Raw genomic sequence first — 450,706 nt, 5'->3', positions numbered from 1 at the left:
GACCAGAGCGGTGCAGCACGCGTGAGGGTCGTGGTCATCGGCGCCGGATCCATCGGCAGCCACGTGGCGTTCCGGCTGCTCGAGCAGGGCGCGGAGGTCGAGCTGCTCGACGCGAGCCAGCCGGGCGGCGGCACCTCGGCCTCGTCGATCGCGTGGCTGTCGAGCTACCCCCAGATGTCGTGGCAGGAGGAGCCCGGCAAGGCGAAGCTCCGCGGCGAGGTGCACGAGCTGTTCGCGCGCCTGCAGCAGGAGCTGCCCGGCGACTACCTGCACTGGTCGGGCACCCTCATGTGGGGCTACCGGCACGAGCGCGACGAGCTGCGGCGCGCGGCGGCCGCCGTGCGCGCGAAGGGCGTCGAGGTGCAGGAGCTGGGCGCCTCGGAGGCGCGCGACCTCGCGCCGGGCCTGCGGCTGCGCGACGACGAGGTGGTCTTCCACGAGACGGGCTCCGGATGGGTCGACGGGCCGGGCGTCGTGCGCGCCCTCGTCGCCGCGATCGGCGCGCGCGGCGGCATCGTGCGCCGCGGCGCCCGGGTCGTCGGCTTCGAGCGGGCGGGGGAGCGGCTGGTCGCGGCGCGGCTGCAGGACGGCTCGCGCGTCGAGGGCGACGTCTTCGTCAACGCCGCCGGCAGCTGGGCGAGCCACGTCGCCGCGATGGCCGATCTCGCGATCCCGCTCGAGCTGATCCCCGGCAAGCTCGTCTACACGCAGCCGATCGAGTCGATCAGCCACGTGATCAACGGGCCCGAGTGGTGCGCCCGGCCCGACCCCTCCGGGGGGCTCGCCGTGCACTGGCGCGGCGGCCCGCAGGATGCCACGCACGGCGCGAACGCCCGCTCTGGCCAGGAGCTGATCGACGAGATCGCGACGGCACTGCCGGAGCTCGCGGGCACGGCGCCGGTGCGCAGCTCGATCGGCATCCGCGCGATCCCGCCCGGCGGGCCCGTGGTCGGGGCGGTGCCGTGGCTGCGCAACCTCTACTTCGCGGTGTCGCACGGCGGCATCGGCTGGGGGCCGATGTGGGGGTGGATGGCCGCCCGCGAGCTGCTGGGCGGCGAAGACGTGGGAGAGCTCTCGGCGATGCGGCCGGAGCGCTTCTACCTGGAGCCCATCGCGATCGGCCGCTACGCCGACGATGCCGAGCAGGTCGCGCGATAGGGAGGCGCGTCGGCGGCCGGGTCACCTGTGATGCGGCCGCCGATGCGACGCCGTGCGGATGCCGCCCGCAGACGAGGAGGATGGGTCCATGAGCAGCATCAGCAGCGCGTCGGGTCTGCGCCGCATCGCACCGGGCCTGCGCCGCATCGGGCCGGGCCTGCTCGTCGCGGCAGCCGCCGCGCTCGTCGCGTGGGGCGTGCACGCGGCGCTGCCCGCCGTGCCGCTGCTGACGGCCGCGGTGGTGCTCGGCATCGCGGTGGCGCAGATCCCCGCAGCCCAGCCGGCGCTCGCCGGCCGGCTGAAGCCCGGGCTCAGCGTCGCCGCCAAGCGCTGCATGCGCCTCGGCATCGTGCTGCTCGGCCTGCAGCTGAGCCTCATCGACATCGCCGCGCTCGGCTGGGTGGCGATCGTCGCCGTCATCGGCGTGCTGCTCGTCACCTTCGTCGTGACGCTCGGGCTCGGGCGGGCGCTGCGGCTGCCGGGGCACCAGCCGCTGCTGATCGCCGCGGGCTTCTCGATCTGCGGCGCCTCGGCGATCGGCGCGATGAGCGCCGCGACCGGCTCCGACGACGAGGAGGCCGCGACACCCGTCGCGCTCGTCACGCTCTGCGGCACGCTCGCGATCGCCGTGCTGCCGCTGCTCTGGCATCCGCTCGGCCTCAGCGCCGTGCAGTTCGGGCACTGGGTGGGCGCGAGCGTGCACGACGTGGGGCAGGTCGTCGCCACCGCGCAGATCGCGGGCTCGGCGGCGCTCGCGGTGGCCGTCGTCGTGAAGCTGACGCGCGTCGTGATGCTGGCGCCGATGGTCGCGGTCACCACGCTGGTGATGCGCCGCCGCTCCGAGCCCGCGCCCGGCGTCGCCCGGCCGCCGATCGTGCCGCTGTTCGTCGCCGGCTTCATCGCCGCGATGCTGCTGCGCTCGTTCACGACGATGCCGGATGCGGTGCTCGAGACCGCAGCGGCGGTGCAGACCGCGCTCCTCGCCGTCGCGCTCTTCGGCCTCGGTGCCGCCGTGCGCATCCGATCGCTCGTGCGCACCGGGTGGCGGGCGCTGGTCGTGGCGCTCGCATCGTGGGTGCTCGTGGCCGCGCTGGCGCTGGGTGCGATACATCTGGGATGACTGAGAGGAACACACCGTGAGTCACCACTTCGTCGCCATCGCGACCTACACCGCCAAGGTCGAGACCGCCGAGCAGGTCGCAGAGCTGCTGCCCGCGCTCGCGGCCCAGAGCCGCCAGGAGGCCGGCAACGTCTCGTACACGATCGCCCGCGACCTGGAGCGCCCGCACGTGTTCACGATCGTCGAGGTCTACGACGATGCGGATGCGTTCACCGCGCACCGCGAGAGCGCGCACTTCGCGTCGATCGGCACGATGCAGATCATCCCGCTGCTGGAGTCGCGGGTGGTCGTCGCCTACGAGGGCGACGGCGTCATCGGCTGATCTGGCGGTCGGCCGCACCGCTCCTTGTCGATACCGTTGATGGTTGGGCGACGGAGGGAACCGAGCGATGCCGGATCTGGCGAATGGCAACTACGTCTCGCACGCGGACGCCGACCGGCAGTGGGCCCCCGCGGCTCGAGACGTGCTCGCTGAGACTGCGCGCGAGTACGGCGCATGGATCACGCACGAGCAGCTGAGCCGGCGGATCCAGGCGAGCACGGGCATCACGACGCGGCAGCCCGCGGAGGAGTGGATCGGCCGGGTGCTCGGCAAGGTGGCCGCGCTCGCCGAGCAGCGCGCCGAGCCGCGACTGGCGTCGCTCTGCGTCGCCGAGGATCAGTCGATCGGCAAGGGCTACGTGAGCGCCGACCCGTATGCGGATGAGCGCACGCGCGAGCGGCTCGCCGCCGAGGATCGCCTCGAGTGCTACCGCTGGGCGGGCGCCGAGATGCCGGCTGACGGCGGAGCGGCGACCTTGCCGCCGCTCGTGCTCGAGCGCCTCAGCCGGGGCCGCTCTCGGAGCACCGGCCGCGTGCGCGAGCGGCGGGAGCCGTCGCGGCCCGCGACCCCGGCGCTGCGCGAGGTGACGTGCACCAGCTGCTTCATGGTCGTGCCGGCCGCTGCGGAGTGCCGGGAGTGCGGGGCGACGCTGCCCTCGCCGGAGCTCTAGGGCAGAGGGCAGCGCACCGCCGCTGCTCCTACTTGACCGGCTCCCAGGCTCCCGTGCTGACGGCGTCGGCGTCGGCGTCGTCGCGGAACCGGTCGAGGGTGAATGCCTCGAGCACGGGGGACGCCGTGGCGGTGATGATCTCCTCAGCCAGCAGCTCGCCGAGGATCAGGCCCAGTGTCGCGCCGGAGTGAGTGAAGACGGTGTAGAGCCCTTCGATCGACGGCACTCGTCCCACGACCGGTTCGCCGTCGCCGGGAATCGGCTTCAGGCCCGCGCCGACGCGCTGCGCGGTCAGCTTCGGATTCCCCGCGAGCACCTTGGAAGCCTCGTCGAGCAGGCCCTGCACCGACGCATCCGGCACCGTGACGGACCCGTCGTCGGCCACCCGCACCGACTGCTCGGCCCAGTCCGCGTCGAGCACGAGGCGGCCGTCGGGCGTCGGGCGCACCGCGACGCGCGGCGTGTTCAGCACCGTCTTCACCTCAACATCGACCGGCTCTGTGAACAGCACGAATGCGGTCGGGGTCGCATCCGGTACGGTCACCCCCAGCGCGGCGAGGTGCGCGGGCACGGCACCGCCGGTGGCGAGCACGACGCGGTCGGCGGCCACCACGGTGCCGTCACCGAGGATCACCCCGGCCGCGACGCCGTCCTGCACCTCGACCCGAGCGTCACCGGCGTGCTCGATGACGCGGGTCCCGTTCGCGACGGCCTCGTCGACGAGCGCCGCGATGAGGTCGGGCAGGCTCACCCAGCCCTCACCGGGGTTGAAGATCGCGCCTTCGCCGGCGACGGCATCCGGGTTCACATCCGGGGCGACCGTTGCGATGTCTGCACGGTCGACCCAGACGGCGTCATAGCCGCCAGCGCGCTCGAAGGCGAAGGTCTGCGCGAAGCTCTCGCCGGGCGCCGCCCACTTCAGCGCGCCGTCGAAGCGCAGGTACGAGCGGCTCTCGGGGTGGCGCTCGCTCCAGGTGCGGTAGCGGTCGAGCGCGATGAGGCGCAGGTAGTGGTAGGCGGCCGAACGGTCACCGGAGGAGTTGAGCCAGGCGATCGAGCGACCGGATGCGCCATCGGCCAGCGCGCCGGCTGTGACGATCGTGGTCTGCACGCCGGCGCGTGCGAGGTGCGCGGCAGTCGAGACGCCGAGGATGCCGCCACCGAGGACGACGACGTGCGAGGGCTGGGGTGTGGTCATGCGGGAGTTCGCTTCCTGGAGAAAGAGGTGAGGTGGAGGTCAGCGCGAGGCGGCGTGCGCCTGCTCGATGATGCGGAGCGCGGCGACGGCGTCTGCCGGGTCGACCGGCACCGGGCCGCCGGAGCGGATGGCGACGGCGAGCTCGCGGTAGAACTGGCCGTAGTCGCCGGCGACGGTGGGCACGCGGCGCGACTCGCTGCCGGTGCCGAGCACGCCCCAGCGCTCCTCGGGTGTCTCTCCGAAACCCGGGTCGGTCGGCTGCGCGCCGGCGATGAGCGACGGCTCCTGCACGTCGAGCCCCCACGAGGTGTAGGCAGCGCGAGCGCCGAGCACGTGGAAGCGCGGCCCGAACAGCGGCGCGACCGCGTTCATCGACAGGTGCGAGACGACGCCTGCGTCGTGCTCCAGCGCCAGGAACGCGTCGTCGTCGGCTGCAGCTCCGGCGCGTCGGCTGAAGACCTCGGCGTGCACCGCGCCCACCGGGCCGAAGAGCTGCAGCGCCTGGTCGATGAGGTGCGTGCCCAGGTCATACAGGATGCCGCCGGCCTGCGCAGCCGAGGCCTCGCTCTTCCACCCTGCCTTGGCCTCAGGCTGCCACCACTCGAAGCGCGATTCGAAGCGGCGTACCTCGCCGAGCGCATCGTCGGCGAGCAGGGCACGGAGCGTCTGGAAGTCGCCGTCCCAGCGGCGGTTCTGGAAGACGGAGAGCCGCCGCCCGAGCCGCTGGGCCTTCGCGATCAACGCGAGTCCTTCATCTGCCGTCGCCACGAAGGGCTTGTCCACCACGATGTCGAGCCCGGCCTCGAGCGCGGCGTCCGCGAGAGCAGCGTGCGTGCCGCTCGGCGAACCGATCACGACGAGGTCGAAAGCGTCGGCCTCGCTCCAGAGCTCGTCGGCGGAGGAGAGGATGCGCGCGTTCGGATGCTGCGCAGACACCGCGGCACGGCGAGCGTCGTTCGCGGTGACGATCGCGTCGAGCGAGAAGTCGGCATCCGCCGCGATGAACGGTGCGTGGAAGACGCGACCTGAGGTGCCGTAACCGATGATCGCCGTTCGGATCGGCGCGTGCGGCGCCGTCATCACAACACCTCGGAGAGGAAGCGCTGCAGGCGCTCGCTCTTGGGTCGCTCGAACAGGTCGCTCGGCGCGCCGGCCTCGACGACGCGGCCCTCATCCATGAAGACCACCTGGTCGGCGACCTTGCGGGCGAACCCCATCTCGTGCGTGACGACGAGCATGGTCATGCCGCGTTGCGCGAGCTGCGCCATGAGGTTCAGCACGCCCTTCACGAGCTCCGGGTCGAGCGCGCTCGTCGCCTCGTCGAAGAGCATGACCTCCGGCTCCATGGCGAGCGCGCGAGCGATCGCCACGCGCTGCTGCTGGCCGCCGGAGAGGTCGCGCGGCCGGTGGTCGGCGCGCTCGGCGAGGCCGACCTCGTCGAGCCGCTCCTGCGCGACGCGGCGCGACTCGGCCTTCGACATCCCCTTCACGTTGCGGAGCGCGAGCGCGACGTTCTCGAGCGCCGTGTGGTCGGGGAAGAGGTTGAAGTGCTGGAAGACCAGGCCGATGCGCTTGCGCACCGCATCCGGCTTCTGCGTCAGCACGCTCTCACCCGCGAGCAGCACGTCGCCCGACTTCGGCTCGTGCAGGCGGTTCACGCCACGCAGCAGCGTCGACTTGCCGGAGCCCGAGGGGCCGATGACGCACGTCGTCTTGCCGGGCTCGACCTTGAGGCTCACCTCGCGGAGCACCTCGATGTCGCCGTAGGCCATGGTCAGATCGCGCAGCTCGAGGCTCGAGCCGGTGTAGAAGTGCCCGTCGGTGACGGGAACGGGGGTGGTGTACGTCAAGTGTTGCTCCCAAGGGTGAGTGCCGGGTTCGGCGTGAGCTTCTCGACCTCGTCGAGCCCGCTCTTCGGCGGCGTCGGCTTGCGGCGGCCCGTGCGGAAGCGGTCGTCGAAGAAGTTCACGAGGTGGGTCAGGGGCACCGTGATCACGAGGTAGAAGACGCCCGCGAGCACGAGCGGCGAGAGGTTGCCGGTGAGGACCGCGGCGTCCTGTCCGACGCGGAACAGCTCGCGCTCCGAGACCAGGAGGCCGAGGAAGTAGACCAGGCTCGAGTCCTTGACGATCGCGATGAACTGGTTCACGAGCGCCGGAAGCACACGGCGGATGCCCTGCGGTACGACGACGAGGCGCATGGCCTTGCCGTAGCTCATGCCGAGCGCACGGCATGCCTCGAGCTGACCGCGGTCGACGCTCTGGATGCCGGCGCGGAAGATCTCGCCGATGTAGGCGCTCGCGATCAGGCTGAGGGCGAGGATGCCGAGGGGGTAGGGCGAGGGGCCGAAGATCTCCTGGCTCAGCCGCGCGAAGCCCTGGCCGATGAGGAGGATGGTGAGGATCGCGGGGAGGCCGCGGAAGATGTCGGTGTAGACGCGGGCGGGCACTCGCAGCCAGCGCGAGGGTGAGATGCCCATGATCGCGACGATCATGCCGAGGATGACGCCGATGATGGTGGCGGCGATCGAGATGACCATCGTGTTGACGAGTCCGACGCCGAGCAGCTGGGGGAAGACCTGCCACATGGCCTCGAAGTCGAGGAAGGTTCTGACGAGGTTGTCGAGCCAGTCCATGATGTGCTCCGTTGCTTCTGAGGTGTCCGGCGCGGGGCGTGCGCCCCGTGCCGGACACCGATGGTCGTTTACTCGGTCTGCTCGCTGGAGGGGAGGTACTGCTCAGGCATGGGTGATCCGGGGAACCACTCCTCGTAGAGCTCCTTCCACGTGCCGTCCTCCATCGCGGCGGCGAGCGCCTCGTTGAGGGCGGCCTGGAACTCAGGCTTGTCCTTCGCGATCGCGAACCCGGCCGGGGCGTCGAACGAGGGGATGTCGATCGAGTTCACGAGCCCGTACTGCTCGGCGTACGCCTTCGCTGCCTCGTAGTCGAGGAAGTGCGCGTCGATCGCGCCGCTGTTGACGGACGAGATCGCCGCGTTGTTGTCGGGGAAGCGCACGAGGTCGGTGTCGGTGAAGTGCTCGACCGCGTAGGCCTCCTGCAGCGTTCCCTGCACCACGCCGAGGCGCATGCCGGCGAGGTCGGGCACCTCTTCGATGCCAGCCTCCTCGGTCGCCATCACCGTGAGGTAGCCGGCGAGATAGCCGTCCGAGAAGTCGACCGTCTGCTCGCGCTCCTCGGTGATGCCGATCGCGGCGACGCCGACGTCGAACTGGCCGTTGGCGACAGCGGCGAGCAGGCCTGAGAAGTCCTGCCCCGTGAAGACGACGTCCTCGATGCCGATGCGCTCGGCGACGTCGGTGAAGAGCTCGACGTCGAAACCGGTGAAGGCACCGGTCTCGTCGGTGAACGTGTAGGGCCGTGCGTCGCCGAGGCTTGCCACGCGGATCTGCCCAGGGGTGATGAGGCCGTAGGGGTTCTCGTCGGCGGCGGAGGTGGACTCGGATGCGCTCGGTGCGCCCCCCGAGCAGGCTGCGAGCGTCAGCGCGGCGGCGGCGGCCACGGCGGTGATCGCCGAGCGGCGAGCGGTGATGCGGGACTTCATGGTGTTCCTCTCGATGGTGCAACGCCGTTGGTGCTGCATCGGGCGTCTACGCGACTTGCTGAGACCGGTCTCATCCCGGTAGATTGAGACCGGTCTCAACTCGTTTTCTGGGACAGTACGCTACGGAACGGCATGACGTCAACACAGTGGTCGGAGGATCGGTGAGCGAAGCGGCAGCGACACCCCACGGCCGGCGTGAGGTCACCGTCAGCGACGTCGCCCTCGAGGCTGGCGTCGCGAAGGCCACCGCGGCACGGGCGCTGGGCGACTACGGCGCCGTGAGCGATGCCGTGCGCGACCGGGTGCTCGCGGCAGCCGATCGGTTGGGCTATCGGCCCAATGCCCTCGCGCGCACCATGAGCACGGGGCGCTCGAACACGCTCGGCATCGTCGTCGGCGACATCGAGAATCCCTTCTTCGCGCAGGCGACGCGAGGTGCCGCGGATGTGGCGAACGCGGCGGGTTTCGACCTGATCCTGTCGAACTCGGACGAGGACATCGAGACCGAGGCGAAGGCCATCGGCGTGCAGCTCGCCAAGCGCGTCGACGGGATGCTCGTGGCCTCGGCGTCATCGATCGCGACCGACAACCTCGAGACGGTGACGGATGCCGGGCGCCCGCTCGTGCTCTTCGACCGCGCCGCCCGAGGCATCGACGCCGACACGGTCATCGCTGCGAACCGCAGTGGCGCTCGCGAGCTCACCTCGTTGCTCGTGGACGCCGGGCACCGCCGAATCGCGTTCATCTCGACGCTCGGGCATGCCACGGCGTTCGAACGCATCGAGGAGCTGTCTTCATCGTCGGTCGCCGAGCGCATCGAGGGCTTCGTCGACACGCTCACCGCGGCTGGTGTGGCCGACCCCGCGGCGCATGTCTACCTCAACGCGCGCAGCGAGGGCGTGGAGCAGCTCACGCGGCGCATCGTCGAGGGCGCGACCGGGAAGACCGCGATCGTCGCCTCCGACAGCATGATCGCGCTCGGCGTGTTTCGCGCGGCTCGGGAGCTGGGGTTGCGGATCCCGCACGATCTCTCACTCGTCGCCTTCGACGACGCCGACTGGACGGGCGTGGCGACACCGGGGATCACGGTGATGGCGCAGCCCATGCGCGAGATCGGCGCTGAGGCGGCAAGGCACCTGATCCGTCGGATCCGAGGCGACCGCAGCCCTGCAGTCACGCGCGTGCTCGAGCAGCATCTGATCGAGCGCGAGTCGGTGGGGCCGCCTCCTGTGCGCTGAGCTCGGCTGCGCGAGACGCGAGGGATCGGCGCCGCACCGGGCGGCGCTGCGTGCCGGTGTAGCGTCGTGCAGTGCTGTCACCGACTGAGGAGCCTGCCGTGAACGACCCCATCGGACCCGTCGACGCCAGCCGCGTGCCGCGCTTCGCGGGCATCGCCACCTTCGCTCGCCTGCCCCGCATCGACGAGGTGGAGCACGCCGACATCGCGATCGTCGGGGTGCCGTTCGACAGCGGCGTCAGCTTCCGGCCGGGTGCCCGCTTCGGGCCGAGCCACGTGCGCGAGATCAGCCGGCTGCTGCGCCCGTGGAACCCCGCACAGCAGGTCGCTCCCTTCGGCGCCCAGCAGGTCGTCGACGCGGGCGACATGGCGGTCAACCCGTTCTCCATCGACGAGGCGGTCGCCGACATCGAGGCGCACGCCCGCATGCTCACCGCCGACGGCACGCGGCTCGTGACGATCGGCGGCGACCACACCATCGCCTTGCCGCTGCTGCGGGCGACCCACGCCATCCACGGACCGGTCGCGGTCGTGCACTTCGACGCGCACCTCGACACGTGGGACACCTACTTCGGCGCCCCCGTCACGCACGGCACCCCCTTCCGCCGGGCGAGCGAAGAGGGGCTGATCGACCTCACGGCGAGCGCCCACGTCGGCATCCGCGGGCCGCTCTACGACCAGCAGGACCTCGTCGACGACGAGCGCCTCGGCTTCGTGCCGATCACCACGGTCGAGATCGAGGAGCAGGGCGTCGAGCGCGCGATCGAGCGGCTGCTCGAGCGCATCGGCGACGCGAAGGTCTACATCTCCATCGACATCGACGTGCTCGACCCGGCGCACGCGCCCGGCACCGGCACGCCCGAGGCCGGCGGGCTCACCAGCCGAGAGCTGCTGCGCATCCTGCGGGCGATGGCGCACCTCGACATCGTCGGCGCGGATGTCGTGGAGGTCGCACCGGCGTACGATCACGCGCAGATCACCGCCGTCGCCGCCAGCCACGCGGTCTACGAGCTGCTCTCCGCGATGGCCCCGCGCGACGCCTGAAGGAGGAGGGTCAGCGCGGCTGCTCTGGCAGGGGCAGCTGCTGCGCGAACTGATAGCGCTCTTGGCGGATCCGGGCGTGCAACCAGGTGTCGACGGCCCGCACGCCATCGAGCTCGCGCAGCGCGTCGACCAGCGCCTGGAAGTCGTCGAACGATGCGAAGGGGACGGTCGCGACGAGGTCGAACCGGCCGTAGGTGCGCGCGAGGAACTCGAGACCCGGTCGCGCCGAGATCATCTGGATGGCGCGGTCGCCGTCGTCGTGCAGGGTGATGCCCAAGCCGAACACCAGGTTGCGTGAGGAGTCGGACCGCTGCCCGACCGCACCGATGCGCATGATGCCGTGGTCGAGCATGCGCTGCACGCGTCCGCGAGCGCCGGTGATGGAGAGGCCGCTGGCGGCGGCGAGCTCTGCGTAGCCGAGGCGGCCGTCGCGCTGCAGCTCGGCGATGAGTGCGAGATCAGCGGTGTCCAAGTGCTGCTCGTTCGTGGGCTCGGCGCCGAGGAAGAAGCTGTTGAGCACCTGCTCGTAGATCGTCAGCTGCATGTCGATCACCCCGGTGGTGCCGCGCAGCGTGCGCATGGCGGTCTGCAGCTCGCGCCGGTCTCGAGTGTGGACCTCGGCCGCCACCTCGAACGGCCCCACCGTCTCGGAGATGAACACGGGGGAGTCCAGCTGCCGCATGCGCTCGATGAGTGCCGCGGTCGAGCCGGCGACTCGGAACGACAGATGTGCGAGGGAGTGCAGCCCGAGCACCCGTGGGTGCACTGCGGCGAGGATCCTGAGCGCTCCCGAATCGAGCATCGGAGCGACCCGGGCGGTGACGGCGGTGCGGGTGGTCTCCAGCTGGCGCGCGATCTCGCTGAAGGACAGCCGCCCATCGCGGCGCAGCAGCTGGACCGCTGCCTCGGTGAGTGCGTCCATATCCACAGCATAGAGGAACTGTGCTGTCTCAAGATGCAGTTGTGCCGTTTACGGGGCCGATGACAGCGAAGCAGGGATTCGGTGTGGCTGTAACGGAACAGAAATGCGCATGAAATGACCTCTGTGCGTAAAGTTGTTTGACAGGCCGCATTGATCGCGGCACCATGGGTCGACGGCGGCAACCCGGCGCCGACCCTTCCCGATGGAGTGAAGATGAACAATCGACTCGGCGCCCTCGCCGTTGCCGCAGCCGCGGTCGTCATGCTCGCTGGCTGCTCTGCCGGCTCGCCCGATTCCTCGCCGTCGGCGCCCGCTGACGGTGAGGCGACCAGCAGCGCCCCGGAGGGCCTCGTCAACGAGGGCCAGCTGTCTGCGTGCATCGACCCCGAGTACCCGCCGCTGGAGTACTACGAGAACGGCAGCGACGGTGAGATCGTCGGCTTCGACGCCGACAGCATCACCGCGCTCGCGGACCACTGGGGTGTCGAGACGAACTTCGTCGTCACCAGCTTCGACGGCTTGATGCCCGGTCTCCAGTCGAGCACGTGCGACATGATCTTCGGCGGGCTGTACATGAGCGAGGAGCGTCTGCAGATCGCCGATGCCGCCCCGGTGATGAACGCTGGTCCGGCGATCCTCACGACGCCCGAGAACGTCGACTCGATCACCGAGCAGGCCGACCTCTGCGGGTTGACGGTCGCAGCCCAGGCGGCGAGCTCGAACGAGGCGAGCCTGCAGGCGCTCAACGAAGGCGAGTGCGCCGACGACCCGATGACGATCCAGAGCTACCCGAAGACGGCGGAGACCGTCCTTGCCGTCGTCAACGGCCTCGCCGATGCGCTCATCGAGACCAACGTCGCGGCGGCGTACATGGAGACGCAGAACGAGGGTCGCCTGGCCATCGCTGCCGACGTCTTCCCGACCGACACGACGTTCGGCGTCTTCACCCGCAAGGGCGACCAGCTGAGCGCTGCCGTCGCCGAGGGCCTGCGCGAGCTCTACGACGCGGGCACGCTCGCCGAGATCGCAGAGCGATACAACCTCGACCCGACCATCGTCGACGTCTACTGATCCGACCACTCCACCACTGAGCGCGCCCGGCGGCTGCACCGCCGGGCGCGCGAGAGGAGCCCTTCGTGGGATTCGACCTCCAGATCTTCATCGGGCAGCTCATCAGCCCCGTCTACCTCCAGGGAGCGATGCTCTCGCTCGGCGTCGCCATCGTCTCGCTCATCATCGCGACCGTCATCGGCTTCATCGTCGCCATCGGTCGCGGCTCGAAGAACCGGGTCGCGCAGTGGCTCGCGCTCACCTACACGTGGTTCTTCCGGGCGTTGCCCGCGCTGCTCGTGCTCCTGATCATGTGGAACGCGCTGCCTCAGCTCATCCCGGGTCTGCGCGACTGGGGCTACAACCCCTTCATCGCCGCATCGATCGGCCTGGGCCTCGTCGAGGCGGCCTTCATGGCCGAGATCATCCGCTCCGCGCTCTCGTCCGTCGACGAGGGCCAAGGGCTCGCGGGCCGCGCGCTGGGCATGAAGCCCGGCACCGTGATGTCGAAGATCCTCGTGCCGCAGGCGGTCCGGATCGCGCTGCCGCCGACCACGAACGAGTTCATCGGCCTCATCAAGTACTCGTCGCTCGCCTCGGTGATCTCGCTCCGCGAGCTCCTCACCACCGCGCAGGTGGGTGTCAACATCACCTTCCGCTACGCCGAGTACTACGCCGTGGCGATCATCTACTACCTCGTGATCGTGAGCATCATCACGCTCATCCAGATGCAGATCGAGCGACGCTTCCACTGGGCGTCATCGCTGCCGACGAAGAAGCGCCGCACGCTCAAGCTGGTGGGAGCCGCACGATGAACCAGTCCACCCCTCCGCTCACGCCCACCGGTGCGCTGGTGACGGATGTCCCGACCCTCGAGGTGCGAGACGTGCACAAGGCGTACCACGGCAACGAGGTGCTCAAGGGCGTCGAGTTCAAGGTGCGCCAGGGGCAGGTGAAGGCCGTGCTCGGCCCGTCCGGCTCCGGCAAGTCGACGATGCTGCGACTGATGGCACTGCTGGAGCCTGCGGACAAGGGCGAGATCCTGCTCGAGGGGCAGCGCATCGGCGTGGATCCCCGTGGCCGGGCTCTCCCAGAAGCGCAGCTGGCGGTGCAGCGCCGCGAGGTGGGCATGGTCTTCCAGAAGTTCAACCTCTTCCCGCACCTCACTGCCGCCAAGAACGTTGCGCTCGCACTCACGGCCGTGCAGAAGGCCGCCCGCGCCGATGCGCTCGAGCAGGCGCACGCGATGCTCGACCGGGTCGGCCTCTCCGACCGCGCCGACCACCACCCCTCGCAGCTCTCGGGCGGCCAGCAGCAGCGCGTCGCGATCGCTCGCGCGCTCGTGCTGAACCCCAAGGTGATGCTCTTCGACGAGCCCACCAGCGCGCTCGACCCCGAGCTGGTCGGCGAGGTGCTCGAGGTGATGGAGCAGCTCGCCCGCGACGGCATGACGATGATCGTCGTCACCCACGAGGTGCGGTTCGCGCGCCGCGCGGCCGACGAGGTGACCTTGTTCGACGGCGGTGTCATCGTCGAGCAAGCTCCGCCGGAGCAGTTCTTCGACGACCCGCAGCACGAGCGGACGAAGCGGTTCCTCAGCCATGTCCACTGAGGCCCCCGTCGCCGTCGGATCCGCAGCCGATCGCGTCGTGGCGGTCTGCCGCGACCTCGACGAGCTCGACATCGAGGCGGGCGTGCGGATCCTCGAAGCGGCCGGGTGCCGCGTCGTGCGGCTGAGCGCCGACGACCCCGACACCATCGCCGGCGAGGCCGCCGAGGCCGAGGCGTTGCTGATCGGGTACACGAGGGTGGATGCCGCCCTGCTCGATCGGCTGCCGAGGCTCGGCGTCATCGCCACTGCGTCGATGGGCTTCGACATGGTCGACATCGATGCGGCGACGGACCGCGGCATCTGGGTCGCGAACGTCCTGGGCGCCGCGACCGAGGAGGTCGCCACGCACGCGCTCGGCCTCGCGCTCGCGAGCGTTCGCGGCATCGTCGCCCACTCCGCCGCGGTGCGCGCGGGCGGCTGGGACCTCGACGCCGCGCCCACGCCGAGCCGGCTGAGCCAGCAGACGCTCGGGCTCGTCGGCCTCGGCCGCATCGGCCTCGCGCTCGCCGAGCGCGCGTCGGCGACGTTCGGCCGCATCGTCGGCTTCGACCCCTTCGCGAGTGAGACGCCCGGCATCGAGCGGATGAGCGCCGATGCGGTGCTCGCCGCTGCCGACGTGCTCTCGCTGCACCTCCCGCTCACCAGCGAGACCGCCGGATACCTGAACGCCGACCGCATCGCGCTGATGCCGCGCGGGGCGACCGTCGTCAACGTGAGCCGCGGCGGCCTCGTCGATGCCGACGCGCTCGTCGCCGCGCTCGACTCCGGCCACCTGGCGGGTGCCGCGCTCGACGTCCTGGAGACCGAGCCGCCAGCCGCCGGTCACCCGCTGGTGACGCATCCGAAGGTCATCATCACCCCGCACACGGCGTTCCTATCGGATGCGGCGATGGCCGACTACGTGCGGCTGCAGGCCGAGAACGTCCTCGCATGGTTGCGCGCCGGCCGCCCCTCCACTCCCGTCAACTCCCCGAACGACCCGCACAGGAAGACCGTCGATGCGCACGCTGCCACCGCCTGAGGCTCACAACGAGCACCCGCTGCTCATCACCGCGCAGCGCATCCGCACGATGGCGGAGAGCGATGTCGCGACGGCGATGCTGGTCGTCGACGGTCGCATCGCCGCGATCGGCGCCGCCGCAGAGGTCGAGCGGGCCGCGCTCGAGCACCCGCAGCCTGAGCGCATCGATCTCGGCGACGTCACCGTGGTGCCCGGCTTCGTCGACGCGCACGCGCATCCCCTCATGCTCGGCCAGCTGAGCACCTGGGTGGACTGCGGCCCTGCGGCCGCATCCGACATCCCCGGCATCGTCGCGCTGCTGCGCGCCGCCGCAGACCGGCTGCCTCCGGGCACGCCGGTGCGCGGCTACGGCTACGAGCAGCGCAACCTCACCGAGCTGCGGCACCCGACCCGCTTCGAGCTGGACGAGGTCGCTGCCGACCGAGAGGTGTACCTCATGAACGCCTCCGGCCATGGCGGTGTGGTGAACTCCTGGACGCTCGAGCGCAACGGCGTCACGCGCGACACCCCGAACCCCGAGGGCGGCGAGTTCTTCCGCGACGCCGAGGGGGAGCTCACGGGCGAGCTCTCTGACGCTGCGTGCAACGTGCTCACCGGGCTCCACGGGGTGAAGATCGGCCACCACGGACCCAACTTCCACCTCGGCGACGAGCCGGCCGAGCTCGTGCGGCAGCTCGAGGGTGCGCAGGCGCGGTTCCTCGCTGGCGGCGTCACCGCGATCGGTGATGCGCAGGTCACGAAGCGCGAGCTCGACACCTACTTGCGGCTCGCCGAAGCCGGCGGGCTCACGATGCGCGTCTCCGGCTACCTCCTCTCGCATTTGCTCGAGGCGGCGCTCGAGCTGGGACTGCACGGCCCGCTGGGCAACGCGCGACTCTCGATCCAGGGCATCAAGCTGTACGCCGATGGCACGTTGGGCGGAGAGACCGCGTGGTTCCCCGACGGCTACCTCGACGATCCCTGCCGCACCGGGCAGCTGTACCACCAGCCCGAGGAGTACCGCTCGCTCGTCTCCCGTGCCCACGCCGTCGGCTTGCAGACAGCCACCCACTCGCAGTCTCCAGACGCGCTGGAGATGGTGATCGCCGGCCTGGAGGCGGCGCTCGCGGAGCGGCCGGACGCGGATGCGCGACACCGCATCGAGCACTGCGGCCTGCCCACGCCCGAGCAGATCCAGCGCATGGCGACCGCGGGGATCATCCCGGTCAACCAACCGCAGCACCACTTCAACTGGGGCGAGGGGGTGACGCGCGCCATCGGCACGCCAGGGGAGCGATTCAACCCGCTCGGCGAGCTCGCGCGGGCGGGCATCCCGCTCGTCATCTCGTCGGACGCACCGGTGGCGGACCCGAAGCCGCTGGAGGCCGTGCAGGCGGCCGCGTCGCGCATCACCCGACGCGGCGTGCAGCTGGGCGGTGACGAGCTCGCGATCGGCGTCGAGCTGGCGCTGCGCGCCCACACGATCAACGCTGCGCGAGCGCTCGGTCGCGAGCGCGACCTCGGCTCGCTCGAGCTGGGCAAGGCTGCCGACTTCGCGGTGCTCGCCGCAGACCCGGTGGAGACGCCGGTCCGGGACATCGCCGACATCGACGTGCTCGCCACGTGGGTGGGCGGGGTCGAGGCGCACCGCGCTGATCCGCACCGCGCTGATGCCGCGACATCCCCCGCGACGAGCGTCGACGCATCCGCCGCGACGCTCGAGGCCGCCCGATGACCGAGCAGCGGCGGAACGCCGGGTGGGCCGTGCTGCGGACCATCGCCGGCTACGGCGTCGACACTGTCTTCGGCATCCCCGGCACCCACAACCTCGAGCTCTACCGACACCTGCCGGCGCTCGGCATCCGCGCCGTGACCACGCGTCACGAGCAGGGAGCGGGCTATGCCGCGGATGCGTGGGGGCAGCGCCGCTCGGTCGCCGGCGACGTCATGCCCGGCGTCGTCATCACCACGAGCGGTCCAGGACTGCTCAACGCGCTGTCAGCCGGCGCCACCGCCTTCGCGGAGTCACGGCCGATGATCGTGCTGTCGCCAGGTGTCGCCATCGGTGACGAGTTCGCCGATCGCGGCGCGCTGCACGAGACGAAGGACCAATCGGCGGCCGCCGCCGCGATCCTGCTGTGGAGCCGGCGCGTGCGCTCGGCCGAGGAGGCCGTGGAGGCGGTGCACGACGCGTTCGCGCTGTTCCGCACCGGTCGCCCGCGACCGGTGCACATCGAGGTGCCGCTCGACGTGCTCGAGACCGAGACCGCCATCGACGATGCGCTGCTGGCGCCGCGCGCGACCGCAGCGGCCACAGAGCTCGACGCTGCCGCGCTCGACGCCGCGGCCGCGGCGCTCGACGGCGCGATGCACCCGGTCATCGTCGCCGGCGGAGGATCGGTACGCGCCACGGCGGCCCTGACCGAGCTCGCCGAGCGGCTCGGGGCCGTCGTGCTGACGACCCTCAACGGCAAGGGTGCGGTGCCCGAGTCGCATCCGCTGTCGCTCGGCAGCGAGCTGCGCCTCGCGCCCGCCGCGGCGGTCGTCAACGCGTCGGACGCGCTGCTCGTCGTCGGATCGAAGCTTGGCGAGGCTGAGCTCTGGGGCAACGAGCTGGCGCCGCCCGGGGCCGTGATCCGCATCGACATCGACGCCGCGCAGCTCGACAAGAACCTGGCGTCGACGATCCGGCTGCAGGGCGACGCGCGGGCGGCCATCGAGGCGCTCGCGGCTCGGCTCCACCGCGGCCCGGCGGAGCCGCGCGACCTCGAGGCCGTGCGCGCCTCCCTCGTCGGGGCAGCACGCGCCTTCGCCCCGCTCGAGATGGAGGCGGCTGAGGCGATCGCGGCCGGCGTGCCCGCCGGCGCGGTCGTGACCGGAGACTCGTCGCAGATCACCTACTACGGCATGACGAGCGCGGTGCGCCAGGACTCGCCCGCCTCGATGCCCTACATGCCCGCCTACGCGACGCTCGGCTACGGACTGCCCGCCGCCATCGGTTCGAAGCTCGCATCGCCCGCGTCGCCCGTGGTCGTCGTCACCGGCGACGGTGCGCTGATGTTCAGCGTGCAGGAGCTCGCGACCGCGGTCGAGCAGCGACTCGACATCGCGGTGGTCGTCGTCGACAACGGCGGCTACGGCGAGATCGAGCAGAACGAGGCCGACCGCGGCATCGACCCGATCGGCGTGCGCCTGCACCAGCCCGACTGGCCGGAGCTCGCGCGCGCCTTCGGGGCGTCCGGCACGAGCGTCGCCGACGCATCCGCCGTTCCCGGCGCGGTCGCGGCCGTGATCGCCGAGCCAGGCGTCAGCCTCCTCCACATCCCACTGAGCATCTTCGGAGCATGACCATGACCGACGTGACGACGCCGCCCACCGCATCCGCCGAGCTCTCGGAGGCCGCCAAGGCCACCGCCCGCGCCTGGATCGACGACCACATGGCCGAGCTCTCGGCCTGGCACAGCGAGATCTTCGGCTACGGCGAGCCCGCCTGGCGCGAGTACCGCTCGGTCGCTTGGTACGTCGCGACGCTGCGCGAGCACGGCTTCGACGTGGAGGAGGGGTCGGCCGGCATGCCGACCGCGTTCTCGGCGACCTGGTCGAACGGCGACGGTCCGACGCTGCTGACGTACGCCGAGTACGACGCCGTCCCCGGCAACTCGCAGGCGCCCGTCACGCACCAGCAGCCGCGCGACGGCTCCAGCAGGTTCTCGGGCGGCCACACCGACCCGCACTCGGCGCTCGGCATCTCGACGCTCGCGGGCGTGCTCGCGACGAAGCACGCGATGGAGCGGCACGGCATCGCCGGCACGCTGCGCTACACGGGCGAGCCGGCCGAGAAGATGCACGGCTCGAAGGTGGTGCACGGGCTGCGCGGCTACTACGACGACGTCGATGCGATCGTCTCGTTCCACCCCTTCTACATGCTGCCGCTGTGCAACACGGCCCGGTGGGACACCCAGTGCGGCGCCTACTACTCGAAGGTCTACACGTTCCTCTGCGAGGAGCCGGAGACCTGGCAACTGGGCCACGGCGACTCGCCCATCCCCGCCTCGCACTCGGCGGCGCGCGCTCCGGGTGCGAACCTGGCGCTGGCGCAGATGTACTCGGCGTCGAGGGCGATGCAGGACGCCATCCTGCCGGCGTCGGGCGGCTGGTCGCTGACCGACGCGATCCTCACCGACGGCCAGGCGACGGCGGACAACCTGCCGGCCCGGTCGGCGCGCATCCAGTTCTCGTGGCGCACGCCCGACATCGCGATGGCCGAGCACATCCTCGCGGCGCTCGACCGGAACGCCGCGGCCGTCGCGACGATGGCGCACTGCACGGTCGAGGAGACGTGGGTGGCGCGCTCGCGTCCCGGGCGCACGAACCACGTGCTCTCCGCCGCGCTCTTCGAAGAGCTCTCCGCCGTCGGAGCACCGTCCTATGGGGCGGATGCGGTGCAGGTCGCGCGGGAGATCCAGCAGAGCGTCGGCATCGAGCCGATGGAGCGCCCCTTCCTCGACGAGTGCGAGCAGCTCATCACCCCGCAGGACGCCGAGGCGAAGCTGCGCGAGATGATGCCCGCCTGGCAACGCAACTGGACGAGCGACGACTACGTCGAGATGACGCACTACGCGCCGACCGTGCGCTTCTACGTCTCCCGCCCGGCGCTGAAGCCGACGCCCGGTACCCCGTATCCCGCCTGGACGATGAACGCCATGGGCGGGATCCCGGCGACGATCGATCCGACGATCGAGACGGCGGGCAAGACCATCGCCGGCACCTTCCTGCGCCTGCTGACGTCGCCGGCTGAGCTGGCCGCGGCGAGGGCTGAGCTCGACGAGCGCACCGCGGCAGAGCCGATGCCGGCGCTGCTGCCCGCCGACTTCGACGCCCCGATCGACCTGCCGTGGCCCGAGTACGCCTGAGCCACGTGCGACCCTCAGCGGGCATCGACGCTGCCGACCGGGCTTGGTCGATGGGCAGCGCCCGGCGTCAGCGCGCGGGCGCCGCTGCCGCGAGGCGCGAGACCGCCGCGACGACCGCTTCGACGCCGAGCGCGAAGCCTGCGGGCGCGCGCTCGGCGTCGTCGCTCGCCGCAGCCACTGCCCGCAGCTCCGGCAGCCCGTCGTACCCGTCGCTGCGCCACAGCGGGGCAGGCGAACCGGCGTCGACCGCGGAGCCCAGCACGAGCGCGTCCACCATCGCCGAGCACGCGACCCGCTGCTCGGCCGGCACCCCGGCATCCCGCAGGATCGCGAAGAGCGCCTCGTAGATCTCGAGGGTCCGCCGATCCTCGACGGGCGCGCCGACGAGCACCGGCACGACGGCGGGCACGCGGGCGGTCGCGGCGCGGTAGGCCCGCATCCAGAGCCGCAGTCGCTCGAGCGGCTCGGTCGACTCATCGAGCGCCGGCCCCAGGTCGATGCCGGCGTAGAGCTCCTCGCGCATGCGATGCACGATCGCCAGCCGCCCGCCCGGCAGGTGGTGGTACAGCGACGAGGGGTGCACGCCGAGCGCCGCGGCGATGCCCGGGATGGTGAAGTCGCCGTGCTTCGCGACCAGCCGAAGCGCAGCCCCCGCGATGAGCTCCGCAGAGAGGATGCTGTGCTTCGGCCTGGCCACGAGGCTCCGTCTGGTCGCGCGAGAAGGGGTCAGAACATGATGACGCTTCGTCCGCGGGCACCCGACCGCATGAGCTCGAAGGCGCCGTTCACCTCGTCGAGCGAGACGCGGTTCGTGATGAGCCGATCGATCGGCAAGCGGCCGTCGAGGTAGAGCCGCGCGAGCATCGGGAAGTCGCGGGCCGGCACGGTCGAGCCGTAGTTCGAGCCGATCAGCGACTTGCCCTCCTCGGCGAGCGCCAGCGCATCGATCGCGACGGGGCGGTCCTGCGGCGGCAGGCCCACGACCACCGCCGAGCCGCCGCGCTTGAGCATCGCGGGCATGATGCCGATCGTGTCGGGGCGGCCGATCGCCTCGAAGGCGACATCCACACCCTCGGGCACGATCTCGCGCACCCGGTCCGGCAGCGACGCATCCGACTGCACCGTGTGGGTCGCACCGAACTCGCGCGCGAGCTCGAGCGAGGCATCCGTCACGTCGGCCACGATGATCGGGCTCGCGCCAGCGAGCGCGAGGCCCATGATGATGCTGATGCCCACGCCGCCCGCGCCGATGACGAGCGCCGAGCGGCCCGCCTTCAGCTGCGCGTCGTTGACGACGGCGCCCACACCGGTCGCGATCGAGCAGCCGATGAGCGCCGCCACGTCGAAGGGCAGCTCCTCCGGCACCTTGATCGCCGCCTGCTCAGCCACGACGACGCGCTCGCTCATCGAGCCGACCGCGAGGTAGGGGTAGGCGGTCGCGCCGTCGAGCGTCATCGGGGTCGAGCCATCCGGAAGCACGCACGCCTCGGAGCCCGAGCCGGTGCACACCCAGGTGCGGCCCTCGCGGCAGCTCGTGCAGACGCCGCACGGGTAGAACCACGTCATGATCACGTGGTCGCCGGGCTCCAGCGAGCGCACGCCCTCGCCGACCGCCTCGACGACGCCGGCGCCCTCGTGGCCCATGATCGTGGGCTGCGGCATCGTCCAGTCGCCGTCGAGCACGTGCCGGTCGGAGCCGCAGACGCCCGATGCGCCGATGCGCACGAGCACCTCACCGGGGCCCGGTTCGCGGAGGGTGACCTCGCGGATGTCGAGGGTCGGGGTGCCGTCGTAGACGGCGGCGCGGGTCGTGGTCATGTCAGCGCGCCTTCCGGAGGATGCGCTTGCCGGAGTGCAAGCGAGCGAGCAGCAGGTAGGCGATCGCCGCGACGACCGCGGCGGGCAGGCTCGCGGTGATCACGGAGAACGCCGGCTGCGTCTCGAGCGTGATCGGGTTGTAGAGCCAGAGGTAGAAGGCGGCGCCGAGCGCGAGCGCGATGATGCCGGCCCAGTTGATGCCGCCCGGGTAGGCGTACATCGTGCCGCGCTGCGCCAGGTGCATCTCGCGCAGGTCGATGCGCTGCTTCCGCAGCACGAAGTAGTCGGCGAGCGCGACGCCGCAGATGCCGGTGAGGAAGGCGCCCGAGACCGAGACGAACACCATGAACTGCTCGTACATGAACTGCGGGAAGAAGGTCATGATCGCCGGCACGACGAAGAACGACGCCGTGAGCACCTTCCACGGCACCTTGGCGAGCAGCCCGCCGGACGACTGCCGGATGGCGAGGATCGTCGAGTAGACGATCGACGACATCGACGTGATGTTCGCGAAGGCGATGAAGACGAGCACTGCCACGCCGAGCACCGCGCCGCCGAACGGCACCATCCACACCGTCGGGTCGGAGTCGCCGAGCGTGAGCGCTGCGGCCATGCCCACCACCTGAGCGATGAGCGTGCCGATGAGCAGCCCGCCGTATGCCGGCCACACGGCAGCCTTGCGGCTGCGCGTCATGCGGGCGAGCGAGCCCATCACCGGGTACCAGGAGACGCCCACGCCGACGTTGAACTCGACGGCCACCATGAAGTTGAGCGTCTCGTCCTCGAAGGGTGCGATCGGGGAGGCGGAGACGAGCGCATCCCACGAGGTGTTGGCGATGAGGAAGACCATCATGACGACGGTGATGACAGCGAGGCCCGGTGCGATGACCTTGTTGAAGCGACCGATCGTGACAGGCCCGCGGGAGAGCACCCACCAGGCGACGACGATCGCGACGAGCCCGCCGATCGTGACGACCGGCCCGTACTGGCCGAGGTCGGTGCCGGCGACCGTCGCGGCGACCTGGCTCGTCGCGCGGCCCGCCATGACGGCGAGCAGCGACGACCAGCCCATCTCCGTGATGAGGATGACCGTGAAGACGACGATCCCGACGCCCACGACGCCGAAGGCGCCGCGCAGCAACATGTACTGCTCCGAGCCCCAGCGCTGCGAGGCGACGACCGAGGCGAGCACCATGAAGCAGAGGCCGATCGCGTTGCCGATCAGCATCGCGGCGACGCCCGCCTCGAAGCCGACGAGCAGCGCCGTGGAGCCGCCGACGAGGAAGGCCCAGGTCGCGATGGCGAGGGCGGTGTTGACCCAGGTGAAGTCGAGCGCGCTCCAGCTGCGCTCGCTCTTCAGCAGCGGGAAGGTGCCGAAGACGTGGTCGCGCGCGAGCTTCGGGTCGGGCGCGGCGCTCTGCTGGCCAGCCTGCTGGCCGCTCACAGCGCCACCACCACGATGCCCACGACCACCGCGGCGACGGAGACCGCGACGTAGACGATGAGCTCGCGGCCCGAGAAGGGCTGGCGCGAGGCGTCGTGCAGCTCGTCGCGCTCCACGACCTGGATGCGGCGCTCCAGCTCGGCCGCGACGGCCGGGTCTGTTCCGGCGGCGATCATCTCGCGCTCGAACGCGGCTGCGCGCGCCCCGTCGGTGTCATGCGAGGGAGTGGGGCTCATCCTCGGCTCCTTTGCCGTGCTGCGGTGGAGGGTGCCGCCATCATGGCGCTAAACCCAATCGGTTTTGGTTTAGCGCAATACTGGGGCAACGCGGGCGCGCCCGTCAACATCGGCTTCGCCTCGATTGCCGACCGCACGATCGTGGACGAGGATGTGACGCATGAGCGACGACCGCACGCACGCCATCGCGGTGGCCCAGGCCGCGGCCGTCGTCGATGACGTCGATCAGAACCTGGCGACGCTCGACGGGCTCCTCGCATCCGCTGCGGAGCAGGGCGCCGAGGTCGTCGTGACCCCCGAGCTGTTCGCGACGGGCTACGCGCCCGACCGTGCTTGGAAGCACGACGGCTCGGCGATCCGTGATGCGCTCGCGTCGCTCGCCCGCGCGCACGCGGTCGCGCTCGTCGCGTCGTCGGTCGACACGGTCGGCGATGCGCACCACATCGCCGCATCCTTCTTCTCGCCCGTGGGTGAGGAGCTCACGCGCGTGCACAAGCGCCACCTCTTCGGCGGTGTCGAGCAGCAGTGGATGACGCCTGCCGCCGCCTATGGGCAGCCGGTCGAGTGGAGCGGCACGAGCTGGGGCGTGGGGATCTGCTACGACGTGGAGTTCCCGGAGTTCGCGCGCTCGCTCTCGGTCGCGGGCGCCGACATCCTGCTCGTGCCGACGGCGGTGCCGACGGTCGAGGAGGGCGTCGAGGAGCTCGGCGACGCCTGGCACTACTCGGCGACACAGATCTCCACGTTGCAGGTGCCGGCCCGAGCGCTCGACAACGGCGTGGTGATCGCGTACGCGAACCAGTGCGGGCCGGGCTTCACCGGCCGAAGTTGCATCGCGACGCCGTTCGGTCACAACGCGGTGCTGCTCAGTGATGAGCAGGGCATCGGCGTGCTGAAGGTGCCGTCGGGGGCGCTGAAGCGTGCGCGAGCGCTGAACACTTACCTGCGGGACGTCTGAGCCGCGGCCGCCGGGCAGGCAGACATGGCACGCCCGTGCCAGCTCGACCGGCGTTTCTCAAGAACCAAGCCGCTGTTCGAGGCACGATGGGCAAGTGCGGCCGATTCATGCATTCAGCCCCGCCGAGATCGAACGCCTGGGTTACTACGTCTATCTGTACTCCGACCCTGCCAACGGCCAGCCGTTCTACATCGGCAAAGGGATCGGCAACCGCGCGTTCTCTCATCTGAAAGACACCGCCGAGACGCAGAAGGTGCAGCGCATCGCAGAGATTCGCTCGCGCGGCCAGGAGCCTAAGATCGAGATCCTCGCATTCGGCCTCGACGAAGTCACTGCGTTCAAGGTGGAAGCGGCGGCGATCGACCTCGTGGGCTTCGAGAACCTGACCAACGCGCAGATCGGGCGCCATGCTCGACAGTTCGGGCGGAAGAGCATCGACACGGTGCATGCCGAGCTCGATGCGGCGCCCCTTGTCCGGATTGACCACGAGATGATGCTGATCAAGCTCAACGCGAGTTACCGCGCGGCAGAGGACGACGCGATGGCGCTCTACGACGCCACTCGCGGCACATGGCGCGTCGACCGGCACCGCGCCGCGCGGGCGGAGTTCGCGGCTGCAGTGTTCGGCGGTGTCATCCGCGAGGTCTACTCGATCGCTGCTTGGCTTCCCGCGGAGTCGACGCAGTATGCCGACCTCCGGCAGAACGAGCCGCATGACCGTTGGGAGTTCGTCGGCCGCATCGCCGCCCCCGGCGTTCGCGATCGCTACCGCTGGAAGTCCGTCGCTCATCTCTTTCCGCTCGGATCGCAAAACCCCATTCGGTACGTCTCGCCGACGTGAACGCAACGATCCTCGTCCTCGTCCCCCAGCGTCGTTGACCTGAGGTACGTTCGACTTCACCGGGCTAGCCGGCAACTGGGCAATGAAGCGAGACTGAATATGCACATCGAAGCGCGCGCCGCCGATGAATCCCCTGACATGTCGAGCGAGGCCCCCGCGTTGCTCGTGGACGTCGACCTCCAAACTGAGGCGAACGCGACCTGGATGGGCATGAACGAAGAGCAGCGCCGTGGCGCAGAGGAGTATGCGGTCGCGTTCCTCACCACGGCGATCCGGCTGAAGGGTGTCCGGATCGACCGCGAGCAGTTCCTGAAGGCCGAGCTGCACAAGCGTGGCACCTCTGGCGCTGTCATCCAGAGGGCGCTAGAGGAGAACCTCGCGGCAGCCGGCATCGCTCCCGCCGTGCTCGACGAGATGGCACTGGCTGCCATTGAGTTTGAGGCACGCAAGTCGACGGCCCTATCATTCGTGGCCGGCCTCCCGGGCGGCCTCGCGATGCTCGGCACGGTTCCCGGTGACATCGCCCAGTTCTACGTGCACGCCTTCCGCATCATGCAGAAGGTCTCGTACATCTACGGCTGGCAGTCCTTCCTCGAGGACACTGACGAGATCGACGACGAGACGCTCGGGATGCTGACGATGTTCCTCGGCGTCATGATGGGCGTCGGCGGCGCGACGGCTTCGCTGACGGCATTCGCGGCGAACGTCGCGCGCCCCGCCGTCCAGCGACAGATCGCAGGCATCGCGCTGACGAAGACTGCCTGGTACACACCGATGAAGCAGGTGCTCCGCGTGGTCGGCGTGCAGCTGACGAAGGACAGCTTCGCCAAGGCCGCCAGCAAGGTCGTGCCCGTCGTCGGCGGCGTCGTCTCCGGCGCGCTCACATACGTCATGCTCGGCGTCCAGGCCCGACGCCTCATGGATCATCTCCGCGAGCTGCCTCCGCCCGGGGTCGACGCCGCCGAGTACGTGCGTCTCATGACCGAGGCGCGCGCGGCGGCCGACGCGCAGCAGGAGGAAGGCGGCGGGGTCGCCGTCACCCGGGAGCGCGCCCTCGCCGCTGTGTCTGATGCCACCGACTACTTCCGCCCCATCGACCTCGACGGCGATGGCGTCGCCGATGAAGCGCGCGCGCTCACGGCACTCAAGGGTGCCGGGTCCGCAGCCAAGGACTTTGCGAGCGGCACGTCGGAACGGCTGAGCTCGCTGTTCCAGCGGAAGCGCGATGGCGAGCGCGGTGCCGAGGCCGAATGAGGTCTTGCGCTCGAACCAGTCGATCGAGTGCGTGAGATCGAGAGAGTGATGGTTCCCGATGCAGACGAGTAAGAAGACCCTCACAGACCTGCTGAGCGCGCCGCAGCATCTCAACGTGCCGATGTTCCAGCGCGCGTATGCCTGGGATGAGGAAGGGCAGTGGCAGCTGCTCTGGGAGGACGTCGAGCATCTCGTGGCTCTTGCCGTGACGGCGCCGACTGAGACCCACTTCCTCGGCGCGATCGTGCTGCAGCGTGCAGAGAGCCAGCCCGGCGGGCTCAGCGCCTGGGATGTGATCGACGGACAGCAGCGCCTCACCACGCTGCAACTGCTCCTCGACGCAGTCGCGGGCGCGCTCGAGCACGCGATCGAGGGAGGCGAGGCGCTCAGCGGGCGGCTCACCACCCTGACCGAGAACCCTCCCGCGTTCCGGTCCTCGGACGACGACCGCTTGAAGCTGACGCCGACCACTCGCGATCACGCCGCGTTCGTCGAGGTCATGACGGCGGCCGCGCCCGTCGACCACAGTCGCCTCGAGCATCGCTCGCACAAGCTGGCCAAGGCGCACCGGTTCTTCAGTCGTGCATGCCTTGCCTTCGTCGAGGCCGCGTCGGAGCCGATGCAACGTGCTCTTCGCGCCTCTCAGCTCGTCGAGGTGCTCCTCTCGAAGCTCGAGCTTGTCGTCATCTCGCTCGAGCAGAACGAGAACGCGCAGAGCATCTTCGAAACGCTCAACGCCCGCATGACTCCGTTGCAGCCGACCGACCTCATCAAGAACTTCGTCTTCCAGCACGCCGTTGCAGAGGGCGCTGATGTCGCGCGGATGTACGAGACACGCTGGCGTCAATTCGAGGACAAGTTCTGGGAGACAGAGGTCCGGCAGGGCCAGCTCTCGCGACCGCGCTTCGCGCTGTTCGCCAACCACTGGCTGTCGGCGAGGTTGCGGGAGCTGGTGCCGGCGACCGACGTCTTCAGGGCGTTCAAGAAGGTTGTCCAGACGAGTGCTGACTCGATCGCCGCCCTCGTCGAGGAGTTCGTCGCGAGCGCGCAGGAGTACCGCAGGCTCGTGGAAGCAGCCGAAGGCAGTGGTCAGATCGAGGGCCGTGAGCTCACGGTCTACCGCCTGCAGGCTGCGGACGTCGGAACCTTCTGGCCGCTGTTCATCTACGTGAGCGGCCTGGAGCGCCGGGCGCGGAACGCCTCGCAGATCGGCCCGTCGGTGGACCGCGTGTTCGCGATGGTCGAGAGCTGGGTCGTGCGGAAAGTGCTGCTGGGTCACTCGCTGACCCCGGCGCCGCGCTTCGCGGTCGAGCTCGTGCAGCGCATCGACGAGGCGCAGGGCGACCCGGCCGGGGTCGTCGAGGACTATCTGATGACCGCGCAGGGATTGGGCGTCTGGCCCGATGACGCCATGCTGGAGACCGGCCTCCCTGCCATGGCTGCGTACAAGCAGCTGAAGCGGTCAAGGCTCCGGATGGTGCTCGAAGCGCTCGAGGACGATGCGCGCGGGTTCGTCACCGGCCACGCCCGCACATCGCACGCGCGCATGACTCGGCACAGCAGCCAGGTGGAGCACATCATGCCGGAGGCTTGGCGAGCCAACTGGCCTCGTGGTGACCGCGACGAGGCCGAGCGTGACCGCCTCGTCCACAGTTTTGGCAACCTTGCGTTGCTGCCGCAACGCTTCAACGCCTCGGTAGGCAACCTCGGCTGGGGGCAGCGTTTCGGCGACGGCAAGCGTGAGGCGTTCCGCACGAGCTCGACAGACCTGCTGCTGCGTGATGTGCTCGAAGAGGACGTCTGGGACGAGGCTGCGATCGAGCGTCGTACCAAGCGCATGGTCGGGGGCATCCTTCGCACCTGGTCCGTGCCAGAAGGTCATGAGGTCGTCCAAGACATGGCGAGCGAAGCCGGGACGCGGGCGACGGATGTCGTGTTCCTGCTGGAGCGAGGAAAGCTCCACGACGGAGACGAGTTGCACGGGGCGGGTCGCTTCGCCCATCGCCGGGCAATCGTGCGCGCCGACGGATCGCTTGACGTCGACGGTCGTCGCTTCAATTCGCCGACCGCTGCCGCGAAGGCCGCGCGCGGTGACAACCGCAGCATCTCTGGCACCTGGTTCTGGCGCCTGTCGACGAGCGGGCAGTCGCTCATGGACATGCGCGTCGCCCTGGTCGGCTGGGAGGGCGTCGCCACCTCTCGCACTGATACGAGGATCACCCGCCAGTGGAAGATTCTGCGCCGCCTGATGGACGCGCTGCCGAGCGGCCGCTGGGCCTCCTACGGCGATCTGGCGGCCGTCATCGGCACGCACGCGAATCCATTGGGGCAGTACATCGCCACCAATCCCGTGCCGAATCCTTGGCGCGTGCTGCAGGTGTCTGGCGCCGTCTCCCCTGGGTTCACATGGCGCTCCGAGTTGCCGCAGGCCGGTCGTGAACCGCTGGATCTGCTCCGCGAGGAGGGTGTGCCTGTGGAGGGCGAGCGCGCCGCCCAGTCGCATCGGCTATCCCCTGAGGACATCCGAGCACTGCTCAGCTCCGAAGACGCCGCGACGCTGGCTCACGCAGGCGTCGGTGGACGCCACACCCCGGCGACCCTCGCGGATGAACTCGGCACGCATCCGAAGACCGTGCGCGAGGTGCTGCGCGAGCACGCGACTGCCGCGCGCCCCGTGGTCGGCACGGAGTGGGAGATCGACGACGAACTCGCCGACTGGGTGCGCGCGCGCGTCTCCGAGCGCTTCGCCTAACGTTGCGCTCCTGCCAGCGAGCAGGCACAAGACTGGCGGTCGACGGGGTGCAGCGCCGGTCGTGTGCTGACCCAAGTCGACAACTCAGGCGTGCAGCTCGACGTAGCCGAGCCGGTGCCAGTGCTCGAAACGCTCGCGCAGCTCGCGGTCGACCCGCTCGACGGCATCGGCGGGCAGGGTGCACGGGCCGCGCCCACCGCCCGGGGAGACTCCCGACGACTGCGCTTCAGGCCAGCGCAGCTCCATCGGGAGTCCCCGACGTGACTCGAGCCCGATGAAATGCTCAGTGTCGTCTTTGCAGATGAACTTGACGCGGACGCGGAAGCGCTGACCGGGTGTTGCGGCTTCCTCTCGATGTGGCAGCATGGTCGTCAATCGAGCGTGACGAAGCCCTGGGCGCCGCCGATCATGCCGACTTCCACGCGCAAGAGCCCATCGGCGATGCCCTCGGAGGGCACCATCAGGTACTCGTTGAATGACGCAGTGCCGCCGCTGTAGAGCTCCTGCATCTGGTTGTCGTCGGGTACGGCGACAGATGCATCCCAGGCCTCGTACGTCTCTCCCGAGGCCGCGACGTACGCGACCTGGATCTCCATCGTGCTGGCCGACTCGTCCCCGACGTAGGTGACTGAGAGCGGCACCTGGATGTACTGGAACTCGGCCTCCGGCGGGTCGTTGAACATGTTGCCCTCTGCGACGATCACATTCGCGTCGAGGTTCGTGGCGCCGACGACGAGCTCCCACTCGTCGGTCACGAGCTGGTCGCCCGCGCGCCACGGGTTGTCGCGCGTGCCCTGCTCGGCGGGCGGCTCCGCCGCTTCGCTCGAGGCCGCCGGCTCAGCCGTAGTGGGCTCGACGGCTGGCTCCTCAACCTCTGCCGAAGAGGCGGTGCCACCGGACGGGGCAGCGGCAGGCGCGGGCGGCATGAAGCATGCGGACAGGCCGAGGCTGGCGATCAGTGCAGCACTCATTGCGGCGCTGCGGGTGAGGGTCGAGTTCATCGGATGCTCCTCTCGATCGACCTTCATGTGCCGCGGGATGCGACGTGACGAGCATGCAGTCGGTCGCCGAAATCCGCACCAAATACGGCGATAAGGCCTCTTATCAAAACTTAACGCATGTCGGAGCACCACCGCACTTATGCTGAACGCGATGGAAGGGGGCTCGGTGACCACGATCGGCATGCAGGGCGTCGCGCGGCTCGCCCGCGTGCAGCGCCCTGTCGTGTCGATGTGGCGCAGCCGCACCCGTTCCGCAGAAGATCCGTTCCCGACGCCGATCAACGATGACCCGCAGCGGCCGACGTTCGACGCTGCAGAGGTCGGCGCGTGGCTCGCGCGCACGGGCCGCGGCAACAACCCTGAGGCGTTGCTCGACGCCGCGGCGTTCGTCGTGCCCCCGACTGCTGGCGCAGACTCGCGCGCGTCGCTGGCCGCGCTGATGACGCTGCGCGAACTGCACGGCGCACCGATCGCTGTGCTCGACGCCGCCGAGCTGCAGCGTCTCGCGCTCGAGGTCGATCCTGACGACGTGATGCTTCGTGCAGAGGTCATCGCCTGCGCCGACGAGCTTCCGCGGCTCGCGCGCCACGTCGACGCCGCGGTCGATGCCGACTACACGACGATCGCTGCCCTCTCGCGTCTGCTGGACGCATCAGACACCGACCGCGCGCTCGCGTTGGCCGAGCCGGCGCTCGACCTGATCGAAGCGGCGGCTCGCGGCATAGTGGCCGCCGCCGTCGAAGGCCGCGACGTCGCGCCGACGCTGATGCTGCCGGTCGCAGCCGCGGGCCCGCTGATGCGACGTCTGGTGATGGCTGCCGACCGGGAGGTCGACATCGCGGTGCGCGGCTCAGCCGATGGCGACCTGCGGGCGCTGCGGCGGATGATCGCCGTATCCGGCCAGGCGAGCGGCACGAGGACGCTCGCCGACGCGCCCGACGGCAAACCCGCGCTGCACGTCGTGCAGCTGCCCGTCTCGGGCGACTTCCCCGCTGTACGAAGCCTGACCGAGATCGACGACGTCGCGCTCTCGATGACCGATGACCAGCACTCCCTCGTCATCGGCCCGGCGTCGTTGCTGATCGAGCCGCTCAAGGGGGAGGCAGATCGACTGCGCGCGAGCATCCTTCGCCTCGGCCGACTGCGCTCGATCGTGCGGCTCCCGCGAGGGTGCGCTGTAGGCGCTTCGCGAGCGCATCTGGCCGTCTGGGTGCTGGGCTCGCCGCAGCACGATGTGCCGGCGGCCGATCGCTCGGTCGTGGCCGTCGACCTCGACGACCTCGATCTGACCCCGGACGTGCGCCACGATGCGGTGCTCGACCTGCTGAGCAGCCTCGGCGACCGCCACGAGAGGCATCTGCGCGCCTTCCGCTTCGGCCGGCCGGTGCCGTTGCGCTCCCTGCTCGCGCTCAGCGGCCGCCTCGTGCCCTCCAGGCCTCGTCGCCCCGACGTCATCTCCGACGCCGAGCTCGTCTCGCGCTTCTTCGAAGCGCGCAGCCGTGTGGAAGCGTTCGGCGAGCGAATGCCTCCGGTCGCCCCGCACGAGGGGCGCGAGGCGCCGCTTCCGCCCGCCGCGCTCGGCGAGCTCGTGCGCAACCGGCAGGTCCGCCGCATCCCGGGCACGCGCATCCCTGCGGACCTCTTCACGGACGACCCGCAGCGTGGCTTTCGCGTCATCTCGCCCAGCGAGATCCGGGGGTCGCGCGAGACCCGCTACGTCGACCGGCTGCGATTCGCGCAACTGGGCCGCACCGCCAGGCTCACCGAGCCCGGCGATGTCGTCGTCGTCGGCGGTGAGTCCCCGGCCGCGATGCTCGATCGCTACGGCGCCCTCGTCGTCGAAGCCCCCGCCGCGGTCCTGCGAGTCGACCGAGCTGCAGACGCGCCGATCGAGCCGGCACTGCTCGAGCATGACATCGAGCGCTTCGCGCGCGGCGACTGGAAGACCTGGCCGGTGCGTCGGCTCGACCCGGGCGTGCACCCGGCGATGCGCGAGTCGCTGGTCGACATCGTCGACCGCATGGGCGTGCTGCACCAGCAGCTCGCGCGGCTCGAGGAGTACGAGCGGGCGCTCGTGGATGGATTCGTCGCCGGCGTGCTCGCCCCTTCGGGTGAGCAGGCTGACGAGCAGACCGAAGAAGGAGGTCACTAGGTGGCACGCAAGGCAACGGTCGAGGCAGCACCCTCGACGATGAAGGAGCTCAAAGATACGCTGTGGAAGGCGGCCGACAAGCTGCGCGGGTCGATGGATGCGTCGCAGTACAAGGACGTCGTGCTCGGCCTCGTCTTCCTGAAGTACGTGTCGGATGCTTTCGAGGAGCGTCGCGGGAAGATCCGGTCGGAGCTCGAGGCGGACGGGCTCGACGAGGGGCAGGTCGCGCAGCTAATCGACGACGTCGACGAGTACGTCGGGCATGGGGTCTTCTGGGTGCCGGAGCACGCGCGCTGGACGTTCCTCGCCGCGAGCGCGAAGGGCGCCGAGGGTGCCGAGGGTGAGGGCCGGAAGTCTGCCGGGCAGTTAATCGACGACGCGATGAAGGCGCTCATGGACGAGAACGCGCCCCTCGCCGGCACGCTGCCTCGCGCGTTTAACCGCGACAGCGTCGACCAGCGGCGTCTCGGCGAGCTCATCGGCCTGCTCGACAACGCGCGCTTCGCGGGTGAGGGCGCCAGGCGGGCCCGTGACCTGCTGGGCGAGGTGTACGAGTACTTCCTCGAGAAGTTCGCCGCTGCCGAGGGCAAGCGAGGGGGCGAGTTCTACACGCCGGCGGGCGTCGTGCGCGTGCTCGTCGAGCTGCTCGAGCCGAAGAGCGGTCGCGTCTACGACCCGTGCTGCGGCTCGGGCGGCATGTTCGTGCAGGCCGAGAAGTTCCTCGAGGCGCACGACCACGAGGGCAGCGACATCTCCGTCTACGGCCAGGAGCACAACGAGCGCACCTGGCGCATGGCGCGCATGAACCTCGCGATCCACGGCCTGCAGGGCAACCTCGGCTCGTCCTGGGGCGACACGTTCGCGCGCGACCTGCACCCGGGGCTCGAGGCCGACGTGATCATGGCGAACCCGCCGTTCAACATCAAGGATTGGGCCCGCAAGGAGGACGACGCGCGCTGGCGCTTCGGCGTGCCACCCGCCGGCAACGCGAACTACGCCTGGATCCAGCACATACTCTCGAAGCTTGCACCCGAGGGCCGGGCCGGAGTCGTGATGGCCAACGGTTCGATGTCGTCGAACTCGAGCGGTGAAGGCAAGATCCGCGCCGAGATCGTCGAGGCCGATCTGGTCTCATGCATGGTGGCGCTGCCGGGGCAGCTCTTTCGCTCGACCGGCATCCCGGTCTGCGTGTGGTTCTTCGCGAAGGACAAGTCAGCGGGCAAAAACGGGTCGATCGACCGCACCGGGCAGGTGCTCTTCATCGACGCCCGCAACCTCGGTCACATGGTCGATCGCGCCGAGCGAGCCCTGAGCGACGACGACATCGCCCGCATCGCCGACACCTTCCACGCCTGGCGCGGCACCGAGTCGGCGCCGGACGCCTGCTCCTACGAGAACGTGCCGGGCTACTCTTACTCGGCGGCGCTCGCCCAGATTAAGGATGCTGACTACGCCCTCACCCCCGGCCGCTACGTCGGCCGCCCCGAAGCCGAGGACGACGGCGAACCCATCGAGCAGAAGCTCGAGCGCCTCACTGCGGAGCTGCTCGACCAGATCAACGAGTCCGACCGCCTGACAGCGGTCGTGCGCGAGCAGCTGGATCGCGTCTCGTGACCTGGCATAGCGTCACGCTCGGCGACATCTGCCGTTTCAAGGCAGGGACGGCATTTCCCAAGACCGAGCAGGGAAACCGCCGTGGAGCCCTTGGATTCGCGAAGGTAAGTGACCTCGGATCCGACGACCAGCGAGACCTTCGTCCGCCCAAGCATTGGCTGACCAGTGAACAGTTGGAGCGCATGCGCGTGACTCGAGCGCCGGGGGGATCGTCTCTCTTCGCCAAGATTGGTGAGGGACTCAAGTCGGAACGCGTCAGGTACGTGCGGGAGGACATAACTTTCGACAATAATCTCATGGCCGCGCTGCCAATCCGAGATCGCGTCGTTCCGGAGTTTCTTTATTACCTCCTGCGAACGGTGCGACTTTCCGAGATCGCCGTGGGCAGCGCATTGCCCTACATCAAGCAAACGGACCTGGCAGCGGTCGCCACGCAAGTACCGGCGCTGCCGGCACAGCACGCGATTGCCGAGGTGCTGGGCGCACTCGACGACAAGCTCGCTGCCAACGCGAAACTCATTGCGGCAGCGGACCGGTTAGCGACGGCGAAGACAAGGGCGGCCCTATATCCGTCCACCCACAAGCCGCTCAGCGAGCTTGCCGCGGTCACGATGGGATCCTCGCCTTCCGGCGAGTCCTTAAACGAAGACGGCGACGGGACTGTCTTCTATCAAGGCGTGCGTGACTTCGGCATCCGGACGCCGACGCCCCGGGTCTGGACCAAATCGGTCACTAGGTGGGCGCAGGCGGGCGACACGCTGCTTAGCGTCCGCGCGCCTGTTGGTCGAGTCAACATTGCACACGATGCGGTGTGCATCGGCCGCGGACTTGCGTCCATCCGCACCACCACGTCCACGCCCTGGACGCTGTTCAATGTGCTGAAGGTCCACCCTGAGCTTTGGGCTCCCTTCGACGCCGAGGGGACCATCTTCAGCTCGATCAACCGCTCCGGGCTTGAGGGGCTTGCCGTTCCCATCGTCCGTCCCTCTATTGCGGCCGATTTGGAAGCGGAACTGGCAACCATCGAGTCGCTTATCGCCTCGCTCGACCGAGAATCGACCCGCCTCGGGTCGCTCCGCGATGCTCTGTTGCCAGAACTGATGTCTGGCAGGCTTCGCGTCAAGGACGCAGAGCGAGCGGTCGAGGAGGCGGTGTGAGATGGCGCTGATCTCGGAAGCGACGTGGGAGGAGATCGCGCTCGAGACGCTCGCCGAGCCGCTCGGGTGGCAGCCCGTGCACGGCTCCGAGATCGCGCCCGGCACGGCCGAGCGGGATCGCTGGGACGATCCGCTCATCCGTCCGCGGTTGCTGGCGGCGATGCAGCGGCTCAACCCGCACCTGCCGCCACAGCACCTCGTGCAGGCGCTCGGCGAGATCGCGCAGCCGACGAGCCAGGATGCGATCGCTGAGAACCACCGCATCCACGAGATCCTCGTCGGCGGCTACCGCCTGAGCTACATCGACGAGCAGGGCGTCGAGCAGCACCCGACAATCCGCGTGCTGAGCGAGCGGCCGGAGGAGAACGACTGGCTCGCTGTCAACCAGGTGACGGTGCGCGACCGCGAGCACCACCGGCGCTTCGACGTCGTGCTCTATGTCAACGGCATGCCGCTGGGGATCGTCGAGCTTAAGCGCTCCAGCGCCGATGACGAGACGGCCGCCGCCCACGCGCAGGTGCAGACCTACGTGCGCGAGTTGCCGATGGCGTTCCGCTTCACCGTCCTCGCGATCTTCAGCAACGGGCAGACCGCGAAGTACGGCACACCATTCACGCCGCTCAACCACATCGCGCCGTGGAACGTGGATGAGGACGGCAGTCCTCTCGAGTACGGCTCGCCGGGCGCACCCGACACGGGGCTCGAGCAGGTCCTGGACGGGCTAGGCAACCAGGAGCGGTTTCTGCAGCTCGTGCGGCACTACACGGCCTTCGACGGCAGCGACGAGGGCCTGACCAAGCGGATCGCCAAGCCGCACCAGTACTTCGCCGTGACGAAGGCCGTCGCGGCGACGATCGAGGCGGTGCGCTCGAACGGCAAGGCCGGCGTCGTCTGGCACACCCAGGGCTCGGGCAAGTCGATGGAGATGGAGCTCTACTCGGCGCTCATAGCCAGGAAGCCGCAGCTCGGCAACCCCACGATCGTCGTCATCACCGACCGCAACGAGCTCGACTCGCAGCTCTTCGACGGGTTCTCGCGCAGCCTGCTGCTCCCTGAGCGGCCCCAGCGCGTCGGCTCGCGGCAGGCGCTGCGAGACGCGCTCGACGGCCGTTCCACCGGCGGCATCCTCTTCACGACCCTACAGAAGTTCGCACCCACGCGGGCCGAGCGCGATGCCGGCCTCGCGCATCCGCTGCTCTCCTCCCGCCGCAACGTCGTGGTGGTCGTCGACGAGGCGCACCGCAGTCACTACGACGACCTCGACGGCTACGCGCGGCACTTGCGCGACGCGCTGCCGAACGCGACGCTCATCGCCTTCACCGGTACGCCCATCTCCTTCGCCGAGCGCAACACTCGCGAGGTGTTCGGCGACTACATCGACATCTACGACCTCACGCGCGCGGTCGACGACGGCGCTACCGTGCCGGTCTCGTTCGAACCACGGCTCATCGCGGTCGAGCGAGAACTGAGTGAGGACCAGATCAACGCGGCCGCCGACGAGGCGACCGTTGGGCTCGACGAGGCCGAGCGAGCGAAGCTCGAGGCGTCGGTCGCCGTGCTCAACGCGGTCTACGGCGCACCCGAGCGCCTGCGGACGCTCGCCGCCGACATCGTCGAGCACTGGGAGCGGCGCCGCTCGGCCATGACGCCGTTCATCGGAGCTCACGGCAAGGCGCTCATCGTCGGCGCCACGCGCGACATCTGCGCCCGGCTCTACGCCGAGATCGTCGCGTTGCGGCCCGAGTGGCACGCGGATGCCGACTCGGCCGGCGTCATCAAGGTCGTCTACTCGGGCACCCCCGCAGACCCGCAGCCGATCAGCGATCACGTGCGGCGCGACAGCCAGAACGCGGCGATCAAGGAGCGGCTGAAGGACGTCGACGACGAGCTCGAACTCGTGATCGTCAAGGACATGATGCTCACCGGCTTCGACGCTCCGCCGCTGCACACGCTCTACCTGGACCGGCCGCTCAAGGGCGCGCTGCTCATGCAGACGCTCGCGCGGGTGAACCGCACATTCCGCGGCAAGCGCGACGGACTGCTGGTCTCGTACGCGCCACTGGTCGAGAACCTCTCGAAGGCGCTCGCCGAGTACACGCAGACCGACCAGGTGGAGCGACCCGTCGGCCGCGAGATCGACGAGGCGGCAGTGGTCGCGCGCGCGATGGTCGACGAGCTGCGACTGCTGCTCAGCGAGTACGACTGGCGCCGCGAGCTCGATCGCAACGACCCGCGCTCGATGGTGCGTGCCGTGACCGGCGCGGCCAACCACATCCGTGATGCCGCAGACCCGGCGAATGCGCCCGAGCTCGAGCAGGAGACACGGGCCGCGTCGTTCCGGAGGCTCACGGGGCAGCTGGCTCGTGCATGGGCGCTCGCCGGCGGCATGGCGACGCTCGCCGACCTCAAGCAGGAGATCCGCTTCTACGAAGAGGTGCGGATCCTCGTCGCGAAGTTCGACGCGCGCGAGCGGCAGGCCCGAGGAGAACCGGTGCCCGCGGACATCGCACGCGTGCTCGGCGACCTCGTCGCGAAGGCGACGGGCACCGGCGACATCGTCGACATCTACGAGGCGGCAGGCATCCCTCGGCCATCGCTGCACGAACTGCATCCCGAGTTCATCGCGAAGGCGCAGGCTGCGCCCAATCCGCAGCTCGCGATCGAGGCGCTGCGCGCGACGCTCGTCGAGGAGTCGAAACGAACCTCGGCCTCGAACCTGGTGCGGCAGCGGGCGTTCGCGGAGCGGATCGCCGAGGTGATGAACCGATACACGAACCAGCAGCTGACGTCGGCTGAGGTCATCGCCGAGCTCGTCGAGCTCGCGAAGGAGATCGCTGCGGACGTCGAGCGTGGCAAGCGCTTCTCGCCGCCACTGAACGACGACGAGCTTGCGTTCTTCGACGCCGTCGCGCAGAACGAATCCGCCGTCGAAGTGCAGGGTGAGGGCGTGCTCGCCGAGATCGCGCGCGAGCTCGTCGCGGTGATGCGCCGCGACGTGCGCACGGACTGGACGGTGCGCGACGACGTGCGAGCGAAGCTTCGCTCGTCGATCAAGCGGCTGCTCGTGAAGCACGGCTATCCGCCGGACCGGCAGCCCGAAGCGATCAGGCTCGTCATGGATCAGATGGAGCAGATGGCACCGCGGTACAGCGAGAACCGGCAGACCCGAGCGACGCGTCCATGATTGGGGATTTGCGTGCGCGAGGAGGCGAGCGTGGCTAAAGCCAGATTCACCATCTTCTTGCTGGACGGAGTTTCCGCCCCGGAAGACGCACTCAGTCCGGACGCGGCGAAGTCACCGACCGCCATCGAGCTGAGCCCTGCGAGCGGCCTGAGTGGACGATTCTTCCTTGTTACGAGAGCGCCGAGGAAGCCGCCGTGGGCAACGTATGTAGAGCCTCTGCTCGCCGCTCCCATCGATACGGCGAAGATTGCTTCGGCTTCCGGGCTCCTCGTTGTAGCACACGGCTCGAGGCACTTCGCTGTCACGTTCGGGCATGGTCGCTCGCTACTCGATTTGTCGAAAGTTGTGAGTCGCTTCGGGTTACGTGTCGTACTCAACCGAGTCGCGCCCGACAAACTCCGAAGCATCGACACCAAGACACTCGAGGACCAGGTCATCTCATCGGCGAGCCAAGCTAGTAGGAGCGTGGATGCTGCGGCATTCGGAATCGACTCTGCGCGCGACATCCTCCGCGCAGTCGCAGGAGATGCCGTTGACGAACGGCTCGGAAGCCGGATCAGTGGCTCTGACGCACTCGTCGTGGCGGTCGACCTGGAAGCGACAGGCTTGGCGACTGTACTCACCGAGGCGGCGGAAGCTTTCGGCGAGGCAGCCTACGAGGAGCGGTTCGGCTGGGTCGACGATTTACGGGCAGTTAGAACCGGTGCAGAGAGTGACGGCCTGAATGAGACTCTCATTCGTCAACTGCGATCAGGCGACACCTCAGGCATGCACCTCGCGATGCCTGAGGTCAAGTCATGGGATGAGATCGACACCTTCCTTATCACCGGAGCAAAGGGCCGAGAATTTTTCGACCTCGATCTCGATGAGTACGCTGAGGCGCTGCCCGACGGGTTCCGCAATGTCACGGTCAGTCAGTTGAAGTCGCGACGAGTGTCGATCAGGTGGGCCAGGAGCGGCGAAATCGATGCACAGTGGCCACTATTTAAGTGCCTCGTTGGCGAGGTTCGAGGAGCGGATGGGCAACTCTATGTGTTGAGCGACGGACAGTGGTACGAGGTGAGCGAATCCCTGACTGAGGAGATCGATCGCCAGGTGGCGACGATCGCGATTGACGTCGTTTCTGCGCCTGACGCACTCGACAACGAGAAGGAGGGCGCCTTCAACACGCGTCTCGCGGAATTTGCCGTCGATCGCCTGAGGCTCGACGGCGTGTTGGCCCGACCGCCTGGCGCCTCTAGCGACATCGAGCTCTGCGACGTGTTGACGAAGGACGGCACCTTCGTGCATGTGAAGCGCAAAAGTCGGTCGTCCTCACTCAGCCACCTGTTCGCGCAAGGGTCCGTCAGCTTCGAGACGTTTATTGAGAGCGCGGAATTTCGAGCGCGTGCTCGAGAAAAAATGAAGCAACTCAACCCCCCTGACTTGGCGGAATGGCTGGAGTTGCTTCCGTCCGGCGACGAGCCGGTTGATCGTGGGCGTTACCGCGTTGCCTACTGCGTGGTCGCCTCTTCCGCCCGGAGTGGCAACGATTGGCTGCCCTTCTTCAGTAAGCTGAATCTGGTGAATCATGCGCGGCAGGTTAGACGACTGGGCGCGGCGGCGACGGTGCAAAGGATTCCTGTCGTACCGGCTTGAGCGCTCGAGGCGGGGTCAAATCTGAGACGTTGAACTCTGTAGGAGGCCAGCCGCTACTGAGATGCGCGCGCGAGGCCTTGCGGAGGGTGCGTCGACACAAGGCGCAAGGGTGCACTAGACCTGTGCCATGACCCTCGATGACGAGATCCGCTTCGCAGCACAGGTGATCGTTCGCGCCTTCCGTGACAACGACGAGGAGGCGTACTTCGCCGGCTTCGTCGCGGACTGCTCCTTCGCCTTCCACGCCGACCCGGAGCCGTTGCTCGGCGCCGACGCCTGGCGATCTGCGTGGCGCGACCTGCAAGCGAGCGGCTGGCGCGTCACCGAGTGCCGCACGCTGTGGGACCACGTGCGGGCGGTCGGGGACGGCGGCGTCTACCTGCACGAGCTGGAGACGACCGCGGGCACTTTCGATGCGCTCGAGGCCTACCGCGAGCGGGATTCGATCGTCTTCGCCCGGCGCGATGGGCGGCTGCTCGCCGTGCATGAGCACCTTTCGCCGATCCCGGCGCACCACGACGATGATGCAGAGGCGGACGCGTTCGCCGATCGCGATGACTGAAGTGCTTTGGATACGCGGGCTTCGCCTGCCACTCCACCACTGGGGTAGGACCGAGGAGCGACCATGACCGACACCACCCGCCGCCGCTTCATCGACCGGATCGAGGAGGGCTCTGGCGGCTTCGGGCCGATCCGTGGCAACCGCGGCATGGGCCGCGTGCTGCTCATCTGGCTCGCCGCCAACCTCGTCGTCACGACGCTCCTCACTGGCACGCTCTTCGTGCCGGGCGTGAGCCTCGTCGAGGCGATCCTGTGGATCGTCGTCGGCACGCTGCTCGGCGCGATCGTGCTGACGCTCATCGGCATCATGGGCGTGCGCACCGGGCTTCCGACGATGTCGCTCACGCGTGGCTCCTTCCGGCTGCGCGGCTCGATCGTGCCCGCGATCTCGAACTTCATCGTGCTGATGGGCTGGTCGTGGCTGCAGGCGATGCTCGCCGGCATGTCGATCGACTGGCTCGTCTCGCAGGCGACCGGCTACTCGAACCCGGCGATGTAGGCGGCGATCTGTCAGGCGATCGTTGTGGCGCTCGCGATCTTCGGCCACGAGGGCGTCGCCCGCATCGAGCCCTGCTTCGCGCTCGTGATCCTCGCGATCATGGCCTACATCTTCGTGACCGCGCTCACGACCTACGCGCCCGCCGAGTTCGCGGCCATCGAGCCGGATCCGGAGGCCGGCATGACGAGCTCGCTCGTGTTCGACATCGTCTTCGCCACCGCCATCTCGTGGACGGTGCTCTCCGCCGACCTCACCCGGGTCGCCCGCACGCAGCGGGCTGGCGGCGTCGGCGCCTTCGTCGGCTACACGCTCTCCACCACGCTCACGATGACGCTCGGCGCAGTCGCGATCGCCTTCGTGCTGCTCTCCGGCGTCGAGGCGATCGCCTTCGATCCGGTGACGATCATCGAGGCGTTCGGCGCCCCGCTCGCGATCGCGATCTTCCTGTCGGTCATGGCGAGCAACACGATGGTCATGTACGGGATGACGCTCTCGCTCACGAACGCGCTCCCCACCCGCAAGCCGCTGCGCTTCCTGCCGACCGCGCTCGTCGTCGGCGCGATCGCGATCACCGGTTCGACCTTCCTCGGCTTGCTCGACCAGTTCACGACGTTCCTCTCGACCATCGGCGCCCTTTCATCCCGGTGTTCGCGATCATGATCGTCGACTACTACCTGATCCGCCGACGCGACTACGCGCGACATCCTCGAGCGCTCCGGCGGCGGCTACTGGTTCACCGGCGGCGTGCGCTGGGCGTCGATCGTCTCCTTGGCGATCGGCGCGCTCACCTACCTCGCGCTCGCCTTCTGGTGGTCGTCGCCGGTCGGCGCGGCGCTGCCGACCTTCGCGATCGCGTTCCTCCTCTACCGGGTGTGGGCGCGGGCGGCGAAGGTCGGTGGGGACGAGGCGGTCGAGTCGCGGCACCTGGCGGAGGTCGAGGGCGCCGAGGCAGACGCATCGTGATCATCGACCTGTCGCATCCCATCTTCAGGGGCATGCCGGTCTACCCGGGCGACCCGGAGGTGGCGACGGCGCCGGCCACGAGCATCGCCGTCGACGGCTTCGCCGTGACCGCGCTGCAGCTCGGCACGCACTCCGGCACCCACGTGGATGCGCCGTCGCACTCGATCGAGGGCGGTGCGGTCATCGACGAGATCGATCCGGCTCGGCTCGTCGGGCGGGCGCGCATCCTGCGAGTGGCGGCGAGCGATGGCGAGACGATCGGCGCCGCCGCGCTCGAGCAGCAGCTTGCCGCCTGGGACAACGAGCGGATCGCCCTCGTCCACACCGGCTGGGATGCCCACTGGGGCACCGCGCGCATGCTGCAGCACCCGTCGGTGTCGCTCGAACTGGCGGATGCGCTGCTCGCGCTCGGCGTCGACGTCCTGGGCGTCGACACGCTGAGCCCCGACCTCTCCGACATGGCGGCCGGCGAAGCGAGGGACGAGCCTCCGACGCTCGCGGTGCACGAGCGGTGGCTCGGCGCCGGCGGGCTCATCATCGAGAACCTGCGTGGGCTCGGGGACGTGCCAGGGGAGACGTGCGAGCTGATCGCGCTGCCGCTTCGGTTGCAGGCGCTTGACGGGTCGCCGGTGCGGGCGGTCGCTCGCGTCTGATTGCGTTGTGAGGGATGTCGGTTTCGACCTTGCCGACGTTCCCCGCCGTGTGTGGTTGAGCGTGCGAGGGTCAGCGGTCGGCGCGCTTCGATGCGCAACGCTCCAGGGCAGGATCAGCAGGAGAGAGGAGCACGACATGAAGGCGATGCAGTTCGAGGTGGATGGGCCGATGACGTGGTCGGAGGTGCCGGATGTCGCGCCGGCCGCGGGCGAGGTGCTCGTCGAGATCGCGGCCGCCGCGGTCAATCGCGCCGACCTGATGCAGCGCGCGGGCAAGTATCCCTCGCCCGCGGGGGAGTCGGACGTGCTGGGCCTCGAGTGCTCGGGGACGATCGTCGAGCTCGGCGAGGGCGTGACGGGCTGGTCGGTGGGCGACGAGGTGTGCGCGCTGCTCGCGGGCGGCGGGTACGCCGAGCGCGCGGCCGTGCCGGTGACCCAGCTGCTGCCGGTGCCCGAGGGCGTCTCGCTCACTGAGGCCGCCGCGCTGCCGGAGGCGGTGTGCACGGTGTGGACCGCGATCCGCGATCTGCCCGAGCCGGAGGCCGGCGAGCTGGCGCTGGTGCACGGCGGATCCGGCGGCATCGGCACGATGGCGATCCAGATGCTGCGGGCCCGCGGATGGCGCGTGGCGGCGACCGCGAGCGCGCGGCACCGCGAGCTGTGCGCGTCGCTGGGCGCGGAGATCGTCGTCGACTACCGCAGCGAGGACTTCGTCGAGGTGGTGCAGGGCGCGACGGGCGGCCGCGGCGCCGGGTTCGTGCTCGACGTGATCGGCGCCGACTACCTCGACCGCAACCTCGAGGCGCTCGCGCTCGACGGCGTGCTCACGGTGATCGCCGTGCAGGGCGGCACGCAGGCCGAGGTCGACCTGCGCAGGCTCATGCAGCGCCGCGTCACGCTTCGTGCGATGACCCTGCGCGCACGGCCGCGCGACGGGGGACGCGGCTCGAAGGCGGAGGTCGTGCGCCAGGTGCGCGAGCACGTGTGGCCGCTGCTCGCCTCGGGCCGGCTGCAGCCGGTGATCGGCGCGACGGTGCCGCTCGTCGAGGCTGACCGCGCGCACGAGCTGATGGGCTCCCCGGGAGCCCCGGGCGGCAAGCTGCTCCTCGCGCGCTGACGCCGTCTCCCGCGCAGGTGATGCTCGCCCGGTGCGGGTCTGCGAAGTCGTCGAGGATGTCGACCGCATGCTGCACGGAAGCAGCAGAGCGTTCAGGACGGATTCATCGGCGCAGCCGTGCTGCAGTGGCCGCCGGGTGGGCGTTTGGTGTGAGTCTGCCCCGCACCTTGTACCCCACCCATCCGCCTCAATAGCGTGGAGAGCCCGGAACGGCCAATGCGAGGAGCGGACATGACCGACCAGACCAACGCGAGCGCAGCGCACGCCAGCGCCGACGACGCCGACCACGAGACCACCGACCAGCTGGCCTTCCAGAACCCCGTCACCCGATACCCGGTCATCGAGCCGCCCGAGCAGGATCAGGCCGAGCCGGGCCTCGACCAGCAGCTGCTCCCCAAGAGCGACCGCGGCGAGCGCTCCTACCGCGGCACGGGCCGCCTTGAGGGCCGCAAGGCGCTCATCACCGGCGGCGACTCGGGCATCGGCGCGGCCGTCGCGATCGCCTTCGCCCGCGAGGGCGCCGACGTCGCCATCAACTACCTGCCCGACGAGGAGCCCGACGCGCAGGAGGTCAAGCGCATCGTCGAGGAGGCCGGCCGCACCGCCGTGCTGCTGCCCGGCGACCTCACCGACAAGGCCTTCTGCGAGTCGCTGGTGGCGGACGCGGTGCAGGGCCTGGGCGGGCTCGACATCCTCGTGAACAACGCGGGCAAGCAGATCGCGGCGAAGAGCCTCGCCGAGCTGCCCGACGAGCAGATGGTCGACACCTACGCGGTGAACGTCTTCGCGATGTTCCGCATCACGCGGGCAGCGCTCGAGCACCTGCAGCCCGGCTCGACGATCATCAACACCACCTCGGTCGTCGCCTACATGGCGCCGGAGGTGCTCGTCGACTACGCCTCGACGAAGGCCGCGATCAACAACTTCACGAAGAGCCTGGGGCAGCAGCTCGCTCCGCAGGGCATCCGCGTCAACGCGGTCGCGCCGGGCCCGATCTGGACCCCGCTGCAGCCCTCCGGCGGCCAGCCGAAGGAGGCGCTGCCCGAGTTCGGCCAGTCGACCCCGCTCGGCCGCGCCGGCCAGCCCACCGAGCTCGCTCCCGCCTACGTCTTCCTCGCCTCGCCCGAGTCGAGCTACGTGATCGGCGAGACGCTCAACGTGAACGGCGGCATGCCGACGCCGTAGGGCGGGGCGCCGTTCGCCGGTCCCGTGAGCCAGCCGTGCTTACGGGGCCGGCTCCCAGAGGACCGAGATCGGAGCCCCAACCAGTCGATCCGCGAAACGATAGCCGCCTTCGGACGTGCCTAGCACGATGCCACCGATGAAGCGTTCACCGAGGGCATCGCGCAACTTCTTCAGGCCGAGGAACTGCTTCGCGCTGTATGAGCTCGAAGCCTTCACCTCGATGGCGATCACGCCGCCGTCGGCCAGCTCGATCACGAGATCGACTTCGAGGCCGTCACGATCGCGATAGTGGAAGAGTTCGAACTCCTCTCTTGACCACGTCTGCTGCTTGAGCAGCTCTGCCGTAACCCACGACTCGAGAAACGACCCAAGAGCTTCGCCATAAGGGATGGATCGAAGCTGATCGCGAGTGACGCGGGCGAGGCGGGTCGCTACGGCACTGTCGAGCACGACGGTTTTCTGGCGCCCGATCTCGCGCTTCGCCAGGTTTGGCGTCCACGGCGGGACGGTGGTGATCAGCCCGACATCCCGCAGCAGGTCCAGATACGCCGGGAGCGTGGTCCTCGGGATGTCCACTTCGGCGGCGAGCCGCGCGAGCACGAGCTCCGACGATTGCCGACCAGACAGTGCTCGAAGGAGAGCCATCGCCCGAGCCGGTCGAACCTCACGCCGCAAGTCCGGGAGATCTCGCGTCACGACCGCCTGGAGGTAATCGTCGATCCACTCGGCTCGGTCTCGCTCAGCGAAACCCGAAGCTTCGGGGAATGAGCCGGCGGAGATGATGGCCGAGTACCCGGTGCGCGTGTGCGTGCCGGTCGATCGAGCGAATTGGTCCAGTCCCAGCGTGCGCACCGAATGAACGAGATCGTCTTGTTGCTGGAGGAGTTCCCCTTGGCTGAAGCCATGGAGTCGAAGGCGGGCCGCGCGGCCAGCGAGGCTGTCCGCTGTGCCGCGCACCGAGAGCAGGCTGGCGGATCCGGTCACGATGAAACGGCCGGGTCGCCGATCACGATCGATTGCCGACTTGAGAGCGAGCGTCAGTGCAGGCATGCGCTGCAGCTCGTCGATGACGAGCTGCTGGCCGCCGCCCTGCATGACGAAGCCTTCTGGGTCTTCTCGAGCCGCGTCACGGACCTGTTCGTCGTCGAGGGTCACGTGCACGGCGTCCTCGTCAGCGATCTGCTGCGCCAATGTGCTCTTCCCGACCTGCCGCGCTCCTTCGATGATCAGCGCGGGGGAGCGTGCGAGTCGTCGCGCGGCAACTGGTGTGGCGTGGCGAGCGATCAGGGGAGCCATGGCTCCACGATAGTTCGAGTTCGGCAGTTCGCGATAGTAGGTTCGGCATTTCGCGACGTAGAGTTCGGCAGTTCGCGATAGCGAGCTCGGCACTTCGCGGCACCGAGATCAGCGCTTCGCGTAGCCGTTCTCGGGCCAACTCCCGGACCCCTGCCGCCAAGTTCGACCTGGCGCACCGGGTCGCCGATGACAGGAGGGGTCCGCGAAGAGGAGGGCGTCAGCTCGCGCGCCAGCTCGCACGCAGCTCGCGCGCGGCTCGCGCCCCGCTCGCGCTCCGACGGCGCGTCGACCGCGTAGCCGCCCCAACACATCCGGCAACCACATAGGCGCGCTCGGTACGCTGGCAGACGGGCCACACCACCGCTATCGGGCCCGCGACGGAGGTTCTGTGGCTGGCAACGCGACCACCCGATTCAGCAACGTCGCACTGCTCTCGGTCGCGAGCACGCTGCCGAGCCGGGTGACGACCTCGGAGGAGATCGAGGAGCGCCTCGGCGCCTCGCTCTCGCGCCTGCGCCTGAAGGGCGGGCTGCTGCGCCGGGTCGCCGGCGTGCTCGAGCGCCGCAACTGGGCCGACGGCGAGTCGGCCGACCTGGCCACGATCGACGCGGGCGAGAAGGCCCTGGCGCAGGCGGGCGTCGACCCGGCCGACGTCGGTCTGCTCATCAACACGAGCGTCACGCGCAAGCACCTCGAGCCCTCGGTCGCGGTGCGGCTGCACCACGGGCTCGGCCTGCCGAGCTCGGCCGTCAACTTCGACGTCGCGAACGCCTGCCTCGGCTTCGTCAACGGCATGAGCCTCGCGGCGAGCATGATCGAGTCGGGGCAGATCCGCCACGCGATCGTCGTGAACGGCGAGGACGCGGACGACATCCAGGTCAACACCATCGAGCGGCTGCTCGGCGAGGGCGTCAAGCGCGACGACTTCCTCAGCGAGTTCGCGACCCTCACGCTCGGCTCGGGCTCCGCCGCCGCCGTGCTGGGCCGCGCCGACGAGCACCCCGGCGGCCACCGCATCCTGGGCGGCGTCACCCGCGCCGCCACGCAGTTCCACGACCTGTGCGTGGGCAGCGCCGAGGGCATGTACACGAACGCCAAGGAGCTGCTGAAGGGCGGCCTCGACCTCGTCGTCTCCGCCTGGGACGAGGCGAAGCCCGACTGGCGCTGGCACGACATGGATCGCTACATCACGCACCAGGTCTCCTCGGTGCACACGAACGCCATCCTCAAGGCCGCGAAGCTCGACCCCGCCCGCGTGCCCACGACGTTCCCGCAGTACGGCAACGTCGGCCCCGCATCCATCCCCATCACCCTCGCCGAGCAGGCGCCGAGCCTCAACCGCGGCGACCGGGTGCTGCTCATGGGCGTGGGCTCCGGCCTCAACACCGCGATGATGGAGCTCGCCTGGTGAGTGCGGGCCCCGCGCGCGCGGGCTCAGCGACCGCGGCAGCCGCCTCGCTGCCGCCGCGCGACCTGCCTGAGCTCGACCCCGCCTGGAGCCGCATCGTGCGCGTGCCGGGCGTGGGGCGCGACGCCGGTACGACTCGCGAGTGGCACTGCCTGGACACGGCGGATGCGCTGGCGCAGCTGCGTGGGCAGGGCGGCCCGGATGGGTCCGGCGCGGGCGCGCCCGTGGCCGGCACGATCCTCGCGGTGCACGGCAACCCGACCTGGAGCTACCTGTGGCGCCGGGTCGCCGCGGAGTCGCTCCGGCGCGCCGCGGCGGGGGAGCCCGCCTGGCGCGTGGTCGCGGTGGATCAGCTCGAGATGGGCTACTCGGAGCGCACGGGATCGGCACGCCCGCTCGCGCAGCGCGTGCAGGATCTCGGGGCGCTGACGGATGCGCTGGCGCTCTCGGGCCCGGTCGTCACCCTCGGGCACGACTGGGGCGGCGTCGTCTCGCTCGGCTGGGCCGTCGACCACCCCGAGCAGCTCGCGGGCATCGCGCTGCTGAACACCGCGGTGCACCACCCGGGCGGCGTGCCGATCCCGGCGCCCCTGCGGCTCGCGGGCGCGCGCGGCGTGCTCGCCGCCTCGACGATGCAGACGAGCGCGTTCCTCGACACGACCCTCGCGCTCGCCTCACCGTCGCTCGATCCCACGGTGCGGGCCGCCTACCGGGCGCCCTACCGCTCGGCCGGCCGGCGGGCGGGCATCGGCGCGTTCGTCGCCGACATCCCCGTCGACGAGCGGCATGAGAGCTTCGCCGAGCTCACCCGCATCAGCGAGGGGGTCGCGGCGCTCGGTCGCGCCGAGCAGCCGGTGCCGGCGCTCATGCTGTGGGGCCCGAACGACCCGGTCTTCGGCGACCGCTACCTCGACGACCTCGTCGACCGGCTGCCGCACGCCGCCGTGCACCGCTTCGAGGGCGCGAGCCACCTCGTCGCGGAGGATCGCCCCTACGCCCCCGCGATCCTCGACTGGCTCCGCCTGTCGGCCACCCCGCCGGCCGCCCCGCCGGTCGAGGAGCGGGCCGGCTCCGCCGGCGCGCGTCACGAGACCACCGCCCCGCCGCACGATGGTGTCGAGACGCCCGCGCCGGCGGCGCGATCTCCTCGACCAGCGGAAGGCGCGACCCCCTTCACCCCGCTCTGGCACCGCCTCGACGCCCGCGCCGCCGACTCCGACGTGGCCGTCATCGACATGGCGCGCGGCCGCAGCGTCTCCTGGCGCCAGCTCGCCGCGCAGTCCGAGCGCATCGCCGCCGGCCTGCACCGCATGGGGGTCCGCCGCGGCGACCGCGTCTCGCTGCTCCTGCAGCCCGGCCCCACGCTCACCGCCGTGCTCTACGCGTGCCTGCGGATCGGCGCGGTCGTCGTCGTCGCCGACGCGGGCCTCGGCGTCAAGGGCCTCACCCGAGCCGTGCGCGGCTCCTGGCCCGACCTCATCATCGGCGAGCGCCTCGGTCTCACCGCCGCGCGCGCGCTCGGCTGGCCGGGCACGCGCATCTCGGCCGAGCGCCTGCCGCGCGTCGCCGCCGCGGCGCTCGGCGTCACCACGAGCCTGCACGACCTCGCCGCGTCCGCATCCGCATCCGCTGCCCCCGCGACCCGCGGGCCCCAGCTGCCCGCCGAGCCCGGCGCCGACGACACCGCCGCGATCCTGTTCACCTCCGGCTCCACTGGCCCCGCGAAGGGCGTCGTCTACACGCACGGGCAGCTCAGCGCCCTCCGCGACGTGCTCGGCGACCACCTCGGCATCACCGCCGAGACGGGCCTCGTCACGGGCTTCGCGCCCTTCGCGCTGCTCGGCCCCGCGCTCGGCACGCGCTCGGCGACGCCCGCCATGGATGTCTCCTCGCCGCGCACCCTGACGGCCACCGCCGTCGCGGCCGCGGTCCGCGCATCCGCCGCCGGCATCGTGTTCCTGTCTCCGGCGGCGATCCTCAACGTCGTCGCGACCGCCGACGCGCTGACGAGCGACGACCGCGCCGCGCTCGGGGGCGTGCGCACCTTCCTCTCCACTGGAGCCCCCATCAGCGAGGCGATGCTCACCGCCGTCGCCGAGCTGATGCCGAACGCCACCCCGCACACGCCCTACGGCATGACCGAGTGCCTGTTGGTCGCCGACATCACGCTGGGCGGCGTGCGCGAGGCGGCCGCCTCGCCCGACGGCGGCGTCTGCGTCGGCACCTCCATCGGCAGCAACCGCGTGCTGGTCAGCGCGCTGGACGCCGACGGGCGCGCCACGGGCGAGCCGAGCGCCAGCCCCGGTGTGCTCGGCGAGGTCATCGTCTCGGCGCCCCACCTGAAGGCGCACTACGACCGCCTGCACCTCACCGACCGCGAGGCCACCCGCGACACCGAGCCGCTCGCCACGCCTGCCAGCCGCTGGCACCGCACCGGCGACCTCGGCCACCTCGACGCCGAGGGGCGCGTGTGGATCGAGGGCCGCATCCAGCACGTGATCGTCACCGCCGACGGGCCGATCGCGCCGGTCGAGACCGAGCAGCAGGTCGAGTCGACGGATGCCGTGCGTCGCGCCGCCGTCGTCGGCGTCGGCCCGCACGGGCTGCGCCAGGCGGTCGCGGTCGTCGAGACCACGCCGCGGGCGGCCCGCCCCGGGCTCGCAGACCCGCAGCTGACGGCCGACGTGCGCGCCGCCTCGGCCCTGCCGCTGGCCGCTGTGCTCGTCGTGCCGCAGCTGCCGACCGACGTGCGGCACAACTCCAAGATCGATCGCTCGCGCCTGTCGGCGTGGGCCGAGCGCAGCCTCGCCGGCAGCAGGATGACGGCGCCGTGAGCGGGGCAGCAGCATGATCGTCGTCGTCACCGGGGCCTCCGGCTTCCTCGGCCGCGCGGTCGCCGCCGAGCTCGTCGCCGCGGGCCACGAGGTGCGCACGCTGCAGCGCCGGCCGTCGACGGTGCCGGGGGTGGCGGATGCGCTCGGCTCGATCACCGACGCCGGTCACGTCGCGCGCACCCTCGACGGCGCCGAGGGCGTCGTGCACCTCGCTGCGAAGGTGTCGCTCGCGGGCGACGCGGGCGAGTTCCACGCGGTGAACGTCGGCGGCACGCGCACCATGCTCGATGCCGCCGAGCGCGCCGGGGTGACGCGGTTCGTGCAGGTCTCCTCGCCCTCGGTCGCGCACCTGGGCGCCTCGCTCGCGGGCGTCGGCGCCGACCCCGCCTCGCCCGAGCACGCGCGCGGCGACTACGCCCGCACGAAGGCCGAGGCCGAGCTGCTCGCGCTCGAGCGCGACTCGGCGGCGATGGCGGTCGTCGCGGTGCGCCCGCACATCGTGTGGGGGCCGGGCGACACGCAGCTGATCGAGCGCATCGTCGAGCGCGCCCGCCGCGGCCGCGTGCCGCTGCTCAGCGGCGGCACGGCACTGATCGACACGACCTACGTCGACAACGCCGCCACCGGCATCGCCGCTGCGCTGCGCCGCACCGAGCACGCGCACGGCAACGCCTACGTCATCACGAACGGCGAGCCGCGGCCGGTCGCCGACCTGCTGGCGGGCATCTGCCTGGCTGCGGGCGTCCGCCCGCCGCACCGCAGCGTGCCTGCCCCGCTCGGGCGCGCGGCCGGCTCGCTCATCGAGCGCGTCTGGGCGCTGCGCCCGGGCGCCGACGAGCCGCCCATGACGCGATTCCTCGCCGAGCAGCTCTCGACGGCGCACTGGTTCGACCAGCGCGCCACGCACCGCGACCTCGACTGGCAGCCGACCGTCTCGATCGACGAGGGCCTGGCCCGCCTGGCCGCCCACTACGGCAGCCGCTGACCAGCGCGGGATGAGGCGGGCGGGGCGCAGTCCCACCCGCCTCGTCAGCCTCAGCCCTGCTGCGAAGCCGCGCCCTCGTCGCCGGCCGCGCGCAGCTCCTCGAGCTCGGCGGCCTGCTCCTCGACCTGCAGCGCGAGGCGGTCGCGGTGGTCGCGGATCAGGTCGAGGCTGCTCTGCGCGATGTCGGAGCGGGTCTCGAGGTCGGCGTAGTCCTCCTGCAGCGAGGCGACCTCCTCCTGCGCGTCGGCTGCCGAGGCGGTGGCGATGCCGGTGCCGGTGGCGCCCAGCGCCGCGACCACGACGAGCGCGGCGATCCACGGCCAGCGACGTGCGGGAGCCTTGGGCGCCGTCGCCGCAGCGGTCGTCTCGGTGGCGGGGGCGGTGCTGTCGGGGGTCTGCGAGGCGCTCATGCTGCTGCTCTTTCCGTCGATGTCCTCAGACGGATGCGGGGCGCGACAGAGCGCGAGCGCATCCGTCGTCGGAGTGGTTGGGGGTGCGGAGCGTCAGCGCGCTCCAGCCTTCCATTCTGGCACCGCTCGGGCGCGCCGCAGGACACGGCGACACGGGCGTGCGCCCCATCGCCGGCGACGTGCGACCGCCTCCCGGCGGACCGCCTCAGAGGAACTCGAGCGGGTCGAACTCGTCGATCGGGATCACGCGCACGCGGGGCAGGCGGCTCTTGAAGGCCTCGACGTCGTACTCGAGGTCGAAGACCTCGATGCCGGGCACCTCGCGCAGGCCGCTCGCCATGAACTCGCCGAAGCCGACGACGCCCAGGCGACGATCCTGCTGGGCGAGGCGCTCCATGTGCGGCGCGAAGTCGACGTCGTGGCTGACGAGCATGACGTCGGCGTCCTCGCGGTCGACGAGCGCCTCGGCGGTGCGCTGGATCGCGATGTCGACGACCTTGCCCTCGCCCTGCAGCGGCACCGGGCGGTAGCCGATGGCGATGAGCGCCTGCACGAACGACATCGGCAGCTCGTGGGTGACCGCCAGGAAGAACAGGCCCCTGACCGGCTGCTGCCACGCGGCCTCGGTGTAGTGGAGGAGGCGGTCCCAGCGCGGGCGCTCCTCGGGCAGCGGGCGGCGGCCGAGCACCGAGATGCCGAGCGTCGCGTCGATGTTCTCGCCATCGATGAGGAGGTAGGTGGTGCGCTCGGCCATGCGCCGACCCTATCGCCGCCCCGCGACGCGGTGCCCCGCGCCTCGCTCCTCGGCGACGCCATCCGGCATACGATCGGATGCGTCGGGCCGCGCCGCGCCCGTCGTCACGTGAGAGGGAGCCGGGCATGCCCAGAGCACGCAGGGTGGCGGCCAGCGCCGCCGTCGGAGCAGCGGTCGCCATGGGCCTCGCGGGGTGCATCCCCGGCCCGCCGCCCGTGCCGGTGCCCTCGCCTGCCGCCCCGATCACGCCGGGCGGTTCCGGCGGCAGCACCGGCGGCGGGGCCGACGGCATCGTGCCGGCGGACGGCGTCGCGACCGTCGACCTCGTGCTCGAGGAGCGCTCGGCCGTCGTGATCGGCGCGACCTCCACCGACGAGGAGGATCTGACGCTGCGCCTGGTGGGGGAGGGCATCGACATCGAGAACGACGACGGGCAGCCCGACTCGCGGCGCGTGTTCTCGTTCGAGCCGGGCTCGCGCGATCCGATGCTGGCCGCCGTGCTGGAGCCGGGCGAGTACGCGATCGAGGTGGGGGAGTGGTCGGGCGACCGCTCCGGCTACCGGATGGAGGTGCTGACCGGCACGATGACCGTGTCGCCGGGCAGCACGACGAGCTTCGGGCTCCGGCCGGGCGCGCCCGGCATCGCCATCGTGCCGATCGAGAGCGGCGACGAGGTGCTCGCCGGCGACGCCGACTTCGACACCGTGCTGTGGGCGTACGCGCCGGAGTCGGAGACCGCGTTCAGCGACGACGACAGCGGCGGCGACCGCGACCCGCGCATCGAGCTGCCCGGTGAGGCGCCGCAGGAGCTCGTCGTGGTGCTCGCGCCCTACGCGGACGACGGGAGCGGCCCCGCGCAGCTGCGCGTGGAGTGACCCGCCGCCCCGCGCCCTGCCCTGACGCAGCGTCCTGCGCCGCAGCGCCCTCCGCCGCTGCCTCGGCCCCTCGGTGGCGCCGCCTCACGGCGGTCGCCTTCGCGCTCGCGGTGCTGCTGCAGCTCGTCGTGCTCTACGCGCCGTCCACGCCCGACGGCACCCCGAGCATCCCGGGCCTCGACAAGGTCGTGCACGTGGCCGTCTTCCTGCTGCCGGCGCTCCTCGGCGTGCTGGCGGGCATCCGCCCGGTCGTCCTCGCGGCGCTGCTCGTCGCGCACGCGGTCGTCTCGGAGGTGCTGCAGCACCTGCTGCTGCGCGAGCGCTCCGGCGACGCGTGGGACGCGGTGGCCGACGTCGTCGGCGTCGCCGTGGGCCTCGCAGTCGGCCTCGCCCTGCGCTCCCGACGGTTGCGCCGCCCACGCCCGCACCGCGCGTCCCTGCCGCCGACCTGACGTCGAGCGGTGCCGTTGCGCACGAGCGGTGCCGGCACGCCAGCACCGCTCGTGCGCAGGAGCACCGGTCGCCGGGCGGTCCTGCCCCGCGGAGCCGCGGGGGCGGGCTACGCCGAGGCGGGCAGCTCGGAGGCCGCCTCGGCGCCGTCCATGGTCTCGGGCTCCTCGGCGATCGCCCGGGCGGCCTCGGTGAGCTCCGGCTCGCGCGCGGGCCTCGGGTCGAGGTGCACGCCCGCGATCATGCAGCGCACCGAGCCGCCAGCGAGCTCGATGGTGGGGATGTCGACCGCGACGATCTCGCACGACTCCTCGATGAGCGCCACCTGCGCCTCCGTCAACGACGCGCGCGCCCGCGCCGACATCGCCATGATGGTGCGCCGGCGCCCGTCGGGCCAGCGCCCCGCGAGCTCGACCGCGTTGCCCGCGAACTCGCGCACCTGGCGCTCGGTCAGCTCGACGATGCGGCGCCCGTTGACCGCGAGGCGCTCGCGCACCTCCTGGCGTCGTCGCGCATCCGGGATCATCTCGAGCGCGAACAGCGCCACGTCGGTGCCGATCGTCGCGATGACGTTGGTGTGGTAGACCGGCACGCCGTCGGCGTCGAGCGCGTCGAAGACCATCGGCTCATAGGTGAAGTCGGTGCAGAAGCGCTCGAGCACGTGCGTGTCGGCGCGGTGGCTGCGCGCCAGGTAGGCGACGCGCGAGACGGGGTCGAGCACCATCGCGCCCGTGCCCTCCAGGAAGATGCCGTCGGGCTCGAGCCCCGAGTAGTCGACGATCGCCTGCACGCGGTAGTCGGCCTTCAGCATCTCGAGCACGTCGGCGCGGCGCTCGTGGCGGCGGTTGGAGGCGTACATCGGGTACACGGCGACGGTGCCGCCCGCGTGGGTCGAGAGCCAGTTGTTCGGGAAGACGCTGTCGGGCCGGGTGTGATCCTCGTCGTCGAAGACGTGCACGGCGACGCCCGCCTCGCGCAGCGCCGCGGCGAGCGCATCCATCTCTGCGAGCGCCTTCGCGGCGGTCTGCTCGGGCGACTCGTGCGCGGGCGCGTCCGCCTGGAAGGCGTTGTCGGCCGAGGTGGCGGGGTTGGGGCGGAAGTGCCGAGCTCGGATCAGGATGACGGCATGGGGTGCGACGGCGCTCACACCTGCCGAATCTAGTGGCGATCGCGCGCGCGTTTCGGGAATCGGCGCAAGGAGTCGGCGCAGCGATCCGGCGGCGCGCGCATCCGTTGCGTGCGGTGCGCCGCGTGCCTGCCCCCGGAACCGGCTCTCGCATCCGAGCCCCGGATGCCTCGCGCGGCACAGCGGCCGCACAGTAGGTTCAGAGCACGTCCCCTCGCCCTCAGGAGCCCCCGTGTTCGAACTGCTGCTCGCCCCGCTCGTGCTGCCCATCATCATCGCGGTCGTCGTCATCGCCATCCTGGTCATGGGGGCGATCAAGCGCTATCGCATCGCCGAGCCCGACGAGGCGATCATCGTCACGGGCCGCAAGGGCAAGAAGACCATCGACGCCGAGGGCCACACGACGCAGGACCTCTCCGGCCAGAAGGTCGTCACGGGCGGCGGCGTCTTCGTCATGCCGTTCGTGCAGAAGTCGTTCAAGATGTCGCTGCGCTCGCGGCGGCTGCTGTTCAACACGACCGCCCAGGCGAAGGACGGCATCACGATCCACGCGCAGGCTGTCGCGGTCATCAAGGTCGGCGGCACCGAGGAGTCGATCCGCAACGCCGCCCAGCGGTTCCTGTCGCAGCAGGAGGAGATCGAGTCGTCGACGCAGGAGGTGCTCTCCGGCTCCCTGCGCGGCATCATCGGCCAGCTGACGGTGCTCGAGATCATCCACGACCGGCAGGCGCTCGCCGCCGCGGTGCTGCAGGCCGCCGAGGACGCGCTCTCGAAGCAGGGCCTCGTGGTCGACACCCTGCAGATCCAGGAGATCAACGACACCTCGAACTACCTCGTGAACCTCGGCGTGCCGGAGTCGGCTGCCGTGCAGCGCGCCGCCGCGATCGCCAACACCGAGGCGCAGAAGGCCGCAGAGCAGGCGTCGATCGAGGCGAAGAAGCAGATCCTCGAGGCCAACCGCGTGCTGCAGCTGCAGCAGGCGGCGGTGACCGCGGAGACCGACAAGGCCGCCGCCCAGGCCTCGGCCGCGAAGCCGCTCGAGGATGCGGTGCAGCGGCAGGCGATCGTGCGCCAGGAGGAGATCACGGCGCAGCGGCAGGCCGAGCTGCGCGAGCAGCAGCTGAACGCCGACGTGCGCAAGGTGGCGGATGCGGAGGCCTACCGCATCCAGGTCACGGCCGAGGCGCAGGCCAAGGCCAAGGCGACCGAGGCCAACGCCGAGCGCGCCGCCCGCGAGGCGCGCGCCGAGGCGTCGAAGGCAGAGGGCAACGCCGAGGCCGCCGTCACCGAGGCGCGCGGTGCCGCGCAGCGCACCGCGCGCATCGCCGCCGCGGAGGCCGCGAAGGCCGAGGGTGAGGCGGAGGCCGTCGCGACGGCCGCGAAGGGCCGCGCCGAGGCCGAGTCGATCGGCGCTCGCGGTCTCGCCGAGGGCCAGGCGATCGAGGCGCGCGCGAAGGCGCTCACCGAGAACGCGCAGGTCGTGCTCGCGCAGGAGCTCCTGAAGGTGCTGCCGCAGGTGGCGGATGCGTTCGGCAAGGCCTACGCGTCGAGCCAGATCACGGTCGTGTCAGCCGACGGCACCGGCAAGCTGACGGGCGACATGGTCGGCAACATGGCGTCGATGACGCAGATGATGAAGGACGCCACCGGCATCGACCTGCAGGCGATCATCAACTCCACCGCCCAGGGCAGCGCTGCCGGGAGCGCGATGGCGTCGAGGGGCGCGCCGGCGGCCGGGGCGGCGATCGCCGAGCCGCCGGCGGCCGCGACGCAGCCGGGGGACTGACCGGAGCCTGCGCCGAGCAGGCGGGCCCGCTCAGGCGGGGTCGCCGTCCATGCCGGTCTCGCCCGAGTAGAACCCGTAGGTCGCATCGGCCTGCCGCTGCGCCGCCGCGGGGTCGGTGCCGTTCGCCACGGATGCCCGGGCCCACGCATCCGCGGCGCCGCGGTGGAAGGCCCTTCCCTCCTCCGTCGTCCCCCAGGCGGCGCCCTCCTCGGGCGTCATCGCGCTGTCGGGCTCGTGCAGGTGCAGGGCGAGGCCGAGCAGCCCGCCCTCCCAGCCCACGCCCGTGGCGCCCGGGCCGAAGGTGTCGCGCATCTCGGCCGGCACGTCCGCGTCGCGCGCGACGTGCTCGAGCTCGAGCAGCGTGCCCTCGCCGGAGGCGCGGAGCCGCACCGAGAGCCAGGTGACGCCGCCGCCGAACTCCCAGGTGACGCGATAGCCCGCGGTCTCGCCCTCGGGCGGGCGGCACTCGAGGATGGTGCCGCCGGCGTTGCCCTCGAGCTGGTAGCGACCGCCGAGCCGCAGATCGCCGGAGATCGGCAGGAACCAGCGGGGGATGCGCTCGGGGCTCGTCACCGCATCCCACACATCGGCGATCGGCGAGGCGTAGGTCTGCTCGAGCGTCTGCACGGTCGAGGCCTCGCCGTCGATCGTCTCGCTGCGCACGCCGCGCGAGACGGCGCCGAGCTGCTTCAGGACATCCACCATGGTCACTCCTCCGTCGTGATGGTCTGCGGGGTCGGGCTGGTCGTGGGGTCGGAGCCGGCAGCGGGGCCGGCGTCCGTCGGAGGGGTGGCGCTCGCCGGCGCTGCCTCCCTGGGCGCCCCGGCCGTGCTCGGCCGCGATGCCGCGCGGGTCTCGGCGCCCGGAGCCGCCGCGGCCGTCGTCTCGCCGGTGGGCCGCGTCGCCGCCCTGGCACGCTTGGCCGCGGCGACCGACGCGGCTGCCTCGGCGCTCAGCCGGCGCTGGCGGCGACCGCGGGCCAGCTCGGTGTCGAGCGCGGCGAGCTTGGGCAGCCAGAAGCCGTCGAAGGTGCTGAGCCACTCCCTTGCCTCGCGCGGCCCGGCGGGGTCGACGGCGTAGAGCCGCCGCTGCCCCTCGGGGCGCACGGTCGCGAACCCCTGCTCGCGCAGCACGCGCAGGTGCTGGCTCACGGCGGGTTGGCTGATGCCGAACTCATCGCCGATGACCGTGGCGATCGCTCCTGCGCTCGCCTCGCCGTCGGCGAGCAGCTCGAGGATGCGTCGCCGCACCGGGTCGCCGAGGACGTCGAGCGCGTGCATGGCCCCGATGATTGCACCGCGACTTATATAAGTCAAGCGTGAATCGTCGGCCGCCGATGCGGATCGGCGACCCCTGGTGGAAACCTGCTGGCGATACCGTGAGGTCATGAGCATCGATCACGTCGACAACGCGCGGCTGCGCCGGGCGATCACGGCGTTCGGAGCCGACTCCAGCGAGCAGAGCATGATCGAGGTGATCCGGGCCGCCCTGATCGGGGAGCTGCTGCTCGATGCGACGGGCTCCGAGTTCGACCTGCGGGGCGGCTCGGCGCAGAGCGGCTCGAAGATCCGCATCCGCAGCAGCGTCGGCCCCGACGGCCGGCGCGCGATGCTCGCGTTCACGAGCAACGCCGAGGTCGCGCGCATGCACCCCGAGGGCACGCAGCACCAGTCGCTCGCGCGACCGGCGGCGAGCGTGCTCGAGATGGCCAAGAAGCAGGGTGCGGGCTGGCTCTACCTCGACCCGGCCGACAAGACGGTCGCGCTGTCGGCGAAGGACATCGACTTCGCGCTGCGCCACCTGCGCAACGACCGGCTGAGCGCCGCGATCGCCGCGGGCGAGGCCGGCGGCCCGCGCGAGGCGATCCTCGACGCGCTGCGCGCCGACGGGCCGATCCTGCTGGCCGGTGAGGTGCGCAGCGGCGAGCAGCGCACCGAGCAGCCGCGGCTGCGCATGACGGAGCGCGCCGACGGCACGCGCGCGCTGCTCGTGTTCACCTCGGCGCCCGAGATCGCGGCGCGCAACCCGCAGGACGGCGTGATCTCGACCACCACCAAGCGCCTGCGCGAGCAGCTGCGCACCAGCACCCTCTTCGCGGGCCTGGTCGTCAACCCGGCCGGCCCCTTCGTCGAGGTGACGCGGGACGAGTTCCTCGCAGGCTGAGCCGCCCCCTCATCGCCGCTCGGTTCGGCGCACCCGCTTCGCGCTGTCGCCGCGAGGTGGTGCGGCCACATGCCTCCTCGAGCGACTCGAAGCATCTCTTGAGAAATAACCCTTGCAAAGCATCAGTTGTGAAAGTAGTCTTTCGGATGTCGGCACATCCGTCGACACCGACACAGGAGGCATCCCATGGGACGCAGGAGCATCGCCGGCCGCTCGGCCGCCGCGCTCGAGCGGGCGAGCGAGGAGCGCCGCAATCGCGCTCGCCTGGAGCGCGACGACTCGCACCGCTACTACGACCGCCTGCGGGCGGAGCTCGCGCTGCAGCGTGGTTTGATCTGAGCATGACCGAGCAGCAGGGCGACCTCGACTTCGACACCACCGACGTCGAGACCGAGCTCGGGCGGGAGCTCCGCACCGGCGATCCCGCGCTGCTGCGCGCCCTCGCGCACCCGCTGCGCGTCGAGATCCTGTCGGTGATCGACGAGCTCGAGGAGGCCACCGCCACGCAGATCGCCGAGCGCGTCGGCGAGAGCCCCTCCAACTGCTCGTTCCACCTGCGCACGCTCGCCAAGGCCGGCTTCATCGAGCGCGCGGCAGCGCAGGGCACCTCGAAGCCGTGGCGCGCCGTGCACCACAGCCGCGACCTGCGGCCGAACCCGCACGACCAGGATTCGATCCGCACCTCGTCCGCCATCGGCGCGCTCTACGTGCAGCACGAGGCGAACCGGGTGGTCGACTTCCTGACGGTGCACGGGCTCGGCGACGAGCGCTGGCTGCCGGGCACCACGATCAACACCTCGACCTTCTGGGCGACGCCCGACGAGCTGGCAGAGGTCGCCACCGAGATCGCGCGCCTCGTCGACCGCTTCCGCGGCCGCAAGGATCCCGCGCTGCGGCCCCCGGGCAGCCGCAAGGCGCACCTGTTCGCCACGCTCAACCCCGACTTCGACGCCCCGGCGACCCCCGAGGAGCCGAGCGGGGCCTGACGCCCAGCCGGCATCCCCGCCGCTCCCGCCACCGCGCCCCTCGGCCGGCACCGGGCCCGATCCGGCGCGCCTCCGCGCGCTCGCCGCCCCCGCGCGCTCGCCGCCCCGCTCCCCAGGACACAGGAGTCCAGCCATGACCACCACCGCATCCGGGCCCGATGCCCCGAAGGCCCTGGCCGCCAAGCCGCCGTCGCCCTTGCGCCGCCCCGCCTACCGGCGGCTCATGGTCGGCTGGTTCGCCACGAACCTGGGCGACAGCGCGCTCTCCCTCGTCCTGGCGATCTGGGTGCGGGAGCTGACCGGCTCCGACGCGGCCGGCGCCCTCGTGTTCCTGTTCATGGGCCTGCCCGCGCTGCTCGCGCCGTGGGCGGGGCAGCTGGCCGACCGCGTGCGCCGCCGTCCCCTGCTCATCGCCACGAACCTCGGCGTCGCCGCCGTCGTGCTCGCGCTGCTGCTCGTGCGCGGGCCCGAGCACGTCTGGCTGATCTACGCCGTCACCTTCGGCTACGGCCTCTCCGCCTACCTCACGAGCGCAGCGCAGTCGGGGTTGCTGCGCGACCTGCTGCCTGACGAGGAGATCGGCACCGCCAACGGCATCTTCACCTCGATCGACAACGGCATGCGCATCGTCAGCCCACCGCTCGGCGTCGGCCTCTCCGTGCTCGCAGGACCGTCGGCGGTCGTCGCCGTGTCGGTCGCCGGCTCCCTGGTGATGGCGCTGGTGCTGCTCACCGTGCGCATCGAGGAATCGGCACCCGAGCCGCGCGGCGAGGGCGAGACGCATTGGCAGGAGGTGTCGGCGGGGTTCCGCGAGCTGCTGCGGGATCCGCTGCTGCGCCTGCTGACCGTCGCGGCCGCCGTCGGATTCGGCCTCACGGGCATCCTGAACGCCACCGTCTTCCCGCTCATCGAGCAGGGGCTGCAGGCCGGGCCGGAGGCGCTCGGGCCCGCGCAGGCGATCCAGGGGGTCGCGGCGCTCGCGGGCGGGCTGCTCTCGGCGCTGGTGCTGCGACGGCTGGGGGAGCGCCGGCTCTTCGCCTGGGGCATGACGCTCGTCGCCGTCGGGTCGTTCGCCGCGTACGCGCTCGTGCAGTGGCCGCTGCCGGAGGAGTGGATGCGCTGGGCGGGCATGGCGCTCGTGCAGTGGCCGATCGGCTTCGGCGTGCCGTGGGTCGTCGTTGGCCTCTCGACGCTGCGGATGCGACGCGTGCCGCGACGGCTGCAGGGGCGCACCTCAGCGGCGATGAACGTCGCCATCAACGTGCCGCAGATGCTGATGCTCGCGCTCGGCACGGCGGCGATGGCGGTGGTGGACCTCCGGTGGCTGCTGCTCGCGGCCGCCATCGGCGTCGCCGGCGCCGCGGTCGCCGTCTGGCTCGGCCGGGCGGGCGACGATGCCCGGGCGGGCGCCCCTGCGCACGACGGGCGTCCGACCAGCGGATGATTCCTTGCCCCCCAGTGGGGCCGCGGGCGCCGCACCGTGGCACGCTCAGGGCATGGCGCGCATCCATTGGACCTTCCCGGCAGCCGTCCTCTGCCTCGTCGGTGCGCTCCTCTCGGGCTGCGTGCTGCTGGGGCCGTCGTCGCCGTCGACGACCGTGGTCGATGCGAGCGGGCGGGAGGTCACCCTGCACTGGGAGGACTATCCCGCCGACGGCGCGCACGAGCCTGCCGATGTGCTCGCGGCGCCGCGCGCCGAGGAGGTCGAGGCGGCCGGCGAGTCGCTGCTCGGCGATCTGCGGGCGGCGATCGACGAGCTCGCGCCCGGGCTGTCGTGGCAGCGCGACGGCGAGAGCGGGATCTACCCCTCCGAGCAGAACGGCTACGGCGGCCCCTCACTGCATCGCCTGCACAACTCCGCGAGCGCCACGACGGACACCGCGCCCGACGACTGGGCGGCGCTCACGGCTGCGCTCGACGGGGTGCTCGCCGACCACGGCTACTCGCCGATCGTGTGGAGCTGGCACCGAGGCGCGACCGAGTGGCAGAGCGCCGCAGAGCGCGATGCCTCGATCATCGATCAGCACGGCACGCTCGATCCGGACGCGATGTGGATGTGGGACGGCACCGCCCAGCAGGGTTCGATGTGGGTCTCGATCGTCGTGCAGGACCCCGAGCGAGGCGCGGGGCCTGCTGCCGGAGCGCCGCCCAGGGGCGACGAGCTGCTCTCGCTCGCCGTCGGGGGCATGGTGATCTCGGCAGACGACGAGCAGGCGTACCGCGACGGCGTCGCGCCCTTCGAGGGGCTCGAGCGCCCGACGCCCGCCGAGTCGTGAGGCGTCGTGGCACCTCGGGCGCCGCATAGGTCTCGCTGCCAGAGTGGCTCCATGACGAAGCTCAGCGACTTCCAGGCAGACGCGCTCACCGGCGGCGAGCTCGACCTCGCCGCGACCGACGGCAAGGTGGTGCTGGTGGTGAACACCGCGACCGAGTGCGGCTTCGCCACCCAGTTCCCCGGCCTCGAGCAGCTCTGGAAGGAGTACGAGCCGAAGGGGCTCGTGGTGCTCGGCTTCCCCTCGAACCAGTTCGGCGGGCAGGAGCCCGGCTCCGCCGAGCAGGTGGCCGAGACCTGCGAGCGCAACTTCGGCGTCACCTTCCCGCTGTCGGCGAAGATCGACGTCAACGGCGGCGGCACGCACCCGATCTACCGCTGGCTGAAGGGCGAGAAGAAGGGCATGATCGGCGGCGCGATCAAGTGGAACTTCACGAAGTTCCTGATCGGCCGCGACGGCACCGTGCTCGAGCGCTACGGCTCGGCCACCAAGCCGGAGGACATCCGCGCCGACATCGAGCGCGCCCTCGCCGCACCGGCATCCCCCGCCGCCTGACCCGACCGCCTCGCGTCGCCGCGACCGCCGTCCGTCAACCGGTGAGAGCGGCCTTCGACCGGATCATCCGGTCGGGCCGCCGCCTCGCCGGTTGACGGTCACCTGCGTCACGCCTTCGCGCGCTTCGCGATGTCGCGCGCGATGATCTCCTTCATGATCTCGGTCGTGCCGCCGTAGATCGACTGCACGCGCGAGTCGCGGAAGGCGCGCGCGATCGGGTACTCCTCCATGAAGCCGTAGCCGCCGTGCAGCTGGAGGCTGCGGGTGATGACCCGCTGCTCGAGCTCGGTCGCCCACCACTTGGCCTTCGAGGCATCCGCCGTGGTCAGGTGCCCCTCGTTGAGCGCCAGGATGCAGCGCTCGATGTAGGCGCGGGTGACGTCGAGCTCGGTCTCGAGCTCGGCGAGCGCGAACCGCACCGTCGGCAGGTCGCCCACGAGCCCGCCGAAGGCCTTGCGCTGGAAGACGTAGTCGCGACCCCAGCCATAGGCCGCCTCGGCCGACGACAGCGCACCGGCCGCGATCGAGAGGCGCTCGCGCGGCAGGCGCTGCATCATGGCGATCAGCCCCTGGCCCTCGTCGCCCACGCGGTTCGCGTCGGGCACCCGCACGTCGCGGAAGAACAGCTCGGCGGTGTCCTGCGAGTGTAGGCCCACCTTCTCGAGCTTGCGCCCGCGCTCGAATCCCTCCATGCCGTTCTCGACCAGGAACAGCGTGAAGCCGCGCGAGCCCGCCGCGGGATCCGTGCGCGCGAACACGAGCACCTTGTCGGCGTGGAAGCCGTTCGTGATGAAGGTCTTCGAGCCGTTCAGCACCCAGTCGTCCCCGTCACGCCGGGCGTTCGTGCGGATGCCCTGCAGGTCGCTGCCCGCGTCCGGCTCGGTCATGCCGATCGCCGCGATCGAGTCGCCGGTCGCCATCGGCGGCAGCCAGCGCTCGAGCTGCTCCGGCGTGCAGAGGTCGAGCAGGTAGGCGAGCACGATGTCGTCGTGCACGCCGAAGGTCGCGTTGACGGATGCGGCGCCGACCTTCGAGAGCTCCTCGCTGATGATCATGCGGAAGCGGTAGTCGTCGACGCCCATGCCGCCGTGCTGCTCGGGGATCGCGAGCCCGACGAGGCCAGCCTCGCCCATCGTCCGGTAGAGCTCGCGGTCGATCAGCCCGTCGGCCTCCCACTGGGCGTAGTGGGGCGCGACGTGGCGCGCCACGATCTCCCGCACCGTCTCGCGGAACGCCTGGTGGTCGTCGTCGTAGAACGTGGAACGCATCCTGATCTCCTATCGGGCCTGCATGCGGATCGCGCCGTCGAGCCGGATCGTCTCGCCGTTGAGCATGGGGTTGGCGATGATCTGGGTGACGAGCAGCGCGAACTCGGATGGGTCGCCCAGGCGGGCGGGGTGGGGCACCTGGGCGCCGAGCGAGTCGCGCGCCTCCTGCGGCAGCGCCGCGAGCAGGGGCGTGTCGAACAGCCCCGGCGCGATCGCGTTGACGCGGATGCGGCTGGCGGCGAGCTCGCGGGCGATCGGGAGCGTCATGCCGACGATGCCGGCCTTCGACGCGGAGTAGGCGGCCTGGCCGATCTGCCCGTCGAAGGCGGCGACGGATGCGGTGGAGACGATCACGCCGCGCTCCTCGCCGCTGCCGGGCTGCCCGTCGGGTCCCGCGACGGGCGCCAGCCGCGCCATGCGCTCGGCTGCGAGGCGGATCACGTTGAAGGTGCCGACGAGGTTGATGTCGATGACGCGCTGGAAGCGGTCGAGCGGGAACGCGCCCCGCGTGCCGCTCACCTTCGCGGCGTCGTTGACGCCGGCGCAGCTGACGAGCACGCGCAGCTCGCCCGCGGCCTCGGCGGCGTCGAGCGCTGCGTGCACCTGCGCCTCGTCGCGCACGTCGGCGCCGACGAACGTGGCGCCGTCGAGCCGCGCGACCGCATCCGCTGCCTCGGTGCCCGGGAGGTCGATCACCACCACCTGCGCGCCCTGCGCGAGCAGCGCCTCGGTGGTCGCGAGTCCGAGCCCCGATGCTCCGCCGGTGACGAGCGCCACCGAACCCCTGATCTCCATCTGTCCTCCGTCGCCGTCGACGCACTGACCGTATCCTGGCGCGCCGCGTCCTGGCGCGCCCTGCTGCCAGGATGATAGATATGTGGATGTCCACGCAACTGCGAGGATGCCAAAGCGACGAGGAGGTCGTGCCACCGTGAGTGACACCGCCACGATGACTGCCGGCACAGTGACTGCAATTGCGACGACGCCGAGCGCGGCCGACGCAGCCATCAGCGCGGAGGAGCGCGCAGCGCTCATCGAGGCCGTGCGCGACTTCGCCGACGCGCGCCTCGCGCCCTTCGCCGGCCAGCGCGACGCCGACCACGAGTTCCCGATCGCCACGCTGCGCGAGGCGGGCCAGCTCGGCCTCGGCGCCATCTGCGTGCGGGAGGACGTCGGCGGCACGGGGCTCAGCCGCGTCGACGCGATCGCGATCTACGAGCAGCTCGCGCGCGGCGACGTGGCGGTCGCCACCTACCTCTCCATCCACAACATGGTCGCCGGCATGATCGACGCCGAGGGCAGCGAGGAGCAGCGCCAGCAGTGGCTGCCGCGGCTGTGCGCCATGGACGACCTGGCGAGCTACTGCCTCACCGAGCCGGGCGCCGGCTCCGACGCGGCCGCGGTCGCGACGACGGCGGTGCGCGACGGCGACGACTACGTGCTCACGGGCACGAAGCAGTTCATCTCAGGCGCCGGCGCCTCCGCCGTCTACATCGTCATGGCCCGCACGGGCCTCACCGCGGCCGGCGGCGTCGACCCGGCACTGCGCGGCTCCCGCGGCATGTCGGCCTTCATCGTGCCGGCGGGCTCGCCCGGCCTCTCCTTCGGCGGTCTCGAGCAGAAGATGGGCTGGCACGCCCAACCGACTCGCTCGGTGATCCTCGACGGCGTGCGCGTGCCGGCGACCAATCGGCTCGGCGCGGAGGGCGACGGCTTCGGCATCGCGATGCGCGGCCTGAACGGCGGTCGCCTCGGCATCGCCGCCGCCTCGGTGGGGGGCGCGCAGTTCGCGCTCGAGCGCACCATCGACTACGTCAAGCAGCGCGCGACCTTCGGCCAGCCGCTCTCGACGCGGCAGCACGTGCAGTTCCAGCTCGCCGACATGGAGACCGAGCTGCAGGCCGCCCGCGCCCTGCTCGAGCGCGCGGCGATCAAGCTCGACGCGAAGGCGGCCGACGCCCCGACAGCCTGCGCGATGGCGAAGCGCTTCGCCACCGACGTCGGCTTCCGCGTCGCCGACGAGGCGCTGCAGCTGCACGGCGGCTACGGCTACCTGCACGAGTACGGCATCGAGCGCGTCGTGCGCGACCTGCGCGTGCACCGGATCCTCGAGGGCACGAACGAGATGATGCGCATGATCGTCGGCCGCGCCCTGCTCGGAGAGCGATGACGCGCGCGGCACCCCCCACCCGCGCCTCGCACATCCGCGCCGAGCGTCGCGGTGCGCTGGGCGTCGTCGAGCTCGCGCGACCCGAGGCGCTCAACGCCCTCACCCACGCGATGGTCGTCGACATGGCGGATGCGCTGCTCGCGTTCGCCGCAGACCCGGCCGTCGAGCGCGTGCTCATCACCGGCGCAGGGGAGCGGGCGCTCTGCGCCGGCGGCGACGTCGTCACGTTGCGCGACGACGTCGACCGCACGCGCGGGCAGGGCGCCGCGAGCTTCTGGCGCGACGAGTACGCGCTGAACGCGCTGATCGCGCGGTTCCCGAAGCCGGTCGTGGCGCTGCAGCACGGCATCGTGTTGGGCGGCGGCGTCGGCATCTCGGGCCACGCGAGCCACCGGGTCGTCACCGACACGACGCGCATCGGCTTCCCCGAGGTGACGATCGGCTTCGTGCCCGATGTCGGGGCCACCTGGCTCCTCACCCGCCGCCGCGGCGAGCTCGGCACCCGCGCCGCGCTCACGGGCGACCACTTCGGCGCGGCCGATGCCATCGCGCTCGGGCTCTCCGACCGCTACGTCCCCGCCGACAGGCTGGCCGAGCTCGTCTCGCGGCTCGAGACGACGGATCCGGGCGACGCCATCGACGCGCTCGCCAGCGCGCCGCCCGAGGGCGGACTCGAACCGGCGCGGGCGCTCATCGACCACGCGTTCGCGAGCGACGACCCGGCGCAGATCGTGGAGCGGCTGCACGCCGCGGGCGAGCCCGGGCGCTCGCTGGCCGCCACGATCGAGCAGCGCTCGCCCTTCGCCGTGGCGGTGACGCTCGCGGCGCTGCGGCGGGCGCGGCGGTTGGGCTCGCTGGAGGAGGCGCTCGTGCAGGAGTACCGCGTCTCCCGGCACACCTCGCTCGCGGCCGACTTCAGCGAGGGGGTGCGCGCGCAGCTGGTCGACAAGGATCGCGCGCCGCAGTGGCGCCCGGGCTCGCTCGCGGGCGTCACGCCTGCCATGGTGGAGGCGTGCTTCGCGCCGGTGCCGGAGGGCGACCTCGAGCTGCCCGCGCCGGCCGCCGCTGCTGACGCCCGATCGCTCGATGAGGAGACCGCATGACCGTGCCGACGAATGCGGAGCAGACGAACGCCGCGTACGAGACCATACGGGTCGAGCGCTCGGGCCGTGTCGCGTGGATCACGCTCGACCGGCCGGATGCGCTGAACGCCCTCAACACGCAGCTCATGCACGAGCTCGTCGCCGCCGCGACCGAGCTCGACCGCGACGACGAGGTCGGCGCCATCGTCGTGACCGGCTCCGAGAAGGCGTTCGCGGCCGGCGCCGACATCAAGGAGATGTCGTCGAAGTCGACCGCCGAGATGCGCGAGGCGGACCACTTCGGGCCGTGGCTCGAGTTCGCGCGCGTCGAGACACCGGTCATCGCCGTCGTGTCGGGCTACGCGCTCGGGGGCGGCTTCGAGCTCGCGCTGATGTGCGACGTGATCCTGGCCGCCGACACCGCGACGTTCGGGTTCCCGGAGATCGGCCTGGGCGTGATCCCGGGCATCGGCGGCACCCAGCGCATCGTCCGTGCGATCGGCTACCCAAAGGCTGCAGAGCTCGTGCTGACCGGCCGCCGCATCGATGCGGCAGAGGCGGATGCCCTGGGCATCGTCTCGCGCGTCGTGCCCGCAGCCGAGCTGCAGGCTGAGGCCGAGCGGCTCGCCGAGGCGATCGCGACCAAGTCGCTGCCGGCGCTGAAGGCCGCCAAGGCCGCGCTCGACGCGGCGCTCGAGACGGGGCTCGAGGAGGGCCTCGCGCTCGAGGCCGAGCGGTTCACGGCGCTGTTCGACACCGCAGACCAGAAGGAAGGGATGGCGGCGTTCAGTGAGAAGCGCAAGCCCGAGTTCCGGCATCGCTGACCCTTCGACACGCTCGGCGGCCTCCGGCCGCGGAGCGGCTCAGGGACCGCTGTGGTCGGCTGAGCCGCTGCGCGCCCGCCGGGCGCACAGCGCGTCGAAGCCCTACAGCGGCTCCGGCGCCGGCCGCGGATCCTCGAAGTCGCCCGACCGCTTCCGCAGCAGCGCGATGATCCGCACCAGCTCCGCGAGCTCCTCCGCCTCGAGCCCGGTCTCGGCGAACGCCTCTTCGTTGAGCGCGGCCGTGGCCCGCTCGACGAGCGCGCGCCCCGCATCCGTCAGCGTCAGCACCGTCGCCCGGCCGTCCGTGGGATGCCGCTCGCGCGTCACCAGCCCGTCGCGCACGAGACGGTCGACGGTGCTCGTCACGCTCGTGGGGTGCACCTGCAGCCGCCGCACTGCGGACTGCATGGGCATGCGGCCCTCTCGCGTGAACGCGAGCAGCCGCAGCACCTCGAAGCGGGCGAACGACAGCGAGAACGGCCGCAGCACGCCCTCGACCCGCGCCTCGAGCAGCTGCTGCGCCCGGTTCACCGAGGTGACGAGCGTCATCCCGGGCGCCGCGTCCGCCCATCCGTGGTCGAGCCACTGGCGCCGGGCCTCGGCGATCGGGTCGATCTGGGCAGGGCGCTCGGTGCGCACCGGTCGATCGGCCCTGGTCGGCTCGCTCATCCGCTCCTCCTCGTCCCGCTTCACCGTAGCGCCAGCCGCGCACCCCACCACGACCGCGCCCCACCCCCAGAAGGGAGCCCGCCGATGAAGATCGTCGTGCTCATCAAGCCCGTGCCCGACACCTACGGCGACCGGGTGCTCGACCTCGAGACCGGCCTCGCCGACCGCGCTGCGAGCGAGACGGTGCTCGACGAGATCACCGAGCGCGCCGTGGAGACGGCGATCCGGCACGCGGAATCCGCCGCCGACGTCGAGGTCGTCGTCATGTCCATGGCGCCGGCCGACACGCAGGCGACCCTGCGCAAGGCGCTCGCGATGGGCGCCGGCTCCGCGGTGCACGTCACCGACGAGCGGCTCGCGGGGGCCGACATGGTGCGCACCGCCGAGGTGCTCGCCGCCGCGCTCACCCGCACCGGCTTCGACCTGGTCATGACCGGCAATGGCTCGACCGACGGCAGCGGCAGCGTCATGCCCTCGATGCTCGCCGAGCTGCTGGGCCTGCCCGCCATCACGCGGCTCGAGACGATCGAGATCACGGCGGATGCGGTGCAGGGCACCCGCGCGACCGACGGCGGCACGATGACGGTCACCGCGCCGCTGCCCGCGGTCGTCTCGATCAGCGAGCGCATGCCCGACCCGCGCTTCCCGGCGCTCAAGGGCATCATGGGCGCGAAGAAGAAGCCCTTCGAGGTGCTCTCGCTCGACGACCTCGAGGTCGAGGTCGACGAGACGGCGGCGCCGCGATCCATCATGACCGCCGTCGCCGCGCGCCCGCCGCGCGAGGCGGGCGAGATCATCACCGACGAGGGCGACGCGGGGGAGCGGATCGCCGCGTTCCTCGCCGATCGCCGACTGGTCTGAGGAGCCCCGACATGCCGAACATCCTGACGCTGCTGCTCGCCATCTCCGGCGACAGCCCCGAGCTCGCCGACGGCGCGGCCGAGGCGCTCGGCGCCGCCGCTGCCGTGGGCACGCCCGTCGCCGTCGTGATCGCTCCGGCCGAGGCGCTGCCGCAGCTGGCGGAGCGCGCCGCTGCGCTCGGCGCCGCAGAGGTGCTGACCGCCGCCGTCGACGCGACGCAGCTCGGCGTTCCCGTCGTCGACGCGGCGGCCGCGGCGGTCGCGCGCGTGGCGCCGGAGGCGGTGCTGGTGCCGCACTCGATCGAGGGCACGGATGCGGCCGGTCGCCTCGCCGCGCGCCTGCGGGCGCCGATCGCGGTCGACGCGATCGGGCTCGAGCGCGACGACGAGGGTCTCGTGGCGCACCACAGCGTCTACGGCGGCGCCTACGCCGTGACGTCGGCGGCGACCTTCGGGCCGCTCGTCGTGACGCTGCGGCTGGGGTCGATCGACACCCGTGCGGAGGCCGCCTCGGCGCAGGTGAGCGAGCTCGCGGTCGAGGCCTCAGGCCGGCCGGCCGCTGTCGTGCAGGGCTTCGAGCCGGTGCAGCAGGTCTCCACCCGCCCCGATCTGCGGGCAGCGAAGAAGGTCGTCGCCGGTGGCCGCGGCCTGGGATCGAAGGAGCAGTTCGTGCTCGTCGAGCAGCTGGCCGATGCGCTCGGCGCGGCCGTCGGCGCCTCGCGCGCGGCCGTCGACGCGGGATACGTGGAGCAGTCGATGCAGGTGGGCCAGACCGGCACGTCGGTGTCGCCCGACCTCTACGTCGCCCTCGGCATCTCCGGCGCGATCCAGCACCGGGCCGGCATGCAGACGGCGAAGACGATCATCGCGATCGACAAGGATCCGAGCGCCCCCATCTTCGAGGTGGCCGACCTCGGCGTCGTGGGCGACCTCTTCTCGATCGTGCCGCAGCTGATCGCGGCGCTCGAGGCACGGAGGTCGTAGCGGTGACCGACGGTCAGGCTCCCACCGGCACGCTGCGCCGCGGGCTGCCGCGCACGCCCGGCGGTGAGCCCTGGCCGCCAGAGGGCGTCGTCCCGGCCCTCGCGCCGGCGCCCGCTGCTGCGACCGCTGTTGCGGCGCCCGCTGCGGCGCCCTCTGCGGCGCCCTCTGCGGCGCCCGGTGCCCTCGCCCAGGCGTCACCGGCCGACACCGATCCTGCGGCCGAGCCCAACCGCCCGTCGGCGAGCGACCAGGACAGCCAGGCGCTCCCCGAGCCGCCGCCTGCGGCCAGCCTCGCGGCGCCGAGTCCCGCCGCCGGGGAGGTCGCTGCGCCGAGCGCCGACGATGCGCTGACGTCGCAGCAGACCACCGCAGGAGGCGCGGGCACCGCGGCAGCCTCGGTGACGCTCCGTCGCGGCCTGCCGCGCGTCGCCGGAGGCGAGCCCTGGCCGGCGGCCGGGGTCGTCGCCCAGGTGCCATCCCAGGCGGTCGCTCAGGCCGTCGCCCAGGGCGACGCGCACGGTGCAGCAGCGCCGGGCCAGCGGAGCACAGGCACCTCGTCCGCGGCGCCGGGGCCCGGAGGCGACGTCGCCGCCCACGCGGCGACGAGCGGCGAGCGCGCCAGCACGAGCCCCGAGGCGCATCCCGCAGCGGCGCCCGCGGAGCAGGAGGCGGCGACGGCACCCACGCCGACCTCTGGGCGAGCGCCCTCGCGGAGCTCTGCGCCGGAGTCCGCGCCGGAAGTCGCGCCGGAGTCCGCATCGGAGTCCCGCGCATCGAGCGCGCCCGGAGCGGCCCCCGCGCTCCGCCGAGGCCTGCCTCGCATCGCGGGCGGTGAGCCGTGGCCGCCGGCGGCGGCAGCGCCACCGCTCGCCTCGACCGGCGCCGATCCCAGGGTCGAGTCGACGGCGCCCGTCGCTGCTGCTGCCGACGCCCCGCAGCACGCCGCCGCCGGCGAGCCCGTGGCGCCCCAGCCGGTGCCGGCTCAGCCGGCCGCGGCTCCCGGCCCTGCGCCCGCCGAGCCGACCGCGGCGGCGCCCGCGCCTTCCGCGGCGGCGCCCGCGTCTCCCGCGCCAGCGCCCGTCGACCCGGCCGCTCCGGAACCGGCTTCCGTCGAGCCGTCCGCTCCGGAACCGGCCGCTCCGGAACCGGCGCCCGTCGGCCTAGCCGCCCGCGAGCCGGCCGCCCCCGAACCCGTCGCCGCAGGGCCCGCCGCGCCCGCGGGCGCGGCTGCCGAGCCCGCTCGGGCCACGCCGTCCACCGCGAGGCCGGCGGCCACGAAGACGCCCACCGCGAAGCCCGCGGCCACGAAGGCGCCCACCGCGAAGCCCGCTGCGACCGCACCCGCCGCGGCCGGCATCCGCCCGACCACCCGTCGAGAGTGGGTCGCTGCCAGCGTGCTGGTGGCGCTCGCGGTGGTGGGCCTCGCGACGATCGTCGTGGCGCTCGCCCGCTGGGTCACCGGCCTCGAGCCCGTCGCGGCCTTCGTCGAGCAGTACCACGGCACCCCTCCGCTGCCCGAGGGTGCGCCCGTTGGCCTGCCCGCGTGGCTCGGGTGGTCGCACTTCTTCAACGTGCTGCTGATCGCGCTGATCATCCGCTCGGGCCTGCAGGTGCGAGCCGAGCGGAAGCCGCCCGCCTACTTCACGTCGAAGCGCACGGGAGCGAAGGTCTCGCTGACCGTCTGGCTGCACACGAGCGTCGACGTGCTGTGGATCGTCAACGGCCTCGTCTTCGTCGTGCTGCTCTTCGCCACCGGGCAGTGGATGCGCATCGTGCCCACCAGCTGGGAGGTCGTGCCGCACGCGATCTCGGCCGCGCTGCAGTACGCGACGCTCGACTGGCCGGTCGAGGACGGCTGGGTGAACTACAACGCGCTGCAGCAGCTCGCGTACTTCGCGACGGTGTTCATCGCTGCGCCGCTGGCGATCATCACCGGCCTGCGCATGAGCACCTGGTGGCCGAAGGGCGCCGAGCGGCTGAACCGCGCCTACCCGATCGAGTGGGCGCGCGCCGTGCACTTCCCGACGATGCTGTACTTCGTCGTGTTCATCGTGGTGCACGTGCTGCTGGTGCTGACCACCGGGGCGCTGCGCAACCTCAACCACATCTATGCGGCGCGCGACGCCGACGACTGGCTCGGCTTCGCGTTCTTCGCAGGCTCGATGCTCGTCGTGGTCGGGGCGCTGCTCCTGGCCCGGCCGGCGCTGCTGACCCCCATCGCGAGCCGCTTCGGCTCGGTCACCGCGCGGTAGCCCCCGCCCCCTGCCTCCGCCGCCACCACCGAGTGGCGCCCCCCCCGCCGCTGAGCGGCGCCTCCCGCAGGTGAGTGGCGCCTCCCGCAGGTGAGTGGCGCCTCCCGCAGCTGAGTGGCGCCTCCCGCAGGTGAGTGGCGAGCGGATGCGCCCCAACACGGCAGGATGGACGAGTGACTGAGCACGCCGAGACCGAGCACCGCAGACCGATCTGGGCGCTGGTGGGCATCGGCCTGCTGTCGGGCTTCCTGTCGGGCATGTTCGGCATCGGCGGCGGCATCGTGATCGTGCCGCTGCTGGTGCTGCTGGCGAAGTTCCCGCGCAAGCTCGCCGCGGGCACTTCGCTCGGCGCGATCGTGCCGGCGGCGCTCGTCGGCGTCGCGAGCTACGCAGCGGTCGGGCAGGTCGACTGGCTCGTCGCCCTGATCCTGGTCGTCGGATCGGTCGTCGGCGCCCAGCTCGGCGCCCACCTGCTGCACCGGCTGCCGGTGCTCGCGATCCGGTGGGCCTTCATCGTCTTCCTCGCGGCGGTCGCCGTCAGCCTCTTCCTCGTGGTGCCCTCGCGCGACGCGCAGCTCGAGCTCGACGTGCTGCCGATCATCGGGCTCGTGGTGCTCGGCTTCGTGACGGGCGTGCTCTCGGGCATCCTCGGCGTGGGCGGCGGCATCGTGATCGTGCCGATGCTGATCCTGCTGTTCGGGCAGAGCGACGTGGTCGCCAAGGGCACCTCGCTCGCGATGATGATCCCCACCGCGCTCTCGGGCACGATCGGCAACCTGCGTCGCAAGAACGTCGACCTGATCGCGGCCCTCATCGTCGGCGTGGCGGCGTGCGTCACGACGGCCCTCGGCGCGGCCGCGGCCATCGCGCTCGACCCGCGCACCGCATCCATCATCTTCGGCGCGTTCCTCGTGCTGCTGATCGTGCGCCTCGTCTTCGAGGCGATCAAGCTCGGCCACAAGGAGTAGCGGCACACCGAGGTCGTCCCGGGTGCGGGCCGAGGGTCAGCCGACCTCGTCGATGAGGCTCAGGCAGAACGGATGGCCGGCAGGATCGGCGAACACCAGGCAGTGCGCGGCGTTGGGCTGGTGCTCGAAGCGGCGGGACCGTGCCGCCCGTGATGTCGGCGGAGAAGGCCGCCAGCATCGCTGGTCGCGGGCATGCCAGGGTCGTCGAGCTGTAGCGGATGGCCTGCGACATGCCGCAACGCTAGCGCTGGGTGGGCTCCAGCAGGGCTCTCCGACAGATGTCGGACCGGTTGCGCCACGTCCGACCTGGTGCACCGGGTCGAACTGCGCGCACGGGGTCGCGCTTCGGCTGGCCCCGCTTCGGCTGGCCCGCCTCGGCAGCGGGCGCCGCGGAGCGGCGGGCGTGCAGCGCGTCGCCGCTACCAGCCCATCGTGCCGGGCGCGCCCTTGAACGGCCCCGTCACGCGCGAGGTGATCCAGCCGCCGTAGAAGCCGCCGGGCTGCGGCTCGACGACCTCGCCGTCGACCTCGACGCGATCCATGCGGCCCGGGTAGAGCGCGACGTGGTCGACGAGCGCCTCGAAGCCCGGGCTGGGCGTCGGGTAGGTCCACGCGGCGGCCTCGGCGGAGCGGCCGCCGCCCGAGACGGTCAGGTAGCTCGCGCGCCCCTTCCACTCGCACATGCTCGCGCCCGGTGCGCTGGTGAGCGCGCCGTCGACGAACGCCGAGCGCGGCAGGTAGTAGGTCGGCGGATGGCTCGTCTCGAGCACCCGCAGCGACTGCCGGCTCGTCGCGATGACCTCGCCGCCGAGGACGACGCGCACCAGCTCGTCGCTCGGCTCGAGGCGTGGCGGCCTCGGGTAGTCCCAGACCGATTCGACCTCTCGTGCGCTGCCCATGGCTCCCCCTACTTGACGATGTCGACCGACTCGGTGGCAGGCGGCAGCGTCAGCGTGCCGGTGCGCGTCATGCGGTCGCTGCGACGCACGCGGATCCAGTAGATCCCGCCGATCACGAACGCGGCCAGGCAGGTGCCCGCCGCGACCAGGATGCCCATGCGGGGGCCGAACGCATCCGCCACCCATCCGACGATGGGGGCGCCGATGGGGGTGCCGCCCATGAAGACCGCACCGTAGAGCGCCATCACGCGGCCGCGCACCTCGGGGGCGGAGGTGAGCTGCACCATGGAGTTCGCGTTCGTCATGAACAGCTGCGCCGTGAAGCCCGCGATCGCGAGCGCGGCTCCGAAGAGCCAGATGTTGGGGGTCCAGGCGGCGAGCGCGCAGGCGATCACGAACATGCCGATGCCGCCGACGATCGCCGTCCACCGCGGGCGCGAGGCGCGCGCCGACAGCAGCGCGCCGGTGACCGAGCCGATCGCCATCGCGCTCGAGAGGATGCCGAAGGTGTCGGCCTCCGCCTGGAACTCGATCGACGTCATGGTGGAGATGTAGATGGGGAAGTTCAGGCCGAACGTGCCGAGGATGAAGGCCATCACGAAGATGACGAGCAGATCCTTGCGCTTCTTCACGTACCGGAAGCCCTGCACGATGTCGCCGAAGCCCTTCGCGCCGCGCGGCGCCGGTTGCAGCTCGGTGGGGCGGATGCGCGCGAGCGCGACGAGCATGGCGACGAACGTGAGCGCGTTGATGAGGAAGACGGGCCCGGGGGCGACCAGCGCGATGAGCAGGCCGGCGACGGCGGGGCCGATCAGGCGCGCGCCGTGGAACGAGGCGGAGTTCAGCGCGACGGCGTTGGCGATGTCGGTCTGGCCGACGAGCTCGGAGACGAACGCCTGTCGAGCGGGCATGTCGAAGGCCTGCACGACGCCGAACATGAGCGCGAAGACCTGCACGTGCCAGAGCTCGACGATGCCGGTCGTGACGATGATGCCGAGCGCGAGCGCGAGCACGCCCATCGCGGATTGCGTGACCGCGAGCACCTTGCGGCGGTCGTACTTGTCGGCGATGAGGCCGGAGATCGGCACGAGCAGCAGCTGCGGCCCGAACTGCAGCGCCATGTTGAGGCCGACGGCGGTGGCGTCGTTCGCGGTCAGGACGGTCAGCACCGTCCACGACAGCGCCGTGGACTGCATCCATGCGCCGACGTTGGAGATGAGGGCGCCGACGAACCAGGTGCGGTAGTTGAACAGCCGCAGGCTCCGGAACATCATTGCTCTGCCAGCCGCTCGAGTAGGGGGACGGCCTTGGCGAGGATCTCGCGCTCGTCGGGCGTGAGCTTCGCGAGCGATTCGGCGAGCGTGCGGTTGCGCTGCTCGCGCATCGAGGCGATCATCTGCTCGCCCTTGTCGCTGATGCGCAGCACCACCATGCGCCCGTCGCTCGGGTGCGGGCTGCGCTCGACGTAGCCGAGGTCCTCGAGGTGCTGCAGCGTCTTCACCATGCTGGGCGGCTTCACGCACTCGGCGGCGGCGATGCGCGCGAGCGTCGGCTCCTCGAGCTGCTGCATGGTGCCGAGCGCCGAGAGGTGGTGCATCGACAGCGATTCGTCGGTGCGCTCCTTCCGCATGCGCCGGCCGAGGCGCACGAGCGCGACGCGGAGGGAGTCTGCGAGCGCGATGATGGCCATGTCGTTAGTCTATCTCACGACCCCTGGTGCGCGCTCCGCGCGCCGCGTCCGCGTCAGTCGCTGGATGCGGCGGAGGCGCCGGAGGCCGCCGAGGCGGCAGATGCCGAGCCGACCGGCGCGACGGGTGCTGGCGCCGGCACCGGGCGGGGCGCCTCCTGCTGCGCGGGAGCGGGAGCAGGCGCAGGCGCGGGTGCGGGCGCAGGCGCAGGGGCGGGCGCGCTGGAGGCGGCCGGCGCGGAGGCCGCGGTCGCCGTGGGGGCCGACGTGGGGGTCGGGGCGAGGATGTCGCTGCCCGACTTCAGCACGATGCCGGCGGCCTCGAGGCTGTCGCCGCCGGCCGCGTGCCCGCGGATCTGGCTGCCGGTGACCGGGGTGCCGCTGGCATCCTGCACGCTCATCGCGTTGGCGAGGCTCACCGCGCCGAGGCCGATGGCGCCGACGCTGAGGAGGCCGGCCGAACCGACGAGGACCCACTGGCTGCGCTTCATGCCCCCAGCGTGACGACGGAGCGTGAGGCGCGCAGGAGCCGCAGATGAGAGCTCTCTCATCTGCGTCGAGCATCGACCCCGAGGCTCGGCTGCAGGATGCGGGCGCCGATGGCGAGCTGCGCCGCCGCCGTCTCGAGGTCGCCGCGCTCGATGGGCGCGAGCGCGTGCGCGAGCACGTGCACGGCCGTGCGGTGCGCGACGCGCCGCGCGCCGGGGCGCTCAGGGGCGAGCCAGCGGTCGACCGCCGCATCGAGCAGGCGGGTGAACCCCGCCGCGCGCGCCGCATCGCCGCGCGCGAGCGCGATCGACGCCACCAGGTGACCGATGAAGGCCGCCTCGTCGTCTGCCGGATCGCCGAGCCCCGCGGTGTCGATGTCGATGACGCCGGAGATCGCGCTCGCGTCGCCCTCGTCCACGAACAGCTGCCCGACGTGCAGGTCGCCGTGCACGGTGCATCGCACCGCCTCGTCCACGACGAGGTCGGAGGCCTCGACCGACGCGACCATGCCGGTCACGAGCGCGAGCGGATCGGTGAGCGCCGCCACCTCGGCATCCGAGGCGCCGGCGCTCGCGGAGGCGCTGCCCGCGGCGGCGCGGTCCACGATCGCTCGCCCGAGTGCCGCGGCGATGCGATCCGTGTACCAGCCGTGGCGCAGCGCGAGCGAGGGGCGCGCATCCCGCCCGGTGTCGACCGCCGCCATCGCGGCGCGCAGCGACTCGATCGAGTCGAGCAGGCGCTCGGGGTCGAGCGCGTCGAGCCGCGAGGTGATCGGCGCGCCCGTGGCCGTCTCGGTGAGCACGATCCCGAGCTCCGACCAGCCGGTGATGGGCGGCACGGGCACCCCGCCGCCGCGCAGCGCCTCCTGCAGCGCCACGATCGACGACGATGCGTCGGGGCGCACGATCTTGAGGTACGTGTCCCGCGCGCCCGCGCGCATCCTGAACATCGCGCGCTTGCCGGGCCGGTAGACGAGCAGCTCCGGCACGCGGTCGATGCTCACGCCGAGCCTGCCCATGAGCGTCGCGGCGGCGTCGGGGAAGCTCGCCGGCGCCAGCGCCGGCAGCCGAGGGTCGGCGGGATGCAGCCAGATCCGCGCCTCGGGCCGCTGGGGGTCGCCGAGCACGAAGCCCGTCTCGGCGTCGACGCGCTTGCCGGAGGTGTCGACGTACCAGTAGCGCTTCGGCTCGCTGCCCTCCTCGAAGCCGGTGAGGGCGCCCGAGCCGGAGGGCTCGCGGCTCAGCAGGCGCAGCGGCCCGCCCAGGTCGTCGCCGAGGGCGTCGCGCAGCATCTGCTCCTCGACCGAGGGGGGTGCCGGGCGCGGCGCGCGCGGAGGCGTCGAATCGTCCACCCCTCGATCACAGCAGATCTCGGGGCTGCGCGCCTGCGATGTGAGGGTTCTCTCACCTGCCGCCGGCGAGCGGGCGCGGCAGGGTTGAATGGGGCGCATGCCCGACGGAGCCCTGCCGCGCCTGCGCACCTGGACGGTGCGCTCGCGCATCGTGCTGCTGCTGACGGTGCTGACGCTCGTGTCGGTGCTGGCCGCGGGCGTGGTCGCGTACGTCGTCGAGCGCTCCCGCGTCGTCGAGCAGATCGACGCGAACCTGCGGACGGCCCTCGACTCCGGCAGCTACACGGTCGCGGACCCCAGCGAGGGGTGGGCGTCGGCAGAGGATGCGCTCAGCGCCGTCGTGCAGCGCCTCGCGCCGGACGACAACACCGGCACGCTCGGCATCGTCGACGGCCGGCCCGCGCTCGTGCCGGGCATCCAGACCGACGTGCAGCTCGAGGCGCTGCCGGGCTTCGTCGATCGCATCGTCGCGGAGACCGCCGAGCACGAGACCGTCATGGGCACCTACGTGCACGAGGACGGCACGAGCGTGCGATACCTCGCCGCGCCCGTCACGGTCGGCGAGGTCGACACCGCGGTGCCGCCGAGCGCGATCTTCGTCACGGGCTACGACATCGCGGGAGAGCTCGCGGAGATCGACGACGCCGCCCGCGTCTACCTGATCACCGGCCTCGCGGCGGTCGTCGGTGCCTTCTTCCTGTCGCTGTGGGTCTCCGGCCGGCTGCTGCGGCCGGTGCGCCGCATGAACGCGGTCGCCGAGCGCTCCTCCGCCGCGAACCTCTCCGACCGGATCCCGGTCGGCGACAGCCGCGACGACGTCTCGCAGCTCGCCCGCACGGTCAACCGCATGCTCGACCGGCTCGGCGGCGCGCTCGACAGCCAGCGCGAGCTGCTGCGCGATGTGGGCCACGAGCTGAAGACCCCGATCACGATCGTGCGCGGCCACCTCGAGCTCGTCGACCCGAACGACCCGGCCGACGTCGCCGCGACGCGCGACCTCGCGATCGACGAGCTCGACCGCATGGCGCGGCTCGTCGACGACCTGCGCGCGGCTGCCCGCCTGCGGGATCCCAGCGCCTTCGACATCCGCCCCACCGACCTGCGGGCGCTCACCGAGTCGATCGCGGCGAAGGCGCGCGCGATCCGCGCACCGGGGACCGAGGCCGCGGGCGTCGCCGCGATCGACGACGCCGTCGTGAGCGCGCCCGTCACCGCGCTCCTCGACCCCGACCGCATCACGCAGGCGATGCTGCAGCTGGCCGCCAACGCCATCCGGCATGCCGACGGGCCCATCTCGATCGGCTCGCGCTCGCGCGGTCGCGACATCGAGCTGTTCGTGCGCGACAGCGGCCCCGGCGTGCCCGACGAGCTGAAGGGCGCGATCTTCGAGCGCTTCCGCCGCGGCCCCGCCGAGGGGCGGGGCGATGACGGCTCGGGCCTGGGGCTCGCGATCGTGCAGCTCATCGCCGAGACGCACGGCGGCAGGGCATGGGTGGCGGATGCGTGGAGCGGCCAGGCGGGCGAGGAGGCACCTCGACGCGGCTCGGAGTTCATCGTGACGCTGCCAGGCGCCGTGGTGGTCGAGGACGCCCCGCAGCAGCAGCCGCAGCCACAGGCACAGGCGCAGCAGCACGGTGACGACCAGGCCGCCGCACGCACCGCCGACCCCGCGGCGGCCCCTGCCGCACGCCCGAACCAGGCAAAGGAGCAGCCATGGCATCGATCCTGATCGCCGAGGACGAGGCGCGCATCGCGTCGTTCGTCGAGAAGGGCCTGCAGGCCTCCGGCTACACGACCCGCGTGGCGACCACCGGGCCCGAGGCGCTCGACCTCGCCCTCACCGACGAGTTCGACCTGCTCGTGCTCGACATCGGGCTGCCGGGCATCGACGGCTTCGAGGTGCTGGCGCAGCTGCGCGGCTCGGGCTCCACGGTGCCCGTCATCATCCTCACCGCCCGCGCGGGCGGCGCCGACACGGTCGCGGGGCTTGAGGGCGGCGCCGACGACTACATGGCGAAGCCGTTCCGCTTCGACGAGCTGCTGGCGCGCGTGCGGCTGCGCATGGCGACGAGCGCCGCCGCGAGCACCGCGCCGACGAGCGGGCTCGCCCACCAGGGGCTCGAGCTCGACATCCGCACCCGACGGGCGACGGTCGACGGGCGCGCGGTCGACCTCTCCGGCCGCGAGTTCGCGCTCGCCGAGGAGCTCGTGCGCCACGCCGGCCAGGTGCTCTCGCGCGAGCAGCTGCTCTCGCGCGTCTGGGGCTACGACTTCGACCCGGGCTCCAACGTCGTCGACGTCTACATCCGCTACCTGCGCAACAAGCTCGGCGCCGACCGCATCGAGACGGTGCGCGGCATGGGCTACCGACTGGTCTGACGGTCGAGGGCAGCGGCGCCGTCAGCGCGCCGGTGTCAGCGCTGGATGCCCGCCGTGACGCGCGCTCGCCGCAGCAGGAGGCTTGCCGCTCCGGTCGAGCGCTCGGCGGCCCGGATCCCGTGGCCCATCATGTGCAGCGCTGCGAGCGCGGTGGTGTGCGCGTCGCGCAGCCAGCGGTCGCTCGCCGCGTGCACCAGCTCGCGCAGCAGCGCCGCGTCGGCGTCGCGCCCGGCGACCTCGTTGCGCACGGCGCTCGCGGTGGCGTGGCCGATGAAGGCGGCGGCATCGTCGCTCGGGTCGCCGAGCCCCGCGGTGTCGACGTCGATCACGGCCGAGACGGCGCCGTCGGTGAAGAAGAGCTGCCCGATGTGCAGGTCGCCGTGGATCACCCGCGGCGGTCCGACGCGCCGCAGGTGCGGCACGAGGGCCGCCGACAGCTCGAGCACCTCGTGCCGCTGCTCGGGCAGCGCAGCCGCGAGGCGCTCGACGTGCCAGTCGAGGCGGCTGCCGACCGACGCCCGCGCGACGCGGTGCGTGCGCACGCCCAGCAGCTGCTCGCGCAGCGCGTCGGTGGCGTCGAGCAGCGCCTCCGGCGCCATGGTCGCCGCGACGACGGGACCCGGCGTGCCCGCGGCATCTCGCACGACGAGCGCACCCGCGCGCGACCAGTGCACGACCCGCGGTGCCGGCACGCCGGCGTCGCGGCAGGCCTGGTGGATCGTCGCCAGGTCCTCGGCCTCGCCCGGCCGCACGACCTTGACGAACATGTGCCTGCCGAGCTGCGTCATCCGCACCACCGCGCGACGACCGGGGCGGTAGGCGAGCACGCGGGCCTCGATGGGGCCGGGGGTGCTGCCGCCCGCCGCGGCGATGCGGGCGAGCCGCTCCGGGTCGAGCGCCGTGCGCAGCGCGGGCAGCCGTGGGTCGAGCGGATGCTCCCAGATGCGCGCGACGACGGCGCCGGCGCGGTCGCGGATGACGAAGCCGGTCTCCTTCGCCACCGCCTGGCGCGACGTGTCGACGAACCACTCGACCCTCGCGGCGCCGTCGTCGACGGTGAAGCGCGCGATGCGGCCCTCGCCGAAGGGCTCGGCGGAGACGAGGCGACCGGGGTGCCCGATCGCCTTCTCCAGCAGTCGCTGCTCCAGCACCCGACCATCGTCGCAGTGGGCGGCTGGGACACGCCGCAGAGCGGTGGAGCTCCGAGGACGAGGCCCTTTCGGGCCTCGTCGCGACCCCAGCTCCGTGCCCCGTCTCGGGGCTCGGTCCGGTGGAGCTCCGAGGACGAGGCCCTTTCGGGCCTCGTCGCGACCCCAGCTCCGTGCCCCGTCTCGGGGCTCGGTCCGGTGGAGCTCCCAGGACGAGGGTGCGCTCAGCCCTGCTCCGCCGTGCGACACTCGTCGAGCAGGCGCGCGCGCAGCGGGCCGAAGACGCGGTCGAGCACCGCGAGCGCCTCCTCGTCGAGCCCGTCCAGGAAGAGGTCGTCGACGTGGCGGGCGTGCACCGGGCGCGCCCGGCGCAGCCGCGTGCGCCCCGCGTCGGTGAGCACCGCATCGGTGCCGCGCCGGTCGTTCCGGCTCGGCTCTCGTGCGACGAGGCCCTCCCGCTCGAGCGCGGTGACGCGGTAGGTGAGCCGGCCCGGCGCGAAGGCGAGCGCGCGCGCCAGGTCGCCCATGCGCATGCGCAGTCCCTCGGCCTCCGAGAGCAGCAGCAGCACGTTGAAGTCACCCAGGTCGAGCCCGCTCGAGGCCTTGAGTCGGCGCTCGAGCTCGTTCGTGAGCAGCTGCGAGCCCTCGATGTAGCCGCGCCAGGCGCGCACGGCCAGCTCGCGCGAGCTCATGCGTGCCCCAGCATCTGCTCGAACGACACGAAGGCCTCGCCCTCGGTGTCGAAGGGGTCGGCCTCGCGGCGGCGGGGCATCGCCACCATGAGGTCGGCGAGCTCCTGCCCCTCGCGGGCGATGCGCCGCTCGAGGCCCGCCGTCGTCCCCCAGTCCTCGCTCGCCGCGAAGACGCCCGTCGGCACGACCTGCGCCTTCAGGTAGGCGAACATCGGGCGCATCGCGGTGTCCATCACCATCGAGTGGCGAGCGGAGCCTCCGGTCGCGCCGAGCGCGGTCGGGATGGAGGCCAGCTGCCCCTCCTCGATCACGTCGAAGAAGGACTTGAACAGCCCCGAGTAGCTCATGTTGAAGGTGGGGGTGACGGCGATGATGGCCTCCGCGTCGACCACCTCGCTGATCGCCGCGGCGAGCGCCTCGCTCGGGTTGTGCGTGAGCATGTGGCTCGCGATGTCCTGGGCGAGGGGGCGCAGCGTCACGTCGGCGGACTCGGCGTGCTGGCCGTGCGCGGTCAGCGCCGCGATGGTCGCGTCGCGCAGCCGGTCGGCCAGCAGCTTCGTGCTCGAGGGCTCGCCGAGCCCCGCGGAGACGACGGCGATGCGCGGGTTGCTCACGCCGCGCCCGCCACCCGCTCCGAGTCCTGTCGCGCGATCGCCGCACCCGTGTCGAGGTCGGTGCGCGCGCTCTGCGCCTGCCAGGCGCGGCCCTGCTCGCCGAGCTGCGTGCCCGCCGCGCGGGCTGCCGCGACCCGCGCGGCGTGCGTGGGCGCATCCGGCACGCCGTCCTGCCGCAGCAGGTCGAACTCGCGGCGCAGCACCGGCACGACCTCGGTGCCGAGGATCTCGATCTGCTCGAGCACCTCCTCGAGCGGCAGTCCGGCGTGGTCGACGAGGAACAGCTGGCGCTGGTAGTCGCCGGCGTAGTCGCGGAACGAGAGCGTGCGCTCGATGACCTGCTCGGGCGTGCCGACGGTGAGCGGCGTCGCCTCGGTGAACTCCTCGAGGCTCGGTCCGTGGCCGTAGACGGGCGCGACGTCGAAGAAGGGGCGGAACCGCTCCTTCGCCTCGCGCTCGGTCGACTTCATGAAGACCTGGCCGCCGAGGCCGACGAAGGCCTGCTCGGGCTCACCGTGGCCGTAGTGCGCGAACCGCGAGCGGTAGAGCCGCACCATGCGCTCGGTGTGCTCCTTGTTCCAGAAGATGTTGTTGTGGAAGAAGCCGTCGCCGTAGTACGCCGCCTGCTCGGCGATCTGCGGGGAGCGGATCGAGCCGTGCCAGACGAAGGGCGCGACGCCGTCGAGCGGCGCGGGCGTCGAGGTGAAGCCGGTCAGCGGGGTGCGGTGCTTGCCCTGCCAGTTGACGACCGGCTCGTGCCAGAGCTTGTGCAGCAGCGCGTAGTGCTCGATCGCGAGCTCCATGCCGTCGCGGATGTCCTTGCCGAACCACGGGTAGACGGGGCCGGTGTTGCCGCGGCCGAGCGTGAGGTCGGCGCGGCCGTCGCTGAGGTGCTGCAGCATCGCGAAGTCCTCGGCGATCTTCACCGGGTCGTTCGTCGTGATCAGGGTCGTCGCGGTCGAGAGGATGAGGCGCTCGGTCTGGGCGGCGATGTAGGCGAGCGTCGTGGTGGGGGAGGAGGAGAAGAACGGCGGGTTGTGGTGCTCACCCGCGGCGAAGACGTCGAGCCCGACCTCCTCTGCCTTCTTGGCCATCGCGACCCAGCCCGTGATGCGCTCGTGCTCGGTGGGGGTGCGGCCGGTGGTGGGATCCTGGGTGAGGTCGCTCACCGAGAAGATGCCGAACTGCATGCTGCTCACGGGTGGTCCTTCCGTCGCCGACGAATCTTTCAAAGTTGAACAAAGAGTGCAACGGCGTGTACCCCCAGCCTATTCCTGCGCTCTCTCCCTGGCTATCGGTGGGTCGATGCGCTGGGGAGCGGTGGACGACCAGCTGCCCGGGCGAGTGCGCACGCTCGCGTAGCGTGGCGGCATGAGCGCGGGTGCGGAGAGCGGGTTCGACGCGGATGTCGCGGTGGTGGGGCTGGGTGCGATCGGCTCGAGCACCGCGTGGCGGCTCGCCGCGCGCGGTGCCTCGGTGCTCGGCATCGACCAGCACGAGCCGGGGCACCCGTGGGGCGGCTCGCACGGACGCACGCGCCTCTTCCGCGTCGCGTGCCTCGAGCATCCGGGCCTGACCCCCATCGCGCGTCGGGCGCGCGAGCTGTGGCGGGAGCTCGAGGCGGCGAGCGGCGAGTCGCTGCTGCTCGAGACCGGCGCCGTCATGATCGGACGACCCGGCTCGCGCATCATCGAGGGCACGCTCGCGGCGGCTGCGGCGCACGCGCTGCCCGTCGAGGAGCTGAGCGCCGACGCGATCGCCGACCGGATGCCGGGCCACGCGCGCCTCGACCCGGGCGACGTGGGGCTGTGGGATCCGGAGGCCGGTGTGCTGCGGCCGGAAGCCGCCATCGTCGCGGCTGTCGATGCGGCGCGCGCCGCCGGCGCCCGCATCCGCACCGGCGAGCGAGTCCTCGCCATCGAGGCGGACGCCGAGGGCGTCACCGTGCGGCTCGCGCACGACGAGGTGCGCGCGCGGCGGGTCGTCGTCTCCGCCGGGCCGTGGCTGCCGCAGCTCGTGCCCGGGCTGCCGATCACGCCGCACCGCGTGGTGATGACCTGGTTCCGCGCTCGCGACGGCCACGACGCATCCGTCGAGCGGCTGCCGGTGTTCATCCGATCGGTGCCGGGCACCGGAGCCGACGAGCCGACCTGGATCTGGGGTCACGGCGCGTTGCCGGGCGACCTTGCGAAGGTGGGGCCCGAGTTCGACGGGCCCTTCGACGCCGACGACCCGGACGCGATCGATCGCGAGATCCACCCGGGCGAGACCGAAGGCATCAGCGCCTCCGTCGCCGCGGCCCTCGCCGACCTCGACCCCGTGCCGGCCGAGCTGACGACCTGCATCATGGCGCACACGCCCGACGGGCAGTTCGTCGTGGGTCGCGCGCCGGCCGTGGGTCGCGAGGCGTCCGGCACCGCCGCATCCGACCGCCTCGTCGTCGCCGGCGGCTGCTCGGGCCACTCGTTCAAGCACGCCTCAGCGCTCGGTGAGCTCGCCGCACAGCTGGCGGTCGACGAGGCGCCGTTCACCGACATCGGCTTCCTCGACCCGGCTCGCTTCGCCTGAGCTCGGCAGTGTCGCGCAGACCTCGCGCCGGTCGACCGGCGGCAGTGCCGTTCGACCGGATGATCCGGTCGACGGGCTCCTACGCCGGTTGGAGGTCGGTCGTGCGGGCTCAGACGTTGGTCGCGGGGTCGACCGCCGGGCCCTCGCCCGTGGCGCTCGCGGCATCGGCGGGCGAGCGCTGCGCCCGGCTCAGCAGCACGAAGGGCACCGCGGCAGCCGAGATGACCCCGCTCAGCAGCAGCGAGAGCCCGTAGCCGCCGAGGTCGGCGGAGCGCCCCAGCACGGGCTGCGCGATGGCGCTGCCGCCCGAGCCCAGCAGCGAGTCGAACGACAGCACCGTCGCCCGCTGCTTCGCGGGGATCATGTCGTTGAGGTAGGCGCGGCGCACCGGGTCGTCGATCGAGGACATGACGCCCCAGAGCGCCACGAGCGCGACCGCGACCCAGAAGCTCTGCACGAGCCCCAGCCCCACGAGCACGACGACGCCCGTGACGGTCGACAGCAGGATCGTCGAGGTGCGCTTCCGGAACCACCGCCGCACGACCGGTGCGAGGAAGCCGCCGAGCATCGCCGAGCCCGACAGCAGCGCGGCGGCGAGGCCCGCGATCGAGTAGGCTTCGGGGTCGCCCCACAGCTGCAGCAGATGGGGCTGCAGCGCGTAGAAGGCGTAGAAGCCGACGCCGGCGGTGAAGGGGCTCGCCAGCATCAGCCACCGCACGGGCGGGTTGCCGAGCCCGTGCCGCAGCGACGCCCGCAGCACCGTGCGGGTCGCGCGCAGCGGTCCTTCGCTGCGGTCGGGCGTGAAGCCGAGGTCGCGCATCAGGAGTCCTGCGATCACCACCATCGCCACGAGCACCCCGGCCCGCAGGAGGAAGGGGACCCCCAGGTCCGTCAGCTGCGCCACCACCCCGCCCAGCACCGAGCCGACGAGCATCGCGCCGCCGCTGACGATCACCGAGCGGCCGAAGACCCGCTCGAGCGACCCCTCGTAGCCCGTCGCCTGCAGCGCATCGACGAGCCAGGCATCCACCGCCCCGGTGAAGAACGTGAAGCCGAGCCCGAGCAGCATCGACGCGAGCGCCCAGGCCCAGAAGGGCGCCTGCCACAGCCACATGAGCCAGTAGAGGCAGGTCGTCACCGCGAGCGTCGCCGAGCCCAGGATGTACGACCAGCGCCGCCCCATCGTGTCGGCGACGACGCCGGTGGGGATCTCGAACACGAGCACGCCGACGGTGTAGAAGGCGTTGGCGGCGAAGGCCTCGAGGTTCGTGAGCCCGGCGTCGAGCAGGAACAGCGTGTTGATGCCCCAGATGAACGACGCCGCGAGCGTGTTGCCGAGCACGAGCACGTAGTAGGTGCGCTGCACGCGGCCGGGGCTCTGCGCGCTCATGCCCGCTGCCACGACCCGTTGCGCTCGACGCCTGTCATGCGGCCAACCATGGCACGCGGATGCGCGGGGCGACAGTGCGGGCACGCGGCTGCGCGGCGGCGCCCCGCGGCGCGCGCGGACCGCACGCGGCGCTCACCCCGCGCGCACCCCGCGCGCGCACGGCGCGGGCGGCCCTACGCTGAGCGCCATGCACGCACGAGACCATGCCGCCGTGACCCCGCCCCGCCAGGACGAGGCCGAGCGCCGTCACATCGCCGCCGCGCTCCGCGAGCGCGTCTACGTCTCCTTCACGGCGCTCGCGGTGACGATCGCGACCGCGAGCCACGCGCACGAGCTGACGGCGGGCGCCGCAGCGCTGACGATCGGCATCGCGATCGGCGGCATCGTGCTCGCGGCCTTCGTCGCCGAGCTCCTCGCGCACCTGGCCGTGCACCAGGAGCCGCCCGCGCGCGCAGACCTCGGGCGCATGGTCACCGCGACGCTCGGCGCCGCGACGGTCGTGCTCGTGCCGCTCGCGGCGCTCGGCCTCGCCGGGCTCGACGTCTGGTCGGTCGAGACGGCGCTGCGGGTGGTCGCGTGGCTGCTGATCGCGTGGCTGGCCGTCGTCGGCTGGCTCGGCGTGCGCCGCATGCGGGTGCGACTGCTCGTGCGCGTGCTGCTGCTCGCGGTGCTCGTGCTGCTCGGCTGCGCCGTGATCGCGGTCGAGCTGCTGGCGCACTCGCTCTGACGGGCGGCGGCGGCCGCGCCGCAGCGTCCGCAGCACGAGCGGGCCGCGGACGCCGCGGGCCGGGCGGAGGCGCGCTACTCGGCCGGGTCGGGCGCGGGCGGCGCGTGGTCCGGTCGCACCGCCGCATCCCTCCCGCGGAGGCGCTCCAGCGCATCCATCAGGTGGTAGATCACGAGGGTCGCCACCGTGCCGAGCACGATGCCCTCGAAGACCAGCTCGCCCGCGGAGAGCGTGTAGTTGGCGATCGCGACGATGAGGCCGACGCCCGCGGCGAACTGGTTGCGAGGGATCGAGAAGTCGACGCGGTTCTCGATCCAGATGCGCACGCCGATGATGCCGATCAGGCCGTAGAGCGCGGTCGTCACCCCGCCGAGCACGCCCGCCGGCACGGCGAAGATGAGGGCGCCGACCATGGGGCTGAGCCCGAGCAGGATCGCGGTGATCGCCGCCACCCAGTAGGCGGCGGTGGAGAAGACGCGGGTCGCGCTCATGACGCCGATGTTCTCGCCGTAGGTGGTGGTCGCGGAGCCGCCGAACAGGCCCGCGAGCACGGTCGCGCCGCCGTCGGCCATGAGGGCGCGGCCGGCGAGCGGGTCGAGGTCGCGGTCGAGCAGCTGGCCGACGCCCTTGACGTGCCCGAGGTTCTCGGCGATCAGCGGCAGCACGACGGGCACGAACAGCAGCAGCGAGGGCAGCAGCGCCGGGTCGAACGAGGGCGTCTGGAAGTCGGGCAGGCCGACGAGCGGCTGGTCCCAGATCGCGGCCCAGTCGATCTTCCCCTGCACGGCGGCGATGGCGTAGCCGACCACGACGCCCACGAGGATCGCCAAGCGGCCGATGAGGCCCCGGAAGAGCACGGCCGTGAGGATGATCGCGCCGAGCGTGATGATCGACAGGAGCGGATCCTCCTCGAAGTTGCCCTTGGCGGCCGGCGCGAGGTTGAAGCCGATGAGCGCGACGATCGTGCCGGAGACGACGGGCGGCATGAGCACCGTGATCCAGCGGGTGCCCGCGAGGTGCACGACGAGGCCGACGATCGCGAGCAGCGCCCCGGTGAGCACGATGCCGGCCAGCGCGAAGCCCTGGCCGCCCATCGCCGTGGCCGCGCCGACGGGTGCGAGGAACGCGAAGGAGGAACCCAGGTAGCTGGGCAGCCGGTTCTTCGTGATCAGCAGGAACAGGATGGTGCCGATGCCGGAGAACAGCAGCGTCGTCGAGGGCGGGAAGCCCGTGATGATCGGCACGAGGAAGGTGGCGCCGAACATCGCGACCACGTGCTGCATGCCGAGCCCGATCGTGCGGCCCCAGCCGAGCCGCTCCTCGGGCAGCACGAGGTCGGAGGCGGTCAGGTGCGCGCCGTCGCGCTTCGTCCAGCGGAACATGGTGGCCATGAGCGTGGCGCCCTTCGGTGCGTGTGCGGGTGGTGCGTGTGCGGGTGGTGCGGGATGCGGGTGGTGCGGGATGCGGGTGATGCGGGATGCGCGGGACGCGCGACCGGAGCCGGAGCGTCCACTCCCGGATCGTAGCCGCGCCGCTACCGTCGTGCTGTGCTCTCGACGACCCTGGCCGCATACCCGTGGCTCGCCGGCGTGCTGCTCGCGGTCGTCGTGACCCTCGGGCTGCCGGCTGCGTGGTGGCTCGCGCAGCGCCCGCGGCTGGCCTGGGCGCTCGCGGTCGCGACGGGCGTCGCGACGCTGCTGCTGACGCTGCTGCCGACCCCTCGCCAGCTCGACGTCGGCTGCGCCGTCGAGTGGGATGCGTCGCTCACCGCCCCCGAGCCGCTCGCCAACGTCGTGCTGCTCGTGCCCTTCGCGCTGCTCGTGGGCGTCGCGATCGGCCGGCCGCTCGCCGGTGCGCTGCTCGGCTTCGCCGCGGGGGCGCTCCTGTCGGCGCTCATCGAGGCGGTGCAGGCGCTCGTGCCCGCCATCGGCCGCTCGTGCTCCACCGGCGACCTGCTGGCGAACGCCGTCGGCGCCGCGATCGGCGGCCTGCTCGCCCTCGCCGCGCTCCACCTCGCGCGCCGCTCCCGCCAGCGCGCTGCGCGCCGCGGCAGCGCGCAGCGGGAGGCCGCTCACGACTGAGCGCACGCGCGTGGGCGGCACGGAGTACGGTCGAGCCGTGACCGAGCAGATCAGCGTCCGCGGTGCGCGCGAGAACAACCTCCAGTCCGTCGACGTCGACATCCCCAAGCGCCGGCTGAGCGTCTTCACCGGCGTGTCCGGCTCGGGCAAGTCGAGCCTCGTGTTCGGCACGATCGCGGCCGAGTCGCGCCGCCTGATCGACGAGACGTACGACGCGTTCGTGCAGGGCTTCATGCCGCAGGTGCCGCAGCCGGAGGCCGACAGCCTGGAGGGCCTCACGGCCGCGATCCTCGTCGGTCAGGACCAGATGGGCGCGAACTCCCGCTCCACCGTCGGCACGGCCACGGATGCGTACACGATGCTCCGCGTGCTCTGGTCGCGCGTCGGCACGCCGCGGCTCGAGTCGTCGGTGCTGTTCTCCTTCAACGACCCGCGCGGCATGTGCCTCGTGTGCGAGGGGCTCGGCCGCGTCTCGGCGATCGACGTCGACGCGATCGTCGACCGCTCGAAGTCCCTCGAGGGCGGCGCCATCGACTTCCCGAACTACCAGGTCGGCGGCTGGTACTGGAAGCTCTACGCCGAGTCGGGCCTCCTCGACCCGGCGAAGCGCATCGCCGACTACAGCGACGAGGAGCTGCAGACGTTCCTCCACGGCGAGGAGCGCAAGGTCGCCCTGGCGGGATTCACCATGACCTACGAGGGCCTGATCCCGAAGCTCAAGAAGAGCGTCTTCGTGAAGGATCCCGAGTCCATGAAGCCCGCGCTGCGGGCGCGCGTCGAGGCGGCCGCCACCTTCGGCGACTGCGAGGCGTGCGGGGGCTCCCGGCTCAACGCGGCAGCCCGCGAGGTGCGCGTGCAGGGCGTCACGATCGCCGAGGCGACGGCGATGCAGCTCACCGACCTCGCGCCCTTCGTCGCCGGCATCCCCGGGGATGCCGGGGGTGCCGCGACCGCCCCGCTGCGCGCCAAGCTCGTCGAGCTGCTCCAGACCTTCGACGCCATCGGCCTCGGCTACCTCTCGCTCGACCGCCCCGCTGGGTCGCTCTCGGGCGGCGAGGCGCAGCGCACCAAGATGGTGCGCCACATCGGGTCGGCCCTCACCGACGTCACCTACGTCTTCGACGAGCCGACCGCGGGCCTGCACGCGCACGACGTCGAGCGCATGAACGGCCTGCTGCAACGCCTGCGCGACAAGGGCAACACCGTGCTCGTCGTCGAGCACAAGCCCGAGGTGATGGCGATCGCCGACCGGATCGTCGACATGGGGCCGGGTGCCGGCACGAACGGCGGCACCGTCGTCTTCCAGGGCACCTTCGACGAGCTGCGTGCCTCCGGCACCCGCACGGGCGGGCACCTCGAGCACCGCCAGCAGATCAAGGCGGCGGTGCGCGAGCCGCAGGGGCGCATCGAGATCCGCGACGCGCGCTCCCACAACCTCACGGGCGTCGACGTGGATGTGCCGACGGGCGTGCTCGTGGCCGTCACGGGGGTCGCGGGCTCGGGCAAGTCGTCGCTCATCCACGGCTCGCTGCCGCGCGACGGCGCCACCTTCGTGGACCAGACGATCATCAGGGGCTCGCGCCGCTCCAACACGGCAACCTACACGGGCATCCTCGAACCCATCCGCAAGGCGTTCGCCACGGCGAACCAGGTCAAGCCGGCGCTCTTCAGCGCCAACTCGGAGGGTGCGTGCCCCGAGTGCAAGGGGCTCGGCGTCATCTTCTCCGACCTCGCGTTCATGGCCGGCGTCTCCACGCCGTGCGAGCTGTGCGGCGGGCGACGCTTCACCGCGGAGGTCCTCGAGTACGAGCTGCGCGGGGCGTCGATCGGCGATGTGCTCGACATGTCGATCGAGGAGGCCGCCGCCTTCTTCACCGAGAAGCAGGTGGCGCCCATGCTCGGCCGCCTCGTCGACGTCGGCCTCGGCTACATCACGCTCGGCCAGACCCTCACGACGCTCTCGGGCGGTGAGCGCCAGCGGCTGAAGCTCGCGATCGAGATGGGCACGACCGCGCGCGTGATCGTGCTCGACGAGCCGACCACCGGCCTGCACATGGCCGATGTCGACAACCTGATCGGGCTGCTGGAGCGCATCGTCGACGCCGGTCGCACGGTCATCGTCATCGAGCACAACCTCGACGTCGTCTCGCGCGCCGACTGGATCATCGACCTCGGCCCGGGAGCCGGCGCGCAGGGCGGGCGGGTCGTCTTCGAGGGCACCCCGGCGGCGCTCGCGGCCGATCCCGGCGACTCGCTCACGGGACGCCATCTCGCCCAGCGGCTCGCGGCCACCGCGACAGCGTTCTAAAATCGCACCATGCCCAAGTTCACCGCCATCCGCGCCGAGTCGACCTTCGTCGACCTGCAGGGCGTGAACATCCACGTCTACACGTGGAAGCCGGGCAAGCCGAAGGCCGTCGTGCTCATCGCCCACGGCCTCGGCGAGCACGCGCTGCGCTACGAGCACGTGGCGCAGCGGCTCGTCGCCTCCGGCTACGCGGTGTGGGCGCTGGATCAGCGCGGGCACGGCGCGACGGGCATCGAGCAGCACGGCGGCGATCTCGCGCAGCTCGGCAAGCTCGGCCCGGGCGGCATGCGCGCCGTGGTCGGCGATCTCGCGAGCGCCCTGCGGCGCATCCGCGGCGAGCACCCGGCGCTGCCGGTGGCGATCCTCGGGCACTCGTGGGGCTCCATCTCGACCCAGCTGCTGCTCAACAGCCATGCCTCGCTCGTCGACGCCGCCGTCCTCTCCGGCACCGCCTACCGCATGCCGGGCTGGATGAACGCGGGCGACCTCAACGCCCGCCACACGCACCTGGGCGAGACCGGCTACGAGTGGCTCTCGCGCGACCAAGCGGTGATCGACGCGTTCGTGGCGGATCCGCTGACCTTCCCTGCCAAGCCCCTGCAGCTCTTCGGGCCGATCGAAGGAGCCCGGCTCTACGGCGTGCCCTCCCGTCGCATCCGCAGCGACCTCCCCGTCCTCATCGCGGGCGGCTCCGACGACTCGCTCGGCGGCACGAAGTCGCTGCAGCGCCTCGGCGAGGCCTACCGCAGCCGCGCCGGTCTCACCGACGTGACCGTGACGGTCTACCCGGGCGCCCGCCACGAGATCCTCAACGAGATCAACAAGGCGAAGGTGCTCGACGACATCGTCGGCTGGCTCGACGAGCGGCTCGCGCCGCCGCGCGCCGAGCGGTAGCCAGACCGGCGGGCCGTCCCGCGAGCCTGCGCGGCCCGGCGGAGCGCGTCGTAGGCTGGGCTCATGCACGGCGAGTACAAGGTCCCCGGCGGCAAGCTCGTGGTGGTCGACCTCGAGGAGCAGGACGGCCGCATCGCCGGCTTCCGGCTCGCGGGCGACTTCTTCCTCGAGCCCGACGAGGCGCTCGGCGCGATCGACGCCGCCGTCAACGGCCTGCCCACGACGGCGACCGCGGTCGAGATCGGCGAGGCGATCACGGCGGCGCTGCCGGCCGACGCGGCACTGCTCGGCTTCACGCCCGAGTCGGTCGGCGTCGCAATCCGGCGGGCGCTGCAGCACGCGAGCTCGTTCGCCGACTACGAGTGGACGATCATCGACGACGAGCCGCGCCTGCCGATCGTGCACGTGGCGCTCGACGAGGTGCTCACCGAGGAGGTCGGCGCGGGGCGCCGCGGTCCGACGCTGCGCTTCTGGAACCTCGCGGGGCCGGCCGTCTACCTCGGCTCCTTCCAGTCGTTCAAGAACGAGGTCGAACCCGAGGCGGCTGCGCGCCACGGCATCCCCGTGCTCCGCCGCATCACCGGTGGCGGCGCCATGTTCTCCGAGCCCGACAACGCCATCACCTACTCGCTCACTGTGCCGGGCGACCTCGTCTCGGGCATGAGCTTCCAGGATTCCTACGCGTTCCTCGACGCGTGGGTGATCGAGGCGCTCAAGGGGCTCGGCATCGACGCGTTCTACGCGCCGCTCAACGACATCACCTCCTCGAAGGGCAAGATCGGGGGCGCCGCGCAGAAGCGCCTCGCCTCCGGCGCCGTGCTGCACCACGCGACGATGTCCTACGACATCGACGCCGACACGATGACCGAGGTGCTGCGCATCGGCAAGGAGAAGCTGAGCGACAAGGGCACCACGAGCGCGAAGAAGCGCGTCGACCCGCTCAAGTCGCAGACGGGCATGGAGAAGGCTGCGGTGCAGGATGCGCTCAAGGCCACCTTCCGGCGCCTGTTCGGCGGTGCGGAGGGCGCGCTCACGCCGGCCGAGCTCGCCGAGGCCGAGGAGCGGATCCGCACCAAGTTCGGCACCGAGGAGTGGCTGCACCGCGTGCCCTGAGCGCGCCGCGCCGCCGCCGCGCGCGGCTCAGGGCGCTTCCGAAGCCTCGGGTGCCTATGATCGACGGCAAATGGACTTCTCCCTCGAATTCACGCCCGACCTCATCGCGGTCTTCCTCACGCTGTTCGTGCTCGAGATCGTGCTCGGCGTCGACAACGTCATCTTCATCTCGATCCTCGCCTCGAAGCTCCCGAAGGAGCAGCAGGCGCGAGCCCGCAACCTCGGCCTCACGCTCGCCATGGTCATGCGCGTCGGCCTCGTGCTGCTGGCCGGCTGGATCATCACCCTCAACGACGACCTCTTCACGCTGTTCGGCATGGGGTTCTCCGGCCGCGAGCTGATCCTCATCGCCGGCGGTGGCTTCCTGCTCTACAAGGCGGTGCACGAGATCCACCTGAAGCTCGAGGGCGAGGAGGAGCACGCCTCCGGCGCGGTCAAGGCGACGTTCGGTGCCGTGCTCGCGCAGATCCTGCTCATGGATCTGGTGTTCTCGCTCGACTCGGTCATCACCGCGGTCGGCATGACGAGCAACATGATCGTGATCATCAGCGCCGTGCTGATCTCCTTCGGCATCCTGCTGTTCTCGGCGAAGTACATCTTCGAGTTCGTGAACCGCCACCCGACGGTCAAGATGCTCGCGCTGTCGTTCCTGCTGCTCATCGGCGTCTTCCTGATCGCCGACGGCTTCGGCTTCCACATCGACAAGGCACTCATCTACGTGCCGATGGCGTTCGCGGTGCTGGTCGAGGGCCTGAACCTGTGGGCGGCGGCGCGCAAGCGCAAGCGCAAGGGCAGCGGCGCCGAGCCGGTGAAGCTGCACGACACCATGAGCCCCGAGAGCGAGCTCGCGGCGGCGACCGGCCAGGGGTCGGCGGCGGTCGACACTGGCGCTCCCGGAACCGCCTCGGCGGACGGCGGCGCGCCGGGCGCGCAGCCGACCGACCGCGCGTGAGCCTTGTCCCCGCCCGCCCCGAGGGGTTGGATGGGGGCATGAGCGATGAGGCCGACAAGGACCACGTGATCGTGGGCGACGACTCCGACCGCAGCCGCTACGAGGCGCACATCGGCGACCGCCTCGCCGGTGTGCTCTCGTACGTGGACGATGCCGACGGCAACCGGGTGCTGCAGCACACCGTGGTCGGCGACGCCTACGGCGGGCACGGCGTCGGCAGTGCGCTCGCGGCCTTCGCGCTCGACCACGCGGCGGAGGCGGGGCGCAAGGTCGTGCCGCAGTGCACCTTCGTGCAGGGCTGGCTCCAGCGCCACCCCGAGCACGAGCCGCTCGTCGCGCACGCGCACGGCGCGACGGGATGAGCGCGACCGGGCGAGGCGCGACGGGCTGAGGCGCCGAGCACGAGAGCGCAGGACGGCTGCGGTGCGGCGATCCCGGAGGCCGATGCGCCATCCGGGATGAGATCCGGCTCCGAAGGCGTTGATGACAGGAGGGCGAGCGCTCGCGAACGAGCGTCGACCTCGATGACGAAGGAGCGATGAGATGACGGACACCGGCACGATCACGCAGACCGAGGGCACCGAGACCGCCGTGCTGGCGGGCGGATGCTTCTGGGGCATGGAGGATCTCATCCGCGCGCGGCCCGGGGTCATCGACACCCGCGTCGGCTACACCGGCGGCAGCAACGCGCACGCCACCTACCGCGATCACCCCGGCCACGCAGAGGCCATCGAGATCGTCTTCGACCCGAAGCGCACGAGCTATCGCGAGATCCTGGAGCTGTTCTTCCAGATCCACGACCCCTCGACGCTGAACCGCCAGGGCAACGACGTCGGCACGAGCTACCGCTCGGCGATCTTCCCGCTCTCGGCGGAGCAGGAGCGCGAGGCGCGCGACACGATCGCCGACGTTGACGCCTCGGCCCTGTGGCCGGGCCCGGTCGTGACCACGATCGAGGCCGCCGGGCCCTTCTGGGAGGCGGAGCCGGAGCACCAGGACTACCTCGAGCGCATCCCCAACGGCTACACCTGCCACTTCGTGCGCCCGAACTGGGTGCTGCCGCGCCGCGAGGCGGCGACGGGGCAGACCGCCTGACCGGTCGCGCCGAGGAGGCTCCCAGCGGGAGACCCGAGGGCGTCGCTAGCGTCGTGGCATGACCGAGCAGCCGTCGCAGCAGCACCCGGGCGTCCCCGCGGGGCCCGCGCAGCCCCCGCACCCCTCGTACCCGCCGGCATACCCGCAGGGATACCCGCAGCAGCACGGCGGCTACGCGCCCGGCGGCGTGCCGCACCGCCCGTCGACGGGTGTGCGCCACTGGGCGCTGCAGCTCCTCGCCTACCTGCCGATCCCGCTGCTGCCGCTGCTGATCGTGCCGCTCGTGCTGCTGGGCGTGCGCGGCGGCGCGGTCCGCAACGGCGGGGTCGATGAGGCGAACTCCCGCGGCTCGCTCAACTGGTCGTTGACGTGGCTGGCGTCGGTGCTGGTCACGGCGACGCTGCACTTCGTGCTGCTGTTCGCGCTCACGAGCGGCGGCAGCGTCTCCGGCGCATCGCCGCAGGGGATCGTGCTCGCGATCACCGCCAGCCTCCTCGGCGTCGCCTACATCGGCGGCGGCATCATGACGCTCGTCAACCTGATCCGCGGTTGGAGCGCCGCAGCCCGCGGCGAGGCCGCTGGCCCGCTGCTCGCGATCCCCTTCCTGCGCGCACGGGCGCGCGTCGACCGCTGACCGGCACCGCCCGGTGCGCCCCCGCAGCCGCGGTGGCGTAGGATGGGCGCAGCCGCTTCGGCGGTGCGCGGATGTAGTTCAATGGCAGAACTTCAGCTTCCCAAGCTGATAGCGCGGGTTCGATTCCCGTCATCCGCTCCGAAGGCCAGCGCATCGGTCCCCGACATGCGCGCGAAACAGCACATCTGCCACGGTGGAGGCATGGAGCAGGCACCGATCACGGTCGCGATCGAGCGCGTCGTCGATCCGAGCATGGATCGCTACGCGCAGGCGTGGTCGCAGCACGGCGTCGATCTGGCCTCGCGGTTCGAGGGGTTCCTCGGCGCCGGCTGGGTGCGCGAATCGCTGCGCACACCGCGCTGGCACATGATCTACCGCTTCGAGGATCGCGGCTCGCTCGACGCCTGGGAGCAGAGCCCGGAGCGTCAGCAGTGGCTCGCCGGCGGCGCCAGCTTCGCCAAGGAGTCGCGCATCGAGCGCCGCTCCGGGATCGAGGGCTGGTTCGACGCGCCAGCCGGGGTGGTGATGGAGGACGACGTGCGGGTCGAGATCCGGCAGGTCACCGCGGCGCCGCCGGTGTGGAAGCAGATGATCGTCGTGTGGCTCGCGTTCTTCCCGATGAACGTGCTCGTGACGTGGCTGCTGGGGCTGATCCCCGGGTTCGGCGAGCTGGTGCTCCCGCTGCGGCTGCTCATCTCCACCGTCATCCTGACGCCGATCATGGTGGGGCTGATCCTGCCGCTCATCACCCGGCTCGCGTCGCCGTGGCTGCACCCGCGCCGCGACCGCTGAGGGCTCAGGCGGGGCGGCCGTAGGCCTCGAGCCAGCGGAGCCAGACCTCGCTGACCGTGGGGTACGGCGGCACGGCGTGCCAGAGGCGGTCGAGCGGGACCTCTCCGACGATCGCGATGGTCGCCGAGTGCAGCAGCTCGGCGACATCCGGGCCGACGAACGTCGCGCCGATGAGGATCCCGCGGTCCTCGTCGACGATCGCCCGGGCCTTGCCCTCGTAGTGGTCGGCGCGGGTGGCGGCGCCCGCGATCGACGCGAGGTCGTGGTCGAGGACTCGGATGCGGTGGCCCGCGGCGCGAGCCGCGCTCTCGGTGAGCCCGACGGACGCCACCTCGGGGTCGGTGAAGGTCACCTGCGGGACGTGCGCGTGATCCGCGGTGGCGACGTGGGCACCCCACGGCGCGTCGTGGATGGGCAAGCCCTTCGCGCGCGCGGCGATCGCGTCGCCGGCGGCGCGCGCCTGGTACTTGCCCTGGTGGGTGAGCAGCGCGCGGTGGTTGACGTCGCCGACCGCGTACAGCCAGTCGAAGCCCTGCACGCGCATGGTGTCGTCCACATCCAGCCAGCGACCCGGCTCGATGCCGATGCGGTCGAGCCCGAGGTCGCCCGTGCGCGGCGTCCGCCCGACGGCGATCAGCACCTCGTCCGCGGCGACGCGCTCGCCGTCCGAGAGGTCGAGCTGGGCGGTCTCGCCGGTGCGGCGCGCTCCGCGCACCTCGACGCCGGTGAGGATGCGCACGCCCAGCTGCTCGAGGGAGGCTGCGACCAGCTCGCCGGCGAACGGCTCCATCTGCTGCAGCAGCGCACCGCGCACGATGAGGGTGACCCGGGAGCCCAGGCCGGCGTAGGCGGTGGCCATCTCGGCGCCGACGACGCCGCCGCCGAGGATCGCGAGCGAAGCGGGCACGTGCGTCGCGGTAGTGGCGTCGCGGCTCGTCCACGGCTCGATCTCGGCGAGTCCCGGGATGTCGGGCAGCAGCGCTGCGGAGCCGGTGGCGATCACCACCGCCTGCCGGGCCGTCAGCTCGGTGACCGCGCCGTCCGGCGCCGTCACCTGCATCCGCTTGACCCCGGTGAGCGTGGCGTGGCCGCGCACCAGGTCGATGCCCGCGCCCTCCAGCCACTGCACCTGCGAGGCATCGTCGCGGCCGTTCGTGATCCGATCCCGCCGGCGCAGCACCGCGGCGGCATCCACCCCGCCGGTGATGGCCTGCGTCGCGCCCTCCACATCCTGTGCTGCCCGCAGCGCCGCTGCGCTGCGCAGCAGCGCCTTCGACGGCATGCAGGCCCAGTAGGAGCACTCGCCGCCGACCAGCTCGGCCTCGACGATGGCGGTCGTCAAGCCGCCCTGGACGGCACGATCGGCGACGTTCTCGCCCACCGCGCCGGCACCGATCACGATGACGTCGTACTCAGGCATGTGGCTCTCCTCGCTCCTGCGCTCGGCGACCGTCGCGGTCGCGCCAAGCACACCGTACGTCGTGCGGGTGACCGGTCGGCAACGCCTCGACCCGAATCGCGCGCTCACCGCCGCGCGTCTACGCTTTCCCCATGACTGCGAGCTCCAGCGGCGAGGTCCGAGCGCAGCCCCGCCGAGGGCGCTGGCTGATCGTGCTCGGCGTCGTGGTCGTGCTCGTGGCGGCGCTCGCGGCGGTCGCCGAGCTGATCGCGCGCCAGGTGGTGCCGGATACCGTGCGGTCCACCGTCGTGGAGCAGCTGGGGCTGCCCGCCGATCAGGCCATGGAGGTCCAGGTCGACGGCATCCTCGTGCCGCAGCTGATCGCCGGCGTGCTCACGGACGTGCGCATCGCCGCCGACGACGTCGCGGTCGGCTCGTTCAGCGGCGACGTCACGGCCCAGGCCGACGGCGTGCCGATCCGAGGCGGCGCAGCCGAGGGCGGCTCGGCGCAGGTGCGCATGAGCACCGAGCAGCTGCGAGCGCTGCTGTCGACGATCGACGGGTTCCCCGCCGAGTCGATCGAGCTCGATGCGCCGAACGTCACCGCGTCGACCGAGGTCGACCTCCTGGGCGCCGCGATCCCGCTCGGCCTCGTGCTCGCGCCGAGCGCCGCCGAGGGCGAGCTGCTGCTCGCTCCCGTCGAGGGCACGGTCGGCGAGGTGACGGTCACCGCAGACCAGCTGCGGCAGCAGCTCGGCGGGCTGCTCGAGCCGCTGCTGCAGGAGCGCAGCGTCTGCATCGCGTCGTCGCTGCCCGCGGCGCTCACCCTGCGGTCGATCGAGGTCGTCGGCGACGAGCTCGTCGCGGGCTTCGCGATCGACGGCGGCATCATCAGCGACCCCGCCCTGCAGGCCAACGGCACCTGCTGAGCCGAGGCTCAGTCGGGCAGCGTCAGCGGCTGGAGCACGCCCAGCTCGAGCCACGTCAGCGGCGCCACGACCGACAGCGCCGCGATGAGCGCGAGCGTCAGCACCACCACCACGTACTGCACCCGTCGCCGCCCGTGCGAGATGCGCCGGAACCCCCACGCGATCGGCAGCCCGACGAGCGCCACCATGATCGCGATGGTCGGTGCCACCCAGTGCGGCACGCAGGCGAGGGCCGCCAGCAGCGCGAGTCCGAGCGCGATCGGCAGCATCGACGGCTCCCGGCGTGCGGTGCCGGCCTCCTCCGGCGGCGCGATCCACGGCACGGCCGGCGGCGCGAGCTCCGAGGGCGGCACGGCGGATGCGCCCGCCGAGCCCGAGGGTCGCACCGCCCCGCGCGTCCACGGCGCTGCGGGCGAGGCTCCCGGTTCGTCGCGGGCGGCGTCGCGGCGCCCCCGCTCGTGCCCCGCCTCGTCGCGCGCAGCCGGATGCCCCGGCGGCGCCCACCGCCGGGCATCCTCGTCGCGCTCGCCCACGCATCCATCCTCGCAGTCGAGGGCGCCGCGCGGGCGGGCGGCGAGCTCAGGGCAGGTGCAGGTCGACGCGCGTCTCGGTCGCTCGCCAGCCCTCCGCTGCGAAGGCGCGCTGCATCGGCGCGTTCGCGTCGTCGGTGTCGGCGATGAGCGTGAGCGCTCCCTCGGCGAGCAGGCCGGCGGTCGCCGCTGCCACCAGCGCGCGACCGATCCCGCGCCCGCGCGCTGCGGCCTCGACGCCGACCTGCAGCACGAAGCCGCTGCGGCTCGGCACGGTCAGCCAGGAGACGAGGCCGAGGTCGTGCCCGTCGTCGCTCGCGAACCGGATGCAGTCGATCGGATCCGCCTCGAGCAGCTCGCGCGCCCACCGCTGGGCCGCGACCTCGAGGCCGTGCTCGGCGACCGCTGCCTGATCGCGCACGTCGAGCGATCCCGGCAGCACCCGCTCGAGCAGCGCGACCAGGCGCTCCTCGTCGCCGCTGCTGGCGCGCTCGAGGCGCAGGTCGGGCGTCGCCCGGGCGGTGAGGGCTGACGCGGCGAGCTCGTAGTGCCGCCGCGTGACGAGCAGCCGCCAGCCGGCCGCCTCGAGCTGGCCGAGCAGCGACCGCACCGCCGGATCCTCCAGCGGCGCCTTGGCCGGGGCGCCGAAGGACACCTCGGCCTCCTCGCTCGGCAGCGCCCACTCGGTCGCGCGCCTGATGAGGGCGGCGGATGCGCCGGGGTCGTCAGGCAGCGCCAGCACGTCGATGAGGCGCGCCGAGCCGAAGTCTCGAGCGGCGACCAGGCCGAGCACGCGCTCGCCCTCGGTCGCCGCCCACACGAGGTCGGGTCGGCGGTGACCGCGCGCCAGGGTGCGGTCGATGGCGTCGGGCGCGAGCCTCGCGCGGTTGGCGGGGGTGTCGATCATGGGTGCGCTGGCCAGCAGCCAGCGCTTCGCCTCGTCGATCGAGGCAGGGGAGCGGAGCTCCATGGATCCTCCAGACGGCGGCGGCGTCGAGCGCCGACCGCGCAGTGCCTGCCGGCCCCGGGGCGTGCGCGTCGTGTCAGGAGCGCGGTCCGAGGGCGGCGGTGTGCAGTGGTGCGGATGCGATGCGTGTGCGCACGGGTGCCTCCTCTCGGCAGCCCGGGCCGCGCTGCGGCCGGGGTGCTGCGAGCGTAGCGCGCGTGCAGCGGTGCGCGACACCCCTCACGGCACTAGCGGCACCTGACCCGTCCCCGGCGGCATCGCCCGCCCCCGTGCCGCGGTCACGGCGACGCCCGTGGAGGCGATGATCACGAGCGCGATCGCGAGCAGGTCCCACACCGTCAGCAGCTCGCTGAGCACAAGGAACGCGAAGATCGCCGCAGCAGCGGGCTCGGCCGCCATCATGATCCCGAAGACCCGCGTGGGCACGCGGCGCAGCGCCAGCATCTCGAGCCCGTAGGCGATCGCGCTCGAGAGCATCGCGACCCCGAACGCCGGCAGCAGCACGCTCGCATCGGCCGCGACCGACCCGACCGCGCCGGCGATGCCGAACGGCAGCACCCCGACCGTGCCGATGACGAGCGCGCCGGCGAGGCCGCCGACGCCGGGCACGTGCCTGCCGACCGAGGCCGAGGCGAGGATGTACGCGGCCCAGCAGCCGCCGGCCGCGAGCGCGAGCACCACGCCGAGCGGGTCGAGGTCGCCGCCGATCGACTGCACGCCGATCACGCCGACGCCGACGGCGGCGATCCCCACCCATGCGACGTCGATGGCTCGACGCGACTGCACGAGCGCGAGCACGAGCGGCCCGATCAGCTCGAGCGTCACGGCCACCGCGATCGGGATCCGCGGCAGCGCGAGGTAGAACAGCAGGTTCATCGCCGCGAGCGAGAGCCCGAGCAGGACGATCGATCGCCACGCCGCGCGATCCCAGGAGCGGATGCGCGGCCTCGCCACGAGCAGCATCACGAGTGCCGCGAACGCGAGCCGCAGCAGCGTCAGCCCGGCAGGGTCGATGCGGTCGAACAGCGTCTTCGCGATCGACGCGCCGAGCTGCACCGATGCGATCGCGCCGAGCACGAGGGCGACACCGGCGATCGTGCCGCTGCCGCGCACGCCGCCGGTGCTGGAGATGCCTGCCACCGCCTCAGCCTAGAGGCGGCTGCGCGGTCGCGCTGCGCCCGGCAGGCGCCGGACGGTGCGCGCCGGGGGACGCGCTCAGGGTCATCCGCTCGACGGATCTTTCAGGCGGGGCTCCCCGGGCGGCATCGGTTCGCGGGCATGATGTGGCCATGCAGCAATCGCAGTCCCCTGCAGCGCCCGAGGGATCGGACGTGCCGGCGCCGATCCCCGCATCCGCCCCGCCCGTCTTCGTCGATCCGCTGCTGCAGGAGGAGCGGCTGCCCGGCCCCGATGCCGGCGGCATCCTGGTCGACGGCGTCGCCCGCAGCTTCGGGAGCGTGCAGGCGGTGCGGCAGATGACCTTCCACGCGAAGCCCGGCCGCGTGACCGGGCTCATCGGGCCGAACGGGGCGGGCAAGACGACGCTGCTGCTCATGCTCGCCTCCCTGCTCGCGCCCGATGCGGGTGCGATCCGCATCGACGGGGCCGATCCCGTGCGCGATCCCCGCGCCGTGCGACGGGCGATGGGGTGGATGCCGGATGTCCTGGGCTCCTGGCGCACGCTCACGCCGCACACGATCCTCACGACCGTCGGCCGGCTGCACGGCATGCCGAAGGCCGACGCGAGCGAGCGAGCCGACGAGCTGATCATCGTCGCCCGGCTCGAGGAGCTCGCCGATCGCCCGAGCCGAGTGCTCTCGCGCGGTCAGCAGCAGCGCCTCGGCCTCGCCCGAGCGCTCGTGCACCGGCCGCGGGTGCTGCTGCTCGACGAGCCGGCGGCCGGCCTCGACCCCACCTCGCGCGTCGAGCTGCGCGAGCTGCTGCGCGACTTCGCGGCCGAGGGAGGCACCGTGCTCATCTCCAGCCACGACCTCTCCGAGCTCGACGAGATGGCGCAGGATGCCGTCTTCGTCGACCGCGGCGAGGTCGTCGGCGGCGAGCGGCTCGTGCTCGCGAAGCAGGCCTCTCGCGAGTGGCGCATCAAGGCACTCGCCCGCGACGCGGGGCAGGCGTCGGCGCTCAGCTTCCAGCTCGCGAGCATCGGCGTCGCCTTCGACCGCGTGCGCATCGACGGCGACGTCGCGCACGTCGCGCTCGACAGCGAGGCCGACGCGGCCGACCTGCTGGCGCGGCTCGTGCAGGGGGGTGTGCCGGTGACGCACTTCGCTCCGGCGGTCGGCGAGATCGAGCGCACCTACCTCGGGCTCTCCGGCGACCGCGGGGGTGCGCGATGAGCGCCTGGATGCGCATGCTCGGCGTCGTCGTCGGGCTGGAGCTCAAGCAGCGCGTGCGCTCCGTCGCCTGGTACGTGCTGCTGGGCATCGTGGCGATCGTCGTCGGCGGCGTCATCGTCGTGCTGTTCCTGTCGCTGCAGGGCTACCAGCGCGACCTCGGCAACGCGATCTTCGCGATGACGATCTTCCTGGTGCTGCTCGTCACCTCGCTCGTCACACCCGCGCTGTCGGGCAACGCCATCAACGGCGACCGCGACGCGGGCACGCTCGCCTCCACCCAGGTGACGCAGGTCTCCAGCGCCCAGCTCGTGCTGGGCAAGGTCATCGGCTCCTGGATCGCCTCCCTCGGCTTCCTGGCGGTGTGCGTGCCCTTCATGGTCGCCGCGGCACTGCTCGGCGGGCTGCGCATCGAGGCGGTGGCGATCTCGATCTCGCTGCTCGTGCTCGAGATCGGCGTCATCTCCGCCATCGGCGTCGGCCTCTCCGGGGTGATCCGCAAGCCGGTGCTCTCCACCGTCGTCACCTACCTCGTGGTGGCCACCTTCTCCGTCGGCACCCTGATCGGCTTCGGGGTCGGCGCCTTCGCCTTCCAGACCACCGAGACGCGCAACGAGATCGAGTACGGCTACGACGAGCAGACCGACGAGTCGACGTGCCGCGTCACCGACCAGACCTACGAGACGGTCGTGCAGCGGCCCGATCGCGCCTGGTGGCTGCTGGCGGCGAACCCGTACGTGATCGTGGCCGACGCCATCCCGCCGCAGCTGAACGCCGACGGCTACCCGGGCGACCTCTTCGGTCAGATCGCCTTCGGCGTGCGCGTCGCGCAGCTGCCGCCCATGGTCGAGTCCTGCGTCGGCTACAGCGCCGAGTACGAGGATCCGTACGACGACCTGTGGGAGCGCACCGCGCCCAGCTGGTTCGTCGGCATGTCCATCCACGTCGCGCTCGCGGCGCTCGCGGTCTGGGGCGCGGTCGGCGCGGTGCGCTCGCCCGCGCGCACGCTCGCACCCGGGAGCCGCATCGCATGATGCTCCCGCCCAGGGCCGAGGCCGTCAGGCTCCAGCTGCTCGAGCACGGCATCGACCGCGAGATCCTGCGGTTCCCCGACGGCGTGCACACCGCGAAGGCCGCGGCGGCGGCCCTCGGCATCGAGGTCGGCGCGATCGCCAACTCGCTCATCTTCTGGATGTCGGAGGCGCCGCTGCTCGTCATGACCTCGGGCCGCCACCGCGTCGACACCGTCGCGCTCGCCGAGCAGCTGGGGGCCGGCGCGATCGAGCGGGCCACGCCGGCGCAGGTGCGCGAGGCGACGGGCCAGGTGATCGGCGGCGTCGCGCCGCTGGGGCATCCCGCGCGCATCCGCACGATCGTCGACGTGGCGCTGCGGGACTACCCGGAGCTCTCGGCTGCGGCGGGCACGCCCGAGACGGTCTTCATGCTGACCTACGCCGAGCTGCTGCGCATCACGGGCGGCGAGGAGCGCGTGGTCGGCGACTGAGGACGACGGCCGGCCGCGCGTGAGCGCCTGGGGAGACCGCCGCGCCGGCCCCGCGCGCCTGTGCCAGCATCAGGGCATGCAGACGCCGATGATCGACTACTTGCACCTCCTGCTCGACTCGCTCGGCGACGACTCGGGTGAGGTCGCCGGCTACATCCCCGAGCTCGCCCACGCCGACCCGGATCGGCTGGCGGTCGCGGTCTCGACGCTCGACGGGGAGGTCTACGTCGCCGGCGACGCCGACGTCGAGTTCACCATCCAATCCATCTCGAAGCCGTTCACCTACGCGCTCGCGATCGCCGACCGGGGGATCGGCGCGGTGCTCGAGCACATCGACGTCGAGCCCTCCGGCGACGCGTTCAACGAGATCTCCCTCGACCGGGAGACGGGTCGCCCCAGGAACCCGATGATCAACGCTGGCGCGATCGCCGCGCACGCCCTGGTGCGCGGCGACGACGCCGATGCGCGGTTCGAGCGCATCCTCGAGCTCTCCAGCCGCCTCGCGGGGCGCCGGCTGAGCGTGGCGGAGGACGTCTTCGAGTCCGAGCTCTCGGAAGCCGACCGCAACATGGGCCTCGCCTACATGATGCGCACGGCAGGCACGCTCGACGGCGACCCCGCCGACATCGTCCGCGGCTACACCCGGCAGTGCTCCGTGCTGGTCACCGTGCGCGACCTCGCACGGATGGCGGCGGTGCTCGCGACCGGCGGGAGGACGCCGCAGGGCGAGCAGGTGATCGACCCGATCGTGAACCGCCAGGTGCTCAGCGTCATGGCGACGTGCGGCATGTACAACTCCGCCGGCGACTGGCTCACCTCGGTCGGCATCCCCGCGAAGAGCGGGGTCGCCGGCGGGCTCATGGGCGTGCTGCCGAGCCAGATCGGCATCGCGGCCTTCTCGCCGCGGCTCGACGCCCACGGGAACAGCGCGCGCGGCGTGCGGATCTTCGAGCGGCTCAACCACGACATGGATCTGCACCTCATGGCTGCGTCGGGGGCCTCCCAGTCGGTGTCGCGACGGCGCGAGCGGGCGGGCGTGCCGGTGCACGAGATCATGGGCGACCTGCACATCGTGGAGGCGGAGCAGGTGCTGCGCGCCTTCGCCGAGGAGCCGATCAGCGACGCTCCCATCGTCATCGACCTCGACCGCGTGCACCGCACCAACGACATCGCCAAGCGGATGGTGCTGGAGGGCATCCGGCGGTTGCACCTCGACGGGCACGACGTGCGGGTCGTGGACCCCTGGGCGGTGCTCGGCAGCGCTGAGACCGGCTCGGGCGAGCTCGTCCGCGGCGAGCAGGCGCACGGCGGGTACGTGCCGCGCTCGTTCGCAGACGTCGCAGCCGCCGTGGGCGGCTGACGAGCCGCGCGTCGCCGCTCCGGGACTCAGGAGTTCGCCACTCGTCCCCCATACACTCGGCAGAGTGACTGACACGACCCCTGATCTCCCGGTGTGGCCGGGAGACGCCTACCCGCTCGGCGCCACGTTCGACGGCACCGGCACCAACTTCGCACTCTTCACCGAGTCGGCCGAGAAGGTCGAGCTGTGCCTCTTCGACGAGGACGACGTCGAGACGCGCGTCGAGCTGCGGGAGGTCGACGCCTACGTCTGGCACGGCTACCTGCCGACGGTGCAGCCCGGCCAGCGCTACGGCTACCGCGTGCACGGCCCCTACGAGCCCGAGCGCGGCCTGCGGCACAACCCCAACAAGCTGCTCCTCGACCCCTACGCGAAGGCGACCAGCGGCACGATCACGTGGGGCCAGCCGCTCCACAGCTACGACTTCGGCGACCCGCTCAGCCGCAACGACGACGACTCCGCCAGCAACATGGTCAAGGGCGTCGTCATCAACCCCTTCTTCGACTGGACGGGCGACCGCTACCCGCGCACGCCCTACAACGAGACCGTCATCTACGAGGCGCACGTCAAGGGCCTGACGCAGACCCACCCCGACCTGCCCGAGTCGCTGCGCGGCACCTACGCGGGCCTCGCGCATCCGTCGATCATCAGCCACCTGCAGAAGATCGGCGTGACCGCCCTCGAGCTGATGCCCGTGCACCAGTTCGTGCACGACGCGACGCTCGCCGAGAAGGGGCTGCGCAACTACTGGGGCTACAACACGCTCAGCTTCTTCGCCCCGCACGCCGACTACGCCGGCACCGGCGAGCTCGGCCAGCAGGTGCAGGAGTTCAAGGCGATGGTGAAGGCCATGCACGCCGCCGGCATCGAGGTGATCCTCGACGTCGTCTACAACCACACGGCGGAGGGCAACCACCTCGGCCCGACGCTCAGCTGGCGCGGCATCGACAACCAGGCCTACTACCGCCTGGTCGAGGGCGACGAGCAGCACTACATGGACTACACGGGCACGGGCAACAGCCTCAACGTCGCGCACCCGCACTCGCTGCAGATGATCATGGACAGCCTGCGCTACTGGGTCACCGAGATGCACGTCGACGGCTTCCGCTTCGACCTCGCCGCGACCCTCGCGCGCGAGTTCTACGACGTCGACAAGCTGTCGACCTTCTTCGAGCTCGTGCAGCAGGATCCGGTGATCAGCCAGGTCAAGCTCATCGCCGAGCCGTGGGACATCGGCCCGGGCGGCTACCAGGTCGGCAACTTCCCCCCGCAGTGGACCGAGTGGAACGGCAAGTACCGCGACCAGGTGCGCGACTTCTGGCGCGGTGAGCCCACGGCGCTCGGCGAGTTCGCCAGCCGGCTGGCCGGCTCCGCCGACCTGTACGAGCACTCGGGGCGGCGACCGGTCGCATCCATCAACTTCGTCACCGCGCACGACGGCTTCACGCTCCGCGACCTCGTCAGCTACAACGAGAAGCACAACGACGCCAATGGCGAGGACGGCAACGACGGCGAGAGCCACAACCGCTCGTACAACTACGGCGCCGAGGGCCCGACCGACGACCCTGAGATCCTGCGGGTGCGGGCTCGTCAGCAGCGCAACTTCATCGCCACGCTGCTGCTGAGCCAGGGCGTGCCGATGCTGCTGCACGGCGACGAGCTCGGCCGCACCCAGCAGGGCAACAACAACACCTACGCGCAGGACTCGGAGCTCAGCTGGATCGATTGGGAGAGCATCGACCAGCCGCTCATCGAGTTCACGGCGGCGGTCGCCAAGCTGCGGCAGGATCACCCCACCTTCCGTCGCAAGCGGTTCTTCACCGGCAAGACCGTGCGCACGGGCGACGGCGAGCGCCTCAACGACATCGTGTGGCTGCGCGTCGACGGCACCCCCATGGAGGACGGCGACTGGCAGGAGGCGGAGGCCGAGAAGACGCTCGGCATGTACCTCAACGGCCACGGGATCGCCGGTCGCGGCGACCGCGGCGAGGTCATCACCGACAACCACTTCCTGATCTACTGCAACGCCTCGGAGGAGGAGCGCGAGGTCGTGTTCCCGCCGAGCGAGTACGCGAAGGCGTGGGATGTGCTGATCGACACGAGCGCGCAGGAGGAGCGGCAGGGACCGATCGAGGCAGGCGAGACGGGCCGTCTCGCCCCGCGCACGATCGCGGTGCTGCGCGAGCACGTGCCGCCGGTCGAGCACGACTACTCGGTGTCTGCCTCGATCGCCGCCGCGACCGGCTCCATCACCATCATCGAGGCGTCGCAGGCCGACCACCGCCCGCTCAACGCGAGCGGCGAGCGGCCCTCGGACGACTGACCCAAGGAGAGCACGTGCGCACGCCGCAGAGCACCTACCGACTGCAGATCACCCAGACGTTCACGCTGTTCGACGCTGCCGAACGGCTCGAGGCGCTGGCCGACCTCGGTGTCGACTGGGTGTACCTGTCGCCCATCCTGCAGGCCGAGCCGGGCAGCGACCACGGCTACGACGTCGTCTCGCACGAGCGGGTCGACGAGTCGCGCGGCGGTGCTGAGGGGCTGGATGCGGTGGCGCGCGAGGCGCGCAGGCTCGGCATGGGCGTGCTGGTCGACATCGTGCCCAACCACATGGGCGTCGCGACGCCCGAGCACAACGCGTGGTGGTGGCAGCTGCTGCGCGAGGGGCGCGAGAGCGCCGTGGCATCGGCGTTCGACATCGATTGGGCGGCCGGGGGCGACAGGCTGCTGCTGCCGATCGTCGGCGACGACGACTGGTCGGAGGACGGCGCGGTCGCGCACCTGGAGCTCGAGCACGACGCGAGCGGCGAGGCCGTCGCGCTGCGCTACTGGGACACCCGGCTGCCCGTCGCGGCCGGCACGGGGAGCGGCACGCCCCAGGAGGTGCTCGAGCGCCAGCACTACCGGCTCGGCCACTGGAAGCAGGGCGACGACCAGCTGAACTACCGCCGGTTCTTCGCGGTGACGACGCTCGCGGCGGTGCGCGTCGAGCTGCCGGAGGTGTTCGCGTCGACCCATGTCGAGATCGAGCGCTGGTTCGACGACAGCCTCGTGCAGGGCCTGCGCGTGGACCACCCGGATGGCCTGCGCGATCCGGCCGGCTACCTCGAGGACCTCGACCGGATCACGGGCGGCGCGTTCGTACTGGTCGAGAAGATCCTCGAGCCCGGGGAGCAGCTGCCCCGCTGGGCGACCGCGGGCACCACCGGCTACGACACCCTCGGCGCCATCGACCGGGTGCTCACCGACGCATCCGCCGCCGATGCCCTCGACGCGCTCGACGCGCGCCTGCGCGGCGGCGACGCGGTCGACTGGGCCGAGCTGACGCATCGCACCAAGCGGCGCATCGCCGACACGATCCTGCGCGCGGAGGTGCTGCGGCTCGAGCGCGAGGTGCGCGCGTCCGTCGGCGACGGCACGCCGGCCGACGCCGCCGACGCGATCGCCGAGCTGCTCGCGTGCTTCCCGGTCTACCGCTCCTACCTTCCCGAGGGGCGCGAGCACCTCGGCACCGCGGCCGAGCGCGCGAAGCACTACCGGCCAGACCTCTCCGACACGATCGACGCGCTGCTGTCCGTGCTCGGCGACCCGCGCCAGCCCGCTGCCCTGCGCTTCCAGCAGACGAGCGGCATGGTGATGGCGAAGGGCGTCGAGGACACCGCGTTCTACCGCTACTCGCGACTCACGAGCCTCAACGAGGTGGGCGGCGACCCCGAGGTCTTCGCGGTCGAGCCGACCGACTTCCACGCGCTCATGGCGCAGCGCCAGGCCGAGTGGCCGCAGGCGATGAACGCCCTCTCGACCCACGACACGAAGCGCGGCGAGGATGTGCGCGCGCGCATCACGACGATCGCCGAGCTGCCGACCGCGTGGGAGGAGCTGCTCGACAAGCTGCTCGTCTTCGCACCGCGACAGGGCCGAGCCTTCGTCAACCTGCTGCTGCAGGCGGTCGTGGGCGCGTGGCCGGCGAGCGAGGATCGCCTCATCGCCTACATGGAGAAGGCGGCGCGCGAGGCCGACGCGATCACCCACTGGACCGATCCCGACACCCGCTTCGAGTCGCACCTGGCCGAGCTGGTGCGCAACGTCCTGGCAGAGCCGGCGCGCAGCGACGTCGAGGCCTTCCTGGCTGCGACCGAGGCGGGCTTCCGCGCGAACGTGCTGTCGGCCAAGCTGCTCAACCTCACGATCCCCGGATTCCCCGACGTCTATCAAGGGTCGGAGGCGCTCGAGCAGTCGCTCGTCGACCCCGACAACCGCAGGCCCATCGACTGGGAGCGCATGGATGCGCTGCGCGCGCAGGCGCACGAGCCGCTCTCCGGCGCGTGGTCGGCGGAGGCGGATCTCGAGGTGGCGAAGACCCGCCTGGTGCGCGAGGCGCTGCGCCTCCGGCGCGAGCACCCGGAGCGCTTCACCGAGTACGCGCCGCTGCTCGCGCACGGCGACGCCGCTGCGCACGCGATCGCCTACGACCGCGGGGGAGCGGTGGCGATCGCGACGCGGCTGCCCATCGCGCTCGAGGCGCGCGGGGGCTGGGGCGACACCACGCTGCAGCTGCCCGAGGTCGACGGCGGATGGCGCGAGCTGCTGACGGGCCGCGAGGTCGCCGGTGGTGAGGTGTCGCTGGCCGAGCTGCTCGGCGGGCTGCCGGTCGCGCTCCTGACGCGGGCCTCGTAGCGCCTGGTCCGCCGGCGCCCGCTCAGCCCCCTCGGAGCCGCCCTTGGCAGGATCGAGGCATGAGCGACGAGCAGCACGACTACCGGGTGTGGGCACCGCAGGCCGAGCGGATGCGCGTGGTCGCGGGGGAGCGCAGCGTCGAGATGGCGCGCGAGGCCGGGGGCTGGTGGCACGCCGTCGCGGAGGCCGGCGACTACGGGTTCCAGGTCGGCGACGACGACGCCGTGCTGCCCGATCCGCGGTCGCTGCGGCAGCCGCGCGGGGTGCACGAGCGCTCCCGCACATGGGACGCGTCGACCCACCAGTGGCGCGATCGTGCCTGGACGGGCCGGCCCATCGCGGGCGGCGTGCTCTACGAGCTGCACATCGGCACCTTCACCGAGGAGGGCACGCTGGATGCGGCGGCCGAGCGGCTCGACCACCTGCTGTCGATCGGCGTGACGCATGTGGAGCTGCTGCCGGTGAACGGCTTCAACGGCACCCACAACTGGGGCTACGACGGTGTGGCGTGGTTCGCGGTGCACGAGGGCTACGGCGGCCCGGCGGCCTACCAGCGCTTCGTCGACGCCGCGCACGCCGCGGGCCTCGCGGTCGTGCAGGACGTCGTCTACAACCACCTCGGCCCCTCGGGCAACTACCTGCCGCAGTTCGGCCCCTACCTCTCGAGCGAGGGCCGCTCCACCTGGGGCGAGCACGTGAACCTCGCCGACCCCGAGGTGCGGCGCTACGTGCTCGACAACGTGCGCTACTGGTTCGAGCAGATGCACGTCGATGCGCTGCGGCTCGACGCCGTGCACGCCCTCGTCGACGACGCCTCGGTCGAGGCGGGCCGGCCGCACATCCTCGAGGAGATGGCGATCGAGACCGCGGCGCTCGCCGCGCACCTCGGGCGGCCCCTCGAGCTGATCGCCGAGAGCGACATGAACGACCCGACGCTCATCACGCCGCGCGAGGGCGGCGGCTGGGGGCTCGACGCGCAGTGGTCGGACGACTTCCACCACGCGCTCCACGTCGCGCTCACGGGCGAGACCGACGGCTACTACGAGGACTTCGCGCCGCTCGCCTCGCTCGGCAAGGCGCTCGAGCGCGGCTTCTTCCACGACGGCACCTACTCCTCGTTCCGCGAGCGCGACCACGGGCATCCGATCGACACCGAGCGGTCGCCCTCCTGGCGGCTGGTCGTCAGCGCGCAGAACCACGACCAGATCGGCAACCGCGCCCGCGGCGACCGCATCACCGAGGCGCTCGACGAGTCGCAGCTGCTGTGCGCCGCGCTGCTGCTCTACGGCGGGCCGTCGACGCCGATGCTGTTCCAGGGCGAGGAGTGGGGTGCTTCCAGCCCCTTCCAGTTCTTCACCTCGCACCCCGAGCCCGAGCTCGGGCGCCTGACCGCCGAGGGGCGCCTGGCGGAGTTCGAGCGGATGGGCTGGGACCAGTCGGTGGTGCCGGATCCGCAGGATCCCGCGTCGTTCGAGCGGTCGAAGCTCATCTGGTCGGAGCTGCGGCGCGAGCGCCACGCGCGCGTGCTGGACGGGTATCGCGAGCTCGCCCGCCTGCGGCGCGAGCTGCCGGCGCTGACGGATCCGCACTGGACCCGCAACCGGGTGGAGGTCTTCGAAAAGGCGAGGGTGCTGCGCCTCGTCCGCGGCGACGCCCGTTCGGTGTCGGTCGAGGAGCGCGCCGGCGCAGCCGGCACGCGTCACGAGACCCACCCCGTCGAGATCGTCATCAACTTCGGCGACAAGGCGCAGTCGGTGCCCGTGAGCGGCACGACGCTGCGCTTCCAGACGCATCCGGATGTCGCCTTCTCCGGCGAGCTCTCGCTGCCTCCCGGCAGCGGCGCCCTGCTGGTCTGATCCCCGACCGGCCGAGCCGCTCCGCGCCGCAGGCGCAGAGCGTGTCGAAGCCCCCGCGCCCCGGTCCCGACCGACCCCGCTCCATGCCCTCACGCGTGCACGCTCAACCGGCGCGCTGGTCAGGCGAGCGCCTGACGGGCTCGAGCGAGCGCCAGCCCGGTTGAGCGTCGTACTTCGACGGGCGCCGCCGGCGTCCGACGCCGGGCGGCAGCCGCGGGCGTCCGACGCCGGGCGGCAGCCGCAGCCGCAGCCGCCCGCCTCGCCCGTTACCGTTGACCCGTGACCCAGACCGTCGGCGAGCTCGACTTCCCCATCCACGGCTTCCTCGAGACCCGCAGAGGTCCGATCGTCGAGATCGCGCTGTCGAACAGCCCGACGACGCTCGCCCGCACCTACGTGCTGGTGCCCGATGGCGCCGGCGAGATCCCGCCGGGCACCTACAGCACCCTCGTCAAGCAGGTCGTCGACGTCGACGAGGAGTACGGCTGGGTCGTGGAGATCGATCTCGAGCCCGAGGCGAAGGACGCAGCGATGCGCACCGACGCGACCCTCGACGACGAGTGGGAGTCGGACGAGCGCGACCTGCTCATCGCATCCACCCCCGACCGCTTCCTGCAGGATGCGCCGCCGGAGCGGGAGGGCGACGCGCCCGTCAACCCCTTCGGGCTGTGGGCGATCGACGAGGCGGGCGTGCCCTTCCGGGTCGAGGCCGAGCTCGACGAGGAGACGGGCGGGCTCGTGGTGGAGGCGGCCACCCGCTTCGGCAAGGCGCGGCACCCGTGGGCCTACGGCGCCGTGCGCGCCGACACGCTCGTGATCGAGCAGCACGCGCTCGAGGCCGACGACGCGCTGCTCGAGGTGCAGCTCTACGAGTTCGACGGCGCCGAGGATCACGAGTACGAGCGCTGGCAGGTCGGCACCCGCCGCGCCATCGAGGCTGCCGCGCGCGAGCCGCTGCCCGAGTTCGACCCGGGGTCGTGGATGCGGTGGCTCACGCCGGTGGGCGGCGGCGACCCGGTCGCGTTCGGCGGCTTCCTCGAGCCCGAGGGCGGATCGATCGAGCTGGCGCCCGTGATGCCGCAGGAGCCGGCGTGGGCGGCGGGCAAGGTGCTCACCATCCCGCGCGAGCGGCCGGATCAGGAGTTCGGCGCGAGCCGAGAGGTCACGGTCTACGGCAAGCCGTTCAAGGAGCTGCGCTCGTCGAACGCGAAGCTGCGCAAGCGCCCCGCGAGCCCGATCGGCCGCTTCGTGCTCGAGGCGCAGGGCTTCATGCCGGAGCACTGGAGCTCGCTGGGCTGAGCCTGCCGCGGGGCGCTCAGGCGGACGCCCCCTCCGGGCATGCGAAGCGTCGCCGGTAGGACGACGGCGAGGTGCCCAGCTGACGCGCGAAGTGGTGCCGCAGGAGCGCCGCCGTCCCGAAGCCTGCCTGCTGCGCCACCGCGTCCAGTCCCAGGTCGGTCGCCTCGAGCAGCTGCTGCGCCCGCTGCACCCGCTGCGAGGCGAGCCACGCTGCCGGCGTCGTGCCGAGCTCGTCGCGGAAGCGGCGCGCGAAGGTGCGCTCCGACAGGTTCGCGCGCCGGGCGAGGGCGGAGACCGAGTGGTCGCCGTCGAGGTGCTCGACCATCCAGGCGACGAGCGGCGCGAGCGTCTCGGCGCGCTGCTCGGCGACCGGGCCGACGGCGAACTGCCGCTGGCCGCCGTCGCGCAGCGGCGGGACCACCATCGATCGCGCGATCGACGCCGCGACGCGAGCGCCCTGCAGCTCGCTCACGAGGTGCAGGGCGGCGTCGATCGCAGCCGCGGTGCCGGCGCTCGACGTGATCGGGCCGTCGTCCACCCAGAGCGCGTCGCGCTCCACAGCGATCCGCGGGAACTGCGCGGCCAGCGCATCCGCGTGCATCCAGTGGGTCGCGACCCGCCGCCCGTCGAGCACGCCTGCGCGAGCCGCCACGAACGCGCCGGAGCACAGGGTGAGCACACGGGCGCCGCGCGCGACCGCGCGCTGCAGCACGCGGGCGACGGGCACGCTGCACTCCGCGTCGCTGCTGCACTCGTCGTACGGCGTCACGATGACGACGTCGGCCTCGTCGGCGAAGTCGAGCCCCTCGGTTACGACCATCGGCAGGCCGAGGCCGCCGGCCATGCGCACGGGGCCCGGCGTGGCCGTCACCACCCGGAAGTCGTTGCGCGGCACCGCCCGATCGGAGCGGTCGTAGCCGAACACCTCGGCAGCGACCCCCAGCTCGAACGCGCTGACGTCGTCGTCGACGATGCAGGCGACCCTGAGCATGCGCTCCCTCTTCCCTCGTGCGGCTTCCCGCGTGCGGCACTGCCGGCTGCACCGACTCGATGCCTGGCAGGATCTTGCTGGACGTTGACCATCCTGCCACTCGTGGCAGGAACGTGGCAAGCGCAGACTTCCTGCCATGGACATCACCTGGATCATCGTCATCGCCGCCGTCGGCCTGGTCGGCGTCATCGGCACCATCGCGCAGCTGCTGGGCGAGCGCGCCCCGCGCGCGAGCGTGGATCGCGAGCGGCTCGAGCGCCTGCGAGCGCGCACCGCTGCCCGCGAGGCGCAGCAGCGGGATGCGCGGCTCGAGCGCCGGATCCTCGAGGATCGCGGGCTCGCCAGGGCGCACGACGAGGGTCAGCGCCAGCGGCCGGTCAGCACCGAGGCGCTCTGGTCCGGCGGCCTCTGATCGGCACCGGCACGCCGTCGCCTGGCGGTAGCGTGCCAAGCATGCGCCTCTCGAACGCTCGACTCGTCGACGCTGCCCCCTCACTCGCCGTCCCCCCGAAGGCTGCGCGTCCGCACGCCGGAGCCCCGCACGCCAGCGGTGCCGCTCCCGCGGCGCCATCGGGGGGCCTGGTCGACATCGACATCGTCGACGGCGAGATCGAGCGGGTGAGTCCCGCCGGCTCCACGGCCTCGGTGGGGGAGCGGCACGACCTCGCAGGCGCGACCGTCATCCCCGGTCTGTGGGACGAGCACACGCACATGGGCCAGTGGGCACGCCATCGCATGCGCCCCTCGGTGCTCGAGGTCGCCAGCGCCGAGGAGGCCGCCGCCGTCGCAGGTGCGGCTGCGCGCGCGCACGCCGACGCATCCGGCACAGAGCCGCTCGTGCTGGTGGGCATGCGCGACGCCCTGTGGCCGGCGCCACCGACGCGAGCGATGCTCGACGCTGCCACCGGCGATGTGCCGACGCTCATCGTCTCGAGCGACGTGCACTCCTCCTGGCCGAGCTCGGCGATGCTGGCGCGCCTCGGCATCCCGCTCGGCGCCGAGCCCGACGCCGCGCTGCTGCGCGAGGATGCAGCGTTCGACGCGCTGCAGGCGGTCGAGGGGATGCTCGACGCGGATGCGCTCGACCGTCATGTCGTCGACGCGCTCGCCGTCGCGGCCGGGCGCGGGATCGTCGGCGTCGTCGACCTCGAGTTCGACGACGCCGTCGGCGCCTGGATGCGCGCCGGGCGCGCGACGCCGACGCGCGTGGAGGTCGGGATCTACCAGCAGGACCTCGAGCTCGCCGCCGAGCGCGGCGTGCGGACGGGCGACGCCGTCCTGCCGCCGGGAGCGCCCGGCGCCGCCAGGGCCCGCATCGGCCGCCTCAAGGTGATCTCCGACGGCGCGCTCGGCACCCGCACGGCCTGGACCTCGCATCCCTACGACGACGGCGCCGGGCATGCCGGCGCGGGCGTGCGCAACGTCGACGACGAGGATCTGGACCGGCTGCTCGCGCGAGCGACCGAGCTGGGCCTCGGTGCCGCGATCCACGCCATCGGCGATGCTGCCGTGACCGCCGCCATCGATGCGCTCGAGCGCGCCTACGCCGGCGGGAGGCCCAGGGGCGGCGACCGCATCGAGCACGCGCAGCTCGTCGGCGCCGCCGACATCCCCCGGCTCGCTCGCAACGGCATCGTCGCCTCGCTGCAGCCGGAGCACGCGCTCGACGACCGCGAGCTGACCGCCGCCCTCTGGGCCGATCGCTCGGGCGACGCCTACCGCATCCGATCGCTCGTCGACGCGGGCGTGCGCGTCGTGCTCGGCTCCGACGCGCCCGTCACGCCGCTGGATCCGTGGCGCGCGATCGCCACCGCGGTGACGCGCACGCGCGACGACGAGCAGCCCTGGCAGCCGCAGGAGGCCATCACGATCGCTGAGGCCATCGCCGCGTCGGCGCGCACCCGCGTCGCCGCGGGCGAGCCGGCCGACCTCGTGGTGCTCGCGGATGCGCTGCCGGGCGACGACGACGTGTCGCGCGACCCGCAGGCGGCGGCAGCGCGCCTGAGGGCGGCCACCGCGAGGGTCACCATGATCGCGGGCGAGGTCGTGCACGGCGCGCTCTGAGCGCGACCCGAGCCCGCGCCGACGGCGGTGCGGGGCCGGGCCGGAGCGGCTCCGAACCGGGTGCGCCGCCTGCCGCTTCCGACAGCGGAAGGGGCATCCCATTGTGGTGAGCGCACAAGCCGCGCCGCGGGGCGCGCTGGCCTCGTTGTGCCCTCGTGCAAGGCTCGCGCGCCGCGCCAGCGCCCTGCCTACGGTGGAGTCGCACCGGCGACGGTGCCGCACACGCAGGACCGTCCGAGGGGGAACCATGGCCGACACCAACCGCACGCGACGCCAGCGCAGCGCGCAGCCGCGCCAGCAGGGTCGGGTCGACCTCGAGTGGCTCGGCCGCGACCTGCGCGGCACGTGGGGCGAGCGGCGCCTCGCCGCCCGCGAGAAGGTCGCCGACCCGCGCTTCCAGCGGATCGACGACCTGACCATGGCCGACCACCGCCAGCGCACGCTCGAGCAGCTGCAGCTGCTCGCGGACGACGGCGCCGTGCTCGCCGCGTTCCCCACGCGCCTCGGCGGCGCGGACGACCACGGCGGCAACATCGCAGGCTTCGAGGAGCTCGTGCTCGCCGACCCCAGCCTGCAGATCAAGTCGGGCGTGCAGTACGGCCTCTTCGGCGCCGCGGTGCTGCACCTGGGCACCGAGCACCACCACGACACCTTCCTGCCGCCGATCATGCGCTTCGAGGTGCCCGGCGCCTTCGCGATGACCGAGACGGGCCACGGCTCGGACGTCGCGTCGATCGGCACCACGGCGACCTACGACGAGCAGACCGAGGAGTTCGTCATCCACACGCCGTTCCGAGGCGCGTGGAAGGACTACCTGGGCAACGCCGCGCTCCACGGCAAGGACGCGGTCGTCTTCGCCAAGCTCATCACGAAGGGCGTCGACCACGGCGTGCACGCCTTCTACGTGCCGCTGCGCGACGCGGACGGCGCGTTCCTGCCGGGCATCGGCGGCGAGGACGACGGCTACAAGGGCGGCCTGAACGGCATCGACAACGGCCGGCTCCACTTCACGGGGGTGCGCGTGCCGCGCACGAACCTGCTGAACCGCTACGGCGACGTCGCCGCCGACGGCACCTACTCGAGCCCGATCGACAGCCCGGGGCGCCGCTTCTTCACGATGATCGGCACGCTCGTGCAGGGCCGCGTCTCGCTCGACGGCGCCGCCACCATCGCCCAGCAGGCGGCGCTCGCGATCGCGATCCGCTACGGCGCCGAGCGACGGCAGTTCAACGCGTCCAGCGACACCCACGAGGAGGTGCTGCTCGACTACCGCCGCCACCAGCGCCGGCTCTTCACGCGCCTCGCGAAGGCCTATGCGCAGACCTACGCGCACGAGCGCCTGCTGGTGCAGTTCGACGGCGTCTTCTCCGGTCGCACCGACACCCCGGAGGTGCGCGAGGATCTCGAGACGCTCGCCGCCGGCCTCAAGGCGCTCTCGACCTGGCAGGCGCTCGACACGCTGCAGGAGGCCCGCGAGGCCTGCGGCGGCGCGGGCTTCCTGGGCGAGAACCGCCTGGTGCAGCTGCGCGCCGACCTCGACGTCTACGTCACCTTCGAGGGCGACAACACCGTGCTCCTGCAGCTGGTGGGCAAGCGCCTGCTGGGCGACTTCGCCAAGCAGTTCAAGGGAGCCTCCAAGGCCGACATCGCCCGCTTCGCCGCCGACCAGCTCTTCGACCGCGCCACGTCGCTCGTCGGGCTGCGCGCGCTGAGCCAGGATGTGCGGGATCTCCGCAACGTGAAGAAGTCGTCGATCGCCCTGCGCGACGCCGACGTCCAGCGCGACCTGCTCGAGGATCGCGTGGAGACGATGGTCGCCGACATCGCGGGCCGCCTGCGCCACGCCCCGAAGGAGCAGGAGATGGCGGCCGCGGCCTTCAACGCCGAGCAGCACCAGCTCATCGAGGCGGCGCGCGCGTGGGTCGAGCTGCAGCAGTACGAGGCGCTCGCGGCAGCGGTCGAGCGCAGCCCGCAGGCGACCAAGCAGGTGCTCACCCACCTGCGCGACCTGTTCGCGCTCACGATCATCGAGGAGCACGCCGCCTGGCACCTGGAGCACGGTCGCCTCTCCGGCACCCGCTCGCAGGCCGTCACCTCGACGATCGAGCGACTGCTCGTCAAGCTGCGCCCGCACGCGCTCGATCTGGTGGCCGCGTTCGGGCTCGGCGACGAGCACCTGCGCGCGCGCATCGCCACGGGCGCAGAGGCGAAGCGCCAGGCCGAGGCGCAGGCGCATTACGACCGCCTGCGCGCCTCCGGCGAGCTGCCCACGCCCGAGAAGCGCGCGAAGGGCACGAACCCCGATGCGCAGCCGATCGCGATCGCCGGCTCCGCCCCCGTCGAGCCCTCGGCGTTCAGCGACTCGGTGCCGTCGGCGCCGTCAGCGGAGGCGGCTGCCACCGAGGAGGGCGCGACGCTCGCGTCGCGCTGACCCGCGACACGCCGTCGACGACGGCCGTCGAGGAGCCCGGCTGCCCGCTGCAGCCGGGCTCCTCGCTGCGCGTTGCATGCACAACCCATAGGCCACATGCCCGTCGCGGCATTGCGTACGCCATACGCTAAGAAGCATCCGAGGTCCCGACCCGCACGGTCGGCCGGCCTCCACCGGCTGGGAAGTCGCCGTCGACCCGAGGGGGCCGCATGACCACGATGACCGCACCTGAGGTGACGCAGGGCGCGCTGCGCTCCACGATCCGCGCATCCGACCGCACCGAGGAGGAGCGCCGCGCCGACTTCCGGGTCGTCGCGAAGGCCGTGCGCGACGCCGGCCTGCTCGAGCGCACGATCGGCTTCTACGTGTGGCTGATGGTCGGCCTCGGCATCGCGCTCATCGGGCTGCTCGTCGGCTCCGTGCTGCTGGGCGACAGCTGGTTCCAGCTGCTCATCGCCGCGGGGCTCGGCATCGTGCTCACCCAGATCTCGTTCATCGCCCACGAGGCCTCGCACCGCCAGGTGCTGAAGAACGGCCCCGCCAACGACCGGCTCGGCCGCATCCTCGCCGCCGGTGTCGTCGGCATCAGCCACCAGTGGTGGATGACGAAGCACTCGCGGCACCACGCGAACCCCAACCAGATCGGCCGCGACCCCGACATCGAGGTCGACACGATCTCGTTCCTGCCCTCCGACGCCAAGCAGGCGCGCGGCGTGCAGCGCTGGATCACCCGCAGGCAGGGCTGGCTGTTCTTCCCGCTGCTGACGATGGAGGGCCTCAACCTCCACCAGCACTCGATCCGCACGCTCCTCGAGCGTCGCCCCGTCACGGGCCGCTGGATCGAGCTCGGCCTGATCGCCGGCCGCTTCGCGCTCTACCTGACGTTCGTCTTCCTCGTGATGCCGCCGCTCATGGCCGTCGCGTTCCTGGCCGTGCAGATGGCCGTCTTCGGCGTCGGCATGGGCGCATCCTTCGCCCCGAACCACAAGGGCATGCCGACCGTGAGCCCCGACGCGAAGCTCGACTTCTTCACCAAGCAGGTCCGCACCTCGCGCAACATCCGCGGCTGGGGCATGAGCGGCCTGATGGGCGGCCTGAACTACCAGGTCGAGCACCACCTCTTCCCGAACATGGCGCGCCCGCACCTGCGCAAGGCGAGCGAGATCGTGCGCCTGCACTGCGCCACCAACGGCATCCCCTACACCGAGACGAGCCTGACGGGCGCCTACGCATCCGTCGTGCGTCACCTCAACCGCGTCGGCCTCGCCGCGCGCGACCCCTTCGACTGCCCCATGCTGGACATGCGCCGCTGACGGCGCCACCAGGAGGACGACCATGGGCAGGATGCCGATCCGTCACGCCGTCTCGCGGCTCCACTGGGCGCTCAGCCCCTGGCGGCTGCGACGCGAATCGCCGCCCTACGAGGGGCCGCGGCTGCTGATCGGCGCCCCGCACACGTCGAACCGCGACTTCGTGATCATGCTCGCGATCGCGTGGGATGCGCGCCTGGCGGTGCGGTGGCTCGGCAAGCGCGAGCTGTTCCAGGGCCCGTTCGGCCGCGCGATGCACTGGCTCGGCGGGATCCCCGTCGACCGCGACGACCCGACCGGGCTCGTCGATCGCGTCGTCGAGCTCGCGCGCACCGACCCGCGCGCCGCGATCGTCGTGACGCCCGACGGCACGCGCAGCTCCTCGCAGTGGCGCAGCGGCTTCTACCGAATCGCCTACGAGGCGGGCGTGCCGGTGACGCTCGGCTTCGTCGACTCGACCACGCGCACGGCGGGGCTCGGGCCGACCGTGCACCTGAGCGGCGACGTGGTCGCCGACATGGAGCACATCCGCGCCTTCTACGCCGACAAGCGCGGCATCAACCCCGAGCGCACGACGGAGCCGCGGCTCGCCGACGAGGCCGGCCTCACTCGGCGCCTGACGGAGCGCGGCTAGCTGCCGCTGGGATCGCTCCCCCTGGCGCCCGGGCGCCCGCGGTGCGACCATGTGCGCATGGCCGACACCGCAGTGCACGACATCAGCGAGGACGAGTGCCTGAAGCTGCTCTCCGTGTTCGAGTTCGGCCGCATCGCGTTCCGCGTCGCCGATGCGCTCGAGGTGTTCCCGGTGAACTACCACGCGAGCGGGCGGGCCATCACCTTCCGCACCGCGCCGGGCACGAAGCTCGCCGGGGTGCTGCTGGCCGATGACGTGGTGTTCGAGATCGACAACATCGGCGTGAAGGAGGCGTGGAGCGTGATCGGGCACGGTCGCGCTCGCCGCCTCGAGTCGGCCGACGAGGTCGAGGCGGCGGCCGCGCTGCCCATCCACCCGCTCATCCCGACCGTGACCCGCGAGTTCGTCCGGCTCGACCTCGAGCGCGTCTCCGGGCGCCGCTTCCATCGCTGGGCCGCGCCCGATCCGGACGCGGAGCCGGTGGTCGATTCGAGCGACTGAGCCGAGCGCGCGCGGCACCGCGCTCCGGCGGTGGCCCCGCCGTCGCCTGCGCGGGAATGGCGCGCACCGCGCCCGCTGTTGTCAGACTGTGGTGCGCGCGCGAGCGACGCGCGCAGCATCGAGGGAACGGGGAGCACGCGCATGGGGCAGTCGGCCGGGTCGGGGACGAGCACGATCGACGGCGAGCACGGCGCTGCGCCGGAGTCGCAGGCGCAGACGATCGCGATCCTCGGCGCGGGCAAGATCGGCACCGTGCTCGCGAAGCTGTCGCTGGCGGCAGGGCACCGCACGCTCATCGCCGGCTCCGGCAGCGTCGCGCGCATCCGCCTCATCGTTGAGTACCTGGCGCCGGGCGCAGAGGCGATGGTGTCGGCGGATGCTGCTGCCGCGGCCGACGTCGTGATCCTCGCGCTGCCCCTCGGGCAGTACGACCGCCTGCCGGTGGAGCAGCTCGAGGGCAAGCTCGTCATCGACGCGATGAACTACTGGTGGGAGACCGACGGGATCCGGGACGAGTTCACCGACCCCGAGCGGCCCACGAGCACCATCGTGCAGGAGTTCCTGGCGGGCGCGCGCGTGGTGAAGGCGTTCAACCACATGGGCTACCACGACCTCGCCGACTGGCCCCGGCCGGCGGGGCATGCGCAGCGGCGCGCAATCGCCATCGCGGGCGACGACGAGCGCGACGTCGAGCAGGTGGCGGCGATCGTCGACGGCTTCGGCTTCGACCCCGTGGTGCTGGGGTCGCTCGCGGCCGGGCTGCACCTGCAGCCGGGCTGGCCGGCGTTCGGCGCGAACGAGGATGCCGAGACCCTGCGCGAGCTGCTCGTCGTCGACTGAGGGCCGCCGCGCGCGAGCAGCTCGCAGCGGTGGTGAGGGATCCGCGGAGCGAGAGCCAGCCGGTACGACCGCCGGACATGACGAAGCCCCCGTCGGGGCGGGGGCTCCTGCGGTGGCTCCGACGGGCGTCGATCCCGTGACCTCACGATTTTCAGTCGTGCGCTCTACCAACTGAGCTACAGAGCCGGGCTCTTGCGAGCCAGGCGGGCTCTCGCCCGCCCTTGCACGAGGCCCTCTCGAGTGAGAGGGCCAGGGCAATGGCGACCCTGACGGGACTTGAACCCGCGACCTCCGCCGTGACAGGGCGGCGCGCTAACCAAACTGCGCTACAGGGCCTTACTGGTAGAACCCATCGTACAGACAGAATCCGTCATGAGTGACCCCAACGGGATTCGAACCCGTGCTGCCGCCGTGAAAGGGCGGTGTCCTAGGCCGCTAAACGATGGGGCCGCGTGCCGAAGCACCCGACTACCGAGGAGCAACGCTACATGACGATCGCGCCGTCGTGCAAACCGGCGCGTCGCCGGCCTCTCGCTGGGCGGAGCACGCGCGCCTCGACCGCTGCGCCGGCGTGCCGAGGCGCGGCGCCGCAGAGGAGCGACAGGTCGCACGACACGCCGCCCTGACGGTTGCCTCAACAAAACCTTCAGGTGCACCATGAAAGTTGGTAGCGTTGCCCCGATTGTGTCGTGCACGCCGGCAAGGTGCAGCGCGCGCGACGGAGATAATCGCGGCGATCCGACACCGCGAAGACGGGGAGACCATGGCCCAGCCAGACCGGCAGGCGCGCAGCACCGGAGTGCGCCGCCGCGCTCGACGACTGCGCATCGGCGTGGCAGCCTCGGCGACCGTCGCCATCGTCGTCGGCCTCGTGATCGCCCCGGGCACACCGGAGGCCAGCGCCCTCGACGAGTACGGCTACCCGACGTGGTCGGAGGTCGAGGCTGCGCGCGGCAACGTGAACGCGAAGAACGAGCAGATCGGGCAGATCCGGACGCTCATCGCCGATCTCGAGTCCGCCGCCGCGAGCGCGCAGGCCGCGGCCGACCAGCGCGCTGCTGAGGCGATCGAGGCGCAGCGCATCTACGACGAGGCCGTCGCGGTCGCCGCGCGCCTGCAGGAGCAGGCCGACGAGGCGACGCTGCGAGCCGAGGAGTCGCAGCAGGCCGCAGGCCAGCTCGCTGCCCAGCTCGCGCGCTCAGGCGGCACGGGCGACATGAGCGCCGAGCTCTTCGCGAACCCGGGCTCGGCGGATCAGTGGCTCTACCGGCTCGGCATGATGGATCGCGTCGCCGGCACGGCGGATTCGCTGTACCAGCAGGCGCAGCAGGACGCGAACACCGCGCAGTCGCTGCAGGATCAGGCCGCGGTCGCGCGCGACGAGCTGCTCGGCCTCAAGCAGGCAGCGGATGAGGCGCTCGCGTCGGCGCAGGCAGCGGCCATCGCCGCGGAGGCGGCGGTCGCCGAGCAGCAGGAGCACCGCGTCGTGCTCGAGGCGCAGCTGTCGGTGCTGGTGGAGAACCGCGCGGCGACCGAGGAGGACTACCGGGCAGGGCAGGCCCACCGCGCCTACCTGGCCGAGCTCGAGCGCCAGCGCATCGAGCGCGAGCGCCGAGAGGCCGAGGAGGCGCGGCAGCGCGCCCTCGCGGAGCAGCGTCGCCTCGCCGAGGAGGCCGCGCGCGCCGAGGCCGCCAACAACAGCGGCGGCGGTGGAGGCGGCAGCAGCAGCGGCGGCGGCACCACGGTGCCGGTCGCGCCGCCGGCCAGCAGCGGCTGGGTCACCCCGCACTACGGCCGCTTCACCTCCGGCTACGGCTGGCGCAACGATCCCGTCGGCGTGCTGGGGCGGAAGCTCCACGCCGGCATCGACATCGCGGCCGGCTGCGGCACTCCGATCTACGCCGCGGCGGCCGGCACGGTGACGCTGCGCTCGCGCGACATCTACGGTGCCAACATGCTCTACATCAGCCACGGCGGCGGCGTGCAGACCGAGTACTACCACATGATCCGGCCCGCCCACGTGAGCCCGGGCCAGAGCGTGAGCGCCGGTCAGGTCATCGGCTACGAGGGCAGGACGGGGCACGCGACCGGATGCCACCTGCACTTCCAGATCCGCTCGGGCGGCACGCTCGTGAACCCCGAGTCGTTCCTCAACGCGCGCGGCGTCGGCCTGCGCTGACCGCCGGCTTCCGGCTCGACACGACGAAGGGGCGCACCAGTCGGTGCGCCCCTTCGTCGTGTCGCGGGTCAGTCGGTGACGTCGCGGCCGCCCTCAGGCTTCTCGACAGCCTCATCGCTCTCGTCGCCGTGCGCCGCGTCGAACGCGGCGATGCCGGCCTGCACGGTGGCCTCGGCCGCCTCGGCGCCCTCCCAGCCGCCGAGCTTCGCCCACTTGCCGGGCTCGAGGTCCTTGTAGTGCTCGAAGAAGTGCTCGATCTCGTTGCGGACCTGCTGCGGCACGTCGTCGATGTCCTGGATGTGCGCCCAGCGGGGATCCTTCTCGAGCACGCAGATCACCTTGGTGTCGATCCCGCCGTCGTCCTCCATGTTGAGCTGGCCGACGGGGCGCACCTGCACGAACACGCCCGGCGGCACCGGGTACTCCAGCAGCACCATCGCGTCGACCGGGTCGCCGTCGAGGCCGAGCGTGCCCTCGAAGAAGCCGTAGTCGGTGGGGTAGACGAACGTGGTGAACAGCACGCGGTCGAGGTAGACGCGACCGGTCTCGTGGTCGAGCTCGTACTTGTTGCGGCTCCCCTTGGGGATCTCGATGACGACGTCGTAGGTGGCCAACGGGGGCTCCTTCTCGTGGGGGTGGGGAATCGGCATAAGGTTACTTCATGCCCGAAAACGAGCGCCGCCCGCGGCTGACGCCGGCCATCGCCGACGTGCGCCGGGCCGTTCGCGAGACCACGGCAGACCTCCCGCCGGGTTCGCTCCTGCTCGTCGCGCTCTCGGGCGGCCCCGACTCGCTCGCGCTCGCTGCCGCGACCGCCTTCGAGGCGCAGCGCGCCGGCCACCGCGCGGGCGCCGTGATCGTCGACCACGGGCTGCAGCCCGGCAGCGGCGAGATCGCCGAGCGCGCCGCCGCGCAAGCGCGCGAGCTGGGCCTCGACCCCGTGCGCGTCCTGCCCGTGCAGGTCGCGCCCGACGGCAGCCCCGAGGCCGCTGCGCGCCAGGCGCGCTACGCGGCGCTGCTGCAGGCGCGCAAGGAGCTCGGCGCAGCCGCCGTGCTCCTCGGCCACACGCTCGACGACCAGGCAGAGACCGTGCTGATCGGCCTCGCCCGCGGCTCCGGCGCCGAGAGCCTGTGGGGCATGCACCAGCGCATCGGCTTCCTGCGGCGGCCGCTGCTGCAGGTGCGCCGCGCGACGACGCACCAGGCGTGCGCCGACGCCGGTCTCGATCCGTGGCGCGATCCGCACAACGACGACGACCGCTTCCTGCGGGTGCGCGTGCGGCATAGGGTGCTGCCGATGCTCGACGAGGTCCTCGGCGGCGGCGTCGCGCTCGCCCTCACGCGCACCGCCGACACGCTCCGGGAGGATGCGGAGGCCCTCGCGCACTTCGCCCAGGAGCAGATCCTCGACCTCGTCGAGCACGCGGAGGGCGGCCTCTCGCTCGACGCGGGAGCGCTCGCGGCCAACCCGCCCGCACTGCGCCAGCGCATCATCCGCCTCGCCGTGCAGAGCGAGTTCCACACGGCGCTCAGCCGCCAGCAGACGCTCGAGGTCTCGCGCCTCGTGACCGACTGGCATGGACAGGGCCCGATCCACCTGCCGGGCATCCGCGTCACCCGCGAGGGCCGCCGGCTCGTCTTCGTCGCAGCCTGACGGGCGCGACGCCGGTACGGTAGTCGCACCGCAGTCGCCGATCCGGGAGCGCACATGGAGTTCGAGCACGTCGAGCCAGACCTCGCCAAGACCCTCATCACCGAAGAGGAGCTGCACGCCAAGCTCGAGGAGCTCGCGCGCCAGATCGAGGCGGACTACGAGGGCAAGGACCTGCTGCTCGTCGGCGTGCTGCGCGGCGCGGTCATGGTGATGGCCGACCTCGCTCGCGCGCTGCGCCGCCACATCGAGATGGACTGGATGGCCGTCTCCTCCTACGGCTCCGGCACCGTCTCCTCGGGCGTCGTGCGGATCCTGAAGGATCTCGACAGCGACCTCTCGGGCCGCAACGTGCTCATCGTCGAGGACATCATCGACTCCGGCCTGACCCTCTCGTGGCTGCGCAGCAACCTCGAGTCGCGCGGTGCGGCCTCCGTCGAGATCTGCACGATGCTGCGCAAGCCCGACGCGCTCAAGGTCGAGGTCGACGTGCGCTACTGCGGCTTCGACATCCCGAACGAGTTCGTCATCGGCTACGGTCTGGACTACGCGGAGCAGTACCGCAACCTGCGCGGCATCGGGGTGCTCGCGCCGCACGTCTACAGCGACCCCGAGTGACGGCGGCGCGCAGCACGGCCGGGATTTGGGATCATGGTCGGATGAAGCCCCTCGCCCGCGGCGTCGCGCCCGCCGCTCTGCTGCTCGCGGCCGCCGCGCTGGTCGGCTGCTCCAGCTCGCCCGAGCCCTCCACCGGGCCGTCAATCCCTCCCGGCATCACCGCGCCTCCGCCCACCGCGCCGGCATCGCCGACGCCCGAGGTCACCTCCGAGCTGCCGGCGGAGATCGCCGGCGTCGACACCGCCGACTGGCAGCAGATCGCCGCGCCGAGCGGCGCGTCCACGTTCCGCATCCCCGCCGACTGGACGGTGCGGGAGGCCGAGGGCGGCCTCGACGTGCTGCGCCCCGACGGTCAGCGCCAGCTGCTCTACCGCGAGGCGCCCGACACCGGCGACGGTCGCTGCCTCGACGCCGACGGGGTCGCCGTCGCCTGGCGCACCGCGATCCTCGACCGGCAGGACGTGCAGCTGACCGGCGCCGACGGCGTCGCGTTCGGCGCCGCCGCCCTGCAGCTGGGGGACCAGTGGATCGTGAGCGTCGGCCTGCGGCCCGCGGCCGATGCGCAGTCGCCGAGCTGCCCGATCATCAACGCGTTCGAGTCGCCCGCCGGCACCATCGGCTTCGCCTCCGAGGTCATCGTCGACGGCGGCGGTGAGGCCGCACCCTGGCAGGTCGCCTCGCTCGCCGACGGCCAGGCCTACGTGAGCGACCCGGAGTTCGCGACGATCCGCGCGATCCTGATGTCCCTCGAGCTCCAGGCATAGGCCTCGCCCAGCTCGCACCGGCCCAGAGCGAACAGCCCGATCTCGCTCCCCCTCGCGGGATAGCCTGATCGAATCACGACTCAGAAGGGCGTCATGAGCTTCAAGAAGTTCCTGCGCGGGCCGATCCCATGGATCGTCGTCGCACTCCTCATCGTCGGCGTGGCGTTCAGCTTCTTCATGACGCCGCAGTTCCGACCCGTGCAGACGGATGTCGGCATGGACATGATCGAGGACGGCCGCGTGCAGCAGGCGCGCATCGTCGACGGCGAGCAGCGCGTCGACCTGATCCTCACCGACGCCGACGAGGAGTTCGGCGAGCGGGTGCAGTTCTACTACGTCGCGCCCCGAGGCGCCGACGTGATCGACGCGATCACCGCCGCCGACCCCGAGGGCGGCTACATCGACGAGGTGCCGCAGACCAGCTGGCTGGTCTCGATGCTCACGTTCCTGCTGCCGCTGCTGCTGCTGGTGGGCCTGTTCTACTTCATCATGACCCGCATGGCCGGCGGCAACCGCGGCGTCATGCAGTTCGGCAAGTCGAAGGCGACGCTGATCTCCAAGGACATGCCGCAGGTGAAGTTCGCGGATGTCGCGGGTGCCGACGAGGCGGTGGAGGAGCTCGGCGAGATCAAGGAGTTCCTGCAGGACCCGACGAAGTTCCAGGCCGTCGGCGCGCGGATCCCGAAGGGCGTGCTGCTGTACGGCCCTCCCGGCACCGGCAAGACGCTGCTCGCGCGCGCCGTCGCGGGCGAGGCGGGGGTGCCCTTCTACTCGATCTCTGGCTCCGACTTCGTCGAGATGTTCGTCGGCGTCGGCGCGAGCCGCGTGCGCGACCTGTTCGAGCAGGCGAAGCAGAACGCTCCGGCGATCATCTTCGTGGACGAGATCGACGCGGTCGGCCGTCAGCGCGGCGCGGGCCTCGGCGGCGGGCACGACGAGCGCGAGCAGACCCTCAACCAGCTGCTGGTGGAGATGGACGGCTTCGACGTGAAGACGAACGTCATCCTCATCGCGGCGACGAACCGCCCCGACATCCTCGACCCCGCGCTGCTGCGCCCGGGCCGCTTCGACCGCCAGATCGGCGTCGACGCCCCCGACATGAAGGGCAGGGAGACGATCCTCGGCGTGCACGCGAAGGGCAAGCCCATCGCCCCGGGCGTCGACTTCGCCGTGCTGGCGCGCAAGACGCCGGGCTTCACCGGTGCCGACCTCGCGAACGTGCTGAACGAGGCCGCGCTGCTCACCGCTCGCCAGAACGGCACGCAGATCGACGACGCCGCGCTCGACGAGGCGGTCGACCGCGTCATGGCAGGACCGCAGCGGCGCACGCGCGTGATGAACGACAAGGAGCGGCTCATCACCGCCTACCACGAGGGCGGCCACGCGCTCGCTGCGGCCGCGATGCGGCACTCCGACCCGGTCACGAAGGTCACGATCCTGCCCCGTGGCCGCGCGCTCGGCTACACGATGGTGCTGCCGGTCAACGACCGCTACTCCATCACCCGCAACGAGCTGCTCGACCAGCTCACCTACGCCATGGGCGGCCGCGTCGCCGAGGAGATCGTCTTCCACGACCCCACCACGGGCGCCGGCAACGACATCGAGAAGGCGACCGGCATCGCCCGCAAGATGGTGACGGAGTACGGCATGACCAGCGCCATCGGCGCCGTGAAGCTCGGGCAGGCGCAGGGCGAGCAGTTCTTCGGCCGCGACACCGGCTCGAGCCGCGACTACTCGAACTCCCTCTCGGAGGTCGTCGACCGCGAGGTGCGCGTGCTCATCGAGCAGGCGCACACCGAGGCGTGGCAGGTGCTCAACACCAACCGCGACGTGCTCGACCGGCTCGCGAGCGAGCTGCTCGAGAAGGAGACGCTCGACCACCTGCGGCTCGAGGAGATCTTCGCCGCCGTCGAGAAGCTGCCGGAGCGGCCGCAGTGGCTCTCCAACACCGACCGACCGGTGAGCGATCGGCCGCCGATCGAGCTGCCCGTCTCGCAGCACGTGGACGAGGCCGTCGAGCCCGACGTCGAGAGCGAGACGCCGGCCTGATGGCGGTCGATCGCGAGCGCGTCGAGGCGGCGGTGCGCGAGCTCCTGGCTGCCATCGGCGACGACCCCGCCCGCGAGGGGCTGCAGGGCACCCCGCGTCGCGTCGCGACCGCCTACGGCGAGTACTTCGCCGGCGTCGGCGCCGACCCGACCGAGCAGCTCGACACCCTCGGGCTCGAGGGCGAGTCGGGCGAGCTCGTGCTGCTGCGCGACATCGAGTTCCGGTCGATGTGCGAGCACCACCTGCTGCCGTTCACCGGCGTCGCGCACATCGCCTACCTGCCCGGCGACCGCATCACGGGCCTCGGCCGCATCCCCGCCGTCGTCGACGTCGTCGCCTCGCGGCCGCAGATCCAGGAGCGCCTCACCGACGAGGTCGCCGATGCCCTGCAGGCCGGGCTCGATCCGCTCGGCGTGCTCGTGGTGATCGAGGCGGCGCACGGATGCGTCGCCGCGCGCGGGCAGCGCCAGGCGAAGTCGACGACGGTGACGGTCGCGAGCAGGGGCCGCCTGTCCGAGCCGATCGAGCGCGCCGAGATCATGGCGCTGATCGGGGAGCGGAGGTAGCAGTGGCGCGATCGCGCACGCCCCTGGAGACCGAGGTCTGGGGCATCCTCAACGTCACGCCGGACTCGTTCAGCGACGGCGGCCGCTACGTCGATCCGGGTGCCGCGATCGCGCACGCGAGACGCCTGCGGGCGCAGGGCGCCGACGTCATCGACATCGGCGGCGAGTCGACCCGCCCCGGCGCCGCGCCGATCGACCCTGCGGAGGAGCAGGCGCGGATCCTGCCCGTGGTCGCAGAGCTCGTGCGCGAGGGCGTCAGGGTCTCGGTCGACACGATCCACGCCTCCACCGCCCGGTCGGCGATGGCTGCGGGCGCGGAGATCATCAACGACGTGACCGCCGGCCTCCACGACCCGGAGATGCTGCAGGCGGTCGCCGCCGGCGGCGCTCGCATGGTGCTGATGCACTCGCGCGGCATCGACGTGACGGTCGACACCCACTACGACGACGTCGTGCTCGAGGTCGTCCGGCACCTCGAGGAGCGCCGTCGCGCAGCGATCGAGGCAGGGATCGCACGCGACCGCATCATCCTGGATCCGGGGTTCGGCTTCTCCAAGGATCCCGACGACAACTGGCGCCTGCTGGCGGGCCTCGACCGGGTGCTCGGTCTGGGCGCCGCGGTGCTCGTCGGCACGAGCCGCAAGCGCTTCCTCGGCGAGCTGCTCGCCGAGGGAGCGACGATGGAGGAGCGCGACGCGGCGACCGCGGCGACCTCGCTGCTCGCAGCCCAGACCAGCAGCAGCGTCTCGCTGCGCGTGCACGACGTGGCCTCGACCGTCGCCGCGCTGCGCGCGCTGCAGCGCACCCATCGCGCGATCGGCGAGGCGCACGCGAGCGCGCGCCCGGACTGGAGCATCGAGCTGCCGCCGCCCGCGGCCGAGCGCCGGATGGGCGAGATCGCGCTCACGGGCATCCGCGCCCGCGGCCACCACGGCGTGCTGCCCGAGGAGCGCCGCGACGGGCAGGAGTTCGTCGTCGACGCACGGCTCGAGCTCGACCTCGCTGCGGCCATCGCCAGCGACGACGTCGGCGACACCGTGCACTACGGCGAGCTCGCCGAGCAGCTGGTCGACGCGGTCGAGCGCGACCCCCTCGACCTGATCGAGTCCCTCGCCGACCGCCTCGCGGCGGTGTGCCTCGCGCACCCCCTCGTGCGTCGCGCATCCGTCACCGTCCACAAGCCCGACGCGCCGATCGCGGTGCCCTTCGGCGATGTCGCCGTCACGGTGCACCGGGAGCGCCCGTGGTGACCTTCGCGCTCGAGCGCCGCGCGGTGCTCTCGCTCGGCGCCAACCTCGGCGACCGCGTCGCGACCATCGACTCGGCCGTGCGCGCCCTCGAGGCCATCGAAGGCATCCGCGTGCTGGAGCGCTCGAGCGCCTGGGAGTCGCCGTCGTGGCATCCCGATGGCGAGGGGCTCGCGCCCGACTACGTGAACATCGTGCTCATCGTCGGCACCACGATGGATCCCATCGATCTGCTCGACGCGATCCAGGCGGTCGAGGATGCGCTCGGCCGCGAGCGCGCAGAGCGGTGGGGGAGTCGCACCATCGACATCGACATCGTCGCCGTCGGCGCGATCGAGCGGGCGAGCGATCGCCTGGTGCTGCCGCACCCGAGAGCCCACCAGCGGCAGTTCGTGCTGCAGCCGTGGCTGGAGGTGGATCCGGGAGCCGTGCTGCCCGGCCACGGATCCGTCGCCGAGCTCGCCGACTTCGTCGACGGCGACGCCTGGCGGCTGCCGTGACCCGCACCAGTGCCGCGACCGTGGTGCTGACCGCGCTCGCCGCGGCGGCGGTGGCGTGGCTGCTGGAGTGGCTGCTCGTGCTGGGAGGACGCGCGGCGATCGTGCCGTCGTTCGCGCTCGGGCTGGCGCTCGCGGCGCTCGGCGCGGTGCTGCTGGTGCTGGCCTGGCCGGTGCGGCAGGCCGCGCAGGGCACGCGGCGCGTCGACTACCGGCACGCGACCACCGTGCTGGGCTTCGCCAAGGCGTCGTCGCTCGCGGGAGCCCTGCTGGGGGGAGCCGCGCTGGGCGCGCTCGGCTTCTTCCTGACCCGGGCGGTCGTCGCCGAGGAGGCGGTCGTGGCGCTCGCCGTCGTGGCGGCCGGCGCGGTCGTGCAGCTCATCGCCGGGCTGGTGGCCGAGCACTGGTGCGTGCTGCCGCCGGACGACGATGACGACGCGCCCGTGCGGGCAGGCAGCGCTGCCTGATCGCGCTGCAGCGCTCCCCGGGGCGCGCCTGGCCGCCCCCGGCTAGCGCTCGGGCGCTGGCTGGAACGACGTCATCGACTCCTCGTCGAACGCCGCCTGGACCTCCGCGAGGCCGTCCTGGTTGACGTACACGACGGACTCCGAGCCCTCCATGCCGGTGCCGAGGGTCGGCATGGTGAAGGTCTGGATGCTCGAGCCGCTGATGCCCGCCATGGACGGCGCGAGCGAGAGCACCGTGCCGAGGTCGACGGTGTCGGTGGTCGCCATGTACGGCGACACGGTCGCGAAGAGGTCGGCTGCGCGGTTCGGGTTGGTGAGGTTCTCGCGCGTCATCAGCTGCGTCATCATGCCGCGCAGGAACGCGCGCTGGTTGTGCACGCGCTGGTAGTCGCCGTCGCTGAAGGGATAGCGGGCGCGCACGTAGATGAGCGCCTCCTCGCCCGCGAGGGTGATCTCGCCCTGCGGGTAGTCGTAGCCGTAGTACGAGAAGGCGATGTCGTTGTTGACCGTCACCCCGCCGAGCGCCTCGGTCAGCCCCTCGAAGCCGTCGAAGTCGATGATCGCGACGTGGTCGATGCGCTGGTCGATGAGCCCTTCGACCGTCTGGACCATGAGCGGCACGCCGCCGAGGGCGAGCGCGGCGTTGACCTTCGCCGAGCCGTGGCCGGGGATCTCGACCCACGAGTCGCGCATGATCGACATGATCTGGATGGTCTCGCGGTCGGGCGGGATGTGCGCGACCAGGATCGTGTCGGCGCGATCGCCGAGGTCGGTGAGCAGCGAGCCGTCGGCGCCGCGGGAGTCGCTGCCGAGCAGCAGCACGTTGACCGGCTGCTGCGGGCCCTCAGCGACCTCGGGTCGCAGCGACTCCTCGGGGAACGCCGTCTCGATGGTCTCCACCTGCTGCACCGAGGGGTTGATGCGCACGAAGTACCACCCGATCGCCGCCAGCAGCGCCAGCACGATCACGCCGACGATGCTCACCGCGATCCATCTGCCGACGTGCTTCTTCTGCTTCGGGGTCTCGACTGTCACTGCGGCAGTATCGCAGAAGCACCGCTCAGGCTCCTCGCACTAGCCTGGGATCCGGCAGCACCGGGGCATCCACCAGTGCCCGCTCGCTGGCCGGTCCCACCGCCCCGAACAGCAGGAGGAAAGCCGTGGCAGAGCGCGTCGACGTCACAGGAGAGTGGCAGCGCATCAGCATGCGCTACGCCACCGTCGAGTCGATCAGCACCGTCATCTGGTGGCTGATCCTCGGCGTCGGCGCGACCGTGCCGATCTGGCTCGTGAACGACGGCGACATGCCCTGGTGGGGGTGGCTGCCGCTCGCCGCGGCGGTGCTGCTCATCGTGCTCGGCGTGCTGTTCGCGTTCTTGCGCACGCGCACCATCGGCTACCTGCAGCGGCAGGACGACCTGCTGGTGCGGCGCGGCATGCTCTTCCGCCGCTTCGTCGCGGTGCCCTACGGGCGCATGCAGGTCGTCGACATCACCCAGGGCCCGCTCGAGCGGATGTTCGGGCTCAGGACCTTGAAGTTCGTCACGGCAGCGGCGACGAGCGCCATCACGATCCCCGGCATGCCCGGCGACACGGCCGAGCAGCTGCGCGATCACCTCGTGGCGGTCTCGGAATCCCGGCGGGCCGGCCTGTGACCGACGCGCCGCAGCCGGGCCAGCCGCACGGCCAGCAGCCGGGCCAGCAGCACCACGGCCAGCCGCAACCGGGCCAGCCGCAGCACGGCCAGCCGCACGCCCAGGCCACGCCGCCGGCGCCGCAGGATGCGCGCGCCAAGGCGGCCGAGCTCGTCGACGGCGAGTGGCACCAGCTGCACCCGGCGACCCCGCTGCTGCGCGGCGGCCTCGCGCTCATCATCTTCCTCGGCATCCTCGTCTCGACCTTCCGCGATCGCCTGATCGGCATCTTCGTGCCCGACGAGTTCGGCGGCGAGTGGGAGGACGACCCCTTCGGCGACTTCATCGTCGACCAGCTGCTGTGGGTGACGATCGGCGTGATCGTGCTCGTCCTCGTGCTGATCGCGCTGTTCTGGCTCGCCTGGCGCGTCCACAGGTTCCGCATCACGGGCGACGCGGTCGAGGTGCAGCAGGGCATCCTCGTCAAGAAGCACCGTCGCGCGCCCCTCGCCCGCATCCAGGGCATCAACATCCAGAAGCCGTGGTTCGCGCGGCTGCTGGGCGCGTGCAAGTTCGAGATCCAGCAGGCCGGCAGCGACTCCAACGTCGACCTCAACTACCTCAGCTCCTCGGTGGCGGATGCGCTGCGCTACGAGATCCTGGATCGCGCGTCCGGGCGCTCCACGGCCGACTCGCAGCGGCTGGCCGCTCAGCGCCAAGGGGCACAGGGCGGCGTCGTCGACGACATCATGCGCCCGGACGCCGAGATCTCGCACCTCGCGCCCGACTCGCTCGTGCGCATCCCGGTCAAGCGCATCGTCGCCTCGTCGCTGCTCGACGGCTGGATCGTCTGGGCGGTGCTCTACGTCATCGGCACGCTGGTGCTGGTGCTCGTGCTGCAGCAGTGGTGGGTGGTGTTCTCGCTGCTGCCCGCCGGCATCGCGTTCTTCGCGGCGGGCATCCGCTCCCTCGGCGCGAAGCTGCGCTACTCCATCGCAGCGACCCCCGATGGCATCCGGCTCGCGTACGGGCTCGCCTCCACCACGACGGAGATCCTGCCGCCGGGGCGCATCTTCGCGCTGCAGGTGAAGCAGCCGCTGCTCTGGCGGCCGTTCGGCTGGTGGCAGGTCACCTTCACCCGCGCGGGCAAGGCGTCGGGCGACGGCTCGGGTCAGAGCGGGCAGAGCCAGCAGATGGCGAACTACCTGCTGCCGGTGGGCGATGCGCGCGACGTGCGCACGGTCATCTCGCTCGTGCTGCCGGAGCTCGCGCAGTCCCCGCTGGTCGATCAGGGCATGTTCGGGCAGGCGCCCGACGCCTTCGTCGTCAGCCCGCCGCGCGCTCGCGCCTTCCGCTGGTTCTCCGTGCGCCGCAACGGCTTCCACGTGCACGACGCGGCGTTCCTGCTGCGCCAGGGGCGCATCTGGCGCTCGCTGCAGCTCGTGCCCGCAGCCCGCGTGCAGTCGGTGGCGCTGCAGCAGGGCCCGATCTACGGCATGGCGCGGCTGGCTCGCGTGCAGTTCCACGTGCCCGGCTCGGTGCTCTCGCCGAGCATCGGCGCGCTCGACCAGCAGGACGCTGCCACGCTCTTCGAGCACACGATGCGCACCGTGAAGGCGGCGATCGATCGCGACGCCTCGGAGTCGTGGGCCTCGGCGCTCTCCCGCAACGAGGTGCTGCAGACGGCGCCCGCGGTGCAGGACGGCGTGATGGCACCGCCACCGGCTCCGACCCAGCAGCAGTGGCAGGGCGACCGCGGTCACCCGCAGCAGGGCCAGCCCCCGCAGGGGCAGCCGCAGCAGTGGCAGCGGCCGCCGGGCGAGCCGCAGCAGTGGCAGTCAGCGCAGGGCCAGCCGCAGCAGTGGCAGGGCCAGCCGGGCCCGGCCCACCCGCAGCAGTGGCAGCGCCCGCAGCAGCCGCCCAGCACACCGCAGGCGCCGCAGAGCCCACCGTCGTTCGGCCAGCAGGAGCGCGGCGAGACCGAGCGGCCCAGGGACGTCGGGCAGCGCGACGAGCCGCCGCGCGAGGATCGGTGAAGCCGGGCCGTCTCGGCGTCGGCATCATCGGCGCCGGCCGCGTCGGCCCCGTGCTGGGCGCAGCGCTCGCGGGGGCCGGTCACGCGATCATCGGCATCGACGCGACGGGGGCCGATGCCGTCGACCGCGCCGAAGCGGTGCTGCCGGGCGTCGAGATCCTCGATGCCCCGACGATCGTCGAGCGCAGCGAGCTCGTGCTGATCGCCGTGCCGACGGAGGCGCTGCGCGACCTCGTGGCGGGCCTCGCGGCCACCGGCGCGTGGCAGCCTGGCCAGCTGGTCGTGCACACCGCTGCCGAGCACGGCACCGAGGTGCTGCGCCCCGCGGTCGAGCGCGGCGCGATCCCGATCGCCCTGCACCCCGCGATGAGCTTCACGGGCACCACGCTCGACCTCTCGCGCCTGCTGGAGGCGACGATCGCCGTCACCGCGCCCGGGCCCGTCCTGCCGATCGGCCAGGCGCTCGCGGTGGAGATGGGCGCGGAGCCGGTCGTCGTCGAGGAGGCCGACCGGCCCGCGTACGCCGAAGCGGTCGCCACGGCGCGCGACTTCGCCGACGGCATCGTGGCGCAGGCGATGCGCCAGCTGCACGACATCGGTGTCGAGCGCCCCTCGCGCGTGCTCGGCGGCGTCGTGCGCTCCGCGGTCGAGGTCGCGCTCGCGCGCTACCCCGACCCTCCGCAGCCGCTCTCGCCCGAGTAGCGCCCGCCCGCCGGTCGAGGTGCTCGCCGCGCGCGCCTAGGCTGTCGGGGTGCCCGCTCCCATCCAGACCCTGACGACGATCGACTCCGTCCGCGAGCTCGTCGGACGAGCCCGGGCAGCGGGCAGCCGCATCGCCCTGGTGCCGACGATGGGTGCGCTGCACGAGGGGCACGCGGCGCTCGTGCGCACGGCGGCCGAGCGTGCCGACGTCGTGCTCTCCTCGGTGTTCGTCAACCCGATGCAGTTCGGGCCCCACGAAGACCTCGACCGCTATCCGCGCACGCCCGAGGCCGACACGGAGCGGCTCGAGGCGCTCGGCGTCGACGCGGTGTTCATGCCGAGCGTCGACGAGATGTTCCCCGACGGCGGGCGCTCGGCCACGATCGTCTCCGCCGGTCACCTCGGCACCGTGCTCGAGGGGCGCAGCCGCCCCGGCCACTACGACGGCGTGCTCACGGTCGTCACGAAGCTGCTCTCGATCGTGGCGCCCGACGTCGCGGCGTTCGGCGAGAAGGATGCGCAGCAGCTGTTCCTGGTGCGCCGCCTGGTGCGCGACCTGAACCTGCCGGTCGAGATCCTCGGGGTGCCGACCGTGCGGGAGCCCGACGGCCTCGCCCTCTCGAGCCGCAACGCGATGCTCACGGCGGGGGAGCGGCGCGACGCGCTCGCGCTGTCGCGCGCGCTGGAGGCGGCCGGCTCGGCCGCGGACCGCGGCGTCGAGGCGATGCTGGCCGCCGCGCAGTCGGTGTTCCAGTCCGACACCGGCGTGCAGCTCGACTACCTCGCGATCGTCGACCCTCGCACCTTCGCCTTCGCGAACGACGCGCACCACGGTCCGGCGCAGGTGCTCGTCGCCGCGCGCGTCGGCGCGGTGCGCCTGATCGACAACGCCCGCTACTCCATCCCCTGAGCGGCTGGTCCTCGAGCGCCCGGCCGCTGGGCGTCCACAGCCGAGCGCTCCAGGCCCCCGGGCGCCGCGCGCCAGGGGGCGGATGCGCGCGCGCCGGTAGGATCGGGCGTCGTGACCGAGACGCCTGACGAGAGCACCGCCCCGCACCCGACGCAGCCGGCCGAGACCGACCTGGCCGCGCGACAGCAGGCCCGCGCCGACTGGGTCTCGCGCCTGGCCGACGACGTGATCGCCGAGGCCGAGCGCCGCGCCACCAGGCCGGTCGCCGCATCCGGCATCTCGCCCTCCGGCCCCGTGCACCTCGGCAACTTCCGCGAGGTGATGAGCCCGCACCTCGTGATCGACGAGATCCAGCGCCGCGGCATCGACGCCGAGCACATCTTCAGCTGGGACGACTACGACCGGTTCCGCAAGGTGCCGGCCGGCATCGAGGGCGTGGACGAGTCGTGGAGCGAGCACATCGGCAAGCCGCTCACGAGCGTCCCGGCCCCTCCCGGCAGCGAGCACGACTCGTGGGGCGCGCACTTCCGCGCCCAGGCCGAGGCGGGATTCGCCGAGGCGGGCGTGCGCTATCGCGGCATCAGCCAGACCGAGCAGTACGCCGCGGGCGCCTACACCGAGCAGATCCTGCACGCGATGCGCCACCGCCACGAGATCGACGCGATCCTCGCGCAGTACCGCACGCTCCCCGCCGCGAAGGATGAGGACGAGGCGCTGCAGCAGGCGCTCGACGCCTCCTCGGGCGCCGCGAGCGAGGACGACGGCTCCGGCGGCACCGAGTACTACCCCTACAAGCCCTACTGCACCTCCTGCGGCAAGGACCTCACGACGATCGAGGCCTACGACGACGACTCGACCGAGATGACCTACTCCTGCCAGTGCGGGCACCGCGAGACGGTGCTGCTGCGGGAGTTCCGCTCGGGCAAGCTCGTCTGGAAGGTCGACTGGCCGATGCGCTGGGCGCACGAGCGGGTCGTCTTCGAGCCCTCGGGCGTCGACCACCAGAGCCCGGGCTCGTCGTTCCAGGTGGGCCTGCAGCTCGCGCCCGTCTTCGGCTGGGAGCGCCCGCTGGGCCCGATGTACGCCTTCGTCGGCTTCGGCGGCCTCGCCAAGATGTCGTCGTCGCGCGGCGGTGCGCCGACGCCCTCCGACGCGCTCGCCGTCATGGAGGCGCCTGTGCTGCGCTGGCTCTACGCCCGCCGCCGCATGAACCAGTCGTTCGACGTCGCCTTCGGCTCGGAGCTGCAGCGCACCTACGACGAGTGGGATGCGCTGCTGAAGAAGGTGGCGGCGGGCACGGCCGGCGACGCAGAGGTCGCGGCCCTCGAGCGAGCCACCTCGACGGTGCACGGCCCGCTGCCCCAGACGCCGCGTCGCGTCGCGTACCGCACCCTCGCCTCCGTCGTCGACATCACCTTCGGCGACGAGGAGCAGATCCTGCGGATCCTCGGCGGGCTCGACGCCGACGACCCGATCACCGAGCTCGATGCGCTGCGCCCGCGGCTCGACCGGGTCGAGGCATGGGTGGCGACGCACATGCCCGCCGAGGAGCACACGGCGGTGCGCGAGTCCGCCGATCGCGAGGCGCTCGATGCGCTCACGGAGTCGGAGCGCGAAGCCATCGCCCTGCTGCTGGACGGCGGGCAGGGGCTGCCGCCGATCGAGGAGGCGTGGACCCTCGACGGCCTGACCTTCCAGGTCTACGGGGTCGCGAAGGTGCAGCGCGGCCTCGAGCCCGGCGCCATGGTGAAGGGCGACAAGGAGCTCTCGTCGGCCCAGCGCGCGTTCTTCGCGCTGCTCTACCGACTGCTGGTGGGCCGCGAGACCGGCCCACGGATCCCGACCCTGCTGCTCGCCATCGGCCGGGAGCGGGTGCGCGAGCTGCTGACCTGAGGCGCCCGGTAGGCTGGTCCCATGCCTGAGAGCTGGTGGGGGAACGCGATCTTCTCGCTGATCCCGACGATCGTGCTCGGCCTCATCTTCTGGATGGTGCTGCGCTCCATCATCCGCGGCGACCGCACCGCCCGCCGCGCCTACGAGCGGATCGAGGCGGAGGAGCGCGCCAAGCTCGGGCTGCCGCCGAAGGGCACGCCCGCCGGTACGCCCGCCGGTGCTGAGGCGCCCATCGCTGCTGCGCCGCCGGCGCCCGCGACCGACCACTCGGGCAGCGCTCCCGCGCCCGGCGAGCGCACCTCCGCCTGAACCCGGCGCGCGCCGCTCAGGCGCCGGATGCCGTCGGCGTCTGCCCGGCGCCCTGGGGCCGCGCCCAGGACTGCGCAGCCGGCTGCTGCATCGACTGCTCGGTACCGGGCTGCTGCAGGCCGGGCTGCTGCGGGCCGGGCTGCTGCGGGGGCTCCAGCATGTCGGCCGCCGCGGAGCCGTCGGTGAAGCGCTGCACCTTCGGCATCGTGACGTGCACCGCGGCGTACGCGAGGCCGAGCGCCGCCGCGGTGATGGCCGTCGAGAGCCAGTCCTCGCCCGCCACGGGCTGGCCGGAGAAGGCGGATGTGCCGGTGAGCGCCAGCGGCACCATGATGAACACGTTGTTCGCCGCGTGCAGCACGGATGCCGACTCGAGCCCACCGGTGCGGTAGGTCAGCATCGAGCAGGCGAAGCCGACCAGCGCGAGCTGCAGCGTCGCCGCGATCGAGGGGTGGGCGTGCATGCCGCCGAACAGGAGTCCGGTCGCGACACCGGTCCAGATGGCGTTGCCGAAGCGACCCGTGAGCACCCACGGCCCCACAGCCGCCGCGACGAGTGCCAGCAGCGACAGCCACCAGGTCGCCGGCTGCAGCACCATCACGAGCAGCGCGGGGAACAGCATGACCAGTGCGGGCACGTAGCGGTGCACCCGCCAGCCGCCCATCAGCTGCGGGAGCAGGCCGCGGAAGGCGAACTCCTCGCCCGCGGACTGCAGCGGCGTCGTGAGGAGCACGGCGATGACGAGGCCCCAGTTGGGGTTCCACTGCCACTCGATCGTGGGGTCCATCCACAGGGAGAGGCCGATGTAGAGCGCGAAGATCGGCAGGATCACGAGGGCGGATCGGGCGACGACGCTCCAGCGCCACGTGCCGACGACGCTCGAGGCGAACCCTGCCGCCCGCGCGCCGAAGGCCGCCATCGCGACGATGGTGCCGGGGATCATCGACGCCCAGGCCATGTTGACGGCCGCCATGCCGAGCGGCGTGCCGACCACGGCCTCGATGAAGCGGCTGGTGATCTCCTGCTGGTCGAGCGCGAGATCCGTGGGGTCGATCGAGGCGAGGAACTCGCCGATGCCGGGCAGCATGAGCACGACGGAGAGGATCTGCCCGGCGAAGAAGAAGCCGATGGCGATCGCCCAGGCGATGAACCAGCGGCCCACGCGGCGCTCCAGCGGCTGGAACACCATCGCGAAGGGGCGGCCGGACATGGGCAGCGCTGCGGGCAGCAGCGCAGGCTTCACGGGCGGCGCCGGCTGCGGTGCGGGGAAGGGCTGGCCGTACTGCGGCTGCCCGTACGGAGCCTGCCCGTACTGCGGCGCACCCGAGTACTGCCCGTACTGCGGCTGCGGCTGCTGCTGCGGGGCACCGGAGTACTGCCCGTACTGCGGCTGCGCACCGGAGTGCTGCCCGTACTGCGGCGGCCCCTGCGGTGCGGGCGGCTGCGAGCCGTGCGGGTTCCAGGACTGGCTGGGCTGATCGGTCACCGTGCTCCTCGTCGCGTCTGCCCCCGCAGGCTACCGATCCGACTTCTGCGTTCCGTGAGCGGTGACCGTGAACAGCTCGCCGGGCTGGCACTCGAGGGCGTCGCACAGCGCGATGAGGGTGGAGAACCGGATCGCCTTCGCACGGTCGTTCTTCAGCACCGAGAGGTTCACGAGGCTGACGCCGACGGCGTCGGCGAGTGCCGTCAGCGTCATGCCGCGCTCGCTGAGCAGCTCGTCGAGCCTGCAGTGCAGGCGGGAGAGATCCTCCTCGGCGGGCACCTACACCAGCCCCTCGGTGTCGCGCTGGAGCGCCTGCCCGCGTCGGAGCAGCGTGGCGAGCGCCGCGAGCGCCAAGCCGGCGCCGATGGGCCAGAACGGGAAGGTGATCAGGAGCGCAGGCTGCGGCAGCAGCGTCGACAGGTCCTCCGGGCTCGCCCAGCCGGTCACCGCCAGCAGCTCCTGCGCGGCCATGCTGCCAGCGGTGTCGCCCAGCACCTGGGCGCACGTGCCGCCGAGCGCGACGGCGCCCGCGATGAACATCGTCAGGCGCGCGAGCACCGGGGCGAAGGGGCGGCCTGCCCGCAGCTGCGCGCAGGTGATGGCCACGAGCGTCGCCACCGTCCCCGGCACGAGCCATGCCACGGCCTGCGAGATCCCCCAGCAGACCCGGGCACCCATGCTGAGCCCCGCTGCCACGATCTCGGCGGTCCGGAATCCGCCGTCCACGCGCGTCGCGGACGGGCCCTGGATCTCGGCGCCGGCGGGCAGCACCGGCCAGTAGTCCTGCACGGGTATCGAGATCGGCACCGACGGCGCCAGCAGGCTCGACAGCAGTGCCACGACGCCGCCCACCGCGGCGATGACCGCAGTGACGACGGCGAGGGTGAGCGCCGTCGTCACGACCGCGCTGTCGCTCCCGCGTCGGGTCGCGCGCGCCGCGGCCACGGCGAGGGCGATGGCCCCCAGCAGCAGGGCGATCGCGGTGAGCATCCACCAAGGTGTCATGCGAGGTCCTCTCGACGTATCGATCATCGTTGTTATCGATGGTCGATAATGTCGCACCGATGCGGGCGGAGTGCAACCTCGTGCCGCGCGCGCTGCCGAGCGCACGGCATCCGGCGGGCTGGGCGCGTGCCACCGCTGACGCATCGTCGTCGCGCCGACAGCGAACACCCGCACGTCGCGCCCGTACCCGCGGCTACGCTCGACGAACAAGGAAGGGAGGCAGCGATGTTCGAGAGATTCACTGACCGCGCTCGCCGAGTCGTGGTGCTCGCCCAAGAAGAGGCGAAGCTGCTCAACCACAACTACATCGGCACGGAGCACATCCTGCTCGGCCTCATCCACGAGGGCGATGGCGTCGCTGCGAAGGCGCTGGAGCAGCTGGGCATCTCGCTCGACGCCGTGCGCGCGCAGGTGCAGGACATGATCGGCACCGGCAGCCAGCAGACGTCGGGGCACATCCCCTTCACGCCGCGAGCCAAGAAGGTGCTCGAGCTGAGCCTGCGCGAAGCGCTGCAGCTCGGCCACAACTACATCGGCACGGAGCACGTGCTGCTCGGCCTGATCCGCGAGGGCGAGGGCGTCGCAGCCCAGGTGCTCGTGAAGCTCGGCGCCGACCTCAACCGCGTGCGCCAGACCGTCAACCAGCTCCTCGCCGGCTACCAGGGCAAGGAGTCGACGACGGTCGGCGGCGAGCAGACCGTGCAGTCCGACGCCAAGGGATCGCAGATCCTGGATCAGTTCGGCCGCAACCTCACCCAGGCTGCGCGCGACGGCAAGCTCGACCCGGTCATCGGTCGCGAGAAGGAGATCGAGCGGGTCATGCAGATCCTGTCTCGCCGCTCCAAGAACAACCCCGTGCTGATCGGCGAGCCCGGCGTCGGCAAGACGGCCGTCGTCGAGGGCCTCGCGCAGGCGATCATCAAGGGCGAGGTGCCCGAGACGCTGAAGGACAAGCAGGTCTACACGCTCGACCTCGGCTCGCTGATCGCGGGCAGCCGCTACCGCGGTGACTTCGAGGAGCGCCTCAAGAAGGTGACCAAGGAGATCCGCACGCGCGGCGACATCATCACCTTCATCGACGAGATCCACACGCTCGTCGGTGCCGGCGCGGCAGAGGGCGCGATCGATGCCGCGAACATCCTGAAGCCGCTGCTCGCCCGCGGTGAGCTGCAGACGATCGGCGCGACGACGCTCGACGAGTACCGCAAGCACTTCGAGAAGGACGCCGCGCTCGAGCGCCGCTTCCAGCCGATCCAGGTCAACGAGCCCTCGGTCGCGCACACGATCAACATCCTCAAGGGCCTGCGCGACCGCTACGAGTCGCACCACAAGATCACGATCACGGACGGTGCGCTCGTCGCCGCGGCCAACCTCGCCGACCGCTACGTGCAGGATCGCTTCCTCCCCGACAAGGCCATCGACCTGATCGACGAGGGCGGCGCTCGCCTGCGCCTGTCGATCCTCTCGGCGCCGCCCGAGCTGCGCGAGTTCGACGAGAAGATCGCCGACGTGCGCACCCGCAAGGAGGGCGCCATCGAGGGCCAGGACTTCGAGGCGGCCGCGCGCCTGCGCGACGAGGAGAAGGAGCTGCTCGGTCAGCGCCTGCGCCTCGAGAAGCAGTGGCGCAGCGGCGACGGCGGCCCGACGGGCGTGCTCGACGAGGGCGTGATCGCGGAGGTGCTGGCCAACGCGACCGGCATCCCGGTGTTCAAGCTCACCGAGGAGGAGTCGGCCCGACTCGTCTTCATGGAGAAGGCCCTGCACCAGCGCGTCATCGGCCAGGAGGAGGCCGTCAGCGTGCTGGCGAAGACCATCCGCCGTCAGCGCGCGGGCCTCAAGGACCCGCGCCGCCCCTCCGGCTCGTTCATCTTCGCCGGGCCCACGGGCGTCGGCAAGACCGAGCTCGCGAAGGCGCTCGCCGAGTTCCTGTTCGACGACGAGGATGCGCTGATCTCGCTCGACATGTCGGAGTTCAGCGAGAAGCACACCGTCTCGCGCCTGTTCGGTGCCCCTCCCGGGTTCGTCGGGTTCGAGGAGGGCGGGCAGCTCACCGAGAAGGTGCGCCGCAAGCCGTTCTCGGTCGTGCTCTTCGACGAGATCGAGAAGGCGCACGTCGACATCTTCAACTCGCTGCTGCAGATCCTCGAGGAGGGTCGACTGACCGATGGTCAGGGCCGCGTGGTCGACTTCAAGAACACCGTCATCATCATGACGACCAACCTCGGCACCAAGGACATCTCGGGTGGCCCGGTCGGCTTCGTCATGGAGGGCGACTCCGGCAACGACTACGACCGGATGCGCGGCAAGGTGCGCGAGGAGCTCAAGAAGAACTTCAAGCCGGAGTTCCTCAACCGCGTCGACGAGACGATCGTCTTCCCGCAGCTCTCCCCGCCGGAGCTGCTGCAGATCGTCGACCTGTTCATCAAGCGCCTCGCCGAGCGCCTGCTCGACCGCGACATGACGATCGAGCTCACCGTCTCCGCGAAGCAGCGCCTGATCGAGATCGGTCACGATCCGGCGCTCGGCGCCCGGCCGCTGCGCCGCGCGGTGCAGCACGAGGTCGAGGACGTGCTGAGCGAGAAGATCCTGCACGGCGAGCTGGGCGCGGGTGAGCACGTGACCGTCGACTTCGCCGACGGCGCGTTCGTCTTCACGCACACGAGCCCGGAGCCGCAGGAGCCCGAGCTGGAGCCAGCCGACGCCTGACCGAGCGACGACGAGAGAGGGGATCCCGCGGGATCCCCTCTCTCGCGTCCGGAGCCGTCACGCGCTGTTCACCTCGCCGCAAGGATTGGGCCTCGCGCGTCGCGCCGAGAGTTCCTAGGCTCGGCAGAGGCGTGCCTCGCGCGCCGTCCGCATCCCCTGGCATCGGAGACACAGTGATCAAGCACTTCAAGCGCAACGTGGCGGCCGGAGCCGCCTGCGCACTCGGATTGGGGCTGCTGACAGTCCCGACCGCGGCGCTCGCGACCGAAGCGGGAACCGATGACATGAGCACGGCTGCTGCCGCGCCCGGTGTCGTCAACATCCTGCACTTCAACGACTTCCACGGCCGCCTGCAGGCTCCCTCGGGCGACGAGGGCGACGAGGCCAACTGGAGCGGCGGCACCGTCGGCTTCGCGGGCACCATCGAGCAGCTGCGCGCACCCTTCGGCGACGACGCCTCGGTGCTGCTCTCCGGCGGCGACAACATCGGCGCCTCGCTCTACGCCTCCGCGTCGCAGCAGGATGCGCCCTCGCTCGAGGTGCTCAACGCCCTCGAGCTCGACGCCGCCGCCGTCGGCAACCACGAGTTCGACCGCGGCATCGACGACCTGCAGGATCGCGTCCGCGGCATCGCCGACTTCCCCTACCTGGGCGCCAACGTCACCGTGGACGGTGCTCCCATCGACGAGGGCTACACGCTCACGGAGGTCAACGGGGTCACCGTCGCGGTGATCGGCGCCGTCACCCAGGAGACCCCCGCGCTCGTCGACCCCGCCGGCATCGCAGGCGTCGCGTTCGGCGACCCCGTCGAGGCCGTCAACGCGATCGCCGCGCGGCTCAGCGACGGTAGCGAGGCGAACGGCGAGGCCGAGCTGATCATCGCCGAGTACCACGAGGGCTCGCAGGGCTCGAGCGAGGAGGAGCTCGTCGCCTCGCTGGAGACGTCGGAGGCCTTCCGCTCGATCGTCCAGGACACCGCGCCCGAGGTCGACGTCATCTTCAACGGCCACACCCACCAGGAGTACACGTGGCTGGCCCCCGCCCCCGACGGCAGCGCGCAGGACGTGCGCCCGATCGTGCAGGGCGGTCAGTACGCCGAGAACATCAGCCAGGTCGTCGTCTCCTTCGACACCGCCACGGGGGTCGCGACCTTCGACACCGTGCAGAACGTCGCGCGCACCTCCACGCCCGCGGCTGAGCTGATCGCGGCGTTCCCGCGCGTGGCCGAGGTCGACGAGATCACGAACGCCGCCCTCGAGCGCGCAGAGGTCATCGGCAACGAGCCGCTCGGCGAGATCACCGGCGACATCACCACCGCGTTCCGCGACGGCGAGCGCGACGACCGCGGCAGCGCATCCACGATGGGCACGCTCGTCGCGAACATGCTCCGCGACCAGCTCTCCTCGGAGAACCGCGGCGGGGCCGAGCTCGGCATCACCAACCCCGGCGGCCTGCGCGACGACTTCCTCTTCGCGGCCGACGAGGGCGAGGCGGGCGACGGCGTCGTGACCGTGGGCGAGGCGGCGGCCGTCCTGCCCTTCGCGAACAACCTCTGGACCACGACGCTGACCGGCGAGCAGCTGCGCGTCGTGCTCGAGCAGCAGTGGCAGCGCGATGCGCAGGGCAACGTGCCCTCGCGCAGCTACCTGCAGCTGGGGCTCAGCGACAACGCCGAGTACACCTACGACTCGACGCTGCCCGAGGGCTCGCGCATCACGAGCATCTGGGTCGACGGCGAGCGCGTCTCGGCCGACGACACGTTCCGCGTCGCGGTGCCCAGCTTCCTGCTCTCCGGTGGCGACAACTTCCGCGGCTTCACCGCCGGCACCGACGATCGGGACTCCGGCCTGGTCGACTCGGAGGCGTTCGAGGCCTACATCGAGGCGCAGTCGCCGATCTCGCCCGACTTCTCGCGCCGCCAGCTGGAGGTCGTCGGTCTGCCGACCGAGCCCGTCGCTCCCGGCACGGCGCTCAGCATGACGGTCGGCACGATCGACCTCACCTCGCTCGGCACCCCCGTCAGCGAGCAGATCGAGCTGTACCTGGATGACACCCTCCTCGGCTCCTTCGACGTGGTCGACGGCTCGGCGACCGTCGAGCTCACCGTGCCCTTCGCATCCGCCGAGAGCGTCTTCGAGCTGCGCACGGCCGCCGGCACGGCGATCGCGCTGCCGCTGGCGGTCGACCTCGCGGTCGATCGCATCGCGGGCGTCAACCGGTTCGAGACCTCCGTCGAGATCTCGCAGTCGGGCTACGGCCAGGGCGCCGACGTCGTCTACGTCGCGAGCGGCCAGGTCTGGCCCGATGCGCTGACGGCAGCCCCGGCTGCTGCGACCGAGGGCGGGCCGCTGCTGCTCGTGCCGAGGGCTGAGGCCCCGGAGGTCGTGCTCGACGAGATCGCGCGCCTCGGCGCGGAGCGCGTCGTCATCGTGGGCGGGGAGCCCTCGGTGAGCGCGGCCGTCGAGTCGGCGATCGCCGACATCGAGACGGTCAGCGAGGTCGTCCGCCTCGGCGGGGTCAACCGCTTCGAGACCAGCCGCATGGTCGCCGACTATGCGTTCGAGTCGGCTGAGGGCGCCTACGCGGTGACCGGCAGCCGCTTCCCCGACGCGCTGTCGGCGGGTGCCGCAGCGGGTCACCTCGAGTGGCCGCTGATGCTGGTCGACACGCGCGTCGAGATCCCCTCGGAGACGGTCGCGCTGCTCGACGACCTGGAGGTCGAGCGCGTGCGCGTCATCGGTGACACCAACGCCGTCCCCTCGGCGCAGGCCGGTGAGCTCGTGGACGCGGGCTTCGTCGTGTCGCGCCAGGCTGGCTCGAACCGCTTCATCACGAGCGCGATCGTCACGCGGGCGGCGTTCGACTCAGCTGAGGCCGGCGCCTACCTCGCGAGCGGCGTGCTCTTCCCCGACGCGATCTCGGGTGGAGCCGTGGCCGGCGCGCAGGGCGCTCCGCTGCTGATCACCCGACCGGGGTGCGTCGACGCGAGCGTGCTGGGCGCGCTCGAGTCGCTGTCGCCGACGTCGGTGACGCTGCTGGGCGGCACGCCCTCGCTGAGCGAGGACGTCGAGGCGCTGACGCGCTGCAGCTGATCCGCTGAGCGGCCGGCGGGGGTGGGGCTTCGGCCCCACCCCCGCTGCCGCGTGGGCGGCCAGGGCTAGCGTGCTCGCATGGGCACGACGATCTTCGACACCGCGACCACGCTGAACGGCTTCCTCGCCGACGACGAGCACTCCCTCGCATGGCTCTTCGCCGTCGACGGCGGCACCGATCCCGATGACTCGCTGCTGCCCTCGGGCGCCGCGGTGATGGTCGAGGGATCCCACACCTACGAGTGGGGGCTCCGGGAGTGGGACGCGGCGGCGAACCCTGGCACCTGGCAGGAGTTCCACGGCGCCCGCCCGCTCTTCGTCTTCTCGAGCCGCGAGCTTCCCGTGCCCGAGGGAGCCGACGTGCGCTTCCTGCGCGGCTCGGTGGCGGAGGCGCTGCCCGAGATCCGCGCGGCGGCAGGCGACGGCGACATCTGGATCGTCGGGGGCGGCGATCTCGCCGGGCAGTTCCTCGACGCGGGCGCGCTCGACGAGATCGCGGTCTCCATCGCTCCCGTCGCGCTGGAGAGCGGGGCGCCGCTGCTGCCGCGCCGCGTGGAGTCCGATCGCTTGACGCTCGTCGAAGCGCGGCAGGTGGGGCAGTTCGCGCGGCTCGTCTACCGCGTGGGGTGAGGCGGCGGCGTAGGCTCGTGACCCATGACCCACGACGCATCCGACATCACCGTGCGCCCCGCGCGCACGAGCGACGTGCGCGCCATGCAGCTGCTGATCGAGCCCTACGCGCATCGCCAGATCCTGCTCGGCAAGGAGCTCGTGACGCTCTTCGAGGCGGTGCAGGAGTTCGTGGTCGCCGAGCGCGACGGAGCACTGGTCGGCTGCGGCGCGCTCCACGTCTTCTGGGAGGACCTCGGCGAGGTGCGCACGATCGCTGCCGCCGAGCACGCGGTGGGGCTCGGCGTGGGCCACGCCATGCTCGTCGCGCTCGAGGAGCGCGCCAAGCGGCTGGGGCTGACGCGGCTGTTCTGCCTGACCTTCGAGACCGAGTTCTTCGGCCGCCACGGCTTCCAGGAGGTCTCTGAGCAGATCATCGAGCCCGACGTGTTCTCCGAGCTGCTGCGCTCGCAGGACGGCGGCGTCGCCGAGTTCCTCGACCTCGCGCACGTGAAGCCGAACACCCTCGGCAACACGCGCATGCTCAAGCGCCTCTGAGCCCGCGCTCGCCTACCCTGAACCCGTGAGCACGCACCCCTCAGCCAAGCGTCGCGCCGCCGTGCGACGGCGGCGCACGCTGCTCGCGATGCTGCTGATCGTGCTGCTCGCGGCCGTCGGGCTCCTCATCTGGCAGCCGTGGGCGGCCGGCGACGAACCGGCGCCGGCCCCGCCGAGCGAGAGCGCGGCGACGACCGCGCCTGCGACGCCCGAACCCGAGGCAGACGAGCCGGAGGAGAGCCCGGAGCCGACCTCGACGCAGCCCTTCACCCCCATCGGCGGAGACCCCGAGGCCGACGCGAGCGAACCCTGCAGCGCCGACCAGATCCGCATCGAGCCGGGCACCGACCGCTCCACCTACGGCGAGGGCGACCCGGTGCAGCTCACCTTCACGATCGAGAACACCGGCGAGGAGCCGTGCTCGCTGAACGCCGGCACGAGCGTGCAGGAGTACGAGATCCGCACGGGCGACGAGCTCGTCTACCGCTGGTCCGACTGCGCGGCGGACGTGCAGGACAACATCGTCGCCCTGCAGCCGGGCACGCCGCAGTCGACGATGCCCATCGAGTGGGATCGCACCCGGTCGTCGGTCGACACGTGCACGGCAGAGCGCCCGCAGGTGACGGCAGGGGGTGCCGCCTACAACCTGAGCGTGCGCGTCGGCGACTACGCGAGCGCCAAGAGCCGGCAGTTCATCCTCGAATAGTGCTCGCGGGCCCCTCGGGGCGCTAGGTTCGCCTCAAGCGCGCGGAGCGGAGGCAGCATGTCGCAGCAAGGACCCGTGAGGGTCGACACCGAGACGTCCGTCGATGTGGTGGTCGTCGGGGCCGGTCCCGCCGGCCTGGCAGCCGCCACCGCGCTCGCCGATGCCGGCCGCACGGTCGCCGTGCTCGAGGCCCGCGACCGCGTCGGCGGCCGCACCTGGACCGACACCGTCGAGGGCGCGATGCTCGAGCTGGGCGGGCAGTGGGTGTCGCCGCACCAGACCACCCTGCTCGAGACGATCGAGCGCCTCGGGCTCGAGACCTTCCAGCGCTACCGCGACGGGGAGTCGGTCTACGTGCACCCCGACGGCTCGGCCGAGCGCTTCACCGGCGACTTCCCGATCGACCCGGCGACGCTCGCCGAGGTCGATCGGCTGGTCGCGGTCATCGAGGCTCTCGTCGCCGAGATCGACCCGGAGGCGCCGTGGGACCACCCGCGGGCGCGCGAGCTCGACACGGTCGCCTTCGAGCGCTGGCTGCGCGACCAGACCGAGGACCGGGCCGCCGCGAGCCTGACGGCGCTCTTCATCGGCCCGGCCATGCTCACGAAGCCCTCCCACGCCTTCTCGACTCTGCAGGCGCTGCTGATGGCGGCGAGCGCCGACGGCTTCGCCAACCTCCTCGACGAGGACGAGATCCTGGACCGCCGCGTGATCGGCGGCATGCAGCAGGTCAGCGTCCGCATGGCCGAGGCGCTGGGCGATGCCGTGCACCTCTCGGCGCCGGTGCGTCGCATCGAGCGGTCCGACGACGGCGTGCGCGTGGTCGCCGACGGCGTCGTCGTGCGCGGGCGTCGCGTCGTCGTCGCCGTGCCGCCGAACCTCATCACCCGCATCGACGTGCAGCCGCCGCTGCCGCGCCGGCAGCACCAGCTGCACCAGCACCTCTCGCTCGGCATCGTCATCAAGGTGCACGCGGTCTACGACCGGCCGTTCTGGCGCGAGGCGGGGCTCTCCGGCACCGGCTTCGGGCCTGAGGAGCTGGTGCACGAGCTCTACGACAACACGAATCACGCGGATCCGCGGGGCACGCTCGTCGGGTTCGTCTCGGACGAGCACGCCGATGCCGCGTTCCGCCTGAGCGATGAGGAGCGCCGTCGCCGGATCCTCGAGTCGATCGCCCGCTACCTGGGGCCGGAGGCGCTGGAGCCGGCCGTCTACTACGAGAGCGACTGGGGCAGCGAGGAGTGGACGCGCGGTGCGTACGCCGCGAGCTACGACCTGGGCGGTCTCCACCGCTACGGGGCCGACCAGCGGCAGCCTGTCGGCCCGATCCACTGGGCCTGCAGCGACTACGCGGGTCACGGCTACCAGCACGTCGACGGCGCCATCCGCTCCGGCCGCCAGGCTGCTGAGGATGTGCTCGCGAGCCTCGGGGCGTAGCCCCGCCACCTCCGACGGCGCGCGTCGCGCGTCTTCGGCAGCGCCGCGATGGAGCGGCAGAGGAAGGACGTCCGATGAGCCAGCCGCACCCACCCACCGCTGAGCGCAGCGCGAAGGGCCTCCGAGCGGGCTCCGTCGGGCTCATCGGAGCGATCGTCATCGGCATCTCCTGCATCGCGCCGGCCTACACGCTCACGGCGGCCCTCGGCCCGACCGTGTCGGAGGTCGGGGTGCAGGTGCCGGCGATCATGCTCGTGGGCTTCCTGCCGATGCTGCTGGTCGCCTTCGGCTACCGCGAGCTCAACAGCGCCATGCCCGATTCGGGCACGACCTTCACCTGGGTGACGAGGGCGTTCGGGCCGTGGGTCGGCTGGATGGCCGGCTGGGGGTTGATCGCCGCCACCATCCTCGTGCTCTCCAACCTCGCCGGCATCGCCGTCGACTTCTTCTTCCTGATGCTCGCGCAGGTCTTCGGGCAGCCGGCGATCGCGGATCTCGCGGCCGAGCCCGGCATCAACGTGCTCGTGTGCCTGCTGTTCATGGCCGGCGCCACCTTCATCTCCTACCGCGACGTCAAGACGACGCAGCGGCTGCAGTACTGGCTCGTCGGCATCCAGGTGCTGGTGCTGCTGGGCTTCGCCGCCACCGCCATCGTTCGCGTCGTGAACGGCTCGGCCTTCGACGCGACGCCCGTCGAGGCATCCTGGTTCAACCCCTTCGCCGTCGACTCGTTCACCGCCTTCGCGGCCGGCCTGTCGCTGTCGATCTTCATCTTCTGGGGCTGGGACGTCACGCTCACGATGAACGAGGAGACGCGAGGCTCTGACCGCACGCCCGGGCTCGCCGCCACCTGGACGGTCGTGATCATCATGGTGCTCTACCTGCTGCTGGCGATCTCGCTCATCGCCTACGCTGGCGTCGGCGATGGCGAGTTCGGGCTCGGCAACCTCGACATCCAGGACAACGTGTTCTTCGCCCTCGCCGGTCCGATCCTCGGCCCGCTCGCCGTGCTCGTGTCGCTCGCGGTGCTGATGAGCTCGGCCGCCTCGCTGCAGTCGACGTTCGTGAGCCCGGCGCGCACGCTGCTGGCGATGGGGCACTACGGCGCGCTGCCGGCGCCCTTCGCGCGCGTCACCGAGCGCTTCGAGTCCCCGGGCTTCGCGACGCTGGTCGCGAGCGCCGTCGCGAGCGGCTTCTACGCGATCATGCGCTTCATCAGCGAGAACGTGCTGTGGGACACCATCACGGCACTCGGCATGATGATCTGCTTCTACTACGGCCTCACCGCCTTCGCGGCGGTCTGGTACTTCCGCCGCACCTGGTTCGCCTCGGTGCGCACCGCGCTCTACCGGCTGGTCTTCCCGCTGCTGGGCGGGCTCGTGCTGGCGGTGCTGTTCGTCACGACGCTCATCGACTCGATGAACCCCGACTACGGCTCGGGCTCGAGCATCGGCGGTGTCGGCCTGGTGTTCGTGCTGGGCGTCGTCACGCTCGGCATCGGGGTCGTCATCATGGTCGTGCAGTCGGTGCGCCAGCCCGCGTTCTTCCGCGGTGAGCGCATCGCCGTCGGAGCCTCGGACGGCGGCCGCGACCTCACGCTCGACACCGCGATGCTCGAGGTGCCGAAGCCCGACGCGGCGAAGGCCCCCGACGCCTAGCCCGTTCGTCGAGGAGCGCGCCGCAGGCACGCGTCACGAGACGCGCTTCAGAAGTCCGGCACCGCGACGAGGCGAGGCCGCGACTCGGCCTCGCGTCGCCCCTGGCTGATCGCCTCGGGGATGGCGTTGCGCACCAGCGCGACGCTGTCGTCGATCACCCGGGTGTAGCCGAGCCGCCTGGCCTCGGTGGCGCGCCGCTTGACGGCGGAGGCGGCGCGGATCTCGCCGGCGAGCGACAGCTCGCCGATCGCGGCGAGGCGCCCGGAGAGCGCGACGTTGCGATCGGCGCTCGCGATCGCGAGCGCGATGGCGAGATCGGCGCCCGGCTCGGTGAGCTTGATCCCCCCGACGGTCGAGACGTAGACGTCCTTGGTGCCGAGCTGCATGCCCGCGTGCCGCTCGAGCACCGCGAGCACCATGGCCACGCGGGACGAGTCGACGCCGTTCACCACTCGCCGCGGCTGCGGCGTCGACGCGGCGACGACGAGGGCCTGCACCTCGACCGGGATCGCGCGGCGACCCTCGAGGGTGACGGTGACGCACGTGCCGGCGAGCGGCGTCGTCGATCGTGAGAGGAACAGGCCTGAGGGGTCGGGCACCTCGAGGATCCCGTCGCCGGTCATCTCGAAGCAGCCCACCTCGTCCGTCGGGCCGAAGCGGTTCTTGGAGGTGCGCACGAAGCGCAGCGCCGTCTGGCGATCGCCGTCGAAGTGCGCGACGACGTCGACCAGGTGCTCGAGCACGCGCGGCCCCGCGACCGAGCCGTCCTTCGTGACGTGCCCGACCAGCAGCAGCGGCACATCCGCCGCCTTCGCCGCGCGCGTGAGCGCTGAGGCGACGTCGCGCACCTGGCTGGGTCCGCCGGCGAGGCCGTCGTTGTCGGCGTTCGCGACCGTCTGCACGGAGTCGACGACGACCAGCTCCGGCTGCGTGTCGCGCAGCTGGCCCAGGATCGTCGCCAGGTCGGTCTCGCTCGCGAGGTAGAGCTGTGGCTCGAGCGCCCCCGTGCGCTCTGCTCGCAGCCGCACCTGGGCCAGCGACTCCTCGCCGGAGACGTAGAGCACGCGCTTGCCGGCCGACGCGGCCTTGGCCGCCACCGCGAGCAGCAGGGTCGACTTGCCGACGCCCGGTTCGCCCGAGCACAGCACGACGGCACCGGGCACGATGCCGCCGCCGAGCACGCGGTCGAACTCGGCGATGCCCGTCGGCCACCGCGGTGCATCCGTCGTCTGCAGCTCGGTGATGGGTCGTGCAGCGCGCGACGCGGGCACCGAGCCGGCGCTGACGCGAGCGGTCGAGGCGCCGACCTCCTCGATCGTGCCCCACTGCTGGCACTCGCCGCACCGGCCGACCCACTTGAGGGTCGTCCAGCCGCACTCTGAGCAGCGGAACGCGGGTGCCTTGGCCATGCCTCCGAGGCTAGCGGCGCCCACTGACCCGGCGACGCACCGGCGAGCCGACCTGTCAGCCGCTGCGCGGCAAGTGCCATTACGGTTGCGCCATGCTCACCGTCGGCTCCATCGTGATCCGCTGCAGCGACCTCGAGCGCCAGCTGCGATTCTGGGCTGCCGCGCTCGACTACGAGCCGCGCGAGCCGATCGGCCAGGACTTCGCGCTGCTGCGGCCGCGAGAGGGCGCAGGACGAGCAGGCGCGCCCAATGTGTCGCTCGATGCGCAGCGCAGCGAGCGCGCGCTGCCCCCGCGCATCCACCTCGACCTCTACGCCGACGACCAGGCCTCCGAGGTCGCGCGGCTCGAGTCGCTCGGTGCCCAGCGAGTGCAGTGGTCGGGCCGGCCCGACGATGCCGACTACGTGATCATGCAGGACCCGGAGGGCAATCGCTTCTGCGTGATCGACGCTGCGCCGGGGGTCGCGGCGTGACCGCCAACATCCGGGACGCGTCGATCGACGACGCTGCCGGCATCGCTCGCCTCCGGGTCGAGACCTGGCGCGCGGCCTACGGCGGGCTCGTGCCGCAGGAGGTGCTCGACCGCATGGACGTCGAGCGCGAGACCGGCCGTCGCGTGGAGCACTGGGCTGAGATGCACGCGGATGCGCGATGCCACGACCTGGTCGCGGTCGCGGACGGCGAGGTGGTCGGTTGGGCGATGTGCGGGCCCGCGCGCGAGCCGGATGCGCCGGCGAGCGGCGAGCTGTACGCCATCTACGCGCGCTCGGACCGGTGGTCGCGCGGCGTCGGCAACGCCCTGCTCCTGGAGGCGGAGCGGCGCCTGCGCGCCGACGGGCACGACCGCGCGTACCTGTGGGTGCTGCTCGGCAACGAGCGCGCCACCAGCTTCTACGAGTCGCACGGGTGGCACGCCGACGGCGGGTCGAAGGTCGAGGAGGGCATGCACGAGCTGCGGCACGTGCGCGCGCTGCCGCGCTGAGGCGGGAAGCATGGCGGTCGTGGAGCGCTGCCTCGTTTCGCGCCAGCGCGCGAGCGTGTGTAAACTCTCCCCTTGGTGACGTGTCCGAGCGGCCGAAGGTGCGACTCTCGAAAAGTCGTGTAGGGCAACCCCCTACCGTGGGTTCAAATCCCACCGTCACCGCCAAACCGCGTCCTTGCTCTCGCCAGCAAGGGCGCGGTTTCTTCGTCCCCGGCGGTGGCCCGCCCGTGCCAGGCGCGCCCGTCAGCGGCGCTTGCCAGGCCCGGGCCTGCCGGGGCGCCCGGGCCCACCCGGTCTGCGCGGCCGGTTCGACCCGCGCTTCGGCTTCGGCTTCGAGGGCCGCGGCTTGTCGCCCGTCGCGGCGTTGCCCGGCTGCACGCCGTGCGTGCGGCCCGCGCCCTGCGTGCCATCCGCGTCGCCGCGGCGCTCCTCGCGATCCCCGCGGGACGAGCCGGGCTTGCGGCCGCGCGCGATGCCGATGAGCTCCTGGTGCAGGGGCGAGTCGGCCTGCTGCAGCCACGCGAGCGCGATCGTCGTCGGCGGCAGGTCCGAGACCACGCGGTGGCGGGTGTCCGCGCCGCCGAGCGCGCGGGCGACCGCCATCGGCACGATCGCGATGCCCGCACCGGACGCCACGGTCTCCAGCAGCTGCGCATCCGTCATCCCGGCCCGCTCGACGCGGGGCTCGCCCTCGAGGTCAGCCGTCGTGACGGTCTCGAAGGCCACGATCGGGTGCCCCTTCGCAGCGACCACGACCGGCAGCTCGTCGTAGAGCCGCACGACGTGCAGGTCGGTGTCGTCGATCGGCAGGCGCGCGAGCACCGCGTCGCAGCGGCCCTCGAGCAGGCACCCCACCGCATCCGCCTCGGCGACCTCGACGAGCTCGGCGCGCACGTCCGGCACCCGCTCGCGCCACACGCGCAGCCACTTCGCCGGCGTCACCCCCGGCACACCGCCCAGCCTGAACCGCTCCATGCGCCCAGTCTGCCGTGCAGAGCGAGCGTCAGCGCCAGCGATCGAGGAACGCGACGACGTCGGCGAGCTCCTCGGCGACGATCGTGTGCGCGCGCTCGTAGGTGCGTCGCTCGACGTCGAAGTGGGCGTCGAGCCACGGGATGGCGCGCTCGACCTCCTCGCGGCGGATGACGTCGTCGAGCGTGCCGATCGTCGACAGCAGCGGGATGCGCGGCTCGCGCGCCGCGAGTTCGGCATCCCCGGGCTGCTCCCGCGCGCTCACGAAGGATGCGAGGTGCACGATCGACGCGAAGCGGTCGGGTGCGTGGCGCGCCAGCTGCACCGCCATGACGCCGCCCTGCGAGAAGCCGAGCAGGTGCACGCGGTCGAAGGGGCGCTCGAGCCCGTCCAACCACGCGAGCACGGCCTGCGCCGATGCGTCGACGAGCGCGGGGTCGTCGAGCTCGACCACCGCGCGATCGAACCAGGCGAAGCCGCCGCCGTAGGGGATGGGCGCCCGCAGCGACGCGATCGTCAGCGAGGCAGGCAGGTGCGGCGCCAGCCCGAACAGGTCGCCCTCGTGGGAGCCGAGCCCGTGCATGACGACGAGCAGGTCGCCGCCGTCGCCGCTCGGTGCGTCTCCCGCAGCATCGGTGCGCGCCTCGCGCCACTGCACCGCATCCGCGTCGATCTCGAGCATGCCCACCCCTCTCGCTCGGGCGACGCCGGGCGGCGCGCGCCTCCACCGACACCGTAGCCTCGAAGCATGGCGAACACGTCGGCGACCACCAAGGTGCTGCGCCCTGTGGGCGCGGGCGGCGGCCCCCGCGGCCGCGGTGCGGGCTCGTCGTCGGGCCGTGCTCGCGGCCGCCGCGTCGGCCGCGTCGTCTCGCTCGACGCGGCCCGCGGCGTGCTGGTGCTCGCCACCGCCTTCTGGCTCGCCGCCCCGCGCCGCCCGCTGCCCGGCTCCGAGCCCTGGGGCTCGGTCGCCCTCGACGCGCTCGTGCTCCCCGCCTTCGCGGTCGTGCTCGGCTGCGCCTTCGCCATGGCGCAGCACCGGCACTGGACCTCCGGCGGCCGCGTGATCCGTCGCGCCCTCCTCCTGCTGCTCGCGGGCCTCCTGGTCGCCGCCGGCGTCGCGCTGATCGGCGGCGCTGCCGCAGGCATCCCCTTCGCGCCCGAGGGCGGCACGCTCGGGGGTCTCGAGCGCATCCGCGTCGCGGGGCCGTTGCTGCAGGTCGGGGTCGCGGTCGCCGCGCTCGGCTTCCTCGGCGTGCTCGCGCGCAGCTGGGCAGGCTGGGCGTTCGCGCTGGCGGTCGTCACGGCTGCCGGGGCCGGCGCGCTGTGGCTCAGCACCGGCATCTGCGGCGAGCTGAGCGATCGGTGCAGCCCGGCGACCCTGCTCGTCGGGGGAGTGGCGGATGCGGCGGGCACCGCCGTCGACCCGCTCGTGGTCGCGGGGGTCACCACGGTCGCCGCGGGGCTCGGCCTCGCGCTGCCGGCGGCCGCGGGCGCGGCGCTGGTCCACGCGTTCCTGCGCGCCCGTAGCGTCGACGCTCGGCAGCGCGGGCGCGTCATCGGCTACGGCCTGCTGGCGGCGCTGCTGTTCGGCGTGCTCGGCATCCTCGCCTACTTCACGCCCACCGTCTGGGGGCAGCAGCCGCTCGCTCCTGCCGTGGCGCTCTGGACCCCGCCGCTCACCCTCGCCGTCGCGACGCTCGCGGCGCTGCTGGCGACCGCGATGCACCCCGTCATCGACACCGACCTGCGCGGCGGCACGTCGGCGCTCGGGGTCTTCGCCGAGCCGTTCGCGGCGGTGGGGCGCATCAGCCTGCTCGCCGTCGGCTCGACGCTGGCCGCTCGCACGCTGCTCGACGCGATCGAGCCGAGCCCCGTCGGCTGGTTCGCGCGGCTGGGCGACATCCCGTCGATCGTCGTGGGATTGATCGTCGTCGCGCTGTGGCTGACGCTCGCGCTCTGGGCCGACCGCCGGGGCCGGCGCCTGCGGCCCTGAGCGCCGCCCGGCCGCGCCCAGGGCGCTGCTCGACGGCCCGGAGTCGATGCCGGCGAGCGCCGCGAGCCTCGCGCCAGGCACAATGGGGCCATGGCCGTGCGCACCCCTGACCCCAATCCCGGATGGCTGAGCGAGGACGAGCTGCAGCAGGCTCGTGAGCGGCTGCCCATCCTGTACGTGGAGGCGATCCCCGTGCGGCTCGACGGCCTCGGCCAGGTGACCGACGTGGGCCTGCTGCTGCGCATGAACGCGCAGAGCGAGATGACGCGCACCGTCGTCTCGGGGCGCGTCATGCGCGGCGAGCGCGTGCGCGATGCGCTCTACCGCCACCTCGAGAAGGATCTGGGGCCGATGGCGTTCCCGCAGCTGCCGGCCTGCCCCTCGCCGTTCCACGTGGCGGAGTACTTCCCGCTGCCGGGCGACGGCATCTACTCCGACGAGCGGCAGCACGCCGTCTCGCTCTGCTACATCGTGCCGGTCACCGGCACGTGCGATCCGAGGCAGGACGCGCTCGAGCTGACCTGGCTCTCGCCCGAGGCTGCGGCCTCCGAGCTCGTCACGAGCGAGATGGAGGGCGGCCGGGGCAGCCTCGTGCGCGCGGCGCTCGCGCACCTCGGCGCGCTGCGCTGAGCCGCTGGTGCGTCGCCGTGCGGCGGATGCGCCGGGTCGCGCTCCGTAGGCTGGTGCCATGAGTGCGCACTACCAGGTGACCCTCGAGTGGGGAGCGGCCGGCCTGCAGGCGGCGGCCGCCGACATCGTCGTGCTGGCCGATGCCGATCGCGGGCCGGAGACCGAGGTGCTGCTGCGCCGAGCGCCGCGCACGGCGCTCGTGCTCGAGGCGACCCTCGTGAACGCGGAGAGCATCGCCCGCGCCGCGCTCGACGAGCAGGAGCGCCTCGGCGATCGTGCGAGCATCGCGATCGTGGCGGCGGGGGATCGCTGGGCAGACGGCTCGCTGCGCCCCACCGCCGCCGACCTGCTGGTCGCCGGCCGCGTCGTCGACGAGCTGGCCGAGCTCGGCATCGACTTCCACAGCCCGGCCTGCGCTGCCGCCTGCGCCGCCGCTGTCTCGTTGCGCGGCGCCACGAACGCGCTCGTCGCGGCCGAGGGGCGCCGTGCGGCCCCCGCCGAGCCGACCGCCGCAGGACCTGAGCCGGCGCCCGAGCACACCCCCGAGCACGAAGGAGCCACCCGATGACCTGGCAGCCCGACCCCGCCCGCTACGAGACCATGCAGTACCGCCGCGCCGGCGCCTCCGGCCTCAAGCTGCCGGCGCTGACCCTCGGCCTCTGGCACAACTTCGGCGACGACGTGCCGCTCGAGCGCCAGCGCGCGCTGCTCACGACCGCCTTCGATCGCGGCATCACCCACTTCGACCTCGCGAACAACTACGGCCCGCCCTTCGGTGCCTCCGAGCGCAACTTCGGCCGCGTGATGGCGAGCGACCTCGCCGCGCACCGCGACGAGATCCTCGTCACGACGAAGGCCGGGTGGGACATGTGGCCCGGCCCCTATGGCATGGGCGGCAGCCGCAAGTACCTGGTGGCGAGCATCGACCAGTCGCTCGAGCGCATGGGCCTCGACCACGTCGACATCTTCTACCACCACCGCCCCGACCCCGAGACGCCGCTCGAGGAGACCATGGGTGCGCTCGACCACATCGTGCGCACCGGCCGCGCGCTCTACGTCGGCGTCTCGAGCTACTCCGCCGACGAGACGCGGCGCGCCCACGAGATCCTCGCCTCGCTGGGCACCCCGCTGACGATCCACCAGCCCTCGTACTCGATGCTCAACCGATGGATCGAGACGGATGGGCTGCTCGAGACGGCCGGTGAGCTCGGCATCGGGGTGATCGGCTTCACGGCGCTGGCGCAGGGGCTGCTGACGGGGAAGTACCTCGATGGCGTGCCGGCCGACTCCCGTGCGGCTCGCGGTGGCGAGCGCAAGCCGCTCGACCCGAACGTCTCCGCCGATGCGACCGAGCGCATCCGCGGCCTCGCCGCGATCGCGGAGCAGCGCGGGCAGTCGCTCGCGCAGCTGGCGCTCGCGTGGGCATTGCGCGACGACCGCATGACCTCGCTGACGATCGGGGCCTCGCGCGTCGAGCAGCTCGAGCAGAACCTCGGCGCGCTGTCGGGGCCGGCGCTCAGCGCCGAGGAGCTCGCGGCGATCGACGAGCTGGCTCGCGACGAGCCCGGCGTCGACCTCTGGGCAGCCGCGCGCGACTCCCGCGGCTGACGCGCCGCCTCGCCGCAGCCGGGCCCGATCGGCCGCGGGCGACGCCGACGGGGCGTGCGCCGCGTGGGTGCGCGGGTCTACCGTGTGCGCATGGCTTCGTTGACGAGGTCGCCGAGCGAGCGGACCTTCCTGCACGTGCTGGCGAACACCGCGCTCGCGAACCTCACGACCGCGTTCGTGTGGTTCGCGCTCACGTTCTGGGTCTACCTCGAGACCAGGAGCGTGCTCGCCACCGGCGTGATCGGTGGCGCCTACATGCTGTTCGTCGCCTTCGGCAGCATCATGTTCGGCTCGATCGTGGATCACCATCGCAAGCTGCGCGTCATGATGCTCTCCGGCGCGCTGACGGTCGCGGCGTTCGTGATCGCGGGCGTGATGTACCTGCTGCTGCCGGAGCCCGTGCTGCTCGACCTCACGGGGCCGTGGCTCTGGCTCTTCATGGCGATCATCCTGGCCGGCTCGGTGGTCGAGCACATGCGCAACATCGCGCTCTCCACCACGGTGACGCTGCTGGTGCCCGACGAGCGCCACGCGAACGCGAACGGCCTGGTCGGCACGGTGCAGGGCCTCGCCATGATCGTCACGAGCGTGTTCTCCGGGCTCTCGATCGGCTTCCTCGGCATGGGGTGGACGATCGCGATCGGCATCGCGATGCTCGCGCTCAGCCTCGGCCACCTCGCCACGCTGCGGATCCCGGAGGACGTCGTGCCCGAGCATCCCGACGACGAGGCCAAGGGCATCGACCTGCGCGGCTCGATCCGCGCGGTCCTCGCCATCAGCGGCCTGTTCGCGCTGATCGTCTTCTCGACCTTCAACAACCTCATCGGCGGCGTCTACATGGCGCTGATGGATCCCTACGGGCTCGAGCTCTTCGACGTCACGATGTGGGGCGTCGTCTTCGGGGTCGCCTCGACGGGCTTCATCGTCGGCGGGCTCGTGATCGCGAGGTTCGGCCTCGGCACGCGGCCCATCCGCACGCTGCTGATCGTCGTCGCCCTCATGGGCGTGCTGGGAGCGCTCTTCACGATCCGCGAGTGGTGGTGGCTGTATGCGCTCGGCATCTGGCTCTACATGGCGCTCATCCCCGCTGCGGAGGCCGCTGAGCAGACGATCATCCAGCGCGTCGTGCCGCTGCGGCGCCAGGGGCGCGTGTTCGGCTTCGCGATGGCGTTCGAGTCGGCTGCCGCGCCGATCACCGCGTTCCTGATCGCGCCGATCGCGGAGTTCCTCATCATCCCGTGGGCGCGGTCGTCGGAGGGCTCAGCGGCCCTCGAGCCGCTCCTGGGCACAGGCACGGCGCGCGGCATCGCCCTGGTGTTCCTGTGCGCGGGGATCGTCATGGTCATCGCCGCGGGCCTCGCGTTCCTCACGCGGTCGTATCGCCTGATCAGCGACTCCTACGCCGACTCCGCGCCGTTGCCGATGGGCGAGGCCGCGGATCCAGCGACCGCAGCCTCGCAGGATCAGCCGAGGGGATCGGTGAGCGAGGGCGGCAGCGAGACCGCTCCGTCGGCAGGGCCGCCCAGGTAGGCCGAGCGCGAGCGCGCGCGCGCCGGCGAGTGCCGACGCGCGAGGGTCATGCCGCCTGCTCGCGTCGGCTCCAGCGCACCTCGATCAGGCGGCGCTGCGCGCGCGTGCAGGGCGTGCACGCGTAGCGGCCCTTCGGCGCGCGGAACCGCACGTGGCTGTGGCCGCCGGGGCAGGTGCCGATCCATCCCGCGCGCTCCGCTGCGATCTCTCCGTGGTGGGTGCGACCGCCGACGTAGCCGATGTCGCGGGCGATGCGCCGCCACGCAGGGCCGTGCCCCGCGCGCGCGCCCGCCATCGCGTGCGCCACCTCGTGCAGCAGGATCTGGTGCACCTCGTCGTCGTCCCAGCGCGCCGCGAGGTGCTTCGAGACGGTGATGCGCCGGGTCGTGAAGTTCGTCAGTCCCGCGCGCTTCGCCGCCCGGTCGAAGCCGAAGCTCCAGGAGTCGTCGAGGTGCAGCCGCAGCAGTGCCGCTGCCCACACCTGCACCCGATCGAGATCAGCCACCGCTCCGCCCTCCGTCGGCTGCGAGCATGCCAGCCATGGCGACGCGGGCGCGAGCCGCAGGCGAGAGCCTGTGGAGCGTCAGCGTCCGCCCCAGATGGGGTGGTTGGCGCGCGGCACATCCTGCTCGGCGCGAAGCGCCTCGGTCTGCGCGCGATCGGTCGCGACCATGAGCGCGAGCTCTGCCGCTTCGAGCTGCGAGGCCTCGAGCTGCGCCTCGCGGCACAGCTCGACCGCGACCGTGAAGTCGATGCACGCCTCGTGCCACTGCCCGAGCGCGAAGTGCACGGTGCCGCGCTGCTGCAGCGCGTGCGCCCAGAGCTCGACCCAGTCGCTGGCGCGAGCCTCGGCGATGATGCCGGTGCACTCGCGCAGCGCGGTGCGCAGGTCGCCGCGCGTCTGGATGACGGATGCGCGCAGCAGCCGCGCCTCTGCGACGCGGTCGCGCGAGCCGGAGGCTCGGGCGAGGGTGACGGCCTCGCTCGCGGCGGTCAGCGCTTCGTCGAGGCGGCCGATCGACTCGAGCAGCCAGGCGCGCTCGGAGACCGCGGCGAGCGAGCGCTCGCGGCCCAGCTGCCGCAGCCGCCGCGCGGCCGAGGCGACATCGACCGCGTTGCGCAGCGCGGTCTGGTCGTAGCCGATCGACTCGCTCATGGCTCCATCGTCGCGCACGAGCGAGGGATCCGCGGGAGCACGCGCCGGTGCGCACGAGCAGGGCCCGGCCCGACCGAGGTCGGGTCCGGGCCCAGAGCGCTGCTGGCGCGTGCGGCGCAGGTGCGCACGCACCGGCAGGATCAGGCAGCGCTGCGCACGTAGCGCAGCACGAGGTAGTGCGGGTGATCGCGCAGCCAGCGCAGCACCTTGGCGGTGTTGCGGACGATCCATGCGACGAGGCGGATCGCCTCGGACCAGCTGACGTTGCGGCGGACGTAGGCGATGAAGGTTGCGAGCATGTCGACTCCTGTGTCGATCGGTGCCTCGAGGCGGTGTGCCTTCCGGTCTGCTCCCAGCCTCGTCGGCTCCCGCGGGCAGCGGCACCGCCTCCGGGATGGACGTCCTTGCGCCTTTCGGCGCAGGTCGTGTGCGCCCTCCGACGCACTCCCGCCGCGCGCCGGACGACGAGAGCGCCTCCCGATCGCCGGGAGGCGCTCTCGTCTGCGGTGCTCAGGCGCGGTGCTGCGCCAGGGTGCGCGCGGCCACGAGCGGCGCGTGCGCGACGCTCACGGCGCGGATGCGCTCCACGGCCGCGGCGTCGGCGTGCAGCGCGCGCAGCGTGACCGCCTTGCCCGCGTAGATGGCTGCGCTCGGCAGCAGGCGCCGGCCGCGAGGGCTGAGCCACGCGGGCAGGCGCCGCGCGCTCACTCGGCGCACCGCCGCGATGTCGACGCAGCGCAGGCTCTCGGTGAGGTAGGTGCGCCGCAGCAGCAGCAGCTCGCTGTGCGGGTCGGTCGCGAGGCGCGCGAGCAGCACGCGGCAGATCGCCGAGACCGTCGCGAGCGCCACCAGCGCCGAGGCTCCCGCGAGCAGGATCGGCCACGCGAGCCCCCAGGTCAGCGCGGCGTAGGTGCTGCCGACGATCGCGACGGCGAGCGCGGTGGTCACGAGCGTGGTCAGCAGCGGAGGGCGACGGGCGAGCAGCGTGCCCGTGAGCGGCACCCGCCCGGGGAACGACTCCCTGGCGATGCGCTCGACGACCCGGACGGGCAGCGAGGGGAGCACGAGGTTCTTGCCGAGCTGCTCGTTGGCGTCGAGGGTCAGCAGCCAGAGCCGCGCGCGACCGCTGCACTGCTCGAGCAGGTTGCGCTGCACGACGACGCCCTGGATGGAGTCCTCGCGGAAGCTGCGCTCGTGCGAGATGAGCAGACCGTGCCGGATCCGGAGCTCCGCCCCCGCCCGCAGCACGGAGAAGCCGTGGTAGCGCAGGATCGTGCCGAGCGCGCCGAGCACGACGGCGGCGAGCCCCGCGAGGATCGCGGCGCTGACCGGCTCGAGACCGCCGATCACGCCCGTGAGCCAGGCCTGCAGCCCGAACTGCTCCGCCGCCTCCCACGCGCCGAACGCGAGCGCCGGCACCGTGAGCACCGCGGCGCCGAACATGACGCTCATGACCGCGAGATCCCAGGTGGTCGCGCGGTAGAGCAGGCGCTCGGACGTCGCTGCGGGCTCCGCGTCATCGCTGGAGCGCGGTTCGGCGTCGTCGTCCGGCCGCTCGATGCCGGTTGCGGTCGATGGCTCGTCGATCGCCGCGACAGCAGCGGTCGCGCCCCCGAGGCGTGCGCGCTCGAGCACCTGCTCGATCGTCGCCGAGCGGATGCCGCGGATCTCGATCTGCGCGGCATCCTGGCCCGACTGGGCGATCCGGAGGTTGGCGAGGCCGAACAGCCGCAGCTGCCACTCGGTGCTGCGGTCCACCGCTTGCACGCGGCTCCATCGCAGCGTCTTGACCTTCCGATCGATCCAGCCGGACTCCTCGATCACCGCGTCGGCGGTCACCGTGTAGCGGGTGAACCAGTGCGAGGTGATCGGCTCGACGACCATCGCGGCGACCAGCAGGCCGATGACCACCGGGCCGATCCAGCGCCAGTCGGGCGGCAGCAGCTGCACCAGGAGCGTCACGCCGATGCCGCCGAGGGCGATGCCCACCGCGAGCGACAGGTACGCGGCCAGGACGGATGCCCTCGCGCTGCGGAATCCCGCCAGCGGCGCGGCCGCCGGCGACTCAGGCATCGCCGTGCGCGTGCAGTGCGCGCGTGACGCGGTCGCGGATGCGCTCCGCCTCGGCGGGGGCGAGCGGACCGAGCTCCTGCTGGCCCGTGATGGTCGTGAACCGCACCGACAGCAGGCCGAAGGCGCGCTGCACGGGGCCCTGCTGGGTCTCGACCGCGATGATGTGCGGCGTCGGCATCGTCGTCGTGGTGCGGACGAAGCGGCCGGAGGTGATGTAGACGTAGTCGTCGGTCACGGTGTACGTGTAGTAGCGCTGCTCCCAGCGGTTGCCGACGGTGAAGTCGAGCACCGCGATCACGGCCACCAGCGGGAGCGCGATCGCCAGCACGATGGTCGCGGCGAGCTCGGTCCGGAAGATCGCCAGGGCGCCGAGCGCCAGCGCGACCATGATGAGCGTTCCGATGGCGGTCATGACGTGCGACAGGCGCTGCGCCTGGGGCGGGCGGTGGTGCGCACCCGGTTCTCCCACGGGCGGCAGCGCGGCCGGTGCGTCGTCGGGCGGTGCGTCATGAGCGCCCTGCATGGTCACGGACAGTAGCACGGGGCCTCCAAGGGGTGCGTGCGAGAGGAGCGGGTCGGATGCTGCGGCGAGGACGCCGCACGGTCCCGCGCGGGGAGCGCGGGACCGTGCGAGCGGGGCGGAGCGGCTCGGCTCAGCCGCCGATCTGGCGAAGGATGAACTCGATGGTGCGGGCGATGCTGGCGCCGTTCCGGGTGAAGAAGTTGTAGACCCTCGCCTTGTTGGCGTTGACGTAGGCGATGGCGCGGCGGACGAGCGCCGGGCCCTTCGTCCAGACGAGCTTGCCGAGTGCGGCGATGATCCGTGCGATGACTGTGAGCATGATGTACTCCCTTGTACGAGGTTGAGGATGGTGCCGCTTGGTGCGACGACCTCAGCCTGCGGGGGCGCGGTGCGCTCGAGGCACCGCCGAAGGGATCGACTCGTCTGCTCCGTTCGACGGAGCGAGGGCTGCGACTTGCGGCGGTCCGCGCCGGTCAGACGCCGACCTTCACCAGCCCGAGCTCGGCGCCGCGGATCAGCACCTGCACGCGATCGCGCACCTGCCACTTCTCCATGATGCGGCTGAGGTGGCTCTTCACCGTCGCCTCGGCGACGAAGAGGGCGCTCGCGATCTCGGCGTTCGACATGCCGTTGGCCAGCAGGCGCACGACATCGAGCTCGCGACCGGTCAGCTCCTCGCCCGATGCGAGCGCTCGAGCCCGTGCCGGCGCCTCGGCGTCGCGCACCGCGGCGATCAGGTTCTGGGTCACCTGCCGAGAGATGGCGCCCGCACCCTCGTGCACGGCCCGGACGGCCTCGAGCAGCTCGTCCGGCTCGACGTGCTTGAGGATGAAGCCGGATGCTCCCGCTCGGAGGGCCGGCAGCAGGTACTGCTCCGTCGAGAAGGTCGTGACGGCGATCACCTTCGTCGAGGGGTGCGCCTCGATCACCCGTCGCGTCGCCTCGATGCCGTCCATGACCGGCATCTGCATGTCCATCAGCACGACGTCCGGCCGGAGCGCGCGGGACTGCGTGACCGCGGCGGACCCGTCGGCAGCGAGCCCGACGACCTCCATGTCGTCGGCGCCCTCGATGAAGATCGACAGCGCACGCTGCATCAGGGGCTGATCGTCGGCGACGAGGACGCGGATCATGGCGGAAGTCTAGGGGTGTCGCACCCGGACTCCTCCGAAAGTCGCAGGCACGCATCGCCTCGAGGCCGAGGCAGGCTCGGCCGCGCGGCCATCATGCTGATCCGTGTCGCGGCCCTCGCGGCACCTCACCCCTGACGACGGAGTCCGCGATGCCCTTCCTCTCTGCACTGCTCAGCACCTTCGAACCGGCGCAGCCCAAGTCGCCCGCATCATTCCTGTGCACCGTCTTCCCGCTGATCTGCCGGCGCCGCTGAGCGTCGGGCAGACCGGGAGCGGGCCTGCGCCTTCCCGCGCGTCGGCCGCATCCGAGCGCTGGCATGCTGATCCCATGCTCCCAGCGCTCGCACGCACGGTCAGCGCAGCCTTCGTCACCCTGCCGATCTCGCGCCGCGCGCGCATCGCCCTGACGGTCTGCGGCGCGCTGCTGCTGCTGATCGAAGGCGCCGCGCTGCTGCTCCGCCTGGAGGGCAGCTCGTGGCAGAGCCTGCTGTGGGTCGTGGCGTCGAGCACCGTGGTCGTGGTCGCGGCGTGGTGGCCGACCGTCGGCGCGCTGCTGACCCTGGCCTTCGCCTTCGCCTCCTCCGCGTGGGATTCGCTCGGCACCTTCCAGTTCGGCATCGCCATCGTGGCGGCGATCATCGCCCGCACCTGCTCGGCGTCCTTCATGGCGATGACGGGCCTCGTCTACATCGCCTGGGCGGCGCTCGCGCCGGGCGGCGGGCTCGCGAACCTGACCTCGGTGCTGCTGACCAGCTTCAGCGCCCTCGTCGGCGCGGTGCTGCGCGCGGCCGCGCGGCGCAGCCGCGAGCTCGAGGGCAGGCTCACGGCGCAGGAGTCGCTGCGCCGAGCCGCGCTCACGGCGGAGCGATCCAGGATCGCCGTCGAGATGCACGACGTGGTCGCGCACGCGCTCACCGTGATCGCCATGCACTCCAGCGTGCTGGAGCGCTCGGAGGACCCACAGCAGCGACGCAGCTCGCAGCGCGCGATCGGCGAGGTCTCCCGCCGCGCGGTCGAGGACATGCGGACGATGCTCTCGGCGCTCCACGGCGAGGGCGGCACGGCCGACGGCGCCGCGGGCGGCGCGCTCGTCGCCGAGCCGGAGCAGCTGCTGGAGGCGCTCGCCGCGAGCCTGCGCACCGCGGGGATCCCGACCGAGCTGCGCGTGCCGGACGCGCTGGAGCTGCCCTCGCCGCTGATGCTCGCGGTCGTGCGCATCGCGCAGGAGGCCACGACCAACATCCTCAAGCACGCGCCCGCATCGGTCTCCGCCGCCATCTCGGTGGTGGTGCGCGCGCGGGCGGTGGTCGTCGAGGTCGAGAACACGCTGCCCGTGCTCACCGGGCCGACCGCGCCCCCCTCGGGCTTCGGCCTGCTGGGACTGCACGAGCGCACGAAGCTGTTCGGCGGCGCGCTGCGCACCGGGTGGCAGGGCGACACGTGGCGCGTCCGCGCCGAGCTGCCGCTCGACCACGAGCCGAGCGGCTCGGCCACCTCGATCGCGAGCTGAGGCGGCGCTCGACCACGACGGGCGGCGGCGCCGCGCTAGCCGAAGACGCCGCGGCCCGGGGCCGGGCTGGGCGTCGCATCGGCATCGCGCGCGGGCTGGGCGCCGCCGAGGAAGCGGCGGAGCTCGCCGCCGGAGACGACCTTGCCCGGCAGCGGATCGCGCCGCAGGCTCCTGCCGATCTCGTCGAGGTCGGGCAGCGCGCTCCCGGCGATCGCCACGACGTTGCCGAAGCGGCGGCCCTTGAGCATGCCGGGGTCGGCGAGCGCTGCGACCTCGCCGTGCACCTCGTGCAGCGCCGCGAGCTGGCGCTTGGCGAAGGAGAGCGTGCGGTCGTCGGCGATGTTCACGATCACGACGCCCGCCGGGGCGAGCAGCTCGCGCACGAGCGCGTGGAACTCCACCGTCGTGACGTGCGCCGGCGTCTGCGCGCCCGAGAACACATCCACCACCACCAGGTCGACCGCGCCGCGCAGCCCGGCGGGCAGCCGCGCGAGCTGCTCCCGCGCGTCGCCGTAGCGCACGCGCACGCTCGCGCCGCGGGGGAGCGGGGCGACCTCGCGCACGAGCTCGACCAGCAGCGGCTCGATCTCGATGACCTGCTGGCGCGAGCCGCGTCGCGTCGTGTCGACGTAGCGGGGGAGCGTGAGCGCGCCGGCGCCGAGGTGCACCGCGGTGAGGGGGCCGGGCGGCAGGGCGTCGATGACGTGGCCCATCTGCTGCACGTACTCGTAGACCAGCAGCTCTGGCCGCTCGGGGTCGACATGCGACTGCGGTGTGCCGTCGACGACGAGCTGCCAGCCGCCCGCGCCCGAGAAGCGCATCTCGGCGTGCAGGCCGCTGGAGAGGCGTCGGCTGGGAGTGCTCACGCGCTCCATCATCCCGCCCGCGAGCGGGGGCTACCACCGAGCGGGTGGAGCCCGCCAACCGACACGCCGGATGGACTGGACATCAGGCAGCACGCGGCGTAATGTAGGCCCTTGCGCTCATAGACATCCCCTCTGCCTTCATATTGCGGTCGGCGCGCGCCCTCACCGGGCGCTTCAGGGTGTTGACGAGTCTCTCACCGACGACACGATCCCGGGAAGACCCGCAACCCTTCCCGGCCCGGAGGTATCTGCCTTGGCTGAACTGAGCCCCAAGACTGGTCGAAACGCGCGCCGCCTGAGCTTCGCGCGCATCGCGGACACGCTGACGGTCCCCGACCTGCTCGCACTCCAGACCGAGAGCTTCGAATGGCTCATCGGCGACGACGCGTGGAAGGTCCGGGCCGAGGAGGCGAAGACCTCCGGTCGCGACGACATCCACACGGACTCCGGCCTCGAGCAGATCTTCGAGGAGATCTCGCCCATCGAGGACCTGAGCGAGAAGATGCAGCTCTCGTTCTCCGAGCCGGTGCTCGACGTGCCGAAGTACACCATCGCGGAGTGCAAGGAGCGCGGCAAGACCTACGCCGCACCGCTGTACGTCTCGGCGGAGTTCATGAACCACGAGACCGGCGAGATCAAGTCGCAGACGGTCTTCATGGGCGACTTCCCGCTGATGACGGAGAAGGGCACGTTCATCGTGAACGGCACCGAGCGCGTGGTCGTCTCGCAGCTCGTCCGCAGCCCCGGCGTCTACTTCGAGCGCACCCCCGAGAAGAACTCCGACAAGGACGTCTACTCGGCACGCGTCATCCCCAGCCGCGGAGCGTGGCTCGAGTTCGAGATCGACAAGCGCGACGCCGTCGGCGTGCGCATCGACCGCAAGCGCAAGCAGTCGGTCACGGTCTTCCTCAAGGCCCTCGGCCTCACCAGCGAGGACATCGCGCGCGAGTTCGCCGGCTACGAGTCGATCATGGCGACGCTCGAGAAGGACGCGCCGATGTCGAAGGAGGACGCCCTCCGCGACATCTACCGCAAGCTGCGTCCGGGCGAGCAGGTCGCCGCCGAGGCCGCCCGCGCGCTGCTCGACAACTTCTACTTCAACCCGAAGCGCTACGACCTCGCGAAGGTCGGCCGCTACAAGATCAACCGCAAGCTCGGCGTCGACGCAGCCATGAGCGACTCGGTCCTGTCGGTCGACGACATCGTCGCGACCATCAAGTACCTGGTCGGGCTGCACGCCGAGGAGCAGACGATCCAGGGCGTCCGCAAGGGCGAGCCGGTCGAGATCCGCCTCGACGTCGACGACATCGACCACTTCGGCAACCGTCGCATCCGCGCGGTCGGCGAGCTCATCCAGAACCAGGTCCGCACGGGCCTGGCCCGCATGGAGCGCGTCGTGCGCGAGCGCATGTCGACGCAGGACATCGAGGCGATCACGCCGCAGACCCTGATCAACGTGCGCCCCGTGAGCGCTGCGATCAAGGAGTTCTTCGGCACCTCGCAGCTGTCGCAGTTCATGGATCAGAACAACCCGCTCGCGGGCCTGACCCACAAGCGCACGCTGTCGGCGCTCGGCCCGGGCGGCCTCTCGCGCGAGCGCGCCGGTGTCGAGGTGCGCGACGTGCACCCCTCGCACTACGGCCGCATGTGCCCGATCGAGACGCCTGAGGGACCGAACATCGGCCTCATCGGTCGACTCGCGACCTTCGGCCGCATCAACTCGTTCGGCTTCATCGAGACGCCGTACCGCCGCGTCGAGAACGGCGTGGTCAGCAAGCAGATCGACTACCTCACCGCGTCGGAGGAGGACGAGTTCATCGTCGCTCACGCCAACAACGTGATCGACGCGCAGGACCGCTTCGTCGAGGAGCGCGTCGTCGCCCGCAAGAAGGGCGAGGAGGTCGAGCTCGTCGACCCCAAGTCCGTGAACTACATGGACGTGTCGCCGCGCCAGATGGCGTCGGTCGCGACCAGCCTCATCCCGTTCCTCGAGCACGACGACGCGAACCGCGCCCTCATGGGTGCGAACATGCAGCGCCAGGCCGTGCCGCTGGTGCGCTCCGAGTCGCCGCTGGTGGGCACCGGCATGGAGGGCTTCGCGGCCATCGACTCCGGCGACGTCATCACGGCGACCCGCGCGGGCGTCGTGGCGGAGGTCTCGGCCGACCTGGTCACCGTGCAGCTCGACGAGGGCGGCACGCAGCAGTACTTCCTGCGCAAGTTCGACCGCTCGAACCAGGGCACGTCGTACAACCACCGGGTCATCGTCTCCGCCGGCGACCGCATCGAGGTCGGCGAGGTCATCGCCGACGGCCCGGCGACCGAGAACGGCGAGCTCGCGCTCGGCAAGAACCTGCTCGTCGCGTTCATGCCGTGGGAGGGCCACAACTACGAGGACGCGATCATCCTCAGCCAGAACCTCGTGAAGGACGACGTGCTCTCGTCGATCCACATCGAGGAGTACGAGGTCGACGCCCGCGACACGAAGCTGGGCAAGGAGGAGATCACCCGTGACCTCCCCAACGTCGGCCCCGACCTGCTGGCAGACCTCGACGAGCGCGGCATCATCCGCATCGGCGCAGAGGTCGTCCCCGGCGACATCCTCGTCGGCAAGGTCACGCCGAAGGGCGAGACCGAGCTGAGTGCGGAGGAGCGCCTGCTGCGCGCGATCTTCAACGAGAAGAGCCGCGAGGTGCGCGACACCTCCCTCAAGGTGCCCCACGGCGAGCAGGGCACCGTCATCGCGGTCAAGCAGTTCCGCGCCGAGGACGGCGACGACGAGCTGGGCTCGGGCGTGCACGAGAAGGTCGTCGTGTACATCGCGCAGAAGCGCAAGATCACGGAGGGCGACAAGCTCGCCGGCCGTCACGGCAACAAGGGCGTCATCGCGAAGATCCTGCCCGAGGAGGACATGCCGTTCCTCGAGGACGGCACCGCGGTCGACATCGTGCTGAACCCGCTCGGCATCCCGAAGCGCATGAACTTCGGCCAGGTGCTCGAGACGCACCTCGGCTGGATCGCCGCGACGGGCTGGAAGGTCGAGGGCAACCCCGAGTGGTCCAAGGGTCTCGACCCGGCGACGCTCGAGGCGCCTGCGGGCACCAAGGTCGCGACGCCGGTCTTCGACGGCGCGACGGAGGAGTCGATCATCGGCCTGCTCGACGCGACGCTCCCGACCCGCGACGGCGTGCGCCTGATCGACGGCAGCGGCAAGGCGAGCCTGTTCGACGGTCGCTCCGGTGAGCCGTACCCGTTCCCGATCTCGGTCGGCTACATGTACATCCTCAAGCTGCACCACCTGGTCGACGACAAGATCCACGCGCGCTCGACGGGCCCCTACTCGATGATCACGCAGCAGCCCCTGGGCGGGAAGGCCCAGTTCGGCGGCCAGCGGTTCGGCGAGATGGAGGTCTGGGCGCTCGAGGCCTATGGCGCCGCGTACACCCTGCAGGAGCTCCTCACCATCAAGTCGGACGACATCGTCGGCCGCGTGAAGGTGTACGAGGCCATCGTCAAGGGCGAGAACATCCAGGAGCCCGGCATCCCCGAGTCCTTCAAGGTGCTCATGAAGGAGATGCAGTCGCTCTGCCTGAACGTCGAGGTGCTCAACGCAGCCGGCGACGTCGTCACGCTCCGCGATGACGAGGACGAGGCACTCCGCACCGCCGAGGAGCTCGGCATCAACATCTCGCGCCCCGAGCTGTCGTCGATCGACGACATCTGATCCGGCAGCCGTAGAGAATCTGACAAGAGGGAATTGCATTGATCGACGCAACAACGTTCGATGAACTGCGGATCGGCCTGGCCACGGCCGACGACATCCGTGCATGGTCGTACGGCGAGGTGAAGAAGCCCGAGACCATCAACTACCGCACGCTCAAGCCCGAGAAGGACGGCCTGTTCGGCGAGCAGATCTTCGGCCCGTCGCGCGACTGGGAGTGCGCCTGCGGCAAGTACAAGCGCGTGCGCTTCAAGGGCATCGTCTGCGAGCGCTGCGGTGTCGAGGTCACGAAGTCGTCCGTGCGCCGCGAGCGCATGGGCCACATCGAGCTCGCCGCCCCAGTCACGCACATCTGGTACTTCAAGGGCGTGCCCAGCCGCCTCGGCTACCTGCTGGACATGGCGCCGAAGGACCTCGAGAAGGTCATCTACTTCGCCGCGTACATGATCATCAGCGTCGACGCGGATGCGCGCCACGAGCGCCTGCCGCAGCTCGAGCAGGAGCTGCGCCTCAAGGTGGGCGAGATCGAGAAGCGTCGCGACGCCGACATCGCCGCGCGCCTCGCGCAGCTGGAGGCCGACGTCGCCCAGCTCGAGGAGGAGGGCGCCAAGGCCGACCAGAAGCGCAAGGTCAAGGACGCCGGCGAGCGCGAGATGGCGCAGCTGCGCAAGTTCGCCGACGAGGAGATCGCGCAGATGGAGCGCGTCTTCGACGACTTCCGCACGCTGAAGGTCGGCGACCTGAAGGCTGAGGACGCCACCTACCACGACCTCGTCGACCTGTACGGCGAGTTCTTCGAGGGCCACATGGGTGCAGAGGCGATCAAGCTGCGCCTGCTGAACTTCGACCTGGTCGCCGAGGGCGAGGATCTGCACAAGCAGATCGCCGAGGGCAAGGGCCAGCGCAAGATCCGCGCGATCAAGCGCCTGAAGGTCGTCAACTCGTTCCTGCAGACGGGCAACAGCCCGGCTGCGATGGTGCTCGACGTCGTGCCGGTGATCCCGCCGGAGCTGCGCCCGATGGTGCAGCTCGACGGTGGCCGGTTCGCGACCAGCGACCTGAACGACCTCTACCGCCGCGTCATCAACCGCAACAACCGCCTCCGTCGTCTGCTCGACCTCGGTGCCCCCGAGATCATCGTCAACAACGAGAAGCGCATGCTGCAGGAGGCGGTCGACGCCCTGTTCGACAACGGCCGCCGCGGCCGTCCCGTCACGGGCACCGGCAACCGCGCGCTGAAGTCGCTCTCGGACATGCTGAAGGGCAAGCAGGGCCGGTTCCGCCAGAACCTGCTCGGCAAGCGCGTCGACTACTCGGGCCGCTCGGTCATCGTGGTCGGCCCGCAGCTGCAGCTGCACCAGTGCGGCCTGCCCAAGCAGATGGCGCTCGAGCTGTTCAAGCCGTTCGTGATCAAGCGCCTGATCGACCTGGGCCACTCCCAGAACATCAAGCACGCGAAGCGCATGGTGGAGCGGTCGAAGCCGCAGGTGTGGGATGTGCTCGAGGAGATCATCCGCGAGCGCCCCGTGCTGCTGAACCGCGCCCCCACGCTGCACCGCCTCGGCATCCAGGCCTTCGAGCCGCTGCTCGTCGAGGGCAAGGCCATCCAGCTGCACCCGCTCGTCTGCGCGGCCTTCAACGCCGACTTCGACGGCGACCAGATGGCCGTGCACCTGCCGCTCTCGGTCGAGGCGCAGGCCGAGGCCCGCGTGCTGATGCTGGCCTCGAGCAACATCCTGAAGCCGTCCGACGGCCGCCCGGTGACGCTCCCGTCGCACGAGATGGTCTCCGGTCTGCACCACCTGACCACGGTGAAGGAGGATGGCGTCGGCACCGGCCGTGCGTTCTCCTCCATCGCCGAGGCCATCATGGCGATGGACCAGGGCTCGCTGAACCTCGGCTCGGTGGTGCGGCTGCGCCTCGACGGCCTGGCGTTCCGCGACCAGGACCGCCCCGAGGGCTTCGTCGACGGCGAGACCTTCCTGCACGAGACGACCCTCGGCCGCGCGCTCTTCAACGAGCTGCTGCCGGCGGACTTCCCGTTCGTGAGCGAGGCTGCCACCAAGCCCGTCATCTCGCTGATCGTCAACGCGCTCGCCGAGCGCTACCCGAAGACGGTCGTCGCGGCGACGCTCGACAAGATCAAGGACGCCGGCTTCTACTGGGCCACGCGCTCGGGCATCTCGGTCGCGCTCTCCGACGTCATCACCCCGGCGCGCAAGGACGAGATCGTCGCTGGCGCCGAGGAGTCGGCTCGGAAGACGCAGGACAAGTTCGAGAAGGGCCTCATCACCGACTCGGAGCGTCGCAGCGACCTCACCGAGCTGTGGACCAGGGCGACGAACGAGGTGCAGAAGGCCACGCAGGAGGCCTTCGACAAGGACAACTCGATCTACCGCATGGTCACCGCGGGTGCCAACGGAAACTGGATCCAGGTCCGCAACATCACCGGCATGCGCGGTCTCGTGACGAACCCGAAGGGCGAGGTCATCCCGCGCCCGATCATCTCGTCGTACCGCGAGGGCCTGACGGTGGCGGAGTACTTCATCGCCACCCACGGTGCGCGCAAGGGATCGGCCGACACGGCGCTCCGCACGGCCGACTCGGGCTACCTCACGCGTCGTCTCGTCGACGTGTCGCAGGACGTCATCATCCGCGAGGACGACTGCGGCACCGAGCGGGGCCTCGAGGTCCCGATCGCCGAGGTCATCGACGGCCAGCTCACGCTGCACGAGAACGCCGAGTCGGCGGTCTACGCCCGCAACCTGGCGACGGAGGTCGTGGCTGCGGACGGCACGGTCCTCGCGACCGCTGCGCAGGACATCGGCGACCGCGAGATCCGCGCGTTCGTCGCAGCGGGCGTCGAGACGGTCAAGGTGCGCTCCGTGCTCACCTGCGAGTCGGCGGTCGGCGTCTGCGCCCACTGCTACGGCCGCTCGCTGGCGACCGGCAAGCTCGTCGACATCGGCGAGGCGGTGGGCATCATCGCCGCCCAGTCGATCGGTGAGCCCGGCACGCAGCTGACCATGCGCACGTTCCACACGGGTGGCTCGGTCGGCGCGAGCGACATCACGCAGGGTCTGCCCCGCGTGACGGAGCTCTTCGAGGCTCGCACCCCGAAGAACGCGTCGCCGATCGCTGAGGCTGCCGGTCGCGTGCGCATCGAGGAGGACGAGAAGTCGAAGCGCGTCGTCATCACGCCGGACAACGGCGATGAGGAGATCACCTACCAGGTGCTCCGCCGCGCGACCCTCGAGGTCGCCGACGGTGACCACGTCGAGCAGGGTCAGCAGATCCAGATCGGCGCGGTCGACCCCAAGGAGGTGCTGCGCGTGCGCGGCGTCCGCGAGGTGCAGAAGCACCTGGTGTCGGGTGTCCAGGACGTGTACCGCTCGCAGGGCGTGCCGATCCACGACAAGCACATCGAGGTCATCGTCCGCCAGATGCTCCGCAAGGTCACGGTCGTCGACCACGGTGAGACCGACCTGCTGCCGGGTGAGCTCGTCGACCGCTCGCGGTACAACGACCTCAACCGCGCGGCGCTGACCGATGGCAAGAAGACCGCCTCGGCTCGCCAGGAGGTCATGGGCATCACGAAGGCGTCGCTCGCGACGGAGTCGTGGCTCTCGGCCGCCTCCTTCCAGGAGACGACCAAGGTGCTCACCGAGGCTGCGCTGTCCGGCAAGCGCGACCCGCTGCTGGGCCTCAAGGAGAACGTCATCATCGGCAAGCTGATCCCCGCGGGCACCGGCCTGTCGCGCTACCGCGACGTCACGGTCGAGGCCACGGAGGAGGCGAAGGCGGAGCGCTACCCGAACCGCCTCTTCGCCGACGCCGGCGGTGTCGACGAGTCCGACCTCTCCTACCTGGACTTCGACGCCTTCACCGGCGGCGAGTTCAACGAGGAGCCCGGCCAGATCGTCTGACCGGACCGAGCCAGCAGGGGCCGCACCCATCCAGGGTGCGGCCCCTGCTGCGTGCCCGGCCGTTTGCCGGAAGGGCGGGGTGGCGCGGGTCGTGCGGGGCGTCGCGTGCCTAGAATCGCCGACGACGCGGCACCGAGCCGCCTCAGGAGGTTTGACGATGAGCGAGCAGCAGCCCACCTCGTGGCGCGACCGGTTCTTCGGCGGCGCCCCGGCCTCGGAGCCTGTGTCGCAGTCCGAGCCTGTGTCGCAGTCCGAGCCTGTGTCGCAGTCCGAGCCTGAGCCGCAGCCGGAGCCTGTGTCGCAGTCGGAGCACGTCCCGGCGTCGGAGCCCGCACCCTCGTCGGCGGACGCCTTCGGCACTGACGAGCGCCACGCTGATGGCGACGCAGCGACGGCGCCCCTGGCGGAGCAGCCCGTCCACGACGCCTCGGCCTCGGTCGACGAGCACGATGCGCACCAGCCGCTCGTCGAGCACGACAGCGAGCCGGAGCGCGCCGAGACCGACACCGCCGCGCTCGACGCTCGCGACGCTGGGCAGGATGCCGGCGACCGCGCAGCGCACGACGAGGGCGACGACCGCTCCGCGGACAGCCCGATCGAGCCCACGGTGATCGCCCCTTCGGCGCTGCGCGGCCCCTCGCACTCCGCAGCCCACCCCGACGACGCGGCGCGCCGCACCGCGGACGAGGTGCACGGCGACGCCGCCGAGAGCTCGCTCGCGCACCCAGAGCACCCGGAGCAGCCGGACGCCACCGAGCCTCCGGAGCTCGTCGAGCCGCGCAGGCCGTCGTTCGGCCTGCGCCGGCGGTCGGATGCCGAGGGCGGCGCCGATGGGCTGTCGCAGGATGCGCTGTCGCAGGATGGCGCCGCCGATGAGCGCGCCACGGGCGCGCACGCAGCGGCGGGCGCAGCCGGGCTGGCCGGCGTTGCCGGAGCAGGGGCGGCGAGCGCCGCAGCACCGCGCGGCGCCGAGCGGGAGTTCGTCGAGCCGGAGCCCACGCAGGCGATGGCGACCCACGAGCAGCCGACCCGTGCGATGGACGTCCAGGGCGACGACGAGACCGCGGCGCAGACGCAGGTGCTCGACGCGCAGCGCGGCGACGCGCTGGACGACGGCGCGCAGCGCACGGAGCGCTTCGGCATCATCCGCGACGAGGTGCCCGCCTCCTCGATCCCCGTCGACGACGAGACCGCTCGTGCCGCTGCCAGCGGCGGCACGCCGATCGTGCTCGTCGAGGAGCCGATGCCGCCGCGTCGCAAGGGCGCACGGGGCGTCGGGTTCGCGGTCGCGCTGCTGGCCACGCTCATCTTCGCCATCGTCTTCGCGGCCGCGTACTTCGCCGTGGGGTTCCTCTTCGACCGCGAGTTCGACGCGCTCGAGACGCTCGAGACCGTGTGGCTGCGCCCCTCGTTCCTGCTGCCCGTCGTGGTCTTCTTCCTCGCCTACTGGATCCTCACGCTGCTCGTGAACCGCGCGGGCTGGTGGGCGCACGTGCTCGGCGGCTTCGTCGTGGCGATCCTGGTCTACGCCGCGCACATCGGCGGCGCGTACATGGAGGAGCAGGGCGGCTGGGAGGGCTACACGGCCCTGCCCGGCATCGACCCGCAGGCGCTCAGCCAGCTGCTGCTGGCTCCGCTCTCGGTGCTCGCCTTCGTCGTCGCCCGGGAGGTGCCGGTGTGGGTCGGCGGCATCGTCGCCCGCCGCGGCCGCAAGGCGCGCGAGTGGAACCGCAAGGCGCTCGACGACTTCAACGCCGAGCACGCGGAGCGGCTCGCGGCGTACGAGCGCGCGCGGGGCTGAAGCCTCCGCCGCTGCCGCCGCGCAGGCGCCCGGCGAGGCGCGCATCCCCAGGCCGGGGCTCGGGTTCGTGCAGATCTGGCACAATGTCGGTGGTCGTGTCACGAGTGCGTGCTGCGCCTGCGTGCCGATGTGCCCGCAGCTGGGGTGAAACGGGGAGCTCTCGGTGTTCAGATGGATCAGGCGCCATCGCAAGTCGACCATCGCCGGTGCGATGGTCACGGCGGTCTCTGTCGCGCTCGGCATCCTCGCCCTCACCTACGACGGCTTCACGACGACCGACGTCGACCTGCATGACGGCGGCGTCTGGGTCACCCGCACCGACACGCAGCAGCTCGGCCGCATCAACATCCAGGCCGAGGAGCTCGATGCGGGCCTGATCTCGCCCACCGCGCGCTTCGACGTGCTGCAGGACGGCGCCGACGTCATCCTCCACAACCAGGAGGCCTCCTCGGCCATCGTCGTCGATCCCGTGCAGGTCGTCACGGGCACCAACGTGCAGCTGCCCGGGCAGGCCTCGATCGCCATGGGCGGGGGCACGGTCGCGATCCTCGCACCCACCGACGGCATGCTGTGGGTCGTCGCCTTCGCAGACATCGGCGGCTTCTCCCCGGAGAACACCGAACCGGTGGCAGAGCTCGGACCCGCCGCCGCGGTGGAGGTGGGCCGAGACGGCACGGTGCACGCGGTCTCGACCAGCGACGGCCAGCAGGTCACCATCGCGCCGCTGGACGAGGGCGGCTTCGCGGAGCCGGTCGTGCGCGAGCGCGCTGAGCTGCGCAGCATGCAGGAGCCGCGCGTCTCGGTGCTCGGCGGCGAGGCGGTCGTGCTCGACCCGCCGAGCTCGACGCTGCTGGTGCCCGGCGGTGCGGTGCCCGTGCCCGAGGGCGCTGCGGTGCAGCAGGTCGGCGATGCCTCCGACACCGTGCTGCTCGCGACCCCCACCCAGCTCGTGCGCCAGCCGATGGGCGGTGGCGACGCGGTCGTGGAGGAGCGCGAGGGCGGCGGTGAGGCCGTGCGCCCCGTGCAGCTGAACGGGTGCGTCTACGCCGTCTGGCCGGGCAGCGCGCAGTTCCTGCGCGAGTGCCAGGGGCAGGAGCCCTCGGAGCAGCAGGTGCCGGAGATGACGGGCGCCCCGGCGACCTTCCGCGTCAACCGCGACGCCGTGGTGCTGAACCAGTACCAGGAGGGCTCCTCCTGGCTGCTCGCAGACACCCTGGTCCTCGTCGACAACTGGGACGACCTGCTCCCCGAGGAGTCGGACGAGACGACCGACGAGGAGGACTCGGAGTCGACAGAGGACCTGCTGACGAACCAGCCGCCGCCCCTCAACGAGGAGAACACGCAGCCCGACGCCAACGACGACCGCTTCGGCGCGCGTCCCGGCCGCTCCACGATCCTGCCCGTCCTCTGGAACGACAGCGACGCCGACGGCGACGTGCTGACCGTGCGCGTCGTGGGCGACGTGCCCGAGGGCGTCTCGATCTCGCCGGTCTCGAACGACTCCGAGCTGCAGCTCCAGCTGCCGGAGGGCGCCACCGGCGACTTCACCTTCAACTACGAGATCGACGACGGCCGAGAGGGCCGAGACACCGCGGGCGTCCAGATCGACGTGCGCGGCGACGGCGAGAACTCCACCCCCGAGCAGCTGCGCGCGCAGGCCTTCGCGGTCGAGCAGGGCGGCGAGTACGAGTACCAGGTGCTGAGCGACTGGGTCGACCCCGACGGCGACGACATGTACCTCACCGGCGCGACCACCGACTCCGGCGACACCATCCAGACCGACCCCTCCGGCAGGCTCATCTACACCGCGACCGGCGACGTCGGCCCGCAGACGATCGAGGTGACCGTCTCGGACGGCACCGCGCAGGCGACCGGCACGATCGACGTCGACGTGCGAGAGCGCGGGGATGCGCCCCCGCTGGCCAACGCCGACTTCGTCAGCACGATCGAGGGTCGTGACGTCACGATCCGCCCGATGCTCAACGACTACTCGCCCTCCGGCAGGCCGCTGCGGCTCGCCTCCGTCGAGCCCGATCCCTCCGTCGAGATGGAGTGGGACGGGCCCACCGGCACCATCACCATCACCGAGGCGCCTGTCGGCACGCGCTACCTGACCTACCTCATCGCCGAAGGCCCCCACTCGAGCCTCGGCCGCATCCGCCTCGACGTGCGCACGCCCGACGAGGAGGCCCGGCCCGTCGCGGTGCGCGACACCGCGCTGCTGCCGCAGCAGGGATCGACCGTGGTCGACCTGCTCGCGAACGACGTCGACCCTGCTGGCGGGGTGCTCGTCGTGCAGCAGGTCACGATCGAGAACGCCGCGCCGATCACCGTCGAGCTGCGCGAGCGGCGGATCGTCAGCATCCGCGACAACGGCCTCGATGCGCCCTTCCAGTTCAGCTACACGGTCTCGAACGGCCGCTTCACCGAGACCGGCACGGTCGAGGTGATCCCGGTCGCGCCGCCGGCGCAGCCGCGGGCGCCGAAGGCCGTTGACGACGCCGCGATCGTGCGCGCCGGCGACTACGCGACGATCGACGTGCTCGGCAACGACTTCTCCCCGGACGGCACGGAGTTCTGGCTGGTCGAGGACGTCGTGGAGTCGAGCTTCGCCTCCGAGGCGGAGGGCGTCGCGTTCGTCGCCGAGGGCCGGCTGCGCGTGCACGCGCTGGTGGACGCGCCGACCAGGGCGACCATCACCTACGAGATCACCGACGAGCACGACAACCGCGACTCCGCGACCGTCGCCGTGACGATCGTGCCGCGCGACCCGGAGCAGAACACGCCGCCGACGCCGGAGACCGTCACCTCGCGCGTGCTCGCGGGCGCGACCGTGCGCATCCCGATCCCGCTCGACGGCATCGACCCCGACGGCGACGGCGTGGAGCTGGTCGGCTACGACACCGGGCCGGAGGGCGGCCGGATCCTGCCCGAGGTCGGGCCCGACTACTTCGACTTCCAGGCCTTCCCCGAAGCGGCAGGCACGGTCGAGTTCACGTACCGCGTGCGGGATCGCTGGGGCGAGGAGGGCACGGCGTCGGCGATCATCGGCATCGCGCAGGCCGCGGACGTGAACCAGACGCCCTTCGCGCAGCCCGACCTCGTCACGGTGCGCCCGGATCGCTCCGTCGCCATCGCCGTGCTCGAGAACGACTCCGACCCCGACCAGGATCCGCTGTCGCTCAAGGTCGACGGCCTCGAGCTGCCGGACGAGCTGGCGGAGGCAGAGGTCAACACCGAGCGCTCGACGGTCGACCTGCGCTCGCCGGCGCAGGAAGGCGACTACCAGTTCACCTACGTGGTGGCCGACTCGCGAGGCGCGTCGACGACGGGCACGGTGCTGCTGACGGTCTCCGAGGATGCCGAGCTGCTGCCGCCCATCGCCCGCGACGACCCGCTGCCCCGCGACGGCGTCGAGCTCGGCGTGCCGCTCGACGTCCCGGTGCTCGAGAACGACCTCGACCCCGACGGCGACCCCTCCGAGCTCGAGGTGTCGGTCGTCACGGGCGAGGGGACGGTCGTCGACGGCGCCGTGCAGGTGGTGCCGAGCGAGGAGTTCCAGGTCGTCACCTACCGCGTGACCGACCTCGACGGCCTGACCTCCGAGGCGTTCGTCGCCGTGCCGCCCGTGCGCGATCGGGCGCCGTTCCTCGCGCGCACCGAGGCGATCCAGATCCCGTCCGGGATCCTGGAGGAGCTGCCGCTGCGCGACTGGGTGACGACGTCGAACGGCGCCGCCCCGCGCATCACCTCCGGTGAGACGGTCACGGCCGTCAACGATGACGACTCGGGCCTCATCGTCAATGCCGAGACGCTGCAGTTCCGCTCCGTCGCCGGGTACGTCGGCCCCGCATCCATCACCTTCGAGGTGACGGACGGGTCGGGACCGGAGGACGGCACGACCGCGATGCTGACGATCCCCATCGACGTCACGCCCTCGAGCGTCATCGCGCCGGTCTTCAACGGCGCGGTGCTGCGACCGATCGCCGGTGAGGACGCGGTGCAGTACGACCTGCGCGACGCGACGAGCGACCCCGACCCGGGCGACATGGAGGCCATGGAGTACCGCTTCGTGGGCGGCTCGATGAACGGTGTCGAGACCTCGCTCGACGGGTCGGTCTTCACCGCGCGCGCGCTGGTCGACACCCCGCCGGGCTCCACGGGCTCCTTCCAGATCGTCGCCGTCGACCCGCACGGCAACGAGGCCCCCGGCACCGTGCTCATCGAGGTCGTGCCGACCAATCGTCCGATGGCGATGGCGCGGCCCGACAGCGGCGAGGCCGTGCAGGGCGTCGCGCTGACGACGGACGTCATCGCCAACGACTTCAACCCCTTCCAGAACGACGGGCTGCCGCTGCGCGTCATCTCGGCGGAGGTCGTCGCCGGCGAGGGGCAGCCCTCGTTCACGGACCGCGAGGTGACGGTCACACCGGGCTCCGAGTTCTCGGGCGTGCTGACGGTGCGCTACACCGTCCAGGATGCGACGGAGCTGACGCAGCGCCAGGTGACCGGCACGCTCACGCTCAACGTGAAGGGTCGGCCGGATGCGCCGGCGCGCCCCAACGTCGACGCGGTCGGCGACTCGCAGGTCACGCTCACCTGGGCGCCGCCCGCCTCGAACGGCGCGCCGATCACCGGCTACGTCGTGCAGTCGGCCGACGGCTCGGTGTCGCAGCCGTGCGCGGCGACGACGTGCGTGATCGATGGGCTGACCAACAACGTCACCTACACGTTCCAGGTGGTCGCGCAGAACGAGGTCGGCGACTCCGACCCGTCCGCCTCATCGCGCGAGGCGCGGCCGGACGTGCGACCCGAGCAGCCCGCGCCGCCGCAGGCCGAGCGCGGCGACCAGCAGCTCGCGCTCGCCTGGGAGGCGCCCGTCAACAACGGCTCGCCGATCCAGCACTACGTCGTGGAGATCTCGCCGCCAGCGCCCAACGGCGCCGTGCAGCAGCAGGTGCAGGGGCTCAACTACACCTGGACCGGCCTCGCGAACGGCACCGCGTACACCTTCCGCATCCAGGCGGTGAACCTCGCGGTCGAGCCGAGCGACTTCTCGGCCAGCTCGCGGGCGACCGTGCCGGCAGGCCGGCCGTTCCCCGTCGGCCAGCCCTCCGCGACGATCGACCGGTCGATCCCCGGCGAGGTGCAGATGTCCGTCACGTGGGGCGCCGCCGACGGCAACGGCGACGACGTGCGCACCTACACCGTCACCTCCTCGACCGGCCTCACCCAGTCCGTCTCCGGGACCACGGCGAACTTCTCCGGCGTGCCGGCGGACGGCAGCAACATCACCTTCCAGGTGGTCGCGAACAACACCGTCGGCGCGAGCGACGCCTCGCCCGCCTCCGAGGCCAGGCGCGCGGTCACGGCGCCGAGCGCGCCGACCGGCGTCACCACGGTCGACGGCGACACACGAGCGCAGGTCTCATGGCAGCCCGGATCCCGCAACGGACTGCGCGCCGAGGAGGTGTCCTTCCAGGTCCGCGGCGGCGGCGCGGGTGAGCAGACCCTCGCCTCCGGCGGCTGGTACACGGGCATGAACAACAACGGCGGGCCGTACGTGCTCGAGGTCCGCGCCTCAGCGATGATCGACGGGCAGCTCTACTCGAGCCCGTGGACGCCGCAGAGCGGCCAGGCGCGCCCCTTCGGCCGGCCGCCGACCCCGCAGGCCTCGGTGACGGGCCAGGTGGAGCAGGTGACGTTCAACTACGCCCCTCCGGGCCGCACGAACGGTCGCCCGCTCGATCGCCTCGAGTACGTGCTGAACGACAACCCGAACGACTGGACGACGGTGCGACCGGCGGACTCGGGATCGTTCTCCATGCCGCGGGACCCGGCGATCGAGGCCTGCATCCGCGTGCGCGTTTTCGACACCGAGGGCACCGAGTCCGAGCACATCGTGACGTGCGGCAACGCGAAGGCTCCCGACCCGAAGCTCACGCTCAGCGGCGGAGCGCTCGTCAACCTGCCGGGGCAGCCCGGCGTCCGAGCGCGCAACTTCGTGCTGACGTACCGCGACCTGCCGCCCGCGACCTACAACTACACCTGCCACGGCCCGCCCGGGCAGTTCCAGCAGGGCCAGTGGACCAACTCGAGCCCGAACGGAGAGACGGCTCGCGATCGCTACGTCTTCTGCGGCAACAGCAACGGCGGTCCGTACACGCTGATCCTCTCGAGGAACGGCTCCGAAGTCGGGCGCGCGACAGGCAACTGGAGCGCGACCCCGTGATCATTCAGCCCCGGAACAAAGGATGCCCAACATGACCGCCATGACCCGCGAGCAGGCGACCTGGTTCGCCGAGACGTTCACGCGCCTGGTCGACAACGTCGGCTCCGTCGTGCTCGGCAAGGAGGACATCATCAGGCTCGCCTTCACGGCGATGCTCTCCGAGGGCCACCTGCTGCTGGAGGACGCGCCGGGCACCGGCAAGACGCAGCTGGCGAAGTCGATGGCCGCGACGGTGCAGGGCACGAACCACCGCATCCAGTTCACGCCCGACCTGCTGCCCTCCGACGTGACAGGCGTCACCGTCTACGACCAGAAGGCGCAGAGCTTCGAGTTCCACAAGGGCCCGATCTTCGCCTCCATCGTGCTCGCCGACGAGATCAACCGCGCGAGCCCGAAGACGCAGTCGGCGCTGCTCGAGGTGATGGAGGAGGGGCGCGTGACGGTGGACGGCACGCCCTACGAGGTCGGGCGACCGTTCATGGTGATCGCGACGCAGAACCCGATCGAGCAGGCCGGCACGTACCGCCTGCCGGAGGCGCAGCTCGACCGCTTCCTGATGAAGACGTCGATCGGCTACCCGGGGCGCGAGCAGACGGTGCGGATCCTGGCCGGAGCCTCGAACCGCAACGCCTCCTCGACGGTGCAGCCGGTGATCACCACCGGTGCCGTCGCCGAGATGATCGATCTCGCCGCCACCGTGCACGCCGACGAGGCGGTGCTCGACTACGTGGCGCAGCTGGCGGAGCACACGCGCGAGTCGAAGGACACCCGTCTCGGCGTCTCCGTGCGCGGCGCGATGGCGCTCGTGCGCGCGGTCAAGGTCTGGGCCGCGGCGAAGGGCCGCGCGTACGTGCTGCCCGACGACGTCAAGCAGCTCGCCCAGTCGGTGTGGGCGCACCGCATCGTGATCGACCCGGAGGCCGAGTTCTCCGGCGTCACCGGCGATCGCATCATCGACCGCGCCATCGCCGACGTCGCGGCACCGCAGGACCGGCAGAACGCTGCATGACGACGGCGCCCGAGCGGGCGACGTCTGCACCCGCCCCTGACACCGACGCCGAGACCGGCACGGACTCCCGTACCGGCGCGCCGCCGAGCGACACCACCGCATCCGGCACCACCCGCCTGCGGCGCACGGTGCAGCGCGAGCGCACGCCGCTGCAGCGCCTCAGCGACCGCGTCGTCGGCGACGACTCGGTCGTCAGCGCCGGCGCGAAGGTCGCGGTCGCCTGGCTGCGACGCAGGGTCTGGCCGCTCGTCGAGCCCATCACCGGCTTCGGCTGGGCGGTGCTGCTCGGCACCGCCGCGACGCTCGTCGTGGGCATCGTGCTGGGGTGGAAGGAGCTGATCGTCATCGGCCTCGTCGGCGCGCTGCTGCTCGCAGCGGCGATCGCCTTCATCGTCGGGCGCAACCGCTACCGGATCGAGCTCGACCTCGCCTACACGCGCGTCGTGGTGGGGGAGCGCGCGCTCGGCCGCATCGAGATCCACTCCGCCTCGCAGAAGCCGCTGCTGCCGGCGACGATCGAGGTGCCGGTCGGCAAGGCCCTCGCCTCCTTCCACCTGCCGCGCATGAAGCCCGGCGACGTGCACGAGGACGTCTTCGCGATCCCGACCAGCCGCCGCACGATCCTGCAGGTCGGCCCCGTGCGCTCGGTGCGCGGCGACCCCGTTGGCCTGCTCCGCCGCCAGGTGAAGTGGACCGACCCGGTCGAGCTGTTCGTGCACCCGAAGACGGTGCAGCTCGACGAGACCGCGCCCGGGCTCATCCGCGACCTCGAGGGCATCACGACGCGCGACCTCACGAACAGCGACATGGCCTTCCACGCCCTGCGCGACTACGTGCCCGGCGACGACCGCCGCTACATCCACTGGAAGTCCTCGGCGCGCACCGGCACGCTCATGGTGCGGCAGTTCGAGCAGACCCGTCGCAGCGTGCTCGCGCTCGGCCTCTCCACCTCGCCGGAGGACTACGCCGACCCGGCGGAGTTCGAGACCGCGATCTCCATCCTCGGCTCGTTGGGGCTGCAGGCGGTGCGCGACGAGATGGACGTGGTCGTGCAGACCTCGAAGCGCACGCTGCCCGCCACCTCCGGCAAGCGCCTGCTCGACGCGCTCTCCGGCGTCGAGTGGTCACCGCGGCACGACCGGTTCCTCGACCTCGCCGCCACGATCGCGCAGCAGCACGCCGGCGCGTCCGTCATCATGCTCCACGCCGGGGCGACGGTCGATCCCGCGATGGTGCGCCGAGCACGCACGCTGCTGCCCGCGCAGGCAAGGGTGATCGCCTTCACGGTCGTCAAGGGCGCGAAGCCGCGGCTGCAGCCGATGGGCGACACCTCGCTCGCCACCCTCGGCACCGTCTCCGACCTGCCGCGCGTGATGCGAGGGGTGGCACTCCAGTGAGCGATCAGCGCATGCTGCCTCGCACGACCAAGCAGGCGGTCATCGACTGCTCCGCGGTCTTCGTCATCGGCGTCGCCGCGACCCTCTCGTTCTGGCCCGTCTTCGGCGGCACGGCCGTGCTCGCGGCAGGGATCGGCGGCACGCTCCTCGGCATCGCCGTGGGCGTGGCCACCTCGCTGCGCCCGCTGCGCGGCTGGCTGATGACGGCGGCCGGCATCGTGCTCGCCCTCGTGCTGTTCGGCCCGGCGCTCGCCGTGCCGCGCAAGTCGATCGGCGGCATCCTGCCGACGCTGGACGCCTGGCAGGAGCTCCTGCTCGGCGTCGTGTTCTCCTGGAAGGGCCTGCTCACCGCGCAGCCGCCCGCCGAGGGCTTCCCGAGCCTGCTCGTCGTGCCCTTCCTGACGCTGCTCGTGACCTCGGCGCTCGCGACCGTGCTGGCGCTGCGCCTGGATCGCCGCGCGCCCTTCGCGATGCTCCCCGGCATCCTCGCGCTCGTCGTCGGCATCGCCTTCGGCACGAAGTCGCCGTTCTGGCCGGCCGTGCTCGGCCTCGTCGTCGCCGGCGTGATCATCGGATGGTGGGCCTGGCGTCGGGCGAGCTGGCGCACGGGGCTGAACGACGAGGTCGAGGTCACGAACGACACGCGCTTCCGCGGCCGCGCGCGCAAGCAGCGCACCCAGGGCGCGATCGGCATGATCGTCGCGGCCGTCGTGCTCGCGGGCGCGGTCAGCATCCCCGTCCAGCCGTCGAGCCGGGCCGTGCTGCGCGACACCGTCGAGCCCCCGATCGAGCTCGCCGAGTATCCGAGCCCCCTCGCCGGGTTCCGCAACTGGCACAAGAACTTCGAGGACTCCACGCTGATGACCGTCAGCGGCATGCCGGAGGGCTCGCGCCTGCGCCTGGCCACCTTCGACTACTACGACGGCTCGGTGTTCGCGGTCGCCGGCACGCAGGAGTCCTCGGGCTCGGGCTCCTTCGCCCGCATCGGCGACCAGGTCGACGTGCAGCAGACCGGCGCGCCCGCGACGGTGCGCGTCGAGCTGCAGGACTACTCGGGGATCTGGGTGCCCGACGTCGGCTTCATCCAGTCGCTGCGGTTCGAGGGACCGAGGCAGGAGGCGCTGCAGGGCTCGCTCCACTACAACGGCCAGACGGGCACCGCGATCGCGCTCGAGGGGCTCGGCGCGGGCGACGCCTACGAGCTCGAGGCCATCGTGCCGGCCCAGCCGGAGCACGAGGCGCTCGAGGGCTCGAGCGTCACCGACGTGTCGGTCCCCGATCCTGCCCTGGTGCCCGACCTGCTGCAGGCGTGGGTCGCGACGTGGGGCAACGAGGGCCAGGACCAGCTCGAGAACATCCTCAACATGCAGCGACTGATGCAGAACGGCGCGTTCAGCCACGGCCTCGAGGACGACACGATCCCCTCGCTCGCCGGGCACGGCGCATCCCGGCTGCAGTCGATGTTCGACCGCGACGTCCTGGTGGGCGATGACGAGCAGTACGCGACCGCCTTCGCGCTCGCGCTGAACCGCATCAACGTGCCGGCGCGCGTCGTCATGGGCATCTACCCCGACGACGGCTTCTCCGGCGGCACCGAGCCGGTCGAGCTGACCGGCGGCGACATGCACGCGTGGGTGGAGGTGCCCTTCGAGGGGCACGGATGGGTCAGGTTCGACCCGACCCCGCCGGAGGACAACGACGACATCCAGCCCGAGCCCGAGCCCGAGCCCGATCCGAAGCCGCAGGTGCTGCAGCCCCCGCAGCCGCCGGAGGAGCCGGCCGACATGTCTCCCGACACCGTCGCCGACGAGGGCGAGGAGGAGGAGGAAGAGATCCAGGACGCCTCCTGGGTCATGTGGCTCTGGGTCGCCGGCGGCGTGCTGCTGCTCCTGCTGCTGCTGGCCTCGCCGTTCATCGTGGTGGGCGCGATCAAGGCGGCGCGCTGGCGCAAGCGCTACCGTGCCGCTCGGGAGAGCGACCGGCTCTCCGGCGGCTGGCACGAGGTCGTGGACCACGCGGTCGACCTCGGCCTGCCGGTGCCCGCGGGGGTGACGCGGCGCGAGGTCGCCGGCGTCGTCGAGGATCGCTACCCTCGATCGAGGGCCACCGAGATCGGTGCGTTCGTCGACGAGGGCGTCTTCGGCCCTGGCGAGCCCGCCAAGGAGGATGTCGACGCGTTCTGGCTCGACGTGGAGCGGAGCGTGCAGGGCATGCGCGCCGAGGCGAAGCCGAGCAGGCGAGTGCTCGGGAGGCTGTCGCTGCGATCGTTCGCACGACGGAGGAAGGAGCGCAGGCGCCGATGATCTGGGAGATCGAGGACAAGCGCACGGTCATCGAGGGCCTCGACGAGGACGGCAAGCCCGATCCCGCCTACGCGGCCGCGCTCGGTCTGCGTCCTGCGCCGTACGGGCGGCGCGCGATCGCGTCCATCATCGAGTTCGCGCTGTACGCGATCCTCCAGCTCCCCTACTGGCTCATCACGCTGCCGCCGCTGCTGGCCGTGGTGACGGGCTCCCTCACCTGGTACGGATTCTTCAGCCACCCGAACCTGCTGTGGATGATCATCGCAGCGGCCGTCTCATTCGTCTTCACCACGGTGTTCGTGATCGTGCAGCTCGTGCTGCACGGGCGCAAGGGCGTCACGTTGGGCAAGGCCTTCGTCGGCATCCGCAGCATCAACAGCAAGACGCTCGCGAAGCCGACCATCGGCAGGGCGCTGCTTCGCGGGCTGCTCCTGGCGCTGATCTTCCTCGTGCCGCTCGTCGGTCCGCTGGTCTTCTTCCTCTCGCCGCTGTTCGATGGCGAGAAGCGCGGCCGCAGCTGGCTCGACAAGGCGGCAGGCATGTGGGTGGTGGACATCAGGCAGGGCCTCGACCCGTATCACGAGAAGCGGATGCGCATCGCGCGGAAGACGATCGCGGCGGAGCCGGAGGCGCAGAAGTCCCAGCTGCCCTCGCTCGCCACTCCGCTGGCCAGCAGTGCTCCTTCCTACCGGCCCGGAGCCCGAGTGAGCGCCGGCGTGGTCGGGGCTGCCCGTCCCGCGGAGCCGGGAGCCGCCCCCCGTGTCGGCCTGCCGACGCATGTCGAGCAGCCCGCGCCCTCCCACACGGTGCCGGGCATGCCGTCCGGCGGCGCACGTCTCGGTGCCTACCGGCCCGGCGAGCTCAGCGGGCAGGCAGTGCCTCCAGCGCCTTCCGCGCCCGCAGCGAGCCCGCAGCCGTCGCGGCAGGGAGACATCGTCGACAGCGTGCCTGGCAGGGAGCATGCAGGGGCCCCGATCTCTGCGTCACCGTCAGCGTCAGCGTCAGCGTCACCGCCGACGCCGACCGCGGCACGGGAGCCGGCTCCAGCCCCTGCGCCTCCGACCGACGCCCAGGCCGCGCCGATCCGTGATGAGACGCTGATCGACCCCGACGTCGACGATGGCATCGACGATCAGACCGTCCGTCGGCTCGAGGTCGTGGCCGACGATGATCTCGATGTCACCCGGGCCCGGTCCCGCGCGCCGCGCGCTGTCGCGATCCTCGCGTTCGACACCGGCGATCGATTCGCGATCACGGGGGCCGCGCTCATCGGACGCAACCCGGCGCCTGCTGCCGGCGAGGAGGTCGAGCACCTGCTGCCGATCGTCGACGACACGCGCTCCATCTCGAAGACGCACCTGCTGATCACGGCGGTTCCGCTCGCCGCAGTCGATCGTGCGTCGACGAACGGCTCGAGCGTCATCCGTGGCGGCGCCGAGCGGCCGCTGGCACCGGGAGAGCCCTTCGCGCTCGAACCCGGCGACGTCGTCCGCTTCGGGGACTGCACCGTCGCTGTCGAGCCCGGAGGGGCAGCATGAACGCCGTCGGGGAGTTCCGCTTCAGCCACCCGTCGATCTCGCTGCGCTGGGCGGGAGCGACGCATCCCGGCATGCGCCGCACGGTCAACGAGGATTCCGTCTTCGCCTCCTTCCCTGTCTTCGTCGTCGCAGACGGCATGGGCGGGCATGCCTCCGGCGATGTCGCGAGTGCTCTGGCGATCGAGGCGTTCCGTGGTCTGAAGGGCCGCACGCTCGCAGACGTGGCGTGTGTCGAGGCATCGCTCGCGGACGCCTTCGAGCTGGTACGGGAGCGGTCGCTCGGCCAGCCCATCGGCGGTACGACGCTGTCGGGCGCGGTGCTGGTCGATGTCGACGGAGTCGCGCACTGGCTGATCCTCAACATCGGCGACTCGCGCACCTATCTGTTCGCGGAGGGCGCGTTGCAGCAGGTGACGGTCGATCACTCCGTGGTGCAGGAACTGGTGGAGATGGGCGCGCTCCAGCAGGCGGATGCGCGCCGGCATCCGAACCGGAACGTCATCACTCGCGCGCTCGGCGCCGGTGAGCGACAGCCTGCCGACGTCTGGCTCCGCCCCGCGGAGCGCGGGCAGCGGCTGCTCGTCTGCTCCGACGGGCTGACGGGTGAGGTCGAGGATGCCGAGATCGCGGAGATCCTCGCCGATGTCGCGTCGCCCGCAGCCGCGGCGGCGCTGCTCCTGCGTCGTGCCCTCGACGCGGGCGCTCCCGACAACGTCTCGGTCGTCGTGCTCGATGTCGATGCCGTGGCCCTTGCCGACGAAGACCTGCTCGACACCCACGTGCACTCGCTCGACGACACCATTCCCAGAGAGGTGCGGCAATGAACGCGACGATCGAGGGGATCCGGCTGGAGTACGCGGCGGGCGAGGCGTGGTGCATCGCGGCCGGTCGCGTCGTGCTGGTCTGCGAGCGGGATCTCGACGGCGGCGGCGCGCGCGCGCTGCACGCCGCGGTGGGCTCGATCGACACGATCGACGCGCTGAGCGCGTTGGTCGAGCAGGCGCCCTCCGCGCTCATCGCGCTCGTGGATCTCGACGGCTCGCGTGCGCTGCTGCGCCGCCACGGCGTGCCCGCCGCTGCGGATGGGGTGCCGTTGCCCGACCGCTTCGGCCAGACGTGGTCGATCGACGAGGTCCCCGCCTCCGAGAGCGTCGCCGCGGGAGGGATCCCTGCGCTCGAGGGCGACACCCTGCCCTTCGAGGGCGGCGTGGTCCGCGTCTCGGCGGTTCGCGTGGCGCCCAGGGAGACGGCGGCACCGACCGCGCCCGCAGAGGAGTCAGCAGGGGCCGAGGAGCAGGCGTCCCTGGCGCACACCACCGGTGCCTTCGGGCAGACGCTGCCGCCGGCGGAGCGCGGAGCACCTGCTGCCTCGGCACCACCTGCGACTTCGTCGCCCGCTGCTTCCGCTCCACCGGATGCATCCGCGGCGCATCCGGCGCCGGCTGCATCCGCTCCGCCAGCTGCACCGCGTGCCGAGTCGGCCGCGCCCGATCACGCGATCGGCGGCCTGATCGACTCGGTCCCGGGGTTCATCAAGCCCGCGGCGGATGTGCGTGTGCTCGCCGACGCTCCAACAGCAGAGCCCGCGCCAACGCCCGCAGCAGGGATCGAGCAGCCAGCGTCGGACCCTGCCGCGGCGGCGCGCGCCATGGTCCCGAACCGCGCGACGGAGGCCTCCCAGGAGACGCCGGATGCGGGCGCCGCGGCGCCGCGCGACGAGGGCGACCACGACGGCATGACCATCACCGCCGAGCGGGCGCAGGAGCTCATGGCCGAGCGGCCCCAGAGCACCGCCGCACCTGCGACCGGACCCCTCGTGCTCTCGACCCTCTGCCGTGCCGGCCACGTGAACCCTCCCGGCACCCAGCAGTGCGCGACGTGCGGAGCAGCGGTCGACGAGCGCTCCGCCGCGCAGCGCCGCCGTCCCGAGGTCGCGATGGCCGAGCTGCCGTCCGGGGAGCGCGTGCCGCTCGGGCGCGGCGTCGTCATCGGTCGCCGACCGCGGTCTCGGCGGGTCGAGGACGGTCGTGTGCCGCGCCTGATCACCGTGGAGAGCCCGAGCGAGGACATCTCCCGCAGCCACCTCGAGCTGCGAGTGGAGGACTGGAACCTGGTCGCCGTCGACCTCAGCTCGACGAACGGCACCCTGCTGCTGCGCGAGGGCTCCGCCCCGCAGCGGCTGCGCCCGGAGGCGTCGACGATCCTGCAGCTGGGCGACCGGCTCGATCTCGGCGACGACGTCGTCATCTCGATCCAACCCGCGACCGACGAGGACGGGCGGTGAGCTCCAAGCGGGCACCCTCAGCACCGCCGGAGCTGCCGGGCTACGACTACGTGTCGCTGCTCGGCTCCGGGGGGTTCGCCGACGTCTTCCTCTATCGGCAGCTGCTGCCCTCGAGGAACGTCGCCGTCAAGGTGCTGCTGCCGGATGCGGTGAACCGACAGCTGATCGAGAACTTCCGCCACGAGGCGAACGTGATGGCTCAGCTGTCGAGCCACCCGTCGATCGTGACGATCTACGGCGCGGCCGTCGCCCCCGACGGCCGGCCCTACCTCGCGATGGAGTACTGCCCGAAGCCGAACCTCGGGGTGCGATACCGCCGCGACCGCTTCTCGGTGCCGGAGGTGCTGACGCTGGGCGTGCAGATCGCGGGCGCCGTCGAGACCGCCCATCGCGCCGGCATCCTGCACCGCGACATCAAGCCGGCGAACATCCTGGTGACGGCCTACAACCGGCCGGCACTGACGGACTTCGGCATCGCGACGAGCGCTGGCGTCGCCGAGGACGCGAGCGGCATGTCCATCCCGTGGTCGCCCCCCGAGGCGTTCCTCGACCCGCCCAGGTCGGCCCCCGCATCCGACGTCTTCTCGCTCGCCGCCACCTTGTCGACGCTCCTGGCCGGCAGGACCCCGTTCGAGCTTCCCGGCGGCAGCAACACGAGCGTCGACCTCATCGATCGCATCCAGCGCGGCGAGATATCGCCGCTCGCCCGGCACGACGTCCCGCAGCGCCTCGAGGCCGTCCTCGCGTCGGCGATGGACCCCGATCCATCCCGGCGCCACTCGAGCGCGATGGCCCTCGGGCGAGCGCTGCAGCAGGTCGAAGCCGAGATGGCACTGCCGGTCACCCCGCTCGACGTCCTCGACGACTCGCTCGAGCCCGAGCAGTCCGAGGATGAGGACGGCGGTGCGACCAGGATCCGCGGCGTCGTGTCGATCGATCCCCACGAGGGTGAGCCGAGGGCGCTCATGGCTCCCGCGGTCGGGGCGCCTGTCGACGCGACGATCCGACGCGCCCCCGCACCCGCTCCGCAGCAGGCCGTCGCCGTCGAGCAGGCCGAGCCGGCACAGCCCCGGTCGAAGCGCGCGAGAGCCCTCGCCGTCGTCGGCGCAGCCGCGGTGGTGGCCTTCGGAGCCGGCATCGTGTGGCTCGCGCTGCAGGCCGGCGGTGATCCGGCGCCGCAGGCGAACCCGACTCAGTCGGTCGCGCCTCCGGTCGCGGCGCAGCGCCCGAGCGCTCCGATCAACGTCACCGGCGCCGTCGACGGCGAATCGGTCACCTTCACCTGGACGAACGCGCAGCCCCAGACGGGTGACGCGTTCCAGTACCGCTACGAGCGCAGCGGCGAAGACCCGATCACGGCGCAGATCGCGACGGAGTCCGTCACCCTCGAGCGCGACGCGGACGGGGAGTCGTGCATCCTGGTGCGGCTGGTGCGCGATGACGGCAGGTCGTCGAACGATGCGAAGGGATGCGTCAATGGCTGACGGAGTGCCGCAGCTGCAGCTCGAGTTCGCGGGAGAGTGGATCACGCTCGATCCGGATCGTCCGTTCGTCATCGGCCGCGAGGGCGACCTGACCGTGGACGACAACCAGTACCTCCACCGGGAGTTCCTGGACCTCCGCTACCAGGACGGCCTGTGGTGGCTGTCGAACGTGGGCTCTCGGCTGTCGGCGACGATCTCGTCGGGCGGGGGAGCGGTGCAGTCGTGGCTCTCGCCGGGCGCCCGCCTGCCGCTCGTGTTCTCCGAGTGCTCGATCGTGTTCACTGCCGGACCCACGACCTATGAGCTCGCTCTGCACTCCGATCACGCATCGTTCGCGATGTCGGCCGATCACCGCCGTCGCAGCGCGGGAGAGACCACGGTGATGCCGGTGGGTCTCACGCAGCTGCAGAAGCTGCTGATCGTCGCGCTCGCCGAGCCGATGCTGCGGCGCGACGGCGTGGGCGTGAGCGAGCTCCCATCGAGCGGCGCAGCTGCTGAGCGGCTGGGCTGGACGATGAGCCGATTCAACCGGAAGCTCGACAACGTCTGCGACAAGCTCGATCGGATGGGCGTGCAGGGGCTGCGCGGCGGTGTCGGCAAGCTGGCGAGCAACCGGCGAGCCCGCTTGGTGGAGTACGCCGTCTCCTCGCAGCTCGTCACGCGCGCGGATCTCGACCTGCTCGACGACCCTGGGCTGCGTGCGGCAGACGACGAGGGGCAGGAGGCCCAGTGAAGATCAAGCTGACGCTGCACCGATCGACGGCCGAGCCGACCGACGTGCTCATCACCGCCGATTCGACCGCGACGATCTCGGATGTCGCGAAGCACATCGCGCTCGCTGACCCGACCCATGCGGTGCTGTTCGACGACGACGACGTCCTCACGCTCGCCGTCGCTCCGCCGACCGAGGAGCAGCTCGCCGAGCTGCAGCCCGACGTGCTGGTCGCCGAGGCGGCGATCGGTTCGGGCTTCCACGCCCAAGTCGTGAACCTCGGGGCGAACCCGCGCAGGTTCGGCGCGGCTCCCGGCAGCGCTGTCGAGGTCGTGGCGGTGCTGCGCGCCGTCAGCGGCGCGCTCCAGGGGCAGGAGTTCTCGCTCGCCAAGGGTCATTGGCGCATCGGTCGCGACGCCGCGAACGACATCGTGCTCGACGACCCCCTGGTGTCCAAGCGGCACGCCCGCGTCGAGGTGGGGGCGCACGTCGAGCTCGTCGACCTCGGCTCGTCGAACGGCATCATGGTCGACGGCGACCTCGTCATGCGGCTCACGGTCATCCCGGGCCAGCCCTTCACCATCGGCGATTCCGACTTCGTCGTCTACTTCGCCGACGCGTTCGATGCGTCCGGCGAGGACCCTGTGCTCGAGCGCGGTGGCGCCCTGATGTTCAACCGCAGCCCGCGAGTCGAGCCCCGCTTCCCCGGCGAGGCGCTGAAGCCGCCGACGCTGCCGAAGGAGATCACCGACAAGCTCTTCCCCTGGCCCATGCTCGTCGCGCCGCTGCTGATGGCCGGCGCCCTCTATGCCTTGACGGGACGGGTCCGCTCGATCCTCATCGCCTTCATGACGCCGCTGATGTTCCTCGGCAACTTCATCAACAACAAGCGGCAGTTCGGTCAGAAGCAGAAGATCGAGATCCAGCTGTTCGAGAAGCAGTACGAGGCGCTCGAGGAGCGCTTCTACCGCGAGCAGCCGATCGAGGTGGGGGTTCGCAACCAGGAGGCGCCGCCGGTCGCGGAGGTCTTCGAGCACGCCATGCGCCTCGGTCCGATGCTGTGGACGCGTCGACCCGAGCACTGGAACTTCCTCGGCGTGCGCCTGGGCAGCTGTCGCGACGAGTCCCGCCTGACCATCCGCGAGCGCACCGAGGAGGAGGGCAGCGGCCTTCCCCAGTACATGGATCGTGTCGACCGCCTCCGCGAGCGGTTCCAGTTCGTCGATGACGTCCCCGCGTTCGAGACGCTGAAGGATGCGGGCTCCATCGGCATCGCGGGCACCAAGGGGATGGCGGCGGACGCGCTGCGTGGCCTGGCCGTGCAGCTGTTCGGCCTCCACGCGCCGAACGAGGTCGTCGCGGTGGCGATGTGCGATCCCGATTGGACGCCGGAGCTCGACTGGCTGAAGTGGCTGCCGCACACGACGAGCGAGACGAGCCCGTTCAAGGACCTCCCGCTCGCGGACTCGGCACCGACCGGCGCGGCGCTGCTGAACGCGCTCGAGGAGTACGTGATGCAGCGCACCAAGGCGCCGGAGCCGCGGGGTCCGATGAAGGAGACCTGGACTCCGATGGAGTACGGCACGGACGTCGCCCGAGCCGGGGAGGCGAAGAAGCCCAGGACGCCGATCTCCGTCATCGTCATCGTCACGGGCGATGCTCCCGTCGACCGCGCTCGCCTGACGCAGATCCTCGAGCGGGGCGCCGATGCCGGTGTCCACGGCTTGTTCGTCGCGCCGACGGTGGAGTCGTTGCCGGCGGCGTGCCGCACGTTCGTCGACGTGACCGGCGGGCTCGACCAGGCGACGGTCGGCTCCGTGCGCGCAGGCGAGGCCAAGGAGGGTGTCGTCACGGAGGGCGTATCGCTCGACTACATGCGGATGTTCGCCAAGCGACTGGCGCCCGTGGTCGACTCGAGCATCGTCATCAGCGACAACTCCGACATCCCTGGCTCCGTCACACTGCTCTCGCTCGTCGGCGATGAGGTCGCCGAGGATCCCATCGCGGTGGTCGACCGCTGGCGCCAGAACTCGACGATCATCGACCGCTCCGGAGCGCAGCTGCCGCGGTTGAAGCGGGCCGGCAACCTGCGCGCCGTCATGGGGCAGGGAGCGAGCGATGTCATGACGCTCGACCTGCGCACGCAAGGCCCGCACGCCCTCGTCGGCGGGACCACCGGCGCCGGCAAGTCGGAGTTCCTGCAGGCGTGGGTGCTCGGCATGGCCGCAGCGCACAGTCCCGACAGGGTCACGTTCCTGTTCGTGGACTACAAGGGCGGCAGCGCGTTCGCCGACTGCGTCGAGCTGCCGCACTGCGTCGGCTTGGTGACCGACCTGAGCCCCCACCTCGTGCGGCGAGCGCTCACGAGCCTGAAGGCAGAGCTCCACCATCGCGAGCACCTCTTCAACCGCAAGAAGGCCAAGGATCTGCTGGAGCTGGAGAAGCGGCAGGACCCGGAGACGCCGCCTGCGCTCGTGCTGGTGATCGATGAGTTCGCGGCGCTCGCGAAGGAGGTGCCCGACTTCGTCGACGGCGTCGTCGACATCGCGCAGCGCGGCAGGTCGCTCGGCATCCACCTGATCATGGCGACGCAGCGACCGGCGGGTGTCATCAAGGACAACCTGCGCGCGAACACGAACCTGCGCGTTGCGCTTCGGATGGCCGATGAGTCGGATTCGCGCGATGTCGTCGACGACACCGTGGCGGCATCGTTCGACCCGAGCATCCCCGGTCGCGGCATCGCGAAGACCGGCCCCGGGCGACTGGTGCCGTTCCAGTCGGCCTACGCAGGCGGCTGGTCCTCGAAGGACGAGGTCGTCGCCGCTGAGGTGCGTGTCGCCGAGCTGCGCTTCGGCTCGATCACCGTGTGGGAGATCCAGCGCGCTGCGGAGTCGGAGTCGGAGTCGCACGACGTCGATCTCGGACCGAACGACCAGAAGCGCATCGTCCAGTCGCTCATCGCGGCCTCTGCGCACGCAGCGATCCCTGCTCCACGGCGGCCGTGGCTCGACGACCTGCCGACCTGCATCGACATCGCATCGTTGCCGATCGAAGGCGATTCGAAGGTCTTGCTCGGGCTCGCCGACCTGCCCGAGCGGCAGCAGCAGCTGCCGATCTACTTCGAGCCGGACAAGGACGGCTCGATGATCGTGTTCGGCTCCTCGGGTTCGGGGAAGTCGGCGGCGCTCAAGACCATCGCGGCCGCAGCAGGCATGCGCCCAGAGCTCGGCAGGGCCGAGGTGTACGGCCTCGACTTCGGGTCGGGCGCGCTGCTCGCGATCGCTCGCCTGCCCCATGTCGGATCGATCATCGAGGGCGATGATGCGGAGAGGATCCAGCGCCTGCTGCGTTCCTTGGATCGCGAGATGGATCGCCGCTCCCGAGCGTTCGCGGCTGCCGAGGCCTCGAACATCAGCGAGTTCCGCTCGATCGCGGAGCCGAGCGCGTCGCGCATCTTCGTGCTGGTCGACAACTTCGCGGAGTTCCGCAAGGACTGGGAGATCTCCTCGGCGAGATCGCCGTTCTACCGCATGTTCATGCGCATCCTCACCGAGGGTCGCGCGCTCGGTGTGCACGCCGTCATCACGGCAGACCGCGCAGCAGCGCTCTCCGGGAGCGTCACGTCAGCCATCTCTCGCAAGATCGTGCTCAGGCTGGCCGACGCGAACGGCTACCTCTACCTCGGCGTCCCGCGCGACGTGCTCGACGAGAGCTCGCCAGCAGGCCGCGCGCTGCTCGATGGCGCGGAGACGCAGCTGGTGATCATCGGCGGCACCTCGAACACGGCGGAGCAAGCCCGCCACCTGGACGAGCTCGGTGCTGGTCTGCGTGCGCGGGGCGCCGTCGACGTCGAGGAGATCGGTGCCCTGCCGGTCGAGGTCCGGCAGGACGAGATGCCTCCGACGGTCGACGGCATGCCGGTGTTCGGCGTCGCGGAGGACACGCTGGGCCCGCGCGGCTTCGAGCCGATGGGGACCTTCGCCATCGTCGGACCGCCGCAATCCGGGCGCACCAACGGGCTCCGCTCGCTCGTCATCGCGATGGAGCGCTTCGACCCGGAGATCAAGCTCTTCCACTTCGGGAGCCGCCGGGCGCAGCTGACCGACTTCCGCCCGTGGGTGCGCAGCGCGGTCCGCCCCACCGAGGTCGAAGCGCTCGCGAAGGAGCTGACGGAGATCGTCGCGGACGAATCCATCCCGGGCCGGATCGTGATCGTGGTCGAGGACGTCGCGCAGCTCAACGACGGCCCGGCGGAGCGTCCGCTGCGCGCGCTCATGAGCGCGGTGAACAACAGCGATCACGTCCTCTTCGGCGAAGCCGACATCTCCCGCTCGGGCAGCAGCAGCGGTGCGATGGGCGAGTGGAAGTCGGGCCGCCAAGGCATCGCGCTCCAGCCGGACACGTACGACGGCGAGAGCGTCTTCAAGGTGCCCTTCCCCCGCATCAAGCGCTCGGAGTATCCCGTCGGCCGCGGCATGTTCGTGCAGCACGGCAAGTACGTCACCCTGCAGCTCCCCGTCGCGCCAGAGCCGGCCGTCGCGTCGCACTCGTCCAGGCCGGCGCAGACGCATGGGTAGGTCTCCCCATTGCAGTCGCGGCGCGCGGTTCCTAGATTGGAACTCGCTGGCCCGGATCAGGGTCACTGACCTCAGTTGAGAAAGGTAGACCTATGGCAACCGACTTCGGCGCATCATATGACGAGATGGAGGCCACGGCCTCCAACCTCGACACCGGCAAGCAGGACATCGTCGATCTCCTCGAGAAGCTGCAGGGCTACGTCGACGAGCTCGTGGAGGACGGCTTCAAGACGCAGCACGCCTCGGGCAAGTACCGCGACGGCTACCAGGACCTCACGGACGGCATGAAGGAGGCGTCGCAGGGCGTCGAGGACATGGCGCAGGCGCTGCGCGACATGGCGTCGACCATCGACGACACCGACGTCGGCATGGCCGGCGGCAGCTGAACCGCCGTGCTCGCGATCGGGATCGCGCTCGCGATCCCGATCGCGGCACATCGGGCTCGAGCATGAGCCCGGACACGGGAACACCACGGCCGGCGACGGATCCGCCACACGCAAGCAGCAGTTGACCGCAGAGGGGGCAGCGCACCGTGAACGATGTGCTCATCAAGTACTGGGAGCTCGAGCGGCTCGTCGAACGGCTCTCCAGCATCATCGACGAGTTCGAGAGCGCTGGCGACCGGTCGAACGAGATCCGTGACACCGTGGGGTACCCGTTCGGTCGCACTGAGCTGCCCAGCAAGGCCTCCGAGGCAGAGAGCCGCTGGAGCTACAAGCGCGGCAAGCTCACCGAATCGCTCATCGGCATCCGTGACCACGGTCAGGCCATCTACGAGGCCTTCCAGGAGTTCGACGAGGAGGCCGCCTCGAAGTTCGAGAGCGGCGAGGATCCGCCAGCCTGATGACGCTCGCGCCGACCCGGCGCTGATCCGATCACTGGTCACAGCATCCGCCCGCACAAGAGGAAGAGCACATGAGCCGCTGGCCGTACACCACCCAGACGCGTGAGATCTGCCAGTTCCACCAGGACGGCAGCGACATCGTCTCGCTCGGGTGGGACATCTGGTACCTGGGTACCTACATGAACACCGCTGCAGACATCATGCAGGCCCTCGCGGATGGCAGCGACGGGCAGCAGGGGAAGTCCGTCGACGAGCTGCGGAACAAGGTCGGCGATGCGCACGTCCAGCTGCACCTCGCGAGCGAGATGTACAAGCCCATCGGCACTGCGCTCAAGGAGTACGGCGCAGAGGTCCGCGACACCATCAGCACGCAGATCAACACGCGATACCAGACCGCTCTGGATGCGTGGGAGCTCTACCGGGATCTGCCCGGCGATGAGAACGGGACCACGTACTTCCTCGGGATCGGCAAGCCCGAGGAAGGCAGCCCCGAGGCTGAGGCGCAGGAGGCCGAGGACCTGGCGAAGGCCCAGGCGTGGGATGACTGGATCGAGGCGGCGAACTCGTACGACGCCGCGTACGACACCTGGGAAGAGGCGTGGAACTCCGCGGTCGACAAGTGCGACGACGGATTCAGCGACGATCTCAAGGACTCTACGTGGGAGAAGGTCAAGCAGTTCATCGGCGCAGCGCTGGAGGTCCTCAAGTGGGCCGGCCTGATCGTCGGGATCCTCGCGCTGATCATCGGCGGCCCGATCCTCGCCGCGATCGCCGCCGCGATCGCGGTGCTGGCGCTCATCGGCACTGCGATCCTCGCCTTCGCCGGGGATCGCAGCTGGGGCGATGTGGCCTGGGCCGTGGTCGACGTCATACCGTTCGGCAAGGTGGGCAAGCTGTTCCAGGCCGGCGAGAAGATGAAGTTCGTCAAGGAGATGGGCAAGAACTTCAACCCGCAGACGTACAAGAAGGGCTGGGACGCCCTGAAGAAGTCCAACGTCGAGGGCTGGGGCGAGGGCGCGTCCCGCGGATTCCGGGACGGGCTGACCGCCATGCTGACAGGGAAGAACGGGCCCGGCTGGAAGTCGATGTGGAAGGACAACATGGACATCTCGAAGTGGGCGAGCGACACCGGGGCGAACTTCTTCCAGCGGGGCGCGGAGCGCGTGATGCGCTTCGGGGGCGTGATGTACGAGGGCGCCTTCACCGGGGCGAACCACGTGTTCAAGGTGCAGGACTGGGCGACGACGATCTCGAACGGCTTCACCGGCGATGACAACACGAGCTGGCGGAAGAGCAACCCCATCATCCGCACCATCTTCTGAGCCGCGTGCGTTTGCTATGGTCGCAACCGTGATGGGAGCGGAGCGCGGGGGCATCGAGGCGACGACGACCGAAGCGGGTTGGATCGAGATCCCGGAGGCTCTCGAGGTGGACGAGCGCCAGCAGTGGCTGGAGCAGTCCGTCGGAGAGCTGCGGGACGCGTGGGGGGATGCGTGGGACGACCGCGCGGACCTCATGGTCCCGACCATGCTGCTGGAATCGCTCGAGCAGCGCCCGGACGCCCATCTCGTGTTCGAGGCGTGGCCGTTCCAGGTGCCGGCGCGAGGTCGCATCCGGATCTCGATGACCGAGAGCGCTGCGCTGCCCGACTTCGCTGCGCTCGGCTTCAGCCTGATCCCCTACGACGGCGCTGCTGCCGGTCCAGGCATCATGGTGGTGCGACAGCGCGACGAGCACGCGGATGACGCCGAAGGCGTGCGCGTGGTCGACTGGGGGGTCGTGTTCGACGACGGCACCCGCTCGTTGTTCGTCCAGGTCGACACCGTGCCGCTGTTCTTCTTCACCCGCATCCTCGCGGGGCTGCACGGGCTCGTCATGAGCATCCGAGTGACGCTGCCGGGTGGCGCGCCGTTCGTCGCGCAGCCGTCGTCGAGCGCGATGGTCGACGATGAGTCCGAGTGGCACGCGCTCCGCCTGCAGGCGGAGGGTCTGCTCGGGCAGGAGGAGTCGTGACAGGACCCGCGATGGGTGCGACCCCAGGCGGCGGCCGCGGCGAGACCGAGACCGTGTCGCTGCGTGAAGCGCTCGGCGCCGCGCGGGCACCAGAGTTCCACCTCACCGTCCCGAGCGGTTGGGCCAGGATCGCGACCGACGAAGCCGGTCAGCGGCTGCTGGAGCGTCGGATGGGCGAGCGGATGATGCAGACAGGCCGGCCCGACCTCACCGCGGGACTTCGTTCGATGCTGCGGGAGAGCCTCGATGCCATGCGGGAGCACGGTGCCGTCGCGCTGTTCATCCCGATGGATGAGCACGGGCTCGGGCAGGTCGGCGCTCCCACGTCCATCACTGCCTATGCGCGCAGGAGCACGGAGGATGAGCGGCTGGACGACTACGTGCAGCACGTGATCCGCCGCTTCGACGCTCAGCCGCTGCACGGGGACCTGCGCACCCTTCGCTTCGAGACCGAGAGCGCGCGCGAGATCGACGATCTCGAGGCGATCATCTCGACCACCCACTACATCACGCCGGTGCCGGGCACCCGCAGGCAGCGAGCGATCGAGCTGCTGGCGACCTATGGGCGGCCGGCTTCGATGCCGCGCGAGGACGAGCGCGTCGAAGGGCTGCACGCGCTGTTCGACATCTGCGCCTCCACCGTGCGGTGGTCGGCGCCTCGGGAGGGCGGGACGCCGTGACGACCGCACTCCGCCGTGCGCGCGAGGACGACCTCCCCGCTGGCTCCGAGCTCGCCGCGCTCGAGGTCCAGCAGGCCGTCGACACGCCCGGGGTGTCGGTGAGCACCCCCGGCAGCGCGCTGCTGCGGCTGCTCGTCGGCATCGCTCTGGTCGCGCCGCTCGGTGGCCTGCTGGCCCCGTTGGGCGGGTCGGGTGCCGACGTGTTCTCGGGGACCGGTGCCCTGGCGCCCGAGACGGAGCGGTGGATCGTGCTGCTGTGCTTCTGGGCCGCCGCGCTCGGCCACCTCTGGGCGATCGCCGCCTGGTGGCGAAGGGGCAGGCCGAAGGACGGCAACGGCCTCGCGGCGACCGCGCTCGGTGTGGCAGCATCCGCCGCAGCCGCCTGGTGGCACCTGGATCGCACCCCTGCGCCCGAGCTGCCGGCCGTGCTGCTGCCGATCGTGCTGAGCGGTGCGCTCGCGCTCTTCGGGCTCATCGCGCGCATCTCGGCATCCGGTCCCAGCACTGCGAAGGAACAGGAGCGGTCCGCGCTGGGCGACCGGTTGCGAGCCCTGCCTGAGGACGAGCAGCGCAGGCTGCTGGCCGAGCGGGAGCAGATGCTGGCCGTGCTGGTCGACCGAGGGCTCATCGACGAGCAGCAGGCGATCGAGGCGGCTGCCGCGCGGCTCGGGGACTGGTGGCGGCTCGACCACGAGCGGTCGAAGGGTGCTCGACGCGGCGCTTGACCGTGCGTGCCGGGTGGCGCTAATCTTGATCGGGTGTGCGCGCAAGCGCGCCTTGCGCCATGCGCGAGGAGCATGACCGCGCACTCGGGATGCGGACGATCGTCCGTGACCCCCACGGCATATCCACCACCGAACGATGCTGCGCGCGAGAGCGCTCACGGGTGGATCCCCGATGGAGCCGGCGCAGCCGGACCACCACATCGAAGCGCTGTCACCGTGCAGCAGGAAGAAGCAACGTGCCCACTATCCAGCAGCTGGTCCGCAAGGGTCGGTCGCCGAAGGTCTCGAAGACCAAGGCGCCCGCTCTGAAGTCGAACCCCCAGCAGCGCGGCGTCTGCACCCGCGTCTACACGACCACGCCCAAGAAGCCGAACTCCGCGCTCCGCAAGGTCGCCCGCGTGAAGCTCTCGAACGGCACCGAGGTCACCGCGTACATCCCCGGTGAGGGCCACAACCTCCAGGAGCACTCGATGGTGCTCGTCCGCGGCGGTCGTGTGAAGGACCTCCCCGGTGTGCGCTACAAGATCGTGCGCGGCGCGCTCGACACCCAGGCCGTGAAGAACCGCAAGCAGGCTCGCAGCCGCTACGGCGCGAAGATGGAGAAGAAGTAATGCCTCGCAAGGGTCCCGCCCCCAAGCGCCCGGTCGTTGCCGACCCCGTCTACGGCGCACCGATCGTCTCGCAGCTCGTCAACAAGATCCTCCTCGACGGCAAGAAGGGCCTCGCCGAGCGCATCGTCTACGGCGCGCTCGCCGGCGTCGGCACCAAGTCCGGCCAGGACGCGGTCGTCGTGCTCAAGAAGGGTCTCGACAACATCCGTCCGACCCTCGAGGTGAAGTCGCGTCGCGTCGGCGGCTCGACCTACCAGGTGCCCGTCGAGGTCAAGCCGCACCGCGCGAACACGCTCGCGCTGCGCTGGCTCGTCTCCTACGCCAAGGCGCGTCGCGAGAAGACCATGACCGAGCGCCTCATGAACGAGATCCTCGACGCGTCCAACGGCCTCGGCGCCGCGGTCAAGCGTCGTGAGGACACCCACAAGATGGCCGAGTCGAACAAGGCCTTCGCGCACTACCGCTGGTGATCCCCTGCGCGGGCCGCCGCCGGCGGCCCGCGCAGCACCGACCTCAACGCATCCATCCACTCATCGGAGGAACCCTGTGGCACAGGACGTGCTCACCGACCTGAACAAGGTCCGCAACATCGGCATCATGGCCCACATCGATGCCGGCAAGACCACGACGACCGAGCGCATCCTGTTCTACACGGGCGTCAACCACAAGATCGGCGAGACCCACGACGGCGCCTCGACGACCGACTGGATGGAGCAGGAGCAGGAGCGCGGCATCACGATCACGTCGGCCGCCGTCACCTGCTTCTGGGACAAGCACCAGATCAACATCATCGACACCCCCGGCCACGTCGACTTCACGGTCGAGGTCGAGCGCTCGCTGCGCGTGCTCGACGGCGCGGTCGCCGTCTTCGACGGCAAGGAGGGCGTGGAGCCCCAGTCCGAGACGGTCTGGCGACAGGCCGACAAGTACGACGTGCCCCGCATCTGCTTCGTCAACAAGATGGACAAGATGGGCGCCGACTTCTACTTCACGGTCGACACCATCATCAACCGCCTCGGCGCTCGCCCGCTGGTCATCCAGCTGCCGATCGGCTCCGAGAGCAACTTCGAGGGCATCGTCGACCTGGTCGAGATGAACGCGAAGACGTGGCGCGGCGACGCCAAGGGTGACGTGAAGATGGGTGCCGAGTACGCCATCGAGGAGATCCCGGCCGACCTCAAGGAGAAGGCCGCGGAGTACCGCACGGCCCTGCTCGAGACGGTCGCCGAGACCGACGACGCGCTCATGGAGAAGTACTTCGAGGGCGAGGAGCTCTCGGTCGCCGAGATCAAGGCCGCCATCCGCAAGATGACGGTCGCCTCGGAGATCTACCCCGTGCTGTGCGGCTCGGCGTTCAAGAACCGCGGCGTGCAGCCGATGCTCGACGCGGTCGTGGACTACCTGCCCACCCCGCTCGACGTGCCGGCCATCCCCGGCCACGACGTGCGCGACGAGGAGGTCATCATCGAGCGCCACGCTGACCGCGACGAGCCCTTCGCGGCGCTCGCCTTCAAGGTCGCCGTGCACCCGTTCTTCGGTCGGCTCACCTACGTGCGCGTCTACTCGGGCCACGTGGACTCCGGCGCCGCGGTCGCGAACTCGACCAAGGGCAAGAAGGAGCGCATCGGCAAGATCTTCCAGATGCACGCCAACAAGGAGATCCCGGTCGACGCGATGAGCGCTGGCCACATCTACGCGGTCATCGGCCTCAAGGACACCACGACCGGCGACACGCTGAGCGACCCGTCCAACCAGGTCGTGCTCGAGTCGATGACGTTCCCCGAGCCCGTCATCGAGGTCGCCATCGAGCCGAAGACGAAGGCCGACCAGGAGAAGCTCTCCCTCGCCATCCAGAAGCTGGCGGAGGAGGACCCGACCTTCCGGACCGAGAACAACCCGGAGACGGGTCAGACGGTCATCAAGGGCATGGGCGAGCTGCACCTCGACATCCTCGTCGACCGCATGAAGCGCGAGTTCAAGGTCGAGGCCAACGTCGGCAAGCCCCAGGTCGCGTACCGCGAGACCATCAAGGGCACCGTCGCGAAGTTCGACTACACCCACAAGAAGCAGACGGGTGGATCGGGCCAGTTCGCCAAGATCCAGATCAAGCTCGAGCCGATGGAGCTCTCCGGCGAGGAGACCTATGAGTTCGTGAACGCCGTCACCGGCGGTCGCGTGCCCCGTGAGTACATCCCCTCGGTCGACGCTGGCATGCAGGACGCCATGCAGGTCGGCGTGCTGGCGGGCTTCCCGACGGTCGGCGTCAAGGCGACGCTGCTCGACGGCGCGGCCCACGACGTCGACTCCTCGGAGATGGCGTTCAAGATCGCCGGCTCGATGGCGTACAAGGAGGCTGCGCGCAAGGCTCAGCCCGTGCTCCTCGAGCCGCTCATGGCGGTCGAGGTGCGCACGCCCGAGGAGTACATGGGCGACGTCATCGGCGACCTGAACTCGCGTCGCGGGCAGATCCAGTCGATGGAGGACGCGCAGGGCGTGAAGGTCGTCAAGGCCCTCGTGCCGCTGTCCGAGATGTTCGGCTACGTCGGCGACCTGCGGTCGAAGACCTCCGGCCGGGCCGTCTACTCGATGGAGTTCTCGACCTACTCCGAGGTCCCCAAGGTCGTCTCGGACGAGATCGTCCAGAAGAGCAAGGGCGAGTGAGCCTGTCGGGGCGGCGGAGACGGCGCCCCGACAGCACCCGCCGAACGGCTCGGTTTTCCCTGAATCCGCAGTCGAAGTACGATAGATCAACACCACCCCGAAGGATCGCCGCGGACGCGGCGGTGCACTCATGAGAACAGTCCTAGGAGGACACAGTGGCTAAGGCCAAGTTCGAGCGGACCAAGCCGCACGTCAACATCGGAACGATCGGTCACGTCGACCACGGCAAGACCACGCTCTCGGCAGCGATCTCGAAGGTCCTGGCTGACAAGCACCCGTCGGCGACCAACGTGCAGCGCGACTTCGCGTCGATCGACTCGGCTCCCGAGGAGCGCCAGCGCGGCATCACGATCAACATCTCGCACATCGAGTACGAGACGCCGAAGCGCCACTACGCGCACGTCGACGCGCCGGGTCACGCTGACTACATCAAGAACATGATCACGGGTGCGGCGCAGATGGATGGCGCGATCCTCGTGGTCGCCGCCACCGACGGCCCCATGGCGCAGACCCGCGAGCACGTGCTGCTCGCCAAGCAGGTCGGCGTGCCGTACCTGATGGTCGCGCTCAACAAGTCGGACATGGTGGACGACGAGGAGATCCTGGAGCTCGTCGAGCTCGAGGTCCGCGAGCTGCTCTCGAGCCAGGACTTCGACGGCGACAACGCCCCCGTCGTCCGCGTCTCGGCGCTCAAGGCGCTCGAGGGCGAGGAGAAGTGGGTCGACGCGATCCTCGAGCTCATGCAGGCTGCTGACGACAACATCCCGGACCCGGTCCGCGACCGCGACAAGCCGTTCCTCATGCCGATTGAGGACGTCTTCACGATCACCGGCCGTGGCACGGTCGTCACGGGCCGCGCCGAGCGCGGCACGCTCGCGATCAACTCCGAGGTCGAGATCGTCGGCATCCGCCCGACGCAGAAGACCACGGTCACGGGCATCGAGATGTTCCACAAGCAGCTCGACGAGGCATGGGCCGGCGAGAACTGCGGTCTGCTCCTCCGCGGCACCAAGCGCGAGGACGTCGAGCGCGGCCAGGTCGTCGTCAAGCCGGGTTCGGTCACGCCGCACACGAACTTCGAGGGCACGGCGTACATCCTCGCCAAGGACGAGGGCGGCCGCCACAACCCGTTCTTCACGAACTACCGCCCGCAGTTCTACTTCCGCACCACCGACGTCACCGGCGTCATCTCGCTGCCCGAGGGCACCGAGATGGTCATGCCCGGCGACACCACCGACATGACGGTCGAGCTGATCCAGCCGATCGCCATGGAGGAGGGCCTCGGCTTCGCCATCCGCGAGGGTGGCCGCACCGTCGGCGCCGGCACGGTCACGAAGATCAACAAGTAGTCACCTGACTGCGCGAAGGGGGTCCGGCAGCTGCCGGGCCCCCTTCGTCGTGCGCGCCGGCGCCGACCGGTGCAGGATGGTGGCATGGCAGCTGCGAAGACCCGGCCCACCGACGCATCCGTCGACGCCTTCATCGATGCGGCCCAGCCGGCCCGGAGGGTCGAGGAGGGGCGCCGGCTGGTGCGGCTCATGCGCGAGGAGACAGGAGAGGAGCCCGTGATGTGGGGGCCGTCGATCGTCGGCTTCGGCAGCTATCACTACGCCTCCCCGGCGCCGAGCTCTCGCACGGCCGGTGAGTGGATGTCGGTCGGCTTCTCGCCGCGGAAGGCCGCGGTCTCGCTCTACGGGCTGAAGGACCACGCCGAGGGCGCTGCGCTGCTGCCCGAGCTCGGCGGCGGCTACACGGAGGGCGCAGGCTGCGTGTACGTGCAGCGCCTGGAGGACGTCGACGAGGCCGTGCTGCGGCAGCTGGTGCGCATCGCGCACCGGCGGGGCGGCGAGGAGGCCGCCGATGCCTGACCCGGTCGGCACGGCGGGCGCGGTGCTGCTGCTCGTCGGGGCAGCCTTCAGCGTGCTCGTCTGGCCGGCGTTCCTGCGGCGCGTGGTGCGCGACGAGCGGGCCAGGGATGCCTCCGGTCGCCCCACCCGGTTCCTGACGGTGCACGTCGTGCTCGTCGCGATCGCGCTCGTGATCGCGGTGGCGCAGGCCGCGGTCGGCATCTGGTGGCTGCTCCAGCGCTGAGGCGGGCAGCGCCGAGGCGAGCGCGGCACCGACCTGGCTCTCAGCCGGCGGTGCTTGGCTGGCAGGAGCCGGCGCACCGGCGCCGGCGCGAACACGGAGGTGCGAGCATGGCAGACAGCCCTATCCGCGACGGCGGCGATCAGCCCCTCGACGACGAGCCGGATCTGCCCGTGGGCACCGGACCGGTGGAGGGCAGGATGCAGGAGCGCGACGGCGACCACCCGCCCGAGGACGACGTGCAGCTGCCCGCCGGCGGCGAGCCCGGGCTGCCCTACCCGAACGCCGAGCGCGACGGCCAGAGCGCGTTCATCGCCGACACGACGGGCGAGCGCTACGACCGCGCCGTCGATGAGGGGCTCGCGCGCATCGACGAGCAGCGTGCGCGCATCGAGCGCCTCGAGGCCGAGCAGCCCGCGGGTCACGAGGACGGGTCCGGCCAGCGGCTCGATCCCGGTCCGGGCGCACCCGATGTCCCCGGTGGCGCCGTCGGGGCGGGCGATGCCGAGCCCGACTCGGGCGCAGCCGGCGCGGGTGCACCGGCCGCCCCCGCGGCACCCGCTGCGCCGCAGGGCCCCGGCACCCTCGATCCTGCCGCGCCCGTCGGCGACCCGGCCGGCGACGCGAGCGCCCTCGACGACACGGATCGCGCGCAGCCCTGAGGGGCATCGACGCCCTCAGCCGCCGCCGAGCCTCCGAGTCAGCTCGGCGGCGGCTTCGGCGCATCGCGCGCCGAGCTCCGTGCGCACCCCTGGCTCGGCGCCGTCGATGCGGAACGTGAGGCCGATCGCAGCGGCCGGCTGCCCCGTCGCGTCGCGCGCCGCGGTCGCGACCGAGGCGTAGGCGGGATCGACCTCGCCCTCCTCCACCGCCCAGCCTCGGCGCCGCGCGATGGCGAGCATCGTCGCCAGCGCGGCCCGGGTGGAGGGCTGCTCGCCCACCAGGTCCCGGTCGCGCGGGATCAGCGCGCGCACCTGGTCTGGCCCGAGCGCTGCGAGCATCGCCCTGCCGGTCGCGGTCCGCACCGCGGGGAGGCGCACCCCGACCCGCGAGACGGTCGACGGGGAGCGCGGCCCGGCGCCGCGCCCCGCGTAGGCCACATCGCTGCCGGCCAGCACGGCGAGGTGGCTCGTCGCCGGGACGGGCGAGGCGCGCACGAGCCGGTCGAGCACGGGTTGCGCGAGCCGCTCGAGCCGCGTCGCGGCCGCGACCCGGGAGCCGATCTGCTGCACCCGCGCGCTCGGACCCCAGGCGCCGAGCTCCGGGTAGTGCACGAGGAAGCCCTCGTCGCGCATGACCTGCAGCAGCTGGTAGGCGCTGGAGCGCGGCAGGCCCAGCTCGCGCGCGATCGTCGACGCGCGCACGGGCCCCGCCTGCTCGGCGAGGAGCACCAGCACGCGGAGCGCGCCGCGCGCCGCCGGCATGCGCGGCACCGCCATCGCCCGCCCCCTCTGCGCTCGAGTCAGTCTGAGATCTCAGACACGAGTATGGCGCACGCGGGTGCGCTCGGTGGGCGGGAGCGGTGGAATGGGGCCATGCCAGTGGTCATCGGAGACGCCCCCCTCACCCGCCACGACGTGGTCCGGGTCGCCCGCTTCGACGCGCGCGTCGAGCTCAGCGCCGCAGCGCTGCGCCGCATCGACGATGCGCGGGCCGTCATCGACGGGCTCGCCGCCGACCCGCATCCGCACTACGGCATCTCGACCGGCTTCGGTGCGCTCGCGAACACGGCCATCGCGCCCGCCGACCGCACGCGCCTGCAGCAGTCGCTCATCCGCTCGCACGCCGCATCCAGCGGCGAGGCGGTCGAGCGCGAGGTGGTGCGCGGCCTCATGCTGCTGCGGCTGCAGACGCTCGCGACCGGCCGCACCGGGATCCGCCGAGCGACGGCAGAGCTGTACGCCGGCATGCTGAACGCCGGCATCACCCCGATCGTGGGGGAGTACGGCTCGCTCGGCTGCTCCGGCGACCTCGCACCCCTCTCGCACGTCGCGCTCGCCGCGATGGGAGAGGGCGTCGTCAGCGTCGAGCGCGCGGGCGCAGCGCCCGGCACGGCCGAGCCGGTGACGATGGATGCCGCGGCCGCGCTCGCCCAGGCGGGCCTGAGCCCGGTCGTGCTCGCCGAGAAGGAGGGGCTCGCGCTCGTCAACGGCACCGACGGCATGCTGGCCATGCTCTGCCTCGCGCTCGCCGACCTCGACACGCTGCTCGACACCGCCGACCTGACCGCCGCGATGAGCGTCGAGGGGCTGCTCGGCACCGATGCGCCGTTCGCCCCCGAGCTCATGGCGCTGCGCCCGCACCCCGGTCAGATCGCCAGCGCGGCCACCATCGCCGCGCTGCTCGAGGGCAGCCCCATCGTCGCGAGCCACAAGGGGCCGGAGGACACGCGCGTGCAGGACGCCTACTCGCTGCGCTGCGCCCCGCAGGTCCACGGCACCGCCCGCGACACCGCCGCCCACGCGGCGCGCGTCGCCGAGATCGAGCTGGCCAGCGCCATCGACAACCCGGTGGTGCTCGCCGATGGCCGCGTCGTCTCGAACGGCAACTTCCACGGCGCACCCATCGCCGCCGTGCTCGACTTCCTCGCCATCGCGATCGCCGACGTCGCTTCGATGAGCGAGCGCCGCAGCGACCGCTTCCTCGACCCGGCGCGCAGCTTCGGCCTGCCGCCGTTCCTCGCCGACGACCCGGGCGTCGACTCCGGCCTCATGATCGCCCAGTACACGCAGGCGGGCATCGTCTCCGAGCTCAAGCGCCTCGCATGCCCCGCATCCGTCGACTCGATCCCCTCGAGCGCCATGCAGGAGGATCACGTGTCCATGGGCTGGGGCGCGGCACGCAAGCTGCGGCGCGCGGTCGACGGCCTCGGCAGGGTGCTCGCGATCGAGCTCATGACGGCGGCGCGCGGCATCGAGCTGCGCGACGCGGCACCCGGCCCCAGGACGGGGCGGGTGATCGAGGGGCTGCGACGGCTGGTGCCGGGCATCGGTCCCGACCGGTTCCTGGCCCGCGACATCGATGCATCCCTCGCCTTCACCGTCGGCGGCGCCGCGCTCGTCGAGGCCGGCCTGCTCGACACCGTCGAGGCCCGGGCGCCTCGCCGACACGACACCGACCCCACCGCGCCCTAGCACTTCGCAGGCGGCCAGTGCGCTCCGAAGGAGCATCACCCTCGGGCACCCGGGATCGCCTGCGAAGCGGAAGGCGGAACCATCGACGCAGAGAGGAAAGACCATGGAAGGCGCACGCATCGTCCGCGCAGCGCGCGGCACCGAGCTGACGGCCAAGGGCTGGCAGCAGGAGGCCGCCCTGCGCATGCTGATGAACAACCTCGACCCGGAGGTGGCCGAGCACCCCGACGAGCTCGTGGTCTACGGCGGCACCGGCAAGGCCGCGCGCGACTGGGCGAGCTTCGACGCCATCGTGCGCGAGCTGACGAGCCTCGAGGACGACGAGACGCTGCTCGTGCAGTCGGGCCGACCGGTGGGCGTGATGCGCACGAGCCGATGGGCGCCGCGCGTGCTGATCGCCAACTCGAACCTCGTGGGCGACTGGGCGACGTGGCCCGAGTTCCGTCGGCTCGAGGCCGCCGGGCTCACGATGTACGGCCAGATGACGGCCGGCAGCTGGATCTACATCGGCACGCAGGGCATCCTGCAGGGCACCTTCGAGACCTTCGCCGCCGTGGCCAGGGCGCTCGGTCGCGAGAGCCTCGGCGGCACCATCACCCTCACCGCGGGGCTCGGGGGGATGGGCGGGGCGCAGCCGCTCGCCGTCACGATGAACGACGGCGTCGCGATCTGCCTCGAGGTCGACCGCAGCCGCATCCGGCGCCGCATCGAGCACCGCTACCTGGACGTCGAGGCGCGCGACGTCGAGGATGCGCTGGCGCGCGCCGTCGAGGCGCGGGACGCGGGCCGCGGGCTCAGCATCGGCCTGCACGCCAACGCGGCCGACGTCGTGCCGGAGCTCCTGGCGATGGGCGCGCCGATCGACATCGTCACGGATCAGACGAGCGCGCACGACCCGCTGGCCTACCTGCCCAGCGGCGTCGCCTTCGACGACTGGCACAGCGAGCGCGAGCGCGATCCCGAGGGCTTCACCGAGCGGGCGCGGGCATCGATGGCGCGGCACGTGGAGGCGATGGTGGGCTTCCAGGCGGCCGGTGCCGAGGTCTTCGACTACGGCAACTCGATCCGCGCCGAGGCGGAGCTCGGCGGCTTCGACGACGCCTTCGCGTTCCCCGGCTTCGTGCCCGCCTACATCCGCCCGCTCTTCTGCGAGGGCAAGGGGCCGTTCCGCTGGGCGGCGCTCTCGGGCGACCCCGAGGACATCCGCCGCACCGACGAGGCGATCCTCGAGCTCTTCCCCGAGGATGCGCACCTGCACCGCTGGATCCGGATGGCGCAGGAGCGCGTGCAGTTCCAGGGGCTGCCGGCCCGCATCTGCTGGCTGGGAGCGGGGGAGCGCCACCTGGCGGGCCTGCGCTTCAACGAGATGGTGGCCGACGGCACCCTGAGCGCGCCGATCGTCATCGGCCGCGACCACCTCGACTCCGGCTCGGTCGCGAGCCCCTACCGGGAGACCGAGGCCATGCGCGACGGGTCCGACGCGATCGCCGACTGGCCGCTGCTCAACGCGCTCGTGAACACGGCCTCCGGGGCCAGCTGGGTCTCGATCCACCACGGCGGCGGCGTCGGCATCGGCCGCTCCATCCACGCCGGCCAGGTGACGGTCGCCGACGGCACCCCGCTCGCCGCCGAGAAGCTGGAGCGCGTGCTCTCGAACGATCCCGAGATGGGCGTGATCCGCCACGTCGACGCCGGCTACGACGAGGCGGCCGCGTTCGCCCAGGCGCACGGCGTCGCGATCCCGATGCGACGGGGCTGAGGTGGCGGCGACGCTGCTCACCGGCATCGGCGAGCTCACGACGAACGACGACCGGGGGCGGATGCAGGATGCCGCGCTGGTCATGGAGGGCGACACGATCGCGTGGGTCGGCGAGGCGCGCGCCGCTCCCGCCGCCGACGAGTCGATCGACGTGGCCGGCCGCGCGGTGCTGCCCGGCTGGGTCGACAGCCACACGCACCTGGTCTTCGCCGGCGATCGCGGCGCGGAGTTCGAGGCCCGCATGGCGGGGGAGCCCTACGCGGCCGGCGGCATCGGCGTGACGGTCGCCGCGACGCGCGAGGCGAGCGACGAGGCGCTCGCGGCGAACCTCGATCGGCTGGCCGACGAGATGCTGCGAGGGGGCACGACCGCGTTCGAGACGAAGACGGGCTACGGCCTGACCGTCCCCGACGAGCTCCGCAGCGCGCGCCTCGCCGGCGCTCGCGCCGACTCGGTGACCTTCCTCGGCGCGCACCTCGTGCCCGAGGGCTCCGAGGCGGGCGGCTACCTCGACCTCGTGACCGGCGCCATGCTCGAGGCGGTCGCGCCGCACGTCGACGCGGTCGACGTGTTCTGCGAGCGCGGCGCCTTCGACGAGGCGCAGTCGCGGCGCGTGCTCGAGGCGGCGCGCGCTCGCGGGCTGGCGCTGCGCGTGCACGGCAACCAGCTCGGCCCCGGCCCCGGCGCCCGGCTCGCCGTCGAGCTCGGTGCGACGAGCGTCGACCACGTGGCGTTCCTCGACGACGACGAGGTGCGGATGCTCGCCGAGACCTGGCGGGCAGGCCGCGGCACGGTCGCGACCGTGCTCCCCGCCTGCGACCTCTCGACGCGCATGCCGCTCGCACCCGCCCGCCGGCTGCTGGATGCCGGCGCGGTGCTCGCGATCGCGACGAACTGCAACCCCGGCACGAGCTACACGACGTCGATGGCCTTCTGCGTCGCGACCGCGGTGCTGCAGATGGGGCTGACGATCCAGGAGGCGGTGCGGGCCGCGACGCTCGGCGGTGCGATGGCGCTCGGCCGCGACGAGCCGAGCCTGGACCGAGCGGGTCGCGCCCTGCTGCCGGTGGGCCGCATCCGTGCCGGCGCGCGGGCCGACGTGCAGGTGCTCGAGGCGCCGTCGGTCGCGCACCTGGCGTACCGGCCCGGTGTGCCGCTCGTGCACGCCGTGTGGCGCGCGGGCGAGCGCGCGGCCTGAGGCGCCGCGGTCGAGGCGGTCGGGCGGGCCGTGGTCGGAGAACGCACAGTGTCCCCCAATAGCCTCGCGGCATGAGCGTGACGATGCGGGGTCTCTCCACGGTGGTGCCGCCGACGAGCCTGGAGCAGGGCGCGGCGGCCGAGATCTTCGGCTCGCAGCCAGGCCTCACGCGCCTCTCGCAGCGGCTCGTCAGCACGTCGTTCGGCGTCTCGGGCATCGCGCGCCGCCACACGGTCGTCGAGGAGCTCGGCGCCGACACCGCGGCGCCGGCCGAGCCCGAGTTCTTCGACCGGGCCAGCGGCCTCGTGCTCGACCCCGGCACTCGGCTGCGCAACGACCGCTATGCGACGCACGCGAGCCGGCTCTGCGTCGAGGCGGGCCGCGCGGCGCTCGACGCCACGCCGGGGCTCGCCGCCGACGACGTGACGCACGTCATCACCGCCTCCTGCACGGGCTTCTACGCGCCCGGCCCCGACTTCGTGCTCGCGCGCGACCTGGGGCTGCCCGCCGGCGTGCAGCGCTACCACCTGGGCTTCATGGGCTGCTACGCCGCCGTGCCGGCGCTGCGCCTGGCAGCGCAGCTGTGCCAGGCCGATCCCGAGGCGGTCGTGCTCGTCGTGAGCGTCGAGCTGTGCACGCTGCACCTGCGCACCTCGAACGACCCCGACACGATCGTCGCGACCTCGCTGTTCGCCGACGGCGCCGGCGCCGCGCTCGTGACCGCGCGCGGACCGGAGCAGGGCGAGCGGGCCCTGCAGCTGGACGGCTTCGCGACGCGCACGACGCCGCAGGGCGAGGGCGACATGGCGTGGCGCATCGGCGACCACGGCTTCGAGATGGTGCTCTCGAACGCGGTGCCCGCCATCATCGGCGAGCACATCACGGACGCGATCGCGCCGCTGCTCGAGGCCGAGCCGCAGCTCGCCGAGGCGCTCGCAGAATCTCGCGCGGGAGCAGCGATCCAGCACTGGGCGATCCACCCCGGCGGCCGCAGCATCCTCGATCGCGTCGAGTCGACGCTCGCGCTGTCCGAGGCGCAGCTCGTCCCCGCGCGCGAGACGCTGCGCGACTTCGGCAACATGTCGAGCGCCACCGTGCTCTTCGTGCTGCAGCGCATCCTGCAGGACGTCGGCTCGCGCGACGGCGACCGCGTCGCAGCCATGGCGTTCGGGCCCGGGCTCACGGTCGAGTCGGCACTGCTGACGGTGCGCGGCTAGGGCGCGCCGGTGCTCGACAGCGCATCGTCCGCCGCGCCCGCTCGGCGCGAGCGGCCAGGAGAGCGCGATCCTCGCACTGCCGCCCTCGCGGGAGGGCGCGTGCTCGCGGATGCGCGCGTGCTGGCCAGCCTGCGCAGCCGAGACCCCGATGCCCGCGAGGAGATGGACGACCCGCAGTGCGATCCTCGGACGCTCGCGCGCACCTTCGAGCGCTTCGCGGCGGTCAACGCCCTCGTCTCGGAGCCGCGCGCGCTCTACCGCCGCTGGATCCGGCCGCGGCTGCTGCGCGGCGAGCGCGTGCGACTGCTCGACGTCGGCACCGGCGGCGCCGACCTGCCGCGCCGGCTGCTGCGATGGGCTGCGCGCGACGGCGGCGCGCTCGAAGCGGTCGGCATCGACCCCGACGCGCGCGCGATGGAGGCCGCGCGGGCTCGCGCGCCGCTGCCCGGCCTCGAGCTGCGGCAGGCGTCGACCCGCGAGCTGGCTGCGGCGGGGGAGCGCTTCGACGTGATCGTCTCCAACCACGTGCTGCACCACCTCTCCCCACGGGAGCTCGGCGCGATCCTGGCCGACTCCGAGCGGCTCGCGGCGCCGGGCGGCGTCGTGGTGCACGGCGACCTCGCCCGCTCCGCCCTGGCCTACGCGGCCTTCGCTGTCGCGACCCTGCCGCTGCGGTCGACCGTGCTGCGCGACACCTTCATCCGCGTGGACGGGCTCGCCTCCATCCGTCGCAGCCACACGCCCGCCGAGCTCGCGGCAGCGGTGCCGGAGGGCTGGGCGGCGAGCGGGCGCCCACCGGCGAGGCTCGAGCTCGTGTGGTCAGCGCCTGCGCGAGTGCGCTGACGGCGAGCGGCGAGGATCGTGCGCAGGGCGATGGCCTGGCGGCCGGCAGGCCGAGCCCGCCGGCGCTCGGCTACAGCGCGCGCAGCTTCGGGAACCTGCGGTCCTCCCGGTCGGCGAGGGCTGCGAGCGCCTCGAGCACGCCGAGCGCCGTGAGCCGCACGGTGCGGCCATCGGCGGCGTCGGCTGCGGCATCGACCTCGGTGAAGTCGATCGAGGCGACCTCGTCGTAGGCGACGATGGCGCGGATCAGCGCTCGCAGCTGCCACGCGCTGATGCCTCCCGGCACCGATGCCGGGCAGCCCGGCGCGACCGAGCGGTCGCAGACGTCGACGTCGACGTCGAGGTGCACGGGGCCGCCGCCCGCGCGCGCGACCCGCACGGCCTCGGCGGCGACCTCGTGGAGCCCGCGCTGCTCGAGGTCCTCGCGCGCGAGGACGCTGATGCCCGCCTCGCGCGCCCGCTCGGCGTACGCGCGGGAGTTCGCGAAGTCCTGGATGCCGATCTGGGCGACGCGCGAGCCGTCGAGACCCGCGTCGAGCAGCCGCTGCACCGGCGAGCCGTTCGAGCGGCCGTCGCGCAGGTCGTGGTGCGCGTCGAGCGTGATGAGGCCGGCCGTCTCGATGGATGCGCCCCAGCTGCCGAGCGCCGCGGGCACGGTGGCGGCGTTGTCGCCGCCGAGCACGATCACCAGTCGGGCCCGCGCGGCCGCCCGGGCGACGAGCGCCGTGGCGCCCTGCTCGTCGGCGTCGGGGTCGGAGGCGTCCCCGGCGTCTGCGACGCGCAGCGCGCCGACCGGCATGGCGGTGTCGGCGGCGTGCGGCGAGAACCGCCGCAGCGCATCGCGCACCGCGCCGGGCGTGGTGTGCGCGCTGGTGGGGCTGAGCGAGGTCTCGTGCGTGCCGATGCCGACCAGCACCGCGTCGAGGTGACCCGGCGCATCCGCCAGCGACGGCCAGTCGCCGCTGCGCGGCCATGACGGGTCGTGGGGCAGATCGGAGCCGGTGGGCATCGCGGTCGACGAAGGAGGCATGCCGCGACGGTAGCAAGGCCGGTGCCCGTCCCCGCGAGCCCGCGCAGAGCCGGGCCGCGACCCGCGACTCCCGCGAGACGACGCGGGAGTCGGCGCGACACGCCCGGGTTGCACGGACCTCCGCATCCGTGCGAGAATCGTCAGGTTGCAAACGCGACGGTTCCACGTCGCTCACTGCTCTGGCTGTGCACAGGTTCGAGAACGCTCCTGGGCCGCGGGCAGCTCCAACAGAAACTTCGCCGAAGCCGAGCACGGTACCGCCGTGCCCGACGGCGGTGCGCGCCCCATGCGGGCATTGACAGAAGAACAGCGGTGCACTCGAGAGTGCGTTGCGAGCAGCCTAGAACGGCTGCGTCGACAGGAAGAGAGTCAGCCATGGCGGGACAGAAGATCCGCATCCGACTGAAGTCGTACGACCACGAGGTCATCGACTCGTCGGCGCGCAAGATCGTCGACACCGTGACCCGTGCGGGCGCGACGGTGGTGGGCCCGGTGCCGCTGCCGACCGAGAAGAACGTGGTCGTGGTGATCCGTTCACCTCACAAGTACAAGGACAGCCGCGAGCACTTCGAGAAGCGCACGCACAAGCGACTCATCGACATCATCGACCCGACGCCCAAGGCGGTCGACTCGCTCATGCGCCTCGACCTGCCCGCTGACGTCAACATCGAGATCAAGCTCTAAGGAACGCCATGTCGAAGATCACGACGACTCGCGGCCTGCTCGGCAAGAAGCTCGGGATGACCCAGGTGTGGGATGAGCAGAACAAGCTCGTCCCCGTCACGGTGCTCGAGATCACGCCGAACGTGGTCACGCAGATCCGCACGCCCGAGAAGGACGGCTACGCAGCCATCCAGATCGCCGCCGGCCAGATCGACCCGCGCAAGGTCAACAAGCCTGCTGCCGGTCACTTCGACGCCGCCGGCGTCACGCCGCGCCGCCACCTCACCGAGGTCCGCACGGACAACGCCGACGCCTACGAGCTCGGCCAGGAGCTGGCGGTCGACCTGTTCGCCGCCGGCCAGAAGGTCGACGTCGTCGGCACCTCGAAGGGCAAGGGCTTCGCCGGTGTCATGAAGCGCCACAACTTCGCTGGCGTCTCGGCATCGCACGGTGCGCACCGCAACCACCGCAAGCCCGGCTCCATCGGTGCCTCGTCCACGCCCAGCCGCGTCTTCCGCGGCATGCGCATGGCCGGCCGCATGGGCACCGACCGCGTGTCGGTGCTGAACCTCACGATCCACTCGATCGACGTCGAGCAGGGTCTCATGCTCGTCAAGGGCGCCGTCCCCGGCGCTCGCGGTCGTCTCGTGTACGTCCGCAACGCTGTGAAGGGAGCCTGAGCATGACCGCACAGGTCACCATCGTCGACGCGAAGGGCAAGCAGGCAGGCTCGGTCGAGCTGCCCGCCAGCATCTTCGACGTCCAGACGAACGTTCCGCTGATCCACCAGGTCGTCGTCGCGCAGCTCGCAGCTGCGCGCCAGGGCACGCACTCGACCAAGGGTCGTGGCGAGGTCTCCGGCGCTGGCCGCAAGCCCTTCAAGCAGAAGGGCACGGGCCGCGCCCGTCAGGGCTCGATCCGCGCGCCCCAGATGACCGGCGGTGGCATCGTCCACGGCCCGACGCCGCGCGACTACTCGCAGCGCACCCCGAAGAAGATGATCGCCGCAGCGCTGCTGGGCTCGCTCTCGGACCGCGCCCGCGGAGGCCGCCTGCACGTCATCGAGGCGTTCCCGGCAGAGGCGCCCAGCACTCGCGTCGCGGTCGACACCTTCGCCGCGCTCGGCGTGGCCAAGAACGTGCTGCTCGTGCTCGACCGCTCCGAGGAGACCGCGCTGCTCTCGGTGCGCAACCTCCCCGAGGTCCACGTGCTGCCCTGGGACCAGCTCAACGCCTACGACGTGCTCGTGAGCGACGACATCGTGTTCTCGAAGCCCGCCTACGAGGCGTTCGTCGCCGCGAAGACCGGATCGACCGTCGAGGTCGTCGCCGAGGAGCCCAAGGCTGAGAAGCCGGCGAAGGCCGAGAAGCCCGCCAAGGCACCGAAGGCCGACAAGGCAGAGAAGGACAACTGATGAGCGGCTACAACAAGGACCCTCGCGACATCATCATCCGCCCGATCGTGTCCGAGAAGAGCTACGCGCTCATCGACATGGGCAGCTACACCTTCGAGGTCGACCCACGCGCCTCGAAGACCGAGATCAAGCTCGCGATCGAGAAGATCTTCGGCGTCAAGGTGGAGCGCGTCAACACCCTCAACCGCGTCGGCAAGACGCGCCGCACCCGCTTCGGCACCGGCAAGCGCAAGGACACCAAGCGCGCCATCGTGAAGCTGAAGTCCGGTTCGATCGACATCTTCACGGCTGTCGGCTGAGGACTGAAGGAACGAGAACATGGCTATTCGCAAGTACAAGCCGACGACCCCGGGTCGTCGCGGCTCGTCCGTCGCAGACTTCGCTGAGATCACCCGATCGACGCCCGAGAAGTCCCTGCTGCGCCCGCTGCCCAAGACCGGCGGCCGCAACAACACGGGACGCATCACCACCCGCCACATCGGCGGTGGCCACAAGCGCCAGTACCGCGTCATCGACTTCCGTCGCAATGACAAGGACGGCGTGAACGCCCGCGTCGCGCACATCGAGTACGACCCCAACCGCACGGCGCGCATCGCGCTGCTGCACTTCGAGGACGGCACGAAGCGCTACATCCTGGCCCCGAACAAGCTCAAGCAGGGCGACGTCGTGGAGTCGGGCGCAGGCGCGGACATCAAGCCGGGCAACAACCTGCCGATGCGCAACATCCCCACGGGAACGGTGATCCACGGCGTGGAGCTCCGCCCGGGCGGTGGCGCGAAGATGGCTCGCTCGGCCGGCGCCTCCGTGCGCCTCGTCGCCAAGGACGGCCCCTACGTGCAGCTCCGCCTGCCGTCGGGCGAGATCCGCAACGTCGATGCCCGCTGCCGTGCCACGATCGGCGAGGTCGGCAACGCCGAGCAGTCGAACATCAACTGGGGCAAGGCCGGCCGCAAGCGCTGGCTGGGCGTTCGCCCGACCGTGCGCGGTGTCGCGATGAACCCGGTCGACCACCCGCACGGTGGCGGCGAGGGCAAGACGAGCGGTGGTCGTCACCCCGTCAGCCCGTGGGGTCAGGCAGAGGGTCGCACCCGCCGCCCCAACAAGCCGAGTGACAAGCTCATCGTCCGTCGCCGCTCGACCGGCAAGAAGAAGCGCTAGTAGGAGAGTCCGATGCCCCGCAGCCTCAAGAAGGGTCCGTTCGTCGACGACCACCTCCTCACCAAGGTGGTTCGGCAGAACGAGTCCGGCAGCAAGAACGTCATCAAGACGTGGTCGCGCCGTTCGATGATCGTGCCGGCCATGCTCGGTCACACGATCGCCGTCCACGACGGTCGCAAGCACATCCCGGTCTTCGTCACCGAGACGATGGTCGGCCACAAGCTGGGCGAGTTCGCGCCCACCCGCACCTTCCGCGGCCATGTGAAGGACGACAAGAAGGGCCGTCGCCGCTAAGCGCGGTGACGGAAGAAGGAGAAGGCAATGGTTGAGTCGATCGCTCGCGTTCGTCACATCCGCGTGACCCCTCAGAAGGCCCGCCGCGTCGTCGACATGATCCGCGGCAAGCAGGCCGAAGAGGCCCTCGCGATCCTGAAGTTCGCCCCGCAGGGCGCCTCGGAGCCCGTGTACAAGCTCGTCGCCTCGGCGGTGGCCAACGCTCGGGTCAAGGCAGACGCCGCGAACGAGTTCCTCGACGAGCAGGACCTGTACGTGGCCCGCGCGTTCGTCGACGAGGGCACCACGCTCAAGCGGTTCCAGCCGCGTGCACAGGGTCGCGCGTTCCGCATCAACAAGCGGACGAGCCACATCACCGTCGTGCTCGCGACGCCGACCACGGAGGACGAGAAGTAATGGGACAGAAGGTCAACCCGTACGGCTTCCGCCTCGGCATCACCACCGACCACGTGTCGCGCTGGTTCGCCGAGTCGACGAAGCCGGGGCAGCGCTACGCCGACTACGTGGCCGAGGACATCCGCATCCGCAAGATGCTGACGACGAGCCTCGACCGCGCAGGCGTCGCACGCATCGAGATCGAGCGCACCAAGGACCGCGTCCGCGTCGACATCCACACCGCCCGCCCGGGCATCGTGATCGGCCGTCGCGGCGCCGAGGCCGAGCGCATCCGCGCCGACCTCGAGAAGCTCACCGGCAAGCAGATCCAGCTGAACATCCTCGAGGTCAAGAACCCCGAGGGCTCGGCGCAGCTCGTCGCGCAGGGCATCGCCGAGCAGCTCAGCGCTCGCGTGGCCTTCCGCCGCGCGATGCGCAAGGGCCTGCAGTCGGCGCAGCGCGCCGGCGCCAAGGGCGTCAAGATCAAGGTGTCGGGTCGCCTCGGCGGCGCCGAGATGAGCCGCAGCGAGCAGTACCGCGAGGGCCGCGTGCCCCTGCACACGCTCCGCTCGAACATCGACTACGGCTTCTACGAGGCACGCACGACCTTCGGTCGCATCGGCGTCAAGGTCTGGATCTACAACGGCGAGCTCACCAACCGCGAGCTCGCCCGCGAGCAGGCGAACCAGAAGTCGCCGCAGCGCGAGCGTCGTGGCCCCCGTCGCGACGCCGCTCCGGCCGCAGCAGGATCAGAGGCGAAGTAATGCTCATTCCCCGTCGAGTCAAGCACCGCAAGCAGCACCACCCGAAGCGCCGTGGCCAGGCCACCGGCGGCACGGCGGTGTCGTTCGGTGAGTACGGCATCCAGGCCCTGACGCCTGCATACGTCACGAACCGCCAGATCGAGGCCGCACGAATCGCCATGACGCGCCACATCAAGCGCGGCGGCAAGGTGTGGATCAACATCTACCCCGACCGTCCCCTCACGAAGAAGCCCGCTGAGACCCGCATGGGTTCCGGCAAGGGCTCGCCCGAGTGGTGGGTCGCCAACGTCAAGCCGGGCCGCGTCCTCTTCGAGGTCGCCGGTGTCGACGAGCAGCTCGCGCGTGAGGCGATGACGCGAGCCATCCACAAGCTGCCGCTCAAGGCACGCATCATCAAGCGCGAGGAGGCTGACGCATAATGGCGATCGGTTCCAAGGAGCTCATGCCCGCCGAGCTCGCCACCCTCGATGACGAGCGTCTCGTCGTCGAGCTGAAGCGGGCCAAGGAAGAGCTGTTCAACCTGCGCTTCCAGTCGGCCACCGGCCAGCTGGACTCGCACGGCCGCCTCCGGGCGGTGAAGCGCGACATCGCGCGGCTGTACACCGTGATCCGCGAGCGCGAGCTCGGCATCAGCGCCTCGCCGGCGCCGGTCGAGAAGGCTGCGGACAAGAAGAAGTCGAAGAAGGCCGACAAGGCCGAGACGGCTGAGAAGGCTGAGGACAACTGATGGCTACTGAGCAGCCCAAGGACGAGACCGTCCAGCGCGGCTACCGCAAGTCGCGCATCGGCTACGTCACCTCCGACAAGATGGACAAGACCGTCGTCGTCGAGGTCGAGGACCGCGTGAAGCACCCGCTGTACGGCAAGGTGCTCCGCAAGTCCTCGAAGGTGAAGGCCCACGATGAGCAGAACGCCGCCGGCATCGGCGACCGCGTCCTGATCGCAGAGACCCGTCCGACGTCCGCCACCAAGCGGTGGCGCGTCGTCGAGATCCTCGAGAAGGCCAAGTAGGCCTCGGCCTCGAAGGAGATCTAGACAATGATCCAGCAGGAATCCCGCATCAAGGTGGCCGACAACACCGGCGCCAAGGAGCTCCTGACCATTCGCGTGCTCGGCGGCTCCGGCCGTCGCTACGCCGGCCTCGGTGACACCATCGTGGCCACGGTCAAGGACGCCATCCCCGGCGGCAACGTGAAGAAGGGCGACGTGGTCAAGGCCGTCGTCGTCCGCACGGTGAAGTCGACGCGCCGTCCCGACGGCTCGTACATCAAGTTCGACGAGAACGCCGCCGTCATCCTGAAGACGGACGGCGACCCCCGCGGCACGCGCATCTTCGGTCCCGTCGGTCGCGAGCTCCGCGACAAGCGCTTCATGAAGATCGTGTCGCTCGCACCGGAGGTGATCTGACCCATGGCCAGCATCAAGAAGGGCGACCTCGTCGTCGTCATCGCCGGAGCGCGCGAGTCGCGCGGCGGCGACCGGGGGAAGACCGGGCGCGTCATCGAGGTCCTGCGCGAGCAGGACCGCGTGATCGTCGAGGGCGTCAACCTCGTCACCAAGCACATCAAGGTCGGCCAGACCAACCGCGGCACCCGCACGGGCGGCATCGAGACCCACGAGGCCCCGATCCACGTGTCGAACGTCGCGCTCGTCGACCCCGAGTCGAAGAAGCCCACTCGCGTTCGCGCCGAGGTGAAGAGCGTCGAGAAGAACGGCGTCTCGATCCCGCAGAAGGTGCGCGTCGCGACGAAGTCGGGCAAGGAGATCAAGAGCAATGACTGACACCGCAGTGCGCCTGCCGAGGCTCAAGCAGCAGTACCGCGAGACGATCCTGAAGCAGCTCCAGGAGGAGTTCGGCTTCACGAACGTCATGCAGGTGCCCGGCCTGACCAAGATCGTCGTCAACACCGGCGTCGGCGAGGCCGCGCGCGACTCGAAGGTGATCGACGGCGCCGTGCGCGACCTCACGCTGATCACCGGCCAGAAGCCGAAGGTCACCGCCGCCAAGAAGTCGATCGCGCAGTTCAAGCTGCGCGACGGCATGCCGATCGGCGCGCACGTCACGCTGCGCGGCGACCGCATGTGGGAGTTCCTCGACCGTCTGCTGACGCTCGCCCTCCCGCGCATCCGCGACTTCCGTGGCCTCAGCCCCGAGCAGTTCGACGGCAACGGCAACTACACGTTCGGCCTCTCGGAGCAGTCGGTGTTCCACGAGATCGACCAGGACAAGATCGACCGCGTCCGCGGCTTCGACATCACCGTCGTCACGACGGCGAAGTCGGACGACGAGGGTCGCGCGCTGCTCAAGGCGCTCGGCTTCCCCTTCAAGTCCTGACCCCATCGGCGCCGCCGGCGCCGTGCATGAATTCAAGGTCGCTGTCCGCGGAACGGGCAGCGAAACCAGAACGGAGAACACCATGACGATGACCGATCCGGTCGCCGACATGCTGACGCGTCTGCGCAACGCCAACACGGCGATGCACGACGAGGTCACGCTGCCGTCGTCGAACCTCAAGGCGAGCATCGCCGAGATCCTCGAGCGCGAGGGCTTCATCTCGGGCTGGAAGATCGAGGACGCTCGCGTCGGCAAGTCGCTGACGCTGAGCCTCAAGTACGGCCCGAACCGCGAGCGTGCGCTCGCTGGCCTGAAGCGGGTCTCGAAGCCCGGTCTGCGCGTCTACGCGCGATCGACCGAGATCCCCCAGGTGCACGGCGGCCTCGGCGTCGCCATCCTGTCCACGAGCTCGGGCCTCCTCACTGACCGTGAGGCCGAGCAGAAGGGCGTGGGCGGGGAAGTCCTCGCCTACGTGTGGTGATCTGACATGTCACGTATCGGACGTCTCCCCATCGACATCCCCTCGGGTGTCGAGATCTCGGTGAACGACGACGTCGTCACCGTCAAGGGCCCCAAGGGCGAGCTCACGACCCGCATCGCGAAGCCGATCCAGGTCGAGGTCGCCGACGGCCAGGTGCAGGTCACCCGGCCCGACGACGAGCGCGAGTCGCGCTCACTGCACGGCCTCACCCGCACCCTGATCGCCAACGACATCGTCGGCGTGACGGATGGCTACTCGAAGTCGCTCGAGGTCGTCGGCACCGGCTACCGCGTGGCGGCGAAGGGCACGGGCCTCGAGTTCGCGCTCGGCTACTCGCACCCGATCAACGTCGAGCCGCCTGCCGGCATCACGTTCGTGGTCGAGGGCAACAACAAGGTCACCGTCAGCGGCATCTCGAAGCAGGCCGTCGGCGAGGTGGCCGCGAATCTCCGCAAGCTGCGCAAGCCCGAGCCCTACAAGGGCAAGGGCGTGCGCTACGCAGGCGAGCAGATCCGCCGCAAGGCTGGAAAGGCTGGTAAGTGATGGGCATCGGTACTCGAGGCAAGAGCAAGTCGGCTGCCCGCGGCCGCCGTCACGCGCGCCTCCGCAAGAAGGTCGTCGGCACCGCTTCGGTGCCGCGCATGGTCGTCACCCGTTCGGCACGTCACGTCTTCGTGCAGGTCGTCGACGACTCGCAGGGCATCACCGTCGCCTCGGCGTCGACCATGGAGGCTGACCTCCGCGGGCACGACGGCGACAAGACGGCCAAGGCCAAGCGCGTCGGCGAGCTGATCGCAGAGCGTGCGAAGGCCGCAGGCGTCGAGTCGGTCGTCTTCGACCGCGGCGGCAACCGCTACGCCGGTCGCGTCGCCGCGATCGCCGACGGCGCACGAGAGGCAGGGCTGGGACTGTGAGCGAAGAGAACAAGGACACGCAGGTGACGGACACCACGCAGCAGGCTGCTGGCGCTCCCGCGGCTGAGGCCGGCCAGTCGGCCGACCACCGCGACGAGCCCCGCGAGCAGCGTCGCGGCAGCCGCGACCGCGGCACGCGCAACGAGCGCGGCCGTCGCGACGACCGCACGGAGAACCAGTTCCTCGAGCGCGTCGTGACGATCAACCGCGTCTCGAAGGTCGTCAAGGGCGGTCGCCGCTTCAGCTTCACGGCCCTCGTGGTCGTGGGCGACGGCGACGGCATGGTCGGCGTCGGCTACGGCAAGGCGCGCGAGGTCCCGACGGCCATCTCGAAGGGCGTCGAGGAGGCGAAGAAGAACTTCTTCCGCGTCCCCCGCATCGCCAAGACGATCCCGCACCCGGTGCAGGGCGAGGCCGCCGCCGGCGTCGTGCTCCTGCGTCCCGCTGCCGCCGGTACCGGCGTCATCGCGGGCGGCCCGGTTCGCGCCGTCCTCGAGTGCGCTGGCATCCACGACGTGCTGAGCAAGTCGCTCGGCTCGTCGAACTCCATCAACATCGTCCACGCGACGGTCGAGGCGCTGCGCATGCTCGAAGAGCCGCGCGCCGTCGCCGCCCGTCGTGGTCTCGACGTGGATCGCGTCGTGCCGGAGCGCCTGCTCCGCGCCGAGGCTGAGCACACGAAGCACGAGGCCGAGATCGCGAAGGCGGCATCCAAGTGAGCAAGCTGAAGATCACGCAGACGAAGTCCGTGATCAGCGAGAAGCAGTACCAGCGCGACACGCTGCGGTCGCTGGGTCTCAAGCGCATCGGCCAGTCGGTCGAGCGCGAGGACAACCAGCAGAACCGCGGCTACGTCAACACGGTTCGGCACCTCGTCAAGGTCGAGGAGATCGAGAATGACTGACAAGAACGAGCCGGCCGAGCTGCCGGCGCTCAAGGTCCACCACCTCCGGCCCGCGCCGGGCGCGAAGACCGCCCGCACGCGCGTGGGTCGCGGTGAGGCGTCGAAGGGCAAGACGGCCGGTCGAGGCACCAAGGGCACGAAGGCCCGCTACTCCGTGCGTCCCGGGTTCGAGGGTGGCCAGCTGAACAGCGTCATGCGCGCTCCCAAGCTGCGCGGCTTCAAGAACCCGTTCCGCACCGAGTACCAGGTCGTCAACGTGGGGCAGCTGGGCGAGCTGTTCCCCGGTGGCGGCGAGGTGACGGTCGCCGACCTGGTGGCCAAGGGCGCGGTTCGCAAGAACCAGCTGGTCAAGGTGCTCGCCGGTGGCGAGCTCTCGGTCGCGCTCACCATCGCGGTCGACAAGGTGTCCGCTGCGGCTGAGCAGAAGATTGTGGCCGCAGGCGGCTCGGTCAAGTAAGTAGGCTGAGGGGCGGTCCGTGCGCGGACCGCCCCGATTGCCATTCTCTGGAGGGCTGCACGTGTTCAGTGCCATCGCAAGGATCTTCAAGACGCGCGATCTGCGTCGCAAGATCCTCTTCACGCTCGCCATCGTGGCGCTGTTCCGCTTCGGGTCGTTCATCCCGGCGCCGTTCGTCGACTACGGCAACGTGCAGGAGTGCATCGCGGCCAACCAGACGGCGACGGGCCTCTACCAGCTCGTCAACCTCTTCTCCGGCGGAGCGCTGCTGCAGCTGAGCATCTTCGCGCTCGGCATCATGCCCTACATCACGGCGTCGATCATCACCCAGCTGCTGCGCGTCGTCATCCCTCACTTCGAGACCCTCCACAAGGAGGGCCAGCAGGGCCAGGCCAAGCTGACGCAGTACACGCGCTACATGACGATCGCGCTGGCCGTGCTGCAGTCCACGACGCTGATCACGGTCGCCCGCTCCGGCGCGCTCTTCTCGCAGACCGGCGGCCCCGCGCAGCCGCAGTGCCAGAACCTGCTGACGAACGACTCGTGGTGGTCCATCACGCTCATGATCTTCACGATGACCGCCGGTACGGGCCTCATCATGTGGTTCGGCGAGATGATCACCGAGCGCGGCATCGGCAACGGCATGTCGCTGCTGATCTTCACCTCGATCGCAGCGACCTTCCCGACCGCGCTCGGCCAGATCTTCCAGACCGAGGGTCCCAACACCTTCGCCATGGTGCTCGTCGTCGGCGTCATCATCATGGCGGCCGTCGTGTTCGTCGAGCAGTCGCAGCGACGCATCCCCGTCCAGTACGCGAAGCGGATGGTCGGCCGACGGATGTACGGCGGTCAGTCGACGTACATCCCCATCAAGGTCAACATGGCCGGCGTCATCCCCGTGATCTTCGCCTCCTCGCTGCTCTACCTGCCGATGCTGGTCGCGCAGTTCAGCACGCCGACGGACGGCACGCCGCCGCCCGAGTGGGTGCTCTGGGTGCAGGCGAACCTCACCTCCGGTGACGCGCCGCTCTACATGCTGGTGTTCTTCCTGCTCGTCGTCGGCTTCACCTACTTCTACGTCGCGATCACGTTCAACCCGGAGGAGGTGGCCGACAACATGAAGAAGTACGGCGGCTTCATCCCCGGCATCCGCGCGGGTCGCCCCACGGCGGAGTACCTCGACTACGTGCTCACGCGCATCACGCTGCCGGGCTCGCTGTACCTCGGCATCGTCGCGCTGATCCCGCTCATCGCGCTGTCGACGGTCGGCGCCAACCAGAACTTCCCGTTCGGCGGTGCCTCGATCCTCATCATCGTCGGTGTGGGCCTCGAGACGGTCCGCCAGATCGACGCGCAGCTGCAGCAGCGCCACTACGAAGGGCTCATCCGCTAGATGCCGAACCTCCTCATCGTGGGCCCGCCCGGGGCTGGCAAGGGCACGCAGGCCGCTCGGATCGCTGACACGCTCGGAGTTCCCGCCGTCTCGACCGGCGACATCTTCCGCCAGAACATCAAGGAGCAGACCGAGCTCGGTCAGCGCGTCTCCGCGATCCTCGATGCGGGCGAGTACGTGCCGGACTCGCTGACGAACGAGCTGATCGACGACCGGCTCGCGCAGGCGGATGCCGAGGGGGGCTACCTGCTGGACGGGTACCCGCGCACCGCCGGGCAGGTCGAGTTCCTCGACGGGGTCAACCTGCGTCGCGGAGAGCAGCTGGACGCCGTCGTGCGCCTCGTGGCGGACACCGACGAGGTCGTGCGTCGGCTGCTGGCTCGCGCGCAGGAGCAAGGTCGCAGCGATGACACCGAGGAGGTCATCCGGCATCGCCTCGAGGTCTACGAGCGCGAGACGGCGCCGCTGATCGCCATCTTCGGCGACCGGGGCCTCGTCGTCGAGGTCGACGGCATCGGTGCCGTCGACGAGGTGACCGAGCGCATCCTCGCGGGGCTCGCCGAGCGGGGCATCTCGGCCTGATGCTCCGTCGCGGGCTCTACAAGACGCGCCGCGAGCTCGCCTCGATGCGCGAGCCCGGCCGCATCACGGCGCTCGCGCTCGCAGCGGTCGAGCGCGAGATCGCCGCCGGCGTCACGCCGCTCGCGCTCGACGCCCTGGCGGAGCGCGTGATCCGCGAGAACGGCGCGATCCCGAACTTCCAGCTCGAGCCCGGCTACGAGCACACCCTCTGCGTCAACATCAACGACGTGGTGGTGCACGGCATCCCGGATGCGCGTCCCATCGAGCCCGGCGACCTGGTCACGATCGACTGCGGAGCGACGATCGGCGGCTTCCACGGCGATGCGGCCATCACCGTGCTGGTGCCCGGGGGCGATCCCGAGGTCGCCCGCGCCCGCGCCCGCCTGAGCGAGGTGACGAGGGGCGCGCTCTGGGATGGGATCGCGGCGCTGGCCACGGCGCGGCAGCTCGGCGCCGTCGGCGCCGCGGTCGAGGACCACGTCGAGGCCACCAGCGACTTCGCGATCAGCGACGACTACATCGGCCACGGCATCGGCAGGGCCATGCACGAGGAGCCGCCGGTGTTCAACTACCGCACGCGGGTCGTGGGTCCGGCGGTGAAGCCGGGGCTGTGCGTCGCGGTCGAGCCGATCATCCACGCCGGCTCCACGGCGTCGACGACGGATGGGGACGGCTGGACGGTCCGCAGCGCTGATGGCAGCGACGCATGCCAGTGGGAGCACTCGGTCGCCGTCCACAGCGATGGCATCTGGGTGCTCACCGCGCTCGACGGCGGGGCAGCGGGTCTGGCGCCCCACGGCATCGAGCCCGCGCCGATCCCCGAGCGCTGACGCCTACGCCGCAGCCGGTCGGCCGAGCACATGCTCGCGATAGGCGCGCACGACGTCGGGTGTCACGTCGAGCGCTTCGGCGATCTCCTGATCGTCGCGCGCCCACGCGCACACCGATGCGAGCTGCAGCGGGTCGATGAGGAGGCGGGCGGCGAAGCGCTCCGCGGCGCGCTCGGCCGCGTCCGACGCGCCGGCGTGCATGAAGACCGCGTGCCCGAGCTCGTGCGCGAGCACCGAGCGCTCCTCGACCGGGGTCAGGCCGACGGTGAGCAGGATCCGGCGGCGCGCGTGGTCGTACGCCCCGAGCCAGCCCGCGGGCAGCGGAGCGCTGTCGACCCGGACGCCGAGCTGGCGGCACAGGCGCAGCAGGTCACTCAGCGTGGGGCTGCTCCCGTCGAGGGACGCCACGCCGAGCCGCAAGTCCACGGAGCTCCTCCTCGCCGATGCCTGACTGGTGGATGGCGGTCACCGTAGCCCCACCCGGTGACACCGCGCCGGCGCGCACGTGCGCGGCCAGGGTGGCGATCGCCGCGTCCGCCGCGAGGTGCCGGCGATCGCTCGGCACGTGCGACAGCAGCTCGGCCATCACCGCGATCCACAGCTCGATCTCCGGGTCGAGCTGCTGAGCGTCGGTCGCGAGTCCGAGCGCCGCGAACAGGCGCCGCAGCACGTCCTCCTGCGGGGCGCCGGCTCCGCGCTCGATGTTGCTGACCGTCGTGCGGTCGACCTCGGCACGCTCGGAGAGCGCCTTCTGGCTGAGCCCGAGCCGCAGCCGCGCCGGTCGGACGAGGGCCGCGTAGTGCGCGCGCTCGGCCGCGCTCGCGCCGCGAAGGTTGATGGACATCCCTGGCCTCGTCTCTGTCGCCGACAGAATATCCGCACGGCCATCGCGCTTCCGCGCGCTTCTTCGACGAATCGTCGACGTGCCCGTCGGGTCGACCCCGACCCTGTGGAGAACCGGTAGCGCCTCCGTCGAAGATCTGACACTGTTTGCGACATGACGGTCGAATCTCGCATCGGTGCTTCGCTCGCCGCGCTGCGGCGCAGCGCGGGCATCAGTGCAGCCGAGCTCGCATCGCACGCGGCCCTGCCGGAGTCGACCGTGCGCGACATCGAGCGAGGCGCGGTCATCCCCTCACCCGAGCTCGTCACCCGACTGACCGGCGTCCTCGCAGCCAGCCTGCAGGACGCAGGCGAAGCAGCCGTCGCCCGCGACGCGCGCAGACCTCGCTCCGAGCGGAGCGGGCGCCCGACATCCGGGCGAGACACAGAAGGAGCATGATGCAGATCAAGACCAAGAAGGGGCGCGTCGCCGTCTGGAGCGCGTCAGCGGCCGTCAGCGTCGTCGGCATCGCGATCGCGGGCTTCTCGCTCGCGTGGGTGGCGGGATCGCTGGGCATCTCCGGCGCCGCAGCCTCCCAGATCGTCAGGGCCATCGAGATCGGCGGAGCGGCGCTCGCCGTCGTCATCGCCATCTTCGGCGGCGGCGTCATCAGCGCGATCGCGGGAGTGGTGGCCGCATACCTGAGGAAGAAGCTGCGCGCGGTGGCGATCGCCTGACATGGACGTGGCTGGCGGCGAGGAGGAAGCGCGCGCGATGCGCGGATCGATCGCGCTGTCGGCCGCGCTCATGACCGCGCTGCTCGTCGGCGTCGTCGGGGCCGCATGGCTGACATCGGGAGCGTTGGCGTCGATGAACGCCACGGCGGTCGCGGCGGGCGACGTGGACATCGGCCCGCTGATCGACGACGCATCGTTCCTGGGCATCGCGGCCCGCAACCTCTCGGTCGTGGCGCTGCTGGCCGCGGGCATCCCGCTCCTGGGCATCCCGACGCTGCTCTCGCTGCCGGTCAGCGCCATGATCGTCGGCTTCGCCGGAGCATCGGTCGTCGCCTCGCTGGGGCTCCCGCTGACGCTCGATCGCGTGGGGACGTACATCGTGCTCGAGCTCGGAGGCATCGTCCTGGGAGCAGCGGCAGGGGTGCTGCCCACGGTCCACGCGTCCCGCCGGGCGCTCGTGCGAGCGCACGCCGGGCGGTTCGCCGACGCCTACACCGCCGCGATCCTGCCCGCGCTCGGCGTGAGCGTGGTCGCCGCGGCACTCATCCTGCTCGGCGCCGCGATCGAGGCGGCTGCCATCACCGCGCTCGCATGACGACGGCAGCCCCGGCCGGTCGGAGCGCCGCCGCCCCGCATGTCCCCGTGACCGAACGGCACAGCGTGCGCTCGCGCACACCACTACCTGAGGAGGACCATGATCACCGACCACCCTTCCCCCGCGCACCCCGTCGCGCGCACGCGGACGACCTCTGCCGGCGCATGGGCGATCGTCCTCGGCATCGCCGCCGTGCTGCTGCTGCTGCGACTGCCCGCAGCGACCGCGATGGCGGAGACCGTGCTGAGCGAGCAGGTGAGCGCCCTCGACGACCCGACCATGGCCGGCATGGCGATCTCGATGGGTGCGGTCGGAGTGCTCGTCCTGCAGCTGTGCATCCTCCTCCTGCTCGCGGCGCTCGCGAGCGTGCTCGAGCGACTGCTCGGCCCACCCGCCATCGGCACGAGGCTCCGAGTGGGCGTCGCCGGCATCGTCTATGGTGCGCTCGTGCTCGGACAGCAGGCGTGGGCGTTGGCGACCGGTGTGGTGGCGGTCGAGCGGTCCTGGCTGCTCTGGGTCGTCGCGCTCGCGGTCGCCGCGACCGCGCCGGCTGCGTTCTCCGAAGCGCGCTCCTCCTGGCGCGCCTACCTGCGCGCCGCAGTGCCGGGGATCCTGATCGGAGGCCTGCTGTGCCTCGGGTAGCGAAGCTGTTCGGCCTCTTCCCCTACACCGCGACCGGCGTCAGGCTGCTGGCAGCAGGGTGCCTCCTGCTGAGCGCGGGCGTGCTCGCCGGCGTCGCGGTGACGGATCTGCCTGCCGGTCGCGTGCCGTTCGCCACGGCGCTGTCGATCGCGCTAGGGGCGCTCGCGCTCGCCGCCGCGGTGCCGGCGCTGCTCAGCGGGCGGCTCCGGCTGCTCGGCACCGGCATCCCGACGATGGCGCTCGGCCTCGTGGCGGCCGCGGCGATCGGCCTGGGTCTCGTGGAGTGGGCGAGCGCCTGCGCTGGCTTCCTCTTCCTCGGCTCGATCCTGACGGTGGTGTACCACGGCATGGGCTGGGAGCGGTCGCCCGATCGCTCGCGCGGATGACGGCGACCGGCCTCCGGCGGGCGCCGTGGCGACAGGGCGCCGTCGCGCGCACGGCGGAGGTCGTGCTCGTGAGCACGCTGCCGCCGTGGGTGCCGCCGGCGCTGCTGTGGCAGCTCCGCGCCCCGATCGTCGTCGCTCTGGCCATCTGCGGCGGCGGGATCGCGCTGCTGATCGCCGTCGTGCTCGACACGGCTGCCAGCACGTGGGGCGACGGGGCGCTCGCCGCCGTCGTCGGCGCGGCGGTCGCGCTGCTGCCGAGCCTGCGCCAGGTGCTCGGGGCCTCGTCAGGGCTGGCTGCCGCGCTGCTGCGGGAGCGCACCCTGCTGCGCGCGCTCGACCTCGAGCGCGGGATCGATCGACGAGCCTCGGCCCTCTCCGCGGCCCCGGGGGTGCTGGCCGCGGCCGTGGTCGGGGCGCTCGCATCCCTGGTGCTGGGCATCCGCGGCGCACCGGCGGCATCGGTGCTCGTCGCCTGCGCGACCGTGGCCGGTGCGCTGGTCGCGATCGTCGTCGCTCGCGTGCTCGCTCGAGCCGGATGGGTGCGGTCGCCCCTGGTGCGAGCAGCGGCCAAGCACGTGGCCCTCTGCGCGCTGTGCGGCGCAGCGATCGCGTGGCAGGGATCCCTCGTCGCGCCGCCGGTGCCGGCTCGAGCGCTCGAGCTCGCGGTCGTCGCGGTCGCCGTCTGGTGCAGCGGCGACGCGCTGCTCCTCGACGGCAGGCCCGGCCTGCGGCTCGGGCGGGCGCTGTGCTCGGTCGGCGCGCGGCCCTGGGCGCTGAGCGCGTGCAGCATCGGCGGGGTGCTGCTCATCGCGCTGCCGGTCGGGGCGCTCGTCGGCGCGGCGACGGGGGCCCTGCTGCACGAGCCCGGGTGGCCCACCGGTGCGATCGTCAGCTGCGCGCTGCTCAGCGCGGCCGTCGCGGTGATCCTCGAGCCGAGCCCGACGGCCGCGCTCCCGCGGCTGCTGGTCTACGGCGTGTGCTTCACCCCGGCGCCCGTGCTCGCCAGCCAGCACGCTCCCCAGGCCCTCCAGTTGGTGGTGCTCGCGACCCTGACGGGGCTGGCGCACGCCGCGCTCGTCCGGCGGCTCCGATGAGCGAGCTCGAGCTGCGCGGCGTCGGGGCGCTGCCGGGGCGGGCGCGAGCGGTCGCGCTGCCTGACCTCAGGATCGACGCCCCGGGGCTCGTGCTCGTCGAGGGACCCAACGGTTCGGGCAAGTCGACGCTCATCGAGGTGCTCGCGGGCTCGCTCGTGCCGAGCGCCGGGTCGGCGCGGGTCGGCGGCTGGCCGGCGACGAGCGAGGATGCGCGCCGCGCCCGGACGGTCAGCCGCTGCGCCGTCGCGTTCCTCGCTCCGGTCGCGCTTCGGGTCCACGCCGGCCTCTTCGCTCGCGCCGCGGGCGTCCCCGCCGACGCGGCGATCGACGCCCTCGAGCTGGAGGGGCTGGGGGCGCTGCTGCCAGAGCCCGCGGGGCGGATGTCGACGGGCGAGGCGCGACGCGCGTGGAACGCGCTCACGACACTGGGGGAGCGGCGCGTGCTGCTGATGGACGAGCCGTTCCTCGGCCTCGACCCCGCCGCGGCGTCGCGGCTCGCCGCTCGCATCGAGGCGTGGTCGGCGACCCGGGTCGTGCTCCTCGTCGACCACGCGCAGCGCTCGTGGCCCGCCGGGTCGACCCGCGTGGGCATGCCTGCGGGAGCGTCGACGCCGAGCGGTGGTGAGCGTGCGTGAGGCCCGCGATCGAGGTGGAGGGGCTCAGGATGCGCTACGGCCAGCGCGTCGTGCTCGACGACGTGTCCTTCGGCGCCCCGTGGGGCGCGGTGACCGGCTTCATCGGCGTGAACGGATCGGGCAAGACGACGACCATCCGCTGCATGCTGGGCCTCGAGCGCGGCGGCGGCTGCACGCGGACGGCGGGCATCGCGTACCCGGAGCTCGACGAGCCGCTGCGCACCGTGGGCTACTGCCCCGATGCGCTCGGCGCGGCGCCGTGGTCGACGGCGCGGCAGCACCTCCGGGCGCTCGCGCTGCGGGCAGGCGTGGACGCGGCCGCAGCCGAGCGCGTGCTCCAGGGCGTCGGGCTCGCCTCGGTGGCGCAGCCGGTGCGCGCCTACTCGCTCGGGATGCGGCGCAGGCTCGCGATCGCCGGAGCCCTGGTGGCGAGCCCGCGCATCCTGGTGCTCGACGAGCCCTTCGACGGGCTCGACCCGGAGGCCAGGCGCTGGCTGGCCGAGCTGCTGCGCGCGCACGCCGATGGTGGCGGCGCGGTGCTGCTGTCCGCCCACGCGCTCGACGAGATCGAGCCCCTGCTCGACCACGTGGTGTGCCTCCACGGCGGCAGGATCCGATACGCCGGCGCCGCCGAGCCGTTCCTCCGGGCGGGCGCGGCCCCCGTGACGATCGTGCGCTCGCTGGATCAGGTCGCGCTCGCGGATGCACTGCGCGCCGCGGGTGCGACGGTCCGCGCTCGCGCCTCGGGATCCCTCGCCGTCAGGCTGCTGCCACCGGAGCAGATCGCCCGGGTGGCCCGCGACGCCGCAGTGCTGATCACCGAGCTCGCGCCTCGGCGCACGACGCTGAGCGCGGCGTTCGCGAGCACGATCGAGGGGGCGCGGTGAGGGAGCGGCCGCTCGTCCCTCGAGGCGCAGGGCCGAGGTCGCGCCGGATGCGCGCGAGCATGGCGGCCGAGCTGCGCGGCCTGCTGCGCGGGCGTCGGCAGGGGTGGGTGCTGGTGCTGGCCGTCGCCGGCTCGCTCGCAGGAGGCCTCACGAGCGGCGCGATCGCGGCGCAGGTCGGGAGCGTCGGACCGCTCGAGCTCGCGACCATGAGCGTCTCGAGGGGCGCGGCCACACCCATCGCCGTGGCGCTGCTGGCGGCCCTCGCCGTCGCAGGGCCGTATCGCGACGGCGGGTGGCTGCATGCGGTGCTGGGCGAGCCGCGGGCGCTGCCGCGCGCACTGGCGGGCGCCGTCCCCATGCTCGGGCTGAGCCTGCTCCTGGGCCTGCTGTCGGCGACGATCGCGGCGGTGAGCGCGGCCGCCCTCGTCGGCTTCGATCTCGGTGCGCTCGCGCTCGCCGTCAGCGCCCACCTGCTGGTGACCACGATCTGGAGCGCGTGGATGCTGTGCCTCGCGCACGCCACGCGCTCACCGCTGGCGACGCTGGCCGTCGGCGTGGGCGTGCCGGTCATCGTCGAGCCCGCGCTCGCCGGGCTCATGGCGCAGCTGCGGCTCGATCCGGCGCGCTGGGCGCTGCCGGGTCAGGCGCTGCGCGCCGTCGGCGAGGTCGCTGCCGGAGGTGGTGCGGTGCTGCTGCCGGTCCCCGTCGGAGCCCTCGCGATCGCCGTCGCCGCCATCGCCGCGTGCACGCTCGCGGCGGTGCTCGCAGCGTGGCTCCGGATGCGTGCTGCACAGCCCCGCTGAGATCCGCTGACGGCGCCGCCGCCGGTGGTAGCGTGACTCGCACGACGGGCCGTCTGGCCCCGATCATCCCGAAGGAGCACCATGGCTGAGCGCACCGTCACCGTCGAGTCCGCCCACGGCCTGCACGCACGCCCGGCCTCGCTCTTCGCGCAGGCCGCGGCGAAGGCCGGCAGCCCCGTCACGATCACGAAGGGCGAGAAGCAGGTCAACGCGGCCAGCATCCTCTCCGTCATCTCGCTGGGCGTCAGCAAGGGCGACACGGTCACGATCGGCTCCGACGACGAGTCGGCGCTCGACGAGCTCGAGCAGCTGCTCGCGACCGACCACGACGCCTGATCCACGCAGCACCACCCCACCCAGCACGGAGTCATCGATGACCACCACCGCAGCACCGAGGTCTGGGGGCGCTCGCGTCGCCATCCAGAAGTTCGGCACGTTCCTCTCCGGCATGATCATGCCGAACATCCCCGCGCTCATCGCCTGGGGCATCATCACCGCCCTGTTCATCGATGTCGGCCCGTTTCCGAACGCCGACCTGGCCTCGATCGTCGGCCCGACGATCCACTACCTGCTGCCGATCCTCATCGCCGGCACCGGCGGCCGGATGGTCTACGGCACGCGGGGCGCCGTCGTCGGCGCGTTCGCCGTCATGGGCGCGATCGCCGGATCGGACGGCCTGATCGCCGCCTTCAACGAGGCGAACCCGCCCGCGCCGGGCGCGGCCGAGCTCGGCCAGGTGCACATGTTCATCGGCGCGATGATCCTCGGGCCGCTCTCGGCCTGGGTCATGCAGCAGCTCGACAAGCTGTGGGACGGCAAGGTCAAGGCGGGCTTCGAGATGCTCGTCAACATGTTCTCGGCGGGCATCCTGGCCTTCCTCATGGGCCTGTTCGGCTTCTTCGTCGTCGCCCCGGTCGTCAACTGGATCATGGACGTCATCGGCGGCGCGGTGGGCTGGCTGGTCGAGACGGGCCTGCTGCCGATCGCCTCCGTGCTGATCGAGCCGGCGAAGGTCTTCTTCCTGAACAACGCCATCAACCACGGCGTCCTCACGCCGCTGGGCACGACGGATGTCGCCACCGACGGCAAGTCGATCCTGTTCCTGCTCGAGGCGAACCCCGGCCCCGGCCTCGGCCTCCTGCTCGCCTTCGCCGTCTTCGGCATCGGCGCCGCGAAGGCGACGGCTCCCGGTGCGGCGATCATCTCGTTCGCCGGCGGCATCCACGAGGTCTACTTCCCCTACGCGCTGATGAAGCCGACGCTGATCATCGCGCTCGTGCTCGGCGGCGCCTCCGGTGTCGCGACGAACATGCTGCTCGGCACGGGCCTGGCGGGCCCGGCGGCTCCCGGCAGCATCTTCTCGGTCGGTGCCCAGGCGTTGCTGGTCGGCGGAGGCAACCTCGTGGGCGTGCTGCTCTCGGTCGTCATCGCCGCCGCGGTCACCTTCGCGGTCGCCGCCGTCATCCTGCGCGCCTCCCGCAAGCGCGACCTCGAGCGCGAGGCCGCCGGCGGCGACGAGCTCGCCGCCGCCGTGGCCAAGACCGAGGCGGCGAAGGGCAAGAAGTCCGAGCACCTGTCGAACCTCTCGGCGGCGGCGGGCGGCGGCGCGGCAGCCGCGCCCGCGGTCGACGCGACGGCAGCGCCCGCGGCGACCTCGCCCATCCGCACCATCGTCTTCGCGTGCGATGCGGGCATGGGTTCGAGCGCCATGGGCGCGAGCGTGCTGCGCAGCAAGATCAAGAAGGCCGGCATCGAGGGCGTCACGGTCACGAACGTGGCGATCGCGAACCTCGACGGTTCGGAGGACCTGATCGTGACGCACCAGGACCTTACGGCCCGCGCGCGCCAGCAGAACGATCGGGCGACGCACGTGTCGGTCGACAACTTCATGAACAGTCCGAAGTACGACGACGTGGTCGCGCTCGTCGGTGAGTCGAACGCGACCGAGTAGAGGAGCACCATGCCCGTCCTGACCATCGACCAGATCACCACGACGCCGAGCGCGACGACGAAGGACGCCGCGATCCAGGAGGCCGCAGACATGCTGGTGGCGGCCGGGGCGGTGACTCCGGAGTACGCGGACGCCATGCGCGAGCGGGAGCAGAGCGTGTCGACCTACATGGGCAACCTGCTCGCGATCCCGCACGGCACCAACGAGTCGAAGGACTCGATCCTCGACTCGGCGTTGTCGGTGGCTCGCTACGAGACGCCGATCGACTGGGACGGCAACCCGGTGAAGTTCGTGATCGGCATCGCCGGCAAGGACGGCGGGCACCTCGAGATCCTCTCGAAGATCGCGATCGTGTTCGCCGACGAGGATGAGGTGGCGAAGCTCGAGCAGGCGCCCGACGCCGCTGCGATCCTCGAGCTGCTCGGCGACGTCAACGAGTGATGCGTGCCGTCCACTTCGGCGCCGGCAACATCGGCCGGGGCTTCGTCGGGCTGATCCTGCAGCGCGCGGGCTACGAGGTCACGTTCGTCGACGTCAACGCCGAGCTGATCGCGATGCTGCAGACAGCGGATGCGTACCAGGTGCGCGAGGTGGGACCGGACGCGACCGTGCACACGGTCACCGGCTTCACCGGCATCGACTCGAGCGCCGACCCCGAGGGCGCCGCGCGGGCGGTGGCGGAGGCGGACGTCGTGACCTGCGCCGTCGGGCCGACGGCGATGCGGTTCATCGCCCCCGTGATCCGGGCCGGGCTCGCCCAGCGCGAGGGCGATCCGCTCGCGGTGATGGCGTGCGAGAACGCGATCGGCGCGACGGACACGCTGCGGGACCACGTGCTCGAGGGCGCGCCGGAGCTGGCGGAGCGCGCGGTGTTCGCGAACACCGCGGTCGACCGCATCATCCCGCCGCAGGATCCCGCCGGCCTCGACGTCGTCGTGGAGGACTTCTTCGAGTGGTCGATCGACCGCACGCCGTTCGCGGGCGCAGCGCCGACCATCCCCGACGCGCACTTCGTCGACGACCTCGCGCCCTTCATCGAGCGCAAGCTGTTCACCGTGAACACCGGCCACGCCACCACGGCGTACGCCGGTTGGAACGCGGGCGTGCCGACGATCGCCGAAGCGCTGCAGGAGCCGGAGATCCGCGCTGCGGTCGAGGCGGCGCTCGCCGACACCAGCCGCCTGCTGCTGGCGAAGTTCGGCTTCGACGCGCGAGACCACGCCGCCTACGTGGCGCGCGCGATCGAGCGGTTCGAGAACCCTGCGCTGCCCGACACCTGCGAGCGCATCGGTCGGCAGCCGCTGCGCAAGCTGTCCCGCAACGAGCGCTTCGTGCAGCCGGCCGTCGAGCTGGTCGAGCGCGGCGAGCGCGCCGACGGCCTGATCGCGGCCTACGCGGCAGCGCTCCGGTTCGACGCACCCGATGACGAGCAGGCCGTCGAGCTCCAGCGGCTGCTCGCCGAGCTCGACCCGGCTGCGTTCGTCGATCGCGTCAGCGGCGTCGGAGCCGGCGCGCTGCACGACGAGCTGTCGAGCCTGGTCGCGGCCGCGAAGGGCTGAGCGGCCGTGTCTGGCCGATCGTGCTGAGTCGTGGCACGCGCAGCCGCGGGCGCGCCAGCGCACGCCCGCGGCAGCGCCTGCTGCACGGCTGGGATTGGTCCGACCCGCGCATCGAGCTGGAGGAGCTGGCGCCGACGAGCCGAGCGCTCGTCTCCGGAGGAGCGGGCGAGCTGGTCGCCGCCCTGACGGACGCCGGCCACCGGGTGACGGTGATCGGCTCCAACCACCACCAGCTGCAGTACGCGCGGCGTCGCGTGGCCGGCGGCGACTTCGAGCCGGGCGCCGCCGAGCGCCTCATCGACCTCGGTCGCGGCATGATCAAGGCGGCGAGCCCGGCATGGACGCGCCGGCGGATGCGGCAGTTCCTGCAGGAGGGTGACCCGCTGAGGGCTGCGGAGGCCTGGAAGACGAGGCTCGACAACCGCACCCTCGCATCGATCCTGAAGACGATGCTCGGGCCCGCGGGCACGCTCTCGGCGCTCGTGCTGCGCGACTTCGCCACACCGATCCCGCCGCACTTCGACGAAGCGATCAGGGGGCGCATCGCACGAGCGCTCCGCAAGCACGCGCCGAAGGAGAACCCCTTCGCCTGGCGACTGCTGCTGGGCGAGGAGATGCCGGGGCACGCCCCGCCGCGGGTCGCGCCCGAGGCGGTCACCTGGCTGGAGGAGCCGCTGCTGGAGCACCTCGAGCGGGTCGGTCCCGGCGCCTACGACGCCGTCACCCTGTCGAACGTGATCGACGGGGCCGACGAGCGCTGGGTGCGCGACCTGCGCAAGGCCGCGCTGCGAGCGGTCGTGCCCGGCGGGCCGGTGATCGCGCGCTCCTTCGCCACGACGATGGACGACGAGTCTGCCAAGCGCGCCCGTCGCGACCGCGCGATGCTGTGGGGGAGCATCGTCGTCCAACGCGCCGGGGCGTAGGCGAGCGCCCGTCCGAGGCCCCGGCGCTCGTCCGCGCCGCACCGACACGCCCGGCTTGCACGCCAGTGCCGGATGCGCGTAGAGTTGACCGTTGGTGTCGTGCGCCCTCTGCGCGCGTCACTCGCATGACCGGCAACCGAGAAACTTGCAGAAGAAGGCTATGGGCAAAAAAGACGGCGTCATCGAGATCGAAGGCACGGTGATCGAGGCGCTTCCCAACGCGATGTTCCGCGTCGAGCTCTCGAACGGACACGTTGTGCTCGCGCACATCTCCGGCAAGATGCGGCAGAACTACATCCGCATCCTGCAGGAGGACCGAGTGATCGTGGAGCTCAGCCCCTACGACCTCAGCCGCGGACGCATCGTCTACCGCTACAAGTAACCGGCTGCTGGACAAGGAACGGCTCGCGCGCCGCGCGAGCACGAGGCCAGCGAGGAAGAGAACATGAAGGTCAACCCCAGCGTCAAGAAGATCTGCGACAAGTGCAAGGTGATCCGCCGGCACGGTCGCGTGATGGTCATCTGCGAGAACCCCCGCCACAAGCAGCGCCAGGGCTGACGCCCGGCGCTTGCGCCACCGGCGCGGACACAACCGAACATCAGCACACAGCAGCGGTCAGAGCCCTCGGAAGAGGGCGACACCTTGGGGAGAGGCCCAGGCACCTCCGCTGCTCCATACCTCTCACCACTCCCTAGGAGACACACGATGGCACGCATCGCAGGTGTCGACATCCCGCGCGAGAAGCGCGTGGAGATCGCACTGACGTACATCTTCGGCGTCGGCCGCACCCGGTCGATCCAGACGCTCGAGGCCACGGGCATCGACCGCAACACGCGCGTCAAGGACCTCACGGACGACCAGCTGGTCACGCTCCGCGACCACATCGAGGGCACGTTCAAGGTGGAGGGCGACCTCCGCCGCGAGGTGACCGCCGACATCCGCCGCAAGGTCGAGATCGGCTCGTACGAGGGCATCCGCCACCGCCGCGGCCTCCCCGTCCGCGGCCAGCGCACCAAGACGAACGCGCGCACCCGCAAGGGCAAGAAGCAGACGGTCGCCGGCAAGAAGAAGGCCGGCCGCTAGGCCGCGTGGAGGTAGAACAACATGGCAGCTCCCAAGTCCGCGGTCCGCAAGCCGCGCAAGAAGGACAAGAAGAACATCGCCGTGGGCCACGCCCACATCAAGTCGACGTTCAACAACACGATCGTCTCGATCACCGACACGACCGGGGCCGTCGTCTCGCAGGTCTCGGGTGGCGGCGTCGGTATGAAGGGCTCGCGCAAGTCGACCCCCTACGCCGCGCAGCTCGCCGCCGAGTCGGCTGCGCGACAGGCGCAGGATCACGGCATGAAGAAGGTCGACGTCTTCGTCAAGGGCGCAGGCTCTGGCCGTGAGACGGCGATCCGCTCCCTCCAGGCCGCTGGCCTCGAGATCGGCGCGATCCACGACGTGACGCCGCAGGCCCACAACGGCGTTCGCCCGCCGAAGCCGCGCCGCAACTAGTCGTTCCCGCCGGGCAGGGGGCTCACCCCTGCCCGGCCATCCGCCGTCATTGAACACGCGAGTCATATAGCGGACTCGCGACCGAAAGGAACCGACACGTGCTGATCGCCCAGCGCCCCACTGTCACCGAGGAGATCGTCTCCGAGCACCGCTCGCGGTTCACGATCGAGCCGCTCGAGCCTGGCTTCGGCTACACCCTCGGCAACTCGCTCCGCCGCACCCTCCTCTCGTCGATCCCCGGCGCTGCTGTCACCAGCATCCGCCTGGACGGCGTGCTCCACGAGTTCTCGACGATCGCCGGTGTCAAGGAAGACGTCACCGAGATCATCCTGAACATCAAGCGCCTCGTGGTCTCCTCCGAGCACGACGAGCCCGTGGTCGCCTACCTCTCGCGCCAGGGCGCGGGCACGGTGACGGCCGCCGACATCACGGCCCCGGCCGGTGTCGAGATCCACAACCCCGAGCTGGTGCTCGCGACGCTGAACGACTCGGCGAAGCTGCAGCTCGAGCTCACGATCGAGCGTGGCCGCGGCTACGTCTCGGCTGCGCAGAACCGCGACGAGTTCGCCGAGGCGGGCGTCATCCCGATCGACTCGATCTACTCGCCCGTGCTGAAGGTCACCTACCGCGTCGAGGCGACGCGCGCCGGTGAGCGCACCGACTTCGACTCGCTCGTCGTCGACGTGGAGTCGAAGCCGGCGATCTCGCCGCGCGACGCCATCGCGTCGGCCGGCCGCACGCTGGTCGAGCTGTTCGGCCTGACGCGCGACCTGAACGCCGAGGCCGAGGGCATCGAGATCGGTCAGGCTCCGGCCGAGGCCATCGGCTCGGGCGAGCTCGCGACCCCGATCGAGGAGCTCGACCTGTCCGTGCGCTCGTACAACTGCCTCAAGCGCGAGGGCATCAACACGGTGTCCGAGCTGGTGGCGCTGAGCGAGACGCAGCTGATGAACATCCGCAACTTCGGCCAGAAGTCGGTCGACGAGGTCAAGGACAAGCTCGTCGAGCTCGGCCTGTCCCTCAAGGACGCGGTGCCCGGCTTCGACGGCGCCCACTTCTACAGCGGTTACGACGAGGACGCTCGCTGAACGCGGGCCGACTGAAGAACTAGAGGGATACGAACCATGCCCAAGCCCACCAAGGGTCCCCGCCTCGGAGGCGGTCCTGCGCACGAGCGCCTGCTGCTCGCGAACCTCGCGGCTGCGCTCTTCACGCACAAGTCGATCAAGACGACCGAGACGAAGGCCAAGCGCCTGCGCCCGATCGCTGAGCGCCTCATCACGTTCGCCAAGCGCGGCGACCTGCACGCGCGTCGTCGCGTGCTCGGCGTGATCGGCGACAAGGGCGTCGTGCACGAGCTCTTCACCGAGATCGCTCCGCTCGTCGCCGAGCGCGAAGGCGGCTACACCCGCATCACGAAGCTCGGCTTCCGCAAGGGCGACAACGCGCCCATGGCGCAGATCGAGCTCGTGCTCGAGCCGGTGCAGAAGAAGGCGTCGAAGTCGAAGGCCGCCGCTGCCGCGCAGTCGGCAGCCGCCGACCAGGAGGCCGCTGAGGCGAAGGCTGCTGACGCCGAGGTCGAGGAGACCGAGGCGCCCGAGACCGAGGTCGCTGAGACCGAGGCGACCGAGCAGGCGCCCGAGGCTGAGGTCGCGGCCGACGAGGCCGCAGCCGAGGCCGCGAACGCCGAGGCCGCAGAGGCCCAGGACGTGGCGCAGGACGCCGCGACCCAGGCCGCGTCGACCGAGAACACGCAGCGCGACGGCAAGTAGGCCGTCGGAGCACGACGAAGGGGCCCCGCATCGCGCGGGGCCCCTTCGTCGTGCTCGGGCCAGCGGCCTGCCCGGGCTAGGAGCGGGAGGCCTTCGCGAGCTCGGTCGCCGCGAGCACGAGACCGAGGTGCGAGAAGGCCTGCGGGAAGTTGCCCCAGTGGTGGCCGGTGACCGGGTCGATCTCCTCCGCCAGCAGTCCGACGTCGTTGCGCATCGCCACGAGCCGATCCATGAGCGCGGTCGCGTCCTCGAGCCGGCCGGCCTGCGCCCGGGCGATGACGAGCCAGAAGCCGCACAGGATGAAGGGATGCTCGTCTCCGGAGAGGCCGTCGACGCCCGTGGTGCGGTACCGCAGCGGGATGCCCTCGACGAGCAGCTCCTGCTCGATGCGGGCGATCGTGCCCAGGAAGCGCGGGTCGTCGGCCGCGACGATGCCGATCGTCGGCAGCTGCAGGAGTGAGGCATCCACCTCGCTCGTGGCGTAGTGCTGGCGGAAGGAGCCCGTGGACTCGTCGAAGCCGCGCGTCAGGACCTCCTCGCGCAGCGCATCCCTGATGCTGGTCCACTGCTCGACGTCAGCGGCATCCGCGTCGCAGCCGCCCTGCTCGACGGCGCGCACGGCGCAGTCGAAGGCGGCCCACATCATCGCGCGCGAGTGCGTGAACATCTGCGGCTCGCCGCGCATCTCCCACAGGCCCTGGTCGGGCGTCTGCCAGTGCGTCGCCAGCTCGCTCACCAGCGCGCGCTGCATGTGCCAGGAGTCCTGCGAGTCGTCGAGGCCTCGCTCCCGCAGCCGCTCCAGCGTCAGCATCAGCTGCCCGAGCACGTCGTGCTGGCGCTGGTCGGCGGCGCCGTTGCCGATGCGCACCGGCCGCGCGCCGCCGTAGCCGGGCAGGTGGTCCAGCTCGACCTCCGGCAGCTCACGCCCTCCATCGCGGCGATACATGATCCGCATGTCCTGCGGATCGCCGGCGATCGCCCGCAGCAGCCAGTCGCGCCACAGCGCAACCTTGCCGGAGAGCTGGACCGCGAGCATCGCGTCGACGGTGAGGGATGCATCGCGCAGCCACGTGAAGCGGTAGTCCCAGTTGCGCTCGCCGCCGGGATCCTCCGGGAGCGAGGTGGTCGGTGCCGCGAGGATGCCGCCGGTGACCTCGTCGGTCAGGGCGCGGAGCACGAGGACGCTCGTCTGCACGGCCTCGAGGTAGGGGCCGTCGTAGTCGAGCGCGCGCAGCCACTCGGCCGACTCGGCGATCGTGGTCGCGACGACCTCGGCCTCGGCCACCGGTTTCGCCAGCGGCAGCCACGAGTGCTTCCACGCGAGGTCGAGGGTGATGCGCTCGCCCTCGCGGACGGTGAAGGTCGAGCGGTGCCGGTGGTCGTCGGCGACGGGCAGCTGCGGGCCGCGCAGCACGAGCCGGTCGGGCCCGGCGATCGCGACGAGGATCTCCTCGCCGTCCTCCTCCATGCGGCGGAACCAGGGCGGCACGCTCCCGTAGCCGAAGCGCACGACGAGCGACTGCTCGAGCTCGACCTCCCCGCTCACGCCCGTGATGATGCGCACGACGTCGGCGCGCTCGTCGCCGGTCGGCATCGCATCCGTCACCGTGACGGTGCCGGTCGGCGTCTCGTGGGTGGTCTCGAGCACGAGGCTGCCGGGCAGGTAGCGCCGGGTCGACGTGGCCGGCCCTGCGGGCCCGATGCGCCAGTGGCCGTGCTCGCGCTCGCCGAGCAGCGCGGCGAAGCATGCGGGCGAGTCGAAGTGGGGCAGGCAGAGCCAGTCGATCGAGCCGTCGCGGCCGACGAGCGCAGCGGTCGTGCGGTCGCCGATCAGGGCGTAGTCCTCGATGGGCAGGGGAGTGGGCATCCCGCGAGCGTACCCGGGGCGCGCTCCGCGCCCGATCCGCCCCGCGGGTCGCTCAGTACGCTAGCGGGATGCCCCGGATCCGCCTCGACCTCGCCTACGACGGCGGCGCGTTCGCGGGCTGGGCGGCGCAGCCGGGGCTGCGCACGTGCCAGGGCGAGCTCGAGCGAGCGCTCAGCACCATCGCCCGACAGCCGGTGCGGGTGACGGTCGCGGGGCGCACGGACGCGGGGGTGCACGCGAGCGGTCAGGTGGCGCACGCCGACCTGCCGGAGGGCGTCGCGATCGTGCCGCAGCTCGCCCGACGGCTGTCTCGGCTCGCGGCGCCGGAGGGCGATCTGGTGGTGCGGGAGGTGGGCGTCGCACCGGCGGGCTTCGACGCGCGCTTCTCGGCGACCTCGCGCTCCTACCGCTACCGGATCGTCGCGAGCCCGGCAGGGGATCCCCTCGAGCGCCGCACCGCCGCGCACGTGCCGCAGCCGCTCGACGTCTCGGCGATGCAGCGCACCGCGGCGGCGCTGGTCGGCCTGCGGGACTTCGCGGCGTTCTGCAAGCCGCGCGAGGGCGCGACGACCATCCGCGAGCTGCGCGACTTCGTCTGGGCGCACGAGGGCGAGGTGCTGACGGCGTCGCTGACCGCCGACGCGTTCTGCCACTCCATGGTGCGCGCGCTGGTCGCGGCGTGCGTGCGGGTGGGGGAGGGGCGACTCGGGCTCGCGCAGGCGATCGCGCTCCTCGACGAGCGTCAGCGGTCTGCGCTCACCGGGCTCATGCCCGCGCACGGCCTCACGCTCGTCTCGGTCGGCTACCCGCCGGCCGACCAGCTCGCGCTGCAGGCCGAGCGCGCGAGGGCGCGACGCAGCGCATCCGACCTCGCTCCGCCCCGCGAGGGGTGAGCGGCGATCACCCGGCAGCGCGGCCCTGCGCTCGCGACGCGCCTCAGCCGCTGACGCGCTCGCCGGTGAGCAGCGCTGCGAGCTCGTCGACGGTGTCGACGACGCGGGTCGCGCCCGCCGCCTCGAGCTCGCCGCGGCCGCCGTACCCGTATGCGACGCCGATCGAGCGCATGCCGAGCTCGCGCGCCGAGGCGATGTCGTTGACGCGGTCGCCGACCATCACGAGCTGGTCGTGCGGGAGCCCGATCGACGTGGCGGCGCGCGCGATGACCTCGGCCTTGGAGTGGCCGGCCTCGCCGTCGAGCCGCCCGTGCACGCCGCGGAAGCGCGGGAGCAGCGCGTAGTGCTCCACGACGGCCTCCGCGTCGCGCTGGATCTTGTGCGTCGCGACCGCGAGCGGCGTGCCGCGCTCGTCGAGCTCGGCGAGCAGCCGCTCGATGCCGGGGTAGAGGGAGGAGTCGACGAGTCCGCCGTCGGCCATCCTGCGGCGGAAGGCTGCGAGCGCGGAGGCGATCTCCTCGGCGGTGCGCCCCTCCTCGGCGAGCACCGTCACGAGCGGCGGGCCGAGCCAGCGCAGCAGCACGTCCTCCGCGGGCTGCTCCCAGCCGACCGCGTCGTGCATGTGGCGCAGGCTGGCGAGCAGACCGCGCTTCGAATCGGTGAGGGTGCCGTCGAGGTCGAAGATGATGCCGCTGGGTTCCATGTCCTCCCATCGTCCCAGATGTCTGATCGGCCTGGCCAGTCGTTTCGCCTCCGGCCTACACTGGTCGTCGCCGACGCCGCGCGGCGAGGAGCCGGAGGTCACGACGTGTCAGAGCAGCAGCCCGCATTCGACCAGGCCTTCCGCGGCTACGACCGCGAGCAGGTCGACGGTGCCCTCGCGGGCCTGCGCTCCGAGCTCGACGAGGTCACGCGGGCCGGCGCAGCGGCGGCGCTCGAGACAGCGGCGCGCATCCAGCACCTCAGCGAGGACCTCGACGCGGCGATCGCGCGCGCCGACCAGGCAGAGGCGCGCATGCTGCGCCTCGCGCAGCAGGTGCAGACGCTCGACGAGGAGGGCGAGGACGACGAGACGGATGCCGATGATGCGGAGGAGGGCCGGCAGACGCGCGTGCGCTTCGCCGAGATCCTGCGCGTCGCTGAGGACCAGGCGTCGTCCCTGGTCACCAACGCCTCGAACGCCTCGGAGCGGATCCTCGACGACGCGAACGCCGAGCGCGACCGCATCCGCCGCGACGCGCAGGACGAGGCGGCGCGCGTGCTGCAGGAGGCGCAGCACGAGGCAGAGCTCGCACGCCGTCGCAGCGAGACCGAGCAGACCGCGCACCGCGCGCGCATCGAGGCGGAGCTCGGCTCGCTGGGCGAGAAGGTCTCGCAGGCCGACCGCGAGGCGCAGGTGCTGCTGGGCGAGGCCGAGCGCGCTGCGGCCGCCATGCGCGCGCAGGTGCAGCGGGAGACCGACGACCTGAAGCTCGACGCCGACCGCATCGTGCGCGAGGCGAAGGCACGCCGCATCGAGCTCGACGCGGCGATCACACGACGTCAGGACGACGCGCAGCAGGAGTTCCTGCGGCTGCACAGCCAGGCGGTCGCGCACGCCGAGCGCATCACGGCCGACGCCAACGAGAAGGTCGCGTCGGCGCTCGCGCACGCCGCCCACGTCGCCGAGCAGTCGGAGGCCTACGAGCGGCTCTCGAAGGCGCAGGCCGCGCAGATCGAGGCGAGCGCGAAGGCGCGCGCCTCGGCGATGCTCGACGAGGCGCGGCAGCGCTCGCAGGCCATCGTCGACTCCGTGACCAAGCACACGAAGGATGTGCTGCGCGACGCCGAGGATCGCACGCGGTCGCTGCGCTACCAGCAGACGCAGCTGCACGGCTTCATGGCGGAGGTGCAGTCGCTCATGCACGTCGCCGACGCCGCCGACCCGCGGACGTGGGCCGACGAGGGTGCGGCGACGGGCGGGGGAGCGGCGAGCGCAGCCGGAGCCGGCGCGTCGCCCGCGAGCCTCGCCGCCGACCGGGGCGCGCAGGACGCGCCGGACGCGGCCGGCGTGCCCGCGGTCGCCGCCGAGGATCGCGTGGTCGTGCCCGACTCGCACACCGCGTCCGACCAGGGCGCCGACCCGCTCGCCGACCTCGCGCTGCAGGTGGACGAGGCGCTCGAGGGCGAGCCGGTCGACGAGCCGGCGACGCGCGAGGAGGTCGTCGAGGTGGTGTGGCACGAGGACGACGAGGCCTACGACCCCTCGATCGATCGCTGATCCCGCGACACCGCCGGCCATCGGCCACCCGCGCGTGCTCCGATCCGGCTTGACTGCTGCGCTCCAGCGCGCGTATGCTCGATCCTTGGTGCGCACAGCCTGTGCGTGCCCGAATGAGCCCTCCACCGGATCGTTCGCGCCGCGTCGCCGGCCGAACACCTCGGAGTGGGATTCACGACCATCCATTCGATCAGTGAGGCATCAATGACTCGCACGTATTCGCCCAAGGCGGCGGACGTCCAGCACAACTGGATCGTCATCGACGCCACCGACGTGGTGCTCGGCCGCCTGGCCAGCCACGCAGCTGCCATGCTCCGCGGCAAGCACAAGCCGACGTTCGCCCCCCACATGGACATGGGCGACTTCGTCATCATCGTGAACGCCGACAAGGTCGCGCTCACGGGCCAGAAGCTGCTCAAGAAGGTCGCCTACCGCCACTCGGGCTACCCGGGCGGCCTCAAGGCCACCAACTACGCAGAGATGCTCGAGCGCTTCCCGGTGCGCACGGTCGAGAAGGCGATCCGCGGCATGCTGCCGAAGAACTCGCTCGGCCGCGCCCAGATCAAGAAGCTCAAGGTCTACGCAGGCCCCGAGCACCCGCACGCGGCGCAGCAGCCGACCCCCTACACGTTCGACCAGGTCGCCCAGTAGGGCGCGAGGAGACACCAGACATGGCGAAGATCGCAGACTCCATCGAGGCTCCCGAGAGCTTCTCGACCGAGACGCCGGCAGCTGAGGCTCCCAAGGCGCCCCGCGTCGTCAACATCGGCGGCCAGGCCGTCGGCCGTCGCAAGCAGGCCATCGCCCGCGTGCGCCTGGTCCCCGGCTCCGGCTCGTTCACCGTGAACGGCCGCACCCTCGAGGACTACTTCCCGAACAAGCTGCACCAGCAGCTGATCAACGACCCGTTCACGCTCCTCGAGCTCACGGGCAGCTACGACGTGATCGCCCGCATCTCGGGCGGCGGCCCGTCCGGCCAGGCCGGCGCGCTGCGCCTCGGCATCGCGCGTGCGCTCAACGAGATCGACGTCGAGAACAACCGACCGGAGCTCAAGAAGGCCGGATTCCTCTCGCGCGACGCTCGCGTCATCGAGCGCAAGAAGGCCGGCCTCAAGAAGGCTCGCAAGGCGCCGCAGTACTCGAAGCGCTGATCCATGTCGCGCCTGTTCGGCACGGATGGGGTTCGGGGCCTGGCAGGCCTGGACATCACTGCGGAATCGGCGATGGCGCTCGCACAGGGCGCCGCTCTCGTGCTCGGGCGTCACGCCCGGCAGGATGGGCGGCGCCCTGTCGCCGTCGTCGCGCGCGATCCGCGCGTGTCGGGTGAGTTCATCACCGCAGCGGTGTCGGCGGGTCTCGCCTCGAGCGGCGTCGACGTGCTCGACGCCGGGGTGATCCCGACGCCGGCGGCCGCCTACCTGGTCGCGAGCATCCACGCCGACTTCGGCGTGATGGTCTCGGCCTCGCACAACCCCGCACCCGACAACGGCATCAAGTTCTTCGCCACCGGCGGGCGCAAGCTGCCCGATGCGGTCGAGGACGAGATCGAGACCGCGCTCGGCGGTGCTCCGCTGCGCCCGATCGGCAGCGAGGTCGGCACGATCCGCCGCTTCGCCGACGCCGAGGACCGCTACCTCGTGCACCTGCTCGGCACGCTCGACGTCAGCCTGGACGGGCTGCACGTCGCTCTCGACTGCGCCCACGGCGCGGCCGCTGGTGTCAGCCCGCAGGCCTTCGCCGACGCCGGGGCGAAGGTGACCGTGATGGGCAACGACCCTGACGGCATCAACATCAACCGAGAGGTCGGCTCGACCCACCTCGAGCAGCTGCGCGAGCTCGTCGTCGCATCCGGCGCCGACCTCGGCATCGCTCACGACGGGGACGCCGACCGCTGCCTCGCGATCGATGCGCAGGGCAGCGTCATCGACGGCGACCAGATCATGGCGATCCTCGCGGTCTCGACGAAGCGTCGCGGCCTGCTGGCCGACGACACCCTCGTCGCGACCGTGATGTCGAACCTGGGCCTGAAGGTCGCGATGGATGAGCACGACATCTCGCTCGTGCAGACCGCCGTCGGCGACCGCTACGTGCTGGAGGCGCTGCGCGAGTACGACCTCTCGCTCGGCGGCGAGCAGTCGGGGCACATCATCTTCTCGGCGCACGCCACCACGGGCGACGGGATCCTCACGGGGCTGCAGATCGCGGCGGAGATGGCGCGCACCGGCAAGGCGCTCAGCGAGCTCGCCTCGGTGATGCAGGTCTTCCCGCAGGTGCTCATCAACGTCACGGGCGTGGATCGACTGGGCCTGCGCGGCAACCGGCCGATCGCCGACGCCGTGGCGCGCGCGGAGGCCGAGCTCGGCGATCACGGTCGCGTGCTCCTGCGCCCCTCGGGCACCGAGAAGATCGTGCGCGTGATGGTCGAGGCCTCCGAGCAGCACATCGCGCAGACCATCGCCGACGAGCTCGCGGACCTCGTGCGGTCGGAGCTGAGCGTCAGCGCCTGAGCACTGCCGGCGGCGTCACCGCCGCCGAGCGCGATGACGGCCCGAGTAGCGATGAGGGGCGGGGATCCACCGGAACCCCGCCCCTCTCGCGTCGACCGCTACTCGAGCGGGATGCTGCGCGTGGGCTCGTTGGTGCCGGCGCGGATCGCGCGCTGCCGCCCGATCCGGGCGATGACGAACAGCACGCTGCCGACGACGACGTAGCAGCCGGCGATCAGCCAGGTCTGCAGGCTCTGCTGCGTGAGCAGCGCGATCGAGGCGATGAGCGCCAGCACGGACACGATGCGCGGTGCCGTGAAGTGCTTGTGCGCCACCTTGTCCTTCTTCAGCACGAGCACCGAGATGTTCGCGGAGATGAACACGAGCACGAGCAGCAGCACCGTCGTGTCGGCCAGCGTGCCGACGTCGCCGACGAAGGACATCGCCATCGTGACGACACCCACCACGACGATCGACACCCACGGGGTGCGGCGCTTGGGCAGCACTGCGCCGAACGCGCGCGGCAGCAGCTTCGCCTCCGCCAGGCCGTAGGTGGCGCGCGAGGCCATCACCATGAACAGCAGGGCGCCGTTGCCGATCGCGACGAGCGCGATGATGGCGAAGAGCCACGGCGGGAAGGCGAGGCCGGAGGCCTCGATGACCTCGAGCAGCGGGCCCTCGGAGTTCGCGAGCTGGTCGAGCGGCACGACGATCGCCGCGCCGAGCGCGATGAGCAGGTAGACGACGGCCGCGGTCAGGATGGCGCCGAAGAGCGCCCGGGGGTAGGAGCGGCTCGGGTCCTTCACCTCCTCGGCCATGTTCGCCGCTGCCTCGAAGCCGAGGAACGAGAAGAAGGCGGTGATGGTGGCGGCGAACGCCCCCGTCATCGGCGGCACGCCCTCGGCGAAGGTCGTCAGGCGCGAGGGATCGCCCCCGCCGGAGCCGAACACGATCGCGGCGACCGCGATGATGATGATGAGCCCCGTCATCTCCACCACGGTGGCACCCACGTTGGCGATGAGCGACTCGCGCACGCCGCGCAGGTTGATGATCACGAGCAGCGCGATGAAGCCGATCGCGACCGGGATGGTGGGGATGCCCGGCACCAGCGCCTGCAGGTAGTCGCCCGCGAACGCGTTCGCGAGGGCCGCCGAGGTCGTGATGCCGGAGGAGAGCATGAGGAAGCCGATGAGGAAGGTCACGAAGGGCTTGTCGAACGCGCGCTCGGCGAAGCGCGCAGCGCCGCCAGCGTGGGGGTACTTCGTGATCAGCTCCGCGTACGTGCCGGCCGTCAGCAGCGCCAGGATCAGCGCCAGCCCGAGCGGCAGCCAGATGACGCCGCCGACGTCTTGCGCGATGGTGCCGACGAGCGTGTAGATGCCGGCGCCGAGCGTGTCGCCGACGATGAAGAAGAAGAGCAGGAGCGTGGTGATGCCGCGCTTGAGCTTCGTGCCGGAGGGCGATGGTTCTGCGACTGTGGGAAGCGCCATAGTCGCCAAGCGTGCCACGCGGTCGCTGAGCGCGCGCCTACGGATTCCACAGGTTCGCGATCCGGCTCGAGGGCGCGCGCAGCGCGGCGCCGCATCGGCGCGCCGAGCGTCGCGTCCTCAGGCGTGCCGCGCCCGGAACGCGGCGACGTTCGTGCGCGACTGGCAGGTGGTGGAGCAGAACCGCCGGGAGCGGTTGCGCGAGAGGTCGAAGAACATCCGATGGCAGCGGTCGTCGCCGCAGCGCTTCAGCCGAGCCGTGTCGTCGGTGCGCACGAGGTCGGCGAGCGCCATCGCGGCGTTGACCGCGATCGCATCCGAGATCGGAGCCCCCGCGGGCAGCCCGTGCAGGTGCCAGTCGAAGTCGTCGTGCCTCACGAGGTGCGGCCGCGCGTCGCACTGCTTGAAGACCCGGTTCGCGCTGGTGGCGATCGCGTCGCGATCCGCGTCCCACATCGCCTCAAGGGTGCCCAGGTGCGCCCAGGTGGCCTCCGCGTCCGCCCTCGTCGCGCCGCTCGAGCCCGGGAACCCGAACTCGACGCACATCGCCTTGAGCGCCGAGGCGGTCTCGAGCTCCCCCTCGCGCCGACGGTTGCACAGCGCAGCGGTGAACTCCAGGGTGCGCACGAGCTCTCGGGGGTGGGGCAGCGTCACGGAACGTCCTCGGTTGTGCTCACGGCCGTCAGGCCATACGGTCGTGACATGCGTGCCCCGACGTGGTGAGCACGATCGTAGTCGCTCTCCCTAGCGGGTCACCATGCCGTCTCGTCGCCCCCTCGGCCTCGCGCTCGCGCTCGCCAGCGCCGCCTCCTTCGCGCTCTCCGGCATCTTCGCCTCGGCGCTCCTCGACGCCGGGTGGAGCGCGGGCGCGGTCACGCTGCTGCGCATCGGCGGCGGCGCGCTCGTGCTGCTCGCGCCCACGCTCTGGCTGCTGCGCGGCCGGTGGGATGCGGTGCTGCGGTCGTGGAAGGAGGTCCTCGTGCTCGGCGTGCTGGCCGTCGCGCTCTGCCAGCTGGCGTTCTTCGCCGCGGTCGCCTTCATCGACCCCTCGCTCGCCCTGCTCATCGAGTTCCTCGGCCCGGTGCTGCTGGTCTTCTTCACCTGGGCGACCACCCGTCGCGCCCCGGCGGCGCTGACCCTGGCGGGCGCGGGGGTGGCGCTGCTCGGGCTGGCCCTGGTCTCCGGCATCGGAGGCGAGGCGCTCCACCCGCTCGGCGTGCTGCTGGCGCTCGGCGCCGCGGTCGGCAACGCCGGGTACTGGGCCGCCGCCTCGAAGGCGGACTCCGAGCTGCAGCCCATCGCGCTCGCGGGGCTCGGGCTCATCGTCGGCGCGATCGTGCTCGGCCTCGCCTCCGCCACGGGGCTCCTGCCGTTCGCGGCGAACGCATCGCCGGTGGTGCTCGCGGGCGCGACGGTGCCGTGGTGGGCGGCGATGCTCATGCTCGTGCTGCTCGCCACCGCCTGCTCGTACGTGCTCGGCATCCTCGGAGCGCGGAGGCTCGGCGCGACGCTGGCGAGCTTCGTCGGCTACTCGGAGCCCATGTTCGGCATCCTCTGGACTGCGCTGCTGCTCGCCATCCTGCCGAGCGGCATGCAGTGGGCCGGTGCCGCGGCGATCCTCGCAGGCGTGCTGCTCGTGCGGCTCGGGCAGGTCGGCAGGCCGCGCACGACGCGCGGGCCCGCGATCGTCGAGGGGATCCCGCCCGCCTAGCGCCTGCGTCGATCGGTGCGACCCGCGTGCCCGCGCTCGCCGGAGGGGGCCTCAGACCTTGCGGAGCAGAACGGAGCGGATGGTGTGGTCGTCGGCCTTCCGGAGCACGAGGTCGGCGCGGGGCCTGGTCGGCAGGATGTGCTCGACCAGGTTGGGGCCGTTGATCGAGTCCCAGATGTCCTCCGAGTGGATCCGGGCTCGCTCGCGCGACATGTCCGCGAAGCGGTGGAAGTAGGACTGCGGATCCTGGAAGGCGCTCTGCTTGAGCGCCCAGAAGCGGTCGATGTACCACTCCCTGATCGCGCTCGTGCGCGCATCCACGTAGATCGAGAAGTCGAACAGGTCGCTGACCGCCAGGTGCGAGCCCGCCGGCGGCGGCTGCAGCACGTTCAACCCCTCGACGATCAGGATGTCGGGGCGCCGCACCACGATCTCCTCGCCCGGCACGATGTCGTAGGTCAGGTGCGAGTACACCGGCGCCCGCACCTCGGCCTCGCCCGACTTCACCCGCGAGACGAAGCCGAGCAGGGCACGGCGGTCGTAGGACTCCGGGAAGCCCTTGCGCTGCATCAGGCCCCGCTCCTCGAGCACGCGGTTCGGGTGCAGGAAGCCGTCGGTGGTGATGAGCTCGACGCGCGGCGAGCCCTCCCAGCGGCGCAGCAGCTCTTCGAGCAGGCGAGCGGTCGTCGACTTGCCGACCGCGACGGACCCGGCCACGCCGATCACGAAGGGCGTCGGATGCGCGGTGGCGCCGAGGAAGCCGTAGGTGTCGCGGTGGAGGCGCGCGGTCGACTCCTGGTAGAGGCTCACGAGCCGCGACAGCGGCAGGTAGACCTCCGCCACCTCCCGCAGCTCGAGCCGGTCGCCGAGGCCGCGGAGCCTGCGCACCTCATCCTCGGTCAAGGGGTTCGGGGTGCGCGGCGAGAGGCGAGCCCAGTCGGCCCGCTCGATCTCGACGAACGGCGACTGGATCGGGTGTGACACGCGTTGGAGCCTACCGCCGGTAGGATCGTCGGCATGTGTGGAATCGTCGGGTACACGGGTCAGCGCGGCACCGTGGAGGTGCTGCTCGAAGGCCTCAGCAGGCTGGAGTACCGCGGCTACGACAGCGCGGGCATCTCGGTCCTCGACGGCGACAGCGTCGCCCTGCGCAAGAAGGGCGGCAAGCTCGCCGTGCTGCGCGGCAGCCTGGAGGATGCGCCGCTGCCCGATGAGGGCGCCGGCATCGGTCACACCCGCTGGGCGACGCACGGCGGCCCGACCGATGAGAACGCGCACCCGCACCTGGGTGACGACGGCAAGCTCTCCCTCATCCACAATGGCATCATCGAGAACTTCGCCGCGCTGCGGGCCGAGCTCGAGGCCGCGGGCGAGACCTTCTTGAGCGAGACCGACAGCGAGGCGGCCGCGAAGCTCGTCGGCCGCGCGTTCCGCGAGACCGGCGACCTCACCGCGGCGATGCGCCAGGTGGTCGCGCGCCTCGAGGGGCAGTTCACGCTGCTCGCCGTGCACGCCGAGCAGCCCGGCGTCGTCGTCGGCGCGTGCCACAACTCGCCGCTGCTGGTCGGCTACGGCGACGGCGAGCACTTCCTGGGCAGCGACGTCAGCGCCTTCGTGAAGTTCACGCCGCGCGCCGCCGCCCTCGACAACGACCAGATCGTCACCATCACCGCCGACAGCGCGACCGTCACCGACTTCGACGGCGGCCCGCTCGAGCCGAAGCGCTTCGAGGTCGACTGGGACGCCACCGCCGCCGACAAGGGCGGCTGGTCGTCCTTCATGGCGAAGGAGGTCGCCGAGGGCCCCGAGGCCGTGGCGAACACGCTGCGCGGCCGCCTGACCGAGACGGGCGTCGACCTGGGCGAGCTGGGCGTGCTCGACGACGAGGTGCTGCGGGGCATCACCCGCATCGTGATCGTCGCCTGCGGCACCGCGAACTACTCGGGGCTCGTGGGCAAGTACGCCATCGAGACGTGGTCGCGCGTGCCGGTCGAGGTCGACCTGGCGCACGAGTTCCGCTACCGCGACCCGATGCTCGACGCGCACACCCTCGTCATCTCGATCTCGCAGTCGGGCGAGACGATGGACACGAAGATGGCCGTGCAGCACGCGAAGGCGCAGGGCGCTCGCACGCTGTCGATCTGCAACACGCAGGGCGCGACGATCCCGCGCGAGTCGGAGGCGGTGCTCTACACGCACGCCGGCCCCGAGGTCGCGGTCGCCTCCACGAAGGCGTTCCTGGCGCAGGTGATCGGCCAGCTGCTCTTCGGCCTCCACCTGGCGAAGGTGCGCGGCACCATGACCGACGAGGCCATCGCCGAGGTCGTGCGCGAGCTCAAGGAGCTGCCGGAGGAGCTCGAGCAGGTGCTGTCGGAGCAGTCGGCGGTGCACGAGCTGGCGCACTGGATGAGCGACACGCGCTCGGTGCTCTTCCTCGGCCGCCACGTGGGCTACCCGGTGGCCCTCGAGGGCGCGCTCAAGCTCAAGGAGATCAGCTACATCCACGCCGAGGGCTTCGCCGGCGGCGAGCTGAAGCACGGCCCGATCGCGCTCATCGAGCCGGGCCAGGTCGTGTTCGTCGTGGTGCCGAGCCCGCGCAACGAGCCGCTGCTGCACTCGAAGATCATCAGCAACATCCAGGAGATCCGAGCGCGCGGCGCCCGGGTCATCGCGGTGGCCGAGGCCGGCGATGCGGCGGTCATGCCGTACGCCGACCAGGTGCTGCGCGTGCCGCTCACGCTGCCGATGCTGGAGCCCGTGCTGCAGGTCGTGCCGCTGCACATCTTCGCGCTCGAGCTCGCGACCGCCAAGGGCCTCGACGTCGACCAGCCGCGCAACCTGGCGAAGTCCGTCACGGTCGAGTGACCACGTCGGTCTGCGCGTGACCGAGCTGAGCGTGACCGAGCTGAGCGTGACCGAGCTGAGCGTCAGGAGCCAGCCGTGATCGTGGGGCTCGGCGTCGACGTCGTCGACCTCGCGCGCTTCGAGCGCGCGATCACGCGCACGCCCCGGCTGCGCGAGCGGCTCTTCGCGCGCGAGGAGCTGCTCGCCGACGGTCAGCCCCGCTCGCTCGCCTCGCTCGCCGCGCGCTTCGCCGCGAAGGAGGCGGCGCAGAAGGCGATCGGCACCGCCGCCGGCGCGCGCTGGATCGACTACGTCGTGCTGCAGGCTCCCGACGGGAAGCCCTCGCTCGAGCTGCGGGGCGCCGCCGCAGAGCGCGCGACGGCCATCGGCGCAGCGCGCCTGCACGTCTCGATGAGCCACGACGCCGGCGTCGCGACGGCGACCGTCATCGCGGAATCCTGAGGCGCCTCGACATGGGCTTCGACCTCGACATCGACACCGCGGCGATCGCCGCGAACGTCCGCACGCTCTCCGCGCGATTCGGCGTGCCCGTCTGCGGCGTGGTGAAGGCAGACGGCTACGGCCACGGGATGGTGCGGTCGGCCTCGGCCATGCTCGAGGGCGGAGCGGCGATGCTCGGCGTGGTCGACCTCGCGGAGGCGCTGGTGCTGCGGCGCGCCGGCATCGACGCGCCCGTGCTCGCCTGGCTGCACGGCGCGCGCACCGACTTCTCGCTCGCCGCCGCGCACGGGATCGAGGTCGCCGTCTCCTCGCTCGCGCAGCTGGAGGCCGCTGCCGGCGCTGGAGCGACGATCCACCTGAAGCTCGACACGGGGCTGGGCCGCAACGGCGTCGCCCGTGGAGACCGGGCAGCGGTGCTCGCCCGCGCGACCGAGCTCGCCCGCGGCGGCGCGCGCGTCCGCGGCATCATGTCGCACCTCGCCGGCACGTCGCGCGAGGCCGACCTGGCGCAGCTGGCCGACTTCACGGCGGCGCTCGCCGACGCCTCGCCCATCGGCGCGGAGGTGCGCCACCTGGCCAACTCCCAGGGCGCGCTCGCGCTGCCCGAGGCGCGCTTCGACCTCGTGCGGCTCGGCATGGCCGCCTACGGCATCGACCCTGACGGGCCTCGCGCCGGCGACGGGGCAGCGGCCGCGGAGCTCGGGCTGACCCCTGCGATGCGCGTGACCGCGCGCTTCGTCGAGGGCGTCGCCGCGATCGGTCTCGACGACGGCCTGCTGCCCGCGATGGGCGCGCCCGTGCTCGTCGCGGGCGAGGCGTCGCGCGTCGTCGCGATCGACGCGCATCGCCTGCGCGTCGACCCGCCGCGCACGGGCGAGGGGGTGCTGTGGGGCGACCCGGCCGCGGGCGAGCCGAGCGCCGACGCGTGGGCGCTCGCGGCGGGCACCATCGGGTACGAGACCGTCACCCGCATGGGCGCGGTGCGACGCGATGCCGCGGCGCCCGCGGTGCCGCCCGCGCCGCCCTCGGCGCTCGGCCCCCGCGCGGCGCACGGGCGGGTCGCGCCCGACCGCGTGCTGGAGCTGGGGCTCGACGGCGCGCCGCAGCGACTGCGCGGCGAGGTCGTGGGCCTCAAGCGGGTCGAGGCGGGCCTCGCGGTCTCCTACGGCGGCGAGTACGTCACCGAGCGCCCGACCACGCTCGCGCTCGTCGCGCTCGGCTACGCCGACGGCGTCGCCCGCGCTGCGACGGGACGACCGATGCTGCTGCGCGGGGAGTCGCTGCCGATCTGCGGCCGCGTGGCGATGGATCAGGTCGTGCTCGACGTCGGCGACCTCGACGCCGAGGTGGGCGACCCCGTCGAGCTCAGCCGCGCATCCGCCCCGGAGGTCACCGGCATGGTCGGTGCGCGCGTCGCCGTCGAGCTGGTCGGCTCGGTCCCGGATCCTGATGCCATGGAGGCGCTCGGCGAGGCCCTGGGCCGTGGCCTGCGCGCAGGCGATGCGGTGCTGCTGATCGGCGCGCTCGGCGCCGGCAAGACCACGCTCACCCGCGGCATCGGTGCGGCGCTCGGCGCCCGCGGCACCGTGCAGAGCCCCACGTTCGTGCTCGCTCGCACGCATCGCACGGCGGCAGGGCCTGACCTGCAGCACGTCGACGCCTACCGGCTGCTGCCCGATGCCGACGACGAGGCCGAGCTCGACGACCTCGACCTCGACCTCGACGGCGCCATCACGGTCGCCGAGTGGGGCGCACCGCTCGAGCACGCGCTCGAGTCGTGGCTGCGCGTCGAGATCGACCGCGGTGCCGCCCGAGCCGACCACGGCGAGGACGACCAGGCGGATGCGCTCGAGTCGCCGCGCGCCGTGCGCATCAGCGGCCACGGGCCGGCTTGGCCGCCGTCGCGGGTGCGCGCGCTCGTGAGCGCGGGAGCATCGCAGGGCGACGCGCCGGCGGGGGAGGGATGGGCATGACGCAGCGCCGGATGATCCTCGCGATCGACACCTCGCTCGGCACCTCGGTGGCCGTGGTCGACGGCGACACCGTCGTCTTCCGCGAGCACGCCGCCGACGCTCGTCGGCACGCCGAGCACCTGGGCGGCATGCTCTCGCGCGCGCTCGACGGTCGACGCTCGTCGATCGGGCTGGTCGTGGCCGGCATGGGGCCCGGGGCCTTCACCGGGCTGCGCGTGGGCATCGCCGCAGCCAGGGCCGCCGCCCTCGGCCTCGGCGTGCCCTGCCGCGGCATCGCGAGCCACGCGGGCGTGACCGCTGGGAGCGCGCAGGTGACGACGGATGTGCGGCGCCGCGAGCGCGGGTGGAGCATCGTGCTCGACGGGCTGGTGGTCGATGGCCCCTTCCTCGCGCCGGCCGACGCTGTGCCGCCGCCCACGGAGGCGGGCTCGAGCGGCGAGCACGCCGGCCTCCCGCGCATCGACGCCGACGTCGTCGACGCCGCGCTGCTCGCGCTCGCCGCATCGCGCGGCGCAGCCGAGGTCGCGCAGGCGCTCTACCTGCGCGACGCGGACGCCGTGCCATCGGCCGGCCCGAAGCGGGTGAGCCAGGCATGACCGACGGGACGACCGCGATCAGGACGGCCGGGTCGGCCGATCTCGACGCCATCATGGGCATCGAGCGCGCGGCGTTCGGCGCCAGCGCGTGGGAGCGCGAGACCATGCGCGCCGAGCTCGCGAGCGAGTGGGGGCGCTACGTCATCGCCGAGGGCGCCGAGGGGCGCGCGCTCGGCTACGCCGGCCTGCGGGCCGTGGGCGTCGAGGGCGACATCCAGACGATCGCCGTCACCGCCGAGGCTCGGGGGCGCGGCATCGGGCGGGCGCTGCTGGCCGAGCTGCTCGCCGAGGCCGAGCGGCGCGGCGTGCGCGAGCTCTTCCTCGAGGTGCGCGCCGACAACCCGACCGCTCGTGCGCTCTACGCCTCGGTCGGGTTCGCGGAGATCGGCGTGCGAGCGCGCTACTACCAGCCGGAGGACGTGGATGCGGTGGTCATGAAGCGGGAGGCACGACGATGACCCACGAGCCCGCGAGCGAGGGCGGCGCGCGCGCGAACCCGGTCGTGCTCGGCATCGAGACCAGCTGCGACGAGACCGGCGTCGGCATCGTGCGCGGCACCGAGCTGCTCGCCAACCGCATCGCATCGTCGATGGAGCTGCACGCCCGCTTCGGCGGCGTGGTGCCGGAGATCGCCGCTCGCGCGCACCTGGAGGCGATGGAGCCGACGATCCGCGCTGCGCTCGCCGACGCATCCCTCACCCTCGACGACATCGACGCGGTCGCGGTCACCGCGGGCCCCGGCCTCGCCGGTGCGCTGATGGTCGGCATCGGAGCCGCCAAGGGGCTCGCGACCGCGCGCGAGCTCCCGCTCTACGGCGTGAACCACCTCGTCGGCCACGTCGCGGCCGACGTGCTCTCCGGCGAGCCGCTGGCGCTCCCGACGATCGCGCTCCTCGTCTCCGGCGGTCACACCTCGCTGCTGCTGGTGCGCGACCTCGCCGGCGACGTCGAGCTGCTGGGCGAGACGATCGACGACGCGGCGGGCGAGGCGTTCGACAAGACCGCGCGCCTGCTGGGCCTCAGCTACCCGGGCGGGCCGTCCATCGACGCTGCGGCCGTCGGCGGCGACCCGGGTGCTGTCGCCTTCCCGCGCGGGCTGACGGCACCGAAGGATCGCGCGAAGCACCGCTTCAACTTCTCCTTCTCAGGGCTCAAGACCTCGGTCGCGCGCCATGTCGAGCGGGCAGCGGCAGCCGGCACCGAGCTGCCGATCGCCGACGTCGCCGCCAGCTTCCGCGAGGCCGTCGTGGACGTGCTGGTGGCGAAGGCGCTCGACGCCTGCGCTGCGCACGGCATCCCGCGGCTGCTGCTCGGCGGCGGCGTCGTGGCGAACCGGAGGCTGCGCGAGGTCGCGACCGAGCGCTGCGCCGAGGCGGGCGTGACCCTTCGCATCCCGCCGCTCGAGCTCTGCACCGACAACGGCGCGATGATCGCTGCGGTCGGCGCGATGCTCGTCGCGCGCGGCGATGCCCCGAGCCTGCCCGGCTTCGCCGCCGAGTCGACCCTCGAGGCGAGCGTCGTACAGGTGGTGGGCTGAGCCGGATGCCCAGGTCGGCCTGGCAGGATCGTCGCGGGATCGCGCGGCGACGGCCGCGCTCCGCAGGCCAAGAATCGCAGGGACGTCACGGAGGCAGGGCATGAACGCGACCGCATACCCCTCGCAGGGATGGAGCGCACCGCAGCAGAGCCACCACCCTGCCTCGTCGCAGCCCTCGTTCGCGCCGCAGCCCGCCTTCGCGCCGCCGCAGCAGTGGAGCGCGCCGACGCACCCGGGACCGAAGACGAACCTGATGGCGCTGCTCGCGATCGGGGCGGCCGCCGCCGGCACCACCGTGCTGCTGGGCCTGGGGTCGATCGCCGCGATCGTGCTCGGCTGCATCGCGCTCGCGCAGATCAAGCGCACAGGCGACGACGGCCGTCTGCTCGCCTTCTGGGGCATCGCGCTCGGCGCGCTGACGCTGGTGGCGCTGCTGGCGATGATCGTGCTCGGGGTGAGCGCGTTCGCGTCGTTCACGCAGACGCTGCCCGGCTTCTGACGCCCGACGGCGACTCAGCCTTTCGTCCCCCGCTGGGCGGTACGGTTGGTGCGCGCATTCGCGCTTCGCAAGGAGGTTCCCGTGAGCGACCAGTTCCCGCCTGCCGACGACCGCTTCCGTCGGCCCGACCAGCCCGAGCAGGACGGCGCCAACACCGGCGATGCCCAGCACGGGGACGCACAGCAGCCCGCCGCCGACTTCGGCCAGGCGCCCGCAGCCGACTTCGGCCAGCCGGCCGAGCGGGCGCCGTCGTTCGGGCAGGCGCACGAGGCGCCCGCCGCGAGCTTCAGCGACCAGCAGGCCCCCGCGTACGGCCAGCAGCAGGATGCGCCGTCCTACGGCCAGCAGGGCAGTGCGCCGTCCTACGGCCAGCAGGGCAGTGCGCCCTCGTACGGCCAGCAGCAGGCTGCGCCGTCCTACGGTCAGCAGGGTGACGCGCCGTCCTACGGCGAGCAGAGCAGTGCGCCCTCCTACGGCCAGCAGGCCGGCGCCGAGCAGCCCTACGGCCAGCAGGGCGGCTACGGCCAGCCGACCGGCCAGGGCCAGGATCCGCACGCGCAGCAGCAGCAGCAGCCGTACGGCCAGCAGCCGGCGAGCGCTCCCAGCGAGGCCGCCTACGGCCAGCAGGCGTACGGCCAGGCGAGCGCACCCTCGGACGCGGCCTACGGCCAGCAGGCGTACGGCCAGGCGAGCGCACCGGCCGATGCCGGCTACGGTCAGCAGTCGCACTACGGCCAGCAGGCCTACGGTCAGCAGCCCGCCTACGGTCAGCAGCCCGCCTACGGCCAGCAGTCGCAGTACGGCGATGCGAGCGCGCCGCAGTACGGCCAGGCGGCCGGCTACGCGCAGGCCTCGGCTGCGGCGCCGGGCGAGCGCAAGATCAAGGGCATCACGATCGCCGCGCTCATCCTCTCCGGGATCGGGCTCGTCTTCACCTTCATCAGCGGCCTCGGCGCCCTGCCGGCGATCATCGGCGCGGTCCTGGGCTTCATCGCGATGAAGAAGAATCCCGAGGCGAAGCCGTGGCCGCTCATCGCGGCGATCGTCGGCGTCGTCTTCGCCATCGCGTCGATCATCGTCTTCACCGTGCTGCTCGTGCAGTGGATGAACTACTTCGTCGCGATGGGCCAGATGCTGCCGTAGCGGCACCCGCCAGGTCGTCGGAGCCCCGGGCATGCGTGCTCGGGGCTCTGTCGTGCCTGCGCTCAGGCTGCGGAGACCCGGTCGGCCAGCACCGCGCGATGGCGGCCGCCGATGCGGGTGGCGAAGAGCGTCGCCCGCTGCGGCCCGGAGAGCTTCAGCCGCTTGCGGAAGGCTGCCGGGTCGATGTCGGCGCCTCGCTTCTTGATCTCCAGCTCGCCGATGCCCAGCTCGCGCAGCCGCCGTGCGATGCCGCGCTCGTCGAGCGGCAGGGTCTCGCGCACCCGGAACGCCTGGGCCAGGGGCGTCGCCACGTGCACCGGACCGCTCAGGTAGGCGATGCCGTCGCTGACGCCCGTCGCACCGAGCCGATCGGCGAGGGCACCGATGAGCTCGGCCCTGATCACCGCTCCGGCGGGCTCGAACAGGAACTCGCCGAGCTCGCCCTGCTCGGGGTGCGATGCCTCGCCCGTCAGCTCCGCAGCGCCGCCGTCGCCCAGCACGAGCGCGCTGCGCGCGACGCCCTCGCGAGCGAGCCGCCCCGTCCACACGACGGCCTCGACGGTCTCGAGCCCGTCCGTCACCCACTGGTGCTCCGCCTCCGCCGGCAGCAGCGCGCGATCGATGCCGGGCGCCAGCTTCACGCCCGACGGGCGCTCGCTCGCGAGCGCGAACACCGCGTCGAGCCCCGGCGACCAGTCGGCCGGGTCGCTCAGCCGCGTGCGCCCGTCGCGGCGGGCGGGGTCGAACCAGAGCGCCTCGGCGTCGACGGCCGTCTCGAGCGCATCGCCGTGCACGACGGATGCGTGCCACGCGGCGAGGTTGTACGACGCGACGGCCGCGGTCACCTCGTCGCGCTCGACCGCGGTGACCTCGAGCCCGAGGGTGGCGAAGGCGAGCGCGTCGGCACCGATGCCGCACCCCAGGTCGGCGACCGACGCGATGCCGGCCTCCCGCATCCGCCCCGCGTGGTGCGCGGCGACGCGCAGCCGCGTCGCCTGCTCGAGACCAGCCTCGGTGAAGAGCATGCCGCTGGCGAACTCGCCGAACTTCGCCCGTGCGCGCCGGCGGAGCCGCAGCTGCGTCAGCACGGCGGCCACCAGCCGCGGGTCGTGCCCCTCGGCGCGCAGGCGCGTGACGGCGCGCACGACGTCATCGCGGTCATCGATGCCGAGGCCGGCGTCGGAACCCTGCGCACTCGCCTCGACGCGCTCGAGCAGCGCCAGCCCCTCGGTCGACAGCAGCAGTCGTAGCGCATCGGCGTCCATGGCTCCAGTCAAGCATCGCCCGTCCGCCGCTCCGCCGCCCTCGCGCCGCTCGCTGCCCGTCGGCGCGCCCTCGAGCGGCGGCAGCACCACGAGGGAGGGGTGGTCAGGGCCAGCGCCGACGTCCGCCGCGGGCGAACGACTGGCACTCATGTTGACCGAGTGCCAATCGAGCGCCTAGGCTTGGGGTGTTGTCCGGCCCGTCCGGACGGACCCCAAAGTCTGACAAGAAAGAGGCAACCGTGTCGGTTTCCATCAAGCCGCTCGAGGACCGCATCGTCATCCAGCAGGTCGAGGCTGAGACGACCACTGCAAGCGGTCTCGTCATCCCTGACACCGCCAAGGAGAAGCCCCAGGAGGGCGAAGTCGTCGCCGTCGGCCCCGGCCGCATCGACGACAACGGCAACCGCGTCCCGATGGACGTGTCGGTCGGCGACCGCGTGCTCTACTCGAAGTACGGCGGCACCGAGGTCAAGTACGGCGCCGACGAGTACCTGGTGCTCTCGGCGCGCGACGTGCTCGCGATCGTGGAGCGCTGACGCACCACTGACGCACTGGCGGCTCCCCTGCACAGGGGAGCCGCCTTCGCATCTTCCAGGGAGGGATGATGGGGCAGCTCGCTCGCGCCGGTCTCGGCTACGCGCTGTTCGCCTACTTCGTCTGGGGCCTCCTCCCCATCTACCTGCAGCTCACCCGCGGCATCGAGGGGTTCGAGCTGATCGGCTGGCGCGTCATCTCGTCGGTCGTGGTCGCCGTCGCGCTCGTGGCCATGACGCGCGGCTGGGCGCGCATGCGCCAGGTGCTGCGCAGCCGCCGCGACACCTGGACGCTCGTGGCCGCCGGTCACGCGGTGCTCATCAACTGGACGGCCTTCGTCATCGGCGTCCTCTCCGATCGCGTGCTCGAGACGAGCCTGGGCTACTTCCTGAACCCGCTCGTGAGCGTCGTGCTCGCCGTCATCTTCCTCGGGGAGCGCCTGCGGGTGCTGCAGTGGATCGCGGTGGGCCTCGGCGCCGTCGGCGTCGGCGTCATGATCGTCGGCTACGGCGAGGTGCCGTGGGTCGGCCTGCTGGTGGCGTTCTCGTTCGGCACCTACGGCCTCATCAAGAAGCGCGTCGGGGGCTCGGTGGATGCGCTGTCGGGCTTCACGATCGAGACCGTCGCGGTGCTCCCCGCCTCCCTGGCGATGATGGCCTTCGCCTTCGCAGCCCATGGGGTGACCCTCGGTGCCATCGGGCTCACCGGCATCCTGGGCGCCGCCGGCTTCGGCATCGTGACCGCTGTGCCGCTGCTCGCCTTCGCCGCCGCGACCCGGCGCATCCCGCTCACGTGGGTCGCGTTCACGCAGTACCTCGCGCCGAGCATGACGTTCCTGTTCGGCGCCTTCGTCATGCACGAGCCGATGCCGCTCGAGCGATGGATCGGCTTCGCGTTCGTGTGGGCCTCGGTGCTGCTGGTCTCGTTTGACCTCCTCGCTCGGCACGCACGCCGCCCGGAGCGCCGCTAGTCGGGGAGCACGATCAAGATCCCTGTTGTCTTCTAGTTTCCTCGGACCTAGGATGGCGTCTAGTTGAATCACTGGCTTGCATGCCTCTGTAGGGTTTTGAAGAGAAGGCGGAACGACAATGAAGTCAATCGCGTCGACGATAATGCTGAATGTGATAGTCGCAGGTTCGCTCCTCTGGAGCGGCCCCTCTCCTTCGCTGGGAGGGGCCGACATGACCGTGAGCGATCGATATCCAACGAACTGCAGTTCTTCGATGTCAGGTAGGACGGGGAAAGTCACGTGCTCCTCCGGTAGTGGGCAGTTCAGGGCGAGGGTCTTGTGCTCGGCAGGGCAGGGCTATTCGGGCTGGACGGAATGGGGGCCGTGGGTAGGCATCAGGTCCACTTCATCCGCGACATGCGAAGGCGCAAGCTGGATCAACATCCGAATTGAAGCTGTTTTTTACGAGCGCCGGAATTAGAATCAGATCTCGGCTTAGTAGTTCGTCGTTGGAGTCGTCGATTGAATCGGCTAAGACGCATCTCCGCAAACCGAGCGCCGAGCGCATGATCTTCCCCGTGTAGCGACATCGAACATCATGCGCAGCGCGGATGGGCAGCAGAATTCGCACGGGCTATTGTTGTGTCCGGCAGTGTTGTCAGCTTCTTGCGGTGCCGCTTGAGCGGCGCGTTGGCCTTGGGTGCGCCTAGAAGTCGGCGTGGTTGTCTCGCTCGACTTCGTCGGCTCACAGCCTCGGCCCCGCCGCTACCGCCCGCGGCCTACATCTGGCGGCGCAGGTTCTCAGTAGTGCATCGCGCGCATCACCAGACTGTTACACGGCGAGGTGCTCCCCACCTCCCTGGCGATGATGGCCTTCGCCTTCGCGGCCCACGGGGTGACCCTCGGTGCCATCGGGCTCACCGGCATCCTGGGCGCCGCCGGCTTCGGCATCGTGACCGCTGTGCCGCTGCTCGCCTTCGCCGCCGCCACCCGGCGCATCCCGCTCACGTGGGTCGCGTTCACGCAGTACCTCGCGCCGAGCATGACGTTCCTGTTCGGCGCCTTCGTCATGCACGAGCCGATGCCGCTCGAGCGATGGATCGGCTTCGCGTTCGTGTGGGCCTCGGTGCTGCTGGTCTCGTTTGACCTCCTCGGCCGCCAGCTGCGGCGGCCCCGGCCGATCCCACCGGCTGCCTGAGGGCAGCTCCACCGCGTGCGGCAGCGCCGGTCGCTTGTCGCAAGACCGTTACAAGGTCGTGACGCGGAACGCCGTAAAAGTGGGCCTTCCTCGCCTACTGTTGCAACAACGCACGCGCCAGCGTGCACCCATGCAACACGAGGAGCACAATGCAGTCCTTCCTAAGCACCAAGGGGCGCAGCCCCCGCAGGCTCGCGGCACTCGGCGCCGCGACCGCGGGTGTCCTGCTGCTCGCCGCCTGTGCAGGCGGCGGAACCCCCGCGCCGTCCGAGTCGACCGACGCCTCTGAGACCGCTCCCGCTGAGGGCGGCGGCGAGACCGACTCGAGCTTCGTGATCGGCACGATCCTGCCGCAGACGGGCAACCTGGAGTACCTCGGCCCGCCCGAGTTCGCCGGTGTGGACCTCGCCGTGCAGGAGCTGGAGGAGGCCGGCTTCGAGTTCGACATCACGCTCGAGCACCGCGACTCCGGTGACACCACGACCGACATCGCGACGCAGTCGGCGGACGAGCTCATCGGGCTCGGCGCAGACGTCATCATCGGCGCGGCGTCCTCGGGTGTCTCGCTCACCTTCATCGACCGCCTCATCGACGCGCAGGTCGTGCAGATCTCGCCCGCCAACACCGCCTCCGACTTCATCGACTACGAGGACGACGGCTTCTACTGGCGTACGGCTCCGAACGACGCGCTCCAGGGCCGCGTGCTCGCGAACCAGATCCTCGCCAATGGTGCGACCTCGGTGGGCTTCATTACGCTCAACGACCCGTACGGCACGGGCCTCGAGGGCTACGTGACCGACACCTTCGTCGAGAACGGCGGCGAGGTCACGGGCAGCGTGCTCTACAACCCGGGCGACTCGAACTTCGCCGGCCAGGTCGCCGACCTCGTCTCGGGCAACCCTGACGCGATCGCGATCCTCGCCTTCGCCGAGACGGCTCAGATCCTGCCGGAGCTGATCACCAACGGCTTCCCCGGCACGGGCATGTACTTCGTCGATGGCAACCTGTCGAACAGCTACACGACGCTCGCCCCCGGCGCGCTCGAGGGCGCGTACGGCACGCTGCCGGGCAACACCACGGAGGGTGACTTCCGTGACCGCCTGCTCGCGATCAACCCCGACCTCGAGGACTTCTCGTACGCACCCGAGTCGTACGACGCGGTCGTCCTGGCCGCGCTCGCCGCGGTGCAGGGTGGCAGCGCCGACGCGATCACCATCCGCGACAACCTGCAGTCGGTCTCGGCCGAGGGCACGAAGTGCACGGAGATCGCCGAGTGCCTCGAGCTGCTCGCGAACGGCGAGGACATCGACTACGACGGCTACTCCGGTCCCATCACCTTCGATGAGAACGGCGACCCGTCGGAGGCGTACATCGGCATCTACCAGTACGGCGCCGACAACACGTACTCGCTCGTGACCACGGAGTTCGGCTCGCTCGTCGAGTGACCTGACGCACGACACCGAGAGGGCCCCGCTGCGGCGGGGCCCTCTTCGTGTGTCGCCCCACCGCTGGTCGCCGTCACGAGACCACCGCCGCGCGCGTCGCCCCACCACGCAGCAGCGCGGGCCCCTCCGTGGAGGGACCCGCGCTACCACGACCGACTACGCGCCCGCTGGAGGCTGCACCGTCGGCTGCGCGGCGGTCTTCGCCTTCTCCTCGACATCGGTCGCGAGGGTGCCGAGGTACAGCTGGATGACCTTCGGGTCGTTGAGCATCTCGCGGCCGGTGCCCGTGTGCGCATCCTTGCCCTGGTCGAGCACGTAGGCGCGGTGCGAGATCTGCAGGCACCGGCGCGCGTTCTGCTCGACCATCACGATCGTGACGCCGTGGCTGTTGATCTCGGCGACGCGCAGGAAGGTCTCGTCCTGGCGGACGGGGCTGAGGCCGGCGCTCGGCTCGTCGAGCAGCAGCACGGCCGGATCCATCATGAGTGCGCGGCCCATCGCTACCATCTGGCGCTCGCCTCCGGAGAGGCTGCCCGCGCGCTGCTTGCGCCGCTTCACGAGCTCGGGGAAGAGGCCGCCGACAAACTCGAAGCGCTCCTTGAAGAGCTTCGGCTCCTGGAAGAGCCCCATCTCGAGGTTCTCCTCGATCGTGAGCGAGGGGAAGACGTTGTTGTTCTGCGGCACCATGCCGACGCCCTTGCCGACGAGGCGGTCGGCCTTGAGGCCGGTGATCTCCTCGCCGTGCAGCAGCACGCTGCCCTCGCGGATCCCGACCTGGCCGAACACGGCCTTCAGCAGCGTCGACTTGCCGGCACCGTTCGGGCCGATGATGCCGATCAGGTCGCCCTGGTTGGCGACGATGGAGCAGCCGTTGAGGATGTTGACGCCAGGCAGGTAGCCCGCGACGAGATCCTTCGTCTCGAGCACCGGGGTGGGGGTCATCGCTCATCCTCTCGGTCGGTCGAGCGGCCGTCGTCGTCGGCGGATGCGTCGTCGGCGGATGCATCGGGGTCGATCGGCACCTCGTCCTCCGCATCCTCGTGGATCTGCGCCACCTGCTGGTTGGTCAGCGTGCCCAGGTCGGTGTCGTGGTGCGCACCGAGGTAGGCATCGACGACCGCCTGGTTCTGCATGATCGTCTCCGGCGGGCCCTCGGCGACGACCTTGCCCTCGGCCATCACGATCACCCAGTCGGAGATGTGGCGGACCATGTGCATGTCGTGCTCGACGAACAGCACGGTCATCCCGTCGTCCTTGAGCCCGCGCACGTGATCGAGCAGCGACTGCGTCAGCGCCGGGTTGACGCCGGCCATGGGCTCGTCGAGCATCACGAGGGTGGGGTCGCTCATGAGGGCGCGAGCCATCTCGAGCAGCTTGCGCTGGCCGCCGGAGAGCGACGCCGCGTAGTCCTCGCGCTTCGCATCGAGCTTGAAGCGGGCGAGCAGCGCGTCGGCCTTCTCGATGTTGGCCTGCTCCTGCGCCCTCCACAGCGGCTTGACGAGCGCCGCGAAGATGCCCTCGCCGCGCTGGTCGCGCGCGCCGAGCAGCATGTTCTGCAGCACCGTCAGGCGGCCAAGCGACTTCGTCAGCTGGAAGGTGCGCACCATGCCGCGGCGCGCGACCTTGTGGCTCGGCACGTGGGCGAGCGACTGGCCCTCGAAGGACCAGGTGCCCTTGTTGGGCCGGTCGAAGCCGGTGAGCAGGTTGAAGAAGGTGGTCTTGCCCGCACCGTTCGGCCCGATGAGGGCCGTGATCCTGCCGCGCGGGATCTCGACGTGCGCCACGTCGACGGCCGTGAGGCCGCCGAACTGCCGGATCACGCCGTCTGCCACGACGATCGGATCGACCTTCGCGCATCCGGGACCGACCTGGCCGTCGACGAGGGGATGGGTCGCGGGCGGGGTCGCCTGCGGGGTGGCCGTCTCAGACATTGAACGACAGCTCCTTCTTGTTGCCGAGGATGCCCTGCGGTCTGAAGATCACGAGCGCCATGAGGGCGAGCCCGACGATCACGAACCGCAGCTGACCGGCCTGCGAGCCCGAGATGTCGCCGAACAGGCCCATCGAGTGCAGACCGTTGATGATGCCGCCGGTGAAGGAGAGCAGCACCCAGAAGAGGATGGAGCCCAGCACCGGACCGAAGACGGTCGCGGCACCGCCGAGCAGCAGCGCGGTCCAGATGTAGAACGTCATCGTGGTCGCGAAGTTGTCGGGCTGCACCGCACGGGGGAGCACGTAGAGCACGCCGGCGAGCGCACCCATGGTGCCGCCGAGCACGAGCGCCTGCATCTTGTAGCTGTAGACGTTCTTGCCCAGCGAGCGCACCGCATCCTCATCCTCGCGGATGCCCTTGATGACGCGGCCCCACGGGCTGCGCATCAGGAGCCAGACGAGGATGAGGGCGACGACGACGATGGTCCAGGCGATGATGCGCACCCAGGTGTCGTATGCGGTCGCCGTCCACGGGCCGAAGCCGTAGGTCGTGCCGGTGAGCGGGTTGAGCGCAGTGATGTCGCCCTTGTAGCTCTGGCCGGTGAGGCCCTGCGAGCCGCCGGTGACGGCCGTCAGATCCTGCGTGCGCACCGTGAAGCGGATGATCTCGGCCGCCGCGATCGTCACGATGGCGAGGTAGTCGCCGCGCAGTCGTAGGGTCGGGATGCCGAGGATCAGGCCGAAGATCACAGCGGCCAGGATCGCGACGAGGATCGCCGAGACGAACGACAGCCACACGGGCCAGCCGAGCGTCGCGGTCGGGTCGACCATCATCGTGAAGATCGCGAAGGCGTAGGCGCCGACGGCCATGAAGCCGGCCTGACCGAAGTTCAGCAGGCCCGAGTAGCCGAAGTGGATGTTCAGGCCGATCGTGGCGAGCGCGAAGGCGGCCGTCGTGGGGGAGAGGATCTCGCCGGCGGCGTTGTTCAGGATTGCGAGGAAGTCCATGTCAACCAATCCTTTCCCGACGACCGAGGATGCCTTGCGGTCGGAAGAGCAGCACGAGGATGAGCACCAGCAGCGCGACGGCGTAGCGGAGGTCGGGTGCGATGAAGAGCGTCGAGAACTCCGTGACGAGGCCCACGAAGACGGCACCCACGAGCGCGCCGAAGGCGCTGCCGAGGCCGCCGAGCGTCACGCTGGCGAACAGCAGCAGGAGGATCGTGAAGCCCATGTCCCACTTGATGTTGCCGCCGATGAAGTAGGTGTAGAGGATCCCGGCGCCACCGGTCAGGAGGCCCGCGAGCACCCAGACGATGCGGATCACGCGGTCGACGTCGATGCCGGAGGCCGAGGCGAGGCTCGCGTTGTCGCTCACGGCGCGCGTGGCCTTGCCGATGCGCGTGCGAGTGAGGAACCAGCCGACCGCGAGCAGCACGACCACAGCGATCGCCGTGCTCACGATGTTCGACGTCGTCATCGCGACCGGGCCGACCTGCACGACCGGGCCGCGGTCGACCGCGAGGCCCTCGGTGCCGCCGCCGATCAGGAACTGGAAGAAGTAGCGCAGCGCGATCGACAGGCCGATCGTGACGATCAGCACCTGCACGAGCCCGACGCGGCGCCGGCGCAGCGGCTTGAATATCGCCCAGTCGTGGAACCAGCCGAAGACCGCGGAGGCGACCAGCGTGACGATCACCGCGATCCAGGCAGGCCAGGCCATCAGGGTGGTGGTGGCGTAGAAGATGACGCCGCCGAAGGTGAGCAGCTCGCCGTGCGCGAAGTTGTTGACGCCCGTGGTGCCGAAGATCAGCGTGATGCCGATCGCAGCGAGGGCGAGCAGGAGGCCGAAGCTGAGTCCGGAGATGAGGCGCGCGAGCACCTGCGCGCCGAAGTCATTGGTCGCCGCGCCCGCGCCCGCGCCCGTGGGCTCGGAGCCCGGCTGCGGCGTGGTGCCCTCGCCGCCCTCGCCGCCGGTACCGCCGCCCTCGCTGGGGGCGGGTGCCGGCGTCCCGAAGGGGAACAGCACGCCCTGCGAGGTGGAGGTCGCGATGGTGAGCTCTCGGCTCTCGAACGACGGGTCCCTGAGGGTGAGGCCCTCCGGCAGCGTCGCCGTGTCGATCGACACCGTGTAGGTGCCCTGCTCGGGGACCCCGACCATCCATCGACCGTCCGCGCCGGTCGCGACGGTCTCGTCGACGCCGTTGCCCGAGACCGTGATCTCGACGCCCTCGATCGGCTCTTGGCCGTCCTTGACGATGCCGTTGAAGTTGTAGGGAGCCGCCGGCTCGGTCAGGGCGAGGTCGGTGGCGCTGGCCGTGGCTGCCCCACCGGCGACCATGGCGACGGCAGCGAGAGCGACAGCGATCGCTCGCCGCAGCCCTCTCTGCCGAGGTCTGCTGGACGTCTTCACATGTCCTCCATGTCAGGGGGGCAGCACTGCCCTGGGAATGCCGCGTGCACCGTGCCCGTTACATCGGTGGTGCCACAGTAGCGGCCACCGGGGGCGGTTCCGGCCCGATCGAGCGACAACTGAGCCCAATTCACCGGGTTGGCGCGGGACCGTTACCGAATAGATACGATGGAGGCGATGGAAATGCGCAATCCGTTCGGACCTGTTGGACTCACCTACGACGACGTCATGCTGCTGCCGGGCCGCACCGACGTGATCCCGAGCGAGGCTGACACGGGCACGCGGCTCTCGCGCCGCATCCGCCTGTCGATCCCGCTCGTCTCGAGCGCCATGGACACGGTGACCGAGGATCGCATGGCGATCGCCATGGCTCGCCAGGGCGGCATCGGCATCGTGCACCGCAACCTCTCCATTGCCGACCAGGCGTCGATCGTCGACCGCGTCAAGCGCTCGGAGTCGGGCATGATCACCGACCCGGTGACGACACACGCGGATGCGACGATCGAGGAGGTCGACCGCGTCTGCGGCGAGTTCAAGGTCTCCGGCCTCCCCGTCGTCGACGAGGCAGGCGTGCTCGTCGGCATCGTCACCAACCGCGACATGCGGTTCGTGCCGCGCGAGGAGTTCGCGACCACGCTCGTGCGCGACGTCATGACGGCCTCGCCGCTGAAGACGGCGCCCGTCGGGATCTCGCGCGAGGAGGCCTTCAAACTCTTCGAGCAGACGAAGCTCGAGAAGCTGCCGCTGGTCGACGAGCAGGGCCGCCTCGGCGGCCTGATGACCGTGAAGGACTTCGACAAGGTCGAGCAGTACCCGAACGCGACGAAGGATGCGCACGGCCGCCTGCGCGTCGGCGCCGCGATCGGCTTCTTCGGCGACGCCTTCGAGCGCGCCGAGGCGCTCGCGGAGGCCGGCATCGACGTCATCGTCGTCGACACCGCCAACGGCGAGAGCCAGGGCGTGCTCGACATGGTCGCGAAGCTCAAGGGCGACGCGCGCTTCGACGAGATCGACATCATCGGCGGCAACGTCGCGACCTACGAGGGCGCCGCCGCACTGATCGCCGCGGGCGTCGACGCGGTGAAGGTGGGCGTCGGTCCCGGCTCCATCTGCACCACGCGCGTCGTCTCCGGCGTTGGCGTGCCCCAGGTCACGGCAATCTACGATGCTGCGCGCGCTGCGCACGACGCCGGCACCGGCATCCCCATCATCGCCGACGGCGGCCTGCAGTACTCCGGCGACATCGCCAAGGCGCTGGTCGCCGGCGGCTCGTCGGTGATGCTCGGCTCGCTGCTCGCGGGCACGAACGAGAGCCCCGGCGACCTCGTGCTCGTCAACGGCAAGCAGTTCAAGACCTACCGCGGCATGGGCTCGCTGGGCGCGATGCAGACGCGCGGCAAGAAGACCTCCTACTCGCGCGACCGCTACTTCCAGGCGGATGTGCCGAGCGACGAGCAGCTGATCGCCGAGGGCATCGAGGGCCAGGTGCCGTACCGCGGCCCGCTCGGCACGGTCGCCTACCAGCTCGTCGGCGGCCTGCGGCAGTCGATGTTCTACACGGGCGCCCGCACGATCGAGGAGCTGCAGCAGAAGGGCCGGTTCGTGCAGATCACCGCCGCCGGCCTGAAGGAGTCGCACCCGCACGACATCCAGATGGTCGTCGAGGCGCCCAACTACCGCCGCTGATCGCTGCGGCGGCTGCATTCGCAGCAGCCGTGCTCGCGTCGGCGAGCGGTGCATCTGCGCACGAGCGGTGCTGGCATGCCGGCACTGCTCCGGCGCAGCAGCACCGCTCGGCCATCGGGGGGCAGCCGTCGGGGGCGGTGGGCAGATGCGGTGAGCGCGGCGCGACATGTCACCAGCCCGGGAGCAGGGCGGCGTGCACGGGGGGGTGCGCCTGCGCGAGCATGGCTCGCAGCCGCTCCGGCCGCTGGGCCTCCGCCCACATCCAGTGGAGCGTGTCGATGTGCTCTCGCAGCGCATCCTCGCGCTGCTTCTCCCTGATGACTGCGTCGATGGGCTGCACGCCGTTCGCCTCCGCGATCACGCCGTACTTCTGCGCGCCGTCGAACTCTCCGCCGAGCGGCCGCCGCCCCGGCCGCTCCCAGAGGAAGTCCGGGAATCGAGGTCCCAGCCGCGTCATCACGCGCACCTGCAGCTGCGGCACCGGCGCGCCGATCCGGTGGATCTGCACGCGGCTCCAGGACTCGCCGACGGATTCGGCGAGGCCGTCGGCGAAGTCCACGACCCACGCCGCGCGACGCTGTCCTCGAGGTCCTTGGCGACCCAGCGCATCCGCCACCTCGTCCTTCGTCGTCGCTCCGCTGCGCAGCGCCGAGTCGAGCGCGCTGACCGCATCCAGCTGCCTGCCGACCCTCGCGAGGTGGGCCAGCGCGTAGGCCGGGGAGCAGCGCGCGATGCCGCCCTCGACCAGCACGTCGCCGTCGGCGATCGCGACCTGCGAGTTGACGACTCCGTGGCGGCGGCCGGATGCGCCGGGGTCACCGATGGTGAAGACCGACGTCGGACGGCCGTGCGGCAGGTCGGCGAGGGCGAGGGCTGACTCGCGGGCGAAGACGGCTCGCGGGCGCGCGGCAGCCACCGCGTGCACGTGGATCGCGTGACGGCTGTGCTCGGGGATGGAGGCGAACGCGGCGCGGTCGACGTAGGCGCCGCGCCGGATGCGCTGGAGCGCGCGGTCGCGGCGGAGGCGCTGCGGGTCGTCGGCGGTGGCGCGGAGGAGGGGGAGCGTCATGCGCGCACGGTGCACGTCCGCCGCGAGCAGCGGTGCGAGCGGCTGGCGCGGCTGTGGAGAGGCCCTGAAGCCGGTCGACGTGGGGATCGCGACCGGTGCAGTGCTGCCCGACCGGGGTCGGCATGCCAGCACTGGTCGGGCGCGAGCGCACCGGTCGGCGGAAGTCCACGGCGCGCGCGGCGGCGGAGCAGGAGCGCACGGGTGGGCGGATGGGCGCCCAGCGAGGGCTTGCGGATGCGCGAGACGCGATATATCGTGAGTCGCAGCAGACGCGATATATCGCGAGTGGCGACGCCGGGTCGCCGCGCTGGAGTGGGGAGCGACCATGGAGCAGCAGTGGGGGAGCGACGAGGCTGACGGCTTCGGTGCAGGAGCGGAGGCGTCCCAGCAGGGCGCACCCGAGAGCGCGACCGCGCGCAGCGCATCCGGCGCCTCGGCATCGGGCGCCGACCGCATCATCGAGCGCTGGACGATCGGCGAGGGCCAGAGCCGCGTGATCGACATCGACGCCGTGGAGGCGCTGCGCGTGGGCATCGTCGGCGGCAGCGTCGACGTCATCGGCCACGACGAGCCGACCGCTCGCGTCGAGGTGCACCGCGTCGAGGGGCGCGACCTCACGGTGACGCTGGAGCAGGGTCGGCTGTCGGTCTCGCACCCCAAGGTCAGCTGGGACGACGTCTGGGAGTCCGTGAAGGCCCTCGTCGGCGTGCGGGCCCGGGTCGAGCTGAGCATCGTCGTGCCCAGGCAGGTGGCGCTGTCGCTAGGTCAGGTCACGGCCTCCGCCCTCGTCACGGGACTGCGGAACCGCGCGACGCTCAGCACCGTCTCCGGCACGATCCAGGTCGAGTCGCACACGGGCGACCTCGACCTGAACACCGTCTCCGGCGACATCGAGGTCTCGGGCGGTGCCGGCGAGCTCTCGGTGCACGGCGTCTCGGCGAGCGTGACCGCCTCCGGCGCGCTCGAGTCGATCGGCGTCGACACGGTGAGCGGCGACGTGCTGCTCGACGTGCACGGCTCCCCGCGCAGCATCTCGACGAACTCGGTCTCGGGCGACGTGACGGTGCGCATCGACGCCGGGCAGGGCGTGCGCGCGACCACGCGCACCGTCTCCGGACGCGGCGCGATCGTGGGCGTCGCGATGCCGAAGCGTGGTGGGCGAGAGGTGATCGACGGCACGAACGCCTTCGACCTCAGCGCCAGCACCGTCTCGGGCGACGTCACCGTCGTGCGGAGGGGCGAGTGACTCCCGTCTTCGGCCACGGCGCGCTGCGCCTCTACCTGCTCAGCCTGCTCGCGGAGGCGCCGCGCCACGGCTACGAGCTGATGCAGGCGCTCGAGCAGCGCTTCGGCGGCACCTACTCGCCGAGCGCCGGCACCATCTACCCGCGGCTGTCGAAGCTCGAGGAGGAGGGGCTGCTCACGAAGGCCGTCGATGGGCGCAAGACCACCTACGCCATCACCGACGCCGGGCGCGCCGAGCTGCGCGCCCGCGAGGGCGAGCTGCACTCGCTCGAGGCGGAGATCACGGATTCGGTGCGTCGCCTGGCCTCGGACGTGCGGGCAGGCGTGCAGTCGGCCATGCAGGCGCTGCGCGCCGAGCTCGCTGCGGCGGAGCGCGATGCGCGATCGAGCGCGCGCCGGGCGGCATCGAGCGCGTCGCAGCCTGCGGCGTGGCCGCCCTCCTCCCCGCAGCCTCCGTCGCAGGCAGCGCCGTCGCCGGAGCAGGAGCCGGCGCGGCAGGACCGAGGCGCGGACGCGCGGCCGGTGCCGGGAGACGAGGCTGCGCCCGCGCGAGCCGCTGCGCCCGAGCCGGCGGAGTCGCCGGGCGCCTCCGCGGTGCCGAGGACCGAGGCGCGGATGTCGGTGCACGACGTCGACCTGGCGCTCAGCGACTTCCGGCAGCAGGTGCGCGAGGCGGTGCGCCGCGAGCGAGGCGAGCGGATGACGCCGGCGCGGGCCGCTGCCGTGCGCCATGAGCTCGAGGCGGCGCTGCAGCGCATCACGAGCGTGCTCTGAGCGGCCATCCGGCGGGGCGGCGATAGGCTGACGCTGTGACGGAGATCGAGATCGGCCGCAGCAAGCGCGCCCGCACGGGCTATGGCTTCGACGACATCAGCATCGTCCCCTCGCGCCGCACGCGCGACAGCGACCTGGTGTCCCTGCAGTGGCAGATCGACGCGTTCAAGTTCGAGATCCCGGTGATGGGCGCGCCGACCGACTCGGCCATGAGCCCCTCGACCGTGATCGCGCTCGGCAAGGCCGGCGGCCTGGGCGTGCTCAACCTCGAGGGCGTCTGGACGCGCTACGACGACCCCGAGCCCCTGCTCGCGGAGATCGCCGCGCTGCCGGCCGTCGAGGCGACCGGCCGCATGCGCGAGATCTACGCCGAGCCGATCAAGCCCGAGCTGATCCGCGATCGCCTGGCGCAGATCCGCGACGCGGGCGTCGTGGTCTCCGGCAGCCTCAGTCCGCAGGCCGTGCAGCAGCACTACGAGACCGTCCTCGCGGCCGGCGTCGACCTCATGGTGATCCGCGGCGCGACCGTCAGCGCAGAGCACGTCTCCGCCGAAGCCGGCACCCCCCTCAACCTCAAGCAGTTCATCTACGAGCTCGACGTGCCCGTCGTGGTCGGCGGCGTCGTGACCTACACGGCGGCGCTCCACCTCATGCGCACGGGCGCGGCAGGCGTGCTCGTCGGCTTCGGCGGGGGAGCAGCCTCGACGAGCGAGCGCGTGCTCGGCGTCGCGGCCCCGATGGCGACGGCGGTCAGCGACGTCGCTGCCGCTCGCCGCGACTACCTCGACGAGTCGGGCGGCCGCTACGTGCACGTCATCGCCGACGGCTCGCTCGGCACCTCCGGTCAGGTCGTGAAGTCGCTCGCGTGCGGCGCAGACGGCGTGATGCTCGGCACCGCGCTCGCTCGTGCGACGGATGCGCCGGGTCGCGGCTGGCACTGGGGTCCCGAGGCGCACAACCAGAAGCTGCCGCGCGGCAACCGCGTGCAGGTCGACCAGGTCGGCCCGCTCGACGTCGTGCTGAACGGCCCGTCGCCCGTCGCTGACGGCACGGCGAACATCATGGGCGCGCTGCGCAAGGCCATGTCGACGACCGGCTACAAGGATCTCAAGGAGTTCCAGCGGATCGACGTGGTCGTCGAGGCGAACCCGCCGCGCTAGACCCACCCCATCCGGGCGGTGCACTGAAGGAGGATCCATGGCTGAGACCACCAACAACGTGAGTCGGTCGAGGAAGCTCGGCCCCGAGGAGCGCGCGGCAGCGATCGCCAGCATGCGCGACCGCGAGGTCGACGTGCTCGTGATCGGCGGCGGCATCGTCGGCGCCGGTGCGGCGCTCGACGCGGTCACCCGCGGCCTGCGCGTCGGGCTGATCGAGGCGCGCGACTTCGCATCCGGCACCTCGAGCCGATCGTCGAAGCTCATCCACGGCGGCATCCGCTACCTCGAGCAGCTGAACTTCGGCCTGGTGCGGGAGGCGCTGATCGAGCGCGGCCTGCTGCTGCAGCGCATCGCGCCGCACCTCGCGAAGCCGGTGCGCTTCCTGTACCCGCTGAACACGCCGCTCGTCGAGCGCGCGTACATCGGTGCCGGCATGGCGCTCTACGACGCCTTCAGCTACACGGGCTTCATGCGACCGGGCGTGCCCATGCACCGGCACCTCTCGAAGAAGCAGGTGCTCAAGCAGATCCCCTCGCTCGACCCCGACGCCTTCGTCGGCGGCCTCACCTACTACGACGCCCAGGTCGACGACGCTCGCTACGTCGCCGAGCTCGCCCGCACGGCATCCTTCTACGGCGCGCACGTCGCGAGCCGGGTGCGGGCGGAGGGGTTCCTGAAGGTCGGTGAGCGCGTCGTCGGCGTGCAGGCCCACGACTACGAGACCGGCGAGCAGTTCGAGATCCGGGCCAAGCAGGTCGTGAACGCGACCGGCGTCTGGACGGGCGAGACGCAGGCGATGGTCGGCGAGCGCGGCGAGTTCAAGGTGCGTGCCTCCAAGGGCGTGCACCTCGTGGTGCCGCGCGACCGCTTCCACTCGGAGATGGGGCTGCTGCTGCGCACGGAGAAGAGCGTGCTCTTCGTCATCCCGTGGGGCCGCCACTGGATCCTCGGCACGACCGACACCGACTGGAACCTCGACCTCGCGCACCCGGCGGCGACCGCTGCGGACATCGACTACATCCTCGATCACGTCAACAGCGTGCTGGCCACGAAGCTGACGCGCGCCGACGTCGAGGGCGTCTATGCGGGCCTGCGCCCGCTGCTGGCCGCCGGCGACGGCTCGTCGACCGCGAACCTGTCGCGCGAGCACCACGTCTCGCACACCGTGCCGGGCCTCGTGCTCGTCGCGGGCGGCAAGTGGACGACGTACCGGATCATGGCGAAGGACGCGATCGACGAGGCCGTGAGCGCGATGGACGGCAAGGTGCCGCAGTCGTGCACCGAGCAGATCCCGCTGCTCGGCGCGACCGGCTACCGCGCTGCCTGGAACAAGCGGTCGAAGATCGCCCGTGCCTTCGGCCTGCACAAGCACCGCGTCGAGCACCTGCTGAACCGCTACGGCGTGCTCACGGACGAGCTGCTCGACATGATCCGCACCGACGAGTCGCTCGCGGAGCCGCTGCCGGGCGCCGACGACTACATCGGGGCCGAGGTGCGGTACGCGTGCACGCACGAGGGCGCGCTGCACCTGGACGACGTGCTCGCTCGTCGCACGCGCATCTCGATCGAGGCCTGGGATCGCGGCGTCGCCGCCGCGCCGGTGGCCGCGCGCATCATGGCGGATGCGCTGGGCTGGGACGACGCGCGCGTCGAGAAGGAGATCAACACCTACAACAAGCGCGTCGCCGCCGAGCTGCAGAGCCAGGAGCTGCCCGACGACGAGTCCGCCGATCGCGCGCGCCTGGAGGCGCCGGAGATCGTGTCGCTGAACGCGCTGCCGACGGCCGACACCGTCGGCACCCGCCCGGAGCCGGCTGCCTGATGCGACGGTAGGCTGGGGGTGCCCATGAGCACCCCCATGCCCACCTTCAAGCAGGTCGCCAGACGACCGCGCTGGATCGGCGTGCTCGCGCTCTGCCTGCTGGTCGCCGCGGTCTTCGCCGTGCTCGGGCAGTGGCAGATCGAGCGCGCCGTCGAGCAGGGGCAGGCCGATGAGCGCGACACCGAGACCGCCGTGCCGCTGCAGTCGGTCGCGACGCCGGGCGAGCCGATGCTCTCGGATGCCGGGGGGCGCATGGTGACCGTGACCGGCGACGACGTCGCCGACGACTACCGCACGCTGGCGGGCCGCAACCAGGACGGTCGGATCGGCTGGTGGGTGATCGGGCGCGTGCTCGTCGAGGAGCCCGACGGCCGCGACGCATCCCTCGCGGTCGCGCTCTCGTGGAGCGCGACCGAGGAGCGCGCGCAGGCTGCCGTCGAGGCGCTCCGCGCCGATGCGGGCACCGTCGGCGCCGCGCAGCTCGGTGGTCGCTACCTGCCGACGGAGGCGCCGACGCAGGGCGACGTGCGCGAGCGGGAGCGGGAGGCGATGTCGGTCGCCGCGCTCATCAACGAGTGGCAGGACTGGAACGGGCTCGTCTACGGCGGCTACCTCGTCGTCGACCCCACCGTCGTCGCCGAGGGCGGCACCTCCGTGCCGGGCGACGAGCCGATCGTGCACGAGCGCCCCGTGACCGACACGCAGCTCAACTGGCTCAACGTGTTCTACGCGATCGAGTGGGTCGCGTTCATGCTGTTCGCGTTCTACCTCTGGTACCGGCTCGTGAAGGACGCGCTCGAGCGCGAGGTCGAGGAGATCGAGGACGCAGAGGCGGCGGCTGCAGCGGCGTGAGCCGGGCGCGGCGCCGAGCGCCGAGAGCGCTGGAGGTCGCCGATAGACTGGTGCCCGTGCCACGCCCCATCGAGCAGCTGCCCCAGATCCGCACCGCCACCACCTTCTACCGCGTGATGTCGTGGGTCACGGGCATCTTCCTGCTGCTGCTCGTCGCCGAGATGGTGCTGAAGTACTCGCCGACCCACGTCGAGGTCTTCGCCTTCGGCGCGAGCGGCCCCCTCTCGCTGGAGGCGGTCGTGCCCGCGGCGGGCTGCCAGTGGTACTCGATGTTCGTGCCCGGCGGCATGGGCTGCGAGATCGCCTCGCTCGGGGAGGGCTTCAACGTCTCGCTCGCGATCCTGATCGTCCACGGCTGGATCTACGTCGTCTACCTCTTCGCGAGCTTCCGCCTCTGGAGCCTGCTGCGCTGGCCCTTCCGGCGCCTGGTCGCGATGGCGCTCGGCGGCGTCGTGCCGTTCCTCTCCTTCTTCGTCGAGCGCCCCCTGCACCGCGCCGCGCTCGCCGACATCGACCGGCTCGTGGCCGAGCGGGCCGCGCGCTCCGCGGCGCGCGCCGACGCATCCCCCACCGCCACCACGCCTCAGGAGGCCTGATGTCCGACACCGCTCAGCGGCCAGTGCTCGTCGTGGACTTCGGCGCGCAGTACGCGCAGCTCATCGCGCGCCGCGTGCGCGAGGCCGACGTCTACAGCGAGATCGTGCCCTCGACGATCTCGGCCGACGAGGTGCGCGCGAAGGATCCGGCGGCGATCGTGCTCTCCGGCGGCCCCTCGAGCGTCTACGCAGAGGGCGCGCCGCGGCTCGACGAGGGCATCCTCGAGCTCGGCATCCCGACCTTCGGCATCTGCTACGGGTTCCAGGTCATGGCGGCGCAGCTCGGCGGCACCGTCGCGAAGACGGGCAACCGCGAGTACGGCTCGACCGCGATGACGGTGGATGCGGCGGGCGCGCTGCTCGACGGCCAGCCGAGCGCGCAGACGGTGTGGATGAGCCACGGCGACGCGGTCGCGGAGGCGCCGGCGGGGTTCACGGTGCTGGCGGGCACCGCTGACACGCCGGTCGCCGCGTTCGAGGATCGCGAGCGCAGGATGGCGGGCGTGCAGTGGCACCCCGAGGTCAAGCACTCCGAGCACGGGCAGCGCGTGCTCGAGTCCTTCCTGCACGACATCGCCGGCCTGCCGGGCGACTGGGACTCGGGCAGCATCATCGAGGAGCAGGTGGCGCGGATCCGCGAGCAGGTCGGCACCGATCGCGTCATCTGCGGCCTCTCCGGCGGCGTTGACTCGGCCGTCGCGGCCGCGCTCGTGCACGAGGCGATCGGCGACCAGCTCGTCTGCATCTTCGTCGACCACGGGCTGCTGCGCCAGGACGAGCGCGAGCAGGTCGAGCAGGACTACGTCGCCTCGACCGGTGTGCGGCTCGTGACGGTGGATGCGCGGCAGCGGTTCATGGAGGCGCTCGCGGGCGTCACGGACCCGGAGGAGAAGCGCAAGATCATCGGGCGCGAGTTCATCCGCGCCTTCGAGCAGGCCGAGCGCGACCTCGCGCTCGAGGCCGCGGAGGAGGGCGAGCCGATCCGCTGGCTCGTGCAGGGCACGCTCTACCCCGACGTCGTCGAGTCGGGCGGCGGCTCGGGCACGGCGAACATCAAGAGCCACCACAACGTCGGCGGTCTGCCGGACGATCTGCAGTTCCAGCTCATCGAGCCGCTGCGCGCACTGTTCAAGGACGAGGTGCGCGCCATCGGCCGCGAGCTGGGCCTGCCTGAGGTGATCGTCTCGCGACAGCCGTTCCCGGGACCGGGCCTCGGCATCCGGATCATCGGCGAGGTGAACGAGGAGCGGCTCGACATCCTGCGCCGTGCCGACGCGATCGCGCGTGCTGAGCTGACGGCGGCGGGCCTCGACGGCGAGATCTGGCAGTGCCCGGTCGTGCTGCTGGCCGACGTGCGCTCCGTCGGCGTGCAGGGCGACGGCCGCACCTACGGCCACCCGGTGGTGCTGCGCCCCGTCTCCTCCGAGGATGCGATGACCGCGGACTGGACGCGCCTGCCCTACGACGTGCTCGCCCGCATCTCGAACCGCATCACGAACGAGGTGGCGGAGGTCAACCGGGTCGTGCTCGACGTGACGTCGAAGCCGCCGGGCACCATCGAGTGGGAGTGAGCGCGGGGTGGCCCTCACCGCCCTTCGCCGCCTGAGCGGGCGCTTCACCGCCTGAGCGGCGCTTCACCGCCCGAGCCGCTCCCCGGCCCCTGGCCTGCCCGCGCCAGCGCACACCCGCCGGGTGGATGATGGGCGCATGGCACCCGAGGTCTCCCGAGAGCGCGCAGCACGCACCGCCGCGCTCTGGACGCTGGCGGCAGGCTTCCTCGCGACCGCGCTGCTGGCGCTCGTGCCCGCGGGCTGGCTGCAGGGGCGCCTGCGGTTCGGCTGCGTGCTCGAGGCGGGGGACTGGGTCTGCGACGGCAGCGCGGCGCTCGTGGCGGCGGGTGTCAGCAGCGCCGGCCTCGGCGGACTCGCGCTCGGCGCCGTCGCCCTCATCGTGCGAGCGACTTGGGATCGCGCGAGGCTCCGCGCCGAGCGCTTCGGCTTCATCGCGCTGATCGCGGTGCTGCCCTCGCTCATCATGTGCGCGTGGCTGCTCGTGGACGCGATCATCGGCGATGCGGTCGGCGTCGCGCACGACGACAGCCGCGTGGCGATGTGGGCCGAACGGGCGATGATCGCTGCGCTCATCACGGCGACCGCCGGCATGCTGGCCGGTTCCGCGCTGCGGATGCGCGCTGGCGGACGCCCACGGCGGGCCGCGTTCGTCGCGCTCGCCGCGGCGCTCGCGCTGCTCCTCGTCGCTGCTGCCGCATCCGCGCTCGGCACGCTCCCGACCGGCGTCGCCGCAGCTGCCGCGATCATCGCCGGCTGGCGCATCGCCGCGGGCGCCTGGCCGGCTCGAGCGCGCTGATCCTCCCCGCTGCGAGCGATCGTGTGAGAGATTGCTGACGCGATGTCGATCTGGCCGGTTCCCGTTCGACGTCCTGAGTGAGAGGGTCGAGCAGCGATCCCCGACGAAGGAGGACGATCATGCAGTACATGCTCATCATGCGCTCGAACGACGAGGCCGTCGCGGAGTACCGGGAGATCCCGTTCGAGCAGATCATCGAGGCCATGGGGACGTACAACGAGTCGATGATGGAAGCCGGCGTGCTGATCGCCGGCGAGGGCCTCAGCGACGCGAGCGAGGGCTTCGTGGTCGACTTCACGGCCGACCCGCCGCTCGTGACCGACGGCCCCTACGGGGAGACGAAGGAGCTGTTCAACGGCTTCTGGATCCTCGAGGTCGCCTCGAAGGAGGAGGCGGCGGAGTGGGCCAAGCGCTGCCCGCTGGGCCCGGGATCCAAGCTCGAGGTGCGCCGCGTGAACGGCCCGGAGGACTTCCCGGCCGACAACGAGTGGGTGCAGAAGGAGGAGGGCTGGCGCGAGGAGCAGGCCGCGAAGCAGGCGGCAGCGGCTCCCGGCGGCAGCGCGGGCTGACCATGCGGTGCATGCTCATCATGCGCGACGAGGATGCCGCGGCGACCTCCCGCAGGGACGCCCCGTTCCAGCAGATGCTCGAGCGGATGGGCCGCTACAACGCTGCGCTCGCCGAGGCCGGCGTGCTGGTCGAGGCGCAGGGGCTCGCGGAGCCGAGCGCCGGCCTCGTCGTCGACTTCTCGGCCGATCCGCCGCTCGTGACCGACGGCCCCTACGGCGAGACCAAGGAGCTGTTCAACGGCTTCTGGGTGCTCGAGGTCGACTCGATCGAGCAGGCCGCCGAGTGGGCGGCGCAGGCGCCGCTCGGCCCCGGCACGAAGCTCGAGATCCGTCGCGTGCACGGCGAGGCAGACCTGCAGCGGTGAGCGGCGACGAGGCGGCGCGGCGAGCGGAGGAATCCGCCCGGCGCGCCGTCGTCGCCGTCTGGCGCATCGAATCCGCCCGCATCGTCGCGACGCTCACGCGCGTCACCGGCGACTTCTCCCTCGCGGAGGACCTGGCGCAGGAGGCGCTCGCGGACGCGCTCGTCCAGTGGCCGGCGCAGGGCGTGCCGCGCAACGGTGCCGCGTGGCTGACGGCGGTCGCCAAGCGGAAGGCGATCGACGGCTGGCGACGGCAAGCGCGCTTCGCCGAGCGCGTCGAGGCGATGGGGCAGGGCCTCGAGCGCGAGTAGGCGAGCACGGCGGATGCGGTGCCCTGGGATCCGGACGAGGTCGACGACGACGTGCTGCGGCTGGTGTTCACCGCCTGCCACCCCGTGCTCAGCCAGCAGGCGCGCGTCGGGCTCACGCTGCGCGTCGTGGGCGGCCTCGAGACCGCCGAGATCGCGCGGCTCTTCTTCCTGCCGGTCGCGACCGTGCAACAGCGGATCGTGCGTGCCAAGCAGGCGCTCGCCGAGGCCCGCGTCCCGTTCGAGACACCGCCGCGGGCGGAGCGCCCGCAGCGCCTCGGCGCCGTGCTCGCGGTGCTGTACCTGATCTTCACCGAGGGCCACGCGGCGACGGCGGGCGACGACTGGATGCGGCCAGAGCTCTCGCGAGAGGCCATCCGGCTCGCGCGCATCCTCGCGGCGCTGCAGCCGGCCGAGCCCGAGGTGCACGGCCTGCTGGCGCTGCTCGAGCTCACGGCGGCGCGGTTCCCGGCACGCGTCGACGAGCGCGGCGAGTCAGTGCTGCTGGCCGATCAGGATCGCCGGCGCTGGGATCGGGGCGCCATCCGCCGGGGGCGGGCGGCGCTGCGCCGCGCGGAGGGCTTCGGGCGCGGCCTCGGCCCCTACGCGCTGCAAGCGGTGATCGCCGAGGCGCACGCCGACGCCTCCGATCTGGCGTCGACCGACTGGGAGCGCATCATCGCCGCCTACGACGGGCTCCTGCAGATCGCACCCTCGCCGATCGTGGCCCTCAACCGGGCGGTCGCGGTGTCGATGGCGGCGGGTGAGGGGCGCGGAGCCGCGGCGGCCCTCGCGATCGTGGATGCGCTCGGCGGCGAGCGGGCGCTCGTGGTCGGCCACCTGCTGCCCTCGGTGCGCGGCGAGCTGCTCGCGCGGCTCGGCCGCGATGCCGAGGCGAGCGCAGCCTTCGCCCTCGCCGCCGAGCGCACCGGGAACGCCCGTGAGCGCGCCGTGCTGCTCGCCCGGGCGGCCGCCGCTCGGTGAGCGCCTTCCAAATCCGCTCCGGCTGACACGATCGCATATGGGGGTGATCGCAGTGGCTACTACCCTGGAGGCGTGACGACCGCGACCGAGCACGCCCTGACCGAGGAGCGCATCCGGCAGCTGCGCACCGACTTCCCGATCCTCGCCGAGCAGCCCGCAGGCGTACCCCTCGTCTACCTCGACTCGGGGGCGACGAGCCAGCAGCCGCACCAGGTGCTCGAGGCCGAGTGGGCCTTCCGCACGCAGCGCAACGCGGCCGTGCACCGCGGCGCGCACACCCTCGCGGCGCTCGCGACCGACGACTACGAGGGTGCGCGCGAGCGCATCGCCCGCTTCGTCGGCGCTCGCCCCACCGAGATCTCCTGGGCGATGAACGCGACGGATGCGCTGAACACCGTCGCGCTGTCGCTCGCCGCAGCGAACCGCGCCGGCGCCGTCGACCCGACCCTCCGCATCCGCGAGGGCGACGAGATCGTCGTCACCGAGGCCGAGCACCACGCGAACCTGCTGCCCTGGCAGCGGCTGGCCGACGAGACGGGCGCCCGGCTGCGCTGGGTCGAGGTCGACGACGACGGCGCGTGGTCGACGGATGCGCTGCGCGCGCTGATCACGGAGCGCACGCGGGTGGTCGCCCTCGCCCACGTCTCGAACGTGACGGGGCTCATCGCCGATGTGCCGGCGGTCGTCGAGGCCGCGCACGCCGTCGGCGCGCTCGTCGTGCTCGACGCCTGCCAATCGGTGCCGCACCGCCCGGTCGACCTGCGCGCGCTCGGCGTCGACGCGGCCGCCTTCTCGAGCCACAAGATGCTCGGGCCCGGCGGCATCGGCGTGCTCTACCTGGCGGAGGCGCTGGGCGAGGCGCTGCCTCCCGCGCGCGTCGGCGGCTCGATGATCACGACCGTCACGATGACCGAGCACGAGTGGCTGCCGGCGCCGCAGAGGTTCGAGGCAGGCACGCAGCCGGTCGGCGCGATCGTGGGGCTCGCTGCCGCGGTCGACTACCTCGAGGCCGTCGGCATGGGCGCGATCGAGCAGCACGAGCTCGCGCTCGGGCAGCGGCTCGCCGCGGGCGCGGCGTCGATCGACGGCGTGCGACTCGTCGGGCCGCAGCCCGGGCGGGAGCGCGCCGGCATCGCCAGCGTCATCGTCGACGGCGTGCACGCGCACGACGTCGGCCAGGTGCTCGACGCGCAGGGCATCGCGGCGCGCGTCGGCCACCACTGCGCCCAGCCGCTGCACCGCCGCCTCGGCGTGGCTGCGACGACCCGCGCATCCGCCTACCTCTACACGACCGACGACGAGGTCGAGCGGTTCCTCGACGCGCTCGCGGGCGTGCGCGCGTACTTCGGGGTCGCCTGATGGCCGATCCGCTGGCCGGCCTGTACCAGGAGCTGATCCTGGAGCACGCGAAGCGGCGCTCGGGGGAGGGCGAGCTCGAGCCCTTCGACGCCGAGCGTTCCCTGCGCAACCCCACCTGCGGCGACGAGATCCGGCTGCGGGTGCGCGTGGGCGGGGAGGGGGATGCCCGGGTGGTGGATGCCCTCGGCTGGGTGGGGCAGGGATGCTCGATCTCGCAGGCCTCCGCGTCGGTGCTGGCGGAGGAGGCCCCGGGACTGACCGTCGAGGCCGCCCGCGAGCGCATCGAGGCGCTGCGCGAGCTGCTGCGCTCGCGCGGCGCGATCGAGCCGGACGAGCAGCTGCTCGGTGACGCGGTCGCGTTCGCGGGCGTCGCGAGGTTCCCGATGCGGGTCAAGTGCGCGATGCTCGCGTGGGTGGCGCTCGAGGACGCGCTCGTGGAGGCGCTCGCCGACCCGAAGCGCTGACGCCCCGCGCGCGAGCCGAGCGGTGCGCCTGCGCCCGAGCGGTACCTGCGTGCCAGCACCACTCGGGCGCAGCTGCACTGCTCGCTGACTGGGCCGACGCATCCGGCATGCCCGCTGTGATGGGATGGGTCGCGTCACCCAGGAGGTCAGATATGTCCCGCACCAGTCCCAGCAGCGAGCCCGCCGCAGCACCGCTCGGCGAGCGGATCGGTCGCGTCGCCGGCACCTGGTTCCCGCTCGTCGTGCTCGCCGCAGGGGCGGTCGCGATCGCGGTGCCCGAGGTCTTCCTGCCGCTGGGGCCCTGGGTCAACACGCTGCTCGGCATCATCATGCTCGGCATGGGCCTCACGCTCCAGCCCGTCGACTTCGCGGTGATCGCGAAGCAGCCGAAGGCCTTCGTGATCGGCATCGTGGCGCAGTACCTCATCATGCCGCTGGCCGCCATCGTGCTCGCGACCGCCTTCCAGCTGCCGCCCGCGCTGCTCGTCGGGATCGTGCTCGTCGGCTCCGCGCCCGGCGGCACCTCGTCGAACGTGATGGTGTACCTCGCGAAGGGCGACACCGCGCTCTCGGTCGCCATGACCACCGCGTCGACGCTGCTCGCGCCGATCCTGACCCCGCTGCTGGTGCTGTGGCTCGCGGGCTCCTACCTGCCGGTCGACGCGTGGGCGCTCTTCCAGTCGATCATCCTGATCGTGCTGCTGCCGGTGATCGGCGGTGTCGTGCTGCGCCTGCTGCTGCCGCGCGTGGTCGCCGTCGTCCTGCCGTGGCTGCCGCTCGTGTCGGTGACGGGGATCACGCTCGTCGTGCTCGCCGTGGTCGCGAGCTCGGCCGCGACCATCCTCTCGGTCGGCCTGCTCGTCGCCCTCGTCGTCATCCTCCACAACGGCGTCGGCTACGGCCTCGGCTACCTCGCCGCGAGGTCGGTCGGGCTCGACACCTCGGCGCGACGCGCGGTGGCGATCGAGGTCGGCATGCAGAACTCGGGCCTCGCCGCGGGCCTGGCGCGCACGCACTTCTCGCCCGAGGCGGCACTGCCCGCCGCCATCTTCTCCGTCTGGCACAACGTGTCGGGTGCGCTGCTGGCCTCGTTCTGGTCGCGGCGCCCGCCGAAGGACGCCGTGGCCGACGACGCGCCGGGGGCCGTCGTCAGCTGACGCCGGGCGAGCACGGCTGCGCCTCGTCGCCCCGCGCTGGAGCGCGTGGGCGAGGGGGCGTATCGTCTGCAGCACCCGATGTGAGGAGGCGGCGATGGCGCTGCGCTGGTACTCGAACGTGATCGAGACGACGGATGCGTCGAGGTTGGCCCGCTGGTGGGCCGATGCGCTCGGCTGGGAGGTCATCTACGAGGCGGCCGACGAGGTCGTGATCGTGCCGACGTGGGCGCGCGAGCTGGGTGCGAAGCTCGAGTTCCACCAGACGCCGCCGGGGCTGGTCTTCGTGCGCGTCGACCACGAGAAGCAGACGAAGAACCGCATCCACATGGATCTCGCCCCGCACACGAGCGACGACCGCGAGGCGGAGATCGCGCGCCTCGAGTCGCTTGGCGCCACGCGCGTCGACGTCGGCCAGGGGCCCGAGGTCAGCTGGACGGTGCTCGCCGACATCGACGGCAACGAGTTCTGCGTGCTGTCGAGCCGCGAGATGTAGGGCTGCGCGTCGAGCCGCGCTTCGGCACGGGAGCGCGCACGCACGAGGGCCCCGGCGCGCTGCCGGGGCCCTCGTGCGTGCGCGTCCGCGCTAGTTGTTGCTGCGCAGGATCGCGATGATGCGGAGGATCTCCACGTAGAGCCAGATGATCGTCAGCACGAGGCCGAAGGCGGCCGACCAGCCGTACTTCTTGTGCACGCCGCGCTTCACGCCCATCTCGATGCCCTCGAAGTCCATGACGAGCGAGTAGGCGCCGAGCAGCACCGCGAGGCCGCCGAGGATCACGCCGAGCGGGATGCCCATGATCTCGACCGAGCTGCGCCAGCCGAACATGCCGCTCGGAGCGACGAGCATGCCGACGAAGTTCGCGAGCGAGAAGAGCCCGTAGCCGATGATGACGATGAAGAAGATCTTGTTGAGCTTCGGCGACGTGCGGAAGATGCGGAACGCGTACCCCGTGAGGGTCACCGCGATCACGCAGGCGGTCGCGAGGAGCGCCTGGAAGATGATGCCGCTGTACATCGACTCGAGGATGGCCGAGAAGCCGCCGAGGAACAGGCCCTGCGCGGCGGCGTAGCCGAGGATGAGCGCGGGGCTCGGCTCCTTCTTGAAGATGTTGACCAGCGCCAGCACGAAGCCGACCAGCGCGCCACCGTAGGTGAGCACGTAGAAAGGCAGCGTCGGGCCGGAGAGGAAGAGCATCCCGAGCGTGACGATGAAGCCGAGGGCCGTCACGCCGAGCGTGGTGACGGTCTTCATGATGACGCTGTCGTAGGTCAGGCGCTCCGTCTCGACCGGGCCGGCAGCCGGAGCGTCGAACTGCTGGTTCAGCTGCTCGGGGGTGGGCACGCCGGGCTGCTGCTGGCCGTACGGGGCCTGGGCGGAGGACTGCTGCTGACCGTAGGACTGCTGCTGCCCGTAGGGGGCCTGGCCATAGGGAGCCTGGCCGTAGGGCGCCTGCTGGCCACCGGGGGTGGCCTGCGCTGCGCGCTGCGGGTTCTCACTGAACGCGGGCGAGTTTCTGAACGCCGGGTTGCCTGCCAAGGGGTTTCCTCCAAGATGGTGCGGCCGTCGTGATGACGGACGCTGTCAGGGTACCGAGCGAGCGTCGGTGTTTGCTGTGGATCGCGGGCCGTTCGCCCACCGCGCACCGCCGATAGCCTGGCAGCGTGCATCCCACGCGCGTCATCGCCCACCGCGGAGCCTCCGGCTGGGCGCCGGAGCACACCGAGGCGGCGGTGCGGCTCGCCGCGCGGCTCGGAGCCGATGCCGTCGAGCCCGACCTCGTCGCCACCCGTGACGGCGTGCTCGTCGTGCGCCACGACAACGAGCTCGGCGAGACGACCGACATCGCGAGCCGCCCGGAGCTCGCTGACCGGCGCCGCACCCAGACGATCGACGGCGTCCGCCTCACGGGCTGGTTCGTCGAGGACCTCACCTGGGCAGAGGTCGCGACCCTCCGCGCTCGGGAGCGCCTGCCGGCGCTGCGACCGACGAGCGCGCTGCGCGACGGTGCCGACGGGATCCTGCGCTTCACCGAGCTGCTCGCCATCGCCGAGCAGACGGGCCTGGGCGTCGTCGCCGAGCTCAAGCACGCCACCCACCACGCTGCGATCGGCCTGCCGCTCCACGCGATGCTCGCGGATGCGGTTGCGGGCACCCGGTGGGCCGAGCCCGGCGCGCTGACGGTCGAGTCGTTCGAGGAGACCGCGCTGCACGAGGTGCGGGAGGCCGGCGTCGACGCCCGCCTCGTCTACCTGATGGAGGAGCACGGCACGGCCGCCGACCTCGTGGGCGGGCCCCGCGCATCCGACACCTACGGGGAGCAGCGGAGCGATGCGGGCCTCGCTGCCCTCGGCACCCGGGTGGACGCCATCAGCGTCGCGAAGTCGGTGCTCTTCGACCGCAGCCGCGGTTCGCTGCGCACGAGCGACCTCGTGCAGCGTGCGCGCGCGGCCGGCCTCGGCACGATCGCCTGGACCCTGCGGCCGGAGAACGCCTTCCTCGAGCCCGAGCATCGGCTCGGGGAGCACTCGGCGGCGTGGGGCGACTGGCAGCGGGAGTGGGGGATGCTGGCGGAGCTCGGCCTCGAGGCGGTCTTCGTCGACCACCCCGACCTGTGGCGGCGCATCGTGCGTCAGCCCGCTGGTCGAGGAGCGTGCGCCGGAGGCTCGCGCTTCTCGAGAGCCTGACGTGGGAGGGGTCTCGTGACGCGGACGGCCGTTGGCCGTCCGCTCCTCGACCGACGGCGAGAGCGCGACCCGGGGCGGCCCGTGTCGGTGGGCGCGCCTAGGATTGCTCTGATGAGCGACTTGTGGGGGCTGGGCGACGACGGCTTCGAGGCAGTGCGGCGTCCCGGCCCGAGCGGGCCGCGCGGCGACGGCATCCCCGAGCACCTGCTCGCCGGGCTCAACCCGCCGCAGCGCGAGGCGGTCGAGCACCGCGGGCCGGCCCTGCTGATCGTCGCCGGCGCCGGATCCGGCAAGACTCGCGTGCTGACGCACCGCATCGCCGGTCTGCTCGCCACCAAGGAGGCCTGGCCGAGCCAGATCCTCGCGATCACCTTCACGAACAAGGCGGCCGCCGAGATGCGGGAGCGCGTCGAGCACCTCGTCGGCGAGGAGTCGCGCGGCATGTGGATCTCGACCTTCCACTCGGCGTGCGTGCGCATCCTGCGCCGCGAGGCCGAGGAGTTCGGCTTCAAGCAGTCCTTCACCATCTACGACTCCGGCGACGTGCGCGCGCTCATCAAGCGGCTCATCAAGCAGCGCGGCGCCGACATCCAGGGGCTGACGCCCGGCGGGGTCTCCGCCCGCATCTCGAAGGCGAAGAACGAGCTGCACGACGTCGACTCCTGGGCTCGCACCGCGAGCCTCGAGAACCCGCTCGACGCGGCCTTCCTCGAGCTCTGGCGCGACTACGACGCCGAGCTGCGCCGCGCGAACGCCTTCGACTTCGACGACCTGATCTCGCAGACCGTCTTCCTGCTCCGCGCCTTCCCGAACGTGGCCGCGCAGTACCGCAAGCGCTTCCGGCACATCCTGGTGGACGAGTACCAGGACACGAACGCGGCGCAGTACGCGCTGATCCGCGAGCTGACGCAGCCCGTCACCCGCATGCAGCTGCCCGACCTGCGCAGCGACCTGCCCGGCGCGTCGCTGACGGTCGTCGGCGACTCCGACCAGTCGATCTACGCCTTCCGGGGCGCCGACATCCGCAACATCACCGACTTCGAGCGCGACTTCGCCGGCGCCCGCGTGCTCATGCTCGAGCAGAACTACCGCTCGACGCAGAACATCCTCTCGGCCGCCAACGCGGTCATCGGCAACAACTTCGACCGCCGGGCCAAGAACCTCTGGACCGACGCCGGCGACGGCGCCAAGATCATCGGCTTCACCGGCTACTCCGGGCACGACGAGGCGCAGTTCGTCGCCGACGAGATCGTCGAGCTCACGAGCGGCGGCATGTCCTACAGCGACATCGCCGTCTTCTACCGCACGAACGCGCAGACGCGCGCGCTCGAAGAGGTGCTGATCCGCACCGCGGTGCCCTACCGCGTGATCGGCGGCACGAAGTTCTACGAGCGCGCCGAGATCAAGGATGCGATGGCCTACCTGATCACGGTGGCCAACCCGGCTGACGCGCTGAGCCTGCGCCGCATCATGAACGTGCCCAAGCGCGGCATCGGCCCCGCGACCGAGGCGGCGCTCCAGGCCTTCGCCGACGAGCACGAGATCACCCTCCGCGATGCCATGCGTCGCGTCGACGAGATCGCGCTCGGCCCGAAGGTCGCTGCCGCGATCAAGGACCTCGCCGCGCTGCTCGACGAGTGGAGCGCGAAGCCCGACGCGGATCCCGGCGAGGTGCTGCGCGAGCTCATGAGCCGCTCGGGCTACACCGACCAGCTGCGACGCTCGCCCGACCCGCAGGATGCGGCGCGGCTCGAGAACGTCGAGGAGCTCGTGGCCGTGACGCGGGAGTACCGCCGGCAGAACCCGGGCAGCACGCTGATCGACTTCCTCACCGAGACGGCGCTCGTCGCCGCGGCCGACGAGCTCGACAGCTCGGGCGGCCAGGTCTCGCTCATGACCCTCCACACGGCGAAGGGCCTCGAGTTCGACGCGGTCTTCATCACGGGCGTCGAGGAGGAGCTGCTGCCGCACCGGATGGCGGCGATGGAGCCCGGCGGGCCGGCGGAGGAGCGCCGCCTCTTCTACGTCGGCATCACGCGCGCGCGCCAGCGGCTGCACCTGTCGCTCGCGATGACGCGCGCGCAGTTCGGCGAGGTCTCCCCGGCTGCGCCGAGCCGCTACCTGGAGGAGATCCCGGCCGAGCTCATCGACTGGCGCACGCCGCCGACCGCGACGCGCGGCGCGCAGCCGCGCGCGCTCGGCGGCCGCTGGCGCGACGAGCCGCGCGAGTCGTTCGTCACCGGCTTCCGCGATGCGCCGAAGCCGCTGCCGAAGGGGCCGAAGAAGGAGTTCGCCAACATGATCACCGAGGTGCGCGACAACAGCGCCATGGTGCTCGAGCCCGGCGACCGCATCCGCCACAAGGACTTCGGCGAGGGGCGCGTGCAGGCGATCACCGGCGTCGACAAGAAGCGCGTCGCCGAGGTGCTCTTCGACGGCGTCGGCCGCAAGCGGCTGCTCGTGAAGATCGCGCCGATCGAGAAGATCAGCCCGTGACGGACACCCGCGGATCGAAGGCGATCCGGCCCGCGATCTGGGCGGCCGCCTCCTTCGGCTCCGGGTAGCTCCAGGCGCCGTCCTTCAGGGTCTCGCCTCCGACCACGACGTCGAAGTAGGCGGCGTCGCCCTTCCAGGGGCAGGTGTACTCGGTCGCGCTGTCGACCAGCTGCGCCGTCACCGATTCCCGCGGGAAGTAGTGGTTGCCCTCCACCACCGCGGTGTCGTCGGAGTCTGCGATGGTCTCGTCGTTCCAGGTTGCGTGTGCCATGCGCGTCACGCTACGCCCGATGCCTGTGCCGGGCCAGGGATGGCGCGCGACGCCTGACGCGGGCTCAGAGGCCCGGCGTCACCAGCAGCACCATCGCGACGAGCGTGACCGCGCCGACGAGCCAGATCACGGGCTGCAGCCGGCGCCGCAGCGTGCGCGGCGGCCGGTCGTCGTCGTAGCGGTCGAACCACGGGTCCAGCTCCGGCGGGACACGATCCTGCTCGCGGCTGTGGTCGCGGCTGTGCTCGCGCTCGTGCTCCTGCATGCGCACCAGCCTGTCACGCGCCGGCGCATCCGGCATGCTCGATCAGGAGTCGCCGTCGTACGCCACGAGCTCCTGCAAGGTCCAGCGGTTGCCGTCGGGGTCGGAGAACGTGACGAAGCGGCCCCACGCCTGCGGGTCGACCTCGCTCGCCTCGATGCCGGCCGCGAGCAGCTCGGCGCGGGCGGCCTCGGCATCGGCGACGACGACCTGCACGTTGCGCAGGCTGCCGGGGGCGTCCTCCGTCAGCCCCTCGCCGAAGGCGATGGAGCACGCCGAGCCGGGCGGCGTCACCTGCACGAAGCGAAGCCCCTCCTCGACGCGCGCGTCGATGTCGATCGACCAGCCCAGCTGCTCGCCGTAGAACGCCTTCGCACGATCCGTGTCGCTCACCGGCACGAAGATCAGCTCGATGCGGTACTCCATGACTGCTCCCATCGTCGGGCGCGATCACCGACGAGCGCGCTGCGCGCGATGCTACGCCGGGGCGCCGACACGCGCTGCTGCGGTCGTGCTCGCGGTGCCCCGCCGCACGACGGATGCCGCCCCGCAGCGTGCGGGACGGCATCCGTCGTGGTGCGCGTGGCCGTCGTGGCCTGCGCCGTCGTGGCGGCGCTACTCGTCGACGCCCGGGCCCTCCGGGCGCTTCGGGTCATCGCGCCGGATCTTCGGCAGCGCCGTCGTCGAGAGACGGCCGCGGTCGAGCTCGGGGTGGGGCTCCTGCGACTCGATCTCCTCGTCGAGCGCGGCGATCGCGGTCGTCTCGAGCGTCGGCAGCGAGGCCTCGAAGCGCGCGCGGCGGCGCTTGAGCCACATCGCGCCCACGATGATGACCAGCATCACCGCGTACGCGACGATCGAGAACGGGCTCTGCACGAGGTAGGACGGATCGCCCTGCCCGATCTGCATCGCCTTGCGCAGCTGCTCCTCCGCCATCGGGCCGAGGATGGCCCCCACCACGAGCGGCGCGATCGGGAACCCGAGGCGCCGCATGAAGAAGCCGAGCACGCCGAGCACCAGCAGCACGCCGATGTCGAACACCGTGAAGTTCGCCGCGTAGGCGCCGAGGCCAGCGAACACCAGGATGCCCGCGTAGAGGTAGGGCCGCGGGATCTGCAGCAGCTTCACCCAGATGCCCACGAGCGGCAGGTTGAGCACGAGCAGCAGCACGTTGCCGATGTAGAGGCTCGCGATGAGCGCCCACACGAGCTCGGGCTGGTTCTCGAACAGGCGGGGGCCCGGCTGGATGCCGTAGCCCTGGAAGGCGCTCAGGATGATCGCCGCCGTGGCCGTCGTCGGGATGCCGAGCGTCAGCAGCGGCACGAGCACGCCCGCGGCCGCGGCGTTGTTCGCCGACTCGGGCCCGGCGACGCCCTCGATGGCGCCCTTGCCGAACTGCTTGCGGTACTCGGGCTTCGCCAGGCTCCGCTCCGTCGCGTACGACAGGAAGGTCGCGACGTCGGCACCGCCGGCGGGGATCGACCCGATCGGGAAGCCGATGAAGGAGCCGCGGAGCCACGGCTTCCACGAGCGCGCCCAGTCGGATCGCCGCATCCAGGTGCGCCAGCCACGCGTGATCGGGATGATCGGCAGCTCGCCGCCGCGCAGGCGCGAGCCGACGTAGAGCGCCTCGCCGAGGGCGAACAGGCCCACTGCGACGAGCACGACGTCGATGCCGTCGCCGAGCTGCGGGATGCCGAGCGTGAAGCGGGTCTGGCCCGTCAGGGTGTCGACGCCGATGAGCCCGACGAACAGGCCCAGCGAGAGCGAGACCATGCCGCGCCACATGCTGTCGCCCAGGAGCGCGCCGACCGTCAGGAAGGCGATCACCATCAGGGCGAAGTAGTCGGCCGGCCCCAGGCCCACCGCGAAGCGCGCGACCAGCGGCGCGAGCAGCGTCAGCAGTACCGTCGCGATCGTGCCGGCGACGAACGAGCCGATGGCCGCGGTCGCGAGCGCGGCGGCGCCGCGGCCGGCGCGCGCCATCTTGTTGCCCTCGAGCGCGGTGACGATCGAGGCGGACTCGCCGGGCGTGTTCAGGAGGATCGAGGTGGTCGATCCGCCGTACATGCCGCCGTAGTAGATGCCGGCGAAGACGATGAACGCGGCGGTCGGCTCGAGCACGTAGGTGATGGGCAGCAGCAGCGCGACCGTCATGGCCGGGCCGATGCCGGGCAGCACGCCGACGGCGGTGCCGAGCAGCACGCCGAGCAGCGCGTACAGCAGGTAGATGGGCTGGAGGGCAGTGGTGAAGCCGTCGAGCAGCAGGGACCAGGTGTCCATCAGAGGCCGATCCAGGAGGTCAGGGTGCCGGTCGCGGGCAGGGTCAGCCCGAGCAGGGTGCCGAACACGATCTGCGTGATGACGCCCATGGCGAGGCCGATGAGGGCGGCCACCCACCAGCGCTTCGCGCCCAGCGCGAGCGAGGCGCCCGCGAAGAGGATGGTCACGCCGAGCGGCCAGCCGAGGTGCGGGATGGTGAGCATCAGCGAGAGGAAGCTCAGCACGATGATGGCGGTGACGCCCCAGGAGGTGCCGTGCTCGAGGTCGATGTCCTCGCCCTCCTCGGCGTGGCCGTACTTGCCGCGCAGCTGGCCGATGAGCACGGCGATCGCGCTCAGCAGCATGAGGCCGCCGACGGCGTAGGGCACGACGCGGGCGCCGAGCGTGTTCGTCGAGCCGGGAGGCTCGCGGATGGTGGTCGTCGCGATCAGGACGGCGATCGAGAGCACGATGAGCAGCCCGACGAAGGCCATCGACTCGATGCGCAGCGCGCGCGACGCCGCCGGCGCACCCGAGGGTGCGTCGGCGGTCGTCGAGGCGGTCATTCGATCAGGCCGATCGTGCGCAGCGTCTCCTGCGTGAGCGCGATGTCGTCCGCGAGGAAGGCGTCGAACTCGTCGCCGGCGATGAACGCATCCGTCCAGCCCTTGGTCGAGAGCTGCTCGGCCCAGGCCTCCTGCTCGTGCAGCTGCGTCGCGAGGTCGACGAGCGCGGTGCGCTCCTCGTCGCTGATGCCGCCGGGGGCGATCACGCCGCGCCAGTTGGTCAGCGTGATGTCGATGCCCTCGTCCTGGATCGTCGGCACGTCGGGCAGCGCCTCGGCAGGCTCGGCGCTCGAGACGGCCAGCGCGCGCAGGTCACCCGAGAGCACCGACTCCGAGAACTCGCCGACGCCGGAGATGCCAGCCTGCACGGTGTTGCCGAGCAGCATCGTGAGCGCCTCGCCGCCGCCGGAGTTGGCGACGTAGTTGAGCGTGCCCGGCACCTCCTCCGGCGCGACGCCGGCCTCGGTCAGCAGCAGGCCGGCGAGGATGTGGTCGATGCCGCCGGCCGAGCCGCCCGTCACGGCGACGCCCTGGCCCTCCGCGACGACCGCATCCACGAGGTCCTGCAGCGTCTGGTACTCCGAGTCGGCGGGCACGACGATGACGAGCGGCTCCTCGGTGAGCTTCGCGATCGGCGTCATGTCCTCGATGCGGTTGTCGGATGCGTTGGTCTCGACCGCGCCGACCATCACGGAGCCCGTGATCATCAGGGTGTTGGGGTCGGTCTCCGTCGCGAGCGACGCGAGCCCGACGGTGCCGCCGGCGCCGCCGATGTTCGACACCGGGGCCGAGCCGACGAGGCTGGTCTCGGTGAGGACCTGCCCGAGGGTGCGGGCCGTCTGGTCCCAGCCGCCGCCCGGGTCTGCGGGTGCGATGACGTTGACGGCACTGATCGCGGCGGGTGCCCCGCCCTCAGCGCCCTCAGAGCCGGCGGGGGCGTCGCCCCCGGTCGAGCATGCGGCCAGGGCGAGGGCTGCTGCGCCCGCCAGGCCGAGTCGGAACATGGTCTGCGTGCGCGTGCTGCGCGTGGTGCTCGGGTGCATGGATCGCACGTCTCCTCCTTGAGCGCCCGGCGCCATGCCGGGTCACGATCTGTGGCGACCGTAGCCGCATGCCGGTCGGGTGCCGCGGTTGTGGTCGAAAGAGAGCGTTTCGGTCGTTTCGGTCAGTGCCCGGCGGCGGGTTCCGCGGCCTACGATGGGGCCGTGAGACGAGCGATGAGGCTGCGCACACAGCTGGTGCTGCTGCAGAGCGCCATCATGCTCGTCGTCATCGTCGGATCCGGGATCGCCGCCGCCTGGCTCCAGGAGCGCGCGATCCGCGACGCCTACCAGGACCGCATGGTGGGCGTCGCCTACTCGGTCGCGCAGCTGCCGACCGTGATCGACGCCTTCGACGACCGCGAGCCGTCGATCGTCATCCAGCCGATCGCCGAGACCGTCAGGAACGCATCCGACGTCACCTACGTCGTCGTGACCGACGTCGACGGCATCCGCTACTCGCATCCGAACCCCGATCGCATCGGCGAGGTCGCCTCGACACCGGCGGATGCGGTCATCACGGGCGGCCTGTTCACCGACACCCAGACCGGCACCCTCGGCACGTCGTGGCGGGCGAAGGTGCCGGTCTTCGGCACCGACGGCGAGATCGTCGGCCAGGTGTCGGTCGGCATCCTCGAGTCGGAGCTGCACGCCGAGTGGGCCGCCAACATCTGGGTGCTCGCGCTGTGCCTCGCCGTCGCCGCGATCGTCGGCGTGCTGCTGGCCACGTGGGCCGCTGCCGTCGTCCGGCGCAGGATCCACGGCGTCGAGCCCGACGAGATCAAAGCGATGCTGGAGACGCGCAACGCCACGCTCCACGGCATCGGCGAGGGGCTCGTGGTGCTCGACGAGCGGGGCGCGATCGTGCTCTGCAACGATGCGGCCCTGCGGCTGCTCGGGCGCGAGGGCGACGACCTCGCGGGCGTCTCGGTCGCCGAGGTGCTCGACGCGCAGGTCGAGCCGCTGCTGGCCGACGCGGGCGAGCAGCAGCTGGTGCTCGCCGGGGAGCGCGTGCTCGTCGTGCGCGCAGACCCGGTCGTCGTCGACGGTCGCGACGTCGGCACCGTGCTGATCCTGCGCGATCGCACCGAGATCGACACGGCGCTGCGCGACCTCGCCGGCGCCAAGGGATCGACCGAGACGCTGCGCGCGCAGCAGCACGAGTTCGCCAACACCCTCCACACGCTCGGCGGCCTGCTCGAGCTGGGGGAGACCGAGGCGGCGATGGGCGTCATCCGGCGGGCCGGGGCCGGCGGCGCGCTCGACGCGCTCGAGCCGGCATCGGGCACGTCCGGCATCCTCGAGCTCGAGGTCTCGGCGCTGCTGCTCGCGAAGCGGGCGCAGGCGCGCGAGCGCGGCGTCGAGCTCGCGGTGGCCGCCGACGCGTCGCTGCAGCCGGCGCCGTCGGTCGAGGTCGCCGGTGACTGGCTGACGGTGCTCGGCAACCTCGTCGACAACGCCCTGGACGCATCCGCCGGCGGCAGGGTCGAGGTCGCGCTGCGCGACGAGGCGACCGCTGCGGGCAGGGTCGTCACGATCGCGGTGGACGACGACGGCGAGGGCGTGCCGGATGCGCTGCGCGACTCGATCTTCGACGTCGAGTTCTCGACCAAGCAGCGGCCGGCGGGCAGCGCGCGCGGCTACGGGCTCACGCTCGTGCGCCGTGTCGCGGAGCGCCTGGGCGGTTCGGCGACCGTCGAGCGGTCGCCGCTGGGCGGCGCGCGCTTCATCGCGACGCTGCCGGTCGCGACGGGGGCGGATGCGACGCACGCTCCGGGCGCCGCGCTCCGTGGCGGTGCGGCGCGCGGCGCCGGAAGCGCCGGCACCGAGCGCCACGACGCCTCGGACCTCGGAGCCGCGACCCTCGCCGCCGCGAGCGCGCCGGCGCCCGCCCGCGACCGGGGAGCGCAGTCGTGAGGCCGCTGCGCGTGCTGATCGTCGAGGACGACAAGGCGGTCGCGATCGTGACGCGAGGCTTCGTCGAGCGCCACGGCGCCTTCGCGGTCGTCGGCGAGGTCGGCACCGGGCGCGACGCGCTCGAGGCGATCGAGGCCGTGCGCCCCGATCTCGTGCTGCTCGACGTGCACCTGCCCGACGCATCCGGCATCGAGGTGCTGCGCGTCGCACGGGCGCGCGGGTTCACGGGCGAGGTGGTCGCCGTGACCGCCGCTCGCGACCTCGAGACCGTGCGCGCGGCCCGCACCTTCGGCGTGCGCCACTACCTCGTGAAGCCGTTCGGGCTCGAGGCGATGCGCGAGCGGCTCGAGGCGATCCGCGCCGAGCTCGCCCAGGTGGAGCATCTGGCCACGCAGCCGCTCGATCAGCGCGCGGTCGACGCGATGCTGCAGCCGAGCGAGCGGCAGAAGCCGGGCTCCGCCGGCTCGCAGCTGACCCTCGACCGCGTCGCGGCGCTGCTCGCGGTCGCCGACGAGGCCGTGAGCGCTGCCGAGGTGGGCGAGCGGCTCGGCATGTCGCGGGTGAGCGCCCGCCGCTACCTCGAGCGCTTGGTGGCCGAGGGTCGGGTCGCGGTCGCGCCTCGCTACGGCGGCACCGGGCGGCCGGAGCTGCGCTACTCCGCCCGCTGAAGCGCGCCGATCTGGCGGCGAGGTCTCGCTAGTGGACCGGCGTGCCGATGAGGGAGCCGATCAGCCAGGTCGCCGCGAGCGCGATGCCGCCGCCGAGCACCACCCGCACCATCGCGGCGCGCTTGCTCGACGCGCCGATCCGCGCGGACACGACGCCCGTCAGGACCAGCGCGAGCACGGTCGCGACGACGATCGGCCACGGCATCCAGCCGGCGGGGGAGAGCAGCGCTGCCAGCAGCGGCACGAGCGAGCCCAGCGTGAAGGCGAGCGCCGATGCTCCGGCCGCCGACCACGGGTCGTTGAGGTCCTCAGGGTCGAGCTTGTACTCCACGTCGAGGTGCGCGCGCAGCGGATCCGCCTCCGTCAGCTCGACAGCGACCCGGTGCGCCGTGCGCGGCGAGAGGCCGCGCAGCTCGTACATGTGGGCGAGCTGGTCGACCTGGGCCTCCGGGGCTGCGTCCAGCAGCACCTGCTCGCGGCGGATCGCGGCCCGCTCGCTGTCGCGCTGCGAGGAGACCGAGACGTACTCGCCGACGGCCATCGAGAAGGCGCCGGCGACGAGGGCAGCGACCCCGGCGGTCAGGATGCCGGCCGCCGACGTGCCGGCGCCCGCGACGCCCACCATCAGGGCGGCGGTCGAGACGATGCCGTCGTTCGCGCCCAGCACGCCGGCGCGCAGCCAGTTGAGCCTCGAGGTCATCGACTCGACCGGCGGCGGCAGGTCTGGCCGACGCTGCAGTGCGGGATCCATGGAGTTCCTCCTGCCACCATGGTCGGCGGTCGCCCCGCCCGCCGCAAGCAAGGCGAGGCTCGTGCGAAAGCCGCAAGAACGCCGAATCTTGGCGCTTCGGCAGGCCGAAAGCGCACGAGGGGGCATCGGCGACAGGTCTAGGCTTGACGCGGCGAATCCCCCACCACACATGGCTCACCAGACATCGATTGGATGACGCGTGGATCTCTACGAGTACCAGGCAAGAGACCTCTTCGAGCAGCACGGAGTCCCCGTGCTGCGAGGCATCACCGCCGACACCCCCGAGCAGGCCGAGGCAGCAGCCGCGGAGCTCGGTGGCGCTGTCGTCGTCGTGAAGGCACAGGTCAAGACCGGCGGACGAGGCAAGGCTGGCGGCGTGAAGGTCGCGAAGAGCCCCGCAGAGGCGAAGGACGCGGCGAGCGCGATCCTCGGCCTCGACATCAAGGGCCACACCGTGCAGCGGGTGATGGTCGCAGAGGGCGCAGCCATCAAGGAGGAGTACTACTTCTCGGTGCTGCTCGACCGCGCGAACCGCTCCTACCTCGCCATGTGCTCGTACGAGGGCGGCATGGAGATCGAGCAGCTGGCGGAGGAGCGCCCCGAGGCGCTCGCGAAGGTCGAGGTCGACCCCGCCGTCGGCATCACCGCCGAGAAGGCCGACGAGATCGTCCGCGCAGCGAGCTTCCCCGAGGAGCTGGTCGACAAGATCGCCCCGGTGCTCGTGAAGCTCTACGACGTCTTCGTCAAGGAGGACGCCACGCTCGTCGAGGTGAACCCGCTCGTGCTCACCGAGGGCGGCGACATCGTCGCGCTCGACGGCAAGATCTCGCTCGACGAGAACGCCGAGTTCCGCCAGCCCGGCCACGCCGAGCTCGAGGACAAGGCTGCGGCCGACCCGCTCGAGGCGAAGGCCAAGGAGTCGGACCTCAACTACGTGAAGCTCGACGGCCAGGTCGGCATCATCGGCAACGGCGCGGGCCTCGTCATGTCGACGCTCGACGTGGTGGCCTACGCCGGTGAGCGCCACGGCGGCGTCAAGCCCGCCAACTTCCTCGACATCGGTGGCGGCGCATCCGCGCAGGTCATGGCCGCAGGCCTCGACGTCATCCTGAACGACGAGGACGTCAAGAGCGTGTTCGTCAACGTCTTCGGCGGCATCACCGCCTGCGACGCGGTCGCCGACGGCATCGTGCAGGCGCTCGAGATCCTCGGCGACACCGCCACGAAGCCGCTGGTCGTGCGGCTCGACGGCAACAACGTCGATGAGGGTCGCAAGATCCTCGCTGACGCCGCGCACCCGCTGGTGACGGTCGTCGACACGATGGACGAGGCCGCCGACAAGGCCGCCGAGCTGGCTGCGGCCTAAGGGAGCAACACATGTCGATCTACCTCAACAAGGACAGCAAGGTCATCGTCCAGGGCATCACCGGCGGCGAGGGCTCGAAGCACACCGCCCGCATGCTCGCGGCCGGCACCCAGGTCGTCGGCGGCGTGAACGCGCGCAAGGCCGGCACGACCGTCTCGCACGTCGCGAAGGACGGCTCGCAGGTCGAGCTTCCCGTCTTCGGCTCCGTCGCCGAGGCCATGGAGGCCACCGGCGCCGACACCTCGATCGTGTTCGTGCCGCCGGCCTTCGCGAAGGACGCCGTCATCGAGGCCGTCGACGCAGGCATCGGCCTGCTCGTGGTCATCACCGAGGGCATCCCCGTGCAGGACTCCGCCGAGTTCTGGGCGCACGCCAAGGCGGCCGGCACGACGCGCATCATCGGCCCGAACTGCCCGGGCATCATCACGCCGGAGGAGTCGCTCGTCGGCATCACGCCCGCGAACATCACGGGCAAGGGGCCGATCGGCCTCGTCTCGAAGTCGGGCACGCTGACCTACCAGATGATGTTCGAGCTGCGCGACATCGGCTTCTCGACCGCCATCGGCATCGGCGGCGACCCGGTCATCGGCACGACGCACATCGACGCGCTCGAGGCCTTCGAGGCCGACCCCGAGACCAAGGCCATCGTCATGATCGGCGAGATCGGCGGCGACGCCGAGGAGCGCGCCGCCGACTTCATCAAGGCCAACGTGACGAAGCCGGTCGTCGGCTACGTCGCCGGCTTCACGGCCCCCGAGGGCAAGACGATGGGCCACGCCGGCGCCATCGTCTCGGGCTCGTCGGGCACCGCCGAGGCGAAGCAGGCGGCTCTCGAGGCCGCCGGCGTCAAGGTCGGCAAGACGCCGACCGAGGCGGCTCGCCTGATGCGGGAGATCATCGAGTCGCTCTGACCTGAGCGCAGCACCGCGAGACGGGTCCCGGCTTCGGCCAGGGCCCGTCTCGTCGTTCCCGGAGCGCGGCGGTCGCGCGCTCCGCGTCCTGGGGCATCGCGCCGCACCTGCCTGCGGCACTCGGCGCGCTCCTGGCTCGCGGGGCTATCGTGGCGGCACGCTCCGGCCCTTCCCGCGGCCGGACCGCCGATCAGGAGGACCCCATGAGCGAGCACGAGCAGCACGATCCCGACGGCACGAAGAAGCCCGGCGGCCTGGGCGAGGACGGCACCATCCCCGCTGACCCCGACGGGCTGGGCGCGACGACGAGCGACGAGCCCTCGACCTTCGAGCCGGAGGAGGACGAGGCGAGCGACGCCGACGACGCGTAGCGGCACGGCCTCGAGGTGAGCACGACGGGTGCGGGCGTGACGAGCGCGAGCACGCCGGGCGCGGATGCGACGGGCGGCGCGACGGTGCTGTGCGCGACCTGCGGCGTCGAGAGCCAGGAGCCGCTGCCGCCCATCTGCCCGATCTGCGCGGACGAGCGCCAGTGGGTGCCCGCGCAGGGCCAGCGCTGGACGTCGGTGGACGTGCAGCAGCGCGATGGCATGCGCATCGACGTCGTGGAGCTCGAGCCGCAGCTCTGGGCGCTCACCTCGGAGCCGGCGGTCGGCATCGGGCAGCGAGCGCTGCTGGTGCAGACCGGCGAGGGCAACCTGCTCTGGGACCCGCTGGGCACGATCACGGATGCTGCAGTCGAGCAGGTGCGCGAGCTCGGTGGGCTGCGCGCGATCGCCGCCTCGCATCCGCACATGTTCGGCGTGCAGTGCGCGTGGGCGGATGCGCTGGGCGCCAGCGTGCTCGTGAACGCCCGCGACGCGTCCTGGATCCAGCGGCAGCACGCGCGGATCGAGCTGTGGGACGACGAGGTCGACCTGCTGCCCGGCGTGCGCCTCATCCGCTTCGGCGGGCACTTCCCCGGCGCGGCCGTCGCGCTGTGGGCAGCGGGGAGCGGCGGCGAGGGCTCGCTGCTCGCCGGCGACACGATCCAGCCGAAGCCCGACCGCAGGAGCGTCGCCTTCATGCGCTCCTACCCGAACAACATCCCCCTCTCCGCCGCGGTCGTGCGGCGCATCGCGGATCAGGCCGCGACGCTGCGGTTCCGGCGCCTCTACGGCAACATCCCGGGCCAGCTGGTCGAGGACGGCCCGGAGGCGGTCGCCCGCTCCGCCGAGCGGCACATCGCCTGGGTGACCGGCGAGCACGACGACCTGACCTAAGCGTCGGCTTCGGTCGGGCTGCTTGCTCAGCGGCGGGGCGCCGGAGGATCTCCTGTTCTGGGCTGCTCGGGCTGGATAGTCCAGACGGATGCGCCCAGGGCCGGAAGAATTCTGGGCATCCCCGGATGGGCAGAGCGCACGACCCGAGCTGCTTGGCGATGGACGGCTCTCCACAGCCGCTCGAGCTGGCGGCGCCAGGCCGCCCTCGCGCGTGGCACGGTGCGCCGATGGACGCGTTGATGCAGCAGCTGGGGATCGTGTCAGCCGCACAGCTCATGGCCGCAGGTGCGACCAGGTGGCAGATCGAGGTGTCGCTGCAGCAGGGCGAGCTCCGTCGCGTGCGACCGGGCTGGTTCGCGACCTCTGCATCGGACGCATCGGCGCGCGCAGCCGTCGCGGCCGGCGGCTGCCTCTCGTGCTTCAGCGCGCTCCGCCTGCACGGCGTCTGGGTACCGGAGGGCAAGGGCACGCACGTGCGCCTGCCCGAGCACCGGCGTCGTCGCAAGGTTCGGTCCGATGGCACGCGCGGCGCTCGCACGCGCAGCTGTCACCCCTTCGGGCTCGAGGCGCCGATCACCGCGGCGGCCGACGACCTCGAGCTCGCCTTCCGCTGCGCGCTGCGCTGCGGCAGTCGCGAGGAGATCGTCGTGGTCACCGACTCGATCCTGCATCGGCGTCTCGCGAGCCTGGCAACGCTGGAGGAGTGGGCGCGGGACGCGCCGCTCGCGGTGCGAGCGCTCCTCGACCTCGCCGACCGCCGCTCGGAATCCGGCAGCGAGTCGATGGTGCGCCTCCGGCTGCGCTCGCTGCAGGTCGCGACGCGCATCCAGGTGCGGGTCATGGAGGGTGTGCGCGTCGACCTACTCGTCGGCGAGCGCCTGATCATCGAGTGCGACAGCAGGGAGCATCACACGGCCGCGGAGGCCTACGAGAGCGACCGGCGTCGCGACCGCCGGCTCGCCGCACGGGGCTTCATCGTGCTGCGGCTGAGCTACCGGCAGATCCACGACGAGTGGGCAGAGATCGAGCAGGACATCCTCGCGATCGTGCGTCGCGGCGGGCACCGCCTGCCGCGGCGCCGGAAGTCCTCCGCCTGAGCGGTGAGCCAGCGGGATGGTCCCAGCCGATGCGCTGAGATCCGGAGGACTTCCGGAAGCACGACGGGCCCGGCCGGAGCCGGGCCCGTCGTGCTGTGCGCCGCGAGGTCAGCGCAGCGGCGCGAGGATCGCGTTCAGCGAGGCGCTCGGGCGCATCGCGGCATCGGCGAGGTCGGCGTCGACGCGGTAGTAGCCGGCCAGGTCGACCGGGCTGCCCTGCACCCCGAGCAGCTCGCGCTCGATCGTCTCGGTCTGCGACACGAGCTGCTCGGCGACGGGGCCGAAGGTCTGGGCCAGGTCTGCGTCGTCGGTCTGCGCCGCGAGCTCCTCTGCCCAGTAGCGCGCCAGCCAGAAGTGGCTGCCGCGGTTGTCGATCTCGCCCACCCGGCGCGAGGGCGACTTGTTCTCGTTGAGGAACGAGCCGGTCGCGGCGTCCAGCGTCTCGGCCAGCACGCCCGCGCGGGCGTTGCCCGTCGTGACCGACAGGTGGCGGAACGACTCGGCCAGCGCCATGAACTCGCCGAGCGAGTCCCAGCGCAGGTGGTTCTCCTCGACCAGCTGCTGCACGTGCTTCGGGGCCGAGCCGCCGGCGCCCGTCTCGAACAGCCCGCCGCCGTTCAGCAGCGGCACGACCGACAGCATCTTCGCGCTCGTGCCGAGCTCGAGGATGGGGAACAGGTCGGTGTTGTAGTCGCGCAGCACGTTGCCGGTGACCGAGATCGTGTCGAGGCCCTGGCGGATGCGGTCGATCGAGACCTTCGTCGCCTCGACGGGGCTGAGGATCTGGATGTCGAGGCCCTCGGTGTCGTGCGACGGCAGCTCCTGCTCGACCTTCTTGATGAGCTCGGCGTCGTGCGCTCGGTCCGCGTCGAGCCAGAAGATCGCGGGCGTCGACGAGGCGCGGGCGCGCGTGACCGCGAGCTTCACCCAGTCGCGCACCGGCACGTCCTTCGTCTGGCAGGCCCGCCAGATGTCGCCGGCCTCGACCTCGTGCGAGAGCAGCACCGCGCCCGAGCCGTCGACGACCTCGACGCGACCCGCCCGCTCGATGCGGAAGGTCTTGTCGTGCGAGCCGTACTCCTCAGCCTTCTGCGCCATGAGCCCCACGTTGGGCACCGAGCCCATCGTCGTCGGGTCGAACGCGCCGTTGGCCTGGCAGTCCTCGATGACGACCTGGTAGATGCCGGCGTAGGAGGAGTCGGGGATCACGGCCAGCGTGTCCGCCTCCTCGCCATCCGGGCCCCACATGTGTCCGGACTGCCGGATCATGGCGGGCATCGACGCATCCACGATCACGTCGGAGGGCACGTGGAGGTTCGTGATGCCCTTGTCGGAGTTCACCATCGCGAGGCGCGGACCGTCGGCGAGGCCGTGCTCGATCGCGGCGCGAACCCCCGAGGCGGTCGACTCGTCGAGCTCCGAGAGGCCGGCGAGGATCGAGCCGAGGCCGTTCTCGGGCGAGAGGCCGGCCTCCTCGAGCTGCGCGCCGTACTGCTCGAACACCGCGGGCAGGAACGCGCGCACGACGTGGCCGAAGATGATCGGGTCGGAGACCTTCATCATCGTCGCCTTGAGGTGGGCGGAGAAGAGCACCTGCTCGTCGCGGGCGCGCTGCACCTGCTCGGCGAGGAACGCGTCGAGCGCCTTCGCCGACATGAACGTGGCGTCGACGATCTCGCCCTCGAGCACGGTCAGGCCGTCCTTCAGCACCGTCGTCTCGCCGTCGGCGCCGACGAAGCGGATCTGCAGCGCGTCATCGGCGGCGATCGTGACCGACCGCTCGTTCGAGCGGAAGTCGCCGGCGCTCATGGTCGCGACCGCGGTCTTCGAGTCGTCGGCCCAGGCGCCCATCGAGTGGGGGTGCTTGCGGGCGAACTCCTTCACGGAGCGCGGCGCGCGGCGGTCGGAGTTGCCCTCGCGGAGCACGGGGTTGACGGCGGAGCCCTTGACCGAGTCGTAGCGGGCGCGGATGTCGCGCTCGTCGTCGGTCGTGACCTCGTCGGGGTAGTCGGGGAGCGCGAAGCCCTGCTGCTGCAGCTCGGCGATCGCTGCCTTCAGCTGCGGCACGGACGCCGAGATGTTCGGCAGCTTGATGATGTTGGCCTCCGGCGTCTTCGCCAGCTCGCCCAGCTCTGCCAGTGCGTCCGGCTCCTGCTGGTCGGCGGGCAGGCGGTCGGCGAACGACGCGATGATGCGCCCGGCGAGCGAGATGTCGCGACGCTCGACCTCCACGTCGGCCGCGGCGGCGAACGCGCTCACGATCGGCAGGAACGAGTGCGTCGCGAGCATCGGCGCCTCATCGGTGTACGTGTAGATGATCTTGGCCATGCGGCTCGAACCTCTCGCGGTGAAGTGATTGAAGGCCGGCCCCGATCCGTGCGCGGGCCGCGCCGTGCCCGTCCAACCTACCGTCTTGGCCGTCGCGGCCGGGCGATCCCGCGGCGTCCGTCGGGCGGCGCCCGCCACCTCGCGCTGCGCGGCGAGGCGGCGGGGTCGGGGGCGGATGCGTCGATACAGTGCCTGCCGTGCGTCGCGTATGGGCCGGGATCGGTCAGGCAGTCGAGTCCGCCGCCATCGCGGCGGCGGGCATCGTGCTGTGCGCGCTCGTCTGCCTCGCCGTCTGGGGCGTCGACCAAGGCTTCGACGGCGATCCGCTGCTGCAGTGGCGGATCGCGGCGGACGCCTGGCTGCTCGGGCACGGCGTCGACATCGGCATCACGCCCGGTCGCGAGACCGTGCTCGCCGTCGGCCTCGAGGAGGCCGGGCGCTCGTGGGTGCTCTCGGCGGGCGCCTGGGGGATCGGCCTCATCACCTTCTGGCTGCACTGGCGCAGCGGCACGCGGCTCGCCACGCTCCCGCTGCTCGACGCGGCGATCGCGATGCTGCTCGGCGCGTCGGCCACCGGCGCCATCGGGGTGCTCGTCGGCACGAGCGCGCAGCACGGCACCGCGAGCCCGGACCTCGCGCAGGCGGCGGTGCTGCCTGCGCTCGTCGCGCTCCTCGGCATGGCCGCCGCGGTGCTGGCCGCGCACAAGCACGCCTGGCTGCTGGCCGTCGCGGGTGCGCTCACGGTCGAGGAGCGGTGGCTGCGCTCGATCCGAGCGGCGTTCCGGGCGGGCTTCGCAGCGCTCGTCGGGGTCCTGGGGATCGGTGCGGGGCTGGTCGGCCTCGGCCTGTTCCTGCGCTTCACGGATGGCCTGCTGCTGCTCGAGTCGCTCGGCGTCACCGCCATCGGCACCGTCGCGATGTTCCTGCTGCAGCTCGCGCTCGCGCCCACCGCGATCGTGTGGGGCGCCGCCTGGGCGATCGGTCCGGGCTTCGTGATCGGCCAGGGCTCGAGCGTCTCCCCGCTCGGCACCGATCTCGGCCCGGTGCCCGCGCTGCCGCTGCTGGCGGCGATCGACCCGCAGGCGCAGCCCTGGATGGCCGCGGTCGTCGTGCTGCCGGTGCTGGCTGCCGTGCTGGTCGGCGCGCTCGTGCGCCAGAGCCTGCTGGCCGGCAGCGTCGACCGCCCGGTGCACTGGTGGGAGCTCGCGATCGCAGCCGTCGGCGGCGGTGTGCTCGCCGGTGCGCTGCTGGGCCTCGCCGCCATGCTCTCGACCGGCGCGATCGGGCCCGGTCGCCTCGCGGTGACGGGGCCGGATGCGGTGCTCGTCGCCGCGTGGGGCGCGCTCGAGGTGGCCGTTGGCCTCCTCATCGGCATGCTGGCCGGCGGGCGGGGCACGGGCGCGCTGGCCGGCGGCTTCGCCCTGCCGCTCGCGACCGAGGGCGAGGGCTCCAGGATCCGCGATGTCCTCGGCCTGGGTCGGGCCCGGGAGTCGGGCGGCGACGCCCACGGCGATGGCAGCCGTGGGGCGGACGGCGCCGAGGAGCGCGATGCCGTCGCCGAGCCTGGCCGCGAGGGCGCCGGCGACGCCGACGACGGGCATGACCGTGACGGGGCGCACGACGGGGCTGCGGGCGCCGAGGTCGATGCGCCCGATCCGGCACCGGCCGGCGGAGCGGCGGGCGACCGCGACGCGACAGCGGAGATCGGCGCGGCGGCACCCGACGCATCCGACGCCGAATCGGCGCGCGACCCTCGGTAGGCTGGAGGGCGTGCTGCGTCTCGTCGTCCTCGTCTCCGGCAGCGGCACCAACTTCGCCGATCTGCTGCAGCGCACCAAGGCCGGACGCGTGCCCGCCGAGATCATCGCGGTCGGCGCCGATCGCGCGTGCGGCGGCATCGAGACCGCCGCTGCAGCCGGCATCGCCACGTTCGTCGAGCCCTTCGCCGCCCCGCGCGAGGCGTGGTCGAACCGCATCGCCGACCGCATCGCCGCCTTCGAGCCCGACCTCGTCGTGCTCTCCGGCTTCATGCGGCTGCTGTCCCCGGCGGCCGTCGCGCGCTTCGAGCCCGCGCTGCTCAACACCCACCCCGCCTTCCTGCCGGAGTTCCCCGGAGCCCACGGCGTGCGCGACGCCCTCGCCGCGGGCGTGACCGAGACGGGCGCATCCGTCATCATCGTCGACAGCGGTGTCGACACCGGTCCGATCCTCGCGCAGCAGCGCGTGCCGATCGAGCCGGGCGACAGCCTGGGCGCGCTGCACGATCGCATCAAGCTCGTCGAGCGCGACCTGCTCGCGAGCGTCATCACCGACATCGCTGACGGCACCATCGACCTCGCCGACCACGGCCTCGAGCATCGCCTCGACCGCCCCGACACCTGAAGGACAGCACTGTGAGCGGACCCCAGCACGACCCGAGCCTCTACCGCGAGCGCGAGCAGGTGCCGTTCCGGCGCGCGCTGCTGTCGGTGAGCGACAAGACCGGGATCGTCGAGCTCGGCACGGCGCTCGCCGCCGCGGGCGTCGAGCTGGTCTCGACCGGCTCGACGGCGAGGATGCTCGCGGACGCGGGCCTGGCGGTCACCGAGGTCGCCTCGGTCACCGGCTTCCAGGAGGCGCTCGACGGCCGGGTGAAGACGCTGCACCCCGCGATCCACGCCGGGCTGCTCGCCGATCTGCGACTCGAGCACCACGAGGCGCAGCTCGCCGACCTCGGCATCGCGCCGTTCGAGCTCGTGGTCGTGAACCTCTACCCCTTCGTGGAGACCGTGCGCTCCGGCGCCGCCGACGCGGATGTGGTCGAGCAGATCGACATCGGCGGCCCCGCCATGGTGCGCGCCGCGGCCAAGAACCACGCGAACGTGGCGATCGTCACCGACCCGCGCGTCTACCCGCTGATCGAGCGGGCGGCGGCGACGGGCCTCTCGCTCATGCAGCGTCGGGCGCTGGCGCGCGACGCCTTCGCGCACACCGCGGGCTACGATCGCGCCGTCGCGCGCTGGTTCGCGGGCGAGCCCGTCGACGAAGCACCGGCTGCCGGCCCTGCTGCGGTGGCGGAGGGCGGCGCCGCTGTGGCGCCGGTGGAGGAGCGCGCCGCCGCGCTGGCCGCGCCGACCACGCCGGTCGAGGAGCGCGCCGCAGCAGGCGGCACGCGCCACGAGACCACTGCACCTGCGGCTCCCGCGCCCGCCGACGCATCCGCCCTGCCCGACACCTCGAGCGCCACCGGTCTGCTGCGCGCCGTCGGCGGCGCCACCCTCGTGCAGGGCCTGCGCTACGGCGAGAACAGCCACCAGCAGGCCGGCATCTTCGGCCTGGCGGGCGGCCGGGGCATCACGCAGGCCGAGCTGCTCCACGGCAAGCCGATGTCGTTCAACAACTACGTCGACGCCGACGCGGCGCTGCGCGCGGCCTTCGACTTCACCGAGCCTGCGGTGGCGATCATCAAGCACGCGAACCCCTGCGGCATCGCGATCGCCGCTCCCGGCGCCGCGGATGCGATCGCCTCCGCGCACGAGCGCGCGCACGCCTGCGACCCGGTGTCGGCCTTCGGCGGCGTGATCGCCGCGAACCGCGTCGTCACCCGCGCGATGGCGGAGTCGGTGCAGGAGATCTTCACCGAGGTCGTCGTCGCGCCCGACTTCGAGCCCGAGGCGCTCGAGCTGCTGACGGCCAAGAAGAGCATCCGCCTGCTGCGCCTGCCGGAGGGCTACGCGCGCGAGGCCAGCGAGCTGCGCCAGGTCTCCGGCGGCGTGCTCGTGCAGCAGCCCGACACCTTCGACGGCTTCTCGTCGCACACCTGGCGTCGCGTGTCCGGCTCGCACGTGTCGGATGCGGTGCTCACCGACCTCGAGTTCGCGTGGCGGGCCGTGCGGTCGGTGAAGTCGAACGCGATCCTGCTGGCCGCCGGCGGCGCCTCGGTCGGCGTCGGCATGGGTCAGGTCAACCGGGTCGACTCGTGCGCGCTCGCGGTGACGCGCGCCGGCGACCGCGCTGCTGGCTCGGTCGCGGCGTCGGATGCGTTCTTCCCCTTCGCCGACGGCCTGCAGGTGCTGCTCGACGCGGGTGTGCAGGCGGTCGTGCAGCCGGGCGGCTCGGTGCGCGACGAGGAGGTCATCGCCGCGGCGAACGCCGCCGGCGTCACGATGTACTTCACCGGCGAGCGCCACTTCGCCCACTGACGCGCGCCGCCGCTGCGGCGCCCCGCCGGGCACAGCGCACGCTCGGCGGGCGAGGATCGCGGCGCTCCGGCGACGAGCCCCCGTCCCGCCGCGACACGGGGCGCGCGGGCGTGCGTTGTGCGCCGCAGCGGCAGTCGCGGGGGAGTCGCTACGCTCGCTCGGGTGAGCGCAGGGACCATCGACGACGTGCGAGCCGGCAGCCGCGTGCTGTGCTTCGGCGTCACCGGCTCCGGCAAGTCGACGCTCGCCGCAGCGCTCGCCGAGCGCCTCGGGCTGCCCCTCGTCCTCATCGACGACCTGTGCTGGGATCCCGGCTGGGTGCAGCCGCCGCGCGACGAGCTCGACCGCCGCATCCTGCCGGTGCTGGAGCGCGATGCGTACGTGCTCGACTCCGTCTACGGCATCCACAACCGGCTCGCGCTCGAGCGCGTCGACGTGATCGTGGCGCTCGACTACCCGCGGCCGACCTCCTTCGTGCGGCTGCTGCGCCGCAGCGCCCGGCGCATCCGCACCCGTGAGGCGGTCTGCAACGGCAACGTCGAGACGCTGCGCCGCACGCTCGCCGGCGACTCGATCCTGTGGTGGCACATCCGCTCCTGGCGCTCGAAGCGCGAGCGGATCCGACGCTGGCACGCGGATCCGGCGGCGCCGCCCGTGCTCGTGCTGGCAAGGCCGCGCGACGCGGACGCGCTGCTGTCGCAGCTTGCGACCTGACGGCAGGCGGCGACGGTCGCGAACCCGGCGCCGGCGCGCGCCGCCGCGGCGGCGACCGGGGAGCGCGTCTGGGGGACAAAGCAAAAGTGATTGAGAAGTTTCGATCAGGGGTGGACGCCGCGGCGCGCCACTGCTTAGACTCGAAGGCTGTCCGCACCGCAGGGGAGCGGCCGACCGAGGAGGATGCCATGAGCACGACGACGACCACACCGATCGCTGCCGCCGGCCTCCTCGCGCGCTCCGCGCACCGGGCGATCCGCTAGCAGCGCAGCCCCGCGAGCTCGCTCGCACGTCGCGTGTCGGTGGTAGCACCGAGCATCATCGAGCAGCACCCGGCACCACCACTCACACCACCAGCTCCTCGGCGACGCCGCAGTCGTCTCGCTCCCACCGTCGGCACGCCGCCGACGGCCAGAAGGATCCCGTCATGTCTTCGACGTCCCACCCGGACACGCCCACCCCGCCCGAGCAGCGACCCGCGGGTCACCTGCGCGCCCTCAGCAGGCTGCTGCCCTACATCCGGCCGGTGCTGCCTCGCTTCCTGCTCGGCACCTTCGCGGCGCTCCTGTCGGCGCTGCTGAGCCTCGCGACCCCGATGGTGATGCGGGCGCTGGTCGACGGGCCGCTCGCGAACGCGGATGCGGCGGCCGTCTGGCCCGTCGCGGCGCTGATCCTCGCGCTCGCGCTCGGCGAAGCCTTCTTCGTCTTCATGCGCCGGTTCCTCGTCACGCTGCCCTCCACCCAGGTCGAGGCGACGATGCGCAGCGCGCTCTACCGCAAGCTGCAGGCGCTGCCCGTCGCCTTCCACGACCGCTGGCAGTCGGGCCAGCTGCTGAGCCGAGCCGTGCAGGACCTCGGCATGCTGCGGCGCTTCTCGGCCTTCGGCGCCCCGCTGCTGGTGGTCAACTCGATCACGCTCGTGGTCGGCATCGTCATCCTCTTCTTCTGGAGCCCGCTGCTCGCCAGCATCTTCGTCGTGCTCTCCGCGCCGATCGCCGTCGTGGCGCTGCGGTTCGAGCAGCGCTACCACCTGGTCTCGCGCTCGGCCCAGGACCAGGCGGGCGACCTGGCGACCACCGTCGAGCAGTCGATCCACGGCATCCGCGTGCTGAAGGCCTTCGGTCGCGGCCGCCACGCGCTCGAGGGCTTCACGAAGCAGGCCTCGAAGCTGCGCGAGACCGAGATCGACAAGGCCCGCATGGACGGCTACCTGTGGATGTGGCTCACGATCGTGCCCTACATCTCCTATGCGGTGTGCCTCTTCGTCGGCGTCGGGCTCGCCGCAGACGGCCAGCTCTCGGTCGGCACGCTCGCGGCGTTCTTCGCGATCGCGATGGTGCTGAACTGGCCGATCGAGTCGATCGGGTTCCTCTTCGCGTTCCTCATCGACGCGTCGAACGCCTCGCGCCGCTTCCACGAGATCACCGACTCCGAGAACACCATCGTCGACCCGGAGCAGCCCACCACCATCGCGCGCCCGCGCGGCTCCCTCGTGTTCGAGGACGTGCACTTCCGCTACCAGGACGCGCAGGCGCACGAGCGCGACCTCGTCGACGGCGCGACGCTCGAGCTCGAGCCCGGCGAGACGATGGCGCTCATCGGCATCACGGGCTCCGGCAAGACCACGCTCACCGCGCTGCCCGCGCGGCTCTACGACGTCACCGGCGGTCGCGTGCTGCTCGACGGCGTCGACGTGCGCGACCTCACGCTCACCGAGCTCCGCACCCACGTGGCGATGGCGTTCGAGGACGCCACGCTGTTCTCGGCCTCGGTGCGCGACAACGTGCTGCTGGGGGCGCCGGATGCGACGGAGGAGGCCCTGGAGCGCGCGCTCGCGATCGCGCAGGCGGGCTTCGCGCGCGACCTGCCCAAGGGCCTCGACACCGAGATCGGCGAGGAGGGCCTCTCGCTCTCCGGCGGGCAGCGGCAGCGCCTCGCGCTCGCGCGCGCGGTCGCCGCGGCCCCCGCGGTGCTCGTGCTCGACGACCCGCTCTCCGCGCTCGACGTGGAGACCGAGGCGCTCGTGGAGGAGGCGCTGCGCAGCGTGCTCGGCACGACCACGGCGCTCATCGTCGCCCACCGCCCGAGCACCGTGCAGCTGGCCGACCGCGTCGCCCTCATGCGCGACGGGCGCATCGACGACGTCGGCACGCACTCCGAGCTGCTCGCTCGCAACGACCACTACCGCTTCGTCATCTCGAGCCTCGAGGAGACCGAGCGCGATCGCCAGAGCATCGAGGCGGTCACCGGCACGATGCAGGTGATCGACGCGGATGCGCTGCGCGGCCACGAGCCGCACGGCGGCGATGCGCGCGGACACGACGCGCTCGGCCACGAGGAGGTGTCCCGATGACCGTCACGGGTGTGCAGGGCGAGGACCGCTCCGACTACACGAAGGAGGAGTCGCGGCAGATCCGCGCCCGCTCGCGGCGCCTGCTGGGCTCACTCCTGCGGCCGCACGTCGGCCGGGTCGTGCTGACGATGCTGCTCGTGGTCGTCTCGGTGGCCGCCAGCATCGCGGGCCCGATGATCATCGCCTTCGGCATCGACCACGGCCTCCCGGCGATCGTGGAGCAGGCCGACTGGATGCCGCTGTGGGGCGCCACCATCGTCTACATCGTCGCCGCGATCCTCTCCGGCGTGCTGATGTTCCTCTACACGGTGAGCGTCGCCCGCATCAGCCAGACGGTGCTGTTCGACCTGCGCCGCAGGCTGTTCGACCACTCGCAGCGCCTGAGCCTCGAGTTCCACGAGAGCTACACCTCCGGCCGCATCATCGCGCGCCAGACGAGCGACCTGGAGTCGATCCGCGACCTGCTCGACCAGGGTCTCAACGAGCTCGTGCGCGGGATCCTCTTCATGGGCTTCACCGCCATCGCGATGGTGATCCTCGATCCGATCTCGGGGCTCATCGTGATGGCAGCGCTCGTGCCGGCGATCATCCTCACGCGCTGGTTCCAGGTGCGCTCGACGAAGCTGTTCCGCGAGACGCGCACGACGAGCGCGCGCATGATCGTGCACTTCGTCGAGACGATGACGGGCATCCGCGCCGTCAAGGCGTTCCGCAAGGAGCCGGCGAACCAGCGCGAGTTCGACCAGCGGGTCGACGACTACCGCGACGCCAACTTCCGCACGATCAACATCTTCGGCATCTACGAGCCGGGCATCATGGCGATCGGCGCGGTGACGCTCTCGGCGCTCGTGCTGGTCGGCGGGCTGCGCGTGGTCGACGGCTCGCTCGAGATCGGGGCGCTGCTCGGCATCGCGCTCTACGCGCGCAGCTTCTTCCAGCCCATCCAGGGCATCGGGATGTTCTTCAACGGCTACCAGGCGGCCTCGGCGGCGCTCGAGAAGATCTCGGGCGTGCTCGAGGAGGAGCCCACGGTGCGCGAGCCCGTCAGCCCCAAGGCGCTGCCGACCTCTCGCGGTCAGATCGACTTCGACGACGTGCGCTTCGCCTACGAGTCGGGCAAGGTCGTGCTGCCCGACTTCGCGCTGCACATCCCCTCGGGGCAGACGATCGCGCTCGTCGGCACCACCGGCGCAGGCAAGTCGACGCTCGCCAAGCTGATCTCCCGCTTCTACGACCCGAGCGCCGGAGCGGTGCGGCTCGACGGCGTCGACCTGCGCGAGCTGGCGAACGACGACCTGCGCCGCGCGGTCGTGATGGTGACGCAGGAGGCCTACCTCTTCTCCGGCACCGTCGCAGACAACATCGCGCTCGGCAGGCCGGGGGCCAGCGCCGTGGAGATCGAGCAGGCGGCCCGCGCGGTCGGCGCGCACGAGTTCATCACGGCGCTGCCGGATGGCTACGACACCGACGTGGCGAAGCGAGGCGGCCGGGTCAGCGCCGGCCAGCGGCAGCTGCTGTCGTTCGCGCGCGCCTTCCTGGCGGACCCGCGCGTGCTGATCCTCGACGAGGCGACCGCGTCGCTGGACATCCCGTCGGAGCGCCTTGTGCAGGAGGGCCTGACGACGCTGCTGGCCGACCGGACGGCGATCATCATCGCGCACCGCCTCTCGACGGTCGCGATCGCCGATCGGGTGCTGGTGATGGAGCACGGCCGCATCATCGAGGACGGCAGCCCCGATGCGCTGATCGCGCAGGGCGGCAAGTTCGCCTCGCTGCATCGGGCCTGGCGCGACTCGCTCGTGTGAGCCGCTCGCCGCTCGCCGGGCGGCGGGCGGCGGAGCCGCGGGTTAGGCTGAGGGACGTCGACGAGGGGGGCCTGTGGCCGGGATCCGATCCAAGATCGCGCCGGGCGGTGCGGTGTCCGAGCACCACTTCGTGACGCAGCTGCTCAACGACAACGCGTTCAGCGAGCTGCTCGAGCTGTTCGGCGACATCGAGCCCGGCACCCGGCTGCCGTCGGAGCGAGAGCTGGCGCAGCAGCTGGGCGTCTCGCGCACCGCGCTGCGCGACCGCATCGGCCAGCTCGTCTCGCTCGGCGTGCTCGAGCGGCGCGAGCGCGAGGGCACCTTCTTCAGCGGCATCAAGCCGGAGGCGGTGAGCGATGTGCTGGTGCTCGCGATGCTCTCCGAGCAGATGACGATCGAGTCGCTGGTCTCCGTCCGCACTGCGCTCGAGCGCCAGGCGGCGATCGACGCGTGCTCGACGACGGATGCCGAGGCGCTCGAGCAGCTGGGGCTCGCCGTGCGCAGGATGCACGAGTCGGACGACGGCTACGAGCTCTTCGAGGCGGACAACGCCTTCCACCGCGCGATCTTCGCCGCGTCGGGGTCGCAGGGCCTCGTGTTCTTCTCGCGGATGCTCCACGCCGTCCTGCGCGGCACGCTGCAGCAGGTCTCGCTGAGCAACGATCGGGTGGTGCTGCGGGAGCGGCACCAGGCGATCTACGACGCGATCCTCGCGCGCGACGTCGAGGCGGCCGTGCGCGCGATGGACGCGCACTTCGACTGGCTCAAGGAGCTCCGGGCAGCAGAGGGGGGCGGGGACCACTGAGTCCCCGCCCCCTCCCGCGCCCTCCGGGCTAGGAGCGCAGCTTGCGCACCGCGGCGGCGATGTCCGTCGCCTGCGGCACGACCGCGCTCTCCAGCTCTGCGGAGTAGGGGATGGGCGTGCGCGCGGCGCCCAGCCGCGCGGGCGCGGCGTCCAGGTCGTCCCACGCGGCCTCGACGGCTTGCGCGACGAACTCGCCGCCCCAGCCGTAGTCCCGCACTGCCTCGTGCGCGACGAGGAGGTGACGGGTCTTCTTCACGGAGCGGTGCACCGACTCCATGTCGAACGGGTAGAGCGTGCGGGGGTCGATGATCTCGACGCTGATGCCCTCCGCCTCGAGCTCCCCTGCCGCCTCGAGCGCGCGCGCGGCCATGAGCTGCGTCGCCACGATGGTGACGTCGTCGCCCTCGCGCGCGACGCGGGCCTGGCCGAAGGGGATCGGCTCGAAGTCGACCGGTCCCTTGTCGTAGTACTGGTTCTTGTGCTCCAGGAAGATGGTCGGGTTGTCGGAGCGGACCGCGGTGCGGAGCAGGCCGTACGCGTCTCCCGGCGTTCCCGGCAGCACGACCTCGAGGCCGGGGATGTGCGCGAAGAGGGTCTCGAGCGACTGGGAGTGCTGCGCGGCCTTGCCGATCCCCGAGCCGCCGTTCGAGCGGATGACGAGCGGGACGTCGAACTGGCCTCCGAACATGTAGCGCGACTTCGCCGCCTGGTTGATGATGCCGTCGAACCCCAGCAGGCTGAAGTCCGAGTACATGATCTCCAGGATCGGGCGTGCGCCTCGTGCCGCCGCAGCGGCGACAGCCGAGATGAGCACCTCTTCGCTGATCGGGGTGTCGATCACGCGGTCGCGGCCGAAGGCGTCGACCAGCTTGCGCGTGACGCCGTAGATGCCGCCGCCCGTGCCCCAGGTCGTGATGTCCTCGCCGATGACGAACGCCTCGGGGGTGTCCGCCATGATGTCGTGCAGCGCGGTGTTCACCGCGCGCCACGTGGTCATGCTCTTCGCGGCGGTGCCGGTGGCAGTGGCAGTCATCGGATGGCCTCCTGGGTCTGGGCTGCGTACACGTCGACGAAGGCGCTCGCGACCTCGGGGTAGGGCGAGCTGCGGGCGAACTGCTCGGCGGCATCGACATCCGCCACGATGTCGAGCTCGAGCTGCTCGAACCGCTCCTGCGTGAGCACGCCCGCGTCGATCAGGCGAGCGGCGATCTTCGCGATCGGGTCGCGGTCGCGCCACTGCTGCACCTCCTCGGCGGAGCGGTAGATCTCGGTGTCGCCCGCCATGTGCCCGAGGTAGCGGTAGGTGTCGGCGACGATGAACGTCGGTCCCTCGCCTGCTCGGGCGCGGGCCACGGCTGCCGCGGATGCCTCGTAGACCTCGGCGACGTCCATGCCGTTCACCGCCACGCTCGGCACGCCGTAGGCGATGCCGCGCTGGGTGAGGTCGGTCTGCGCCGTCATCTGCTCGAAGGAGGCCGACTGCGCGTAGTGGTTGTTCTCGCACACGAAGACCACCGGGAGGTGCCAGATCGCGGCCAGGTTGAACGCTTCGGCGAGAACCCCTTGGTTCGCTGCCCCGTCGCCGAAGTACGCGACCGCGACGGAACCGTCGCCGAGCGTCTTCGCCGCGAGCGCCGAGCCCGTCGCGAGCCCGATGCCGGCGCCGACGATGCCGTTGGTCCCGAGCACGCCGAGCTCCTTGACGCCGATGTGCATCGAGCCGCCCTTGCCGCCGCAGTAGCCGTCGGCGCGCCCCAGGATCTCTGCCATGGTGCGGCCGAAGTCCGCTCCCTTGGCGAGGGTGTGCGCGTGACCGCGGTGGTTGCTGGCGATCGCGTCCTTCGCCTCGAGCGTCATCGAGACGCCGACGGCGACCGCCTCCATCCCGACGGAGGGATGGGTGGAGCCGCGGATCAGCCCCTCTTCGGACAGGAGCGGCATGCGCCGCTCGAACTCCCGGATCCGGGCCATGAGCTCGAGCGCCGGTACTCCGTGCTCGGTGAGGTCGAATGTCGTCACGGGGCTACGCGATCGTCGCGAAGACGTCGTCGAGGTTGACGACATCGCCCTCGCCCGCCTTCCTGGTCAGCGTGCCGGCGGTGGGGGCGACGAACTCGCTGACGAGCTTCGACGTCTCGAACTGCGCGATGGGGGCTCCCTGCTCGACGGCGCTGCCGTCCTCGACGAGCCATTCCACGAGGTCTGCCTCTTCCTCGTCGCCGAGGAACTCTGCGTTGAGTGCGATGTCCATGGTGCTTCCTTCTCTCTTGGTGGTCGGTGGTGCCGCGTCAGCGGATCTCTTGCAGGACGAGCTCGAAGGTGACGGCGGCGGGGTTCGCCGCGGCGGTCAGCACTCCGGCGTGCAGCTGGCCCTGTCGGTCGACGAGCGTCGCGGTGAGCGAGGCGGTCTCCGCTGCGGCGTCGACGACGCCGTTGACGGAGATGACCTCGGTCGCCGGTCCGTCGACGATGCGCCGCCTGCCCCCGCCGACGGGGGCGAAGTCCGCGCCGATGAGGGAGCCGGTACCGGCCCTGACGACGGCCCTGGCGAAGCCCGCCTCGCGCGTGAGCGCGATGGCGGCCTCGGTGAGGTCCTCGTTCGGCAGGACGCGGGCGATGATGGTGGGCACGAGCGCCTCCGTTCCCGACCGCGCGGGGTCGGATGCGTGCGGGGTGAAGGTGGGCATGAGGGTCTCGGGGTCGTCATCGCTGACGAGCTCGGCGCCGAAGAGGGGATGCACGATCGCGAAGCCGCTGCCGGGCTCCATGAGCGTGTCGGCGAGCAGGTGACCGCCGTGCAGCATCCCGTCGCCGTCTCGCCACATCGCGTGGCAGTGCGTGAAGTCCTCGCCGAAGCGGGAGCCGATCACTGCCGACGCCTGCACGAGCTCGACGGCATCCTGTCGCTTCGCGGTGCTGAAGCTGACGGCGCGACGGACCGTGTCGCCGATGGAGGGGTGCACGTACCGGACCGATGCGAGCCGGATCCCGAACAGCTCGGCGAAGCCGCTGGAGGCGCCGCGCGCTCGCAGCGCCTCCTGCAGGGCCTGGGCGAGCGGCATGCGCTGCTCGAATCGGACCAGGTGGCCCTCGGCGCCCGCCGCGACCGCGATGCGGCGCTCGGGGTGCTTGGGGCCGAAGTGGTGGATGGTGGGCACGATGCTGGGGAGCGGCATGGTGGTCCTTTCAGCTTGTGGCTGGATCAGCGTCGGCAGGGGTGGCGCGTCGACTGATGGAGGCGGAGCGTGCGCTGATCAGCCGATGGCGGAGCCTCCGCAGACCTTGAGGGTCTCGCCGGTCACGAACCCGGTGCGAGGAGAGGCGAGGTAGCCGACGGCGCCGGCGATGTCCTCGGGGGTGCCCATCCGCTTGATGGCCTGCGCGGCGAACGAGTACGTCATGTCGTCCGTCATCGGCGTCGCGATCGGGCCGGGTGCGACGGTGTTGACCGTGATGCCCAGCTCGCCCACCTCCTTCGCCACCCACTTCGTGAAGGCGATGACGCCGCCCTTCGAGGCCGCGTAGGCCGGTCCGCTGCGACCGGCGCCATCGCCCGTGGCGAAGGGACCGCCCATGATCCCGGAGATCGAGCTCACGTTGACGACGCGGCCGTAGCCGGCGTCGCGCATGTGCGGGTAGATCGCCGCCTTGGTGAAGAGGTAGGTCCCGCGGAGGTTCGTGGCGAGGTCGCGCTCCCACGTCTCGTCGTCCATGGACTCGAGGTCGATGCGCCCGACCGTGCCGGCGTTGTTCACCAGCACGTCGAGCCGACCGAGCTCCTCGACGGTCTCGTCGACGACCGCCTGCACCTGCTCGGGGGAGCGGACGTCGGCGACCTTCGCCAGCGCCCGGACGCCGCCGCCCGCGTCGCGCTCGATCTCGGCGGCCGAGTCGGCACCGTCGATGATGTCGACGATGACCACGTGGGATCCCTGTCGGGCGAGCTCGAGGGCGACGGCGTAGCCGATGCCGCGGGCGGCGCCGGTCACGATGCTCACCTGGCCCTGCATGGGGAGTGTCACGGGAGGCTCCTCTGGTCGTGCACGGGCTACAGGCCCATGAGGTCGGGCAGGAAGTTGCTGATCCATGGCACGAAGGCGACCAGCAGCAGGACGGCGACGCCGGTGCCGAGGAAGGGCCAGATGCCCTTGACGGCCTCGCCGAAGCTGATCTTGGCGATGCCGGCGGCGACGAAGAGGTCGAGCCCGACGGGCGGTGTGACGAGACCCAGCGCGAGGTTGATCGTCATGAACACGCCGATCGTGGTGATGTCGTAGCCGACCTCGAGCAGCAGCGGCACGAACAGCGGCACGAACAGGTAGAACGCGCTCACCGCGTCGAGGAACATCCCGGCGATCAGCAGCACGACGTTCACCAGCAGCATGATCACGATCGCGTTGTCGGTGACGGAGAGGATGCCGTCGGTGATCGTGGAGGCGATGCGGTACTTCGTGATCACGTAGGCGAAGAGCGACGCCGTCGCGATGATGAACATGATGCGCGCCGACTGCGCTCCGGCTGCCGAGAAGATCCGGAAGAAGTCGCCGAACTTGATCTCGCGCGAGAGGAAGAAGCCCACCACCAGCGCGTAGACGACGGCGACCGCTGCCGACTCCGTGGGGGTGAAGATGCCGCCGTAGATGCCGCCGAGGATGATGACCGGCATGATGAGGCCCGGGAGGGCCTTGACGAACGCGCGCCAGATCTCGCCGCGGGATGCGCGCTGCGTGCGGATGCCGACGCGGACGTCGGACTCGTCGGGGTGGTCGAGCAGATCGACCGACGGCTCGTGCCCGCCGGCCGGCACGTCTCCGGCGCGCGAGTCGATCGACATCGCTCGCTGCTTCGCCGTGGGACCCACGCCGAGGCGGTCCGCGGCCTTGGTCAGGTGGTGCTTCGCGTGGTCCGCGACGGCCTCGGTGTGGCGGGGGAGGAACCGGGCGACGAGGTAGAACGCCACCGCGAGCAGGATCCCCGGCACGACGCCGGCCGCGAAGAGCCGCGTGATGGAGACCCGCTCGTAGTCGCTGGCGACCACGGCGAACACGATGAAGGCGATGCTGGGCGGGATGATGATGCCCATCTCTCCCGCACTGGCCATCAGCGACGCCGCGTGGCGCTTGGAGTAGCCGTGCCGCACGAGCGCGGGGATCAGGATGCCGCCGAGCGCCGCGACGGTGGCCGGGCCGGAGCCGGAGATCGAGGCGAACACCATCGCGGCGATGATCGTGGTGAGCGCGATGCCGCTCTTGCGGTGCCCGAACAGCGCATCCGCGAAGGCGACGAGCCGCGTCGATATGCCGGTCATCTCCATGATGACGCCGGCGAGGATGAAGAAGGGGATCGCCAGCAGCGTCTCGGACGCCATGGAGGCGAACATGATGCCGGTCGTGGGGAACAGCGCGGTGATGCTCTGCTCGGTGACGATCGTCAGCATGGCGGACAGGCCCATCGAGAAGGCGATGGGGACCCCGAGGAAGAGGAAGACGGCGAAGCTCCCGAGGAGCACGAGCTCGACCATGGTTCAGGCCTCCTTGGGCTGCGCGTCGACGACGGCGGGAGCCGGGTTCCGGACGGTCGCGATGGTGTTCTGGATGACGCGGATCGCGCCGAGCGTCGCCCCGATGGGGATCGCCAGGGAGAGCGTCCACTGGGGGAGCGCGAGGCTGGGGGTCACGCGCCCCTGCCCCATCTGCGTGGTGACCTGGTCGAGGCCGAGCCATGCCAGCAGCAGGAAGAACGCGAGCGTGAGGGCGCCGATGGCGACCACGACCACCGCCCGGAGCCACCCTCGCGCGGTGTCCCGCACGAGGGTGAAGCCGGGGTGGATGTCGAGGCGGACGGCGGCGCTCGTGCCGATCATGATCATGAACACGGCGAGGGCCGTGACGATCTCCGCGGTCCAGGAGAAGGACCCGTGGAGCGCGTAGCGGCTGACGACGTTGATGAACGCGACGATCGTCATGATGGCGAACGTCGTCGCCACGAGCACGTTCTCGGCGCGGGTCAGGAGCTTGTCGAACACGAGCGGCGGTCCGTCTCGACTACTCGGGGCTGACGGCGTCGAGCAGCTCGGTCGTCCAGATCGACTCGTACTGGGCGTAGATCGGCTCCATCGTCTCGCGGAAGTCGGTCGTCTGCTCGGGGGTGAGCTCGGAGACGGTCATCTCCTCGCGCATCTCGGCGAGCTGCTCCTCGCCGCGCGCGCGGTTCTCGGTGATCTGCGCCTCGTTGGCCGCTGCGGCGGCCTGGCGCACGATCTCCTGGTCCTCGGGGGAGAGGCCGTCGAAGGTGGCCTGGTTCATGCCGAGCATGAGCGGGTCGTAGACGTAGTTCCAGACCGACATGTAGTCCTGGACCTCGGTGAGGCCGTTGGAGTAGATGACGTCGTACGGGTTCTCCTGGCCGTCGATCGTGCCGCTCTGGAGCGAGGTGAAGACCTCCGCGAAGTTCATGGTGATCGGGTCGGCGCCGAGCTCCGTGAAGATGTCGAGGAAGAGCGACGAGCCGGGCACGCGGATCTTGAGCCCTGCGAGGTCCTCCGGGCCGCTGATGGGCGTGGAGCTCGTGGTCACCTGGCGGAACCCGGACTCGCCGAAGCCGAGCAGCTCGACGCCGTGCTCCCGTGAGAGCTCGGTGTAGGCCTCGAGCCCGCCGGACTCGATCGCGGCGTCTGCCTGCTCGTAGGAGTCGTAGAGGAAGGGGGCGTTGATCGCGCCGAAGCGCGGGTCGATCCCGGAGTAGATGATCGTGGAGTTGTACGAGAAGGTCTTGTCGCCGTTCATGAGCTGCTCGACGCCGGCGGCGGGGTCGCCGCCGGAGAGCTGCTCGTTCGCGTAGATGCTCAGCTGCATGCGGCCGTCGGAGAGCTCGTCGAGCTGCTCGGCGAACACCTCGGCGCCCATGTACCAGCTGGACGTGTCGCTGACCGTGATGGTCATGTCCCACTCGTAGGTCTCGCCGCCGGCGGCGGCGTCGTCGCCGGAGCCGCCGGTGCCGCCCGAGCAGGCGGTGAGTGCCAGGAGCGAGACTGCCCCGAGTGCGAGCAGTGTGGATCGATGCTTCATGACTTCCTCCTTGAAGTGAGCAACAGGTCCGTGATGGTGGGATCCGCCCCTGTGGGAGCTCGGATCAGATCACGCCTGACGGAGCCATCATCTGGTAGTACCAGGATCGTGTCAAGTCCAGCGCGGCGTGCAGGGCGCGTCGCGCCGGCATGCATGATGGGGGCTCGGTGGTCGAGCGAGACGTGAGTGGGGACGATGTTCTTCGAGGTCGTGGGGCAGACGCTGCCCCTGTTCTTCGGCATGGCGCTGGGCTTCGCGGCGAGCTGGGCGCGCCCGTTCCGGGCCGCCGAGCCGGGCATCACGGCGTTCGTCTTCTTCGTCGCGCTCCCGGCGCTGCTGTTCACCCTGACGGCCGAGTCCGAGCTCGCCTCGGGCGTCCCGTGGCAGTTCGTCGTGATCATCGTCCTCTCGCTCGTCATCGTCATGGGCCTGCTCGGCCTCGCGCTGCGACTGGGCATGCGACGCCGGCCGGGCTCGCCCATGCACCTGGCCATGGCGGGCAGCTTCGGCAACGTCGCCTACCTCGGCATACCGGTGGTGCTGGGCGTGCTCGGACCGACCGCCGGGCTCATCGGCGTGGTGGGGCAGCTCGTGCACAACCTGGTATTCCTCGTCGCGTACCCGGTGCTCGCCTCGGTCCTCCTCGCCCGATCCCGCGCCGGGGAGGAGGGGGCGGAGCGCGTCGGTGCTGCGGTGCGGCGGGCCACCCTGCGAAGCCCGCTGCTGTGGAGCGTCGCCGCCGGCGCCGCGGTCAACCTGCTGCACATCCCGCTGCCCGGTGTCGTGACCGAGGTGACGAGCATGTTCGCCGCTGCCGCCGCCCCGGCGGCGCTGTTCGCCATCGGGCTGACGCTGCGCGGCGCGCTCGGTGCGCTGCGCCAGGGGATCGCGGCGATCGGGCCGGTCGTCGTCGCCGCGGCGGGCAAGATCGTGCTGCTGCCGGTCGTCACCGCGCTGCTGGCCGTGCTGGTCGCCCCGGACCTCGACGGCGCCTGGGTCGTGGGGCTCGTGGTGCTCGCCGCGATGCCGACCTCGGCGAGCGCGTTCGCGCTGGTCGGCACGCTCGTCGACCGGCAGGCGGTCGCGACGGTCACCCTCGCGACGAACGCGGTCTCGATGCTGTCTGTGCCGGCGATCGCAGCGGTCGCCATCGCGCTCCTGGCTTGACTTCCGCCTGGTAATACCAGAGGCTGTCCCCGCGCGGCGACAGTGCCGCGCAGAGCGGAGCGCACGATGGGCAGGCTTGCAGGACGATCCGTCGTCGTCTTCGGCGGAGGCTCCAAGGGCGCTCGGCTGAACAACGGTCTGGCGACCTCGATCGTCTATGGCCGCGAGGCTGCGGCACTGACGATCGTCGACCGCGACGCCGACGCGGTCGACGACGCCACCGCCCGCGTGCGCGAGCTGCAGCCCGCTGCCAGGGTGCAGGGCGTCGTGGGCGACGTGACGGATCCGGACAGCGTCGCCGCCGCGGTGCGGCAGGCGGAGGCCTTCGGCGACGGCATCGACGTGCTGCACAACAACGTCGGCATCGCCCGCATGGGCGGCCCGATGGAGATGACGCTCGAGGAGTGGGATCTGGTGCACCGCATCAACCTCACGAGCGTGTTCCTCACCTGCAAGCACGCGCTGCCGGGCATGCTGGAGCGCGGCCGCGGCGCGATCGTGAACGTCGCCTCGGTCGGCGGGATGCGGTACATCGGCTACAACTACCCGAGCTACTCGGCCACCAAGGGTGCGCTGGTGCAGCTCACCCAGAACCTCGCGCTCGAGTACGCCGCGCGGGGGATCCGCGCCAACTGCGTCTCACCCGGCTACATCGAGACCCCGATGATGCACGAGCAGATCAGCGGCAGCTACGGGTCCGTGGAGGCGATGCTCGCAGCGCGCAACGCGCTCTCGCCGACGAAGCGGATGGGTGAGCCGTTCGACGTCGCGCACGCCGCGCTCTTCCTCGCATCGGATGAGGCGAAGTACGTCAACGGCGTGAACCTCCCCGTCGACGGCGGGCTCGTGCAGCAGGCAGCTGCGCCGGTCGCGCACTGATCCGCTCGCCCGTCGGCACTCGGGCCTGCCGCGTGCAGCCGGGCGTGCCCGGATGCGGCTGCGGGCGACTGGCTCAGAGCGCCTTGCGCCCGATCGCCTCGCCGTACTCGTTCTCGCCGATGACCTCGAAGCCTACGGCCTGGAAGAAGCTGCCGGGGCCCTGGTCGCCCTCTTCCCACACCGCGTAGACGCTGTCGAAGCCCCTGCGCTTCGCCTCCTCGGCGACCTGGCTCACCGTGAACGTGCCGACGCCGCGGCGCTGCGCGGTGCCCGCCACGTACATCCGCAGGATGCTCGAGCGGTACTCGTCGCGGTCGACCTCGGGGTCGAAGTTGGCCATCACGAAGGCCACCGGCTCGTCTCCGTCGAAGATGACGCGCTGCCACGCGCTCTGCGTGTTGACGAACTCCTCGAGGCGGGCGTTCGCCGCCAGGAAGGCCTCCTGGCCGCGCTTCAGCGTCATGCCGTTGGCCGCGACGACGTTCGCGGCGGACAGCTCTTCGAGGCGCAGGTTCTCCATGCGCACACCGTACCAGCGCCGCCCACGAGCCCGGATGAACGGCTGGTGACGCGGTGATCAGCCGATCGGCGTGATGCGGATGCGCGGCTCGAGCTCGGCGGGATCGACGATCGAGCCCGCCTGCGGGGCGAGCACGGCGGCGCTCGACCAGGCGGTGGCGCGGGCGAGCTGCGCCTCGAGCGTCTCGCCGTCGGCGATGGCCAGGGCGAGCGCCGCGACCGCGGCATCCCCGGCGCCGGTCGGGTTGCCCTCGAGCACCCGACCGAGCTGCGCGTGCCACGCACGACCGTCGGGGAGCACCGCGAGCATGCCCTCGATGTCGAGGGAGGCGAAGACGGTGCCGGTGCCCTCGGCGGCGAGCCGCCGCGCCGCGTCGAGGGGGTCGGTGCCGCCCATCGCGTCGAGCAGCTCGTGGCGGTTGGGCTTCACCGCGGTCGCCCCGGCGGCCACGGCGGCGCGCAGCTGCTCGCCGCCGACGTCGATGATGCACGGCCGGCCCGCGGCGACCGCGACGTCGACCACGCTGGAGCAGAAGCCCGGCGGGGTGTCGGGCGGCAGCGAGCCGGAGGAGACGACGATGCGCGCGGCGGGAGCCTGGGCGCGCACGATCGTGAGCAGGCGCTGCCAGTCCTCGGCGCCGATCGCCGCACCGCGCTCGTTGAGGTTGGTGGTGCCCGCAGGCGTCACGATCGCGGTCGTGCGCCGCGTGGGGGCGGCGACCTCGACGAGGCGGTGGGGGATGCCGGAGCGCTCGAGGTCGTGCACGAAGAGCACGCGCACGGGGCCGCCGATCGGGGCGATCACCATGGCGGCCTCGTCGTGCTGGTGCAGCACGCGGGCGACGTTGACGCCCTTGCCGCCGGCGCGCGCGAGCCCGGTCTCGACCCGATGGCTCGTGCCGGGCCGCAGCTCGTCCATCGCGTAGGTGATGTCGATCGCGGGGTTCGTCGTCACGCAGAGGATGGGGGAGGGGCCCTGCGCGCCGAGGCCGAGCGCTGCGGGTTCGCGCTCATCGGCAGCGCGCTCGCCGTCCGCTCCGCTCATGCTCCACCCCTCGATGCCGCGACCGCCGCGCGCAGGCGTCGCGACTGCTGACATTCTTCCCGCATCCGCTCGCCGTCGCCGCACGGATCGTCGCCGGGAGGCGTGCCGCTGCCCATCGTTACCGTTTCGTGACCGGTGCGGTCTTGCGCTCGTTTTGTTTGGAAGGTGTACTAACAAACATGACGGTGTCGATGAGGATGCAGCCGCGAGCGCGCAGGGACGCGGCGATCGCGCTCCCTCACGACGCGTTCGCGATGGGCGCGAGGCGCCGCCAGAAGGTGCTGCCCGAGCACGCGCGGGCCCACAACCGCACGCTCGTGCTGCAGACGCTGCTGGACGAGGGCCCGGGCTCGCGCGCCGACCTCGCGCGCTCGACCATGCTCACGCGCGTCACCGTCTCGGATCTGGTCGCCGAGCTGCTGCAGGAGGGCCTGCTCGTGGAGCTGGGCCCGCGCGACGGCGCACGACCGGGCAAACCCGCCACGCTGCTCGACCTCGCGCACGACAGCTTCCAGCTCGTCGGCCTCGACCTCTCGGAGCCGCACCGGTTCCGCGGAGCCGTCGTGCGGCTCGACGGCACCGTCGTCGAGCGGCTCGAGCGCGAGATCGGTGCGGCGGTCGGGGACGCGGCGGTCGAGCACGCGATCGAGCTCGCCCGCGCCCTGGTCGCCCGCGCCGATCGGGTGGTGCTCGGCGTCGGCGTCGGCACCCCCGGCATCGTCGACGCGGCGGGGATCGTGCGGCAGGCGCCGAACCTCGGCTGGCACGAGCTGCCGCTGCGCGACCGCCTCGCCGACGCGCTCGAGCTGCCCGTGCACGTCGCGAACGACGCGAACATCGCGCTGCTGGCCGAGCTCTCGAGCTCCGGCGCCGAGACGCTGCTCGTCGTGCGCATCGGCCTCGGCGTCGGCGCAGGCGTCGCCGTCGCGGGCGCGCCCGTGCGCGGCGACCGCTCGGCGGCGGGCGAGATCGGCCACGTCACCATCGGCACCGACGGCGGGCCGCGCTGCGCGTGCGGCCGCGACGGCTGCCTCGAGGCGTGGCTGGCAGCGCCCCGACTGCGCGCCGCGATCGAGGAGGCGGGCGAGGAGGGCCGCGAGCGAGTGCTCGAGGAGGCCGGTCGCCGCCTCGGCATCGCCGTCGCACCGATCGTGGGCGCTGTCGACGTGCGTCGCATCGTCATGAGCGGGCCGCCGGAGCTGATCGAGGGTGCGCTGCTGGAAGCCGCCGCAGCCACGCTGCGCGAGCGCACCCTCGACGAGGGCGACGGCCTCGTGGTCGCCATGACCGAGCACGGCGGCGACGTCGTCGTGCGCGGTGCCGCGCTGCTGGTGCGCACAGGAGAACTCGGGGTCTCGTAGCCCCGGACACCGCGACGGCGCCGCCGTCGCGACAAGGAGAGGATCAACCATGAAGAAGAACGCGATCGCGGCGCTCGGCGCCGTGGGAGTGCTCGCCATCACGGGCTGCAGTGCCGCAGCAGGCGATGGCGAGACCGACGCACCGGCCGCGGAGGGCGCAGAGCTGCGCGTCTGGCTGGTCGGCACCGACACGCCCGACGACGCTCGGCAGCTGCTGATCGACACCTTCGAGGAGGAGCACCCGGGCTCCACCCTCGTCATCGAGGAGCAGTCGTGGGACGGGCTCGTCGACCGGCTGACGACCGCGCTGTCCGGATCCGACAGCCCCGACATCGTCGAGATCGGCAACACCCAGGCTCCTGCCTTCACGACCGCAGGCGCCTTCCTCGACCTCACCGAGCACGCCGAGCGACTGCAGGCCGACGACCTGCTGCCCGGCTTCGTCGAGATCGGCACGGCCGACGGAGCGCTCTACGCCCCGCCCCTCTACTCCGGCTCGCGCCTGGTCTTCTACGACACGGCCGTCTACGAGGAGGCGGGGCTCGAGGTGCCGACGACCCTCGACGAGTACGCCTCCAACGCCATCGCGCTCGCGGAGGCGAACCCCGAGGCGTCCGGCCTCTGGTGGCCCGGGCAGGACTGGTACAACGGCCTGCCCTTCATCTGGGAGCACGGCGGCGAGATCGCGGTGCCCGAGGGCGAGGGATGGGATGCGCAGCTCTCGAGCGACGCCTCGGTCGCCGGGCTCGAGCAGGCGCAGCAGGTGATGCAGGAGGCATCGCGCGCCCCCATCGACGGCAACGAGACGAACCCCCAGGTGGGCTACTGCGACGGCACGAGCCTGCAGCTCTCGGCGCCGAGCTGGGTGAAGTGGTCGATCCTCGCGCCGGCGGACGCCGAGACGCCGGGCTGCCCCGACGCCGAGGAGACGCTGGGCGTCTACGCCCTGCCCGGCATGGACGGCGGCGCGGCGCAGGTCTTCGCAGGTGGCTCGAACGTCGCCATCTCGGCCGCGACCGAGCACCCGGAGCTCGCCGTCGACGCGCTCGAGATCATCCTGGGCGACGAGTTCCAGACGATCTACGGGCAGAACGGGCTCGTCCCCGCCCGCGTGTCCCTCGCGGACACGCTCGGCACGGACGCGGTGGCGCAGGCCTCGACCGAGGCGGCCGCCAACGCGCGCCTCACCCCGGCGTCGCCCCGCTGGGCCGATGTCGAGGCCTCCGGCCTGCTGCAGGACCTCTTCGTCAGCATCGCGCAGGGCGGCGACGTGCGTGCCCTCACCGAGGCCGCCGATGCCCAGATCGAATCCATCCTGAACGGCTGACGCGCTGGGCCGTGACCGGCGCTTCCGCATCGGTCACGGCCCACCACACCCCCGCCACGCCTGCTGCCTCGAGCGCAGAGCGGCGACCGCTCGTACCGTCGCGCCCACCGGTGCCCGCAGAGGAGACCCCATGATCGAGGCTGAGGCCGCAGCGCAGGCAGCGCTGCCGACGCCGCGGAGACGCCCCCGCCGGATGGCGACGGTGCTGCCGCTCGTGCTGCTCGCGCCCGCGACCGCCATGGTGGCGGCCGTCATCGGCTGGCCGCTCGTGCAGCTCGCGCTGCTGTCGTTCCAGGAGTTCGGCCGCGCGCAGGTCTTCGGCCAGCCGGCCGAGTGGGTGTGGTTCGACAACTACATCGCCGTGCTGGGCGACGGCGAGTTCTGGACGGTGCTCGGCCGCACCGTCGCCTTCGCGCTCGTGTGCGTGACGGCGGCGATGCTGCTCGGCATCGCGCTGGCACTGCTGATGCAGCGGCTGCCGAAGCCCTTCCGGGTGCTCATGAGCGTCGGGCTGCTGCTCGCCTGGGCGATGCCGGCGCTCACCGCGACGATCGTGTGGGGGTGGATGTTCGACACCGAGTACGGCGTCGTCAACTCGCTGCTGCGCGACGTGCTGGGGCTGAGCGAGTTCGATCGCCGCTCGTGGCTCATCGACCCGATGGGCTTCTTCACCGTGGCGACGATCATCATCGTCTGGGGCGCGGTGCCGTTCGTGGCCTTCATGGTCTTCGCCGGCCTCACGCAGGTGCCGGAGGAGCAGCTCGAGGCCGCAGCGCTCGACGGCGCCGGCCCCGCCCGGCGCTTCACGTCGATCGTGCTGCCGCAGCTCGCGCCGATCCTCGTGATCGCGACCATCCTGCAGCTGATCTGGGATCTGCGGGTCTTCACCCAGATCTTCGCCCTGCAGGACATCGGCGGCATCCGCTCCGAGACCTCGACGCTCGGCGTGTACATCTACCAGACCGCGATCGCCGGCGGTGAGTTCGGCATCGGCGGCGCGCTCGCGATCATCACGATGCTCGTGCTGCTCGTGCTCGCCTTCCCGCTGATGCGGAACATGCTGAGGAGCGAGTCGTGAGGCACAAGCAGCGGCGCCGCGCCGCGACCGTCCTGTGGTGCGCCGTCGCCGTCGTCGTCTTCCTCTGCTCCACCTTCCCCGTCTACTGGATGGTCAAGACCTCCTTCCAGCCGAACAACGAGGTGCGCTCGCGCGAGCTGCAGCTGTGGCCGGAGTCGTTCACGCTCCGCAACTACGAGACCGTGCTCTTCGATCCGGGCCGCACGCCGTTCCTGCCGGCGCTCAGCATGTCGCTGCTCGTCACGCTCGCGACCGTGCTCGTCGCCGCCGTGCTCTCCTTCTTCGCCGCGGTCGCCATCTCGCGCTTCAGGTTCCGCAGCCGCAAGGGCTTCATCGTCGCGATCATCGCGATCCAGATGCTGCCGCTCGAGGCGATGATGGTCTCGCTCTACCGCGTGCTCGACACCTGGCAGCTGCTCAACACGGCGATCGCGCTCATCCTGATCTACTCGGCGACCGTCGTGCCCTTCACGATCTGGACCTTGCGAGGCTTCGTCGACGGGTTGCCGATCGAGCTCGAGGAGGCCGCGCAGATCGACGGGTGCTCGCGCGTCGGCGCCTTCTTCCGCATCACCTTCCCGCTGCTCGCCCCCGGCCTGGTGGCCACCGGCGTGTTCGCCTTCATCCAGGCGTGGAACGAGTTCCTGATGGCGCTGATCGTCAACACCAGGCCGGACCTGATGACGCTGCCCGTGTGGCTGCGCACCTTCCTCACGCTCAACGGCACGACCAACTGGGCGGCGATCATGGCCGGTTCGACCCTCATGGCGATCCCGGTCGTCGTGTTCTTCCTCATCATCCAGGGCCGCATGGCGAGCGGCCTCGCAGGCGGGGCGGTGAAGGGATGAGCCTGCTCGCCGATGCGCGCGCCACGCTCATGCCGGGCTTCGTGGGCACCGAGCTGCCCGACTGGATGGCCGCGCTGCTCGCCGATGGCCTCGTCTCCTGCTGCCTCTACGGCGAGAACGTCGTCGATCCCGCGCAGCTGCGCAGGCTGTCGGATGCGGTGCGCGCGGTGCGCCCGGATGCGATCGTCGCGCTCGACGAGGAGGGCGGCGACGTGACCCGCGTGCACTACGGCGCCGGCTCGCCCTTCCCCGGGGCCGCGGTGCTCGGTCGCGCCGACGACCTCGACTGGACCCGCTCGGTCGCGGCCAGGGTGGGGGAGCACGTGCGCGCCGTCGGCGCCACGATGGCCTTCGGGCCCGTCGCCGACGTCAACGTCGACCCCGACAACCCGGTCATCGGCGTGCGCAGCTTCGGCGCGGACGCGCAGCGCACCGCTCGCCACGCCGCCGCCTGGGTGGAGGGCGTGCAGGGCGTCGGCGTCGCCGCGACCGCGAAGCACTTCCCGGGTCACGGCGACACCGCGGTCGACTCGCACGTCGGGCTGCCGGTCGTGCACGCCGACACCGCGCTGCTGCACGCCCGTGAGCTCGCGCCGTTCCGAGCGGTCATCGCTGCGGGCGCCGCGGCCATCATGACCTCGCACATCGTGGTGCCGGCGATCGATGCGGTGCCCGCGACCCACTCGCGCGCGATCCTCACCGACCTGCTGCGGGGCGAGCTCGGTCATCAGGGCGTGATCGTCTCCGACGCGCTCGACATGGCTGGCGCGAGCGCCGAGATCGGCATCCCGGAGGCAGCGGTGCGCGCGCTCGCGGCCGGCTGCGACCTGCTGTGCCTCGGCACCGCCACGGGCGCCGAGGGCATCGCCGCGATCGAGCGCGCGGTGCTCGCCGCAGTGGCTGAGGGCAGGCTCGACGAGGAGCGCGTGCGCGACGCCGCACGCCGCACGCGCGCCATGGCCGCCGCCGGCCCGCAGCCCCTGCCGCTCAGCGCGCTGGGCGAGGCGACCGCCGACGACCTGGCGCGCATCCGCTCGACGTTCGCGGTCGGCGAGGATGCGCTGCGGTGGATCGCGCAGCACGAGCGCGAGCTCGCGGTCGGGGTCGTGCGGCTCGAGCGCGCGGCGAACATCGCTGCCGGTGCGGTGCCGTGGGATCCCTTCGACGGCTCGACCGTGGTCGAGCCGGGCGCCGTGCCGCTGCTGCCCGCGGGGCCGCTGATCGTGCTCGGCAAGGATCTCGAGCGCGGGCAGGAGTCGGCCGCGAGCATCACGGCGCTGCGCGAGCGACACGACGTGCTCGTCATCGACGCAGGCTGGTCTGCGGGTCGCCTCGCCGACATCGCCACCTTCGGAGCCTCGCGCGCCTGCGGGCTCGCGCTGCGCGAGATGCTCGGCCGATGACCGCGCTCGGCATCGACATCGGCGGCACCACGACGGTCGCCGTCGTGCTCGAGCACGGGCAGGTGCTCGGCGCGCACCAGGTGGCGACCCGCCGCGGCGACGGGGTCGTGGGCTCCGCGGTCGCGGCGGCGCACGAGGCGCTCGCGGTCGCGGGCGTCGATCGCCGGGCGCTCGAGGGCGCCGGGCTCGGCGTGCCCGGCATCGTCGGCGACGACCGCACGCTCGTGCGCGGCGCCGTCAACCTCGGCATCGAGGCGCTCGACATCGGCAGCGCGGTGAGCGAGGGCCTCGGCGTCGCGGTCACGGTCGACAACGACGTGCGCGCGGCGGTGCTGGGCGCCCGGCACCTGATGGTGGAGCCCGCGGAGGCGATCGCCTACATCGGCCTCGGCACGGGCATCGCCGCGGGGCTCGCCTTCGGCGACCGCGTGCTGCGCGGCGCGAGCGGCATGGCCGGCGAGATCGGGCACATCCCCGTGCCGGGCGCGAGCAGCCGCTGCCGCTGCGGGCAGCTCGGCTGCCTCGAGACCGTCGCCTCCGGATGGTCGCTCGCGCAGCGCTGGGAGGGCGGGATCCCCGCCGCTGCCATGCTGGCCGCCGCCGAGCTCGGCGAGGAGCGGGGCGTGCGCGACTGGCGAGCGTTCATCGACGGGATCGCGCACGGGGTGCGCAGCCTCGTGCTCACGACCGGTGTCGATGCCGTGCTGATCGGCGGCGGCGTGAGCGGGCTGGGCGCACCGCTGCTCGACGGCGTGCAGGAGCGCATCGCCGCGTGGGCCGAGGAGTCGCCGCTGCTGGCAGCGCTCGACGTGCCCGCCCGCATCCGCCTGCTGCCGCTGGGTGCCCAACCGGGCGCCGTCGGCGCCGCGCTGATGGGGAGTGCCGCATGGAGGTCGTGATCGTCGCGGACGCGGCGGCTGCCGGCGAGCTCGCGGCAGCGCGGGTCGCGGCGCTCGTGCAGGGCTCGCCCGACGCGGTGCTCGGCGTCGCCACCGGGTCGAGCCACCTCGCGACCTACCGCGCGCTCGCGGCCAGGAGAGCGGCGGGGCTCGACCTCTCGCGCGTCTCGGCGTTCGCGCTCGACGAGTACGTCGGGCTCGAGGCCGGGCACCCGCAGTCCTATCGCGAGGTGATCGACAGAGAGGTCACGGTGCCGCTCGGGCTCGACCCGGCGCGCGTGCACGTGCCCGCAGGCGCAGCTGCCGACCTCGCGGCGGAGTGCGCGCGCTACGAGCGGCGCATCGCGACGGGCGGCATCGACCTGCAGCTGCTCGGCATCGGCGCGAACGGGCACATCGGCTTCAACGAGCCGACCTCGTCGCTCGCCTCGCGCACGCGGGTGAAGGCGCTGTCGGCGCGCACTCGGGCAGACAACGCCCGCTTCTTCGCGAGCCTCGACGAGGTGCCGACGCACTGCATCACGCAGGGGCTCGGCACCATCCTCGACGCCGATCGCGTGCTGCTGGTCGCGACGGGGGAGCGGAAGGCGGAGGCGGTGGCGCAGATGGTGGAGGGTCCGTTGTCGGCGATGTGGCCGGGCTCGGTGCTGCAGCTGCACCGGCGCGCGAGCGTGGTCGTGGACGAGGCGGCGGCCGAGCGGCTCCGGCTGCAGGACTACTACCGCGAGGCGGCTGCCGCCAGCGAGGCCCTGCAGGGGCGCTGATGCCTCAGCGCTGCACGCCCGCAGCGTGGTCGCGCCGACACGCCGCGCGCGATTGACAGCGATCGAACACACGTTCGATCATGAGGTGTGAGCACACGGGTTCCTGCACGACTCGAGCGCCGCACGGGAGACGACCGCACGGCGACGGTCGAAGCGCTGCGCGCTCGACTGCGCGGCATGCAGCAGGCAGCGCCGCAGCAGGTGCCGGCGCCCGATGCGTCGACGATGGAGGGCCTCGACGAGGTGGTGCGCCGGCTGCGAACGGGCGCCGCGCACAGCATCGAGTCGCGAGGGCTCGCGCTCGCGTGCATGGGAGCGGTGCTGCCGGCAGGGTCCTGGGGTGCGATCGTCGGGATCCCCGATCTCGGCATCGAGGCAGCCCGCGACCTCGGGGTGCCCATCGACCGCGTCGCGCTCGTGCCGCATCCGGGCCGCTCGTGGCTCGATGTGGTGGCGAGCCTCGCCGAGGCGATGCCGGTGGTGCTCGCCGCTTCGCCCGGGAGGGTGACGCCGACCGAGGCGGCGAGGCTCGCGGCGAGGCTGCGGCAGGCGTCGTCGACCCTGCTCGTCGCGGGGCCGTGGCAGGGCGCCGCGACCGTGGTGCGCAGCGTGCGCGCCGAGTGGCAGGGGCTTGGCGACGGCGACGGGCGCATCGCTGCCGGCGGGCTCGTCGTCGAGGTGGTGACGGGAGGGGCGCCGAGCTTCGCGAGGATCCCGATCGACCGGTCGGGTGCACCGGGTGGGCGGGCGGATGGCGATGCGGCAGGGCGCCGATCGGCAGCCTGAACATTTCGCACGTCGCAGAACTGGGCTATAGGCAGAAATCCTGTGAATGCACTGAGTTTCCTCGCTTCTGCCCCGTCAGGCTCGTAGCGTGACCAGGGAACGCCCGAGAAGACACGACTTCGGAGGACCGCGATGGACGCGAGCGCACCGCGCAGGCAGCCCCGCCTGCTGCGCCTCGCCCTCGCGAGCGGCACCGCGACGATGGGTGCGGTGGCACTGTTCCTCTTCGCAGGCGGGATGCCTGCGCAGGCTGCGAGCGGCGAGTCCGCTGGCGGATCCACCACAGGCCTCGTCAAGGGCCTCGGGGATCTCGTCGGCGATGTGACGGAGCCGGTCGGAGATCTCGTCGGCGGTGTGACGGAGCCGGTCGGAGCGCTGGTCTCCGAGGTGACCACCCCGGTGGGTGATGTCGCTGCTGAGGTGACGGAGCCGGTCGGTGGTCTGGTCAGCGAGGCGACGGCGCCCGTCGACGAGCTCGTCTCCGACGTGACGGAGCCGGTGAGCGAGCTGGTGACCGAGGTGACGCAGCCGGTGGGCGAGGTGGTCACTGAGGTGACGCAGCCCGTGCGTGACCTCGTCATCGATGTGACCGACCCGGTCGTCGATGTGGTGCAGGAGACGCTCGATCCCGTCGTCGACCCGGTCGTCGACGTGGTGCAGGAGACGCTGGACCCCGTGGTCGACCCGGTCGTCGATGTGGTGCAGGAGACGCTCGATCCCGTCGTCGACCCGGTCGTCGACGTGGTGCAGGAGACGCTGGACCCCGTGGTCGAGCCGGTCGTCGACGTGGTCGACGCGGTCACCCCCACCCCGGGTCCGGCAATCCCGACCCCCGCAGCCCCGAGTCTCTCGCCGCAGCCGATCCCCGGGGCGCCCGTCCCCGCCTCGCCCATCCCCGCTGCACCGATCACCGCGGCTCCGATCCTCGCGACCCCGGCCCCCACGCCCACGAGCCCCGTCGGCGATGCAGGCGTCGTGAACGCATCCGACACCACCAGCCCCGCCGACACCCTCGCGCTGCGCGTCATGGCGGCGCTCACCTTCGCGCCCATGCCGGCCGACGCCACGACGGTGGAGGCCCCGCAGCCGGGAGCGCTGCCCACGATCGGCGAGCGCGCAGTGCCGATCGAGGCACCCGCTTCCCCCGCCGTCGCGCCCCTCGCGCCGGCCGGTTCGAGCGGCGCTGCCGCCGGAGCCGCCGCGCCCGTGGCGGACACCCAAGACCACCTGCTGCCCGAGCTCTCGGGCGGGCAGGCCGGTGCGATCGAGCACGATCGCGCCCCCGCCTCGATCGTCGAGGAGCACACCGCACGTCCTGATTGAGCGATCCGCTGCCGTGCTCGCACGGCATGCACAGCCGTCCCGGAGCGGGATGGCAGATCACTCCAATCAGGAAAGGCAGAGCAATGAACAAGCTCATGTGGCGAGCGCTGTGCACAGCAGCGGTCGCGGGCGGCCTGTGGGCCGCAGGCACTGGCATCGCCAGTGCGTCAGAGACCGAGGGCGCAGATGGCCTCGGTGCAGGAGACCAGGCGGTGGTGGATGTCTCGCTGCCGGTGACGATCAGCGGCACGTCGCTCGGTCTGCTCGGCGATGCCGAGTCGACGGATGCGCACACCGCGTCGGAGTCGGCGGCCACGCCGTCGGTCGGCGTCTCGGCCTCCGGGATCGGCGGCGTGCTCTCCGGCACGGCGGCGCTCGTGGACGTCGACCTGCCGGTGACGATCGCGGGCAACGCGGTCGGCGTGCTGGGCGACGCGACGAGCGAGGGCTCGACCGCGACGACGAGCTCGAGCGGCGACGCCCCAGCGGCATCGACCTCGGGTGACGACAGCGCGCTCGGCGGCACCCAGGTGCTGGCCGACGTGTCGGTGCCGGTGAACGTCTCGGGCAACGCGGTCGCGGTGCTCGGCGATGCGACGAGCACCGACTCGAGCAGCACGACGACGACCGGAGGTGCGGGAGCGGCTGCTCCTGCTGCCACCTCTGGCACCGATGGCATCGGCAGCGGCACGCAGGAGGTCTACGACGTCGCGGCTCCCGTGATCACCGGCGGCAACGCGGTCGGTGTCGGCGGTGACGCGCACAGCGAGGGCTCGTCGGCTGAGGCGTCGACGGGTTCCGGTGCTTCGGATGCCGCTGCGTCGACCTCGGGTGATGACAGCCTGCTGGGTGGTACGCAGCTGGTGGCTGATGTGGTGGCGCCGATCGTCGCGGGCGGCAATGCCGTCGGCGTCATCGGTGACGCGACGAGCACGGGTTCGAACGCTGGTGCGTCGACGGGTTCCGGCTCGTCGGATGCTGCGTCGACCTCGGGTGATGACAGCCTGCTGGGTGGTTCGCAGCTGGTGGCTGATGTGGTGGCGCCGATCGTCGCTGGCGGCAATGCCGTCGGCGTCATCGGTGACGCGCACAGCGAGGGCTCGTCGGCTGAGGCGTCGACGGGATCCGGTGCTTCGGATGCCGCTGCTGCGACCTCGGGTGATGACAGCCTGCTGGGTGGTACGCAGCTGGTGGCTGATGTGGTGGCGCCGATCGTCGCTGGCGGCAACGCCGTCGGCGTCATCGGTGACGCGACGAGCACGGGTTCCACCGCTGGTGCGTCGACGGGTTCCGGCTCGTCGGATGCTCCGTCGACCTCGGGTGACAACAGCCTGCTGGGTGGTACGCAGCTGGTCGCCGATGTGGTGGCGCCGATCGTCGCTGGCGGCAACGCCGTCGGCGTCATCGGTGACGCGACGAGCACGGGTTCCACCGCTGGTGCGTCGACGGGTTCCGGCTCGTCGGACGCTCCCTCGACCTCGGGTGACGACAGTCTGCTGGGTGGTCTGCAGGCCGTGATCGGCGCTGCGGTTCCCGTGGCGGTCGGCGGCAATGCGATCGCCGTGCTGGGCGACGCGACGAGCGAGGGATCGACGGTCGACTCCTCGGCGACGACCGGGCCGGGCAGCGGCTCGACCTCGGGTGACGACGGGCTGCTCTCGGGTCTGCTCGGCAACATCGGCATCGCGGTGCCGGTGAACGTCTCCTGCAACGCGATCGGCATCATCGGCGACGCATCGTCGAGCGACTGCAGCGCGGTGACGGTCCCGGGTACCCCTGGTGAGCCGGGTACGCCGGGTGAGCCGGGTACGCCGGGTGAGCCGGGTACGCCGGGTGAGCCGGGTACGCCGGGTGAGCCGGGTACGCCGGGTACGCCGGGTGAGCCGGGTACGCCGGGTGAGCCGGGTACGCCGGGTGAGCCTGGTACGCCGGGTGAGCCTGGTACGCCGGGTGAGCCTGGTACGCCGGGTACGCCTGGTACGCCTGGTGAGCCTGGTACGCCGGGTGAGCCGGGCACGCCCAGCACCCCGGGCGACGACGGCAAGGTCGACCTCCCGGTGATCGACCGCCCGGCCGACGGCGGTACCACCCCGTCGGCGACGAGTGGTTCGGCGACGATGCTGCCGCAGACGGGCGCGGAGCACTCCGCGGCCCTGCTGGTGGCGCTCGCCCTGCTGGCGCTCGGTGCCCTGCTGATGCTGGGCGCACGACGCGCCCGCAGCATGGAGTGACGTGCACGGAGGTGCGGGACGCTCCACGGCGTCCCGCACCTCCGCATGCCCGCGCTGCATGCCTGGTCGAGGTGCAGGCGGGTCGCGACACACCGCATCCGCTTGACTGCGTTCGAACGTGTGTTCGATCATGGTGACATGGCAGAGCAGGCGATCGAGCGGGGCGCGCAGCCGCGCGCCACCCCGCAGCGCGACAGCCGCATCGGTGTGCTGCGCGTGCCCGACTGGGCGGTCGTCGTCGCGCGCCAGACGGGCGCGCTGCCCGCCGGTGGCGAGGCCGGCGTTCCGGGTGCGATCACCCATGCGCTGCGCATCGTCGGCTGCGATGCAGGTGCACGAGCCGACGGCGTGCGGGTCGGCATGCGGGTGCGCGACGCGCAGGCCGCCTCACCCATGCTCGCGCTCGCGCCCGCCGACCCGGTGGGCGAGGCGCTCGCCTTCGAGCAGGTCGTGCGGGCGGTGCTCGCCGTCGTGCCGGCGGCGCAGCCCATCGGCGACGGCGCACTGGCGTTCCGGATGCGCGGGGCCAGCAGGTTCTACGGCTCGGAGCCACGTGCGATCGAGGCGGTGCGCGCGGCGCTCGCGGCGCTGGGGCTGACGGCGGCGTTCGGTGTCGCCGATGACCGCTTCACGGCAGAGCTCGCCACCGGAGCCGACACGATCGTGCCCGCGGGTCGCAGCAGTGCGTTCCTGGGCTCGTTGCCCGTGGGGGTGCTCGGCGACGACGAGCTGCCGGGCATGCTGCACCGGCTCGGCGTGCACACGCTCGGCGAGTTCGCGCAGCTGCCTGAGGCGAGCATCCGCGATCGCTTCGGTGCCGCAGGCCTCATCGCCCTGTCGCGGGCGCGCGGGCTCGACGACCGCCGAGTCGACGAGGCAGGGCTGGGGGAGGAGCGCGTGCTGCGGCTCGTGTTCGAGCCCGGCATCGAGGGCGTGGCAGAGCTGGCGCTCGCGGTGCGCGAGCCGGTCGAGCGCTTCGTGCGGCAGCTGGCCGAGCAGCGGCTCGTGTGCAGCGAGATCCGCATCCTGCTGCGCGCCGAGGAGGGGCGGGTGAGCGAGCGCCTCTGGCGGCAGCCGGGGTTCCTGCGCGCGAGCGACATCGTCGACCGGATGCGCTGGCAGCTGGCCGAGAGCGAGCTCGGGTCGGCGCTCGTCGAGGTCGAGGCGCTGCCCGAGCGGCTCGATGCCGACACCGAGCACATGCCGGGGCTGTGGGGCGGCGGCGACATCGACGACCGCACCAAGCATGCGCTCGAGCGGCTGCAGAGCATGCTGGGGCGCGAGGCGGTGCTCACCGCGGCGACCGGCGGCGGCAGGCTGCTGGCCGAGCGCGGCGTGCTCACCCCGTGGGGGGATGCCGCACCGCCCCAGCCGGTCGGGCCGTGGCCCGGGGCGCTGCCTGCGCCACGGCCATCCGTCGTCTTCCGCCCGCCGCTGCCGGTGCTGCTCGTCGATGCCGCCGGCCTCACCGTCGAGCCCGGTGCGCTCGACGTGCGCGAGGCATCCCCCGCCGCCTTCTCGCCGCCCGCCGCGCCGCGCCGGCGAGTGGTGACGTGGGCGGGGCCGTGGCCGATCAGGCGGCGCGAGCTGGGCGACGTCGTGCACCGGCTGCAGCTGCTCGACGGCGAGGGCGAGGCCTGGGTGCTGCTGCACGCCGACGGCGCCTGGCTCGCCGAGGGCCGCTATGCCTAGCGAGCGGCAGAGGGTGAGCACCGTCAACCGGCATGGAGGGGCGTCGACCGGATAGTCCGGTCGAACCACCGGGAGACCGGTTGGAGGACCGCAGGCGAGGCAGGCGCAGGGGGAGGGGGAGCGATGGCCGGCTGGAACAACCCGGCGATGCCGTGGCACGAGCTCGAGGGCATCCTCAGCGACCGCGACGTCGGCGCGGGCAAGACCGCGCGCGCCGACGAGCTCGACGAGGCACGGCGCCCGCGCATCCGCGTGCCGAGCGCCACGACGCCCTACGCCGAGCTGCACGCGCACTCGCACTACTCCTTCCTCGACGGAGCCTCGAGCCCGGCAGAGCTCGTGAACGAGGCGCGCAGGCTCGGCCTCGAGGCGCTCGCGCTCGTCGACCACGACGGGCTCTACGGGGCGGTGCGCTTCGCCGAGGCCGCCGCAGAGGCGCAGCTGCCCACCGTCTTCGGCACCGAGTTCTCGCTCGGCCTCGAGACCCCGCAGCACGGCATCCCCGACCCCGACGGCAGCCACCTCGTCGCGCTGGCGACCGGCCCGACGGGCTACTCGGCGCTCGCCTCGGCGCTCACCGACGGCTACCTCACGACCGACAGCCGCGGTCGGCCGGGCGAGAAGGGGCGGCCCATCTTCGAGCTCGAGCGGCTCGCCGAGACCGCGGGCGGCGAGTGGATGATCCTCTCGGGCTGCCGCAAGGGCATCGTGCGCCAGGCGCTCGACCGCTTCGGCGCCGACGCGGAGGGAGCGGATGCCGCAGGGCACGAGCTCGACCGCCTCGCGTCGCTCTTCGGCCGGGATCGCGTCGTGGTCGAGCTGAGCGACATCGGCGACCCGCGCGACCACGAGCGCAACCGGGTGCTCGCCGACCTCGCCGAGCGTCGCGGGCTGCCGATGATCGCGACCACCAACGCCCACATCGCGAGCCCCGCCCGGCAGCAGCTCGGCGATGCGGTCGCAGCGGTGCGCGCACGCCGCTCGATCGACGAGCTCGATGCCTGGCTGCCCGCCGGGGGCGTGCCGTCGCTGCGCTCTGGCGCCGTCATGGCGCGTCGCTTCCGCGCGTTCCCGGGCGCCGTCGACGCGGCCGCGGCGCTCGGTCGTGACCTCGCCTTCGACCTGCGCGCCGCATCCCCCTCCCTGCCGAAGACCGAGGTGCCGGCGGGGCACTCGCCCATGAGCTGGCTGCGGGCGCTCGTCGACGAGCGGCTGCCGCGGGTCTACGACACCGGCGCCGACGGCATGCCCCGCCCCTCGGTGCGGGCGCGGCTCGACCACGAGCTGCGCCTCATCGACGAGAAGGGCTTCGCCGGCTACTTCCTCATCGTGTTCGAGATCGCCGAGTTCGCCCACAGCCGCGGCATCCTCTGCCAGGGCCGCGGCTCGGCCGTCGCGAGCGCCGTCTGCTTCATCCTCGGCATCACCGCCGTCGACCCCATCCGCTACGACCTGCCCTTCGAGCGCTTCATCTCGATGATGCGCACCGAGGAGCCCGACATCGACATCGACTTCGACGCCGACCGGCGCGAAGAGGTGATCCAGCACGTCTACGAGCGCTACGGCCGCCGCAACGCCGCGCAGGTCGCCAACGTCATCACCTACCGCCCGAAGTCGGCGGTGCGCGACGCGGCGAAGGCGCTCGGCTATGCCGTCGGCCAGCAGAACGCCTGGTCGAAGTCGGTCGAGTCCTACTCGCGCATCGACGAGGACAGCGGCATCCCCGAGCCGGTCGCGCTGCTCGCCGGGGAGTTCCTGCACGCTCCGCGCCACCTCGGCATCCACTCCGGCGGCATGGTGCTGACCGAGCAGCCCGTCGGCACGGTCTGCCCCATCGAGCCCGCCCGCATGGAGCACCGCACCGTGCTGCAGTGGGACAAGGACGACTGCGAGTGGATGGGCCTCGTGAAGTTCGACCTGCTGGGCCTGGGCATGCTCGGCGCCATGTCGCACACCCTCGCGCTCGCGCGCGAGCACCTCGGTGAGGAGTGGTCGATCGGATCGATCCCCGCAGAGGAGGCGGGGGTCTACGACATGCTGTGCGAGGCGGATGCGGTGGGCGTCTTCCAGGTCGAGTCGCGCGCGCAGATGGCGACCCTCCCGCGGCTCAAGCCGCGCAGCTTCTACGACCTCGTGATCGAGATCGCGCTCATCCGCCCCGGTCCCATCCAAGGCGGAGCGGTGCATCCCTACATCCGGCGCCGCACCGGTGCCGAGCCGGTGACCTATCCCCACCCGCTGCTCGTGCCGGTGCTCGAGCGCACCCTCGGGGTGCCGCTGTTCCAGGAGCAGCTGATGCAGATGTCGGTCGCGGTCGGCGGCTTCGATGCCGGCGAGGCCGACCAGCTGCGCCGCGCGATCGGCTCGAAGCGCTCGCGGGAGCGCATCGAGGCGCTCAAGGTGAAGCTCTTCGCCGGCATGGCCGCGAACGGGGTGGATGCCGAGACGGCCGAGTCGATCTATCGCAAGATCGAGGCGTTCGCGGGCTTCGGGTTCGCCGAGTCGCACTCGCTCGCGTTCGGCAAGCTCGTCTACTCCTCGTCGTGGCTGAAGCTGCACTACCCGGCGGCGTTCCTCGCGGGGCTGCTGCGCAGCCAGCCGATGGGCTTCTGGTCGCCGCAGACGCTCGTGAAGGATGCGTCGCGGCACGGGGTGGAGACGCTCCGCCCCGACGTGGTGCGCTCGGGCACCGTCGCCGGCCTCGAGCGGCACGGCGAGCGCCGGCCAGGGCTCGACGCGTGCCTCGAGCGCGAGCAGCCGCCCGTGCCGAAGGTCGCGACCGAGACGCTCGCCATGCGCGACCGGCATCGGCGCGACGCGGGCTTCGCCGTGCGGATGGGGCTGGCGAGCGTGGCGGGCGTGGGGGAGGCTGCCGCCGAGCGCATCGTCGCCGCACGCGCGGCGGCACCGCTGCGCGACATCCACGACCTCGCGCGCCGCGCCGACCTCGACCGCGGCGAGCTCGAGGCGCTCGCGACCGCCGGTGCGCTCGACGGACTGGGCGTCAGCCGCCGGGAGGGGCTGTGGCTCGCGGGCCCCGCCTCGGCCGAGCGCGAGGATCAGCTCGAGGGCTCGCAGCTCGTCATCCAGCCGCCGCTGCTGCCGATGCTCTCGGCCGCGGAGCAGGTGGCGCTCGACATCTGGTCGACGGGCGTCGCGACCGACGACCACCCGGTGCGGCACGCACGGGCGATGCTCGACGCGCGCGGCGTGCTGCCGATCGCCGCGCTCGCCGAGGTCGAGCCGGGCAGGCGCGTGCAGGCGGCGGGCGTCGTCACCCACCGGCAGCGGCCCAGCACGGCGCAGGGCGTCACCTTCATGAACCTGGAGGACGAGTCGGGCATGCTCAACGTGATCGTCTCGAAGGGGCTGTGGGCGCACGCGCGGCAGGTCGCGCGGCACGCGCCCGCGCTCATCGTGCGGGGCATGCTGCAGCGCACGCCCGAGGGGGTCATCGCGCTGCTCGCCGACCGGCTCGATCGCTTCGAGGTGCCGAGCCCGAGGTCGCGGGACTTCCGGTAGGCGGGGCTCCGACGCGCGCAGGCGCTCACCGTGTCGGAGCGCTCGCCTGCTGCGCCACCGATAGCCTGCGGTGCTGCATCGTCGCAGCGACGGCACATCGAAGGCGAGCCCATGTTCTCGAGCACGGTCACCCAGCACTGGCTGCCGCTGTCGGCGGATGCCGCACACGCCTCGAGCGGCGAGCTCGACGTGGTCGTCGACGAGACCCTGCCGCAGCACCGGCGGCTGTCGGTGCTCGAGCCCACCGGCCGTGCCGGCATCGTCTCGGCCTCGCCTGCGATCGCGCACGAGCTCGGCCTCGAGCACGGCGCCACCGTCGGGTCGTCGCAGCTCGAGGCCGCGCTGCAGCGGGCAGGCCTCTCGCTGCACGGCGCCGACGCGCTCCTCTACCTGCCCGCCGAGGGGCACGAGCTGCTCGTGCAGGCATCCGCGCCGTCGCACGTGCGCCAGCTCACCGACGCCGACGCGACGGCGTTCGCGGCGTTCGAGCAGGAAGCCCCCGCGGGCGACCTCGACGACGCCTTCGTCGAGCTGGATCACTGGCTCGTGTTCGGCGCCTTCGTCGAGGGGGAGCTCGCCTGTGCCGCCAGCATGTACCCGTGGGCCGGGACGGCGCTCGCCGACCTGGGCGTGCTCACGCTGCCGCGCTTCCAGCGTCGCGGGCTCGCCCGGCAGGCAGTGCGGGCGATGAGCGCGCACGCGCTCTCGCTCGGCTACGAGCCGCAGTACCGCTGCCAGCTCGACAACCTCGCCTCCATCGCGCTCGCGCGCGCAGCGGGGTTCGCAGCCTTCGGCACGTGGGACGTCGTCGCCGACCCCGACGAGGACGAGGCCTCCGGCACCCGATGACGGGCAGCGCCGGAGGCGCTCACCGCAGCGCCCCTCCCGCGCGCCACACCCCGGCGACCTCCAGGCGGGCGTCGAGCGCCACGAGGTCGGCCCGCGCACCTGCCCGGATGCGGCCGAGGTCGTCGCGACCCACGGCATCCGCCGGCACCCGGGTCGCCGCGTCGACGGCGACCTCGAGCGGCACACCGGCAGCGACGAGCACCCGGATCGCGCGATCGGGGGTGAGCGTCGAGCCCGCGATCGCACCGCTGCCCGACAGGCGCGGCAGGCCGCCCTCGACGCGCACGTCGAGCGCGCCGATGCGGTAGTCGCCGTCGGGCATGCCCGCGGCGGCCATCGCGTCGGTGACGAGCGCGACGCGCCCCGGCGCCGAGCGCAGCAGCAGCGCGAGCATCTCGGGCGCGACGTGATGGCCGTCGGCGATCGCCTCGAGCGTCACGCGCTCGTCGAGGAGCGCGGCCGTGAGCGGCCCGGGCGCGCGGTGGTGCATCGGCGGCATGGCGTTGCAGGCGTGCGTGAGGAGCGTCGCGCCGGCATCGAAGGCGGCGCGGGCCGTGGCCGCGTCGGCGCCGGTGTGGCCGACGGCGACGCGCGCGCCGGCGTCGGCGAAGCTGCCGATCGCGTCGAGCGCTCCCGGCAGCTCCGGCGCGATGGTGACCTGGAGGATGCGGCCCGCACCGGCGTCGAGCAGCCGCTCGACCGCATCGGGCGTCGGTGCGCGCAGCGCCGCGGGATCGTGGGCTCCGCGGTGGCTGTCGGCGAGGAAGGGGCCTTCGAGGTGGATGCCGAGCAGCGACGGGTCGGCTGCGCAGCGCTGCGCGGCCGCGGCGACGCGCGGCAGCAGATCGTCGAGCGGCGCCGTCACGAGCGAGACCGCGCGGCTGGTGCTGCCGTGCGCACCGTGGAAGCCGTCGATCGCCTCCCAGTCGGGCGCCGCGTCGTCGAACGCCGAGCCGGCGCCGCCGTGGCAGTGCAGGTCGACGAAGCCCGGCACGAGCGTGACGCCGCGCAGCTCCAGGTCAGGTGTGCGCGGCGGCGCGCCCTGGCCGACCGCGGCGATGACGCCGTCCGCGGTCTCGACCCACGCATCCGGCAGCAGCACGCCGTCGGCGAGAGCCCGGTCCACCGTCAGCAGCATGCGCTCCGTCACGACCCCAGCCTACGTCGCCGGACGCGGGAGGGCCCGGCGCGAGCGATGCTCGCACCGGGCCCTCCCGCAGCAGCGGCGACTCGGCCGCAGCTCGCCTCAGCAGCCGGTGCGCCAGGCGTCCGGCTGCAGCGACGGCGGGCCGCCGATGTTGTGGACGCGCACCGGGGCGAGCGCTGCGATCTGCTCCTCGACCGTCAGCAGCACGCAGTTGCGCACCGCCAGCAGCACCGGAGCGCCGTGCGCACCCGCGACCATCGAGGCCGAGAGCGCGTCGGGGAACCCGAGCCCCGTCGCGACCGCGATCGCCTGCTCCTCGGCGGGTTCGATGAAGGCGTCGACCAGCATCGCGTTCGTCGCGTAGCGGTCGGAGCCGGCGATGCGCGTCACCGTCCCGACAGCATCCCGGTAGGTGCGCAGCGCCGCATCGGAGACCGAGGGTTGGCCGCCGAGCACGATCGCCGACTCGACGCCGAGCGATCCGAGCGCCGAGACCGTCGCCGCGTCGGCGCGGTCCCGAGGCGTCAGCAGCACCGGCACGTCGCCGAGCACCGCGGCCGTGCCGCTGGCGGAGACGGCGTCGGCGAACACCTGGCCGCTGGCGACGAAGGCGGTGGTCGCGTCACCGAAGTAGCGCTCTGCGAGCCTCGCTGCCGTCTCGTAGCGGTTGATGCCCGCGATGCGCTCGACGGTCGCGCCGGGCACGACCTCGAGCACCTGCGCCACGACGGCGGGCGAGATCGACGGGGTGCCGCCGATGATCGTCACGGTCGAGGGCTGCAGCCGCTCGAGCTCCTCCGCGGTGGCAGGAGGCAGCACCGAGGCGCGCGTCAGCAGCAGGCTCGCGTCGACGCTCGCCGCCGCGGGGCCTGCGGCCAGCGCGTCCGGGAACAGCTCCCCGGAGGCCAGCAGCACGTCGGTGCCCGGCTCGAAGGTGGCGCGCGAGGTCTCCGCGTTCGTCTCGAAGCGGTTTGCTCCCGCGAAGGTCTCGACCACCGTCTCGGTCGGCGGGGCGGCCTCGAGCGCGAGCCCGACCACGACGGCGTCGTGGTCGCTCGAGCGGTACGGGTCGGGTGCGAAGAGCGCGTCCTGCGCGTCGGCCTTGAACGCCATCGTGTAGTCGATCAGGCTCGGCTCGTCGGCGTTCGCGTGCCACGCGGCGGCGCCGACGACGTGCGGCTGCAGCGCCTGATCGGCCATGCCGTAGTCGAGGTAGCCGAGCTGGCCGTCGAACACGTAGGTGTACGCCTCCTCGCCCTGGAACCGCTCGAGCAGGTCGCTCCAGCCTGCCGCCTCGAGGGTGGTGATCGGATCCTCGTGGTCGTAGGAGTTCAGGTCGCCGATGATGAGGGAGCCGTCGGCCTCGACTCCGGTGGGGTCGCTCGCCATCCAGTCGGCGAGCGCAGCCGCCGCATCCGTGCGCACCTCGTTGCAGTTGCCCTGCTCGGGGGTGCCGGTGTCGCCCTCGCACGCCGAGCCCTTGGACTTCAGGTGGTTGACGGCGACGGTGATGACGCGCTCGCTCGCGGTGTCGACGAACGACTGCGCGATCGCGGGCCGGTTGGCCGAGGTGTCGAAGCGCGCGTCGACGGTCTCGTCGAGCACGGCGTGCTCGCCCTCGGGGGTGACGAGGGCGGGCTGGTAGAGCAGTGCCGTCGTGATCTCGTCGGTGCCGACGGTGCCCGTGTCGATGCCCGCCCAGCGGGCCGAGCCGTCGTCGTTCGGACCGGCGGCCTCGTTGAGCGCGGCCACGAGGGTGTCGAGCGCCTCGCCGTCGTTGTTCTCGATCTCGTTGACGCCGATGATCGCCGAGTCGAGCTCGGTGAGCGCCGCGACGATCTTCGCCTCCTGGCGCGCGAGCTCCTCCGCCGTCTGCGCGCCGCGGCTGCCGAGCGTCGTGAAGTAGTTGAGCACGTTGAACGCCGTCACCTCGAGGGTGGCGCCCTCGATCTCGGGCGCCGGCTCGCGGGAGTTGACGGCGGTGAAGGTGCCGGCCTCCGTGGGCTGGATGCGCCACAGGTCGAAGCGGTAGTCGAGCACGCCCGTGATGCCCGTGATCAGGTCGCCCCCGCGGAAGCTGTTCTCGAGGGTGAACTCCTGGAGGTTGCCGGGGTGGATGGCCGGGTCGGCGTTCTGCGCGGTGCGGCTGTCGTCGATGGTGATGCGGTTCGCCGCGTTGGCCTCCCGGATCGCCGCTGCCTCGGGGGATCCCGGCGCTGCGACGGCGGTCGGCTGCATCTGGCGCTCGGTGCCCACCACGACTTCGCCGTATCGGCCGTAGTTGAAGTACTCGATGATCGCGAGGTCCTGCGGCAGCGTGACGAGCATGCTCTCGAAGCGCTCGTGGTCGTCGATGGGCAGCTCGAGCTCCGTCGCGGTCGGCATCTCGCCCTCGCCGCAGTCGAGCACGGTGGCGCCGGAGACCTGCGTCATGCCGAAGCTCTCGCCGGCGACGCCGCTGACGGTCACGGCGTCGCCCTCGGCGACCTCCGCTGCGCCGGGTGCGGAGACGAAGATGCCATCGCTCGTCGCGGCATCGCCGTCGCCCGCGTCCTGCAGCGTGAAGCCGTCGAAGCCGCCTGCTTGCCAGTCGCCGACGACCGTGCCGCGCACGACGACGGTCTGACCGGCGAGCGGCGACGCGTCACCGCTGCCCTGCACGGCGCCGATCGCGATGGTGTCGGACTCGCACGACAGATCGGCGGGCGGCTCCTGCGCCTCGGCGACCTCGTTCGCAGCGCCCGGGGTGTTCCAGGCCTGGCCCGGCGCGGGCGGCCCGGCGAAGCCCTCGAACCCTGCCTTGTCGTAGTCGTTGCGCACCCAGTCGCCGGCCGAGTCGGTGTCGGTGCCGCTCGGGATCCGGCTCGCGCCGCCGACGGTGAACTCGCCGCCGTCGAAGTCAGGGGTGAGCTGCGTGCCCCAGCCGAGATCGCCAGCGTCTCCGTCGAGCACCGAGACCGCGTCGACGACGGTGAACCCGACCCCCGCATCGATCGTGCCGTCGAGGTCCGCGTCGATCTGCGTGCCGACCGCGGCCGAGCCCTCGACGAGCAGGATCGTGATCGATCCGTTCTGGATGCCGTTCGCCGGGTAGTCGACGACGCCGAGCCCTGCCTCGTCGAGCACGGGCGCGGCATGCGACTGCAGCACCTCGCCCACCTCGGCGTGCGGGTTGTCGCCCTTGACGACGAGCAGCGAGTGGCCGCTCAGGTCCGTGCCCGGTGCAGCGTGCACCTCGACGAACTCGAAGCCGCCGTCGAGCCCGGTGACGTTCGCCGAGAACTCGTTGATGACCGGATGGTCGGCCGCCATCGCCGGCGTCGCGACCAGGCCGGTGAGGGCCAGGGATGCGACGGTGGCGGTGCCGAGCATGGTGCGTGCGCGCATGGATCCACTCCGTTGAGGTGCAGGGACACTGCCGACGGTAGTGAAGGACACCCACGGCGCGCCCGGGACCTCAGTTGAACATCAGGTGTCCAACGGCGCAAGGGTCGCGACCCCGCGACGCGCTCGGCGCCCTCCGGCCCGGAGCGGCTCAGGCGGCAGCACGGCTCAGGGCCAGGACGGCTCAGCGGAAGATGATGGTGCGCTGCCCGTCGAGCAGCACGCGATCCTCGGCGAACCACTGCACCGCGCGCGAGAGCGTGCGCGACTCCTCGTCCTGCCCGATCGCGACGAGCTGCGAGGGGGAGTGCGCGTGGTCGACGCGCACGACGTTCTGCTCGATGATCGGGCCCTCGTCGAGGTCGCTCGTCACGAAGTGGGCGGTGGCGCCGATGAGCTTGACGCCGCGCGCGTGCGCCTGCCGGTAGGGGTTCGCGCCCTTGAAGCCCGGCAGGAAGGAGTGGTGGATGTTGATGAGCCGCCCGGCCAGCGCCTCGCAGAGCGCGGGGGAGAGGATCTGCATGTAGCGGGCGAGCACGACGAGCTCGATGCCCTCCTCCTCGACGACCTCGAGGATGCGGCGCTCGAACGCGGCCTTCGACTCGGCGTCGACCACCGGCGCGTGCTCGAAGGGCACGTCGTAGAAGGCGGCGAGCGAGCCGAGCTCCGGATGGTTCGACATGACGAGCGGGATGTCGACGGAGAGCTGACCGGCGCGCTGCCGGAAGAGCATGTCGTTGAGGCAGTGCGCCGCCTTCGACACCAGCACGAGGGTCTTGAGCGGCCGGCCGACGTCGTCGAGCTGCCACTGCATGCCGTAGCGCTCGACGATCGGCTCGAGCCTCGACTCGAAGTCGGCCCGCTCGGCGTCGGCCTCGACCTGCAGCCGCATGAAGAAGCGGTCGGTGTCCGCCGAGGAGAACTGCTGCGACTCGGTGATGTTGCCGCCGCTGGCGACGATCGCGCCGGAGATGGCGTGCACGATGCCCGGCCGGTCCTCGCAGACGAACGACAGGATCCAGTGGTTGCTCACCCGGTCGAGTCTAGGAGGGAGCGGGCGACGAAGAGCGCCAGCACTAGGCTTGCGCCGCACCATGTCAGCCTCCACCGCACCCCACGCATCCGCCGCCCGGTCCTTCCCGATGGCGCCGCTGCTCGTGCTCGCGCTCGCCATCTTCACGAACATCTCGGTCGAGATGCTGCCGATGGGGCTGCTGCTGCCGATGAGCCGCGAGCTGGTCGTGAGCCAGAGCGCCATCGGCCTGCTGGTGACGATCTTCGCCTTCACCGTCGTCGCCTCCTCGACCACGCTCATCCGCCTCACCCGCAGGGTGCCGAGGCACCTGCTCGTCATCACCGTGCTCGCGATCTTCGCGATCAGCTGCTTCGGCTCGGCGCTCGCGCCCACCTATGCGTGGATGGTCGCGTTCCGAGTGCTCGGCGGCCTCGCGCACGGGGTGTTCTGGACGGTGGTCGGCGCCTACGCCGCCTACCTCGTCGAACCGCGCCAGCTGGCGCGCGCCGTGGCCATCACGTCGGCAGGCGGCTCCTTCGCCTACGTGCTCGGGCTGCCGCTGGCGACGCTGCTCGGCCAGCTGATCGGGTGGCGCTGGTCGTTCGCGCTCTTCGGTGCCGTCTGCATCGTGGTCGCCGTCGCCGTGTGGCGCATGCTGCCGCCCGTCGATCACCTGCGCGATCAGGCGACCACCTCGACCGGATCGATCGCGCTGCCGAGCGCAGAGCCGGGGAAGAGCCTGCGCGGCGTGGCGCTCGCGATCATCTCGACGACGCTCGTGATGCTCGGGCACTACGCGCTCTACACGTACATCTCGCCGTTCCTGGTGCAGCACGCGGGGGTGCCGGAGTCGTGGCTGTCGGGTGCGCTGCTCGGCTACGGCATCGTCGGCATCGCCGCCGTCGTGTCCATCGCGCTGTGGCTCGGGCGGCGCCCCACCGCCTCGACGCTGGCGATGATGGTCGCCGGCATCGCCGCGATGGTGACGCTGGGCCTGTCGCAGCTGGCGATCATCACGATCGTCGCTGTCATGGTGTGGGCCTTCGCGCTCGGCGCGCTGCCGGCGCTGCTGCAGACCCGCCAGCTGCAGGCGACGCCCGAGCGGCTGCTGCAGCAGGCGACGGCCTGGTACACCACCGGCTTCAACGTCGGCATCGGCGCGGGCGCGCTGCTCGGCGCGCTGATCCTCGACTCGGTCGGCGTGGCGCTCCTGCCGTGGGCGCTCTGCGCCGGGCTCGTCGTGGCGCTCGTGCTGGTCGCGGCCGACGCGCTGCTGCACCGCCGCGACCTCGCGCGCCGCTGACGCGGGGCGCCCGCGAGGGCCGTGCGGCGGAGCCGGCAGCCTCACCGAGCGGCTGCGCCGGCGGATCGATCCGGCTCGCGACGGGCGCGAGGGCGATCAGACCGTCTCGGGCCGCTTCTGCCGGAACATCCGCGCGGGCTTGTCCTCGCCGTCCCACACCTGCACGATGCCCCACGCGACCGCGGCGATCGGCACCGAGAGCACGGCCCCGACCACGCCGCCGAGCACCGTGCCGACGGTGAGGGCGATGAGCACGACGAGGGCGTGCAGCTTGAGCGAGCGCCCCATCACGACCGGCTGCAGGAAGTTGCCCTCGAGCTGGTTGACGACGATCACGGCGCCCAGCACGATCAGGGCCGTCACGAGGTCGCCGGTGGAGACCAGCGCGACGAGCGTGGCGAGCGCGCCCGCCAGGGTCGCGCCGACGAGGGGGATGAACGCCAGCAGGAAGACGAGCACGGCCAGCGGCAGCGCCAGCGGGATCTGCAGGATCCAGAGCACCACGCCGATGCCGAGGGCATCGACGAACGCCACGGTCGCCGTGCCGCGCACGTAGCCGCCGAGGGTGTCGACGGTGCGGCCGCCGATGCGCTCCGCGCGGGCGTAGGACTCGCCCTCGAAGGGCCGCAGCAGGAACTCCCAGATGCGCGGGCCGTCCTTCAGGAAGAAGAAGAGCACGACGATCATGAGCACGAGCCCGGTGGCGAAGCTCGCGGCCGCGCTCACGCCCGCGAGCGCGCCGGAGCCGAACTGCGCGCTCGTGGCGAAGTCGATGATGCCGTCACGGGCCTCGGTGATCTGCTCGTCGGTGGGCGCGAAGGGCAGCGTCGACACCCACTCGAGCACCTGGTCGAAGCCCTCCTGCGCCTGCTCGGCGAGCTCGCCGAACTGATCCCGGACGGCGTTGACGATGAGCCAGATGACGCCGCCGAGCACCACGACGATCGCGAGCAGCGCGATGACGGTCGCGAGCAGCGACGGCAGGCCCTTGCGGCGCAGCCACCGCATGACGGGGGAGAAGGCCGAGGCGAGGATGAGCGCGAGCACGACGGGGATGATCACGAGCGACAGCCGCGTCATCGCGAAGATCGCTCCAGCCACCACGATCAGCACCAGGATGATCTGGAGGGAGCGGGTCGCGAGCCGGCCGAACGAGTCGGCCCACAGCGACCACGGGGCGCGGACGGGCCGCTCTGCGACGGCGGTCGGCTGCTTCGGTGCGAACAGGCGCATGGGTGTCCTCCTGGTGTGCTCGGTCAACGCTAGCGAGGCTCCGCTGAGAGGCGAGCGCCGGGCGGCAACGACAGGGTCGGCACGGCGCCGCGCAGCGCCTCCCGCACCGCGGTGATCGCGGGAGAGCCGCTGGAGGCAGATCGGGCGGCGGTGAAGACCTCGCGCCGCGGCGCCCCCGGCAGCGGCAGGGCGCGAAACCGCACCGCGGTGCCCACCCAGGTGAGGTCGTTCATGATGCCGACGGCGTGGCCGGTCTCGATCAGTCGCATCTGCGCCTGGAGGTCGGCGGTCGCGAAGCGCACGTCGGGCTCGAAGCCGGCCAGCCGGCACTGCTGCTCGCCGAAGTGCCGCGAGGCTGCGCCCTGCGGCTCCATCACCCAGGGGTGGGCGGATGCGGCGGTGAGCGAGTCGATCGGGCTGTCGGGCGGCACCGCGAGGCGCAGGGCATCGGTCATCAGCACCTCGCGGTCGAGCCCGAGGTGCTGCGGCGCCGCATGCCCGGGGTACTGCTCGGCGACGACGAGGTCGAAGTCGCCGACGTGCGTGTCGTAGAGCGCGGTCTCGGGCTCGCGCTGCACCATCTCGATCCGCACCTCCGGCGCCGCCGTCGCGAGGATCCGCAGCATGCCGGGCACGAGCGAGAGGGCCGCCGACTGGAAGACGGCGACGCGCACGGTGCCGATCGGGCGGCCGAGCGAGGCGGCGACGGCGCGCTCAGCGGTCTCGAGCTGGGCGAGGATGCCCTCGGCGTGCTGGGCGAGCAGCTCGCCCTGCGGCGTGAGGGCGAGGCGCCGGCCCTGCTTCCGGGTCAGCGGCACGCCGACCTCGCGCTCGAGCGCCGAGAGCTGCTGCGAGACGGCGCTCGGCGCGTAGGCCAGCGCGGTGGCGACCGCGGCGATCGTGCCGCGCAGGCGCAGCTCGCGCAGCAGCCTGAGCCGTCGGATGTCGAGCACGGGGCGCTCCTCGGAAGCATCGTCGATCACGACGAATACCCGTCGCCAACCGTCACTGTACCTGAATGGTCATTGGGTGCAGACTGGCGCTGCGCGCACCGTCGTGCGCAGCTCCACCCCCGCACGAAAGGGCAGCAGCATGGGCGCAGCCGCCACCCCGAAGCACGCCGAGACCACCGGCACCGAGCACGTCGTGGAGGCGGCGGAGCTCGCCGAGCTGCGGGCGCTCGCGCCGCAGATCGTCGAGCAGGTGCGCACCTGGCTCGAGCAGGCGGAGCAGATCCCCTCCGACTCCAGCGCCGAGCAGCTCGCCGGCGTGCTGCGCGACCCCAAGGGCCTCGACTTCGCCGTCGCCTTCGTCGACGGCGTCGTGCGCCCCGAGGACGTCCACGTCGCAGCGCGCACGCTCCGCGAGATCGCCGGCGACGCACCCTCGTTCCTCCCCTGGCCGATGCGCCAGGCGCTCAAGCTCGGCGGCGGCGTCGCCCCGCTCGCCCCGCAGGTCGTCGTGCCCATCGCGCGCCGCGTGCTGCGCGAGATGGTCGGCCACCTCATCATCGACGCGACCGACGCGCGCCTGGGCGCGGCGATCAAGCGCATCCGCGCCACCGGCGCCCGCCTGAACGTCAACCTGCTCGGCGAGGCCGTGCTCGGCGATCGCGAGGCGAAGCGCCGCCTCGAGGGCACCATGGACCTCATCGAGCGCGACGACGTCGACTACGTCTCGATCAAGGTCTCGGCGACCACCGCGCCGCACCAGGCATGGGGCTTCGACGCCGCCGTCGAGCACGTGATCGAGCGCCTGCTGCCGCTCTACCGCCGCGCCGCCGAGACGCAGACCTTCATCAACCTCGACATGGAGGAGTACAAGGACCTGGAGATGACCATGGCGGTCTTCACCCGGATCCTGGAGACGCCGGGCCTCGAGCAGTACCGCGGCGGCATCGTGCTGCAGGCCTACCTGCCCGACGCGCTGCCCGCGATGCAGCGCCTGCAGACCTGGGCCGCCGAGCGTCGCGCGAGGGGCGGGGCGGGCGTCAAGGTGCGCCTCGTCAAGGGCGCCAACCTGCCGATGGAGCGCGTCGAGGCATCGATCCACGACTGGCCGCTCGCCACCTGGCACACCAAGCAGGACAGCGACACGCACTACAAGCGCGTGCTCGCCTGGTCGCTCACGCCCGAGCGCATGGACAACGTCGAGCTCGGCGTCGCCGGCCACAACCTCTTCGACGTCGCCTTCGCGTGGCTGCTCGCCAAGCAGCGCGGCATCAGCGCCGGGCTCGAGTTCGAGATGCTGCTCGGCATGGCGCAGGGCCAGGCCGAGGTCGTGCGCCGCGACGTCGGCGGCCTGCTGCTCTACACGCCGGTCGTGCACCCGGCGGAGTTCGACGTGGCGATCGCCTACCTGATCCGTCGCCTCGAGGAGGGGGCGAGCCGCGAGAACTTCATGTCGGCCGTCTTCGAGCTCGCGAACGACCGCGGCCTCTTCGACCGCGAGCGCGACCGCTTCCTCGCCTCGCTCGACGCGCTCGCCGCCGCGGCGCCCGGCACGCACCGCGTGCAGGACCGCACGCAGGCGCCGGCGCCGGCAGCGACCGACGCGTTCCACAACGCGCCCGACACCGACCCCTCGCTGCCCGCCAACCAGGCCTGGGCCGCCGGCATCCGCGAGCGCGCGCAGGGCTCGACCCTCGGCGCCGACGCCGTCGCCGCAGCGACCCTGCGCGACGCGGCAGCGCTCGATGCCGTGATCGAGACCGGCATCGCCGCGAACGACGTGTGGCGCTCGCTCTCGGGCGATGAGCGCGCCGAGATCCTGCACCGCGTCGGCCACGAGCTCGAGGTGCGCCGCGCCGAGCTCATGGAGGTCGCGGCCTCCGAGGCGGGCAAGACGCTCGACCAGTCCGACCCCGAGGTCTCCGAGGCGATCGACTTCGCCCACTACTACGCCGAGCGCGCGCGCGACCTCGACCGGATCGACGGCGCCACCGCGGTGCCGTCGCGCCTGATCGTCGTGACGCCGCCGTGGAACTTCCCGATCGCGATCCCGGCGGGCTCGACCCTCGCGGCGCTCGCGAGCGGCGCGTCCGTCATCATCAAGCCCGCCCGCGCCACCGCGCGCACCGGCGCCACGATGGTCGAGGCGCTCTGGGCGGCCGGCGTGCCGAAGGATGTGCTGCAGCTCGTGCAGCTCGGCGAGCGCTCGCTCGGCGACCAGCTCGTCGGCGACGAGCGCGTCGACCGCGTGATCCTCACCGGCGGCTTCGAGACCGCGCAGGCGTTCCGGCGCATCCGCCCCGACCTCAGCCTGCTGGCCGAGACGAGCGGCAAGAACGCCATCATCGTGACCCCCTCGGCCGACTTCGACCTCGCGGCGAAGGACATCGTCTCGAGCGCCTTCGGTCACGCTGGCCAGAAGTGCTCGGCGGCCTCGCTCGTGATCCTGGTCGGGCAGGCCGGCCGCTCGAAGCGCCTGCACAACCAGATCGTCGACGGCGTGCGCTCGCTCGAGGTCGGCTACCCGTGGGAGGCGACGAGCCAGATGGGCCCGATCGTCGCGCCCGCCGAGGGCAAGCTGCTCGACGGGCTGACGACGCTCGGCGAGGGCGAGTCGTGGATCGTCGAGCCGAAGCAGCTCGACGACGAGGGCAAGCTGTGGACCCCGGGCCTGCGCGCCGGCGTGCAGCGCGGCAGCGAGTACCACCTGACGGAGTACTTCGGCCCGATCCTCGGCATCATGCGGGTGGAGACGCTCGAGGAGGCGATCGCGATCGTCAACGAGGTCGACTACGGCCTCACCTCCGGCATCCACTCGCTGAACCCGGCGGAGATCGGCCAGTGGCTCGACACCATCGAGGCCGGCAACCTCTACGTCAACCGCGGCATCACCGGCGCGATCGTGCAGCGCCAGCCCTTCGGCGGCTGGAAGCGCTCGGTCGTCGGCCCGACCACGAAGGCCGGCGGCCCGAGCTACCTCATGCCGCTCGTCGAGTGGGTGAGCGGCGAGGCGGCGCAGCTCGCGCCGATCGAGCTGCTCTCGGTGCAGACGGTCGTCGACGCCGTCGAGTCGCTGGCGAAGTCGTCGGATCCCTCGGTGACGGTCGGGGAGGCCGCGGCGCTGTGGCGCGCGGCAGGCTCCGACCAGCAGGTCTGGGCCACCGACCTGGGCGTGGCGCGCGACGAGCAGCAGCTGCTGGCCGAGCGCGACATCCTGCGGCACCTGCCGATGCCGGGCGTCACCATCCGCCTCGCGGAGGGCGGCCGCATCGTGCAGCTCGCGCGATCGGTGGTGGCAGCGCTGCGCGCCGGCGCCTCGGTGCGCGTCTCGACGGCGATCGAGCCGGCACCCGCGGTGCGGGCTGCGCTCGCCGCGGCGAACGTGCCCGTCGAGGTGCAGGACGACGCCGCCTTCCGACGCGCTGCTGCGCGCCTGGGCCAGGGCCGCATCCGCTACCTCGCAGCGGAGGACGCGGTCGCCGACGGCGTGCGCGCGCTCGCCGAGGCGGTCGACGGCCGCCCCGACCTCGCGATCGTGTCGCACGCGCTCGTCGAGGCCGGCCGGGTCGAGATGCTGCCGTTCCTGCGCGAGCAGGCGATCGCCATCACGGCGCACCGCTTCGGCACGCCGAACCACCTGACCGACGCGCTGATCTAGCGCCCGCCCGCGTCTCGGACCCCTTCCGCCACGCCAGACCCGGTGCACCCGGTCCGGCGTGGCGGGAGGGGTCCGATGCGCGTCGCGTGCCGGATGCGCGTCGGGCGGGCATGCGGGCGGCAGCGAGCGGGCGGGCCGCACGCCCGCGAGATACGATGGAGGCGGCCGTGACTGGCGCACAGGTGGAGCACCACCGGGGAGCGGCCGATCTCGAGCCGCGCGCCTGGGCGACACCGCCAGCGACGCGCGCGAGCGCATCAGCGAAGGAGCACCCGTGACCGACCGCATGCCCAGCACGTTCAACTCGCCCCTCGCCGAGGTCGATCCCGAGATCGCCGAGGTCCTGCAGCAGGAGCTGAACCGCCAGCGCGACTTCCTCGAGATGATCGCGAGCGAGAACTTCGTGCCCGTCGCGGTGCTCGAATCCGCCGGCAGCGTGCTGACGAACAAGTACGCGGAGGGCTACCCGGGGCGCCGCTACTACGGCGGCTGCGAGTACGTCGACGTCGCCGAGCAGCTCGCGATCGACCGCGCCAAGGCGCTCTTCGGCGCCGAGTTCGCCAACGTGCAGCCCCACTCGGGCGCCACCGCCAACGCCGCCGTGCTGCACGCGATCGTGCGCCCGGGCGACACCGTGCTCGGCCTCTCGCTCGACCACGGCGGCCACCTCACGCACGGCATGAAGATCAACTTCTCCGGCCGGCTCTACGACATCGTCGCCTACGGCGTCGACGCCGAGACGAGCCGCGTCGACATGGAGGAGGTGCGTCGCCTCGCCATCGAGCACACGCCCAAGGTGATCGTCGCCGGTTGGTCGGCCTACCCGCGCCAGCTCGACTTCGCGGCCTTCCGCGCCATCGCCGACGAGGTCGGCGCGCTGCTGTGGGTCGACATGGCCCACTTCGCCGGCCTCGTCGCGGCCGGCGTGCACCCGAACCCCGTGCCGCACGCGCACGTCGTCTCGTCCACCGTGCACAAGACCATCGGCGGCCCCCGCTCCGGCTTCATCCTGACGAACGACGCCGACATCGCGAAGAAGATCAACTCCGGCGTCTTCCCGGGCCAGCAGGGCGGCCCGCTCATGCACGCGATCGCGGCGAAGGCCACCGCCTTCAAGCTCGCCGCCTCCGAGGAGTTCAAGGAGCGCCAGGAGCGCACCCTGCGCGGCGCGCACATCCTTGCCGAGCGCCTCATGCAGCAGGACGTCGCGGATGCGGGCATCACGGTGCGCTCGGGCGGCACCGACGTGCACCTGGTGCTCGTCGACCTGCGCGACGCCGCGATCGACGGCAAGCAGGCCGAGGACCTCCTGCACGAGATCCGCATCACCGTGAACCGCAACGCCGTGCCCAACGACCCGCGGCCTCCGATGGTCACGTCGGGCCTCCGCATCGGCACGCCCGCGCTCGCGACCCGCGGCTTCGGCGACGCCGAGTTCACCGAGGTGGCCGACGTGATCGCGCTCGCGCTGCAGCTGGGCTCCGAGGCGGCCCAGGCCGACCTCGAGCCGCTCCGCGCGCGCGTGGCGGCGCTCGCCGACGCCTTCCCGCTCTACCCGGGCGTCGGCCCCTCTGGGCGCCCCGAGGCGGTGCACGAGCTGGGCTCGTCGGTCGACGGCAGCGGCTCGGCACGATGACGGCGCGCCTGCTCGACGGCAACGCGACCGCGGCGGCCATCAAGCTCGAGCTCAAGGAGCGCGTGGATGCGCTGGGCGGCAAGGGCGTGCGCCCCGGCCTCGGCACGCTGCTCGTGGGCGAGGACCCCGCGAGCCAGTCCTACGTGAAGGGCAAGCACCGCGACTGCGCCGAGGTGGGCATCGAGTCGATCCGCGTCGACCTGCCGGCGAGCGCCTCGTCCGCTGACGTGCGGAAGGCGGTGGAGGATCTCAACTCGGCGCGCGAGGTGACCGGCTACATCATCCAGCTGCCGCTGCCGCCCGGGCACGACGAGCACGCGATGCTCGAGCTGATGGATCCCGACAAGGATGCCGACGGCCTGCACCCGACGAACCTCGGGCGCCTCGTGCTCGGCGTCGACGGGCCGATCGACTCGCCGCTGCCGTGCACGCCGGCGGGCATCGTGCAGATGCTGCGCCGCCACGACATCGCGATCGCCGGCGCGACCGTGGCCGTGGTGGGGCGGGGCCTGACGGTCGGTCGCCCGCTCGGGCTGCTGCTCACGCGCAAGGGCATCGACGCGACCGTCACGCTCTGCCACTCGCGCACGCCCGATCTGGCGGCGCAGGTGCGCGAGGCCGACATCGTCGTGGCGGCGGTCGGCGTGCCGGGGCTGATCACCGCCGACTGGGTGAAGCCGGGCGCGGCCGTGCTGGATGTGGGCATCACGCGCGGGCTCTCGGCGGAGACCGGCAAGGTCAAGCTGCTCGGCGACGTCGATCCGGGCGTGCGAGAGGTCGCCGGCTGGGTCTCGCCCGTGCCGGGCGGCGTCGGCCCGATGACGCGCGTGATGCTGCTGGACAACGTCGTGCAGATGGCGGAGCAGTCGGTGCGGTCGCGCTGACCCTCGGACGCGCTCGGCGCCCTCCGGGCGCGGAGCGCGTCAGGGGAGCAGCTGCTCGCTGAGCCGGCGCGCGCAGCCGCAGGCGCTCATCGCGTCGATGCGTCAGCCGGCGTAGGCGTCGCGCAGCGCGGGGTAGTAGTCGTCCCACGCGGGCATCGGCGTCCCGCCGATCGCGGCGACCAGCCGGTCGAGGTACCACTCCCAGCCGGCTGCGACGTCGGGCAGCATCGTCAGCGGCAGCTCGTGCTGGGTGAAGCGGATCAGCGTGCCGGAGCCGGGCTCGTCGCCGCCATCCACCAGCTCGACCTCGAGGCTCCAGCTGCCTGACTCATCCGTCGTCTGCACCACCAGGTGCTCGGGCGCCGTGCAGTCGAGGATCTCGACGGCGCTCGTCGCGTCGCCCTCCTCGGCGGTCATCGCCAGCACGACCTCGCCCGAGTCGGGATCGCCGACGTAGGTCGCGAACCAGAGCCCCAGCTCCCGGGACTCCGAGAGGAACGGCCACACCGCGATCGCGTCGGCCGTCACCTGCCGCTCCAGCATCAGCTCGCACATCTGGCCGTGCTCGGTGACGCTGCCCGTCCGTTCGATGCCCATGCGGTCTCCTCCCGGTGCAGCCGAGCCTACGCATCCGCACCGGTGCACCGCCAGGGTGCCGCGTCGGTGCGACCGGCGGCATCGCGCGGTCGCGACGAGCGGGCCGCGGCTCAGCGCCCGAGCGCGTCGACGTAGAGGCGGATGCGCTCGGCGTAGGTCTCGGCGTTGCGGGCGATCGCGAGCACCTCGTCGTCGGTCGTCTCGCGCCGCACCTTGCCGGGCACGCCCGCGACCAGCGAGCGCTCGGGGATGACGGTGCCCTCGGTGACGAGCGCGCCCGCGGCGATGATCGAGCCGGTGCCGATGACGGCGCCGTTCATGACGGTCGCGTGCATGCCGATGAGCACGTCGTCCTCGACGGTGCAGCCGTGCACGACGGCGTTGTGGCCGATCGAGACGCGCTCGCCGATCGTGAGCGGTGACCCGCGGTCGACGTGCAGCGAGCAGGAGTCCTGCACGTTCGAGTCGTCGCCGATCACGACGGCCTCCTCCTCGGCGCGCAGGGAGGCGCCCGGCCAGATGCCCACGCGCTCGCCGAGCGAGACGGCCCCGGCGATCACGACCCCGGGCATCACGAGCGCAGACTTCGGCAGGTGCGGCACGCGGTCGGGCAGCGGGATGATCGTGGCTCGCTCGTGGACGGTCATGTCGTCAGCGTACGCGGCGTCGGCGCACGCCGCGTCGGTCGGCGCGATGGGTCTCGCGGCCGCGCGGAAGCGCGGGGCGGAAGCGGGGGACTGCATCGCGGGGGTGCACTTCTCAGAGAAGTGGGGTACACCAAGGGGGGTGGTTCCTCGTGGATCCGCCGCGAACGGAGGAACACCGGTGTCGAACTCGTCTGCAGCCGCCGCAGCACCCGCCGAGATGTCCGCGACCGCAGACGATCCGCCCGGCAGGCGCAGGAGCGAGCGCCGTCCGGCGCGCAAGCCCATGAGCCGCATGCGCCGTCGCGAGGCGCTCGCGGGCTACCTCTTCATCTCGCCCTGGGTCGTCGGCTTCCTGGTCTTCACGCTCGGCGCGATGGTCTACAGCCTCGTCATCTCCTTCAGCTACTACCAGCTTGCGACCGACACGGCTCGGCCCGCGGGCTTCGCGAACTACGAGTCGCTCGTGACCGATCCGAAGATCGCGACCGCGCTCGGCAACACGCTGTTCTACGCCGTGCTCGCGGTGCCGCTCGAGATCGCGCTCGCGCTCGGGCTGGCGCTGCTGCTCAACAGCGTCCGGCGCGGCGCCGGCTTCTTCCGCACCATCTTCTACCTGCCGAAGATGACCCCGACGGTCGCCACCGCATCCGTCTTCCTGCTGCTGCTGAACGGCTCGACCGGTGCGATCAACCGGGGCCTCGCGACCATCGGCATCGACGGCCCCGACTGGCTGCTCGACCCCGACTGGGTGAAGCCGTCCATCGTGCTGATGACGATCTGGGGCGTCGCCGGCACGATGGTGATCTTCCTCGCGGCGCTGCAGAACGTGCCGAAGGAGCTCTACGAGGCGGCGTCGATCGACGGCGCGGGACCGTGGGGGCGCTTCTGGCACGTGACGCTGCCGCTGATCTCGCCGGCGGTGCTGTTCAACGTGCTGGTGCTGACGATCGCGGCCTTCCAGATCTTCGACCAAGCGTTCCTGCTGTTCCATCGCACGACCGGCACCGGCTCCACCGATGCGTCGCTCTTCTACGCGATCTACCTGTTCGAGCAGGCGTTCCGGCAGTTCAACTTCGGCTTCGCCGCGGCGATGGCGTGGCTGCTGTTCCTGATCATCCTCATCATCTCGATGATCCAGATGCGGGTCGGCAACCGATTCGTCTACTACGAGGGGGAGGAGCGATGAGCGCTTCGACCGACGTGAGCGCCACGGCGGCCGCCGTCGCGCCGATGACCTCCGCCGACCTCGCGAAGGCGGCGGACAAGCCCTCGCGGGACCGCGGACCGCGCCTGTCGGCATGGGGGTGGGCAGGGCAGGTGGTGCGCTGGCTGCTCCTGCTGGCGTGCAGCGCGCTCTTCCTCTACCCGCTCGTGTGGCTGCTCTCCGCGAGCCTCAAGCCGCGCGGCGAGGTCTTCGACAACCGGCTGATCCCGCAGACGTGGGTGCCGCAGAACTACGTCGACGTCTTCAACGAGCTGCCGCTGCTCTCGTGGCTCGGCAACAGCGTGCTGATCGCCGTGCTCGCCGCGGGCCTCGTCACGGTCGCGAGCGCGATGGTGGCGTTCGGCTTCGCGCGATTCCGCTTCCCGGGCAGGAAGGTGCTCTTCGGCGTGCTGCTGGCGACCATGATGCTGCCGGGCGCGGTCACCCTCGTGCCGCAGTTCCTGATCTGGAACCAGCTCGGCTTCGTCGGCACGAGCGTGCCGCTGTGGGGCGCCAACCTCTTCGGCTCGGCCTTCTACATCTTCCTGCTGCGGCAGTTCTTCCTCGGCCTGCCGAAGGAGCTCTTCGAGGCGGCGCGCGTCGACGGGCTGAGCGCGTGGGGGCAGTTCTGGCGCATCGCCTTCCCGCTGTCGATCCCGTCGTTCGTGATCGTGTTCCTGTTCGAGTTCCAGGCGAGCTGGAACAACCTGCAGGGCGCGCTCATCTACCTGAACACCGGCTCGGCCGAGGGGTACACCGTGCCGCTCGGGATCGCGAGCGCCATGACGAAGTACGCACCGGAGTCCGGCGGGCACGGCGACTACCAGTTCGTGATGGTGGCGGCGCTCATCGTCACGCTGCCGATGCTCATCCTCTTCGCGTTCGGTCAGCGCTCCTTCATCCACGGCATCGCCACCTCCGGCAAGACCGGCTGAGACCTCGGCGAGCAGCAGAGCGGGGGCGGCCGAAGCCGCCCCCGCTCTGCTGCTCCTTGCCGGCTCAGCCCTCGTTCACGTCGCTCACCTGGGAGTAGGCGCTCATCGCAGCCTGCTGCGCCCCGGCGAGCGCGTCGGCCGCCGATGCCTCGCCGAGCAGGGCAGAGGTCACGGCGCTCTCGAGCTCACCGCGGATCTGCTGACCGGCCGGCGAGCCCCCGAGCGAGGCGCCCTCCGCTGCCACGTCGTAGTAGACCTCGATCGCCTGCTCGAAGCCCTCGTAGCCGTCCGCCGAGGCATACTCGTCGCGGATCAGCGCGTCGCTCTCCGGCGAGCCGGTGAAGAGGCCGGCATTGATGCCGTTGCGCGCCGGATCCTCCTCGGTCGTGGTCGCGCGGGCGTCGGCCGCTGCGCGCCACGCCTCCTCGCTCGTCAGCTCGAGCGCCCAGGCGCAGGCGGCGGAGGGGTTCTGCGCGCCCGCCGGGATCACGAACGCCGAACCGCCGGTGGCGGAGAAGGGGTCGCCGTCGACGGTCGTCATCGGCACGGCGCCGATCTCGACGTCGTCGGCGTAGGAGGTGAGCACGTTGAGGTACCACTGGTCGAACACCGCGGCGCCGACGGTGTCGTTCGCGAAGCTGTTGCCGTCGCCGAAGATGTCGATCGAGTCGACGAAGCCGCTCACCTCGGCGTACCCGCCCTGCACCTCGTAGAGCTCCTGCAGGAACTCGACCGCCTCGACGTTCTCGGGTCGGTCGAGGGTGGGTGCGCCCTGCTCGTCGACGGTCGCGCCGCCGAACGCGAGCATCCACTGGTTGGCCTTCGGCACGCCCTGCGGGTCGAAGCCCACGCGCGTGACGCTGTTGCCCTCCATCACGGTCATCGCCTCGGCGGCGGCGATCATCGCCTCCGGGTCTGCGAGCGAGAGGTCATCGGCGCTCACGCCGGTCTCCTCCATCACGCGAGCGTTCGTGAGGATGACGGGCGGCTGGTAGAACTGCGGCACTGCCCAGATCTGATCCTGGTAGGTGATGTCGCTCGTCACCTGCGGGTACCAGTGCTCCTGCGGATCGAGATCGTGGGCGTCGAAGCAAGCGTCGAGCGGCATGATCAGCCCCTGCGCGGCGTAGGTCGGCACGAACTGCCGATCCATCTGCACGACGTCCGCCATGTCGCCCGAGACCGAGAGGGTGGTGAACTTCTGCGCGTCGAACGCGGTCTGGTCGAGCTCCACGGTGACGCCCTCGAGCATCCCTGCCGCGTGGTCGAGCCTGGCCTGGCCGACGTCGTCCGTGTTCTCGAAGCCCCAACCGCTCAACGCGCCGGTCGGCTCGGCACCGAAGTCCGCTTCGGCAGCCGGTGTGCCACCGCCTCCGCAGCCCGTCAGCAGCAGTGCTGTCGCAGCCGCAGCAGCGCCCGCGGCGCCCAGACGTGATCGCATCTCAACCCTCTTCCATGCAGCGGTCATGGAACGACCGCTCCTCCTGCGGACGCTACGCCCCTTTGTACCCCGCAGGTATCGGCCACTTCTCAGGTTGTCCCCCATTGGGTCGACAGCGGGCACACGAGTGCGCGATGGAGGCGTGCGCAGGTTAGGCTTGCCTTACCTCGGCACCGCGGTCCTCCACGGTGACCCGGACGACCGTGGAGCATCCCCTGCCTGACACCTCGACCGCACGACCGGAAGCGAGCGCCGAAGCGCCCGCCGCCGGCCGTCGCAGCACCGCCGCGCGGCTGCTCGTGACCGTGGGATCGCTGGCGCTGCTCGGCGTCTCCGCGGCGCTGAGCCTCTTCGTCGGCTCCGGCGACCTCTCGCCGCAGGTCGTCGTCGAGGCGCTCACCGGTGACGGCACCACGACGGACGACCTGCTCGTGCGCGACTACCGCCTGCCCCGCACGATCCTCGCCGTGCTGGCCGGCCTCGCGCTCGGCCTCGCCGGCGTCGTCATGCAGGCCCTGACGCGCAACCCGCTGGCCGACCCGGGCCTGCTCGGGGTCAACGCCGGCGCCTACTTCGCCGTCGTGGTCGGCACCGGCTTCTTCGGCGCGGGCATCGCCTCCGGCCAGATCATCTGGGGCGTCGTCGGCGCGGGCATCGCCGCCGCCGTCGTGTACCTGGTGGGCACCACCGGCCCCGCAGCCGGCACGCCGGTCAAGCTCGTGCTCGCGGGCGTCGCGATCGGGGCCGTGCTCTCGGGCTTCAGCCAGGCCATCACCTTCGCGAACCCGACGGTCTTCGACCGGGTGCGCTTCTGGTCGGCCGGCTCGCTGCAGGGGAGGCAGATCGACAGCGTGCACGCCATCTGGCTGCTCGTCGTCGTCGCGGCCGTCGCGGTGCTGCTGCTCTCGCGCTCCCTCAACGCGCTCACGATGGGCGAGGAGGTGGCGCGCGCGCTCGGCACGAGCATCCCGCTCGTGCGCGGCGTCGGCTTCGTCGCGATCACGCTGCTCTGCGGGGCGGCGACGGCGGCCGTCGGTCCGATCACCTTCGTCGGGCTCGTCGTGCCGTTCGTCGCGCGCTTCACGGTCGGCGTCGACCACCGCTGGATCGTCGCCTTCAGCCTCGTCGCCGGTCCCGTGCTGGTGCTGCTGTCGGATGTCCTGGGGCGCGTCCTGGTGGGCAGCGAGCTGCCCGTCGGGGTCGTCACCGCGTTCCTCGGCGCGCCCGTGCTCATCGCGCTCGTGCGCCGCACCAGGATGCGGTCGCTGTGAGCGGCGCCAGCATGGCGCTGTGGCCGTCGCGCGTGCGCATGCTGCGCGGACCCGGGATCCGCGTGCTGCTCGACGTGCGAGCGCTCGTCGTCTGGGCTGCGCTGCTGACCGCGATCGGCGCCCTCTCGGCGCTCGCGCTCAGCTTCGGGGACTCGGCCTTCACGGTGGGGGAGGTGCTCGCCGCGCTCGTCGGGCAGGGCGACGACACCACCGTGCGCGTCGTGCAGGAGTGGCGGCTCTCGAGGGTCGTGCTCGCGCTCGTCGGCGGCGCGAGCCTCGCGGTCTCCGGTGCGATCTTCCAGTCGATGACGCGCAACCCGCTCGGCAGCCCCGACATCATCGGCTTCTCGACCGGTGCCTACACGGGCGCGCTCATCGTGACGCTCGTGCTGGGCGCGAGCGCCGCATCCGTCTCCGTCGGCGCGCTCATCGGCGGTCTCGCGACCGCGCTCGCGGTCTATGCCCTCGCCTTCAAGCGCGGCGTGCAGGGCTTCAGGCTCATCGTCGTCGGCATCGCCGTGAGCGCGGTGCTGAGCGCCATCAACGCCTACCTGCTCGTGCGGGCGAGCCTCGAGCAGGCGGTGACGGCCGCCATCTGGGGCGCCGGCACCCTCAACGAGGCGCGCTGGCCCGAGGTGCTGCCGGTGCTCGTCACGCTCGCGGTGCTGACACCCGCGTGCCTGCTGCTCGCGCGTCGGCTCGCGGTGCTCGAGCTCGGCGACGACCACGCCCGCATGCTGGGCGTGCGGGCAGAGCCGACGCGCATCATGCTGCTGATCGTCGGCGTCGGGCTCGTCTCGATCGTCACGGCGATCACCGGGCCCATCACCTTCGTCGCGCTCGCCGCCCCGCAGATCGCGAAGCGGCTGGTGCGCGGCACCGGGCCGGCCCTCATGGCGTCGGCGCTCGTGGGCGCACTGCTGCTGCTGGCCAGCGATGTGCTCGCGCAGCGCGTCATCGCACCCTCCCAGTACCCCGTCGGCGTCATCACCGCATGCCTCGGCGGCGCCTACCTCGTCTGGCTGCTCTCGCGCGGCATGAAGGAGCAGCGATGACCGTGCACCCCGACCCCGCTGACGGCGGCTCGCGCCTCGAGGCGCGCGGCGCCTCGATCGGCTACGGCGACCGCCACGTGATCGAGGGGCTCGACGTGGCGATCCCCGACGGCTCGTTCACGGTGATCATCGGCCCGAACGCGTGCGGCAAGTCCACGTTGCTGCGCTCCCTCGCGCGGCTGCTGCCGCCCACGAGCGGCCGGATCGTGCTGGACGGCGACGACATCCGCTCGCGGCCCACGCGAGAGGTGGCCCGCACCATCGGCCTGCTGCCGCAGACGGCGGTCGCGCCCGAAGGCATCACGGTCGTCGACCTCGTGAGCCGCGGCCGCTACCCCCACCAGGGGCTGCTGCAGCAGTGGTCGACGGAGGACGAGCGGGCCGTGCGCGCGGCGCTGGCGGCGACGTCGACCGAGGATCTCGCGAAGCGTCGCGTCGACGAGCTCTCCGGCGGGCAGCGGCAGCGCGTCTGGATCGCCATGGTGCTCGCGCAGGAGACCCCGCTCGTGCTGCTCGACGAGCCCACCACCTTCCTCGACATCGCGCACCAGATCGAGCTGCTCGAGCTGTGCCGGCGGCTGCACCTCGAGGGGCGGACGCTCGTGGCGGTGCTGCACGACATCAACCAGGCCGCCCGCTACGCCACCCACCTGATCGCGATGCGCGACGGCGACGTCGTCGCCGAGGGCACGCCGACGGAGGTCGTGACGGCCGAGCTCGTCGAGCGCGTGTTCGGCGTGCGCAGCCGCGTGATCGACGACCCCGAGTCGCACACCCCCATGATCGTTCCCCTCGCCCACGGCGCCGTCTCGGCGATGCCGCGGGCCGCGGGCCACTGAACCCACCGAAAGGACACCTCCATGACCCTCCGCTCCCGCCGCGCTCGCGCGGCCACTGCAGCGCTCGCCGGCGCACTGGCCATCGGCATGCTGGCCGGCTGCTCTGCCTCGACGCCCGAGGCCTCGACCGAGCCCACCGGCAGCGAGGCGCCCGCGGGCGACGGCCCGCTCGCGACCGTCGAGACGATGTTCGGTGCGATCGAGGTGCCGCAGCCCGAGGATGGCGAGCTCACCGTCGTCGCGCTCGGCTGGTCGGACGCAGAGATGGCGCTCGCCCTCGGCGTCACCCCGGTCGCCGTCTTCGACTGGCAGGGCTTCGGCGCCGAGAGCAACGGCGTCGGGCCCTGGGCTGCCGACCTCTTCGGCGAGGAGGAGCCGGTGCTCATCGAGCGCGGCGACGAGTCGCTCAACTACGAGCAGATCCTCGGCCTCGACCCCGACCTGATCCTCAACACCCGCTCCGGCAACGACGAGGCCGAGTTCACGAACCTCAGCGAGATCGCCCCGACCGTCTTCGGGCCCGAGGGCGCCGAGGCGTTCGCGACCGAGTGGACCGACCAGCTGGCGCTCGTCGGCGAGGCGCTCGGCAAGGCCGACGAGGCGCAGGCCCTGATCGAGGAGGTCGAGGGCGAGATCGCGGCGGCCGCCGAGGCGAACCCGGAGTTCGCGGGCCTGACCACCGCATCCGTCGCCAAGTTCGGCGACGCCTACGGCGCCTACCTGCCGGGTGACGGCCGCTTCGACCTGCTCGCCGAGCTCGGCTTCGAGAACAACCCGCCGATCGCCGAGCTCGAGTCGTCGGGCTTCTTCGCCAACGCGTCGGCAGAGAGCGTCTCCGCGTTCGACGCCGACACCGCGGTCATCCTGCCCATCGGCTACACGCTCGCCGAGACCGAGCAGGATGCGCTGCTCTCGTCGCTGAGCGTCGTGCAGGACGGCCGGGCGGTCTTCATCGACCCCGACTCCGACCTCGCGGGTGCCTGGGGTGCGGCGAGCGCGCTCAGCATCCCGGTCGTGCTCGACGAGCTCGTGCCGCAGCTGGCCGAGGCGGCCGCGAAGCTCTGATCGCGGGCACTGCCCCCGCGGCACCGACTCGAAGGGCGGGTGCGCTTGGGCGCCCCGCCCTTCGGCGTACCGTAGTGCCGGGCGCGAGCCCTGCCCCCGTAGCCCAATCGGCAGAGGCAGCGGACTTAAACTCCGCGCAGTCTGGGTTCGAATCCCAGCGGGGGCACGGAGCACGGAAGCACGGAAGCACGTGAGCGCGGTGCTGCGGCCCCGCTGCCGTGATCCCCGCGGCCGGAGCGAGTGGAGGCGGGCCGGGTCGGTCGCGCGGCGACCCGTTCGCCCTGTCCTGCATCGGGCTGCGGCAGACCCTCGGGTGCTGTTCACCTGTTTCACAGCCCGGCCCGGGAACGCACTCGGCAGTCGGTGTGAGGCTGTCGCGGTGACGACGAACATCGACGACGAAGAGATCATCCGCCAGGTGGCGATGAAGCTGACCGAGGATCACCCCGACTGGGAGCGTCCCGAGGTCGAGCGCGTGGCGCGGGAGGAGCTCGCGCGGATCGCGGAGAGCCCCGTGCAGGACTTCCTGCTGATCCTCACGGAGCGGGCGACGAAGAAGCGGATGAAGCGCAGCCCGTGAGCGCGGCCGCCGGGGCGTTCGGCGCCACCGCGGTCGTCCTTCGCGCAGCTCAGAGCCCGACGAGCTCCTCGAGCGGGATCGGCGGGCGACCGGTGAGTCGCTCGATGTCGCCGCTCACGCGCGCGTGCTCGCCGGCAGCGATCGCCGTGTAGGTCGACAGCGAGGCCTCCACGTGCATCTCGCGCGCGTCCCCGGCCGCGCGCCATCGGCGGCCCTCCTCGACGGTCTCGTCGACATAGCGGATGCGTCGGCCGGTCGCTGCGGTCAGGGTCGCGGCGATCTCGTCGAACGACAGCGCCTCCGGCCCGGTGAGCTCATAGGTGCGGCCGGCGTGCGCTGCGGGATCCCGCAGCACCGCTGCCGCCGCCCGCGCGACGTCGAGCTTCGCGACCGCGGCGACGCGGCCGTCGCGCGCCGGGCCGCGCACCGTGTCGTCGGCGTCGGGCAGCACGGCGAGGAAGTCGAGCGAGAAGCTGCTGCGCAGGATGGTCCATGCCATGCCGGTCGCGCGGATCGCCTCCTCGGTCGCGAAGTGCGAGCGGCCGAAGGTGAAGGTGGAGTTCGCTGACGCGCCCTGGGCCGAGAGGTACACGATGTGCTCGACGCCGGCGTCAGCGGCAGCGGTCACGAAGCCGAGCTGCTGCTCGAGCCACTGGGGCTCGTCGTTGACGGAGACCATCAGCAGCGTGCGCACGCCGACCAGGGCCGCGCGAGCGAGCTGGTCGTCGCAGTAGGTGCAGGGCATGATCGCGGCGCGCGGGAGCTGCGGAGCCCTGGCCGAGTCGCGCGCGAGCAGTCGCAGGGCGGCGCCGCCCCTCGCCAGCTCCTCCGCGGTCAGCCGGCCGATCGTGCCGGTCGCGCCGGTGATGGCCAATGCGGGGAGCTGCAGCGTCGGGAGCTCGTGCGCGGCAGGCCGTGGACGGATGCCCGTGGCGCCATCGACGAGTGCGGAGGCGTCGGTCATGCGTGTCTCTCCTGGGTGGCTGGAGCCGGTCGTCTCCCGAATCAGATACCCCGACGATACGACGCGAAGGGGACGCGCCGTGCCGTGTCCCCGACCGCTTCAGGGAACCCTGCGCCAGCCCTCAGACGTCAGTAGGCTCGCGACATGCGTGCACCCACCGGCCAGCAGTTCACCCTCGCGGGCAGCGTCGACGGCAAGCAGCTGCGAGCGACGATCACCGAGGTCGCCGCGGGGCTGCGCGAGCTCGTCTTCGACGGCGTCGACCTGGTCGAGCCGTTCCCCGAGCAGGCACGCCCGGCGAAGGCGCAGGGCATCGTGCTGGCGCCGTGGGGCGGCCGCGTCGCCCGCGGCGACTGGCAGCTCGACGGCGAGCGCCAGCAGCTGGCGATCACCGAGCGCGACCTCGGCAACGCGAGCCACGGCCTGCTGCGCTTCGCGCCCTACCGCGTGCTCGAGCACACCGAGTCGAAGGTCGTGCTGCAGGCGACGATCCACCCGCAGACGGGCTTCCCGTTCCTGCTCGACACGAGCGTCGCCTACGAGCTCACCGACGACGGGCTGCTCGTCACGCACGAGGCCGTGAACGTCGGCGCCGAGCGCGCACCCTGGTCGTGCGGCGCGCATCCCTACCTCGCCGTCGGCGACACCCCGGCCGAGCGGCTGACCCTCACGGTGCCCGCCGGGCGGGTGTTCAACGCCGAGGGGCTGATCCCGACCGAGGAGACCCTGGTCGACGCGATGGACGCGTCGGCGCCGGACCTGCGCGGCGGCCGTCGCCTGGCAGAGCTCGACATCGATCACAACTACTCCGGGCTCGAGCTCGACGGCGGCGTGGTCACGTCGTCCCTCGTGGACGACACGGGCCGCGGCGCGGAGCTGTGGCAGGATTCCGCGTTCCCCTACGCGGTCGTCTTCACGCCCCGCGACTTCCCGACGGCATCCGGCCCGAAGCACGTCGCCGCGGTCGAGCCGATGTCGGCACCCGCGAACGCGCTCAACAGCGGCACCGGCCTCGTCTGGCTCGAGCCGGGGGAGCGCTGGGTCGGGCACTGGGGCATCGACCCCGTCGGCTTCTGAGGCTCCCGATGCGCATGCGCCGAGCGCAGCCCGCCCGACGGAGCACTGCTACGACGCACCCGTTGACACCGCTCGCACCATGGCATAGCGTCGCAAGGCTGTGCACCCCGCACGGCAGGCAGTCGAGAAGGTGGCGATCGTGAGCGTCGAGCGCGAACGACAGGCAGAGGTTCGGGATCACTCGAACCTCCCCTCGCCATGCCCTCCGGCGCTCGCCGCGTAGCCCATCCGCTCCGCGTCCCGCACCGTCAGGGTTCGGGACGACGCCTCCTCGTGAGCGGCTGCCCGCACCCTGTGGCAGTCATCGCACTCACCAAGGAACAGGAACCATGGAGACCATCTCCAAGCGGCTCGTGTCGTGGGCGAGCATCATCGAGGAGCACACCCTCGAGCAGGCTCGCACCGCGTCGCGGATGCCGTTCATCCACCCGCACCTGGCACTGATGCCCGACGCCCACCTCGGGCGCGGCGCGACCGTCGGGTCGGTCATCCCCACGCTCGGCGCCATCATGCCGGCCGCCGTCGGCGTCGACATCGGCTGCGGCATGATCGCCGTGCGCACCCAGCTGCGGGCCGGCGACCTCGAGGGCCGCGAGCTCGGCGAGCTGCGCGAGCAGATCGAGCGCAGCATCCCGCTCTCGGCAGGCCACTCGAACCGCAGGGTGCAGGCGAGCGCCGAGCCGCGCATCGCCGAGCTCGAGCAGCTCGCGGCCGGTGGCGGCTTCGACCCCGCCTCCTACGCCAAGCAGTGGCGGCTGCAGCTGGGCTCGCTCGGCAGCGGCAACCACTTCATCGAGGTGTCGCTCGACGAGACGGGCGCGGTGTGGATGTTCCTGCACTCCGGCTCGCGCGGCGTGGGCAACAGGATCGCCGGTCACCACATCAAGGTGGCGCAGCGCCTCGCCCGGCAGTGGTGGATCGACCTGCCCGACCCCGACCTTGCCTACCTGGCCGAGGGCACGCCCGAGTTCGACCGCTACATCACCGAGCTCCGGTGGGCGCAGCGGTTCGCGCTGCTCAACCGCGAGGAGATGATGGATCGCGTCGCGAACCAGCTCGGCCGCTTCGTCGGTGCCGAGATCGAGGAGCTCGAGCGCATCAACTGCCACCACAACTTCACCGAGTCGGAGCGCCACTTCGGCAAGCAGGTGTGGGTCTCGCGCAAGGGCGCGATCATGGCCGACGCCGGGCGGCCGGGGTTGATCCCTGGGTCGATGGGCACGGCCTCGTACGTGGTCGAGGGGCTCGGCGACCCGGTGTCGCTCCACTCCGCGCCGCACGGGGCGGGGCGCAGGCTCTCCCGCAGCGCCGCGCGTCGGGCGTTCTCGCGCGACGAGCTGCGCGCGGCGATGGTGGGCATCGAGTACCGAGACACCGACGCCTTCATCGACGAGATCCCGCAGGCCTACAAGCCGATCGACGAGGTGATGGCGGATGCCGCGGGCCTCGTGCGCGTGCGGCGCACGCTGCGCCAGATCGTCAACGTGAAGGGCGACTGACGCGCGAGCCAGCAGCCGCACCCCTCCGCCGCCACCAGCGCGGAGGGGTGCGGCGTCAGCCGGTGTGCGAGGTGGCGATCAGCAGCACGACGACGGTGGCGAGCGCGGCCGCTCCGAGCGCCACCCCGAGCATCGCGAGCACCGATCGCCAGGCTCGTCGGCCCTGGGCCGCGCGGATGCCGACGAAGCCCAGCGCCACCGCGCCCGCCGCGAAGGGCAGCGTGATGACGTCGCCGATCACCGGCACGAAGGCGCAGACGATCGCAATGATGCCGAGCACGAGCGACCACTCGCCCGCGCTGTCGCTCCAGCGGTGGGGCGGTTCGGGCGCGCGCCCGGCGCTCACCGGGTCACCGCTGCAGCTCGTCTGCTCGTGGCACGCGCTCGACGGGCTGCCGCAGGATCGTGCGCAGCTTCGCGGGCGCCGTCCGGCGCGCGTCGCTCAGGTACACCTCGTGGTGCAGTCCGCGCATCCGCAGGCCCTCGGCGGGGATGCGCTCCTCGTGCATCCGCGCGAGCACCGGCCCCTCGTCGTCGTACGGGCCGACGTGCAGCGTCTGCACGCAGAGCCCCTCGTCGAGCGGCTCGAGCCTGATGTCGCCCAGCCGCGCCGGCTCGGGCTTCGCCCTCGTCGCCTTGGCACGCACCGCATCCGTCGCGGCTTCGACGCTCCCGGCGTCGAGCCACGCGGGCACGAGCAGCAGGAGGCGCCAGTGCCAGCGCGACTTGTCGCGCGCCGTCGTGAAGGCTGCGGCGTCGTCGGCCCACCAGAGCCCCTCGAGCGGCGGCACCACGTAGTCGCGACCCAGCTCGCGCTTGCTCGCGAACTTCAGCGCGTAGGCGAGCGGGTAGAGCGCCTCGAGCGCCTCGCGGTAGGCGGGCGCCGTGTTCGGGTCGCCGGCGCCGTCGATCGCGAGGTACTGCAGCGGCGGCACGTCGATGACGCGGAGCTCGCCGCGCGTGGCGCGGTAGGAGTCGAGCGCCTTCGTGAGGTCGACCTTGTCGGCCATCGTCCGCCTCGTCGATCGATCGGATGCTGAGCTCCAGGATACGGCGGAGACGCGTCAGCCGAGGGCGAGGGCCGCGACCCCGCCGTTCAGCGGTCCGCGTCAGGCTGTGCCGGTGACACGGTCGAGCGCCTCCGGCGGAGGTGGAGCGGTCGCCATCCACCAGATACCCGGGATGTGCTGCTCGGCCCACGCGATCGCCGCTGGCGACGGCGGCTCGCCCTTCGCCCAGCCCGGCTCCATGAGCTCGACGACGAACGCTCCGGCGGCGGCCTCGACGTGCCACGAGAAGAGCGCGGCGTACTGATCGGTCTGCACGGCGACTCCCGTGCAGACCTCCCCGCGCTGGGTCCTGCCGACGAAGATCGCCTCGTGGTCGATGACATGGGTGCCGACCAACGAGAACGGAAGGTCGCTCGCGAAGGTGGAGCGCGCGACGTGGTCGGCTGCTTCGGCCGCGAATGCTGCGGCCCAGACCATGCTCGCCCGCGCTCCCTCAGTGGAGGTGGATCTCTCGCCCATGCGAGCCATCGTGCCAGTCTGGCGATCGGCGACGCAGTCGCGGCGGCGACGCTCTCGTGGTGGGCCCGGTGGGGCTCGAACCCACGACCAGCGGATTAAAAGTCCGACGCTCTACCGACTGAGCTACAGGCCCGCGCCTCCAGCGTAACGGCGGCGTCGTCCGCCAGGCACCGTCCGCGGCGCCCACCGCCGCATCGTGCGCGCGTGGGAGACTTGCACCCCATGGCTGACGACTTCCACCGCCCTACCCACTTCTCCAACGACTGGTTCGAGCGGGTCGAGGGCGACGTCGATCCGGTGGTGCGGCTGCAGCTCGCGAGCGAGACCGCGCAGGCGCTGCTCGCCCGCGTGCGCTCAGGCGCCGACCCGCAGGTCGTGGAGCGCATCCTGCAGGTCGCGCGCGAGGACGGCATCGACACGGTCGCAGAGCTCTGGTCGCACGCGCGGCCGCACTCGCTGCCGGGCACGCTCTGGCGCGTGCACCTGCTGCACGCCCTCGTGACGCAGCGCGCCGACGAGACGACGCACCTGTACCAAGCGGGGGCGGATGCGCTGCACACGGCCGCGCCGGTCGTCGCGGGGGTGCCCGCCCCGGCCACGCCCGAGGAGCTGCGCTCGCTCTCGGAGACGATCCTGCGCGGTGTCTTCGCAGGCGACTTCGCGATGGCGCTCGAGCGGGCCGCGGCCTTCGCGACCGTCACGGCCGCCGGCGCGGTGCAGCTGGCGCACGCCGACGAGTCGACGCATCCCGAGCGCGCGCGAGAGCGCACCCGCGTGGCTGCGCGGCTCACCGACATCGCGGGCGACCTCCTGGTGAGCGCTCGCATGTGGCGGGCTGACTCGCTCGACTGAGCAGGCGGCGGCGCCCGAGGGGCCACGCGCCCTCGGCCCCAATCCCGCGTTCGCGGTGAGCGCATCCGCCTGCGTGTCGGTCGTCGCCTCGGTACATTGGTGGGGCCGGGCCGCGTAACCCCGGGCTCCAATATTCGCCGCTGCGAGCGGCCTTCCGCCGAGAGGCGTTCGCGGCCCGGCACTCGCATGTCCAGGCCTCTTCGCTCGCGCCTCCGCGCGCTCGACCCTCCCGCGCTCGACCTCCCGGCGCTCGAGCCTCTGCGCACTCGCACGCTGCTGCGCTGCGCACGCGGTGCCTCGATCCGCGAGGCCGGCGCTGCCCCTCGAGAGGCTGCGGACGTGTTCACCCGCTGTTCACCTCTCCGGGGCCTCGCCGCCACCCGGCTTCCCTAGCGTGATCGTCGGCGCGCTCGTTCGTGCCGAACCCAGGCCGCTCACGCGCCCTGCACCGAACCATTCCGAAGGGAACCATCCGTGAAGTTCACGAAGCTCGGCCGCGCTGCGGTCGTCGCTGCTGCAGGCGCACTCCTGCTCAGCTCCTGCGCTGCCAACGAGCCCGCCGCCACTGAGCCCGCAGGCGAGACCGGCGGCGAGTCGACTGCCCCCGAGAGCACCCTCTCGGGTGACCTCGCCGGCGCTGGCGCGTCGTCGATGGGCGCTGCGCAGGAGGCCTGGATCGCCGGCTTCCAGATGCAGAACGAAGACGTCAACGTCACGTACGACCCGGCTGGCTCGGGCGCTGGCCGCGAGCAGTTCATCGCCGGCGGCGTCGCCTTCGCAGGCTCGGACGCCTACCTGGGCGACGACGAGCTCGAGGGCTCGTTCGGCGCCTGCGTCGCCGACACGCTGCCGGTCGACCTGCCCATCTACATCTCGCCCATCGCGGTGATCTTCAACGTCGAGGGCGTCGACTCGCTCAACATGGACGCCGCGACGATCGCCCAGATCTTCTCCGGCGAGATCACGAACTGGAACGACCCGGCGATCGCCGACCAGAACCCGGACGCGACGCTGCCGGACGCCAACATCACCGCGGTGCACCGCTCGGACGACTCGGGCACCACCGAGAACTTCACCGAGTACCTGGCCGCGACCGCTGAGTCGGACTGGACCGAGGGCGTCTTCGAGACGTGGCCGGCCTCGTACGGCGGCGAGGGTGCGCAGGGCACCTCGGGTGTCGTCGACGCGGTCACCAACGGCACGAACACCATCGGCTACGCGGACGCCTCGCGCGCCGGCGGGCTCGGCACCGTCGCCCTCCAGGTCGGCGAGGAGTACGTGCCCTTCACGGCCGACGCCGCTGCTGCCGCGGTCGACGCGTCGCCGCGTGTCGAGGGCCGTCACGAGGGTGACCTCGCGGTCGACCTCGACCGCACCACGACCGAGGCCGGCGTCTACCCGCTCGTCCTCATCTCCTACGCGATCGCGTGCACCGAGTACCAGGACGAGGCGCAGGCCGAGCTCGTCAAGGGCTACCTGAGCTACGTCGCCTCGGAGGAGGGCCAGATGGCCGGTGCCGAGAACGCGGGCAACGCGCCCATCTCGGACGAGCTGCGCGAGGAGATCCTCAGCGTCGTCGACTCGATCCAGTAATACTGGTTCCGAACCACGCGCGCCGCTGACGGCGCGCACCGTCCGGCCGGGGCGAGCACATCGCCCCGGCCGGACCCATTCATCCGGTCCTCCGACTTCGCAGGGAGCCTCATGACTACCGCTGCACCGGCCGCTCCGAAGGCCGCTGTCAGGAACAGACCCGCCGACATCGTCTTCAAGGCGATCTCGACCACCGCGGGCGTGCTGATCCTGCTGGCGCTGGGCGGCGTGGCGATCTTCCTCGTCGCACAGGCCGTTCCCGCGATCATCGGGCCGATCCCCGAGTCGGAGGGCGCCAACTTCTGGAGCTGGGTCTGGCCGCTCACGTTCGGCACGCTCTGGTCGGCGTTCCTCGCCATGGTGATGGCCGTGCCGCTCGCCGTCTCTATCGCGCTGTTCATCACGCACTTCGCGCCCCGCAGGCTGGCCCAGTTCCTCGGCTACCTCGTGGACCTGCTCGCCGCGATCCCCTCCGTCATCTACGGCCTGTGGGGCATCACGGTCCTCGCGCCCTTCCTGCTGCCCGGCTTCGCCTGGCTCGGGCAGAACCTCGGCTGGATCCCCCTCTTCTCCCCGCCCGCCTCCGGCACGGGACGCACGATCCTCGCCGCGTCGATCGTGCTCGCCGTCATGGTGCTGCCGATCATCACGGCGCTCTGCCGCGAGATCTTCCTGCAGACGCCGCGCCTCAACGAGGAAGCAGCGCTCGCCCTCGGCGCCACGCGCTGGGAGATGATCACCATGGCCGTCCTCCCGCACGGCCGCTCGGGCATCATCGCCTCCTCGATCCTCGGTCTCGGGCGCGCCCTGGGCGAGACGATGGCGGTCGCGATGGTCCTCGCGTCCTCCGGCGCCATCACCTTCGTCCTGATCGGCTCGCAGAACCCCTCGACGATCGCTGCCAACATCGCGCTCCGCTTCCCCGAGGCGCACGGCATCACCGTCAACATGCTGATCGGATCGGGCCTCGTGCTGTTCGCGATCACGCTGCTCGTGAACGCCATCTCGCGCCTGATCATCGCCAAGACGACCGTCGACGGAGGTCGCTGAGCCATGACCACCACCATCGCCCCTGCGCGACAGGCGCAGAACCCCCTCACCGCAGGCCAGCTGCCCGCGTGGGCGCCCTGGGCGCTGCTCGGCGTCTGCATCGCCGTCGGCGCCGCGGTCGCCGGCCTCATCGCCGGCGCATCCGGCTCCTCCTTCAGCGTCGTCATCGTCGCGATCGTGGGCTACGTGCTCTACCTGGTGGCCGTGACGGTCGTCAGCCAGCTCATCGAGGGCGGCCGCAAGGCCACCGACCGCTTCGTGACGGGCCTCGTCATCGGCGCCTTCCTGCTCGCGCTCGTGCCGCTGATCTCGCTCATCGTCACGGTCGTCGCCAACGGCCTGGCGCGGTTCGACGTCGAGTTCTTCACGTACACGATGCGCAACGTCGTCGGGGAGGGCGGCGGCGTGCTGCACGCCATCGTCGGCACCGTGCTGGTGACGCTCTGGGCCGCGATCATCTCGGTGCCGGTCGGCATCTTCACCGCCATCTACCTCGTGGAGTACGGCCGGGGTGCGCTCGCGAAGGCGATCACCTTCTTCGTCGACGTCATGACGGGCATCCCCTCGATCGTGGCGGGCCTGTTCGCCTACGCGCTCTTCGCGCTCTTCGCCGGCGAGGGCGTGCGCAGCGGCTTCGGCGGCGCCGTGGCGCTCAGCCTGCTGATGATCCCCACCGTCGTCCGCTCGACGGAGGAGATGCTGAAGCTGGTGCCGAACGACCTGCGCGAGGCCTCGCTCGCGCTCGGCGTGCCCAAGTGGCTCACGATCTGGAAGGTCGTGCTGCCCACGGCCCTCGCGGGCATCGTCACGGGCGTCACGCTCGCGATCGCCCGCGTCATCGGCGAGACGGCGCCGCTGCTCATCATCGCCGGCTTCACGACGAACATGAACTACAACGTGTTCGACGGCCGCATGATGACCCTGCCGGTCTTCGCCTACAACCAGTACATCAGCCCGGGCGTGCAGGAGCAGGCCTACTTCGACCGCGCGTGGTCGGCCGCCCTGGTGCTCATCCTCATCGTCATGATCCTCAACATCGGCGCGCGCGTCATCTCGCACTTCTTCGCGCCGAAGTCTGGAAGGTAACGCAAGCATGTCCAAGCGCATCGAGATCAACGACCTCGACATCTACTACGGCAGCTTCAAGGCGGTCGAAGGAGTCTCCGTCGACATCGAGCCCCGCGCCGTCACCGCCTTCATCGGCCCGTCCGGCTGCGGCAAGTCGACGGTGCTCCGATCGATCAACCGCATGCACGAGGTCATCGCGGGTGCGTGGGTCGACGGCGAGGTGCTGCTCGACGGCGCCAACCTGTACGGCCAGGGCGTCGACCCGGTCAACGTGCGCCGCCAGATCGGCATGGTCTTCCAGCGCCCGAACCCGTTCCCGACGATGACGATCCGCGAGAACGTGCTCGCGGGCGTGCTGCTCAACAACCGTCGCATGTCGCGCAGCGATCAGGACGACCTGGTCGAGCGCTCGCTGCGCGGCGCCAACCTCTGGAACGAGGTCAAGGATCGCCTCGGCGTGCCCGGCTCCGGGCTCTCGGGCGGCCAGCAGCAGCGGCTCTGCATCGCCCGCGCGATCGCCGTCAGCCCCGACGTGCTGCTCATGGACGAGCCCTGCTCGGCCCTCGACCCGATCTCGACGCTCGCGATCGAGGATCTCATCGAGGAGCTCAAGACCGAGTACACGATCGTGATCGTGACCCACAACATGCAGCAGGCGAGCCGCGTGAGCGACAAGACCGCGTTCTTCAACATCGCCGGCACGGGCAAGCCCGGCAAGCTCATCGAGTTCGACGAGACCGCGAAGATCTTCTCGAACCCGACGGTGCAGGCCACCGAGGACTACGTCTCCGGCCGCTTCGGCTGATCTCGTCGCCGCCGGCGGGCGGTCTCCTCTGCTCGGGCCGCGCGCGGCGGGTGCGCCGCTACGGCTCGCGCGGCGCGTGCGTCTCGAGGCCGACGAGCGCGGGGGTCTCGCCCGTTGACACGTGCAGCACCGTGAACTCGGCCGTGTGCAGCATAGAGGCACGGTGGGTGCGCTCCGACTCCAGCGCATCCGCCGCATGCACCACCGCGGTGACGATCTCCGGGATCACGGGCGCGTGGCTGCACAGCACCGTGCCGCGGCGCTTGCGCACGGCCTTGGCCACCCGGCGCTCGATCGCGCCGCGCAGCCCGCCGTGGTCGCTCTCGTGCGCATCCTGGCTGATCTCGGCGCGCGCCTTCGGCTCGATGCCCGTGAGGCGGCGCAGCGGCTCGACGGTCTGCAGGCAGCGCGTCGCGTCGGAGGTGAGGATGCGCGACGGCGCGAAGGCGGCGATGCCCGGCGCGACCTGCGTCGCCTGGCGCTCGCCCCGCGGCGTCAGCCTCCGCGAGGCGTCCGTGCCCTCCCAGTCGAAGGGGTTGGCCGCCTTCGCGTGCCGCAGCGCGATGATCGGGAAGGTCTCGGCGTGCCCGGCAGCGAGCCGCTCCTCGAAGCGCTCGATCACGACCACGTCGTGCCGGTAGGAGCAGCGCCGCTTCGCCTCGGCCAGCGGCAGCCACTCGAGCGCCAGGATCTCGTCGTTGGGCGCGAAGCGCGCCTCGGCCGCCTCGACCTCCGCCTCGTCGACCGCGGCCTGCCAGTAGTAGACGACCTTGTCTCGACCGTCGGGCAGCCGATACTCGCTCTGGGGCAGGGGAGCGCCGAGCGCGATCCGCAGCCCCGTCTCCTCCTCGATCTCGCGCACGGCGCACTCTGGGAGCGTCTCGCCGGGGTCGAGCTTGCCCTTCGGCAGCGAGTGGTCGCGGTGCTGCGTGCGCTCGACGAGCAGCACGAGCACCTCGCCGTCGACGCGCCTCCAGACCAGCGCTCCGGCGGCGAGCACAGGGCGCCCCGGGCTCGCCGGGCTCATCGGGACGACCGCTTGCGACGCTGGATCTGGATCATGCGGTCGCGGTGCAGGTCGTCGAGCGGCGTGCCGTCCTCCGCCTCGAACCGGCGCGTCCAGGTGCCGTCGGGCTCGCCCCACCATCCTGCCGTCCGCGGCGACATCGCCGTGTCGAAGTGCTGCTGGATGTCGCGCATGTGCTCGGAGGAGGTGAGCTGGATGAGCGTCTCGACGCGGCGATCGAGGTTGCGGTGCATCATGTCGGCCGAGCCGATGAAGACCTCCTCGTCGCCGTCGTTCCAGAAGGCGAACACCCGCGAGTGCTCGAGGTAGCGCCCCACGATGGAGCGCAGCACGATGTTGTCGCTCAGCCCGGGCACGCCCGGCTTGATCGAGCAGATGCCGCGCACCCACAGCTGCACCTCGACGCCGGCGCGGCTCGCGCGGTAGAGCGCATCGATGATCTGCTCGTCGACGATCGAGTTCACCTTGAGGCGGATGCGGGCGCGCCGACCGGCGCGCGCGGCCCGCGTCTCGCGCTCGATGCGGCCGAGCAGGCCCTTCCGCAGGTGCCTGGGGGCGACGAGCAGCCGCTGGAACGACTTCTCCTTGGCATAGCCGGAGAGCTCGTTGAACAGGCGCGTGATGTCGCGGCCGACCTGGTCGTTGTCGGTGAAGAGGCCGAAGTCCTCGTAGATGCGGCTGGTCTTCGGGTTGTAGTTGCCGGTGCCGATGTGGCAGTAGTGCCGCAGGCGGCCGTTCTCGCGCCGCACGATCATCATCAGCTTGCAGTGGGTCTTCAGCCCGACGATGCCGTACACGACGTGCACGCCCGCGCGCTCGAGCTGGCGCGCCCAGCGGATGTTGGCCTGCTCGTCGAACCGGGCCTTCACCTCCACGAGGGCCAGCACCTGCTTGCCGGCGGCGGCGGCGCGGATGAGCGCGGCGACCACGGGGGAGTCGCCGGAGGTGCGGTAGAGCGTCTGCTTGATCGCGAGCACGTCGGGGTCGCTCGCGGCCTGCTCGAGCAGCGCCTGCACACTGGTCGCGAACGACTCGTAGGGGTGGTGCACGAGCACGTCCTTGCGCGTGATCGCCTGGAAGAAGTCGGTCTCCTCGTCCTGATCCGTGGGCAGGAACGCGGGCGAGGTGACGGGCACGCGCTTCGTGTAGTGGAGGTCGGGGCGGTCGATGCCGGCGAGCTGGAAGAGCCCGGTGGCATCCAGCAGCCCGGGCAGCTTGTACACCTCGTTGTCGGTGATGCCGAGCTCGTCGACGAGCAGCTCGAGCGTGTCGTCGTCGATGTCCTCCGCCACCTCGAGCCGGATGGGCGGGCCGAACTTGCGGCGCGAGAGCTCGTGCTCGAGCGCCTTGATGAGGTTCTCGGTGTCGTCCTCGTCGATCGTCACATCCTCGTTGCGCGTGACGCGGAAGACGTGGTGCTCGACGATCTCCATGCCCGAGAACACCTCGTCGAGGTTGTTCGAGATGAGCTCCTCGAGCGGGAGGAAGCGCTGCGAGGTGCCGTTGCGTGCGACCTCGACGAAGCGCGGCAGCACCGCCGGCACCTTCAGGCGCGCGAACTGCTCGTCGTCCTCCCCGGGCACGCGCACGCGCACCGCGAGGTTCAGCGAGAGGCCCGAGATGTAGGGGAAGGGATGCGCTGGGTCGACCGCGAGCGGCATCAGCACGGGGAAGATGTCGTCGTCGAAGCGCTGCGACATCGTCTCGCGCTCGCTGTCGCTCAGCTCGTCCCAGCGCACGACGGTGATGCCCGCCTCGTGCAGCGCCGGGCGGAACGACTCCTCCGTGCAGCGGGCGTGCCGCAGCTGCAGGCCGTGGGCGCGCTGCACCACCTCGTCGAGCAGCTGCTGCGGCGCCATGCCGACGTTGGTGGGCACGGCGAGCCCGGTGGCGATGCGGCGCTTGAGCCCTGCGACGCGCACCATGAAGAACTCGTCGAGGTTGGAGGCGAAGATCGCCAGGAAGTTGGCGCGCTCGAGCAGCGGCGTCGAGGGGTCCTCCGCCATCTCGAGCACGCGCTGGTTGAACTCGAGCCAGGAGAGCTCGCGGTCGAGGAACCGGTCGGCGGGCAGGCCGTCCTCGGTCTCGACGCCCTGCATCTCCGCCGACCAGGCGACCTCCTCGTCGAAGTCGTCGCGATCGAAGTCGGCCTCGTTGGCGTCGTGGAAGGTGCGCTCCTCCTCGAGCGTGCGCGCGGTGCGCTCGAGGCGGGTCTCCTCGGTCGAGCCAGCGCCGCTCGCAGCGGTGTCCATCGCGCGAGCGTCGCTCGCAGTGCCGTCGGTCATGCCGTCATTGTGTCAACTGCGGGTGAACGGCGCGCGACGTCATCGCGGGTCGCTGCCCGGCGCTGCGCGCCGCCATCGCACGTCGATCGCCCACTGCTCGAAGCCGGCGCGGCGGTAGAGCGCGAGCGCAGCCTCGTTGTCGCCCTCGACGTACAGGTGCGCGGTGGTCGCGCCCACCGCCCGCATCCGCACGAAGGTCGCCTCGAGCATCCGGCGACCCAGGCCCGCGCCCTGCCGGTCGGGCGAGACCCCGAGCACGTAGAGCTCGGCGACGTCGGCCTCGCCGCCGCCGGTCGCCGGCTTCACCCAGGTGAAGGCATCGAGCCCGCGCTGGCCCGGCGCGACCACGAGGTTGGCGTCGTCGTGCCAGGGCTCGGCCATGCGCGAGGCGAGGTCGTCGGCGCTCATGCGCCCCTGCTCGGGGTGCGAGGCGAAGGCTGCGGCGTTCAGGGCGAGCAGCGCGGATGCGTCGGCCTGCTCGAACGCGCGGGTCCCGTCGGGCAGCCCGTCGGCCGGGTCGGTCGCGGCCGGCACCGGAGCGCGCAGCTGCAGCAGCGTGCGCACCCGTCGCATGCCGAGCCGCTCGGCGATCGCCCGCGATCCGGGCAGGTCGCCGTGCGCCCAGGCGTCGAGCTCGCCGAGCTCGTCGGCGACGCGCGCTGCGAGTGCTCCGCCGAGGCCGCGGCGTCGCCGATCGGGGTGCACGGCCAGCTCGACCTCGTGCTCGGCGTCGCTCACGATCGCGAGCGCGTCCGCGTCGCCGATCGCCCGCCGCTCGCCGCGTCGCAGCTCGACGAGCGCCTGGTCGTTGAAGGGCGGCACGCCGTCTGCGGCGAGGCTCGCGGCTCCCAGCGCCTCGGCGAGCGCGATCGCGTGCGCGGCCTCCATCAGTCGTCCTCCCGCTCGAAGCGGTAGCCGACGCCCCGCACCGTGCCGATCAGCCGCTCGAGGTCGCCGAGCTTGGCCCGCAGGCGCCGCACGTGCACGTCGACCGTGCGCGTGCCGCCGAAGTAGTCGTAGCCCCACACCTCGCTCAGCAGCTGCTCGCGGGTGAACACCCTGGCCGGGTGCGCCGAGAGGAACCGCAGCAGCTCGAACTCCTTGTAGGTCAGGTCGATCGGCTTCCCGTCGACCTTCGCCTGGTAGCTGGCCTCGTCGATCGTGAGGCCGCTGGTCGAGACGGGCTCTGCCGTGCGCGCGGCGGCGGCGAGGGCGAGGCGGATGCGCGCCTCGAGCTCCGCGGGCCCGGCGGAGTCGAGCACGATGTCGGCGACCGACCACTCGGCGGTGACGGCGGCGAAGCCTCCGTCGCTCAGGACCAGCAGCACCGGGGCGGGATCGTGCTCGAGCAGGCGGCAGAGCGCCTTCGCGGCGGCGAGCTCGACCGCACCGTCGACGACGAGCAGGTCGCCCTCGGGAGCGCGCGCGGCAGCCTCCGCCGAGACCGGCAGTGTGCTCACGCGGTGCTCGAGGAGCTCCAGGCTGGGCAGCACGTCCTCGGCTCGGCGGGTGAAGACCACGACGTGCGCCATCCAACCTCCCGGTGTCGATCCTAAGCCGGTCTGATACCCACCGCGACCGGTGCGCACTCTCGGCCACGCATCCGACACCCCGGGGCGCGCTCGTCGCACGTGCGCCATGATGGTGGCCATGAGCACTCGAGGCCGGCCGTGAGCGACGGCGTCGCCGCGACCGACGACGGTCGTGCTGCCGGCGGGGCCGGCGGCGTGCTGTCGTGGCAGTGGGCGAGCGTGTGGCCGGTCTGGCTACTCGCCGCCATCGGCGCCGCCGTGGTGGGCGTGCTGCAGCCGAGCGACGGCATCGTCTGGCTGCCGATCGTGCTGGGCGCGTGCACGCTGGTCGCCTTCGGGATCCAGCTCGGCGGGCCCACGGTGCCGGGCCTCGTGGGGCGGCTCGCCTCCGCCATCTTCGGCTCGGTCGTGGTGCTCGCGGTCGCCAGCGCCATCCTCGTGCCGCTGACGGTGCTCTGACGCGCGGATCGCGCAGCTCGGCGCCCGGGCGGCGGCGAGGGCGAGGCGGTAGGATCGTGCCATGGATGCCATCCCCGTCGTCGCCCTCGAGATCTTCTTCACCGGTCTGCTCGGCCTCGCGATGCTCGCGATCCTCGGCACCTCGTACGTCGTGATCCGCAACCTCTTCCGGGGCCAGCGCTAAGCGATGCTCGAGCTCGACCCGACGCTCCCGGCAGAGCTGGGGCCGCTCCAGTGGCTCGTCGGCACGTGGGAGGGCACCGGCGTGCTCTCCTTCCCCGTCGGCGCCGGCACCGTCGAGCGGGAGTTCGGCCAGCGCATCTCGTTCGAGCATCACGGGCACCCGTACCTCAGCTACCAGGCCTACGCGTGGCAGCTCGACGACGAGCTGACCCCGCTGGCGGCCGAGAGCGGCTTCTGGCGCCTCGCGCGCCCCTCGCACGAGGCCGACGCCGGGCCGGGCATGCTGCCGGCGCGGGAGGCACCGGCCTTCGGCGATGCCGAGGCGGTGGAGGGTCTGCGGCGGGCTGACGGCGGCTTCGACCTGCAGGCGCTCATCTCGCACCCCACGGGCGTCGCCGAGCTCTACCTCGGCACGATCACCGGCCCGCGCATCGAGCTCGCGACCGATGCCGTGCTGCGCGGCGCGGGCGCGAAGGAGCACAGCGCCTCCACCCGCATGTACGGCCTGGTCGAGAACCACCTGCTCTGGGCGTGGGATCTCGCCGCCCTCGGGCGCGGGCTCGAGAGCCACGCCTCTGCCCGGCTGGCGCGCCAGACGCGCAGCGAGGCGAGCGCGACGTGACGGCGGCTGCGCTCGCGTCGACGATCCCGAACGCGGTGCTCGACGAGGTGACCGGTCTGCCGCTGCACGTCGGCAATCCCGTCGCCGAGCAGCGCCGCCTGGTGGCCGGGGGCCTGGTGCTGCTGCCGCGCGACGTGCTGCGGCTGACCGGGCCAGACACGCTGCCGTGGCTCGACTCGATCACGAGCCAGGCCATCGAGCAGCTCGACGACGGCGCCTCCACCGAGACGCTCGTGCTGTCCCCGGTGGGCCGCATCGAGCACGTGCTGCGCCTGCTGCGCGAGGGCGACGCGCTCTGGGTGCTCGTCGATGCGGGCACGGGCGACGCGCTCGAGGCGTGGCTGACGCGGATGCGCTTCTACAAGCAGGTCGAGATCGAGCGGCCAGAGGTGGTCGTCGTCGGCACCGCCGGCGTCGCCCCGCTCGGGCCGACCTGGGTCGACGGCTGGCCGGAGATCGCGCCCGGGGGCGTGCGCTACGGCGAGCCGACGGGGGAGCCGTGGGCGTGGTCGGAGGCGATCCTCGCGCCCGAGCAGGCGGCGACGCTCGCGCCCGAGCGCTTCGTCGGCAGCCTGGCGGCGGATGCGCTGCGCATCGCGGCCGGTCGGCCCTCGCTCGCCGAGGTCGATGACCGCACGATCCCGCACGAGCTCGACTGGCTGACGACCGCCGTGCACCTCGCGAAGGGCTGCTACCGCGGGCAGGAGACGGTCGCGAAGGTGCACAACCTGGGCGCTCCGCCCCGTCGCATCGTGCTCCTGCACCTCGACGGCAGCGAGAACGGCCAGGCCGCGGCCGGCGATGCGGTGCTCGCGGGCGAACAGGTGGTCGGGCACGTGACCTCCTCCGCCGTGCACCACGAGCTGGGCCCCATCGCCCTCGCGGTCGTCAAGCGCTCGGCTCCGGCCGATGGCGACCTGGTCGTCACTGCGGCTGACGGCATCGCGGTCGCCGCGGCGCAGCAGCTGCTCGTGCCGCCGTCCGCCGGCCACGCGCACCGCCCGCCCCGCCTGCCCCGCCTCGGCGCCGTCACGCGACCCGCCCCCACCCCGTAGCCCGACGCGCGGGCTCGGCCCCCACCCCGTAGCCCGACGCGAGGGCTCCGCCCTCACCTCCGTAGGTCGAGGAGCGCGCGTGCGGAGCCAGTGCAGGCCATGAGGTCGTACTCGCGTGGGTCCCCTGCGGTTTCGTGACGGCTGCCGGCCTGCGGCCCGCGGCCTCCTCCACCTGCGGGGTGCTGCGGCCCGCGCCCTCCTCACCCTGCGGGGGCGGGCGCGGGAGCGACCGCCGACCACGCGACCGTCAGCTCGCCCAAGCGCCACCGCGCGGGGCCGCCGGTGACCGGCCAACCCGCCGCGCGCATCCGCCCCACCGTCGCCACCCAGCGCTGCACCGCGCCGAAGTCGGCCAGCGGCGCCTCGACCGCCCACGCCCGGTCCAGCTCCGCGAGCAGCGCGTGGACGCGCTCGCCCGGCACGTTGCGGTGGATCAGTGCCTTCGGCAGCCGCTCGCGCACGACCGACGGCGCTTCCATCGCGCCGCTGCCCAGCTCGTCGACCTTCAGCGCGATCGTCAACGACCGCGGGCCCCCAGCGTCGAGCGCCACCCACGAGCACACGCGCCCCACCTCGTTCGACGTGCCCTCCACGAGCAGCCCCCCAGGGGCCAGCCGCCCGAGCATCGCCGCCCAGTGCCCCGCGACCTCGTGCTCGTCGTACTGCCGCAGCACGTTCATCGCCCTGATGACCTGCGGCCGTCGCGGCGCCGCCACCTCGAAGCCACCGAGGGCGAACGAGACTCGGGCGTCGGATGCGATGGCCCGCCCGTAGCGCGTCGGCCCGGCAAGGCGCGCCTCGGCGAGCTCGGCCGTCGCGAGCGCGACACGAGCCGGATCGATCTCGAGCCCGAGCACCTCGACGGCGGGGTTCGCGCGCGAGAGCCGCTCGTGCAGCTCGAGGCTCGTCGTTGCGCTCGCGCCGTAGCCGAGGTCGACGACGAGGCAGCCTGGCACGCGCGCCGCGGGCTGCGCGGCGATCCAGCGGTCGACGCGACGCAACCGGTTCACGCCGGTCGTGCCGCGCGTGATGCGCCCCAGGTGCTTCGCCACGGCTCCCATTCTCCGGTGCGGGGTGGCGCGGCGCGCACGAGCCATGCGTGTGGCACCTCGTCGCCCGGTTCGGCGAGCCCGTCATTGGTTAGGCTGGCCGCATGACCGAGCGCACCCTCATCCTGCTCCGCCACGGCCAGTCCGACTGGAACGAGAAGAACCTGTTCACCGGTTGGGTCGACGTCCACCTCACCCAGCAGGGCCAAGCGGAGGCGAAGCGCGGCGGCGAGCTGCTGCGCGAGCGCGACCTGCTGCCCGACGTGCTCTACACCTCGCTGCTCGCGCGCGCGATCCAGACCGCGAACATCGCGCTCGACGCGGCCGAGCGCTCGTGGATCCCGGTGCACCGCTCGTGGCGGCTCAACGAGCGCCACTACGGCGACCTGCAGGGCAAGGACAAGGCAGAGACCCTCGCGGAGTACGGCGAGGAGCGGTTCATGATCTGGCGCCGGTCGTTCGACACGCCCCCGCCGCCCATCAGCGACGACAACGAGTACTCGCAGGCCGACGACCCGCGCTACGCCGACATCGACGGCGAGGTGCCGAAGACCGAGTGCCTGAAGGACGTCATCGACCGCTTCCTGCCCTACTGGGAGTCGACGATCACGAAGGATCTGGATGCTGGGAAGACCGTGCTCGTCACCGCGCACGGCAACTCGCTGCGCGCGCTCGTGAAGCACCTCGACGGCATCTCCGACGACGACATCGCCGCGCTCAACATCCCCACCGGCATCCCGCTGGTCTACCGGCTGGGCGACGACAACATGCCGCTCGGCCCGGGGGAGTACCTCGACCCCGAGGCCGCCGCCGCAGGCGCCGCCGCTGTCGCGAACCAGGGCAAGCACTGACCCCGCTGCAGTGAGACGAGGGCCCCGCAGCGCAGCGCTGCGGGGCCCTCGTCATCGGCCGTGCGGCCGGCGGCTCACTCGCCCGGCTGCACCGGCTCCTTCGCCAGCTCTGCCCGCGCATCCTCGTCGCCGACCCAGTCGCCGGTCGCGAGGTACTGCACCTTCTTGGCGATGCCGACCGCGTGGTCGGCGAAGCGCTCGTGGTAGCGGCTGGCGAGCGTGGCGTCGACGGTGGTGTGCGCCGCGCCCTCCCACTCGGTGCCCAGCACGTGCGAGAAGACGTCCCGGTGCAGCTTGTCGACCGCCTCGTCGGCCTGCAGGAGGCGCTCGGCGAGCGAGAGGTCCTGCGTCTCCAGCAGGTCGCGCAGCATCTTGGCGATCTCGATGTCCTGCGCGCCCATCTCGGCGAAGGTCGGCTGCAGCGACTCGGGCACGACCTGCATCGGGAAGCGGTAGCGCGCGAGCATCGCGATGTGCCGGGCGAGGTCGCCCATGCGCTCGAGCGACGCCGAGATGCGCAGCGCCGACACGACGATGCGCAGGTCGCGGGCGACGGGCGACTGGCGAGCGATGATGTCGATCGCGAGCTCGTCGAGCGACGAGGCCTTGTCGTCGATCACCGGGTCGGTCGCGATGACCTGCTCGGCGAGCTGCACGTTCGAGTCGCCGAACGCGCGCACCGCGGACTCGATCGACACCACCACGTGGTTGGCGATGTCGACGAGGCGGTCCTGCACCTCGGCGAGCTCCTGCTGGAATACGTCGCGCATGCTTCTGCTCCTTGTGGTGTGCCTCGGTGCATCGGGGGATGGGGTACGAGTCGAACTCCGAGTCTCCCTCCGCCAGGTTACCGCCGGGTGTCCATCGCCTGAACCTGCGGGGGCGGTCGCGCAGATCGGAGGTGCGGCCTCCGGCGCCCGGATACGATCGAGGCGTGGATGCGTCCTGGTACGTGCTGCTCGCACTCCTGCTCGGCTTCGCGTTCGGTGCCGGCTCCGTGCATCTGCTGGGGCTCGCCGCGCAGCGAGGGCGCCAGGTGATGGCGATCGCGAGCGAGCCGATCCCCGACGGCATCGTCGCGATGGTCAACGTGCTCGAGTCGGCGGGCATCGTGCTCGACGGCTCGAACCAGGTGATCCTCTCCTCGCCCGGCGCCGATGCCCTCGACCTCGTCGACGGGCGCGAGCTGCGGATGCGGGAGATGGCGGACGCGGTGCGTCGCGTCTGGCGCACCGGTGAGTCGGAGGTGCTCGACCTCGCCTACCGTCGCGGCCGGATCGGCATCGGCACCGAGATGCAGCTGCGGGCGCGGGTGGCCCCGCTCGGCAACCGCTTCATGCTCGTGCTCGTCGCCGACCGCACCGAGGAGCTGCGGCTCGCGGGCGTGCGGCGCGACTTCGTCGCCAACATCAGCCACGAGCTGAAGACGCCGATCGGTGCGCTCACGCTGCTGGCGGAGGCGATCGAGGCCGCGGCGGAGGATCCGGAGCGGGTGCGCGCCTTCTCGCAGCGCATGCAGGTCGAGGCCGACCGCTTGGGTCGCATGACGAAGGAGCTCATCGACCTCTCGCGCATCCAGGCCGACGATCCGCTGGACGAGGCGGAGCGCTTCCCCGTGTCGCGGCTCGTCGACGTCGCGGTCGACCGCAACCGCGTGCTCGCCGACGCCAAGCGCATCCGCATCATGCCCCGCGTGCTCGACGAGGCCGACATGATCGGCTCGGAGGAGCTCGTCACGATGGCCGTGCAGAACCTGATCTCGAACGCCGTGCAGTACTCGCCGGAGGCCACGCACGTCGGCGTCGGCGTGCGCGTCGTCGACGACGTGATCGAGATCGCCGTGACCGACAAGGGCGTCGGCATCGCCGCCGAGGAGCAGGAGCGCGTCTTCGAGCGCTTCTACCGGATCGACCCGGCGCGCAGTCGCGTGACGGGCGGCACGGGCCTCGGCCTCAGTATCGTGAAGCACGTCGCCGTCAGCCACGGCGGCGAGGTCACGCTGTGGTCGCGCCCCGGTCAGGGCTCGACGTTCACCCTGCGGCTGCCTGCCGCCCACGCCCCTGTCCACGAGGAGACTGCATGACGACGCGAATCCTGATCGTCGAGGACGAGACGGCGCTCGCCGAGCCGCTCGCCTACCTGCTCGAGCGCGAGGGCTATGAGACGGCGCACGCGCCCGACGGCAACGCGGCGGTGCAGATGTTCGAGCAGCAGGGCGCCGACCTCGTGCTGCTCGACCTCATGCTGCCGGGGCGCAGCGGCACCGAGGTGTGCCGGCACATCCGCCAGAGCTCGCAGGTGCCGATCATCATGGTGACCGCGAAGGACAGCGAGGTCGACACGATCGTCGGGCTCGAGCTGGGCGCCGACGACTACGTGACCAAGCCCTACTCGACCCGCGAGCTGGTGGCGCGCATCCGTGCCGTGCTGCGACGCCGCGCGGTGGAGGAGGAGGACGACGACGACGCGGTGGTCGAGATCGGCCGCGTGCGCCTCGACGCCGACAGCCACACCGTGCACGTCGACGGCGACGAGGTGGCGATGCCGCTGCGCGAGTTCGAGCTGCTCGAGTACCTGATGCGCAACGCCGGCCGCGTGCTCACGCGCGGGCAGCTGATCGACCGCGTCTGGGGCAGCGACTACTTCGGCGACACGAAGACGCTGGACGTGCACGTCAAGCGCCTGCGGGCGAAGATCGAGGAGGACCCCTCGAACCCGACGCGCGTGGTGACGCTGCGCGGTCTGGGCTACCGCTTCGAGCGCTGAGCGCCGGTCAGTCGGCGACGGGCGCGAGCGTCTCGTAGCCGACGACCTCGGTCGAGATCGAGGGCACCTCGAGCCCCACGGGCTCGGCGCCGTCAGCGGTGAAGGACACGTTGTGGAGCGAGCCGAAGGTCAGCTCGCTCGGCGCGGGCAGCAGGAGCTGCTGCTCAGGGAAGCCGTACGTCGTCACGCCCTCCGGCACGCGCACCTGCTCGACCGCGTCCTCGAAGCGCACCTCGACGAACGTCGCCTCGCCCGAGTTCGTGAACGTCGTCGAGAGGTTCAGCTCGTCTCCGTCGGGCTCGCCGATCAGCATGGCGTTGTGGATCAGGACCGTGCCCGTGCTGCCGGAGACGCCGTCGGAGGGGTCGTACTCGATCGTGGTCGCCTGCGGCGTGATGAGGTTGCAGCCGGTCGCTGCGAGGGCGACGACGACGGCTGCGACTGCTGCGGCGGCGATGCGGTGCTGCACGGGGACCCTTTCGACGGTGGACGAACGCCGATCAGGTGCGGGTGGCGCCGTCTGGATGAGTCTAGTACGCGCCTCCTCGCGTGCGCGCAGAGGTGCTGACCGCAGCGAGAAGGGCGAGATTCAACCACGGTCGGCGGGCGCTGGCGAGCGACACGCTGTGATAAAATCAAGGTTCTGGCTATGACGAGGAGCATTCGATGAACTTTGAGGTCGGAGAGACAGTCGTCTACCCCCACCACGGCGCTGCGACGATCACCGAGGTCAAGGTGCGCAAGGTCAAGGGCATCGAGATGACCTACCTCAAGCTCAACGTCGCACAGGGCGGTCTCACGATCGAGGTCCCCGCTGCCAACGTCGACATGGTGGGCGTGCGCGATGTCATCGGCGAAGAGGGCCTGGATCGGGTCTTCGAGGTGCTGCGCGCAGACTTCACCGAGGAGCCCACGAACTGGGCGCGCCGCTACAAGGCGAACGTCGAGAAGCTCGCTTCCGGCGACGTCATCAAGGTGAGCGAGGTCGTGCGCGACCTGAGCCGCCGCGATCAGGACCGCGGCCTCTCGGCCGGCGAGAAGCGCATGCTCGCGAAGGCCCGCCAGATCCTGGTGTCGGAGCTCGCGCTCGCGGAGAAGACCGACGAGGATGCCGCGGCCGCACGCCTCGACGAGGCGCTCGCACCCGCGAGCTGACGCACTCCGGTCGTCGCGCAGCGCGAGCTGCAGCAGCGATCTGGCGCAGAGCTGAGGCACCCGCTCCCCAAGGGCGGGTGCCTCTCTGCGTGCCCTCTACCTCGTCGTCACCAGCATCAGGCGCACGAGGCCGGCGAGGGTGCTCGCGAGCGAGCCGATCAGGCCCACGACGAGCAGCGCCGTGCCGCCGTTCCCGGTGACCATGAGCGCGAGGCCCGCGAACGCGAGCGTCACCGCCACCAGCAACCACACGAGGGTGCGCTCGCCCTCGCGGTAGAGGCCCTGCGCGTTCTGCTCGGTGACCGGGGTCGGGTAGTTGAAGGAGCGTGGGCGGGTCGAGAGCCAGCCGAGGAGCGCCCCCATGCCGACCGCGAGGCCGGCGAGCCACAGCACGCTCGCCTTGCTGCCCCAGGCGTCTGCCTCGCCACCCGGGCCGAAGTGCGTGGGGAGGACATCGGGCAGCGAGGGGTACTGCGCCACGAGCCACACGGCGATCGCGGCGCTGCCGAGCAGCGCTGCCAGGCGCAGCCGCCGCGTCACCGCACCCGTGGCGTAGGTGCGAGCGGGGCGAGCAGCGCGAGTCATCGCCTTCGAGCCTAGCCAGGCGGGATCGACGGCTGGGCGGCGGCGCACCGTGCGTCGCCACCGCCCGGCCGCCCGCACCGGAGCCCGCTCCGCGACCATCCACCTAGGCTGTCGCTGTGACCGACACCGCCATCATCGTCGTCGCCGCGGGCAGCGGCACCCGGCTCGGCCGCGGCGTGCCGAAGGCGTTCGCCGAGGTCGCGGGCGCCACCATCCTCGAGCACGCGCTGCGCGGTCTCGCGGGCCTGGCCACCGCATCCATCGTCGTGGTCGTGCCCGTCGGGTTCGAGGCGCATGCCTCGGCGATCGCAGCGCGCGCCGGCGTCGGCGCCGCGGTGGTCACGGGAGGAGCGACCCGGGCCGACTCGGTCGCCGCCGGGCTCGCGGCGGCGGGCGATGCGCGGTGGGTGCTCGTGCACGACGCGGCCCGCGCGCTGACGCCGGTGGCGCAGGTCGAGCGCGTGCGCTCGGTGCTGCGCGATGGCGCGCGAGCGGTCGTGCCGGTGCTGCCGGTGGTCGACACCATCCGCGAGGCGGGCGATGCGGGGCTCGGCGCCATCGTCGACCGCTCGGTGCTGCGCGCCATGCAGACCCCGCAGGGCTTCGAGACCGCGGTGCTGCGACGCGCCTACGACGCGGCAGCGGATGCGCGGGGCGCCTCCACCGACGACGCGCAGCTCGTGCAGGCCCTCGGCGAGCGGGTCGTGCCGGTGCAGGGCGACGAGCTCGCCTTCAAGATCACGACCGCCGCGGACGCCGATCGAGCGGCGTCGCTGCTGGGCGAGCGGGGATCGGCGAAGGGGGCCGCGGTGGACATCAGGACCGGCGTCGGGGTGGACGTGCACGGCTTCGGCGGCGACGGGCCGCTGCGCCTCGCCGGGCTGGAGTGGGAGGGCCAGGGGCTCGCCGGGCACTCCGACGGGGATGCCGTCTGCCACGCGATCGTCGATGCGCTGCTCGGCGCTGCCGGCCTGGGCGACATCGGCGGGCTCGTCGGCGTCGACGACCCGCAGCACGCCGGCGCGGCAGGATCGGTGTTCGTGCGGGCTGCGCTCGAGCGACTGGCTGAGCACGGCTGGGCACCGGTGAACGTGTCGGTGCAGGTGCTCGGCAACACGCCGCGCATCGGCACCCGTCGCGACGAGGCGCAGGCGGCGCTGTCGGCGATGGTCGGCGCTCCGGTGAGCGTCTCTGGCACGACGACCGACGGGCTCGGCGCGATCGGTCGCGGCGAGGGCGTGCAGGCGGTCGCGACGGCACTGATCCGCCGCGCCGAGTAGGGCAGATGCGCCAAGTAGCCTTGGCTACCGTGACCGTGCGCATCTACGACTCCAAGCAGCAGGCCGTCGTCGACCTGCAGCCGCTGCAGCCCGGTGAGGTCTCGATGTACGTCTGCGGGCCGACCGTGCAGTCGTCGCCGCACGTCGGCCACGTGCGCAGCGCCGTCGCCTACGACGTCTGGCGCCGCTGGCTCACGCACCGCGGCCACCGCGTCACCTTCGTCCGCAACGTCACCGACATCGACGACAAGGTGCTCGTCAACGCCGTCGACGAGCCCTGGTGGGCGCTGGCCTACCGCATCGAGCTCGAGTTCACGGCGGCGTACCGCGCCATCGGCGTGCTCGCGCCGACCTACGAGCCGCGCGCCACCGCCTCCGTGCCCGAGATGCACGCGCTCATCGCGCTGCTCATCGAGCGCGGTCACGCGTACCCGGCGCTCGACGGCTCGGCGGATGTCTACTTCGACGTGCGCTCCTGGGATCGCTACGGCGCGCTCACGCGGCAGTCGGTCGACAAGATGGAGCCCGCCGCCGACGCCGACCCGCGAGGCAAGCGCGACCCGCGCGACTTCGCGCTCTGGAAGGCGGCGAAGGCCGACGAGCCCGCGTCGGCGACGTGGCAGTCGCCGTGGGGCGCCGGCCGGCCCGGGTGGCACATCGAGTGCTCGGCCATGGCACGCAGGTACCTCGGCGACGCCTTCGACATCCATGGCGGCGGTCTCGACCTGCGGTTCCCGCACCACGAGAACGAGCTGGCGCAGTCGAGCGCCGCAGGGCTCGGCTTCGCCCGGGTCTGGAGCCACAACGGCCTCGTCAACGTCGACGGCGAGAAGATGTCGAAGTCGCTCGGCAACTCGATCTTCGCGGCCGATCTGCTGCGCGCGGTGCGGCCGATCGTGGCCCGCTACCTCCTGATCGCGAGCCACTACCGCTCGACCATCGACCTGCGCACCGACGGCGGCAGCCTCGAGGGCGGCTCGCTCGCCGAGGCCGAGGCCGCCTTCGGTCGCATCGAGTCGCTGCTCGTGCGGGCCGCTCGGGTGGGCGAGCTCGCCTCGTCGCCGGTGCCGGATGCGTTCGGCGCGGCCATGGACGACGACCTGTCGACGCCGCAGGCGGTGGCGGTGCTGCACGAGGTCACCCGAGCCGCCAACGTCGCCCTCGACGCCGGGGACGACGCTGCCGCGCTGGCTCGGGCGGGGGAGGTGCGGGCGATGCTGCAGGTGCTGGGGCTCGACCCGGAGGACGCGGTGTGGCAGTCTGGAGTGTCGGCCGAGCGCGCTGCACCGCAGTCGCTCGCGTTGGCCAGCCTGGTCGAGACGCTGCTGGCGGAGCGCCGCGAGGCTCGAGCGGCGAAGGACTTCGCCGCCTCAGACCGCATCCGCGACGCGCTCGCGGCAGCCGGGATCCTCGTCGAGGACGGCAGAGACACCACCACTTGGAGCATCGCATGAGCAAGCAGCAGCGCCCACCGCGCAAGAAGGGCCCGCTGAAGGGCACCGGCGGGCACGGCCGCAAGTCGCTCGAGGGCAAGGGCCCGACGCCGAAGGCCGAGGATCGCTCCTGGCACCCGGCCGGGCAGCGGAAGGCAGCGCGAGAGCGCTACGAGGCCGCCTCGAGCAAGACCGGTCGTCGACCCGAGCCGCCCCGACACCGCAAGCCCTCGTCGGCGAAGGACGACTCCGAGCTGGTCACCGGCCGCAACTCGGTGCTCGAGGCGCTGAAGGCGAAGATCCCTGCGACCTCGCTGATCCTGGCCGCGCGGCTCGAGATGGACGACCGCGTCAAGGAGATCCTCTCGCTCGCGAACAAGCGCGGCGTGCCCGTGCTCGAGGTGATGCGGCCAGAGCTCGACCGCATCTCCGGCCACGACGCCGTGCACCAGGGCGTCGCGCTGAAGGTGCCGCCGTACCAGTACGCGCATCCCATCGACCTGCTCGAGACCGTGCGCGGCCGCAGCCAGAACCCGCTGTTCGTCGCGCTCGACGGCGTCACCGATCCGCGCAACCTCGGTGCGATCATCCGCTCGGCCGCCGCCTTCGGCGCGCAGGGCGTCATCGTGCCGCAGCGCCGCTCGGTGGGCGTCACCGCCTCGGCCTGGAAGACCTCTGCCGGGGCCGCGGCGCGCGTGCCGGTCGCGATGGCCTCCAACCTGACCGCGACCTTGAAGGAGCTCAAGGGCGAGGGGATGTTCGTGATCGGCCTGGACGGCGACGGCGACGTGCCCCTGCACGAGCTCGACCTCGCCGACGGACCGCTCGTCGTGGTGGTCGGCAGCGAGGGCAAGGGCGTCTCGCGACTGGTGGCGGAGACGTGCGACGCGATCGTCTCGATCCCCATCGAGTCGATGACCGAATCCCTGAACGCCGGCATCGCCGCGTCCGTCACGCTGTACGAGGTCGCGAAGCGCCGCTCCGCGCGCTGATCACACCAGGTCGCGCCAGTCCGGCTCGTCCTCCTCGTCGTCGCTGTCCTGCAGCGTCACGACGGGCATGGTCATGGTGAGCGGCACGTCGAGCAGCGCCGCCTCATCGCGCCGGAAGGCGAGCTGCGTCTCGATGTAGCTCGCGGCGGCCTCTTCGAGCGGCACCTCGCTCTGTCGCTGCTCGGAGAGGTACCAGCGGTGCTCGAGCACCTGGTGGAACACCTCCGGCCCCTCGAGCTTGCCGCGCAGCTCGATCGGGATCGACTCGACGATGGGGGCGAATACGCGCTCGAACCACTGGTTCGCGAGCGCCTCGTCGCCGACGTTCGGCCGCTCGTCCCGGTGCACGGCGACGTACTCGTCGAGGTCGTTGAGCATGCGCCTGGCCTGGTTCTCCTCCGCGTCGATCCCGGTGAGCGACTGCAGTCGGCGGTGGTGGTGCCCGGGGTCGACGACCTTCGGCCGGATCGCCACGGTCGTGCCGCCGTCGCCGGTGCTGATCGAGAGCTCGCCGATGTCGTAGCCGAGCGCGTTCAGGCGCTCGATGCGCTCGCGGATCCGGTGCCGCTCGCCTGCGGGGATCACCTGATCGCTGTGCAGCTCGTGCCAGAGGGAGGTGTACTTCGCGACGATCGAGCCGGCCACCGCGACGGGGTCGATCGACTCGTCGAGCCGGTCGCCAGCGGCGAGGTCGAGCAGCTCGCCCGCGATGTTCACCCGCGCGACCTCGAGGTCGTCGAGGCGCCTGCCGTCGGAGAGGCCGCCCGGCTCGAGCGTGCCCGTCTCCGCGTCGACGAGGTAGGCGGCGAAGGCGCCCGCGTCGCGCCGGAAGAGCGTGTTCGACAGCGACACGTCGCCCCAGTAGAAGCCGACCAGGTGCAGGCGCACGAGCAGGCCGGCCAGCGCATCCACGAGCCGCTCGGCGGTCGACTCCTTCATCGACGAGGAGTAGAGCGCCCGGTAGGGGAGCGAGAAGCGCAGGTGCCGCGTGACGAGCACGGCCGCGAGCGGAGCGCCCTGGTCGTCGGTGCGCTCGGCGATCACGGCGAGCGGCTCGACGCACGGCACGTCGAGGCGCTGGAGCGTGCGCAGGAGGGCGTACTCGCGATTGGCCATCTCGGCCGTCGTCTCCTTGATCGCCACCACGCGGCCGCTGAGCCGCGCGAACCGCACGAGGTGCCGCGAGATGCCCTTCGGCAGCTGCACGACGTCGTCGTCGCTCCACTGGTCGAGCGGCAGGTCCCACGGCAGGTCGAGCAGCGTGGCGTCCATCAGCGACGAGGTGATCCGCAGGTCAGAGGCCATGCCGCCATCGTAGGCGCGACGCCGGCCCGAGCCCACGCGTCGCCGCAGCTCCTTCGCCCCGCATGCCCCGTCGCAGACGCCAGCGCGGCCCCGAGCCGGAGCCCGGGGCCGCGCTGGAGCGGACTGCGCCTCAGAGGCGCTGGCCGGTCTCCTTGTCGAACACGTGCAGGTGCGTCGGGTCGGGCGTGATGAACACCGTGTCGCCGAGCTTCGCGTGGTTGCGGCCATCGACGCGCGCGACGATGTCGACGCGCTTGCCCTCCACGTCTGCGTGACCGTAGAGGTAGCCGTCGGCGCCGAGCTCCTCGACCAGGTCGACCGTCACCGGCAGGCCCGGGCCCTGCTCGGCGACCGAGACGTCCTCCGGGCGGACGCCGACGATGATGCCGTCCTTCGCGCCGGAGATCTGGTCGCGCGGGATCTCGACGATGTGGTCGCCGAAGTGCACGCCGCGATCGTGCCGGCTGAGCTCCATCAGGTTCATCGCCGGGCTGCCGATGAAGCCCGCGACGAACACGTTGGCGGGCTGGCCGTAGAGGTCGCGCGGCGTGCCCACCTGCTGCAGCAGGCCGTCCTTCAGCACGGCGATGCGATCGCCCATCGTGAGCGCCTCGGTCTGGTCGTGCGTGACGTAGACCGTGGTGACGCCGAGTCGGCGCTGCAGCGACGCGATCTGCGTGCGCGTCTGCACGCGCAGCTTGGCGTCGAGGTTCGACAGCGGCTCGTCCATCAGGAAGACCTGCGGCTGGCGGACGATCGCTCGGCCCATCGCGACGCGCTGGCGCTGACCGCCGGAGAGCGCCTTGGGCTTGCGGCCGAGGTACTGCTCGAGGTCGAGCAGCTTCGCAGCCTCCTCGACGCGCTTGGCGCGCTCCTCCTTGGAGACGCCGGCGATCTTGAGCGCGAAGCCCATGTTCTCGGCGACCGTCATGTGGGGGTAGAGCGCGTAGTTCTGGAAGACCATCGCGATGTCGCGATCCTTCGGGGGCATGTCGGTGACGTCGCGGTCACCGATCATGATGCGCCCGTCGTTGACCTCTTCGAGGCCCGCGAGCATGCGCAGGGTGGTGGACTTCCCGCAGCCGGAGGGGCCGACCAGCACGAGGAACTCCCCGTCGGCGATCTCCAGGTCGATCTGATCCACAGCCGGCTTGGTGCTCCCCGGATAGATGCGGGATGCCTTGTCGAACGTCACTGACGCCATTGTCGATTCCTTCCACCGGCAGGTACGTGCCGGACGATCCGTCGTGTCAGGTGCGGGCGACGTCGCCCGCGGGGACATCTTGGCATGCCGGAGGCCCGGTACCCTAGACGATGGCGCGTGATGGGATCGCGTCTCCTGCCGGATCCCGGCCGACACAGGACAAGGACGCATGAGCGACAAGCTGACGAAGAACGAGCGCCGCGCGCAGGCGCGCGAGCAGGCCCGCAAGATGCAGGAGGAGCGCCGCCGCAAGGAGCGCGTCAAGAAGGGCCTGACCGTCGGCGGCATCATCATCGCCGCGGTCGCCATCGTCGCCATCGTGGCCGTCGTGATCGTCAACAGCATCCGCCCCGCCGGCCCGGGCCCGGAGAACATGGCCTCGAACGGCATCGTCATCGGCCAGGACTTCGTCGCCGAGCGCACCGCCGCGACGCCCGCGGAGGGCGAGCCGACGCCGACGGAGCCCCGCGAGGACATCATCCAGATCGAGATCTACCAGGACTACATGTGCCCGATCTGCGGTGAGTTCGACGAGGCGAACACGGCCACCCTCGAGCAGCTGCTGAGCACCGGCGCCGCGACCGTCGAGATCCACCCGATCTCGATCCTCGACCGCGCCTCGCTCGGCACGAAGTTCTCGACCCGCTCGGCCGCCGCTGCGGCCTGCGTGGCGGAGTTCGCGCCGGACAGCTTCTGGGACTTCAACGCCGCGATGTTCGACAACCAGCCCGCGGAGGCCACCTCCGGCCTGTCGAACGACGAGATCATCGCCGTCACCGAAGGTGCCGGCATCGACACCAGCAGCGGCATCGCGGAGTGCATCAACGACGGCCGCTTCATGAACTGGGTCACCGAGGCCACGACGCGCGCGGGCACGGAGCCGCTGCCGGGCACCGACGGGGTCGTCGCCGATCGCACCCCGACGGTGCTCGTCAACGGCCAGCAGTACCCGGGTGCCGCGGCTGACGCCGCAGGCTTCTCGGCCTTCGTCACGGCGGCAGCCGGTCAGCAGAGCGGCGAGTCGGGCGAGGAGCCCGAGGAGTCCGAGGCGCCGGCCGAGACCACCGCGCCCGCAGACGAGGGCTGATGCGCGCCGCCCGGCCGGTGGGGGCTGCGCTGCTCGCGCTGACCCTGCTGGCCGGGTGCGCCGCGCAGCCGGCGCCGCCGATCACCACGATCGGCGAGCTCGGCGCCGCCTACCTCGAGGCCGGCGGCGGGTGCGATGAGCTCGTCGAGCAGTACCGCGACGATGACAGCGCTCCCGTGGTCGCCCAGTGCGGCAGCGAGACCGAGCTGATCCTCGCCGCGGACGCCGATCAGGCGCAGGCCATCGCGACGGAGCGCCAGCTGCAGGAGCAGACCGTGCTCGTCTCGGGTCGCTGGGTGATCCGCGATCCCGAGGTCGCGGCCATCCAGCAGCGGCTCGGCGGCCAGATCGTCACGCTCACCGCCGCCGATGGGCCCGCCAACATGGCCGACGCGATCGCGTTCGACGCCGACGGCGTCATCGAGGCGGCGCCTGTGCCCGCGGAGGCCGAGCCGTCGCCGAGCGAGCCCGCGGGCGATGTGCCGGAGGTGCTGGTCGTGATCGACGCGCAGTGCGAGTACTGCGACCGGCTGCTCTCGGCGAGCGGTGCGCTGCTGACCGAGCTGGCCGACAGCGGTGCCGCGCGCGTGGCGTACCTGCCCGTCGCGCTCGGCGACTCGATCGAGAGCGGCTACGCCTCCACGCTCGGCGCCAACGCCCTCGCGTGCGTCGCCGATGCGGCGCCAGCGGCCTACCGGCCCTTCCAGAGCGCCCTCGTCGCCCACCTGCAGCAGCATCCCTTCGAGGCGACCGAGGTCTCGGCGCTCGCGGCCGAGCAGGGTGCCGACGTCGGCACGTGCGTCGAGTCCGCGCAGTTCGCCTGGTGGGTGCGCCAGGCCACGGTGCGCGCGATCGAGCAGCCGCTGCAGGGCGCCGAGCCGCTGCGCGGCACGCCGTCGGTGCTGGTCGGCGGCATCACCTTCGCGGGCGACATCAGCGACCCCGACGCGCTGGCCGCCTTCATCGCGAACCCGTCGTAGGGCTCTCGCGGGAGCGCGCGTCGCGCTCGACCCGAGCCCCCTGTCAGGATCGAACTGACGACCTACGCTTTACAAGAGCGTTGCTCTACCACTGAGCTAAGGAGGCGCTCGCCTCGCGGCGTCCGTCCATCCTACGACCGGCGATCGGGCGGTCGGAGTGCAGCGCCGGCGGGCCTGAGCCGCAGCCGCAGCAGGCCCGCGTCGAGCGCTGGCAGACTGGCACCGTGCCGACGCCGAGCCTCCGCCCGTGGCGACCTGAGCGCGACGCGACCGCCGTGCTCGCCGCCTTCCGCGCATCCGCCGACCTGCACCGGCAGGCGCCGCCGCTCGTGACGATCGACGACGCTCGCCGCTACCTCGCCGCGATCGAGGGCGAGGCGCTCGCGATCGCGCTCGACGACGAAGCGGTCGGATGCGTCATGGCAGCTGAGCGCGATGCGCGGCACGGCACGGCGTGGATGTCGTACTGGCTGGCCCCGGCGGCACGAGGGGCCGGGCTCGCGAGCCGCGCGCTCGACACGGTCTCGACGCGCCTGTTCGCCGACGGCTTCCATCGGCTGGAGCTGGGTGCGCGCGCGAACAACCCGGCGTCGATCGCGGTCGCGGAGCGCGCCGGCTTCGTGCGCGAGGGCGTCGAGCGCGAGCGGCTGCGCTACGTCGACGCGCATGGCCGCGCAGAGCGCTTCGACGTCGTGCGACTGGCGCGACTCGCGAGCGATCCGGCCCCGTCCCTCTCGCCGCTCTGAGGCGCTCGCACGGCGGGCGGAAGCGCGGGCGACCGAGCACCGCAGGGAGTCTGACATCGTTCTAGGCTTGGTCGGTGAGCCAGATCCCCCGCACCGACCAGCCCGCCGCGCGGCGGCCGCTGCTGTGGACGCTCATCGCGGTCCTCGCCGGCGCAGGGCTGGCGACCCAGGGGCGCGTCAACGGCGAGCTCGGGGTGCGGCTCGATCAGGGCATGCTGGCGGCGCTCGTCTCCTTCCTGATCGGCTGCGGCTTCCTCGCCCTCGTCATGCTGGTCTCGCCGAGGTCGCGGGCGGGCGTGGCTCGCCTGATCGCCGTCGTGCGCGACGGCTCCATGCCGTGGTGGTACCTCACGACGGGCTGCATCGGCGCCTTCGTGGTCGCCTCGCAGGGCCTCGCCGCGGGCATCATCGGCATCGCGCTGTTCACCGTCGGTCAAGTCGCCGGGCAGACGATCAGCGGCCTCGCCGTCGACCGCCTGGCGTTCGGCGGGCTCGCGCGCAAGCCCATCACGGCGCCGCGCGTGATCGGGGCGCTGCTGGCGCTCGTCGCCGTGGGCCTGGCGCTGGTGTCGACGGGAGAGGTCGTCGCGGTGTGGCTGGTCGTGCTGCCGTTCGTCGCGGGGCTGCTGCAAGCGCTGCAGCAGGCGATGGGCGGCCTGGTGCAGCGCCACTCCGGCTCTGCGGTCGCCCAGAGCGCCCAGAACTTCGTCGTCGGCACCGCGCTGCTCGGGATCATCGTGGGCGTGCAGGCGCTCGCAGGGGTCGAGGCGCAGCCGCTGCCGAGCGAGCCGTGGCTCTACATCGGCGGTGTGCTGGGCGTGTGCGTGATGGCGATCGTGTCGGTGGCCGTGCACCACCTGGGAGTGCTCGCGCTCGGCCTCGCCACCATCTGCGGCCAGGTCGTCGCCTCCGTCGTCCTCGACCTCGTGATGCCCGCGGACCATCCGGTGACCGCGTGGTCGCTGCTCGGTGCCGCGCTCACGATCGTCGCGGTCGCGGTGTCGTCGATCCGGCGGCCCCGGCGCTCCTGAGCACCGGCAGCACCGCGGCCACGCCCAGGGCGCCCGCCACGGCGAAGGCGGCGGCGGCGGTCAGCGGCTCGAGCAGGGCGCCGATCGCCGCTGCGCCCGAGGACTGCCCGACGGCGAGTGCGACGAACAGCACGACGGTGCCCTGGGCGGCGCGCGCGGGATCGAGGCGTGTCGCCCAGACGATGAGCACACCGCTGAGGGCGGTGTAGCCGGCGCCGAACGCTGCGGCTCCGAGGAGCGTCGCCGCGCCCGCCAGCGCGCCGGCGTGCGGCGCGAGACCGGGAACGAGGCCGAGCGCGAGCGTGGCAGCGACCATCGTGAGGCTGGTGGTCGCCCAGGCGGCGCGCAAGCTCCAGGCCTGCACCAGGCGCGCCGCCCACGCGCCCGCCGCGCCGGAGGCACCGAGGATGGCCCAGGCGAGCACGGGCGTGCTGGGGCCGAGGGGCGCGGCATCGGTCAGCAGCGTGCTGCCGAAGGTCCAGATCGCGGCGCTCGAGGCACCGGCCAGGAGCGCCGCGATGATGGGTGCCACGAGCGGTCGGAGCCGAGCGCCCTCGCGCGGCTCGCGCTCGGCGGGCGGGGCGGCCACCGAGCGGCGGTCGGCGAGCAGCACAGCGACGGCGGCGGCTGTCGCGAGCAGCGCCACGGCGCCCCAGGCGGCACGCCACTGCTCGCCCGCCAGCACGAGCAGCAGCGCGGCGGCGACGATGCCGACACCGGTGCCGGCGTTGACCGTCGTCTGCGCGCGCTCCTCGTGCTCCGCCGCGCTCGCGCGCTGCACGAGGGCGACGAGCGCCGGGCTCGCGAAGCCCGCACCCGCTCCGGCGAGGATGACGCTCGCTGCGAGGGCGAGCGGGCTCTGCGCGAGCGCGATGCCCGCGGCGCCCGCTGCCGCGCTGGCCCCTGCCGCTGCGACGCCCCAGCGGGGCCGGCGCGCGATGCCCGCGGCCAGCGCGGCTGCGCAGCAGTAGGAGAGGAAGCTCCCGGCCTGCACGAGACCCGCCACGGCGGGCGAGAGCGTGAAGGCGGCGCTGAGCTGCGGCAGGAAGAGTCCGTAGCCGAATCGCGCGAGCCCGTAGGTCGCCGCGATGAGCGCCATGCCTGCCGCGACCGCTCCGCGCATCCCAACCTCCTCCGATCGCATTACTGAAACGTCCGTTCTAGTAGAACAGAACGAGCGTTGCACTGCAACGACCGTTACGGTGAGTGCATGCACGCAGCACGTCCCGCAGCCCGCGAGCGGCTGCTGCACGCCGCCGACCGCCTGCTCTTCGACCGCGGGATCCGAGCGACGCCGGTCGACGAGGTGCTGCGCGAGGCCGGGGTCGCGGCGGCGACGCTCTACGCGCACTTCGGCACCAAGGACGGCCTCGTCGCAGCGGCGCTCGAGGCACGACTGCGCGATTGGCGCGAGATCTGGGATCGCCACGTGCTCGCCGCAGCCGACGACACCGGCCGGATGCTCGCCATCTTCGACGCGCTCGAGGACTACCGCAGCGGCGTGCGCGGCGCCTCGGCTCGTGCAGGTGGCAGCCCCGCGCCAGCCGTTGCCGCGCTGCCTGCGGCTCAGCCGTCCGTGCACGAGCCGGCCCGCTGGTGCGCGTTCCTCGCGGCGAGCGCCGAGCTGCGCGATGCGCCGGCGCCCGTCGCCGCGGTGCTGGCGGACGACACGGCGCTGCTCGACGAGCGGCTGCTGCGGCTCGCGCAGCCGCTGGCGCCCAGCCGCGCGCGAGAGCTCGCGGACGCGGTGCAGCTGGCCTACTCCGGCACGCTCGCGGCGTTCCTGCGCGGCACGCCGGAGGAGCCGATCGCGGTCGGGCGCCGGCTCGCGCGCGCAGCGATCTCGGCGCACGGCGTCGGCGACGCCTGAGCCCAGCGCGTCGGGAGCGCGGGCGCATGGCCCGGGCTCACCTGCTGATGGCCGGCCGATCGCGCGGCCGGCCTGCGCGATCGGCCGAGCGGTGCGCCGGCGGTCAGCTCTCGGGCGTGAAGTTCAGCGCCAGGGAGTTCATGCAGTAGCGGTCGCCCGTCGGCGTCTGGGGTGCATCGTCGAAGATGTGGCCCAGGTGGCTGCCGCACTTCGCGCAGCGCACCTCGGTGCGCACCATGCCGAGGGTGCGATCCTCGATCAGCTCGACCGCGTCCTCGCGCACGGTCTCGTAGAAGCTCGGCCAGCCGCAGCCGGCGTCGAACTTCGTCTCGTCGCGGAAGAGCTCGTTGCCGCACGCGCCGCAGGTGTAGACGCCCTGGCGCTGCTCGTCGAGCAGCGCGCCCGTCCACGGCCGCTCGGTGCCCGCCTCGCGCAGCACCGCGAAGGCTTCGGGTGAGAGGGTCTCGCGCCACTCGGCGTCGGACCGTTCGATGCGATCGTTCATGACTCCAGCGTACGACCGTCCGCGCTGCCGTTCGCTGCAGGCGTTTCGCGTCGGCCGCCATCGTGAGCGGTCGTAGGATCGATGGCATGTCCACCCAGCCGCGTCCGCGCAGGCAGGGCTCCGCAGACGAGGCGGCTGCCCTCGCGTTCGCGACCGCTGCGTCGCGCACCGAGTCCCCGGCGGACGAGCGCCCGGCTCCCGCTCCGCGCCTCAGCATCTCCTCGGCCACCGACATCGCTCCGGTCGCCCCGCTGGCGAGCCGGGCCGCCGAGCAGGCGGCGGATGCGTCGGCCCCCGACGCCGCCGATCGCGAGGAGCGCACCCGCCGCGTGCTCGACTTCGAAGCGGGGTGGGTCAACCACGGTGGGGCGAAGGCTCGAGCGATCCGCGCCGAGTTCGGCTGGTCGACGACGCGCTACTACCAGGTGCTCGACGGGCTGCTCGAGACGCAGGAGGCGCTGCGCCACGATCCGATGCTCGTGCGCCGGTTGCTGCGGCTGCGCGAGGCCCGATGAGTCGCACGCACCGCGTCGGCGCGCATCGCTCGACCGCGCGCGGCGGCTGGCCGCGCTGGGGCATCCTGCTCGCGGCGCTCGCCGCGGCGATCGTGCTGACCGCGATCGGCCTCTTCGCGCTCGACACGCTCCGCCCCCGCGAGGTCGTCCCCGCAGAGACCGCCGCCGCCGAGATCGTCACCGACCCGGCCGCCGTCGACCCCGCCCTCGACGCATCCATCACCGTGCTCGACGCCTCGGCGCAGCCGAGCCTCGCCGCAGGCGTCGGCCAGGCGCTCTCGGATGCCGGCTGGGATGTCGTGGCGACGGCCACGAGCTCGCAGCAGAGCGAGGGCACGGTGGTGTGGTTCGACAGCGAGGAGCTCGCGCCCGTCGCGCGCGGCCTCGCTGCGCAGCTGGGCGTCGGGCAGGTGCAGCTCTCCGAGGGCCGGCTGTCGGGCACGCCGATCACGATCGTCGTGGCGTCGGACGCGGTGGGCGTCGCCCCGAGCGTCGAGCCGCGCGATGACGGCGAGCTCGAGCACGCGCCGACCGGCGAGACGCCCGCGCCGTAGCGCCGCGCGGCGCTTCGCCCTCAGCGTCGCCGCGGGCGGCCGATCCGCTTGCACTCGACCCCTCCGAGTGCCAGACTTGGGGTTGGCACTCACTCAGGTGGAGTGCCAGTTGAACGTACTGGCGTCCAGGAGGGACGAGACTGCAATGGCAAAGATGATCGCATTCGACGAAGAGGCCCGCCGCGGGCTCGAGCGTGGACTCAACCAGCTCGCCGACGCGGTGAAGGTGACCCTTGGCCCGCGCGGCCGCAACGTCGTGCTGGAGAAGAAGTGGGGCGCCCCCACCATCACGAACGACGGTGTCTCGATCGCCAAGGAGATCGAGCTCGAGGACCCGTTCGAGAAGATCGGCGCCGAGCTGGTCAAGGAGGTCGCGAAGAAGACCGACGACGTCGCCGGTGACGGCACCACCACGTCGGTCGTGCTCGCGCAGGCGCTGGTCCGCGAGGGCCTGCGCAACGTCGCGGCAGGTGCCGACCCGATCAGCCTGAAGCGCGGCATCGACAAGGCCTCGGCCGCGGTGTCGGAGCAGCTGCTCAAGAACGCCAAGGAGGTCGAGACCAAGGAGGAGATCGCCGCCACGGCTTCGATCTCGGCCGCTGACCCTGAGATCGGTGCGCTCATCGCAGAGGCCATCGACAAGGTCGGCAAGGAGGGCGTCGTCACCGTCGAGGAGTCGAACACCTTCGGCACCGAGCTCGAGCTCACCGAGGGCATGCGCTTCGACAAGGGCTTCCTGTCGCAGTACTTCGTCACGGACCCCGAGCGCCAGGAGACGGTCTTCGAGGACCCGTACATCCTGATAGTCAACTCGAAGATCTCGAACATCAAGGACCTCCTCCCGGTCGTCGACAAGGTGATCCAGGCGGGCAAGCAGCTCGTCATCATCGCCGAGGACGTCGACGGCGAGGCGCTCGCGACGCTCGTCGTGAACAAGATCCGCGGCATCTTCAAGTCGGTCGCGGTCAAGGCTCCGGGCTTCGGCGACCGCCGCAAGGCGATGCTCGCCGACATGGCGATCCTCACGGGCGGCCAGGTGATCTCCGAGGAGGTCGGCCTCAAGCTCGAGAACACGACGCTCGACATGCTGGGCCGTGCGCGCAAGGTCGTCATCACGAAGGACGAGACCACGATCGTCGAGGGCGCCGGCGAGGCCGACGCCATCGCCGGGCGCGTGCGCCAGATCCGCCAGGAGATCGACAACACCGACAGCGACTACGACCGCGAGAAGCTCCAGGAGCGCCTCGCGAAGCTCGCCGGTGGCGTCGCCGTCATCAAGGCCGGCGCTGCGACCGAGGTCGAGCTGAAGGAGCGCAAGCACCGCATCGAGGACGCCGTGCGCAACGCGAAGGCCGCCGTCGAGGAGGGCATCGTCGCCGGTGGTGGCGTCGCGCTCATCCAGGCAGCGAAGAGCGCCTTCGAGCACCTCGAGCTCACGGGCGACGAGGTGACCGGCGCGAACATCGTCAAGGTCGCCGTCGACGCTCCGCTGAAGCAGATCGCCCTCAACGCCGGCATGGAGCCGGGCGTCGTCGTCGAGAAGGTCCGCAACCTCGAGGTCGGCTTCGGCCTCAACGCGGCGACCGGCGAGTACGTCGACATGCTCGCCGCTGGCATCTCCGACCCGGTGAAGGTGACGCGCTCCGCGCTCGCCAACGCCGCGTCGATCGCCGGCCTCTTCCTCACCACCGAGGCAGTCGTCGCCGAGAAGCCCGAGAAGTCGGCACCCATGCCGGCTGACCCCACGGGTGGCATGGACTTCTGATCCATCGAGCGAAGGGCCCCGGCAGCGATGCCGGGGCCCTTCGTCGTCGCCGGGTCTCGTGACTCGTGCGCGCCTGCGGCTCGCGCGCTCCGGTGCCGCCGTCGGCTACGCCGCGAACATCCGCAGGTTGCCCTGCTCGACCTCGTCGTACTGGCGCCCCGCATGGGCCAGCGCCTCGTTGATGGCCGCGAGCGACTCCTCGACGCGCAGCTGCGTCGCCCGCCACTCCTGCACGACGCCCTGGAACGCGGCGGATGCCTGGCCGCTCCAGGAGTCCTGCAGCGCCTGCAGGTGGCTGTGCATGGCTGCGACCTCTGCCTGCACCCTGCTGGCGGTGCCCCGCACCGCGATGTGCGCGCCGTGGATGGCATCTGCGTCGACGATGTACCTGGTCATGACTCCCTCACTCCCGCGCGGGGGATCCGCGCTCGTGGGGCGAAGGTAGGGCAGCGGGAGGGCGCGCGACGGGCACGAGCGGCGCGCTGTGGAGACGGCGGCGGGCGCCGGCGGGCTAGCGCTGCGCGCGGTCGCCGGTCGTGGTCGCCGGCGCGTCGCCGCGCAGGCGCTCGCTGAGCCGCATGACGGCGGCGTCGCCCGCCAGCGGCAGGGCGATGCGGAAGGTCGCCCCGCCGCCAGGGGTGTCGACGACATCGAGTCGACCGGAGTGCGCTCGCACGATGCCGCGCACGATCGCGAGCCCAAGGCCCGTGCCGCCCGTGTCGCGGGTGCGCGACGAGTCCGCGCGGAAGAAGCGCTGGAACACCCGCTCGCGCAGCTCGACGGGGATGCCCTCGCCGTGGTCGGTGACCAGCACGACCGCCTCCTTCCGCCGCAGCGAGACGCCGAGGCCGAGCTCGATGGGAGTGCCCTCCGGCGTGTAGCGCGTCGCGTTGCCGATCAGGTTGGAGAGGAGCTGGCGCAGGGTGTGCTCGTCGCCCTCGACGATCGCGGGAGGCAGCAGCGGCGGCGGCGTGAAGACGCCCGTCGGCTCCGTCGCGTCCTCGTCGACGCCCTCGACGGCGCCCACCGCATCCGCATCGATCGCGACGACGGTCACGCGGCGATCGGGGGAGCCGACGCGGGTGTCGCTCGCGGCATCGTTGAGCAGCGGTCCGAGGTCGAGGGGCTGCAGATCCAGCGGGCGCCGCTCGTCGAGGCGTGCGAGCTGCAGGAGATCCTCGACGAGTCGCGCCATGCGCTTCGCCTCGCCCTCGATGCGCTCCATCGCCCCGCGGATGTCCTTGGGCTCCGTGATCGCGCCCATGCGGTACAGCTCTGCATAGCCCCGCACCGCCACCAGTGGCGTGCGCAGCTCGTGGCTGGCGTCGCCCACGAACTGCCGCATCTGCGCGACCGAGGCGTCGCGCTGCTCGAGCGCCGCTTCGATGCGATCCAGCATGGTGTTCAGCGAGAGCTGCAGCGAGCCGACCTCGGTGCGCGGGTGCTCACCGGTGAGGCGGGTGTCGAAGCTGCCCTCGGCGAAGCGCTGCGCCTCGGCGGCCGTCTTGCGCAGCCCGCGCAGGGTCGAGACGGCGAGGATGCGCGTGAGGGCCGCGCCGAGCACCACCGCCAGCAGCGAGAAGCCGGCGAAGACGAGCGTGAAGGTGGCGGAGCTCGCCTCGGTCGCGGTCAGGTCGGAGGCGACGATCGAGACCAGCAGCTCGCCCGTTCCCTCGACCGTGCTGGGGGAGACGAGCGTGCGCCAGCGCGTCTGCCCGTCGACCGACTCGAGCGTGAACGCGCCGTCCTCCTGCGCGACCGTGCCGAGCGAGATGCCGCTGAGGTCGGGGTTGCTCGGGCCCGGCAGCTTGTTGTCGCAGAGCACGAGCCCCGAGGGGTCCGCGAGCCCCAGGTAGTAGGTGTTGGGCATGCGCTGCGCCAGGTCGCACTGCTCGGGCGAGTCCGACCGGGTGACCTGCTCGCTCGTGAACGCCCGCATCGCCTGGTCGAGCTGGCGGTCGACATCGGTCACCTGCGCGTCCCGGATGATCGACAGCGTGCCGATGCCGGCCAGCGCCAGGCCGAACGTCATGACGATGACGATGAGTGCGGTGATGCGCCCGGCCAGCGACATGCGGCCGAGCAGGCGGGCGATGCCCCGGCGCACCTACGCCTTCGGCGTCTTCAGCATGTAGCCGAATCCGCGCTTCGTCACGATCATGGGCTCGCTCACGCGGTCGTCGATCTTGCGACGCAGGTAGGAGATGTAGGACTCGACGATGCCGACGTCGCCGTTGAAGTCGTACTCCCAGACGTGGTCGAGGATCTGCGCCTTCGACAGCACGCGGTTGGCGTTCAGCATCAGGTAGCGCAGCAGCTTGAACTCGGTGGGGGAGAGCTCGATGTCCTCACCGGCGACCGAGACCTCGTGCGTGTCCTGGTTCATCGCGAGGTCGCCGACGTGGATGGTGGCGTCGTCCGTCTCCGCCATCGTGCGGCGGAGGATCGCCTTGATGCGAGCGATGATCTCGTCGAGCGAGAAGGGCTTCGTCACGTAGTCGTCGCCGCCGACCGTGAGGCCGGTGATCTTGTCCTCCGTGTCGTCCTTCGCCGTGAGGAACAGGATGGGCGACGCGAAGCCGGATGCGCGGAGCCGCTTGGTCACGCCGAAGCCGCTGATGTCCGGGAGCATGACGTCGAGGAGGATGAGGTCGGGCTCGTCCTCCAGGACGGCGGAGATGGCCGCTGCGCCAGCGCCGACGGCGCGCACGTCGAAGCCCGCGAAGCGGAGGCTCGTGGTCAGCAGGTCACGGATGTGCGGCTCGTCGTCGACGACGAGGATCTTGGCGCTGGGCTCAGTCATGGAGCCAGTCTCTGATCGTCCGCTGAGAGGTTCCTGGGCGTCTCATGCAGACGCCCGCTCGGCGGTGCCGAGCTCGTGCTCGTCGAGGATCGTGTAGGCGTAGCCCTGCTCGGCGAGGAAGCGCTGGCGCCCGAGCGCGAACTCCTGATCGACGGTGTCGCGGGCGACGATCGTGTAGAAGCTCGCCGTGCGGCCGCCCTTCGGGCGCAGCAGGCGGCCCAGTCGCTGCGCCTCCTCCTGGCGCGATCCGAACGAGCCCGACACCTGCACGGCGAGGGATGCATCCGGCAGGTCGACCGAGAAGTTCGCCACCTTCGAGACGACGAGCACCCGCTCGGTGCCCTCCCGGAAGGCCTGGAACAGCACCTCGCGCTCGGAGACGGGGGTCTCGCCCGTGATGAGCGGTGCGCCGAGCGCCTCCGCGAGGTCGTCGAGCTGGTCGAGGTACTGCCCGATGACGAGCGTCGGCTCGTCGGGGTGCTGCGCGAGCACGCGCTTGACGGTGTCGATCTTCCGCGGGCTCGATGCGGCGATCCGGTAGCGGTCGCGGTCGCCGGAGGCGGCGTACTCGAGCCGCTCGTCCTCGTCGAGCTCGATGCGCACCTCGTAGCACGCCGCCGGCGCGATGAAGCCCTGCTGCTCGATCTCCTTCCAGGGGGCGTCGAAGCGCTTGGGCCCGATCAGGCTGAAGACATCCGACTCGCGGCCGTCCTCGCGCACCAGCGTCGCGGTGAGGCCGAGGCGGCGACGCGCCTGCAGGTCGGCGGTGAGCTTGAAGACGGGCGCCGGCAGCAGGTGCACCTCGTCGTAGACGATGAGGCCCCAGTCGAGCGCGTCGAGCACGCCGAGGTGCGCGTACTCGCCGCCGCGCTTGACCGTCAGGATCTGGTAGGTCGCGATGGTGACCGGCTTGATCTCCTTCGACTGGCCGGAGTACTCGCCGATCTCGTCCTCGGTCAGGCTCGTGCGGGCGAGCAGCTCGGCTCGCCACTGCCGGGCCGAGACGGTGTTGGTGACGAGGATGAGGGTCGTGGTGTCGGTCGCGGCCATCGCGGCGGCCCCGACGATCGTCTTGCCGGCGCCGCAGGGCAGCACGACGACGCCCGAGCCGGCGTCGGCGAAGTGCGTCACCGCATCCGACTGGTAGGGGCGCATGCTCCAGCCGTCCTCGACCAGGTCGATCTCCAGCGGCGTGCCCGGGGTGTAGCCGGCGAGGTCCTCGGCGGGCCAGCCGAGCTTGACGAGCTCCTGCTTCAGCTCGCCGCGCGCCCAGTCGATCACGCGGATGCCGCCCTCGACGGGGCCGCCGAGCAGCGGCTGGATCTTCTTGGCGCGGCGCACCTCCTCGAGCACCGGGCGGTCGTCGCTGCGCAGCACGAGCCCCTCGTCGTCGCGCTCGATGACGAGGCGGCCGTAGCGGCCGATGGTCTCGCGGATGTCGTGGGCGACGCCGGCGGGCACGGGGAACTTGGCGTGCGTGTCGAGGGTGCCGACGATCTCGTCGGCGGTGTGGCCCGCGGCGCGCGCGTTCCAGAGGCCCAGGCGCGTGACGCGGTAGGTGTGGATGTGCTCGGGCGCGCGCTCGAGCTCGGCGAACACCTGCAGCGCCTGACGGGCGGCGGCGGCGTCGGGATGGGCGACCTCGAGCAGCACCGTCCGGTCGGACTGCACGATGAGCGGGCCTGGAGAAGTCATAGCGTTCCAGCCTAGTGGGCCGGGCCGAGGCGGCGCGGCAGTGCGGCCGTCAGACAGCGCCGAGCCCCGCGACCTTCGTGATGGCGCTGAGCGGCAGCGTGCGCTCGACGTCGCGGTTCGCGTCGCGGGCGCGCAGCCGGCCGTTCGCCACCGCCAGCGGCACCAGCTCGATGTCGACCGGATCGGCCGCCGTCGTGACCGTCAGCCGCACGGGCACGCGGTCGCGGATCGCCCCCTGCAACTGGCGCTCCAACCACGCGCGCTCCTGCTCGCCGACCTCGAAGCCGGCATCGCGCAGCCGTGCCACCAGGCGATGCCGCTCGCGCACGGGTCGCGGCGCTCGGTCGGGGACCCGCCGCACCAGCTCGCCCGCGGCATCCTCGAGCACGGCGGGGTAGCGCTCCTCCAGCAGCGCGGCCAGCGCCTCCTCGGCGCTCGTGCGGAAGGTGACGCGGTGCGGGCCGGTCTGCACCGGTCCGGCGCTGACCAGCGCGCGGTCGACCGCGATGGTGCGGATCAGCTGCTCGTCGTCGCTGCGCGCCTGGGATCGGGCTCCGCCCTCGGCCACCGGGTCCACCGGCCGCACGCGCAGCGACCCGAACCGCGCTGCCGTGGTGCGCACCAGGTAGGCGACCGGCTGCGGCAGACCCGTCAGCGAGACCTCGCCCAGGAACCGCAGCACGTCGTCCGCGTCGTCGCCGGCGGCGAGCCCCGCGGCCACCGACTGCGCCGAGATGCGCCAGTGCGAGGCGATGCCGGCGCGCTCGATGCGGGCGATGCGCCGCAGCCGACCCTCGACGGCCGCCTCGAGCGGGCCGGGAGCGACGGCCGAGAGATCGGGCTGCAGGTAGACGGATGCGGTGGCCGGCGGCACGTGCGCGGCGAGCGCCGCGAGCGCAGCCTCCGGCCGGTCGCTCAGGTCGACCGCGAGCGCGGTGCGAGCGCCGCGATCGGTGAGCCCCAGGCGCTCGGCCTCGCGCTGCTGGCGCTCGCGCACGGCGAGCACGGCGTCGTCGGCGAGCGGGAAGCGCGCACGCGGATCTCCGCCGAGCGCCGCGGCGTCCGGGGTCGCCGCGAGCCATGCGCGGGCGATCGCGAGCCAGCGCTCGGGCACGGGAGCGGCGAGCCACGCGTCCGCGTCGACGGTCGCGCGCAGGCGACCGTCGCGCCGGTCGATGAGCCCCGCGAGCAGGGCCGGCTCGAGGCGCTCGTCGAGCTGCCCGGGATCGGCGTCGACCGCGGCGGCGAGCTCTCGCCCGGTGGCGGCGGGCAGCTGTGCGCGGCTGCGGAGCAGGATCGGGGCGTCGGCGATGCGGTGCACGAGCTCTGCGACCTTGATCGTCTCGTCGATCGCGGCCTGCGGCGCGGTGCTGCTCTCGACAGCCTCCTCGACGCCCCCCGCGCGCTCGACCGCGGCGCTCGCCGCCGGGGAGTCGGCCAGCGAGCTCGCCGCGAGCGCGCGCACCGGCGCCAGCGCCGCGCCGTCGACCGCGAGCAGCAGCGCCTCGAGCCTCGGCGTCGAGCCGCCGTCGCGCAGCGCGGCGAGCTCTGCCGCCGACCGCCACCGCAGCGCCTGCGCGATCGAGCCGTCCGTCAGCAGGTGCTCGGCCAGGTCGAAGGTCGATGCGAGCTGCGGCGGCACCTGCCGCTCGACGACGAGCGTGTCGAGCGCGTCGTCCGGCATCGCCTGGATGCGCGCGGCGAGCTCGACGACGTTCATCGGCGGTCGCGCGACTTGCCGCGGACGCTCGAGAGCACCAGCACCACGACGCACACGATCATGAGCGGCAGCGCGATGAGCGGCAGCCAGAAGGCGTACTGCCAGACGACGCCGGCGAAGAACGCGTTGGTCTGCTGGAAGGCGATGTGGAGCAGCGAGCCCGCGAAGCCCAGCACGGCGATGCTGGCGAAGACGACGACCAGCACGGCGAGGATGCGCTCGAACGCGTCGCGCTTCGAGCGCGGCTCGGGCGCTGGTCGCGTCGCGCGCTTCTTGGGGCGCTGCGTCGGGTTGCTGCTGGCCTTCGGCATCCGGCCAGGATATCGCGGCGAACGCCTCAGCCGGTGCCCACTACCCTGGGGCGAGCGGCAGGTCGCCGCGCGTGATCTGCAGCAGGAGGGTGCCATGCCGACGGGCAGGGTGAAGTTCTTCGACGAGGCCAAGGGCTTCGGGTTCATCGCGGGCGATGACGGTGGTGAGGTGTTCCTCCACGCCTCCGCGGTGCCGGAGGGCGTCGTGATCAAGCCCGGCGCGAAGGTCGACTACGGCGTCGCCGAGGGGCGGCGCGGGCCGCAGGCGCTGTCGGTGCGCATCGTCGGCCCGACCGCGGTCAAGGCGGCGCGGCGCGACACGGAGGACATGGCGATCATCGTCGAGGACCTCGTCCGCCTGCTCGACACGATCGGCAACGACCTGCGACGCGGCCGCTACCCGAGCGCTGCGCACGGCTCGACGGTCGCGCAGATGCTGCGGAGGGTCGCCGATGACCTCGACGCCTGACGCCCAGCACGAGATCCCCGAGCCCGAGCAGGGCGAGGGAGAGCTGCCCGAGCCCGCGTCGGCCGCGGCGACGTCCACCGCCTCGGCGCCCGTCGACTCCGGCTCCGATGGGACCGCCTCCGGCGCCCTCGCCACCACCCCCTCGGCGACCGCCGTCACCCCCGTGCCGACCACCCCCACCATGCAGGAGCTCGAGCTCGCGCTGGCGGCCCTCGACGAGATCGCGCCGTCGGGCGCGGTCGGCGAGGTGCAGGACGCGCTGGCCGAGGGCGGCGCGCACGGCCAGGCGCAGGTGGTGGCGATCCGCCACGCCTCGACCCTCGCCGGCTACCCCGACTGGTCCTGGACCGTGCTGCTCTCACGCGGGCTCGAGGGCGGCCCGACCGTGCTCGAGGTGGCGCTGCTGCCGGGGGAGACCTCGCTGCTGGCGCCCGCGTGGGTGCCGTGGTCTGAGCGGCTCGCGGACTACCTCGCGGCGAAGGAGGCCGGCCTCGTCGACGAGGAGCTCGACGACGAGGAGCTCGACTCCGACCTCGAGGCCGACCTCGACGACGACTTCGACGACGACTTCGACGTCGAGGACGCGGTCGCCGAGGACGACGACGACCAGGACGACGAGGACGACGGCCCCGACCGCGACTGACCTCCGCGGCTCGACCCGTCAGTCGGCCTCGCCTCGCGCGATACCCGTCGGCTGCGCAGCTGCCCGGCCGACGCTGCGCGGTCGACGGCGGTCGCCCGCGCGTGCGCAGCGGGCGAGCGCAGCGCGCGTGCCGGCTCAGCGCGCGTCGAGCAGGTGGTCGAGGCAGCGCGTGAGCTGCACGACGTCGCTGGGCTCGATCGCGGCGAAGGTCGCCACGCGCAGCTGGTTGCGGCCGAGCTTGCGGTAGGGCTCGGTGTCGACGACGCCGTTCGCGCGCAGGGTCTTCGCGAGCGCCGCCGCATCGACCGTGTCGTCGAAGTCGATCGTCACGACCACGTTCGAGCGGTGCTCGGGGTCGGTCACGAAGGGGGTCGCCTCCGGGCGCCCCTCGGCCCACGCGTAGAGCGTGGCCGAGGACTCCGCCGTGCGCGCCGCCATGGCATCCAGCCCGCCGCCGCCGAGCATCCACTGGATCTGCTCGTCGAGCAGCAGCAGGGTCGCGAGGGCGGGGGTGTTGAGCGTCTGGTCGAGGCGCGAGTTCGTCACCGCCTGCTGCAGCGACAGGAAGTCGGGGATGTAGCGGTCGGAGGCCGCGATGCGCTCGATGCGCTCGATCGCGGCCGGCGAGGCGAGCGCGAGCCACAGGCCGCCGTCCGCGGCGAAGTTCTTCTGCGGCGCGAAGTAGTAGACGTCGGTCTCGGCGACGTCGACCGCGAGTCCGCCGGCCGCGCTCGTCGCGTCGACGACCGTCAGCGCATCCGATCCGGGTGCGGTGCCGCGCACCACCGGGTGGAAGACGCCGGTGGAGGTCTCGTTGTGCGGGTAGGCGATGACGTCGACGCCCTCGGCCGGCTCGAGCGCGGCGCGTGACCCGGGCGCCGCGGTGGCGATGCTGGGCGCGTCGAGCCACGGTGCCGCGGCGGCCTTGCCGAACTTCGCGCCGAACTCGCCGAACGTCAGGTGGTGCGAGCGGCGCTCGATGAGGCCGAAGGCCGCGGCATCCCAGAAGGCGGTCGAGCCGCCGTTGCCGAGCAGCACCTCATAGCCCTCCGGCAGCGAGAACAGCGCCGCGAGCCCCTCCCGCACCGAGCCCACGAGCGACCGCACCGGCGCCTGGCGGTGGCTGGTGCCGAGCAGATCGAGGCTCGACCGCAGCCGCTCCACCTGCTCCGGCCTGACCTTCGACGGGCCGCACCCGAAGCGTCCGTCGGCGGGCAGGAGGTCGCTGGGGATCACGATGTCGCTCACAGCACGATCCTACGAGCGCCGCCCCATAAGGTGGAGCCACGATCGGGTGGGTGCCCGGACGGCTCATGCCGGTGCGCGCAGCAGAAGGGGGTGCGGATGACCGACCTCGTCGACACGACCGAGATGTACCTCCGCACGATCCTCGACCTCGAGGAGGAGGGCATCACGCCGTTGCGCGCTCGCATCTCGGAGCGCCTGCACCACTCCGGTCCGACGGTGTCGCAGACGGTCGCGCGGATGGAGCGCGACGGCCTCGTCGTGGTCGCGCCCGACCGCCACCTCGACCTGACGGAGGAGGGCCGGATCCTCGCGACGCGGGTGCTGCGCAAGCACCGCCTCGCCGAGCGGCTGCTCACCGACGTGATCGGCCTCGACTGGAGCCTCGCGCACGACGAGGCCTGCCGCTGGGAGCACGTCATGAGCGAGCAGGTCGAGCGTCGGCTGCTCGCCCTGCTCGGCAACCCGACCGAGTCGCCCTACGGCACGCCCATCCCCGGCCTCGGCGAGCTCGGCCTGGATCCCGCGGAGCCCTTCCTGCACGGCGTCGTGGCGGCGACGGATGCGCGGGGCACGCGCGTCGTCCGCCGGCTCGGGGAGCCGATCCAGGGCGACGTGGAGGGGCTCGAGGAGCTGCGCGACGCCGGGGTGCTGCCGGGCGCGGTGGTGGAGGTCAGCGATGCCGGGCCGCGCATCCGGCTGTCGGTGGTCGGCGGCGCGGCGATCGAGCTGCCGGCCGAGCTCGCGCAGCACGTCTACCTCGACGCCTGAGCCGCTTGGTCCCCGGTGCGCCGCATCCAGGTCGCGTCCAGGCGGCGTGCAGGCTCGCCGGTATCCTGCGTTCCGATTGTGACGGAATGGTAACGGTCGGGTACTGTCACGAGGTCAGCCCTGCACATCGCGGTGCGGGGGCCTGAAGGAAAGTCCTGGGGGAACACCGACTTCATGAAGCACCACACCACGGCCGTCGCCGTCTCGCCGAGCCCTGCTCGCACCGCGACCGCGTCCCTGCGTCGAGGCGCCAAGAGCGTCGGCGTCGTCAGCATCGCAGCAGCGCTGGTCGGCGCGCTCTCGCTGCCCGCCGCCGCGTTCACGCAGCAGGGCCCGGAGTTCTCGCAGGACGAGCTCGCGAGCATCGTCGCCGAGAACTCGCAGACCGTCCGCGTCGCGAGCGACGCGCGGATCGAGGCCATCGCCCGCGACGGCATCTCCGGCACCACGGTGACCGAGCTCGAGGAGCTGCGCGCTGCCGCCGCCGAGGCCGAGGAGGCCCGCCAGGCCGAGCTCGCCGAGGCCCGCGAGGCCGCAGCGGCGAACGCGGAGGCGAACGCGGCCGGTTCGACCGCCTCCGCCGGCACGAGCGCCGCACCGGCGGCCGCGGCGGTCGCCATCCCCGCGAACAGCGGCATCGTCGGCATCGCGCAGTCGCAGCTCGGCGCTCCCTACGTCTGGGGAGGCTCGAGCCCCTCGACCGGCTTCGACTGCTCGGGCTTCACCGCCTGGGTCTACGGCCAGGCCGGCCACTACCTCCCGCACTCCTCCGGCGCGCAGGCCGGCTACGGCACGCCCGTGCCCGCCTCGCAGGTCGCTGCGGGCGACCTGCTGGTGTGGAGCGGCCACGTGGCCGTCTACGCCGGCAACGGGCAGATCATCCACGCCGCCACCAGCGGCAAGCCCGTCAAGTACTCGGGCTACTCGGCGATGGTCGCCGCGTTCGGCACTCCTGAGGTCCGCCGCTTCGGCTGATCCTCTGAACTTGGTGACAAACCGATAACGATTTGATAACGTAGCCCGATGTGCCGCCCCGGCGACACATCGACGCAACACAAGCTTTGGAGCATCTACCTGTGACGACTTCCCCCGAGATGACCGGCAACGAGCCCGGCGCGAAGCGCTTCACCCGCGCCTCCGTCGTGCGCAACGCCCGTCGGGTCGGCGTGATCGCCGTCGCCGCGGCACTCGCGACCCCGCTGGCACTGCCCGCCTTCGCCAACTCGTCGGGCGCCGACTCGCAGGAGTCGCTCTCCGCGCTGGTGGCTCGCGACGCGCAGCAGGTGTCCGGCGTGGTCACCGCGGGCGAGAGCGGCCTGAGCGCCGACCGCCTCGACGTGCAGGCCACGACGCCCGAGGAGCTCGAGCAGATCCTCGCCGAGCTCGAGGCCGCCGCTGCTGAGGAGCGCGCGGAGCAGCAGGCAGAGGCTGAGGCCGCTGCAGCAGCCAGCAGCAGCTCCTCGTCCTCGTCCTCGTCCTCGTCCTCGTCGTCGGCAGCATCCTCGTCGGCAGCATCCTCGTCGTCGGCCGGCTCGGCTGGCGTCTCGGGTAGCGCTGTCGCCAACGCCGCGCTCGCGCAGATCGGCGTCGCGCAGGACTGCACGGCGCTCGTGCGCCGCTCGATCGCCGCGGTCGGCCTCGGCTATTCGGGCATGGGCAACCTCTTCAACCTGGGCCCGACCATCTCGATGGGCCAGGCCTCGCCCGGCGACATCATCTACTACGCCAACGGCGGCACCGGCAGCGCCCACGTCGCGATCTACATCGGCGGCGGCCGTGCGGTGCACGGTGGCTGGTCGGGCTACAACACCGTGGTCGCGGGCGTCAACATCGGCGGCTCGGCTCCGGTCTTCATCGACATCACGTGATCTGAGCCCTCGCGGCTCGATCGACGCGAAGCGCCCGTCCTCCTGGCGAGGGCGGGCGCTTCGTCGTGCGGCGGACGGTAGACTCGTCGAGTCCGGCCGCGGCCGGCCTGGCCTCTGTAGCTCAATGGAAGAGCATCTCCGTCCTAAGGAGCTGGTTGGGGGTTCGAGTCCCTCCAGGGGCACCGAAGCGTCGCTCCGTCGCCGCCCGCCCGATTGCACCGCGCTCCAGTGCGCCGCTCCGGGTCACCACTCCGGGTCGAACATGAACTCCTGCACCTGCTGCGCGCAGCGGCACGACTCGGCCACCTTGGCCGCCCAGGACTCCGCGTCTTCGCGGGTCGCCGCCTCGATCACGAGGAAGCCGCCCGCGAGGCTCGCGGTCTCGGGGTAGCCGCCCTCCGTCACGGTGCCGTCGCCGGCGACGCGCACCGGCGGCACGCCCTCGTCGATGCCGCCGCCGAAGACGTAGGCGCCCGCCGCCTTCAGCTCGCGGATCACCGCGTGCGAGGCGTCTGCGACCGCGGGCAGCTCCTCCTGCGGGAACCGCATGGCGTTCGGCGGGAACGTGATCAGGTACTTCGTCATCGTGCTCTCCTCCTCGTGGGGCGCATCCGCTCGGTGCTCGATGTGCTCGAGCTCGCGGCGTCGCCACCGGCCTGGCACAACAATCGCACCGATGTGCGACCTGCTGCGCCACGGTCGACCCGGTGCACCAGGTCGGAGATGGCGGGAGAGGTCGCGCTTCGAGCGACGAGGCCTCGCGCCGGTGCGGAGCGAAGGGCCTGAGGGCCGGATGCGGCGCGCGCAGCATCGTCGCGGCCGGCGGATGCATGCTGGTCGTCGACGGGGTCGAGCACGCCATCGAAGCGGTCGAGCCGTGCGACAGCGAGGTCGGGCTGCGCGGGTTCGGGGGGCTCAGGGCCCGACCGCTGCGGCTGCTGTGCCGTCAGGGGCTCCGGCTGGTGCGGGAGTCGGGCCCGGCCGCCGGGGCTTGAGCCGCAGCGCTCGGCGCTCGACGAAGAACCAGCTCGCAGCCGCGAGCACGAGGGTGCCAGCGATGCTCGCCGCGATGTACGCGGGGATCCCCCAGGCGATCGCGCCCGCGGAGGCCAGCAGCTGCTGCACCGGGAAGGCGTAGATGTAGGTGCCGTAGGAGAGGTCGTCGCGCAGGCGCAGCCGCGGGTGCGTGAGCAGCGCGCCGAGGCCGAACACGGCGTAGGCGAGCGGCAGGGCGCCGAGCACGCGGTAGTCGGGCAGCCACATCGTCGCGACGGTGGCGGCGCCGGCGAGCGCGACCAGCGGCCAGGTGAGCGGGATGCGATGCGCGTAGCGGTGCAGCAGCGCCCCGGCGGTGAACATGATGCCGAAGCGGGCGCCGGTCACGACGTACCAGTTCTCGACGGGGCCGTAGCTGGTGGCGACGACGGCGACGAGGCATGCGGCGAAGACGGCGAGCAGCAGCCAGCGCACGCGCAGCAGGCGCGTGAGGCCGAGGCCCAGCACGCCGAGGTAGCAGAGGAACTCCCACCACAGCGTCCAGAGCGAGCCGTTCCAGACGCCGGCGAAGGGCACCCCCAGCGGTGTGCCGGCGATGTCGTCCTGGAAGATGCGCAGGCCCGCGTTGCGCAGCACGTAGCCGATGCTCTCGCCCGAGAGCGCGCTGGCGTAGCCGGCGCCGGTCACGAGCATCGTGGCGACCGGCGCGACCACGAGCGCGGTGACGAGGAGGCACACCCAGAACGCCGGGAAGATGCGCAGCGCTCGCGCGGCGAGGAAGGCGTGCCAGCGCGGGTCGCGCACCCAGCTGCCGAGGATCAGGAAGCCGCTGATCGCGAAGAAGCCGTCGACCGCGATCTGGCCCAGCAGCTGCCGCCCGGGCGCCCACGCGACGTCCTCGCCCGAGAGCGGGAACGCGTGCCACACGATGACGAGCAGCGCGAGCCCCAGGCGCACGGCGTTGAGCGCGTTCGCGCGCGGCGCGAAGCGCTCGGCTATCGTCGGCGCGGGGAGGCTCATCGGAGTCAACCTACGCCTATCCGGACAGCGTTCGGAAACGGGATCCCCGAGCTCGCGTCGGGTTCCGGCGCACGCGCGACCGTGCGGCGCAGGGCCGCCTGGCCGTGCGCGCCGGTACCATCGAGGTCGGTGCCGCGCCCTGGTGCGCGAGCCACCGCATCCGCCCCCGACGCTCGCCACCGCACGAGCGTCGCCATGATGAGAGAGCGAGCGCATGAGCACCTCCCGTGAGCCCAAGCCCGCCAAGGCGACCGACGGAGCCGCCTGGGATGCGCGGGTGCTCGAGGGGCAGTCGCGCGCGCACTACATGCAGTCGGATGCATGGGCCAGGACCCGTGAGGCGAGTCCGTGGAAGGCGCTGCGCGACACCGTCACCGTGCCCACCACCGGCGGGGGCGTGCGCGAGCTGCCGATCCAGCTCTTCGAGCGCACGGCGCCGCTGGCCGGCCGCATCCTGTTCCTGCCGAGGGTCTCGGGCATCGACCCCTCGGCGATCGACGCGATCACCGCGCACGCGAAGGCCTACCCGAAGCGCTGGTTCGGCCTCAAGATGGAGACCTTCCAGGCCGAGGACCCCGAGCTGATCGCCGCCTTCGAGCGCAACGGCTGGGTGCGGGCCGCCTCGAGCCAGTACCAGCACGCGGTCGCCGTCGACCTGACGGGCACGCTCGACGAGGTCGCCGCGCGCTTCAAGAAGCGCGCCCGCAACTCGTACCGCGCGGCTGAGAACAAGTTCGGCGTCACCGTCTCGAAGGTCGAGATGACGCCGGAGAACGAAGCGGAGATGCACCGGCTGATCGGCGAGACGAAGGTGCGCTCCGGCGGCTACTTCCGGCACCCGGAGTACTTCCAGCGCATCTGGGACGTGTACAAGACCGTCGGCCAGGGCCACTTCTACGTCGCGCACTACGAGGGCGAGGTGCAGTCGATGGCGTTCGTGATGCGCTTCGGGGACACGGCCTGGTACAAGGACGCGGGCTCGATCCGCGAGAACGCGAAGATCTTCGCGCCCTATCTCATGCAGTGGAAGATCATGCAGGACCTGCATGCGCAGGGCGTCACGCTCTACGAGCTCGCGAACATCCCCGACCCGGCCGAGTGGGAGACGAGCGACATCCGCGGCCTCTACACGTTCAAGACCGCGTGGGCGCCGGAGCCGGTCACCTACATGCCGACCTTCGAGCTGCCGCTGACGGGTCGCTACGCCCTGTGGCAGAAGGCGGGCCGCTGGCTGCGCGCGGTCTACACGCGCCGCACGCGCGACGCCTGGTTCTGAGTCGCGGGTCGGGGCGCGCTCGGCCTGGAGGATCTCCGCGTGAGCGCCGTGCCGAGTGGATAGTCCACGCCGGAGCGCGCTCAGGGCGAGATGTTTCGGGCGTGCGCGCGGGCGGCGAACGCTGACCGCGGGCGGTGCAAGCGAGGAGGGACGGGCGGCCTCGCCGATCCAGATCCGCGAGATTCTGCGGGTTCCCGTGGTGTCACGAGGCCGGGCCGCCGTGCGGTGACTATCCTCGCGGTGTGCGTGATGACGAGACCGAGATCCAGGGAGACGGCTCCGTCGACGAGGATGCCGACGCGGTCGACGACGTCGCGGGCGCGCCGCAGAGCCCCCGCGCGCTGACCGGCAACCCCTCGGTGCCCGTGCCCGAGGCCCGTCGCGCCAAGCGCGAGGGCGAGTGGGAGGCGTGGGCAGAGGCACTCCGACGCGTCGGCGGCCGCAGCCCGCTCACCGACTTCATCGACACCACCGCGACCCGCATCGAGCTGTCGACGACGCACCCGGGCGGCCTCGCCCAGTTCATCACCGGCCGGCCGACGGCGCTCTCGAGCCTGATCCGCGACGACCTGGCCCTGCGCGCCGCGCGCTCGGCCGCGGCCGCGATCGCCTCGAAGGGCATCGAGCTCGCTGCAGCCCGCTCGATCGACGCCGTGCACCTCGGCATCGGCATGGCGCGGTTCCCGCACGGCGACGGCGAGGTCTACGGGCCCGTGCTGCTGCGGCCGCTCGTGGTGCGGCGCCGCGGCCGCGACTTCGAGCTGCAGCTGCTCGGCCGCCCGTTCGTCAACCCGCGCCTGGCGAGCATCCTGCGCGCCAACCACGGCGTGCGCCTCGACGAGCGCCAGCTCGTGCAGCTGGGCTCCGGCGAGGGCACCTTCACGCCCAACGCGGTGCTGGATGCGCTGCGGCAGGCCGCTGCGCACGTGCCCGGCTTCAGCGTGGAGGCACGGCTGCTCGCCTCCACCTTCGCCGACGTCGGCGAGCCGATGGCGGCCGACCTGCAGCAGCAGGAGCACGACGTGCTCGACGCCGTGCGCGGCGACGAGCAGGCAGCGTGGCGCCTGCGCGAGGGCCGCTCGGGCGTCGACGAGACCCCGCAGGACAAGCGCGACCCCGAGATCGACCGCCTGGTGCTCGACGCCGACGCCGAGCAGGATGCGGTGATCGCCGAGGCGGCCGCCGGCAACTCGGTCGTGGTCGAGGCGCTGCCGGGCACCGGCCTGACGCAGACGATCGTCAACCTCGTGGGCGCGCTCGTCAGCGACGACCGCCGCGTGCTCGTCGTCAGCCCCCGCCGCGCGGCGCTGCGCGACATCGCCGATCGCTTCGCCGCCACCAAGCTGCAGTCGCTCGCCGTCTCGGAGGCGACGCTGCGCCGCGACCTCATCGCCGCCATCCGCCGCATCGAGGGCTCGAAGCGCCCCGAGACGACGGAGATCGACGAAGCGATGCTGCGCCTGCGCAAGGTGCTGCTCGACTACCGCGCAGCGCTCCGCCGCGTCGACCCCGAGCTGCAGGTGAGCGTGCTCGACGCGCTCAAGGAGCTCTCGCGCCTGGCGATGCTGCCGGTCGCGCCCTCGACCCGCGCCCGCCTCAGCGACGACGCCACGCGCAGGCTCGCGACCGACCGCCCTCGCGTGGCCGCGACGATGCGCAAGGCCGCGGCGCTCGGCCAGTTCAAGTACGGGCCGGGCGACACCCCCTGGTACGGCGCGGCGTTCGCCACCAGCGGCGACGCATCCGCCGCGTTCGAGGATGCGAAGGCGCTCGCGGCGACCGACCTGCACGCGCTGCAGGCCGATGCCAAGAAGGTGATCGGCGACACCAAGCTGCGGCCGGCGGCGACGCTCTCCGAGCTCGAGATCCAGGTGGCGCTGCTCACCGACGTGCGGGCGACGCTCGACGTCATGACGCCCTCGATCTACGACCGCCCGCTCGGGGAGCTCATCACCGCGACCGGTCCGCGCCGCGAGGCGCTGCAGTCGCTCGGCGGCATGCAGCGCCGGCGACTGCGCAAGCTCGCCGAGGAGTACGTGCGGCCGGGTGCGCACGTGCCGGACCTCCACGACGTGCTCATCGCCGCGCAGCAGCAGCGCCGCCTGTGGGCGAAGTTCGCGCCCGACGGCTCCATCCCCACCGTGCCGGCCGGCCTCGCGGCGCTCGACACGCGCCTGCGCGACGTGACCGCGCGGCTCACGAGGCTCGACGCGGCGCTCAGCCCCTCGACGAAGAGCGTCGACCTGCCGCTCGCCGACCTCACCGAGCGCATCGCCGAGCTCGCGGCGCCGAGCGACGCACTCCAGAACATCCAGGAGCGCGCCGAGCTGATGGCATCGATCGAGCGCCTCGGGCTCGATGCGCTGCTGACCGACCTCGCCGACCGGCACGTCGCCGACGACCAGGTCGAGCACGAGCTGGACCTCGCCTGGTGGCAGTCGGCCCTGCAGACGATGCTCGCCAAGGAGCGCGCGCTGCTGCGCGGCAACACGGACGTGCTGCGCCGCCTCGAGCAGGACTTCGCGCTCGTCGACGAGGCGCACGTCGACGCCTCCAGCGCGCGGCTCGCGCACCAGATCGCGCAGCAGTGGCGACTCGCGATCGACGACCACGCGAACGAGGCGGATGCGCTGAAGCAGCTCATCAAGGCGGGCCCGGTCGACGCCGACGAGCTGCAGCGCGTCGCTCCGCACCTGACCCGCTCCGTCGCCCCCGTGTGGCTCTCCTCGCCCTACGACCTGCATCGGGTGCCGAAGCGTATCCCGTTCGACACCGTGATCATCGCCGACGCGGGCGCCATCACGATGGCGGAGGCCGCCGGCGCGATCAGCCGCGCCCGCCAGGTCATCGCGGTCGGCGACTCGGTGACGCAGACGCCGTCGCCCTTCGACGTCGGCATCTCGACCCTCGGCGTGCGGCCCAGCGAGGAGCTCGCGACGCCGGACGAGCTGCACGCGGAATCCGCGCTCTCGCGACTCGCGGGCGTGCTGCCGACGCTGCGCCTCAGCCGCTCCTACCGCACCGGTGGCGCCGATCTCGTCACCGCGGTCAACGAGCGCTTCTACGACGGCCGCATCGAGGCGCTGCCGTGGGCCGGCGCCTACCTCGGCCACGCCTCGCTCACCGCGCAGGTCGTGCAGGGCGCCTACGGGCTCCCCGAGCAGGGCGCGGCGACGGTCGAGAGCCCGGATGCAGAGGTCGACCGCGTGGTGCAGCTCGTCACGCAGCACGCGCGGCAGCGGCCGCACGACTCGCTGATGGTCGTCACCGCCAACGAGAAGCACGAGGTGCGGCTGCAGCAGGCCGTGATGGCTGCGCTCGCGACGAACAGCGCGCTCACCGACTTCGTGGTCGCCGACCGCGAGGAGCCCTTCGTGATCGTGGACGTCACGCACGCGAGCGCGCTGAGCCGCGACCGCGTGATCTTCTCCGTCGGCTACGGCCACACGAAGCACGGCAAGAACGTCGACTTCGGCTCGCTGGGCGAGCCCGGCGGGGAGCGGATGCTCGCGGTGGCGATGACGCGCGCCCGCAAGGCGCTGCAGATCGTGACCGCGTTCGACGCTGCCGCTCTGGATCCCGAGAGGCTCGAGCACGGGGCTGCGCAGCTGCGCGAGATCCTGCTCGACGCTGCCGCGGGCGCCCACCCGCACACGTATCACGGCGGTGATCCGCTCATGATCGACCTCGCGACGCGCCTGCGTCGCCGCGGGTTGCGCGCCGATGTCTCCTACGACGGCCAGCTGCCGCTCGTGGTGGCGAACGGCGGCGTCTGCGCTGCGATCGAGGCCGACCACGACGACGGCGACCGCACGCTGCGCGAGGCGCTGCGCCTGCGACCCGAGGTGCTGCGCCGCTTCGGCTGGCACACGATGCGCGTGCACGCGTTCGAGCTGTTCACGGACCCCGAGGGCGTCGCCGACCGCATCGCCGAGCTCGTCGGGGCGGATGCGTCGACGCCGTGAGCGGGCAGGGCCCGGCCGGCGCAGGGCAGCCGGAGGACGCGGCTGACGCGACGCGGGCCGCGTCGACGGACGCCGGTGCGGGCGACGCCGTTGCGGGCGACGCGGCTGCGGACGACGTCGCGCATCCGCCGCTCGTGATCCGCAGGCGGGGCCGACGCGTCTCGACCGAGCCGCCGCCCGGGTACACGGGCGAGCCGTCGCAGGAGCGGCAGCAGTCGAGCGAGAACGACGCGCGGCTGCGGGCCGACGTGCCCCCGCACTGGGGTTGACGCGCCGCGCGCTCGCGAACGCCGAACGGGCGGCCCCGGAGGACCGCCCGTTCCGCGTGGAGCGTCAGGCCGTGGGCTGGGTGCCGCCGGGGGCCGTGCCGCCGGGCGTCACGCCCGGCTGAGCGCCGCCGGCCTGAGCGCTGCCGGCCTGGGCGTGCGTCGCCTGCACGCGCAGCAGGTCGCGGATGTCGTGGAGGATGTCGACGTCGGTCTCGGCCGGCTCCTCGGGCAGGATGCCGCGGCGACGGTCGTGGTGCTCCTTCATCTTCGCCATCGGCAGCACGAGCACGAAGTACACGACGGCCGCGATGATGAGGAAGTTGATGATCGCCGCGATCAGGACGCCGATCGGGAAGATGCCGAGCTGCGCGTCTGCGAGCTCCTCCGCGTCGAACGCGAGCTCGAGCAGCGGGTTGATGATCGCGGTGGTGAACGCCGTGACGATCGCGGTGAACGCGGTGCCGATGACGACGGCCACGGCGAGCTCGACGACGTTGCCCTGCATCAGGAACTTCTTGAAGCCCTCCATGGGGCCCTCCTCAGCGTGAGTGGTGGTGGATGGACGAGGCGTGGGCGAGCCGGTTCAGGAACCGGAGCCGGAGCCCGAACTGGAGCCGGAACCTGAGCCGGAGGAGCTCGGCGCGCCGGAGCTCCCCGCAGCGGAGCCCGAGCCAGCGGGCTTCGACGCGGCAGGCTTCGCGTCGCTCGACGACGAGGATCCCGCTCCCTTCGCCGCTGCCGCTCGCGAGTCGGTGCGGTAGAAGCCCGAGCCGTTGAAGGTGACGCCGATCGAGCCGTACTGCTTGCGCAGGGCGCCGCCGCAGCGCTCGCACACGGTCAGCGCCGGCTCGGCGAAGCCCTGACGGGCGTCGAACGCGTTGCCGCACGCGGTGCAGGCATAGGCATAGACGGGCATGGATCAGCTCCTGGTGATGATGCGGATGACCCCGGACTGCGTGACGACGCCGTCGACGGGCTGGTCGTAGTCGGCGTGGGGCACGCTGTCGAAGAGCTCTTCGTCGTGCACGACCGCATAGACCGCAGGACAGTCTGCCATGGCGGCGATCGTCTTGTCGAAGAATCCGCGGCCGCCGCCGAGCCGCGAGCCATCGCGACCGATCGCGGTGGCGGGGATCAGCATCAGGTCGACCTCGTCGAGCGCCGTCGGCGGCAGCGCGTCGGCGGTGGGCTCCGGCATGCCGAGCGTCGACTCGACCGTCTCGGTGCCATCGTGCTCGGCCCAGTCGAGCAGACCGTCCTCGCGGATCACGGGCAGCAGCACGCGGATGCGCTGCTCGCCCGCCCACGCCAGGAACCGTCGGGTGTCGGGCTCGTCGGGGGTGGAGAGGTAGGCGGAGATCGTGCGGGCGCCGAGCGAGATGACGAGCTCCTGCAGGCTCGCGGCCACGCCGGCGGCGCGCTCGGAGGCGAAGGAGGCTCCGCGCGATGCGCGGGCGCCGCGCAGCTCGCGTCGCAGCTGCCGCTTGGCGTCCTCGATGGTCGTCTCGTCATCGCTCACAGCCCGGAATCTAGCGGCTCGGGGTGAGAAGCGGCCCGGGAGCGCGGGCTCGGCGGAATGTTCCGCGCGCCCGCGCGCTTGCACTGAGCGACGCGGCACGGCGCAGCACGGAGCACGGCGAGGAGCAGGGCGATGGACTACGGGCACGAGATCGAGTTCGGGGTGTTCATCACGCCGACGAACCAGCAGCCGCAGCAGCCGGTGCAGCTCGCGCAGCTCGCCGAGAGCGTCGGCTTCGACCTCGCCACCTTCCAGGACCACCCCTATCAGCCGGCCTTCCTCGACACGTGGACCCTGATGAGCTGGGTGGCGGCGCAGACGAGCAGCATCCGCCTCTCGCCGAACGTCGCCAACGTGCCGCTGCGGCCGCCGGCGGTGCTGGCGCGCTCGGCCGCGAGCCTCGACCTGCTCTCCGGCGGCCGCATCGAGCTCGGCCTCGGTGCCGGCGGCTTCTGGGATGCGATCGAGGCGATGGGCGGCACGAGGCTGACGCCCGGGCAGGGCGTCGACGCGCTGCGCGAGGCGATCACCATCATCCGCGCCATCTGGAGCACGAGCGAGCGCGGCGGCGTGCGGGTCGACGGGCAGCACCACCGCGCCACCGGCGCCAAGCGCGGGCCGCGCCCCGCGCATCCGATCCCCATCCACGTCGGCGCCTACAAGCCGCGGATGCTGCGCCTCACGGGCGAGCTCGGCGACGGCTGGCTGCCGAGCCTCGGCTACCTGCAGCCCGGCGACCTCGCGCGCGGCAACGACGCGATCGACCAGGCGGCGGCGCGGGTCGACCGCGAGCCGCACGAGATCCGGCGCATGCTCAACGTCGGCGCCGACCTGGCCGACGCAGACGGGGCGAAGCGGATGCTGGAGCTCGCCCTCGAGGACGGCATCGGCACGTTCATCGTCGCGACCGACGACCCGGGCGTCATGCAGCGCTTCATGGCGGAGGTCGCGCCGGTCGTGCGGGACGGCGTCGCCGCTGCGCGCGGCGACCGCGGCACCCCAGCAGCCCCGCGACTGGCTGCCGCCGCGCTCGCGCGCCGCGCTCCGGCGCTCGACTACGACGCGATCCCCGACAGCCTGCGCGCGACCGCCGTCGAGCCGGGCTCGTGGGAGTACCCCGAGCGCCAGCACACCTACCTGCGCGGCGGAGCCCCCGGGCTGCTGCTGCGGCCGACGAGCCCCGCGCAGGTCGCCGACGCGCTCGCCTACGCGCGCTCGCAGGGCGCGGCGGGGGCCGACGGCGGCCGCGTGCCGCTCAGCATCCGCTCGGCCGGCCACGGGATCTCGGGCCGCTCCACGAACGACGGCGGCATCGTCATCGACCTGGGTGCGCTCGATCGCATCGACGTGGTGGATGCCTCGCGGCGCCTCGTGCGCGTCGGAGCGGGCGCCACGTGGGGCCAGGTGGCTCGGGCGCTCGACGAGCACGGCTGGGTGATCAGCTCCGGCGACTACGGCGGCGTCGGCGTCGGCGGGCTCGCGACCGCGGGCGGCGTCGGCTTCCTCGGCCGCGAGCACGGCCTGACGATCGACCACATCGCGTCGATCGACGTCGTGCTCGCCGACGGCTCGCTCGTGCGGGCGAGCCGCGACGAGGAGGCAGAGCTCTTCTGGGGCATGCGGGGCGCCGGCGCCAACCTGGGCATCGCGGTCGCCTTCGAGCTGACCGCGCACGAGGTCGGCACGATGGGCTTCGCGCAGCTCGCCTTCGACGCGAGCGACACCGCCGACTTCCTCCAGCGCTGGGGCGCGACGACCGAGGCGAGCGACCGCGCGGTGACGCCGTTCCTGCTGCTCGGCGGCGACCAGCGCGGCCGCCCGCGCGTCGCGCAGGCGATGATCGCCGTGGACGAACCCGATGCCGAGGCGATCGTCGAGCACCTGCAGCTCTTCGCGGCGGTCGGCCCGCTCGTCGGGCAGCAGGTGGTGCAGACGCGCTACTCCGGCATCATCGACAACGCCGCAGGCGGCCCACACCGCGGGCACGGCGAGCCGACGACGCGCTCGGCGCTCATCGGCTCGATCACGCCGGAGGTCGCGGCGGCGCTCGCGGCCTTCCTCGACGCGGGCGTGCACCACTTCTTCCAGATCCGCGCCATGGGCGGCGCGATCGGCGACGTCCCGAGCGACGCGACGGCCTTCGCGCACCGCGAGGCGCTGTTCTCGGTGGTCGCCCTCGGCTCGCACCGCGCGCGCCTCGATGCCGCGTGGGATGCGCTGGTCGCGCCCCACGCCTCCGGCCTCTACCTCTCGTTCGAGACCGATCCGCGGCCGGAGCGGCTCACCGACGCCTTCCCGCCCGCCACGCTCGCACGCCTGCGGGCGCTGAAGGCGCGGGTCGACCCCGACAACCTCCTCCGCGACAACTTCGGCGTCGTCGAGGTGGCAGCCGCGGCCGTCTAGGCTCGACCTCGTGTTCGACAGCGCCCCTCGCCTCACCCACGGCGACGTCAGCATCCGGGGCATCAGGCTGCGCGACGCCAAGACGCTCGAGACGGAGCTGCAGGTCAACCGGCCCTGGCTCGAGCGCTGGGAGGCGACGCTGCCGGGCACGCATCCCAGCGGGCGCTTCGACACGCGCTCGTCGATCCGCTCGCTGCTCGACGCCGATCGCGCCGGCACGGGCCTCGCCTTCGCCATCGAGGTCGGCGGCGAGTTCGCCGGGCAGTTGAACGTCGCGTCGATCACGGGCGGGGCGCTCGGGTCGTCGACGCTCGGCTACTGGATCGCGCGACGCTTCGCCGGCAGGGGAGCGACCCCGATCGCGGTGGCGCTCGCGACCGACCACCTCATGCTCGGCATGGGGCTGCACCGCGTCGAGGTGTGCATCCGCCCCGAGAACCTCGCGAGCCTGCGCGTGGTCGAGAAGCTCGGCTTCCGCTACGAGGGCTGCCGCCGCCGCTACATCCACATCGACGGCGACTGGCGCGACCACCTGTGCTTCGCGCTCGTGCGGGAGGAGCTCGCCGAGCCGCTGCTGGGCCGCTTCCTCGCGGGCCGCGTGCCGCCCTTCGACCGCTCGGTCTACCCGGTCGACGTGGGTGGCGACCCTCGGGGAGCGACTTCGGCCTGAGGGTGCGCGAATTGCCGCGCGGCCTCCGGTGATCGGGGTGCACGCGCCACTACCGTGCAGGGCATGCCAGAGTTCGCAGGTCTCGGGACGTCGCTCGTCCTCATCGTCGCCGTCGTGCTCTGGATCGCGTACCTCGTGCCGGTCTGGACCCGCAAGCGGGAGTACCTCGCGACCGAGCGCAACGCGATCCGCCTGCAGCAGACGCTCCGCATCATGGCCGAGTCGGCCGAGGCGCCGGCAGAGGTGCAGATCGAGGCAGACGCCCGCACCATCGCGGTGCAGCAGAAGGCGGTCGCCAAGGAGGCGCGCCTGAAGCAGGCCATGGAGCACGCGAAGGCCGTCGCCCGCGCGCGAGAGCTCGACGAGCAGATCAAGGCGGTCGAGCGCGAGGTGCGCGCGGCCGTGAGGTCGAGCGTGTCGCGGGCGCAGCGCCTGCGACGCACGCGCCTGGCCTGCTTCGCCCTCGTGCTGCTCGGCATCGGCGCGGTCGTCGCCGGCGCGCTCGTGCCGGGCCTGCAGGTGCTGCTGGCGCTCGGCGCCGCGGTGGCTGCGCTGAGCGTCGTCGGGCTCGTGGCGGTCAACGCGTCGGCGACGCGGATGCGTCGGGTCGCCGCGGCGACGGCGCCGCGCGTGCGCGACCTGGGCGAGGCCCGCGAGGTCGCCGCCGAGGCGGTCGCGACCGAGGCGCGGATGGCGGAGCAGGTGGTGGCTCGGAGCGCGCAGCGCACCGGTGAGGTCGTGGGCGCGAGCCGTGAGCGGCGCGCCCAGCAGCGCGCAGCGCAGCGCGCCGAGCAGAGCGCGCCGCAGCGCTCGGCGCACGACGCGGGTCAGCGCAACGCGCACGGCGCCGGTCGCGGCGCTGGGCAGCGCACCGACGAGGTGGTCGCCTCGCGGGCCTGGACCCCCCGGCCGCTGCCCGAGCAGCGCCTGCCCGCGCAGTACGAGCCTGCGCGCCACCCGAGCGACGACCTGCTCGCCCGCGCCAGGCGGCAGCTCGCCGAGGATCGTCGCGCGATCTCGGGCCCGCTCGCCCGCGTCACGCCGCTCGAGCCGACCTTCGAGGACATCATCGGCGGCGACGAGGGTGCTGAACTGAGCGATCAGGAGCGCCGCTTGGCCCAGACCCAGCCCGCGCTCCCGATCCGAGAGGTGCAGCGCAGCCGGGGCGTCGCCGTCGCCGAGGCCCTCGAGGTGCAGCGCGTGGTCGACCCGATCGAGACCGCTCCCGACGAGCACCGCCTCGCGACGGGTGCGGCGCAGCCCGCCGCCGCCGCGCCTGCGCCCGCGTCGCGCTCGAGGTTCGCCTCCATGGGCGTGGTCGGCGACGACCTCTCCGGCGTCGACGTCGTCGCCGCGTTCCGCCGCCGCGTCGGCTGACGCAGCCGCACGGTGCGCGCTGAGCGCACCGGCGCAGCGGCGAGGCGCTCCTGCTGCTCCCTGAGCCGCTCCGCGCCGCAGGCGCTGAGCGTGTCGAAGTGCGTGTCGAAGTGCGTGTCGAAGTGCGTGTCGAAGGACGGGGATTTCGCAGAACCCAGCCGCGTCGGATAGCATCATCCGGTCCGGGCCCGTGGCGCAGTTGGTAGCGCGTCTCGTTCGCAATGAGAAGGTCGGGGGTTCGATTCCCCCCGGGTCCACCATGGAAGAGCCCCGCTTCGGCGGGGCTCTTCGCGCGTTCAGGCCTCCGTGACCGCCGACGTGTCGACGCACACGACCGCCCGGTTGCCGTCCTGATCGGCGATCACCGTCAGCGCCGGCGCCTGGCTGTCGTCCACGACCGTGCCGCCGGCGGCCAGCGCCGCAGCGATCCGCTCAGGCGCGACCTCCGCGGCGACGTAGACCTCGACGTGGAAGCGCTGCTGCGCCGCCGCATCCGCGCTGCGCGCCGCATCCGCCGTCTCCGCCGCATCTCCGAACCACAGGTTCGGCACGCGCCCCGACGCGTCCCGGATCTCGTCGCTCGGCGAGCCGTGCCCCTGCGATGCGGGATCGCCCGTCAGCAGCGCAGCCCAGACAGGCGCGATGACCGCTGACCGCGTCGTGTCGAGCCCGAGCTCCATGACGCTCACGGCCCCGGGGTCGGCATCGAGCCCGAGCTCGCGAGCGAGCTCGGTGATGCGCGCAGCGGCATCGAGATCGAGCTGCGTCACCCACGAGACCACGTGCTCGACCTCCGCCGACTCGCGGTAGACGGCGTCGTCGCTGATCAGCTTCAGGTCGACGTAGCCGGGACCGATCGCCACGATCGGGTGCCGACCCAGCGCATCGCCCGCGTCGCCGATCGCCGCGACGAACCGCGCAGCAGCACCGAAGTCGCGCACCCGGTAGCGCGCGTGGAGCCCCTGCGCCAGCTTGCGCCAGTCGGTGAGTGCAGCGTCTGCGATCTTCGTGCCTGACAGCATCTCCATGTGCGGCGACCTCTCGTCGCCGCAACGCTCCCACGCGACGGGCGCTGAGGGAAGAGCTCAGCGGATGCCGCGCTCAGGGGTAGGGCGTGAGGTCGAGCTCCTCGAACGCGACGACCTCGTTCGCCCAGCGGGTGGCGACGAACTCCTGGTGGTGCGGATGCGCGTCGTACGCCGCGTAGGCGGCCTCGTCGGCGAAGGTCATCGCGAACTGGAAGGCGTAGCCGCTCTTCTCGCTCGTCTGCCGGCTGACGGTGAACTCCTCGACGCCCGGGATCGCCCGGAGCACCGCGGGGCCCGCGGTCAGGAAGCCTCGCTCCTCGTCGGAGCCGGGCGCGTGGGCGAGGGTGAAGGCGACGGTGTGACGGATCATGGGCTCAGGCTATCCACGCAGGCTCGCGGCGAGCGCGCTCGGTAGCCTGGCCCCGTCCACCGACGCCGATGCAGGAGACGCACCCGATGAGCGCCAACCGCAAGCGACGCCGCGCCGAACGACGGGTGAAGCCCGGCGACGGCCACCAGCTGAAGCCCTTCCGGTGGTGGCAGCTGCTCTCGCGCACGCTCTTCCACGCGCGGATGCGCGGGGAGTCCGGGGCGGTCGAGACCTGGAGCGTCGACGTGGCGCTCTGGGGCGACAAGGACGGCGACGTCGCGGCCAAGCTCTACCGCGAGGGCGTCAACCAGGCGGTCTCGAAGCTGCCCGCCGCCTTCCCGGTGCCGGGCGGTGCGATCGAGGTCGCCGCCAGCGGCTACGGCATGCGGCGCTGCCACTTCGTGGACGAGGCCGGCAACGCCCGACAGCTGACGCCCGATCCGGCGACAGCCGAGGGGCGGCGACTGCGACTGCACCGCACGCGCCCTGGGCTCAGCCGCGCCATCGGGGCCGTCTCGGTGCTCGTGCTGCTCGTCTCCCTCGTGCTCGGCGTGCCGCAGATCATCGAGCAGGTCACGAGCATCCCGCCGATCGCCGAGCGCATCGGCACCTTCGAGAGCCCGCTGCAGCTGCCGGCGTGGGCCAACGTGTCGCTCGTCGTCGGCGCGCTCGTGGCGAGCTCGGAGCGCGCGCTGCGACTGCGCTACCACTGGCTGCTCGACGGAGGACTGTTCGACGGCGAGGAGTAGCGGGCAGGATGGCCGCATGAGCGATCGATACGAGGTGGGCGACAAGGTCAGCTGGAACTCGGAGGCAGGCCGCGTCTCCGGCGAGGTGACGAAGGTGCACACGAGCGACTTCGAGTTCCTGGGGCGCACGCGCCGCGCGAGCGCCGACGAGCCGCAGTACGAGGTGCAGAGCGACAAGACCGATGCGAAGGCCGCGCACAAGGGCTCGGCGCTGCGCAAGCGCTGAGCGGGCGCGGGGAGCAGCGAGCGAGCGCCGGATCCTGCCGCAGCCGCCTCAGGCCCGCGTCGCCTCCGCGTCCTTGTCCCGCAGGATCGCCGGCAGCACGATGTGCGCGTCGGGGATCATGCCGGGCGTCACGCGCTTGCGGAAGATCCAGTAGCTCCACGCCTGGTAGGCGAGGATGATCGGCAGGCTCACGGCCACCACGATCGTCATCACGCCCAGCGTGTACGGGCTGTTCGCTGCGTTCATGAGCGTGAGGTCGAAGGCCGGGTCGACGGTCGAGGGCAGCAGCCGCGGGAACATGCCCGCGAAGACCGCGCCGCTGCCGAACAGGCCGAACGCGGCGTAGCCGATGAACGCGAGCCCCTCCCTGCGACGGCGCGCGTGCGCGAAGCCGAAGACGGCGCCGGCGACCGCGAGCAGCACGAGCGCCCAGGAGAAGGCGGTGCCGCCGTGCTCGAGCTGCACCCAGACCGCCCAGATCGCCGCGGGCGCCAGGCACAGCGGCGCCCACGTCGCGGCGAAGCGCGCCGAGCGCTCCCGCACCTGGCCGTCGGCCTTCAGCGCCAGGAACGTCGCCGAGTGCGCGAGCGCGAAGCCCACGACGGCGAGCCCGCCGATGAGCGCGGGTGCGCCGACCCACGCGAAGGGCCCGCCGACGCGGTCGCCGTTGCCGTCGATCGGTAGGCCGAGGGAGGTGAGCGCGAGCATCGCGCCGACGCAAGACGCGGCGATGAGCGAGCCGATGCCGATGCACGCCGTCCAGAGCGAGCGCCAGCGCTGCGTGTGCACCTTGCCGCGCCACTCGATGGCGACCGCGCGGATGATGAGGCCGACGAGCGCGATCGTCAGCGGCACGTAGAGGGTGGAGAACAGCGAGGCGTACCACTCGGGGAACGCCGCGAAGGTGCCGGCGCCCGCGGTGATCAGCCACACCTCGTTGCCGTCCCAGACGGGCCCGATCGTGTTGAGCATGACGCGGCGCTCGCGCTCGTCCCGGCTGGCGAACAGCATCCGCATGCCGACCCCGAGGTCGAAGCCCTCGAGCAGCAGGTAGCCGATCCACAGCACGGCGATCAGCACGAACCAGGTGATGGCGAGCGGTTCCATGGGTGCTCCTCCTCCGCGGGCTAGTAGGCGAACGACAGCACGTCGTCGCGGCGGCCGCTGCGGCCGTCAGGGTCGTCGGATGCGTCGGGGTCATCGGGATCGTCGTCGTGCCCGCGCCCGTGGCCGTGCGCGGGATCGAGCTCCGGCATCGCGCTCGCGACGCCGCCGCGCACGTACTTCACGAGCAGCGTCAGCTCGACCACCAGCAGCGCCGCGTAGATCGCGGTGAGGGTGATGACGGAGAAGAGCAGCTCGCCCACCGTGACGCCGGGGGAGACGGCGGCCGCGGTGAACATGAAGACGCCGTCGATGCCGGAGGGGTCGGGGTTCGGAGCGACCACGAAGGGCTGGCGGCCGATCTCGGTGAAGATCCAACCGGCGATGTTGCCGGCGAAGGGGGCGAGGATGCCGAGGATCGCGAGCCGCATGATCCAGTGCGACGACGGCACCGTGCCCTTGCGGGTCAGCCACAGCGCCACGACGGCGCCGAAGGCGGTGATGCCGCCCAGGCCGATCATCAGGCGGAAGCCCCAGTACGTCACCCACATCGGCGGCACGTACTGCACCTCGCTGCCGGCGAAGGAGCCGTAGAGCGCTTCGTCGGGGATCGTCTCGCCGTACTGATCCTGGTAGATCGGCTCGAGGTCGGAGATGCCGGGCATGTCGGCGCCCCACTCGCCGGTGCCGAGGAACCCGAGCAGCCCCGGCACCTCGATGAGCGTCACGACCTGCGAGCAGTCCGTCGCCCCCGGGTCGCCGAGCGACAGGATCGAGAACGCCGAGCCGGTGTGGCATGCGGCTTCCGCAGAGGCCATCTTCATCGGCTGCTGCTCGTACATGAGCTTGCCCTGCCAGTCGCCGGTGAGCGTGAGCCCGCCGAAGGCGACGATGCCGAGCACGGCGCCGAAGCGGAGGGACCACAGCCACACGCCGTGGTCGGTGCGGTCGCGACCGACGACGCTCGGTGCCTCGCCGACGATGACGCGTCCCGAGGCATCCGTCGTGTCGATCGCGTCGTGGCGCCGCCGCCACAGGTGGTACCAGCTGATGCCGATGAGGAACATGCCGGCGACGATGAGGGCGCCGAAGATGGTGTGCGTGAACGCGGCGAGCGCCGTGTTGTTGGTGAGCACCGCCCAGACGTCGGTCATGACGGGGCGCCCGTCGGGGCCGAGCTCGACGCCGACGGGGTGCTGCATCCACGAGTTGGCGACGATGATGAAGTACGCCGAGAACCACGAGCCGATCACCGCGCACCAGAGGGCGGCCAGGTGCAGGCCCTTGCGCAGGCGGCCCCAGCCGAAGATCCAGATGCCGATGAAGGTCGACTCGGCGAAGAAGGCCAGCAGCCCCTCGAGCGCGAGCGGGGCACCGAAGACGTCGCCGACGAAGCGGGAGTACTCGCTCCACGCCATCCCGAACTGGAACTCCTGCACGAGGCCGGTGGCGACGCCGAGGATGAAGTTGATCAGGAAGAGCTTGCCCCAGAACTTCACCATGCGCAGGAACCGCTCGTCCCCCGTGCGCACCCAGATGGTCTGCATGATGGCGATCACCATGCCGAGGCCGAGCGTGAGCGGCACGAGCATGAAGTGGTAGACGGTCGTGATGCCGAACTGCCACCTGGCGATGTCGAGGACTTCCACGCGGGCACTCCTTCGCAGCGGGCGAGCGCTCCGGGGAGGGCTCCTGGCGGGGTCTCCGCCTGTCTCGATTCTACGTCATGTAGAACTAGTTCGACACCCTGTCGAAGAAATTTGACGTGGCGTAGAATGGCGAGCGGATGGGTGGCGCAGGACGCGCGCGATCACGAGCGACGGACGCTCTGCAGGTGATCCGGCCGCGCCGAGGGAGTTCTTCCCCCGGCGGTCAGAGACCGCCTGCAGAACGGAAGCAGGGAGAGACATGGGAACGCTCGGCGAGCTGGAGCGCACGGTGATGGACGCCGTGTGGGATGCGCCGGCGCAGCTGACCGCCTACGACGTGCAGGAGCAGCTCGAGGCCAGCGGGCGCGCGCTCGCCGCGACGACGCTGCTCACCGTGCTGTCGCGCCTGGAGAAGAAGGGCTTCGTCGCCTCGGATCGCTCGGTGCGGCCCTACCGCTACACGGCGGTCGGCTCGCGCGCCGACCACGTCGCCGAGCTCATGCACTCGGTGCTCGGGGAGTCGCGCGACCGCACCGCGGTGCTCGAGCGCTTCGTCGGCAGCGTCTCGAGCGAGGACGCCGAGCTGCTGCGCTCGCTGCTGCGCGACGGGAGCTGAGCCGGGCATGGTGCTCGGGGCGACGGCGCTCGGGGCCGGGGGCGCGCTCGGGCTGATGGCCGCTCCGACGCCCGATGGTGCGCTCAGGCTCGCGACGGCTCCCGTGCTCGACGGCGCTCTCGTCATCCCGCACGCGGCGCTCGTCTGGGCCGCCGGGCTCCTGTGGCTCGCCTCGCTGCTGCTCGCGTGGCCCGTCCCCGTGCGGCTCTCGCGCGCCGAGTGGCCGATGCGGTCGCCCGTGCTCGCGCTCCTGGTGTGGCAGGGCGTCGGCCTCGCCGGTGGCTTCGCGATGATCGGGGCGCTCGCCCTCACCGGCCTCGCTGCCGCGCCGGCGCTGCCGCCGGAGCTCGCGCATCCGTGGGTCGTGCTGCTGCCGGCGGTGCTCTTCGCCGCCTACCTGCTGACGCACCTCGGGATCACGATCGTGCAGGTCACGCGGCAGCGCCATCGCCACCTGAGCCTGCTCGACCTGCTGAGCGCGCCCCATCCGACCAGGGCCCGCACGCGGGTGCTCGACGACGCGGTGCCGGTCGCCTACTGCCTGCCGCGCGGGGCCGGCTCGGTGACGGTGCTGTCGCAGGGGTTGCTCGACCGGCTCGACGCCGACGAGCTGGTCGCGGTGATCGCCCACGAGCGCGCGCACGTCGAGCAGCGTCACGACATCCTGCTGCTGGCGTTCCGGGCGTGGCGGTCGGCGCTGCCGTGGTTCCCGGTCGCGGCGCTCGCGGATGCCGAGGTCGCTGCGCTCGTCGAGATGCTGGCCGACGACCACGCCCGGCGCGAGGTGCGCGACGAGGTGCTCGCGCGAGCGATCCTGCAGGTCGGCGCGAGCGGCGTGCCCGGGGCGGAGCGCGATGCGGCGGGCTCGAGCCGCGGCAGCGACCGGTTCCGCCGGCTCGTGGCGTAGGCGCGCGAGACCCTCGACCCGCTGGGCGGTGCTCGGAGCGCTGTCGCGGCTCGGCGTGCTGCCTGGCCGGTCGAGCGTCGGGGCCGGGCGGTCAGCGCAGCCGCACCACCGCATCCGCCGGGCGGCGGTCGTCGGCCCGGTGCGAGACGAGCAGCACCACGCGGTCGGCGGTCGCCGCGCGCACGTCGGCCATCATGGCGGATGCGGTGGGCGCGTCGAGGTGCGCCGTCGGCTCGTCGAGCAGGATCAGATCGGCGCGGGTGAGCAGGGCGCGTGCGACGGCGAGACGCTGGCGCTCTCCGCCGGAGAGCGCGGAGCCGCCCGCGCCGACGCGGGTGCCGAGCCCGTCGTCGAGCGTCTGCAGCAGCGGGCCGAGGCCGGCCCGCTCGAGCGCCGCGCGCAGCTCGGCGTCATCGGCGGCGTCGTCGCGCGCGCGGGCGAGCTGCAGGTTGCCGCGGAGCGTCGAGTCGAAGACGTAGGCATCCTGCGGACACCACGCGACGCGCGAGCGCCAGGCCCGCTCGTCGAGCTCGCTGAGGGGCGTGGTCGCCCGGTCGTCGCCCGCTCGCACCTCGCCGGTGTCGACCGGCAGCGCTCCCATCACGGCGGAGAGCAGCGTGGACTTGCCCGAGCCGGACGGCCCCTCGAGCACGAGCCAGCGCCGCGAGGAGGCGGTGCCGGAGACTCCCTCGACAGCCGGCGTCGGCATGCCGGGGTAGCGCACCGCGACCTCGTCGAGCTCGACCCGCGTGACCGTGGACGCGGGTGCCCCCTGGCCCCACGTCGGCGTCGGGGCGGGGCGCAGGATGGGGCCCAGCCGCGCGAGCACGGCGCGCATCGCGGGGATGCGGTGCACGGCTGCGACGAGGTCCGTGAGCGGCTCGAGGAGGGCGAGCGAGAGGAGCGCGATGACCGCCGCGCCCTCGCCCGAGAGCCCGGGCGACAGCGATCCGCCGAGCACGGGCACGAGCACGGCGAGCGTCGTGACGGCGCCGGTGACGACGGCCGAGCCGAGGCCCGCAGCCCACGCGGCTCGGCGCTCGGCGCTCGCGAGCCGCTCGGCGACGTCGTCGAGCTGCGCGAGCGCGGCGTCGGCGATGCCGTTGCCGCGCAGATCCGCGGCCGCTGCGGCGAGCGCCGAGCTGCCGCGCACGAGCTCGGAGCGCGCGCCGATGCGCTCGGCGGCAGCGCCGCGCTCGGCCGCGATCGCGAGCGCTGCCGCGATGGCGGTGGCGAGCACGAGCACGAGCGCGACCAGCAGCGTGAGCTGCGGTGCGACGAAGCCGGTCGTCACGACGGCACCGGCGATCACGACGACCCCGACCGCGATCGGCGGCACCACGCGCGGCAGCTGGTCGCGCAGCTCGTCGGCGAGCGTCACGAGGTAGTCGAGCGGCGCTCCGCCCTCGAGCAGTCGGCGCGAGCCGGCTCCGCGCGCGGCGATCGAGCGCCACAGCCGCAGCCGCAGCGCGTCGACCACGGTGAACGCGGCGTCGTGCGTGAGGAGCCGGTCGGCGTAGCGGCCCACCGAGCGGAAGATCCCGAACGCCCGCACCCCGACGATCGCGACCATCAGCACCATGATGTGCTCCTCGATGGTCGCCCGCACGATCAGCCAGCCCGAGACTGCGGTGAGCGCGAGGCCCATCGAGACGTCGATCGCCGCGATCGAGACGGAGGCGAGCCAGCGCGGGAGGTGCGGGGCGATGAGCGTGCGGAGGCGCAGCGGGGCGTTCGGGCCGGAGGTGCCGGGGATGCCGGGGGCCGCGGTCGCTCGACGCGTGCCGATGCCCTCGGGGCTCTCGTCGACCGGCGAGCTGGATGCGGTGGCCCGCGGTTCGAGCGGCAGGGGCTCGCGACGGGCCGCGTCTCCGGCGTCGGGCTCCTCGATCGGCGGCGCGGTGTCGGGCGCAGCGACAGGAACGGTCGCGGTCGCGAGGGCCGTCGTCTCGGGCTCGTGGCTCGCCAGCACGACGACGGCGCGCCCGGCGCGGCGCGCGATCGCGGCGCGCACCAGGTCGGCGGAGGCGCGATCCAGGTGCGCGGTCGGCTCGTCCAGCACGAGCAGCGTCGCGCCGGCATCCACGCGAGCGAGCGCCCGTGCCACGGCGAGCCGCCGCAGCTCGCCCGGGCTCAGCTCGGCGACGGCGCTGTCGGCGACGCGACCGAGCCCCAGCTCGTCGAGCGCCGCGACCGGGTCGGCGCCGGAGAGGACCAGCTCGGCGCGCGGCGTCGTCGCGAACGCGCGCGGTGCCTGCGGGGCCCAGGCCACCGCATCCGGCTGCACGCCCGTGATGCGCCCGTCGATCTCGGCGTCGTCGGGGAGGGCTCCCGTGAGGGCGGCGAGCAGCGTCGACTTGCCCGCGCCGGAGGGCCCGGCGATCGAGACGATGCCGGCCAGGGTGGCCGTCACCGGGGTGAGGGCAGGGCCGTCGCGGCCGGGGTAGCGGACGCTGAGGGCGCGGAGGCGGATGACGGGTCGCGTCGTGGGGGTGCCGGTGGTCTCGCGACGCGCGCCCGCGGCGGGCTCCTCGACCAGCGGGTGGGCGGGCTCCTCGACGGACGGGTCGGCGCGCACGTCGACGCGGGCCGGCCGATCGATGATGGCCTGCGACCGGTCGAGGGCGGCCAGGCCGTCCTGCGAGGCGTGGAAGGCGGTGCCGACCTGGCGCAGCGCGTTGAACGCCTCGGGCGCCAGGATCAGGGCGAGCAGCGCCGGCTCCAGCGTCATCGTGCCGCTCAGGAGCCGCAGCCCGAGGAAGACCGCCACGATCGCCACCGAGATCGTCGCGATCAGCTCGAGCGCCAGCGCCGACAGGAAGGCCCAGCGCAGCGTCTGCTGCGTGCGCTCGCGGTAGCCGCGCTGCAGCTGCTCGAGCGCTGACGCCTGCTCGTCGACGCGGCCGAGCCCGACGAGCACGGGGAGCCCGCGGGCGAGCTCGGCGAGGTGGTCGGCGAGCCGGGTGAGGGCGCCGAGCGCCTCATCGGTGCGCTGCTGGGTGTGCTTGCCGATCAGCACCATGAAGAACGGGATGAGCGGCACGGTGAGC

The 450,706-nt window shown here is 71.9% G+C and carries 426 protein-coding genes, 10 tRNA genes, 1 pseudogene and 1 riboswitch (2 of these 438 cut by a window edge); of the genes and pseudogenes, 304 read left to right on the top strand and 133 right to left on the bottom strand.

Translation table 11 applies throughout. The features are described from left to right. The 5 genes from AA0Z99_RS10760 to AA0Z99_RS10740 form a co-directional block, all read left to right on the top strand. Positions 1-25, top strand: the end of a protein-coding gene (locus AA0Z99_RS10760) for a dipeptide ABC transporter ATP-binding protein (protein ID WP_413317205.1). The gene continues 2,075 nt to the left of window position 1, outside the view; 25 of the gene's 2,100 nt are visible here — the last part of the coding sequence; its start codon lies off the left edge, out of view; its stop codon occupies positions 23-25. After that, positions 22-1,158 (top strand): NAD(P)/FAD-dependent oxidoreductase, encoded by a 1,137-nt coding sequence (locus AA0Z99_RS10755; protein WP_413317204.1) that lies wholly within the window; start codon positions 22-24, stop codon positions 1,156-1,158. Before AA0Z99_RS10760 ends, AA0Z99_RS10755 begins: the two co-directional genes overlap by 4 nt. 88 nt (positions 1,159-1,246) lie before the next feature. After that, positions 1,247-2,278 carry a YeiH family protein gene (locus AA0Z99_RS10750; RefSeq protein WP_413317203.1) on the top strand — a complete coding sequence of 344 codons (1,032 nt, stop codon included), beginning with the start codon at positions 1,247-1,249 and terminating at the stop codon, positions 2,276-2,278. Between the two features lie 16 nt (positions 2,279-2,294). Then, a complete protein-coding gene (locus tag AA0Z99_RS10745; RefSeq protein ID WP_413317202.1) occupies positions 2,295-2,600 on the top strand; it encodes a putative quinol monooxygenase in 306 nt (101 codons plus the stop codon). A gap of 67 nt (positions 2,601-2,667) precedes the next feature. Then, positions 2,668-3,270, top strand: coding sequence for a hypothetical protein (locus tag AA0Z99_RS10740; RefSeq protein WP_413317200.1), 603 nt, complete (start codon positions 2,668-2,670; stop codon positions 3,268-3,270). A gap of 28 nt (positions 3,271-3,298) precedes the next feature. On the opposite strand, the gene AA0Z99_RS10735 is transcribed toward AA0Z99_RS10740, so the two are convergent. The 5 genes from AA0Z99_RS10735 to AA0Z99_RS10715 form a co-directional block, all read right to left on the bottom strand. After that, positions 3,299-4,468 (bottom strand): NAD(P)/FAD-dependent oxidoreductase, encoded by a 1,170-nt coding sequence (locus AA0Z99_RS10735; protein WP_413317198.1) that lies wholly within the window; start codon positions 4,466-4,468, stop codon positions 3,299-3,301. 39 nt (positions 4,469-4,507) lie between these two features. Then, positions 4,508-5,548: a Gfo/Idh/MocA family oxidoreductase gene (locus AA0Z99_RS10730; protein ID WP_413317196.1), complete on the bottom strand. Its 1,041-nt coding sequence runs from the start codon at positions 5,546-5,548 to the stop codon at positions 4,508-4,510. Further along, positions 5,548-6,318, bottom strand: coding sequence for an amino acid ABC transporter ATP-binding protein (locus AA0Z99_RS10725; protein WP_413317194.1), 771 nt, complete (start codon positions 6,316-6,318; stop codon positions 5,548-5,550). Before AA0Z99_RS10725 ends, AA0Z99_RS10730 begins: the two co-directional genes overlap by 1 nt. After that, positions 6,315-7,103 (bottom strand): amino acid ABC transporter permease, encoded by a 789-nt coding sequence (locus AA0Z99_RS10720; protein ID WP_413317192.1) that lies wholly within the window; start codon positions 7,101-7,103, stop codon positions 6,315-6,317. Before AA0Z99_RS10720 ends, AA0Z99_RS10725 begins: the two co-directional genes overlap by 4 nt. A gap of 68 nt (positions 7,104-7,171) precedes the next feature. Then, positions 7,172-8,029 (bottom strand): ABC transporter substrate-binding protein, encoded by an 858-nt coding sequence (locus AA0Z99_RS10715; RefSeq protein ID WP_413317190.1) that lies wholly within the window; start codon positions 8,027-8,029, stop codon positions 7,172-7,174. Positions 8,030-8,190: 161 nt separating this feature from the next. Between AA0Z99_RS10715 and AA0Z99_RS10710 the strand changes: the two genes are divergently transcribed. Both AA0Z99_RS10710 and speB read left to right on the top strand, forming a co-directional pair. Further along, positions 8,191-9,267: a LacI family DNA-binding transcriptional regulator gene (locus AA0Z99_RS10710; protein WP_413317188.1), complete on the top strand. Its 1,077-nt coding sequence runs from the start codon at positions 8,191-8,193 to the stop codon at positions 9,265-9,267. Between the two features lie 98 nt (positions 9,268-9,365). Continuing rightward, positions 9,366-10,310 (top strand): agmatinase, encoded by a 945-nt coding sequence (speB, locus tag AA0Z99_RS10705; RefSeq protein WP_413317186.1) that lies wholly within the window; start codon positions 9,366-9,368, stop codon positions 10,308-10,310. A gap of 10 nt (positions 10,311-10,320) precedes the next feature. On the opposite strand, the gene AA0Z99_RS10700 is transcribed toward speB, so the two are convergent. Next, positions 10,321-11,232 carry an Lrp/AsnC family transcriptional regulator gene (locus tag AA0Z99_RS10700; RefSeq protein WP_413317184.1) on the bottom strand — a complete coding sequence of 304 codons (912 nt, stop codon included), beginning with the start codon at positions 11,230-11,232 and terminating at the stop codon, positions 10,321-10,323. 213 nt (positions 11,233-11,445) lie between these two features. On the opposite strand from AA0Z99_RS10700, the gene AA0Z99_RS10695 reads away from it, so the two are divergent. The 7 genes from AA0Z99_RS10695 to AA0Z99_RS10665 all read left to right on the top strand — a co-directional run bounded on the left by AA0Z99_RS10695 (position 11,446) and on the right by AA0Z99_RS10665 (position 19,807). Continuing rightward, entirely contained in the window at positions 11,446-12,303 is an 858-nt protein-coding gene (locus AA0Z99_RS10695; protein ID WP_413317182.1) for an ABC transporter substrate-binding protein, read from the top strand. Between the two features lie 65 nt (positions 12,304-12,368). Beyond that, positions 12,369-13,097 (top strand): amino acid ABC transporter permease, encoded by a 729-nt coding sequence (locus tag AA0Z99_RS10690; protein ID WP_413317180.1) that lies wholly within the window; start codon positions 12,369-12,371, stop codon positions 13,095-13,097. Beyond that, on the top strand, positions 13,094-13,894 hold the full coding sequence (locus AA0Z99_RS10685) for an amino acid ABC transporter ATP-binding protein (protein WP_413317178.1): 801 nt from the start codon (positions 13,094-13,096) through the stop codon (positions 13,892-13,894). The genes AA0Z99_RS10690 and AA0Z99_RS10685 overlap by 4 nt, the downstream gene beginning before the upstream one ends. Beyond that, a complete protein-coding gene (locus tag AA0Z99_RS10680; RefSeq protein WP_413317176.1) occupies positions 13,884-14,915 on the top strand; it encodes a C-terminal binding protein in 1,032 nt (343 codons plus the stop codon). Before AA0Z99_RS10685 ends, AA0Z99_RS10680 begins: the two co-directional genes overlap by 11 nt. Continuing rightward, positions 14,893-16,629, top strand: a complete 1,737-nt coding sequence (locus AA0Z99_RS10675) for an amidohydrolase (protein WP_413317173.1) — start codon at positions 14,893-14,895, stop codon at positions 16,627-16,629. The genes AA0Z99_RS10680 and AA0Z99_RS10675 overlap by 23 nt, the downstream gene beginning before the upstream one ends. Further along, entirely contained in the window at positions 16,626-18,242 is a 1,617-nt protein-coding gene (locus AA0Z99_RS10670; protein WP_413317171.1) for a thiamine pyrophosphate-dependent enzyme, read from the top strand. Before AA0Z99_RS10675 ends, AA0Z99_RS10670 begins: the two co-directional genes overlap by 4 nt. Continuing rightward, positions 18,239-19,807 carry an amidohydrolase gene (locus AA0Z99_RS10665; protein ID WP_413317169.1) on the top strand — a complete coding sequence of 523 codons (1,569 nt, stop codon included), beginning with the start codon at positions 18,239-18,241 and terminating at the stop codon, positions 19,805-19,807. Before AA0Z99_RS10670 ends, AA0Z99_RS10665 begins: the two co-directional genes overlap by 4 nt. A gap of 67 nt (positions 19,808-19,874) precedes the next feature. Here the strand turns inward: AA0Z99_RS10665 and AA0Z99_RS10660 are convergent, their stop codons facing one another. From AA0Z99_RS10660 to AA0Z99_RS10645, 4 genes are read right to left on the bottom strand one after another with little or no spacing between them, the layout of a single operon-like run. Next, a complete protein-coding gene (locus AA0Z99_RS10660) occupies positions 19,875-20,504 on the bottom strand; it encodes a TetR/AcrR family transcriptional regulator (RefSeq protein WP_413317167.1) in 630 nt (209 codons plus the stop codon). A gap of 29 nt (positions 20,505-20,533) precedes the next feature. Beyond that, positions 20,534-21,625, bottom strand: coding sequence for an alcohol dehydrogenase catalytic domain-containing protein (locus AA0Z99_RS10655; RefSeq protein WP_413317165.1), 1,092 nt, complete (start codon positions 21,623-21,625; stop codon positions 20,534-20,536). Between the two features lies 1 nt (position 21,626). After that, entirely contained in the window at positions 21,627-23,069 is a 1,443-nt protein-coding gene (locus tag AA0Z99_RS10650; RefSeq protein ID WP_413317163.1) for a purine-cytosine permease family protein, read from the bottom strand. Continuing rightward, positions 23,066-23,305 carry a hypothetical protein gene (locus AA0Z99_RS10645; protein ID WP_413317161.1) on the bottom strand — a complete coding sequence of 80 codons (240 nt, stop codon included), beginning with the start codon at positions 23,303-23,305 and terminating at the stop codon, positions 23,066-23,068. The genes AA0Z99_RS10650 and AA0Z99_RS10645 overlap by 4 nt, the downstream gene beginning before the upstream one ends. A gap of 160 nt (positions 23,306-23,465) precedes the next feature. Between AA0Z99_RS10645 and AA0Z99_RS10640 the strand changes: the two genes are divergently transcribed. From AA0Z99_RS10640 to AA0Z99_RS10625, 4 genes are all read left to right on the top strand, one after another. Beyond that, on the top strand, positions 23,466-24,263 hold the full coding sequence (locus AA0Z99_RS10640) for a nitrilase-related carbon-nitrogen hydrolase (RefSeq protein WP_413317160.1): 798 nt from the start codon (positions 23,466-23,468) through the stop codon (positions 24,261-24,263). Between the two features lie 94 nt (positions 24,264-24,357). Continuing rightward, positions 24,358-25,104 carry an LEM-3-like GIY-YIG domain-containing protein gene (locus AA0Z99_RS10635; RefSeq protein ID WP_413317158.1) on the top strand — a complete coding sequence of 249 codons (747 nt, stop codon included), beginning with the start codon at positions 24,358-24,360 and terminating at the stop codon, positions 25,102-25,104. Between the two features lie 99 nt (positions 25,105-25,203). Next, positions 25,204-26,358, top strand: coding sequence for a hypothetical protein (locus AA0Z99_RS10630; RefSeq protein ID WP_413317156.1), 1,155 nt, complete (start codon positions 25,204-25,206; stop codon positions 26,356-26,358). A 58-nt stretch (positions 26,359-26,416) separates the two neighbouring features. Further along, positions 26,417-29,110, top strand: a complete 2,694-nt coding sequence (locus AA0Z99_RS10625) for a DUF262 domain-containing protein (RefSeq protein ID WP_413317154.1) — start codon at positions 26,417-26,419, stop codon at positions 29,108-29,110. Between the two features lie 84 nt (positions 29,111-29,194). Here AA0Z99_RS10625 and AA0Z99_RS10620 read toward each other — a convergent pair whose 3' ends face one another. After that, positions 29,195-29,485, bottom strand: a complete 291-nt coding sequence (locus AA0Z99_RS10620) for a hypothetical protein (protein ID WP_413317152.1) — start codon at positions 29,483-29,485, stop codon at positions 29,195-29,197. Next, entirely contained in the window at positions 29,482-30,294 is an 813-nt protein-coding gene (locus AA0Z99_RS10615) for a hypothetical protein (RefSeq protein ID WP_413317150.1), read from the bottom strand. Before AA0Z99_RS10615 ends, AA0Z99_RS10620 begins: the two co-directional genes overlap by 4 nt. On the opposite strand from AA0Z99_RS10615, the gene AA0Z99_RS10610 reads away from it, so the two are divergent. The 12 genes from AA0Z99_RS10610 to AA0Z99_RS10555 all read left to right on the top strand — a co-directional run bounded on the left by AA0Z99_RS10610 (position 30,278) and on the right by AA0Z99_RS10555 (position 44,834). Beyond that, positions 30,278-32,263, top strand: a complete 1,986-nt coding sequence (locus AA0Z99_RS10610) for a hypothetical protein (RefSeq protein WP_413317148.1) — start codon at positions 30,278-30,280, stop codon at positions 32,261-32,263. The genes AA0Z99_RS10615 and AA0Z99_RS10610 overlap by 17 nt on opposite strands. Positions 32,264-32,302: 39 nt before the next feature. After that, positions 32,303-33,877 carry a type I restriction-modification system subunit M gene (locus tag AA0Z99_RS10605; RefSeq protein ID WP_413320842.1) on the top strand — a complete coding sequence of 525 codons (1,575 nt, stop codon included), beginning with the start codon at positions 32,303-32,305 and terminating at the stop codon, positions 33,875-33,877. Next, positions 33,874-35,034, top strand: coding sequence for a restriction endonuclease subunit S (locus AA0Z99_RS10600; protein ID WP_413317146.1), 1,161 nt, complete (start codon positions 33,874-33,876; stop codon positions 35,032-35,034). The genes AA0Z99_RS10605 and AA0Z99_RS10600 overlap by 4 nt, the downstream gene beginning before the upstream one ends. A 1-nt stretch (position 35,035) precedes the next feature. Further along, positions 35,036-38,218, top strand: coding sequence for a type I restriction endonuclease subunit R (locus AA0Z99_RS10595; protein ID WP_413317144.1), 3,183 nt, complete (start codon positions 35,036-35,038; stop codon positions 38,216-38,218). A 30-nt stretch (positions 38,219-38,248) separates the two neighbouring features. Continuing rightward, positions 38,249-39,856: a DUF6119 family protein gene (locus AA0Z99_RS10590; RefSeq protein WP_413317142.1), complete on the top strand. Its 1,608-nt coding sequence runs from the start codon at positions 38,249-38,251 to the stop codon at positions 39,854-39,856. Between the two features lie 127 nt (positions 39,857-39,983). Next, entirely contained in the window at positions 39,984-40,418 is a 435-nt protein-coding gene (locus AA0Z99_RS10585) for a nuclear transport factor 2 family protein (RefSeq protein ID WP_413317141.1), read from the top strand. A 63-nt stretch (positions 40,419-40,481) separates the two neighbouring features. Next, complete coding sequence (locus AA0Z99_RS10580; RefSeq protein WP_413317139.1) at positions 40,482-40,916, top strand: cytosine permease; 435 nt, start codon at positions 40,482-40,484, stop codon at positions 40,914-40,916. 24 nt (positions 40,917-40,940) lie between these two features. Then, positions 40,941-41,576 carry a hypothetical protein gene (locus AA0Z99_RS10575; protein WP_413317137.1) on the top strand — a complete coding sequence of 212 codons (636 nt, stop codon included), beginning with the start codon at positions 40,941-40,943 and terminating at the stop codon, positions 41,574-41,576. Positions 41,577-41,660: 84 nt separating this feature from the next. Further along, positions 41,661-41,879: a hypothetical protein gene (locus AA0Z99_RS10570; protein WP_413317135.1), complete on the top strand. Its 219-nt coding sequence runs from the start codon at positions 41,661-41,663 to the stop codon at positions 41,877-41,879. Further along, positions 41,876-42,532, top strand: a complete 657-nt coding sequence (locus AA0Z99_RS10565; protein ID WP_413317133.1) for a cyclase family protein — start codon at positions 41,876-41,878, stop codon at positions 42,530-42,532. The genes AA0Z99_RS10570 and AA0Z99_RS10565 overlap by 4 nt, the downstream gene beginning before the upstream one ends. Before the next feature lie 136 nt (positions 42,533-42,668). Further along, positions 42,669-43,649 (top strand): NAD(P)H-quinone oxidoreductase, encoded by a 981-nt coding sequence (locus tag AA0Z99_RS10560; protein WP_413317131.1) that lies wholly within the window; start codon positions 42,669-42,671, stop codon positions 43,647-43,649. Positions 43,650-43,880: 231 nt separating this feature from the next. Continuing rightward, a complete protein-coding gene (locus AA0Z99_RS10555) occupies positions 43,881-44,834 on the top strand; it encodes an SDR family oxidoreductase (protein ID WP_413317129.1) in 954 nt (317 codons plus the stop codon). Positions 44,835-44,873: 39 nt separating this feature from the next. Here AA0Z99_RS10555 and AA0Z99_RS10550 read toward each other — a convergent pair whose 3' ends face one another. Continuing rightward, positions 44,874-46,130 (bottom strand): ATP-binding protein, encoded by a 1,257-nt coding sequence (locus AA0Z99_RS10550; RefSeq protein WP_413317127.1) that lies wholly within the window; start codon positions 46,128-46,130, stop codon positions 44,874-44,876. A 388-nt stretch (positions 46,131-46,518) separates the two neighbouring features. On the opposite strand from AA0Z99_RS10550, the gene AA0Z99_RS10545 reads away from it, so the two are divergent. The 3 genes from AA0Z99_RS10545 to AA0Z99_RS10535 are packed head-to-tail and all read left to right on the top strand — an operon-like array spanning position 46,519 to position 51,357. Continuing rightward, positions 46,519-47,541: a 3-oxoacyl-ACP synthase III gene (locus AA0Z99_RS10545; protein WP_413317125.1), complete on the top strand. Its 1,023-nt coding sequence runs from the start codon at positions 46,519-46,521 to the stop codon at positions 47,539-47,541. Continuing rightward, positions 47,538-50,372: an alpha/beta fold hydrolase gene (locus tag AA0Z99_RS10540; protein WP_413317123.1), complete on the top strand. Its 2,835-nt coding sequence runs from the start codon at positions 47,538-47,540 to the stop codon at positions 50,370-50,372. The genes AA0Z99_RS10545 and AA0Z99_RS10540 overlap by 4 nt, the downstream gene beginning before the upstream one ends. A 13-nt stretch (positions 50,373-50,385) precedes the next feature. Then, positions 50,386-51,357, top strand: coding sequence for an NAD-dependent epimerase/dehydratase family protein (locus tag AA0Z99_RS10535; RefSeq protein ID WP_413317121.1), 972 nt, complete (start codon positions 50,386-50,388; stop codon positions 51,355-51,357). A gap of 50 nt (positions 51,358-51,407) precedes the next feature. Here AA0Z99_RS10535 and AA0Z99_RS10530 read toward each other — a convergent pair whose 3' ends face one another. Then, complete coding sequence (locus AA0Z99_RS10530; protein ID WP_413317119.1) at positions 51,408-51,767, bottom strand: hypothetical protein; 360 nt, start codon at positions 51,765-51,767, stop codon at positions 51,408-51,410. A gap of 205 nt (positions 51,768-51,972) precedes the next feature. Further along, on the bottom strand, positions 51,973-52,521 hold the full coding sequence (locus AA0Z99_RS10525) for an NYN domain-containing protein (protein WP_413317117.1): 549 nt from the start codon (positions 52,519-52,521) through the stop codon (positions 51,973-51,975). A 125-nt stretch (positions 52,522-52,646) separates the two neighbouring features. Here AA0Z99_RS10525 and AA0Z99_RS10520 point away from each other — a divergent pair, with 125 nt between their 5' ends. Together AA0Z99_RS10520 and AA0Z99_RS10515 are read left to right on the top strand one after the other, a co-directional pair. Then, on the top strand, positions 52,647-53,396 hold the full coding sequence (locus tag AA0Z99_RS10520) for a hypothetical protein (protein WP_413317115.1): 750 nt from the start codon (positions 52,647-52,649) through the stop codon (positions 53,394-53,396). A gap of 110 nt (positions 53,397-53,506) precedes the next feature. After that, positions 53,507-53,848, top strand: coding sequence for a VanZ family protein (locus AA0Z99_RS10515; protein WP_413317113.1), 342 nt, complete (start codon positions 53,507-53,509; stop codon positions 53,846-53,848). Between the two features lie 107 nt (positions 53,849-53,955). On the opposite strand, the gene ctlX is transcribed toward AA0Z99_RS10515, so the two are convergent. Next, a complete protein-coding gene (gene ctlX / locus AA0Z99_RS10510) occupies positions 53,956-54,993 on the bottom strand; it encodes a citrulline utilization hydrolase CtlX (RefSeq protein WP_413317111.1) in 1,038 nt (345 codons plus the stop codon). Positions 54,994-55,204: 211 nt separating this feature from the next. On the opposite strand from ctlX, the gene AA0Z99_RS10505 reads away from it, so the two are divergent. Then, positions 55,205-56,758, top strand: coding sequence for an SPFH domain-containing protein (locus AA0Z99_RS10505; protein ID WP_413317109.1), 1,554 nt, complete (start codon positions 55,205-55,207; stop codon positions 56,756-56,758). A 30-nt stretch (positions 56,759-56,788) separates the two neighbouring features. On the opposite strand, the gene AA0Z99_RS10500 is transcribed toward AA0Z99_RS10505, so the two are convergent. Further along, complete coding sequence (locus AA0Z99_RS10500) at positions 56,789-57,463, bottom strand: SRPBCC domain-containing protein (RefSeq protein ID WP_413317107.1); 675 nt, start codon at positions 57,461-57,463, stop codon at positions 56,789-56,791. A 2-nt stretch (positions 57,464-57,465) separates the two neighbouring features. After that, on the bottom strand, positions 57,466-58,038 hold the full coding sequence (locus AA0Z99_RS10495; RefSeq protein ID WP_413317106.1) for a metalloregulator ArsR/SmtB family transcription factor: 573 nt from the start codon (positions 58,036-58,038) through the stop codon (positions 57,466-57,468). A gap of 106 nt (positions 58,039-58,144) precedes the next feature. Here AA0Z99_RS10495 and AA0Z99_RS10490 point away from each other — a divergent pair, with 106 nt between their 5' ends. The 6 genes from AA0Z99_RS10490 to AA0Z99_RS10465 all read left to right on the top strand — a co-directional run bounded on the left by AA0Z99_RS10490 (position 58,145) and on the right by AA0Z99_RS10465 (position 62,735). Beyond that, entirely contained in the window at positions 58,145-58,921 is a 777-nt protein-coding gene (locus tag AA0Z99_RS10490) for an SseB family protein (RefSeq protein WP_413317104.1), read from the top strand. Positions 58,922-59,107: 186 nt separating this feature from the next. Next, positions 59,108-59,260, top strand: coding sequence for a hypothetical protein (locus AA0Z99_RS10485; protein ID WP_413317103.1), 153 nt, complete (start codon positions 59,108-59,110; stop codon positions 59,258-59,260). Positions 59,261-59,262: 2 nt separating this feature from the next. Then, a complete protein-coding gene (locus AA0Z99_RS10480; protein ID WP_413317101.1) occupies positions 59,263-59,907 on the top strand; it encodes an ArsR/SmtB family transcription factor in 645 nt (214 codons plus the stop codon). Between the two features lie 133 nt (positions 59,908-60,040). After that, positions 60,041-61,351 (top strand): MFS transporter, encoded by a 1,311-nt coding sequence (locus AA0Z99_RS10475; protein ID WP_413317099.1) that lies wholly within the window; start codon positions 60,041-60,043, stop codon positions 61,349-61,351. Positions 61,352-61,403: 52 nt separating this feature from the next. After that, positions 61,404-62,183 carry a hypothetical protein gene (locus AA0Z99_RS10470; RefSeq protein ID WP_413317097.1) on the top strand — a complete coding sequence of 260 codons (780 nt, stop codon included), beginning with the start codon at positions 61,404-61,406 and terminating at the stop codon, positions 62,181-62,183. Between the two features lie 51 nt (positions 62,184-62,234). Further along, on the top strand, positions 62,235-62,735 hold the full coding sequence (locus AA0Z99_RS10465; protein ID WP_413317095.1) for a glutathione peroxidase: 501 nt from the start codon (positions 62,235-62,237) through the stop codon (positions 62,733-62,735). 107 nt (positions 62,736-62,842) lie between these two features. On the opposite strand, the gene AA0Z99_RS10460 is transcribed toward AA0Z99_RS10465, so the two are convergent. Together AA0Z99_RS10460 and AA0Z99_RS10455 are read right to left on the bottom strand one after the other, a co-directional pair. Beyond that, on the bottom strand, positions 62,843-64,003 hold the full coding sequence (locus tag AA0Z99_RS10460; RefSeq protein ID WP_413317093.1) for an acyl-CoA dehydrogenase family protein: 1,161 nt from the start codon (positions 64,001-64,003) through the stop codon (positions 62,843-62,845). A gap of 9 nt (positions 64,004-64,012) precedes the next feature. Further along, complete coding sequence (locus tag AA0Z99_RS10455) at positions 64,013-64,798, bottom strand: SDR family NAD(P)-dependent oxidoreductase (protein ID WP_413317091.1); 786 nt, start codon at positions 64,796-64,798, stop codon at positions 64,013-64,015. A 154-nt stretch (positions 64,799-64,952) separates the two neighbouring features. Here AA0Z99_RS10455 and AA0Z99_RS10450 point away from each other — a divergent pair, with 154 nt between their 5' ends. The 3 genes from AA0Z99_RS10450 to AA0Z99_RS10440 are packed head-to-tail and all read left to right on the top strand — an operon-like array spanning position 64,953 to position 68,079. After that, a complete protein-coding gene (locus AA0Z99_RS10450) occupies positions 64,953-66,173 on the top strand; it encodes an acyl-CoA dehydrogenase family protein (protein ID WP_413320840.1) in 1,221 nt (406 codons plus the stop codon). Continuing rightward, positions 66,170-67,276 (top strand): 3-hydroxyisobutyryl-CoA hydrolase, encoded by a 1,107-nt coding sequence (locus AA0Z99_RS10445; RefSeq protein ID WP_413317089.1) that lies wholly within the window; start codon positions 66,170-66,172, stop codon positions 67,274-67,276. Before AA0Z99_RS10450 ends, AA0Z99_RS10445 begins: the two co-directional genes overlap by 4 nt. Then, positions 67,273-68,079 carry an enoyl-CoA hydratase-related protein gene (locus AA0Z99_RS10440; RefSeq protein WP_413317087.1) on the top strand — a complete coding sequence of 269 codons (807 nt, stop codon included), beginning with the start codon at positions 67,273-67,275 and terminating at the stop codon, positions 68,077-68,079. Before AA0Z99_RS10445 ends, AA0Z99_RS10440 begins: the two co-directional genes overlap by 4 nt. A gap of 102 nt (positions 68,080-68,181) precedes the next feature. Here the strand turns inward: AA0Z99_RS10440 and AA0Z99_RS10435 are convergent, their stop codons facing one another. Next, the gene (locus AA0Z99_RS10435) at positions 68,182-68,748 is read right to left on the bottom strand and encodes a MarR family winged helix-turn-helix transcriptional regulator (protein WP_413317085.1); all 567 of its coding nucleotides are present in this window, start codon (positions 68,746-68,748) and stop codon (positions 68,182-68,184) included. 84 nt (positions 68,749-68,832) lie between these two features. Between AA0Z99_RS10435 and AA0Z99_RS10430 the strand changes: the two genes are divergently transcribed. The 4 genes from AA0Z99_RS10430 (at position 68,833) to AA0Z99_RS10415 (ending at position 73,812) form a co-directional block, all read left to right on the top strand. Beyond that, positions 68,833-69,609 (top strand): electron transfer flavoprotein subunit beta/FixA family protein, encoded by a 777-nt coding sequence (locus AA0Z99_RS10430; protein WP_413317083.1) that lies wholly within the window; start codon positions 68,833-68,835, stop codon positions 69,607-69,609. An 11-nt stretch (positions 69,610-69,620) separates the two neighbouring features. Beyond that, entirely contained in the window at positions 69,621-70,592 is a 972-nt protein-coding gene (locus tag AA0Z99_RS10425; RefSeq protein ID WP_413317081.1) for an electron transfer flavoprotein subunit alpha/FixB family protein, read from the top strand. A 2-nt stretch (positions 70,593-70,594) separates the two neighbouring features. Then, entirely contained in the window at positions 70,595-72,844 is a 2,250-nt protein-coding gene (locus tag AA0Z99_RS10420; protein ID WP_413317079.1) for a cytochrome b/b6 domain-containing protein, read from the top strand. Positions 72,845-73,017: 173 nt separating this feature from the next. Further along, the gene (locus tag AA0Z99_RS10415) at positions 73,018-73,812 is read left to right on the top strand and encodes a sulfite exporter TauE/SafE family protein (protein ID WP_413317077.1); all 795 of its coding nucleotides are present in this window, start codon (positions 73,018-73,020) and stop codon (positions 73,810-73,812) included. Positions 73,813-74,231: 419 nt separating this feature from the next. Here AA0Z99_RS10415 and AA0Z99_RS10410 read toward each other — a convergent pair whose 3' ends face one another. The 5 genes from AA0Z99_RS10410 to AA0Z99_RS10390 are packed head-to-tail and all read right to left on the bottom strand — an operon-like array spanning position 74,232 to position 78,178. After that, on the bottom strand, positions 74,232-74,711 hold the full coding sequence (locus AA0Z99_RS10410) for a DUF427 domain-containing protein (protein WP_413317075.1): 480 nt from the start codon (positions 74,709-74,711) through the stop codon (positions 74,232-74,234). Between the two features lie 8 nt (positions 74,712-74,719). Further along, positions 74,720-75,985, bottom strand: coding sequence for an MFS transporter (locus AA0Z99_RS10405; protein ID WP_413317074.1), 1,266 nt, complete (start codon positions 75,983-75,985; stop codon positions 74,720-74,722). Further along, a complete protein-coding gene (locus tag AA0Z99_RS10400) occupies positions 75,982-76,401 on the bottom strand; it encodes a MarR family winged helix-turn-helix transcriptional regulator (RefSeq protein ID WP_413317072.1) in 420 nt (139 codons plus the stop codon). Before AA0Z99_RS10400 ends, AA0Z99_RS10405 begins: the two co-directional genes overlap by 4 nt. Positions 76,402-76,454: 53 nt before the next feature. Continuing rightward, entirely contained in the window at positions 76,455-76,889 is a 435-nt protein-coding gene (locus AA0Z99_RS10395; protein ID WP_413317070.1) for a hypothetical protein, read from the bottom strand. Between the two features lie 56 nt (positions 76,890-76,945). Then, positions 76,946-78,178, bottom strand: a complete 1,233-nt coding sequence (locus AA0Z99_RS10390; protein WP_413317068.1) for a phosphotransferase — start codon at positions 78,176-78,178, stop codon at positions 76,946-76,948. 157 nt (positions 78,179-78,335) lie between these two features. Between AA0Z99_RS10390 and AA0Z99_RS10385 the strand changes: the two genes are divergently transcribed. Then, complete coding sequence (locus AA0Z99_RS10385) at positions 78,336-79,967, top strand: sensor histidine kinase (RefSeq protein WP_413317066.1); 1,632 nt, start codon at positions 78,336-78,338, stop codon at positions 79,965-79,967. Beyond that, complete coding sequence (locus AA0Z99_RS10380) at positions 79,952-80,617, top strand: response regulator transcription factor (RefSeq protein WP_413317064.1); 666 nt, start codon at positions 79,952-79,954, stop codon at positions 80,615-80,617. The genes AA0Z99_RS10385 and AA0Z99_RS10380 overlap by 16 nt, the downstream gene beginning before the upstream one ends. A 35-nt stretch (positions 80,618-80,652) precedes the next feature. Here the strand turns inward: AA0Z99_RS10380 and AA0Z99_RS10375 are convergent, their stop codons facing one another. The 4 genes from AA0Z99_RS10375 to AA0Z99_RS10360 form a co-directional block, all read right to left on the bottom strand. Next, entirely contained in the window at positions 80,653-81,768 is a 1,116-nt protein-coding gene (locus AA0Z99_RS10375; protein WP_413317062.1) for an aminoglycoside phosphotransferase family protein, read from the bottom strand. A 221-nt stretch (positions 81,769-81,989) separates the two neighbouring features. Next, positions 81,990-82,457, bottom strand: coding sequence for a MarR family winged helix-turn-helix transcriptional regulator (locus AA0Z99_RS10370; protein WP_413317060.1), 468 nt, complete (start codon positions 82,455-82,457; stop codon positions 81,990-81,992). Further along, positions 82,454-83,071 carry an FMN reductase gene (locus AA0Z99_RS10365; protein ID WP_413317058.1) on the bottom strand — a complete coding sequence of 206 codons (618 nt, stop codon included), beginning with the start codon at positions 83,069-83,071 and terminating at the stop codon, positions 82,454-82,456. Before AA0Z99_RS10365 ends, AA0Z99_RS10370 begins: the two co-directional genes overlap by 4 nt. Next, a complete protein-coding gene (locus AA0Z99_RS10360; protein WP_413320838.1) occupies positions 83,068-84,261 on the bottom strand; it encodes an LLM class flavin-dependent oxidoreductase in 1,194 nt (397 codons plus the stop codon). Before AA0Z99_RS10360 ends, AA0Z99_RS10365 begins: the two co-directional genes overlap by 4 nt. A 181-nt stretch (positions 84,262-84,442) precedes the next feature. Between AA0Z99_RS10360 and solA the strand changes: the two genes are divergently transcribed. Then, positions 84,443-85,639 carry an N-methyl-L-tryptophan oxidase gene (solA, locus tag AA0Z99_RS10355; protein WP_413317056.1) on the top strand — a complete coding sequence of 399 codons (1,197 nt, stop codon included), beginning with the start codon at positions 84,443-84,445 and terminating at the stop codon, positions 85,637-85,639. A 109-nt stretch (positions 85,640-85,748) separates the two neighbouring features. Here solA and AA0Z99_RS10350 read toward each other — a convergent pair whose 3' ends face one another. Then, entirely contained in the window at positions 85,749-87,029 is a 1,281-nt protein-coding gene (locus AA0Z99_RS10350; RefSeq protein WP_413317054.1) for an MFS transporter, read from the bottom strand. Positions 87,030-87,216: 187 nt separating this feature from the next. On the opposite strand from AA0Z99_RS10350, the gene AA0Z99_RS10345 reads away from it, so the two are divergent. Then, positions 87,217-87,756, top strand: coding sequence for a hypothetical protein (locus tag AA0Z99_RS10345; protein WP_413317052.1), 540 nt, complete (start codon positions 87,217-87,219; stop codon positions 87,754-87,756). 74 nt (positions 87,757-87,830) lie between these two features. Here the strand turns inward: AA0Z99_RS10345 and AA0Z99_RS10340 are convergent, their stop codons facing one another. Next, a complete protein-coding gene (locus AA0Z99_RS10340) occupies positions 87,831-89,147 on the bottom strand; it encodes a uracil-xanthine permease family protein (RefSeq protein WP_413317050.1) in 1,317 nt (438 codons plus the stop codon). Between the two features lie 156 nt (positions 89,148-89,303). Here AA0Z99_RS10340 and AA0Z99_RS10335 point away from each other — a divergent pair, with 156 nt between their 5' ends. The 10 genes from AA0Z99_RS10335 to AA0Z99_RS10290 all read left to right on the top strand — a co-directional run bounded on the left by AA0Z99_RS10335 (position 89,304) and on the right by AA0Z99_RS10290 (position 97,625). Beyond that, positions 89,304-89,837 (top strand): VanZ family protein, encoded by a 534-nt coding sequence (locus AA0Z99_RS10335; protein ID WP_413317049.1) that lies wholly within the window; start codon positions 89,304-89,306, stop codon positions 89,835-89,837. 37 nt (positions 89,838-89,874) lie between these two features. Further along, positions 89,875-92,145 carry an ATP-binding cassette domain-containing protein gene (locus AA0Z99_RS10330; RefSeq protein WP_413317047.1) on the top strand — a complete coding sequence of 757 codons (2,271 nt, stop codon included), beginning with the start codon at positions 89,875-89,877 and terminating at the stop codon, positions 92,143-92,145. A 9-nt stretch (positions 92,146-92,154) separates the two neighbouring features. Continuing rightward, positions 92,155-93,039 (top strand): alpha/beta fold hydrolase, encoded by an 885-nt coding sequence (locus tag AA0Z99_RS10325; RefSeq protein WP_413317045.1) that lies wholly within the window; start codon positions 92,155-92,157, stop codon positions 93,037-93,039. Positions 93,040-93,102: 63 nt separating this feature from the next. Next, positions 93,103-94,152 (top strand): biotin/lipoate A/B protein ligase family protein, encoded by a 1,050-nt coding sequence (locus AA0Z99_RS10320; RefSeq protein ID WP_413317043.1) that lies wholly within the window; start codon positions 93,103-93,105, stop codon positions 94,150-94,152. Positions 94,153-94,222: 70 nt separating this feature from the next. Next, positions 94,223-95,104, top strand: a complete 882-nt coding sequence (locus AA0Z99_RS10315) for a TerC family protein (protein WP_413317041.1) — start codon at positions 94,223-94,225, stop codon at positions 95,102-95,104. Between the two features lie 38 nt (positions 95,105-95,142). Continuing rightward, positions 95,143-95,466: a GNAT family N-acetyltransferase gene (locus AA0Z99_RS10310; RefSeq protein WP_413317039.1), complete on the top strand. Its 324-nt coding sequence runs from the start codon at positions 95,143-95,145 to the stop codon at positions 95,464-95,466. A 181-nt stretch (positions 95,467-95,647) separates the two neighbouring features. Further along, on the top strand, positions 95,648-96,199 hold the full coding sequence (gene msrA, locus AA0Z99_RS10305; protein ID WP_413317037.1) for a peptide-methionine (S)-S-oxide reductase MsrA: 552 nt from the start codon (positions 95,648-95,650) through the stop codon (positions 96,197-96,199). A gap of 58 nt (positions 96,200-96,257) precedes the next feature. Beyond that, complete coding sequence (locus tag AA0Z99_RS10300; protein ID WP_413317035.1) at positions 96,258-96,833, top strand: hypothetical protein; 576 nt, start codon at positions 96,258-96,260, stop codon at positions 96,831-96,833. 67 nt (positions 96,834-96,900) lie between these two features. Next, positions 96,901-96,971: transfer RNA gene (locus tag AA0Z99_RS10295), tRNA-Gly, on the top strand. 63 nt (positions 96,972-97,034) lie between these two features. After that, positions 97,035-97,625, top strand: a complete 591-nt coding sequence (locus AA0Z99_RS10290; RefSeq protein WP_413317033.1) for an antibiotic biosynthesis monooxygenase — start codon at positions 97,035-97,037, stop codon at positions 97,623-97,625. A 4-nt stretch (positions 97,626-97,629) separates the two neighbouring features. Here AA0Z99_RS10290 and AA0Z99_RS10285 read toward each other — a convergent pair whose 3' ends face one another. Then, entirely contained in the window at positions 97,630-99,045 is a 1,416-nt protein-coding gene (locus AA0Z99_RS10285; RefSeq protein ID WP_413317031.1) for a dihydrolipoyl dehydrogenase family protein, read from the bottom strand. Between the two features lie 131 nt (positions 99,046-99,176). Here AA0Z99_RS10285 and AA0Z99_RS10280 point away from each other — a divergent pair, with 131 nt between their 5' ends. Beyond that, complete coding sequence (locus tag AA0Z99_RS10280) at positions 99,177-99,953, top strand: LmeA family phospholipid-binding protein (RefSeq protein WP_413317029.1); 777 nt, start codon at positions 99,177-99,179, stop codon at positions 99,951-99,953. An 8-nt stretch (positions 99,954-99,961) separates the two neighbouring features. Here the strand turns inward: AA0Z99_RS10280 and AA0Z99_RS10275 are convergent, their stop codons facing one another. From AA0Z99_RS10275 to AA0Z99_RS10265, 3 genes are all read right to left on the bottom strand, one after another. Next, on the bottom strand, positions 99,962-100,486 hold the full coding sequence (locus AA0Z99_RS10275) for a hypothetical protein (RefSeq protein ID WP_413317028.1): 525 nt from the start codon (positions 100,484-100,486) through the stop codon (positions 99,962-99,964). Positions 100,487-100,532: 46 nt separating this feature from the next. Beyond that, on the bottom strand, positions 100,533-101,453 hold the full coding sequence (locus AA0Z99_RS10270; protein ID WP_413317026.1) for an N-acetyltransferase family protein: 921 nt from the start codon (positions 101,451-101,453) through the stop codon (positions 100,533-100,535). A gap of 216 nt (positions 101,454-101,669) precedes the next feature. Continuing rightward, positions 101,670-102,590, bottom strand: coding sequence for an EamA family transporter (locus AA0Z99_RS10265; RefSeq protein WP_413317024.1), 921 nt, complete (start codon positions 102,588-102,590; stop codon positions 101,670-101,672). A gap of 149 nt (positions 102,591-102,739) precedes the next feature. Between AA0Z99_RS10265 and AA0Z99_RS10260 the strand changes: the two genes are divergently transcribed. The 8 genes from AA0Z99_RS10260 to AA0Z99_RS10225 all read left to right on the top strand — a co-directional run bounded on the left by AA0Z99_RS10260 (position 102,740) and on the right by AA0Z99_RS10225 (position 114,500). After that, positions 102,740-103,804: an ABC transporter ATP-binding protein gene (locus tag AA0Z99_RS10260; RefSeq protein ID WP_413317022.1), complete on the top strand. Its 1,065-nt coding sequence runs from the start codon at positions 102,740-102,742 to the stop codon at positions 103,802-103,804. Beyond that, positions 103,801-104,835: an ABC transporter permease gene (locus AA0Z99_RS10255; RefSeq protein ID WP_413317020.1), complete on the top strand. Its 1,035-nt coding sequence runs from the start codon at positions 103,801-103,803 to the stop codon at positions 104,833-104,835. The genes AA0Z99_RS10260 and AA0Z99_RS10255 overlap by 4 nt, the downstream gene beginning before the upstream one ends. Continuing rightward, on the top strand, positions 104,832-105,305 hold the full coding sequence (locus AA0Z99_RS10250; protein ID WP_413317019.1) for a YbaK/EbsC family protein: 474 nt from the start codon (positions 104,832-104,834) through the stop codon (positions 105,303-105,305). Before AA0Z99_RS10255 ends, AA0Z99_RS10250 begins: the two co-directional genes overlap by 4 nt. 76 nt (positions 105,306-105,381) lie before the next feature. Then, on the top strand, positions 105,382-106,665 hold the full coding sequence (locus tag AA0Z99_RS10245) for a glutaminase (protein WP_413317017.1): 1,284 nt from the start codon (positions 105,382-105,384) through the stop codon (positions 106,663-106,665). A 64-nt stretch (positions 106,666-106,729) separates the two neighbouring features. After that, the gene (glgX, locus tag AA0Z99_RS10240; protein WP_413317016.1) at positions 106,730-108,988 is read left to right on the top strand and encodes a glycogen debranching protein GlgX; all 2,259 of its coding nucleotides are present in this window, start codon (positions 106,730-106,732) and stop codon (positions 108,986-108,988) included. A 14-nt stretch (positions 108,989-109,002) separates the two neighbouring features. Further along, complete coding sequence (gene treY, locus AA0Z99_RS10235) at positions 109,003-111,345, top strand: malto-oligosyltrehalose synthase (protein WP_413317014.1); 2,343 nt, start codon at positions 109,003-109,005, stop codon at positions 111,343-111,345. Between the two features lie 59 nt (positions 111,346-111,404). Beyond that, positions 111,405-113,201: a malto-oligosyltrehalose trehalohydrolase gene (gene treZ, locus AA0Z99_RS10230; protein WP_413317012.1), complete on the top strand. Its 1,797-nt coding sequence runs from the start codon at positions 111,405-111,407 to the stop codon at positions 113,199-113,201. A 279-nt stretch (positions 113,202-113,480) separates the two neighbouring features. Beyond that, the gene (locus AA0Z99_RS10225) at positions 113,481-114,500 is read left to right on the top strand and encodes a hypothetical protein (RefSeq protein WP_413317010.1); all 1,020 of its coding nucleotides are present in this window, start codon (positions 113,481-113,483) and stop codon (positions 114,498-114,500) included. Positions 114,501-114,516: 16 nt separating this feature from the next. Here AA0Z99_RS10225 and AA0Z99_RS10220 read toward each other — a convergent pair whose 3' ends face one another. Then, positions 114,517-115,491, bottom strand: coding sequence for a GlxA family transcriptional regulator (locus AA0Z99_RS10220; protein ID WP_413317008.1), 975 nt, complete (start codon positions 115,489-115,491; stop codon positions 114,517-114,519). A 136-nt stretch (positions 115,492-115,627) separates the two neighbouring features. On the opposite strand from AA0Z99_RS10220, the gene AA0Z99_RS10215 reads away from it, so the two are divergent. The 7 genes from AA0Z99_RS10215 to AA0Z99_RS10185 all read left to right on the top strand — a co-directional run bounded on the left by AA0Z99_RS10215 (position 115,628) and on the right by AA0Z99_RS10185 (position 123,271). Beyond that, positions 115,628-115,903, top strand: coding sequence for a hypothetical protein (locus tag AA0Z99_RS10215; protein WP_413317006.1), 276 nt, complete (start codon positions 115,628-115,630; stop codon positions 115,901-115,903). Positions 115,904-115,944: 41 nt separating this feature from the next. Next, positions 115,945-117,555: an amidohydrolase gene (locus AA0Z99_RS10210; RefSeq protein WP_413317004.1), complete on the top strand. Its 1,611-nt coding sequence runs from the start codon at positions 115,945-115,947 to the stop codon at positions 117,553-117,555. 247 nt (positions 117,556-117,802) lie between these two features. After that, the gene (locus AA0Z99_RS10205) at positions 117,803-119,986 is read left to right on the top strand and encodes an acyl-CoA dehydrogenase (RefSeq protein ID WP_413317002.1); all 2,184 of its coding nucleotides are present in this window, start codon (positions 117,803-117,805) and stop codon (positions 119,984-119,986) included. 209 nt (positions 119,987-120,195) lie between these two features. Further along, positions 120,196-121,299 carry a fatty acid desaturase family protein gene (locus AA0Z99_RS10200; protein WP_413317001.1) on the top strand — a complete coding sequence of 368 codons (1,104 nt, stop codon included), beginning with the start codon at positions 120,196-120,198 and terminating at the stop codon, positions 121,297-121,299. 31 nt (positions 121,300-121,330) lie between these two features. After that, positions 121,331-121,930: a 1-acyl-sn-glycerol-3-phosphate acyltransferase gene (locus AA0Z99_RS10195; protein ID WP_413316999.1), complete on the top strand. Its 600-nt coding sequence runs from the start codon at positions 121,331-121,333 to the stop codon at positions 121,928-121,930. 57 nt (positions 121,931-121,987) lie between these two features. Next, complete coding sequence (locus AA0Z99_RS10190) at positions 121,988-122,431, top strand: pyridoxamine 5'-phosphate oxidase family protein (protein WP_413316998.1); 444 nt, start codon at positions 121,988-121,990, stop codon at positions 122,429-122,431. A 141-nt stretch (positions 122,432-122,572) separates the two neighbouring features. Further along, on the top strand, positions 122,573-123,271 hold the full coding sequence (locus AA0Z99_RS10185) for an NADPH-dependent F420 reductase (protein ID WP_413316996.1): 699 nt from the start codon (positions 122,573-122,575) through the stop codon (positions 123,269-123,271). Between the two features lie 113 nt (positions 123,272-123,384). On the opposite strand, the gene AA0Z99_RS10180 is transcribed toward AA0Z99_RS10185, so the two are convergent. From AA0Z99_RS10180 to AA0Z99_RS10170, 3 genes are all read right to left on the bottom strand, one after another. Then, positions 123,385-123,457 (bottom strand) — tRNA-Phe (locus AA0Z99_RS10180). A gap of 72 nt (positions 123,458-123,529) precedes the next feature. Continuing rightward, a tRNA-Asp gene (locus AA0Z99_RS10175) sits at positions 123,530-123,607 on the bottom strand. Positions 123,608-123,648: 41 nt separating this feature from the next. Beyond that, positions 123,649-123,721 (bottom strand) — tRNA-Glu (locus AA0Z99_RS10170). Positions 123,722-124,034: 313 nt separating this feature from the next. Between AA0Z99_RS10170 and AA0Z99_RS10165 the strand changes: the two genes are divergently transcribed. Beyond that, positions 124,035-125,450, top strand: coding sequence for a M23 family metallopeptidase (locus tag AA0Z99_RS10165; protein WP_413316994.1), 1,416 nt, complete (start codon positions 124,035-124,037; stop codon positions 125,448-125,450). Positions 125,451-125,518: 68 nt separating this feature from the next. Here AA0Z99_RS10165 and AA0Z99_RS10160 read toward each other — a convergent pair whose 3' ends face one another. Continuing rightward, entirely contained in the window at positions 125,519-126,064 is a 546-nt protein-coding gene (locus tag AA0Z99_RS10160) for an inorganic diphosphatase (RefSeq protein ID WP_413316992.1), read from the bottom strand. 47 nt (positions 126,065-126,111) lie between these two features. Between AA0Z99_RS10160 and tilS the strand changes: the two genes are divergently transcribed. The 8 genes from tilS (at position 126,112) to AA0Z99_RS10120 (ending at position 133,309) form a co-directional block, all read left to right on the top strand. Next, complete coding sequence (tilS, locus tag AA0Z99_RS10155; RefSeq protein ID WP_413316990.1) at positions 126,112-127,104, top strand: tRNA lysidine(34) synthetase TilS; 993 nt, start codon at positions 126,112-126,114, stop codon at positions 127,102-127,104. 54 nt (positions 127,105-127,158) lie between these two features. Then, positions 127,159-127,719 carry a hypoxanthine phosphoribosyltransferase gene (hpt, locus tag AA0Z99_RS10150; protein ID WP_413316988.1) on the top strand — a complete coding sequence of 187 codons (561 nt, stop codon included), beginning with the start codon at positions 127,159-127,161 and terminating at the stop codon, positions 127,717-127,719. Between the two features lie 41 nt (positions 127,720-127,760). Then, on the top strand, positions 127,761-128,483 hold the full coding sequence (locus tag AA0Z99_RS10145) for a hypothetical protein (RefSeq protein WP_413316986.1): 723 nt from the start codon (positions 127,761-127,763) through the stop codon (positions 128,481-128,483). A 93-nt stretch (positions 128,484-128,576) separates the two neighbouring features. After that, positions 128,577-130,532: an ATP-dependent zinc metalloprotease FtsH gene (gene ftsH, locus AA0Z99_RS10140; protein WP_413316984.1), complete on the top strand. Its 1,956-nt coding sequence runs from the start codon at positions 128,577-128,579 to the stop codon at positions 130,530-130,532. After that, positions 130,532-131,098, top strand: a complete 567-nt coding sequence (gene folE / locus AA0Z99_RS10135) for a GTP cyclohydrolase I FolE (protein ID WP_413316982.1) — start codon at positions 130,532-130,534, stop codon at positions 131,096-131,098. The genes ftsH and folE overlap by 1 nt, the downstream gene beginning before the upstream one ends. Positions 131,099-131,100: 2 nt before the next feature. After that, complete coding sequence (gene folP, locus AA0Z99_RS10130; RefSeq protein ID WP_413316980.1) at positions 131,101-132,348, top strand: dihydropteroate synthase; 1,248 nt, start codon at positions 131,101-131,103, stop codon at positions 132,346-132,348. Then, on the top strand, positions 132,342-132,845 hold the full coding sequence (gene folK / locus AA0Z99_RS10125) for a 2-amino-4-hydroxy-6-hydroxymethyldihydropteridine diphosphokinase (protein WP_413316978.1): 504 nt from the start codon (positions 132,342-132,344) through the stop codon (positions 132,843-132,845). Before folP ends, folK begins: the two co-directional genes overlap by 7 nt. Then, entirely contained in the window at positions 132,842-133,309 is a 468-nt protein-coding gene (locus AA0Z99_RS10120; RefSeq protein ID WP_413316976.1) for a DUF3180 family protein, read from the top strand. Before folK ends, AA0Z99_RS10120 begins: the two co-directional genes overlap by 4 nt. 42 nt (positions 133,310-133,351) lie before the next feature. Here the strand turns inward: AA0Z99_RS10120 and AA0Z99_RS10115 are convergent, their stop codons facing one another. Further along, positions 133,352-134,344 carry an LCP family protein gene (locus AA0Z99_RS10115; protein WP_413316974.1) on the bottom strand — a complete coding sequence of 331 codons (993 nt, stop codon included), beginning with the start codon at positions 134,342-134,344 and terminating at the stop codon, positions 133,352-133,354. Positions 134,345-134,469: 125 nt separating this feature from the next. Here AA0Z99_RS10115 and AA0Z99_RS10110 point away from each other — a divergent pair, with 125 nt between their 5' ends. The 6 genes from AA0Z99_RS10110 (at position 134,470) to AA0Z99_RS10085 (ending at position 140,792) form a co-directional block, all read left to right on the top strand. After that, the gene (locus AA0Z99_RS10110) at positions 134,470-134,964 is read left to right on the top strand and encodes a PH domain-containing protein (RefSeq protein WP_413316972.1); all 495 of its coding nucleotides are present in this window, start codon (positions 134,470-134,472) and stop codon (positions 134,962-134,964) included. Continuing rightward, positions 134,961-136,979, top strand: coding sequence for a PH domain-containing protein (locus AA0Z99_RS10105; RefSeq protein WP_413316970.1), 2,019 nt, complete (start codon positions 134,961-134,963; stop codon positions 136,977-136,979). Before AA0Z99_RS10110 ends, AA0Z99_RS10105 begins: the two co-directional genes overlap by 4 nt. Further along, positions 136,976-137,680 carry a DUF2520 domain-containing protein gene (locus tag AA0Z99_RS10100; RefSeq protein WP_413316968.1) on the top strand — a complete coding sequence of 235 codons (705 nt, stop codon included), beginning with the start codon at positions 136,976-136,978 and terminating at the stop codon, positions 137,678-137,680. Before AA0Z99_RS10105 ends, AA0Z99_RS10100 begins: the two co-directional genes overlap by 4 nt. Before the next feature lie 49 nt (positions 137,681-137,729). Then, positions 137,730-138,590 carry a pantoate--beta-alanine ligase gene (gene panC, locus AA0Z99_RS10095; RefSeq protein ID WP_413316966.1) on the top strand — a complete coding sequence of 287 codons (861 nt, stop codon included), beginning with the start codon at positions 137,730-137,732 and terminating at the stop codon, positions 138,588-138,590. 171 nt (positions 138,591-138,761) lie between these two features. Continuing rightward, entirely contained in the window at positions 138,762-140,483 is a 1,722-nt protein-coding gene (lysS, locus tag AA0Z99_RS10090) for a lysine--tRNA ligase (protein ID WP_413320836.1), read from the top strand. Between the two features lie 21 nt (positions 140,484-140,504). Then, positions 140,505-140,792, top strand: coding sequence for a hypothetical protein (locus tag AA0Z99_RS10085; RefSeq protein WP_413316964.1), 288 nt, complete (start codon positions 140,505-140,507; stop codon positions 140,790-140,792). A gap of 16 nt (positions 140,793-140,808) precedes the next feature. On the opposite strand, the gene AA0Z99_RS10080 is transcribed toward AA0Z99_RS10085, so the two are convergent. From AA0Z99_RS10080 to AA0Z99_RS10070, 3 genes are read right to left on the bottom strand one after another with little or no spacing between them, the layout of a single operon-like run. After that, positions 140,809-142,278, bottom strand: coding sequence for a CPBP family intramembrane glutamic endopeptidase (locus AA0Z99_RS10080; protein WP_413316962.1), 1,470 nt, complete (start codon positions 142,276-142,278; stop codon positions 140,809-140,811). A 30-nt stretch (positions 142,279-142,308) separates the two neighbouring features. Further along, complete coding sequence (locus tag AA0Z99_RS10075; RefSeq protein ID WP_413316960.1) at positions 142,309-142,557, bottom strand: helix-turn-helix domain-containing protein; 249 nt, start codon at positions 142,555-142,557, stop codon at positions 142,309-142,311. Next, entirely contained in the window at positions 142,558-143,283 is a 726-nt protein-coding gene (locus AA0Z99_RS10070; protein ID WP_413316958.1) for a hypothetical protein, read from the bottom strand. It abuts the gene before it with no gap. A 225-nt stretch (positions 143,284-143,508) separates the two neighbouring features. On the opposite strand from AA0Z99_RS10070, the gene AA0Z99_RS10065 reads away from it, so the two are divergent. The 7 genes from AA0Z99_RS10065 to AA0Z99_RS10035 all read left to right on the top strand — a co-directional run bounded on the left by AA0Z99_RS10065 (position 143,509) and on the right by AA0Z99_RS10035 (position 154,052). Then, complete coding sequence (locus tag AA0Z99_RS10065; RefSeq protein ID WP_413316956.1) at positions 143,509-145,989, top strand: ATP-dependent Clp protease ATP-binding subunit; 2,481 nt, start codon at positions 143,509-143,511, stop codon at positions 145,987-145,989. Between the two features lie 284 nt (positions 145,990-146,273). Further along, positions 146,274-149,081: a cell wall-binding repeat-containing protein gene (locus tag AA0Z99_RS10060; RefSeq protein ID WP_413316954.1), complete on the top strand. Its 2,808-nt coding sequence runs from the start codon at positions 146,274-146,276 to the stop codon at positions 149,079-149,081. A gap of 78 nt (positions 149,082-149,159) precedes the next feature. Continuing rightward, complete coding sequence (locus AA0Z99_RS10055) at positions 149,160-149,711, top strand: dihydrofolate reductase family protein (protein WP_413316952.1); 552 nt, start codon at positions 149,160-149,162, stop codon at positions 149,709-149,711. A gap of 24 nt (positions 149,712-149,735) precedes the next feature. Next, the gene (locus AA0Z99_RS10050) at positions 149,736-150,248 is read left to right on the top strand and encodes an amino-acid N-acetyltransferase (protein ID WP_413316950.1); all 513 of its coding nucleotides are present in this window, start codon (positions 149,736-149,738) and stop codon (positions 150,246-150,248) included. Between the two features lie 25 nt (positions 150,249-150,273). Further along, positions 150,274-150,954 carry a hypothetical protein gene (locus AA0Z99_RS10045; protein ID WP_413316948.1) on the top strand — a complete coding sequence of 227 codons (681 nt, stop codon included), beginning with the start codon at positions 150,274-150,276 and terminating at the stop codon, positions 150,952-150,954. Between the two features lie 57 nt (positions 150,955-151,011). Continuing rightward, positions 151,012-152,394, top strand: a complete 1,383-nt coding sequence (locus tag AA0Z99_RS10040) for a flavin monoamine oxidase family protein (protein WP_413316946.1) — start codon at positions 151,012-151,014, stop codon at positions 152,392-152,394. Between the two features lie 74 nt (positions 152,395-152,468). After that, positions 152,469-154,052, top strand: coding sequence for an APC family permease (locus AA0Z99_RS10035; protein ID WP_413316944.1), 1,584 nt, complete (start codon positions 152,469-152,471; stop codon positions 154,050-154,052). 47 nt (positions 154,053-154,099) lie between these two features. On the opposite strand, the gene radA is transcribed toward AA0Z99_RS10035, so the two are convergent. Next, a complete protein-coding gene (gene radA, locus AA0Z99_RS10030) occupies positions 154,100-155,461 on the bottom strand; it encodes a DNA repair protein RadA (protein WP_413316943.1) in 1,362 nt (453 codons plus the stop codon). Positions 155,462-155,553: 92 nt separating this feature from the next. Here radA and AA0Z99_RS10025 point away from each other — a divergent pair, with 92 nt between their 5' ends. From AA0Z99_RS10025 to AA0Z99_RS10015, 3 genes are all read left to right on the top strand, one after another. Continuing rightward, positions 155,554-155,934, top strand: a complete 381-nt coding sequence (locus AA0Z99_RS10025) for a VOC family protein (protein WP_413316942.1) — start codon at positions 155,554-155,556, stop codon at positions 155,932-155,934. Continuing rightward, a complete protein-coding gene (locus AA0Z99_RS10020) occupies positions 155,931-156,443 on the top strand; it encodes an N-acetyltransferase family protein (protein WP_413316941.1) in 513 nt (170 codons plus the stop codon). The genes AA0Z99_RS10025 and AA0Z99_RS10020 overlap by 4 nt, the downstream gene beginning before the upstream one ends. A gap of 74 nt (positions 156,444-156,517) precedes the next feature. Then, a tRNA-Ser gene (locus tag AA0Z99_RS10015) sits at positions 156,518-156,608 on the top strand. A gap of 78 nt (positions 156,609-156,686) precedes the next feature. Here the strand turns inward: AA0Z99_RS10015 and AA0Z99_RS10010 are convergent. Continuing rightward, complete coding sequence (locus tag AA0Z99_RS10010; RefSeq protein ID WP_413316940.1) at positions 156,687-157,418, bottom strand: LysR family transcriptional regulator substrate-binding protein; 732 nt, start codon at positions 157,416-157,418, stop codon at positions 156,687-156,689. 28 nt (positions 157,419-157,446) lie between these two features. After that, positions 157,447-158,097: an alpha/beta hydrolase gene (locus AA0Z99_RS10005; RefSeq protein ID WP_413316939.1), complete on the bottom strand. Its 651-nt coding sequence runs from the start codon at positions 158,095-158,097 to the stop codon at positions 157,447-157,449. Between the two features lie 66 nt (positions 158,098-158,163). Between AA0Z99_RS10005 and AA0Z99_RS10000 the strand changes: the two genes are divergently transcribed. From AA0Z99_RS10000 to AA0Z99_RS09980, 5 genes are all read left to right on the top strand, one after another. Then, positions 158,164-159,411: a hypothetical protein gene (locus AA0Z99_RS10000; RefSeq protein WP_413316938.1), complete on the top strand. Its 1,248-nt coding sequence runs from the start codon at positions 158,164-158,166 to the stop codon at positions 159,409-159,411. A gap of 90 nt (positions 159,412-159,501) precedes the next feature. Further along, positions 159,502-160,041: an NUDIX hydrolase family protein gene (locus tag AA0Z99_RS09995; RefSeq protein ID WP_413316937.1), complete on the top strand. Its 540-nt coding sequence runs from the start codon at positions 159,502-159,504 to the stop codon at positions 160,039-160,041. Positions 160,042-160,099: 58 nt separating this feature from the next. Further along, on the top strand, positions 160,100-160,609 hold the full coding sequence (locus tag AA0Z99_RS09990; protein ID WP_413316936.1) for a hypothetical protein: 510 nt from the start codon (positions 160,100-160,102) through the stop codon (positions 160,607-160,609). Continuing rightward, positions 160,606-161,649 (top strand): L-glyceraldehyde 3-phosphate reductase, encoded by a 1,044-nt coding sequence (mgrA, locus tag AA0Z99_RS09985; protein ID WP_413316935.1) that lies wholly within the window; start codon positions 160,606-160,608, stop codon positions 161,647-161,649. Before AA0Z99_RS09990 ends, mgrA begins: the two co-directional genes overlap by 4 nt. A 90-nt stretch (positions 161,650-161,739) precedes the next feature. Continuing rightward, positions 161,740-163,179: an MFS transporter gene (locus AA0Z99_RS09980; RefSeq protein ID WP_413316934.1), complete on the top strand. Its 1,440-nt coding sequence runs from the start codon at positions 161,740-161,742 to the stop codon at positions 163,177-163,179. A 46-nt stretch (positions 163,180-163,225) separates the two neighbouring features. Here AA0Z99_RS09980 and AA0Z99_RS09975 read toward each other — a convergent pair whose 3' ends face one another. The 7 genes from AA0Z99_RS09975 to AA0Z99_RS09945 all read right to left on the bottom strand — a co-directional run bounded on the left by AA0Z99_RS09975 (position 163,226) and on the right by AA0Z99_RS09945 (position 168,064). Continuing rightward, positions 163,226-163,684 carry a SprT-like domain-containing protein gene (locus tag AA0Z99_RS09975; RefSeq protein ID WP_413316933.1) on the bottom strand — a complete coding sequence of 153 codons (459 nt, stop codon included), beginning with the start codon at positions 163,682-163,684 and terminating at the stop codon, positions 163,226-163,228. A gap of 78 nt (positions 163,685-163,762) precedes the next feature. Continuing rightward, complete coding sequence (locus AA0Z99_RS09970) at positions 163,763-164,335, bottom strand: hypothetical protein (protein ID WP_413316932.1); 573 nt, start codon at positions 164,333-164,335, stop codon at positions 163,763-163,765. 140 nt (positions 164,336-164,475) lie between these two features. Next, entirely contained in the window at positions 164,476-164,634 is a 159-nt protein-coding gene (locus AA0Z99_RS09965) for a hypothetical protein (protein ID WP_413316931.1), read from the bottom strand. 211 nt (positions 164,635-164,845) lie between these two features. Continuing rightward, positions 164,846-166,408, bottom strand: coding sequence for a PH domain-containing protein (locus AA0Z99_RS09960; protein ID WP_413316930.1), 1,563 nt, complete (start codon positions 166,406-166,408; stop codon positions 164,846-164,848). Then, positions 166,401-166,931, bottom strand: coding sequence for a PH domain-containing protein (locus AA0Z99_RS09955; RefSeq protein WP_413316929.1), 531 nt, complete (start codon positions 166,929-166,931; stop codon positions 166,401-166,403). The genes AA0Z99_RS09960 and AA0Z99_RS09955 overlap by 8 nt, the downstream gene beginning before the upstream one ends. A 130-nt stretch (positions 166,932-167,061) precedes the next feature. After that, complete coding sequence (locus AA0Z99_RS09950) at positions 167,062-167,250, bottom strand: hypothetical protein (RefSeq protein WP_413316928.1); 189 nt, start codon at positions 167,248-167,250, stop codon at positions 167,062-167,064. A 154-nt stretch (positions 167,251-167,404) separates the two neighbouring features. Continuing rightward, entirely contained in the window at positions 167,405-168,064 is a 660-nt protein-coding gene (locus tag AA0Z99_RS09945; protein WP_413316927.1) for a response regulator, read from the bottom strand. Between the two features lie 328 nt (positions 168,065-168,392). Between AA0Z99_RS09945 and AA0Z99_RS09940 the strand changes: the two genes are divergently transcribed. Further along, a complete protein-coding gene (locus AA0Z99_RS09940) occupies positions 168,393-169,574 on the top strand; it encodes a sensor histidine kinase (protein ID WP_413316926.1) in 1,182 nt (393 codons plus the stop codon). A gap of 35 nt (positions 169,575-169,609) precedes the next feature. Here the strand turns inward: AA0Z99_RS09940 and AA0Z99_RS09935 are convergent, their stop codons facing one another. After that, complete coding sequence (locus tag AA0Z99_RS09935; RefSeq protein WP_413320834.1) at positions 169,610-170,449, bottom strand: spermidine synthase; 840 nt, start codon at positions 170,447-170,449, stop codon at positions 169,610-169,612. 244 nt (positions 170,450-170,693) lie between these two features. On the opposite strand from AA0Z99_RS09935, the gene rpoB reads away from it, so the two are divergent. The 26 genes from rpoB (at position 170,694) to AA0Z99_RS09805 (ending at position 211,708) form a co-directional block, all read left to right on the top strand. After that, positions 170,694-174,164 (top strand): DNA-directed RNA polymerase subunit beta, encoded by a 3,471-nt coding sequence (gene rpoB, locus AA0Z99_RS09930; RefSeq protein WP_413316925.1) that lies wholly within the window; start codon positions 170,694-170,696, stop codon positions 174,162-174,164. A gap of 38 nt (positions 174,165-174,202) precedes the next feature. Further along, a complete protein-coding gene (gene rpoC / locus AA0Z99_RS09925) occupies positions 174,203-178,087 on the top strand; it encodes a DNA-directed RNA polymerase subunit beta' (RefSeq protein WP_413316924.1) in 3,885 nt (1,294 codons plus the stop codon). 157 nt (positions 178,088-178,244) lie between these two features. After that, a complete protein-coding gene (locus tag AA0Z99_RS09920) occupies positions 178,245-179,888 on the top strand; it encodes a hypothetical protein (RefSeq protein ID WP_413316923.1) in 1,644 nt (547 codons plus the stop codon). Between the two features lie 163 nt (positions 179,889-180,051). Further along, positions 180,052-186,120: an Ig-like domain-containing protein gene (locus tag AA0Z99_RS09915; RefSeq protein WP_413316922.1), complete on the top strand. Its 6,069-nt coding sequence runs from the start codon at positions 180,052-180,054 to the stop codon at positions 186,118-186,120. 31 nt (positions 186,121-186,151) lie between these two features. Further along, positions 186,152-187,129 carry an AAA family ATPase gene (locus AA0Z99_RS09910; RefSeq protein ID WP_413316921.1) on the top strand — a complete coding sequence of 326 codons (978 nt, stop codon included), beginning with the start codon at positions 186,152-186,154 and terminating at the stop codon, positions 187,127-187,129. Then, on the top strand, positions 187,126-188,526 hold the full coding sequence (locus AA0Z99_RS09905; protein ID WP_413316920.1) for a DUF58 domain-containing protein: 1,401 nt from the start codon (positions 187,126-187,128) through the stop codon (positions 188,524-188,526). The genes AA0Z99_RS09910 and AA0Z99_RS09905 overlap by 4 nt, the downstream gene beginning before the upstream one ends. A gap of 11 nt (positions 188,527-188,537) precedes the next feature. Then, entirely contained in the window at positions 188,538-190,829 is a 2,292-nt protein-coding gene (locus AA0Z99_RS09900; RefSeq protein ID WP_413316919.1) for a transglutaminaseTgpA domain-containing protein, read from the top strand. Further along, the gene (locus AA0Z99_RS09895) at positions 190,826-192,367 is read left to right on the top strand and encodes an RDD family protein (protein ID WP_413316918.1); all 1,542 of its coding nucleotides are present in this window, start codon (positions 190,826-190,828) and stop codon (positions 192,365-192,367) included. The genes AA0Z99_RS09900 and AA0Z99_RS09895 overlap by 4 nt, the downstream gene beginning before the upstream one ends. After that, the gene (locus AA0Z99_RS09890; protein WP_413316917.1) at positions 192,364-193,191 is read left to right on the top strand and encodes a PP2C family protein-serine/threonine phosphatase; all 828 of its coding nucleotides are present in this window, start codon (positions 192,364-192,366) and stop codon (positions 193,189-193,191) included. Before AA0Z99_RS09895 ends, AA0Z99_RS09890 begins: the two co-directional genes overlap by 4 nt. Next, entirely contained in the window at positions 193,188-194,651 is a 1,464-nt protein-coding gene (locus AA0Z99_RS09885) for an FHA domain-containing protein (RefSeq protein ID WP_413316916.1), read from the top strand. Before AA0Z99_RS09890 ends, AA0Z99_RS09885 begins: the two co-directional genes overlap by 4 nt. Next, a complete protein-coding gene (locus tag AA0Z99_RS09880; protein ID WP_413316915.1) occupies positions 194,648-196,135 on the top strand; it encodes a serine/threonine-protein kinase in 1,488 nt (495 codons plus the stop codon). The genes AA0Z99_RS09885 and AA0Z99_RS09880 overlap by 4 nt, the downstream gene beginning before the upstream one ends. A gap of 4 nt (positions 196,136-196,139) precedes the next feature. Then, positions 196,140-196,868: a hypothetical protein gene (locus AA0Z99_RS09875; protein WP_413320832.1), complete on the top strand. Its 729-nt coding sequence runs from the start codon at positions 196,140-196,142 to the stop codon at positions 196,866-196,868. Further along, positions 196,865-201,424 (top strand): FtsK/SpoIIIE domain-containing protein, encoded by a 4,560-nt coding sequence (locus tag AA0Z99_RS09870; RefSeq protein WP_413316914.1) that lies wholly within the window; start codon positions 196,865-196,867, stop codon positions 201,422-201,424. The genes AA0Z99_RS09875 and AA0Z99_RS09870 overlap by 4 nt, the downstream gene beginning before the upstream one ends. Positions 201,425-201,516: 92 nt before the next feature. Beyond that, entirely contained in the window at positions 201,517-201,810 is a 294-nt protein-coding gene (locus tag AA0Z99_RS09865) for a WXG100 family type VII secretion target (protein WP_413316913.1), read from the top strand. 146 nt (positions 201,811-201,956) lie between these two features. After that, positions 201,957-202,268, top strand: a complete 312-nt coding sequence (locus tag AA0Z99_RS09860; RefSeq protein ID WP_413316912.1) for a hypothetical protein — start codon at positions 201,957-201,959, stop codon at positions 202,266-202,268. A gap of 71 nt (positions 202,269-202,339) precedes the next feature. Further along, positions 202,340-203,590 (top strand): hypothetical protein, encoded by a 1,251-nt coding sequence (locus tag AA0Z99_RS09855; protein WP_413316911.1) that lies wholly within the window; start codon positions 202,340-202,342, stop codon positions 203,588-203,590. 28 nt (positions 203,591-203,618) lie between these two features. Then, on the top strand, positions 203,619-204,281 hold the full coding sequence (locus tag AA0Z99_RS09850) for a hypothetical protein (RefSeq protein WP_413316910.1): 663 nt from the start codon (positions 203,619-203,621) through the stop codon (positions 204,279-204,281). Then, the gene (locus AA0Z99_RS09845; protein ID WP_413316909.1) at positions 204,278-204,961 is read left to right on the top strand and encodes a hypothetical protein; all 684 of its coding nucleotides are present in this window, start codon (positions 204,278-204,280) and stop codon (positions 204,959-204,961) included. Before AA0Z99_RS09850 ends, AA0Z99_RS09845 begins: the two co-directional genes overlap by 4 nt. Then, positions 204,958-205,686 carry a hypothetical protein gene (locus tag AA0Z99_RS09840; protein WP_413316908.1) on the top strand — a complete coding sequence of 243 codons (729 nt, stop codon included), beginning with the start codon at positions 204,958-204,960 and terminating at the stop codon, positions 205,684-205,686. The genes AA0Z99_RS09845 and AA0Z99_RS09840 overlap by 4 nt, the downstream gene beginning before the upstream one ends. Before the next feature lie 236 nt (positions 205,687-205,922). After that, entirely contained in the window at positions 205,923-206,297 is a 375-nt protein-coding gene (rpsL, locus tag AA0Z99_RS09835; RefSeq protein ID WP_413316907.1) for a 30S ribosomal protein S12, read from the top strand. Continuing rightward, entirely contained in the window at positions 206,297-206,767 is a 471-nt protein-coding gene (gene rpsG, locus AA0Z99_RS09830; RefSeq protein WP_072315044.1) for a 30S ribosomal protein S7, read from the top strand. Before rpsL ends, rpsG begins: the two co-directional genes overlap by 1 nt. Positions 206,768-206,843: 76 nt before the next feature. Next, the gene (fusA, locus tag AA0Z99_RS09825) at positions 206,844-208,958 is read left to right on the top strand and encodes an elongation factor G (protein ID WP_413316906.1); all 2,115 of its coding nucleotides are present in this window, start codon (positions 206,844-206,846) and stop codon (positions 208,956-208,958) included. Between the two features lie 155 nt (positions 208,959-209,113). Continuing rightward, positions 209,114-210,307 carry an elongation factor Tu gene (gene tuf, locus AA0Z99_RS09820; RefSeq protein ID WP_413316905.1) on the top strand — a complete coding sequence of 398 codons (1,194 nt, stop codon included), beginning with the start codon at positions 209,114-209,116 and terminating at the stop codon, positions 210,305-210,307. Positions 210,308-210,391: 84 nt separating this feature from the next. Beyond that, entirely contained in the window at positions 210,392-210,826 is a 435-nt protein-coding gene (locus AA0Z99_RS09815) for a DUF1801 domain-containing protein (RefSeq protein WP_413316904.1), read from the top strand. Beyond that, positions 210,819-211,049 (top strand): SCO4848 family membrane protein, encoded by a 231-nt coding sequence (locus AA0Z99_RS09810; RefSeq protein ID WP_413316903.1) that lies wholly within the window; start codon positions 210,819-210,821, stop codon positions 211,047-211,049. The genes AA0Z99_RS09815 and AA0Z99_RS09810 overlap by 8 nt, the downstream gene beginning before the upstream one ends. Before the next feature lie 107 nt (positions 211,050-211,156). Then, a complete protein-coding gene (locus tag AA0Z99_RS09805; RefSeq protein ID WP_413316902.1) occupies positions 211,157-211,708 on the top strand; it encodes a hypothetical protein in 552 nt (183 codons plus the stop codon). A 15-nt stretch (positions 211,709-211,723) separates the two neighbouring features. Here the strand turns inward: AA0Z99_RS09805 and AA0Z99_RS09800 are convergent, their stop codons facing one another. Then, positions 211,724-212,485 (bottom strand): IclR family transcriptional regulator, encoded by a 762-nt coding sequence (locus tag AA0Z99_RS09800; RefSeq protein ID WP_413316901.1) that lies wholly within the window; start codon positions 212,483-212,485, stop codon positions 211,724-211,726. 96 nt (positions 212,486-212,581) lie between these two features. On the opposite strand from AA0Z99_RS09800, the gene hutH reads away from it, so the two are divergent. From hutH to AA0Z99_RS09775, 5 genes are all read left to right on the top strand, one after another. Next, positions 212,582-214,180 (top strand): histidine ammonia-lyase, encoded by a 1,599-nt coding sequence (hutH, locus tag AA0Z99_RS09795; RefSeq protein WP_413316900.1) that lies wholly within the window; start codon positions 212,582-212,584, stop codon positions 214,178-214,180. Positions 214,181-214,283: 103 nt separating this feature from the next. Next, the gene (hutU, locus tag AA0Z99_RS09790; RefSeq protein ID WP_413316899.1) at positions 214,284-215,939 is read left to right on the top strand and encodes a urocanate hydratase; all 1,656 of its coding nucleotides are present in this window, start codon (positions 214,284-214,286) and stop codon (positions 215,937-215,939) included. A 61-nt stretch (positions 215,940-216,000) separates the two neighbouring features. Then, positions 216,001-217,137: an imidazolonepropionase gene (gene hutI / locus AA0Z99_RS09785; RefSeq protein ID WP_413320831.1), complete on the top strand. Its 1,137-nt coding sequence runs from the start codon at positions 216,001-216,003 to the stop codon at positions 217,135-217,137. A gap of 71 nt (positions 217,138-217,208) precedes the next feature. Beyond that, positions 217,209-218,354 (top strand): type III polyketide synthase, encoded by a 1,146-nt coding sequence (locus AA0Z99_RS09780; RefSeq protein ID WP_413316898.1) that lies wholly within the window; start codon positions 217,209-217,211, stop codon positions 218,352-218,354. Positions 218,355-218,363: 9 nt separating this feature from the next. Further along, entirely contained in the window at positions 218,364-219,197 is an 834-nt protein-coding gene (locus tag AA0Z99_RS09775; protein ID WP_413316897.1) for a methyltransferase domain-containing protein, read from the top strand. Between the two features lie 70 nt (positions 219,198-219,267). Here the strand turns inward: AA0Z99_RS09775 and AA0Z99_RS09770 are convergent, their stop codons facing one another. Next, positions 219,268-220,227, bottom strand: coding sequence for an arginase family protein (locus tag AA0Z99_RS09770; protein WP_413316896.1), 960 nt, complete (start codon positions 220,225-220,227; stop codon positions 219,268-219,270). A 375-nt stretch (positions 220,228-220,602) separates the two neighbouring features. Between AA0Z99_RS09770 and rpsJ the strand changes: the two genes are divergently transcribed. The 23 genes from rpsJ (at position 220,603) to map (ending at position 232,791) form a co-directional block, all read left to right on the top strand. Further along, complete coding sequence (gene rpsJ, locus AA0Z99_RS09765; RefSeq protein ID WP_021010896.1) at positions 220,603-220,911, top strand: 30S ribosomal protein S10; 309 nt, start codon at positions 220,603-220,605, stop codon at positions 220,909-220,911. An 8-nt stretch (positions 220,912-220,919) separates the two neighbouring features. Then, a complete protein-coding gene (gene rplC / locus AA0Z99_RS09760; RefSeq protein ID WP_413316895.1) occupies positions 220,920-221,570 on the top strand; it encodes a 50S ribosomal protein L3 in 651 nt (216 codons plus the stop codon). Positions 221,571-221,572: 2 nt separating this feature from the next. Continuing rightward, positions 221,573-222,304 carry a 50S ribosomal protein L4 gene (rplD, locus tag AA0Z99_RS09755; RefSeq protein WP_413316894.1) on the top strand — a complete coding sequence of 244 codons (732 nt, stop codon included), beginning with the start codon at positions 221,573-221,575 and terminating at the stop codon, positions 222,302-222,304. Continuing rightward, complete coding sequence (rplW, locus tag AA0Z99_RS09750) at positions 222,304-222,603, top strand: 50S ribosomal protein L23 (protein WP_072312800.1); 300 nt, start codon at positions 222,304-222,306, stop codon at positions 222,601-222,603. Before rplD ends, rplW begins: the two co-directional genes overlap by 1 nt. 19 nt (positions 222,604-222,622) lie before the next feature. Then, positions 222,623-223,462, top strand: a complete 840-nt coding sequence (gene rplB / locus AA0Z99_RS09745) for a 50S ribosomal protein L2 (RefSeq protein WP_072312799.1) — start codon at positions 222,623-222,625, stop codon at positions 223,460-223,462. Between the two features lie 12 nt (positions 223,463-223,474). Beyond that, a complete protein-coding gene (gene rpsS / locus AA0Z99_RS09740; RefSeq protein WP_413316893.1) occupies positions 223,475-223,756 on the top strand; it encodes a 30S ribosomal protein S19 in 282 nt (93 codons plus the stop codon). 27 nt (positions 223,757-223,783) lie between these two features. Continuing rightward, positions 223,784-224,152, top strand: coding sequence for a 50S ribosomal protein L22 (gene rplV, locus AA0Z99_RS09735; RefSeq protein WP_413316892.1), 369 nt, complete (start codon positions 223,784-223,786; stop codon positions 224,150-224,152). After that, a complete protein-coding gene (gene rpsC / locus AA0Z99_RS09730) occupies positions 224,152-224,895 on the top strand; it encodes a 30S ribosomal protein S3 (protein WP_413316891.1) in 744 nt (247 codons plus the stop codon). Before rplV ends, rpsC begins: the two co-directional genes overlap by 1 nt. Then, positions 224,895-225,314 carry a 50S ribosomal protein L16 gene (gene rplP / locus AA0Z99_RS09725; RefSeq protein WP_072312796.1) on the top strand — a complete coding sequence of 140 codons (420 nt, stop codon included), beginning with the start codon at positions 224,895-224,897 and terminating at the stop codon, positions 225,312-225,314. Before rpsC ends, rplP begins: the two co-directional genes overlap by 1 nt. Next, on the top strand, positions 225,314-225,622 hold the full coding sequence (rpmC, locus tag AA0Z99_RS09720; protein ID WP_413316890.1) for a 50S ribosomal protein L29: 309 nt from the start codon (positions 225,314-225,316) through the stop codon (positions 225,620-225,622). The genes rplP and rpmC overlap by 1 nt, the downstream gene beginning before the upstream one ends. Continuing rightward, positions 225,622-225,906, top strand: a complete 285-nt coding sequence (gene rpsQ, locus AA0Z99_RS09715) for a 30S ribosomal protein S17 (protein WP_413316889.1) — start codon at positions 225,622-225,624, stop codon at positions 225,904-225,906. Before rpmC ends, rpsQ begins: the two co-directional genes overlap by 1 nt. A 27-nt stretch (positions 225,907-225,933) precedes the next feature. Beyond that, positions 225,934-226,302, top strand: a complete 369-nt coding sequence (gene rplN / locus AA0Z99_RS09710) for a 50S ribosomal protein L14 (protein WP_072312793.1) — start codon at positions 225,934-225,936, stop codon at positions 226,300-226,302. A 3-nt stretch (positions 226,303-226,305) separates the two neighbouring features. Further along, on the top strand, positions 226,306-226,677 hold the full coding sequence (gene rplX, locus AA0Z99_RS09705; protein ID WP_413316888.1) for a 50S ribosomal protein L24: 372 nt from the start codon (positions 226,306-226,308) through the stop codon (positions 226,675-226,677). Next, positions 226,670-227,230, top strand: a complete 561-nt coding sequence (gene rplE, locus AA0Z99_RS09700) for a 50S ribosomal protein L5 (protein WP_413316887.1) — start codon at positions 226,670-226,672, stop codon at positions 227,228-227,230. The genes rplX and rplE overlap by 8 nt, the downstream gene beginning before the upstream one ends. 82 nt (positions 227,231-227,312) lie before the next feature. Beyond that, positions 227,313-227,711 (top strand): 30S ribosomal protein S8, encoded by a 399-nt coding sequence (gene rpsH / locus AA0Z99_RS09695; protein ID WP_413316886.1) that lies wholly within the window; start codon positions 227,313-227,315, stop codon positions 227,709-227,711. 6 nt (positions 227,712-227,717) lie between these two features. Beyond that, positions 227,718-228,254 (top strand): 50S ribosomal protein L6, encoded by a 537-nt coding sequence (gene rplF, locus AA0Z99_RS09690; protein ID WP_413316885.1) that lies wholly within the window; start codon positions 227,718-227,720, stop codon positions 228,252-228,254. Next, positions 228,254-228,625 (top strand): 50S ribosomal protein L18, encoded by a 372-nt coding sequence (gene rplR / locus AA0Z99_RS09685; protein WP_413316884.1) that lies wholly within the window; start codon positions 228,254-228,256, stop codon positions 228,623-228,625. Before rplF ends, rplR begins: the two co-directional genes overlap by 1 nt. Beyond that, on the top strand, positions 228,622-229,344 hold the full coding sequence (gene rpsE, locus AA0Z99_RS09680) for a 30S ribosomal protein S5 (protein ID WP_083586796.1): 723 nt from the start codon (positions 228,622-228,624) through the stop codon (positions 229,342-229,344). The genes rplR and rpsE overlap by 4 nt, the downstream gene beginning before the upstream one ends. Next, positions 229,341-229,529, top strand: a complete 189-nt coding sequence (gene rpmD / locus AA0Z99_RS09675; RefSeq protein WP_072312787.1) for a 50S ribosomal protein L30 — start codon at positions 229,341-229,343, stop codon at positions 229,527-229,529. The genes rpsE and rpmD overlap by 4 nt, the downstream gene beginning before the upstream one ends. After that, positions 229,522-229,986 (top strand): 50S ribosomal protein L15, encoded by a 465-nt coding sequence (gene rplO / locus AA0Z99_RS09670; RefSeq protein ID WP_413316883.1) that lies wholly within the window; start codon positions 229,522-229,524, stop codon positions 229,984-229,986. Before rpmD ends, rplO begins: the two co-directional genes overlap by 8 nt. A 61-nt stretch (positions 229,987-230,047) precedes the next feature. Next, positions 230,048-231,379 carry a preprotein translocase subunit SecY gene (secY, locus tag AA0Z99_RS09665; RefSeq protein WP_413316882.1) on the top strand — a complete coding sequence of 444 codons (1,332 nt, stop codon included), beginning with the start codon at positions 230,048-230,050 and terminating at the stop codon, positions 231,377-231,379. Further along, positions 231,380-231,961 (top strand): adenylate kinase, encoded by a 582-nt coding sequence (locus tag AA0Z99_RS09660; protein WP_413316881.1) that lies wholly within the window; start codon positions 231,380-231,382, stop codon positions 231,959-231,961. After that, complete coding sequence (map, locus tag AA0Z99_RS09655; protein ID WP_413316880.1) at positions 231,961-232,791, top strand: type I methionyl aminopeptidase; 831 nt, start codon at positions 231,961-231,963, stop codon at positions 232,789-232,791. Before AA0Z99_RS09660 ends, map begins: the two co-directional genes overlap by 1 nt. Before the next feature lie 3 nt (positions 232,792-232,794). On the opposite strand, the gene AA0Z99_RS09650 is transcribed toward map, so the two are convergent. Continuing rightward, positions 232,795-233,217 carry an ImmA/IrrE family metallo-endopeptidase gene (locus AA0Z99_RS09650; RefSeq protein WP_413316879.1) on the bottom strand — a complete coding sequence of 141 codons (423 nt, stop codon included), beginning with the start codon at positions 233,215-233,217 and terminating at the stop codon, positions 232,795-232,797. After that, positions 233,162-233,872: a helix-turn-helix domain-containing protein gene (locus AA0Z99_RS09645; protein ID WP_413316878.1), complete on the bottom strand. Its 711-nt coding sequence runs from the start codon at positions 233,870-233,872 to the stop codon at positions 233,162-233,164. Before AA0Z99_RS09645 ends, AA0Z99_RS09650 begins: the two co-directional genes overlap by 56 nt. Here AA0Z99_RS09645 and AA0Z99_RS09640 point away from each other — a divergent pair. The 20 genes from AA0Z99_RS09640 (at position 233,789) to rplQ (ending at position 247,102) form a co-directional block, all read left to right on the top strand. Then, positions 233,789-234,073 carry a helix-turn-helix transcriptional regulator gene (locus AA0Z99_RS09640; protein WP_413316877.1) on the top strand — a complete coding sequence of 95 codons (285 nt, stop codon included), beginning with the start codon at positions 233,789-233,791 and terminating at the stop codon, positions 234,071-234,073. The two genes, AA0Z99_RS09645 and AA0Z99_RS09640, sit on opposite strands and share 84 nt — an antisense overlap. Beyond that, positions 234,070-234,351, top strand: coding sequence for an uberolysin/carnocyclin family circular bacteriocin (locus AA0Z99_RS09635; RefSeq protein ID WP_413316876.1), 282 nt, complete (start codon positions 234,070-234,072; stop codon positions 234,349-234,351). Before AA0Z99_RS09640 ends, AA0Z99_RS09635 begins: the two co-directional genes overlap by 4 nt. Before the next feature lie 37 nt (positions 234,352-234,388). Further along, positions 234,389-234,946 (top strand): stage II sporulation protein M, encoded by a 558-nt coding sequence (locus AA0Z99_RS09630; RefSeq protein WP_413316875.1) that lies wholly within the window; start codon positions 234,389-234,391, stop codon positions 234,944-234,946. Positions 234,947-235,045: 99 nt separating this feature from the next. Further along, the gene (locus AA0Z99_RS09625) at positions 235,046-235,588 is read left to right on the top strand and encodes a hypothetical protein (protein WP_413316874.1); all 543 of its coding nucleotides are present in this window, start codon (positions 235,046-235,048) and stop codon (positions 235,586-235,588) included. Next, on the top strand, positions 235,576-235,974 hold the full coding sequence (locus tag AA0Z99_RS09620; protein WP_413316873.1) for a hypothetical protein: 399 nt from the start codon (positions 235,576-235,578) through the stop codon (positions 235,972-235,974). Before AA0Z99_RS09625 ends, AA0Z99_RS09620 begins: the two co-directional genes overlap by 13 nt. Continuing rightward, positions 235,971-237,068 (top strand): hypothetical protein, encoded by a 1,098-nt coding sequence (locus AA0Z99_RS09615; protein ID WP_413316872.1) that lies wholly within the window; start codon positions 235,971-235,973, stop codon positions 237,066-237,068. The genes AA0Z99_RS09620 and AA0Z99_RS09615 overlap by 4 nt, the downstream gene beginning before the upstream one ends. Then, complete coding sequence (locus AA0Z99_RS09610; protein ID WP_413316871.1) at positions 237,065-237,703, top strand: ATP-binding cassette domain-containing protein; 639 nt, start codon at positions 237,065-237,067, stop codon at positions 237,701-237,703. The genes AA0Z99_RS09615 and AA0Z99_RS09610 overlap by 4 nt, the downstream gene beginning before the upstream one ends. After that, positions 237,700-238,590, top strand: a complete 891-nt coding sequence (locus tag AA0Z99_RS09605) for an ABC transporter ATP-binding protein (RefSeq protein ID WP_413316870.1) — start codon at positions 237,700-237,702, stop codon at positions 238,588-238,590. The genes AA0Z99_RS09610 and AA0Z99_RS09605 overlap by 4 nt, the downstream gene beginning before the upstream one ends. A 47-nt stretch (positions 238,591-238,637) precedes the next feature. Further along, positions 238,638-239,393 (top strand): hypothetical protein, encoded by a 756-nt coding sequence (locus AA0Z99_RS09600; protein WP_413316869.1) that lies wholly within the window; start codon positions 238,638-238,640, stop codon positions 239,391-239,393. An 81-nt stretch (positions 239,394-239,474) separates the two neighbouring features. Beyond that, positions 239,475-239,729 carry an HPr family phosphocarrier protein gene (locus AA0Z99_RS09595; protein ID WP_413316868.1) on the top strand — a complete coding sequence of 85 codons (255 nt, stop codon included), beginning with the start codon at positions 239,475-239,477 and terminating at the stop codon, positions 239,727-239,729. 37 nt (positions 239,730-239,766) lie between these two features. Further along, on the top strand, positions 239,767-241,344 hold the full coding sequence (locus AA0Z99_RS09590; RefSeq protein WP_413316867.1) for a PTS transporter subunit EIIC: 1,578 nt from the start codon (positions 239,767-239,769) through the stop codon (positions 241,342-241,344). A 9-nt stretch (positions 241,345-241,353) separates the two neighbouring features. Then, the gene (locus AA0Z99_RS09585; protein ID WP_413316866.1) at positions 241,354-241,785 is read left to right on the top strand and encodes a PTS sugar transporter subunit IIA; all 432 of its coding nucleotides are present in this window, start codon (positions 241,354-241,356) and stop codon (positions 241,783-241,785) included. Beyond that, positions 241,785-242,903 carry a mannitol-1-phosphate 5-dehydrogenase gene (locus AA0Z99_RS09580; RefSeq protein ID WP_413316865.1) on the top strand — a complete coding sequence of 373 codons (1,119 nt, stop codon included), beginning with the start codon at positions 241,785-241,787 and terminating at the stop codon, positions 242,901-242,903. Before AA0Z99_RS09585 ends, AA0Z99_RS09580 begins: the two co-directional genes overlap by 1 nt. Positions 242,904-242,923: 20 nt before the next feature. Further along, positions 242,924-243,826, top strand: a complete 903-nt coding sequence (locus AA0Z99_RS09575; protein WP_413316864.1) for a hypothetical protein — start codon at positions 242,924-242,926, stop codon at positions 243,824-243,826. A gap of 160 nt (positions 243,827-243,986) precedes the next feature. Then, positions 243,987-244,208 carry a translation initiation factor IF-1 gene (gene infA / locus AA0Z99_RS09570; RefSeq protein WP_413320829.1) on the top strand — a complete coding sequence of 74 codons (222 nt, stop codon included), beginning with the start codon at positions 243,987-243,989 and terminating at the stop codon, positions 244,206-244,208. A gap of 63 nt (positions 244,209-244,271) precedes the next feature. Further along, positions 244,272-244,385, top strand: coding sequence for a 50S ribosomal protein L36 (gene rpmJ, locus AA0Z99_RS09565; RefSeq protein WP_008361054.1), 114 nt, complete (start codon positions 244,272-244,274; stop codon positions 244,383-244,385). Positions 244,386-244,532: 147 nt separating this feature from the next. Beyond that, complete coding sequence (gene rpsM, locus AA0Z99_RS09560) at positions 244,533-244,910, top strand: 30S ribosomal protein S13 (RefSeq protein WP_413316863.1); 378 nt, start codon at positions 244,533-244,535, stop codon at positions 244,908-244,910. Positions 244,911-244,931: 21 nt separating this feature from the next. Then, positions 244,932-245,330 carry a 30S ribosomal protein S11 gene (rpsK, locus tag AA0Z99_RS09555; protein ID WP_072312767.1) on the top strand — a complete coding sequence of 133 codons (399 nt, stop codon included), beginning with the start codon at positions 244,932-244,934 and terminating at the stop codon, positions 245,328-245,330. A gap of 98 nt (positions 245,331-245,428) precedes the next feature. After that, positions 245,429-246,418 carry a DNA-directed RNA polymerase subunit alpha gene (locus tag AA0Z99_RS09550; protein WP_413316862.1) on the top strand — a complete coding sequence of 330 codons (990 nt, stop codon included), beginning with the start codon at positions 245,429-245,431 and terminating at the stop codon, positions 246,416-246,418. A gap of 36 nt (positions 246,419-246,454) precedes the next feature. Further along, positions 246,455-247,102, top strand: a complete 648-nt coding sequence (gene rplQ / locus AA0Z99_RS09545) for a 50S ribosomal protein L17 (RefSeq protein ID WP_413316861.1) — start codon at positions 246,455-246,457, stop codon at positions 247,100-247,102. Positions 247,103-247,178: 76 nt separating this feature from the next. Here the strand turns inward: rplQ and AA0Z99_RS09540 are convergent, their stop codons facing one another. Further along, on the bottom strand, positions 247,179-248,969 hold the full coding sequence (locus tag AA0Z99_RS09540; protein WP_413316860.1) for a glycoside hydrolase family 15 protein: 1,791 nt from the start codon (positions 248,967-248,969) through the stop codon (positions 247,179-247,181). Between the two features lie 68 nt (positions 248,970-249,037). Between AA0Z99_RS09540 and truA the strand changes: the two genes are divergently transcribed. Further along, a complete protein-coding gene (gene truA, locus AA0Z99_RS09535) occupies positions 249,038-249,862 on the top strand; it encodes a tRNA pseudouridine(38-40) synthase TruA (RefSeq protein ID WP_413316859.1) in 825 nt (274 codons plus the stop codon). A gap of 43 nt (positions 249,863-249,905) precedes the next feature. Here the strand turns inward: truA and AA0Z99_RS09530 are convergent, their stop codons facing one another. Continuing rightward, positions 249,906-250,565: an HAD hydrolase-like protein gene (locus AA0Z99_RS09530; protein ID WP_413316858.1), complete on the bottom strand. Its 660-nt coding sequence runs from the start codon at positions 250,563-250,565 to the stop codon at positions 249,906-249,908. Between the two features lie 105 nt (positions 250,566-250,670). Here AA0Z99_RS09530 and AA0Z99_RS09525 point away from each other — a divergent pair, with 105 nt between their 5' ends. The 4 genes from AA0Z99_RS09525 (at position 250,671) to glmM (ending at position 254,629) form a co-directional block, all read left to right on the top strand. After that, positions 250,671-252,122 carry a cell division initiation protein gene (locus AA0Z99_RS09525; protein WP_413316857.1) on the top strand — a complete coding sequence of 484 codons (1,452 nt, stop codon included), beginning with the start codon at positions 250,671-250,673 and terminating at the stop codon, positions 252,120-252,122. Between the two features lie 204 nt (positions 252,123-252,326). Continuing rightward, the gene (rplM, locus tag AA0Z99_RS09520) at positions 252,327-252,773 is read left to right on the top strand and encodes a 50S ribosomal protein L13 (protein WP_413316856.1); all 447 of its coding nucleotides are present in this window, start codon (positions 252,327-252,329) and stop codon (positions 252,771-252,773) included. Between the two features lie 20 nt (positions 252,774-252,793). After that, positions 252,794-253,273 (top strand): 30S ribosomal protein S9, encoded by a 480-nt coding sequence (rpsI, locus tag AA0Z99_RS09515; RefSeq protein ID WP_413316855.1) that lies wholly within the window; start codon positions 252,794-252,796, stop codon positions 253,271-253,273. 3 nt (positions 253,274-253,276) lie between these two features. Next, on the top strand, positions 253,277-254,629 hold the full coding sequence (gene glmM / locus AA0Z99_RS09510) for a phosphoglucosamine mutase (protein ID WP_413316854.1): 1,353 nt from the start codon (positions 253,277-253,279) through the stop codon (positions 254,627-254,629). Positions 254,630-254,727: 98 nt separating this feature from the next. Here glmM and AA0Z99_RS09505 read toward each other — a convergent pair whose 3' ends face one another. Both AA0Z99_RS09505 and AA0Z99_RS09500 read right to left on the bottom strand, forming a co-directional pair. Continuing rightward, positions 254,728-256,098 (bottom strand): APC family permease, encoded by a 1,371-nt coding sequence (locus tag AA0Z99_RS09505; protein ID WP_413316853.1) that lies wholly within the window; start codon positions 256,096-256,098, stop codon positions 254,728-254,730. Positions 256,099-256,215: 117 nt separating this feature from the next. Next, positions 256,216-256,749 carry a CGNR zinc finger domain-containing protein gene (locus AA0Z99_RS09500; protein WP_413316852.1) on the bottom strand — a complete coding sequence of 178 codons (534 nt, stop codon included), beginning with the start codon at positions 256,747-256,749 and terminating at the stop codon, positions 256,216-256,218. Between the two features lie 103 nt (positions 256,750-256,852). Here AA0Z99_RS09500 and AA0Z99_RS09495 point away from each other — a divergent pair, with 103 nt between their 5' ends. Continuing rightward, the gene (locus AA0Z99_RS09495) at positions 256,853-257,806 is read left to right on the top strand and encodes an EamA family transporter (protein ID WP_413316851.1); all 954 of its coding nucleotides are present in this window, start codon (positions 256,853-256,855) and stop codon (positions 257,804-257,806) included. A 51-nt stretch (positions 257,807-257,857) separates the two neighbouring features. Here the strand turns inward: AA0Z99_RS09495 and coaA are convergent, their stop codons facing one another. After that, positions 257,858-258,790 (bottom strand): type I pantothenate kinase, encoded by a 933-nt coding sequence (coaA, locus tag AA0Z99_RS09490; RefSeq protein ID WP_413316850.1) that lies wholly within the window; start codon positions 258,788-258,790, stop codon positions 257,858-257,860. 33 nt (positions 258,791-258,823) lie between these two features. Between coaA and glmS the strand changes: the two genes are divergently transcribed. The 8 genes from glmS (at position 258,824) to AA0Z99_RS09450 (ending at position 266,860) form a co-directional block, all read left to right on the top strand. Continuing rightward, positions 258,824-260,671, top strand: a complete 1,848-nt coding sequence (gene glmS, locus AA0Z99_RS09485) for a glutamine--fructose-6-phosphate transaminase (isomerizing) (RefSeq protein WP_413316849.1) — start codon at positions 258,824-258,826, stop codon at positions 260,669-260,671. Between the two features lie 75 nt (positions 260,672-260,746). After that, the gene (locus tag AA0Z99_RS09480; RefSeq protein WP_413316848.1) at positions 260,747-261,112 is read left to right on the top strand and encodes a holo-ACP synthase; all 366 of its coding nucleotides are present in this window, start codon (positions 260,747-260,749) and stop codon (positions 261,110-261,112) included. A gap of 11 nt (positions 261,113-261,123) precedes the next feature. Next, positions 261,124-263,085, top strand: a complete 1,962-nt coding sequence (gene tsaE, locus AA0Z99_RS09475) for a tRNA (adenosine(37)-N6)-threonylcarbamoyltransferase complex ATPase subunit type 1 TsaE (protein WP_413316847.1) — start codon at positions 261,124-261,126, stop codon at positions 263,083-263,085. Beyond that, positions 263,082-263,681: a tRNA (adenosine(37)-N6)-threonylcarbamoyltransferase complex dimerization subunit type 1 TsaB gene (tsaB, locus tag AA0Z99_RS09470; RefSeq protein ID WP_413316846.1), complete on the top strand. Its 600-nt coding sequence runs from the start codon at positions 263,082-263,084 to the stop codon at positions 263,679-263,681. The genes tsaE and tsaB overlap by 4 nt, the downstream gene beginning before the upstream one ends. Beyond that, entirely contained in the window at positions 263,678-264,139 is a 462-nt protein-coding gene (gene rimI, locus AA0Z99_RS09465; RefSeq protein WP_413316845.1) for a ribosomal protein S18-alanine N-acetyltransferase, read from the top strand. Before tsaB ends, rimI begins: the two co-directional genes overlap by 4 nt. Further along, positions 264,136-265,218: a tRNA (adenosine(37)-N6)-threonylcarbamoyltransferase complex transferase subunit TsaD gene (tsaD, locus tag AA0Z99_RS09460; protein WP_413316844.1), complete on the top strand. Its 1,083-nt coding sequence runs from the start codon at positions 264,136-264,138 to the stop codon at positions 265,216-265,218. Before rimI ends, tsaD begins: the two co-directional genes overlap by 4 nt. 100 nt (positions 265,219-265,318) lie before the next feature. After that, positions 265,319-265,717 (top strand): DUF4190 domain-containing protein, encoded by a 399-nt coding sequence (locus AA0Z99_RS09455; protein WP_413316843.1) that lies wholly within the window; start codon positions 265,319-265,321, stop codon positions 265,715-265,717. A gap of 81 nt (positions 265,718-265,798) precedes the next feature. Next, positions 265,799-266,860, top strand: a complete 1,062-nt coding sequence (locus tag AA0Z99_RS09450) for a hypothetical protein (RefSeq protein WP_413316842.1) — start codon at positions 265,799-265,801, stop codon at positions 266,858-266,860. Between the two features lie 62 nt (positions 266,861-266,922). Here AA0Z99_RS09450 and AA0Z99_RS09445 read toward each other — a convergent pair whose 3' ends face one another. Next, the gene (locus AA0Z99_RS09445) at positions 266,923-268,125 is read right to left on the bottom strand and encodes a THUMP-like domain-containing protein (RefSeq protein WP_413320827.1); all 1,203 of its coding nucleotides are present in this window, start codon (positions 268,123-268,125) and stop codon (positions 266,923-266,925) included. A gap of 239 nt (positions 268,126-268,364) precedes the next feature. Here AA0Z99_RS09445 and groES point away from each other — a divergent pair, with 239 nt between their 5' ends. The 4 genes from groES to AA0Z99_RS09425 all read left to right on the top strand — a co-directional run bounded on the left by groES (position 268,365) and on the right by AA0Z99_RS09425 (position 272,251). Next, positions 268,365-268,661: a co-chaperone GroES gene (groES, locus tag AA0Z99_RS09440; protein ID WP_092666818.1), complete on the top strand. Its 297-nt coding sequence runs from the start codon at positions 268,365-268,367 to the stop codon at positions 268,659-268,661. Between the two features lie 65 nt (positions 268,662-268,726). Beyond that, entirely contained in the window at positions 268,727-269,629 is a 903-nt protein-coding gene (gene rarD / locus AA0Z99_RS09435) for an EamA family transporter RarD (protein ID WP_413316841.1), read from the top strand. Between the two features lie 823 nt (positions 269,630-270,452). After that, entirely contained in the window at positions 270,453-270,806 is a 354-nt protein-coding gene (locus tag AA0Z99_RS09430) for a hypothetical protein (RefSeq protein WP_413316840.1), read from the top strand. 149 nt (positions 270,807-270,955) lie between these two features. Continuing rightward, positions 270,956-272,251 carry an ABC transporter substrate-binding protein gene (locus AA0Z99_RS09425; RefSeq protein WP_413316839.1) on the top strand — a complete coding sequence of 432 codons (1,296 nt, stop codon included), beginning with the start codon at positions 270,956-270,958 and terminating at the stop codon, positions 272,249-272,251. 156 nt (positions 272,252-272,407) lie between these two features. On the opposite strand, the gene AA0Z99_RS09420 is transcribed toward AA0Z99_RS09425, so the two are convergent. From AA0Z99_RS09420 to AA0Z99_RS09405, 4 genes are read right to left on the bottom strand one after another with little or no spacing between them, the layout of a single operon-like run. Continuing rightward, entirely contained in the window at positions 272,408-273,193 is a 786-nt protein-coding gene (locus tag AA0Z99_RS09420) for an ABC transporter ATP-binding protein (protein WP_413316838.1), read from the bottom strand. Next, positions 273,190-274,182, bottom strand: coding sequence for an ABC transporter ATP-binding protein (locus tag AA0Z99_RS09415; RefSeq protein WP_413316837.1), 993 nt, complete (start codon positions 274,180-274,182; stop codon positions 273,190-273,192). Before AA0Z99_RS09415 ends, AA0Z99_RS09420 begins: the two co-directional genes overlap by 4 nt. Beyond that, complete coding sequence (locus AA0Z99_RS09410) at positions 274,175-275,191, bottom strand: branched-chain amino acid ABC transporter permease (protein WP_413316836.1); 1,017 nt, start codon at positions 275,189-275,191, stop codon at positions 274,175-274,177. The genes AA0Z99_RS09415 and AA0Z99_RS09410 overlap by 8 nt, the downstream gene beginning before the upstream one ends. Before the next feature lies 1 nt (position 275,192). After that, complete coding sequence (locus AA0Z99_RS09405) at positions 275,193-276,596, bottom strand: branched-chain amino acid ABC transporter permease (protein ID WP_413316835.1); 1,404 nt, start codon at positions 276,594-276,596, stop codon at positions 275,193-275,195. Between the two features lie 177 nt (positions 276,597-276,773). Here AA0Z99_RS09405 and guaB point away from each other — a divergent pair, with 177 nt between their 5' ends. Next, the gene (guaB, locus tag AA0Z99_RS09400; protein ID WP_413316834.1) at positions 276,774-278,282 is read left to right on the top strand and encodes an IMP dehydrogenase; all 1,509 of its coding nucleotides are present in this window, start codon (positions 276,774-276,776) and stop codon (positions 278,280-278,282) included. A gap of 169 nt (positions 278,283-278,451) precedes the next feature. On the opposite strand, the gene AA0Z99_RS09395 is transcribed toward guaB, so the two are convergent. Next, positions 278,452-279,351: a hypothetical protein gene (locus tag AA0Z99_RS09395; protein WP_413316833.1), complete on the bottom strand. Its 900-nt coding sequence runs from the start codon at positions 279,349-279,351 to the stop codon at positions 278,452-278,454. A 325-nt stretch (positions 279,352-279,676) separates the two neighbouring features. Here AA0Z99_RS09395 and AA0Z99_RS09390 point away from each other — a divergent pair, with 325 nt between their 5' ends. From AA0Z99_RS09390 to AA0Z99_RS09320, 15 genes and pseudogenes are all read left to right on the top strand, one after another. Next, a complete protein-coding gene (locus AA0Z99_RS09390; protein ID WP_413316832.1) occupies positions 279,677-280,597 on the top strand; it encodes a DUF4097 family beta strand repeat-containing protein in 921 nt (306 codons plus the stop codon). Next, entirely contained in the window at positions 280,594-281,370 is a 777-nt protein-coding gene (locus AA0Z99_RS09385) for a PadR family transcriptional regulator (protein WP_413316831.1), read from the top strand. The genes AA0Z99_RS09390 and AA0Z99_RS09385 overlap by 4 nt, the downstream gene beginning before the upstream one ends. Positions 281,371-281,405: 35 nt before the next feature. After that, positions 281,406-282,530, top strand: coding sequence for a GuaB3 family IMP dehydrogenase-related protein (locus AA0Z99_RS09380; RefSeq protein ID WP_413316830.1), 1,125 nt, complete (start codon positions 281,406-281,408; stop codon positions 282,528-282,530). 37 nt (positions 282,531-282,567) lie between these two features. Then, positions 282,568-284,352 (top strand): glycerol-3-phosphate dehydrogenase/oxidase, encoded by a 1,785-nt coding sequence (locus AA0Z99_RS09375; RefSeq protein ID WP_413316829.1) that lies wholly within the window; start codon positions 282,568-282,570, stop codon positions 284,350-284,352. A 24-nt stretch (positions 284,353-284,376) separates the two neighbouring features. Beyond that, positions 284,377-285,204, top strand: a complete 828-nt coding sequence (locus AA0Z99_RS09370; protein ID WP_413316828.1) for an SURF1 family protein — start codon at positions 284,377-284,379, stop codon at positions 285,202-285,204. Between the two features lie 56 nt (positions 285,205-285,260). Further along, positions 285,261-285,800, top strand: a complete 540-nt coding sequence (locus AA0Z99_RS09365) for a DUF3817 domain-containing protein (protein ID WP_413316827.1) — start codon at positions 285,261-285,263, stop codon at positions 285,798-285,800. Continuing rightward, positions 285,800-287,371, top strand: a complete 1,572-nt coding sequence (guaA, locus tag AA0Z99_RS09360) for a glutamine-hydrolyzing GMP synthase (RefSeq protein WP_413316826.1) — start codon at positions 285,800-285,802, stop codon at positions 287,369-287,371. The genes AA0Z99_RS09365 and guaA overlap by 1 nt, the downstream gene beginning before the upstream one ends. 136 nt (positions 287,372-287,507) lie before the next feature. Continuing rightward, the gene (locus tag AA0Z99_RS09355) at positions 287,508-288,167 is read left to right on the top strand and encodes a hypothetical protein (RefSeq protein ID WP_413316825.1); all 660 of its coding nucleotides are present in this window, start codon (positions 287,508-287,510) and stop codon (positions 288,165-288,167) included. Between the two features lie 119 nt (positions 288,168-288,286). After that, on the top strand, positions 288,287-288,736 hold the full coding sequence (locus AA0Z99_RS09350; RefSeq protein ID WP_413316824.1) for a YciI family protein: 450 nt from the start codon (positions 288,287-288,289) through the stop codon (positions 288,734-288,736). Positions 288,737-288,747: 11 nt separating this feature from the next. Then, positions 288,748-289,101, top strand: a complete 354-nt coding sequence (locus AA0Z99_RS09345; protein WP_413316823.1) for a YciI family protein — start codon at positions 288,748-288,750, stop codon at positions 289,099-289,101. After that, positions 289,098-290,390: pseudogene (locus AA0Z99_RS09340) on the top strand (RNA polymerase sigma factor). The gene AA0Z99_RS09345 and the pseudogene AA0Z99_RS09340 overlap by 4 nt, the downstream one beginning before the upstream one ends. Positions 290,391-290,462: 72 nt before the next feature. Continuing rightward, the gene (locus AA0Z99_RS09335; RefSeq protein WP_413316822.1) at positions 290,463-291,749 is read left to right on the top strand and encodes an aminotransferase class V-fold PLP-dependent enzyme; all 1,287 of its coding nucleotides are present in this window, start codon (positions 290,463-290,465) and stop codon (positions 291,747-291,749) included. Next, positions 291,749-292,213: a Fe-S cluster assembly sulfur transfer protein SufU gene (gene sufU / locus AA0Z99_RS09330; protein WP_413316821.1), complete on the top strand. Its 465-nt coding sequence runs from the start codon at positions 291,749-291,751 to the stop codon at positions 292,211-292,213. Before AA0Z99_RS09335 ends, sufU begins: the two co-directional genes overlap by 1 nt. 152 nt (positions 292,214-292,365) lie before the next feature. Then, on the top strand, positions 292,366-293,370 hold the full coding sequence (locus tag AA0Z99_RS09325) for a bile acid:sodium symporter family protein (protein WP_413316820.1): 1,005 nt from the start codon (positions 292,366-292,368) through the stop codon (positions 293,368-293,370). Positions 293,371-293,464: 94 nt separating this feature from the next. Next, positions 293,465-293,863, top strand: coding sequence for a VOC family protein (locus AA0Z99_RS09320; RefSeq protein WP_413316819.1), 399 nt, complete (start codon positions 293,465-293,467; stop codon positions 293,861-293,863). 90 nt (positions 293,864-293,953) lie between these two features. Here AA0Z99_RS09320 and AA0Z99_RS09315 read toward each other — a convergent pair whose 3' ends face one another. Continuing rightward, entirely contained in the window at positions 293,954-294,907 is a 954-nt protein-coding gene (locus AA0Z99_RS09315; protein WP_413316818.1) for a Bax inhibitor-1/YccA family membrane protein, read from the bottom strand. Positions 294,908-295,032: 125 nt separating this feature from the next. Here AA0Z99_RS09315 and AA0Z99_RS09310 point away from each other — a divergent pair, with 125 nt between their 5' ends. After that, positions 295,033-296,055: a glycerophosphodiester phosphodiesterase family protein gene (locus tag AA0Z99_RS09310; protein ID WP_413316817.1), complete on the top strand. Its 1,023-nt coding sequence runs from the start codon at positions 295,033-295,035 to the stop codon at positions 296,053-296,055. 111 nt (positions 296,056-296,166) lie between these two features. Next, positions 296,167-298,551: an ATP-dependent helicase gene (locus tag AA0Z99_RS09305; RefSeq protein ID WP_413316816.1), complete on the top strand. Its 2,385-nt coding sequence runs from the start codon at positions 296,167-296,169 to the stop codon at positions 298,549-298,551. Here AA0Z99_RS09305 and AA0Z99_RS09300 read toward each other — a convergent pair. From AA0Z99_RS09300 to AA0Z99_RS09275, 6 genes are all read right to left on the bottom strand, one after another. Then, complete coding sequence (locus tag AA0Z99_RS09300) at positions 298,541-298,822, bottom strand: DUF427 domain-containing protein (RefSeq protein ID WP_413316815.1); 282 nt, start codon at positions 298,820-298,822, stop codon at positions 298,541-298,543. The genes AA0Z99_RS09305 and AA0Z99_RS09300 overlap by 11 nt on opposite strands. Positions 298,823-298,886: 64 nt before the next feature. Beyond that, the gene (locus AA0Z99_RS09295) at positions 298,887-299,087 is read right to left on the bottom strand and encodes a hypothetical protein (RefSeq protein ID WP_413316814.1); all 201 of its coding nucleotides are present in this window, start codon (positions 299,085-299,087) and stop codon (positions 298,887-298,889) included. A 42-nt stretch (positions 299,088-299,129) separates the two neighbouring features. Continuing rightward, complete coding sequence (locus AA0Z99_RS09290) at positions 299,130-299,510, bottom strand: glyoxalase superfamily protein (protein WP_413316813.1); 381 nt, start codon at positions 299,508-299,510, stop codon at positions 299,130-299,132. A 189-nt stretch (positions 299,511-299,699) separates the two neighbouring features. After that, the gene (locus tag AA0Z99_RS09285; RefSeq protein ID WP_413316812.1) at positions 299,700-301,367 is read right to left on the bottom strand and encodes a tripartite tricarboxylate transporter permease; all 1,668 of its coding nucleotides are present in this window, start codon (positions 301,365-301,367) and stop codon (positions 299,700-299,702) included. Continuing rightward, a complete protein-coding gene (locus tag AA0Z99_RS09280) occupies positions 301,367-301,912 on the bottom strand; it encodes a tripartite tricarboxylate transporter TctB family protein (RefSeq protein WP_413316811.1) in 546 nt (181 codons plus the stop codon). The genes AA0Z99_RS09285 and AA0Z99_RS09280 overlap by 1 nt, the downstream gene beginning before the upstream one ends. Next, on the bottom strand, positions 301,909-302,955 hold the full coding sequence (locus AA0Z99_RS09275; protein WP_413320825.1) for a Bug family tripartite tricarboxylate transporter substrate binding protein: 1,047 nt from the start codon (positions 302,953-302,955) through the stop codon (positions 301,909-301,911). The genes AA0Z99_RS09280 and AA0Z99_RS09275 overlap by 4 nt, the downstream gene beginning before the upstream one ends. 174 nt (positions 302,956-303,129) lie before the next feature. Here AA0Z99_RS09275 and AA0Z99_RS09270 point away from each other — a divergent pair, with 174 nt between their 5' ends. Beyond that, a complete protein-coding gene (locus AA0Z99_RS09270; protein WP_413316810.1) occupies positions 303,130-304,869 on the top strand; it encodes an ATP-binding protein in 1,740 nt (579 codons plus the stop codon). After that, a complete protein-coding gene (locus tag AA0Z99_RS09265; protein WP_413316809.1) occupies positions 304,866-305,537 on the top strand; it encodes a response regulator in 672 nt (223 codons plus the stop codon). The genes AA0Z99_RS09270 and AA0Z99_RS09265 overlap by 4 nt, the downstream gene beginning before the upstream one ends. 28 nt (positions 305,538-305,565) lie before the next feature. On the opposite strand, the gene AA0Z99_RS09260 is transcribed toward AA0Z99_RS09265, so the two are convergent. Beyond that, positions 305,566-306,288, bottom strand: a complete 723-nt coding sequence (locus tag AA0Z99_RS09260) for a VIT family protein (protein WP_413316808.1) — start codon at positions 306,286-306,288, stop codon at positions 305,566-305,568. A 199-nt stretch (positions 306,289-306,487) separates the two neighbouring features. Between AA0Z99_RS09260 and sucC the strand changes: the two genes are divergently transcribed. The 5 genes from sucC (at position 306,488) to AA0Z99_RS09235 (ending at position 310,924) form a co-directional block, all read left to right on the top strand. After that, positions 306,488-307,654, top strand: coding sequence for an ADP-forming succinate--CoA ligase subunit beta (sucC, locus tag AA0Z99_RS09255; protein ID WP_413316807.1), 1,167 nt, complete (start codon positions 306,488-306,490; stop codon positions 307,652-307,654). Positions 307,655-307,665: 11 nt separating this feature from the next. Then, the gene (gene sucD / locus AA0Z99_RS09250) at positions 307,666-308,565 is read left to right on the top strand and encodes a succinate--CoA ligase subunit alpha (RefSeq protein ID WP_413316806.1); all 900 of its coding nucleotides are present in this window, start codon (positions 307,666-307,668) and stop codon (positions 308,563-308,565) included. Between the two features lie 203 nt (positions 308,566-308,768). Beyond that, positions 308,769-308,936, top strand: a complete 168-nt coding sequence (locus tag AA0Z99_RS09245; RefSeq protein WP_413316805.1) for a hypothetical protein — start codon at positions 308,769-308,771, stop codon at positions 308,934-308,936. 36 nt (positions 308,937-308,972) lie between these two features. After that, a complete protein-coding gene (locus AA0Z99_RS09240) occupies positions 308,973-309,827 on the top strand; it encodes a hydrolase (RefSeq protein ID WP_413316804.1) in 855 nt (284 codons plus the stop codon). 227 nt (positions 309,828-310,054) lie between these two features. Beyond that, positions 310,055-310,924 (top strand): DUF559 domain-containing protein, encoded by an 870-nt coding sequence (locus AA0Z99_RS09235; protein WP_413316803.1) that lies wholly within the window; start codon positions 310,055-310,057, stop codon positions 310,922-310,924. 108 nt (positions 310,925-311,032) lie between these two features. On the opposite strand, the gene AA0Z99_RS09230 is transcribed toward AA0Z99_RS09235, so the two are convergent. After that, positions 311,033-313,252: an NADP-dependent isocitrate dehydrogenase gene (locus AA0Z99_RS09230; RefSeq protein WP_413316802.1), complete on the bottom strand. Its 2,220-nt coding sequence runs from the start codon at positions 313,250-313,252 to the stop codon at positions 311,033-311,035. 197 nt (positions 313,253-313,449) lie between these two features. On the opposite strand from AA0Z99_RS09230, the gene AA0Z99_RS09225 reads away from it, so the two are divergent. From AA0Z99_RS09225 to AA0Z99_RS09195, 7 genes are all read left to right on the top strand, one after another. After that, a complete protein-coding gene (locus AA0Z99_RS09225) occupies positions 313,450-315,012 on the top strand; it encodes a DUF6350 family protein (protein ID WP_413316801.1) in 1,563 nt (520 codons plus the stop codon). A gap of 10 nt (positions 315,013-315,022) precedes the next feature. After that, the gene (purN, locus tag AA0Z99_RS09220) at positions 315,023-315,634 is read left to right on the top strand and encodes a phosphoribosylglycinamide formyltransferase (RefSeq protein WP_413316800.1); all 612 of its coding nucleotides are present in this window, start codon (positions 315,023-315,025) and stop codon (positions 315,632-315,634) included. An 11-nt stretch (positions 315,635-315,645) separates the two neighbouring features. Then, positions 315,646-317,433, top strand: a complete 1,788-nt coding sequence (locus tag AA0Z99_RS09215) for a bifunctional phosphoribosylaminoimidazolecarboxamide formyltransferase/inosine monophosphate cyclohydrolase (RefSeq protein WP_413316799.1) — start codon at positions 315,646-315,648, stop codon at positions 317,431-317,433. A 162-nt stretch (positions 317,434-317,595) separates the two neighbouring features. Then, positions 317,596-318,147 (top strand): adenylate kinase, encoded by a 552-nt coding sequence (locus AA0Z99_RS09210; RefSeq protein WP_413316798.1) that lies wholly within the window; start codon positions 317,596-317,598, stop codon positions 318,145-318,147. A gap of 427 nt (positions 318,148-318,574) precedes the next feature. Continuing rightward, positions 318,575-320,500 carry an ABC transporter ATP-binding protein gene (locus AA0Z99_RS09205; RefSeq protein WP_413316797.1) on the top strand — a complete coding sequence of 642 codons (1,926 nt, stop codon included), beginning with the start codon at positions 318,575-318,577 and terminating at the stop codon, positions 320,498-320,500. Then, positions 320,497-322,305: an ABC transporter ATP-binding protein gene (locus tag AA0Z99_RS09200; protein WP_413316796.1), complete on the top strand. Its 1,809-nt coding sequence runs from the start codon at positions 320,497-320,499 to the stop codon at positions 322,303-322,305. The genes AA0Z99_RS09205 and AA0Z99_RS09200 overlap by 4 nt, the downstream gene beginning before the upstream one ends. Positions 322,306-322,378: 73 nt before the next feature. Beyond that, complete coding sequence (locus AA0Z99_RS09195) at positions 322,379-323,110, top strand: FadR/GntR family transcriptional regulator (RefSeq protein ID WP_413316795.1); 732 nt, start codon at positions 322,379-322,381, stop codon at positions 323,108-323,110. Between the two features lie 28 nt (positions 323,111-323,138). Here the strand turns inward: AA0Z99_RS09195 and AA0Z99_RS09190 are convergent, their stop codons facing one another. The 8 genes from AA0Z99_RS09190 to AA0Z99_RS09155 form a co-directional block, all read right to left on the bottom strand. Next, positions 323,139-324,143: an alpha-ketoacid dehydrogenase subunit beta gene (locus tag AA0Z99_RS09190; protein WP_413316794.1), complete on the bottom strand. Its 1,005-nt coding sequence runs from the start codon at positions 324,141-324,143 to the stop codon at positions 323,139-323,141. Next, positions 324,140-325,129, bottom strand: coding sequence for a thiamine pyrophosphate-dependent dehydrogenase E1 component subunit alpha (locus AA0Z99_RS09185; protein ID WP_413316793.1), 990 nt, complete (start codon positions 325,127-325,129; stop codon positions 324,140-324,142). Before AA0Z99_RS09185 ends, AA0Z99_RS09190 begins: the two co-directional genes overlap by 4 nt. 4 nt (positions 325,130-325,133) lie before the next feature. After that, on the bottom strand, positions 325,134-325,361 hold the full coding sequence (locus tag AA0Z99_RS09180) for a biotin/lipoyl-containing protein (protein WP_413316792.1): 228 nt from the start codon (positions 325,359-325,361) through the stop codon (positions 325,134-325,136). A 37-nt stretch (positions 325,362-325,398) separates the two neighbouring features. Further along, positions 325,399-326,286, bottom strand: coding sequence for a PCC domain-containing protein (locus tag AA0Z99_RS09175; RefSeq protein WP_413316791.1), 888 nt, complete (start codon positions 326,284-326,286; stop codon positions 325,399-325,401). A 78-nt stretch (positions 326,287-326,364) separates the two neighbouring features. Beyond that, on the bottom strand, positions 326,365-327,132 hold the full coding sequence (locus AA0Z99_RS09170; protein WP_413316790.1) for an SDR family NAD(P)-dependent oxidoreductase: 768 nt from the start codon (positions 327,130-327,132) through the stop codon (positions 326,365-326,367). 26 nt (positions 327,133-327,158) lie between these two features. After that, positions 327,159-328,631 carry a TRAP transporter large permease gene (locus AA0Z99_RS09165; protein ID WP_413316789.1) on the bottom strand — a complete coding sequence of 491 codons (1,473 nt, stop codon included), beginning with the start codon at positions 328,629-328,631 and terminating at the stop codon, positions 327,159-327,161. Between the two features lie 3 nt (positions 328,632-328,634). After that, entirely contained in the window at positions 328,635-329,135 is a 501-nt protein-coding gene (locus AA0Z99_RS09160; protein ID WP_413316788.1) for a TRAP transporter small permease, read from the bottom strand. 19 nt (positions 329,136-329,154) lie between these two features. Then, a complete protein-coding gene (locus AA0Z99_RS09155; protein WP_413316787.1) occupies positions 329,155-330,177 on the bottom strand; it encodes a DctP family TRAP transporter solute-binding subunit in 1,023 nt (340 codons plus the stop codon). Positions 330,178-330,372: 195 nt separating this feature from the next. Between AA0Z99_RS09155 and AA0Z99_RS09150 the strand changes: the two genes are divergently transcribed. Beyond that, entirely contained in the window at positions 330,373-331,344 is a 972-nt protein-coding gene (locus tag AA0Z99_RS09150; RefSeq protein ID WP_413316786.1) for an AEC family transporter, read from the top strand. 66 nt (positions 331,345-331,410) lie between these two features. Then, complete coding sequence (locus tag AA0Z99_RS09145) at positions 331,411-332,223, top strand: SDR family NAD(P)-dependent oxidoreductase (protein WP_413316785.1); 813 nt, start codon at positions 331,411-331,413, stop codon at positions 332,221-332,223. 73 nt (positions 332,224-332,296) lie between these two features. Here AA0Z99_RS09145 and AA0Z99_RS09140 read toward each other — a convergent pair whose 3' ends face one another. Next, on the bottom strand, positions 332,297-332,743 hold the full coding sequence (locus AA0Z99_RS09140; RefSeq protein WP_413316784.1) for a GNAT family N-acetyltransferase: 447 nt from the start codon (positions 332,741-332,743) through the stop codon (positions 332,297-332,299). 57 nt (positions 332,744-332,800) lie between these two features. Continuing rightward, a complete protein-coding gene (locus tag AA0Z99_RS09135) occupies positions 332,801-333,787 on the bottom strand; it encodes a 1-phosphofructokinase family hexose kinase (RefSeq protein ID WP_413316783.1) in 987 nt (328 codons plus the stop codon). A 179-nt stretch (positions 333,788-333,966) separates the two neighbouring features. Here AA0Z99_RS09135 and AA0Z99_RS09130 point away from each other — a divergent pair, with 179 nt between their 5' ends. The 13 genes from AA0Z99_RS09130 (at position 333,967) to AA0Z99_RS09070 (ending at position 351,870) form a co-directional block, all read left to right on the top strand. Further along, positions 333,967-335,148, top strand: coding sequence for an ROK family protein (locus tag AA0Z99_RS09130; protein ID WP_413316782.1), 1,182 nt, complete (start codon positions 333,967-333,969; stop codon positions 335,146-335,148). Between the two features lie 49 nt (positions 335,149-335,197). Further along, positions 335,198-336,475, top strand: a complete 1,278-nt coding sequence (locus tag AA0Z99_RS09125) for an extracellular solute-binding protein (RefSeq protein ID WP_413316781.1) — start codon at positions 335,198-335,200, stop codon at positions 336,473-336,475. Between the two features lie 130 nt (positions 336,476-336,605). After that, positions 336,606-337,553: a carbohydrate ABC transporter permease gene (locus AA0Z99_RS09120; protein WP_413316780.1), complete on the top strand. Its 948-nt coding sequence runs from the start codon at positions 336,606-336,608 to the stop codon at positions 337,551-337,553. Further along, the gene (locus AA0Z99_RS09115; protein WP_413316779.1) at positions 337,550-338,401 is read left to right on the top strand and encodes a carbohydrate ABC transporter permease; all 852 of its coding nucleotides are present in this window, start codon (positions 337,550-337,552) and stop codon (positions 338,399-338,401) included. Before AA0Z99_RS09120 ends, AA0Z99_RS09115 begins: the two co-directional genes overlap by 4 nt. Continuing rightward, positions 338,398-339,804: a glycoside hydrolase family 3 protein gene (locus AA0Z99_RS09110; protein WP_413316778.1), complete on the top strand. Its 1,407-nt coding sequence runs from the start codon at positions 338,398-338,400 to the stop codon at positions 339,802-339,804. Before AA0Z99_RS09115 ends, AA0Z99_RS09110 begins: the two co-directional genes overlap by 4 nt. Next, complete coding sequence (locus AA0Z99_RS09105; RefSeq protein ID WP_413316777.1) at positions 339,801-340,703, top strand: ROK family protein; 903 nt, start codon at positions 339,801-339,803, stop codon at positions 340,701-340,703. Before AA0Z99_RS09110 ends, AA0Z99_RS09105 begins: the two co-directional genes overlap by 4 nt. Beyond that, positions 340,691-341,467, top strand: a complete 777-nt coding sequence (nagB, locus tag AA0Z99_RS09100; RefSeq protein ID WP_413316776.1) for a glucosamine-6-phosphate deaminase — start codon at positions 340,691-340,693, stop codon at positions 341,465-341,467. The genes AA0Z99_RS09105 and nagB overlap by 13 nt, the downstream gene beginning before the upstream one ends. A gap of 177 nt (positions 341,468-341,644) precedes the next feature. Continuing rightward, positions 341,645-342,253, top strand: coding sequence for a hypothetical protein (locus AA0Z99_RS09095; RefSeq protein WP_413316775.1), 609 nt, complete (start codon positions 341,645-341,647; stop codon positions 342,251-342,253). A gap of 132 nt (positions 342,254-342,385) precedes the next feature. Beyond that, the gene (locus tag AA0Z99_RS09090; protein WP_413316774.1) at positions 342,386-343,576 is read left to right on the top strand and encodes a hypothetical protein; all 1,191 of its coding nucleotides are present in this window, start codon (positions 342,386-342,388) and stop codon (positions 343,574-343,576) included. Positions 343,577-343,659: 83 nt separating this feature from the next. Continuing rightward, positions 343,660-345,807, top strand: a complete 2,148-nt coding sequence (locus AA0Z99_RS09085) for a beta strand repeat-containing protein (protein ID WP_413316773.1) — start codon at positions 343,660-343,662, stop codon at positions 345,805-345,807. Positions 345,808-345,945: 138 nt separating this feature from the next. Beyond that, positions 345,946-347,499, top strand: a complete 1,554-nt coding sequence (locus tag AA0Z99_RS09080; RefSeq protein WP_413316772.1) for a DNA polymerase Y family protein — start codon at positions 345,946-345,948, stop codon at positions 347,497-347,499. A gap of 123 nt (positions 347,500-347,622) precedes the next feature. After that, positions 347,623-351,021, top strand: a complete 3,399-nt coding sequence (locus AA0Z99_RS09075; RefSeq protein WP_413316771.1) for an error-prone DNA polymerase — start codon at positions 347,623-347,625, stop codon at positions 351,019-351,021. A 111-nt stretch (positions 351,022-351,132) separates the two neighbouring features. Beyond that, positions 351,133-351,870: a GNAT family N-acetyltransferase gene (locus tag AA0Z99_RS09070; RefSeq protein ID WP_413316770.1), complete on the top strand. Its 738-nt coding sequence runs from the start codon at positions 351,133-351,135 to the stop codon at positions 351,868-351,870. A 19-nt stretch (positions 351,871-351,889) separates the two neighbouring features. Here AA0Z99_RS09070 and AA0Z99_RS09065 read toward each other — a convergent pair whose 3' ends face one another. The 3 genes from AA0Z99_RS09065 to purU all read right to left on the bottom strand — a co-directional run bounded on the left by AA0Z99_RS09065 (position 351,890) and on the right by purU (position 357,434). Continuing rightward, positions 351,890-353,020 carry an N-acetylglucosamine-6-phosphate deacetylase gene (locus AA0Z99_RS09065; protein ID WP_413316769.1) on the bottom strand — a complete coding sequence of 377 codons (1,131 nt, stop codon included), beginning with the start codon at positions 353,018-353,020 and terminating at the stop codon, positions 351,890-351,892. A gap of 96 nt (positions 353,021-353,116) precedes the next feature. After that, positions 353,117-356,404 carry an ExeM/NucH family extracellular endonuclease gene (locus AA0Z99_RS09060; RefSeq protein ID WP_413316768.1) on the bottom strand — a complete coding sequence of 1,096 codons (3,288 nt, stop codon included), beginning with the start codon at positions 356,402-356,404 and terminating at the stop codon, positions 353,117-353,119. Between the two features lie 181 nt (positions 356,405-356,585). Beyond that, positions 356,586-357,434, bottom strand: coding sequence for a formyltetrahydrofolate deformylase (gene purU, locus AA0Z99_RS09055; protein ID WP_413316767.1), 849 nt, complete (start codon positions 357,432-357,434; stop codon positions 356,586-356,588). A gap of 61 nt (positions 357,435-357,495) precedes the next feature. Here purU and AA0Z99_RS09050 point away from each other — a divergent pair, with 61 nt between their 5' ends. Then, the gene (locus AA0Z99_RS09050) at positions 357,496-358,719 is read left to right on the top strand and encodes an MFS transporter (protein WP_413316766.1); all 1,224 of its coding nucleotides are present in this window, start codon (positions 357,496-357,498) and stop codon (positions 358,717-358,719) included. A gap of 96 nt (positions 358,720-358,815) precedes the next feature. On the opposite strand, the gene AA0Z99_RS09045 is transcribed toward AA0Z99_RS09050, so the two are convergent. Next, the gene (locus AA0Z99_RS09045; RefSeq protein WP_413316765.1) at positions 358,816-359,952 is read right to left on the bottom strand and encodes an AI-2E family transporter; all 1,137 of its coding nucleotides are present in this window, start codon (positions 359,950-359,952) and stop codon (positions 358,816-358,818) included. A 29-nt stretch (positions 359,953-359,981) separates the two neighbouring features. Then, positions 359,982-360,905 (bottom strand): LysR substrate-binding domain-containing protein, encoded by a 924-nt coding sequence (locus AA0Z99_RS09040; RefSeq protein WP_413316764.1) that lies wholly within the window; start codon positions 360,903-360,905, stop codon positions 359,982-359,984. A 139-nt stretch (positions 360,906-361,044) separates the two neighbouring features. Here AA0Z99_RS09040 and AA0Z99_RS09035 point away from each other — a divergent pair, with 139 nt between their 5' ends. The 3 genes from AA0Z99_RS09035 to AA0Z99_RS09025 all read left to right on the top strand — a co-directional run bounded on the left by AA0Z99_RS09035 (position 361,045) and on the right by AA0Z99_RS09025 (position 367,080). Continuing rightward, a complete protein-coding gene (locus AA0Z99_RS09035) occupies positions 361,045-364,560 on the top strand; it encodes a bifunctional proline dehydrogenase/L-glutamate gamma-semialdehyde dehydrogenase (protein ID WP_413316763.1) in 3,516 nt (1,171 codons plus the stop codon). Positions 364,561-364,717: 157 nt separating this feature from the next. After that, positions 364,718-364,796, top strand: a riboswitch (ZMP/ZTP riboswitch). 50 nt (positions 364,797-364,846) lie between these two features. Further along, on the top strand, positions 364,847-366,196 hold the full coding sequence (gene glyA, locus AA0Z99_RS09030; RefSeq protein ID WP_413320823.1) for a serine hydroxymethyltransferase: 1,350 nt from the start codon (positions 364,847-364,849) through the stop codon (positions 366,194-366,196). After that, the gene (locus tag AA0Z99_RS09025) at positions 366,193-367,080 is read left to right on the top strand and encodes a bifunctional methylenetetrahydrofolate dehydrogenase/methenyltetrahydrofolate cyclohydrolase (RefSeq protein WP_413316762.1); all 888 of its coding nucleotides are present in this window, start codon (positions 366,193-366,195) and stop codon (positions 367,078-367,080) included. The genes glyA and AA0Z99_RS09025 overlap by 4 nt, the downstream gene beginning before the upstream one ends. A 102-nt stretch (positions 367,081-367,182) precedes the next feature. Here the strand turns inward: AA0Z99_RS09025 and AA0Z99_RS09020 are convergent, their stop codons facing one another. Both AA0Z99_RS09020 and AA0Z99_RS09015 read right to left on the bottom strand, forming a co-directional pair. Then, positions 367,183-367,677 (bottom strand): SRPBCC domain-containing protein, encoded by a 495-nt coding sequence (locus AA0Z99_RS09020; RefSeq protein ID WP_413316761.1) that lies wholly within the window; start codon positions 367,675-367,677, stop codon positions 367,183-367,185. A gap of 110 nt (positions 367,678-367,787) precedes the next feature. Next, positions 367,788-368,324, bottom strand: a complete 537-nt coding sequence (locus AA0Z99_RS09015) for a gamma carbonic anhydrase family protein (protein ID WP_413316760.1) — start codon at positions 368,322-368,324, stop codon at positions 367,788-367,790. 283 nt (positions 368,325-368,607) lie between these two features. On the opposite strand from AA0Z99_RS09015, the gene AA0Z99_RS09010 reads away from it, so the two are divergent. After that, the gene (locus AA0Z99_RS09010; protein WP_413320821.1) at positions 368,608-369,510 is read left to right on the top strand and encodes a carbohydrate ABC transporter permease; all 903 of its coding nucleotides are present in this window, start codon (positions 368,608-368,610) and stop codon (positions 369,508-369,510) included. Beyond that, positions 369,507-370,463 carry a carbohydrate ABC transporter permease gene (locus AA0Z99_RS09005; RefSeq protein WP_413316759.1) on the top strand — a complete coding sequence of 319 codons (957 nt, stop codon included), beginning with the start codon at positions 369,507-369,509 and terminating at the stop codon, positions 370,461-370,463. The genes AA0Z99_RS09010 and AA0Z99_RS09005 overlap by 4 nt, the downstream gene beginning before the upstream one ends. A 64-nt stretch (positions 370,464-370,527) precedes the next feature. On the opposite strand, the gene AA0Z99_RS09000 is transcribed toward AA0Z99_RS09005, so the two are convergent. Further along, positions 370,528-371,904, bottom strand: a complete 1,377-nt coding sequence (locus AA0Z99_RS09000) for an ABC transporter substrate-binding protein (RefSeq protein ID WP_413316758.1) — start codon at positions 371,902-371,904, stop codon at positions 370,528-370,530. Between the two features lie 203 nt (positions 371,905-372,107). Here AA0Z99_RS09000 and AA0Z99_RS08995 point away from each other — a divergent pair, with 203 nt between their 5' ends. The 6 genes from AA0Z99_RS08995 (at position 372,108) to AA0Z99_RS08970 (ending at position 376,714) form a co-directional block, all read left to right on the top strand. Continuing rightward, the gene (locus tag AA0Z99_RS08995) at positions 372,108-373,175 is read left to right on the top strand and encodes an iron chelate uptake ABC transporter family permease subunit (RefSeq protein WP_413316757.1); all 1,068 of its coding nucleotides are present in this window, start codon (positions 372,108-372,110) and stop codon (positions 373,173-373,175) included. Then, complete coding sequence (locus AA0Z99_RS08990; protein WP_413316756.1) at positions 373,172-374,230, top strand: FecCD family ABC transporter permease; 1,059 nt, start codon at positions 373,172-373,174, stop codon at positions 374,228-374,230. The genes AA0Z99_RS08995 and AA0Z99_RS08990 overlap by 4 nt, the downstream gene beginning before the upstream one ends. Further along, complete coding sequence (locus AA0Z99_RS08985) at positions 374,227-375,069, top strand: ABC transporter ATP-binding protein (protein ID WP_413316755.1); 843 nt, start codon at positions 374,227-374,229, stop codon at positions 375,067-375,069. Before AA0Z99_RS08990 ends, AA0Z99_RS08985 begins: the two co-directional genes overlap by 4 nt. Positions 375,070-375,090: 21 nt before the next feature. After that, entirely contained in the window at positions 375,091-376,134 is a 1,044-nt protein-coding gene (locus tag AA0Z99_RS08980; protein WP_413316754.1) for an ABC transporter substrate-binding protein, read from the top strand. Positions 376,135-376,226: 92 nt separating this feature from the next. Continuing rightward, positions 376,227-376,300, top strand: a tRNA-Leu gene (locus AA0Z99_RS08975). 213 nt (positions 376,301-376,513) lie between these two features. Further along, positions 376,514-376,714, top strand: a complete 201-nt coding sequence (locus AA0Z99_RS08970) for a three-helix bundle dimerization domain-containing protein (RefSeq protein WP_413316753.1) — start codon at positions 376,514-376,516, stop codon at positions 376,712-376,714. Between the two features lie 49 nt (positions 376,715-376,763). On the opposite strand, the gene AA0Z99_RS08965 is transcribed toward AA0Z99_RS08970, so the two are convergent. Then, positions 376,764-377,678, bottom strand: coding sequence for an NAD(P)H-binding protein (locus AA0Z99_RS08965; RefSeq protein WP_413316752.1), 915 nt, complete (start codon positions 377,676-377,678; stop codon positions 376,764-376,766). Positions 377,679-377,822: 144 nt separating this feature from the next. Here AA0Z99_RS08965 and AA0Z99_RS08960 point away from each other — a divergent pair, with 144 nt between their 5' ends. Further along, entirely contained in the window at positions 377,823-378,755 is a 933-nt protein-coding gene (locus AA0Z99_RS08960; RefSeq protein ID WP_413316751.1) for an aldose 1-epimerase family protein, read from the top strand. Positions 378,756-379,084: 329 nt separating this feature from the next. Then, positions 379,085-380,254, top strand: a complete 1,170-nt coding sequence (locus AA0Z99_RS08955) for an RtcB family protein (RefSeq protein ID WP_413316750.1) — start codon at positions 379,085-379,087, stop codon at positions 380,252-380,254. Positions 380,255-380,309: 55 nt separating this feature from the next. Here AA0Z99_RS08955 and AA0Z99_RS08950 read toward each other — a convergent pair whose 3' ends face one another. The 4 genes from AA0Z99_RS08950 to AA0Z99_RS08935 all read right to left on the bottom strand — a co-directional run bounded on the left by AA0Z99_RS08950 (position 380,310) and on the right by AA0Z99_RS08935 (position 381,916). Then, positions 380,310-380,600, bottom strand: coding sequence for a hypothetical protein (locus tag AA0Z99_RS08950; RefSeq protein WP_413316749.1), 291 nt, complete (start codon positions 380,598-380,600; stop codon positions 380,310-380,312). Positions 380,601-380,604: 4 nt separating this feature from the next. Beyond that, on the bottom strand, positions 380,605-381,264 hold the full coding sequence (locus AA0Z99_RS08945) for a GyrI-like domain-containing protein (RefSeq protein WP_413316748.1): 660 nt from the start codon (positions 381,262-381,264) through the stop codon (positions 380,605-380,607). Positions 381,265-381,363: 99 nt separating this feature from the next. After that, complete coding sequence (locus tag AA0Z99_RS08940) at positions 381,364-381,783, bottom strand: hypothetical protein (protein ID WP_413316747.1); 420 nt, start codon at positions 381,781-381,783, stop codon at positions 381,364-381,366. A gap of 57 nt (positions 381,784-381,840) precedes the next feature. Beyond that, positions 381,841-381,916, bottom strand: a tRNA-Lys gene (locus tag AA0Z99_RS08935). Between the two features lie 89 nt (positions 381,917-382,005). Here AA0Z99_RS08935 and AA0Z99_RS08930 point away from each other — a divergent pair. The 5 genes from AA0Z99_RS08930 to pstB all read left to right on the top strand — a co-directional run bounded on the left by AA0Z99_RS08930 (position 382,006) and on the right by pstB (position 387,151). Next, complete coding sequence (locus tag AA0Z99_RS08930; protein WP_413316746.1) at positions 382,006-382,635, top strand: DNA-directed RNA polymerase subunit beta; 630 nt, start codon at positions 382,006-382,008, stop codon at positions 382,633-382,635. A 474-nt stretch (positions 382,636-383,109) separates the two neighbouring features. Next, positions 383,110-384,228 (top strand): phosphate ABC transporter substrate-binding protein PstS, encoded by a 1,119-nt coding sequence (locus AA0Z99_RS08925; protein ID WP_413316745.1) that lies wholly within the window; start codon positions 383,110-383,112, stop codon positions 384,226-384,228. A gap of 111 nt (positions 384,229-384,339) precedes the next feature. Further along, the gene (gene pstC, locus AA0Z99_RS08920; protein WP_413316744.1) at positions 384,340-385,278 is read left to right on the top strand and encodes a phosphate ABC transporter permease subunit PstC; all 939 of its coding nucleotides are present in this window, start codon (positions 384,340-384,342) and stop codon (positions 385,276-385,278) included. Positions 385,279-385,281: 3 nt separating this feature from the next. Next, on the top strand, positions 385,282-386,364 hold the full coding sequence (gene pstA, locus AA0Z99_RS08915) for a phosphate ABC transporter permease PstA (RefSeq protein ID WP_413316743.1): 1,083 nt from the start codon (positions 385,282-385,284) through the stop codon (positions 386,362-386,364). Positions 386,365-386,371: 7 nt separating this feature from the next. Beyond that, entirely contained in the window at positions 386,372-387,151 is a 780-nt protein-coding gene (gene pstB / locus AA0Z99_RS08910) for a phosphate ABC transporter ATP-binding protein PstB (RefSeq protein WP_413316742.1), read from the top strand. Between the two features lie 58 nt (positions 387,152-387,209). On the opposite strand, the gene AA0Z99_RS08905 is transcribed toward pstB, so the two are convergent. The 4 genes from AA0Z99_RS08905 to AA0Z99_RS08890 all read right to left on the bottom strand — a co-directional run bounded on the left by AA0Z99_RS08905 (position 387,210) and on the right by AA0Z99_RS08890 (position 391,995). Next, positions 387,210-388,178 (bottom strand): NUDIX hydrolase, encoded by a 969-nt coding sequence (locus tag AA0Z99_RS08905; RefSeq protein WP_413316741.1) that lies wholly within the window; start codon positions 388,176-388,178, stop codon positions 387,210-387,212. Next, the gene (locus tag AA0Z99_RS08900; RefSeq protein ID WP_413320819.1) at positions 388,175-390,430 is read right to left on the bottom strand and encodes an RNA degradosome polyphosphate kinase; all 2,256 of its coding nucleotides are present in this window, start codon (positions 390,428-390,430) and stop codon (positions 388,175-388,177) included. Before AA0Z99_RS08900 ends, AA0Z99_RS08905 begins: the two co-directional genes overlap by 4 nt. Positions 390,431-390,502: 72 nt before the next feature. Continuing rightward, positions 390,503-391,351, bottom strand: a complete 849-nt coding sequence (mshD, locus tag AA0Z99_RS08895; protein WP_413316740.1) for a mycothiol synthase — start codon at positions 391,349-391,351, stop codon at positions 390,503-390,505. After that, complete coding sequence (locus AA0Z99_RS08890; RefSeq protein ID WP_413316739.1) at positions 391,351-391,995, bottom strand: winged helix-turn-helix domain-containing protein; 645 nt, start codon at positions 391,993-391,995, stop codon at positions 391,351-391,353. The genes mshD and AA0Z99_RS08890 overlap by 1 nt, the downstream gene beginning before the upstream one ends. Positions 391,996-392,133: 138 nt before the next feature. Here AA0Z99_RS08890 and AA0Z99_RS08885 point away from each other — a divergent pair, with 138 nt between their 5' ends. The 4 genes from AA0Z99_RS08885 (at position 392,134) to AA0Z99_RS08870 (ending at position 394,314) form a co-directional block, all read left to right on the top strand. Next, positions 392,134-392,454, top strand: a complete 321-nt coding sequence (locus tag AA0Z99_RS08885; RefSeq protein WP_413316738.1) for a hypothetical protein — start codon at positions 392,134-392,136, stop codon at positions 392,452-392,454. Positions 392,455-392,515: 61 nt separating this feature from the next. After that, positions 392,516-392,638, top strand: a complete 123-nt coding sequence (locus AA0Z99_RS08880; protein ID WP_413320902.1) for a hypothetical protein — start codon at positions 392,516-392,518, stop codon at positions 392,636-392,638. A gap of 3 nt (positions 392,639-392,641) precedes the next feature. Further along, a complete protein-coding gene (locus tag AA0Z99_RS08875; protein ID WP_413316737.1) occupies positions 392,642-393,259 on the top strand; it encodes an FABP family protein in 618 nt (205 codons plus the stop codon). Continuing rightward, the gene (locus AA0Z99_RS08870; RefSeq protein ID WP_413316736.1) at positions 393,256-394,314 is read left to right on the top strand and encodes a YgfZ/GcvT domain-containing protein; all 1,059 of its coding nucleotides are present in this window, start codon (positions 393,256-393,258) and stop codon (positions 394,312-394,314) included. The genes AA0Z99_RS08875 and AA0Z99_RS08870 overlap by 4 nt, the downstream gene beginning before the upstream one ends. Positions 394,315-394,514: 200 nt before the next feature. Here the strand turns inward: AA0Z99_RS08870 and AA0Z99_RS08865 are convergent, their stop codons facing one another. Beyond that, entirely contained in the window at positions 394,515-395,375 is an 861-nt protein-coding gene (locus AA0Z99_RS08865; protein ID WP_413320817.1) for a class I SAM-dependent methyltransferase, read from the bottom strand. Between the two features lie 92 nt (positions 395,376-395,467). Here AA0Z99_RS08865 and AA0Z99_RS08860 point away from each other — a divergent pair, with 92 nt between their 5' ends. Continuing rightward, positions 395,468-396,214 (top strand): phosphoglyceromutase, encoded by a 747-nt coding sequence (locus tag AA0Z99_RS08860; protein WP_413316735.1) that lies wholly within the window; start codon positions 395,468-395,470, stop codon positions 396,212-396,214. Positions 396,215-396,288: 74 nt separating this feature from the next. On the opposite strand, the gene phoU is transcribed toward AA0Z99_RS08860, so the two are convergent. Next, positions 396,289-396,984: a phosphate signaling complex protein PhoU gene (phoU, locus tag AA0Z99_RS08855; RefSeq protein ID WP_413316734.1), complete on the bottom strand. Its 696-nt coding sequence runs from the start codon at positions 396,982-396,984 to the stop codon at positions 396,289-396,291. 164 nt (positions 396,985-397,148) lie between these two features. Between phoU and AA0Z99_RS08850 the strand changes: the two genes are divergently transcribed. Beyond that, positions 397,149-398,297 (top strand): sensor histidine kinase, encoded by a 1,149-nt coding sequence (locus tag AA0Z99_RS08850; protein WP_413316733.1) that lies wholly within the window; start codon positions 397,149-397,151, stop codon positions 398,295-398,297. Continuing rightward, positions 398,294-398,980 (top strand): response regulator, encoded by a 687-nt coding sequence (locus AA0Z99_RS08845; RefSeq protein WP_413316732.1) that lies wholly within the window; start codon positions 398,294-398,296, stop codon positions 398,978-398,980. The genes AA0Z99_RS08850 and AA0Z99_RS08845 overlap by 4 nt, the downstream gene beginning before the upstream one ends. Positions 398,981-398,987: 7 nt before the next feature. On the opposite strand, the gene AA0Z99_RS08840 is transcribed toward AA0Z99_RS08845, so the two are convergent. Beyond that, a complete protein-coding gene (locus tag AA0Z99_RS08840) occupies positions 398,988-399,449 on the bottom strand; it encodes a hypothetical protein (RefSeq protein WP_413316731.1) in 462 nt (153 codons plus the stop codon). A 197-nt stretch (positions 399,450-399,646) separates the two neighbouring features. On the opposite strand from AA0Z99_RS08840, the gene AA0Z99_RS08835 reads away from it, so the two are divergent. Then, the gene (locus AA0Z99_RS08835; RefSeq protein WP_413316730.1) at positions 399,647-400,135 is read left to right on the top strand and encodes a CarD family transcriptional regulator; all 489 of its coding nucleotides are present in this window, start codon (positions 399,647-399,649) and stop codon (positions 400,133-400,135) included. A 96-nt stretch (positions 400,136-400,231) separates the two neighbouring features. Here AA0Z99_RS08835 and AA0Z99_RS08830 read toward each other — a convergent pair whose 3' ends face one another. Continuing rightward, complete coding sequence (locus AA0Z99_RS08830) at positions 400,232-400,720, bottom strand: DUF1648 domain-containing protein (RefSeq protein ID WP_413316729.1); 489 nt, start codon at positions 400,718-400,720, stop codon at positions 400,232-400,234. A gap of 116 nt (positions 400,721-400,836) precedes the next feature. Between AA0Z99_RS08830 and ispD the strand changes: the two genes are divergently transcribed. Genes ispD through rlmB form a run of 3 tightly spaced genes read left to right on the top strand, consistent with a single transcriptional unit; the run spans position 400,837 to position 404,425 of the window. After that, the gene (ispD, locus tag AA0Z99_RS08825) at positions 400,837-402,000 is read left to right on the top strand and encodes a 2-C-methyl-D-erythritol 4-phosphate cytidylyltransferase (protein ID WP_413316728.1); all 1,164 of its coding nucleotides are present in this window, start codon (positions 400,837-400,839) and stop codon (positions 401,998-402,000) included. 29 nt (positions 402,001-402,029) lie between these two features. Next, positions 402,030-403,454 (top strand): cysteine--tRNA ligase, encoded by a 1,425-nt coding sequence (cysS, locus tag AA0Z99_RS08820; RefSeq protein ID WP_413316727.1) that lies wholly within the window; start codon positions 402,030-402,032, stop codon positions 403,452-403,454. After that, positions 403,451-404,425: a 23S rRNA (guanosine(2251)-2'-O)-methyltransferase RlmB gene (gene rlmB / locus AA0Z99_RS08815; RefSeq protein WP_413316726.1), complete on the top strand. Its 975-nt coding sequence runs from the start codon at positions 403,451-403,453 to the stop codon at positions 404,423-404,425. The genes cysS and rlmB overlap by 4 nt, the downstream gene beginning before the upstream one ends. Here the strand turns inward: rlmB and AA0Z99_RS08810 are convergent, their stop codons facing one another. Beyond that, the gene (locus AA0Z99_RS08810; RefSeq protein ID WP_413316725.1) at positions 404,426-405,730 is read right to left on the bottom strand and encodes a DUF4032 domain-containing protein; all 1,305 of its coding nucleotides are present in this window, start codon (positions 405,728-405,730) and stop codon (positions 404,426-404,428) included. Positions 405,731-405,860: 130 nt separating this feature from the next. Then, positions 405,861-406,934 (bottom strand): ABC transporter ATP-binding protein, encoded by a 1,074-nt coding sequence (locus AA0Z99_RS08805; protein ID WP_413316724.1) that lies wholly within the window; start codon positions 406,932-406,934, stop codon positions 405,861-405,863. Positions 406,935-407,103: 169 nt separating this feature from the next. Here AA0Z99_RS08805 and AA0Z99_RS08800 point away from each other — a divergent pair, with 169 nt between their 5' ends. Continuing rightward, positions 407,104-408,021: a DsbA family protein gene (locus AA0Z99_RS08800; RefSeq protein WP_413316723.1), complete on the top strand. Its 918-nt coding sequence runs from the start codon at positions 407,104-407,106 to the stop codon at positions 408,019-408,021. Further along, positions 408,021-409,001 carry a DsbA family protein gene (locus tag AA0Z99_RS08795; RefSeq protein WP_413316722.1) on the top strand — a complete coding sequence of 327 codons (981 nt, stop codon included), beginning with the start codon at positions 408,021-408,023 and terminating at the stop codon, positions 408,999-409,001. Before AA0Z99_RS08800 ends, AA0Z99_RS08795 begins: the two co-directional genes overlap by 1 nt. A gap of 34 nt (positions 409,002-409,035) precedes the next feature. Here AA0Z99_RS08795 and AA0Z99_RS08790 read toward each other — a convergent pair. Continuing rightward, positions 409,036-409,107: transfer RNA gene (locus AA0Z99_RS08790), tRNA-Thr, on the bottom strand. Positions 409,108-409,225: 118 nt separating this feature from the next. Between AA0Z99_RS08790 and AA0Z99_RS08785 the strand changes: the two genes are divergently transcribed. Together AA0Z99_RS08785 and AA0Z99_RS08780 are read left to right on the top strand one after the other, a co-directional pair. Further along, positions 409,226-409,747: a GNAT family N-acetyltransferase gene (locus tag AA0Z99_RS08785; RefSeq protein ID WP_413316721.1), complete on the top strand. Its 522-nt coding sequence runs from the start codon at positions 409,226-409,228 to the stop codon at positions 409,745-409,747. Between the two features lie 74 nt (positions 409,748-409,821). After that, the gene (locus tag AA0Z99_RS08780) at positions 409,822-410,778 is read left to right on the top strand and encodes a DMT family transporter (RefSeq protein ID WP_413316720.1); all 957 of its coding nucleotides are present in this window, start codon (positions 409,822-409,824) and stop codon (positions 410,776-410,778) included. Here the strand turns inward: AA0Z99_RS08780 and AA0Z99_RS08775 are convergent. Beyond that, complete coding sequence (locus AA0Z99_RS08775; RefSeq protein WP_413316719.1) at positions 410,726-411,901, bottom strand: MFS transporter; 1,176 nt, start codon at positions 411,899-411,901, stop codon at positions 410,726-410,728. The two genes, AA0Z99_RS08780 and AA0Z99_RS08775, sit on opposite strands and share 53 nt — an antisense overlap. Before the next feature lie 87 nt (positions 411,902-411,988). On the opposite strand from AA0Z99_RS08775, the gene AA0Z99_RS08770 reads away from it, so the two are divergent. After that, a complete protein-coding gene (locus AA0Z99_RS08770; RefSeq protein ID WP_413316718.1) occupies positions 411,989-412,648 on the top strand; it encodes a helix-turn-helix domain-containing protein in 660 nt (219 codons plus the stop codon). A gap of 103 nt (positions 412,649-412,751) precedes the next feature. On the opposite strand, the gene msrB is transcribed toward AA0Z99_RS08770, so the two are convergent. Then, positions 412,752-413,153 (bottom strand): peptide-methionine (R)-S-oxide reductase MsrB, encoded by a 402-nt coding sequence (gene msrB / locus AA0Z99_RS08765; RefSeq protein WP_413316717.1) that lies wholly within the window; start codon positions 413,151-413,153, stop codon positions 412,752-412,754. A gap of 86 nt (positions 413,154-413,239) precedes the next feature. Between msrB and AA0Z99_RS08760 the strand changes: the two genes are divergently transcribed. The 3 genes from AA0Z99_RS08760 (at position 413,240) to groL (ending at position 415,987) form a co-directional block, all read left to right on the top strand. Further along, on the top strand, positions 413,240-413,668 hold the full coding sequence (locus AA0Z99_RS08760; protein ID WP_413316716.1) for a DUF3263 domain-containing protein: 429 nt from the start codon (positions 413,240-413,242) through the stop codon (positions 413,666-413,668). Next, positions 413,665-414,222 (top strand): LytR C-terminal domain-containing protein, encoded by a 558-nt coding sequence (locus AA0Z99_RS08755; protein WP_413316715.1) that lies wholly within the window; start codon positions 413,665-413,667, stop codon positions 414,220-414,222. The genes AA0Z99_RS08760 and AA0Z99_RS08755 overlap by 4 nt, the downstream gene beginning before the upstream one ends. Positions 414,223-414,367: 145 nt before the next feature. After that, positions 414,368-415,987, top strand: coding sequence for a chaperonin GroEL (groL, locus tag AA0Z99_RS08750; protein ID WP_413316714.1), 1,620 nt, complete (start codon positions 414,368-414,370; stop codon positions 415,985-415,987). 105 nt (positions 415,988-416,092) lie between these two features. Here groL and AA0Z99_RS08745 read toward each other — a convergent pair whose 3' ends face one another. The 6 genes from AA0Z99_RS08745 to AA0Z99_RS08720 form a co-directional block, all read right to left on the bottom strand. Further along, positions 416,093-416,383, bottom strand: coding sequence for a WXG100 family type VII secretion target (locus AA0Z99_RS08745; RefSeq protein ID WP_413316713.1), 291 nt, complete (start codon positions 416,381-416,383; stop codon positions 416,093-416,095). 115 nt (positions 416,384-416,498) lie between these two features. Next, positions 416,499-418,094 carry a sensor histidine kinase gene (locus tag AA0Z99_RS08740; protein ID WP_413316712.1) on the bottom strand — a complete coding sequence of 532 codons (1,596 nt, stop codon included), beginning with the start codon at positions 418,092-418,094 and terminating at the stop codon, positions 416,499-416,501. Then, positions 418,095-418,790, bottom strand: a complete 696-nt coding sequence (locus tag AA0Z99_RS08735) for a response regulator transcription factor (protein WP_413316711.1) — start codon at positions 418,788-418,790, stop codon at positions 418,095-418,097. Between the two features lie 42 nt (positions 418,791-418,832). Next, positions 418,833-420,485 carry a DNA repair helicase XPB gene (locus tag AA0Z99_RS08730; RefSeq protein WP_413316710.1) on the bottom strand — a complete coding sequence of 551 codons (1,653 nt, stop codon included), beginning with the start codon at positions 420,483-420,485 and terminating at the stop codon, positions 418,833-418,835. A 49-nt stretch (positions 420,486-420,534) separates the two neighbouring features. Next, on the bottom strand, positions 420,535-422,205 hold the full coding sequence (locus AA0Z99_RS08725; protein ID WP_413316709.1) for a helicase-associated domain-containing protein: 1,671 nt from the start codon (positions 422,203-422,205) through the stop codon (positions 420,535-420,537). Beyond that, positions 422,202-422,516 (bottom strand): hypothetical protein, encoded by a 315-nt coding sequence (locus AA0Z99_RS08720; RefSeq protein ID WP_413316708.1) that lies wholly within the window; start codon positions 422,514-422,516, stop codon positions 422,202-422,204. Before AA0Z99_RS08720 ends, AA0Z99_RS08725 begins: the two co-directional genes overlap by 4 nt. A gap of 94 nt (positions 422,517-422,610) precedes the next feature. Here AA0Z99_RS08720 and AA0Z99_RS08715 point away from each other — a divergent pair, with 94 nt between their 5' ends. Then, positions 422,611-422,985, top strand: a complete 375-nt coding sequence (locus AA0Z99_RS08715) for a cold-shock protein (protein WP_413316707.1) — start codon at positions 422,611-422,613, stop codon at positions 422,983-422,985. Beyond that, the gene (locus AA0Z99_RS08710) at positions 422,969-423,628 is read left to right on the top strand and encodes a DUF3027 domain-containing protein (RefSeq protein WP_413316706.1); all 660 of its coding nucleotides are present in this window, start codon (positions 422,969-422,971) and stop codon (positions 423,626-423,628) included. The genes AA0Z99_RS08715 and AA0Z99_RS08710 overlap by 17 nt, the downstream gene beginning before the upstream one ends. A 135-nt stretch (positions 423,629-423,763) precedes the next feature. Here AA0Z99_RS08710 and serC read toward each other — a convergent pair whose 3' ends face one another. Next, positions 423,764-424,876: a phosphoserine transaminase gene (gene serC / locus AA0Z99_RS08705; protein ID WP_413316705.1), complete on the bottom strand. Its 1,113-nt coding sequence runs from the start codon at positions 424,874-424,876 to the stop codon at positions 423,764-423,766. A 96-nt stretch (positions 424,877-424,972) separates the two neighbouring features. On the opposite strand from serC, the gene AA0Z99_RS08700 reads away from it, so the two are divergent. The 4 genes from AA0Z99_RS08700 (at position 424,973) to AA0Z99_RS08685 (ending at position 427,694) form a co-directional block, all read left to right on the top strand. Then, positions 424,973-425,644, top strand: a complete 672-nt coding sequence (locus AA0Z99_RS08700; RefSeq protein WP_413316704.1) for an iron dependent repressor, metal binding and dimerization domain protein — start codon at positions 424,973-424,975, stop codon at positions 425,642-425,644. A 174-nt stretch (positions 425,645-425,818) separates the two neighbouring features. Beyond that, the gene (locus AA0Z99_RS08695) at positions 425,819-426,619 is read left to right on the top strand and encodes a C40 family peptidase (protein ID WP_413316703.1); all 801 of its coding nucleotides are present in this window, start codon (positions 425,819-425,821) and stop codon (positions 426,617-426,619) included. Positions 426,620-426,720: 101 nt separating this feature from the next. Continuing rightward, a complete protein-coding gene (locus AA0Z99_RS08690) occupies positions 426,721-427,512 on the top strand; it encodes an NlpC/P60 family protein (RefSeq protein WP_413316702.1) in 792 nt (263 codons plus the stop codon). A 110-nt stretch (positions 427,513-427,622) separates the two neighbouring features. Then, a tRNA-Arg gene (locus AA0Z99_RS08685) sits at positions 427,623-427,694 on the top strand. Positions 427,695-427,755: 61 nt separating this feature from the next. Here the strand turns inward: AA0Z99_RS08685 and AA0Z99_RS08680 are convergent. After that, entirely contained in the window at positions 427,756-428,097 is a 342-nt protein-coding gene (locus AA0Z99_RS08680; RefSeq protein ID WP_413316701.1) for a YciI family protein, read from the bottom strand. 330 nt (positions 428,098-428,427) lie between these two features. Continuing rightward, entirely contained in the window at positions 428,428-429,528 is a 1,101-nt protein-coding gene (locus AA0Z99_RS08675; protein ID WP_413316700.1) for an acyltransferase family protein, read from the bottom strand. 214 nt (positions 429,529-429,742) lie between these two features. Between AA0Z99_RS08675 and AA0Z99_RS08670 the strand changes: the two genes are divergently transcribed. From AA0Z99_RS08670 to AA0Z99_RS08660, 3 genes are all read left to right on the top strand, one after another. Continuing rightward, positions 429,743-430,804, top strand: coding sequence for a lipid II:glycine glycyltransferase FemX (locus tag AA0Z99_RS08670; protein ID WP_413316699.1), 1,062 nt, complete (start codon positions 429,743-429,745; stop codon positions 430,802-430,804). A 242-nt stretch (positions 430,805-431,046) separates the two neighbouring features. Next, positions 431,047-434,769 carry an AAA family ATPase gene (locus AA0Z99_RS08665; protein WP_413316698.1) on the top strand — a complete coding sequence of 1,241 codons (3,723 nt, stop codon included), beginning with the start codon at positions 431,047-431,049 and terminating at the stop codon, positions 434,767-434,769. Next, positions 434,766-435,038 carry a hypothetical protein gene (locus AA0Z99_RS08660; protein ID WP_413316697.1) on the top strand — a complete coding sequence of 91 codons (273 nt, stop codon included), beginning with the start codon at positions 434,766-434,768 and terminating at the stop codon, positions 435,036-435,038. Before AA0Z99_RS08665 ends, AA0Z99_RS08660 begins: the two co-directional genes overlap by 4 nt. A gap of 64 nt (positions 435,039-435,102) precedes the next feature. On the opposite strand, the gene mscL is transcribed toward AA0Z99_RS08660, so the two are convergent. Genes mscL through AA0Z99_RS08645 form a run of 3 tightly spaced genes read right to left on the bottom strand, consistent with a single transcriptional unit; the run spans position 435,103 to position 436,557 of the window. Next, positions 435,103-435,567: a large conductance mechanosensitive channel protein MscL gene (gene mscL, locus AA0Z99_RS08655; RefSeq protein ID WP_413316696.1), complete on the bottom strand. Its 465-nt coding sequence runs from the start codon at positions 435,565-435,567 to the stop codon at positions 435,103-435,105. 54 nt (positions 435,568-435,621) lie between these two features. Next, positions 435,622-435,954: an FmdB family zinc ribbon protein gene (locus AA0Z99_RS08650; RefSeq protein WP_413316695.1), complete on the bottom strand. Its 333-nt coding sequence runs from the start codon at positions 435,952-435,954 to the stop codon at positions 435,622-435,624. Positions 435,955-435,957: 3 nt separating this feature from the next. Further along, a complete protein-coding gene (locus AA0Z99_RS08645; RefSeq protein ID WP_413316694.1) occupies positions 435,958-436,557 on the bottom strand; it encodes a 5-formyltetrahydrofolate cyclo-ligase in 600 nt (199 codons plus the stop codon). Between the two features lie 132 nt (positions 436,558-436,689). Between AA0Z99_RS08645 and AA0Z99_RS08640 the strand changes: the two genes are divergently transcribed. The 4 genes from AA0Z99_RS08640 (at position 436,690) to AA0Z99_RS08625 (ending at position 441,267) form a co-directional block, all read left to right on the top strand. Next, the gene (locus AA0Z99_RS08640) at positions 436,690-438,960 is read left to right on the top strand and encodes an LLM class flavin-dependent oxidoreductase (RefSeq protein ID WP_413316693.1); all 2,271 of its coding nucleotides are present in this window, start codon (positions 436,690-436,692) and stop codon (positions 438,958-438,960) included. A 10-nt stretch (positions 438,961-438,970) separates the two neighbouring features. After that, positions 438,971-439,630, top strand: coding sequence for a GNAT family N-acetyltransferase (locus tag AA0Z99_RS08635; RefSeq protein ID WP_413316692.1), 660 nt, complete (start codon positions 438,971-438,973; stop codon positions 439,628-439,630). A gap of 63 nt (positions 439,631-439,693) precedes the next feature. Continuing rightward, on the top strand, positions 439,694-441,007 hold the full coding sequence (locus tag AA0Z99_RS08630; RefSeq protein ID WP_413316691.1) for a hypothetical protein: 1,314 nt from the start codon (positions 439,694-439,696) through the stop codon (positions 441,005-441,007). A 184-nt stretch (positions 441,008-441,191) separates the two neighbouring features. Continuing rightward, positions 441,192-441,267: transfer RNA gene (locus AA0Z99_RS08625), tRNA-Ala, on the top strand. Between the two features lie 36 nt (positions 441,268-441,303). On the opposite strand, the gene AA0Z99_RS08620 is transcribed toward AA0Z99_RS08625, so the two are convergent. Together AA0Z99_RS08620 and AA0Z99_RS08615 are read right to left on the bottom strand one after the other, a co-directional pair. Beyond that, complete coding sequence (locus tag AA0Z99_RS08620; protein ID WP_413316690.1) at positions 441,304-442,035, bottom strand: VOC family protein; 732 nt, start codon at positions 442,033-442,035, stop codon at positions 441,304-441,306. Between the two features lie 73 nt (positions 442,036-442,108). Continuing rightward, complete coding sequence (locus tag AA0Z99_RS08615; protein WP_413316689.1) at positions 442,109-442,405, bottom strand: Dabb family protein; 297 nt, start codon at positions 442,403-442,405, stop codon at positions 442,109-442,111. 86 nt (positions 442,406-442,491) lie between these two features. Here AA0Z99_RS08615 and AA0Z99_RS08610 point away from each other — a divergent pair, with 86 nt between their 5' ends. Both AA0Z99_RS08610 and AA0Z99_RS08605 read left to right on the top strand, forming a co-directional pair. Then, on the top strand, positions 442,492-443,154 hold the full coding sequence (locus AA0Z99_RS08610; protein ID WP_413316688.1) for a hypothetical protein: 663 nt from the start codon (positions 442,492-442,494) through the stop codon (positions 443,152-443,154). A gap of 16 nt (positions 443,155-443,170) precedes the next feature. Then, positions 443,171-443,380 carry a DUF2945 domain-containing protein gene (locus tag AA0Z99_RS08605; protein WP_413316687.1) on the top strand — a complete coding sequence of 70 codons (210 nt, stop codon included), beginning with the start codon at positions 443,171-443,173 and terminating at the stop codon, positions 443,378-443,380. 48 nt (positions 443,381-443,428) lie between these two features. On the opposite strand, the gene cydB is transcribed toward AA0Z99_RS08605, so the two are convergent. Both cydB and AA0Z99_RS08595 read right to left on the bottom strand, forming a co-directional pair. Then, positions 443,429-444,487 carry a cytochrome d ubiquinol oxidase subunit II gene (gene cydB, locus AA0Z99_RS08600; protein ID WP_413316686.1) on the bottom strand — a complete coding sequence of 353 codons (1,059 nt, stop codon included), beginning with the start codon at positions 444,485-444,487 and terminating at the stop codon, positions 443,429-443,431. Between the two features lie 20 nt (positions 444,488-444,507). Beyond that, positions 444,508-446,133 carry a cytochrome ubiquinol oxidase subunit I gene (locus tag AA0Z99_RS08595; RefSeq protein WP_413316685.1) on the bottom strand — a complete coding sequence of 542 codons (1,626 nt, stop codon included), beginning with the start codon at positions 446,131-446,133 and terminating at the stop codon, positions 444,508-444,510. A 259-nt stretch (positions 446,134-446,392) separates the two neighbouring features. On the opposite strand from AA0Z99_RS08595, the gene AA0Z99_RS08590 reads away from it, so the two are divergent. Both AA0Z99_RS08590 and AA0Z99_RS08585 read left to right on the top strand, forming a co-directional pair. Then, positions 446,393-446,749 (top strand): BlaI/MecI/CopY family transcriptional regulator, encoded by a 357-nt coding sequence (locus tag AA0Z99_RS08590; RefSeq protein WP_413316684.1) that lies wholly within the window; start codon positions 446,393-446,395, stop codon positions 446,747-446,749. A gap of 7 nt (positions 446,750-446,756) precedes the next feature. Next, positions 446,757-447,656, top strand: a complete 900-nt coding sequence (locus AA0Z99_RS08585; RefSeq protein ID WP_413316683.1) for a M56 family metallopeptidase — start codon at positions 446,757-446,759, stop codon at positions 447,654-447,656. A gap of 91 nt (positions 447,657-447,747) precedes the next feature. Here AA0Z99_RS08585 and cydC read toward each other — a convergent pair whose 3' ends face one another. Next, a protein-coding gene (gene cydC / locus AA0Z99_RS08580) for a thiol reductant ABC exporter subunit CydC (RefSeq protein WP_413316682.1) crosses the window boundary here: on the bottom strand, positions 447,748-450,706 show its 3' portion. 662 nt of this gene lie beyond the right edge of the window; only the last 2,959 of its 3,621 coding nucleotides appear in the window; the start codon falls outside the window, past its right edge — the gene reads right to left on this strand; it ends in the stop codon at positions 447,748-447,750.

This window comes from Agrococcus phoenicis, from assembly GCF_047302415.1.
In the GTDB taxonomy this organism is placed as follows: domain Bacteria; phylum Actinomycetota; class Actinomycetes; order Actinomycetales; family Microbacteriaceae; genus Agrococcus.
This window is presented reverse-complemented; position numbering and strand designations above follow the sequence as displayed.

What these genes read in the sequence shown, in the direction of transcription:
- AA0Z99_RS10750 (WP_413317203.1), top strand. Translation starts at nt 1,247, where the DNA reads ATGAGCAGCATCAGCAGCGCGTCGGGTCTGCGCCGCATCGCACCGGGC.
- AA0Z99_RS10740 (WP_413317200.1), top strand. Translation starts at nt 2,668, where the DNA reads ATGCCGGATCTGGCGAATGGCAACTACGTCTCGCACGCGGACGCCGAC.
- AA0Z99_RS10735 (WP_413317198.1), bottom strand. Translation starts at nt 4,468, where the DNA reads ATGACCACACCCCAGCCCTCGCACGTCGTCGTCCTCGGTGGCGGCATC.
- AA0Z99_RS10730 (WP_413317196.1), bottom strand. Translation starts at nt 5,548, where the DNA reads ATGACGGCGCCGCACGCGCCGATCCGAACGGCGATCATCGGTTACGGC.
- AA0Z99_RS10720 (WP_413317192.1), bottom strand. Translation starts at nt 7,103, where the DNA reads ATGGACTGGCTCGACAACCTCGTCAGAACCTTCCTCGACTTCGAGGCC.
- AA0Z99_RS10715 (WP_413317190.1), bottom strand. Translation starts at nt 8,029, where the DNA reads ATGAAGTCCCGCATCACCGCTCGCCGCTCGGCGATCACCGCCGTGGCC.
- AA0Z99_RS10700 (WP_413317184.1), bottom strand. Translation starts at nt 11,232, where the DNA reads ATGGACGCACTCACCGAGGCAGCGGTCCAGCTGCTGCGCCGCGATGGG.
- AA0Z99_RS10695 (WP_413317182.1), top strand. Translation starts at nt 11,446, where the DNA reads ATGAACAATCGACTCGGCGCCCTCGCCGTTGCCGCAGCCGCGGTCGTC.
- AA0Z99_RS10685 (WP_413317178.1), top strand. Translation starts at nt 13,094, where the DNA reads ATGAACCAGTCCACCCCTCCGCTCACGCCCACCGGTGCGCTGGTGACG.
- AA0Z99_RS10680 (WP_413317176.1), top strand. Translation starts at nt 13,884, where the DNA reads ATGTCCACTGAGGCCCCCGTCGCCGTCGGATCCGCAGCCGATCGCGTC.
- AA0Z99_RS10675 (WP_413317173.1), top strand. Translation starts at nt 14,893, where the DNA reads ATGCGCACGCTGCCACCGCCTGAGGCTCACAACGAGCACCCGCTGCTC.
- AA0Z99_RS10670 (WP_413317171.1), top strand. Translation starts at nt 16,626, where the DNA reads ATGACCGAGCAGCGGCGGAACGCCGGGTGGGCCGTGCTGCGGACCATC.
- AA0Z99_RS10665 (WP_413317169.1), top strand. Translation starts at nt 18,239, where the DNA reads ATGACCATGACCGACGTGACGACGCCGCCCACCGCATCCGCCGAGCTC.
- AA0Z99_RS10655 (WP_413317165.1), bottom strand. Translation starts at nt 21,625, where the DNA reads ATGACCACGACCCGCGCCGCCGTCTACGACGGCACCCCGACCCTCGAC.
- AA0Z99_RS10645 (WP_413317161.1), bottom strand. Translation starts at nt 23,305, where the DNA reads ATGAGCCCCACTCCCTCGCATGACACCGACGGGGCGCGCGCAGCCGCG.
- AA0Z99_RS10640 (WP_413317160.1), top strand. Translation starts at nt 23,466, where the DNA reads ATGAGCGACGACCGCACGCACGCCATCGCGGTGGCCCAGGCCGCGGCC.
- AA0Z99_RS10630 (WP_413317156.1), top strand. Translation starts at nt 25,204, where the DNA reads ATGCACATCGAAGCGCGCGCCGCCGATGAATCCCCTGACATGTCGAGC.
- AA0Z99_RS10625 (WP_413317154.1), top strand. Translation starts at nt 26,417, where the DNA reads ATGCAGACGAGTAAGAAGACCCTCACAGACCTGCTGAGCGCGCCGCAG.
- AA0Z99_RS10615 (WP_413317150.1), bottom strand. Translation starts at nt 30,294, where the DNA reads ATGCCGATCGTGGTCACCGAGCCCCCTTCCATCGCGTTCAGCATAAGT.
- AA0Z99_RS10605 (WP_413320842.1), top strand. Translation starts at nt 32,303, where the DNA reads ATGAAGGAGCTCAAAGATACGCTGTGGAAGGCGGCCGACAAGCTGCGC.
- AA0Z99_RS10595 (WP_413317144.1), top strand. Translation starts at nt 35,036, where the DNA reads ATGGCGCTGATCTCGGAAGCGACGTGGGAGGAGATCGCGCTCGAGACG.
- AA0Z99_RS10585 (WP_413317141.1), top strand. Translation starts at nt 39,984, where the DNA reads ATGACCCTCGATGACGAGATCCGCTTCGCAGCACAGGTGATCGTTCGC.
- AA0Z99_RS10580 (WP_413317139.1), top strand. Translation starts at nt 40,482, where the DNA reads ATGACCGACACCACCCGCCGCCGCTTCATCGACCGGATCGAGGAGGGC.
- AA0Z99_RS10560 (WP_413317131.1), top strand. Translation starts at nt 42,669, where the DNA reads ATGAAGGCGATGCAGTTCGAGGTGGATGGGCCGATGACGTGGTCGGAG.
- AA0Z99_RS10555 (WP_413317129.1), top strand. Translation starts at nt 43,881, where the DNA reads ATGACCGACCAGACCAACGCGAGCGCAGCGCACGCCAGCGCCGACGAC.
- AA0Z99_RS10550 (WP_413317127.1), bottom strand. Translation starts at nt 46,130, where the DNA reads ATGGCTCCCCTGATCGCTCGCCACGCCACACCAGTTGCCGCGCGACGA.
- AA0Z99_RS10535 (WP_413317121.1), top strand. Translation starts at nt 50,386, where the DNA reads ATGATCGTCGTCGTCACCGGGGCCTCCGGCTTCCTCGGCCGCGCGGTC.
- AA0Z99_RS10530 (WP_413317119.1), bottom strand. Translation starts at nt 51,767, where the DNA reads ATGAGCGCCTCGCAGACCCCCGACAGCACCGCCCCCGCCACCGAGACG.
- AA0Z99_RS10525 (WP_413317117.1), bottom strand. Translation starts at nt 52,521, where the DNA reads ATGGCCGAGCGCACCACCTACCTCCTCATCGATGGCGAGAACATCGAC.
- AA0Z99_RS10520 (WP_413317115.1), top strand. Translation starts at nt 52,647, where the DNA reads ATGCCCAGAGCACGCAGGGTGGCGGCCAGCGCCGCCGTCGGAGCAGCG.
- AA0Z99_RS10500 (WP_413317107.1), bottom strand. Translation starts at nt 57,463, where the DNA reads ATGGTGGATGTCCTGAAGCAGCTCGGCGCCGTCTCGCGCGGCGTGCGC.
- AA0Z99_RS10495 (WP_413317106.1), bottom strand. Translation starts at nt 58,038, where the DNA reads ATGCACGCGCTCGACGTCCTCGGCGACCCGGTGCGGCGACGCATCCTC.
- AA0Z99_RS10490 (WP_413317104.1), top strand. Translation starts at nt 58,145, where the DNA reads ATGAGCATCGATCACGTCGACAACGCGCGGCTGCGCCGGGCGATCACG.
- AA0Z99_RS10485 (WP_413317103.1), top strand. Translation starts at nt 59,108, where the DNA reads ATGGGACGCAGGAGCATCGCCGGCCGCTCGGCCGCCGCGCTCGAGCGG.
- AA0Z99_RS10480 (WP_413317101.1), top strand. Translation starts at nt 59,263, where the DNA reads ATGACCGAGCAGCAGGGCGACCTCGACTTCGACACCACCGACGTCGAG.
- AA0Z99_RS10475 (WP_413317099.1), top strand. Translation starts at nt 60,041, where the DNA reads ATGACCACCACCGCATCCGGGCCCGATGCCCCGAAGGCCCTGGCCGCC.
- AA0Z99_RS10470 (WP_413317097.1), top strand. Translation starts at nt 61,404, where the DNA reads ATGGCGCGCATCCATTGGACCTTCCCGGCAGCCGTCCTCTGCCTCGTC.
- AA0Z99_RS10465 (WP_413317095.1), top strand. Translation starts at nt 62,235, where the DNA reads ATGACGAAGCTCAGCGACTTCCAGGCAGACGCGCTCACCGGCGGCGAG.
- AA0Z99_RS10460 (WP_413317093.1), bottom strand. Translation starts at nt 64,003, where the DNA reads ATGCGTTCCACGTTCTACGACGACGACCACCAGGCGTTCCGCGAGACG.
- AA0Z99_RS10455 (WP_413317091.1), bottom strand. Translation starts at nt 64,798, where the DNA reads ATGGAGATCAGGGGTTCGGTGGCGCTCGTCACCGGCGGAGCATCGGGG.
- AA0Z99_RS10450 (WP_413320840.1), top strand. Translation starts at nt 64,953, where the DNA reads ATGACTGCCGGCACAGTGACTGCAATTGCGACGACGCCGAGCGCGGCC.
- AA0Z99_RS10445 (WP_413317089.1), top strand. Translation starts at nt 66,170, where the DNA reads ATGACGCGCGCGGCACCCCCCACCCGCGCCTCGCACATCCGCGCCGAG.
- AA0Z99_RS10440 (WP_413317087.1), top strand. Translation starts at nt 67,273, where the DNA reads ATGACCGTGCCGACGAATGCGGAGCAGACGAACGCCGCGTACGAGACC.
- AA0Z99_RS10435 (WP_413317085.1), bottom strand. Translation starts at nt 68,748, where the DNA reads ATGAGCGAGCCGACCAGGGCCGATCGACCGGTGCGCACCGAGCGCCCT.
- AA0Z99_RS10430 (WP_413317083.1), top strand. Translation starts at nt 68,833, where the DNA reads ATGAAGATCGTCGTGCTCATCAAGCCCGTGCCCGACACCTACGGCGAC.
- AA0Z99_RS10425 (WP_413317081.1), top strand. Translation starts at nt 69,621, where the DNA reads ATGCCGAACATCCTGACGCTGCTGCTCGCCATCTCCGGCGACAGCCCC.
- AA0Z99_RS10410 (WP_413317075.1), bottom strand. Translation starts at nt 74,711, where the DNA reads ATGGGCAGCGCACGAGAGGTCGAATCGGTCTGGGACTACCCGAGGCCG.
- AA0Z99_RS10405 (WP_413317074.1), bottom strand. Translation starts at nt 75,985, where the DNA reads ATGATGTTCCGGAGCCTGCGGCTGTTCAACTACCGCACCTGGTTCGTC.
- AA0Z99_RS10400 (WP_413317072.1), bottom strand. Translation starts at nt 76,401, where the DNA reads ATGGCCATCATCGCGCTCGCAGACTCCCTCCGCGTCGCGCTCGTGCGC.
- AA0Z99_RS10395 (WP_413317070.1), bottom strand. Translation starts at nt 76,889, where the DNA reads ATGAAGCGCAGCCAGTGGGTCCTCGTCGGTTCGGCCGGCCTCCTCAGC.
- AA0Z99_RS10390 (WP_413317068.1), bottom strand. Translation starts at nt 78,178, where the DNA reads ATGCTGCGCGACGCCCTCGGCGACGACCTGGGCGGGCCGCTGCGCCTG.
- AA0Z99_RS10385 (WP_413317066.1), top strand. Translation starts at nt 78,336, where the DNA reads ATGCCCGACGGAGCCCTGCCGCGCCTGCGCACCTGGACGGTGCGCTCG.
- AA0Z99_RS10380 (WP_413317064.1), top strand. Translation starts at nt 79,952, where the DNA reads ATGGCATCGATCCTGATCGCCGAGGACGAGGCGCGCATCGCGTCGTTC.
- AA0Z99_RS10370 (WP_413317060.1), bottom strand. Translation starts at nt 82,457, where the DNA reads ATGAGCTCGCGCGAGCTGGCCGTGCGCGCCTGGCGCGGCTACATCGAG.
- AA0Z99_RS10360 (WP_413320838.1), bottom strand. Translation starts at nt 84,261, where the DNA reads ATGCAGTTCGGCATCTTCTCGGTGAGCGACCTCACCCAGGATCCCACC.
- solA (WP_413317056.1), top strand. Translation starts at nt 84,443, where the DNA reads ATGAGCGCGGGTGCGGAGAGCGGGTTCGACGCGGATGTCGCGGTGGTG.
- AA0Z99_RS10350 (WP_413317054.1), bottom strand. Translation starts at nt 87,029, where the DNA reads ATGAGCGCGCAGAGCCCCGGCCGCGTGCAGCGCACCTACTACGTGCTC.
- AA0Z99_RS10345 (WP_413317052.1), top strand. Translation starts at nt 87,217, where the DNA reads ATGCACGCACGAGACCATGCCGCCGTGACCCCGCCCCGCCAGGACGAG.
- AA0Z99_RS10340 (WP_413317050.1), bottom strand. Translation starts at nt 89,147, where the DNA reads ATGGCCACCATGTTCCGCTGGACGAAGCGCGACGGCGCGCACCTGACC.
- AA0Z99_RS10325 (WP_413317045.1), top strand. Translation starts at nt 92,155, where the DNA reads ATGCCCAAGTTCACCGCCATCCGCGCCGAGTCGACCTTCGTCGACCTG.
- AA0Z99_RS10320 (WP_413317043.1), top strand. Translation starts at nt 93,103, where the DNA reads ATGCACGGCGAGTACAAGGTCCCCGGCGGCAAGCTCGTGGTGGTCGAC.
- AA0Z99_RS10315 (WP_413317041.1), top strand. Translation starts at nt 94,223, where the DNA reads ATGGACTTCTCCCTCGAATTCACGCCCGACCTCATCGCGGTCTTCCTC.
- AA0Z99_RS10310 (WP_413317039.1), top strand. Translation starts at nt 95,143, where the DNA reads ATGAGCGATGAGGCCGACAAGGACCACGTGATCGTGGGCGACGACTCC.
- msrA (WP_413317037.1), top strand. Translation starts at nt 95,648, where the DNA reads ATGACGGACACCGGCACGATCACGCAGACCGAGGGCACCGAGACCGCC.
- AA0Z99_RS10300 (WP_413317035.1), top strand. Translation starts at nt 96,258, where the DNA reads ATGACCGAGCAGCCGTCGCAGCAGCACCCGGGCGTCCCCGCGGGGCCC.
- AA0Z99_RS10290 (WP_413317033.1), top strand. Translation starts at nt 97,035, where the DNA reads ATGGAGCAGGCACCGATCACGGTCGCGATCGAGCGCGTCGTCGATCCG.
- AA0Z99_RS10285 (WP_413317031.1), bottom strand. Translation starts at nt 99,045, where the DNA reads ATGCCTGAGTACGACGTCATCGTGATCGGTGCCGGCGCGGTGGGCGAG.
- AA0Z99_RS10280 (WP_413317029.1), top strand. Translation starts at nt 99,177, where the DNA reads ATGACTGCGAGCTCCAGCGGCGAGGTCCGAGCGCAGCCCCGCCGAGGG.
- AA0Z99_RS10270 (WP_413317026.1), bottom strand. Translation starts at nt 101,453, where the DNA reads ATGGAGCTCCGCTCCCCTGCCTCGATCGACGAGGCGAAGCGCTGGCTG.
- AA0Z99_RS10260 (WP_413317022.1), top strand. Translation starts at nt 102,740, where the DNA reads ATGCAGCAATCGCAGTCCCCTGCAGCGCCCGAGGGATCGGACGTGCCG.
- AA0Z99_RS10255 (WP_413317020.1), top strand. Translation starts at nt 103,801, where the DNA reads ATGAGCGCCTGGATGCGCATGCTCGGCGTCGTCGTCGGGCTGGAGCTC.
- AA0Z99_RS10250 (WP_413317019.1), top strand. Translation starts at nt 104,832, where the DNA reads ATGATGCTCCCGCCCAGGGCCGAGGCCGTCAGGCTCCAGCTGCTCGAG.
- AA0Z99_RS10245 (WP_413317017.1), top strand. Translation starts at nt 105,382, where the DNA reads ATGCAGACGCCGATGATCGACTACTTGCACCTCCTGCTCGACTCGCTC.
- treZ (WP_413317012.1), top strand. Translation starts at nt 111,405, where the DNA reads ATGAGCGACGAGCAGCACGACTACCGGGTGTGGGCACCGCAGGCCGAG.
- AA0Z99_RS10220 (WP_413317008.1), bottom strand. Translation starts at nt 115,491, where the DNA reads ATGCTCAGGGTCGCCTGCATCGTCGACGACGACGTCAGCGCGTTCGAG.
- AA0Z99_RS10215 (WP_413317006.1), top strand. Translation starts at nt 115,628, where the DNA reads ATGGACATCACCTGGATCATCGTCATCGCCGCCGTCGGCCTGGTCGGC.
- AA0Z99_RS10210 (WP_413317004.1), top strand. Translation starts at nt 115,945, where the DNA reads ATGCGCCTCTCGAACGCTCGACTCGTCGACGCTGCCCCCTCACTCGCC.
- AA0Z99_RS10205 (WP_413317002.1), top strand. Translation starts at nt 117,803, where the DNA reads ATGGCCGACACCAACCGCACGCGACGCCAGCGCAGCGCGCAGCCGCGC.
- AA0Z99_RS10200 (WP_413317001.1), top strand. Translation starts at nt 120,196, where the DNA reads ATGACCACGATGACCGCACCTGAGGTGACGCAGGGCGCGCTGCGCTCC.
- AA0Z99_RS10195 (WP_413316999.1), top strand. Translation starts at nt 121,331, where the DNA reads ATGCCGATCCGTCACGCCGTCTCGCGGCTCCACTGGGCGCTCAGCCCC.
- AA0Z99_RS10190 (WP_413316998.1), top strand. Translation starts at nt 121,988, where the DNA reads ATGGCCGACACCGCAGTGCACGACATCAGCGAGGACGAGTGCCTGAAG.
- AA0Z99_RS10185 (WP_413316996.1), top strand. Translation starts at nt 122,573, where the DNA reads ATGGGGCAGTCGGCCGGGTCGGGGACGAGCACGATCGACGGCGAGCAC.
- AA0Z99_RS10165 (WP_413316994.1), top strand. Translation starts at nt 124,035, where the DNA reads ATGGCCCAGCCAGACCGGCAGGCGCGCAGCACCGGAGTGCGCCGCCGC.
- tilS (WP_413316990.1), top strand. Translation starts at nt 126,112, where the DNA reads ATGCCCGAAAACGAGCGCCGCCCGCGGCTGACGCCGGCCATCGCCGAC.
- hpt (WP_413316988.1), top strand. Translation starts at nt 127,159, where the DNA reads ATGGAGTTCGAGCACGTCGAGCCAGACCTCGCCAAGACCCTCATCACC.
- AA0Z99_RS10145 (WP_413316986.1), top strand. Translation starts at nt 127,761, where the DNA reads ATGAAGCCCCTCGCCCGCGGCGTCGCGCCCGCCGCTCTGCTGCTCGCG.
- ftsH (WP_413316984.1), top strand. Translation starts at nt 128,577, where the DNA reads ATGAGCTTCAAGAAGTTCCTGCGCGGGCCGATCCCATGGATCGTCGTC.
- folE (WP_413316982.1), top strand. Translation starts at nt 130,532, where the DNA reads ATGGCGGTCGATCGCGAGCGCGTCGAGGCGGCGGTGCGCGAGCTCCTG.
- AA0Z99_RS10085 (WP_413316964.1), top strand. Translation starts at nt 140,505, where the DNA reads ATGCCTGAGAGCTGGTGGGGGAACGCGATCTTCTCGCTGATCCCGACG.
- AA0Z99_RS10070 (WP_413316958.1), bottom strand. Translation starts at nt 143,283, where the DNA reads ATGACACCTTGGTGGATGCTCACCGCGATCGCCCTGCTGCTGGGGGCC.
- AA0Z99_RS10065 (WP_413316956.1), top strand. Translation starts at nt 143,509, where the DNA reads ATGTTCGAGAGATTCACTGACCGCGCTCGCCGAGTCGTGGTGCTCGCC.
- AA0Z99_RS10060 (WP_413316954.1), top strand. Translation starts at nt 146,274, where the DNA reads ATGAGCACGGCTGCTGCCGCGCCCGGTGTCGTCAACATCCTGCACTTC.
- AA0Z99_RS10055 (WP_413316952.1), top strand. Translation starts at nt 149,160, where the DNA reads ATGGGCACGACGATCTTCGACACCGCGACCACGCTGAACGGCTTCCTC.
- AA0Z99_RS10050 (WP_413316950.1), top strand. Translation starts at nt 149,736, where the DNA reads ATGACCCACGACGCATCCGACATCACCGTGCGCCCCGCGCGCACGAGC.
- AA0Z99_RS10040 (WP_413316946.1), top strand. Translation starts at nt 151,012, where the DNA reads ATGTCGCAGCAAGGACCCGTGAGGGTCGACACCGAGACGTCCGTCGAT.
- AA0Z99_RS10035 (WP_413316944.1), top strand. Translation starts at nt 152,469, where the DNA reads ATGAGCCAGCCGCACCCACCCACCGCTGAGCGCAGCGCGAAGGGCCTC.
- radA (WP_413316943.1), bottom strand. Translation starts at nt 155,461, where the DNA reads ATGGCCAAGGCACCCGCGTTCCGCTGCTCAGAGTGCGGCTGGACGACC.
- AA0Z99_RS10025 (WP_413316942.1), top strand. Translation starts at nt 155,554, where the DNA reads ATGCTCACCGTCGGCTCCATCGTGATCCGCTGCAGCGACCTCGAGCGC.
- AA0Z99_RS10010 (WP_413316940.1), bottom strand. Translation starts at nt 157,418, where the DNA reads ATGGAGCGGTTCAGGCTGGGCGGTGTGCCGGGGGTGACGCCGGCGAAG.
- AA0Z99_RS10005 (WP_413316939.1), bottom strand. Translation starts at nt 158,097, where the DNA reads ATGCTCGAGATCGACGCGGATGCGGTGCAGTGGCGCGAGGCGCGCACC.
- AA0Z99_RS10000 (WP_413316938.1), top strand. Translation starts at nt 158,164, where the DNA reads ATGGCGAACACGTCGGCGACCACCAAGGTGCTGCGCCCTGTGGGCGCG.
- AA0Z99_RS09995 (WP_413316937.1), top strand. Translation starts at nt 159,502, where the DNA reads ATGGCCGTGCGCACCCCTGACCCCAATCCCGGATGGCTGAGCGAGGAC.
- AA0Z99_RS09990 (WP_413316936.1), top strand. Translation starts at nt 160,100, where the DNA reads ATGAGTGCGCACTACCAGGTGACCCTCGAGTGGGGAGCGGCCGGCCTG.
- mgrA (WP_413316935.1), top strand. Translation starts at nt 160,606, where the DNA reads ATGACCTGGCAGCCCGACCCCGCCCGCTACGAGACCATGCAGTACCGC.
- AA0Z99_RS09980 (WP_413316934.1), top strand. Translation starts at nt 161,740, where the DNA reads ATGGCTTCGTTGACGAGGTCGCCGAGCGAGCGGACCTTCCTGCACGTG.
- AA0Z99_RS09970 (WP_413316932.1), bottom strand. Translation starts at nt 164,335, where the DNA reads ATGAGCGAGTCGATCGGCTACGACCAGACCGCGCTGCGCAACGCGGTC.
- AA0Z99_RS09965 (WP_413316931.1), bottom strand. Translation starts at nt 164,634, where the DNA reads ATGCTCGCAACCTTCATCGCCTACGTCCGCCGCAACGTCAGCTGGTCC.
- AA0Z99_RS09960 (WP_413316930.1), bottom strand. Translation starts at nt 166,408, where the DNA reads ATGCCTGAGTCGCCGGCGGCCGCGCCGCTGGCGGGATTCCGCAGCGCG.
- AA0Z99_RS09955 (WP_413316929.1), bottom strand. Translation starts at nt 166,931, where the DNA reads ATGCAGGGCGCTCATGACGCACCGCCCGACGACGCACCGGCCGCGCTG.
- AA0Z99_RS09950 (WP_413316928.1), bottom strand. Translation starts at nt 167,250, where the DNA reads ATGCTCACAGTCATCGCACGGATCATCGCCGCACTCGGCAAGCTCGTC.
- AA0Z99_RS09945 (WP_413316927.1), bottom strand. Translation starts at nt 168,064, where the DNA reads ATGATCCGCGTCCTCGTCGCCGACGATCAGCCCCTGATGCAGCGTGCG.
- AA0Z99_RS09940 (WP_413316926.1), top strand. Translation starts at nt 168,393, where the DNA reads ATGCTCCCAGCGCTCGCACGCACGGTCAGCGCAGCCTTCGTCACCCTG.
- AA0Z99_RS09935 (WP_413320834.1), bottom strand. Translation starts at nt 170,449, where the DNA reads ATGGAGCGCGTGAGCACTCCCAGCCGACGCCTCTCCAGCGGCCTGCAC.
- AA0Z99_RS09920 (WP_413316923.1), top strand. Translation starts at nt 178,245, where the DNA reads ATGAGCGAGCAGCAGCCCACCTCGTGGCGCGACCGGTTCTTCGGCGGC.
- AA0Z99_RS09910 (WP_413316921.1), top strand. Translation starts at nt 186,152, where the DNA reads ATGACCGCCATGACCCGCGAGCAGGCGACCTGGTTCGCCGAGACGTTC.
- AA0Z99_RS09905 (WP_413316920.1), top strand. Translation starts at nt 187,126, where the DNA reads ATGACGACGGCGCCCGAGCGGGCGACGTCTGCACCCGCCCCTGACACC.
- AA0Z99_RS09900 (WP_413316919.1), top strand. Translation starts at nt 188,538, where the DNA reads ATGCTGCCTCGCACGACCAAGCAGGCGGTCATCGACTGCTCCGCGGTC.
- AA0Z99_RS09895 (WP_413316918.1), top strand. Translation starts at nt 190,826, where the DNA reads ATGATCTGGGAGATCGAGGACAAGCGCACGGTCATCGAGGGCCTCGAC.
- AA0Z99_RS09890 (WP_413316917.1), top strand. Translation starts at nt 192,364, where the DNA reads ATGAACGCCGTCGGGGAGTTCCGCTTCAGCCACCCGTCGATCTCGCTG.
- AA0Z99_RS09885 (WP_413316916.1), top strand. Translation starts at nt 193,188, where the DNA reads ATGAACGCGACGATCGAGGGGATCCGGCTGGAGTACGCGGCGGGCGAG.
- AA0Z99_RS09865 (WP_413316913.1), top strand. Translation starts at nt 201,517, where the DNA reads ATGGCAACCGACTTCGGCGCATCATATGACGAGATGGAGGCCACGGCC.
- AA0Z99_RS09855 (WP_413316911.1), top strand. Translation starts at nt 202,340, where the DNA reads ATGAGCCGCTGGCCGTACACCACCCAGACGCGTGAGATCTGCCAGTTC.
- rpsG (WP_072315044.1), top strand. Translation starts at nt 206,297, where the DNA reads ATGCCTCGCAAGGGTCCCGCCCCCAAGCGCCCGGTCGTTGCCGACCCC.
- AA0Z99_RS09815 (WP_413316904.1), top strand. Translation starts at nt 210,392, where the DNA reads ATGGCAGCTGCGAAGACCCGGCCCACCGACGCATCCGTCGACGCCTTC.
- AA0Z99_RS09810 (WP_413316903.1), top strand. Translation starts at nt 210,819, where the DNA reads ATGCCTGACCCGGTCGGCACGGCGGGCGCGGTGCTGCTGCTCGTCGGG.
- AA0Z99_RS09805 (WP_413316902.1), top strand. Translation starts at nt 211,157, where the DNA reads ATGGCAGACAGCCCTATCCGCGACGGCGGCGATCAGCCCCTCGACGAC.
- AA0Z99_RS09800 (WP_413316901.1), bottom strand. Translation starts at nt 212,485, where the DNA reads ATGGCGGTGCCGCGCATGCCGGCGGCGCGCGGCGCGCTCCGCGTGCTG.
- hutH (WP_413316900.1), top strand. Translation starts at nt 212,582, where the DNA reads ATGCCAGTGGTCATCGGAGACGCCCCCCTCACCCGCCACGACGTGGTC.
- hutU (WP_413316899.1), top strand. Translation starts at nt 214,284, where the DNA reads ATGGAAGGCGCACGCATCGTCCGCGCAGCGCGCGGCACCGAGCTGACG.
- hutI (WP_413320831.1), top strand. Translation starts at nt 216,001, where the DNA reads ATGCAGGATGCCGCGCTGGTCATGGAGGGCGACACGATCGCGTGGGTC.
- AA0Z99_RS09780 (WP_413316898.1), top strand. Translation starts at nt 217,209, where the DNA reads ATGAGCGTGACGATGCGGGGTCTCTCCACGGTGGTGCCGCCGACGAGC.
- AA0Z99_RS09770 (WP_413316896.1), bottom strand. Translation starts at nt 220,227, where the DNA reads ATGCCTCCTTCGTCGACCGCGATGCCCACCGGCTCCGATCTGCCCCAC.
- rpsJ (WP_021010896.1), top strand. Translation starts at nt 220,603, where the DNA reads ATGGCGGGACAGAAGATCCGCATCCGACTGAAGTCGTACGACCACGAG.
- rplC (WP_413316895.1), top strand. Translation starts at nt 220,920, where the DNA reads ATGTCGAAGATCACGACGACTCGCGGCCTGCTCGGCAAGAAGCTCGGG.
- rplD (WP_413316894.1), top strand. Translation starts at nt 221,573, where the DNA reads ATGACCGCACAGGTCACCATCGTCGACGCGAAGGGCAAGCAGGCAGGC.
- rplW (WP_072312800.1), top strand. Translation starts at nt 222,304, where the DNA reads ATGAGCGGCTACAACAAGGACCCTCGCGACATCATCATCCGCCCGATC.
- rplB (WP_072312799.1), top strand. Translation starts at nt 222,623, where the DNA reads ATGGCTATTCGCAAGTACAAGCCGACGACCCCGGGTCGTCGCGGCTCG.
- rpsS (WP_413316893.1), top strand. Translation starts at nt 223,475, where the DNA reads ATGCCCCGCAGCCTCAAGAAGGGTCCGTTCGTCGACGACCACCTCCTC.
- rplV (WP_413316892.1), top strand. Translation starts at nt 223,784, where the DNA reads ATGGTTGAGTCGATCGCTCGCGTTCGTCACATCCGCGTGACCCCTCAG.
- rpsC (WP_413316891.1), top strand. Translation starts at nt 224,152, where the DNA reads ATGGGACAGAAGGTCAACCCGTACGGCTTCCGCCTCGGCATCACCACC.
- rplP (WP_072312796.1), top strand. Translation starts at nt 224,895, where the DNA reads ATGCTCATTCCCCGTCGAGTCAAGCACCGCAAGCAGCACCACCCGAAG.
- rpmC (WP_413316890.1), top strand. Translation starts at nt 225,314, where the DNA reads ATGGCGATCGGTTCCAAGGAGCTCATGCCCGCCGAGCTCGCCACCCTC.
- rpsQ (WP_413316889.1), top strand. Translation starts at nt 225,622, where the DNA reads ATGGCTACTGAGCAGCCCAAGGACGAGACCGTCCAGCGCGGCTACCGC.
- rplN (WP_072312793.1), top strand. Translation starts at nt 225,934, where the DNA reads ATGATCCAGCAGGAATCCCGCATCAAGGTGGCCGACAACACCGGCGCC.
- rplX (WP_413316888.1), top strand. Translation starts at nt 226,306, where the DNA reads ATGGCCAGCATCAAGAAGGGCGACCTCGTCGTCGTCATCGCCGGAGCG.
- rplE (WP_413316887.1), top strand. Translation starts at nt 226,670, where the DNA reads ATGACTGACACCGCAGTGCGCCTGCCGAGGCTCAAGCAGCAGTACCGC.
- rpsH (WP_413316886.1), top strand. Translation starts at nt 227,313, where the DNA reads ATGACGATGACCGATCCGGTCGCCGACATGCTGACGCGTCTGCGCAAC.
- rplF (WP_413316885.1), top strand. Translation starts at nt 227,718, where the DNA reads ATGTCACGTATCGGACGTCTCCCCATCGACATCCCCTCGGGTGTCGAG.
- rplR (WP_413316884.1), top strand. Translation starts at nt 228,254, where the DNA reads ATGGGCATCGGTACTCGAGGCAAGAGCAAGTCGGCTGCCCGCGGCCGC.
- rplO (WP_413316883.1), top strand. Translation starts at nt 229,522, where the DNA reads ATGACTGACAAGAACGAGCCGGCCGAGCTGCCGGCGCTCAAGGTCCAC.
- AA0Z99_RS09660 (WP_413316881.1), top strand. Translation starts at nt 231,380, where the DNA reads ATGCCGAACCTCCTCATCGTGGGCCCGCCCGGGGCTGGCAAGGGCACG.
- map (WP_413316880.1), top strand. Translation starts at nt 231,961, where the DNA reads ATGCTCCGTCGCGGGCTCTACAAGACGCGCCGCGAGCTCGCCTCGATG.
- AA0Z99_RS09640 (WP_413316877.1), top strand. Translation starts at nt 233,789, where the DNA reads ATGACGGTCGAATCTCGCATCGGTGCTTCGCTCGCCGCGCTGCGGCGC.
- AA0Z99_RS09635 (WP_413316876.1), top strand. Translation starts at nt 234,070, where the DNA reads ATGATGCAGATCAAGACCAAGAAGGGGCGCGTCGCCGTCTGGAGCGCG.
- AA0Z99_RS09630 (WP_413316875.1), top strand. Translation starts at nt 234,389, where the DNA reads ATGCGCGGATCGATCGCGCTGTCGGCCGCGCTCATGACCGCGCTGCTC.
- AA0Z99_RS09625 (WP_413316874.1), top strand. Translation starts at nt 235,046, where the DNA reads ATGATCACCGACCACCCTTCCCCCGCGCACCCCGTCGCGCGCACGCGG.
- AA0Z99_RS09615 (WP_413316872.1), top strand. Translation starts at nt 235,971, where the DNA reads ATGACGGCGACCGGCCTCCGGCGGGCGCCGTGGCGACAGGGCGCCGTC.
- AA0Z99_RS09610 (WP_413316871.1), top strand. Translation starts at nt 237,065, where the DNA reads ATGAGCGAGCTCGAGCTGCGCGGCGTCGGGGCGCTGCCGGGGCGGGCG.
- AA0Z99_RS09600 (WP_413316869.1), top strand. Translation starts at nt 238,638, where the DNA reads ATGCGCGCGAGCATGGCGGCCGAGCTGCGCGGCCTGCTGCGCGGGCGT.
- AA0Z99_RS09595 (WP_413316868.1), top strand. Translation starts at nt 239,475, where the DNA reads ATGGCTGAGCGCACCGTCACCGTCGAGTCCGCCCACGGCCTGCACGCA.
- AA0Z99_RS09590 (WP_413316867.1), top strand. Translation starts at nt 239,767, where the DNA reads ATGACCACCACCGCAGCACCGAGGTCTGGGGGCGCTCGCGTCGCCATC.
- AA0Z99_RS09585 (WP_413316866.1), top strand. Translation starts at nt 241,354, where the DNA reads ATGCCCGTCCTGACCATCGACCAGATCACCACGACGCCGAGCGCGACG.
- AA0Z99_RS09580 (WP_413316865.1), top strand. Translation starts at nt 241,785, where the DNA reads ATGCGTGCCGTCCACTTCGGCGCCGGCAACATCGGCCGGGGCTTCGTC.
- infA (WP_413320829.1), top strand. Translation starts at nt 243,987, where the DNA reads ATGGGCAAAAAAGACGGCGTCATCGAGATCGAAGGCACGGTGATCGAG.
- rpmJ (WP_008361054.1), top strand. Translation starts at nt 244,272, where the DNA reads ATGAAGGTCAACCCCAGCGTCAAGAAGATCTGCGACAAGTGCAAGGTG.
- rpsM (WP_413316863.1), top strand. Translation starts at nt 244,533, where the DNA reads ATGGCACGCATCGCAGGTGTCGACATCCCGCGCGAGAAGCGCGTGGAG.
- rpsK (WP_072312767.1), top strand. Translation starts at nt 244,932, where the DNA reads ATGGCAGCTCCCAAGTCCGCGGTCCGCAAGCCGCGCAAGAAGGACAAG.
- rplQ (WP_413316861.1), top strand. Translation starts at nt 246,455, where the DNA reads ATGCCCAAGCCCACCAAGGGTCCCCGCCTCGGAGGCGGTCCTGCGCAC.
- AA0Z99_RS09540 (WP_413316860.1), bottom strand. Translation starts at nt 248,969, where the DNA reads ATGCCCACTCCCCTGCCCATCGAGGACTACGCCCTGATCGGCGACCGC.
- truA (WP_413316859.1), top strand. Translation starts at nt 249,038, where the DNA reads ATGCCCCGGATCCGCCTCGACCTCGCCTACGACGGCGGCGCGTTCGCG.
- AA0Z99_RS09530 (WP_413316858.1), bottom strand. Translation starts at nt 250,565, where the DNA reads ATGGAACCCAGCGGCATCATCTTCGACCTCGACGGCACCCTCACCGAT.
- rplM (WP_413316856.1), top strand. Translation starts at nt 252,327, where the DNA reads ATGACTCGCACGTATTCGCCCAAGGCGGCGGACGTCCAGCACAACTGG.
- rpsI (WP_413316855.1), top strand. Translation starts at nt 252,794, where the DNA reads ATGGCGAAGATCGCAGACTCCATCGAGGCTCCCGAGAGCTTCTCGACC.
- glmM (WP_413316854.1), top strand. Translation starts at nt 253,277, where the DNA reads ATGTCGCGCCTGTTCGGCACGGATGGGGTTCGGGGCCTGGCAGGCCTG.
- AA0Z99_RS09505 (WP_413316853.1), bottom strand. Translation starts at nt 256,098, where the DNA reads ATGGCGCTTCCCACAGTCGCAGAACCATCGCCCTCCGGCACGAAGCTC.
- AA0Z99_RS09495 (WP_413316851.1), top strand. Translation starts at nt 256,853, where the DNA reads ATGCCGTCTCGTCGCCCCCTCGGCCTCGCGCTCGCGCTCGCCAGCGCC.
- glmS (WP_413316849.1), top strand. Translation starts at nt 258,824, where the DNA reads ATGTGTGGAATCGTCGGGTACACGGGTCAGCGCGGCACCGTGGAGGTG.
- tsaE (WP_413316847.1), top strand. Translation starts at nt 261,124, where the DNA reads ATGGGCTTCGACCTCGACATCGACACCGCGGCGATCGCCGCGAACGTC.
- tsaB (WP_413316846.1), top strand. Translation starts at nt 263,082, where the DNA reads ATGACGCAGCGCCGGATGATCCTCGCGATCGACACCTCGCTCGGCACC.
- rimI (WP_413316845.1), top strand. Translation starts at nt 263,678, where the DNA reads ATGACCGACGGGACGACCGCGATCAGGACGGCCGGGTCGGCCGATCTC.
- tsaD (WP_413316844.1), top strand. Translation starts at nt 264,136, where the DNA reads ATGACCCACGAGCCCGCGAGCGAGGGCGGCGCGCGCGCGAACCCGGTC.
- AA0Z99_RS09455 (WP_413316843.1), top strand. Translation starts at nt 265,319, where the DNA reads ATGAACGCGACCGCATACCCCTCGCAGGGATGGAGCGCACCGCAGCAG.
- AA0Z99_RS09445 (WP_413320827.1), bottom strand. Translation starts at nt 268,125, where the DNA reads ATGGACGCCGATGCGCTACGACTGCTGCTGTCGACCGAGGGGCTGGCG.
- rarD (WP_413316841.1), top strand. Translation starts at nt 268,727, where the DNA reads ATGATGGGGCAGCTCGCTCGCGCCGGTCTCGGCTACGCGCTGTTCGCC.
- AA0Z99_RS09425 (WP_413316839.1), top strand. Translation starts at nt 270,956, where the DNA reads ATGCAGTCCTTCCTAAGCACCAAGGGGCGCAGCCCCCGCAGGCTCGCG.
- AA0Z99_RS09420 (WP_413316838.1), bottom strand. Translation starts at nt 273,193, where the DNA reads ATGACCCCCACCCCGGTGCTCGAGACGAAGGATCTCGTCGCGGGCTAC.
- AA0Z99_RS09415 (WP_413316837.1), bottom strand. Translation starts at nt 274,182, where the DNA reads ATGTCTGAGACGGCCACCCCGCAGGCGACCCCGCCCGCGACCCATCCC.
- AA0Z99_RS09410 (WP_413316836.1), bottom strand. Translation starts at nt 275,191, where the DNA reads ATGGACTTCCTCGCAATCCTGAACAACGCCGCCGGCGAGATCCTCTCC.
- guaB (WP_413316834.1), top strand. Translation starts at nt 276,774, where the DNA reads ATGGAAATGCGCAATCCGTTCGGACCTGTTGGACTCACCTACGACGAC.
- AA0Z99_RS09395 (WP_413316833.1), bottom strand. Translation starts at nt 279,351, where the DNA reads ATGACGCTCCCCCTCCTCCGCGCCACCGCCGACGACCCGCAGCGCCTC.
- AA0Z99_RS09390 (WP_413316832.1), top strand. Translation starts at nt 279,677, where the DNA reads ATGGAGCAGCAGTGGGGGAGCGACGAGGCTGACGGCTTCGGTGCAGGA.
- AA0Z99_RS09375 (WP_413316829.1), top strand. Translation starts at nt 282,568, where the DNA reads ATGGCTGAGACCACCAACAACGTGAGTCGGTCGAGGAAGCTCGGCCCC.
- AA0Z99_RS09370 (WP_413316828.1), top strand. Translation starts at nt 284,377, where the DNA reads ATGAGCACCCCCATGCCCACCTTCAAGCAGGTCGCCAGACGACCGCGC.
- guaA (WP_413316826.1), top strand. Translation starts at nt 285,800, where the DNA reads ATGTCCGACACCGCTCAGCGGCCAGTGCTCGTCGTGGACTTCGGCGCG.
- AA0Z99_RS09355 (WP_413316825.1), top strand. Translation starts at nt 287,508, where the DNA reads ATGGCACCCGAGGTCTCCCGAGAGCGCGCAGCACGCACCGCCGCGCTC.
- AA0Z99_RS09350 (WP_413316824.1), top strand. Translation starts at nt 288,287, where the DNA reads ATGCAGTACATGCTCATCATGCGCTCGAACGACGAGGCCGTCGCGGAG.
- AA0Z99_RS09345 (WP_413316823.1), top strand. Translation starts at nt 288,748, where the DNA reads ATGCTCATCATGCGCGACGAGGATGCCGCGGCGACCTCCCGCAGGGAC.
- sufU (WP_413316821.1), top strand. Translation starts at nt 291,749, where the DNA reads ATGGCCGATCCGCTGGCCGGCCTGTACCAGGAGCTGATCCTGGAGCAC.
- AA0Z99_RS09325 (WP_413316820.1), top strand. Translation starts at nt 292,366, where the DNA reads ATGTCCCGCACCAGTCCCAGCAGCGAGCCCGCCGCAGCACCGCTCGGC.
- AA0Z99_RS09320 (WP_413316819.1), top strand. Translation starts at nt 293,465, where the DNA reads ATGGCGCTGCGCTGGTACTCGAACGTGATCGAGACGACGGATGCGTCG.
- AA0Z99_RS09305 (WP_413316816.1), top strand. Translation starts at nt 296,167, where the DNA reads ATGAGCGACTTGTGGGGGCTGGGCGACGACGGCTTCGAGGCAGTGCGG.
- AA0Z99_RS09300 (WP_413316815.1), bottom strand. Translation starts at nt 298,822, where the DNA reads ATGGCACACGCAACCTGGAACGACGAGACCATCGCAGACTCCGACGAC.
- AA0Z99_RS09295 (WP_413316814.1), bottom strand. Translation starts at nt 299,087, where the DNA reads ATGCAGGAGCACGAGCGCGAGCACAGCCGCGACCACAGCCGCGAGCAG.
- AA0Z99_RS09290 (WP_413316813.1), bottom strand. Translation starts at nt 299,510, where the DNA reads ATGGAGTACCGCATCGAGCTGATCTTCGTGCCGGTGAGCGACACGGAT.
- AA0Z99_RS09285 (WP_413316812.1), bottom strand. Translation starts at nt 301,367, where the DNA reads ATGGACACCTGGTCCCTGCTGCTCGACGGCTTCACCACTGCCCTCCAG.
- AA0Z99_RS09280 (WP_413316811.1), bottom strand. Translation starts at nt 301,912, where the DNA reads ATGACCGCCTCGACGACCGCCGACGCACCCTCGGGTGCGCCGGCGGCG.
- AA0Z99_RS09275 (WP_413320825.1), bottom strand. Translation starts at nt 302,955, where the DNA reads ATGCACCCGAGCACCACGCGCAGCACGCGCACGCAGACCATGTTCCGA.
- AA0Z99_RS09270 (WP_413316810.1), top strand. Translation starts at nt 303,130, where the DNA reads ATGAGGCTGCGCACACAGCTGGTGCTGCTGCAGAGCGCCATCATGCTC.
- AA0Z99_RS09260 (WP_413316808.1), bottom strand. Translation starts at nt 306,288, where the DNA reads ATGGATCCCGCACTGCAGCGTCGGCCAGACCTGCCGCCGCCGGTCGAG.
- sucD (WP_413316806.1), top strand. Translation starts at nt 307,666, where the DNA reads ATGTCGATCTACCTCAACAAGGACAGCAAGGTCATCGTCCAGGGCATC.
- AA0Z99_RS09245 (WP_413316805.1), top strand. Translation starts at nt 308,769, where the DNA reads ATGAGCGAGCACGAGCAGCACGATCCCGACGGCACGAAGAAGCCCGGC.
- AA0Z99_RS09235 (WP_413316803.1), top strand. Translation starts at nt 310,055, where the DNA reads ATGGACGCGTTGATGCAGCAGCTGGGGATCGTGTCAGCCGCACAGCTC.
- AA0Z99_RS09230 (WP_413316802.1), bottom strand. Translation starts at nt 313,252, where the DNA reads ATGGCCAAGATCATCTACACGTACACCGATGAGGCGCCGATGCTCGCG.
- AA0Z99_RS09205 (WP_413316797.1), top strand. Translation starts at nt 318,575, where the DNA reads ATGTCTTCGACGTCCCACCCGGACACGCCCACCCCGCCCGAGCAGCGA.
- AA0Z99_RS09200 (WP_413316796.1), top strand. Translation starts at nt 320,497, where the DNA reads ATGACCGTCACGGGTGTGCAGGGCGAGGACCGCTCCGACTACACGAAG.
- AA0Z99_RS09190 (WP_413316794.1), bottom strand. Translation starts at nt 324,143, where the DNA reads ATGACTGCCACTGCCACCGGCACCGCCGCGAAGAGCATGACCACGTGG.
- AA0Z99_RS09180 (WP_413316792.1), bottom strand. Translation starts at nt 325,361, where the DNA reads ATGGACATCGCACTCAACGCAGAGTTCCTCGGCGACGAGGAAGAGGCA.
- AA0Z99_RS09175 (WP_413316791.1), bottom strand. Translation starts at nt 326,286, where the DNA reads ATGCCGCTCCCCAGCATCGTGCCCACCATCCACCACTTCGGCCCCAAG.
- AA0Z99_RS09165 (WP_413316789.1), bottom strand. Translation starts at nt 328,631, where the DNA reads ATGGTCGAGCTCGTGCTCCTCGGGAGCTTCGCCGTCTTCCTCTTCCTC.
- AA0Z99_RS09155 (WP_413316787.1), bottom strand. Translation starts at nt 330,177, where the DNA reads ATGAAGCATCGATCCACACTGCTCGCACTCGGGGCAGTCTCGCTCCTG.
- AA0Z99_RS09150 (WP_413316786.1), top strand. Translation starts at nt 330,373, where the DNA reads ATGTTCTTCGAGGTCGTGGGGCAGACGCTGCCCCTGTTCTTCGGCATG.
- AA0Z99_RS09145 (WP_413316785.1), top strand. Translation starts at nt 331,411, where the DNA reads ATGGGCAGGCTTGCAGGACGATCCGTCGTCGTCTTCGGCGGAGGCTCC.
- AA0Z99_RS09140 (WP_413316784.1), bottom strand. Translation starts at nt 332,743, where the DNA reads ATGGAGAACCTGCGCCTCGAAGAGCTGTCCGCCGCGAACGTCGTCGCG.
- AA0Z99_RS09135 (WP_413316783.1), bottom strand. Translation starts at nt 333,787, where the DNA reads ATGAGCGGAGCGGACGGCGAGCGCGCTGCCGATGAGCGCGAACCCGCA.
- AA0Z99_RS09130 (WP_413316782.1), top strand. Translation starts at nt 333,967, where the DNA reads ATGACGGTGTCGATGAGGATGCAGCCGCGAGCGCGCAGGGACGCGGCG.
- AA0Z99_RS09125 (WP_413316781.1), top strand. Translation starts at nt 335,198, where the DNA reads ATGAAGAAGAACGCGATCGCGGCGCTCGGCGCCGTGGGAGTGCTCGCC.
- AA0Z99_RS09120 (WP_413316780.1), top strand. Translation starts at nt 336,606, where the DNA reads ATGATCGAGGCTGAGGCCGCAGCGCAGGCAGCGCTGCCGACGCCGCGG.
- AA0Z99_RS09110 (WP_413316778.1), top strand. Translation starts at nt 338,398, where the DNA reads ATGAGCCTGCTCGCCGATGCGCGCGCCACGCTCATGCCGGGCTTCGTG.
- AA0Z99_RS09105 (WP_413316777.1), top strand. Translation starts at nt 339,801, where the DNA reads ATGACCGCGCTCGGCATCGACATCGGCGGCACCACGACGGTCGCCGTC.
- nagB (WP_413316776.1), top strand. Translation starts at nt 340,691, where the DNA reads ATGGAGGTCGTGATCGTCGCGGACGCGGCGGCTGCCGGCGAGCTCGCG.
- AA0Z99_RS09095 (WP_413316775.1), top strand. Translation starts at nt 341,645, where the DNA reads ATGCAGCAGGCAGCGCCGCAGCAGGTGCCGGCGCCCGATGCGTCGACG.
- AA0Z99_RS09090 (WP_413316774.1), top strand. Translation starts at nt 342,386, where the DNA reads ATGGACGCGAGCGCACCGCGCAGGCAGCCCCGCCTGCTGCGCCTCGCC.
- AA0Z99_RS09085 (WP_413316773.1), top strand. Translation starts at nt 343,660, where the DNA reads ATGAACAAGCTCATGTGGCGAGCGCTGTGCACAGCAGCGGTCGCGGGC.
- AA0Z99_RS09080 (WP_413316772.1), top strand. Translation starts at nt 345,946, where the DNA reads ATGGCAGAGCAGGCGATCGAGCGGGGCGCGCAGCCGCGCGCCACCCCG.
- AA0Z99_RS09075 (WP_413316771.1), top strand. Translation starts at nt 347,623, where the DNA reads ATGGCCGGCTGGAACAACCCGGCGATGCCGTGGCACGAGCTCGAGGGC.
- AA0Z99_RS09070 (WP_413316770.1), top strand. Translation starts at nt 351,133, where the DNA reads ATGTTCTCGAGCACGGTCACCCAGCACTGGCTGCCGCTGTCGGCGGAT.
- AA0Z99_RS09060 (WP_413316768.1), bottom strand. Translation starts at nt 356,404, where the DNA reads ATGCGCGCACGCACCATGCTCGGCACCGCCACCGTCGCATCCCTGGCC.
- AA0Z99_RS09050 (WP_413316766.1), top strand. Translation starts at nt 357,496, where the DNA reads ATGTCAGCCTCCACCGCACCCCACGCATCCGCCGCCCGGTCCTTCCCG.
- AA0Z99_RS09045 (WP_413316765.1), bottom strand. Translation starts at nt 359,952, where the DNA reads ATGCGCCTGTTCGCACCGAAGCAGCCGACCGCCGTCGCAGAGCGGCCC.
- AA0Z99_RS09035 (WP_413316763.1), top strand. Translation starts at nt 361,045, where the DNA reads ATGGGCGCAGCCGCCACCCCGAAGCACGCCGAGACCACCGGCACCGAG.
- glyA (WP_413320823.1), top strand. Translation starts at nt 364,847, where the DNA reads ATGCCCAGCACGTTCAACTCGCCCCTCGCCGAGGTCGATCCCGAGATC.
- AA0Z99_RS09025 (WP_413316762.1), top strand. Translation starts at nt 366,193, where the DNA reads ATGACGGCGCGCCTGCTCGACGGCAACGCGACCGCGGCGGCCATCAAG.
- AA0Z99_RS09020 (WP_413316761.1), bottom strand. Translation starts at nt 367,677, where the DNA reads ATGGGCATCGAACGGACGGGCAGCGTCACCGAGCACGGCCAGATGTGC.
- AA0Z99_RS09015 (WP_413316760.1), bottom strand. Translation starts at nt 368,324, where the DNA reads ATGACCGTCCACGAGCGAGCCACGATCATCCCGCTGCCCGACCGCGTG.
- AA0Z99_RS09010 (WP_413320821.1), top strand. Translation starts at nt 368,608, where the DNA reads ATGAGCCGCATGCGCCGTCGCGAGGCGCTCGCGGGCTACCTCTTCATC.
- AA0Z99_RS09005 (WP_413316759.1), top strand. Translation starts at nt 369,507, where the DNA reads ATGAGCGCTTCGACCGACGTGAGCGCCACGGCGGCCGCCGTCGCGCCG.
- AA0Z99_RS09000 (WP_413316758.1), bottom strand. Translation starts at nt 371,904, where the DNA reads ATGCGATCACGTCTGGGCGCCGCGGGCGCTGCTGCGGCTGCGACAGCA.
- AA0Z99_RS08985 (WP_413316755.1), top strand. Translation starts at nt 374,227, where the DNA reads ATGACCGTGCACCCCGACCCCGCTGACGGCGGCTCGCGCCTCGAGGCG.
- AA0Z99_RS08980 (WP_413316754.1), top strand. Translation starts at nt 375,091, where the DNA reads ATGACCCTCCGCTCCCGCCGCGCTCGCGCGGCCACTGCAGCGCTCGCC.
- AA0Z99_RS08965 (WP_413316752.1), bottom strand. Translation starts at nt 377,678, where the DNA reads ATGACCGACGCCTCCGCACTCGTCGATGGCGCCACGGGCATCCGTCCA.
- AA0Z99_RS08960 (WP_413316751.1), top strand. Translation starts at nt 377,823, where the DNA reads ATGCGTGCACCCACCGGCCAGCAGTTCACCCTCGCGGGCAGCGTCGAC.
- AA0Z99_RS08955 (WP_413316750.1), top strand. Translation starts at nt 379,085, where the DNA reads ATGGAGACCATCTCCAAGCGGCTCGTGTCGTGGGCGAGCATCATCGAG.
- AA0Z99_RS08945 (WP_413316748.1), bottom strand. Translation starts at nt 381,264, where the DNA reads ATGGCCGACAAGGTCGACCTCACGAAGGCGCTCGACTCCTACCGCGCC.
- AA0Z99_RS08940 (WP_413316747.1), bottom strand. Translation starts at nt 381,783, where the DNA reads ATGGGCGAGAGATCCACCTCCACTGAGGGAGCGCGGGCGAGCATGGTC.
- AA0Z99_RS08930 (WP_413316746.1), top strand. Translation starts at nt 382,006, where the DNA reads ATGGCTGACGACTTCCACCGCCCTACCCACTTCTCCAACGACTGGTTC.
- pstC (WP_413316744.1), top strand. Translation starts at nt 384,340, where the DNA reads ATGACTACCGCTGCACCGGCCGCTCCGAAGGCCGCTGTCAGGAACAGA.
- pstA (WP_413316743.1), top strand. Translation starts at nt 385,282, where the DNA reads ATGACCACCACCATCGCCCCTGCGCGACAGGCGCAGAACCCCCTCACC.
- pstB (WP_413316742.1), top strand. Translation starts at nt 386,372, where the DNA reads ATGTCCAAGCGCATCGAGATCAACGACCTCGACATCTACTACGGCAGC.
- AA0Z99_RS08905 (WP_413316741.1), bottom strand. Translation starts at nt 388,178, where the DNA reads ATGAGCCCGGCGAGCCCGGGGCGCCCTGTGCTCGCCGCCGGAGCGCTG.
- AA0Z99_RS08900 (WP_413320819.1), bottom strand. Translation starts at nt 390,430, where the DNA reads ATGGACACCGCTGCGAGCGGCGCTGGCTCGACCGAGGAGACCCGCCTC.
- mshD (WP_413316740.1), bottom strand. Translation starts at nt 391,351, where the DNA reads ATGGAGGCCGCGCACGCGATCGCGCTCGCCGAGGCGCTGGGAGCCGCG.
- AA0Z99_RS08890 (WP_413316739.1), bottom strand. Translation starts at nt 391,995, where the DNA reads ATGGCGCACGTCGTGGTCTTCACCCGCCGAGCCGAGGACGTGCTGCCC.
- AA0Z99_RS08880 (WP_413320902.1), top strand. Translation starts at nt 392,516, where the DNA reads ATGGATGCCATCCCCGTCGTCGCCCTCGAGATCTTCTTCACCGGTCTG.
- AA0Z99_RS08875 (WP_413316737.1), top strand. Translation starts at nt 392,642, where the DNA reads ATGCTCGAGCTCGACCCGACGCTCCCGGCAGAGCTGGGGCCGCTCCAG.
- AA0Z99_RS08865 (WP_413320817.1), bottom strand. Translation starts at nt 395,375, where the DNA reads ATGGGAGCCGTGGCGAAGCACCTGGGGCGCATCACGCGCGGCACGACC.
- AA0Z99_RS08860 (WP_413316735.1), top strand. Translation starts at nt 395,468, where the DNA reads ATGACCGAGCGCACCCTCATCCTGCTCCGCCACGGCCAGTCCGACTGG.
- phoU (WP_413316734.1), bottom strand. Translation starts at nt 396,984, where the DNA reads ATGCGCGACGTATTCCAGCAGGAGCTCGCCGAGGTGCAGGACCGCCTC.
- AA0Z99_RS08845 (WP_413316732.1), top strand. Translation starts at nt 398,294, where the DNA reads ATGACGACGCGAATCCTGATCGTCGAGGACGAGACGGCGCTCGCCGAG.
- AA0Z99_RS08835 (WP_413316730.1), top strand. Translation starts at nt 399,647, where the DNA reads ATGAACTTTGAGGTCGGAGAGACAGTCGTCTACCCCCACCACGGCGCT.
- AA0Z99_RS08830 (WP_413316729.1), bottom strand. Translation starts at nt 400,720, where the DNA reads ATGACTCGCGCTGCTCGCCCCGCTCGCACCTACGCCACGGGTGCGGTG.
- rlmB (WP_413316726.1), top strand. Translation starts at nt 403,451, where the DNA reads ATGAGCAAGCAGCAGCGCCCACCGCGCAAGAAGGGCCCGCTGAAGGGC.
- AA0Z99_RS08810 (WP_413316725.1), bottom strand. Translation starts at nt 405,730, where the DNA reads ATGGCCTCTGACCTGCGGATCACCTCGTCGCTGATGGACGCCACGCTG.
- AA0Z99_RS08805 (WP_413316724.1), bottom strand. Translation starts at nt 406,934, where the DNA reads ATGGCGTCAGTGACGTTCGACAAGGCATCCCGCATCTATCCGGGGAGC.
- AA0Z99_RS08800 (WP_413316723.1), top strand. Translation starts at nt 407,104, where the DNA reads ATGAGCGACAAGCTGACGAAGAACGAGCGCCGCGCGCAGGCGCGCGAG.
- AA0Z99_RS08795 (WP_413316722.1), top strand. Translation starts at nt 408,021, where the DNA reads ATGCGCGCCGCCCGGCCGGTGGGGGCTGCGCTGCTCGCGCTGACCCTG.
- AA0Z99_RS08775 (WP_413316719.1), bottom strand. Translation starts at nt 411,901, where the DNA reads ATGCGCGGAGCGGTCGCGGCAGGCATGGCGCTCATCGCGGCGACCTAC.
- AA0Z99_RS08770 (WP_413316718.1), top strand. Translation starts at nt 411,989, where the DNA reads ATGCACGCAGCACGTCCCGCAGCCCGCGAGCGGCTGCTGCACGCCGCC.
- msrB (WP_413316717.1), bottom strand. Translation starts at nt 413,153, where the DNA reads ATGAACGATCGCATCGAACGGTCCGACGCCGAGTGGCGCGAGACCCTC.
- AA0Z99_RS08760 (WP_413316716.1), top strand. Translation starts at nt 413,240, where the DNA reads ATGTCCACCCAGCCGCGTCCGCGCAGGCAGGGCTCCGCAGACGAGGCG.
- AA0Z99_RS08755 (WP_413316715.1), top strand. Translation starts at nt 413,665, where the DNA reads ATGAGTCGCACGCACCGCGTCGGCGCGCATCGCTCGACCGCGCGCGGC.
- groL (WP_413316714.1), top strand. Translation starts at nt 414,368, where the DNA reads ATGGCAAAGATGATCGCATTCGACGAAGAGGCCCGCCGCGGGCTCGAG.
- AA0Z99_RS08745 (WP_413316713.1), bottom strand. Translation starts at nt 416,383, where the DNA reads ATGACCAGGTACATCGTCGACGCAGATGCCATCCACGGCGCGCACATC.
- AA0Z99_RS08735 (WP_413316711.1), bottom strand. Translation starts at nt 418,790, where the DNA reads ATGACTGAGCCCAGCGCCAAGATCCTCGTCGTCGACGACGAGCCGCAC.
- AA0Z99_RS08730 (WP_413316710.1), bottom strand. Translation starts at nt 420,485, where the DNA reads ATGACTTCTCCAGGCCCGCTCATCGTGCAGTCCGACCGGACGGTGCTG.
- AA0Z99_RS08725 (WP_413316709.1), bottom strand. Translation starts at nt 422,205, where the DNA reads ATGAACGTCGTCGAGCTCGCCGCGCGCATCCAGGCGATGCCGGACGAC.
- AA0Z99_RS08720 (WP_413316708.1), bottom strand. Translation starts at nt 422,516, where the DNA reads ATGCCGAAGGCCAGCAGCAACCCGACGCAGCGCCCCAAGAAGCGCGCG.
- AA0Z99_RS08715 (WP_413316707.1), top strand. Translation starts at nt 422,611, where the DNA reads ATGCCGACGGGCAGGGTGAAGTTCTTCGACGAGGCCAAGGGCTTCGGG.
- AA0Z99_RS08710 (WP_413316706.1), top strand. Translation starts at nt 422,969, where the DNA reads ATGACCTCGACGCCTGACGCCCAGCACGAGATCCCCGAGCCCGAGCAG.
- AA0Z99_RS08700 (WP_413316704.1), top strand. Translation starts at nt 424,973, where the DNA reads ATGACCGACCTCGTCGACACGACCGAGATGTACCTCCGCACGATCCTC.
- AA0Z99_RS08695 (WP_413316703.1), top strand. Translation starts at nt 425,819, where the DNA reads ATGAAGCACCACACCACGGCCGTCGCCGTCTCGCCGAGCCCTGCTCGC.
- AA0Z99_RS08680 (WP_413316701.1), bottom strand. Translation starts at nt 428,097, where the DNA reads ATGACGAAGTACCTGATCACGTTCCCGCCGAACGCCATGCGGTTCCCG.
- AA0Z99_RS08675 (WP_413316700.1), bottom strand. Translation starts at nt 429,528, where the DNA reads ATGAGCCTCCCCGCGCCGACGATAGCCGAGCGCTTCGCGCCGCGCGCG.
- AA0Z99_RS08670 (WP_413316699.1), top strand. Translation starts at nt 429,743, where the DNA reads ATGAGCACCTCCCGTGAGCCCAAGCCCGCCAAGGCGACCGACGGAGCC.
- mscL (WP_413316696.1), bottom strand. Translation starts at nt 435,567, where the DNA reads ATGGAGGGCTTCAAGAAGTTCCTGATGCAGGGCAACGTCGTCGAGCTC.
- AA0Z99_RS08650 (WP_413316695.1), bottom strand. Translation starts at nt 435,954, where the DNA reads ATGCCCGTCTATGCCTATGCCTGCACCGCGTGCGGCAACGCGTTCGAC.
- AA0Z99_RS08640 (WP_413316693.1), top strand. Translation starts at nt 436,690, where the DNA reads ATGGACTACGGGCACGAGATCGAGTTCGGGGTGTTCATCACGCCGACG.
- AA0Z99_RS08630 (WP_413316691.1), top strand. Translation starts at nt 439,694, where the DNA reads ATGCCAGAGTTCGCAGGTCTCGGGACGTCGCTCGTCCTCATCGTCGCC.
- AA0Z99_RS08620 (WP_413316690.1), bottom strand. Translation starts at nt 442,035, where the DNA reads ATGGAGATGCTGTCAGGCACGAAGATCGCAGACGCTGCACTCACCGAC.
- AA0Z99_RS08615 (WP_413316689.1), bottom strand. Translation starts at nt 442,405, where the DNA reads ATGATCCGTCACACCGTCGCCTTCACCCTCGCCCACGCGCCCGGCTCC.
- AA0Z99_RS08610 (WP_413316688.1), top strand. Translation starts at nt 442,492, where the DNA reads ATGAGCGCCAACCGCAAGCGACGCCGCGCCGAACGACGGGTGAAGCCC.
- AA0Z99_RS08605 (WP_413316687.1), top strand. Translation starts at nt 443,171, where the DNA reads ATGAGCGATCGATACGAGGTGGGCGACAAGGTCAGCTGGAACTCGGAG.
- cydB (WP_413316686.1), bottom strand. Translation starts at nt 444,487, where the DNA reads ATGGAACCGCTCGCCATCACCTGGTTCGTGCTGATCGCCGTGCTGTGG.
- AA0Z99_RS08590 (WP_413316684.1), top strand. Translation starts at nt 446,393, where the DNA reads ATGGGAACGCTCGGCGAGCTGGAGCGCACGGTGATGGACGCCGTGTGG.
- AA0Z99_RS08585 (WP_413316683.1), top strand. Translation starts at nt 446,757, where the DNA reads ATGGTGCTCGGGGCGACGGCGCTCGGGGCCGGGGGCGCGCTCGGGCTG.